The sequence below is a fragment of the Dactylosporangium sp. CA-233914 genome (assembly GCF_050942935.1).
Classification (GTDB): domain Bacteria; phylum Actinomycetota; class Actinomycetes; order Mycobacteriales; family Micromonosporaceae; genus Dactylosporangium.
Genome location: NZ_CP192030.1, coordinates 10838517 through 11299889, shown reverse-complemented (window position 1 = coordinate 11299889; position 461373 = coordinate 10838517). Strand labels below are relative to the sequence as shown.

415 protein-coding genes, 1 tRNA gene, 1 other RNA gene, 6 pseudogenes and 1 riboswitch (2 of these 424 running past the window's edge) are annotated in these 461373 nt (G+C 71.9%); of the genes and pseudogenes, 237 read left to right on the top strand and 186 right to left on the bottom strand.

Features of this window, described 5'->3' with window-relative positions:
- A protein-coding gene (locus ACQPY0_RS50275) for a PH domain-containing protein (protein WP_432978114.1) crosses the window boundary here: on the bottom strand, positions 1-1461 show its 5' portion. It extends 345 nt beyond the left edge of the window; only the first 1461 of its 1806 coding nucleotides appear in the window; the start codon lies at positions 1459-1461; the stop codon falls past the left edge of the window.
- Positions 1462-1729: 268 nt separating this feature from the next.
- Between ACQPY0_RS50275 and ACQPY0_RS50270 the strand changes: the two genes are divergently transcribed.
- The 4 genes from ACQPY0_RS50270 (at position 1730) to ACQPY0_RS50255 (ending at position 5319) form a co-directional block, all read left to right on the top strand.
- Positions 1730-3619 carry an adenylyl cyclase gene (locus tag ACQPY0_RS50270; RefSeq protein WP_432978111.1) on the top strand — a complete coding sequence of 630 codons (1890 nt, stop codon included), beginning with the start codon at positions 1730-1732 and terminating at the stop codon, positions 3617-3619.
- 129 nt (positions 3620-3748) lie between these two features.
- Positions 3749-3964: a hypothetical protein gene (locus ACQPY0_RS50265; RefSeq protein ID WP_432978108.1), complete on the top strand. Its 216-nt coding sequence runs from the start codon at positions 3749-3751 to the stop codon at positions 3962-3964.
- Complete coding sequence (locus ACQPY0_RS50260; protein ID WP_432978105.1) at positions 3927-4853, top strand: hypothetical protein; 927 nt, start codon at positions 3927-3929, stop codon at positions 4851-4853. Before ACQPY0_RS50265 ends, ACQPY0_RS50260 begins: the two co-directional genes overlap by 38 nt.
- Before the next feature lie 28 nt (positions 4854-4881).
- A complete protein-coding gene (locus tag ACQPY0_RS50255; protein ID WP_432978102.1) occupies positions 4882-5319 on the top strand; it encodes a hypothetical protein in 438 nt (145 codons plus the stop codon).
- Positions 5320-5856: 537 nt separating this feature from the next.
- Here ACQPY0_RS50255 and ACQPY0_RS50250 read toward each other — a convergent pair.
- The 3 genes and pseudogenes from ACQPY0_RS50250 to ACQPY0_RS50240 form a co-directional block, all read right to left on the bottom strand.
- A complete protein-coding gene (locus tag ACQPY0_RS50250) occupies positions 5857-6138 on the bottom strand; it encodes a hypothetical protein (protein WP_432978099.1) in 282 nt (93 codons plus the stop codon).
- A gap of 236 nt (positions 6139-6374) precedes the next feature.
- The gene (locus tag ACQPY0_RS50245) at positions 6375-6695 is read right to left on the bottom strand and encodes an AAA family ATPase (RefSeq protein WP_432995738.1); all 321 of its coding nucleotides are present in this window, start codon (positions 6693-6695) and stop codon (positions 6375-6377) included.
- Positions 6622-7181: pseudogene (locus tag ACQPY0_RS50240) on the bottom strand (transposase family protein); the annotation flags it as partial. The gene ACQPY0_RS50245 and the pseudogene ACQPY0_RS50240, both read right to left, overlap by 74 nt.
- 123 nt (positions 7182-7304) lie before the next feature.
- On the opposite strand from ACQPY0_RS50240, the gene ACQPY0_RS50235 reads away from it, so the two are divergent.
- On the top strand, positions 7305-7544 hold the full coding sequence (locus tag ACQPY0_RS50235) for a hypothetical protein (protein WP_432978096.1): 240 nt from the start codon (positions 7305-7307) through the stop codon (positions 7542-7544).
- Here ACQPY0_RS50235 and ACQPY0_RS50230 read toward each other — a convergent pair.
- The gene (locus ACQPY0_RS50230) at positions 7532-9109 is read right to left on the bottom strand and encodes a cellulose binding domain-containing protein (RefSeq protein WP_432978093.1); all 1578 of its coding nucleotides are present in this window, start codon (positions 9107-9109) and stop codon (positions 7532-7534) included. The two genes, ACQPY0_RS50235 and ACQPY0_RS50230, sit on opposite strands and share 13 nt — an antisense overlap.
- A 170-nt stretch (positions 9110-9279) precedes the next feature.
- Here ACQPY0_RS50230 and ACQPY0_RS50225 point away from each other — a divergent pair, with 170 nt between their 5' ends.
- Together ACQPY0_RS50225 and ACQPY0_RS50220 are read left to right on the top strand one after the other, a co-directional pair.
- The gene (locus ACQPY0_RS50225; protein WP_432978090.1) at positions 9280-9996 is read left to right on the top strand and encodes a hypothetical protein; all 717 of its coding nucleotides are present in this window, start codon (positions 9280-9282) and stop codon (positions 9994-9996) included.
- Positions 9997-10090: 94 nt separating this feature from the next.
- Positions 10091-12601 carry an Hsp70 family protein gene (locus ACQPY0_RS50220; RefSeq protein WP_432978087.1) on the top strand — a complete coding sequence of 837 codons (2511 nt, stop codon included), beginning with the start codon at positions 10091-10093 and terminating at the stop codon, positions 12599-12601.
- On the opposite strand, the gene ACQPY0_RS50215 is transcribed toward ACQPY0_RS50220, so the two are convergent.
- Complete coding sequence (locus ACQPY0_RS50215; RefSeq protein ID WP_432978084.1) at positions 12577-12759, bottom strand: hypothetical protein; 183 nt, start codon at positions 12757-12759, stop codon at positions 12577-12579. The genes ACQPY0_RS50220 and ACQPY0_RS50215 overlap by 25 nt on opposite strands.
- Positions 12760-12861: 102 nt before the next feature.
- Between ACQPY0_RS50215 and ACQPY0_RS50210 the strand changes: the two genes are divergently transcribed.
- Positions 12862-14226, top strand: coding sequence for an SPFH domain-containing protein (locus tag ACQPY0_RS50210; protein ID WP_432978081.1), 1365 nt, complete (start codon positions 12862-12864; stop codon positions 14224-14226).
- 63 nt (positions 14227-14289) lie between these two features.
- On the opposite strand, the gene ACQPY0_RS50205 is transcribed toward ACQPY0_RS50210, so the two are convergent.
- Positions 14290-15405: an IS630 family transposase gene (locus tag ACQPY0_RS50205; RefSeq protein WP_432978078.1), complete on the bottom strand. Its 1116-nt coding sequence runs from the start codon at positions 15403-15405 to the stop codon at positions 14290-14292.
- Positions 15406-15451: 46 nt separating this feature from the next.
- On the opposite strand from ACQPY0_RS50205, the gene ACQPY0_RS50200 reads away from it, so the two are divergent.
- Positions 15452-15976 carry a DUF4142 domain-containing protein gene (locus tag ACQPY0_RS50200; protein WP_432978076.1) on the top strand — a complete coding sequence of 175 codons (525 nt, stop codon included), beginning with the start codon at positions 15452-15454 and terminating at the stop codon, positions 15974-15976.
- A gap of 48 nt (positions 15977-16024) precedes the next feature.
- Here the strand turns inward: ACQPY0_RS50200 and ACQPY0_RS50195 are convergent, their stop codons facing one another.
- Positions 16025-17380, bottom strand: coding sequence for a DUF1996 domain-containing protein (locus tag ACQPY0_RS50195; protein WP_432995736.1), 1356 nt, complete (start codon positions 17378-17380; stop codon positions 16025-16027).
- Between the two features lie 348 nt (positions 17381-17728).
- Between ACQPY0_RS50195 and ACQPY0_RS50190 the strand changes: the two genes are divergently transcribed.
- From ACQPY0_RS50190 to ACQPY0_RS50175, 4 genes are all read left to right on the top strand, one after another.
- Positions 17729-18469: an SDR family oxidoreductase gene (locus ACQPY0_RS50190; protein WP_432978073.1), complete on the top strand. Its 741-nt coding sequence runs from the start codon at positions 17729-17731 to the stop codon at positions 18467-18469.
- 583 nt (positions 18470-19052) lie between these two features.
- Positions 19053-19181: a hypothetical protein gene (locus tag ACQPY0_RS50185; protein WP_432978070.1), complete on the top strand. Its 129-nt coding sequence runs from the start codon at positions 19053-19055 to the stop codon at positions 19179-19181.
- Complete coding sequence (locus ACQPY0_RS50180; protein WP_432978068.1) at positions 19178-19417, top strand: hypothetical protein; 240 nt, start codon at positions 19178-19180, stop codon at positions 19415-19417. The genes ACQPY0_RS50185 and ACQPY0_RS50180 overlap by 4 nt, the downstream gene beginning before the upstream one ends.
- Positions 19414-20427 carry a glycosyltransferase gene (locus ACQPY0_RS50175; protein WP_432978065.1) on the top strand — a complete coding sequence of 338 codons (1014 nt, stop codon included), beginning with the start codon at positions 19414-19416 and terminating at the stop codon, positions 20425-20427. Before ACQPY0_RS50180 ends, ACQPY0_RS50175 begins: the two co-directional genes overlap by 4 nt.
- 123 nt (positions 20428-20550) lie before the next feature.
- Here the strand turns inward: ACQPY0_RS50175 and ACQPY0_RS50170 are convergent, their stop codons facing one another.
- Both ACQPY0_RS50170 and ACQPY0_RS50165 read right to left on the bottom strand, forming a co-directional pair.
- Complete coding sequence (locus tag ACQPY0_RS50170) at positions 20551-21756, bottom strand: glycosyltransferase (protein ID WP_432978062.1); 1206 nt, start codon at positions 21754-21756, stop codon at positions 20551-20553.
- A 93-nt stretch (positions 21757-21849) separates the two neighbouring features.
- Complete coding sequence (locus ACQPY0_RS50165) at positions 21850-22068, bottom strand: hypothetical protein (protein ID WP_432978059.1); 219 nt, start codon at positions 22066-22068, stop codon at positions 21850-21852.
- Between the two features lie 122 nt (positions 22069-22190).
- Between ACQPY0_RS50165 and ACQPY0_RS50160 the strand changes: the two genes are divergently transcribed.
- The 3 genes from ACQPY0_RS50160 (at position 22191) to ACQPY0_RS50150 (ending at position 25345) form a co-directional block, all read left to right on the top strand.
- A complete protein-coding gene (locus ACQPY0_RS50160) occupies positions 22191-22388 on the top strand; it encodes a hypothetical protein (protein ID WP_432978056.1) in 198 nt (65 codons plus the stop codon).
- Positions 22389-22513: 125 nt separating this feature from the next.
- Positions 22514-24568: a M3 family metallopeptidase gene (locus ACQPY0_RS50155; protein WP_432978053.1), complete on the top strand. Its 2055-nt coding sequence runs from the start codon at positions 22514-22516 to the stop codon at positions 24566-24568.
- A gap of 141 nt (positions 24569-24709) precedes the next feature.
- Positions 24710-25345, top strand: a complete 636-nt coding sequence (locus ACQPY0_RS50150; protein ID WP_432978050.1) for a hypothetical protein — start codon at positions 24710-24712, stop codon at positions 25343-25345.
- Here ACQPY0_RS50150 and ACQPY0_RS50145 read toward each other — a convergent pair.
- The 14 genes from ACQPY0_RS50145 to ACQPY0_RS50080 form a co-directional block, all read right to left on the bottom strand.
- Positions 25342-25818 (bottom strand): VanZ family protein, encoded by a 477-nt coding sequence (locus ACQPY0_RS50145; RefSeq protein WP_432978047.1) that lies wholly within the window; start codon positions 25816-25818, stop codon positions 25342-25344. The genes ACQPY0_RS50150 and ACQPY0_RS50145 overlap by 4 nt on opposite strands.
- Before the next feature lie 57 nt (positions 25819-25875).
- Positions 25876-26772, bottom strand: a complete 897-nt coding sequence (locus ACQPY0_RS50140; protein WP_432978044.1) for a methyltransferase domain-containing protein — start codon at positions 26770-26772, stop codon at positions 25876-25878.
- A gap of 21 nt (positions 26773-26793) precedes the next feature.
- Positions 26794-27477: a phosphatase PAP2 family protein gene (locus ACQPY0_RS50135; protein ID WP_432978041.1), complete on the bottom strand. Its 684-nt coding sequence runs from the start codon at positions 27475-27477 to the stop codon at positions 26794-26796.
- Between the two features lie 69 nt (positions 27478-27546).
- Positions 27547-29061: an RICIN domain-containing protein gene (locus ACQPY0_RS50130; RefSeq protein ID WP_432978038.1), complete on the bottom strand. Its 1515-nt coding sequence runs from the start codon at positions 29059-29061 to the stop codon at positions 27547-27549.
- Between the two features lies 1 nt (position 29062).
- Positions 29063-29695, bottom strand: coding sequence for a PilW family protein (locus ACQPY0_RS50125; protein WP_432978035.1), 633 nt, complete (start codon positions 29693-29695; stop codon positions 29063-29065).
- Between the two features lie 38 nt (positions 29696-29733).
- On the bottom strand, positions 29734-31440 hold the full coding sequence (locus tag ACQPY0_RS50120; protein ID WP_432978032.1) for a putative Ig domain-containing protein: 1707 nt from the start codon (positions 31438-31440) through the stop codon (positions 29734-29736).
- A 2-nt stretch (positions 31441-31442) separates the two neighbouring features.
- Positions 31443-32000, bottom strand: coding sequence for a type 4a pilus biogenesis protein PilO (pilO, locus tag ACQPY0_RS50115; RefSeq protein WP_432978029.1), 558 nt, complete (start codon positions 31998-32000; stop codon positions 31443-31445).
- Entirely contained in the window at positions 32000-34345 is a 2346-nt protein-coding gene (locus ACQPY0_RS50110; protein WP_432978026.1) for a hypothetical protein, read from the bottom strand. The genes pilO and ACQPY0_RS50110 overlap by 1 nt, the downstream gene beginning before the upstream one ends.
- Positions 34342-35364, bottom strand: a complete 1023-nt coding sequence (gene pilM, locus ACQPY0_RS50105; protein ID WP_432978023.1) for a type IV pilus assembly protein PilM — start codon at positions 35362-35364, stop codon at positions 34342-34344. Before pilM ends, ACQPY0_RS50110 begins: the two co-directional genes overlap by 4 nt.
- Positions 35365-35415: 51 nt before the next feature.
- Positions 35416-36207, bottom strand: coding sequence for a prepilin peptidase (locus ACQPY0_RS50100; RefSeq protein WP_432978020.1), 792 nt, complete (start codon positions 36205-36207; stop codon positions 35416-35418).
- Between the two features lie 74 nt (positions 36208-36281).
- Positions 36282-36776, bottom strand: a complete 495-nt coding sequence (locus tag ACQPY0_RS50095; RefSeq protein WP_432978017.1) for a prepilin-type N-terminal cleavage/methylation domain-containing protein — start codon at positions 36774-36776, stop codon at positions 36282-36284.
- 224 nt (positions 36777-37000) lie between these two features.
- Complete coding sequence (locus tag ACQPY0_RS50090) at positions 37001-38233, bottom strand: type II secretion system F family protein (RefSeq protein ID WP_432978014.1); 1233 nt, start codon at positions 38231-38233, stop codon at positions 37001-37003.
- Between the two features lie 39 nt (positions 38234-38272).
- Complete coding sequence (locus tag ACQPY0_RS50085) at positions 38273-39385, bottom strand: type IV pilus twitching motility protein PilT (RefSeq protein ID WP_432978011.1); 1113 nt, start codon at positions 39383-39385, stop codon at positions 38273-38275.
- Positions 39386-39456: 71 nt separating this feature from the next.
- Positions 39457-41124, bottom strand: a complete 1668-nt coding sequence (locus ACQPY0_RS50080; RefSeq protein WP_432978008.1) for a GspE/PulE family protein — start codon at positions 41122-41124, stop codon at positions 39457-39459.
- Positions 41125-41322: 198 nt separating this feature from the next.
- Between ACQPY0_RS50080 and ACQPY0_RS50075 the strand changes: the two genes are divergently transcribed.
- Positions 41323-42753, top strand: a complete 1431-nt coding sequence (locus tag ACQPY0_RS50075; protein WP_432978005.1) for a hypothetical protein — start codon at positions 41323-41325, stop codon at positions 42751-42753.
- 5 nt (positions 42754-42758) lie between these two features.
- On the opposite strand, the gene ACQPY0_RS50070 is transcribed toward ACQPY0_RS50075, so the two are convergent.
- Complete coding sequence (locus ACQPY0_RS50070) at positions 42759-43613, bottom strand: NAD-dependent epimerase/dehydratase family protein (protein WP_432978002.1); 855 nt, start codon at positions 43611-43613, stop codon at positions 42759-42761.
- 6 nt (positions 43614-43619) lie between these two features.
- Positions 43620-44204: an NADPH-dependent FMN reductase gene (locus tag ACQPY0_RS50065; RefSeq protein ID WP_432977999.1), complete on the bottom strand. Its 585-nt coding sequence runs from the start codon at positions 44202-44204 to the stop codon at positions 43620-43622.
- Between the two features lie 52 nt (positions 44205-44256).
- Here ACQPY0_RS50065 and ACQPY0_RS50060 point away from each other — a divergent pair, with 52 nt between their 5' ends.
- Complete coding sequence (locus ACQPY0_RS50060; RefSeq protein WP_432977996.1) at positions 44257-44727, top strand: MarR family winged helix-turn-helix transcriptional regulator; 471 nt, start codon at positions 44257-44259, stop codon at positions 44725-44727.
- Between the two features lie 200 nt (positions 44728-44927).
- On the opposite strand, the gene ACQPY0_RS50055 is transcribed toward ACQPY0_RS50060, so the two are convergent.
- From ACQPY0_RS50055 to ACQPY0_RS50035, 5 genes are all read right to left on the bottom strand, one after another.
- Positions 44928-47666 carry a GAF domain-containing protein gene (locus ACQPY0_RS50055; protein WP_432977993.1) on the bottom strand — a complete coding sequence of 913 codons (2739 nt, stop codon included), beginning with the start codon at positions 47664-47666 and terminating at the stop codon, positions 44928-44930.
- 667 nt (positions 47667-48333) lie between these two features.
- The gene (locus tag ACQPY0_RS50050) at positions 48334-48762 is read right to left on the bottom strand and encodes a VOC family protein (RefSeq protein WP_432977990.1); all 429 of its coding nucleotides are present in this window, start codon (positions 48760-48762) and stop codon (positions 48334-48336) included.
- A 105-nt stretch (positions 48763-48867) separates the two neighbouring features.
- A complete protein-coding gene (locus ACQPY0_RS50045; RefSeq protein ID WP_432977987.1) occupies positions 48868-50016 on the bottom strand; it encodes an LCP family protein in 1149 nt (382 codons plus the stop codon).
- Between the two features lie 25 nt (positions 50017-50041).
- Positions 50042-50164 (bottom strand): hypothetical protein, encoded by a 123-nt coding sequence (locus ACQPY0_RS50040; RefSeq protein ID WP_432977985.1) that lies wholly within the window; start codon positions 50162-50164, stop codon positions 50042-50044.
- 29 nt (positions 50165-50193) lie between these two features.
- Positions 50194-50763 carry a 2OG-Fe(II) oxygenase family protein gene (locus ACQPY0_RS50035; protein ID WP_432977982.1) on the bottom strand — a complete coding sequence of 190 codons (570 nt, stop codon included), beginning with the start codon at positions 50761-50763 and terminating at the stop codon, positions 50194-50196.
- Between the two features lie 206 nt (positions 50764-50969).
- Between ACQPY0_RS50035 and ACQPY0_RS50030 the strand changes: the two genes are divergently transcribed.
- From ACQPY0_RS50030 to ACQPY0_RS50020, 3 genes are read left to right on the top strand one after another with little or no spacing between them, the layout of a single operon-like run.
- Entirely contained in the window at positions 50970-51215 is a 246-nt protein-coding gene (locus ACQPY0_RS50030; protein WP_432977979.1) for a helix-turn-helix domain-containing protein, read from the top strand.
- Between the two features lies 1 nt (position 51216).
- Positions 51217-51768: a Clp protease N-terminal domain-containing protein gene (locus ACQPY0_RS50025; RefSeq protein WP_432977976.1), complete on the top strand. Its 552-nt coding sequence runs from the start codon at positions 51217-51219 to the stop codon at positions 51766-51768.
- Positions 51765-52760, top strand: a complete 996-nt coding sequence (locus ACQPY0_RS50020) for a winged helix DNA-binding domain-containing protein (RefSeq protein ID WP_432977973.1) — start codon at positions 51765-51767, stop codon at positions 52758-52760. The genes ACQPY0_RS50025 and ACQPY0_RS50020 overlap by 4 nt, the downstream gene beginning before the upstream one ends.
- Here the strand turns inward: ACQPY0_RS50020 and ACQPY0_RS50015 are convergent.
- A complete protein-coding gene (locus ACQPY0_RS50015) occupies positions 52740-53393 on the bottom strand; it encodes a hypothetical protein (RefSeq protein WP_432977970.1) in 654 nt (217 codons plus the stop codon). The two genes, ACQPY0_RS50020 and ACQPY0_RS50015, sit on opposite strands and share 21 nt — an antisense overlap.
- Before the next feature lie 59 nt (positions 53394-53452).
- Between ACQPY0_RS50015 and ACQPY0_RS50010 the strand changes: the two genes are divergently transcribed.
- Both ACQPY0_RS50010 and ACQPY0_RS50005 read left to right on the top strand, forming a co-directional pair.
- Positions 53453-54250, top strand: a complete 798-nt coding sequence (locus ACQPY0_RS50010) for a phosphatase (RefSeq protein WP_432977967.1) — start codon at positions 53453-53455, stop codon at positions 54248-54250.
- Positions 54251-54328: 78 nt separating this feature from the next.
- The gene (locus ACQPY0_RS50005) at positions 54329-57943 is read left to right on the top strand and encodes a BTAD domain-containing putative transcriptional regulator (RefSeq protein ID WP_432977965.1); all 3615 of its coding nucleotides are present in this window, start codon (positions 54329-54331) and stop codon (positions 57941-57943) included.
- A gap of 15 nt (positions 57944-57958) precedes the next feature.
- On the opposite strand, the gene ACQPY0_RS50000 is transcribed toward ACQPY0_RS50005, so the two are convergent.
- Positions 57959-60322 (bottom strand): M28 family peptidase, encoded by a 2364-nt coding sequence (locus ACQPY0_RS50000; protein WP_432977962.1) that lies wholly within the window; start codon positions 60320-60322, stop codon positions 57959-57961.
- A gap of 187 nt (positions 60323-60509) precedes the next feature.
- Here ACQPY0_RS50000 and ACQPY0_RS49995 point away from each other — a divergent pair, with 187 nt between their 5' ends.
- Complete coding sequence (locus ACQPY0_RS49995; RefSeq protein ID WP_432977959.1) at positions 60510-60890, top strand: DUF6401 family natural product biosynthesis protein; 381 nt, start codon at positions 60510-60512, stop codon at positions 60888-60890.
- Positions 60891-60993: 103 nt separating this feature from the next.
- On the opposite strand, the gene ACQPY0_RS49990 is transcribed toward ACQPY0_RS49995, so the two are convergent.
- The 3 genes from ACQPY0_RS49990 to ACQPY0_RS49980 are packed head-to-tail and all read right to left on the bottom strand — an operon-like array spanning position 60994 to position 62151.
- Positions 60994-61269: a Smr/MutS family protein gene (locus ACQPY0_RS49990; RefSeq protein ID WP_432977956.1), complete on the bottom strand. Its 276-nt coding sequence runs from the start codon at positions 61267-61269 to the stop codon at positions 60994-60996.
- A 13-nt stretch (positions 61270-61282) separates the two neighbouring features.
- Positions 61283-61690, bottom strand: a complete 408-nt coding sequence (locus ACQPY0_RS49985; RefSeq protein WP_432995734.1) for a rhodanese-like domain-containing protein — start codon at positions 61688-61690, stop codon at positions 61283-61285.
- A complete protein-coding gene (locus ACQPY0_RS49980; protein ID WP_432977953.1) occupies positions 61684-62151 on the bottom strand; it encodes a cysteine dioxygenase in 468 nt (155 codons plus the stop codon). The genes ACQPY0_RS49985 and ACQPY0_RS49980 overlap by 7 nt, the downstream gene beginning before the upstream one ends.
- A 338-nt stretch (positions 62152-62489) precedes the next feature.
- Here ACQPY0_RS49980 and ACQPY0_RS49975 point away from each other — a divergent pair, with 338 nt between their 5' ends.
- Complete coding sequence (locus ACQPY0_RS49975; RefSeq protein WP_432977950.1) at positions 62490-63440, top strand: ATP-binding cassette domain-containing protein; 951 nt, start codon at positions 62490-62492, stop codon at positions 63438-63440.
- A complete protein-coding gene (locus ACQPY0_RS49970; protein WP_432977947.1) occupies positions 63437-64273 on the top strand; it encodes an ABC transporter permease in 837 nt (278 codons plus the stop codon). The genes ACQPY0_RS49975 and ACQPY0_RS49970 overlap by 4 nt, the downstream gene beginning before the upstream one ends.
- A gap of 46 nt (positions 64274-64319) precedes the next feature.
- Here the strand turns inward: ACQPY0_RS49970 and ACQPY0_RS49965 are convergent, their stop codons facing one another.
- Positions 64320-65849: an Hsp70 family protein gene (locus ACQPY0_RS49965; RefSeq protein WP_432977944.1), complete on the bottom strand. Its 1530-nt coding sequence runs from the start codon at positions 65847-65849 to the stop codon at positions 64320-64322.
- A gap of 534 nt (positions 65850-66383) precedes the next feature.
- On the opposite strand from ACQPY0_RS49965, the gene ACQPY0_RS49960 reads away from it, so the two are divergent.
- The 4 genes from ACQPY0_RS49960 to ACQPY0_RS49945 all read left to right on the top strand — a co-directional run bounded on the left by ACQPY0_RS49960 (position 66384) and on the right by ACQPY0_RS49945 (position 69907).
- Positions 66384-66629, top strand: a complete 246-nt coding sequence (locus ACQPY0_RS49960; protein ID WP_432977941.1) for a hypothetical protein — start codon at positions 66384-66386, stop codon at positions 66627-66629.
- 194 nt (positions 66630-66823) lie between these two features.
- Entirely contained in the window at positions 66824-67246 is a 423-nt protein-coding gene (gene tnpA / locus ACQPY0_RS49955; protein WP_432977938.1) for an IS200/IS605 family transposase, read from the top strand.
- Positions 67243-68406, top strand: coding sequence for an RNA-guided endonuclease InsQ/TnpB family protein (locus ACQPY0_RS49950; RefSeq protein ID WP_432977935.1), 1164 nt, complete (start codon positions 67243-67245; stop codon positions 68404-68406). Before tnpA ends, ACQPY0_RS49950 begins: the two co-directional genes overlap by 4 nt.
- An 808-nt stretch (positions 68407-69214) precedes the next feature.
- On the top strand, positions 69215-69907 hold the full coding sequence (locus ACQPY0_RS49945; protein WP_432977932.1) for a hypothetical protein: 693 nt from the start codon (positions 69215-69217) through the stop codon (positions 69905-69907).
- A gap of 147 nt (positions 69908-70054) precedes the next feature.
- Here ACQPY0_RS49945 and ACQPY0_RS49940 read toward each other — a convergent pair whose 3' ends face one another.
- Positions 70055-72544: a SpoIIE family protein phosphatase gene (locus tag ACQPY0_RS49940; protein ID WP_432977929.1), complete on the bottom strand. Its 2490-nt coding sequence runs from the start codon at positions 72542-72544 to the stop codon at positions 70055-70057.
- A 138-nt stretch (positions 72545-72682) separates the two neighbouring features.
- Here ACQPY0_RS49940 and ACQPY0_RS49935 point away from each other — a divergent pair, with 138 nt between their 5' ends.
- Positions 72683-73939, top strand: a complete 1257-nt coding sequence (locus ACQPY0_RS49935) for a glycosyltransferase (RefSeq protein ID WP_432995732.1) — start codon at positions 72683-72685, stop codon at positions 73937-73939.
- Between the two features lie 220 nt (positions 73940-74159).
- Positions 74160-74972: an RNA polymerase sigma factor SigF gene (locus ACQPY0_RS49930; RefSeq protein ID WP_432977926.1), complete on the top strand. Its 813-nt coding sequence runs from the start codon at positions 74160-74162 to the stop codon at positions 74970-74972.
- Positions 74973-75018: 46 nt separating this feature from the next.
- Here ACQPY0_RS49930 and ACQPY0_RS49925 read toward each other — a convergent pair whose 3' ends face one another.
- From ACQPY0_RS49925 to ACQPY0_RS49910, 4 genes are read right to left on the bottom strand one after another with little or no spacing between them, the layout of a single operon-like run.
- Complete coding sequence (locus ACQPY0_RS49925) at positions 75019-75777, bottom strand: metallophosphoesterase family protein (RefSeq protein WP_432977923.1); 759 nt, start codon at positions 75775-75777, stop codon at positions 75019-75021.
- A complete protein-coding gene (locus tag ACQPY0_RS49920) occupies positions 75774-76019 on the bottom strand; it encodes a hypothetical protein (RefSeq protein ID WP_432977920.1) in 246 nt (81 codons plus the stop codon). The genes ACQPY0_RS49925 and ACQPY0_RS49920 overlap by 4 nt, the downstream gene beginning before the upstream one ends.
- A gap of 12 nt (positions 76020-76031) precedes the next feature.
- On the bottom strand, positions 76032-76631 hold the full coding sequence (locus tag ACQPY0_RS49915; protein WP_432977917.1) for a nucleotidyltransferase family protein: 600 nt from the start codon (positions 76629-76631) through the stop codon (positions 76032-76034).
- A 22-nt stretch (positions 76632-76653) separates the two neighbouring features.
- On the bottom strand, positions 76654-77040 hold the full coding sequence (locus tag ACQPY0_RS49910; RefSeq protein ID WP_432977914.1) for a hemerythrin domain-containing protein: 387 nt from the start codon (positions 77038-77040) through the stop codon (positions 76654-76656).
- 114 nt (positions 77041-77154) lie between these two features.
- On the opposite strand from ACQPY0_RS49910, the gene ACQPY0_RS49905 reads away from it, so the two are divergent.
- The 3 genes from ACQPY0_RS49905 to rocD all read left to right on the top strand — a co-directional run bounded on the left by ACQPY0_RS49905 (position 77155) and on the right by rocD (position 79482).
- On the top strand, positions 77155-77370 hold the full coding sequence (locus ACQPY0_RS49905; protein WP_432977911.1) for a hypothetical protein: 216 nt from the start codon (positions 77155-77157) through the stop codon (positions 77368-77370).
- A 103-nt stretch (positions 77371-77473) separates the two neighbouring features.
- Positions 77474-78265 carry a dimethylargininase gene (gene ddaH, locus ACQPY0_RS49900; RefSeq protein ID WP_432977908.1) on the top strand — a complete coding sequence of 264 codons (792 nt, stop codon included), beginning with the start codon at positions 77474-77476 and terminating at the stop codon, positions 78263-78265.
- Positions 78262-79482, top strand: coding sequence for an ornithine--oxo-acid transaminase (gene rocD / locus ACQPY0_RS49895; RefSeq protein ID WP_432977905.1), 1221 nt, complete (start codon positions 78262-78264; stop codon positions 79480-79482). Before ddaH ends, rocD begins: the two co-directional genes overlap by 4 nt.
- A gap of 114 nt (positions 79483-79596) precedes the next feature.
- On the opposite strand, the gene ACQPY0_RS49890 is transcribed toward rocD, so the two are convergent.
- From ACQPY0_RS49890 to ACQPY0_RS49870, 5 genes are all read right to left on the bottom strand, one after another.
- A complete protein-coding gene (locus tag ACQPY0_RS49890; protein ID WP_432977902.1) occupies positions 79597-80910 on the bottom strand; it encodes a nitric oxide synthase oxygenase in 1314 nt (437 codons plus the stop codon).
- Positions 80911-81078: 168 nt separating this feature from the next.
- Complete coding sequence (locus ACQPY0_RS49885; protein WP_432977899.1) at positions 81079-82095, bottom strand: ABC transporter permease; 1017 nt, start codon at positions 82093-82095, stop codon at positions 81079-81081.
- Positions 82092-83063: an ABC transporter permease gene (locus ACQPY0_RS49880; protein ID WP_432977896.1), complete on the bottom strand. Its 972-nt coding sequence runs from the start codon at positions 83061-83063 to the stop codon at positions 82092-82094. The genes ACQPY0_RS49885 and ACQPY0_RS49880 overlap by 4 nt, the downstream gene beginning before the upstream one ends.
- Positions 83060-84571: a sugar ABC transporter ATP-binding protein gene (locus ACQPY0_RS49875; RefSeq protein WP_432977893.1), complete on the bottom strand. Its 1512-nt coding sequence runs from the start codon at positions 84569-84571 to the stop codon at positions 83060-83062. The genes ACQPY0_RS49880 and ACQPY0_RS49875 overlap by 4 nt, the downstream gene beginning before the upstream one ends.
- A gap of 77 nt (positions 84572-84648) precedes the next feature.
- Positions 84649-85737 carry an ABC transporter substrate-binding protein gene (locus tag ACQPY0_RS49870; protein WP_432977890.1) on the bottom strand — a complete coding sequence of 363 codons (1089 nt, stop codon included), beginning with the start codon at positions 85735-85737 and terminating at the stop codon, positions 84649-84651.
- 256 nt (positions 85738-85993) lie between these two features.
- On the opposite strand from ACQPY0_RS49870, the gene ACQPY0_RS49865 reads away from it, so the two are divergent.
- Positions 85994-88111: an NPCBM/NEW2 domain-containing protein gene (locus ACQPY0_RS49865; RefSeq protein WP_432977887.1), complete on the top strand. Its 2118-nt coding sequence runs from the start codon at positions 85994-85996 to the stop codon at positions 88109-88111.
- 61 nt (positions 88112-88172) lie between these two features.
- Here ACQPY0_RS49865 and galK read toward each other — a convergent pair whose 3' ends face one another.
- The 3 genes from galK to ACQPY0_RS49850 are packed head-to-tail and all read right to left on the bottom strand — an operon-like array spanning position 88173 to position 91189.
- Complete coding sequence (gene galK / locus ACQPY0_RS49860) at positions 88173-89303, bottom strand: galactokinase (RefSeq protein ID WP_432977884.1); 1131 nt, start codon at positions 89301-89303, stop codon at positions 88173-88175.
- On the bottom strand, positions 89300-90388 hold the full coding sequence (gene galT / locus ACQPY0_RS49855) for a galactose-1-phosphate uridylyltransferase (RefSeq protein ID WP_432977881.1): 1089 nt from the start codon (positions 90386-90388) through the stop codon (positions 89300-89302). The genes galK and galT overlap by 4 nt, the downstream gene beginning before the upstream one ends.
- A gap of 21 nt (positions 90389-90409) precedes the next feature.
- Entirely contained in the window at positions 90410-91189 is a 780-nt protein-coding gene (locus tag ACQPY0_RS49850) for a DeoR/GlpR family DNA-binding transcription regulator (protein ID WP_432977878.1), read from the bottom strand.
- A 390-nt stretch (positions 91190-91579) separates the two neighbouring features.
- Here ACQPY0_RS49850 and ACQPY0_RS49845 point away from each other — a divergent pair, with 390 nt between their 5' ends.
- Genes ACQPY0_RS49845 through ACQPY0_RS49835 form a run of 3 tightly spaced genes read left to right on the top strand, consistent with a single transcriptional unit; the run spans position 91580 to position 94586 of the window.
- On the top strand, positions 91580-92851 hold the full coding sequence (locus ACQPY0_RS49845; RefSeq protein WP_432977875.1) for an ABC transporter substrate-binding protein: 1272 nt from the start codon (positions 91580-91582) through the stop codon (positions 92849-92851).
- Positions 92848-93723, top strand: coding sequence for a carbohydrate ABC transporter permease (locus tag ACQPY0_RS49840; protein ID WP_432977872.1), 876 nt, complete (start codon positions 92848-92850; stop codon positions 93721-93723). Before ACQPY0_RS49845 ends, ACQPY0_RS49840 begins: the two co-directional genes overlap by 4 nt.
- Positions 93720-94586, top strand: a complete 867-nt coding sequence (locus ACQPY0_RS49835; RefSeq protein ID WP_432977869.1) for a carbohydrate ABC transporter permease — start codon at positions 93720-93722, stop codon at positions 94584-94586. The genes ACQPY0_RS49840 and ACQPY0_RS49835 overlap by 4 nt, the downstream gene beginning before the upstream one ends.
- Here ACQPY0_RS49835 and ACQPY0_RS49830 read toward each other — a convergent pair whose 3' ends face one another.
- Both ACQPY0_RS49830 and ACQPY0_RS49825 read right to left on the bottom strand, forming a co-directional pair.
- Positions 94587-96740 carry a HelD family protein gene (locus ACQPY0_RS49830; protein ID WP_432977866.1) on the bottom strand — a complete coding sequence of 718 codons (2154 nt, stop codon included), beginning with the start codon at positions 96738-96740 and terminating at the stop codon, positions 94587-94589. It lies immediately after the preceding gene.
- Between the two features lie 77 nt (positions 96741-96817).
- On the bottom strand, positions 96818-97468 hold the full coding sequence (locus tag ACQPY0_RS49825) for a DedA family protein (RefSeq protein WP_432977863.1): 651 nt from the start codon (positions 97466-97468) through the stop codon (positions 96818-96820).
- A 69-nt stretch (positions 97469-97537) separates the two neighbouring features.
- On the opposite strand from ACQPY0_RS49825, the gene ACQPY0_RS49820 reads away from it, so the two are divergent.
- Positions 97538-98542, top strand: coding sequence for a saccharopine dehydrogenase family protein (locus tag ACQPY0_RS49820; RefSeq protein WP_432977860.1), 1005 nt, complete (start codon positions 97538-97540; stop codon positions 98540-98542).
- Here ACQPY0_RS49820 and ACQPY0_RS49815 read toward each other — a convergent pair.
- Both ACQPY0_RS49815 and ACQPY0_RS49810 read right to left on the bottom strand, forming a co-directional pair.
- A complete protein-coding gene (locus ACQPY0_RS49815) occupies positions 98467-99468 on the bottom strand; it encodes an alpha/beta fold hydrolase (protein WP_432977857.1) in 1002 nt (333 codons plus the stop codon). The two genes, ACQPY0_RS49820 and ACQPY0_RS49815, sit on opposite strands and share 76 nt — an antisense overlap.
- Before the next feature lie 131 nt (positions 99469-99599).
- Positions 99600-99929: a hypothetical protein gene (locus ACQPY0_RS49810; protein WP_432977854.1), complete on the bottom strand. Its 330-nt coding sequence runs from the start codon at positions 99927-99929 to the stop codon at positions 99600-99602.
- Positions 99930-100194: 265 nt separating this feature from the next.
- Between ACQPY0_RS49810 and ACQPY0_RS49805 the strand changes: the two genes are divergently transcribed.
- Both ACQPY0_RS49805 and ACQPY0_RS49800 read left to right on the top strand, forming a co-directional pair.
- Complete coding sequence (locus ACQPY0_RS49805; protein WP_432977851.1) at positions 100195-100686, top strand: DUF3145 domain-containing protein; 492 nt, start codon at positions 100195-100197, stop codon at positions 100684-100686.
- Positions 100687-100722: 36 nt separating this feature from the next.
- Positions 100723-102405, top strand: a complete 1683-nt coding sequence (locus ACQPY0_RS49800; protein WP_432977848.1) for a glycoside hydrolase family 3 N-terminal domain-containing protein — start codon at positions 100723-100725, stop codon at positions 102403-102405.
- On the opposite strand, the gene ACQPY0_RS49795 is transcribed toward ACQPY0_RS49800, so the two are convergent.
- Both ACQPY0_RS49795 and ACQPY0_RS49790 read right to left on the bottom strand, forming a co-directional pair.
- Positions 102402-102803, bottom strand: a complete 402-nt coding sequence (locus tag ACQPY0_RS49795) for a hypothetical protein (protein WP_432977845.1) — start codon at positions 102801-102803, stop codon at positions 102402-102404. The two genes, ACQPY0_RS49800 and ACQPY0_RS49795, sit on opposite strands and share 4 nt — an antisense overlap.
- 14 nt (positions 102804-102817) lie before the next feature.
- Positions 102818-103714: a ParA family protein gene (locus ACQPY0_RS49790; RefSeq protein WP_432977842.1), complete on the bottom strand. Its 897-nt coding sequence runs from the start codon at positions 103712-103714 to the stop codon at positions 102818-102820.
- Between the two features lie 97 nt (positions 103715-103811).
- Here ACQPY0_RS49790 and ACQPY0_RS49785 point away from each other — a divergent pair, with 97 nt between their 5' ends.
- Together ACQPY0_RS49785 and ACQPY0_RS49780 are read left to right on the top strand one after the other, a co-directional pair.
- The gene (locus ACQPY0_RS49785) at positions 103812-104741 is read left to right on the top strand and encodes a sulfotransferase family protein (RefSeq protein ID WP_432977839.1); all 930 of its coding nucleotides are present in this window, start codon (positions 103812-103814) and stop codon (positions 104739-104741) included.
- A gap of 19 nt (positions 104742-104760) precedes the next feature.
- Entirely contained in the window at positions 104761-105648 is an 888-nt protein-coding gene (locus tag ACQPY0_RS49780) for a hypothetical protein (RefSeq protein ID WP_432977836.1), read from the top strand.
- Positions 105649-105897: 249 nt separating this feature from the next.
- Here the strand turns inward: ACQPY0_RS49780 and ACQPY0_RS49775 are convergent, their stop codons facing one another.
- Positions 105898-108099, bottom strand: a complete 2202-nt coding sequence (locus ACQPY0_RS49775) for a HelD family protein (RefSeq protein WP_432977833.1) — start codon at positions 108097-108099, stop codon at positions 105898-105900.
- 128 nt (positions 108100-108227) lie between these two features.
- Between ACQPY0_RS49775 and ACQPY0_RS49770 the strand changes: the two genes are divergently transcribed.
- From ACQPY0_RS49770 to ACQPY0_RS49740, 7 genes are all read left to right on the top strand, one after another.
- On the top strand, positions 108228-108668 hold the full coding sequence (locus ACQPY0_RS49770; protein ID WP_432977830.1) for a hypothetical protein: 441 nt from the start codon (positions 108228-108230) through the stop codon (positions 108666-108668).
- A gap of 75 nt (positions 108669-108743) precedes the next feature.
- Positions 108744-109952, top strand: coding sequence for a PucR family transcriptional regulator (locus ACQPY0_RS49765; protein ID WP_432995730.1), 1209 nt, complete (start codon positions 108744-108746; stop codon positions 109950-109952).
- Between the two features lie 182 nt (positions 109953-110134).
- Positions 110135-111295 carry an acyltransferase domain-containing protein gene (locus ACQPY0_RS49760; RefSeq protein ID WP_432977827.1) on the top strand — a complete coding sequence of 387 codons (1161 nt, stop codon included), beginning with the start codon at positions 110135-110137 and terminating at the stop codon, positions 111293-111295.
- A complete protein-coding gene (locus tag ACQPY0_RS49755; RefSeq protein ID WP_432977824.1) occupies positions 111292-112257 on the top strand; it encodes a beta-ketoacyl-ACP synthase III in 966 nt (321 codons plus the stop codon). The genes ACQPY0_RS49760 and ACQPY0_RS49755 overlap by 4 nt, the downstream gene beginning before the upstream one ends.
- Before the next feature lie 53 nt (positions 112258-112310).
- Positions 112311-112556, top strand: coding sequence for an acyl carrier protein (locus ACQPY0_RS49750; RefSeq protein ID WP_223097536.1), 246 nt, complete (start codon positions 112311-112313; stop codon positions 112554-112556).
- 64 nt (positions 112557-112620) lie between these two features.
- Complete coding sequence (gene fabF / locus ACQPY0_RS49745) at positions 112621-113835, top strand: beta-ketoacyl-ACP synthase II (protein ID WP_432977821.1); 1215 nt, start codon at positions 112621-112623, stop codon at positions 113833-113835.
- Positions 113836-113856: 21 nt separating this feature from the next.
- Entirely contained in the window at positions 113857-115257 is a 1401-nt protein-coding gene (locus tag ACQPY0_RS49740) for an acyl-CoA carboxylase subunit beta (protein ID WP_432995728.1), read from the top strand.
- Here ACQPY0_RS49740 and ACQPY0_RS49735 read toward each other — a convergent pair.
- Complete coding sequence (locus tag ACQPY0_RS49735; protein WP_432977818.1) at positions 115254-116447, bottom strand: exonuclease domain-containing protein; 1194 nt, start codon at positions 116445-116447, stop codon at positions 115254-115256. The two genes, ACQPY0_RS49740 and ACQPY0_RS49735, sit on opposite strands and share 4 nt — an antisense overlap.
- A gap of 154 nt (positions 116448-116601) precedes the next feature.
- On the opposite strand from ACQPY0_RS49735, the gene ACQPY0_RS49730 reads away from it, so the two are divergent.
- Positions 116602-117189: a MarR family transcriptional regulator gene (locus ACQPY0_RS49730; RefSeq protein WP_432977815.1), complete on the top strand. Its 588-nt coding sequence runs from the start codon at positions 116602-116604 to the stop codon at positions 117187-117189.
- A gap of 719 nt (positions 117190-117908) precedes the next feature.
- Here the strand turns inward: ACQPY0_RS49730 and ACQPY0_RS49725 are convergent.
- Positions 117909-118103, bottom strand: coding sequence for a hypothetical protein (locus ACQPY0_RS49725; RefSeq protein WP_432977812.1), 195 nt, complete (start codon positions 118101-118103; stop codon positions 117909-117911).
- Between the two features lie 89 nt (positions 118104-118192).
- On the opposite strand from ACQPY0_RS49725, the gene ACQPY0_RS49720 reads away from it, so the two are divergent.
- Positions 118193-119491, top strand: coding sequence for a TIGR04013 family B12-binding domain/radical SAM domain-containing protein (locus ACQPY0_RS49720; RefSeq protein WP_432977809.1), 1299 nt, complete (start codon positions 118193-118195; stop codon positions 119489-119491).
- Here ACQPY0_RS49720 and ACQPY0_RS49715 read toward each other — a convergent pair.
- Positions 119484-120149: a hypothetical protein gene (locus tag ACQPY0_RS49715; RefSeq protein WP_432977806.1), complete on the bottom strand. Its 666-nt coding sequence runs from the start codon at positions 120147-120149 to the stop codon at positions 119484-119486. The two genes, ACQPY0_RS49720 and ACQPY0_RS49715, sit on opposite strands and share 8 nt — an antisense overlap.
- A gap of 131 nt (positions 120150-120280) precedes the next feature.
- Between ACQPY0_RS49715 and ACQPY0_RS49710 the strand changes: the two genes are divergently transcribed.
- The 3 genes from ACQPY0_RS49710 to ACQPY0_RS49700 all read left to right on the top strand — a co-directional run bounded on the left by ACQPY0_RS49710 (position 120281) and on the right by ACQPY0_RS49700 (position 124552).
- Positions 120281-121408, top strand: a complete 1128-nt coding sequence (locus tag ACQPY0_RS49710) for a HupE/UreJ family protein (RefSeq protein WP_432977803.1) — start codon at positions 120281-120283, stop codon at positions 121406-121408.
- Positions 121409-121502: 94 nt separating this feature from the next.
- On the top strand, positions 121503-123449 hold the full coding sequence (locus tag ACQPY0_RS49705) for a fibronectin type III domain-containing protein (RefSeq protein WP_432977800.1): 1947 nt from the start codon (positions 121503-121505) through the stop codon (positions 123447-123449).
- Between the two features lie 83 nt (positions 123450-123532).
- Positions 123533-124552, top strand: a complete 1020-nt coding sequence (locus tag ACQPY0_RS49700; RefSeq protein ID WP_432977797.1) for a COG1470 family protein — start codon at positions 123533-123535, stop codon at positions 124550-124552.
- Here ACQPY0_RS49700 and ACQPY0_RS49695 read toward each other — a convergent pair.
- The gene (locus ACQPY0_RS49695; protein ID WP_432977794.1) at positions 124528-125784 is read right to left on the bottom strand and encodes a cellulase family glycosylhydrolase; all 1257 of its coding nucleotides are present in this window, start codon (positions 125782-125784) and stop codon (positions 124528-124530) included. The two genes, ACQPY0_RS49700 and ACQPY0_RS49695, sit on opposite strands and share 25 nt — an antisense overlap.
- An 11-nt stretch (positions 125785-125795) precedes the next feature.
- Positions 125796-126320 (bottom strand): MarR family winged helix-turn-helix transcriptional regulator, encoded by a 525-nt coding sequence (locus ACQPY0_RS49690; protein ID WP_432977792.1) that lies wholly within the window; start codon positions 126318-126320, stop codon positions 125796-125798.
- A gap of 97 nt (positions 126321-126417) precedes the next feature.
- Between ACQPY0_RS49690 and ACQPY0_RS49685 the strand changes: the two genes are divergently transcribed.
- Positions 126418-129591: an efflux RND transporter permease subunit gene (locus ACQPY0_RS49685; protein ID WP_432977789.1), complete on the top strand. Its 3174-nt coding sequence runs from the start codon at positions 126418-126420 to the stop codon at positions 129589-129591.
- A gap of 152 nt (positions 129592-129743) precedes the next feature.
- Here the strand turns inward: ACQPY0_RS49685 and ACQPY0_RS49680 are convergent, their stop codons facing one another.
- The 3 genes from ACQPY0_RS49680 to ACQPY0_RS49670 all read right to left on the bottom strand — a co-directional run bounded on the left by ACQPY0_RS49680 (position 129744) and on the right by ACQPY0_RS49670 (position 132838).
- Entirely contained in the window at positions 129744-129989 is a 246-nt protein-coding gene (locus ACQPY0_RS49680; RefSeq protein WP_432977787.1) for a hypothetical protein, read from the bottom strand.
- A gap of 1357 nt (positions 129990-131346) precedes the next feature.
- A complete protein-coding gene (locus ACQPY0_RS49675; protein ID WP_432977784.1) occupies positions 131347-131928 on the bottom strand; it encodes a dihydrofolate reductase family protein in 582 nt (193 codons plus the stop codon).
- A gap of 70 nt (positions 131929-131998) precedes the next feature.
- Positions 131999-132838, bottom strand: a complete 840-nt coding sequence (locus ACQPY0_RS49670) for a helix-turn-helix domain-containing protein (RefSeq protein ID WP_432977781.1) — start codon at positions 132836-132838, stop codon at positions 131999-132001.
- Between the two features lie 236 nt (positions 132839-133074).
- On the opposite strand from ACQPY0_RS49670, the gene ACQPY0_RS49665 reads away from it, so the two are divergent.
- The 4 genes from ACQPY0_RS49665 to ACQPY0_RS49650 are packed head-to-tail and all read left to right on the top strand — an operon-like array spanning position 133075 to position 135645.
- On the top strand, positions 133075-133722 hold the full coding sequence (locus tag ACQPY0_RS49665) for a transporter (RefSeq protein WP_432977778.1): 648 nt from the start codon (positions 133075-133077) through the stop codon (positions 133720-133722).
- A complete protein-coding gene (locus ACQPY0_RS49660) occupies positions 133719-134027 on the top strand; it encodes a winged helix-turn-helix domain-containing protein (RefSeq protein ID WP_432977775.1) in 309 nt (102 codons plus the stop codon). The genes ACQPY0_RS49665 and ACQPY0_RS49660 overlap by 4 nt, the downstream gene beginning before the upstream one ends.
- Positions 134024-134902, top strand: coding sequence for an ABC transporter ATP-binding protein (locus ACQPY0_RS49655; protein ID WP_432977772.1), 879 nt, complete (start codon positions 134024-134026; stop codon positions 134900-134902). The genes ACQPY0_RS49660 and ACQPY0_RS49655 overlap by 4 nt, the downstream gene beginning before the upstream one ends.
- A gap of 2 nt (positions 134903-134904) precedes the next feature.
- Positions 134905-135645 (top strand): ABC transporter permease, encoded by a 741-nt coding sequence (locus ACQPY0_RS49650; RefSeq protein ID WP_432977769.1) that lies wholly within the window; start codon positions 134905-134907, stop codon positions 135643-135645.
- 41 nt (positions 135646-135686) lie between these two features.
- Here the strand turns inward: ACQPY0_RS49650 and ACQPY0_RS49645 are convergent, their stop codons facing one another.
- Positions 135687-136562 (bottom strand): alpha/beta fold hydrolase, encoded by an 876-nt coding sequence (locus ACQPY0_RS49645; RefSeq protein ID WP_432977766.1) that lies wholly within the window; start codon positions 136560-136562, stop codon positions 135687-135689.
- Positions 136563-136618: 56 nt separating this feature from the next.
- Here ACQPY0_RS49645 and ACQPY0_RS49640 point away from each other — a divergent pair, with 56 nt between their 5' ends.
- Positions 136619-139678 carry a BTAD domain-containing putative transcriptional regulator gene (locus ACQPY0_RS49640; protein ID WP_432977763.1) on the top strand — a complete coding sequence of 1020 codons (3060 nt, stop codon included), beginning with the start codon at positions 136619-136621 and terminating at the stop codon, positions 139676-139678.
- Between the two features lie 36 nt (positions 139679-139714).
- On the opposite strand, the gene ACQPY0_RS49635 is transcribed toward ACQPY0_RS49640, so the two are convergent.
- Positions 139715-140128, bottom strand: a complete 414-nt coding sequence (locus ACQPY0_RS49635; protein ID WP_432977760.1) for a hypothetical protein — start codon at positions 140126-140128, stop codon at positions 139715-139717.
- A gap of 69 nt (positions 140129-140197) precedes the next feature.
- Positions 140198-141553, bottom strand: a complete 1356-nt coding sequence (locus ACQPY0_RS49630; protein WP_432977757.1) for a GH1 family beta-glucosidase — start codon at positions 141551-141553, stop codon at positions 140198-140200.
- Positions 141554-141715: 162 nt separating this feature from the next.
- Between ACQPY0_RS49630 and ACQPY0_RS49625 the strand changes: the two genes are divergently transcribed.
- Positions 141716-142507: an aldo/keto reductase gene (locus ACQPY0_RS49625; RefSeq protein WP_432977754.1), complete on the top strand. Its 792-nt coding sequence runs from the start codon at positions 141716-141718 to the stop codon at positions 142505-142507.
- Here ACQPY0_RS49625 and ACQPY0_RS49620 read toward each other — a convergent pair.
- Both ACQPY0_RS49620 and ACQPY0_RS49615 read right to left on the bottom strand, forming a co-directional pair.
- Entirely contained in the window at positions 142494-142946 is a 453-nt protein-coding gene (locus ACQPY0_RS49620; protein WP_432977751.1) for a hypothetical protein, read from the bottom strand. The two genes, ACQPY0_RS49625 and ACQPY0_RS49620, sit on opposite strands and share 14 nt — an antisense overlap.
- Before the next feature lie 65 nt (positions 142947-143011).
- Positions 143012-144118, bottom strand: a complete 1107-nt coding sequence (locus ACQPY0_RS49615; protein WP_432977748.1) for a cellulose binding domain-containing protein — start codon at positions 144116-144118, stop codon at positions 143012-143014.
- 259 nt (positions 144119-144377) lie between these two features.
- Between ACQPY0_RS49615 and ACQPY0_RS49610 the strand changes: the two genes are divergently transcribed.
- Positions 144378-144779: a winged helix-turn-helix domain-containing protein gene (locus ACQPY0_RS49610; RefSeq protein ID WP_432977745.1), complete on the top strand. Its 402-nt coding sequence runs from the start codon at positions 144378-144380 to the stop codon at positions 144777-144779.
- Positions 144780-144940: 161 nt separating this feature from the next.
- Positions 144941-145720, top strand: coding sequence for an abortive infection system antitoxin AbiGi family protein (locus tag ACQPY0_RS49605; protein WP_432977742.1), 780 nt, complete (start codon positions 144941-144943; stop codon positions 145718-145720).
- Positions 145721-145798: 78 nt separating this feature from the next.
- On the opposite strand, the gene ACQPY0_RS49600 is transcribed toward ACQPY0_RS49605, so the two are convergent.
- Complete coding sequence (locus ACQPY0_RS49600; RefSeq protein WP_432977739.1) at positions 145799-147382, bottom strand: phenylacetate--CoA ligase family protein; 1584 nt, start codon at positions 147380-147382, stop codon at positions 145799-145801.
- A gap of 215 nt (positions 147383-147597) precedes the next feature.
- Here ACQPY0_RS49600 and ACQPY0_RS49595 point away from each other — a divergent pair, with 215 nt between their 5' ends.
- Positions 147598-149076: a plasmid pRiA4b ORF-3 family protein gene (locus tag ACQPY0_RS49595; protein WP_432977736.1), complete on the top strand. Its 1479-nt coding sequence runs from the start codon at positions 147598-147600 to the stop codon at positions 149074-149076.
- A 419-nt stretch (positions 149077-149495) separates the two neighbouring features.
- On the opposite strand, the gene ACQPY0_RS49590 is transcribed toward ACQPY0_RS49595, so the two are convergent.
- Together ACQPY0_RS49590 and ACQPY0_RS49585 are read right to left on the bottom strand one after the other, a co-directional pair.
- On the bottom strand, positions 149496-149972 hold the full coding sequence (locus ACQPY0_RS49590) for a hypothetical protein (protein ID WP_432977733.1): 477 nt from the start codon (positions 149970-149972) through the stop codon (positions 149496-149498).
- Positions 149973-150483: 511 nt separating this feature from the next.
- A complete protein-coding gene (locus tag ACQPY0_RS49585) occupies positions 150484-151326 on the bottom strand; it encodes an IS5 family transposase (protein ID WP_432977730.1) in 843 nt (280 codons plus the stop codon).
- A 151-nt stretch (positions 151327-151477) separates the two neighbouring features.
- Here ACQPY0_RS49585 and ACQPY0_RS49580 point away from each other — a divergent pair, with 151 nt between their 5' ends.
- The gene (locus tag ACQPY0_RS49580; protein WP_432977727.1) at positions 151478-151681 is read left to right on the top strand and encodes a leucine-rich repeat domain-containing protein; all 204 of its coding nucleotides are present in this window, start codon (positions 151478-151480) and stop codon (positions 151679-151681) included.
- Here the strand turns inward: ACQPY0_RS49580 and tnpC are convergent, their stop codons facing one another.
- Positions 151682-153130 carry an IS66 family transposase gene (gene tnpC / locus ACQPY0_RS49575; RefSeq protein ID WP_432977724.1) on the bottom strand — a complete coding sequence of 483 codons (1449 nt, stop codon included), beginning with the start codon at positions 153128-153130 and terminating at the stop codon, positions 151682-151684.
- Between the two features lie 208 nt (positions 153131-153338).
- On the opposite strand from tnpC, the gene ACQPY0_RS49570 reads away from it, so the two are divergent.
- Positions 153339-155486 (top strand): COR domain-containing protein, encoded by a 2148-nt coding sequence (locus ACQPY0_RS49570; protein ID WP_432977721.1) that lies wholly within the window; start codon positions 153339-153341, stop codon positions 155484-155486.
- A 737-nt stretch (positions 155487-156223) separates the two neighbouring features.
- Here ACQPY0_RS49570 and ACQPY0_RS49565 read toward each other — a convergent pair.
- The 3 genes from ACQPY0_RS49565 to ACQPY0_RS49555 form a co-directional block, all read right to left on the bottom strand.
- A complete protein-coding gene (locus tag ACQPY0_RS49565) occupies positions 156224-156640 on the bottom strand; it encodes a DUF4279 domain-containing protein (protein WP_432977718.1) in 417 nt (138 codons plus the stop codon).
- Between the two features lie 254 nt (positions 156641-156894).
- A tRNA-Val gene (locus ACQPY0_RS49560) sits at positions 156895-156966 on the bottom strand.
- Between the two features lie 100 nt (positions 156967-157066).
- A complete protein-coding gene (locus tag ACQPY0_RS49555) occupies positions 157067-157525 on the bottom strand; it encodes a peroxiredoxin (protein ID WP_432977715.1) in 459 nt (152 codons plus the stop codon).
- Positions 157526-157571: 46 nt separating this feature from the next.
- On the opposite strand from ACQPY0_RS49555, the gene ACQPY0_RS49550 reads away from it, so the two are divergent.
- Positions 157572-160424 (top strand): Hsp70 family protein, encoded by a 2853-nt coding sequence (locus ACQPY0_RS49550; protein WP_432977712.1) that lies wholly within the window; start codon positions 157572-157574, stop codon positions 160422-160424.
- 66 nt (positions 160425-160490) lie between these two features.
- Here the strand turns inward: ACQPY0_RS49550 and ACQPY0_RS49545 are convergent, their stop codons facing one another.
- The 5 genes from ACQPY0_RS49545 to ACQPY0_RS49525 all read right to left on the bottom strand — a co-directional run bounded on the left by ACQPY0_RS49545 (position 160491) and on the right by ACQPY0_RS49525 (position 164972).
- The gene (locus ACQPY0_RS49545) at positions 160491-160922 is read right to left on the bottom strand and encodes a DUF3052 domain-containing protein (RefSeq protein ID WP_432977709.1); all 432 of its coding nucleotides are present in this window, start codon (positions 160920-160922) and stop codon (positions 160491-160493) included.
- A gap of 125 nt (positions 160923-161047) precedes the next feature.
- Entirely contained in the window at positions 161048-163528 is a 2481-nt protein-coding gene (locus ACQPY0_RS49540) for a transketolase C-terminal domain-containing protein (RefSeq protein ID WP_432977706.1), read from the bottom strand.
- A gap of 75 nt (positions 163529-163603) precedes the next feature.
- On the bottom strand, positions 163604-164038 hold the full coding sequence (locus ACQPY0_RS49535; protein WP_432977703.1) for an NUDIX hydrolase: 435 nt from the start codon (positions 164036-164038) through the stop codon (positions 163604-163606).
- Positions 164039-164111: 73 nt separating this feature from the next.
- On the bottom strand, positions 164112-164516 hold the full coding sequence (locus ACQPY0_RS49530; protein ID WP_432977699.1) for a YjbQ family protein: 405 nt from the start codon (positions 164514-164516) through the stop codon (positions 164112-164114).
- An 18-nt stretch (positions 164517-164534) separates the two neighbouring features.
- Positions 164535-164972 (bottom strand): hypothetical protein, encoded by a 438-nt coding sequence (locus ACQPY0_RS49525; protein ID WP_432977696.1) that lies wholly within the window; start codon positions 164970-164972, stop codon positions 164535-164537.
- A 280-nt stretch (positions 164973-165252) separates the two neighbouring features.
- Between ACQPY0_RS49525 and aceE the strand changes: the two genes are divergently transcribed.
- Positions 165253-167997, top strand: coding sequence for a pyruvate dehydrogenase (acetyl-transferring), homodimeric type (gene aceE / locus ACQPY0_RS49520; protein ID WP_432977693.1), 2745 nt, complete (start codon positions 165253-165255; stop codon positions 167995-167997).
- Between the two features lie 385 nt (positions 167998-168382).
- Here the strand turns inward: aceE and ACQPY0_RS49515 are convergent, their stop codons facing one another.
- Positions 168383-169009 carry a bifunctional DNA primase/polymerase gene (locus tag ACQPY0_RS49515; RefSeq protein ID WP_432977690.1) on the bottom strand — a complete coding sequence of 209 codons (627 nt, stop codon included), beginning with the start codon at positions 169007-169009 and terminating at the stop codon, positions 168383-168385.
- A gap of 193 nt (positions 169010-169202) precedes the next feature.
- On the opposite strand from ACQPY0_RS49515, the gene ACQPY0_RS49510 reads away from it, so the two are divergent.
- Genes ACQPY0_RS49510 through ACQPY0_RS49490 form a run of 5 tightly spaced genes read left to right on the top strand, consistent with a single transcriptional unit; the run spans position 169203 to position 173645 of the window.
- Positions 169203-170435 (top strand): helix-turn-helix domain-containing protein, encoded by a 1233-nt coding sequence (locus tag ACQPY0_RS49510; protein WP_432977687.1) that lies wholly within the window; start codon positions 169203-169205, stop codon positions 170433-170435.
- 36 nt (positions 170436-170471) lie between these two features.
- Positions 170472-171047, top strand: coding sequence for a flavoprotein (locus ACQPY0_RS49505; protein WP_432977684.1), 576 nt, complete (start codon positions 170472-170474; stop codon positions 171045-171047).
- A gap of 24 nt (positions 171048-171071) precedes the next feature.
- The gene (locus ACQPY0_RS49500; RefSeq protein WP_432995726.1) at positions 171072-171863 is read left to right on the top strand and encodes a Nif3-like dinuclear metal center hexameric protein; all 792 of its coding nucleotides are present in this window, start codon (positions 171072-171074) and stop codon (positions 171861-171863) included.
- Positions 171860-172600, top strand: coding sequence for a zinc ribbon domain-containing protein (locus ACQPY0_RS49495; RefSeq protein ID WP_432977681.1), 741 nt, complete (start codon positions 171860-171862; stop codon positions 172598-172600). The genes ACQPY0_RS49500 and ACQPY0_RS49495 overlap by 4 nt, the downstream gene beginning before the upstream one ends.
- Before the next feature lie 4 nt (positions 172601-172604).
- Positions 172605-173645 carry a histidine phosphatase family protein gene (locus ACQPY0_RS49490; protein ID WP_432977678.1) on the top strand — a complete coding sequence of 347 codons (1041 nt, stop codon included), beginning with the start codon at positions 172605-172607 and terminating at the stop codon, positions 173643-173645.
- Here the strand turns inward: ACQPY0_RS49490 and ACQPY0_RS49485 are convergent.
- Positions 173642-174400 (bottom strand): sulfite exporter TauE/SafE family protein, encoded by a 759-nt coding sequence (locus ACQPY0_RS49485; RefSeq protein ID WP_432977675.1) that lies wholly within the window; start codon positions 174398-174400, stop codon positions 173642-173644. The genes ACQPY0_RS49490 and ACQPY0_RS49485 overlap by 4 nt on opposite strands.
- A 29-nt stretch (positions 174401-174429) precedes the next feature.
- On the opposite strand from ACQPY0_RS49485, the gene rnpB reads away from it, so the two are divergent.
- Positions 174430-174817, top strand: an RNA gene (rnpB, locus tag ACQPY0_RS49480) — RNase P RNA component class A.
- A gap of 28 nt (positions 174818-174845) precedes the next feature.
- Here rnpB and ACQPY0_RS49475 read toward each other — a convergent pair.
- Complete coding sequence (locus ACQPY0_RS49475) at positions 174846-175703, bottom strand: hypothetical protein (protein ID WP_432977672.1); 858 nt, start codon at positions 175701-175703, stop codon at positions 174846-174848.
- A gap of 630 nt (positions 175704-176333) precedes the next feature.
- Between ACQPY0_RS49475 and ACQPY0_RS49470 the strand changes: the two genes are divergently transcribed.
- Complete coding sequence (locus ACQPY0_RS49470) at positions 176334-176984, top strand: fascin domain-containing protein (protein ID WP_432977669.1); 651 nt, start codon at positions 176334-176336, stop codon at positions 176982-176984.
- Positions 176985-177028: 44 nt separating this feature from the next.
- Here ACQPY0_RS49470 and aroA read toward each other — a convergent pair whose 3' ends face one another.
- Positions 177029-178309: a 3-phosphoshikimate 1-carboxyvinyltransferase gene (gene aroA, locus ACQPY0_RS49465; protein WP_432977666.1), complete on the bottom strand. Its 1281-nt coding sequence runs from the start codon at positions 178307-178309 to the stop codon at positions 177029-177031.
- A gap of 1172 nt (positions 178310-179481) precedes the next feature.
- Positions 179482-181305 carry a hypothetical protein gene (locus tag ACQPY0_RS49460; protein ID WP_432977663.1) on the bottom strand — a complete coding sequence of 608 codons (1824 nt, stop codon included), beginning with the start codon at positions 181303-181305 and terminating at the stop codon, positions 179482-179484.
- A gap of 1 nt (position 181306) precedes the next feature.
- Here ACQPY0_RS49460 and ACQPY0_RS49455 point away from each other — a divergent pair, with 1 nt between their 5' ends.
- The 5 genes from ACQPY0_RS49455 to ACQPY0_RS49435 all read left to right on the top strand — a co-directional run bounded on the left by ACQPY0_RS49455 (position 181307) and on the right by ACQPY0_RS49435 (position 185815).
- Entirely contained in the window at positions 181307-182077 is a 771-nt protein-coding gene (locus tag ACQPY0_RS49455) for a hypothetical protein (protein ID WP_432977660.1), read from the top strand.
- 137 nt (positions 182078-182214) lie between these two features.
- On the top strand, positions 182215-183627 hold the full coding sequence (locus tag ACQPY0_RS49450) for an RNB domain-containing ribonuclease (RefSeq protein WP_432977657.1): 1413 nt from the start codon (positions 182215-182217) through the stop codon (positions 183625-183627).
- A 2-nt stretch (positions 183628-183629) separates the two neighbouring features.
- The gene (gene npdG / locus ACQPY0_RS49445) at positions 183630-184322 is read left to right on the top strand and encodes an NADPH-dependent F420 reductase (RefSeq protein ID WP_432977654.1); all 693 of its coding nucleotides are present in this window, start codon (positions 183630-183632) and stop codon (positions 184320-184322) included.
- Entirely contained in the window at positions 184319-185524 is a 1206-nt protein-coding gene (locus ACQPY0_RS49440) for a cytochrome P450 (RefSeq protein WP_432977651.1), read from the top strand. Before npdG ends, ACQPY0_RS49440 begins: the two co-directional genes overlap by 4 nt.
- A 126-nt stretch (positions 185525-185650) precedes the next feature.
- Positions 185651-185815 carry a hypothetical protein gene (locus ACQPY0_RS49435; protein ID WP_432977648.1) on the top strand — a complete coding sequence of 55 codons (165 nt, stop codon included), beginning with the start codon at positions 185651-185653 and terminating at the stop codon, positions 185813-185815.
- Between the two features lie 53 nt (positions 185816-185868).
- Here the strand turns inward: ACQPY0_RS49435 and panB are convergent, their stop codons facing one another.
- Positions 185869-186702 carry a 3-methyl-2-oxobutanoate hydroxymethyltransferase gene (gene panB / locus ACQPY0_RS49430; RefSeq protein ID WP_432977645.1) on the bottom strand — a complete coding sequence of 278 codons (834 nt, stop codon included), beginning with the start codon at positions 186700-186702 and terminating at the stop codon, positions 185869-185871.
- 105 nt (positions 186703-186807) lie between these two features.
- The gene (locus ACQPY0_RS49425; protein WP_432977642.1) at positions 186808-187278 is read right to left on the bottom strand and encodes a hypothetical protein; all 471 of its coding nucleotides are present in this window, start codon (positions 187276-187278) and stop codon (positions 186808-186810) included.
- A 134-nt stretch (positions 187279-187412) separates the two neighbouring features.
- Here ACQPY0_RS49425 and glnA (ACQPY0_RS49420) point away from each other — a divergent pair, with 134 nt between their 5' ends.
- A complete protein-coding gene (gene glnA, locus ACQPY0_RS49420; protein WP_432977639.1) occupies positions 187413-188765 on the top strand; it encodes a type I glutamate--ammonia ligase in 1353 nt (450 codons plus the stop codon).
- 6 nt (positions 188766-188771) lie between these two features.
- Here the strand turns inward: glnA (ACQPY0_RS49420) and ACQPY0_RS49415 are convergent, their stop codons facing one another.
- The 3 genes from ACQPY0_RS49415 to ACQPY0_RS49405 all read right to left on the bottom strand — a co-directional run bounded on the left by ACQPY0_RS49415 (position 188772) and on the right by ACQPY0_RS49405 (position 190423).
- On the bottom strand, positions 188772-189485 hold the full coding sequence (locus tag ACQPY0_RS49415; RefSeq protein ID WP_432977636.1) for a ferredoxin reductase: 714 nt from the start codon (positions 189483-189485) through the stop codon (positions 188772-188774).
- Positions 189455-190054 (bottom strand): sulfite oxidase-like oxidoreductase, encoded by a 600-nt coding sequence (locus ACQPY0_RS49410; protein WP_432977633.1) that lies wholly within the window; start codon positions 190052-190054, stop codon positions 189455-189457. Before ACQPY0_RS49410 ends, ACQPY0_RS49415 begins: the two co-directional genes overlap by 31 nt.
- Positions 190055-190177: 123 nt before the next feature.
- Positions 190178-190423, bottom strand: coding sequence for a hypothetical protein (locus ACQPY0_RS49405; protein ID WP_432977630.1), 246 nt, complete (start codon positions 190421-190423; stop codon positions 190178-190180).
- 1943 nt (positions 190424-192366) lie between these two features.
- On the opposite strand from ACQPY0_RS49405, the gene ACQPY0_RS49400 reads away from it, so the two are divergent.
- From ACQPY0_RS49400 to ACQPY0_RS49385, 4 genes are all read left to right on the top strand, one after another.
- Positions 192367-193170, top strand: coding sequence for a type 1 glutamine amidotransferase (locus tag ACQPY0_RS49400; protein WP_432977627.1), 804 nt, complete (start codon positions 192367-192369; stop codon positions 193168-193170).
- Entirely contained in the window at positions 193170-196082 is a 2913-nt protein-coding gene (locus tag ACQPY0_RS49395) for a bifunctional [glutamine synthetase] adenylyltransferase/[glutamine synthetase]-adenylyl-L-tyrosine phosphorylase (RefSeq protein WP_432977624.1), read from the top strand. Before ACQPY0_RS49400 ends, ACQPY0_RS49395 begins: the two co-directional genes overlap by 1 nt.
- A gap of 227 nt (positions 196083-196309) precedes the next feature.
- Positions 196310-196939 (top strand): hypothetical protein, encoded by a 630-nt coding sequence (locus tag ACQPY0_RS49390; protein WP_432977621.1) that lies wholly within the window; start codon positions 196310-196312, stop codon positions 196937-196939.
- On the top strand, positions 196936-199167 hold the full coding sequence (locus ACQPY0_RS49385; RefSeq protein WP_432977618.1) for an N-6 DNA methylase: 2232 nt from the start codon (positions 196936-196938) through the stop codon (positions 199165-199167). Before ACQPY0_RS49390 ends, ACQPY0_RS49385 begins: the two co-directional genes overlap by 4 nt.
- 187 nt (positions 199168-199354) lie before the next feature.
- Here the strand turns inward: ACQPY0_RS49385 and glnA (ACQPY0_RS49380) are convergent, their stop codons facing one another.
- A complete protein-coding gene (glnA, locus tag ACQPY0_RS49380; RefSeq protein ID WP_432977615.1) occupies positions 199355-200779 on the bottom strand; it encodes a type I glutamate--ammonia ligase in 1425 nt (474 codons plus the stop codon).
- 179 nt (positions 200780-200958) lie between these two features.
- Between glnA (ACQPY0_RS49380) and ACQPY0_RS49375 the strand changes: the two genes are divergently transcribed.
- Complete coding sequence (locus ACQPY0_RS49375; RefSeq protein ID WP_432977612.1) at positions 200959-201309, top strand: RDD family protein; 351 nt, start codon at positions 200959-200961, stop codon at positions 201307-201309.
- Positions 201310-201315: 6 nt separating this feature from the next.
- On the opposite strand, the gene ACQPY0_RS49370 is transcribed toward ACQPY0_RS49375, so the two are convergent.
- Genes ACQPY0_RS49370 through lipB form a run of 3 tightly spaced genes read right to left on the bottom strand, consistent with a single transcriptional unit; the run spans position 201316 to position 203726 of the window.
- Positions 201316-202014 carry a DUF4191 domain-containing protein gene (locus ACQPY0_RS49370; RefSeq protein ID WP_432977609.1) on the bottom strand — a complete coding sequence of 233 codons (699 nt, stop codon included), beginning with the start codon at positions 202012-202014 and terminating at the stop codon, positions 201316-201318.
- A 25-nt stretch (positions 202015-202039) separates the two neighbouring features.
- Positions 202040-203053 carry a lipoyl synthase gene (lipA, locus tag ACQPY0_RS49365; protein WP_432977606.1) on the bottom strand — a complete coding sequence of 338 codons (1014 nt, stop codon included), beginning with the start codon at positions 203051-203053 and terminating at the stop codon, positions 202040-202042.
- A gap of 58 nt (positions 203054-203111) precedes the next feature.
- Complete coding sequence (gene lipB, locus ACQPY0_RS49360; protein WP_432995724.1) at positions 203112-203726, bottom strand: lipoyl(octanoyl) transferase LipB; 615 nt, start codon at positions 203724-203726, stop codon at positions 203112-203114.
- An 85-nt stretch (positions 203727-203811) separates the two neighbouring features.
- Here lipB and ACQPY0_RS49355 point away from each other — a divergent pair, with 85 nt between their 5' ends.
- Positions 203812-204243 (top strand): hypothetical protein, encoded by a 432-nt coding sequence (locus tag ACQPY0_RS49355; RefSeq protein ID WP_432977603.1) that lies wholly within the window; start codon positions 203812-203814, stop codon positions 204241-204243.
- Here the strand turns inward: ACQPY0_RS49355 and ACQPY0_RS49350 are convergent.
- The 3 genes from ACQPY0_RS49350 to lpdA (ACQPY0_RS49340) form a co-directional block, all read right to left on the bottom strand.
- A complete protein-coding gene (locus ACQPY0_RS49350; protein ID WP_432977600.1) occupies positions 204216-205109 on the bottom strand; it encodes a TIGR01777 family oxidoreductase in 894 nt (297 codons plus the stop codon). The two genes, ACQPY0_RS49355 and ACQPY0_RS49350, sit on opposite strands and share 28 nt — an antisense overlap.
- A gap of 92 nt (positions 205110-205201) precedes the next feature.
- On the bottom strand, positions 205202-206974 hold the full coding sequence (gene sucB / locus ACQPY0_RS49345; RefSeq protein WP_432977597.1) for a 2-oxoglutarate dehydrogenase, E2 component, dihydrolipoamide succinyltransferase: 1773 nt from the start codon (positions 206972-206974) through the stop codon (positions 205202-205204).
- Positions 206975-207024: 50 nt separating this feature from the next.
- The gene (gene lpdA / locus ACQPY0_RS49340; protein ID WP_432977594.1) at positions 207025-208410 is read right to left on the bottom strand and encodes a dihydrolipoyl dehydrogenase; all 1386 of its coding nucleotides are present in this window, start codon (positions 208408-208410) and stop codon (positions 207025-207027) included.
- A gap of 237 nt (positions 208411-208647) precedes the next feature.
- On the opposite strand from lpdA (ACQPY0_RS49340), the gene ACQPY0_RS49335 reads away from it, so the two are divergent.
- A complete protein-coding gene (locus ACQPY0_RS49335) occupies positions 208648-208956 on the top strand; it encodes a hypothetical protein (protein ID WP_432977591.1) in 309 nt (102 codons plus the stop codon).
- A 159-nt stretch (positions 208957-209115) separates the two neighbouring features.
- On the opposite strand, the gene ACQPY0_RS49330 is transcribed toward ACQPY0_RS49335, so the two are convergent.
- Complete coding sequence (locus ACQPY0_RS49330) at positions 209116-210681, bottom strand: leucyl aminopeptidase (protein ID WP_432977588.1); 1566 nt, start codon at positions 210679-210681, stop codon at positions 209116-209118.
- Positions 210682-210807: 126 nt separating this feature from the next.
- On the opposite strand from ACQPY0_RS49330, the gene gcvT reads away from it, so the two are divergent.
- On the top strand, positions 210808-211899 hold the full coding sequence (gene gcvT / locus ACQPY0_RS49325; protein ID WP_432977585.1) for a glycine cleavage system aminomethyltransferase GcvT: 1092 nt from the start codon (positions 210808-210810) through the stop codon (positions 211897-211899).
- Positions 211900-211914: 15 nt separating this feature from the next.
- Here the strand turns inward: gcvT and cobS are convergent, their stop codons facing one another.
- Entirely contained in the window at positions 211915-212658 is a 744-nt protein-coding gene (gene cobS, locus ACQPY0_RS49320; RefSeq protein ID WP_432977582.1) for an adenosylcobinamide-GDP ribazoletransferase, read from the bottom strand.
- Positions 212646-214436 (bottom strand): bifunctional adenosylcobinamide kinase/adenosylcobinamide-phosphate guanylyltransferase, encoded by a 1791-nt coding sequence (locus tag ACQPY0_RS49315; protein WP_432977579.1) that lies wholly within the window; start codon positions 214434-214436, stop codon positions 212646-212648. Before ACQPY0_RS49315 ends, cobS begins: the two co-directional genes overlap by 13 nt.
- Positions 214437-214531: 95 nt before the next feature.
- Between ACQPY0_RS49315 and ACQPY0_RS49310 the strand changes: the two genes are divergently transcribed.
- Positions 214532-214732 (top strand): hypothetical protein, encoded by a 201-nt coding sequence (locus ACQPY0_RS49310; RefSeq protein ID WP_432977576.1) that lies wholly within the window; start codon positions 214532-214534, stop codon positions 214730-214732.
- A gap of 1 nt (position 214733) precedes the next feature.
- Positions 214734-215528 (top strand): site-2 protease family protein, encoded by a 795-nt coding sequence (locus ACQPY0_RS49305; protein WP_432977573.1) that lies wholly within the window; start codon positions 214734-214736, stop codon positions 215526-215528.
- A gap of 3 nt (positions 215529-215531) precedes the next feature.
- On the opposite strand, the gene ACQPY0_RS49300 is transcribed toward ACQPY0_RS49305, so the two are convergent.
- Both ACQPY0_RS49300 and ACQPY0_RS49295 read right to left on the bottom strand, forming a co-directional pair.
- The gene (locus ACQPY0_RS49300) at positions 215532-216530 is read right to left on the bottom strand and encodes an aldo/keto reductase family protein (RefSeq protein ID WP_432977570.1); all 999 of its coding nucleotides are present in this window, start codon (positions 216528-216530) and stop codon (positions 215532-215534) included.
- Positions 216531-216555: 25 nt separating this feature from the next.
- Positions 216556-218082 carry a WG repeat-containing protein gene (locus ACQPY0_RS49295; protein ID WP_432977567.1) on the bottom strand — a complete coding sequence of 509 codons (1527 nt, stop codon included), beginning with the start codon at positions 218080-218082 and terminating at the stop codon, positions 216556-216558.
- A gap of 163 nt (positions 218083-218245) precedes the next feature.
- Between ACQPY0_RS49295 and ACQPY0_RS49290 the strand changes: the two genes are divergently transcribed.
- Positions 218246-218647, top strand: coding sequence for a hypothetical protein (locus ACQPY0_RS49290; protein ID WP_432977564.1), 402 nt, complete (start codon positions 218246-218248; stop codon positions 218645-218647).
- Positions 218648-219396: 749 nt separating this feature from the next.
- Here the strand turns inward: ACQPY0_RS49290 and ACQPY0_RS49285 are convergent.
- The 3 genes from ACQPY0_RS49285 to nadA form a co-directional block, all read right to left on the bottom strand.
- Entirely contained in the window at positions 219397-220017 is a 621-nt protein-coding gene (locus ACQPY0_RS49285) for a DUF3043 domain-containing protein (RefSeq protein ID WP_432977561.1), read from the bottom strand.
- Positions 220018-220093: 76 nt separating this feature from the next.
- Positions 220094-221437: a UDP-N-acetylglucosamine 1-carboxyvinyltransferase gene (gene murA, locus ACQPY0_RS49280; protein WP_432977558.1), complete on the bottom strand. Its 1344-nt coding sequence runs from the start codon at positions 221435-221437 to the stop codon at positions 220094-220096.
- Positions 221438-221630: 193 nt separating this feature from the next.
- Positions 221631-222794, bottom strand: a complete 1164-nt coding sequence (gene nadA, locus ACQPY0_RS49275; RefSeq protein ID WP_432977556.1) for a quinolinate synthase NadA — start codon at positions 222792-222794, stop codon at positions 221631-221633.
- A 68-nt stretch (positions 222795-222862) separates the two neighbouring features.
- Between nadA and ACQPY0_RS49270 the strand changes: the two genes are divergently transcribed.
- The 6 genes from ACQPY0_RS49270 (at position 222863) to ACQPY0_RS49245 (ending at position 227548) form a co-directional block, all read left to right on the top strand.
- Complete coding sequence (locus tag ACQPY0_RS49270; RefSeq protein ID WP_432977553.1) at positions 222863-223981, top strand: glycerate kinase family protein; 1119 nt, start codon at positions 222863-222865, stop codon at positions 223979-223981.
- Between the two features lie 94 nt (positions 223982-224075).
- Entirely contained in the window at positions 224076-224444 is a 369-nt protein-coding gene (locus tag ACQPY0_RS49265) for a HesB/IscA family protein (RefSeq protein WP_432977550.1), read from the top strand.
- A gap of 185 nt (positions 224445-224629) precedes the next feature.
- Positions 224630-225610 carry a carbohydrate kinase family protein gene (locus ACQPY0_RS49260; protein WP_432977547.1) on the top strand — a complete coding sequence of 327 codons (981 nt, stop codon included), beginning with the start codon at positions 224630-224632 and terminating at the stop codon, positions 225608-225610.
- A 44-nt stretch (positions 225611-225654) separates the two neighbouring features.
- Complete coding sequence (locus ACQPY0_RS49255) at positions 225655-226053, top strand: TlpA family protein disulfide reductase (RefSeq protein WP_432977544.1); 399 nt, start codon at positions 225655-225657, stop codon at positions 226051-226053.
- Positions 226050-226475, top strand: a complete 426-nt coding sequence (locus tag ACQPY0_RS49250) for a DUF4395 domain-containing protein (RefSeq protein WP_432977541.1) — start codon at positions 226050-226052, stop codon at positions 226473-226475. The genes ACQPY0_RS49255 and ACQPY0_RS49250 overlap by 4 nt, the downstream gene beginning before the upstream one ends.
- Positions 226476-227047: 572 nt before the next feature.
- A complete protein-coding gene (locus ACQPY0_RS49245; protein ID WP_432977538.1) occupies positions 227048-227548 on the top strand; it encodes a hypothetical protein in 501 nt (166 codons plus the stop codon).
- Positions 227549-227647: 99 nt separating this feature from the next.
- On the opposite strand, the gene ACQPY0_RS49240 is transcribed toward ACQPY0_RS49245, so the two are convergent.
- Together ACQPY0_RS49240 and ACQPY0_RS49235 are read right to left on the bottom strand one after the other, a co-directional pair.
- A complete protein-coding gene (locus ACQPY0_RS49240) occupies positions 227648-227803 on the bottom strand; it encodes a sulfurtransferase TusA family protein (protein WP_432995722.1) in 156 nt (51 codons plus the stop codon).
- A gap of 47 nt (positions 227804-227850) precedes the next feature.
- Positions 227851-228933, bottom strand: coding sequence for a cysteine desulfurase family protein (locus ACQPY0_RS49235; protein ID WP_432977535.1), 1083 nt, complete (start codon positions 228931-228933; stop codon positions 227851-227853).
- 147 nt (positions 228934-229080) lie between these two features.
- Here ACQPY0_RS49235 and ctaC point away from each other — a divergent pair, with 147 nt between their 5' ends.
- Positions 229081-229959 carry an aa3-type cytochrome oxidase subunit II gene (gene ctaC / locus ACQPY0_RS49230; protein ID WP_432977532.1) on the top strand — a complete coding sequence of 293 codons (879 nt, stop codon included), beginning with the start codon at positions 229081-229083 and terminating at the stop codon, positions 229957-229959.
- Positions 229960-229972: 13 nt separating this feature from the next.
- The gene (locus tag ACQPY0_RS49225; protein ID WP_432977529.1) at positions 229973-230416 is read left to right on the top strand and encodes a cytochrome c oxidase subunit 4; all 444 of its coding nucleotides are present in this window, start codon (positions 229973-229975) and stop codon (positions 230414-230416) included.
- A gap of 50 nt (positions 230417-230466) precedes the next feature.
- On the opposite strand, the gene ACQPY0_RS49220 is transcribed toward ACQPY0_RS49225, so the two are convergent.
- From ACQPY0_RS49220 to ACQPY0_RS49195, 6 genes are all read right to left on the bottom strand, one after another.
- Positions 230467-230997 carry a phospholipase gene (locus ACQPY0_RS49220; protein ID WP_432977526.1) on the bottom strand — a complete coding sequence of 177 codons (531 nt, stop codon included), beginning with the start codon at positions 230995-230997 and terminating at the stop codon, positions 230467-230469.
- A gap of 79 nt (positions 230998-231076) precedes the next feature.
- Entirely contained in the window at positions 231077-231259 is a 183-nt protein-coding gene (locus tag ACQPY0_RS49215) for a hypothetical protein (RefSeq protein WP_432977523.1), read from the bottom strand.
- A gap of 57 nt (positions 231260-231316) precedes the next feature.
- Positions 231317-232057, bottom strand: a complete 741-nt coding sequence (locus tag ACQPY0_RS49210) for a hypothetical protein (protein WP_432977520.1) — start codon at positions 232055-232057, stop codon at positions 231317-231319.
- 35 nt (positions 232058-232092) lie between these two features.
- On the bottom strand, positions 232093-233154 hold the full coding sequence (trpD, locus tag ACQPY0_RS49205; protein ID WP_432977517.1) for an anthranilate phosphoribosyltransferase: 1062 nt from the start codon (positions 233152-233154) through the stop codon (positions 232093-232095).
- Between the two features lie 28 nt (positions 233155-233182).
- A complete protein-coding gene (locus ACQPY0_RS49200) occupies positions 233183-233578 on the bottom strand; it encodes a hypothetical protein (protein ID WP_432977514.1) in 396 nt (131 codons plus the stop codon).
- Positions 233575-234543, bottom strand: coding sequence for a cytochrome c oxidase assembly protein (locus ACQPY0_RS49195; protein WP_432977511.1), 969 nt, complete (start codon positions 234541-234543; stop codon positions 233575-233577). The genes ACQPY0_RS49200 and ACQPY0_RS49195 overlap by 4 nt, the downstream gene beginning before the upstream one ends.
- Before the next feature lie 86 nt (positions 234544-234629).
- Here ACQPY0_RS49195 and ctaE point away from each other — a divergent pair, with 86 nt between their 5' ends.
- The 4 genes from ctaE (at position 234630) to qcrB (ending at position 238924) form a co-directional block, all read left to right on the top strand.
- A complete protein-coding gene (gene ctaE, locus ACQPY0_RS49190) occupies positions 234630-235229 on the top strand; it encodes an aa3-type cytochrome oxidase subunit III (RefSeq protein ID WP_432977508.1) in 600 nt (199 codons plus the stop codon).
- 106 nt (positions 235230-235335) lie between these two features.
- Positions 235336-236202: a cytochrome bc1 complex diheme cytochrome c subunit gene (gene qcrC / locus ACQPY0_RS49185; RefSeq protein ID WP_432977505.1), complete on the top strand. Its 867-nt coding sequence runs from the start codon at positions 235336-235338 to the stop codon at positions 236200-236202.
- Complete coding sequence (qcrA, locus tag ACQPY0_RS49180; protein WP_432977502.1) at positions 236199-237296, top strand: cytochrome bc1 complex Rieske iron-sulfur subunit; 1098 nt, start codon at positions 236199-236201, stop codon at positions 237294-237296. The genes qcrC and qcrA overlap by 4 nt, the downstream gene beginning before the upstream one ends.
- On the top strand, positions 237293-238924 hold the full coding sequence (gene qcrB / locus ACQPY0_RS49175) for a cytochrome bc1 complex cytochrome b subunit (RefSeq protein ID WP_432977499.1): 1632 nt from the start codon (positions 237293-237295) through the stop codon (positions 238922-238924). The genes qcrA and qcrB overlap by 4 nt, the downstream gene beginning before the upstream one ends.
- 90 nt (positions 238925-239014) lie before the next feature.
- On the opposite strand, the gene ACQPY0_RS49170 is transcribed toward qcrB, so the two are convergent.
- A complete protein-coding gene (locus tag ACQPY0_RS49170) occupies positions 239015-239914 on the bottom strand; it encodes an alpha/beta hydrolase family protein (RefSeq protein ID WP_432977496.1) in 900 nt (299 codons plus the stop codon).
- A 67-nt stretch (positions 239915-239981) separates the two neighbouring features.
- Between ACQPY0_RS49170 and ACQPY0_RS49165 the strand changes: the two genes are divergently transcribed.
- Positions 239982-241874, top strand: a complete 1893-nt coding sequence (locus ACQPY0_RS49165; RefSeq protein WP_432977493.1) for a S9 family peptidase — start codon at positions 239982-239984, stop codon at positions 241872-241874.
- 14 nt (positions 241875-241888) lie between these two features.
- On the opposite strand, the gene ACQPY0_RS49160 is transcribed toward ACQPY0_RS49165, so the two are convergent.
- The 7 genes from ACQPY0_RS49160 to ACQPY0_RS49130 all read right to left on the bottom strand — a co-directional run bounded on the left by ACQPY0_RS49160 (position 241889) and on the right by ACQPY0_RS49130 (position 251514).
- Complete coding sequence (locus tag ACQPY0_RS49160; protein ID WP_432977490.1) at positions 241889-242905, bottom strand: aspartate-semialdehyde dehydrogenase; 1017 nt, start codon at positions 242903-242905, stop codon at positions 241889-241891.
- 207 nt (positions 242906-243112) lie between these two features.
- The gene (locus ACQPY0_RS49155) at positions 243113-243400 is read right to left on the bottom strand and encodes an Lrp/AsnC family transcriptional regulator (RefSeq protein WP_432995720.1); all 288 of its coding nucleotides are present in this window, start codon (positions 243398-243400) and stop codon (positions 243113-243115) included.
- 36 nt (positions 243401-243436) lie between these two features.
- A complete protein-coding gene (locus ACQPY0_RS49150; protein WP_432977487.1) occupies positions 243437-244255 on the bottom strand; it encodes a nucleotidyltransferase family protein in 819 nt (272 codons plus the stop codon).
- Positions 244252-244773 carry an NUDIX hydrolase gene (locus ACQPY0_RS49145; protein WP_432977484.1) on the bottom strand — a complete coding sequence of 174 codons (522 nt, stop codon included), beginning with the start codon at positions 244771-244773 and terminating at the stop codon, positions 244252-244254. The genes ACQPY0_RS49150 and ACQPY0_RS49145 overlap by 4 nt, the downstream gene beginning before the upstream one ends.
- A gap of 18 nt (positions 244774-244791) precedes the next feature.
- Positions 244792-246609 (bottom strand): RelA/SpoT family protein, encoded by a 1818-nt coding sequence (locus ACQPY0_RS49140; RefSeq protein ID WP_432995718.1) that lies wholly within the window; start codon positions 246607-246609, stop codon positions 244792-244794.
- 2188 nt (positions 246610-248797) lie between these two features.
- Positions 248798-250531, bottom strand: coding sequence for a DEDD exonuclease domain-containing protein (locus ACQPY0_RS49135; protein WP_432977481.1), 1734 nt, complete (start codon positions 250529-250531; stop codon positions 248798-248800).
- Between the two features lie 35 nt (positions 250532-250566).
- The gene (locus tag ACQPY0_RS49130; protein WP_432977479.1) at positions 250567-251514 is read right to left on the bottom strand and encodes a GAF domain-containing protein; all 948 of its coding nucleotides are present in this window, start codon (positions 251512-251514) and stop codon (positions 250567-250569) included.
- Between the two features lie 128 nt (positions 251515-251642).
- On the opposite strand from ACQPY0_RS49130, the gene ACQPY0_RS49125 reads away from it, so the two are divergent.
- The 4 genes from ACQPY0_RS49125 (at position 251643) to ACQPY0_RS49110 (ending at position 255959) form a co-directional block, all read left to right on the top strand.
- A complete protein-coding gene (locus ACQPY0_RS49125) occupies positions 251643-253022 on the top strand; it encodes an NYN domain-containing protein (RefSeq protein WP_432977476.1) in 1380 nt (459 codons plus the stop codon).
- A gap of 171 nt (positions 253023-253193) precedes the next feature.
- Complete coding sequence (locus tag ACQPY0_RS49120) at positions 253194-253373, top strand: hypothetical protein (protein ID WP_432977473.1); 180 nt, start codon at positions 253194-253196, stop codon at positions 253371-253373.
- 9 nt (positions 253374-253382) lie between these two features.
- Positions 253383-254639 (top strand): M48 family metallopeptidase, encoded by a 1257-nt coding sequence (locus ACQPY0_RS49115; RefSeq protein WP_432977470.1) that lies wholly within the window; start codon positions 253383-253385, stop codon positions 254637-254639.
- Between the two features lie 375 nt (positions 254640-255014).
- Positions 255015-255959 carry a hypothetical protein gene (locus tag ACQPY0_RS49110; RefSeq protein WP_432977467.1) on the top strand — a complete coding sequence of 315 codons (945 nt, stop codon included), beginning with the start codon at positions 255015-255017 and terminating at the stop codon, positions 255957-255959.
- Positions 255960-256209: 250 nt separating this feature from the next.
- Here the strand turns inward: ACQPY0_RS49110 and ACQPY0_RS49105 are convergent, their stop codons facing one another.
- The 3 genes from ACQPY0_RS49105 to ACQPY0_RS49095 are packed head-to-tail and all read right to left on the bottom strand — an operon-like array spanning position 256210 to position 259288.
- A complete protein-coding gene (locus tag ACQPY0_RS49105; RefSeq protein WP_432977464.1) occupies positions 256210-256728 on the bottom strand; it encodes a hypothetical protein in 519 nt (172 codons plus the stop codon).
- 14 nt (positions 256729-256742) lie between these two features.
- Complete coding sequence (locus ACQPY0_RS49100; RefSeq protein WP_432977461.1) at positions 256743-258722, bottom strand: ATP-binding protein; 1980 nt, start codon at positions 258720-258722, stop codon at positions 256743-256745.
- A gap of 8 nt (positions 258723-258730) precedes the next feature.
- Positions 258731-259288, bottom strand: a complete 558-nt coding sequence (locus tag ACQPY0_RS49095) for a D-alanyl-D-alanine carboxypeptidase family protein (protein ID WP_432977458.1) — start codon at positions 259286-259288, stop codon at positions 258731-258733.
- Between the two features lie 96 nt (positions 259289-259384).
- Here ACQPY0_RS49095 and ACQPY0_RS49090 point away from each other — a divergent pair.
- Positions 259385-260457: pseudogene (locus tag ACQPY0_RS49090) on the top strand (glycosyltransferase family 4 protein).
- 108 nt (positions 260458-260565) lie between these two features.
- On the opposite strand, the gene ACQPY0_RS49085 reads toward ACQPY0_RS49090, so the two are convergent.
- The 3 genes from ACQPY0_RS49085 to ACQPY0_RS49075 form a co-directional block, all read right to left on the bottom strand.
- Entirely contained in the window at positions 260566-261234 is a 669-nt protein-coding gene (locus ACQPY0_RS49085) for a response regulator transcription factor (RefSeq protein WP_432977455.1), read from the bottom strand.
- Positions 261235-261267: 33 nt separating this feature from the next.
- A complete protein-coding gene (locus ACQPY0_RS49080; protein WP_432995716.1) occupies positions 261268-262836 on the bottom strand; it encodes a sensor histidine kinase in 1569 nt (522 codons plus the stop codon).
- A 133-nt stretch (positions 262837-262969) separates the two neighbouring features.
- On the bottom strand, positions 262970-264760 hold the full coding sequence (locus tag ACQPY0_RS49075; protein WP_432977452.1) for an AMP-dependent synthetase/ligase: 1791 nt from the start codon (positions 264758-264760) through the stop codon (positions 262970-262972).
- 108 nt (positions 264761-264868) lie between these two features.
- On the opposite strand from ACQPY0_RS49075, the gene ACQPY0_RS49070 reads away from it, so the two are divergent.
- From ACQPY0_RS49070 to ACQPY0_RS49045, 6 genes are read left to right on the top strand one after another with little or no spacing between them, the layout of a single operon-like run.
- Complete coding sequence (locus ACQPY0_RS49070) at positions 264869-265312, top strand: SRPBCC family protein (protein ID WP_432977449.1); 444 nt, start codon at positions 264869-264871, stop codon at positions 265310-265312.
- Positions 265309-265635: a hypothetical protein gene (locus ACQPY0_RS49065; RefSeq protein WP_432977446.1), complete on the top strand. Its 327-nt coding sequence runs from the start codon at positions 265309-265311 to the stop codon at positions 265633-265635. Before ACQPY0_RS49070 ends, ACQPY0_RS49065 begins: the two co-directional genes overlap by 4 nt.
- Positions 265636-265677: 42 nt before the next feature.
- Positions 265678-266622 (top strand): ROK family glucokinase, encoded by a 945-nt coding sequence (locus ACQPY0_RS49060; protein WP_432977443.1) that lies wholly within the window; start codon positions 265678-265680, stop codon positions 266620-266622.
- A gap of 11 nt (positions 266623-266633) precedes the next feature.
- Complete coding sequence (locus ACQPY0_RS49055) at positions 266634-267308, top strand: endonuclease/exonuclease/phosphatase family protein (protein ID WP_432977440.1); 675 nt, start codon at positions 266634-266636, stop codon at positions 267306-267308.
- 43 nt (positions 267309-267351) lie between these two features.
- A complete protein-coding gene (locus ACQPY0_RS49050; RefSeq protein WP_432977437.1) occupies positions 267352-268764 on the top strand; it encodes a flavin-containing monooxygenase in 1413 nt (470 codons plus the stop codon).
- A gap of 11 nt (positions 268765-268775) precedes the next feature.
- Positions 268776-269561 (top strand): alpha/beta hydrolase, encoded by a 786-nt coding sequence (locus ACQPY0_RS49045; protein WP_432977434.1) that lies wholly within the window; start codon positions 268776-268778, stop codon positions 269559-269561.
- 32 nt (positions 269562-269593) lie between these two features.
- Here the strand turns inward: ACQPY0_RS49045 and ACQPY0_RS49040 are convergent, their stop codons facing one another.
- Entirely contained in the window at positions 269594-270385 is a 792-nt protein-coding gene (locus tag ACQPY0_RS49040) for a DUF308 domain-containing protein (protein WP_432977431.1), read from the bottom strand.
- 178 nt (positions 270386-270563) lie between these two features.
- Here ACQPY0_RS49040 and ACQPY0_RS49035 point away from each other — a divergent pair, with 178 nt between their 5' ends.
- The 4 genes from ACQPY0_RS49035 to ACQPY0_RS49020 all read left to right on the top strand — a co-directional run bounded on the left by ACQPY0_RS49035 (position 270564) and on the right by ACQPY0_RS49020 (position 273792).
- On the top strand, positions 270564-271283 hold the full coding sequence (locus ACQPY0_RS49035; RefSeq protein WP_432977428.1) for a lysophospholipid acyltransferase family protein: 720 nt from the start codon (positions 270564-270566) through the stop codon (positions 271281-271283).
- 593 nt (positions 271284-271876) lie between these two features.
- Positions 271877-272260 (top strand): TetR/AcrR family transcriptional regulator, encoded by a 384-nt coding sequence (locus tag ACQPY0_RS49030; protein WP_432977425.1) that lies wholly within the window; start codon positions 271877-271879, stop codon positions 272258-272260.
- Positions 272261-272374: 114 nt separating this feature from the next.
- Positions 272375-272728, top strand: coding sequence for a hypothetical protein (locus ACQPY0_RS49025; RefSeq protein ID WP_432977422.1), 354 nt, complete (start codon positions 272375-272377; stop codon positions 272726-272728).
- On the top strand, positions 272725-273792 hold the full coding sequence (locus ACQPY0_RS49020) for an alpha/beta hydrolase family protein (protein ID WP_432977420.1): 1068 nt from the start codon (positions 272725-272727) through the stop codon (positions 273790-273792). Before ACQPY0_RS49025 ends, ACQPY0_RS49020 begins: the two co-directional genes overlap by 4 nt.
- Before the next feature lie 37 nt (positions 273793-273829).
- Here the strand turns inward: ACQPY0_RS49020 and ACQPY0_RS49015 are convergent, their stop codons facing one another.
- Both ACQPY0_RS49015 and ACQPY0_RS49010 read right to left on the bottom strand, forming a co-directional pair.
- Positions 273830-277423 carry an ATP-binding protein gene (locus ACQPY0_RS49015; RefSeq protein ID WP_432977417.1) on the bottom strand — a complete coding sequence of 1198 codons (3594 nt, stop codon included), beginning with the start codon at positions 277421-277423 and terminating at the stop codon, positions 273830-273832.
- Positions 277424-277537: 114 nt separating this feature from the next.
- A complete protein-coding gene (locus tag ACQPY0_RS49010; RefSeq protein WP_432977414.1) occupies positions 277538-278230 on the bottom strand; it encodes a Crp/Fnr family transcriptional regulator in 693 nt (230 codons plus the stop codon).
- 432 nt (positions 278231-278662) lie between these two features.
- Between ACQPY0_RS49010 and ACQPY0_RS49005 the strand changes: the two genes are divergently transcribed.
- Entirely contained in the window at positions 278663-279178 is a 516-nt protein-coding gene (locus tag ACQPY0_RS49005) for a polyadenylate-specific 3'-exoribonuclease AS (protein WP_432977411.1), read from the top strand.
- Here the strand turns inward: ACQPY0_RS49005 and ACQPY0_RS49000 are convergent.
- Complete coding sequence (locus ACQPY0_RS49000; RefSeq protein ID WP_432977408.1) at positions 279144-279566, bottom strand: ABA4-like family protein; 423 nt, start codon at positions 279564-279566, stop codon at positions 279144-279146. The two genes, ACQPY0_RS49005 and ACQPY0_RS49000, sit on opposite strands and share 35 nt — an antisense overlap.
- On the bottom strand, positions 279563-280513 hold the full coding sequence (locus ACQPY0_RS48995) for a hypothetical protein (RefSeq protein WP_432977405.1): 951 nt from the start codon (positions 280511-280513) through the stop codon (positions 279563-279565). Before ACQPY0_RS48995 ends, ACQPY0_RS49000 begins: the two co-directional genes overlap by 4 nt.
- An 87-nt stretch (positions 280514-280600) precedes the next feature.
- On the opposite strand from ACQPY0_RS48995, the gene ACQPY0_RS48990 reads away from it, so the two are divergent.
- The 12 genes from ACQPY0_RS48990 (at position 280601) to ACQPY0_RS48935 (ending at position 293783) form a co-directional block, all read left to right on the top strand.
- Entirely contained in the window at positions 280601-281239 is a 639-nt protein-coding gene (locus ACQPY0_RS48990) for a MerR family transcriptional regulator (RefSeq protein ID WP_432977402.1), read from the top strand.
- Between the two features lie 120 nt (positions 281240-281359).
- A complete protein-coding gene (locus ACQPY0_RS48985) occupies positions 281360-282388 on the top strand; it encodes a 6-phosphofructokinase (protein ID WP_432977399.1) in 1029 nt (342 codons plus the stop codon).
- 154 nt (positions 282389-282542) lie between these two features.
- Complete coding sequence (gene proC, locus ACQPY0_RS48980; RefSeq protein ID WP_432977396.1) at positions 282543-283346, top strand: pyrroline-5-carboxylate reductase; 804 nt, start codon at positions 282543-282545, stop codon at positions 283344-283346.
- 29 nt (positions 283347-283375) lie between these two features.
- Positions 283376-283876 carry a DUF2199 domain-containing protein gene (locus ACQPY0_RS48975; protein ID WP_432977393.1) on the top strand — a complete coding sequence of 167 codons (501 nt, stop codon included), beginning with the start codon at positions 283376-283378 and terminating at the stop codon, positions 283874-283876.
- Between the two features lie 341 nt (positions 283877-284217).
- Positions 284218-285303, top strand: coding sequence for an FHA domain-containing protein (locus ACQPY0_RS48970; RefSeq protein ID WP_432977390.1), 1086 nt, complete (start codon positions 284218-284220; stop codon positions 285301-285303).
- A gap of 758 nt (positions 285304-286061) precedes the next feature.
- On the top strand, positions 286062-287249 hold the full coding sequence (tuf, locus tag ACQPY0_RS48965; RefSeq protein WP_432977387.1) for an elongation factor Tu: 1188 nt from the start codon (positions 286062-286064) through the stop codon (positions 287247-287249).
- 61 nt (positions 287250-287310) lie between these two features.
- Positions 287311-287805 (top strand): DsbA family protein, encoded by a 495-nt coding sequence (locus ACQPY0_RS48960; RefSeq protein WP_432977384.1) that lies wholly within the window; start codon positions 287311-287313, stop codon positions 287803-287805.
- 119 nt (positions 287806-287924) lie between these two features.
- Positions 287925-288962 (top strand): acyltransferase family protein, encoded by a 1038-nt coding sequence (locus tag ACQPY0_RS48955; protein WP_432977381.1) that lies wholly within the window; start codon positions 287925-287927, stop codon positions 288960-288962.
- 78 nt (positions 288963-289040) lie between these two features.
- Positions 289041-289856, top strand: a complete 816-nt coding sequence (locus ACQPY0_RS48950; RefSeq protein WP_432977378.1) for a hypothetical protein — start codon at positions 289041-289043, stop codon at positions 289854-289856.
- Between the two features lie 34 nt (positions 289857-289890).
- A complete protein-coding gene (locus ACQPY0_RS48945; RefSeq protein ID WP_432977375.1) occupies positions 289891-291015 on the top strand; it encodes a hypothetical protein in 1125 nt (374 codons plus the stop codon).
- On the top strand, positions 291016-292491 hold the full coding sequence (locus ACQPY0_RS48940) for a hypothetical protein (RefSeq protein WP_432977372.1): 1476 nt from the start codon (positions 291016-291018) through the stop codon (positions 292489-292491).
- Positions 292488-293783 carry an AAA domain-containing protein gene (locus ACQPY0_RS48935; protein ID WP_432977369.1) on the top strand — a complete coding sequence of 432 codons (1296 nt, stop codon included), beginning with the start codon at positions 292488-292490 and terminating at the stop codon, positions 293781-293783. Before ACQPY0_RS48940 ends, ACQPY0_RS48935 begins: the two co-directional genes overlap by 4 nt.
- 259 nt (positions 293784-294042) lie before the next feature.
- Here the strand turns inward: ACQPY0_RS48935 and ACQPY0_RS48930 are convergent, their stop codons facing one another.
- The 3 genes and pseudogenes from ACQPY0_RS48930 to ACQPY0_RS48920 all read right to left on the bottom strand — a co-directional run.
- On the bottom strand, positions 294043-294627 hold the full coding sequence (locus ACQPY0_RS48930) for a winged helix-turn-helix domain-containing protein (RefSeq protein ID WP_432977366.1): 585 nt from the start codon (positions 294625-294627) through the stop codon (positions 294043-294045).
- A gap of 375 nt (positions 294628-295002) precedes the next feature.
- Positions 295003-295392: a hypothetical protein gene (locus ACQPY0_RS48925; protein ID WP_432995714.1), complete on the bottom strand. Its 390-nt coding sequence runs from the start codon at positions 295390-295392 to the stop codon at positions 295003-295005.
- Between the two features lie 354 nt (positions 295393-295746).
- Positions 295747-296043 (bottom strand): annotated as a pseudogene (locus tag ACQPY0_RS48920) (acyl-CoA thioesterase domain-containing protein); the annotation flags it as partial.
- Between ACQPY0_RS48920 and ACQPY0_RS48915 the strand changes: the two are divergent.
- From ACQPY0_RS48915 to ACQPY0_RS48900, 4 genes are all read left to right on the top strand, one after another.
- Positions 295969-296931, top strand: coding sequence for a magnesium transporter CorA family protein (locus ACQPY0_RS48915; protein ID WP_432977363.1), 963 nt, complete (start codon positions 295969-295971; stop codon positions 296929-296931). The pseudogene ACQPY0_RS48920 and the gene ACQPY0_RS48915 sit on opposite strands and share 75 nt — an antisense overlap.
- On the top strand, positions 296928-298307 hold the full coding sequence (lpdA, locus tag ACQPY0_RS48910; RefSeq protein WP_432977360.1) for a dihydrolipoyl dehydrogenase: 1380 nt from the start codon (positions 296928-296930) through the stop codon (positions 298305-298307). Before ACQPY0_RS48915 ends, lpdA (ACQPY0_RS48910) begins: the two co-directional genes overlap by 4 nt.
- A 71-nt stretch (positions 298308-298378) precedes the next feature.
- Entirely contained in the window at positions 298379-299773 is a 1395-nt protein-coding gene (locus tag ACQPY0_RS48905) for a class II 3-deoxy-7-phosphoheptulonate synthase (protein WP_432977357.1), read from the top strand.
- Complete coding sequence (locus tag ACQPY0_RS48900) at positions 299766-300794, top strand: threonine aldolase family protein (protein WP_432977354.1); 1029 nt, start codon at positions 299766-299768, stop codon at positions 300792-300794. Before ACQPY0_RS48905 ends, ACQPY0_RS48900 begins: the two co-directional genes overlap by 8 nt.
- 43 nt (positions 300795-300837) lie before the next feature.
- On the opposite strand, the gene ACQPY0_RS48895 is transcribed toward ACQPY0_RS48900, so the two are convergent.
- From ACQPY0_RS48895 to ACQPY0_RS48885, 3 genes are read right to left on the bottom strand one after another with little or no spacing between them, the layout of a single operon-like run.
- The gene (locus tag ACQPY0_RS48895; protein WP_432977351.1) at positions 300838-301710 is read right to left on the bottom strand and encodes a deoxyribonuclease IV; all 873 of its coding nucleotides are present in this window, start codon (positions 301708-301710) and stop codon (positions 300838-300840) included.
- Complete coding sequence (locus ACQPY0_RS48890; RefSeq protein ID WP_432977348.1) at positions 301710-303695, bottom strand: protein kinase domain-containing protein; 1986 nt, start codon at positions 303693-303695, stop codon at positions 301710-301712. The genes ACQPY0_RS48895 and ACQPY0_RS48890 overlap by 1 nt, the downstream gene beginning before the upstream one ends.
- Positions 303696-303729: 34 nt before the next feature.
- Entirely contained in the window at positions 303730-304365 is a 636-nt protein-coding gene (locus ACQPY0_RS48885) for a hypothetical protein (RefSeq protein ID WP_432977346.1), read from the bottom strand.
- An 84-nt stretch (positions 304366-304449) separates the two neighbouring features.
- Here ACQPY0_RS48885 and ACQPY0_RS48880 point away from each other — a divergent pair, with 84 nt between their 5' ends.
- Genes ACQPY0_RS48880 through ACQPY0_RS48870 form a run of 3 tightly spaced genes read left to right on the top strand, consistent with a single transcriptional unit; the run spans position 304450 to position 305539 of the window.
- Positions 304450-304758, top strand: a complete 309-nt coding sequence (locus ACQPY0_RS48880; RefSeq protein ID WP_432995712.1) for an Rv2175c family DNA-binding protein — start codon at positions 304450-304452, stop codon at positions 304756-304758.
- 2 nt (positions 304759-304760) lie between these two features.
- On the top strand, positions 304761-305081 hold the full coding sequence (locus ACQPY0_RS48875) for a lycopene cyclase domain-containing protein (protein ID WP_432977343.1): 321 nt from the start codon (positions 304761-304763) through the stop codon (positions 305079-305081).
- Complete coding sequence (locus tag ACQPY0_RS48870) at positions 305021-305539, top strand: lycopene cyclase domain-containing protein (protein WP_432977340.1); 519 nt, start codon at positions 305021-305023, stop codon at positions 305537-305539. The genes ACQPY0_RS48875 and ACQPY0_RS48870 overlap by 61 nt, the downstream gene beginning before the upstream one ends.
- Here ACQPY0_RS48870 and ACQPY0_RS48865 read toward each other — a convergent pair.
- Complete coding sequence (locus tag ACQPY0_RS48865) at positions 305475-306536, bottom strand: polyprenyl synthetase family protein (protein ID WP_432977337.1); 1062 nt, start codon at positions 306534-306536, stop codon at positions 305475-305477. The two genes, ACQPY0_RS48870 and ACQPY0_RS48865, sit on opposite strands and share 65 nt — an antisense overlap.
- 10 nt (positions 306537-306546) lie before the next feature.
- The gene (locus ACQPY0_RS48860; RefSeq protein WP_432977334.1) at positions 306547-308901 is read right to left on the bottom strand and encodes a hypothetical protein; all 2355 of its coding nucleotides are present in this window, start codon (positions 308899-308901) and stop codon (positions 306547-306549) included.
- A 167-nt stretch (positions 308902-309068) separates the two neighbouring features.
- Here ACQPY0_RS48860 and metF point away from each other — a divergent pair, with 167 nt between their 5' ends.
- Both metF and ACQPY0_RS48850 read left to right on the top strand, forming a co-directional pair.
- On the top strand, positions 309069-309986 hold the full coding sequence (metF, locus tag ACQPY0_RS48855) for a methylenetetrahydrofolate reductase [NAD(P)H] (protein WP_432977331.1): 918 nt from the start codon (positions 309069-309071) through the stop codon (positions 309984-309986).
- Positions 309973-310632 (top strand): CDP-alcohol phosphatidyltransferase family protein, encoded by a 660-nt coding sequence (locus ACQPY0_RS48850; RefSeq protein WP_432977328.1) that lies wholly within the window; start codon positions 309973-309975, stop codon positions 310630-310632. The genes metF and ACQPY0_RS48850 overlap by 14 nt, the downstream gene beginning before the upstream one ends.
- 176 nt (positions 310633-310808) lie before the next feature.
- Here the strand turns inward: ACQPY0_RS48850 and ACQPY0_RS48845 are convergent, their stop codons facing one another.
- Genes ACQPY0_RS48845 through ACQPY0_RS48820 form a run of 6 tightly spaced genes read right to left on the bottom strand, consistent with a single transcriptional unit; the run spans position 310809 to position 315717 of the window.
- Positions 310809-312248 (bottom strand): phytoene desaturase family protein, encoded by a 1440-nt coding sequence (locus ACQPY0_RS48845; protein ID WP_432977326.1) that lies wholly within the window; start codon positions 312246-312248, stop codon positions 310809-310811.
- Entirely contained in the window at positions 312236-313315 is a 1080-nt protein-coding gene (locus ACQPY0_RS48840) for a glycosyltransferase (RefSeq protein WP_432977324.1), read from the bottom strand. Before ACQPY0_RS48840 ends, ACQPY0_RS48845 begins: the two co-directional genes overlap by 13 nt.
- Entirely contained in the window at positions 313303-314049 is a 747-nt protein-coding gene (locus ACQPY0_RS48835) for a carotenoid biosynthesis protein (RefSeq protein ID WP_432977321.1), read from the bottom strand. The genes ACQPY0_RS48840 and ACQPY0_RS48835 overlap by 13 nt, the downstream gene beginning before the upstream one ends.
- The gene (locus tag ACQPY0_RS48830; protein ID WP_432977318.1) at positions 314046-314582 is read right to left on the bottom strand and encodes a GNAT family N-acetyltransferase; all 537 of its coding nucleotides are present in this window, start codon (positions 314580-314582) and stop codon (positions 314046-314048) included. Before ACQPY0_RS48830 ends, ACQPY0_RS48835 begins: the two co-directional genes overlap by 4 nt.
- Entirely contained in the window at positions 314579-315181 is a 603-nt protein-coding gene (locus ACQPY0_RS48825; protein ID WP_432995710.1) for a monooxygenase, read from the bottom strand. The genes ACQPY0_RS48830 and ACQPY0_RS48825 overlap by 4 nt, the downstream gene beginning before the upstream one ends.
- A gap of 47 nt (positions 315182-315228) precedes the next feature.
- Positions 315229-315717, bottom strand: coding sequence for a YbaK/EbsC family protein (locus ACQPY0_RS48820; RefSeq protein ID WP_432977315.1), 489 nt, complete (start codon positions 315715-315717; stop codon positions 315229-315231).
- 579 nt (positions 315718-316296) lie between these two features.
- Between ACQPY0_RS48820 and ACQPY0_RS48815 the strand changes: the two genes are divergently transcribed.
- The 4 genes from ACQPY0_RS48815 (at position 316297) to ACQPY0_RS48800 (ending at position 324258) form a co-directional block, all read left to right on the top strand.
- Positions 316297-316809: an SAV_6107 family HEPN domain-containing protein gene (locus ACQPY0_RS48815; RefSeq protein WP_432977312.1), complete on the top strand. Its 513-nt coding sequence runs from the start codon at positions 316297-316299 to the stop codon at positions 316807-316809.
- A 1010-nt stretch (positions 316810-317819) separates the two neighbouring features.
- The gene (locus ACQPY0_RS48810) at positions 317820-319334 is read left to right on the top strand and encodes a hypothetical protein (RefSeq protein ID WP_432977309.1); all 1515 of its coding nucleotides are present in this window, start codon (positions 317820-317822) and stop codon (positions 319332-319334) included.
- Complete coding sequence (locus tag ACQPY0_RS48805) at positions 319331-320899, top strand: DNA polymerase Y family protein (protein WP_432977306.1); 1569 nt, start codon at positions 319331-319333, stop codon at positions 320897-320899. Before ACQPY0_RS48810 ends, ACQPY0_RS48805 begins: the two co-directional genes overlap by 4 nt.
- Positions 320899-324258 carry an error-prone DNA polymerase gene (locus ACQPY0_RS48800; RefSeq protein WP_432977303.1) on the top strand — a complete coding sequence of 1120 codons (3360 nt, stop codon included), beginning with the start codon at positions 320899-320901 and terminating at the stop codon, positions 324256-324258. The genes ACQPY0_RS48805 and ACQPY0_RS48800 overlap by 1 nt, the downstream gene beginning before the upstream one ends.
- Here the strand turns inward: ACQPY0_RS48800 and ACQPY0_RS48795 are convergent.
- Positions 324223-325089, bottom strand: a complete 867-nt coding sequence (locus ACQPY0_RS48795) for a TetR/AcrR family transcriptional regulator (RefSeq protein WP_432977300.1) — start codon at positions 325087-325089, stop codon at positions 324223-324225. The genes ACQPY0_RS48800 and ACQPY0_RS48795 overlap by 36 nt on opposite strands.
- A gap of 84 nt (positions 325090-325173) precedes the next feature.
- Between ACQPY0_RS48795 and ACQPY0_RS48790 the strand changes: the two genes are divergently transcribed.
- Genes ACQPY0_RS48790 through ACQPY0_RS48780 form a run of 3 tightly spaced genes read left to right on the top strand, consistent with a single transcriptional unit; the run spans position 325174 to position 328063 of the window.
- A complete protein-coding gene (locus ACQPY0_RS48790; protein ID WP_432977297.1) occupies positions 325174-326706 on the top strand; it encodes an MDR family MFS transporter in 1533 nt (510 codons plus the stop codon).
- A complete protein-coding gene (locus ACQPY0_RS48785) occupies positions 326699-327286 on the top strand; it encodes an NADPH-dependent FMN reductase (protein WP_432977294.1) in 588 nt (195 codons plus the stop codon). Before ACQPY0_RS48790 ends, ACQPY0_RS48785 begins: the two co-directional genes overlap by 8 nt.
- Positions 327287-327313: 27 nt before the next feature.
- Positions 327314-328063: an SDR family oxidoreductase gene (locus tag ACQPY0_RS48780; protein WP_432977291.1), complete on the top strand. Its 750-nt coding sequence runs from the start codon at positions 327314-327316 to the stop codon at positions 328061-328063.
- Between the two features lie 177 nt (positions 328064-328240).
- On the opposite strand, the gene ACQPY0_RS48775 is transcribed toward ACQPY0_RS48780, so the two are convergent.
- Genes ACQPY0_RS48775 through ACQPY0_RS48765 form a run of 3 tightly spaced genes read right to left on the bottom strand, consistent with a single transcriptional unit; the run spans position 328241 to position 329842 of the window.
- Positions 328241-329038, bottom strand: a complete 798-nt coding sequence (locus ACQPY0_RS48775) for a hypothetical protein (RefSeq protein WP_432977288.1) — start codon at positions 329036-329038, stop codon at positions 328241-328243.
- A gap of 19 nt (positions 329039-329057) precedes the next feature.
- Positions 329058-329486 (bottom strand): hypothetical protein, encoded by a 429-nt coding sequence (locus ACQPY0_RS48770; RefSeq protein ID WP_432977285.1) that lies wholly within the window; start codon positions 329484-329486, stop codon positions 329058-329060.
- Positions 329486-329842: a hypothetical protein gene (locus tag ACQPY0_RS48765; protein ID WP_432977282.1), complete on the bottom strand. Its 357-nt coding sequence runs from the start codon at positions 329840-329842 to the stop codon at positions 329486-329488. The genes ACQPY0_RS48770 and ACQPY0_RS48765 overlap by 1 nt, the downstream gene beginning before the upstream one ends.
- A gap of 193 nt (positions 329843-330035) precedes the next feature.
- Here ACQPY0_RS48765 and ACQPY0_RS48760 point away from each other — a divergent pair, with 193 nt between their 5' ends.
- On the top strand, positions 330036-330455 hold the full coding sequence (locus tag ACQPY0_RS48760; RefSeq protein WP_432977279.1) for a hypothetical protein: 420 nt from the start codon (positions 330036-330038) through the stop codon (positions 330453-330455).
- A gap of 42 nt (positions 330456-330497) precedes the next feature.
- Here the strand turns inward: ACQPY0_RS48760 and ACQPY0_RS48755 are convergent, their stop codons facing one another.
- Complete coding sequence (locus ACQPY0_RS48755) at positions 330498-331475, bottom strand: aldo/keto reductase (RefSeq protein WP_432977276.1); 978 nt, start codon at positions 331473-331475, stop codon at positions 330498-330500.
- 18 nt (positions 331476-331493) lie between these two features.
- Here ACQPY0_RS48755 and thiE point away from each other — a divergent pair, with 18 nt between their 5' ends.
- The 9 genes and pseudogenes from thiE to ACQPY0_RS48710 all read left to right on the top strand — a co-directional run bounded on the left by thiE (position 331494) and on the right by ACQPY0_RS48710 (position 339170).
- Positions 331494-332102 carry a thiamine phosphate synthase gene (gene thiE, locus ACQPY0_RS48750; RefSeq protein ID WP_432977273.1) on the top strand — a complete coding sequence of 203 codons (609 nt, stop codon included), beginning with the start codon at positions 331494-331496 and terminating at the stop codon, positions 332100-332102.
- Positions 332099-333139, top strand: coding sequence for a glycine oxidase ThiO (gene thiO / locus ACQPY0_RS48745; RefSeq protein ID WP_432977270.1), 1041 nt, complete (start codon positions 332099-332101; stop codon positions 333137-333139). The genes thiE and thiO overlap by 4 nt, the downstream gene beginning before the upstream one ends.
- 25 nt (positions 333140-333164) lie before the next feature.
- Positions 333165-333275, top strand: a riboswitch (TPP riboswitch).
- Positions 333275-333478, top strand: a complete 204-nt coding sequence (gene thiS, locus ACQPY0_RS48740; protein WP_432995708.1) for a sulfur carrier protein ThiS — start codon at positions 333275-333277, stop codon at positions 333476-333478. (Overlaps the previous riboswitch by 1 nt.)
- Complete coding sequence (locus ACQPY0_RS48735; protein ID WP_432977267.1) at positions 333471-334241, top strand: thiazole synthase; 771 nt, start codon at positions 333471-333473, stop codon at positions 334239-334241. The genes thiS and ACQPY0_RS48735 overlap by 8 nt, the downstream gene beginning before the upstream one ends.
- Positions 334235-334753 (top strand): thiamine phosphate synthase, encoded by a 519-nt coding sequence (locus ACQPY0_RS48730; protein WP_432977264.1) that lies wholly within the window; start codon positions 334235-334237, stop codon positions 334751-334753. Before ACQPY0_RS48735 ends, ACQPY0_RS48730 begins: the two co-directional genes overlap by 7 nt.
- Positions 334754-334920: 167 nt before the next feature.
- Positions 334921-335691 (top strand): bifunctional hydroxymethylpyrimidine kinase/phosphomethylpyrimidine kinase, encoded by a 771-nt coding sequence (gene thiD / locus ACQPY0_RS48725; RefSeq protein WP_432977261.1) that lies wholly within the window; start codon positions 334921-334923, stop codon positions 335689-335691.
- 64 nt (positions 335692-335755) lie between these two features.
- Positions 335756-337297: a phosphomethylpyrimidine synthase ThiC gene (thiC, locus tag ACQPY0_RS48720; RefSeq protein ID WP_432977258.1), complete on the top strand. Its 1542-nt coding sequence runs from the start codon at positions 335756-335758 to the stop codon at positions 337295-337297.
- Between the two features lie 10 nt (positions 337298-337307).
- Positions 337308-338022, top strand: a pseudogene (locus tag ACQPY0_RS48715) (class I SAM-dependent methyltransferase).
- The gene (locus ACQPY0_RS48710; protein WP_432995706.1) at positions 338022-339170 is read left to right on the top strand and encodes an alkaline phosphatase family protein; all 1149 of its coding nucleotides are present in this window, start codon (positions 338022-338024) and stop codon (positions 339168-339170) included. Before ACQPY0_RS48715 ends, ACQPY0_RS48710 begins: the two are co-directional and overlap by 1 nt.
- Before the next feature lie 105 nt (positions 339171-339275).
- On the opposite strand, the gene ACQPY0_RS48705 is transcribed toward ACQPY0_RS48710, so the two are convergent.
- Positions 339276-339746, bottom strand: a complete 471-nt coding sequence (locus tag ACQPY0_RS48705; RefSeq protein ID WP_432977255.1) for a hypothetical protein — start codon at positions 339744-339746, stop codon at positions 339276-339278.
- A 67-nt stretch (positions 339747-339813) separates the two neighbouring features.
- On the opposite strand from ACQPY0_RS48705, the gene ACQPY0_RS48700 reads away from it, so the two are divergent.
- Positions 339814-341121: a DNA polymerase IV gene (locus tag ACQPY0_RS48700; protein WP_432977252.1), complete on the top strand. Its 1308-nt coding sequence runs from the start codon at positions 339814-339816 to the stop codon at positions 341119-341121.
- A gap of 151 nt (positions 341122-341272) precedes the next feature.
- Positions 341273-341656 (top strand): DUF3040 domain-containing protein, encoded by a 384-nt coding sequence (locus ACQPY0_RS48695; RefSeq protein ID WP_432977249.1) that lies wholly within the window; start codon positions 341273-341275, stop codon positions 341654-341656.
- A gap of 970 nt (positions 341657-342626) precedes the next feature.
- Here the strand turns inward: ACQPY0_RS48695 and ACQPY0_RS48690 are convergent.
- Positions 342627-343553: an RNA polymerase sigma-70 factor gene (locus ACQPY0_RS48690; RefSeq protein WP_432977246.1), complete on the bottom strand. Its 927-nt coding sequence runs from the start codon at positions 343551-343553 to the stop codon at positions 342627-342629.
- Between the two features lie 177 nt (positions 343554-343730).
- On the opposite strand from ACQPY0_RS48690, the gene ACQPY0_RS48685 reads away from it, so the two are divergent.
- From ACQPY0_RS48685 to ACQPY0_RS48675, 3 genes are all read left to right on the top strand, one after another.
- Entirely contained in the window at positions 343731-343964 is a 234-nt protein-coding gene (locus ACQPY0_RS48685; RefSeq protein ID WP_432977243.1) for a hypothetical protein, read from the top strand.
- A complete protein-coding gene (locus tag ACQPY0_RS48680; protein WP_432977240.1) occupies positions 343961-344719 on the top strand; it encodes an SDR family oxidoreductase in 759 nt (252 codons plus the stop codon). Before ACQPY0_RS48685 ends, ACQPY0_RS48680 begins: the two co-directional genes overlap by 4 nt.
- A 349-nt stretch (positions 344720-345068) precedes the next feature.
- On the top strand, positions 345069-346646 hold the full coding sequence (locus ACQPY0_RS48675) for an MFS transporter (protein ID WP_432977237.1): 1578 nt from the start codon (positions 345069-345071) through the stop codon (positions 346644-346646).
- Between the two features lie 128 nt (positions 346647-346774).
- Here the strand turns inward: ACQPY0_RS48675 and ACQPY0_RS48670 are convergent, their stop codons facing one another.
- Positions 346775-347698 carry a hypothetical protein gene (locus ACQPY0_RS48670; protein WP_432977234.1) on the bottom strand — a complete coding sequence of 308 codons (924 nt, stop codon included), beginning with the start codon at positions 347696-347698 and terminating at the stop codon, positions 346775-346777.
- A 1198-nt stretch (positions 347699-348896) separates the two neighbouring features.
- Between ACQPY0_RS48670 and ACQPY0_RS48665 the strand changes: the two genes are divergently transcribed.
- Positions 348897-349370, top strand: a complete 474-nt coding sequence (locus ACQPY0_RS48665; RefSeq protein WP_432977231.1) for a NosD domain-containing protein — start codon at positions 348897-348899, stop codon at positions 349368-349370.
- Between the two features lie 595 nt (positions 349371-349965).
- On the opposite strand, the gene ACQPY0_RS48660 is transcribed toward ACQPY0_RS48665, so the two are convergent.
- From ACQPY0_RS48660 to ACQPY0_RS48645, 4 genes are all read right to left on the bottom strand, one after another.
- Positions 349966-350190: a hypothetical protein gene (locus tag ACQPY0_RS48660; RefSeq protein ID WP_344619174.1), complete on the bottom strand. Its 225-nt coding sequence runs from the start codon at positions 350188-350190 to the stop codon at positions 349966-349968.
- Between the two features lie 212 nt (positions 350191-350402).
- Entirely contained in the window at positions 350403-350765 is a 363-nt protein-coding gene (locus tag ACQPY0_RS48655; protein ID WP_432977228.1) for a hypothetical protein, read from the bottom strand.
- Between the two features lie 289 nt (positions 350766-351054).
- Positions 351055-351651: a hypothetical protein gene (locus ACQPY0_RS48650; RefSeq protein WP_432977225.1), complete on the bottom strand. Its 597-nt coding sequence runs from the start codon at positions 351649-351651 to the stop codon at positions 351055-351057.
- A gap of 555 nt (positions 351652-352206) precedes the next feature.
- Positions 352207-353145 carry an alpha/beta fold hydrolase gene (locus ACQPY0_RS48645; protein ID WP_432977222.1) on the bottom strand — a complete coding sequence of 313 codons (939 nt, stop codon included), beginning with the start codon at positions 353143-353145 and terminating at the stop codon, positions 352207-352209.
- 82 nt (positions 353146-353227) lie between these two features.
- Here ACQPY0_RS48645 and ACQPY0_RS48640 point away from each other — a divergent pair, with 82 nt between their 5' ends.
- Positions 353228-354190 carry a helix-turn-helix transcriptional regulator gene (locus ACQPY0_RS48640; RefSeq protein ID WP_432977219.1) on the top strand — a complete coding sequence of 321 codons (963 nt, stop codon included), beginning with the start codon at positions 353228-353230 and terminating at the stop codon, positions 354188-354190.
- 226 nt (positions 354191-354416) lie between these two features.
- Here the strand turns inward: ACQPY0_RS48640 and ACQPY0_RS48635 are convergent, their stop codons facing one another.
- A complete protein-coding gene (locus tag ACQPY0_RS48635; RefSeq protein ID WP_432977216.1) occupies positions 354417-354983 on the bottom strand; it encodes a hypothetical protein in 567 nt (188 codons plus the stop codon).
- Positions 354984-355258: 275 nt separating this feature from the next.
- Between ACQPY0_RS48635 and ACQPY0_RS48630 the strand changes: the two genes are divergently transcribed.
- Positions 355259-355933: a cytidylate kinase family protein gene (locus ACQPY0_RS48630; RefSeq protein ID WP_432977213.1), complete on the top strand. Its 675-nt coding sequence runs from the start codon at positions 355259-355261 to the stop codon at positions 355931-355933.
- A 360-nt stretch (positions 355934-356293) separates the two neighbouring features.
- Here ACQPY0_RS48630 and ACQPY0_RS48625 read toward each other — a convergent pair whose 3' ends face one another.
- On the bottom strand, positions 356294-357082 hold the full coding sequence (locus ACQPY0_RS48625) for a DUF4184 family protein (RefSeq protein ID WP_432977211.1): 789 nt from the start codon (positions 357080-357082) through the stop codon (positions 356294-356296).
- 620 nt (positions 357083-357702) lie between these two features.
- Here ACQPY0_RS48625 and ACQPY0_RS48620 point away from each other — a divergent pair.
- The 9 genes from ACQPY0_RS48620 (at position 357703) to ACQPY0_RS48580 (ending at position 365224) form a co-directional block, all read left to right on the top strand.
- A complete protein-coding gene (locus ACQPY0_RS48620) occupies positions 357703-358026 on the top strand; it encodes an FKBP-type peptidyl-prolyl cis-trans isomerase (RefSeq protein WP_432977208.1) in 324 nt (107 codons plus the stop codon).
- Positions 358027-358230: 204 nt separating this feature from the next.
- Entirely contained in the window at positions 358231-358428 is a 198-nt protein-coding gene (locus tag ACQPY0_RS48615; protein WP_432977205.1) for a hypothetical protein, read from the top strand.
- A 701-nt stretch (positions 358429-359129) separates the two neighbouring features.
- Positions 359130-359609: a hypothetical protein gene (locus tag ACQPY0_RS48610; RefSeq protein ID WP_432977202.1), complete on the top strand. Its 480-nt coding sequence runs from the start codon at positions 359130-359132 to the stop codon at positions 359607-359609.
- A 122-nt stretch (positions 359610-359731) separates the two neighbouring features.
- The gene (locus ACQPY0_RS48605; RefSeq protein ID WP_432977199.1) at positions 359732-360202 is read left to right on the top strand and encodes a hypothetical protein; all 471 of its coding nucleotides are present in this window, start codon (positions 359732-359734) and stop codon (positions 360200-360202) included.
- Positions 360203-360827: 625 nt separating this feature from the next.
- On the top strand, positions 360828-361652 hold the full coding sequence (locus tag ACQPY0_RS48600) for an SCO6745 family protein (RefSeq protein ID WP_432977196.1): 825 nt from the start codon (positions 360828-360830) through the stop codon (positions 361650-361652).
- Positions 361653-362371: 719 nt separating this feature from the next.
- Entirely contained in the window at positions 362372-362881 is a 510-nt protein-coding gene (locus tag ACQPY0_RS48595) for an SHOCT domain-containing protein (RefSeq protein WP_432977193.1), read from the top strand.
- A gap of 436 nt (positions 362882-363317) precedes the next feature.
- The gene (locus ACQPY0_RS48590) at positions 363318-363803 is read left to right on the top strand and encodes a hypothetical protein (RefSeq protein ID WP_432977190.1); all 486 of its coding nucleotides are present in this window, start codon (positions 363318-363320) and stop codon (positions 363801-363803) included.
- Between the two features lie 468 nt (positions 363804-364271).
- Positions 364272-364511 (top strand): hypothetical protein, encoded by a 240-nt coding sequence (locus ACQPY0_RS48585; RefSeq protein WP_432977187.1) that lies wholly within the window; start codon positions 364272-364274, stop codon positions 364509-364511.
- A 410-nt stretch (positions 364512-364921) separates the two neighbouring features.
- Complete coding sequence (locus ACQPY0_RS48580; protein WP_432977184.1) at positions 364922-365224, top strand: hypothetical protein; 303 nt, start codon at positions 364922-364924, stop codon at positions 365222-365224.
- Positions 365225-365852: 628 nt separating this feature from the next.
- Here ACQPY0_RS48580 and ACQPY0_RS48575 read toward each other — a convergent pair.
- The 3 genes from ACQPY0_RS48575 to ACQPY0_RS48565 are packed head-to-tail and all read right to left on the bottom strand — an operon-like array spanning position 365853 to position 370686.
- Positions 365853-368345 (bottom strand): transglutaminase TgpA family protein, encoded by a 2493-nt coding sequence (locus ACQPY0_RS48575; RefSeq protein ID WP_432977181.1) that lies wholly within the window; start codon positions 368343-368345, stop codon positions 365853-365855.
- The gene (locus ACQPY0_RS48570; RefSeq protein WP_432977178.1) at positions 368342-369640 is read right to left on the bottom strand and encodes a DUF58 domain-containing protein; all 1299 of its coding nucleotides are present in this window, start codon (positions 369638-369640) and stop codon (positions 368342-368344) included. Before ACQPY0_RS48570 ends, ACQPY0_RS48575 begins: the two co-directional genes overlap by 4 nt.
- Positions 369641-369642: 2 nt before the next feature.
- Positions 369643-370686 carry an AAA family ATPase gene (locus ACQPY0_RS48565; RefSeq protein ID WP_432977175.1) on the bottom strand — a complete coding sequence of 348 codons (1044 nt, stop codon included), beginning with the start codon at positions 370684-370686 and terminating at the stop codon, positions 369643-369645.
- A 346-nt stretch (positions 370687-371032) separates the two neighbouring features.
- On the opposite strand from ACQPY0_RS48565, the gene ACQPY0_RS48560 reads away from it, so the two are divergent.
- Together ACQPY0_RS48560 and leuS are read left to right on the top strand one after the other, a co-directional pair.
- Positions 371033-372373 (top strand): serine/threonine-protein kinase, encoded by a 1341-nt coding sequence (locus ACQPY0_RS48560; protein WP_432977172.1) that lies wholly within the window; start codon positions 371033-371035, stop codon positions 372371-372373.
- A 217-nt stretch (positions 372374-372590) separates the two neighbouring features.
- Positions 372591-375443: a leucine--tRNA ligase gene (leuS, locus tag ACQPY0_RS48555; protein WP_432977169.1), complete on the top strand. Its 2853-nt coding sequence runs from the start codon at positions 372591-372593 to the stop codon at positions 375441-375443.
- 42 nt (positions 375444-375485) lie between these two features.
- Here the strand turns inward: leuS and ACQPY0_RS48550 are convergent, their stop codons facing one another.
- Positions 375486-376496, bottom strand: coding sequence for a hypothetical protein (locus ACQPY0_RS48550; protein WP_432977166.1), 1011 nt, complete (start codon positions 376494-376496; stop codon positions 375486-375488).
- Between the two features lie 99 nt (positions 376497-376595).
- Between ACQPY0_RS48550 and ACQPY0_RS48545 the strand changes: the two genes are divergently transcribed.
- Positions 376596-377207: a TetR/AcrR family transcriptional regulator gene (locus ACQPY0_RS48545; protein WP_432977163.1), complete on the top strand. Its 612-nt coding sequence runs from the start codon at positions 376596-376598 to the stop codon at positions 377205-377207.
- Between the two features lie 3 nt (positions 377208-377210).
- Here the strand turns inward: ACQPY0_RS48545 and ACQPY0_RS48540 are convergent, their stop codons facing one another.
- Positions 377211-377921, bottom strand: coding sequence for a type 1 glutamine amidotransferase (locus ACQPY0_RS48540; RefSeq protein ID WP_432977160.1), 711 nt, complete (start codon positions 377919-377921; stop codon positions 377211-377213).
- On the bottom strand, positions 377911-379155 hold the full coding sequence (locus ACQPY0_RS48535; RefSeq protein WP_432977157.1) for a MurT ligase domain-containing protein: 1245 nt from the start codon (positions 379153-379155) through the stop codon (positions 377911-377913). The genes ACQPY0_RS48540 and ACQPY0_RS48535 overlap by 11 nt, the downstream gene beginning before the upstream one ends.
- Before the next feature lie 384 nt (positions 379156-379539).
- Here ACQPY0_RS48535 and mraZ point away from each other — a divergent pair, with 384 nt between their 5' ends.
- The 24 genes and pseudogenes from mraZ to ACQPY0_RS48415 all read left to right on the top strand — a co-directional run.
- The gene (gene mraZ, locus ACQPY0_RS48530) at positions 379540-379971 is read left to right on the top strand and encodes a division/cell wall cluster transcriptional repressor MraZ (RefSeq protein ID WP_432977154.1); all 432 of its coding nucleotides are present in this window, start codon (positions 379540-379542) and stop codon (positions 379969-379971) included.
- Between the two features lie 215 nt (positions 379972-380186).
- On the top strand, positions 380187-381170 hold the full coding sequence (gene rsmH / locus ACQPY0_RS48525; protein WP_432977151.1) for a 16S rRNA (cytosine(1402)-N(4))-methyltransferase RsmH: 984 nt from the start codon (positions 380187-380189) through the stop codon (positions 381168-381170).
- Positions 381171-381176: 6 nt separating this feature from the next.
- Positions 381177-381740 carry a hypothetical protein gene (locus ACQPY0_RS48520; RefSeq protein ID WP_432977148.1) on the top strand — a complete coding sequence of 188 codons (564 nt, stop codon included), beginning with the start codon at positions 381177-381179 and terminating at the stop codon, positions 381738-381740.
- 242 nt (positions 381741-381982) lie between these two features.
- Positions 381983-384112, top strand: coding sequence for a peptidoglycan D,D-transpeptidase FtsI family protein (locus tag ACQPY0_RS48515; RefSeq protein ID WP_432977145.1), 2130 nt, complete (start codon positions 381983-381985; stop codon positions 384110-384112).
- 9 nt (positions 384113-384121) lie between these two features.
- Positions 384122-385648 (top strand): UDP-N-acetylmuramoyl-L-alanyl-D-glutamate--2,6-diaminopimelate ligase, encoded by a 1527-nt coding sequence (locus tag ACQPY0_RS48510; RefSeq protein ID WP_432977142.1) that lies wholly within the window; start codon positions 384122-384124, stop codon positions 385646-385648.
- Complete coding sequence (locus tag ACQPY0_RS48505; protein WP_432977139.1) at positions 385645-387045, top strand: UDP-N-acetylmuramoyl-tripeptide--D-alanyl-D-alanine ligase; 1401 nt, start codon at positions 385645-385647, stop codon at positions 387043-387045. The genes ACQPY0_RS48510 and ACQPY0_RS48505 overlap by 4 nt, the downstream gene beginning before the upstream one ends.
- Positions 387042-388163: a phospho-N-acetylmuramoyl-pentapeptide-transferase gene (gene mraY / locus ACQPY0_RS48500; RefSeq protein ID WP_432977136.1), complete on the top strand. Its 1122-nt coding sequence runs from the start codon at positions 387042-387044 to the stop codon at positions 388161-388163. The genes ACQPY0_RS48505 and mraY overlap by 4 nt, the downstream gene beginning before the upstream one ends.
- A 36-nt stretch (positions 388164-388199) precedes the next feature.
- Positions 388200-389600 carry an FtsW/RodA/SpoVE family cell cycle protein gene (locus ACQPY0_RS48495; RefSeq protein WP_432977133.1) on the top strand — a complete coding sequence of 467 codons (1401 nt, stop codon included), beginning with the start codon at positions 388200-388202 and terminating at the stop codon, positions 389598-389600.
- Complete coding sequence (gene murG, locus ACQPY0_RS48490; protein ID WP_432977130.1) at positions 389600-390706, top strand: undecaprenyldiphospho-muramoylpentapeptide beta-N-acetylglucosaminyltransferase; 1107 nt, start codon at positions 389600-389602, stop codon at positions 390704-390706. The genes ACQPY0_RS48495 and murG overlap by 1 nt, the downstream gene beginning before the upstream one ends.
- An 82-nt stretch (positions 390707-390788) precedes the next feature.
- Positions 390789-392270: a UDP-N-acetylmuramate--L-alanine ligase gene (gene murC, locus ACQPY0_RS48485; protein ID WP_432977127.1), complete on the top strand. Its 1482-nt coding sequence runs from the start codon at positions 390789-390791 to the stop codon at positions 392268-392270.
- A 25-nt stretch (positions 392271-392295) separates the two neighbouring features.
- Positions 392296-393054, top strand: a complete 759-nt coding sequence (locus ACQPY0_RS48480) for a cell division protein FtsQ/DivIB (RefSeq protein ID WP_432977124.1) — start codon at positions 392296-392298, stop codon at positions 393052-393054.
- Positions 393055-393383: 329 nt separating this feature from the next.
- Positions 393384-394496 carry a cell division protein FtsZ gene (ftsZ, locus tag ACQPY0_RS48475; protein WP_432977121.1) on the top strand — a complete coding sequence of 371 codons (1113 nt, stop codon included), beginning with the start codon at positions 393384-393386 and terminating at the stop codon, positions 394494-394496.
- 80 nt (positions 394497-394576) lie between these two features.
- Positions 394577-395284, top strand: coding sequence for a YggS family pyridoxal phosphate-dependent enzyme (locus ACQPY0_RS48470; protein WP_432977118.1), 708 nt, complete (start codon positions 394577-394579; stop codon positions 395282-395284).
- A 122-nt stretch (positions 395285-395406) separates the two neighbouring features.
- Entirely contained in the window at positions 395407-396090 is a 684-nt protein-coding gene (locus ACQPY0_RS48465; RefSeq protein WP_432995704.1) for a cell division protein SepF, read from the top strand.
- A gap of 18 nt (positions 396091-396108) precedes the next feature.
- Complete coding sequence (locus ACQPY0_RS48460) at positions 396109-396414, top strand: YggT family protein (RefSeq protein WP_432977115.1); 306 nt, start codon at positions 396109-396111, stop codon at positions 396412-396414.
- Between the two features lie 49 nt (positions 396415-396463).
- Positions 396464-397255, top strand: a complete 792-nt coding sequence (locus tag ACQPY0_RS48455; protein ID WP_432977112.1) for a DivIVA domain-containing protein — start codon at positions 396464-396466, stop codon at positions 397253-397255.
- 221 nt (positions 397256-397476) lie between these two features.
- Entirely contained in the window at positions 397477-398277 is an 801-nt protein-coding gene (locus ACQPY0_RS48450) for a hypothetical protein (RefSeq protein WP_432977109.1), read from the top strand.
- Positions 398278-398343: 66 nt separating this feature from the next.
- On the top strand, positions 398344-398631 hold the full coding sequence (locus ACQPY0_RS48445; protein ID WP_432977106.1) for a DUF167 domain-containing protein: 288 nt from the start codon (positions 398344-398346) through the stop codon (positions 398629-398631).
- Complete coding sequence (locus ACQPY0_RS48440) at positions 398628-400145, top strand: potassium/proton antiporter (protein ID WP_432977103.1); 1518 nt, start codon at positions 398628-398630, stop codon at positions 400143-400145. The genes ACQPY0_RS48445 and ACQPY0_RS48440 overlap by 4 nt, the downstream gene beginning before the upstream one ends.
- Positions 400146-400611: 466 nt before the next feature.
- Complete coding sequence (locus ACQPY0_RS48435) at positions 400612-401049, top strand: TraR/DksA family transcriptional regulator (RefSeq protein ID WP_432995702.1); 438 nt, start codon at positions 400612-400614, stop codon at positions 401047-401049.
- A 95-nt stretch (positions 401050-401144) separates the two neighbouring features.
- Positions 401145-401615 carry a signal peptidase II gene (lspA, locus tag ACQPY0_RS48430; RefSeq protein ID WP_432977100.1) on the top strand — a complete coding sequence of 157 codons (471 nt, stop codon included), beginning with the start codon at positions 401145-401147 and terminating at the stop codon, positions 401613-401615.
- Entirely contained in the window at positions 401608-402537 is a 930-nt protein-coding gene (locus ACQPY0_RS48425) for an RluA family pseudouridine synthase (protein WP_432977097.1), read from the top strand. Before lspA ends, ACQPY0_RS48425 begins: the two co-directional genes overlap by 8 nt.
- 73 nt (positions 402538-402610) lie before the next feature.
- A complete protein-coding gene (locus tag ACQPY0_RS48420; protein WP_432977094.1) occupies positions 402611-403420 on the top strand; it encodes a hypothetical protein in 810 nt (269 codons plus the stop codon).
- A gap of 421 nt (positions 403421-403841) precedes the next feature.
- Positions 403842-404633 (top strand): annotated as a pseudogene (locus ACQPY0_RS48415) (MinD/ParA family ATP-binding protein); the annotation flags it as partial.
- On the opposite strand, the gene ACQPY0_RS48410 reads toward ACQPY0_RS48415, so the two are convergent.
- Positions 404608-405972, bottom strand: a complete 1365-nt coding sequence (locus tag ACQPY0_RS48410) for a transaminase (RefSeq protein WP_432977091.1) — start codon at positions 405970-405972, stop codon at positions 404608-404610. The pseudogene ACQPY0_RS48415 and the gene ACQPY0_RS48410 sit on opposite strands and share 26 nt — an antisense overlap.
- An 88-nt stretch (positions 405973-406060) precedes the next feature.
- On the opposite strand from ACQPY0_RS48410, the pseudogene dnaE reads away from it, so the two are divergent.
- A pseudogene (dnaE, locus tag ACQPY0_RS48405) lies at positions 406061-409282 on the top strand (DNA polymerase III subunit alpha); the annotation flags it as partial.
- A gap of 753 nt (positions 409283-410035) precedes the next feature.
- A complete protein-coding gene (locus ACQPY0_RS48400; RefSeq protein ID WP_432977088.1) occupies positions 410036-411028 on the top strand; it encodes a hypothetical protein in 993 nt (330 codons plus the stop codon).
- A gap of 297 nt (positions 411029-411325) precedes the next feature.
- On the opposite strand, the gene ACQPY0_RS48395 is transcribed toward ACQPY0_RS48400, so the two are convergent.
- A complete protein-coding gene (locus ACQPY0_RS48395; RefSeq protein ID WP_432977085.1) occupies positions 411326-412054 on the bottom strand; it encodes an LON peptidase substrate-binding domain-containing protein in 729 nt (242 codons plus the stop codon).
- Positions 412055-412210: 156 nt separating this feature from the next.
- Between ACQPY0_RS48395 and hisD the strand changes: the two genes are divergently transcribed.
- The 9 genes from hisD (at position 412211) to ACQPY0_RS48350 (ending at position 419014) form a co-directional block, all read left to right on the top strand.
- The gene (gene hisD / locus ACQPY0_RS48390) at positions 412211-413512 is read left to right on the top strand and encodes a histidinol dehydrogenase (RefSeq protein WP_432977082.1); all 1302 of its coding nucleotides are present in this window, start codon (positions 412211-412213) and stop codon (positions 413510-413512) included.
- Positions 413509-414585 carry a histidinol-phosphate transaminase gene (locus ACQPY0_RS48385; RefSeq protein WP_432977080.1) on the top strand — a complete coding sequence of 359 codons (1077 nt, stop codon included), beginning with the start codon at positions 413509-413511 and terminating at the stop codon, positions 414583-414585. Before hisD ends, ACQPY0_RS48385 begins: the two co-directional genes overlap by 4 nt.
- Positions 414582-415196, top strand: coding sequence for an imidazoleglycerol-phosphate dehydratase HisB (gene hisB, locus ACQPY0_RS48380; RefSeq protein WP_344612622.1), 615 nt, complete (start codon positions 414582-414584; stop codon positions 415194-415196). The genes ACQPY0_RS48385 and hisB overlap by 4 nt, the downstream gene beginning before the upstream one ends.
- Positions 415193-415339, top strand: coding sequence for a hypothetical protein (locus tag ACQPY0_RS48375; protein WP_432977077.1), 147 nt, complete (start codon positions 415193-415195; stop codon positions 415337-415339). The genes hisB and ACQPY0_RS48375 overlap by 4 nt, the downstream gene beginning before the upstream one ends.
- Before the next feature lie 15 nt (positions 415340-415354).
- Positions 415355-415978 carry an imidazole glycerol phosphate synthase subunit HisH gene (hisH, locus tag ACQPY0_RS48370; protein WP_432977074.1) on the top strand — a complete coding sequence of 208 codons (624 nt, stop codon included), beginning with the start codon at positions 415355-415357 and terminating at the stop codon, positions 415976-415978.
- Positions 415979-416293 carry a hypothetical protein gene (locus tag ACQPY0_RS48365; protein ID WP_432977071.1) on the top strand — a complete coding sequence of 105 codons (315 nt, stop codon included), beginning with the start codon at positions 415979-415981 and terminating at the stop codon, positions 416291-416293. It begins immediately after the preceding gene.
- A gap of 3 nt (positions 416294-416296) precedes the next feature.
- Positions 416297-417034: a bifunctional 1-(5-phosphoribosyl)-5-((5-phosphoribosylamino)methylideneamino)imidazole-4-carboxamide isomerase/phosphoribosylanthranilate isomerase PriA gene (gene priA / locus ACQPY0_RS48360; RefSeq protein ID WP_432977068.1), complete on the top strand. Its 738-nt coding sequence runs from the start codon at positions 416297-416299 to the stop codon at positions 417032-417034.
- Positions 417031-417792 (top strand): imidazole glycerol phosphate synthase subunit HisF, encoded by a 762-nt coding sequence (hisF, locus tag ACQPY0_RS48355; RefSeq protein ID WP_432977066.1) that lies wholly within the window; start codon positions 417031-417033, stop codon positions 417790-417792. Before priA ends, hisF begins: the two co-directional genes overlap by 4 nt.
- A gap of 418 nt (positions 417793-418210) precedes the next feature.
- Complete coding sequence (locus ACQPY0_RS48350; RefSeq protein ID WP_432977064.1) at positions 418211-419014, top strand: TetR/AcrR family transcriptional regulator C-terminal domain-containing protein; 804 nt, start codon at positions 418211-418213, stop codon at positions 419012-419014.
- A 68-nt stretch (positions 419015-419082) separates the two neighbouring features.
- Here the strand turns inward: ACQPY0_RS48350 and ACQPY0_RS48345 are convergent, their stop codons facing one another.
- Both ACQPY0_RS48345 and ACQPY0_RS48340 read right to left on the bottom strand, forming a co-directional pair.
- A complete protein-coding gene (locus ACQPY0_RS48345) occupies positions 419083-419568 on the bottom strand; it encodes a hypothetical protein (protein ID WP_432977061.1) in 486 nt (161 codons plus the stop codon).
- Positions 419569-419630: 62 nt separating this feature from the next.
- Complete coding sequence (locus ACQPY0_RS48340; RefSeq protein ID WP_432977058.1) at positions 419631-420581, bottom strand: LysR family transcriptional regulator; 951 nt, start codon at positions 420579-420581, stop codon at positions 419631-419633.
- Positions 420582-420653: 72 nt separating this feature from the next.
- On the opposite strand from ACQPY0_RS48340, the gene ACQPY0_RS48335 reads away from it, so the two are divergent.
- Both ACQPY0_RS48335 and ACQPY0_RS48330 read left to right on the top strand, forming a co-directional pair.
- Positions 420654-421622, top strand: a complete 969-nt coding sequence (locus ACQPY0_RS48335; protein WP_432977055.1) for an EamA family transporter — start codon at positions 420654-420656, stop codon at positions 421620-421622.
- A gap of 23 nt (positions 421623-421645) precedes the next feature.
- Positions 421646-423118 carry a PLP-dependent aminotransferase family protein gene (locus ACQPY0_RS48330; protein WP_432977052.1) on the top strand — a complete coding sequence of 491 codons (1473 nt, stop codon included), beginning with the start codon at positions 421646-421648 and terminating at the stop codon, positions 423116-423118.
- Between the two features lie 71 nt (positions 423119-423189).
- Here ACQPY0_RS48330 and ACQPY0_RS48325 read toward each other — a convergent pair whose 3' ends face one another.
- Both ACQPY0_RS48325 and ACQPY0_RS48320 read right to left on the bottom strand, forming a co-directional pair.
- Entirely contained in the window at positions 423190-425031 is a 1842-nt protein-coding gene (locus ACQPY0_RS48325; RefSeq protein ID WP_432977049.1) for an AMP-dependent synthetase/ligase, read from the bottom strand.
- Positions 425032-425163: 132 nt separating this feature from the next.
- Positions 425164-425787, bottom strand: coding sequence for a TIGR03085 family metal-binding protein (locus tag ACQPY0_RS48320; protein WP_432977046.1), 624 nt, complete (start codon positions 425785-425787; stop codon positions 425164-425166).
- Between the two features lie 109 nt (positions 425788-425896).
- On the opposite strand from ACQPY0_RS48320, the gene ACQPY0_RS48315 reads away from it, so the two are divergent.
- From ACQPY0_RS48315 to ACQPY0_RS48305, 3 genes are all read left to right on the top strand, one after another.
- Positions 425897-427747 carry an ABC transporter ATP-binding protein gene (locus ACQPY0_RS48315; protein WP_432995700.1) on the top strand — a complete coding sequence of 617 codons (1851 nt, stop codon included), beginning with the start codon at positions 425897-425899 and terminating at the stop codon, positions 427745-427747.
- Complete coding sequence (locus ACQPY0_RS48310) at positions 427744-429534, top strand: ABC transporter ATP-binding protein (RefSeq protein ID WP_432977043.1); 1791 nt, start codon at positions 427744-427746, stop codon at positions 429532-429534. The genes ACQPY0_RS48315 and ACQPY0_RS48310 overlap by 4 nt, the downstream gene beginning before the upstream one ends.
- Positions 429535-430450: 916 nt before the next feature.
- Positions 430451-430894: a hypothetical protein gene (locus ACQPY0_RS48305; RefSeq protein ID WP_432977040.1), complete on the top strand. Its 444-nt coding sequence runs from the start codon at positions 430451-430453 to the stop codon at positions 430892-430894.
- Between the two features lie 23 nt (positions 430895-430917).
- Here the strand turns inward: ACQPY0_RS48305 and ACQPY0_RS48300 are convergent, their stop codons facing one another.
- The 4 genes from ACQPY0_RS48300 to ACQPY0_RS48285 form a co-directional block, all read right to left on the bottom strand.
- On the bottom strand, positions 430918-431508 hold the full coding sequence (locus ACQPY0_RS48300; RefSeq protein ID WP_432977037.1) for a TetR family transcriptional regulator: 591 nt from the start codon (positions 431506-431508) through the stop codon (positions 430918-430920).
- Positions 431509-431659: 151 nt separating this feature from the next.
- Positions 431660-432397, bottom strand: coding sequence for an ABC transporter permease (locus ACQPY0_RS48295; protein ID WP_432977034.1), 738 nt, complete (start codon positions 432395-432397; stop codon positions 431660-431662).
- 2 nt (positions 432398-432399) lie between these two features.
- Positions 432400-433125, bottom strand: a complete 726-nt coding sequence (locus ACQPY0_RS48290) for an ABC transporter ATP-binding protein (protein ID WP_432977031.1) — start codon at positions 433123-433125, stop codon at positions 432400-432402.
- A gap of 155 nt (positions 433126-433280) precedes the next feature.
- Entirely contained in the window at positions 433281-436343 is a 3063-nt protein-coding gene (locus ACQPY0_RS48285) for a hypothetical protein (RefSeq protein WP_432977028.1), read from the bottom strand.
- A gap of 285 nt (positions 436344-436628) precedes the next feature.
- Between ACQPY0_RS48285 and hisI the strand changes: the two genes are divergently transcribed.
- Genes hisI through ACQPY0_RS48270 form a run of 3 tightly spaced genes read left to right on the top strand, consistent with a single transcriptional unit; the run spans position 436629 to position 439047 of the window.
- Positions 436629-436985, top strand: coding sequence for a phosphoribosyl-AMP cyclohydrolase (gene hisI / locus ACQPY0_RS48280; protein ID WP_432995698.1), 357 nt, complete (start codon positions 436629-436631; stop codon positions 436983-436985).
- Positions 436982-438517 carry an anthranilate synthase component I gene (locus ACQPY0_RS48275; protein WP_432977025.1) on the top strand — a complete coding sequence of 512 codons (1536 nt, stop codon included), beginning with the start codon at positions 436982-436984 and terminating at the stop codon, positions 438515-438517. Before hisI ends, ACQPY0_RS48275 begins: the two co-directional genes overlap by 4 nt.
- Complete coding sequence (locus ACQPY0_RS48270) at positions 438514-439047, top strand: Trp biosynthesis-associated membrane protein (protein WP_432977022.1); 534 nt, start codon at positions 438514-438516, stop codon at positions 439045-439047. Before ACQPY0_RS48275 ends, ACQPY0_RS48270 begins: the two co-directional genes overlap by 4 nt.
- 6 nt (positions 439048-439053) lie before the next feature.
- On the opposite strand, the gene ACQPY0_RS48265 is transcribed toward ACQPY0_RS48270, so the two are convergent.
- Complete coding sequence (locus ACQPY0_RS48265; protein WP_432977019.1) at positions 439054-440661, bottom strand: DUF885 domain-containing protein; 1608 nt, start codon at positions 440659-440661, stop codon at positions 439054-439056.
- Positions 440662-440699: 38 nt separating this feature from the next.
- Complete coding sequence (locus ACQPY0_RS48260) at positions 440700-441389, bottom strand: LuxR C-terminal-related transcriptional regulator (protein WP_432977016.1); 690 nt, start codon at positions 441387-441389, stop codon at positions 440700-440702.
- Between the two features lie 674 nt (positions 441390-442063).
- Here ACQPY0_RS48260 and ACQPY0_RS48255 point away from each other — a divergent pair.
- From ACQPY0_RS48255 to ligD, 5 genes are all read left to right on the top strand, one after another.
- On the top strand, positions 442064-442339 hold the full coding sequence (locus ACQPY0_RS48255; protein WP_432977014.1) for a hypothetical protein: 276 nt from the start codon (positions 442064-442066) through the stop codon (positions 442337-442339).
- 191 nt (positions 442340-442530) lie between these two features.
- On the top strand, positions 442531-442923 hold the full coding sequence (locus ACQPY0_RS48250; protein ID WP_432977011.1) for a lactococcin 972 family bacteriocin: 393 nt from the start codon (positions 442531-442533) through the stop codon (positions 442921-442923).
- A gap of 123 nt (positions 442924-443046) precedes the next feature.
- Positions 443047-445278, top strand: coding sequence for a hypothetical protein (locus tag ACQPY0_RS48245; RefSeq protein ID WP_432977008.1), 2232 nt, complete (start codon positions 443047-443049; stop codon positions 445276-445278).
- A complete protein-coding gene (locus ACQPY0_RS48240) occupies positions 445278-445946 on the top strand; it encodes an ABC transporter ATP-binding protein (protein ID WP_432977005.1) in 669 nt (222 codons plus the stop codon). Before ACQPY0_RS48245 ends, ACQPY0_RS48240 begins: the two co-directional genes overlap by 1 nt.
- 170 nt (positions 445947-446116) lie before the next feature.
- A complete protein-coding gene (gene ligD, locus ACQPY0_RS48235; RefSeq protein ID WP_432977002.1) occupies positions 446117-447379 on the top strand; it encodes a non-homologous end-joining DNA ligase in 1263 nt (420 codons plus the stop codon).
- A 1013-nt stretch (positions 447380-448392) separates the two neighbouring features.
- On the opposite strand, the gene ACQPY0_RS48230 is transcribed toward ligD, so the two are convergent.
- A complete protein-coding gene (locus tag ACQPY0_RS48230; protein WP_432976999.1) occupies positions 448393-449457 on the bottom strand; it encodes a hypothetical protein in 1065 nt (354 codons plus the stop codon).
- Between the two features lie 174 nt (positions 449458-449631).
- On the opposite strand from ACQPY0_RS48230, the gene trpC reads away from it, so the two are divergent.
- The 4 genes from trpC (at position 449632) to ACQPY0_RS48210 (ending at position 454193) form a co-directional block, all read left to right on the top strand.
- Complete coding sequence (gene trpC / locus ACQPY0_RS48225) at positions 449632-450435, top strand: indole-3-glycerol phosphate synthase TrpC (RefSeq protein ID WP_432995697.1); 804 nt, start codon at positions 449632-449634, stop codon at positions 450433-450435.
- Positions 450432-451649 (top strand): tryptophan synthase subunit beta, encoded by a 1218-nt coding sequence (trpB, locus tag ACQPY0_RS48220; protein WP_432976996.1) that lies wholly within the window; start codon positions 450432-450434, stop codon positions 451647-451649. Before trpC ends, trpB begins: the two co-directional genes overlap by 4 nt.
- Positions 451646-452443, top strand: coding sequence for a tryptophan synthase subunit alpha (trpA, locus tag ACQPY0_RS48215; RefSeq protein ID WP_432976993.1), 798 nt, complete (start codon positions 451646-451648; stop codon positions 452441-452443). Before trpB ends, trpA begins: the two co-directional genes overlap by 4 nt.
- Before the next feature lie 73 nt (positions 452444-452516).
- The gene (locus tag ACQPY0_RS48210) at positions 452517-454193 is read left to right on the top strand and encodes a PQQ-binding-like beta-propeller repeat protein (RefSeq protein WP_432976990.1); all 1677 of its coding nucleotides are present in this window, start codon (positions 452517-452519) and stop codon (positions 454191-454193) included.
- A 45-nt stretch (positions 454194-454238) separates the two neighbouring features.
- On the opposite strand, the gene ACQPY0_RS48205 is transcribed toward ACQPY0_RS48210, so the two are convergent.
- The gene (locus ACQPY0_RS48205; RefSeq protein WP_432976987.1) at positions 454239-454883 is read right to left on the bottom strand and encodes an SGNH/GDSL hydrolase family protein; all 645 of its coding nucleotides are present in this window, start codon (positions 454881-454883) and stop codon (positions 454239-454241) included.
- A gap of 83 nt (positions 454884-454966) precedes the next feature.
- On the bottom strand, positions 454967-455452 hold the full coding sequence (locus ACQPY0_RS48200; protein ID WP_432976984.1) for an NUDIX hydrolase: 486 nt from the start codon (positions 455450-455452) through the stop codon (positions 454967-454969).
- A 119-nt stretch (positions 455453-455571) separates the two neighbouring features.
- On the opposite strand from ACQPY0_RS48200, the gene lgt reads away from it, so the two are divergent.
- Entirely contained in the window at positions 455572-456615 is a 1044-nt protein-coding gene (gene lgt / locus ACQPY0_RS48195; RefSeq protein WP_432976981.1) for a prolipoprotein diacylglyceryl transferase, read from the top strand.
- Positions 456615-457787 carry an FAD-dependent oxidoreductase gene (locus ACQPY0_RS48190; protein ID WP_432976978.1) on the top strand — a complete coding sequence of 391 codons (1173 nt, stop codon included), beginning with the start codon at positions 456615-456617 and terminating at the stop codon, positions 457785-457787. Before lgt ends, ACQPY0_RS48190 begins: the two co-directional genes overlap by 1 nt.
- On the opposite strand, the gene ACQPY0_RS48185 is transcribed toward ACQPY0_RS48190, so the two are convergent.
- Entirely contained in the window at positions 457777-457968 is a 192-nt protein-coding gene (locus ACQPY0_RS48185; protein ID WP_432976975.1) for a hypothetical protein, read from the bottom strand. The two genes, ACQPY0_RS48190 and ACQPY0_RS48185, sit on opposite strands and share 11 nt — an antisense overlap.
- Positions 457965-458948 carry a biotin synthase BioB gene (bioB, locus tag ACQPY0_RS48180; protein WP_432976972.1) on the bottom strand — a complete coding sequence of 328 codons (984 nt, stop codon included), beginning with the start codon at positions 458946-458948 and terminating at the stop codon, positions 457965-457967. Before bioB ends, ACQPY0_RS48185 begins: the two co-directional genes overlap by 4 nt.
- Positions 458949-459064: 116 nt before the next feature.
- Here bioB and ACQPY0_RS48175 point away from each other — a divergent pair, with 116 nt between their 5' ends.
- Together ACQPY0_RS48175 and bioD are read left to right on the top strand one after the other, a co-directional pair.
- Positions 459065-460219, top strand: a complete 1155-nt coding sequence (locus ACQPY0_RS48175) for an 8-amino-7-oxononanoate synthase (protein ID WP_432976969.1) — start codon at positions 459065-459067, stop codon at positions 460217-460219.
- On the top strand, positions 460216-460965 hold the full coding sequence (gene bioD / locus ACQPY0_RS48170; RefSeq protein WP_432976966.1) for a dethiobiotin synthase: 750 nt from the start codon (positions 460216-460218) through the stop codon (positions 460963-460965). Before ACQPY0_RS48175 ends, bioD begins: the two co-directional genes overlap by 4 nt.
- 104 nt (positions 460966-461069) lie before the next feature.
- Here bioD and ACQPY0_RS48165 read toward each other — a convergent pair whose 3' ends face one another.
- A protein-coding gene (locus ACQPY0_RS48165; protein WP_432976963.1) for a histidine kinase dimerization/phospho-acceptor domain-containing protein crosses the window boundary here: on the bottom strand, positions 461070-461373 show its final stretch. Its footprint extends 350 nt past the window's final position; the window shows 304 of its 654 coding nt (coding positions 351-654); its start codon lies off the right edge, out of view; it ends in the stop codon at positions 461070-461072.

The window sequence follows — 461373 nt, the reverse complement described above, 5'->3', positions numbered from 1 at the left end:
CCCGATGCTGCCGACCACGCTGAGCCCGGCCCCGTTCCAGCTGACCCGCGGCCGCAGGAACAGCCGCCAGCCGGACACGCAGGCGATCGCGGTGACGGGCGCGGCGAGCGCCACCGCGCCCCAGTAGGGCAGGGCCGGCAGCAGCCGGGACAGCACGATGAGGAAGGGCCACGAGGCGGCGACGATCACGGCGTACCCGGAGAAGCGGTTGTGCCGATGCGTGTGCACGATCTCGGGCGTGGCCGCGACGTCCTCGGTGCGCAGGGCCAGGATCTCCTCGGGGCGCAGCGGCAGCCGGGCCGCGTCCGGCACCTCGAAGTCCGACGGCGACGCCGGGTCGGGCGCCGGCCCGCCGTACGCGGGGGCGAACCGGCCGCTGCGGGCCGGGCCGCGCGGCACGAGCAGCTCGCCGTCGACCGCCACGGCGCACCACTCGCGCTGGGCGGGCACGCCGAAGAGGACGCCGGGCCGGATGTCGTCGGAGCCGTGCCGGGACAGCGCGAAGAACTCCACCAGGGCGGGCTCGCCGGGGCGGGCGTCGGTGGCGTAGACGGCGACGCGGCCGCCGAGCGCCCAGACGTACACCTCCGTCGCCGGCTGCTCCCCGTCGAACAGCGCCCGTGCCGCCGCGGCGCGCTCCCGCGCCCGGGCCAGGCAGCCCAGGGCCAGGCCGGCCAGCAGGACGGCGAGGCTGAGCCAGCCGCTGGTGTCGTAGGGCTCGCTGACGAGCTGGTACAGCCCGCCGTCGGCGACCAGCACCGCGAGGTTCGCGCCGACCGGGTGCTCGGACGCGTCGGCCACGGTGACCCGCACGGGGTCCGTGGCCGAGGGCAGCCGGACCTCGATGGTGTACTCGTCCGGCTGCCCGACCACCTCCGCGACCACGCGCTCGGCCGAGCCGAGGCGGTCGTCCGCGCGGGACTGCGCCGCAACCGCCCCGATGGCGATCGCAAGGGCCGAGAGCAGCAGCGGTACCGCGAGCAGCCGCCACCCCAGCCCGTATCGCGGCAGCCGCCGGGGCCGGGGCGGCGCGCGGTGCGAGGTCGTCACGGCCCACATCTGCGCGCCGCTGCCCAGCCCCGGCGGTGCCAGGCGCGCGGTCACGAACGCCAGCACCGCGAGGGCCGCGTCGCACCCGGTCAGCCAGGCCGGCGAGGCGAGCGCGGGGTGCGCGACCTGCCAGAGGGCGTCGGCGGTGACGAACCCGGCGGCGAGCCAGGCGGCCACCGGCAGCGACACGAACGCCACCACGGGAAGGGCCGCGACCAGGCCGAACAGTACGGCGTTGAGCGGGTCCGGGCCGCAGGGCGCGGCGTCGCGGCACTCCACCGGCGGGTCGAACACGACGTGCAGCGACACCACGGCGATCGCGGCGGCCACCACGAGCAGCGCGCGGCCGCGGCGCCACCGCACGGAGCGCGCGGTCCAGCCGAAGACGTCGGCGGTCAGCAACGGGGTCATTTGCCCGCCATTCTCCGGCACCGCCGCGGCCCGCCGTGCCCGCGGGGTCCCCCGGAGAGCGGATTCCGGGCGGATCGGAGCCGATTTGTACCCGTGGACCAGTCGTGATGTTCCATGTAACGTCCTGCTGTGAAAGCGCTCTCTCACGATTTCGTGGCGCGTCACCCCCGCCTCGCGACGCCTCGGTCTGAGCCACGGACCCGGTCAGGTCCGGCGTCGTCGCCCTGGGGCGCGGGGGCCGCCACCGGTAGAAAGTAGGTCGCGTTTCATGGCATTGGTCCCCTCCGGCAAGGCGTCCGCCAGGTCTGCCGGGTCAGCTCCGAACGGGCGCCGCCGTGGCCGGTGGTTCGCGCTCGGGGCTGCCGTCCTCCTGACCGCCGTCGCCGCCGTCAGCAGCCCGGGTGTCGCCGCGGCCGCCCCCGCCGGCAACAAGCCGAGCGGACAGCCCGACTTCGGCCCCAACGTCAAGATCTTCGACCCGTCGATGACCGTCGAACAGATCCAGGCGACCGTCAACGCGATCCACGCGGAGCAGGTCGACAACGAGATGGGCACGCAGCGCTACACGCTGCTGTTCAAGCCGGGCACGTACGGCACCCCCGAGCACCCGCTGATCTTCCAGGTCGGGTACTACACCGAGGTCGCCGGCCTCGGGCTCAACCCCACCGACACGGTCATCAACGGCCACGTCGACGTCTACAACCGCTGCCTCGCGGCCGACAACTGCATCGCGCTGGTCAACTTCTGGCGCTCGCTGTCCAACCTCACCATCAACGTGGCCGGCGAGTCCGGCTGCCGCGCCTCCGGCGAGTTCTGGGCGGTGTCGCAGGCCGCGCCGCTGCGGCGGGTGAAGGTCAACGGCAACATGACCTTCATGGACTACTGCACCGCCGGCCCGCAGTACGCCAGCGGTGGCTTCGTCGCCGACTCGGTGACGGGCACCCTCACCAACGGTTCACAGCAGCAGTTCCTCGTCCGGGACAGCAACATCGGGACGTGGTCCAACGCGGTGTGGAACCAGGTGTTCAGCGGGGCCGTGGGCGCGCCCGCGCAGCAGTTCCCGAACCCGCCGTACACCACGCTCGACAAGACGCCGGTGAGCAAGGAGCGGCCGTTCCTGTACATCGACGCCAAGGGCAAGTGGAAGGTCTTCGAGCCCGCGCTGCGCAGGAACTCCTCGGGCGCGAGCTGGGCGAACGGCCCCACGCCGGGCCGCTCGATCCCGCTGTCGGACTTCTACCTGGCCAAGCCGTCCGACTCGGTCCTCGCCATCAACATCCAGCTGGCCCTGGGCAAGCACCTGCTCTTCACGCCCGGGGTGTACAACATCAACAGCTCGATCCTCGTGTGGCGGCCCGACACCGTCGTGCTGGGCCTGGGCATCGCCACGCTGACCGCGGTCAACGGAGCGGTTCCGCTGTGGATCGCCGACAGCAAGGGCATCTCGGTCTCGGGCCTGATGATCGACGCCGGCACCGTGAACTCGCCGGCGCTGATGCAGGTCGGCACCAAACTCGGCGGCGCGCTCAACCTGGGTGACCCGAACGACCCGACCGTGCTGCACGACGTGTTCTTCCGCGTCGGCGGCCCGCACGTCGGCAAGGCGGACGTGAGCCTGGAGGTCAACTCCGACCACGTCATCCTCGACGACATCTGGGCGTGGCGCGCCGACCACGGCGTCCCGGGCTCGTTCGGCTGGAACGTCAACACCGGCCGCAACGGCGTCATCGTCAACGGCGACGACGTGCTCGCGACCGGCCTGTTCGTCGAGCACTACCAGCAGTACAACGTCATCTGGAACGGCGAGCGCGGCAAGACGATCTTCTTCCAGAACGAGCTGCCGTACGACCCGCCGAACCAGGCGGCGTGGCAGCACGACGGCGTGCTGGGCTGGGCCGCGTACAAGGTCAGCGACAAGGTCAAGACCCACGAGCTGTGGGGTGGCGGCAGCTACATCTTCACCAACGTCGACCCGACCATCCACGCGTCGCACGGCTTCGAGGTCCCCAACCGCCCGGGTGTGAAGCTCCACGACATCCTGACGGTCAACCTCTCGGCCGGCACCATCGACCACGTGGTCAACGACACCGGCGCCCCGGTCGCAACCGAAACCGGCGTCGGCGTGCCCAGCTACGTCACCAGCTACCCGGCGAGCTGAGCAACCCACATTGCCCAAAATCAACGTCACGCAACCGAACCACATCGCGTAACGGGCCACATCGCGCAAGCGAACGGCGCCCGGCCATCACGGCCGGGCGCCGTTCTCCTTGAGCTCACGCATCGGCGCATGAAGCTCTTCGCCGACGATCTCGACGCGTCGGTCGCCTTCTACGTCGAGCAGCGCGACCCCGGCTACGTCAGCGTGCGTCGCGGCGACGTGGTGCTCGGCCTGAGGGCAACGGACCAGCCGTCATGGCCGCCACCTCGCGCGCCAGGTCGGGGCGCGTGCTGGAAGACTGCACGATGTGGTGGACGAGCCGACCTGGATCGTGTTGATCCGTGACGTGTCACACGCGGTACGTATCGAGGGCGAGTCGTGTGTCGTGGCCAGCCTGGTTCTGGATGCCGGCACCGGCCTGGTCAGGGGAATGTCGGTGGAGCGCAGCGGAGCCGGCGCGTGCGCCCGGGCGATGCGGACCGCGCTGACCCAACCGGCCGGTGACTTGCCCCCGCAGCGGCCCATCCGGGTGCTGTGCGGAGTCGGTCACCGCGAGCCGGTAGCCGCCCAACTGGCGGTCGTGCTCGGCGTTGGTCCGCTGCCCGAGGTGACCGAAGTGCTCAGCACCGAGGCCGAGGACGTCTTCGACTCGTTCGTAGGCCACATGGCCGGCCGGGCCCAACCGGAGGAGTTCGCCGACCCGGGTGACTGGGCGATACTGGTCGCCCACGCCGATACCTATCGCCGGGCTGCGCCGTGGCGGCGGTGGACTGACCAGGATCACTTCGACCTGGTGATCCGCATCGACGACACGCCGGCGCGGTACGTCACGATCGTCATCGGCGCCGAAGGCGTCCAGCGCGGCCTCGTCCTGTACCCGGGCGGGGCACTGCCCGACACGCTGGTCGAGTGGCGGCGCAGCGCACCGACGCCGGTGCCGGCCGGGAGCATCCTGTTCTACCTCGACCCCCCGGCCGACGCGCCGCAGGAGTTCCGCGCGAAAGCCACCCGGTACGGCTGGCCGGCCGACGCGGACCTGACGCCGGTGTGGCTGACCACCGGCCAGCACGGCCCCGCCGACCTGGACCGCACCGCGGTGCAGCGGCTCACCGTGGCCATCGCGGCGATCCTCGCCCACGACCGCCAACCCGGCCGCAACGGCGGCCCGACTACCGGCACCTGTGCCCTGTCCGCCGACCGGCAGGGCACCTACACCCTCCAGCCACCGCATTGACATGGTCGGCTATCGATAGCATCTGGTCATGCAGTCGAGACAGCAGCGGATACGTCGCCGCCGCGACTCTGCGCGGGCATGGGTCCGCTCCGGTGCGAAGGTCACGGTGCACAGCTACGCGAAACGGTTCGACGTTGACCGCTACACCGCCTACGACGATCTCACCGCGCTCGGGGTGACGTTGCCTGGCTCGGCCCGACGGTGGGCCCAGCGCCCGTCGTCGAACCCGCGCCACGTCGCCGGCGGCGGGGACGGGCCGGTCGAAAACTCATGGATCATGTTGGATGGGAGGCGGTTCTTCGTCGCCGGCTTCACATCCGGCGGCGTGCCGTACGGCATCTTCGAAGACGAGATCGATCAGATGGAGTCCGGTCACCTCGACGAAGACGAGCTGCTGTACGAAAACGTCGAAAACGAGAGGGAGTTGGGCGACTTCAGGGCCGTCGACGACGATTGCCCATTCTGAACTAGCTTCTCGGGCAGTTCCCAGCGGCTACATAAAGGAACGTGGAGAGACCTGGCAGGCTTCACCGGACGGTGGCGGATCGCGTCGATGGAGTTGTGGGACACCGACGCCATCGACCTGGTGGAGCCCGCGTTCATCGAGTTCGACCGCGACGGACCAGGCGGTTCGGGTTCATCGCGGTCGAGGGGCGGACGGGCTGGCCCGGAGGTCCCGGTGAGCACCACGAGCGACCGCCTGATCCCGTGGAAGCTGAGATCGAACGCTCCCTCGATCCAAGCCGGTTCATATCCGACCGGGGCTGCTGCCGGTTCGTCGACGGCCTCGAACAGGTCGAGGCGGCCATCGGCCGCCTCGTCACCGACGATCCCGAACGGGCCGCCACCTTGCACGAGACTTTCCTGGCCGGGTGCTACGAGAAGGCCGAAGAGCTCGACGACCCCTGCGACCTCCTGATGACGTTCGTCCCACGGACTGAGCGCCCCGCCTGGCACGACCGAGCCATCACTGCGCCGCTCTTCGAACGCCTGCTTGGTGTGGTCACGTCGCCTCCCTCAGCAGTCGTTCCACGTCCCGCCACAGCTTGTCGAAGGACGGCGAGTTCTCCCTTGCAAGCCGTATGTCGAACACGGCGGCGAGCGCGGCCTGGTCGGCGGTCGGCTTGTACGGCCGCCCGTCCACTCGGCGCTCACTGAGCCACCCTTTGCAGTCACGCGGCTGCTCCGCGTCGGCGGGCACCGCCAGATCCTTGGCCAGGCCACGTTGTCCGCTCAGTGAAGGCGCCGACGCGAGGAACCACGCCTCGAACTCACGGTTGGCCAACCACCGAACCGGGCCGGTCCAGTCCGGGCCGGGCGGGCGTCATCGGCGTCCAGCAGCACCAGCACCCCGGTCCCCTGCTCGGCAACAGCGCCGACAATCCGTTCCAGGCCGTGTGGAGCGATCAGCGAATCACGGCCAACCCGGATACGGCCGGGGCAGCACCATCCGGCGCAGCAGAGCCGGCACCGCCGCCACCTCGCCCTGACCCTCCACGACAGTAGCGATCATGGCGTCGCTCATCGCCCGGCCCCACCTCCGGGTCGCTGCGGCGTCGAGTCCGCCTGCTCCGGTCGCATCTGGCCGCTGCGGTGCAGCTCGCTGACGCTCATCAGCCGTTTCTCCACAATGGACCGCCCCGCGGCGTCGACCGGACCGATCCGGGTCACACCATCCACATTGGCCACCGCTCGGATATGTTCCAGCCGGGTGCACTCGCTGTCCAGCAGGTCCGAACTCTGGCTGGTCACGATCACCTGGGTTCGCTCGGACGCGTCGTCCAGCGCCTCGTACAGTGCGTTGACTCCGGCCGGGTGGAGCGCGGTCTCCGGCTCCTTGATCCCGATCAGCGCTGCGGGCGGCGGTCAGGTCGTGCACTGAGCCGGGCAAAGCTGGTGAGGCCCAGACGAGCCGACAGCAGCGTCGGCAAGGATCTGCACGTTGACGCCGTGGCGTTTGTGCTTGCCGGAGTAGTAGGGCTTCTGATTGGCGACACAGTCGATCGGGATGAGGGTGCCGTCGAGGATGGCGTAGGCAAGCCGGGCCGCGCAGCGAACCGCAGCTGCGGTGTCGTCGGCCAATGCGGTGAGCAGGCCGATGCCTTCTCGGACGTAGCGCCAGGCGGTGCTGGTGCCGATGGCGAAGGCGACGGCCAGCCGGGCGTAGGTGTCGCCATTGCGTAGGTGCGCCAGGATCAGGAGTGCTTGTTTGCCTGGCTGCAGGCGCCGCCATCGGCCTCGACGCTGGTTGCGCTCACGGCGGATCAGGTCGGCGAGGTGGTTGAGGGTGCGAGTGGACAGCGCAATCGTGGCAGGGTAGGACAGCAACGAGGCTCCCGGTTGGGGCATCGAGTCTTGGTCGACAGCTGTCTTACCGGGAGCCTCGCTCTATGCCGCACCATCGATGGCCTGCAGAGTTACGATCAAAAGGCTCACTGGCGTTATCCGGCCTTGATCGGCCAGCCACGCCACCGGCGCGCCGGCCGGGCGCACAGGGGACTGGGCGTCGAAATCGTGCTGGAGGCCGCCGACCGCGCCGGGCTGGCCGCGCTTCACGAGCGCTGCCGGGCCGCCGGGGCGGTGAGCGAGGAACTGCGGGAACGGCCGGAGGCCTCGCCGGCTTCCGGCTGGGTGACCCGGACGGGTACCACGTCCGGGTCATCCACCGACAAGAAGACTCAGCCGGTGTAGGCGGCGAAGATCTTCGAGAACTCGTACGGCGACTGCGCGATGTTGGTGCACATGTACAGCGCCCCGTTGCAGGCGTTGCGGTCGCGGGTCTCCTCCCAGAACGACAGCATGCCCAGGTGGTTGGTCTGCGCGAACGCCACCAGCTGGCGGGCGTCGTTCTGGTCGTAGGTGCCGCCGTCGTCGTTCTTGCCCAGCATCGGGGTCACGCCGAGCATCCGCCACACCTGCGCGTCGGTCTTGCTCGGGTACAACCCCTTGAGCTGCGTGAAGGTCGACTGCGCGGCCTGGACCGCGAAGTTGCCGTAGTCGCCGCTGCTGCGCTGGTAGTCCATCGCCATGACGTTGACCAGGTCCAGGTTGACGCCGGCGTCGCGGGCCGCGCGGACAACATTGACACCGTCGCTGGTGAGGCCCTCGGGCAGCACCGGCAGGGTCAGCGAGATCTTCACGTTCGGCCGGGCCGCCTGCAGCAGGGCCAGGGCCTGCGAGCGGCGCGCGATCGTGGTCGGGTCGGCAACCGCGGCGCCCTCGATGTCCAGGTCGATGTACTTGAGGCCGTACGCGTCAACGACGGCCTGGTACTCCGCGGCGACCGCGGCCGGCGTCGAGCAGGCCTGGGCGAGCTCGATGCCGCTGGCCCCGCCGAAGGAGATCTTCACGTCGCCGCCGCGGGCGCGGATGGCGTCGATCTGGTCCTTGGCCCACGCGGCGCGCGGGTCGTAGGCGTTGAACCACGAGGCCTTGCAGCCCGCGCTGTTGACGAACGCGAGCGTGAAGTTCTTGAGGTTGCCGGCGGTGGCCATGTCGGTCAACGTCGGCGTCGGCCAGGCGCCCATGTCGACGTACGGCGCGACGGCCAGCGCGCCGCCCCCGTCGCCGCCCCCGCCGGCCTGGGTGGTGGCGCTGACCGAGTTGGACGCGGCCGAGGTGTTGCCGGCGGCATCGCGGGCCTTCGCCGTGAACGTGTAGGCGGTCGAGGCGGAAAGGCCGGATACGGTACCGCTGGTGCCCGTCACCGACGCCGCCAGCGTCCCGCCGCGGTAGATGTCGTAGCCGGTCACCCCGACGTTGTCGGTCGAGGCGTTCCAGGCCAGGCTGACGCTCGAGGACGTCGTGGCGGTGACTCGCAGGCTCGCGGGCGCGCTCGGCGCCTGGGTGTCGGCGACGCCGGCACAGGAGGCACCGTTGAGCTTGCAGTTGGCGGGCTTGCCGGAGCCGGAGACGAGGAACCCGAAGCTTGTCGAGGCGCCGGGGGCGAGCGTGCCGTTGTACGTCCGGTTGGTCGCGGTGACGTGCGTGCCGCTCTGGCTCATCAGCGCGTCCCAGTAGCTGCCGAGCGTCGAGCCCGACGGCAGGTCGAACTCGACCTTCCACGACGAGACGGTGGCGGCCGTCCCGTTCGCGATCGTGTACTTCGCCTGGTAGCCGCTGCCCCAGTCGGAGTCGTAGCTGAGCGTCGCGGTGAGCGATCCGGCGGCCTGCGCCGGGGTCGTGATCGCCGCGATGCCGCCCGCGGTCACGAGGACCGCCGCGGCCGCGAGGGCGATCCGGAGTCGGGATCTCATACTGCCTCCAGACAGAACGGAGTCCTATTGAGCCACAACGATAAATAAAGTTAACTAAAAGTCAATGCTTGCCGGAGTCGTCCCTGGGCCTTGCGGATTCGGGTGAAGCCGTGGGTGTCACACTGTGAGGCTTCGATGTGCCCCGGGCCGGCATGGGGCATGATGTGCCGATGGGACGGCACGGGCAGCGGCGGCGGACGACGGTCTGCGTGGTCCGCGACCCGCGCCGCGCGACGCCGCGGTGGCCGTGGCTGCTGCCCCCGTTCGGCCTGGCCCTGTGGCCGGTGGCGCCCGGTGCGGCCCTGTTCGCCGTCGTCGCGCTGCTCGTGGTCGTGGCGGTCGTCATGCGGTACCAATTGGGCGGCATCCGCATCAAGGGCCCCGCGGTCGCCGAATGGCGGGCCGCCGAGGCCGCGCTGCGGGAGGTCCGGCTGCACTGGCCGGCCCTGGGCGCGATGGCCGAGCCCGCGGACATCCGCCCGACGCTGGAGCTGACCGCGTACAACCTGGCGAGGCTCATCGCCGCCCGTGACCGCCTCCAGGCCGACGCCGGCGAGCTGCGCGCGGCCCGTCAGGACCTGCGCCCCGGACACCTGCGCGACGAGCTCGACGAGCGCCTCGAGGCCACCGCCGACCGCCTGCGCGACCTCGACGCCCAGCTCGTGGCCCGCACCGAGGCCCTGGGCCGCCTCGCCGCGTCCCTGGACGCCCACGAACGCCGCGAGGAGGCCGCCGCCCGCGTCCGCGTCCTGCTCGCGACCGATCTGCCCGGCCTGCGCCCGGCCGCCGATCCGATGGCCGAGGTCGGCGAGCGTACGGTCGCCACCCTGGAGGCCTACCGGGAGCTGTCCGAACTGCGCCCGGCCCCGTCCGACTCGCGCTCGTAAGGCCGCCCGGTCACGGGCGTCTTCGTCCGATACGTGCGTGATACCGTCCGAAACGCGATCGTAGGAGGTCGCCCGGGCGAACTAGGATGAGGCCATGTCACCGGCCTTCGGGCTCGGGATCGACTTCGGCACGTCGAACACGGTTGCCCTGATGCGCTGGCCGGACGGCCGGGTCAGGCCGCTGCTGTTCGACGCCAACCCGTTGCTCCCGTCCGCCGTCTTCGCCCCGACCAAGCCGGGCCCGGCCTCGCCGCCGCCCGTGGCCGGGGGCACCCCGCCGCCCGGCGCGGTGCCCGGGGACCTGGTCGTGGGCGGCGACGCGCTGCACCACGCGCGGTTCGACCCGGCCGGGCTGGAGCCCAACCCCAAGCAGCACATCGACGAGGCCGCGATTCTCCTCGGCTCGCGTGAGGTCGCCGTCGCCGACCTGGTCGCGGCGGTGTTGCGGTTCGTGTTCACCGAGGCCAAGCGGGTCGCCGGGGCCGACGACTTCTCCGTCGCCATCGCGCACCCCGCCGGGTGGGGGACCCGGCGGCGCTCCGTGCTCGCCGAGGCCGCGCGCCGGGGCGGGCTCGGCGACGCGCTGCTCGTGCCCGAGCCCGTCGCGGCCGCGCACGCCTTCACCGCGGTGCTCGGCCAGCAGGTGCCGATCGGGAAGGCGCTCGTCGTCTACGACCTCGGCGCCGGGACGTTCGACGCCTCCGTCGTCGTGCGGCGCGACGCCGGCTTCGAGGCGGTCGCCGTGGACGGGCTCACCGACGTCGGCGGGCTCGACATCGACGCGACGATCGTACGGTGGCTCGGCGAGCGATACTCGCCGAACGACCCCGAGCTGTGGACCCGCCTCGCCGACGCGCAGGACCCCGAGTCGCTGCGGCACCGCCGGATGCTCTGGCACGACGCCCGGGTCGCCAAGGAGATGCTCTCCCGCGCGCCCGCGGTCGTGCTGCAGATGCCGGCCCCGCTCAACGTCGACGCCCAGCTGACCCGCGACGAGTTCGAGGCCGCCGCCAAGCCGCTGCTGGAACGCACCGTCTTCACCACCGCGGCCCTCATCCGCCAGGCCGGCATCGCCCCCGACGACGTGGCCGGCGTCCTGCTCGTCGGCGGCGGCAGCCGCATCCCGCTGGTCGCGACCATGCTGCACCGCGCCCTCGGCGTCGCACCGACCATCACCGAGCAGCCCGAGATCGTCGTCGCCGAGGGCTGCCTGCTGACCCTGACAGCGGCCCCGCCCACGACCGCGGCGGCGGACGGCAACTCCCCGCTGTGGCCGGCGGCCGCCGCGGCCGCCGCGCCCTACGCCTCGGTCGCCGCCGGCCCCGCCCCCACGTCCTCCCCGCCGTTCCCCCCGGCCGCGGACACCTCCCCGGCCACGTCCGCAACGCCGGCCACCGCCGTGCCACCTCCGGCCGACCAGGTGCCGGCCGCCTTCGCGACTTCGGCACCGCTCGCGACTTCGGCACCGCTCGTGACCCCGGCACCGCTCGTGACCCCGGCACCGCTCGCGACTCCAGCGCCGCCCGTGACCCCGGCGCCGCCCGGGTCCCAGGACCCCGGGGCCGGTCTGCCGGCGGGCGGCGAGGGCCTGATGTGGCCCGACCGGGATGCCGCCGCCATGCAGCCGCCGCCTACCGTGCCACCGGTCGCGCCCGCCTCTGGGCCGCCCGGGGCCTACGGGACGCCGGTGTCGGCACCGCCCGGGACTTACGGGACGCCGGTGTCCGGTCCGCCCGGGGCCTACGGGGCACCGATCTCCGCGCCGCCCGTCTCCGGCGTGCCGTCCTCGGGTGCGCCGTCGTCCGGAGTTCCATCGTCAGCAGGGCCCGCCGCGGGAGGGACTCGCGGGCGGGTGTACCAGACGGGGGCCTACCCGGTCGTCGGGCCGCCGGCCACGGGTCCCGCCGGGCCTCAGGGGGTGCAGGCCCGGCCTCAGGGCGCGCCGGCCCGGCCCTCGGTGCCGCGCTATGTGCCACCACCGCCCGTGTCCGCCGCCGTGCCCGTTTCGCCCGGGCCGGCCAGCCGGGTCGTGCCGGTCTACGACCCGCCCGGCGCGCCGGCTCCCGCCCCTGCGCCCAAGGGACGCGGAAACGTGCTCAACGCGGTGCTCGTGGTCGTGGCGCTGCTGGCCGTCGCCGGGGCCGGCACCACCGTGTACTTCATGCAGTTCGCCAACAAGGACAAGCCCGCCGCGGTCGGACAGTCGCCGGGCGTCCAGGAATCGGCGAGCGCGGGGGAGACCGGCGGCACCGTCGACGGCGGGGTCGGCGTGAACGGCGACGGCGGGGCCAGCAGCACGGCCACGGCCACCGGGCGGGCGCCCACCACCTCGGCGCCGAAGACCGAGACGATCACGATGCCGGACCTGTCCGGGCTCTACGTCGACTACGCCAAGGAAAAGCTCAAGGACCTCGGGTTCACCGGGACCATCCGGATCACCCACAAGGCCACCGACGACGCGGACGATGTCGGACACGTGCTGGCGCAGGATCCGAAGGCGCAGAAGCAGGTGGCGAAGAACGGCACGGTCACGCTGACCGTCGGCTCGGAGCCGAAGGCGCCCAGCAGCGCCCCACCGAGCTACAAGCCGACCGCAACGCCGTAGCGGGACCGGCGCCCCGGCGGTCGGCTGCGGCGGAAACGGTGCAGCCAGTGTTGGATCGCGCCGGTGCCGACCAGGAGCAGCGTGACGTTGACAGCGGCGATCAACAGGTACGCGCCGCAGCCTGCACCGGCGGCGCGATCCGCGGGCCGTGCGGCCATCCCGAGGAGTCTGCCATGGTCGGCCGTCTTCGCCGAACGGCCCGCACTTGAACCCGGTTGGCAAACTGATGACCGCCACGGCACCCCTTTCAGGAGCGGCGGATGTCGAACACCAACACGTATCTCGACCAGGTCGTCAGGCAGCAGGAGCGGCTCGAGGCGGATCTGCGCACCAAACGCGCCGCCGCCCCGTCGGCGCCCGCCGGGCCGCCGCAGCAGCGGGCCCGAGGCGGAGGAGGAGGCGGCGACGGGCAGCCGGCGCCGAACGCCGTCGAGGTGCGGGTCACCGGATTCGGGCGGTGGAAGACGGTGCTCGTACCGCCGAACGCGTTCGTCGTGCACACGCGGCGTGGCCGGGCCGAGCCGCTGCACGTCGGGCTCGGCGTCTCGTTCCGGTACAACCCCGCGACCGATTCGTACCTGGTCGTCCCCGGCGCCATGCAGACGATCCTCATCAACGCGTACTGCATCTGCCGTGAGCTGCAGGGCGTACTGGTGCAGGCCTATGTGCAGTGGATCATCCAGGACTTCTCCACGGCGTACCGGCGGCTGGACTTCGGCGATCCCGAGGACCCGATGCGGTTGGTGAACCTGCAGCTCAAGGAGCAGGCCGAGGCAGCCATCAAGGACAAGGTCTCCACCCTGGGCGTCGCCGACGTGCTCAGCGACAAGCAGCCGATCATCGAGGAGCTCACCGCGCGGCTGCGGGCCGTCGCCGAGGGCACCGGGCGCGACGACGAGGGGCTGGGCCTGCGGATCGTGACGGTCCAGATCAAGGAGGCGGTCGTCAGCTCGTCGCGGCTGTGGGAAAACCTGCAGAAGCCGTACCGCACCGAGCAGGGCCGCATCGCCCGCCTGGCCGAGCTCGCCGCGGAGGAGGCCGTGGCCGAGCGGGAACTGACGGCGCAGCGGCAGCGCGAAACCCAGCGGATCGAGAACGACCGGGAGCTCGCCGACCTGCGGGCCCGGGCCGCGGCGCACGAGTTCGACCGGGAGACGAGCGAGTCGCTGCGCCGCTCCCAGCGCGAGCAGGAGGACGCCCGCGCGCTCGCCGAGCTGCAGGACGCCACGAACCGGCACGCGCTGGCGCTGGAGCGGCAGCTCGCCGCCGAGGAGGCCGAGATCGGCCGGCTGCGCATCGAGCGCGAGGCCGAGCTGACCCGGCTCGCGGCCGACGCGGACATGGCGCTCGCGGCGGCCCGGGCCCGATCGCGGCACGACGAGGCGCTGCTGGACGTGGAGCGGGAGCGGCTGCGGGCCGGCATCGCCAACGCGCAGTCGCCGGAGAGCCTGCAGGCGCTGCTCATCGAGCGGCTGCCGGCGATCGTGGAGAAGCTGCCCAAGCCCGCCGAGCTGCGCGCGGTCACCATCGGCGGCACCGACGCCACCACCGTGGCCGGCATCGTCGCCGAGCTCACCGCCGTCGTCGGTGCCCTGCGGTCGGCGCTGCCCGGCCGGCCGTCCTGATCTTGCAACCGAGGAGCCCGTTTGCGGCCGTGAGCAGCGGAGATGGGACAGCCGAAGATCGCTCTAGTGTCCTGAGTCATTGAAAGCTTTATTGATTCGAGTGCAGTAGTTGGCGAGGTTGTCGAGGATCTCGTCGGCGGTTTTGGTCCACACAAAGGGTTTCGGGTCTTCGTTCCACGCCGCGATCCAGGCGTTGACGTCGTCTTCGAGTTCTTTGACGCTGCGATGGGTGCTGCGGCGCAGCTTGCGGTTGGTCAGCTCGGCGAACCAGCGTTCGACCAGGTTGAGCCAGCTCCCGGAAGTCGGCGTGAAGTGCAGGTGGAAGCGGGGATGCGCGGCCAGCCAGGCCTTGATCGCGGGGGTCTTGTGCGTGGCGTAGTTGTCACAGATCAAGTGCAGGTCCAGATCACTGGGCGTGTTCTTGTCGATGGTCTTGAGGAAGCGCAGGAACTCCTGGTGGCGGTGCCGACGCTGATGCTGGCCGATCACCTTGCCGGTAGCGATGTCCAGAGCGGCGAACAGGCTGGTCGTTCCGTGGCGCACGTAGTCGTGCGTGCGACGTCCCGGTACGCCGGGCATCATCGGCAGCATCGGCGCGGTGCGGTCGAGGGCCTGCATCTGCGATTTCTCGTCGACCGCGAGAACGACCGCCTTGTCCGGCGGGTCGAGGTACAAGCCGACCACGTCGCGGACCTTGTCAATGAACAGCGGATCAGTCGACAACTTCCAGGTGTCAACCAGGTGGGGCTTGAGACCGAACGCCCGCCAGATCCGCGAGATCGCGCTTTGCGACATGCCGGTGGCCCTCGCCATCGACCGAGTCGACCAATGACTGTCCTGATTGGACGGTACTTCCTCAAGCGTCTTCACGATCACCGCCTCAACCTGCTCGTCGGTGACGGTGCGCGGCGCCCCCGGCCGCGGCTCGTCACCCAGGCCGTCCAGCCGATCGGTAACGAACCGGGCCCGCCACTTACCCACCGTCGGCAATGACACACCCAGCTGCCTGGACACCTCGCTGTTGGACAGCCCTCGCGCGCACGCCAGCACGATCCGAGCGCGTACCGCCAACGCCTGCGCGGTCTTGCCTCGCCGCGCCCACGCCTGCAGCACGTCCTGCTCGGCCTGGGTCAGCTCCAGCACCGCCAACTTCGGACCACGACCATCACCCATAGCCATAATCTACCAACGAATTAACGACTCAGGACACTAGCGGGAGGTTGTCATGCGATTGCCGATGCTTGCGGCCGTGGTCGTCACCGGCGTGGCGTTCGGAGGCGTGCCCGCCTCGGCGGCGCCCGCGGAACTGTCGGCCCAGGATTCCATGTTCGTGACCGCGGCCGGGTACGCGGGCAACTTCGAGGTCGCGGCCGGCTCGCTGGCCCGGGCCCGGGCGCAGTCCGAGGCCGTACGCGACTTCGGGACCCGGATGATCAGCGACCACAACAAGGCGGGCACCAAGCTTGCCGTGCTGGCCGAGTCGCTGGGCACGTCGACGCCGGACCTGCCCGACTCGGCGCAGCAGAACATTCTCAACGCCTGGTCACGCCTGGACGGGCTGCTGTTCGACTGCGCGTACGTGCCGGCCGAGTACCTCGACCACGTCGGTGCCGTCGGGCTGTTCGAGAACGAGGCGGCTCACGGCGACAACCCGGATCTGGTGCGGTTCGCCCGGGAGACCCTGCCGACGCTGCAGGAGCACAAGCGGATGATCGCGGCAGCGCTGACCGCGCTCGACTGCAACGGATAACGCAAAGGCCCGCCCGGCGCGAACCGGGCGGGCCCTTTCAGAAGAGGGTTACGGCAGGACGTAGTTCTCGTTGAGCGCGGCGCCGCGGTCCGGCTTGTACTGGTCGAAGCCGCGCGGGTCGCACTGCAGGCCACCGTTGATGCAGTGGTCGGACAGGGCCTTGAGGGTCGGGGCGTCCCACGCGTTGTAGACGTCGTAGTGGAACGAGTACCCGCGGCCGCTGGAGAAGTGCACGTTGGTCATGTTGCCGCTGACCGGCCAGGCCATCTTGAACTCGATCATCGGCACGGCGACCGGGTGGTCCTGCGGGCAGACGCCCACCACCGGGTACGCCATGTGCGACTTGTGGTCCGGCGTGTCCAGGTGCAGGCCGTCCCAGCAGCTGGGGGCCTGGAACCGGACGTTGAGCTGGCTGCCGGCGGCGCAGTTGGCCGGGATGTCCCACTGGTTGGTGAGGTCACCGCACTCGAAGCCCTCGACGTGGCCCGGGTGGTTCTTGAACTCGTCCAGCGTGGACGACGGGCTGCCGACGACGTAGCGCAGGCCGGCCGGGAACGGGCGGACGCTGCGGTAGTCCAGCACGCCGCTCTTGTAGTAGATGACCTGGCGGCCGACCGGCTGCACGGCCTGGTCGCCGTTGAGCAGGGTGGGCATCCAGTACGCGCTCTTGTCGCCCGGCGTGATGCAGGCGGTGCCGCCGGCCTGCAGCGAGGCGAGCGTCGTGTTGGCGTTGGTGGTGGTGTTGCCCATGAACGTGTGCGAGTGCGACGCGCCCGGCAGGCCGAAGAACACGATCGGGTCGTCGGGCAGGTTGCTGCGGCTCACCGAGCAGTTCGCCTGGAACTCGTGGTGGGTCGTCGGCGGGTTGGTGGGCGGCGGGGTGGCGGTCGACGGGACCACGCCGGTGACCGGCGGGTTGGCCATGACGTACCCGGGGCCGGCCGACGCCGGCGGGGTGGTGCCCGAGGTGCCGTAAACCTTGAACTCGTACAGCGAGTAGCCGTAGCCGGTGCCGCGCTGCGTGCCGTACATCCGCACGTAGCGGCCGGAGCCGGTCACGTTCAGGGTCTCGGTGCCGCCGGCGCTCGTGGTGGTGCTGTAGATGGTGGTCCAGGCGTTGCCGTCGGGCGAGGTCTGGATCTGGTAGGCCTTCGCGTAGGCGGCCTCCCACTGCAGCACGACCTGCGAGATGGTGGCGGTGGAGCCCAGGTCGACCCGCAACCACTGCGGGTCGCTCCACTGGCTGCTCCAGCGGGTGGCGTCGTTGCCGTCGAACGCGGCGGCGGCCGGGGACTCGCCGAGCTCCGTCGACGAGGCGAGCGCCGGCTTGTTCTGCGACAGCAGGGTGCCGGTCGCCGCGTTGGCGGACGTCAGCTGGAAGACGCCGACCACCGTCGAGGCCACGACCGCGGTGGTGATCCCGATGGGAATTCCGATTCTTCTGAGCCGTCTCTTACTCAACTGCAGCTCCCAGGGGTGTGGGTGGGTGCCGTTCGCCGGTGGCGGTCCGGCCAGGTGCGGCGTTGGCGGCGGGCAATCAGGGTGCGCTCGGAGAGCGCTCTCCAAATGTTGCGCCCGTGTGTCGGGTCCGTCAATACATGGCGTGTGCCGGATGTGACGCAAGCCCGCAAATCGGGCGGGTTACGGCGGAATTTGAGGTGGTGAGGGAGAGCGCTCTCCACTTCTGGGCCCTCACTCACGGGTCCGATCGCCGCCAGACTCGCGGGCCGGTCGTCGGCCAGGCTCGTCGGCATGAACGGTTTGCGAGGCAAGGTCGCGCTGGTCACGGGCGGAAGCCGGGGAATCGGGGCCGCGGTGGCGCGGGCGCTGGCGGCGCGCGGGGCTGATGTGGCCATCACGTACGAGCGCGGGGAGCCGGCGGCCGACGCGGTCGCCTGCGAGATCAAGTCGCTGGGCGGGAGAGCGCTTACCGTCCGGGCCGACAGCGGGGACGCCGCAGCGGTCGCGCGGGCGGTGGACGAGGTCGCGGACCTGCTCGGGCGGCTCGACATCCTCGTCAACAACGCGGCCATCTTCCCGACCGGTGACCTCGAGTCGATGGGGGTCGAGGAGTTCGATCGGACGGTGGCGGTGAACGTGCGGGGACCTTACGTTGCTTGCCGGGCCGCGGCCAGGCACCTCAACATGGGTGGACGGATAATCAACATCGGGAGCAACGTCGCGCAACGCGTGCCGTTTCCAGGCATGACGTTGTACGCGTTGAGCAAGTCCGCCCTCGCCGGCCTGACGACGGCGCTGGCTCGCGAACTGGGCCCGCGGGGAATCACGGTCAACCTCGTGCATCCCGGGCCAACCGACACGGACGCCAACCCGGCCTCCCAGCCGCAGGCCTCGACCATCGCCGGCCTCACGGCGCTGGGTCGATACGCGGAGCCGGCCGAGATCGCGTCCGTGGTCGCGTTCCTGGCCGGCGACGAGGCCCGATACGTGACGGGCGCCTCGATCTGCGCGGACGGCGGCTGGACGGCGTAGCGACGCGGCGCCGGGCCGTCGAGCCCCGCGTCGAGGCGTCGAGCCCCGCGTCGAGGCGTCGAGCCCCGCGTCGAGGCGTCGAGCCCCGCGTCGCGGCGTCGTGGCGTTGGGCCCTGCGCCGCGGCGTCGGCCCCTGCGCCGCGAACGCGTCGCCGGTCTCGAGGCCGCCGGGGCGGGGACCGGACGTAGCCGGCCAGGCAGCGCGGGGCCTCGACGGCGCCGAGCTTGCGCAGGGCCTCCCGGGCGCGCAGGGGGCACTGGTAGAAGTAGATGCGGGCCAGCCGCTCGACCATCTCGTGTCGCCGACGGCGACCTCCAGCGGCGCCGGCGAAGCGGGCCGATGCTGACGCTCTGGACCCACAGGTCGATCGAGCGCGACATCCCGCCGACGCCGCCGGAGGCCTCGTAGACGTCGACCTGCGCGCCGGCCTCGGCGAGGACATACGCGGCGGTGGCTCCCGCTCGGGCCGGCGCCGGTGACCGCGACTCGCTTGACGGAAGGTCACGAAAGAATCACCCAACGTCGTGGACGTTTGGGGTATTTGTCCCTAACTCATGGTGTTTGTTCGGATACACTCCGCGCATGCCAGTCACGCATGACCTTCTCGCCTACATCGCCTCCGGCCTCGTCCTGCTCGTCGGCGCTGCCGGCATCGTCGTCGTCGCCCGCCTCCGCCGGACCGCGCACGTCGCGGCGCACGCCTCGCGATGACCGTCGGCCGCGTCCTGCCGGACCGGCCCCGGGTCCTGACCAACGCCTGGGTCCGCGAGCGCTCGGCCCGGCTCCGGGCAGCGCTCGGCCCCTGCGTGCGCTCGCCGCGGTTCTGGGCCGTGCTCGGGCTCGGGTTGCTGTTCGCCGCGGCGGCCTGGATCGCGGTCACGGGCTGGCTCGCCCACGCCGAGCGCCGCCCGGGCCCTGTACCCGTGAGTGCCGGGGTGCGGGGATGACCGCCCGGGTGCTGCACGTGGTCGGCAACCGGGCGGCCCCGGGCGGGGGACCGGCGGTCGCGGTCGCGGAGTTCGCGCGGTCGACGCCGCAGTACGAGCACCACCTGCTCGGGCCCGGCGACGACGCGGACTTCGCCGCCGCGCACGACGCCGGGCGGGGCCCGTTCGGGCTGGCCCGGGCGCTGCGGCGCACGGTCGCCGCGGTCCGTCCGCACGTCGTGCACCTGCACGCGGCCTGGGCGGGGCTGGTCGGGCGCCTGGTGCTGCCGCGACCCGGGGCGCCGGTGGCGTACACGCCGCACTGCTTCGCCTTCGAGGGCGAGCGCGGTGCCCGGGCGGCCCGCCGCGCCGAGCAGGCCCTGGCCGGGCGCACCGGCCTGGCGGTGTGCGTGAGCCCCCGCGAGACCGAGCTGGCCGGGGCCTTGGGCCTGCCGGCCGTGCACGTGCCGAACACGACCCGCGTCCGGGCGCCGCGCTTCCGCGCGACGGCGGGCCGCCGGGTCGTGGTCACCGTCGGGCGGGTCGCGGTGCAGAAGGACCCGCGGTTCCTGCTGCGCGTCAAGGCCCTCGCCGGGCCGGGCGCCGCCTGGATCTGGGTCGGCGGCGGCGATCCGGCGCTGGAGGCCGAGCTGCGCGCCGGCGGCGTCGAGGTCACCGGCTGGCTGCCGCCCGGGCGGGTCGCGGCCCGGCTCGCGGCCGCCGACGCCTACTTGCACACGGCCGCCTGGGAGAGCTGCCCGCTCGCGCTGCTGGAGGCGGGCGCGGCCGGCCTGCCGATCGTGGCCCGCAGCATCCCGGCGCTCGACGCGCTGGGCCTCGACCCGGATCTGGACACCCCCGAGCGGGTCGCGGCCGAGCTGGACCTGGTGCTGCACACCGGGCAGCCGAGCCGGCCCCGGCTGCAGGAGGCGTTCGCGGCCCGCCACACCCCGCAGGCCCAGGCGGCGGCCCTGACCGAGGCCTATGAGTGGCTCATCGCCGCCCGGCGCGCCGGGGCGATGTCGCGGTGAGCGTCGCAGCCGTACGGCATGAGCTCTGGTTCGCCGCCGCCGGAACCCTGCTGATCCGCGCGGCGCCAGGCCGGTACGCGCGCCTGCACCGGCTCTTCGCCGGCGCTTCGGATCAGCCCCCGGTCACAGGCGCTGCGGCACGCGCAGGCCCATCTCGCGGTGGGCCCCGTCGATGACGCTCGCGTACGAGGCGATCATCCGGGTGTGGCTGAAGCGCTCCCGGCTGCCGAGTAGCCGCGGCGCGAACTCGTCCCGGCGGGCGATCGCCTCGGACCAGCCGGCCGCGATCGCCTCCGGGTCCGGCGCGGTGATGAGCCCGTGCCCGGCGACGATGACCGCGGTGTCGCCGATGTCGGTCGAGACCGGCACCGCCCCGCACATCGCGCCCTCGATCAGGCACAGCGGCGCCGCCTCGCCGCTGGTCGAGGTCAGCGCCACCACGTCGCTGGCCGCGTAGACGGACTCCATGTCGCGGCGGATGCCGAGCAGGTGCAGCCGGCCGAGGTGGCGCGGCTCGTCGTCGAACAGCTCGGTGAGCAGCCCGCACAGCTCCGCGTTGGCGGTGCTCATGCCCGCGCCGCACATCAGCACGTGGCCGTTCGGATCCCGCTCCAGGTAGCGGCGTGCCGAGGCCAGGAACAGCGGGATGTTCTTCATCGGGTCGTAGCGGGCGGCCAGGGTGACCACGTCGGCCTTGGCCGGCACGCCGAGCGAGCGGCGCAGCGCGGCCCGCCGGCGCACGGGCACGGGCCGGAAGCGGGTCAGGTCGACGCCGTTCGGGATGACCTTCAGCAGGCTCGCCGGGATGCCGGCCCGCTCGTACGCCGACCGCGTCGACTCCGCGCAGCAGACCGCCGCGGCGATCCGCCCGTCCGCGACCGCGGTCTTGAACTCCGTCAGCGCGCTGCCCTGGTTCTGCGGGTCGGAGCGGTGCAAGCATACGATCACCGGCTTGCGGGGGAACCCGGGCAGGTTCACCAGCCGCAGCGGCTGCTCCTTGAGCGAGAGGATGATGTCGGCCCGCTGCGCGTGCGTGACCGCGGTCGCTACCTCGGAGGCCGTCAATGTCTTGCGGGTCGCCGTGTCCCCGCCGATGCGCCGCCCCAGCGGGCGCACGTCGATGCCGAGCGCGCTCAGCGAGCGGTACCCGGCGTCGTCCTCCATGCGCTGCAGGATCGTCTCCCGCCGCATGGCCCCGTAGATGCTCAGCACCGAATGCTGATGGCTCCCGGCGGTGTGCAGCCCGGCCACGACCGTGGTGTGCAGGGCCCGGGCGCCGCCGGAGAAGAAGCCCTCATAGATCGACATCACGCGTAGTTGGCTCGTCACGGGCAAATCATCACCCGCGGTGCCCGATCTGTCAGGTTGAAACGGGGGCTCCCCGGTGAACTGTGCGTTTCAAGGACGTCACGGTTCACGTCACTACGGTGAGTGTCGCTCGCGATTCGGTGAGTCATCCGATCGACCGGGGTGCGAAAGCCGGCCGATGTACGGCGCCCGCCCGATCTCCTCGTTGGCCAGACCGCCCGCGACCAGGCGAACGACCTCGATCTCGCGGGCCGTCAGGTGCGCCGGCCGCTGCGTGGTGCCGGTGTTCGCCACCGGCCGCCGCGCGAACTCCGTGACCACCCGCACGGTCACGCTCGGTGACAACAGTGCGTCCCCGGCCAGGCGGTGACACCGGGGCGTACACCATTTGGTGTACGCCCCGGCTCCTGTTGCCCGGGTGGGTCCCGCCCCTTGGCAGGGCTAGCTTGACCGGCATGGGGAACGTCCATCGCTGCGGCAAGCACGTCGTCCTGGCCAACCCGGCCTCGCGAATACCGGTGTGGATGGAGTGCGCCGTGCACCGGTACACGCCGCTACAGGTCTCGCGCCGCTACACCGCGATCGTCGAGCTGGAGTTCACCTACGAGGAGTCGCTGCGCCTCGGCTGGATCGTCGAGCACGCCATGCTGTGAAAGGAGTACGCGCAGCCCACGCAGCTGCGACTGCGCGCCGCGTACCCGTGACCGGCACCCTTCTCGCGCGGCGCAGGGCATCCAAGGGGTGCGGTAGAGCGGCCGAAGGTCGATACAGTCGGTAGGTGACCACGGACAACCCGTTCTTCGCGCCGAGCGAACTGCCGTATCAGCTGCCGCCGTTCGACCGTATCGAGGTCGACCACTACCTGCCGGCCTTCGAGCGGGGCATGGAGGAGCAGCGCGCCGAGGTCGCGGCCATCGTCGCCGACCCGGCCCCGCCGACGTTCGACAACACGCTGGTGGCCCTGGAGCGCTCCGGGCGCATCCTGCAGCGCGTCTCCGCCACGTTCTTCACGCTGACGAGCTCCGATACGTCGGACCGGCTCCAGGAGATCGAGGCGGAGGTCGTACCCCGGCTGTCGGCGCACAGCGACGCCATCATGCTCGACGCCGGGCTCTACGCGCGGATCAAGGACCTCCACGACCGCCGCGACGAGCTCGGCCTCGAGCCCGAGCCGGCCTGGTTGCTGCAGCGATACCACACCGAGTTCGTGCGCGCGGGCGCGGAGCTGTCGGCCGAGCAGCACGAGCGGCTGCGCGCCATCAACGCCGAGCTGGCCGGCCTCGCCACCGAGTTCGGCAACCTGGTCCGCGACGAGATGAAGGCCCGGGCCGTGGTCGTCGACGACGCGGCGGCGCTGGACGGGCTCTCCGCCGACGCGTTGGCCGCCACCGAGGTCGCCGGGCGGGACCGGGGGCTCGACGGGAAGTACGTGCTCAACCTCGTCCTGCCCACCGGGCAGCCGCCGCTGGCCGCCCTGCACGACCGGGCGCTGCGCGAGCGGCTGCACACCGCCTCCGTCGGCCGCGGCGCCGGCGGCGAGCACGACACGACCGGCCTGGTGCTGCGCATCGTCCGGCTGCGCGCGCAGCGGGCCCGGCTGCTGGGCTACGAGCACCACGCGGCGTACAACATCTCCGACAACACCGCCCGCTCGGTCGCGGCGGTCGAGGAGATGCTCGCCAAGCTCGTCCCGCCGGCGATGGCCAACGCGGCCGCCGAGGCCGAGGACCTGCAGGCGCTCATCGGCGACGAGTTCACGCTGCAGCCCTGGGACTGGGCGTACTACACCGAGCACCTGCGCCGCGAGCGCTACGCGATCGACGAGAACGAGCTGCGGCCCTACTTCGAGCTCGAACGCGTCCTTTCCGACGGCGTCTTCTTCGCCGCCGGCAAGCTCTACGGGTTGCGGTTCTCCGAGCGCCCCGACCTGCCCGCCTACCATCCCGACGCCCGCGTGTTCGAGGTCTTCGACCACGACGGCAGCCCGCTGGGCCTCTACATCGGCGACTTCTTCACCCGCGCCTCCAAGCGCGGCGGCGCCTGGGCCAACGCGGTGGTGCCCCAGTCGCGGCTCTACGGCACCGCGCCGGTCGTGTGCAACAACCTCAACGTCAACCGTGCCCCCGCCGGCGAGCCGACGCTACTGACCCTCGACGAGGTCCGCACCCTGTTCCACGAGTTCGGCCACGCCCTGCACACGCTGTTCTCGTCGGTGCAGTTCCCGAAGTTCGCCGGCACTCGGGTGCCGCGCGACTTCGTGGAGTACCCCTCACAGGTCAACGAGGTGTGGATGCTCTGGCCGGAGGTGCTGGAGAACTACGCCCGCCACCACGTCACCGGCGACCGCCTCCCGCAGGAGGTCGTCGACCGGCTCCAGGCGGCCGAGCAGTTCAACAAGGGCTTCACGACGACGGAGTACCTCGCCGCGACCCTGCTCGACCTCGCCTGGCACACGCTGAGCGTCGAACAGGCCGAGGCGGTCACCGACGCGATGGCCTTCGAGGCCGAGGCGCTGGAGCGCGCCGGTGTCGCGACACCGTTTGTTCCGCCGCGGTACCGCACGCCGTACTTCGCCCACATCTTCAGCGGGGCCGCGTACAGCGCCGGCTACTACTCGTACATCTGGAGCGAGGTCCTCGACGCCGACACCGTCGACTGGCTCACCGAGCGGGGCGGCCTGCGCCGCGACAGCGGTGACGCGTTCCGCGACGGCCTGCTGGCCAAGGGCGGCAGCGCGGACTCGATGGACGTGTACCGCGCGTTCCGGGGCCGCGATCCCCTCATCGAGCCGCTGCTGAAGCGCCGGGGCCTCCTCGGCAGCACTGTCTCATGACTCTCCGCGATGTTCCTTAGGTTTTGTTAAAGCCCGGGATCCCGCCTTTCGGTACGGGCGCCACGTTCGTAAGCTTGCGCGGTGCGTGGCGCCACCTCCCGGCGCAGGCGCGCGGCGAAACGTCGTCTGCACATCAGCAGAATGGCGTTGCTCGCCGTGGTCAGCCTCGTCGCCTCGTTGATCAGTGTCGGTGTGTCCTGGGCGATTTTCCCGCAAGAACCCACCCCGGTCGCGGACGACACCAGCTTCGACGCGGCCAAGTTCTACGAGACGCACGCCCGCGCCAACGCCGCCCGCGGCGCCGCCCAGGCGGCCCTGCCGGGCCAGCCGCTGGTCCCCAAGCCGGTCGCCGGCCTGAACCAGGCGCAGACCAACAACGCGTACATCGTGGTTGAGGTCGCCCGCCAGATGAACCTGCCGGAGCGGGCGATGGTGGTGGCGATCGCGACGGCCCTGCAGGAGACGTACCTCAGGAACCTCGCGAACCCCAAGGTCCCCGCGTCGATGAAGCTCCCGCACGAGGGCACGGGGACGAACTACGACTCGGTGGGCATCTTCCAGCAGCGCGTGAGCATCTGGGGCACACCGGAGCAGCTCATGGACCCGGCGTTCGCCTCGGCCAAGTTCTACACGAAGCTGATCAAGGTGAGCGGCTGGCAGCAGATGAGCGTGACGAACGCGGCCCAGGCGGTCCAGCGCAGCGCCTTCGCCAGCGCGTACGCCAAGCACACGACCACAGCCCAGAAGATCGTCGATGAGCTGACGTCCGGCGCCTAACCCGTTGTGCCCTGGCTGGCGGCGCGCGCCGGATCGGCTGCAGACACCGGGTTGGCCTCGGCGGCGTCTCGTTGCGTTGCCGGGAGGCGCCAGCGGCGGGCCAGCAATGCGGCCAGGCCCGCGCCGGCCGCGTTGACCAGGACGTCGTCGACGGCGGTGACCCGGCCCAGGTCCAGCACGTACTGCAGGATCTCCAGGCCGGCCGAGCCCAGCGCGGCCAGGCCGGTCACCGCCCATACGCCCAGCCGCCACCGCATCGGTCCGAAGACTCCGAACGCGGCGAACACCGCGAGGTTCCCGCCCATCTGGATGACCGCGTCGCGCCAGCCGGACGTGAGCACCCCGATCAGGCCGTGCACCGGGTCGAGGTTGACCCGCCGCGGATTCGACGTCGGGATCAGGATCATGACCACCCAGGGGGCAGTGCCGATGACCGTGCCGATGAGCCCGAGCCGCCGCCGATCGATGTGCATGCGGCGACCCTAAACCAGCCTCACAACAGGCGGATCGGCCCAGCAAGCAAGCTCGGCTCAATGCGCGTGGGCCGGCACGGAGATCCGCAAAGCGTCGGTCAGGGCGGGAATCTCGTCGCCGGGGGAGTATTCGAAGCGCACCCGCACCTCGTCGCCCGTCAGCACCTCCACCGGCTCGGCCACCGGCACGACGAGGTAGTTCATCGTCCAGTCGACGGAGCCGGCCCGGTCGTACGTCAACGCCAGCAGGTTCTTGGTGACCAGCCGGACCGCGTTGACCATCGCCGGGCGCTCGGCCACGAACGTCAGGTCCGCCGCGCACCGGGCCGGCAGCCGGTCGGTGTAGAAGAACTGCTGGAACACCTGCGGCGCCGCGACCTCCACCGTGCGCGGCTGGGCGCTCTCCGGCAGCTGGAACACCGGCGCCGGCACCGTGTACCCCATGTACGTGAAATCCTGCTCCACCGGCTGCGCCGCCTGCACGCACGCCTCCGGCAGGAACCGCGGCAGCGGCCCGCCCACATGGCGCAGATATCGGCGCTTGAAGGCGTTGAGCACCTCGATCTGCCGCTCGCGCAGCAGCCCGACGTGCAACATCTCGCACATGACGACATCGACTGGCTCGTCGGGCAGATAGTCGCGCGCATCGGCGTGCACGATGCGCACCGCATCGCCGGTCGCGGCGCGCAGGGCGTCCCGCGCGGTGGCGAACACCCGCGGCTCGCGCTCGACCGCGGTCACGGTCGCGCCCTGCCGGGCCGCGAAGTAGCTCAGCACGCCGGTGCCGGCGCCGAGGTCGAGCACGCGCATCCCCGGCCGGACCGCCTGCGCGATCGCGTCGGCGAAGGCGGTCATCCGGCGCTCGTCGGTGAGTAGCAGCGCCTGGTACTGCAGCGGGATCACGTCGGCCGGAAACCCAGTGTACTCGGCATCGAGGCGATCCATCGGCTCCATGCGCACAGGGTAGTCGTACAACTACGGATTGATGTCGGTTTTGTGTAGGTTCAGCCCGTCCCAGCCGGCGTAGCCTCGCAACGACCGCGGCCGGCGCCGGGCCCGCACGTACAGCCAGCCGACCAGGGCGACACCGGACCCGGCGAGCACGTCGAGGACGTAGTGGTGGCCGGTGACGATCACGGACCCGGCCATGAGCGCCGCCGCGCCCACCCCGGCGACGCGCACCCACACGCCCCGGGCCGCCGCGGCGATCGCCAGGCCCAGGATCACGTCCCAGCCGGCATCGAGGCTTGGCAGTGCGGCCAGCGCGGGCGAGTCGCCGAGGTCCGGCGGGGCGACCGGGAAGACCACGAAGACGAACAGCGCCGCCCCGGCGCAGAGCAGCAACGTGTCGCGGGCCCGGTAGTACAGCGCCGGATGCCGCCGGGCCAGCCAGACCAGGACCGCGGCGGCGGCGAGCCAGTGCCCCCACGTGTACAGCCACTGGCACACGCCCGTCACGAACGCGTTGTCGACGTGCGGCGCTGCGAGCCCGAGCGTGCGCTCCAGGCCGGCGACGGCCCGCGCGTTGTCCTGCGCGCGCCCGTCGGTCGCGCTCACCGCGCCGCGCACGATCAGATACGCGGCCGCCGCCCCCAGCCCGATCCCCGCCTGCCGGCCGAGGGAGACGGCGCCCCCGGGCCGTTCCCACGTGATGGTCATAGAGAGAGCCTCGTCCGGACGCGCCTCGATGCCATCCGGCGCGGGCCCTGAAATCGGCCCCTAAGGGGCCTACTTCTCGCCGATGTTCTTCAGCGGTGTCGGGTCCTCGATGTTCGCCGGCGCGTTCCACTTCTGCAGCTTGCTGCCGTCGCAGTCGGCCATCGTGAGCTTGCTGACCGTCGTACTGCCCTTGAAGATGTCGCCGGCCGGCAGCTTCGGGTCGTCGAGGTTGGCCGGGGACAGGCACCGGCCGGTGTAGTCCTTGATGACGAAGCTCGACCCGTACGTCGACTCCTGGTACGACACTGTCCACAGCGTTGACTTGTCCGTCGTGGCCGGGCAGACCTTGACGGTCACGAAGTGCGTCGACGCGCCCGGCTCGTAGGTGGTCAGGCAGTAGGTCTTGTACGTCCTGGTGTTGTCGTCGGTTTTGATCTGCCCGGTGATGCTGCCGAGGCCGGTGCCGGTGCTCGGGATCGTCCACCGCTGGTTCCAGCCCACGTTGATCGGGTTCGGCGCCTGCTTGCACGGCCACACGATGAGATATCCGAGCGTCGTGTCGAAGTTCGTCACGTCGATGCAGCGGCCGAACTGCTTGAAGTTGACCAGCTGGTACGGCGGCCCGGCCGCCCCGGCGCCGACCGACGCCTCGGGCGCGAACGTGCGGGTGTTGTCCGACCCGCCGCAGCCGATCAGCTCCACGAACGCGCCCGCCGTGCTGGCCGACTTGGCGTGGAAGCACAGGCTGCCCAGCCCCGTACCGGCGGTGTTGGTGCTCTGGAAGCTGGAGCCGTCGTTGAGGTTCCAGCGCTGGTAGTACGGGATCGTCGGGCTGCCGCACTTCTGGAACTGCACGAGCACGCCCGGGACCGGGTCGGCGCCGGAGTCCAGGCACATGCCGTCGGGGTTCTTCACGGTCTTCGACGACACCAGCTGCAGGGTGAGATTCTTGGTGTACGCGAACGTCTGCCGCGCGGCACCGGTGCTGCACGGCTGGGTGGTGACGTTGGTGCCGACGGCGGGGGAGCCGGAACCGGCGTCGAGGCAGTACGCGCCGCCTAAGAACTTCACCAGGCCGCCTTCGACGTTCTCGTTGGTGAACCGGAACACGTAGGTGGCGTTCAGCGTGCGCGAGGCCCGCGGGTCGAACGCGTCGCCGGGGTTGCCCTTCACCGTGCCCTTCGAGGTGATCACCGCGAACGACGGGACGCTGAGCAGGTGCCCGACGCACGGCAGCGCCGCCTTCGCCGCGTCCTGGTAGGTGACGGAGACGCTGTACCGCCCGGGCAGCCCGCCGCCGACCGTGCCCAGCAGCCCGGCGATGCACCGTACGTTGGCGATCGTGCCGGCCGAGGCGCGGATGCTGCCCATCGCCATGTCGATGCCGGCCTGCGCGGCGTGCACCGCCTTGGCCCGCAGCTCCGTCTCGGCGGTGTTCCTCAGCTGGGTGATGACCACCGGCACCATGAGCGTCGACAGTGACGTGCCGACGAGGGTCAGCATCATCGCCAGCGGCAGCGACCCGTCGTCGCGGCGGCGCGGCGCCAGACCCCGCAGCGCGTACCGCAGAACCGACCGCAGCATGTCAGGACCTCGCTTCCGGGCAGATCGTGTTCGCGTCCGTGCTCGCCTTGCTGTTGAGCGCGGTGAACGTGACGTCGGAGAGGGCCTCGGTGTGGCCGCGCCCCGGGTTCGACTCGACGACGAGCACGACACGCAGCCGCTGGAACGTGGTGTTCTCGGTCGACTTGAGGATCGTGAACGAACTCTTGTCAACGTTGACGTTCGAGGCCAGCACCGTCCACGTGTTGACCGGCTTCTGCCCGGTCTGCTGCGGCCACACCTGCCGCCGCAGCGTCTTGGCGTTCTTGTACAGCTCCAGCTGCGCGCACTCGGGGGTGCCGCTGGCCGTGCCGGTGTTGACGTACTCGACGAAGACGTTGCCGCTGGTGTCCGTGCGGACCGGGCCGAACCCGGCGGCGTAGCGCAGCTCCCGGTCCAGGCGCAGGAACGCGTTGGTGAGCTGCGCCTGGGTCGTGGCCACCAGCTCGCTCTTGTCGCTGGCCTGGAACAGCTGCACCACGGCGGTGGTGAAGATGGCCATGACGATCGACATGATCCCGGTGGTGACGGCGAGCTCGGCCAGCGTCACGCCCCGGTCGTCGCCGGGGCGCGCGGCCCGGCGGATGCGCTCGAGCAGTTTCTCTGGCCGACCCACACCGCACCTGTTCTCCGGCCGGCCCACACCGCACCTGCTCATGTGATGGTCCAGCGGAACGCGAAGACGGCGGTGTTCGAGGCGCCGTCGGTGGCCTTGAGGATGACCTGCCAGGTCCCCGTCGCGGTGGGCGTGCCGGTGATCGCGCCCGTGGCGCTGAGCGACAGGCCGGTCGGCAGCGTCTGTACCAGCGACCACCGCACGGTTCCGGTGCCACCGGACGACGCCGCGGTGAGCGTGGTGCCCGCCGTCGCCGACAGCGCGGTGCCCTTCGGGCTGCTGCGATCCGCATTGTCGAACGTTGGCGAGGTGATTGTCAGTCCAGTCAACGTCGTAACGTTGACCGGCACGACGGCGGAGTTGGTCACACCCTTGCTGTCGGTCACGTTGATCGTGGCGAAGAACCGGGTGGCCACGCCGGCAGTACCACTCACCACACCCGACGAGCTGATGGTCAGGCCGGTGGGCAGGTTCGAGGCGGAGAAGGTGTACGGCCCGGTGCCCCCGGCCGCCGCGACCTGCACGCTGAACGGCTGCCCCTTCGTGGGCGTGAGCGCCTTCGTCGTCACCTGCGCCTTCGTGATCCACTTGAACGTCGCCGACGCCGTCTTGCCGAACGAGTCCTTCACCCCCACCGTCACCGTCTTCACCGACTCGGCCCCCGACGCGGTCGTGGTGCCCGTGACGAGCCCGGTCGCCGCGTCGATCGACAGCCCGGACGGCAGGCCGGTCGCGCTCCACTGCATCGGGCCCGTCCCGCCGGTGAGCGGCACCTGGTAGGACACCTTCGCCCCCGCGTCCCAGGTCTGGTCCGGCGGCTGAGGTATCGCCGGCAGCGCGTTGACGACCCAGTTGAACGAGGCGTCGTTGGCGCTGGCCTGATCCTTGACGGTGATGCGTACGACGTAGGTGCCGGCGGCCGTCGGGGTGCCGGTGATGTTGCCGGAGTCGTTGGCCGTCACGCCCGGCGGCAGCCCCAGGACCGACCAGGTCAGCGGCGGGTAGGACGTGGACGCGGTCAGGTTGACCGGATTGATCGGCACGTTGAGGTCGCTGGCCTGGTTGCCCGGGTTGTCCGGCAGCGGCGGGACGATCGTGACGCTGGGGTTGAACACCGGGTCGGTGCTGGACGCCGAGACGAGCGTGTCGGTGACGTACGAGCACTTGCCGCCGGTGCCGGCACACTCGCGCGAGTCCTGCCACGTCACCGCGACCACCACGCGGAAGAACTGCAGCAGCGTCAGGTCGGCCGAGGCGACGCAGGGCAGGCTCGCCGTGTCGAGCGCCGGGGTGATCGTGCACCGGCCGACGAACCAGTACCGCTTGAAGGCCACGTCGTTGACGGTCAGCGCCTCGGGCTTGACCGGCAGCACCGGGTTCTTGCTGTCGCCGGTCGTCAGCGTCGAGTCGACCACCGGCGTCATCGACGCCTTCAGCGTGGCCAGGTCCAGGCCGGGAATCGAGGTCGTGCCGGTGTCGAACATGGCATTGACGTCGGTGGCGCCGCGCCCGACGGCCAGGCTGCTGCCGGGCAGCGACTTGACCTGCTCGATGGCGTCGCTGGCCAGCCGGATCGCCATCTGCGTGCCGCGCTGCTTGTTGATGGTGTTCATCGTCGACACGAAGAACGTGGTGAGTGCGGTCATGACCACGCCCATGACGGCGATGGAGGTGAGCGTCTCGACCAGGCTGAAACCCGCGTCGCGACGAAGACGCGGAGCGCGGGACAGACGCGGAAGCTTCATCGTCAGGCCAGCGGGGCGAAGAACGCCTGCAGGTTGATCGTCACGTTGGACTTGCCCGCGTTCGCCGCGCTGGCCGGGGCGAAGTTGACGCTGTTGATCAGCACGGCTCGCGGCTGCACCTGCTGCAGCTGGTCCAGGAACGGGTTCATCTTCTCCGTCGGGCCGGCCACGGTGAGGCTCACCGGCAGCGCGTACACCTGGAATCCCACCAGCGCCTGCAAATCCACCGCGTCGCCGACCGTGACGCCGCTGACCGTCACCCCGGCCAGGTCGCCCGCGCTCTGCAGCTCGCGCAGCAGGTCCGAGGCCCGGTCGCTGTCGGGCAGCGCGGCCTTGTCCTTGGCCAGCGCCGCGTTGAACTCGTCGATGTGCTCGTACTCCTTGGCCAGCGCCGCGAGCTCGCTGCGCTGCCGGTCCACCTTGGTCTGGGCGTTGGCCGCGTCGTCCTTGATCGTGGCGGTGTCCTGCTGCTCCGGCCGGATGAAGAACAGGAAGCCGAACGCGACGATGACGATCGCGACGAACACCCCGCCGAGCAGCCACAGCCGATCGTGCCGCATCACTTGCTCCCGCTTGGCGAGGCCGACGGCGCGGCGCTGGTGAACCGGCCGCCGAGCGCGGCCTCGGTGACGTCCATCCGGATCGTGAACGCCACGCCGTCCTCGTCGAGCGTGGCGTCGGTCGGGAACGGGTTGGCCACGCCGCTGACGGAGGTGAGCGCGTCCACGTACGCGGCCACCGCCGGCTTGTTCGGTGCCTTGCCGGTCACCGTGATAGTGCCGATCGAGCCCGCGGCGGCCTTGCCCGACACCGCGTCCCGGCTCAGCGCCGCGGTGATACCGCTGACCGTCACCTTCTTCGCCGCCGCCGTCTGCCGCAGCGCGGCGAGCACCTGAGACCAGGACAGGTCGTACTCGAGCACCTTGCGCAGCCGCTGGTCGATCTGCGCCGAGTCGGCCTTGGCCTGCGTAAGCTGGTCGTACTGCTTGTGCCGCTGCCGGGTCAGGTCCTGGCTGGTGTCCAGCACACTCTGCCGCTCGGCCTCGGCCTGGCCGTTCTCGTGCGCGGCGACGCCGTACCACCCGACGACGAGCGCCGCGACGAGCACGACGCCGGAGATGACCAGGCGGCGCACCCGGCGCACGTGCCGCGTCTCAGAGATCTCCAGCGGCAGCAGGTCCGCGGCGATGGGCAGAATCCGGAAGGTGCGCGCCGTAGCCTCGGGAAAGGCCGGATGAGGCGCGCCGTCCCAGGCCCCCCTGCGGCCCGCGGACGGTTGCGCCGCCGGCTGCTCCTGTACCACAGGTGCCTGCGCCACCACCGCCGTCTCGCCAACGGCCGACATCCGCACGGCCGATGCCTGCGCCATCGATGTCATCGCCGCCGACGCCCGCACCGCCGTCACCTGCGCAGCCGCCATCTGTGCTGACGGCGCTTGTGCTGACGGCGCTTGTGCCGCCGATGCTTGTGTAGCCGGCAGCTGTGCCGACAGCGCCTGTGCGGCCGCCGTCTGTGTCGACGGTGCCTGTGCCGCCGATGCCTGTGCGGCCGTCATTCGTGTCGATGGTGCCTGTGCCGTCGGCAAACGTGTCGCCGATGCTTGTGTAGCCGGCGTCTGTGTCGCCGGCGTCTGTGCCGCCGATGCCTGTGCGGCCGCCATCTGTGCCGCCGTCATTCGTGTCGACGGTGCCGGTGTCGTCGGTGCCTGGACGGCCCGGTACTCGGCGGTTGGCGCCGTTGGCTGCGGTGCCCAGGCCGCCGGCGCCGGTTCCACGTCCGCGGGCGGGGCGGTCACCCACGCCGCTGCGACGGGACCGGGGGCCGAGGGCTCGCCGGGAATCTCGACATAGGCGGTCCGTTCCCACGGCTCGGCCTTCGGCGGCTCGGGCGGCGGCATGGCCCATGACGGCAGGGCGTTGCGCAACTCGGCCGGGACCCCCGGGTGCAGGTGCGCCTCGAGATCGGCCGGGGGCGCGGTGAGCGGGTCGAACTCGTCCGTCGCAGTGGTCGACGGGCGGCCCGTGGCCCTGGGCCAGGCGGCCGGCTCGTCCCCGGGCAGCACGAGTTCGCCCCGGATGAACCGGGGAAACTCGCGGCGCGGCGCGGCCGCCCCGGCCGGCTCCGGCGCGCCGCTGTACGGGGCGGCCTGCTCCGGCGCGGCGGTATGGGCGGCAGCGGTCTGGTCGGAGGTATGGGCACCGGTGGTGTGGGCGGCGGCGGTCTGGGCGGTGGGGTAGGCACCGGTGGTGTGGGCGGCAGCGGTCTGAGCGGTGGTGTGGGCGCCGGTGGTATGGGCGCTGCTCGCCCGGGCGTCTGCCCACTGCGCGGCGGCGGTGGTTTGGGCGCCGGTGGTCTGGGCGGCAGCGGTTTGGGCGGCGGTGGTGTGGGCGCTTCTCGCCCGGGCGTCTGCCCACTGCGCGGCGGCGGTGGTTTGGGCGCCGGTGGTCTGGGCGGCAGCGGTTTGGGCGGCGGTGGTGTGGGCGCTTCTCGCCCGGGCGTCTGCCCACTGCGCGGCGGCGGTGGTGTGGCCGGCGGCGGTCTGGGCGGTGGTATGGGCACCGGTGCTGTGGGTGCCGGCGGTGTGGGCGCCGGTGGTGTGGGTGGCGGTCGTGTGGGTGGCGGTGGGCTGGGTGAGGTCGGTATCCGCCGGTGGCCAGGCCGGGGGTGGTCCCGGCGGCACGAACGGGATCGGCGGGCCGGGCGGCTCTCCGGCGGGACGGGGTGCGCGCGCGGCGGACTCGCGGGCCTTGCGGTCGCGTTCGACCTCGTCCAGGTGCTCGTCGGCCTCGTCCGGGTCGTCGAACGAGGGCAGTACGATGCCGGTCAGGCGCCGCTCGGGCTCCGGCCAGCCGGGCTCGTGCCGGCCAGTCTCCTGCCGCCACGCCGGCGTGTGCTCGTCGCTCACGAGGTCGACCCCAGGGTCAGGCCGACCGAGATGGCGGCGGAGGCGCGGACCTGCTCCAGGCTGCCGTGGCGCACGCGGCGCAGGCCGCGCACCCGCATCACCGGGTCGACGGCGATCACCTCGACGCCGAGCTGGTCGTGCAGGGCATCGAGCAGGCCCGGGAGCATCGAGCCGCCGCCGGACAGCGCCAGGCGGCTCACGCGGGCCTGGCGGCCGCCGGCGGTGAGGTACGCGAAGGAGCTGCCGATCTCGTTGATCAGCGGCCGTATCGACTCCCGCAGCGCCGACGCGCTGATCGGGTCGGTGTCCGGCCGCAGCCCGACGCGGCACTTGAGCTCCTCGGCCTCCTGCAGCGGCAGGTCGAGCCGGTCGGCGACGGTCTTGGTGATCTCGTTGCCGCCGCGGGGGATGGTGCGCACGATGAGCGGCTCGCCGTCGTGGTGGACCACCACGCTGGTCGCGTGGGCGCCGATGTCGACCAGCGCCTCGACCTGCTCGTCGAGGCGGGACGCGGCCCGCAGCAGCGCGAACGAGGCCAGGTCGACCCGCACCACGTGCAGCTTGGCCGCCTCGACGGCCCGGATCGCGGCCATCACCGGCTCCTTCGGCGCGGCGATGAGCAGCCCGCGTACGGTGTCGCCGGCGGGCTCCTCCAGCGGGTAGAAGTCGATGAGCGAGCGCTCCGGGGGCAGCGGCAGCGCGTCGCGGACCTGGAAGGGCAGCGCCTTGCGCATCTCCTTGGCCGGCAGGTTGGCCACCGTCGTCTCGCGCACCACGATCTGCTGGTGGGTGACGCCGAGCGCCACGTCGCGGCTGCGGAACTTGAACGTCGACCACAGCTGCTTCAGCGCCGCGGTGACGGCCGGCTCGTCCTGGACCGCACCATTGAGGACCACGCCCGGCGGCAGCAGGATGTGGCCGAAGTTGCTGATGATCGGCCCGTCCTTGCTGTTACCGGTCTCCGCCGCGCGGATGGACACCGTGCCGATGTCCAGTCCGATCAGGTTGGCTGCGGCCATCGTGCTCCTTCGAGGAAGACCGCCCGCACACCGCGACGCGGGCGGCTCGGCTTAGGCAGGGACGAGCAGGTTGGTGTACCAATCGGTGATCGGCGCCGCGGCGAACAGCGCCAGCAGCGCGCCGGCGAGCATCGACGGGCCGAACGGCAGCGCGGTCCCGCGCCGGGCGCGGCGCAGCGCGATCAGTGTGAGGCCGGCGGCGGCGCCGATGACGAACGCGCCGAGCGTGCCGACGGCGACCGAGGACCAGCCGAGCGAGCCGAGGTACAGGCCCAGGACGCCGGCGAGCTTCACGTCGCCGAAGCCCATGCCGCCCGGATACACGACGGCGAGGGCGAAGTAGAGCGCGTACAGCCCGGCCATCGCCAGCAGGGCCCGCCCGGCGGCCGCCCAGTCGTGCCCGGCGACGACCGCGGGCAGGAACAGCAGCGGGGCCACGACGTAGGCGGGCAGCACGATCGCGTTGGGCAGGCGCAGCACGTCGAGGTCGATGAGCGCGAGGGCGACCGCGATCGCCGCCAGGTACAGCCAGGCGGGCAGGTACAGCCACGACCCGGAGCGTCCGACGCGGGCGGCGACCGCCACGAACAGTACCGCGGTGCCGAGCTCGACCAGGGGGTAGCGGATGCCGATCGGGGCGGCGCAGTCGGCGCACCGGCCGCGCAGCACGAGCCAGCCCAGCACCGGGACGTTGTGCCACGGCCGCACCGGGTTCGTGCACTGTGGACAGTGCGAGGCCGGGCGCAGCAGCGACTCGCCGCGGGGGACGCGGTGGATGACGACGTTGAGGAACGAGCCGACCGCGAGCCCGAGGACGCCGACGACGACGAGCACGAACGCCACGGCCGGATCTCCTTTCGCGGTTGGTGGCGGCCCGCACCCGGTGCACAGGTGCGGGCCGCCGTCGAGACGGTGTGTTACGGGTTGGTGCTGCCGATGCAGCCGGCGAGGTCTACCTGGTTGCTGGCCTTCTTGACCGAGCCGCCGGCGGAGGAGTCGTAGACGTAGATCGTCTTGCCGTCGGAGTTCTTGCCACAGATGCGGTAGCTGGCGCCGTTATTTTTGTACGCCATCGTGTTGCCCGGCGACAGCGTGGCCGTCTGCTCGCTACCGACGGCCACGGTGGTGCCACTTTCGGTCTTGTCGAAGACGAGCTTGTCGCCGCTGCTGTTGGCGGTGGCCGGGTAGGAGTTGCCGTTCTCGGTGTAGAACTGTTCGACGGCGCTGACCGCGGCGCGTACGTCGGACTCGGCCGACTTGTTCGCCGCGCCCTTGCGGTAGTTGAGGTACATCGGCACGGCGATCGCGACGAGCACGCCGATGATGACGACGACCACGAGCAGCTCGACGAGCGTGAACCCGCCGTCTCCGGCGGCACGCTTCTTCTGCATCCTGCGCAGCGTCTGGGTCATGGGGTGAGCCTCCTGCTCCTCTGCCTGGGGGTGTCGGCGCCTGGTCCGGGTCCGTCCCGGCGAAGCCGCACGGAGCCGGACTGGGCGTAGGTGGCGAGGCTCCGGTGCCTGACGCCATGTACATCGCGGGTGTTGCGGTGGTGTTCTCAGTAACCGAACCGCCCGGTGCGCGGGCGTTGCGCGCCCCGGTGCCGTCGGGTTGCCGGTGCCGCTCGTAGCGGGCCTCAGTTGCTCTGGATGTTCTGGTAGATCGAGAACATCGGCAGGTACAGGCAGACGATCATGCCGCCGACCACGCCGCCCATGACGAGCACCATGATCGGCTCGATCGACGCGGTCAGCGCCTCTGCCGCGCTGTCGACCTCTCGGTCGTAGAAATCGGCAATCTTTTCGAGCATCTGACTGATTTGCCCGCTCTCTTCGCCGACCTCCACCATCTGTACCACCATGGGCGGGAAGATCTTGTGCTGCGCCAGCTGTGACGACATGGGGCGGCCCTCCCGCACGGCCTGCTGCAGGTCGCCCATGGCCGTGGTGATGACCGAGTTGCCGGTGGTGGCGCCGACGACGTCCAGGGCCTGCAGCACCGGCACGCCGACGCCGAGCAGGGTGCCGAGGTTGCGCGAGAACCGGCTCAGCGCGATCTTGGTGAACAGCGGGCCGAAGACCGGCAGCCTGAGCTTCACCTTGTCGAACCACAGCCGGACCGCCGGGTTGCGGGACATCAGCTGCCGCAGCGTCACGGTGATGACGATGCCGGCGACGATGAGCAGCGGCCCGAGCCAGAACAGCGTGTGGCTGGCGGTGACGATGATCCGGGTGGGCAGCGGCAGCTCGCCGCCCAGCTGCTTGAACATCTTCTCGAAGATCGGCACGATGAAGATCAGGACGGCGCTGATCATCACGGCGGTGAAGACGAGGACGATCACGGGGTACGTCAGCGCGCTCTTGATCTTTCCCCGCAGCGCCGCGTCCTTCTCGAAGTTGGTGGCGATGCGATCCAGCGCGTTGTCGAGGAAGCCGCCGGTCTCGCCGGCCCGGATCATCGCGACCATCAGCGTCGGGAAGACCTTCGGGTGCTTGCCCAGCGCGCCGGAGAGCGACATGCCGCCCTCGATGTCCAGCCGCACCTCGCCCAGCGCCTTCTTCAGCGACGGCTTCGGCGCCTGGTCCTCCAGCACCGCGAGCGAGCGCAGCAGCGACATGCCGGACTGGGTCATCGTGGCGAACTGCCGGGCGAAGACCGACAAATCCTTGAGCGTCGTGCGGTCCCCGAGGCCGGGGATGCGGATCTCGCGCTTCATCAGCGTGTCGGCGCTGGTGATCGCCAGCGGGGTGAGCCCCTGCTGGCGCAGTGCCTGGGCGGCGGCGAGCTCGTTGGCGGCCTCGATCTTGCCCTTGGTGCGCTTCCCGGCGTGGTCGATCGACTGGTAGTCGTAGGTCTTGGTGGCGACCATCGTGCGTACCTTCCCTGCTGGCGGCGAAGCCGGCGGAACCTACTGGCGCCCGGCGAGCCGGCGGAACTCCTCGGCCGAGTGCGACAGCTCCAGGGCCGTCTCGTAGGTGATGAGCTGCTGGCGGACCCGCTCGGCCAGGTGCTGGTCGAACGAGAGCATCCCGTCGTTGCCGCTGGACTGCATGAACGACGGGATCTGGTGGTTCTTGCCCTCGCGCACGAGGTTGCGGATCGCCGGGGTGGCGAACATGATCTCGGTGACGATCGTGCGGCCCTGCCCGTCGGCGCGCGGCGCGAGCGCCTGCGTGACGACGCCCTGCAGCGCGTTGGACAGCTGCGCGCGGATCTGCTGCTGCTGGTGCGGCGGGAAGATGTCGATGACCCGGTCGACGGTCTGCGCCGCGCTCTGCGTGTGCAGGGTGGCGAGCACCAGGTGGCCGGTCTCCGCCGCGGTCAGCGCCGTGGACGTGGTCTCCAGGTCGCGCAGCTCGCCGACGAGGATGATGTCGGGGTCCTGGCGCAGCGCGTGCTTGAGCGCCAGGGCGAAGGACTGGGTGTCGGCGCCGACCTCGCGCTGGTTGACCAGGCAGCGCTTGTGCTCGTGCAGGAACTCGATCGGGTCCTCGATCGTCACGATGTGCGAGGAGCGCGTGCGGTTGGCCAGGTCCAGGATCGCCGCCAGGGTCGTCGTTTTGCCCGAGCCGGTCGGCCCGGTGACCAGCACCAGGCCGCGGTGCAGGTGGGCGAAGCGGGCCACCTGCTCGGGCACGCCGAGCTGGTCCAGCGGCTTGATGGTGTGCGGGATGGCCCGGAACGCCGCGCCGAACGAGCCGCGCTGGTTGTAGAGGTTCACCCGGAAGCGCGAGACGCCCTCGATCGCGTAGGCGAAGTCGAGCTCCCGCACCTGCAGGAACTGCCGCCACTGGCTCTCGTTCGTCACCGCCGCCCGGGTCAGCATCCCGCAGTCCTCGGGGGTCAGGTCGTCGTAGCCGGGCAGGTACCGCAGCCCGCCGTTGATCCGCACGGTCGGCGGCGCGCCGACCGTCAGGTGCAGGTCCGAGCCGCCGACCCGGACCAGGGCGACGAGCATCGCGTCGAGGGAGGCCCGCTCGTCGCTGGTGGCGATGCGGGCGGGTGCGGCCTGCGTGGTCACGGGCGCTCCTTGCGGTACCGAAGAAAAGACCTCATGCCCCGCATCGGCGCCGCCGCGGCCGAACTGAGGATTCAGACCGCGACGCGGACGACCTCCGGGATCGACGTCTGCCCCTCGGCGGCCTTCGCCAGGCCGTCGACGCGCAGGTCGAGCAGGCCCTCGCGGTAGGCGACCGCCTGGATCTCGTGCGACGACGCGCGGTCGATCGCGAGCTTCTCGATGTCCGGCGAGACCGGCATGACCTCGTGCAGCGCGATGCGGCCGCGGTAGCCGGTGTTGGCGCACGAGCGGCAGCCGACCGGCCGCCACAGCGTCTCGGGAGTGCCGAGCAGGTCGTAGGGCCAGCGGGCGCCGATCAGCTCGGCCTCGGCCGGCGGGTACTGCGTCTTGCACCAGTCGCACAGCCGCCGCGCCAGGCGCTGGGCGAGCACGCAGTCGACGGAGGAGCCGACCAGGAACGGCTCGATGCCCATCTCCACCAGGCGGGTCACAGCGCTCGGGGCGTCGTTGGTGTGCAGCGTGGAGAGCACCAGGTGACCGGTGAGCGCGGCCTCGACCGCCAGCTGCGCGGTCGTGCGGTCGCGGACCTCGCCGATGAGTACCACGTCCGGGTCCGAGCGCAGGATCGCCGGCAGCACGGCGGCGAAGGTCAGGCCGGCCTTGATGTCGACCTGCACCTGGTTGACGCCCGGCAGCCGGTACTCGACCGGGTCCTCGACCGTGATGATGTTGACGGTCGGCTTGCTGATCTCGGCCAATGTCGCGTACAACGTGGTCGACTTGCCCGACCCGGTCGGGCCGGTGACGAGCAGCATGCCGTGCGGCTTGCTGAACGACGTGGCGAAGCGCTCGTAGTTGCTCGCGCTGAACCCCAGCTTGGCCAGCTTGAGGTCCATGCCGCTGGTGTCGAGCACCCGCAGCACGATCTTCTCGCCCCACACCGTCGGCAGCGTCGCCGTGCGCAGGTCGACCACGCGCTGGTTGATCTCGACGGTGATCCGCCCGTTCTGCGGCACCCGGCGCTCGGTGATGTCGACGTTCGACATGATCTTCAGCCGCGAGATCAGCGCGGACTGCACGTGCTTGGGCACCGTGTCGACCTCGTGCAGGACGCCGTCGATGCGGTACCGCACCCGCATGTTGTGCTCGCCGGGCTCCAGGTGCAGGTCCGAGGCGCGGTTGACGATGGCCTGCTCCAGCAGCGAGTTGACGTATCGCACGATCGGCGCGTCCTCGTTGACCGTCGTGAGGTTCGACACCGCCGGGGCGTCCGTCCCCAGCCCCTCCGCGATCTCCCCGAGGTCGTTCTCCTCGCGCTTGAGCCGGTCGATGATCTTGCGCAGCTCGGAGCGCGCGACGACGACCGGCCGCACGATGAGCCCGGTCGCGGCGCGCACGTCGTCCAGCGCGACCACGTCACCCGGGTCGGTGATGCCGACGGTGATCTCGTGGTCGGTGAGGGCGATGCCGAGCACCCGGTGCTTGAGGATGAGCGCCATCGGGATCTTGGCGACCGCGGCCGGATCGACCTTGTACCCGACCAGGTCAAGGGTGGCGATGCCGTACGCGTCGGCCGACGCCTCGGTCAGCTGCTCCTCGGTGACGATGTGGTCGTTGATGAGCACGGCGCGGATGGACCGGCCGGTGCGCTCGGCCTCCTCGGCCGCGCGGTCGACCGCGAAAGCGTCCGCCCCGCGTTGCTTCAGCGCGTCCAGTAACGGCCTGAACGTCTGGTACATCTCACCCCCGCCTCACCGCAGGACTCATCGGCTCCGATGCGGGTGACTTTCGGGTTTCACCCCGGCCGCATGGCCCGCATTCGTTGACGGGGTCTCGCGGCATCGTGAGGATGCTTCGCTGTGTCGGTTGCCGTTGTGGAAGAACCCAGAAGCGGATTGCCCGGCAATATCAGCATTTGGCGGGCGCGGTGGCTGCTGATGAGATATGGCGGCCGCGCCCCCGGCGAGCCCTCGTATCCGGGCGTGCCGGCCGCGGCCCAGGCCGAGCTGCTCGCACTGGTCGCCGAGGTCGCGGCGCGGGTGGGTGTGGCCCGGCCGGACGCGGTGCTGCTGACCGGGTACGGCACGATCCGCTCCTGGGCCAGCCGGCGCCGCCGGCTGCTGCTGGTGGGGCTGCCGTTACTGCAGTGCCTGACGGTGGACGAGGTGCGCGCGCTGGTCGCGCACGAGCTGGCGATCGTCGACCATCGCCTGGCCCACCTGGTCGTGCGGTTGCGGGCCCTGCACGAGGAGGCCGTCGACCCGTTGTCGACGGCGCCCCATCACCCGCCGGCCACGCCGCTGGTCAGACCGCGCGAGCCGTTCGGCGAGGGGCCCGTGGAGCCGTTCGACGCGGCGGCCCCGGGCGAGGCGTTCGCCGAGGGGCCCGACGAGGCGTTCCCCGCCGGGCCGAACGAGGCGTCCGCCGGGGCGTGGTCGATGCTCTCGGCTCAGGTCGGCCGGGTGTTCTCGCCCCGCGCGGCCGGCCCGCGGGCGGCGAGGACCCGCGCGGAGTCCATCGCCCGGGCCACCCGCGACTTCGCCGAGGCCCTGGAACGCAAGGCGGACCAGGCCGCGAGCAGCGCCTCGGGCCTGCACACCGCGGCCCGGGCGGTGGCCAAGGCCGACCTGGCGGCGTTCGAGTTCGCCGACCTGGCCTTCGACGTCGAGGAGCAGGTCTGGCAACGTACCAGCGCGGGCGTCCAGGACCTGCACGCGGGCTGGCACGAGGCCGTCCGGGCCGGCGCCGTCGTCGCCGCGCTGGACGACGCCACCCGGACCGCCCTGATGGCCCGCCACCCGAGCCTGGCCGGCGCGATCTCTTCCCTGGAGCCGGCCCACGTGGCGCTGCGCGCGGCCGACTCGGTCCCGCTGGTCCCGCTCCCGCCCGACGTGGAGCGCGAGCTGGCCCGGCACGTCCTCAAGCGCGACAGCGGCCAGTGGGTCACCTTCGCCACGGTGCCCTCCGCCGAGCCGGGCTGGCCGGGTTGGCTGGACCGCCAGGCCAGGGCGGTGACGGATCAGGTGGCGACGCTGCTGCGCCGGACGCCGATCGGCCCGGCGGAGGTGGTCGAGGTCCTGCTGACCCGCCTTCCCGAGCTGGTGGCCGCGAACTGGCCGGCCCACCCCGAGCCGCCCGCCGAGCCGGAGGAGCTCGACGGCACGCCCTCGGTCGTGGTCGTGGCCGAGTCGGCGCTGACCGCGCAGGGCTGGCGCCGCGTCCACCCGGCCGCCGCGGGCGTGCTGATGAGCCCGGACGGCGAGCAGCAGAACCTCAACCTGCTGGCCCGCGCGGCCCTGGACTCCCCGGCCGCGCTGGCGATCCTCCTGGAGCTGCTGTCCCGCCCCGGCCCGGCCGAGGCCGCATGAGCGGCCTAGTGCTCCACGTGGTCACGCCACGAGTGGGCGGGCGCGTAGCCCAGCACCGCGCGGGCGCGGTCGATCGACAGCAGGGTCTCGAACTCGCCCAGCTCGCGCCGGATCGGCACGTCCGGGAACACCTCGGCCATCAGGGCGGCCGAGGAGCGGTTCATGATGGTGTCGGCGGCCGCGATGACGTACGACGTCGCGCCCGTCACGGGGGCGGACAGCGCCAGGCGGCAGGCCGCCGCCACGTCGCGGGCGTCGACGTAGCCCCACAGGTTCCACTTGCGCGCGTGCGGGTCCGCCCAGTAGCCGGGCACCGCCGCGTAGTCCGCCGGAGCGTGCACATTGGACAGTCGCAGGCCCACGAACGGGATGCCGCTCCAGCCCGAGATCTCCCGGGCCAGCGTCTCGCCCACGACCTTGGACAGGGCGTAGGTCGTGGTCGGGTACGGGAAGTGGTCCTCGTCGACGGGGGCGTACACCGGCGGCGTGTCGAACGGCAGCCCCAGCGTCGTCTCGCTGGAGGACCACACCACCCGGGTCAGCCCCGCGGCCCGCGCGGCGAGGAAGACGTTGGCGTTCATCGCGGTGTTGCGGTTGAACGTCACCGCCGGCGGATACATGCCGGGGGCAGGGATATTGGCCAGGTGTACCACGGCCGCGGCGTCCTGCAGCACCTCGAACGCCTGGCCGTAGTCGGTCAGGTCGGCGACGAGCAGCGGGACGCCGAGCACGGGGACGCTCAGGTGACCGGCCGGGCCCACGGCGTCGGTGGCGACCACCTCGTGGCCGTGGGCCAGCAGGTCGGCCACGACGACGCGGCCGGTCTTGCCATTGGCTCCGGTGACAACGATCTTCGACACGAGGTCCTACTTTACGGCCCGCAGATTGGCGAACGCCGGGGCGAGCCGGGCCAGCTCGTCGAGCACGGCCTTGGCCGAGGCGTCCAGGGCGGCGTCGCCGGCGAACGTCTTCTCCGGCGTGACGTGCATGCGGGTCGGCACCGCAACCTGCGCGTTGATCGCCATCATGCCCAGCATGCTCAGCACCGGACGCAGCGCGACCACCGCGCGGGTGCCGGCCGAGAGCCCGCCGTAGCTCACGAACGCCGCGGGCTTGTCCCGCCACTCCTGGGAGAGGAAGTCGATGGCGTTCTTCAGTGGGGCGGTGAAGCTGTGGTTGTACTCCGGCATCACGAACACCACCGCGTCGGCCGCGTCGATCGTCGCGCTCCAGTCCAGCGTGTGCTGCTTGGTGTAGCGGCGCTGCGCCGGGTGGTTCGGCTCGTCGAGCAGGGGCAGGTTCAGCTCCGCGAGGTCGCTGACGTGCACGTCGAAGCCGTTGTGCTGCTCGGCCTGGCCGATGAACCAGTCGGCGATGAGGCGGCCGACCCGGCCGGGCCGGGTGCTGGCGACGATGACCTCGAGGCGCGGGCGGAGCGCGGTGGTTGACATGTCACGATCCTGACATTTGGTTAGGTGACACGTCAACGATTACGATTGAGACGTGGAAGACACCACCCCGCCGCGCTGGCTCGAGGAGGACGAGTTCCGCGCCTGGATCGGCTATCGCCGGATGAAGGCGCTGCTCGACCTCGCCCTGGCCCGCCAGCTGGCCGCGGACCAGGGCCTGTCGGAGCCCGACTACGACGTGCTGACGAGCCTGTCCGCAGCACCCGACCGGCGCATCCGGCTCAGCGAGATGGCCGAGCGGATGCTGTGGTCCAAGAGCCGGCTGTCGCACCACGTGACCCGCATGCAACAGCGCGGCCTGGTGACCCGCAAGGAGTGCGACTCCGACGGCCGCGGCGCGTTCATCGTGCTCACCGACGAGGGCATGGCGACGCTGGTGGCCGCCGCGCCCGGCCACGTCGCCGCGGTCCGCGAGCACCTCATCGACGTGATGACGCCGCAGGAGATCCGCGTCCTGGGCGACGTGACCGAGCGAATCGTCGAGAAACTGAGAAAGAACCTTTAGCGCCGATTCTCGCGTCGGGGTCCGATGGGGGCTGAGGTCATGGCCGCGGGTGTGGCGGTGTCCCGATCGTGTTGGCTGGCCGGCAAGTCGGCCGCTGTTGCGAGCATGACGTTCGGCCACCAGGCGGTCGGCGTCCTGCGCACGGTTCGGTGCTCAGTCGCCGGCGCGGCAGGTACGGTCGATGCCGGGGGCAAACGAGCTTATGCGCGGCAAAGGGGAAGCGTGGCCTGTAGGCGGGTGCCTTGGCCGGTGGGGCTGTCGACGGTCATCATTCCGCCCAGTGCCTCGACCCGGTCGGTGAGTCCTATGAGGCCGGAGCCATGGTCCAGGTCGGCGCCGCCGACGCCGTCGTCGTGTACGGACAGGTGCAGGCAATCGTTGCTGAGTATCGCGCTGACGCAGATCAGCGAGGCGCGGGCGTGCTTGGCGGCGTTCGCGAGGGCCTCGGTCACGACGTAGTACGCCGCGACCTCGACGGGTTCGGGGAGGCGGGTCTGCAGGTGCAGGTCGAGTTCCACCGGTACTGCGGAGCGGCGGGCCAGTGCCTTGAGCGCCGGCCGCAGGCCGCCCTCGGTCAGGATCGCCGGGTGGAGGCCGCGGGAGATCTTCCGCACGTCGTTGACCGTGCCGGTCAGCCCGGCGACGACGGCGGACAGTTGTCGTCGCAGTTCGGCCATCTCTGGTGGGACGTCGGCTTCGGCGCGGCGTACGGCCATCCCGAGTGAGATGAGTCGCTGCTGGACGCCGTCGTGCAGGTCGCGCTCGATCCGCCGGCGGGCCTCGTCGGCGGCGAGCACGACCCGGGCCCGCGAGGCGATCAGGTCGGCGTGGGCCTGGGCGTTGGCGATGGCGGTGCCGATCAGGTCGGTGTACTCGGCGAGGCGGGCTTCGGCGTCGGGGGGAGGCGGCTCGCAGCGCGTCGAGACAGCCGTGGCGGCTCCCCAGAGGAGGCCCCCGACGTGGATGGGAGCTGCGACCGCCGAGCGCACGCCGTGCTCACGCACATAGGCGGCAAGCGAGCCGGGAGCCCCCTCGTAGTCTTCCACCCGGGCCGAGCGGCCAGTGCGCAATACCTGCCCCGTGGCAATACGGCCTTCCAGCGAGAGATTCGTGCCGACCGGGAGATTCAAGCCGGGCCCGCCCCAGGCCGCGGCTACAGTCCCGGTGCCGTCGGCCTCGAACCGGTAGATGCGGGCCGTGTCAGTGCCAATGAGTCGCGCCACCTGCTCGGCGACCGCTGCCATGACTTCGCTCGGTGGGACACCGCGCGCGACAAGGGTGGCGACGCTGCGCAGTGCGGTTTGTGTCTTGACGAGTTGCTGTTCACGGGCGTAGCGGCGAGCGTTGTCCAGACACGGCGCCGTGCGGGTGACGAGTTCCTCGGCGAGAACCGCGTCGTCGTCCTCGTAGGGGGCTGGTTGCTGGCGGCGGTAGAAGCTGGTCACGCCCAACGTGACCCCGCCGGCGCGCAGGGGGGTGGCCATGAGTGAGTGGATTCCCTCAGCGAGCAGACGCTCGGCGCCTTCGGGGTCTTGCGCCTGCCGGCCCGCAGCGCTGTGCAGATCGGCCTCGAGCACCGTCCGCCCGCTGGCCAGGCACCGCGCCTGCGGGGTGGAGGGCACAAAGTTGACCTGGTGACCGACCGGGTAGATGCTCAGGCCGTTGTGGATGCCGTGCAAAGCGACGCGGTGCATCGTGGTGTCCGCCTCTGCCGGTTCTTCACCGCGCAACACCGGCTCCAACAGGTCCACCGCGGCGACGTCGGCGAGATCGGGCACAGCCGCGCGGGCCAGTTCTTCGGCGGTTCGGCTCACCTCGAGGGTGGTTCCGATGTGCATACCGGCCTCGTACAACAGGTTCAGGCGTCGCCGGGCCGCCACCGCGAGACGGCCAACTCCCTGTTGCCCGATAGCGAGCAGCGACGTGTCGGTAGCAAACCGCCTCACCCGGGGCGCGGCCTCGGAGCGTTGCGGGTGGCTGTTGGAAGGTTCTGCTACGGCCATGGCGCTGGTCATGAGGCGACAGGGCGGCCCCCCGGTGGGGAAGGCGACCTCGACGGCCAGTCCGCCTATCGCGGAGTGCGTCTCCACCGCCGTGCACAGCAGTAGGGCAGTCTGACCATGCGGGAGGGATACCTCGACGACCCTCGGACGGCCCGCTGCGATCAGTTCAGCGGCCTTTTCATACAAGATCCGCCGAGCATCGCGCCCGATCACGCTGCTGGGCACGGCATCGAGGCCGAGCCGAAAATTCGCGTAGCGATCCGGTGTCCGCATCTGGGGCTCGATCTGCCGGTATGCCGTGAGCAAGGCCCGTTCCCGCTCGTTCACCTGCTCCAGCATTCGACGTTCGACGGCGTGACGAGCTTGGCACACTGCGGTTTCCACCGCGGGATTCGCTTCGGCGAGATTGCGGACGATGGTGAGCACGCCTTCGATGCGGCCGCTGAGGGGGTCGCGGACGGGCGCGGATACGCAGGCGATCGACTGGTAGAGCTCAGCAAAGTGCTCGGCGCCCAGGAGACGGGCGGATCGTCGTTCCGCGAGCGCCAGGGCTACGCTGGTTGTGCCGACAACGTGCTCAGCGACGCAGAACCCGGGGCGATGCTGGTCAGTGACCATAGACGCCTCGCCGGCGCGATACGCCATTATTCTCGCCTGGTTGTCGGTCAGGCATACGCACGTCCAGGTTCCGGCGATCCTGGATGCCAGCCGGTCGAGTACGGGGTCGGCGGCACGGACCAGGCGGGTGTCCACCTCAAGATCTGGATCGTAGGCAGGGGAGCACCGGTCGGGGCTCACGTTCAGCAACTGGCTGCGTTGCCACGAACTCAGGATCGCGTTTTGCGGGCCTCCCGCTACCGGTGCCAGTTCGCCGGTCAGGAACTGTTCTCGCAGTCGAGCGCTGTCACGCTGTGTAAGGTCGTCCGGTACTTTCACGATCAGATCACTCCCTCATCGGGAGTCGCACCAACTTCGGCCGCGCCCCATAGCACCCTATCCCACGCCCTGTCAATGATCTACGGGTCCGGCTCTGACCTGATCTGTTTCAGGGCATCATCACGCTGGACGGACACGCCGCGCGGGCCTGGCTCGCCCGGTGTTCGAAGGCCTGTTCCTGGCCGCCTTCAGGTTCTTCACCGCGGTCGGTCAGGTCCCTGCGGGCGGCTGGGCGACGCGCTCGGGCGCCGGACGCTGTTCGTCCTCGGACTCGTGTTGTCCGCCTTGGGGCCCGCTCGGCTCGGCCCACCGCATCCAGCATCTGGTGGGCCGTCATCGTGCGGGCTCTGCAGAGGGCGGGCGCTGGACTGATCAGCGCCCAGGTGCTCGGGATCATCCAGGACCAGTTCACCGGTCTGCGGCGGGTGCGCGCGCTGGCCGCCTGCACCGCTGCCGGGGCGGCCGCGGCGGTGGCCGGGCCGCTCGGCGCCGCATTCGTCCTCGCGGTGGTCCCGGGCAGCCTCGCCTGGCGCGGGTGTGCTGGCCCTGAACCTGCCATTCGTCCTCGCCACGCTCCTGCTCACGATCCGGTTCATTCCCGACCGGTCGTGCGCATCGAAGCGCTCGGACCTCGACCTGGCGGCGATCACCCCGGTCCCCGGCTCAGTTAGTCCAGGCAGAACTCGTTGCCCTCGGGGTCGGCCAGCACGATGTGCCCGGCGGACAACGGCGGCCCGGGCTCGTGGCGCGCCAGCCGGGTCGCGCCGAGCGCCGTGAGCCGGGTGGCCTCGGCCTCCAGGGCCTCCATCCGCGCCTGTCCCTGCAGCCCGGGCGCGGCCCGCACGTCGAGGTGCACGCGGTTCTTGACCTGCTTGCCCTCCGGCACCCGCTGGAAGAAGACCCGCGGCCCGGACGGCGCGACGATTGCCGAGCGGCTGTCGCGCTCCTGCTCCGGCACACCGAACGCGTCCAGCGCCTGCTCCCATGACGCGAACCCGGCGGGCGGCCCCTGCACCTCGTAGCCGAGGGCCTCGGCCCAGAACGCGGCCAGCTTGGCGGGGTCGGCGCAGTCGAACGTGATCTGGACTTCTCTCATGGGCCCAGTCTGCGGCAAATTACGGACAGGTACGGTCCGCTATCTGAAAACACCGGAGCTGCGCGAGGCCGCGGCGAGCCCGGCCCGGCGCCTCGGCGAGCCGGCTCAGGAGTGACTGACCAGGTCGACGTGGGAGGCCAGGAAGGACTCGACGGTGCCGCCGCGGACCGCCTCCAGCAGCGCCAGCGTCGTGTCGTCGAGCGCCTCGGCGCCGGGTTGCTCGGAGGACTCGTGGAACGTGCCGTTGTTGGTCTTCAACGTCAACACGTCGTCACTGCCGATGCCCTTCATGGCGAAAATCCAGTCCTGCAAGTCAATGCCGCCGGAGTCGATCGTCATCGACTGCCCGACAACGTCGAGGACCTGCTTGAGCTTGCCGGGATCGGTCAACGTGTCCCGGCTGGCGATGCCGCGCAGCAGCGCCTTGATGAACTGCTGCTGATGGCGCTGGCGGTCGTAGTCGCTGTTGGGCAGCGTGTCGCGCTGGCGCACGTAGTCCAGCGCCTCCCACGGCTCCAGATGCTGCCAGCCGACGTGGTACGTCTGCGGGGTGACCCCGGCCACGGGGATCAGGTCGGTGCCGCCGGAGGCGTTGAAGCGCTGGATGTAGGGGACCTTGGTCTCACCCTTGGCGTTGTGCCCGATGTGCACGGAGCGGGTCTCCTGGTCGACGTACATGTCCACCCCGCCCAGCACCTCGACCATCTTCGTGAAGCCGGCGAAGTCGACGATCGCGGCGGCGTCGAAGGTCAGGCCCCAGTTCTCCCGGAGCGTGTCGGCGAGCAGGGTCACGCCGTGCTTGCGCTGGTCCCGGCCGGTCAGCCGGAGCCCGCCCTCGGCGAAGGCCGCGTTGATCTTGTCGTGGCCGCCGGAGTAGCGGGCCTTACCGTTGTCGAACGGCGGGATCCGCACCCACGTGTCGCGGGGGATCGAGATGAGGTACGCCGAGCGATGGTCGGCGGGAATGTGCACGACGATGATCGAGTCCGACCGGACCGCGTCGGTGGGGTTCTGGTCCGGCCGGGTGTCGGTGCCGACGAGCAGAATGGTCTTCGCCCCGCTGATCGTCACGTGCCGGCCCTGCTGCTTGGCCGCCGGCACGATGAGCTCGTCCTGCCGGACGCTGCCGGTGACGTATCCGACCAGCATGTCCTGGGCCACGAAGGCGCCCCCGGCCAGCATCATCATGACCGCCCCGCTCACGATGAAGGTGCGTGCCCACCTCGGGTCGTGGCGGCGCCGGCGGACGAACACGTCTCGGGGCCTCCTGTCATGGTCGTCAGCCCACGGCGATCACGCCGATCACGCTGAACAGCACGAGCACCGCCAGGAAGAGCAGCATGCCCTGCTCGCTGTCGAGCTTGGTGAGCTTGCGGGTGGTGGTGGGCGTCGGGGTCGTCATCGTCGTGCCTCCGTTGCGTGGTGTGACTCCTACGCTAGGAAGACCGCGACCAGGATTGCTCCCGTCATCGTGCCAGGGCCGTTTGTTGCCTCTGAGGGTTCTACGATTCGGCCCCGCCGGGGGTGACGGGTTGCGTCTGGGCGATCAGTTCCGCAAAGACTTTGCCCACCTTCGCCACCAGATAATCGCCGTACGTACCGTTGAACGCCCGAAGGTCCTGCCCGTCCCATCGCCGGGGCGCCCGCGGCGGTGCGGCCCGGCAGCGGCGGCACCTCGGCAGCGAAGTCCGGGCCGAAGAAGAACGGGAACGACAGGCGCTCGTTGCCGCTGACGTTGCGCACGCGGTGGGGCGTGGAGCGATACCAGCCGCCGGCCAGCCTGTCGAGCATGTCGCCGATATTGCACACGAACGTGCCCGGGATCGGCGCAGCGTCGATCCATGCCTCCTCGGCCTCCTCGCCGCCGGGGACCCGCACCCGCGGGCCGCCGTTGTCGTCCTGCAGCAGCAGGGTCAGCAGGCCGTAGCCGGTGTGCTCGCCGGTGCCCCGGTTGCTCGCCCCCGGCGGGCTCGGCGGGTAGTGGAAGATCCCGAACAGCACGGTCGGGTTGGCGGTGTACCCGGACGCGAAGTACTCCTGCGCAGGACGGCCTGGGCGGTGCCGGTGAGCGCGTCGAGGTACGCGAGAACGATCTTCCGCAGCTGCGGCACCCGCCGCGGGAACAGGTTAGCCCCGGGAAGAAGCCGTACCGGGAGAGGTGTCAACCGGGGTTGACGCGGCTCTGAGTGTCAACTAATGTTGACGGCATGACCGAGGCGAACGACCTCGCGGCTGCGGCCGCCAGCCCCGACCCGCGCATCGGCCTGCGGGCCGCCGTCGCGCTGCGCCGGCTCGCCGACGCCCTGGAGGTGCTCCAGGTCGACAACGCGCGCCTGCAGGGCTGGTCGTGGCAGGAGATCGCCGACGCGCTGGACGTGACGCGGCAGGCGGTCCACAAGAAGCACGCCGGGCGGACCCCGGCGCCGATGCCGACGCAGGAGGGGGAGCACTGACATGTTCGAGCGGTTCACCGACCGGGCCCGGGCCACCGTGAAGGACGCCAAGGCGGAGGCCGACGCCCTCGGCCACCCGCGCATCGGCTCCGAGCACCTGGTGCTCGCGCTGCTGCGTGGCGACGGCGGGGTCGGGCGCGAGGTGCTGCTGGCCGCCGGGATCGAGCACGAGGAGATTCGCGCGGCCGTCGCCGCCGGGGACGACGCCGCCGCGCTGCGCTCGATCGGCATCGACCTCGACGCGGTGCGGGCCAGCGTCGAGCGGACCTTCGGCCGGGGCGCCCTGGAGCGGGCCGAGCCGGCCGAGCGGGGCGGGCTGCTGTTCCGCCGCTCGAAGATGCCGACCCGGTTCAACAACGCGGCCAAGAAGACCCTCGAGCTCTCGCTGCGCATCGCGTTGTCGCTCAAGCACAACTACATCGGCACCGAGCACATCCTGCTCGCCGTGCTCAAGGAGGAGCGCGGTGCCGGCGGGCGGCTGCTGCGGGAGCGGCACATGACGTACGAGCGCACGCTTGAGCTCGTCCAGACGGCCCTGCGCAACGCCGCGTGAGCGGGGCGCCGGTCCTGTCCTGGCGGGCCCTGAACCGGGCGCTGCTGGCCCGGCAGCTGCTGCTGGAGCGGGCGCCGATCACCGCCCCGGAGGCGCTCACGCGGATGGGTGGGCTGCAGGCGCAATACGCGCCGTCGATGTACATCGGCCTGTGGACCCGCGTCGCGGACCTGGAGCGCGAGTCGCTGACGAGGATGCTGCACGACCGCGCGGTGGTCCAGGCGACGCTGCTGCGCGGCACGATCCACCTGGTCTCGCGGAGCGACTACTGGACCTTCGCGGCCGGCGGGCGCACGGTCCGCCACGAGCCGGTCGAGGCCGTCCTGCGGCTGCGCGACCTGCTGCGCGAGCGGCCGGTCCGCCGCACCGAGCTCGACGAGATCGTCGGCCCCGACCTCCGCCGGGTCGTCTACGAGCACCTCGACCTGGTCCGCGTCCCGCCGTCGGGCACCTGGGCGCGGCGCCGCGCCGACCTGTTCGGGCTCGCCGAGGACTGGGTCGGCCCGCCCGACGTCGAGCCCGGTGCGGCCCGGGAGCGGCTCGTGCGCCGCTACCTCGCCGCGTTCGGCCCCGCGCACCGCCGCGAGATCGCCGACTGGGCGGGGCTCCCGCCGGCCGCGGTGGCGCCGGTCCTGGCCCGCCTGGACCTGCGGACGTTCCGCGACGAGCGGGGCCGGGAGCTTCTGGACGTTCCGGACGGTGTACTGCCCGAGCCGGACACGCCCGCGCCGGTGCGCTTCCTGCCGACCTGGGACGCCGTGCTGCTCGTGCACGCCCGGCGGGCCCTGATCCTGCCGGAGGAGCACCGCTCGAAGATCTTCCACGTGCGGATGCCCCAGTCGATCGGCACGTTCCTGCTCGACGGTCAGGTGGCGGGCACGTGGGTCTGGCGGGACGGCCGGGTGGCCTGGGAGCCGTTCGCGCCGCTGCCGGCCCGGGCCCGCCGCGCGGTGGACGCCGAGGCCGAGCGGTTAGGCGCCTTCCACGTCTGAGCGGTCCTGCATCTCCCACAGGTGGTCCAGGACGTGCCAGGTGAAGCGGCGGGCGGCGTAGCGCGCCGTCCACCCCTTCTCGGCCAGCGGCGAGCCGTCGCCGGTGCGGCCCAGCACCTCGACGACCTCGTCGCGCAGCGCGTCGATCGCGGCCCGGTCGGCGAGCGCGGGCGGGCGGTGCTTGACCCCGATCCTGCGCGCGTACGCGGCCTCGGACTCCAGCACGTGGGCGATCATCTTGTCGCGGTCCCGGCCGCCGCCGCGCGGGCCCTTGCGCAGCGACTCGGGCGCCGTGGCGGCGTAGGCGTCGAAGGCGGCCCACGCGGCGCGCAGCAGCTTCGTGTGCCGGGCCGCGACCGCCGCGGTGACCGGGGCCGAGTCCGACTCCGGGTGGCCGTCGGGCGCGCCGAACTCGGTGGTCGCGGTCCCCGGCACCCGCTCGGTCACGCTCAGCCGTGGCGCGGCCGGGAACGCGAAGCCGGCGGCGGTGGCGATCGGTGCGTAGCGTGCGCCGTACGCGGCCAGCGCCTCGACCGCGTCCTGCTCGCTCTTGCCGAACCGGCCCCAGCCCGGCCAGTCCAGGCTGCCCGCGAATACCTTCTTCGTGCCCGTCTCGATGTAGATACCGGCCATACTGTGACCTTAGGCCGCATTCCTCGGCGGCGTGCGGGCCGGTACCTACCATGGTTGACATGCCCCAACTTGTGAATCACCTTCGCGAAGCCCTGCTCGCCGGCGATGTCGAGACCACTCGGGACTCCAACCACGGCAACGCCGCCGCCTTCGCCGAGGGTCGTGAGGGCTACCTGTTCGGCCTGACCCCCCTCAAGGCCTGGACGCTGACCGAGGTGCTCGCCGTGATGGCCGAGCGGGTCGGCATCGACCCCGATCCCGAGCGCTCGACCGGCGTCGACGCCATCGATCCTCACAAGACCGTCGCCGCGCTGACGCGCATGCGCGACCGGCTGCGCCAGGCCGCGGCCAACCGGGAGCGGGTGATCGTGGCGACCGGGCACCCGGCCGGGATCATCGAGGTCCACCTCGCGATCGCGGCGGCGCTGCGGGCGGCGGGGTGCACGCTGCTGCGGCCGGCGCCGGGCGCGATGTTCGCCTCGCCGGGGCACTACATGGGGCGGGAGCTGCCGCTCATGGTGCGGTACATCGCCGGGGTCGCCGTCGCCGCGGAGCGCGGCATCGCGCTGTGGCACACCCACTCGCCCGCCGGCATGCGCGCCATGCTGGCCGAGCTCGACGCGCTGGGGGAGGCGCCGCCGGACCTCGTCGTCGCCGACCACGGCTTCGCCGGCGCCGCCGCGGCGGCCGGGCTCGACGTGGTCTCGTTCGCCGACAGCAACGACCCGGCGCTGTTCATCGGCGAGGCCGAGGGGCGCGTGCGCGTCACCGTGCCGATCGACGACAACGTGCAGCCGCACCTCTACGCGCCGGTGAGCGCGTTCCTGCTGGACGGCCTCATCGACCAGGAAGTATGACTCGGATGCGATGAGGTAGATCGCCGGTGAATCTGGTGTGGGTTCCTTCCCGAGGAAGCATCGTGTTGTCACCCGAAGGTGGCGATCCCAGGCACCGCCTGGGCCGTCGACCCGGTCGCCAACCAGGTCATCGTCTCGATCGACCCGACCGTGCCGGCCGAGCACGTCAAGACCATCGAGAGCCTCGTGGCGAGCCTCGGCGCCGCGCTGCGCCCGGCCATCTACACCGGCGGCGGCGTGACGTACTTCCAGCCGGTCACCGAGCCGCTCAGCGTCTACGGCGTACCTCGTACGGCACCGGGGACCGGGCGCCGCGCCCGGTCCCCCTCGGTCGCACCCGGGTGGCAGAGTTGGGGCATGCGTGTCGGGCTGCTCGGACCCCTCGCCGTCGAGATCGACGGCCGGCCGGTCGAGGTCGGGGGCGCCCGCCTGCGCACGCTCGTGGCGCGTCTGGCGATGGAGCCTTCCCGGTTCGTACCGGTCGAGCAGCTCGTCGACGCCCTGTGGCCGGACGGCCCGGCGCCGGCCGACCCCGCCAACGCCGTGCAGTCGCTGGTCTCGCGGCTGCGCAAGACGCTGGGCGGGCACCCGGCGCTGGAGTCGGGGCCGCGCGGATACCGGCTGGGAATCGAGCCGGACGACGTGGACGCGTCCCGCTTCGAGCACCTCGTCGCGCAGGGCCGCCGGGACCTGCGCGCCGACGCCCCGGCCGCCGCCGCCCGGTCCCTGCGCGCGGCCCTCGCCCTGTGGCGCGGCCCCGCCCCGGCCGAGCTCGGCCCGGTCGTGGCCCGCTGGGACGAGCTGCGCCTGGCCGCGACCGAGGACCTCATCGAGGCGTCCGGCTTCAGCCCCGACGCCCGCCCGGCGGCCATCGCGCAACTGCGGGAGCTCGTCGCCGCTCACCCGCTGCGCGAGCGGCTCGTCGCCCTGCTGATCCGCGCCCTGCACGCCGACGGCCGCCAAGCCGAGGCCCTGGCCGAGTTCGAGCAGTGCCGGCGCCGCCTGGCCGACGGGCTCGGCGCCGACCCGTCGCCCGAGCTGCGCGACGCCCACGTCAGCGTCCTGCGCGCCGAGGCCCGCCCGGGCCGCGCCGGCAACCTGCGCGCGACGCTGACCAGCTTCGTCGGCCGCACCGGCGACGTGGAGCGGCTCGCCGCCCAGGTCGCCGACGCCCGCCTGGTCACGCTCGTCGGCCCCGGCGGCGCCGGCAAGACCCGCCTGGCCACCACGGTCGCGTCCGGCCTGACCCCGAGCCTGCCCGACGGCGCCTGGCTGGTCGAGCTGGCCCCGGTCGCCGAGGCGAGCGAGGTCCCGGCAGCCGTCCTGCGCGTGCTGGTCACGGCCGGCCTGGCCCAGCCGGACACGGCCCGCCGCCCCCGCCGCGGCGACATCATGGACCAGCTGGCGGACGCCCTGTCCCTACCCGGCATCCTGCTGGTGCTGGACAACTGCGAACACGTGGTCGACGCGGCCGCGGCACTGGCCGAGGAACTCCTGGGCCGCTGCCCAAAGCTACGCATCCTGGCCACAAGCCGCGAACCCCTGGCCATCCTGGGCGAAACCCTGTTCCCGGTCGGTCCCCTACCGATCCCGCCACCGGCCCTCCCAGCACCTTCTTCACCGCCCGCCCCATCTCCGACCTCGCCCCGGTCCTCGCCGCCGCCGTCCGCTTCGTCCCCGCCGCCCGCTCCGGCCGCGCCTGCCCCGTCTCCGGCTTCGGCGTGGTCATCCTCGTCGCCGGCCCCTTCGCCCGCGCCACCCGATGGTGCGGTGGCCGAGGCGTTGCGGTCGCCGGCCGTGCAGCTGCTGCGGGACCGGGCGGCGGCGGTCCGGCCCGGCTTCGCGGTGACGTCCGGCAACGTCGCCGCGGTGGTGGAGATCTGCCGCCGCCTGGACGGGCTGCCGCTGGCCATCGAGCTGGCCGCGGCCCGGCTGCGCACGTTCACCCCCGAGCAGGTAGCGGCCCGCCTCGACGACCGCTTCCGCCTGCTCACCGGCGGCAGCCGCACCGCCCTGCCCCGCCACCGCACCCTGCACGCCGTGGTCGCCTGGAGCTGGGAGCTGCTCGGCCCCCAGGAGCGAGCCTTCGCCGAGTCCCTGGCCGTGTTCCCCGGCACCTTCGACGCCGACGCCGCCGCGGCGGTCAGCAGCGCCGAGCCCGCTGCCGGCTCCGGGCCGGTTCGCGTCGGTGACGCCGAGGACCTGCTGCACACCCTGGTCGACCGCTCGCTGCTGCAGGTCGCCGACGGCGGCGGCCGGGTGCGATACCGCATGCTCGAGACCATCCGCGAGTTCGCGCTCGAGGAGATCGGGCGCCGCGGCGCGGCCGGGGCCGTGCGGGCCGCGCACGCCGCGTACTTCCTGGCGCTCATGGAGCGGGCCGAGCCGAACCTGCGCACCGGCGAGCAGCTGGAGTGGCTGGAGCGCCTGCGGCCGGAGCGGGACAACCTGCACGCCGCCGTCGCGTATTTCTGCGACAGCGGCGACGCGGTCGGCGCCTTCCGCATCGGCGCGGCCAGCGGCTGGTTCTGGACGTTCGAGGACAACCACGCCGAGGCGGCCCAGTGGTTTCGGCGCATCCTGGCCGCGGGGGAGCGCGACCCGGACGCGGTCCCGGCCGACCTGCGGCTCGTGGTCCGCTCGATGTATGTGGTGAACAGCGGCTTCGCCGGCGACTTCCAGGTCGACCCGGCACAGCTGAGCGAGCTGGTCGCGATGGCCGCGACCGCGCCGCCCGGCGGGCACCCGTTCGTCGATCTGATCGAGCCGGTGGTGGCGCTCTTCCGCGACGACACCGAGCACGGCGCCGCGCTCGTCGCGGCCCGCCTGGCCGGCCCGGCCGACACCTGGACGCGGGCGATGCTGCTGTCGATCCTCGGCCACCTGCGCGAGAACGACGGCGACATCGAAGGCATGCTGCGCGAGCTCGCCGCCTCCGCGGACGCGTTCCGCAGCGTCGGCGAGCGCTGGGGCCTGGCGATGACCCTCGCCTCCCTCGCCGACGCTCACACCCGCCGCGGCGACTTCGCGACCGCGATCGCGAACTTCGAGGAGTCGATCGAGCTGTACGGCCGGCTCGGCGTCCACTCCAGCGAGGCGTATCTGCACGTCAGCATGGCGGCCCTGCGCCGGCACACCGACGGCCCAGCCGCGGCGCGGGCAATGCTGCGCGAGTTCGTCGAGGACGCGAGCCGGTCGCCCCGGGACACGTCGCACGCGATGCTGGAGCTGGGCCACCTCGCCCGGGCCGCCGGCGACCTCGCCGAGGCGGAGCGCAACTACCAGGAGTCCTGGCGGCTGCAGCAGGAGTCGCCGCTGGTGGCCCCGCAGTACAAGGCGATCGTCGTGTCCGCCCGCGCGGAGATCGACCTGGCCCGCGGCGAGCTGGACCTGGCCCGCACCCGCCTGGCCGAGGCGATGGAGCTGGCCCTGTCCGCGCGCGACATGCCGGTGGTCGGCAAGATCGCGGTGACGGTGGCCGGGCTGCGCATCGCCCAGGGCGACGAGGTGCTGGCGGCGACCCTGCTCGGCGCCGCCGAACACCTGGCCGGCGCCCGCGACGCCGCCAATGCGGACTGGACGCGGCGCCGCGAGACCCTGCGCGCCGCGCTGGGCGAGGAGGCCTTCGACACGGCGACGGCCCGCGGCCTGAGCCTGCCGCGGTCCGACGCCCTCGAGCTGGTCGCCCCCTGAGACGGGCCGGAGCCGTCAGAGGCTCTGCGTCGCCGCCACCGCCAGCAGTTCGCTGGAGTGGCTGCCGAAGACGCCGACCGCCGGCGGACGCGGCGTGAAGCCCGGCAGGGACGCCAGGCCGTCGCTGCCGTCCACCAGGCGCAGCTTGAACGGGCCCGTGCCCCGCAGCACCAGCGTCACGTCCAGGCCGGCCGTCGGCGGGCCGTGGAAGACCACACCGAAGCGGTCCTGCTCGTCGAGGTACGGCACCGCCTCCCGGCCCTCGACCGTGGCGGAGACGACGCGGTGGTCGCCGACCTCGCCGTAGAAGGACAGGAATCGCACGTCGCGCTTGGAGGCGATGCGCAGGTGCAGGGTGCGCCGGTCGCCGGAGGTCTCGTCGGAGACGATCGTGGCGGCCGGGGCCGGCAGGTCGGCGGCCTGGGCCGGGCCCACCGACAGGTCGCCGTCGGGCAGGACCGGGAACTCGCGGTCGAGGGACCGGTGGTCGCGCACGTAGTGCGACGTCCAGTCGCCCGGCGACCCCTCCAGGCTCACCCACTGCGCGGTGCCGGTGTCGCGGTCGAGTGCGTACATCAGATGGGTGGGCTCGGGATGCCCGCCGTCCCAGTCGTCCACGACCATGCCGGTCGTGGTGCAGACCAGCGACACCACCAGCGCCGCCGCGGCCGGGGCGGCACCCAGGCGGCGGTGGCGCGGGGCGGAGGGCGCGCGGTACAGCGGCTCGAGGACCGGCAGGATCGCCAGCCCCAGCAGCGTCGCGAACATCGCCGGCGCCGCGCCCGTGGCCAGGCCCAGGGCCGGGAAGAACAGGGCTACGGTCGGGGCCAGGATTGCGGTGGCGAGCGCCGCACCGGCGACGAGGACGGCGAAGCGGGCCAGCGGCGGCCGCACGTGCAGCGCGACGATCCCGGCCAGGGCGCCGGCCAGGGCCGCGACGGTGACCAGGTAGGAGCCGCCCGGGATCGCGGCCGCGAACAGCGCGCCCAGCACCGCCAGCAGCGCCAGCGCGCCGGTGGCGAGCGGGACCGGGCCGACGCGGCGGCGGCTCAGCGCATACCACCCCATGAGGATCGCGGCCGTCAGCGCGACCACGCCGAAGCGGAACCACGTGGGCCGGGCCGGGTCCAGCAGCTCGCCGTAGCCTGGGCGGATCGCGACCAGCACCGCCCACAGGACCTGGGCGGCGACCGCGACCACGACGAGGGGCACCAGCGCCAGCCCGAGGCCCGCGAGCGTGCGCGGCACCGAGGTCAGGCCGCGGCGGCGGGCCAGGAAGACCAGGGCGGCGACGGCCAGCAGGGCGAGCACGGCCAGCGGCCACGTCAGGGCGGCCGGATAGCGGACCAGCAGGCCGGCGAACGGGAAATACACGGCGTCGCCCGCGGCCGGCTTCATCAGCGGCGGCAGGTCGGCCCGGCCGAACTCGCGGGCCAGGGCCAGGGCGTTGTCGCCGTGGTGCTGCAGGCTGGCCCGGTCCATGGTCGAGGGGCGGTCCATCGGGCTGTGATACACCGACGAGCCGTCGATATACGCCGTGTTGAGCCCCGTGAACCGGCTCTGCGCGAGGAACGGCGTGAAGTCGGTGTCGTTGGACAGCAGCCGGTACACCTCGACGGCCAGGCTCGTGCCGACCGGATGGGGCGTGCGCGCGTAGACGTCGATCAGCTCGGCGTTGCCCTGCGAGGTCTGGAACATCACGGCCGGCCCGGCGCTGCCCCGCGCCTCGAAGTTGAGCACCACCGACTGCTTCTGGCCCAGCGGGTGCCGGCTCACGAACGCCTCGGCGCCGCACAGGCAGGCCTCCTCGGCGTCGGTGAACAGGAACACGACGTCGTTGCGCGGCTTCGCCCCACCGCCCTGGGTGAGGGCGCGGGCGGTCTCCAGCAGCGTGCTCGTGCCGGCGCCGTCGTCGTTGGCGCCGTAGCTGACCTGCACCGAGTCGTAGTGCGCCATGAGCACCACCTGGCCGGTGGGCGCGGTGCCGGGCAGCACGGCGACGACATTGCGCACGTGGGCCATGCCGCCGTCGCCGAACTTGCCGGCGTTGACCCCGACGGCGTCCTGGACCTCCGGCCGCAGGCCGTAGGAGGTCAGGGTGTCGATGATGTACTGCCTGACGCGGCCGGCCGCCGGGCTCCCCGTGACGTGGACCTCCTGACCCATGCGCTCCACGTGCTCGAACGCCCGCCCCGCGGAGAACTCGCCCGCCGGAATCGTCGCCGGGCGGGGCGAGGGCGGCTGGACGTCGGCGATGCCGAGCGCGGCGACCAGCGCCAGGACCACGAGGCCCGCGGCCGCGACCAGGCCGCGCCGCGGCGGTGCGACAAAGCTGCGGTCCGGGTCGGCGGCGGGTGCCGGAGTGTCGTCGTCGGACATGGTGTTCGTCCTCCTGAACGGCGCGGGGTGAGCACATTCTGCACGCCGGGTCCGACAATTCCGCCGGGGCCGTACGGACCGATTCCGCAGCGTGATGTCCTCCGTACGGAGTGCTGTGGGTCATGAACGGGTGCTGGTCGGTTGTTGGCGGCCGAATCGGTCCGCCGACTGCCTAGCGTCATCGTCCATGAACAACGAACTCACCCCTGCCGCCGCCGTCGAGCTCGACGCGGCGTACCTGGCCACCGCCGAGCTCGACGCCCGCTTCCACCTCGACCGGGTCATGGCCATGGTCGGCGTGGACGGGCTGGTGGAGGCCCTCGCCCAGCCGTACCTGCTCGCCAAGATCGACCAGCACGCCGCCGCGGTGCGGGAGAGTCTGACGGCCGCCGGGAAGAGGGTCGACGCGCTCTCGCTGGCCGGGTACGCCCGCTCGGTCATCGCCGTTCACCAGCGCCACGGCCGGCCGCTGCCGACGCCGGACAGCATCGACTGGGCCGCCGCCGACTGGACCGTCCTGCGCCTGGTCGCGGTGTGTCACCTCGCCGACGCCACGGACGCCTTCTGATTCGCTAGATACCCAGCATTTCGGACTTATCGCCTGTCAGGGTATAAATCCGATATGTCGTGGCGCGCAGCGCCCGACATATCGTCCACCGGGCAGTGCGTCGTCAACGTCGACGACCCGGGGACTCGTTCCACCGAAAATGTACGAACAGCCGCCCGAAGTTGTCCGAGTCCTTCTCCACCCGGTGATACAGCGCCTTGATCTCCCGCTGGTCGAGAAAGCGCAGCACCCGCTTCTTCAGCGCGCCCGACCCCTTGCCGGGGATGATCTCGACGAGGGTGGCGCGCTTGGCCACCGCCTCGTCGATGATCCCGCGCAGGGCCCGGTCGATGTCCCCGCTGCGGTTGAAGATGTCGTGGAGGTCGAGCTTGAGCTTCACCCTCCCAGCCTAATCACGCCCCGGCGGTCACCGGATGCCCCGCCGCCTTCCAGGCCTGGAAGCCCCCCGCGAGGTCGGTCGCCCGGTGCAGGCCGAGGTCCTGCAGCGCCGCCGCGGCGAGCGAGGACGTGTACCCCTGCGAGCAGAAGACGACCACGGGCAGGTCGAAGCGGTCGGCGATGTCCAGCCGGGCGTCGCTGCGCGGGTCGAAGCGCCACTCCAGCACGTTGCGTTCGATGATGAGCGCGCCCGGGATTTCGCCCTCCTCGGCCCGCTGTGCCGCCGGGCGGATGTCGACGAGGACCGCGCCCTCGGCGAATGCCAGCCGCGCCTGGTCGGCGTCGAGTCGTCGCAGGCGGGACCGGGCCTCGGCCAGGATCTCGTCGATGCCGCGCCCGGCGCCCAGGACCGCGGTCACCAGTCCGCCCCCGCCTTCGTGATCGACTCGACGCTCAGCCGGCCGTCGTGCAGCCGGTAGCGGGTCATCGCCGTCAGCGCCGGCCCGTACGCGTGTACGGTGACGGCCGGGCGCGCGCCCGCGTTGACGATCCGGTGCACGTAGTGCGGGCCGAACCGGTGGCCTTCCCCGGGGCCGAAGGCCGAGCTGACCAGCGCGCCGCCGCGGACGGTCTGCTCGACGAGCTCGCCGGACACGACGGTGAACGCGCCCGCCGAGCCGCCGTGGTCGTGCAGGTCGGTTCCCTGGCCCGGCAGCCAGGTCAGCAGCCAGATCTCGTGGTCGTCGGTGACGGCGAGGCGGCCGTACCAGCGCCGGACCGGGTCGAAGCGAGGCGCGAACGGCCAGTCGACGGGCGCGGCGGCGTGGGCGCGGGCGAGCGACAGGAAGTCGGTCGCGCGGGCGGCGGTGATGGCGACAGGCATGGCAGTTTCTCCAGTATTCGGACGTACTAGATAGGAATTAAAGCAGACGCGAGGCCGGGACGGCCGAGGAAGGGCGGGTGAGTTTCCGCGAGTCAGGGCTCTAGCGGGAACAGCGCGCGCTGGCGTGCCGAGCGAGGTCGACGACCAGTCGACGGGTCAGCAGCGCCATACAACCGATGTTGCCGATGCCCGATCGACATCGTCAACCCGCGTCCAGCATGCGGGAACTGCGGGATACTACGAGCCTGTCAGCAGATGACAGCCCGATGTGCGCGGTTTGACAGCGCCGGGGTGCAGGCTGCATGCGTTGAGAAAGACTTCCACAGGGGGAACACGCCATGAGCTTCGCTTTCCAGGCAACCGGCCTGGTCAAGCGTTTCGGCAAGACCACCGCGCTGGCCGGGGTGGACCTGGCCGCCGAGCCGGGGACGGTGCTGGGCGTCCTCGGGCCCAACGGCGCCGGGAAGACGACCGCGGTACGCATCCTGGCCACGCTGCTGCGCCCCGACGAGGGCCGGGCGGTGGTCGGCGGCTACGACGTCGTGCGCCAGCCGGCCCAGGTGCGCCGCATCAGCGGGCTGACCGGCCAGTTCGCGTCCGTCGACGAGGACCTGACCGGCACGGAGAACCTGGTCATGATCGGGCAGCTGCTGGACCTGCGGGCCAAGGAGGCCAAGGCGCGGGCCGCACAGCTGCTCGCCGAGTTCGACCTCAGCGAGGCCGCGAACCGGCCGGCCAAGACGTACTCGGGCGGCATGCGCCGCCGGCTCGACCTGGCCGCGAGCCTGGTCGGGCGGCCGGCGATCGTCTACCTCGACGAGCCGACGACCGGCCTGGACCCGGCCAAGCGCGAGGACGTGTGGAACATGGTCCGCGCGCAGGTGCGGGAGGGCACGACGGTGCTGCTGACGACGCAGTACCTCGAGGAGGCCGACGCCCTCGCTGACGAGATCTCCGTGATCAACCACGGCAAGGTCATCGCGCACGGCACGCCGGCGCAGCTCAAGCACATCGTCGGCGGCCAGACCATCAGCGTCCGGCCGGCCGACCCGGCGCACCTGGACACCGTCTCGACGATCCTTGCGACGGTGTCGGGCAACGAGCCGGAGTCGCACGGCCGCGGCGTGGTCTCGGTGCCGGTCAAGGACGACAGCGCCATGACGGCCGTCGTACGGCGGCTGGACGAGGCGGGCATCGGCGTGATCGAGCTCTCGCTGCACCTGCCCAGCCTCGACGAGGTGTTCTTCACGCTGACCCGCGAGCGCCAGGAGCAGGAGGTGGCCGCATGAGTACCACGACCACGACCGCACGCGAGCACTCGGCCGACGGCACGCCGGTCGTCGCGGCCGTCCCGGGCCGGCCCTTCGGCCTGGTCCGGCACAGCCTGGTGATGGCCCGCCGCAGCCTGATCAAGACGATGCGCACGCCGGAGCAGCTGCTGGACGTCACGCTGCAGCCGATCATCTTCATCGTGATTTTCGTGTACCTCCTGGGCGGTGCCGTCGCCGGCGACCGCCACGCGTACATGGAATTCCTGCTGCCGGCGCTCATGGTGCAGAACGTGCTCTTCGCCTCGGCGCCGACGGGTGTGAGCCTCAACACCGACATCAAGACCGGCGTCTTCGACCGCTTCCGCAGCCTGCCGATCGGCCGTTCGGCGCCGCTCATCGGCGGCGTGCTGGGCGACATGATCCGCTTCGTCGTGTCGATCGCGGTGATGCTCGGCTTCGGCGCGCTGCTCGGCTTCCGCACCACGACCTCGTTCGGCGAGGTTCTCGCCGCCTGCCTGCTGGTCATGTTCCTGGCGTTCTGCTTCAGCTGGATGTTCGTCCTGCTGGGCATGATCGTGCGCGAGCCCGGCGCGGTGCAGGGCCTCGGCTTCGTGATCATGTTCCCGCTCACCTTCGGCACCAACGTGCTCGTGCCGACCGACACCCTGCCGGGCTGGCTGCAGGCGTGGGTGAAGATCAACCCGGTCGCCGACGCGATGCAGGCGGCCCGCGGGCTGATGGTCGGCCAGGGCCCGGTGGGCGAGCCGGTGCTCAAGACGCTGATCTGGTCGGTGGCGATCCTGGCGGTCTTCGCGCCGCTCGCGGTCCGCGCCTACCGCCGCAAGGCGTAACCCGGCCCTGCGCGACGCCGCGGTGCCGGACCGGCACCGCGGCGTTTCAGCTGATGATCTGGAAGGCCCAGTCGTACGCGCCGTACGAGGTCGTGTTGATGCCGTGCTGGAGCGTGCCCTCGTACGAGTCCTGGCCCTGAACGATCTTGATGACCACCCGGCCGCCGTCCTCCAGCGAGATCCGGCCGTCGTGGACCGCGGCGGTGCAGACCGAGGAGTCGGTCGTGTACGGGCTGGAGCCCCACACCGTGCCGATGATGTCGGAGGTCGGGCACTGGTACGAGATCGTGAGCCCGGCCCGCCCCTCGTAGTCCTTGGCCGTGGTCGTCCAGTCCACGTCTGCGCGGTCGACGGCAGCGGCGACCGGCGACTCGCCCTGGCCCGACCCGCTGTTGTTCCCGGAGCTGCTGTCCTTCATGAGCTGGGTGACGCCGTACACGCCGCCGCCGAGCACCAGCAGCACCGCCACGAAGGCGCCGACCAGCAGGCCCGTCCGCCGCGGCTTCCCGCCGGCCGGCTGCGGCTGGGGATACGCTGGCGCCGGCGACATCGGGTAACCCCGCCCCGGACCCGCCGCGAACCCGGGGGAGACCGGCGTCGAGGGCATCGATCCGCCGCTCACCGGGGCCGCCGTGAACCCGGGGGAGACCGGTGAGGACGGCATCGATCCGCCGCTCACCGGTACCCCGGACATCGGCATGCCGGGCGGGCCCGAAACCGGCCCGTACGTCGTGGCGCCGGGCGGCGCGGAAACGGGCGGTGCCGAGGGCGCGGGCGGTACGGAAACGGGCGGCGCCGGCGGAGCGGGTGGTACGGAAACGGCGGCCCGGGCCACCCCCGCGGCCGGCGGCGGGGTGACCGGTGCCGGCGCGACCGCGGTGAACTGCGTCGACCCGCCCACCGCGCCCTGCGCCACGACCAGTTCGGGCTGCTCGACGACGGTCGGCGCCTTGCCGATCGCCTGGTGCAGCAGCGTGGCGACCAGCGGAATCCGGCTCCCGCCACCGACGAGGAACACGCCCTGGACGTCGCCCACGCCCAGCCCGGCGGAGGCGATGGCGGCCCGGGTGGCGGTGACGGTGGCGGTGAGGATCGGCCGGGCGAGCTGCTCGAACTGGTCGCGCCCGAGGGGCACGTCCGACTCGAGGGCCGGGATGTGGATCATCGTCGAGGAGGTGCGGGAGAGCATCTCCTTGGCCGAGCGCACGTCGTCCCAGAGCAGCCGGTGCGAGCGGCGCTCCGCGCTGGTGCCAGGATGGGTCAGGCGCTGCCAGGCCTGCGGGTTCTGGCCGCCGTGGACCGCACCGAGGTAGCCGACGATCGCCGCGTCGATGTCCAGCCCGCCGGACGTGCTCAACCCCTCGGCGGAGAGGACCTCGAAGGCCCCGCCGCCGTGGCGGACGACCGAGGCGTCGAAGGTGCCCGCGCCCAGGTCGTACACGACGAAGACGGAGCCGGGGCGGGCCTGCGGCGCGTCGGGCCCGCCGAGGGTGAGGAAGACGTTGGCGGCAGCCACCGGCTCCGGTACGAGCGTGACGCCCCCGAGCCCGGCCCGCTCCGCGGCGGCGTGCAGCACGCCCCGGCGGGTCTGGGCCCAGGCGGCGGGCAGGTGATGGTGGTGGGGCCGAGCACGCCGCCGCAGACGCGGCGCGCCTCGCCGGCCACGCGGGCCAGGACGGCGGCGATGAGGTCGACGGTGGCGATCTCGTGGTCGCCGAGCAGGACGGCGGGCTCGTCGATGCGCCGCTTGGGATTGGGCTCGTATTGCTCCGGGCTGATCCGCGCCGCGTGCATGGCGTCGCGCCCGGTCAGCAGCCCCTGCGCCGCGTCCGCGTGGACCGCGGACGGCAGCGTGGGCGACCCGTCGAACAGCAGCGGCCGGACATGCCCGTCCGGCCAGGCCAGCATCGCCACGGTGTTCGAGGTACCGAAGTCGACCCCGAGCCGGTACCCTCGCGCATCCACGCAGCCAATATACGGGCTGGTGAGGGGCCCGCGATCGGCTCAACGGTCCGGTTTGCGCGCTTGACGGGCGCATCGACATCGACGAGTTATCCACAGGAAGAAAATCTTGCTGTTGTACGGGGGTGGGGGTGCTTATCGTCGGTTCATGACAGTCGATGATCTCTGGAGCCTCCCGGCCTCAGCTGCCTGTCGGGCCGGCCGTGTCGCATCGGACGCGCAGCGAACCCTCGCGGCGATCCTGGAGCGGATCGAGGTGCCGGTGCTGTTGCGCGACGACGGCCGCCTCACGTTCTTCCCGCACGATCCCGCGGACCTCGCCGCGATCCGCGCCGCCCAGGCCGCCGCCCGCGCGGTCCACGCACACTTGGCCGGGGTGCTCCGCGGAGCCTGACCACCGGTCCGCGGACCGGCCTCTCCGACGAGCAGCAGCGGCGCCGCCTCCATCAGCTACCTCCAAGGGGACCGTCGCCTTCAGGCGACGGGTGGATTGGATTTCCCGCGTAGCGGGGCAGGAGCAGGCGACACGAACGTGTCGCCGTCAACCACCCGCGACAGTTAGATGCGGTCCTCATGCATACTCGCCGTGTGGCTCGTGAAGTGCAGGTTTCCGCCGGGGCGGCATATGACCTCGGATACCACGTCGTGTGGTGCCCGAAGTACCGCCGTCCAGTGCTGACCGGCGTGATCGCGGCCCGTTGCGACGAACTGATCAGGGCCAAGTGCGCTGAGCACGACTGGCAAGTCTTAGCCCTGGAGGTGTTGCCCGACCGCGTGCACCTGTTCGTCAAAGCGCATCCGGTGGACTCGCCCGCCCACGTCGCGAACCAGCTCAAGGGGTACACGTCACGGGTACTGCGCACCGAGTTCGCAGCGTTGAAGTCCCGGCTGCCGACCCTGTGGTCCCGGTCGTACTTCGCCGCGACCGTCGGTGCGGTGTCCGCCGCGACGGTGCGGCAGTACATCGACACCCAATACGAGCGGCCGTGGCGCAAGGAGCGTGGCCGGTGAGGCGCGCGTACAAATTCCTCCTGCGCCCGACCAGCAAGCAGGTCGATGCACTCACCGCGTGCGTTGAGGACCACCGTCAGCTCTATAACGCCGCGCTGCAGGAGCGCCGGGACGCGTACCGGCGGGCGGGTGTCTCGATCCGCTACGGCGACCAGTCTGTTCAGCTCAAAGACATTCGCCGCTACGATCCAGACCAAGGACGTTGGTCGTTCTCGTCCCAGCAGGCCACCCTGCGGCGTCTCGAGACAGCGTTCGCTGCGTTCTTCCGGCGAGTCAAAGCAGGTCGGGCGCCGGGTTATCCGCGCTTCAAGGGCATCGGCTGGTTCGACACCGTCGAGTGGCCGAAGGATCGTGACGGCTGCCGCTGGGACTCCACCCCCGACGACCTCACCCGGGTCTATCTGCAAGGCGTCGGACATGTCCGGGTCCACGCGCACCGCACGGTCGAGGGCACCGTCAAAACGATCTCGGTCAAGCGGGAGGGACGCCGCTGGTATGTGGTGCTGTCCTGCGGCGACGTGCCCGAACTCGTGCTTGCGGAGACCGGCAGCGCTGTCGGCATCGACATGGGCATCGCGTCGTTCCTGACCACGTCCGACGGCGCGCAGATCAGCAACCCGCGTCACGGCCGCCGCAACGCCGAACGGCTCGCCGCCGCACAGCGCGACCTCGCCCGCAAGAAGCGGGGTTCGAACCGACGCCGGAAGGCCCGCGAGCGGGTCGCCGCCCATCACGCGCGAGTGCGCCGTCGGCGTCTCGACCACGCTCACAAGGCCGCCTTGTGGCTGGTCCGCCACTACGACATCATCGCGCACGAAGATCTGCGGATCGCGAACATGACCCGCTCCGCGTCCGGCACCGTCGAGGTGCCGGGCGCGAACGTGGCCCAGAAGTCGGGCCTGAACCGGAGCATCCTCGACGCGGGTTGGGGGGTGTTCCTCAACGTGCTCGCGAGTAAGGCTGAAAGCGCCGGCCGTGTCGTCGTTGCGGTGAACCCCGCCAACACTTCCCGCACCTGCCCCGACTGCGGGCACTGCGCGAAGGAGAACCGTGTCACTCAAGCCGACTTCGTCTGCGTCGCCTGCGGTTATGCCGGGCACGCCGATGTGGTCGGCGCAACGAACGTACTCGGGGCCGGGCTGGCCCTTCTGGACGCCTGAGCGTCCAGTGAAGCCGCCTCGTACGGGGCGGAGGAGTCACCACCCCGTCAAGCGATTCGAGCGGCCCCGCCGCCAGCCGCCCCGATGCGCACCGCAGCACCGGAGGCAGGCAGGTGACCAGCGCGCCGACGGCCAAGACCCGGTCCCCGGCGGTCGGGCCCCCGCCGAGGACCGGGCCGTCCTGAGGCGCCGCTGATACCGGCTACCCTGGGGACCCTCGCCACAACACCAGCAGCGCCCCGAGGTCCGCCACGGTGGTGACCCCCCGTCGCCTGGCCTACTCCTCCTCGAACGCCGCGCGATCCTCGACAACGACCGCCTCGACGACCTGCACTCCTCGCTCGTCGACACCCGCCGAATCCCGCACCCTCACCACCCCCGGATCCCGCACCCTCACCACCCGAAGCACCGAAGCCCGTGCTTACCGTGTCGGAGCCTGCGCCCGGGCTCACCGTGCCGAAGCCTGCGCCCTCCCCAGCGCGCCCGCCGCGTCCACACCTGCGCCGCCCGCCGGCTCCGACCCACGCCCGCCGCGATTCCCACCGCCGGCCCCATCGGCACCACTCCCGCACCGCGCTCGCTGTCGGCTGACGCATCCAAACCGCCCCCGCGTCCCGAGCCGGACTCATCCGACATGGCCGCACAATACGCGTTTCCATCGATATTCGTAATGGTCAACGTCCAGGGTTTGGCGGCGAATGTGCAACAACTCGAACGGGCCGCAGCCGCCGCGGAACCGTGCTGCGGCACTGCGCGAGCGGCGCCGACAACGCCCTCGCCCCGAGCCGCCGGCCCGCGCCCGTCCGGGGTGAGCGGGCGGGGCGGCGGGTCGGCGGCCGAGGCGCTCGTCGTCGCGGCACCGGAAGGCATCATGGTGGCCGTGTACGAGTTGGACGTCGTCGCGCCGGACAGCCTGGGCCGGTTCGTCTACCGCTGGTACGGCCCACCCGACCGCCCGCCGGCCGTCGCCGTCCAGGGCGAGGGCGAGGGCGAGGGCGTGGGTGTCCCGGGGGCGTTGCTCGAGTGGCATCGACTGGCCGCGCGGTACACGTTCCCGCTGAGCCGCGATCATGTCATGCTGCCGCCGGGCGGGGCGCGGTTCTGGCAGGGGGCCGACGACTGGTACTCCTACGACGCCGATGCCTTCCGCGACGGCGTGGCCGATCCCGAGGTCATCGAGAGCGACGAGCGGCGCACCGGGCTCGGCCTGTCCCGGTTTCTCGTCTACGCCGCAGTCTACGAGGCGACCTACGCGCCGGTGCACGGGCTCGTGCTCATGCAGCCCGGGGCCGGGGCGCTGCGGGCGGTCAAGGTGCGGCTGCGCGAGCTCGACGACGGGCTGTGGCAGTGGCCGGACCCCGCCACACGATATTACGGCGACGACGACCTGCTCGGGCACCTCGGACCCGATCGGATCGTGATCGCCGCGCGGCATCGGGACGCCCTGGGGCGCTTCGACGGGCTCGCGCTGCCGTGGGACTGGGACTCGCGGTCGCTGTAGGAGGCGAGAAGGCAAGAAGGCAAGCACACGCCTGGGCGGCGAGGAGGTGCAACACGGTCGACCGGGGTTGCGCTCCGCTCTTCCAACAAAACCCTAGCATGCCCGCTGAAATTGAAACCGTTCAGAATGCACACCGTAATCCTCACATCACGGTGTGTGGGCCAGTATCGCGCACACGTCCTCGTCCTCGGGGACGTTGAGGACCGTCAGCACGTGGTTCAGCAGCGTGTCGAAGTTTGTCAGGTCCACCGTCTCGCCGGCTCGGCGGAGCAGCTCCAGGCCGCCGCCGCGGCGGCGGTCCGCGCGGGAACGGCCCGTGGTCGCGTTGCCGCCGGTGCAGAACAGCACGCGGTCGCCGGGGGAGAGGGTCACGGCCGTGTCCGTGTAGCGTATCTGGTCGACCTCGCCCAGGGGCAGCCCCAGCGGGCCGGACAGGACGGTGCCGGCGCCCTCGGCGTCGTAGCGGATCGGGGCCACCTGGCCCGCGGCGGCCCAGCGCAGCTCGCGGGTCTCGGGGGAGTACCGCGCGACGATCAGGCACGCCGTGTGCTCCACCTCCATCGCGCACAGCATGCCGTTGACCGCGGTCAGGATGTCGCCGGGGGCCAGGTCCAGGCTCGCGTGGGCCCGCACGGCGTATCGCAGGCGCGCCGCCGTCGTCATCGAGGACAGGCCGTGGTCGTCGACGTCGCCGAGGACCAGGACCGTGCCGCGGCCGGCGACCGAAGTGGCGTCGTACCAATCGCCGTCGACCGTGCCGACGCGTTCGGGGGAGCGGCACCGGCCGCGGATCTCGACGCCGTCCAGGTGGCCGAGCTCCGGGCCGGTCGGTAGCAGGGTTTTCTGCAGGGTCTCGGCGGCGCGGCGCTCGTCGGCCAGGCGGTGGCGCTGGGCGGCCAGGGCCTCCTCGGCGCGGCGCAGGCGGGCCTCGATCGCGCGCTCCTCGGTGACGTCCTGCACCGTGCCGCGCACGGCGGTGACGTTGCCGGTCTCGTCGTGCAGCGCCTCGGCGGTCAGGCGCAGGCGGCGGCCGTTGACCCGGCCGGCTCCGCGCACCTCGGCCAGCAGCTGCCGGCCCTCGACGATCGTGCGCCGGACCGCGTCCTGCACGGCCAGCAGGTCGTCGGGGTGGACGCTCGCGCTGAGCTCCTCGACCGGGATCCGGCCCGCGTCCCGGGCCGTCTCCCGCCCGCCCTGGCCGCGGTGGAACAGCGCCACGAGCTCGGGGGAGCAGCGCGGCTCCGGGTCGCGCAGGTCCCAGAAGAACGAGCCGATCCCGGCGATGCGCTCCGCCTGCAGGAGCTGGTCGTAGAGCAGGTCGGCCTCGGTGGCGACCCGCCACACCGCGAACACGCGGTCCCAGAGGCGCACGGCGTGCACCGACAGCGTCTGCGGGCCCGGAACACCGTCCGTGCGCGGGTCGGCGCGCAGCCCCTCCAGGCGGCGGGGCCGGCCGTCCTGCAGCACCCGGGCGAACTCCGGCAGCAGCGTCGAGCTGCCCAGCGCCGGATACGCGGCCAGCAGCGTCGCCTCGTCGGGGTCCACCCGGGCCCCGGAGAAGATCTGCCGCGCCAGACCGTTGGCGTACTCCACGCGAAAGTCGACCAGCTGCCCGTCCTCGTGCACCGGTGAGAGCAGCGCCCCCGGGTCCTGCAGGGCGTCCACGACGGTCGGCAGCCACACCTGGGCCGGGGCCGCCGGCCCGCTCTCCTCGCCGGCGACGTGGAACCAGGCGCTGGCGATCTCGTCGCGGATGAGCGCGTCGACCTGGCGCGCGACGGGTTCGAGCAGGGCCGCGACGTATCGCCGCAGCTCCTCGGAGTCCGGCAGCCCCTCGGCCCAGGTCAGCAGGATCCCGCCGACCACCCGTTCGCCGCAGATCAGCGGCGAGGCCAGCAGCGTGTCCCCGCCGAACGGCGGCTGCCCCAGCACCGGGAAGCGCCGGCGGGTCTGCTCGTCGCCGGCCAGCCACAGGGTCTCGGCCTCCTCGGCCGCGACGACCAGCGGCAGGCCCGGGTCCGGGGGGATGCGCGACCAGCGGCTGCGCACCTCGCCCGGCACCCCGAACGTGCCGACGCCGCGCTGGGCGCCGTCCGGGTCGAGCAGGGTCAGCAGCACCGAGGTGGGCGCCGGCCACGCCGTCGGGGCGGTGCCGAGCACGTCGCAGATCTCGTCGTAGCCGCGGGCGGCCGCGATCCGGGCGCTCAGCAGCTGGTGCTGGGACTGCAGGGCCTCCACTTCGGGTGTACGGCCGGCGCGTTTGCGAGCTCCCAGCGGTACGACATCCGGCTTCTTCGCCCCGGCCCGGCTGAGCGCCACGTGCTGGCGCAGCTCGTCGTCGATGAGATTCACCACATCGGGCGCGTTCGGGTCGGGCGAGGTGGTGCCGACGATCGCCGCGGCCACCTCGATGAGCTTGATGTTCGTGCGCTGCGAGAGCCGCACGAGCTGGTCGAAGCCCTGGTCCGGGGTGATCCCGAGCCGCTGCACGAGCACGCCCTTGGCCTGCTCGATCACGGCGCGGTTCCGCATGGCGGTGCGCACCCCGGTCAGCTCGGCGCGCAGCTTCGCCACCAGCGCGGCCAGCGCCTCGGCCGGCTCGGCGCTGCCGCCGTCCGCGGGGGCACTCTCGGCCATGCCTCTCCCTTTTCTCTCCGTATCCCTCTGCGTACTGCACGGGCTGCCCACCGGCTCGCCCGTTGATGTTTACCACCATCCGGCCCGGGTAGGGGCGGTGGCAGTCAAGCACAGTCGGGTTCGGTGGAGGTCGGTGTCTTGAGGATCGCCCTGGTCGCCGCCCAGGCGAGCCCGCTCGCGCTGGGCCGCCCCGGCGCCGGAGGCCGGCACACGCACGTGGCGGCCCTCGCACGGGCACTGGGGCGGCTGGGGCACGAGGTGCGCGTGTACGTGCGCCGCGAGGATCCGAAGCCCGGCGACCAGGTTGAGTACGCGCCGAACGTCACCGTCGAGCACATCGCCGCCGGCCCCGACGCGCCGCTGCCCCCCGACGACCAGCTGCCGCTGATGGGCGACTTCGGCCGCGCGCTCGCCGCCCGCTGGGGCGGCGCCGACACGGGCCCGGATGTCGTCCATGCCCACTACTGGCTCTCCGGCCTCGCCGCGCTCACCGCCACCGCTGACGTGCGCCGCCCGGTCGTCGTCACCTACCACGGCCTTGCCGCCGCCGAGCGCCGTCACCTGCCCGTCGACCGCAACGGTGGCCCGGGTCCCCGCGCCGGCCTGGAGCGCACGCTGGGCTCGCTCGCCGACCGGGTCGTCGCCCAGAGCGAGGACGAGGTCACGGAGCTGGGCCGGATGGGGGTCCGCCGCGCCGGTACGGTGATCGTCCCGTCCGGCGTCGACACTGAAACGTTCACGCCGTCGGGCCCCGCCGCCGACCACCGCCGCCCGGGCCTGCGCCGCATCCTCAGCGTCGGCCCGCTCGTGGAGCGCAAGGGCTTCGGAGACCTGGTCGAGTCCCTGCGCCGCGTTCCCGGCGCCGAGCTTGTCGTCGTCGGCGGCCCCGATCCGGCCCGCCCGCCCCGCGACCTCGACCGCGATCCCGAGGCCCGCCGCCTGCTGCAGCTCGCCGACAAGGTCGGCGTCGCCGACCGCGTCCGCATCATCGGCGCCGTCACCCAGGAGGAGCTCGCCGGCTGGTACCGCTCCGCCGACGTCCTGGCCTGCGCCCCCTGGTACGAGCCGTTCGGCCTCACCCCGCTGGAGGCGATGGCCTGCGGCGTGCCCGTGGTCGCCTACGAGGTCGGCGGCATCGGCGAGAGCGTCATCGACAACGTCACCGGCGTGCTCGTCCCGCCCCGTGACGTCAAGGCGCTCGCCGGGGCGCTGCGGGCCCTGCTCGGCGACGAGGTGCGCCGGATGAGCTTCGCCAGCGCCGCCATCGACCGGGTTCGTTCGCGGTACACCTGGGAGCGCACCGCCACCGAGCTCGAGCGCGTGTACCGCACCGTCACCGGCGCCGCCGCCACGTCCGAGGACGAGGACGACGAGGCACTCTCCGAGGTTTCCTGAACACGGTCGGTGTTGCGCGCCTTGCTGGGCGTGTACGCATCGGGGTACGTTGGTGTGACCGATTCCGGGATGTCACCACCACCCGGATGGCCTCGGCGGATCGTCAAGGCTGGTCGGCGTAGCCGCCGACGCCCACGGACTGGCTTCCTCTCCGCCCGGACCGCCCCTGGTGCCCTCGCGCGCGGCGGATCCCGGGCCGGTAAGGCAGGGGGAACCCCTCATGACTGTCACCGCCCATTCGGTGCGCACGCCGCGCACCGCCCGCACTCCCGGCACGGAGGCCGAGGCCGCCGCCCAGGCGCTGCTCACGCTCCTGGCCGACCTCCCCGCCGACAGCCCCGACCGCCCCCGCGTCCGGGCGCGGCTGATCGAGCTGTACCTCCCGCTCGCCGAGTACCTCGCCCGGCGCTTCCGCAACCGCGGCGAGCCCCTCGACGACCTCAACCAGGTCGCCGGCGTCGGCCTCATCAAGTCCGTCGACGGCTTCGACCCGTCCCGCGGCGCCGCCTTCACCAGCTACGCCATCCCGATGATCGTCGGCGAGATCAAGCGCCACTTCCGCGACAAGGGCTGGGACGTACGCGTGCCCCGCAGGCTGCAGGAGCTCCGCCTGGAGCTCGGCCGGATCTCCGCCGGCCTGGCCCAGGAGCTCGGCCGGTCCCCGACCGTCGCCGACCTGGCCGCCCGCCTCGGCGTCACCGAGGAGGAGGTCATCGAGGGGCTCGAATCCGGGCACGCGTACCGCGTCCTGTCCATCAACGCCCCCGCCGGCGGTCCCGAGGCCGGCGCCGAGATCGCCGACCTGCTCGGCGGCGCGGACCGGGCGCTGGAGGAGGTCGACGACCGCCAGGCGCTGCGGCCGCTGATCGCCCGCCTGCCGGCCCGCGAGCAGCACATCATCGCCATGCGCTTCTTCGGCAATCTGACCCAGGTCCAGATCGCGCGGCAACTGGGCATCTCCCAGATGCACGTGAGCCGGCTGCTGGCCCACGCGCTGGCTTTCCTGCGCGGCGAGCTGGCCGAACCCCGATGACATCCGGCATTTCGCATGCGCGAGTATCGACGCGCGCGGCGGTGGGTCAGGCCGGCGCGAGCAGCGGGGCGACCGACAGCTGGTACACGTTGTAGGCCTGCTTGATCACCGGGTGCGCCACGTTGCGGACCGGCACGCCGCCCGGTGTCATCCCGCGCTCCGACCCCGCGTGCGCGTGCCCGTGCAGGGCCAGGCCCACGCCCGGCGCGGCGTCGATCGCCTGGCCCAGGCGGTACGAGCCGAGAAACGGATAGATCTCCAGCGGCTCGCCGAGCAGGGTCTCCGGCACCGGCGAGTAGTGCGTCAGCGCGATCCGCACGTCGCAGTCCAGCCCGGCCAGCGACGCGCCGAAGCGGTCCGCCAGCTCGCGGCCGTGGCTGGTGAAGGCCTTCATCTCCGGCTCGCCGAACTCGCTCGCGCAGGCGCCGGCGAAGCCGCCACCGAAGCCCTTCGTGCCCGCGACGCCGACGCGGATGCCGGAGCAGGACAGGACGGTGCCGGAGCACTCCAGGACGGTCAGGCCGGCGTCGCGCAGTGCTGAGGCGACCGCCTCCGGCTCGTCGGAGTGGTAGTCGTGGTTGCCCAGGATCGCCACGACCGGCACCGGCAGGCCGCCGAACTCGCGGGCCACGCAGCGCGCCTCCTCGGCGGTGCCGTGGCGGGTCAGGTCGCCGGCGAGCAGGAGCAGGTCGGCCTTGCCGCCGAGGTGCTCCAGCGCCGGGCGGTAGCGGCCGACGACGTCGGCGTCGAGATGCACGTCGCCGACCGCGGCCACACGGACGAAGCCATCGCCGGTCGCCGTCACAGCTCCTCCACCTCTTCCGGCTCGTGGACCCGGGTCAGCCCGATGTTGCACTGCACGGGCAGGTCCGGGAACGCCTCGGCGACCACCCGGCAGATCAGGTCGCGCCGTTCGGTGCACTCCACCTCGCCGACGAGCGCGATCCCGGATTCGGTACGCACGAAACGGATCCCCTGCTCCGTGATGCGTTCGTCCTCGGCGAGCAGGTGCTGCAGCTCGCCCTCGACGTACTGGTCAATGGCCATCGTGTCGTCCCCCTACACCGCCGCCGCCAGTGCGCTGGCCTCGGCCAGCGACATCACGCCGAGCCGGTCGATCAAGAACAGGAAAGCATGGGCGTACGGCGAGTGGGCCGTTTCCCGGTACACCCGCGGCCAGTCGATCTGCTCGCGCAGCGAGCGCGCCACCGGCAGGCCGCGTGCGAAGTCGCAGTAGTGCGCCGACCACGTGAGCACCTTGTGGATCATCAGCTCGGTCGCCGAGAGGACGGGCATGTGGCAGGCGTTGACCGCGATGATGTCGGTGTCGCGCAGGGTCGCGTCCGTCACGGGCCGCTGCACCGGGCAGAAGATGAGGTCGATGAGCAGGTCGCCGTGGTCCGTGGCGTCCCACACCTTGACCAGCCAGCCCTCGGGCGGCACCTCGCCGCGGAAGCCGATCTCGCACAGCGCGGTGAGCACCCGATCGGCGTCCTCCGCCTTGATGAGGAAGTCGATGTCGTGGTCGACGGACTCGCCGCCGCGGGCGTACACCGCGAAGCTCCCCGCCAGACAGAACGGGATGCCCGCCTCCTTGAGATGGAACGCGGCCTTCTTGAGTGTGGCAATCAGCGGCTGCCTGTCCTCGGAAACGGCCATGTCTGAGGGCTTACCCGCCCGGTCATTGCGTCACACGCGCCGATCGCAGCAGGTCGCCCAGGCGGTGCAGCAGCGCGGCCGGGCACGCCTGGGCCAGGCGGGGGAACAGCTCGGTCTCCTCCTGCTGCATGTGCGCCCGGACCGCGTCGAAGCGCTCGGCGGTCAGCGGCACGAACGAGGCGTGCTCGGCCTCCTCGTACGCGGCGATCTCCGGCCCGGCCGGCAGGTGCTCGCGCAGCGCCGGGTGCAGCAGCCGCGCCTCGGCCGCCGCGTGGCGCGACAGCGCGGCGGCGGCCGCGGCCAGGGCGGCGCGGCGGCGCTCGGGGGAGGGCGCGGTCTCGACGTCGGCGAAGAGCGACTCCAGCCGGCGGTGCTCGGCGACGAGGAGGTCGAGGAGATCCGCCGGCATGCAGCAGGCGTACCCATGGCGGGCATCCGCTAATCGGTCGCGCCGCCGGATGCTCGTCGATATGGGGCGGGCCGGCCTTCCCTGAAGTTGGTACATGTGTTCGAATGATCCACCATGGAGCGCAGAAAGCACTGGTGGAACGGCACCTGGGGGCGGCTGGCCCGCCGCGACGTGTTCCTCTTCGAGGACGCCGGCATCTGGTGGGTCGAGTCCCGCGAGGGCGGCGCGGACGGGCGCAGCCGGCGCTACGAGTTCGCCGACGAGGACAGCGCGATGAACTGCGTCTCGGGGCTGCTCGCCCAGCCCGGCAACTGGCGAGAGCTCAGGTAGACGCAACGAATCGCCGGCATTTGGCAGTACTGAACAAGGAAGATGCATCAAGAAGCACCGGATCGCAATGGTTCGCCGCGTTGGGTGGCCGTAGGTTGTGACCATGAGCCACCGTTACCTGATGTGCCGCCCGACGTACTTCGCGGTGGACTACGCGATCAATCCGTGGATGGACCCGACCGCGCCGGTCGACACCGCGCGGGCCGTGGCGCAGTGGACGACGCTCTACGAGCTGTACCGGTCGCTGGGGCACACCGTCGAGCTCATCGAGCCGATCCCCGGCCTGCCCGACATGGTCTTCGCCGCCAACGGCGCGACGGTCGTGGACGGCCGGGTCTACGGCGCGCAGTTCCGCCACCCCGAGCGCGCCGACGAGGGCCCGGCCTACCTGGAGTGGTTCGCCCGCAACGGTTTCGAGGTCCACGCGGCCAAGAACGTCAACGAGGGCGAGGGTGACCTGCTGCTGGCCGGCGACTGGCTGCTGGCCGGCACCGGCCTGCGCACCGAGCACGCCGCGCACGCCGAGGCCCAGGAGCTCTTCGGCCGCCCGGTGCTCACGCTGCAGCTGGTCGACCCGCGCTACTACCACCTCGACACCGCGCTCACGGTGCTGTCGCGGGACAACATCGCGTACTACCCGGGCGCCTTCTCCGCCGGCAGCCAGGCCGTCCTGCGCCGGCTCTACCCGGACGCGGTCGTCGCCACCGCCGAGGACGCCGCCGTGCTGGGCCTCAACGCGGTCAGCGACGGCCACCGGGTCGTCCTGCCCTCCGCCGCCACCCGCCTGGCCGGGGCGCTAGCGTCGAAGGGGTTCCAGCCGGTGCCGGTCGACGTGTCAGAACTGCACAAGGCCGGTGGCGGCCCGAAATGCTGCACGCTGGAGGTCCGGGCATGACGTCGGTTGCGAATCTCACCGCCCCCGCGGTGCAGGAGGCCGAGCAGTACACCGCGCACAACTACCACCCGCTGCCGGTCGTCATCGCCGAGGCGGAGGGTGCCTGGGTCACCGACGTCGACGGCCGGCGATACCTCGACTGCCTGGCCGGATACTCGGCGCTGAACTTCGGCCACCGCCACCCCGCCCTGATCGCCGCCGCCCACGAGCAGCTCGACCGGGTCACGCTGACCAGCCGCGCGTTCCTGCACGACCAGTTCGGCCCGTTCTGCCGCGAGCTGGCCCGCCTCGCCGGCAAGGACCTGGTCCTGCCGATGAACAGCGGCGCCGAGGCGGTGGAGACCGCGATCAAGGTGTCCCGCAAGTGGGGCTACAAGGTCAAGGGCGTCCCCGACGGCCGCGCCACGATCATCGTCGCGGACGGCAACTTCCACGGCCGCACCACGACCATCGTGAGCTTCTCCACCGACCCCGAGGCGCGCGCCGACTACGGCCCCTACACCCCCGGCTTCGTCGTCGTGCCCTACGGCGACCTCGACGCCCTGGCCGCCGCGATCGACGACACCACGGTCGCGGTGCTGCTGGAGCCGATCCAGGGCGAGGCCGGCGTGCTGGTCCCGCCGCGCGGCTACCTGCCGGGCGTGCGCCGCCTGTGCACCGAGCGCGGCGTGCTCTTCGTCGCCGACGAGATCCAGTCCGGCCTCGGCCGCACCGGCGCCACCTTCGCCTGCGACGACGAGCAGGTCGTCCCCGACATGTACGTCCTGGGCAAGGCCCTCGGCGGCGGCATCGTCCCCGTCTCCGCGGTCGCGGCGAACCGCGAGATCCTCGGCGTCCTGCGCCCCGGCGAGCACGGCTCCACCTTCGGCGGCAACCCGCTGGCCTGCGCCGTGGCCCGCGCGGTCATCGGCCTGCTGGAGACCGGCGAGCCGCAGGCCCGCGCCCGCGAGGTCGGCGCCCGCCTGCACGAGCGCCTGGCCGGCCTGGTCGGCCAGGGCCTGACCGCGGTCCGCGGCCGGGGCCTGTGGGCCGGCATCGACATCGACCCGGCCCTGATGACCGGCCGCGAGGCGAGCGTGCGCCTCATGGCCCGCGGCGTGCTGGCCAAGGATACCCACGGCTCGACCCTGCGCCTGGCCCCGCCGCTGGTCGTCACCGCGGAGGAGATCGACGTCGCCGTGGATGCCCTGGCCGAGGTCCTGCGCTCAGCAGCCTGACACAGAAGAGAAGAAGAAGATCGCGGGCTGGCGTGCCGTTCCGCTGTCTGCACCCTACCCGGCCGCCCAAATTTTCGGACAAATCCCGCGCCGGAGCGTGACCGCCCCGCCACACTACCGGCGTAGCAGGCGGCCGAGCCAGCCCGGCCGCTGGGCGGGGACCTGTGCCGGAGGGGCGATCGGGGTGGCCGGGCGTACGGTCGGGGCCGGAGCGGGGCGCGGCCGGGGCACCGCGTGCGCCACGGGGCAGCGGCCCGCCGGGGTGATCGGGGAGCGGCCCCGCCGCCCGAGCTCGCGCGCGTCCGGGTCCAGGTAGAAGCCGGGGCGCTGGTCGGCCTCGTGGTAGTAGCGGTGGAAGACACCGGTGGTCGCGGGGCTCATCGGGGGCACGATCCAGGACCAGTCGGCGGGGACGCGGCGGCCCGAGCGCTCCTCGCCGGCGATGTGGGCCAGGAACCGCTCCGACTCGGTGTGGTGGTCGCTGATGCGCGCGCCCGCCCGGTCGAAGGAGTGCAGGACCGCGTGGTTGAGCTCGACCAGGGCCCGGTCCTTCCACAGGGAGCGCTCGGTGCTGGTGTCCAGGCCCATGCGCGCCGCGACGAGGGGGAGCAGGTTGTACCGGCCGGGATCGGCCAGGTTGCGGGCGCCGATCTCGGTGCCCAGGTACCAGCCGTTGAACGGCGCCAGCGGATAGTCGACGCCGCCGATGCTCAGGCGCATGTTCGAGATCGCCGGGACGGCGTGCCAGCGCAGGCCCAGCTCGGCGAACCAGCGCAGCTGCGGGTGCTCGATCGGCACCTCCCACACCGCGTCCTCCGGCAGCTCGTGCAGGGTCACGGAGCCGCCGGGGGCCTCGATCGCCAGCGGCAGCACGTCGAAGGGGTTGTCGGGCTTACCTGACCAGCCGTACTGCTGCAGCGTCTCGGTGAACTGGACGTACTGCGGATCCCCCACGACGGTGCCGTCGGCGGCCCGGTGCCCGGCGTAGCGCACGAGCTGGTCGTTCCACAGCCGGGTGGCCGGGCGGCCGGGCGTGTGCGGCGCGAAGATCGAGATGACCGGGCGGATCACGCGGCGCTCGCGCTGGCCGGCCGTGCGCAGGTGGCGCACCAACTCCTCGGCGACCTCGCCGGGCTCGGTGACCTTGCGCAGGTCGCGCACGACCAGGCTGCGCCAGTACAGCCGGCCGATGCAGCGGCTCGCGTTGCGCCAGGCGACGCGGGCGCCGAAGACCAGCTCGTCGTACGTCTGCACGTACGTGCCGGTCTCGGCGATCTCGGCGCGCACGCGGGCGATGCGCTCGCGGCCGTCGCCGGCCGGCTGCTCGTGGTGGAACAGGGCGAGGAACTCCTCCGCCTCGGCGGGATCCACCGGGGTGTGCGAATCCCATTCGGGCCCCGGCGTGTCGCGGTATCCGGGAACGCTCACGCGTACCTCCCAACGCTTGCGGACGGCACCCATCGTGTAAGCGCGGCCGGAAGCGAGGTCGCACACCGTGTGCGCCTGGCATCGCAGGGTCAGCAATTGCAAGTTGCAGAACGCTGGAGGGCGCCGCCGATCCGGCCGGCGACGCCCCCCCCAGCGGTTCGGCCCGGCCTATCCGGACGCGACCCGGCGCAGCCGGGCCAGGTAGGTCTGGGCCACCACGACCAGCGCGATGAACGCCCCGCTGATGACCGTCTGCCAGGCCGAGGTGACCGTGCCGATCTGGTTGATGAGGTTCTGGATCACCTGTAGTAGCAGCACGCCGGCGATCGTGCCGCCGAGCGTGCCGGCCCCGCCGGTCAGCAGCGTGCCACCGATGACGACCGCGGCGATCGCGTCCAGCTCCATGCCCGTGCCCAGGACCGTGACGCCGGAGCCGAGCCGGGCGGCGTTGATCGCCCCGGCGAGGCCCGCCAGGAGGCCGGACAGGACGTACACCCGGATCTGGGTGCCGCGGACTCGCACGCCCATCAGGCGGGCGGCGTCCTGGCTGCCGCCGACCGCGTAGACGGACTGGCCGAAGCGCGTGCGGTACAGCAGCAGCATCCCGGCCGCGAAGAGCGCCACGACGAGGTAGACCGGGTAGCCGATCCCGGCCAGCTCGCCCGTGCCGAAGTGCTTGAACGAGTCGGTCTTGACCAGGTAGGTGTCGGCGCCCTCGCTGGACAGCGCCAGCATCAGGCCCCGCGCCCCGAGCAGCCCGGCGAGCGTGACGATGAACGGCGCCAGCCGCGCGTAGGCGATGATGAGACCCTGGGCCAGGCCGAACGCACCGCACACGGCCAGCGGCAGCGCGAAGGCGGCCCAGGTGCCGAACTGCGACGCCCACGCCGCCAGCACCCCGCCCAGCACGTAGAGCGAGCCGACGGACAGGTCGATGCCGCCGCTGATGATGACGAACGTCATGCCGAGCGCGATCAGCGCCGGCGGGGCGGTGGAGATGAGCACCGTGCCGGCGTTGTCGTAGGTGCGGAACGTGTCGAACGAGACGACCCCGACGACGACGACCAGCGCGAGCACCGCCAGGGCGCCCTGGCGCTGGACGAGCTCGGCGATCCGCTCGGTGCGCGCCGCCGCGGCCTCGGCCCTCTCCACCTTCGCCGGGGGAATGACGACCGCGTTGTTCATCGGGCTCTCCGTTCGCGGGCCGCGTAGACGGCGACCAGGATGATGACCGCCTGGACCATCTGCGCGGTCGAGTCGCGCAGGTTGTTGGCGATCATCGTCGCGGTCAGCAGCTGCATGAGCAGGGCGCCGGCGACGGTGCCCAGCACGCGCACCTTGCCGCCGGTCAGCGGGGTGCCGCCGACGACCACCGCGGTGATCGCGGAGAGCTCGATGAGCAGGCCGATCCGGGAGGCGTCGGCCGAGCCGATGCGGGCCACCTGGATGACGCCGGCCACCGCGGCGAGCATCGCGCTGATGACGTACACCGTGACGAGCACCCGCCGCACCGGCACGCCCGCGAGCACCGCGGCCGGCCGGTTGTCGCCGATGGCCAGCAGGCGGCGGCCGAAGACGGTGCGGCGCACCACGAAGCCGACGACGACGGCCAGGACGGCGGCGATCCAGACGGTGTACGGCACGTAGCAGAACTGCCCCGTGCCGATCTCGATGAAGTTCTTGTCGTGGATGTCCTTGTAGCGGCCGCTGGAGAGCACGAGCGCGATGCCGCGCCCGGCGACGAGCATGGCCAGGGTCGCCACGATCGGCTGGAGGCCGACGAAGGCCACCAGGCCGCCGTTGATCAGGCCGATCGCCAGGCCCCCGACGAGGGCGAGGACGATCGCCGGGGCGGGGCCGTAGCCGAGGTACAGCGGGATGATCGCGGCCCCGAGGGCCATCACGGACCCGACCGACAGGTCGATGCCCTCGGTGCCGATGACCAGCGCCATGCCCAGCGCCACGATCACCACCGGGGTGACCTGGACGAGCTGGATGCGCAGGTTCGACCACGCGAGGAAGTTGTCGGTGTAGACGATGTTGAACAGCACGAGGACCAGCAGCGCCACGTAGACGCCGTACGCCGGCAGCAGCTGCCGCCAGCGGGAGCGTTCGAACCCCCTGGCCGCGGGGGGAGCGGTCGTGTCCGTCATGACGAGGCCACCGCGATCACGTTCATCAAATGCTCCGTCGTCACCTCGTCGCCGCGCAGCATGCCCACGACGGCGCCATCACGCAGTACCACCACCCGGTCGGAGCCCTCGATGAGCTCCTCGGCGTCCGAGGACACCAGCACCACCCCGAGGCCGTCGGCGGCGAGCTCGTCGATGAGCGCCTGGACCTCGGCCTTCGCGCCGACGTCGATGCCCCGCGTCGGCTCGTCCAGCAGCAGTACCTTCGGCCCGCTCGCCAGCAGCCGGGCCAGCAGGACCTTCTGCTGGTTGCCGCCGGAGAGGTCGCCGACGCGCTGGTGGGGGCTTGCGGCCTTGATCCGCAGCCGGGTCATGAACGTCGCCACGATCTCGTCGACGCGCCGCTCCGAGACCACGCCGGCGGTGGCCAGCCGCGGCAGTACCGCCAGGGCGATGTTCTCGCGCACCGACAGCCCCAGCGCGATGCCCTCGGCCTTGCGGTCCTCGGGCTGCACGGCGATGCCGGCCCGCAGCGCGCTGACCGGCGTCGGGCGGCGCAGCTCGCGCCCGCCGACCTCGACGGTGCCGGAGTCCAGCGGCAGCGCCCCGGCCACCGCCTTGATGGTCTCGCTGCGTCCGGCGCCGAGCAGGCCGCCGAGGCCGACCACCTCGCCGGGCTGGACCTCGAAGCTGACCCCGGTGAGCCGGTGGCGGCTGTTGAGGCCGGTGGCCCGCAGCGCCGGGGTGCCCGCGGCGGCGTCGTGCCCGCCCTCGAAGCTGGTGAAGGAGCGCTCCGCGGAGACGGGCCGGCCGAGCATGTGCGAGACGAGCTCGACGCGTTCGAGGCCGGCGAGCTTGCCGGCGTGCACGAGCTTGCCGTCGCGCAGGATCGTGACGGTGTCGCAGATGCGGTACAGCTCGTCGAGGCGGTGACTGACGTAGATGATGCCGACCCCGCGCTCGTGCAGCCGGTGGATGACGCCGAAGAGCGTCTCCACCTCGCGCGGCTCCAGCGAGGAGGTCGGCTCGTCCATCACGACGACCTTGGCCTCGACCATGACGGCCCGGGCCAGGGCGACCATCTGCTGGGCGCCCAGCGGCATCAGCCCCAGCGGGCGGCGCACGTCGGAGGTGATGCCGTAGCCGGCGAGGAGGCCGGCCGCCTCGCGGTTCATCCGGGCGACGTCGACGAGGCCGAGCCGGTTGCGCGGCTCGCGGCCGAGGAAGAGGTTGCGCGCGACGCTCATGAGCGGGACGAGGTTGACCTCCTGGTAGATCGTGGAGATGCCGGCCGCCTGGGCGTCGAGCGGGCCGCCGAAGCTGACCGGCTCGCCCTGGTAACGCACCTCGCCGCCGTCGGGGCGGTAGACGCCGGTGAGGACCTTGATCAGGGTCGACTTGCCGGCCCCGTTCTCGCCGACCAGGGCGTGGACCTCGCCCGCGCGCAGTGTGAACGAGACGTCGTCGAGCGCGCGCACGCCCGGGAACTGCTTGCCGACCCCGGCGACTTCGAGCAAGGGCTGGGACATGTGTTGCCTCTTTCCGCGCGTCGAGCCCCTGTCCGCGAGGGCGCGGCGGCCTTCGCGGGCAGGGGCCTCGAGGCCGCTCAGTAGGACAGACCGATGTCCGACGCCGCGTTGGTCGAGTCGTACTCGCGGTCGGAGATGATGATGTTCTCCGGAATCGCCTCACCGTTGAAGAACTTCTCGGCGGTGGAGAAGGCGAGCGGGCCGAAGCGCGGGTTGGACTCGATGACCGAGTAGATCCAGCCGTCCACGATGCCCTGGACCGCGCCCTTGGTGCCGTCGATCGTCACGATCTTGACGTCGCCGGCCTTCTTGCTCGCGCCCTTGAGGGCCGTGACGGCGCCGAGAGCCATCTCGTCGTTCTCGGCGTAGATGCCGTTGACGTTCGGGTTGGCCTGCAGCAGCTGCTCGGCGGTCTTCTGGCCTTCTTCGCGGGAGAAGTTGCCGGTCTGCTCGAAGACGATCTTGATGCCGGGGGCGACCTTGGCCATCTCGTCCTTGAAGCCGCTGGTGCGCAGCGTGGTCACGTTGTTGCCGGGTGCGCCCAGCAGGATGGCGACCGTGCCGGTGTTGTTGAGCGCCTTGGCCATCTTGTCGGCGGCCCGCTTGCCCTGCTCGGCGAAGTCGGAGCCGATGAAGGTCAGGTAGTTGGTGCAGCTCTTGGCGTTGATCTTGCGGTCGATCGTGATGATCGGGATCTTCTTCGCCGCGGCCTTGGCGAACACCGAGTCCCAGCCGTCCGAGTTCAGCGGGGCGATGACCAGCAATTGGACGCCCTGGTCGATCAGGGTGCTCACGTCGGTGATCTGCTTGTCGAACTTCGAGTCGGCGTTGGTGGTCTTGAGGTTGGCCTCGGGGATGCCCAGCTTCTTCGCCTCGTCCTTGATGGACTGCGTCTCGGCGATGCGGAAGGGGTTGGCCTCCTTCTCCGACTGCGAGAAGCCGACCTGGGCGGTCTTGAGGTCGATCTTGGTGCCGCCGAACTGCTGCAGGGTGCAGGTGGCCCCGCCCGCGTCGGCGGACTTCGTGGCCTGCGCGGCGGCGGAGGCGTTCGTTGTCGAGCCGGACCCGGTGTTGTCGTCCTCGGACTTCGCGCACCCGGTCATCAGCAGGGCCGCGGCGCTGAGCACGGCCAGCGCGGGCCGCCAGCGGCCACGCATATCGATCATGGTGTTACTCCCTTTTGGCCGAGGGGTCGACGGGGGTGTATGTGCGGGACCTCCATCGAGGTGTATCGCATTCACTCATCCTTAAACTTTTTCTGTCAAGACTTTCCACCCAGCCACCCAAAACCAAACACCAACTGTCACATGTCCGAGACCTGGGCGATGCCGGATCGACATCGATGAACGACCTTGTGTGATTGCGTCGGCAGGCGTACAACGAAATCCAACATCTTCGATCTCGTATCGCCTGGGAGTTGTGATGATCCGATCTCCCGGGGCGCTCAAGCGCGCCCTGACCGCCGCCGCCACGGCCCTTGGGTTGGCCGTGTGCGCCGCCGTCCCGCTCGTGGTGACAGCCGTGTCGCCCGCCGCGGCGGCCGCGACACCCCAACCGGGACCGCTCACCGCCCCGGTCATGGGGTGGAACAGCTGGAACCGCTTCGGCTGTGACATCGACGAGAACCTGATCAAGGCGACCGCCGACGCCATGGTCAGCACCGGCCTGCGCGACTCCGGCTACACGTACGTCGACATCGACGACTGCTGGATGGCGGGCACCCGCGACGCCCAGGGCCGCCTGCAGCCCGACCCCGTGCGCTTCCCGGGCGGGATCGCGGCGCTGGCCGACTACGTGCACGCCCGCGGCCTGAAGCTCGGCATCTACTCCTCGGCCGGCACCGCCACCTGCCAGGGCCTGCCGGCGAGCCTCGACCACGAGGTCACCGACGCGCAGACGTGGGCGTCGTGGGGCGTGGACCTGCTCAAGTACGACAACTGCAACAACCAGGGCCGGCCGGCGATCGACCGGTACAAGGCCATGGGCGACGCGCTCAAGGCGAGCGGGCGGCCGATCGTGTACAGCCTGTGCAACTGGGGCAACGACCAGCCGTGGGTGTTCGGGCCCAACGTCGGCGGCAGCTCCTGGCGCACCACCGACGACATCAACGCCAGCTGGGGCAGCATCACCTCGATCCTGGACCAGCAGGCCGGGCTGGAGCCGTTCGCGCGCAAGGGGTACTACAACGACCCCGACATGCTCGAGGTCGGCAACGGATCGCTGACCCAGGACGAGAACGTCGCCCACTTCTCGCTGTGGTCGCTGCTGTCGGCGCCGCTGCTGCTCGGCAACGACCTGCGCTCGGTGAGCGCGTCGACGCTGGGCATCCTGCGCAACGCCGACGTGATCGCCGTCAACCGCGACTGGGGCGGCTCGCAGGGCCGGCGCATCGCCGACGTCGGCGACCAGGAGGTGTGGGCCAAGCCGATGAGCGACGGCTCGGTCGCCGTGGTGCTGTTCAACCGCGGCGCGGCGCCGGCGACGATCGCCACGACCGCGGCGGAGCTGGGCCTGGCCGGCTCGAGCTCGTACACCACGAAGAACCTCTGGACCGGCGCCACCGCGTCCACGGCGGGCGCGCTGAGCGCGTCGGTCGCCGCGCACGGCGTGGCGATGTTCCGCGTCACCCGGGCCGGCACCCTGGCCGCGGCCCCGGCGGCCGGCACCTACCAGGTCAGCGACATGACGTGGGCGGCGTCGAGCAACGGCTGGGGCCCGGCTGAGCGCGACCGCTCCAACGGCGAGCAGGCGGCCGGCGACGGCAGCACGCTCAACATCGGCGGGACGACGTTCGCCAAGGGCATCGGCGCGCACGCGGACGGGGCCGTCCACGTGTACCTCGGCCGCGCCTGCCGCACGTTCACCGCGCAGGTGGGCGTCGACGCCGAGACGGGCACGGCGGGCTCGGTGCGCTTCGCGGTCTACGGCGACGGGCGGCTGCTCGGGTACAGCCCGGTGAAGTCCGGCGGGCAGGCGCCGACCCGCCTGACGGTCTCCACGGGCGGCTACCTGACCCTGGAGCTGCGGGTGACGGACGCCCGCACGAACGGCATCACGAGCGACCACGCCGACTGGGGGAGCCCGACCCTGGTGTGCGGCACTCCCGGCACCGGGTCGGCCGTCAGCGACCGCACCTGGGGCACGGCGAGCAACGGCTGGGGCCCGGCCGAGCGGGACATGTCCAACGGCGAGCAGGCTGCGGGCGACGGCAGCGTGCTCACCGTCGGCGGGGTCTCCTACCCGAAGGGCGTCGGGGCCCACGCCGCCGGCGACGTCACCGTGCCGCTCGGGGGCGCGTGCAGCCGCTTCACCGCCGTCGCGGGGCTGGACGCCGAGGTGGGGACGAGCTCCACCGGGGTGACGTTCAGCGTGCTCGGCGACGGGGTGACGCTCTACAGCAGCCCGACGGTGACGGCCGGCGCGCCGGTGGCGGTCGACGTCGACGTGTCCGGGCGCGCGAACCTGCGGCTCGTCGTGGGCTCCGCCGGAAGCATCGACTTCGACCACGCCGACTGGGCGGATGCACGTCTCGTGTGCTGAGGCGGCGCGCTCATTCCTGCCTTGACGCTACCAGACCCATTCAAGTTGATCTCCGAACGCACTACCCAGCGTAGTCGATCTTGTGAGTCCCCTCCGCCGGGGTGACCACGAAGGCGTCGGGGGGCGTGAAGCCGGCTTCGGCGAACGCCTCCCGCACCGCCGCCTCCACCGCCGCGCACCGCTCGGCGTCGACCAGTGCGAGCACGCAGCCGCCGAAGCCGCCGCCGGTCATCCGCGCCCCGTACGCCCCGGCCCGCAGGGCGGCGGACACGGCCGTATCCACCTCGGGCACGGTGATCTCGTAGTCCTCGCGCATGGAGGAGTGCGAGGCGGTCATCAGCGGGCCGACGGCTCGCGCATCCCCGGACCGCAGCGCGGCCACGGTGTCGAGCACCCGCTGGTCCTCGGTGACGACGTGGCGGACCCGCTTGCGCATCACCTCGTCGTCCAGGCGGGCCAGGGCCGCCTGCAGGCCGTCGGGCTCCACGTCGCGCAGCGCCGGCACGTCGAGGATCTTCGCCGCCTCCTCGCAGTCGCGCCGCCGGGCCGCGTACTCGCCGGTGACGTGCGCGTGCGGGGCCCGGCTGTCCACGACGAGGATCGCCAGGCCCTGCGCGGCCAGGTCGAACGGGACCTGCTCGGTGGCCAGGGACCGGCAGTCCAGGAACAGCGCGTGCCCGGCCCGGCACAGCGTCGAGGCGGACTGGTCCATGATGCCGGTCGGCGCCCCGACGTATTCGTTCTCGGCCCGCTGCGCCAGCCGCGGCCGCACCGCCATCGGCACGTCGAATCCGCCGAGGTCCAGCAGCACCGCCAGGACCGCGCACTCGATCGCCGCGGAGCTGGACAGCCCGGCGCCGGAGGGCACGTCGGAGGTGATGGCCAGGGCCGCGCCCGGGACGTCGTGTCCGGCCTCGCGCAGCGCCCACACGACCCCGGCGACGTAGGCGGCCCAGCCCTCCACCTTCTGCGTGCCGTCGAAGGTCACCGTCTCGCCCGTCTGCTCGGACCACACCGTCCACGAAGGACGGTCCAGGCGCCGGCCGCCGACGACGGTGCTGTGGGGCAGGGCGAAGGGCAGCACGTATCCGTCGTTGTAGTCGGTGTGCTCGCCGATGAGGTTCACCCGCCCGGGGCTCGCCCACACGGCGTCGTACGGGCCCTCGGGAAGCCGCTGTCCGGCGGTGCTCACAGGTCCACCTCGCGCAGCATCTGGGCGGCCTGCTCGGGCCGCACGTCGTTGACGAAGACGCCCATCGCCGACTCGGAGCCGGCCAGGTACTTGAGCTTGCCCGGCGCCCGCCGCGTGCTGAACAGCTGCAGGTGCAGGTAGGCGAGGTCCCGGGCGACCCGCACGGGGGCCTGGTGCCAGGCGGCGATATAGGGCATGGCCAGGCCGAACAGGCCGTCCAGGCGGCGCAGGACCTCCAGGTAGAGCGGGCCGAACGCGTCGCGCTCGGCGCAGCTCAGCGCCGGGATGTCGGCGACCTGGCGGTTGGGGTACAGGTGGATCTCGAAGGGCCAGCGGGCCGTCGCGGGCACGAACGCCGTCCACAGCTCGTTGCCGGCCACGATGCGGGTCCCGGCGGCGCGCTCGGTGGCCAGCACATCGGCGAAGAGGTTGTTCGCCCCGGCGCTGCGCTCGCGGTGCTCGCGGGCCGAGCGCAGCATGCGGCGGGTGCGGGGGGTCACGAAGGGGTACGCGTAGATCTGCCCGTGCGGATGGAAGAGCGTGACACCGATCTCCTCGCCGCGGTTCTCGAAGCAGAAGACCTGCTCGACGTCGTCGCGGGTGGACAGGTCGGCGGTGCGGTCGGCCCACGCCTCCAGCACCGTGCGCACGCGGGCGGGCGACAGCGAGGCGAACGAGGCGTTGTGGTCGGAGGTGAAGCAGACGACCTCGCAGCGGCCGGCGGCCGGGCGGGTCGGCACGAGGCCGGGCAGGATGTCGCCCTGGGCGGGCCCGACGCGGTGGCTGAAGGACGGGAAGCGGTTCTCGAAGACCACGACGTCGTACTCGGGCGACGGGATCTCGCTGTGCCACTGCGGCGTGGAGGGGCACAGGGGGCACTGGTCGCTCGGCGGGAGGAAGGTGCGCGACTGCCGGTGCGCGGCGATCGCGACCCACTCGTCGAGGACGGGGTCGTGCCGCATCTCCGACGCCGGTGGGGGCGGCGGCAGATCCCGTTGGTCGACGGCGTCGCGGGACGCGTCGTCGCGCTCATCGAAGTAGATGAGTTCCCGGCCGTCGGCGAGGTGGGTGACCGTGCGCTTCACTCGTTCTCCAGGGTCCTGGGCTTAGCCGTTCGGATCGACGACGATGAGCTCTCCGACGCGCTCGGCGAGCTGCACGCGCGCCTCCGCGGCCAGCCCGACGTCGGTGATGAGGATGTCCGCCTCGTCCAGCGGGGTGATGGTCGCTATCCCCACCATTTCCCACTTCGTGTGGTCGGCCAGCACCACGAGCCGGCGCGCGGCCGCGACCAGCAGCCGGTTGGTGCCGGCCTCCATGAGGTTGGGCGTGGTGAAGCCGGTGCGCGGGCTCATCCCGTGCACGCCGAGGAACAGCACGTCGACGTTGAGGGAGCCGATCGCCGCCTCGGCCACGGGGCCGGCCAGCGCGTCGGAGGGGGTGCGGATCCCGCCGGTGAGCACGACCGTCTGGTCGGGGCGCCCGGCGTGGTACAGGGTGTCGGCGACCGGGATCGAGTTGGTGACGACGGTCAGTCCCGGGACGTCGACGAGGTGCGCGGCGAGGGCGGCGGTGGTGGTGCCGGCGGAGAGCGCCACGGCGGTGTGCGGCTCGATGAGCTTCGCGGCCCGTTCGGCGATCGCCGCCTTCTCGTTGCGCTGGCGCACCGACTTGGCGTCGAAGCCGGGCTCCTCGGTCGAGCCGGGCCCGGCGATCGTCGCGCCGCCGTGCACCTTGTCGACCAGGCCCCGCTCGGCCAGCGCCTCGAGGTCGCGCCGGATGGTCATGTCGGAGACGCCGAACTGGCGGACCAGCTGGCTCACGCGCACGCCACCGTGGCGGCGGACCAGATCGAGGATGGCCGCCTGCCGTTGCTGTGCGAGCATCACGCTGTTCCCTTCGCAGGCGCAGCGGGGGTGTGCACGACTGCGCGAGTGACCGGACCCACAACGGATCCCAACGCAGACGTTACGTCTCCAGCCCGTCGGTGCGCCCCGCTGGCTCGGTCGAAGTCGTCGGCCGCTCGCATGGCGTACAGCTTCGAACCTAGACGACCAGAAGTCAACAAACTCGAACAGACGTCTGTCCGTGGGTCTGTCCGTGTCGCGACCCGCTGTTACCGACATGTGTCAATAAAGTTTCCGGACAAACTGCATTGATCTCCGTAAATCACAGCTGATCAAGGCAAGTGATCCATTGACAATGTCCGTTTTTCCGAGGACTGTCGCCGTACTGGAGGTTCTCGTTTGGTTCTGTGCCTTACTGAGGAGGAAGCGATGAACTTCTCCCGTCGTACTGTCCTGGGCGGCGCGCTGACCGGCTTCGGAGGCGTGGCGGCGGCCTCACTGCTCGCCGCGTGCGGCGACTCCGGCGGCAGCGGCAGCGCCACGTCGGAGGTCACCTTCGGGTCCAACTACTCCGACAACGTGCCGAAGACCGCCATGGCCGCCGTCATCTCGGCGTACTCGAACGGCAAGAACGTCAAGGTCAACACCGTCGACCACAACTCGTTCCAGGAGAACATCAACCGGTACCTGCAGGGCAACCCCGACGACGTCTTCTGCTGGTTCGCCGGCTACCGCATGCAGTTCTTCGCCAAGCAGGGCCTGGCCGGGGACATCTCCGACGTGTGGAGCGAGGCCGGCGGCAACTTCTCCGACGCGCTCAAGGCGGCCTCGACCGGCGAGGACGGCAAGCAGTACTTCCTGCCCTTCTACAACTATCCGTGGGGCGTGTTCTACCGCAAGAGCGTCTGGCAGTCCAAGGGCTATACCGTGCCCACGAAGCTGGGCGAGTTCAAGACGCTGTGCGAGAAGATGAAGACCGACGGGCTGATCCCGGTCGCCTTCGCCGACAAGGACGGCTGGCCGGCGATGGGCACCTTCGACTACCTCAACATGCGCATCAACGGCTACCAGTTCCACGTCGACCTCATGGCCGGCAAGCAGGCCTGGACCGACGCGAAGGTCAAGACCGTCTTCGACACCTGGCGCGGGCTGCTGCCCTACCACCAGCCGGGCGCCAACGGCCGCACCTGGCAGGAGGCCGCCCAGTCCCTGCTCAACAAGCAGTCCGGCATGTACGTCTGCGGCACCTTCGTCGGCGAGCAGTTCACCGGCGCGGACCTCGACGACCTCGACTTCTTCGCCTTCCCGGAGATCAACTCCGAGTTCGGCCAGGACTCGGTCGAGGCCCCGATCGACGGGTTCATGATGGCGGCCCGGCCCAAGAACGCCGCCGGGGCGAAGGAACTGCTGAAGTACCTCGCGACCGGCCCCGCGGAGCTTTCGTACCTCAAGAGCAACCCGACCAACGTGGCGGCCAGCAAGACCGCCGACACGTCCGGCTACAGCGCGCTGCAGAAGAAGTCCGCCGAGCTCATCAGCGGCGCCAAGCACATCTCGCAGTTCCTGGACCGCGACACCCGCCCCGACTTCGCCTCCCAGGTGATGATCCCGGCCCTGCAGACCTTCATCAACTCCCCCAATGACGTCGACGGCCTCCTGAAGAACATCGAGGCCCAGAAGAAGACCATCTTCACGTCGTGAGGATCCGCCGCTTCAGCCTCGGCGACCGCGCGGTCATCGCGGTCGTGCTCGGCCTGGCGATCGTGCTGGACCTCGCGCTCATCTGGGGTCCCACGATCGCCTCGGTCGGGCTGTCCTTCACGTCCTGGAACGGGGTCACCGACCCGGTGTGGGTCGGCGGGCGCAACTACGACACGATCGTCAACGTCTACCCGCCGTTCTGGCCGGCGATCCAGCACAACCTGCTGTGGCTGGCGTTCCTCGGCCTGCTCGCCACGCCGCTGGGCCTGTTCTTCGCCGTCCTGCTCGACAAGCGCCTGCGCCTGGGGCGGTTCTACCAGAGTGCGCTGTACCTGCCGGTGGTGCTGTCGCTGGCGATCGTCGGCTTCATCGCGCAGCTGGTGTACTCCCGCGACTACGGCGCGCTGAACAACATCCTGGGCCGCACCGCGAACCCGGTCGACTTCCTCGGCGACCCGTCGATCAACATCTGGGCGGTCCTGGTGGCGGTCGGCTGGCGCCACGTCGGCTACGTGATGATCCTGTACCTGGCCGGCCTCAAGGCCGTCGACCCGGCGCTGAAGGAGTCCGCGGCCCTGGACGGGGCGAACGAGGCCCAGACGTTCTTCCGCGTCACGTTCCCCACCCTGCGCCCGGTCAACATCATCGTCCTGGTCATCACCGTGATCGAGGGCCTGCGCGCGTTCGACATCGTCTACGCCATCAACCGCGGCCGCAACGGCCTGGAGCTGCTCAGCGTGCTCGTGACCGACAACATCATCGGCGAGGCGAGCCGGATCGGCTTCGGCTCCGCGATCGCCGTCATCCTGCTGCTGATCTCCCTGGGCTTCATCGTCACGTACCTGATCCGAATCCTGCGGGAGGAGCGATGAAGACCTCCGCCCTGCGCCCGGCGCGCGTGCTGCTCAACGTCTTCCTGTTCGTCGTCGCGCTGGGCTGGCTCGCCCCGCTCGCCCTGGCCGTCTACGCCTCGCTGCGCCCCTACGCCGAGACCTCCCGCAAGGGGTACTTCTCGTGGCCGGACAAGCTCACCCTGCACTACTACGCGCAGGTGTGGGACTCCGCGGAGCTGCCGAAGTACTTCACGAACTCGCTCGTCGTGGCCGTCCCCGGCGTCCTGCTCACCCTGTTCCTGGCCTCGTTCGTGGCCTTCTGCATCGCCCGCCTGCGCATCCGCTTCTCCCTGCTGCTGCTGGTGGTCTTCACGGCCGGCAACCTGCTGCCGCCCCAGGTCCTGGTCACGCCGCTGTACGAGCTGTACAAGCAGATCCCGGTCCCGGGCTTCGTGAGCGCCTCCGGCACGCTGTACGACTCCTACGCCGGCCTGATCGCCATCCACGTGGCCTTCCAGGTCGGTTTCTGCGTCTTCGTCCTGTCGAACTTCATGCGTACCCTGCCCGCGGAGATCACCGAGGCCGCGGTCGTGGACGGCGCGGGGGTGTGGCTGCAGTACTGGAAGGTGACGCTGCCGCTGTGCCGCCCGGCCCTGGCCGCCCTGGCGACCCTGCTGTTCACCTGGATCTACAACGACTTCCTGTACGCCCTGGTCCTGATCTCCACCGGCGACAAGCTGCCGGTGACCAGCGCGCTGAACAACCTGCGCGGCCAGTTCTTCACCGACTACAACCTCCTGGCCGCCGGCTCCCTGCTCGTCGCCCTGCCCACGCTGATCGTCTTCTTCGCGCTGCAACGCCAGTTCGTCGCCGGCCTGACCCTGGGCGCCGCCAAGGGCTGATCAGAACGGCCGGGTGCCGACCGTGGTCAGGCGCTGGGTCGCGCGGGACAGGGCCACGTAGAGCGTCCGGAAGCCGGTCGCCGCCTCGTCGCGGATGGCGGCCGGCTCCACGACCAGGACGCCGTCGTACTCCATGCCCTTGGAGTCCAGGGCGCCCACCGTCTGCAGCCGCTGCGGGGCGAGATCGGAAAGCCACCCGGCGACCTCGGCGCGGCGGGTCGTCGGGGTGATCACGCCGACCGTGCCCTCGACCTGGTCCAGCAGCGTCTTCGCCGCCTCGGTCACCGACGTGCGCAGGTCGTCGGTGACGATCTCGACCGGCTCGACGCCCGAGGAGCGCACCGCGGCCGGCAGCTCGATGTCCGGCTGGGCCGCGCGGATCACCCGGGCGGCGACCGCGAAGATCTCGGCCGAGTTGCGGTAGTTCGTGGTGAGGGTGAAGGTCGAGCGGCGGCGGGTGCCGACCGCGGCCTCCATCGCGCGCTCGGACTCCGCGGCGTCGGCCCACGCGGCCTGGGCCGGGTCGCCGACGATCGTCCACGTGGCGTGCGGGCCGCGGCGGCCGATCATGCGCCACTGCATCGGCGAGACGTCCTGCGACTCGTCGACGATGATGTGCGCGTAGTCGCGGTAGTCGTCCGGGCGCTCGACCGCCTGGGCGCGGGCGGCGGCGAGGCGGTCGGCGTACGTCGTGGCCTCCCGCACCCCCTCGGCGACCTGGAACGGGTCGCGCGGGGCCCGCTTGCGCACCGGCGGGTCGCCCAGCAGCTCGTGCAGCTCGTCCAGCAGCGCCACGTCCTCGACCGAGAACGAGTCCGCGTCGATGGACTCGGCCAGCGTCGTGATCTCGCGATTGCTCAGCACGCCGTTCGCCCAGCGCTGCAGCCGCTGCCGGTCGGCGAGCCAGGCCAGGACCTCGGCCGGGCGGACCACCGGCCACCAGCCGCGCATGAACTGGATGAACTCGCTGCGCTCGGCGATGTCGGGGGCGAACTCCTCGCGCTTCTGCTGCCGGCCCGCCGGCAGCAGCTGCACGCTCTGGCGCCACAGCGCGTCCAGGACGTGACCGGCGGCCTTGGCCCGGGCCGCGTTGCGCCGCACGCCCAGGCCCAGCACGGTGCGGCGCAGCTCGTCCAGGGCGGGCTTGTCGAGGCTGAGCAGCTCCCCGCGGTACAGCATCCGGATCCGCTCCGGAGAACCCGGCGCGGGGGAGCGGGCGGCGCGGCCGAGCACCCGCTGCATGCGCAGCGAACCCTTCACGGCCGCGACCGGCGGCGGCTCGTGCCGGGTGGCCCGGACGCCCTCGACGAGCTGGCCGAGGGAGCGCAGCGCGGCGGTGTCCTCACCGAGGGAAGGCAGGACGCGGGACACGTAGCCGACGAACACGTCCGAGGGGCCCACGACGAGCACGCCGCCCGACTCGTACCGGTTGCGGTCGGCGTAGAGCAGATAGGCGGCCCGGTGCAGCGCGACGGCGGTCTTGCCGGTGCCGGGGCCGCCGCGCACGATGGTGATCCCGGAGGCGGGGGAGCGGATCGCGTCGTCCTGCTCGCGCTGGATGGTCGCGACGATGTCCTTCATGCCGCGCCCGGTGGCCCGCGACAGGTTCGCCAGCAGCGCCCCGTCGCCGACGACGGCCATGGACGGGGGCGCGGCGGCCGGATCCAGCAGGTCGTCCTCGATGCTGACGACCTTCTCACCGGTACTGCGGATGCTGCGCCGCCGCACGACGCCCATCTGGTCGGCGGGCGTGGCCCGGTAGAACGGCGCCGCCGCGGGCGCCCGCCAGTCGACGACCAGCGACTCGTACGCCTCGTCGCGCAGCCCCAGCCGCCCGATGTAGCGCACCTCGCCGTCCGGCACCGCCGGCGCCACGGCGGCCGCGTCGGCCCCGGAGACCCCGTCCGGACCCAGGTCGAGGCGGCCGAAGACCAGCCCGTCGTGCTCGCTCTCCAGGGCCCGCCGGCGCCGCGCCGCGTGGTAGACCATCGCGTCGCGCTCGACCAGCGCCCCGAAGTTGCCGACCCGGGCCAGGTTGTACCCGGCCTTCTCGACCTCGGCCGCGGAGACCCGCAGCTGGTCGAGGCGCACATAGACCCGGTCGAGGTAGGCCTGCTCGGCGGCGATCTCCGAGTCGCGAACCGCGTCGCTCAACGCTTTACTCCTGCCGCCCGGCGAAAAACAACCCCGAAAGCCTACTCGCGAGTCGCGGTCGCGCCGGGCCGCCCTGGTCACGGCGTGGCCGCGGGCTCCTTGCCGGACTCGGCCTTCAGCGCGCGGGCCTCGGCGGCCGCCTTGCGCCGCAGGTAGAGCGTGGTGACCGCCCCGGCGACGACGGCCGCGGCGAGGGCGACCCACGAGAAGTCCTTCAGCCACTTCTCGGCGACCTGGCCCAGCGAGTAGATCGCGAACACGGTGCCGAACGACCAAACTATCCCGCCCAGCGCGTTGGCGGCGAGGAACTTGGCATACGGCACCCGCAGCGCCCCCGCCAGCGGGCCGGCCAGGATGCGCAGCAGCGCGATGAACCGGCCGAAGAACACCGCCCAGACGCCCCAGCGCTGGAACGCCCGCTCGGCCTTGGCCAGGTGCTCGGGGCCGAAGTGCTTCGGGAAGCGCCGCCCGACCCGCTCCAGCAGGGCCCGCCCGCCGCGGCGGCCGATCAGGTATCCGACACTGTCGCCGGCGATCGCGCCGGCCGAGGCGGCCCCGGCGACCAGCCACGGGTTCACCGACGTGGTCACGGAGAGCAGGGAGGCGGTCACCAGCGTGATCTCGCCGGGCAGCGGCACGCCCATGCTCTCGATTCCGATCACGGTCCCGACCAGGACATACACCCAGATCGGGGACAGTGTGCCCATCCACACCTCGATGTGATGCACGGCTGGACCTTCCCCTCCCCCGTAGACTTCCCTTCCGCCTCGGGCAAGGGTCTCATACCGTAGCTGAGCGTGGGCTGGGTGCTGTATGGCGCGAACGGTTACAGCGGGTCGCTACTGGCCCGGCTGGCGGTGCGGCGCGGCGAGCGCCCGATCCTGGCCGGCCGCTCGCCGGCCCCGGTCCGGGCCCTCGCGACCGAGCTCGGCCTACCCTATCGCGTAGGCCCGCCGGTGCCGGACCTCCTGGCCGGCGCCGACGCCATGGTCAACTGCGCCGGCCCCTTCGCCGCCACCGCCGAGCCGGCCGTCGCAGCCTGCCTGGCCGCCGGCGCCCACTACCTGGACATCACCGGCGAGCTGGACGTCCTCGAGCGGATGTTCACCCACGACGAGGCCGCCCGGGCCGCCGGCGTCGCGATGATCACCGGGGCCGGGTTCGACGTCGTGCCGACCGACTGCCTGGCCGCGCTGCTCGCCGCCGAGCTGCCCGGCGCGGTCGCCCTGGAGCTGGCGTTCCGCGCGCCGGGCGGCCTGTCGCGCGGCACCGCGCGAACCGCCCTGGGGCAGCTGGGCGCCGGCGCCGCCCGGCGCATCGGCGGCGAGCTGGTCCGGGTGCCCTACGGCTCCCCGTCGCGCACGGTGCCGTTCCCGTCCGGCCCGTGCCGGGTCGGCGCGACCCGCTGGGGCGACCTGGTCACCGCCTACCGCTCGACCGGCATCGCCGACATCACGGTGTACATGCCGCTGCCGCCCGGCGCCGCGCTGGCCCCGCTGATGCGCTTCCCACCGCTGCGCGCGGCCGCCCGGGCCCTGGTCCGCCGGGGCGGCCCGGCGGCGGCGACCCGCGAGCGGGCCGGCTGCGAGGTGTGGGCACAGGTGCGCGACGCCGCGGGGCAGTCCCGCACGGCGACGCTGAGCGGGCCGAACGCGTACACCCTGACCGCCGACGCCTCCCTGCGCGCCCTGCAGGCCGTCCGCGCGGGCCGGGTCGCGCCGGGCGTTCACACCCCCTCGGCGGCCCTCGGGGCGGGGTTCGTGCGGACCCTGGACGGCGTCACGGTCACCTTCACGGCGTGACGGCGGTTGCGCCCGGCGCGGCGCAGCACGGAGACGATCGCGTCGGTCACCACGTCGGGACGCTCGATCGGCAGCATGTGCCCGGCCTCGTCGCACACCCGCAGCTCGGCGTCCGGCAGCTCGCGGGCGATCGTCTGCGAGCAGACCGGCGGGGTGAGCCGGTCCAGGGAGCCGACCAGCACCGCGACCGGCAGCCCGCTCATCGCGGCCAGGCTGTCGACGCGGTGGTGCAGGTCGACGGAGGGCCGGAAGCCGCCGATCGCGCACAGCGGCGCGTTGCCGACCATCGAGGCGGTCAGCGCCACCCAGGCGGTGTCGACACGGTGGCCGAAGACCAGCCAGCGCACGCCCGGGGCTAACAGCGGCATCAGGCGGCGGTGCGGGCGCCAGGCGCCGGAGCGGGCGAGCAGGCCCGCGCCCTGGGTCTCCAGCACCCGCATGACCCGGGCCAGGCGCGGGCTGAGGCCGTAGCTGGTGCGGGACGAGCCCTCGGCGGAGGTGGAGACGAGCACGACCCCCACGACCCGGCGGGCGAAGGCGGCGGCGTGGCGGTGGGCGTACTCCATGATCGCCATCCCGCCGAGCGAGTGCCCGACCAGCACGATCGGGCCGCGCGGGACGAGTTGCGCGATGACCTCGGCGAGGTCGTCGCCGAGGCGCTCCAGGGTGGCGTCATGGCCGTGGGTGGCGGAGGACAGCCCGTGGCCGCGCAGGTCGAAGGCGAGCACCTGGACGGGGGCGCCGAAACGCTCGTGCAGGTCGGCGATCTGCTGCCGCCAGAGCCGATTGTCCAGCGTCCAACCGTGCAGGAGGACTACCGTGACCGGGCGGGCGCCGGCCTTGCCGGCCGGTGCGGCGGGGTGGAGCACACAGTGCACGCGGGCGCCGTCTTCGAGCTTCACGAATGAGGTGACGGCCGGACCCATGGTCAATTGTTACCCGGAAGTTTCGGGGATTACCCCTGTCATCCTTGTAACACTCTGATATCGCAACTTCGCAGAAACGCGCAGGCGCCGCCGGGGTGACCCCGGCGGCGCCCGAAGTTTCCGTCCGAGGCTCAGGCCTCGAACACGCCCGCGTCGACGAGGCGCTTCTCGGTGGCGGCCCAGCCGTGCTCCGGCGTCGCCGCGTCCAGGGCCTGGATCTCGGCGCGGATCTTCGTGGCGTGACCGGCGGCGGCCAGCACCCGGATCTCCTCGGCGAACGCGTCGGAGCTGGTGCTGAGGTGCACGGTCTTGCCGTTGGTCAGGTTGCGCACGTAGACGTGCTTGCCCTTGTTGAGCGGGATGAGGTACTTGAACTCACCCAGCACGCTGAGGGCGCCGGATGCACCGGCCTGACCGGCGCGGACTGAGGCCCGCGCGGTCTTTGAGGTGTTGCTCGCCACGGCGGGAACTCCTTGTCGAGGCTGCGTACGGAAGACAAGAAATCGTAACACCCCGTCGGAGTGCTCGAAAAAGATGAGTTACCTGATGCACCATCAGTCCGTTGGACAATGCGGTAGTGCCAGTCTCAAGCGGTCTGACCGTTTCTCTGGCGCACCGCGAGCAACATCGTCATCATTGGTCCCAACAGTCACCGCCGCACCTGGCCTGACCCGCGGAGCACGAGGTCGTAGGGGAAGACGCACCTCGGTCTCCAGGAGGTCTTACGTGCCCACGCGTGGCGTCATATACGTTCACTCGACTCCGCTCGCCGTGTCCTCGCACGTCGAGTGGGCGATCGCGCGCGTCCTCGGCGCGCCGGTCCGCCTCGAGTGGTCGGTGCAGCCTGTCGAGCCCTCGGCCCGGCGGGCGCAGTGCTCGTGGACCGGCGCGACCGGCACGGGCGGCGAGCTCGCGGCCGCACTCCGGCAGTGGCCGATGATCCGCTTCGAGGTCACCGAGGAGCCGAGCCCCGGCGTGGACGGGGAGCGGTTCATGCACGTGCCCGGCCGTGGCCTGTTCCGGGGCTCGACCAGCGCCAACGGCGACATCGTGCTGTCCGAGGACCGGCTGCGCGTCCTCGTGGCCGGCGCCCGCGGCTACGAGACGCTCGCGCACACCCTGGAGAAGGCGCTGGGCGCGCCGTGGGACGCGGAGCTGGAGCCGTACCGCCACGCCGCTGACGGCGTCCCCATGACCCTGCTCACCCGGGTCGGGTGAGCGACGCGGGTTGCACCGCCATGATTGAGTTGGCCGGTGCTGAGTCCCAAGCGCCGCTTCCTGCTGTCCCTGACGGCCCTCGCCCTCGCGGCGGGCGGCTGCACCGGCGACGGCTCGAAGCCGGCGCAGGAGGGCACCAGCGCCCCCGTCTCGGCGCTGGTCGCGGGGCAGGACCCGGCCGAGTTCGCCGCCCGCCTGTCCGATGAGGAGCTCGTCGGGCAGCTGCTGATGCCGTACGCCTACGGCAACGCCGCCGACAAGGTCTCCTCGGGCTCGGCCGCGGCCAACCGCAACTACGCCGGGGCGTCCACGCCGGCCGAGATCGTCAGGAAGTACCACCTCGGCGGCATCATCCTCGTCTCCTCCAGCGCCGACGATCCCACCGCCGGCACCAACAAGACCACCAACGTCGAGTCCCCGGCCCAGGTGGCGAAGCTCACCGCCGGCCTGCAGCAGGCGGCCCTGAGCCAGCCCGGCCGGCTGCCGCTGCTGATCGGCACCGACCAGGAGTACGGCCAGGTCACCCGCCTGCGCGAGGGCATCGTGCAGCTGCCCTCCGCCCTCGCCCTCGGCGCCGCCGGCGACCCGGCGATCACCGAGGCGGCCTGGAAGGCGGCCGGCACCGAACTCGCCGCGATCGGCGTCAACGTCGACTTCGCCCCCGACGCCGACGTCCTGGGCGCCCAGCCCGGCGGCGCGATCGGCTCCCGCTCCTTCGGCAGCAACCCGGACAAGGTCGCCGCGCAGGTCGCCGCCGCCGTGCGCGGCCTGCAGGCCGCCGGCGTCGCCGCGACCGTCAAGCACTTCCCGGGCCACGGCCACACGACCACCGACAGCCACAGCAGCCTGCCGGTGCTGTCGCAGAACCTCGACAGCCTCCAGGCCGGCGACCTGCCGCCGTTCCTGGCCGCCCGCGACGCCGGCGTCGGCCTGGTCATGTCCGGCCACCTCGACGTGAAGGCCATCGACCCCGGCGCCCCGGCCTCCTTCTCCAGCAAGGTCCTCGTCGACCTGCTGCGCACGAAGCTGGACTACACCGGCGTGGTCGTCACCGACGCGCTGAACATGGCCCCGGCCGAGCAGTGGGGCCCGGGCGAGGCCGCCGTGCGCGCGATCCTGGCCGGCAACGACATCCTGCTCATGCCGCCGAACCTCGCGGCCGCGTACAAGGGCCTGCTCGACGCGGTCAAGTCCGGCCGCATCACCAAACCCCGCCTGGTCGAGTCGGTGACGCGGATCCTGGCACTGAAGCAGCGCCTGGCCGCGATGCCGAAGCCGGACCCGGGCGTCGTGGACGGCCCGGACGGCAAGACCGCCGCCCGCAACGCGGCCGCGGCCGCGATCACCATCCTGCGCGGCAAGTGCTCCGGCGCCCTGGTCACCGGCCCGATCCGGGTCACCGCGGCCGGCGGCGACACCGCCCGCGGCTGGCTGGAGGAGAACCTGCGGGCCGCCGGCGCCGAGGTGGTCACCCAGGGCGGCTCCGAGATCCGCCTCATAAGCTACGGCCGCGGCTCGGCCGACCTGTCCTCGACGGCGGCGGTGACGGTGGCGCTGGACACGCCCCACGTGCTCGGCTCCGCCAAGGGCACCCTCGTCGCCACGTACTCGTCGTCGCGCGCGTCGATGGCCGCCCTGAGCGATGTCCTACTGGGCAAGGCCAAGGCCCCCGGCCACACCCCGGTCCCCGTCCCGGGCCTGCCCGCGAGCGCCTGCTAACGGCTCAGGGCCAGGCTGTCCAGGCGGCGGCCGGTCGTCGCGTCCACGATCGTCGTCGTCAGCGCGGCCTTCGTGGCCTTGGCCGGGGCGGCGACACCGAGGACCTTGGCCAGCTCCTTGAGCTGGGCGACGGTGAGCTTCAGGTCGTTGAGGTACTGCGTCGCCGCCTGGCGGGTCGAAAGCTCGGCGAGCATCGTCTCGATCTCGCTCACCGGGCGCGGCAGCGCCGCCGGGGCCGCCGCGGCGCGCGGGGCCCGGGCCGGGCGGCCGCCCTTCGGGACCAGCTCCAGCTTCGCGGCGCCGGAGGCGAGGTCGGCCAGCTGGTCGGCGGACAGGGCCTTGACGAAGGCGGCCACGCGCAGGAGAACCTCGTGGGCGAGGTCGGCCGGATCGGTCATCGGTGCGGTGCTCCTCAGGTTCTCGTTCTGGCCAGGAACTCGCTGGTCAGCTGCTGCAGCTCGTATCGTAGATTCTCGATCGCGGGCGTGCCCGGCGGCGCCAGGACGGCCGGCACGGCGCGCAGGCCCGACTCGGTGATCGCCGACTTGTTGTCGCGGATCGTCTGGCGGAAGACCGGCATCTCGATCTCCGTCGTGGTCCGCACCGACGTCTGCTGGGTCTGCAGCGGGCCCGATCCGGTGTACTGCACCATGGTGTACACCACCCCGATGATCTCCGGGTTGATCGGCTCGGACGCGACCGAGTTGTACTCCTCGACCAGCGCCGACAGCCGGGTCCGCAGCAGGTCGATGCCCAGGGTGGACAGGTAGTCCGGGCGGGCCGGGACGATCACGTGGTCGCTGGCGACGAGCGCGGTGCGGGTGACCAGGTTGAAGTTCGGCGGGCAGTCGATGAGCACCGTGTCGTACTTGCGGAACGCCTGGTCGGCGAGCGCGTCGGCGAGCAGGCGGTACACCTGCAGGTAGCGCGGGCTGCTGCGCTGGAACCGCGAGCCGCCGAGCCCGGCCGCCAGGTCCAGGTCGGCGTCGACGAGGCCCAGCTGCGAGGCGATCAGGTGCAGGCTGCCGCCGAGCGGCTGCACGACCGCGTTGACCTCGAGCGGGGCGAGCACGTACTGGAACAGCGGGTCCGCGGCCCGCGCGGCGACGAACGCCTCGAACCAGGCCCGGATCGTCGGCTGGTCGGTGAAGTCGGCGGGGCGGTAGAAGCAGTACGTGAGGCTGGCCTGCGGATCCAGGTCGATGAGCAGCACCTTGCGTCCCCGGGCGGCCAGCTCGGCGCCGAGGTTCGCGGTCACGGTGGTCTTGCCGACGCCGCCCTTGTAGTTGATCACGGAGACGACGCTCATCGGTGCAGCATGCCATTCACGGCGGACGTTTGTCGCCGCCGGGTCGCCCGGCTAGGGTGAAATTCCTATATTCTCGATAGAGAAAGGGTGCTCCGGGATGCTGCCCGACTTCCTGGTCGCGGGGGTGCCCAAGGCCGGCACGTCCGCGCTGCACGCGGCGCTGTCGCGCCACCCGCAGCTGTTCATGTCCGCGGTCAAGGAGCCGAAGTTCTTCCTCACCGACGGTCCGCCGCCGCGCCACGGCGGCCCCGGCGACGTGCAGACCTACCAGGAGCACGTCTGGCGGCGCGGCGACTACGAGGCACTGTTCGCCGGGGCGCCCCCGGGCGCGCTGCGCGGCGAGGCGACCCCGTTCTACCTGCACGACCTCACCGCCCACGAGCGGATCGCCCGGCTGATCCCGCGGGCGAAGCTGATCCTGCTCCTGCGCGACCCCGTCGACCGCGCCCACTCCAACTGGTCCCACCTGTGGGGCGCGGGCCTGGAGTCCGAGGCGGACTTCCTGCGCGCGGTCGAGCTCGAGCCGGTCCGCCGCGCCAAGGGCTGGGCGGCCTTCTGGCACTACACCGGCCTGGGGATGTACGGCACCCAGCTGCGCCACCTCTACGAGCACTTCCCGCGCGAGCAGGTGCTGCTGCTGCGATACCGGGACCTGCGCGACGACCCCGGCGGCACCGTCGACCGGGTCTGCGGCTTCCTCGGGGTCGCCACCGGCCAGGTCGGCGAGATCCCGCCGGAGAACGTGCGCCGCTACGTCGCCGACACGCCGGTGAACGCGGGCCTGCGGCTCCTGCTGCGCCGCGGTGGCAGGATCGGTCACCGGTTCCCGGTGCCGGTGCGGCGGGCCTTCAGCCGGCCGCTGCTGGCGCTGCTGCACCGCGAGCACGGTCGCCGGCCGCGGGTGACCCCCGAGCAGCGGGCCGCGCTGCTGCCGCGCTTCGCCGAACAGATCGAGCTGCTGCAGGCGGTCTCCGGGCAGTCGTACGCCGACTGGCTGAGCCTCGATCACGCCAGCAACTACCGCTAGTACGCAGAGAGGAACGGATTTGCTCACGCTGCCGCGCTGGGACGATGCCGACGTCGTCGTCGAGCCGCCCGCGACCGGCCCGGGCACCTGGGCGGGCGCGCCGAGCGCCCTGCGCCACGGTGACGAGGTCTATCTGGCGTACCGCCTGCGCCGCCCGATCGGCGAGGGCCGCGGCTACGCCAACGTGATCGCCCGCTCCCGCGACGGTGTCTCCTTCACCCCGGTCGCCGAGGTCCACAAGGATCGTTTCGCCGGCGCGTCCCTGGAGCGCCCGGCCCTGACGGTCACCCCGGAGGGTCGCTGGCGGCTGTACGTCAGCGTGGCCACCCCGGGCACCAAGCACTGGCGGGTCGACCTGCTGGAGGCCGACGAGCCGGAGAAGCTCGGCGATGCCCCGGCGCTGACGGTCCTGCCGGGCGACTCCCGCACCGGGGTGAAGGATCCGGTCCTGCACTTCGACGGCTCCACCTGGCACCTGTGGGCGTCGGTGCACCCGCTGGAGTCGGACGAGCACGCGGACCGGATGAGCACCTGGTACGCCACCAGCCCCGACGGCATCGCCTGGACCTGGCGCGGCGTGGCCCTGGCGCCGCGCCCCGGCACGTGGGACGCGCGCGGGGTGCGGGTCAGCGCCGTGTGGCCGACGCCGGACGGCCTGCGCGCCACGTACGACGGGCGCGCGACCGCCGAGGAGAACTGGGAGGAGCGCACGGGCACGGCGGTGGCCGCACGCCTGCCGGACGGCACGTTCGGCCCCCTGACGGCGGCATCGCAGCCCCCGACCGGTTCGCCGTTCGCACCGCACGGCCTGCGCTACCTGAGCGCGGTCGCGGGCCGCATCTACTACGAGGCCACGCGCGCGGACGGCGCCCATGAGCTGCGCACGGAGCTGATAGCGACGGCGTGATCGCTGAGGGTCAGGCGGGAAACGTGAATTTTTCTCAGAATGTTAGCGTGGTAGTGATTTAAGCGGAGCGGCGCCACCGAGGCCCGTTCCCGCAATGCTCGGCCGGGCCGCGGCGCGAGGACGCCGGCCAGGGGCGACGATCGGGCTTCGAGGTCGCTTCACGTGTCGCGCCCGCGCGCGACACGCGGTCGGGCGCGATCCTGGCAGGGGGTTGTCACGAGTGGTGGTGGCGGCCCTGGGGGCGGGTTGTCACGAGCGGTGGTGGCGGCCCTTGGGACGGTTGCGGCCCGAACGCTGGTCCAGCAGCGCCGCCGTGCGCTGTAGCACCTCGTCCCACAGGGGCTGGGGTGCGCCGCCGGCGATCATCGCCGTCAGGTCCTCGGCCAGGCGGTCCAGCAGGGAGAGCTCGACCGTCGGGTCCGGGTCGGGCTCGATCACGGTGCGCTGGCGCGGGATGCGGCTGGTGACGTCGCCGGGCGGTTTCAGGGGGAGGGTCTCGCCGCTGGCCACGATGTCCAGGTAGCGGATCGTGCGGGTCAGCGCCACGAACAGCAGGCGGTGCCCGCGCGGGTCCTCGGCGACGATCTCCTCCGGCTCGACGACGATCACCGCGTCGAACTCCAGGCCCTTGGCCTCCTGCGGGGAGACCAGGTTGATGGCCCGCTCCAGCTCGCCCTGGTCGGCGCGGCCCCACGGCAGGTCGTTGGCGTGCAGGGCGAACTCCAGCTCGGCGCGGCAGGCGGCCGGGCAGATGATGCCCACGAAGCGCTGCGCCTCCAGGTGGTCGCGGGCGATCTGGGCCACGCGGCCGGCCCGCTCGCCGGGCTCGACGACGTGCTGGCCGGGGTCGGTGGGGCCGTCGCGGACCACGGTGAGGGGCTCGGTGCCGGGCGCGGCCAGGGGCAGCAGTCGGGCGGCGAACTCGTACACCTGCCGCGGGACCCGGTATCCGTAGCGCAGGCCGGCGAGGACCCGCTGCTGGGTCTGCGGCAGGTGCTCGGTGACCTCGTCCCACGAGTCGCGGGCCCACGCGCCCGTGGACTGGGCCAGGTCGCCGACGATGGTCATCGAGCCGTTCGCCGAGCGGCGGCCGACGGCGCGCAGCTGCATCGGGGAGAGGTCCTGGGCCTCGTCGACGACGATGTGGCGGTAGCGGCCGGTCACGCCGTTGATCAGCTCGTCGACCTCGTCGAGCAGGGCGATGTCGGCCGCGCTCCAGACCTGCGCCGAGAGGCGGTCGGCGCCGCGGCGATACAGCAGCGCCAGCTCCTCGTCGCTGAACTCCCCGGCGCCGGCGGCGGACAGACGCGCCCGGGAGCCGAACAACCCGCGTAGGAAGGCCGCGGCGCTCTGCAGCGGCCACAGGCGCTCCAGCAGGTTCTCGACCGGGGCCAGGCGCTCGGCCTCGAGCGGGCCGCCGCGGGCCCGCACCAGCTCGGCGAGGCGGGCGCGCAGGAACTGGCGGCGCTGGGCGTAGGGGCCACCGGCCTGGCGGGCGGCGGCGATCTCGGCGGCGATCTCGGCGCCGGTCAGGGTGAGGAAACGGCCGTCGAAGAGCATCCGCTCGGCCGCCTCGGGGCTGCCGATGCGGGTCTCCAGGGCGTGCGCGAGCAGCCGGGCCATCCGGGCCTCACCCTTGATCCGCCGGGTGGCCGGGTCCTCCTGGCGGCCCCGCTGCACGGGCGGGCCGAGCTGGTCGATGTCGACCTGCTCGACGTCGGCGTCGCCGAGGCTCGGCAGGACCGAGCGGATGTATCGCGTGAACGCCGGATGCGGCCCCACGACCAGCACGTCCTGCGGCCGGAGGCGCTCGTGCTCGTTGTACAGCAGCCAGGAGACACGGTGCAGGGCGACCGCGGTCTTGCCGGTGCCGGGCCCGCCCTCGATGATCAGCAGCTGTTCGAGGGGGAAGCGCATCAGGCGGTACTGCGCGGCCTGGATCGTCGCCACGATGTCGTGCATCGCGCCGGTCCGCCCGCGCTCGAGCTCCCCGAGCAGGGCGGCGTCGGGCCCGTCGAGGGCCGCGATCGCCTCCACCAGCTGCTCGAAGACCAGATCGGCGAAGTCGAGGATCCGGTTGCCCTCGCAGCTGAAGCTCCGCTTGAGGCGCAGGCCCTGCGGGTCGTCCGGGGAGGCCTCGTAGTAGCGCTTGCCGAGGTCGGACTGCCAGTTGACCACGAGCACGTTGCGCTGGTCGTCGAAGATCGTCTCGCGGCCGATGTAGTAGCGCTCGTCCTCGAGCAGATCGACGCGGCCGATCGCGACCTCCTGCTCGGGGCCGGCCAGCGACTCGCGGCGGCCCCGGCGGAAGGTCGACAGCCAGCGGCCGGCACCGGCGTTCGCGGCGGCGTCCGGGTTCTCGCCCAAATCGGCGCGCAGCCGTTCACGGTGCTTGTGGGCGAGGTCGAAGTGTTGCTGCTCAGCAGCGATCTCGGCTGCCTTGGACTCCACGGAACTCCCTTTTCGCACCCTGCGTGCGCCCCACGCTACCTTGCGCCAGGGAGCCTGGTCGATCCCCGTGCGGCCGAATCACCCTCGGACGACGGGTGAATGGCAGGGGCCCGGGTAGCGCCTCACCCGTGGTCAAACAGGTACCCCTCGCAAGTGCCCTCGGCAGATCGGCGTTCCCCGCGCTCCTGCTGGCATTGCTGGGTGCGTCGTACGTCACTCCGGCCCGCGTCGGCATCCATGTGGCCGGTGGCCGTCTGGCCGAGACCGGGGTCAAACACGGGTACGCCTTCGGCCCCGGCCCGGCGTCGGTCTTCGACGACATCCGCGCGGCCGGGGCGAACGCGGTGCGGGTGGCGCGGGTCGCCTCGACGGCGATCGCGCGGCTGCGGGCCGCCGGGTTCCGCCACGCGCTCATGGCGTACTGCCGGCAGCACGTGGCCTGGTCGTGGAGCGGCAACAGCCCGCAGTACGGCTATCTGGACATCGTCTCGGGCTATCGGCCGGGGCGGCTGACGGCCTGGGGGCGCCGGCTCGTCGACGGGCGGCTGTGGCTCGCGGCCGCCCGGTGACGCCGGGCGTGCAAAGCTATGCGAGTGACCGACCTGGAACCCGACCTCCCGGAGCTGCCGGAGGTGCTGGGCGGCGTGGAGCCCCCGCCGTCGCCGGGTTCCCTGGAGGCGAGCGTCCGCTCGATCGAGCGGGCCGCGGGCGCCCTGGCCACGGCCAGCGTCGCGCGGATGGACGAGACGCTGCCGTGGTTCCGGGAGCTGCCGGCCGACCAGCGGGCCTGGGTCATGCTGGTCGCCCAGGCCGGGGTGCGCTCGCTGGTGGAGTGGCTGCGCAGCCGCGACAAGGGCGGGCCGGCGCCGGCGGACAACTCCGACGAGTTCTTCGACGCGGCGCCGCGGGCCCTCGCCCGCTCGATCAACCTCGGCCAGACCGTCCAGCTGATCCGGGTCACGATCGAGGTCGTCGAGGAGCAGCTGCCGCACCTGGCCGCGCCCGGGCAGGAGCAGGGCATCCGGGAGGCGGTGCTGTACTACAGCCGCGAGGTCGCCTTCGGCGCCGCCCGCGTCTACGCCCGCGCGGCGGAGACCCGCGGCGCGTGGGACGCCCGGCTGCAGGCCCTGCTGGTCGACGCCCTGCTGCGCGGGGACTCCTCCGACGTGCTGGCCAGCCGGGCGGCCGCGCTGGGCTGGGCGGACGCGCCGCCGGTGGCGGTGGCCGTCGGCCGGTCGCCGGGGGGTGAGGCGGCGGCGGTGCTGCACACGGTGTACCGCGCCGCCCGCCGCATCGGCGTGGAGATCCTCGGCGGCGTGCACGGCGACCGCCTGGTGGTGGTGCTCGGCGGGGCGGCCGACCCGATGGCCGCGACGGAGCGCCTGCTGGTCGGCTTCGGGGACGGGCCGGTCGTGGTCGGGCCCGCCGTGCCGTCGCTGGACGAGGCGACCGAGTCCGCCCGCGCGGCCCTGGCCGGCTACCGCGCCGCGCCCGCCTGGCCGGCCGCGCCCCGCCCGGTGGCCGCCGGCGACCTGCTGCCCGAGCGGGCCCTGGCCGGCGACGCGGAGGCCCGGCGGATCCTGCGCCAGGAGGTCTACGGCGCGCTCGTGCGGGCCGGCGGGGAGTTGCTGGAGACCCTCGACGCGTTCTTCGCCGGGGGCGGGGTGCTGGAGAGCGCCGCCCGGGGGCTGTTCGTGCACCCGAACACGGTGCGGTATCGCCTGCGGCGCATCGGCGAGGTGACCGGTTTCACGCCGCTGGTTCCGCGGGATGCCTTTACGCTGCGGATCGCACTGACGATCGGCCGCCTCGACCCGCTCGCCCCGACGGCGCCGCCGGTCGCGACCGGCTGATTTGCAATACTTCTATCCGAATTATCCTGCAGAGACGCGGACGGCAGATCGCCACAGGTAACAGGGTGGATCTGTTGGCGCAACACCACGCGATCTTTTGTAGGGTTCCTACAAGCGAGGTGGTCCACTTTGGTGTGTCGCGGTACCCGCGTGGCGGTGTCGAATCCGGAACAGTCATAGACGTGCTCGCCGTACTCGCTCCAGGCCAAGGCTCGCAGAAGCCCGGTTTCCTGGCCCCGTGGCTCGCCCGGCCCGGGGCTGAAGCGCGTCTGCGCTGGTGGTCGGCCCTGTCCGGGGTTGATCTGGTGCACCTGGGCACCGAGGCCGACGCCGAGGAGATCAAGGACACCGCCAAGACCCAGCCGCTGCTCGTGGCGGCGGCGCTGCTGACGGCCGAGCACCTGCCGATGCACGACGTCGCCGTCGTGGCCGGGCACAGCGTCGGCGAGCTGGCCGCCGCCGCCCTGGCCGGCGTGCTGAGCCCCGAGGCCGCCGTCACCCTCGCCGGGGTCCGCGGCCGCGAGATGGCCGCCGCCTGCGCGCTGGAGCCGACCGGCATGAGCGCGGTGCTGGGTGGCGAGCCCGACGAGGTCGTCGCGAAGATCGCCGACGCCGGGCTCCATCCGGCCAACCGCAACGGGGCCGGGCAGATCGTCGCGGCCGGGTCGCTGCCCGGGCTGGAGAAGTTCGCCGCCGACCCGCCGGCCCGCGCGAAGATCATCAAGCTGCAGGTGGCCGGGGCGTTCCACACGCCGTACATGGCCCCCGCCGAGGAGGGCCTGGGGCGGGTCGCGGCCGGGATCACCGCCGGCACCCCCGGCAAGATCCTGCTGTCCAACCTCGACGGCACCGCGGTCGACCACGGCCCGACCATGCTGCTGCGCCTCGTGCGCCAGGTCACCGCCCCGGTGCGCTGGGACCTGTGCATGCAGACCCTCGCCGACCTCGGCGTCACCGCGATCGTCGAGCTGGCCCCGGCGGGCACCCTGGCGGGCCTGGCCAAGCGGGCGATCAAGGGCATCGAGATCGTCACCGTCAACACCCCCGACGATCTGGCCAAGGCGCGTGACGTGATCGCGCGGCACGGCGCGGCCCCCACCCACGAGCCGCACCCGCAGTTCAGCGTCGTGGTCGCCGCCGCGGCGGGCACGTTCACCCCGGCCGCGGACCTCGCCGAGGGCGCGCCGATCGGCGCCGGGCAGGTCGTCGGGGCCGTACAGACCCGGCAGGGCCCGGTCGCGGTCGCCGCGCACAGCGCCGGCGTGCTCACCGAGTGGCTCGCCCACCCCGACGACCCGGTCGCTCCCGGCCAGCCCCTCGCTCGCATTGGAGGCCAACTATGACTCCGGCCGTCGTCCCTGTCGCCGGTTCGAGGATTCTCGCGTTCGGTCACTACCAGCCGTCGCAGGTTGTCACCAACGACGACCTGTCGAAAGTCATCGACACCAACGATGAGTGGATCCGCGACCGGGTCGGCATCGCCGAACGCCGCGTGGCCGGGTCCGAGACCGTCGCCGACATGGCGATCGCCGCGGCCGGCAAGGCCCTCGCGGCCTCCGGGCTGACGGCCGCCGACATCGACACCGTCATCGTGGCCACCTGCAGCTCGGTCGACCGCTGCCCGAACGTGGCGACCCGGGTGGCCGCCAAGCTGGGCATCAACGCCCCGGCCGCCTACGACCTCAACACCGCCTGCTCCGGCTTCTGCTACGGCCTGGCCAGCGCCGACCACGCGATCCGCGCCGGCGCCACCCGCAACGCCCTGGTCATCGGGGCGGAGAAGCTCTCCGACGTCACCGACTGGACCGACCGCACCACCGCCGTGCTCTTCGGCGACGGCGCCGGCGCGGCCGTGGTGACCGGCGTGGCCGAGGGCGAGAAGCCGGGCATCGGGCCGGTGGTGTGGGGCTCGGCGCCCGAGAAGGGTGACGTGCTGCGGATCGAGGGATGGCGTCCGTACATCAAGCAGGAGGGTCAGGCGGTCTTCCGCTGGGCCACCACCGCGATCGCCCCCTACGCCCAGGCCGCCCTCGACCGCGCCGGCGTGCGGGGTCCCGAGATCGCCGCCTTCGTCGCCCACCAGGCCAACACGCGGATCATCGACGGGATCGTCAAGCGCCTCGACCTGCCCAACGCGATCGTCGTCAAGGACCTGGTCGAGTCGGGCAACACGTCGGCCGCGAGCATCCCGCTGGCGCTGTCCAAGGCCATCGAGCGGCGCGAGATCCCCTCCGGTGCGCCCGTGCTGCTCTTCGGGTTCGGCGGCGGCCTGACGTACGCGGGCCAAGTCATCCACTGCCCGTAGCGGGCTATCCATCTTTTGTCTACGAGCGCGTCAACCCTAGGAAGGAAAGCTCTATGTCCACCCGCGAAGAGATCGCCGAAGGTCTCGCCGAGATCCTCGAAGAGGTCGCCGGGGTCAACCCCGACGACGTCGCCGAGGAGAAGTCGTTCACCGACGACCTGGATGTCGACTCGCTGTCCATGGTCGAGGTCGTCGTGGCGGCCGAGGAGAAGTTCGGCGTGAAGATCCCGGATGACGAGGTGCCGAACCTCAAGACCGTCGGCGACGCCGTTTCGTACATCGAGAAGTCGCAGGCCTGACATCGGCGACCGGGGCCCCACGGAGGGGCCCCGGCGCACCAGGTCGCTTTAGGGAGAGTCAGCAGTGAGTGTTGAGGTCGTCGTCACCGGCATCGGGGCCACCACCCCGCTCGGCGGGGATGCCCCGTCCACCTGGGACGCCATGCTCGCCGGCAGATCCGGCGTCTCGGCGCTGCCCGAATGGGCCGCCCCCCTCACCGTGCGCATCGCCGCGCAGCTCGCCGTCGAGCCGACCGAGCAGATCGACCGCGTGCAGGCCCGCCGCCTGGACCGCAGCGAGATGGCCGCCGTCATCGCCGCCACCGAGGCCTGGGCCGACGCCGGCTCGCCCGAGGTGGACCCGGACCGGCTCGCCGTCAGCGTCGGCACCGGCATCGGCGGCGCCCAGACGCTGCTCAACCAGGACGACATCCTGGAGGCCAGCGGCCCGCGCAAGGTCTCCCCGCACACCGTGCCGATGCTCATGCCCAACGGCCCGGCCGCCCACATCGGCCTGCGGCTCGGCGCCCGCGCCGGCGTGCACTGCGTGGCCAGCGCCTGCGCCACCGGCGCCGAGGCGATCGCCCACGCCCTCGACCTCATCCGCCTCGGCCGCGCCGACGTCGTCGTCGCCGGCGGTACCGAGGCCGTGATCCACCCGCTGCCGATCGCCGGCTTCGCAGCCATGCGCGCCATGTCCGTGCGCAACGACGACCCCGAGCGCGCTTCCCGCCCCTGGGACAAGGCCCGCGACGGCTTCGTCCTCGGCGAGGGCGCCGGCGTCATCGTCCTGGAGCGCGCCGAGCACGCCCGCGCCCGCGGCGCCCGCATCTACGCCCGCCTCGCCGGCGCCGGCATCACCTCCGACGGGTACGACATCGTCCAGCCCCACCCCGAGGGCGACGGCGCCGTCCGCGCGATCGAGTTCGCCCTCCGCGACGCCGGCGTCGCCAAGGCCGATGTCCTGCACGTCAACGCGCACGCCACCTCGACCCCGGTCGGCGACCTGGCCGAGATCAAGGCCCTGCACCGCGCCCTCGGCGACCACCCGGTGATCACGTCGACCAAGTCGATGACCGGCCACCTGCTCGGCGCCGCCGGTGCGGTCGAGTCGATCGCCACGATCCTGGCCGTGTACCACGGCGTGATCCCGCCGACCATCAACCTCGACGACCCCGACGACGAGCTGGACCTCGACGTGGCCGCGCACAAGCCCCGCCACCTGGAGATCCCCGCGGCGTTGAACAACTCCTTCGGCTTCGGCGGCCACAACGCGGCACTGGTGTTCGCCCGCGCCTGATCCCTGGAGCACCTCGTGACGATGACGTCCGTACCCGTCGATCTCGAAGCCGGCCAACGCGACCCGGAGCACCGCCTGCGGACCCTGTTCGACCGCGGCACGATGCGCCTGCTCGCCCCGCGCGACGCCTCGGGCGCCCTGGCCGCCCGGGGCGAGATCGACGGTACGGCCGCCATCGCCTTCGCCTCCGACCCCTCCGCCATGGGCGGCGCGATGGGCTCCGACGGCTGCCGCCACATCGTCGACGCCATCGACGCCGCCGTGCGCGAGCGCACCCCGGTCATCGGCCTGTGGCACTCCGGCGGTGCCCGGATCCCCGAGGGCGTGCTGGCCCTGGACGGCGTCGGCCAGGTCTTCGCCGCGATGGTCCGCGCCTCCGGCCGGGTCCCGCAGATCTCGGTGGTGCTGGGCCCCGCGGCCGGCGGCGCCGCCTACGGCCCCGCCCTGACCGACATCGTGATCATGAGCGACAACGGCCGCATCTTCGTCACCGGCCCCGAGGTCGTCCGCAGCGTCACCGGCGAGCAGGTCGACATGGCCCGCCTGGGCGGCCCCGAGCCGCACGGCCGCCGCTCGGGCGTGGTCCACGTGACGACGAAGGACGACGGGACGGCGATCGCCACGGCCCGGGACCTCGCCGCCCTGCTGGGCCGCCCCGGCCGGCTGTCGGCCGACGACGTCACCGACACCGACCTGGGGGTGTTCCTGCCGCCGGAGCCCAAGCGCGCGTACGACGTGCGCCCGCTGGTCAGGGCCGTGCTGGACGCGCCCGGAATCGACCTGCATGCCAAGTGGGCCCCGAACGTCGTCACCACCCTGGGCCGCTTCGGCGGCCGCACGACCGGCGTGATCGCCAACAACCCGCTGCGCCTGGGCGGCTGCCTGGACGCGGCCGGCGCCGAGAAGGCGGCCCGGTTCGTGCGCACCTGCGACGCCCTGGGCGTGCCCCTCATCGTCCTGGTCGACGTCCCCGGCTACCTGCCCGGCCTGGGCCAGGAGTGGGACGGCGTGGTCCGCCGCGGCGCCAAACTCCTGCACGCCTTCGCCGAGGCGGTCGTACCCCGCGTGACCCTGGTGACCCGCAAGGCGTACGGCGGCGCGTACGTCGCCATGAATTCCCGCTCCCTGGGCGCGACGGCGGTCTTCGCCTGGCCCCAGGCCGAGATCGCGGTGATGGGCGCGAGCGCGGCCGTGAACGTCCTGCAGCGCCGCCAACTGGCGGCCGCCCAGCCGCAGGACCGCGAGTCCCTGCACGCGAGACTGGTCGAGGAGCACCTGCAAACGGCGGGCGGCGTACACCGAGCCCTGGAGATCGGCGTCGTCGACGACGTGATCCACCCGACCCAGACCCGCCGCCGCCTGGCCGCCGCCCTGACAAGCGTCCCCGCCGCCCGCGGCGCCCACGGCAACATCCCGCTCTAGCCGAGCATCTGCAGGAAGGCCGCCGGGTGCACCACCGGGATGCCGTACCGGGCGGCCTGCTGGGCCTTTCCTGACATGCTGTCCGGATCGGCCGCCACCAGTAGCCGAGTCTTCCGCGTGACGTTCGCGCCGACCGCCAGCCCGGCCGCCGCGGCCCGCGCCTGCCAGACCTCCCGCGGCTCGCCCATGTCACCGGTGAAGACCACGACGTCGCCGCGCTCCAGCCGGAACGAGCGGACCCCGAACAGCCCCACCGCGTGCCCGGCCATACGTAGCATGCGCTCGACCTGCCCCGTGTCCAGACCCAGCAGTCGCGCGACCGTCTCCAGGTCGCTCCGCTCGTCCGCGGTGACGACGCCGTCCGCCGCGGCGAACGCGGCGAGCGCCTGCAGGTAGTGCTGGTGCAGTTCGACCACGTCGGCCCGCCCCAGCCCGAGCCGGGCCGCGACCGCGACGAGCGCGTCGGCCTCCGCCGCCGAGACGTGCCGGTCGAGCAGTGCCCGGTCGAGCACCTCGAGGTACGCGTCGGCGTCGGGCCGGTGCGAGCGCGGCAGGCGATCGACGAGCCGGCCCAGGAAGTGCTCCTCCACCTGCCCCTCGGCCTGCCGCCCGACGGGCGCGACCCCGGTCTCCGGCAGCACCGGCCAGGCGCCCGCCGTCACGAACCGGTGCGCCCACGGCGGCGGCTGCCCGGTCACCCGCAGGAAGTACGACAGCAGCTCGGCCGCCGCCCGGGCGTCGTGCAGCGCGGAGTGGGCCCGCACCAGCGGGATGCCCGCCGCCGCGCAGCAGTCCGCCAGCCCCCGCGAGCTACCGGGGAAGAACCGCCCGGCGAGCCGCATCGTGCACAGCCCGGCGTCGGCGTGCACCGGCGCGACGATCCCCATCCGCTCAAACTCGGCCGCGAGGAACTGCCCGTCGAACGCCCAGTTGTGCGCGGCCGGCACCCGCCCCCGCATCAGCCCGGCGACGGCCCCCGCCACCTGCTCGAACCGCGGCGCCTGCCGAGCCTCGGCAGCGGTGATCCCATGAATGTGCTGCGGCCCGAGATCCCGCCCCGGATTGACCAGCGTGCACCACTCCGATTCGACCTTCCCGGCCTCGTCGACCTGCACGATCGCGATCTCGACCACCCGGTCGTGCCAGCCGGTGCGAAGCCCGGTGGTCTCGACATCAACAACGGCATACACAGCTGTCGAAGCGTAGTGACGCCGCCACGCCCCGACTACGCCCAAACGTCCCGTTCGCCGAACCCTCTTGTACGGCCGATTCCGGCACCGACGTTTTCGATGGCTTTGGGATCCCATCGGGTCCTTGCATAATCTGCAAGCTATTATGCGGGATGTGCAAGTAAGGTCCCGGCTGCTCCCGCTGCTGCGCTCGCCGCTGCTGGGTGAGCTGCTGGCGTGGCTGTATCTGCACCCGGACATGAGCTGCTCGGTGACGGAGTTGGCCCGCCAGTTCAAGACTTCCCAGTCAACCGTCAGCCGGGAGGCCGATCATCTTGCCAAGGTCGGCCTCGTGCGCGAGGAACGGAGGGGAAACCTGCGCCTGCTGCAGGCAGACCTCGACAACCCCCTCGCTCGCCCACTCACCGAACTGCTGACGTTGACCTACGGTCCGGCCGCCGTCCTGGCCGATCTGCTTCCTCCCGTGGATGGGGTGGATGAGGCGTACATCTACGGTTCATGGGCAGCCCGCTATGCCGGCGAGGCCGGCCCTGCGCCGCGTGACGTCGATGTGTTGGTGGTGGGCAACGCCGACGAGGACGACCTGGCGGACGCGGCCCGGTCTGCCGAACGGCAACTGGGCCGCGAGGTCAACATCCACCGTGTATCCGCAACGGCCTGGCGATCGGCCGACGACGATCCCTTCCTGGCGTCGGTGCGGTCACGTCCCTTGTACACCGTCGTGGAGCCTGGAGAACGGTAGCGAGATGGCAGCAGGGCCGCGAGGCCCTGGACGGCATGGGCAAGAGACGAACTTGAGCGCGTGCCGGCCAGCCGCGACCTCTTGCTGTCTCAAGCGCCGAGGCATCTCGCGTCGGCGGACGCCGTCGCGGACTCGGACCCGGCCGGCGCGTATCAGCTGCTGTACGATGCCGCGCGCAAGTCACTCGCCGCCGTGCTGGAGAACCAGGGCCTGCGGGCGACGAGCCGAGGCGGCACATCGCGGTCCGCGACGCGGTAACTGCGCAGCTCGATCCACCGCTTGGCGGGGTGCTGCGCCGTTCGACCGCCTCCGCCGCCGCAACCAGGTCGAGTACCCATCCGCGTCGGCACCGAGCATCAGCGCGGAGGAGATGGAGCGCGATGTTCCGAAGGTCGAACAGATCATCGACGTGGCGGCCCGAGTCCTGGACCAGATGAGCCCACTGTGACCGATCTTCTGCCAACGATAGGCAAGCTCTGCGACGACGAGGGCCTCCACCGGCAGCGGGCTCCTCGGGTGATAGCTGAGGCAGAGTGGCGTCCGCACCTTCTGCGGTGCCTCACCCTCGGCCGCGACGTAGAACTCGCCGGAGCGCAGCCGCGCCCACCCGCGCGTACCGTGCCGCAGCGGACTCGGTTTCGGCCGCCAACGAGCGTGGGGTCAGGCCCCACCAGTGATAGTCACATGGAGCCGCGGCACGTGCGCGGTGATCCGGCTACCTACGGCCGGGCGGTGCACGCCGACGCGTGCTCTTCCAGCCACTGCAGCGCCGGCGCCAACGCGACCGCGTCCTCGTCCGTACCGCATCCGGTGCACCGCTTGGAGAGGTACCCGGAAAGGTTCATCTCGATCCAAGCCTGCGCTCCGCCGGCGGTCGTGAGGACGTCCGACACGATCTCCCGATACTCGTCCACATCACCATCGTGCCGCCGGCCGTGGCCGGTCGCCGCGCAAACGTCCGCTCAACACCGGGCCATCACCCGGTACGCCTAGACTTTCCGGCGTGCGCGACCTCGTGTTGATTCTGCGGTATCGCAAGGCGGTGACCTACGGCCATCACGTCCTGCTCGCCGCGCTGGAGGAGCATCCCACCACAACGGACTACGAGGTGGTTTTCGCCGAGTCCGCGGCGGCCACCGTCGAGGCGATTCGTTCCGCCCACGCCGACCGTGTGCTCGTGCTGTGGTCGTTCTACTCGCCCGACGCCGCGGCGCTGGCCGAGGAACTGGCCGGGATCAAGGCCGCCGCGCCCCGAGCCGTGCACGTGGCGGGTGGGGTGCATGCCACCGCCGAGCCGGTGCGGACCCTCGACGCCGGATGGGACATCGCCGCCGTCGGCGAGGGCGAGAGCACCCTTCTGGCGCTGGTGGACAGCGCCGGCGACCCGGCCGGGATCACGGGACTCGTCTACCGCGACGAGCACGGCAGCCTGATCCGCACCGGCAAGGCGCACCGCGAGCCACTGGGTCGCTACCGCGCGTTTCCCTTGACGTACAAGCGCATGAACCCGATCGAGATCACGCGCGGGTGCGTGTACGCGTGCCGGTTCTGTCAGACGCCGTTTATGTTTTCGGCGCGGTTTCGGCATCGCAGTGTGGAGAATGTGCGCTGGCATGTCGATCGGATGCGGGAGCTCGGTAAGCGGGACGTCCGGTTCATCACGCCTACGTCGCTTTCCTACGGGGCCGAGGACGAGGAGCCGAACCTCGCCGCCGTTGAGGAGTTGCTCGCCGGCTGTAAGGAGGGGATCGGGCCGGATGGGCGGGTCTTCTTCGGGTCGTTCCCCAGTGAGATCCGGCCCGAGCACATGAGCGTCGAGGCGCTGCGCCTGGTGAAACGGTACTGCGCCAACGACAACCTCATCGTCGGTGCCCAGTCCGGGTCGGAGCGGGTGCTGGAGGCCGCCAAGCGCGGGCACGACGTCGAGTCGGTGCGGCGGGCGGTGCGGCTCGGGATCGCCGAGGGGTTCCGGATCAACGTGGACATGATCTTCGGCATGCCGGGGGAGGACCCCGCCGACGCGGAGGCCTCGCTGAAGCTGGCGCAGGAGTTGGCCGCGCTCGGGGCGCGCATCCACTCGCACGTGTTCATGCCGTTGCCGGGCACCCCGTGGCGGGACGCGGCGCCGGGGGACGTGGACCCGGAGACGATCCGGGCGGTGTCGCGCCTGGCCCAGCAGGGCGCGCTCTACGGCCACTGGCAGAAGCAGCGCGAGCACGCCGTTCAGCTGGCGGCCGCCGCCGCGCAGAGCCCGCGCCCCGGCCGGAGCCGGACCCTGCTGCCGATCAAGCCCGCTAACTGAGCCAGACCACGATTCCGGTCAGGCCGGTCAGGACCGCGGCGGCGCCGGCTCGGATGGCGGCGTCGCAGCGGGCTGTGGTGAAGGACGCCGCGTCGTACGTGGATGAGGCGCCCAGGCCCTCGCCGCGGAAGGACGCCCCGGCCCAGTCTACGGCGGTCACGTTGTGCGTGGGCTCGGCCAGTTCGGCGCCGACGACCAGGAACGCCTGTGCCAGGTGGTTCGCGGTCACGACGGTCAGGGGGTCCACGAGGTCGTTGCCGGCGCTGACGATCAGGTCGGCGTGCATGTCGATGGCGCGGATGATGTCCGGAACCGGGTCGGTCCCGGCGGTGACGGTCCTGAGCGACACCTTCTCGGCCGCGGCCCACGCCTCAACCGCGGTGACCAGGGCCTTGGTGGGCGCATCCGCGCCCCGGGTCAGCAGCACGACCCGGTACCCCGAGCCGGGATGCACCTCGCTCCAGGACCCGGGAACGGGCGTGATCGTCCCCTCCGGTGTGGGGGGCGTGGAGGGGTCGACGAACCCGGCCTTCAGGGACCCGACCGGGCTGGGCAGCGGCCGCGGCTGGCTCCAGTCGTCACCGGAGGAGAACCCGCACCCGCCGAGCAGGCCGGCGACGAGGGCCAGGGCGGCAACGGCCCGAATCGTAGGACGCACGACGAGATCCTCTCCGCCCGGGGCGCGGAAGACGAGATCGGGCGGGAGTTGTTCAAGATCGGTTCGTCGGTGGGGGGCCGGACGTTCACTCGTGCCGTGCAACGTGCGGAGGCCGAACCTGAGGGAGCCCCATGCGCCGCACCATCCGGACCGTCACGATAGGAATTGCCGTACTTCTATCAGTACTGGCGTGGACCCGGCCGGCGCAGGCGCACGGCTTCTCCTCCACCGTGTACGTCGACGTGACGGCCGAGGGCGGGCACGTGCGCACGGCGCTCGGGCTGGAGTACGACCTCCTGCTGGTCTCGGCCGCGGACGCCGAGCATGACGACGGCCTGTTCAGGGCGGGCAACGCGGCCTTCGAGGCCGGCGACCGCGACGCCCAGGCGGCGGCGCTCAACGAGCACAAGGACGCGGTCCTGCGTTATGTGACGCAGCGTTTCACGGTCAAGGACTGCACCGCGAGCCTGTCGAAGCCGATCGGCATCGGCGAGCGGGAGGGGGTGCCGTACGCCGAGCTGCCGCTGGACTGGGCCTGCCCGCCGAGCGGCGCGCACGAGATCCGGGCGGCACTCTTCCCCGACACTGAGGGCTACGTCAAGGGCGTCAAGACGATCGTCACCTACGCGCTCGACGGCCGCACCGGCAGCGCCGCCCTGGACGCCGCGCATCCGGTGTTCTCGACCGGGCAGGCGTGGTACGAGCGATTCTGGGAGTTCTTCCGCCTCGGCGCCGAGCACCTGCTCACCGGCATCGATCATATCCTGTTCCTGCTCGCGCTCATCGCCGGGTCGCGGCGGCTGCGCGAGATCGTGCTCGCCGCGACCAGCTTCACGCTCGCGCACTCGGTGACGTTCATGCTGGCCGCGCTCGGGCTGGTCAGCGTGCCCGCGCGGCTCGTCGAGCCGGTCATCGCGCTGTCGATCGCGGTGGTGGCCGGCCTGCATCTGTGGAATCTGCGCAAGGACGGCGCCCCGGGCAACGCGCGGCTGGCCGTGGTGTTCGGCTTCGGCCTCATCCACGGGCTGGGATTCGCCGGCGCGCTCGGCATCGACGAGCCGTTCTCGTGGACGCTGCTGTGGTCGCTGCTGGTGTTCAACGTCGGCATCGAGGTCGTGCAGCTCGGGCTGATCGCCCTGACGTTCCCGCTGCTGATCCTGCTGCGCCGCAAGGCGCCCAAAACGGGCCGATGGGTCACCGGGACCATCGCCGCGGGGGTCGCGTTCATGGGGTTGCTCTGGTTCTTTCAGCGGCTCTAGTCGGGCGTCCGGACGCCGTTCACGAACGGTTCAAGATCACGCGATTGCGTGATCAAGCTTTGCTCGTACCCCATCGGAAAAAGGTGAAAATCCGATGTATCACCGCACCTCCCGCGTGGCCGCTGCGGCCACGGCGGCGCTGGTGGGCCTGGCTCTGGCCCTCGGCACCGGCGGCTCGCCCGCCAGTGCCGAGGACCCGGCCAACCTCACCGGCATCATCCTCGGCGTCGGCGCGAACGAGTCCCAGCGGATCGTGACCTGGTACTCCTCCGCCGACACCGCCCAGAAGGTCCAGCTCGCCCCCACGGCGGCGCTGGCCAACGGTGAGTTCCCCGACTCGGCCGCCACGTTCGCGGCCATCGGCGGGGCGAACATCGCCACCAGTGGCGGGTACAACCGCCACGCCGTCCTCACCGGCCTGCAGGAGCACACCGCGTACTCCTACCGGGTCGGCACCGAGGGCAACTGGTCGCCGGTGTACTCGTTCAAGACGCAGGACTTCGAGGGCGACTACGACTTCCTGTTCTACGGCGACCCGCAGATCGGCTCCTCCGGCGACGTGGCCAAGGACCAGGCCGGCTGGACCGACACGCTCGACGTGTCGCTCGCGGCCAACCCGAACGCCGAGCTGCTCGTCTCCGGCGGCGACCAGGTCGAGACCGCGAACACCGAGGCCCAGTGGAACGCGTTCCTCGCCCCGGACAAGCTGCGCCAGTACCCGTGGGCGGCGACGATCGGTAACCACGACGTCGGCGGCAAGGCCTACGAGCAGCACCTGTTCACCCCGAACACGGACCGCTCGGGCCGGTACTACTCCAACGGCAACCCGGCGGGGACCACGTCCGGCGGCGACTACTGGTACATCTACAAGGACACGCTGTTCATCGACCTGAACAGCAACTCCTACGCCACCACCCAGGGTGGCGGCGGCGACGAGGCGCACATCGGCTACGTCACCGACGTCATCAACCAGCACGGCGCCGAGGCCAAGTGGACGGTGCTCGTCTACCACCACGCGATCTACTCGCCGGCCGCGCACGCCAAGGACGGGGACAACAAGGTGCGCCGGGTGGACTTCCCGACCGCCTTCTCCAACCTGGGTGTCGACCTGGTGCTGCAGGGCCACGACCACGTGTACTCCCGCAGCTACCTGATCAAGAACGGCGCGAAGGCGAACCCGGACGAGCAGCCCGGCGCCGCCGACGTGTTCCAGGGCCCGGGCGGCGTGCTCTACGTCACCGGCAACTCGGCGTCGGGCTCGAAGTACTACGACATCACCAAGCCCGACAACAGCGGCACCAGCGGCGCCGGCAACGGGGCCGACCCGCTGAACCCGGACAGCTACTGGTACAACTCGGCGCAGAACCAGGAGCACGTGCGCTCCTACGTCAAGGTCGAGGTCCGCAGCGACAAGCTGGTCGTGCAGAACCTCCGCAGCGGCACCTGCGCGGCGCCGAACCCGGCGGTCGAGCGCGGGCTCGTGTGCACCAACACCCCGGCCAACCAGCCGGTCGGCTCGATCGTCGACAAGGTGACGGTGCACCCGTACAACGGCGACGGCCAGCAGCTGCAGGTCAACGTCCCCAACCCGGCGCCCGGTGAGTTCGGCTGGACCATCGACGGCTACAACGGCCTGGTCAGCCTGGGCACCGCGACCGAGCACAACGGCGAGTACTTCGGGGCCTCCGGCCACCTCAACCCGATCGCCGTGAGCGACACCCGCCGCACCCAGGCGCCGTGGTCGATCTCGGCGAGCGTGAGCGACTTCCGCGATGCCGGCAAGACCTTCTCCGGTTCGTACCTCGGCTGGGTCCCGCGGGTGCTCGTGCCCGGCGCCGGGGCGCAGGCGAGCGTGCCGGTGCCCTCGTCGTACGACGACCAGGGCCAGGGCCTGTCCGTCTCGCGCGGGCTGGGCTACGCCGAGCAGGGCCACCCGAAGGGCACCAGCCAGCTCGGGGCCGAGCTCGACCTGAAGATCCCGGGCAGCGCCGAGAAGGGCGACTACCGCGCCACGCTCACGATCACCGCGCTGAGCAGCTGACCGGCATTCCTTTTTGTTCCAGGTTTTTCCAGGCGGGGCGGCCCACGGGCCGTCCCGCCCCCTGACTTTCGAGCGAGGACGTCATGCAACTCCGTAGATCCGCCGTGTTCGCCGCCGTCATCGGGCTGCTCGCCGCCGCCGGCATCGCCGGTCCCGCGCACGCGGAGGAGGGCGACGTCGCCTGGACGGTGCGGACCGCCGCGAACAGCTACGGCTCGGACCGATCCAGCTACAGCTACGCGGTCAACCCCGGCGGCCAGGTCAAGGACGCCATGGTGGTGGCCAACCGCGGCAAGAACACGCTGAACCTGGCCGTGTACGCCGGCGACGGCTTCACCACCAGCACCGGCCAGCTCGACCTGCTCACCAAGGACAAGAAGTCCGTCGGCATCGGCGCCTGGCTGCACGCCGGCGCGCCCACCGTCGCGATCCAGCCCGGCCAGAGCGCCGAGATCCCGTTCACGCTCGACATCCCGGCCAACGCCACCCCCGGCGACTACGCCGGCGGAGTCGTCACCGCGCTCACCCAGCCCGACGCCGGCCAGGGCATCAACGTCGAGCGCCGCCTCGGCATCCAGGTCAAGCTGCGCGTCGGCGGCGACCTGCACCCGGCCCTGGTGGTCGAGAACCTCGGCGTCGACGTCGACGGCGGTGACGCGACGGTCACGTACACCATCCACAACACCGGCAACGCGATCCTCTCCGCCGAGCAGCGCGTGTCGCTCGCCGGGCCGTTCGGCATGCTGCGCACCGACGCCGGCGCGGTCAAGGCCCCGCCGCAGCTGCTGCCCGGCGAGACGTGGAAGGTGAGCGTCCCCGTGCACGGCGTGCCGAAGGCGTTCCGGGTCACCGCGACCGCGACGCTCACCCCGCGCCTGACCGACGCGTCCGGCTCCACCACGTCCCTGGCCGCGGTGACGGCCGAGGCCGGCGCGTGGGCGGTACCGTGGGGCTGGCTCATCGGCGTCCTCGTCGCCGTGGCCGCGCTCGTCGCCGCGTTCTTCCTGGTCCGCCGCCTGCGGGCGCGTGGCAAGGCCCGCCAGGACGAGCGGGTGCGCAAGGCGGTCGAGGAGGCGATTCAGGCCGGGGGCGTGACCGCGTAGGTGAGGGCGGAGCGGCGCGATCGGTTGCCCAGCAGGCCGCGGGCGTAGACGGCGAAGGCGTACTCGGTCGAGCCCCGCAGCCCGTGCAGCGTCACCTCCGGCCGGGCGGTCGTCGCCAGGCGGGACTCGCTCGCGCCGTTCACGGCCACGACGATGTATGTCGTACCCCATGAGGCCCGCGGCCACGACAGTCGCACGGTGCTCGTGGTGACCTCCGCGATCCGGGGAGCACCGGCGGTACCGTTGCGGAAGATCGTGGCTTCCCGCGACTGCGTCGAGATGCCGTTCGGGCCCGTGAGGAAGCGGTTGCCCCAGGCCGTGCGGCTGGCCGGGTCGAAGTCGTGCACCAGGTCGAGGTAGCTGTACTCCTGCTCGTTGCCGCTCCACGACCAGCCGAGGTAGCCCACCGAATGGCCCTCGGCGTAGGCCATGATGGCGTCCTCGTCGGGGTCGCCCCACTCGTGCTGGCCGGAGAACTCGCCGATGAGGACCGGCAGCTGGTGGTGGGTGAAGTAGCCTAGGTAGGCGTTGACCTTCGCGGCGTTGTCGAACTCGCCGTACATGTGAATGTCGAACGCCGTGTTGCCGGTCGGGTCGGCGGCGCGCACCCGCTCGGCGTTGTCGCGCATCACGTACATCTCGTCCTGGCCCCAGCCGGGCGCGTCGACCAGCAGCGTGTGGCGGAACCCGGCCGCGCGCAGTTCCCGGATGGCGTCGGTGGTCTGCTGGACCCACGGCCAGTCCCCGCCGACGCCGAAGGGCTCGTTGGCGATGTTGACGAGGATGTTGTCCTCGTGCCCGGCCAGCACCGGCAGCAGCCCTTTCCAGAACGCGACCGCCTCGGACATCGGGGCGGCCTTCTTGTCCTGCCCGAAGCCGGCGGTGTCGTGCGCGTCGAGGATGCAGACCAGCCGCTGCAGGCGGCACAGGTCCACGATCGTGCGCACCTCGTCGGGGCTGGTGTGACGGAACTGGTGGCCGGTGCCGAGCGGGACCCGCACCGCGTTGGCGCCGGTGGCCTTGATGGCGGCGAAAGTGCCGTTGCGGTCGGGGTACCAGATGAAGTCGTGGTTGACCCCGCGCAGCACCAGGTCGCTGCCGTTGGCCTCGACCAGGCGCCCGCCCGCCACCCGGATTCCCGGTGCCGCGTGCTGCGGCGCGGCGCCCGCGGGCTCGAGCGGGAGGGCCACCGCCGTGACGAGAAGGGCCAGCAGGACCAGCACACGCCTCATGGATGGCGCGGCTACCCGGACGACAGCGGCCCTATCTTGGCCGGCGGGGTGAGGTCCCCGGGCTCGCTCGGCGGCAGCGGTACCGCGCGATCGAGCGCTTCCTCCACGGCCGCCTCGGCCACGCGCTCCAGCACGGCCGCCAGCTGCCCGAGCGTGTCGTCGTCGAGGCGGTCCAGCAGGCGCCGGGCGGCCCGGGTGCCCCCGTCGCTGAGCCGGTCCAGCGTCTCCCGCCCGGCGGGGGAGAGGTGGATGCGGCGGACCCGGCGGTCGTGCGGGTCCTCCGCACGGGTGACGTAACCCTGGGTCACCAGCCGGTCTACAATGCCGGACAGCGTGGCCAGACTCACACCGAGCAGCCGGGTCAGCTCCTGCGAGGCCATCCCGTCGTGGCCGGAGAGCAGCAACAGCACCTTGAGCTGCTGCATTGTGAGGTTTACTGAGAACAGTGGGTTCGTGCGGTCGTACGCCAACAGGGCGCGCATCCGCTCCTCGGCCCTGGCGACGCGGGCCAGTAGCGCTTCCCTGTGAGTGTTCACAGCAATGTTTTACCGCCTGGATAAACTTTGCGCGAGACGAACCATTAGCATCACACGAACTAACGTGCTTGTAGCCGATCGGAAGAAGACTCCAGACATGTCGTTCCTCGCCCGGCTCAGTTTGGCGAACCGGGGGCTGGTCGCGATCATCGCGATCGTCGTCCTGGGCTTCGGCGCCATTGCCATCCCGTCACTGAAGCAACAGCTCATCCCCTCGATCCAGTTCCCGGCCGCCTTCGTGGTCGCGACCTACCCCGGCGTGTCGCCGGATATCGTCGAGGAGCAGGTGACAAAGCCCATCGAGGGCGCGCTGCAGAGCGTGCCCGGGCTGACGGACATCACCTCCACCAGTCGCGAGGGCATGGCGACGGTGCAGGTCTCGTTTGACTTCGGCTCGTCGATCGACGACATCACCAACAAGATGAACACGGCCATCTCGCGTATCCGCTCGCAACTGCCCTCGAGCGTCGACCCGCAGGTCATCGCCGGCTCCACCGACGACCTGCCGGCCGTGGTGCTGGCCGCGTCGAAGTCCGGCGACCAGATCGCGTTCGCGCAGCAGCTCAACCAGGTCGTCGTGCCGGAGCTGCAGGGCATCGAGGGCGTGCGTCAGGTCGAGGTGACCGGCGCCGAGACCCAGAACGTGCTCATCACGCTCAACCCGCAGAAGGCCGGCGCGGCCGGGGTCAACGGGGAGTCGCTGACCACCGCGCTGAAGTCCAACGGCGTCTCCTTCCCCGCCGGCACCCTGACCCAGGGCGACAAGTCCCTCGCGGTGCAGGTCGGCGGCACCCTGAGCACGCTGGACGACCTCAAGAACCTCGCCGTCACGCCCACCGCGAAGCTCGGGGACGTGGCCACGGTCGAGCTCAAGACGGTCGAGGCCACCTCGATCACCCGCACCAACGGCAAGCCCAGCCTCGGCATCTCGGTCACCGCCGCGCCCGACGGCAACGCCGTGAAGATCTCCCACGCGGTCCGCGACAAGCTCGCCGACCTGGAGAAGTCGCTCGGCGGCGACACGAAGCTCACGTCGGTCTTCGACCAGGCGCCGTTCGTCGAGAAGTCCATCAAGAGCCTGTCCACCGAGGGCGCGCTCGGCCTGCTCTTCGCCGTCGTGGTGATCCTCATCTTCCTGGTGTCGATCCGCTCCACGCTGGTGACCGCCGTGTCGATCCCGCTGTCGGTGGTCGTCGCGCTCATCGGCCTGTGGGTCGGCGACTACTCGCTCAACCTGCTCACGCTCGGCGCGCTCACCATCGCCGTCGGCCGCGTCGTCGACGACTCGATCGTGGTGCTCGAGAACATCAAACGACATCTGGAGTACGGCGAGGCCAAGGTCCACGCCATCCTCACCGGCGTCAAGGAGGTGACCGGCGCGGTCGTCGCCTCGACGCTGACCACCGTCGCCGTGTTCCTGCCGATCGGCCTCGTCGGCGGCCTCGCCGGCGAGCTGTTCCGGCCCTTCGCGATCACCATCGCCGTGGCCCTGCTCGCGTCGCTGTTCGTCGCGCTGACCGTGGTCCCCGTCCTGGCCTACTGGTTCCTGCGCCCGCCGAAGGCCCTCGCCACCGAGGAGCGCGAGGCGATCGAGGCCCGGGCGCTGGAGAAGGAGCGGCGCAGCCCGCTGCAGCGCAGCTACGTGCCGATCGTGAGCTGGGTGACCCGCAGCCGGGGCACCCGCTGGGCCACCGTGGCCATCAGCATCGTCGTGTTCATCGGCACCATGGGCCTGGCCACCGCGCTGAAGACCAACTTCATCGACGAGTCCGGGCAGAGCGAGTTCTCGATCTCCCAGGAGCTGCCGGTCGGCTCCAGCCTGGCCACCACCGACGCGGCGGCCAAGAAGATCGAGGACATGCTGGGCAAGCGCGGCGACATCGAGGCGTACCAGGCCACCATCGGCGCCTCGGCCGGCTTCGGCTTCGGCGGCGGCCAGGGCGGCAACACCGCGAACTTCTCGGTCACCGCCAAGGAGGGCACGGACGTCGAGAAGGTCATCGACGAGCTGCGCACCGAGGTCGCCGCGGCCGGCAACAGCCTCGGCACCGTGAAGGTCGGCGGCAGCAGCGGCGGCGGCTCCAGCGACCAGCTCGAGGTCGTCATCAAGGCCAACAACCCCGGCGACCTCACGAAGGCCACCGGTCAGGTCGAGACGGCGATGAAGGGCGTCGGCGGCATCGCGGACGTCGAGAGCAACCTGGCCGCCAGCAACCCGCGCATCGACGTCAAGGTGAAGCGGGACCAGGCCGCGAAGTACGGCCTGAACGACGCGGCGGTCGGCGGCATCGTCGCGGCGGCGTACCGCGGCCAGACCCTGACCCAGATGACGGTCGACGGCGCCCAGCGCGACCTGATCCTGCGCTCCGGCCCGGCCCCGACGAGCCTGGACCAGCTCAAGGCCCTGACGATCCCGGTCCCGGGCACCCCGCCGTTCGTCCGCCTCGACCAGATCGCGGACGTGTCCCAGGACGCGGGCCCGGTCGCGATCACCCGCATCGACGGCAACCGCAGCGCCTCGGTCACCGGCCGCGCCTCCGGCGACAACCTCAGCCAGGTCTCGGCCGACCTGCAGACGAAGCTCGACGAGCTCTCCCTGCCGGCCGGCGCCACGGTGACCCTGGGCGGCGTGACCCAGGACCAGCAGGAGGCCTTCGGGCAGCTGGGCCTGGCGATGCTGGCCGCGATCGCGATCGTCTTCATCATCATGGTGGCGACGTTCCGCAGCGTGGCCCAGCCGCTGATCCTGCTGGTGTCGATCCCGTTCGCCGCGACGGGCGCGATCATTCTGCTGCTGGCCACGAACACGCCCCTGGGCCTGCCCGCCATGATCGGCGTGCTGATGCTCATCGGCATCGTGGTGACCAACGCGATCGTGCTGATGGACCTCATCAACCAGTACCGCGAATCCGGCATGCCGGTCCGCGAGGCGGTCGTCGAGGGCGGCCGCCGGCGCCTGCGCCCGATCCTGATGACAGCGGTGGCGACGATCTGCGCCCTGCTGCCCATGGCCATCGGCCTGACGGGCGAGGGCGGCTTCATCTCCCAGCCCCTGGCCATCGTGGTCATCGGCGGCCTGATCAGCTCGACGCTGCTGACCCTGGTCCTGGTCCCGACCCTGTACACAATGCTCGAGTCCACAAAGGAGCGACGCCGCCTGCGCCGCGAGGGCAAGCACGCCTCGCCGCTGACGGCCGGGCAGCAGCCAGCGGACGGCGACTCCGACGGCCGCCACCGCGTGGATCCCCTGGAGCCCGCCCCGTCCCACTGACGCAACGACCAGCCCAACCCAAGAGGCCGGCCACCCCACAAGGGGCGGCCGGCCTCCCATTTCCCCACCCCGAGCTGCTCACGCTCTCACGTTCGCCCCTATGCTGCCGCCTGCTTGATCAAGATCGCGCGATCGGCCCCTGTTTCCCCTGGTCACCGGCTTTTGTCGTACCCCTGTTCTAGGTTGTATCCATGAGCGAGGTGCTGACCGGGATCTCCGATTCGGAGTGGCGTGTTCGGTTGGATGCGATGCTGGCTGAGCAGCGTCGTCGTGTGGCTCGTCGTCGTGCGGTCCGTGCCGAGTTCGCCGAGGCTCGCCGCCGTGGTTTGGAGGCGCGTCATGCCGAGCGCCTGGCCCGTCTGGATGCAGAGGCCCGCACCGCCGAGATCACCGCTCATTGGGCCGAACAGGACGCCCGAGCCGCCCGCCGCCGCTCTCTGACCACCCACCCCAACCCGGGCTGTCCACCACCCCAGGCCGACTCCCACTGTCCGTCGACTCTTCCTGATTCCCGTGGTCCGGTGGCTCAGTGGGTCTCCCGCGGTCCGGCTATTCAGCCCAGTTCCCGCCGTGCGTCGCTGCAGCCCGACCTGGGCTGTGCGCCAGCCCGGCCCGACTCCCACTGTCCGTCGACTCTTCCTGACTCCCGTGGTCCGGTGGCTCAGTCCGTCTCTCGTGGTCCGGCTACTCAGCCCATTTCCGTCCGTCCGTCGCTGCAGCCTGACCTGGGCTGTGCGCCAGCCCGGCCCGACTCCCGCGGTCCGGCCGCTCAGCCCAGTCCCCGTCAGGCCACCCAGCCCAACCCTCGCTCCGACCCTTCCGCGCCCACCCCACCCGGACCGTCTCGCCCGCACGACCTTGCCGCCCCACCGGCGCAGCCGTCGCCGCCAACATCTCGCACGCATTCGCCAAGGCCACCGTCGCCCCCGATGTCGCGTGCACCTTCGCCCGAGCCTTTGCCGGAGCGTTCGCCGAGGCCTTCGCCGTCGCCGCCGATGTCGCGTGCACCTTTGCCGGAGCCCTCGCCGGAGCGTTCGCCAAGGCCTTCGCCTTCGCCGCGTTCCCAGCCCGCACCGACGCCACCGCACCCCTGGCCGGTCCAGTCATCGCACCTTCGACCGGTCGAGTCACCGTGCCCCCGACCGGTCCAGTCACCGCGTACCCGGCCCCTCCAGTCGGCATGCTGTCGATCCGTATCGTCACCACCACCGCACCGACCAGATCGTTGCGGCGACGATGCCGCGTCACCGCCGCTGCTGCAACGGCCGAGCCGTTCCAGTGACGCCGCGCCACCGCCCACCCGTCGGCCCGCCGCGGCACCGGCGCATCCCTTGCCGCCATTGAGCCCCGTTGCGGCGCCGCGTCCTTCGTCCAGGCCGTGTCCACCTCGTCATCCGCGTACCCGATCGCACCGGCCGTCGCCTTGGACCATCAGATGGCCTGAAGGCAGTCGCAGGGCGCACGGCTCGACGACATCACCATGGCCGACGACGCCGGGCCGGTCGCTGCCCGCGTTCGCCGCCTCGGGTGGTAGTGGCCGAGCGGGAGCAGGAGCACGGTCGCCGCCGATGTGACCGTGGTGTCGTCACCGGGCGGAGCCGAGGTTCCGCTGTTGCCCTGGTCGCCGAGCCGGCTACCGGGCGTCGCCGGCCGATGGGAGGCCCAGGTCATGCTGCGAGGCGTGAGCTCTCGCGGCGCGGGCTCACCGGCGGGCGGGCAAGCGCTGGACTTCTTTCGCGTACCCGCTCAGATCGGTCAACGGCGCACCCGATAGCGCAGGTGAAGCACCCGGTTGGCCTGAATCACCACGTCAGGATCCTCCAACAGGTGCTGGGCGTGGACCGACCCGAAGTAGCGCTTGCCGGACCCGAACACGACGGGTACGACGTCCATGCGCACCTCGTCGACCAGGCCCGCGGCAAGCATCTGGCCACCGACGTCGCCAGCGGCGACCTCGACCACGCGGTCACCCGCAAGCTCCTGCGCCTTGGCCACGGCCGCCTCGACGCCGTCGACGAAGTGAAACGGCGCCTCGGGGTCCCAGCCCTCGGGCTTCGGCCGGTGCGTCACGACGACCGCGTGGTCGATCCCGCTCGGAGGCTTCCCGTCCCAGCCGTCCGTCAGGTCGAAGACGTGGCGGCCGGCGATCGTGACCCCGACCTGGTCCCAGTACGGCCGGGTGTAGTCGTAGGACGCCTGCGACACCTTCAAGATGCCGCTGTCGTCCAACGGGACGTCCCCGCTGGTCAACCAGTCGAACAGCGGTCCGGGCTGGTCATTCTCGTCGGCGATGAAGCCGTCTACCGATACCGTGGCGGACATGACTACCTTGCTCAAAGGGGGGCGCTCCTCTACTTCGGGTGTGCCTCCAAGTTAACGTTTCGTGAGCTGTCGGTCTTGTAAGAAATCAATCGGCCGGCAGCGGCCAGCCGTCCAGCGCGTTGCCGGGATGTTCGCGCAGGAACCGCCGCCGGACTTCGATGTATTGGGTCGGCGTAAGCCCGGTGAACGCCCGGAACTCGTGGCCGAAGTGGGCCTGGTCGAAGTAGCCTGCGCCAGCGGCGAGGTCGCCCCAGTCGATCGGTTCGGCGGGGTCGATCGCAAGCACGGCCGCGGCGAAGCGTTGGGAGCGGGCCAGCCGTTTCGGCGTGACGCCGATGAGCTCCTTGAACCGCTGTGCCAGATGAGTGCCGCTGACACCGGCTGCCACGCTCAGGTCGCCGATCGGCACCGCCCCGCTGGTCGCCGCGATGACGCTGCTCGTATGGCGGACCAGCCCCAGGCCGGCGGTCTCGCACAGCCGTCGCATGAGCTCCTCCTCGAGCAGCGTCAGCATCTCGTGCGGTTCGTCCGCCGTGGCCAGCCGGTCTCGCAGCTCAGCAATGGCGGGCCGGCCCCAAACCTGCTCTACCGTCACCGGCCGGTCACACAGCTCGGCCGCGGGCATCGGCAGGAACGGCGCCAGCCCCCACGGCTTGAAGTGCACGCCGACGGACCGGGTCAGGAGTGGGTAGCCGAACTCCCACGCCCTGGTGGGCATGGTGACCACGCAGCCGTCGGCGTACTCGGCCGTCTCGATGTCGGTGCCGCCGCGGATGTGGAACGGCGCCCCGAGGTTGACGATGAGCAACGCCGACGGCGCGGGCGGCAGCGTCAGCCGGGCGTACGGCGGCGCACCCTCCAGGTAGTAGAGGTCGTCGATCAGCCCGTCCAGCGGCGGTCGCGGCACTCTGGACACGTACTCCACGCCCACAGCATCGCCGACGCCCCGCCGGCATCGAGCGCCGGGACGGTCCAGCCGCGCTGCCGCGTGTTGTCAGCGTTGTTCGGGGCTGTGCTCGCCGTTGTGCGCCCGTGCCTGCCGTCGGTGTTGGGGCCCGCCGTCTGGGCCGCGCTTGCCGGCGCTGTGCAACATCCCGCCCGTCATGCCCGGCCCGCGAGAGCTGGGTTGCGTAAACAGGTTTGTGGCGTAAAGTTCTTTGCATGACCCCCGTCGATGACGATGCACCGCCTGGCTCGCCGGCTGAGTCGTTGGCGCTCATTCGTCAGGAGCAGGACAAGGCCACGCGGACGATCGCGCTCAACCCGTTGGTCTACTACGTCCCTTGGGGGCTGGCCTGGCTGATCGGGTTCTGGCTGCTGTTCCTGCGTTACGGGCCCGGCGGCCGGGTCTATGTCGACCTGCCGGGCTGGCTGCCGCTGGTCTGCCTCTTCGTGCTCATGGCCCTTGCGATGGTCAGCACCGCCGTCGCCTCGGCGGTTCGGGGGCGGGGGCTTGCGGGGCGGTCGTCGTGGCAGGGTTCGGCGTACGGCTTCGCGTGGTTCCTCGCCTTCACCGGGGTCGGCATGACGATGAACCACTTCGCCGAGCTGCTGCCGGAGGCCGAGCGGGGGCTGCTCTGGGCGACGGTGTCGGTCGGGGTGGTCGGCGTGATGTACATGACCGGCGCCGCCATCTGGCTCTCCCGCGACATGTTCATCTTCGGGGCGTGGCTCACCGTCATCAACATCGCCGGGGTGGCGGCCGGGGCCGGGTGGCACTCGCTGATCATCTCGGTTGGCGGGGGTGGCGGGCTGTGCCTGCTCGGTCTGCTGCTCGAGCTGCGCTACCGTGCGGGCCGGCGGGCGTGAGCGAGCTCGATCCCGTGATCCACGTGCAGGCGCGCCTGCGCATCATGGCCGCGCTTTCGAGTCTCGGTGAGGGCGACCGGATGACGTTCCCGAGGCTGCAGCAGGTGCTGGAGATGACCGCCGGCAACCTGTCGGTGCACCTGACCAAGCTTGAGCAGGCCGGATACGTCGAGGTCGTCAAGTCCTTCCGCGGGCGGACCCCGACCACGTCGGCCGGCCTCACCCGCCGCGGCCGGGTCGCCTTCGACGACTACACCGCCGCCCTGCGGGCCCTGATCGACCCACCGAGCAAGGAGCCGCGATGACGCTCGCCCGCACCGTCGAGGTCAGCCGCCGCTACGGCGACACACTGGCGCTCGACACCGTGTCCCTCGACATTGAGCAGGGCGGTGTCGTCGGCCTTCTCGGGCCGAACGGCGCCGGCAAGTCCACGCTCATCAACCTGCTCGTCGGCCTGCGCCGGCCCACCAGCGGCCGCGTCGAGCTCTTCGGCGGCGACCCGCGCGACCCGGCCAGCCGCCGCCGGATCGGCGTGACCCCGCAGGAGACCGGCCTGCCGCCGACGCTGCGGGTGCGCGAATGCCTGGAGTTCGTCGGCCGCCATTTTCCGGATGCCGTACCCGACGCCGAAACCCTCGACCGCTTCGGCCTCACCGACGTCGCCGGCCGGCAGACGGGCGGGCTCTCCGGCGGCCAGAAACGGCGCCTGGCGGTCGCCCTGGCCTTCGTCGGCCGCCCGCGCCTGGTCTTCCTCGACGAGCCGACCACGGGCCTGGACGTGCAGGCCCGGCGGGCGCTGTGGGACGCGATCCGCGACTTCGCCGACCGGGGCGGCACCGTGGTGCTGACCAGCCACTACCTGGAGGAGATCGAGGCCCTGGCCGACCGGGTCGTCGTCATCGGCCGCGGACGCGTCCTGGCCGACGACACGGTCCCCGCCATCCGCGCCATGGTCGGCATCCACCGGGTCAGCCTCACGGCGCCCGAGCTGCCGGAGCTGCCGGGTGTCGTCGGCGTCGAGGCGTACGACGGCCGCACCTCCCTGCTCACCCCCGACGCCGACCAGCTGGTCCGCGACCTGGTCCGGGCCGGGGTCCCCTTCCACGGCCTGCAGGTCCAGCCCACGACGCTGGAAGAGGCGTTCCTGACCCTGACCGGAAAGACCCCGACCGGAAGGTAACCATGGCCTCCCTAGCCCTGACCCACGCCAGGTTCCGCATCCTGGAGACCATCCGCATCCCGATCGCGGTCGTCGGCGGCGCCTTCTTCCCGGCCGCGTCGATGCTCTTCTTCGTCGTACCCTTCGCCGGCGACGACCCCACCGCCGCCACGTACGCCACCGCCTCGATGGTCATGTTCGCCGTGATGACCAGCTCACTGTTCACCTACGGCGTGGGCGTGGCCGAGGATCGCGCACAACCCTGGGACCCGTACACCAGAACCCTCCCCGCGGGCCCGTCGGCGGCCTTCGCCGGCCGCATCCTCGCCGGCCTGACCTTCATGGCGCTGTCGCTGCTGCCGGTGGTCGTCATCGGCTGGCTCTTCACCGCCGCCACCGCGAGCCCGGCCGGCCTGCTGCTTGCCCTGGGCGCGGTGATCCTGGGCGCGCTGCCGTTCACGTTCATGGGCCTGGCCATCGGCTACGCCCTGCCGATGAAGGCCGCCCTGGCGGTCGCCCAGATCATCTTCTTCCCCCTCGCGTTCGGCGGCGGCCTGCTCTCGGCCCCCGGACAGGCCCCGGCGTTCGTCGAGACCATCGCCCCGTACCTGCCGACCCGCGGCGCGGTCGAACTGGTCTGGGCCGCCGTCGGCGACTTCGGCGTGTCCAGGACCTCGATGCTCGCCCTGGCCGCCTGGACGGTCGCGATGGCCGCCCTGGCCGCGTGGGCCTACCGCCGCGACGAGGGAGCCCGCTTCAGCTGACAACGGGGGCGTGCGCCCGGCACATCGCCGGGCGCACGTGGTCAGCGGGCGAGCAGGGCGAGCACGTGCCGTACGACTTCCGCGGGGTTCTCCTCGGCCATGAAGTGGCCCATGGCGACCGTTTCGTGGGTCAGGTCGTCGGCCCAGGCGCGCCAGCGGGCGGCGGCGTCGAAGCCCAGGGCGGCGCCCCAGTCCTGCTGCAGCACCGTCACCGGCATGCGCAGGCGGTGGCCCGCGGCGCGGTCCTGCTCGTCGTGGGTGACGTCGATGCCCGCGGTGGCGCGGTAGTCGGCGACGATGGACGGGGTCGCGGCGCGGGAGGCGCGCAGGTACTCGGCGCGGATCTCCGGCGGGATCGCGGCCCGGTCGCGGGTCCACGCGTCGAGGAAGTGGCCGAAGAACGCGTCGGCGGCGCCGGCGATGAGCAGCTCGGGCAGCGGGGGAGGGGCGGCCATGAGGTACAGGTGGAAGCCCACCACCCCGCCCGTGCCCCGCATCACCTCCCACGAGTCCAGGGTCGGCAGGACGTCGAGCGAGGCCAGGTGCGTCACGCGTGCGGGGTGGTCGAGGCCGGTGCGGATCGCGACCAGGGCCCCGCGGTCGTGCCCGGCCACCGCGAACCGCTCGTGCCCCAGCGCCTCGGCCAGCGCGACGACGTCGGCGGCCATGGTGCGCTTGGCGTAGGCGCCGGGATCGGCGGGCTTGTCGCTGTCGCCGTACCCGCGCAGGTCCGGGCAGACGACAGTGTGCCCGGCGGCGGCGAGCGCGGGCGCCACGTGCCGCCACATCAGGTGCGTCTGCGGGAAGCCGTGCAGGAGCACGACCGGGCTTCCGGCGCCACCGACGGCCACGTTGAGCGCGACGCCGGGCGCGACCGGCACGCGGCGGTACTCGAATCCGGGGATCTTCAGGTCCATGCCCGCCACCCTGCGCCCCGCCGATCAGCGGACGATCAGCGGCGAATAATCGAACCGTGACCACGTTCAGCGTGCTGGGCCCGCTGCGGGCCGCAAATCCGCTGAAGGGCCCCCGCCACCGGGCCCTCCTGGCCCGGCTTCTCGTCGCCCGCGGCCGTGTCGTCCCCGTCGGCGTCCTCGCCGACGCCGTGTGGTCGGGCGCACCCCCGCCCGGTGCCCTGCCGGCCCTGCGCACGTTCGTCGCCGACCTGCGCCGCGCCCTGGAGCCGGACCGCCCGCCGCGAACCCCGCCGCGCCTGCTGGTGACCGCCCCGCCCGGCTACGCGCTGCGCACCGCCCCCGGCTCCGTCGACGCCGAGCGCTTCGAGGCCGCCCTGGCCGGCACCGCCCGCTCGCCCCAGGCCGAGCTGACCGCCCTCGACGAGGCGCTCGCGCTGTGGCACGGTCCCGCGTACGCCGAGTGGTCCCACGAACCCTGGGCCCGCCCCGAGTCCGAACGCCTGGACGAGCTGCGCCTGCACGCCGTCGAGCGCCGGGCCGCGGCCCTGCTGTCCCTCGGCCGCCCCGCCGAGGCGGCCTCCGACCTGCGCGCGCACGCGGGCGCCCATCCGTTGCGGGAGGAGGCCTGGCGGCTGCTGGCACTCTCGTTGTACCGCTCGGGCCGGCAGGGTGACGCGCTCGCCGCCCTCCGCGAGGTCCGCGGCGCGCTGGTCGAGGAGCTGGGCATCGATCCAGGTCCCGCCCTGCGCACGCTGGAGACGGACATCCTGGCCCAGTCACCCCGCCTGACACCGCCCACCCCAGCGCCCAGCCTGGCACCGCCCACCCCGGCGACGGACGCTGCATCGCGTCCGGCACCGTCCGCCCCGATGACGGACGCTCCCGTTTTGCCGGCGCGTTCCGGCTCTTCCGTGACCGGCGGCGTCTCGACCGACAAATCCGAAATATCAGAAAAATCGGGCACGCAACTCGTCGGGCGCGACAAGGAGCTGCGGCGGCTTCGCGCGGCGGCCGAGCACGGACACCCCGTCGTCGCGCTCGTCCTGGGGGAGGCCGGCGCGGGGAAGACCGCGCTCGCCGAGGCGTTCGCGCACCGGTTGGCGGTGGACGGCTGGGCGGTGCTGTGGGGGCGGGCCGGGGAGTATGAGGGCGACCCCGGCGCGTGGCCGTGGACCGAGCTGGCGGCCCCGGACCGCTGGGCGCTGCACCGGGCCGCCGCGCAGCGCATCGGCGCGGCCGGCGAGCGGGTCCTGCTCGTCGCCGACGACCTGCACCGCGCCGACCCCGACACGCTCGAGCTGCTGACCGCGCTCCCGCCGGCCGTATCAGCCCGGTTCCTGCTGCTGGCCACCGCCCGCGACGCCGGCCCGAGCCCGCAGCTCACCGCGGCGCTGGCCCGGCTGGCCCGCCTGGAGCCGCTGCGCATCCGCCTCGAAGGACTGTCCGAGACGGCCACCGCGCAGCTGGCAAGGGCGGTCGCGGAGCGGGATGTGGACGCTCATGCCGTACACCTGCTGCAGGAACGAAGCGGCGGAAACCCCTTCTTCATCCGCGAGCTGGCCCGCCTGCTCGCCGCGGAGGGCCCGGCCGCGCTGCGCGCCGTGCCCCCGGGTGTGCGCGACGTCATCCGCCACCGCGCCGCGCAGCTGTCCGCCCCGACTCAGGACGCGCTGCGCCGCGCGGCGGTCCTCGGCCGCGACGTCGACCCGGAGCTGCTCGCCGCGATGGCCGGCGCCCCGGTCCTGGACGCCCTGGAGGAGGCGACCCGCGCGGGCTTCCTCCTCGACGGGGTACGGTTCGCGCACGTCCTGGTGCGCGACACGCTGTACGAGGAGCTGTCCGCCCCGCGCCGCGCCGCCTGGCACACGGCCGCCGGCGAGGCCCTGGAGCGCCTGGCCCCGCACGACGTCGACGCGCTCGCCCACCACTTCGACGCGGCGGGGACCCGCGCCACGGCGCAGCGTGCCGCCCGCTATGCGGCCCGGGCCGCCGAACGCGCCGAGCGCCGCGGCAACCCGCACGAGGCCGCCCGGCTGTGGCGGCGCGCCCTGGCCGCCGACGTCCCCGACCGCCTGGACGCCACCATCGGCCTGGGTCGTTCGCTGGCCGTCATCGGCCACCTGGCCGAGGCCCGCCGCCTGCGCGCCGCCGCCGTGGACACCGCCGAACGCGAGGGCGACCCGGCCCGGGTGGCGGTGGTGCTCGGAGCGTTCGACGTGCCGGCGATCTGGCCCCGCAACGACGACGAACCGCTCTCCGCCCGAATCGCCGCCGCCACGACGCGCGCCCTGCGCACCGCCACCGATGCCACCCGCGCGAGGCTCCTGTCGGCCCTGGCTCTGGAACTGCGCGGCGCCACCGGCCGCCACGGCGTCGAGGTCGCCGCGGAGGCCGACCGCCTGGCCCGCGCCGACGGCGACCCGGCGCTGCGGGCACTGGCCCTCAACGCCCGCTTCCTGCACGCCTTCACCACCACGGGCCGCGGGTCCGAGCGCGGCGCGATCGCCGAGGAACTGATCGCCCTGTCGTCCGCCCACGACCTGGTGACGTTCGAGGTCCTGGGCCACCTGATCGCCCTGCAGTCCGCCTGCGCACACGCCGACCACGCGACGGCCGCCGCCCACGCCGCCGAGGCGGACGCCCTGGCCGAGCGCTACGCACTGCCGGTCGTGACCGTTTTCACCCAGTGGTACGCCGCGATGCGCCGCGCCGCCACCAGCCCCGCGCAGGCCGAGCCCCTGTACCGGGCCGCGGACGCCCGCCTGTCCAACGCCCAGATGCCCGGCATGCACGAGGGCCTGCTGGGTATGGCATTGCTGTCGATCGACCGGCTGGGCCCGGGCGACGAGCTGGGCCCGTACGAGCCATGGGCCCGGCCGCTGCTCCTGCTGCGGGCGGACCGGCCCGATCAGGCGAGGGCGGCCCTGCACTCCTTGCCCCCGTCCCCGCACGACCTGCTGTGGGAGGCCCGGCTGTGCCTGGCACTGCGAGCCGCCAAGGCGTTGGGGGAGGAGCCGGTCGTGCGGCGCCTGTCCGAGGAGCTCAGCCCGGCGGCAGCGGAACACGCGGCCGGCAGCGGCGTGCTGTCCTTCGGCGCGGTCGCCGCCTACCTCTGAACTCACCCGGCGGCGGCAGACGGGCAGCCAACGCGATCACGGCTTGTGCGGGCAGCGGTGGGCCGGGCGGCGGGGAATGCGGGCCGGGCGGCGGATCGAGACCAGCCGGGCCGGGCGGATCGCCGGCCGGGACGCCGACGCCGGGGCCGTCGACGACTTCGCCGCGCCCGACACCGCGGCCAGGTGGGACGACAGCGCCGCGTGCAGCAGGGTCGGGGCCGGGGGCTGCGGATGGGCGGTCGAGGGGTTGGCGCGGCGGTTCAGCGGCTGGTACGTGCGCTGGGCCGGGATGTGCGGGCGGGTCACCGAGGCCACCCGCGGGGACGCCGCGTCCGGCGTGGCGTCCACTGGCGAGTCGTCCTTCTCCGGACGCGTCACGATGAACGCGACCACCGCCGCCACGAGGACGGGGACCAGGTAGAGCAGGACTGCGGCGTATTGCTCGGCCACGGCGGGAACTCCCAACGGCTGCACACGACTGACCTGCGCAACGCTACGGATTCCGCCGCACCCACCGTGTCATCCGGTCGGGTCCTGCTGCAAGTCCGGGCGGGGTGCAGCTGCGGTGCAAACCTCGCGGTACCACCCGTAGGAGCGCCGCGGGGTGCGCTCCTGCGTGCCGAAGTCGACGTGGACCAGGCCGAAGCGCTGGTGGAAGCCCTCGGCCCACTCGAAGTTGTCCAGCAGCGACCATGTGCAGTAGCCGTGGACCTCGACGCCTTCGTCCATCGCGGCGCGGACGGCCCGCAGGTCGCCCGCGATGTAGTCGATGCGGAACTGGTCGTCGAGGCCGGGCCAGGAGCAGCCGCTCTCGGTGATCCAGACCGGCGGCAGGGCGTCGCCGTGGCGCTCCTTGAGCGAGACCAGCAGCTCACGCAGGCCGTCGGGGACGACCGGCCAGTCGAACGCGGTGCGCGGATAGCCGTCGATGTCCAGACGCGCGAACGGCAGCGGGTCGCCCTCCGGCGGGGCGGCGATGCGGCTCGGGTTGTAGTAGTTGACGCCGAGAGCCTGGATCGGCTGGGAGATGACCTGCAGGTCGCCCTCCATGATGATGGAGTCGACGTCGGCGGTGGTGAGAAACTCGTAGCCGGGCGGATACTCCCCGCGCAGGATCGGGTCCGTGAACAGGTGGTTCTGCACCAGGTCGTAGACGGCCGCGGCCATCTGGTCGGCCTCGGAGTCGCTCGCGGGCCACACCGGCGAGTAGTTGTTGGCCAGCGTGACCGGGGAGCTCGACGTGCGGCGTAGCGCCGAGACGGCCAGGCCGTGGCCGAGCAGCAGATGGTGCACGACAGGCAGCTGGTCGCTGAGCATCCGCAGCCCGGGCGCGTGCACGCCCTGCACGTGACCGAGGGCGAAGTGGATGTACGGCTCGTTCAAAGTGATCCACAGCTTCACCCGGTCGCCGAGGCGCTCACCCAGCAGCTCCGCGTACTCCCCGAAGCGCATCGCGGTGTCCCGGTTCGCCCAGCCCCCCGCGTCCTGCAGCGCCTGCGGCAGGTCCCAGTGGAACAGGGTCAGCAGCGGGTCGATGCCGCGCGCGAGCAGCCCGTCGACGAGCCGCTCGTAGAAGTCGAGGCCGGCGGGGTTGGCGGGCCCGCTGCCGGTCGGCTGGACGCGCGGCCAGGCCACCGAGAACCGGTACGCGCCGGCGCCCAGCCCCGCGATCAGGTCCAGGTCGGACTCCCACCGGTGGTAGTGGTCGCAGGCGACGTCGCCGGTGTGCCCGTCGCGGGTCAGGCCCGGCGTATGGGCGAACGTGTCCCAGATGGACGGTCCGCGGCCGTCCTCGTCGACGGCGCCCTCGATCTGGTACGCCGCGGTGGAGACCCCGAAGCGGAATCCCGGCGGAAACTGCGGTACTTCCGGCATAGGGCGCACGCTACCGCCTGGGGCCGGGCGAAGAACAGGATGGTCTTGACCCGTGCGGCCCGGGATCCACATTGGACATCAGTGCGGGGGCCTCACACCCGGTCGGCGGAGGCGGCCACGCGTACCCACTCCGTGCGCTCGGGCGTCGGGCAGTATTGGGGCATGGCACAACAGATCCCAGCCGTCGAGCTGGCCCCCGGCGTCAGCCTGCCGGCCGTCGGCTTCGGCACATGGCAGATCACCGGCCGCTCGGCGTACGAGTCGGTCCGCGCCGCGCTGGACGCCGGCTACCGGCACATCGACACGGCCACCATGTACGGCAACGAGGAGGAGATCGGCCGCGCGCTGCGCGACAGCGGCCTGCCGCGCGGCGACGTCTTCATCACCACCAAGCTGCCCCCGTCCCAGGCGGGCCGCGAGCGGCAGACCATCGAGGCGAGTCTCAAGGCGCTCGGCGTCGACTACGTCGACCTGTGGCTCATCCACTGGCCGCCGGCCCGCGGCAAGTCGCTGCCGACCTGGATCGCATTGCTGGAGCAGCGCGACGCCGGCCGCGTGCGCAGCGCCGGGGTCAGCAACTACGACACCGCGCTCGTGGACGAGCTGGTCAAGGAGACGGGCGAGACGCCGGTCGTCAACCAGGTCGCGTGGAGCCCGGCCGAGCACGACCCGCGCTTCCTCGACGACATGCGCCAGCGCCGGGTCGTCGTCGAGGGCTACAGCTCGCTGAAGAACACGCCCCTGTCCGACCCGCGACTCGTCGCGATCGCCTCGGCGCACGGGGTGACGGTGCCCCAGGTCGTCCTGCGCTGGCAGCTGCACCACGACATCGTCGTCATCCCGAAGTCCACCCACCCGGAGCGGATGCGGGAGAACCTCTCGGTGCTGGACTTCGAGCTGACGGCCGAGGAGATCGAGGCGATCGACTCGGGCTTCCGGGCTAGTCGCGTTTGACGGACCGGTTGATGCGGGCCCGCCAGCCGCGCTCCTGCGGCTTGCGGCGCAGCTTGGCCAGCGCGGCCACCGCCCCGGCGGTGAGCTCCTCGAAGTCGAAGCCGGTGCGGTGCGTGCCCTTCTGGATCACGAACGCCAGGCCGGCCGAGTTGCTCACCGCCCACCCCGGCCGGGTGCCGAGGCGGTGGGCGGCACCCCCGCCGTAGGCCGTGAGGAGCTGGATGTCGAACGGGTACCGCACCTCGCCACCCTCGCGCGTCACCACGATCCGCGCCTGCGCGAGGGTGTCGTCACGGTTGAACAGCGCCCGCCACCACTTCGTGCGCGGCGCCTCGACCACGACCTCGACGCCCTGCCCGTGCTCGCCCGGATCGCGCGCCTCGGCGACCCGGCGCACCAGGTCGACGACCCGCTCGGGCCGCGACCGCCGAAACGGCACCCACCTCTCCACGGCGCCAATGTTTACGCGGGCCGTTGCGCACTTGTCCAGACCACCGGCCGTTGCTACTGACCGGGCGGCGGGTCGATCGCGACGGCGAGCGACGCGAACGCGGACTTGTTCCCCGCCGCGTCAAAGGCGCGGACCCGGATGCCGTACGTCGTGCGCCCCGCCACCCGCGGCTCGGTGAAGCTGGTCCCGGCCACGTCGCCGGCCCAGTCGGCCCCGCGGAAGACCTGGTAGCCGGCCACCCCCACGTTGTCGCTGGACGCCGTCCACGTCCACGTCACCGAGGTAGCGCCGACCGCGACCCGCAGCTGCGTGGGGATCGTCGGCGCCCGCGCGTCCGAGTTGGGCCCGGGATCGATGGCGACGGACAGCGAGATCGGCGCGGACCGGTTCCCGGTCCCGTCGAACGCGACGACGGAGAACGTGAACACCCCGAACCCGAGCGGCGGCACCCTGAGACTCGTCCGGCTGGTGGCCCCGTAGTGATCGCCGTTGACGTACACGTCATATCCCGCGACGGCGATGTTGTCGCTCGACGCGCCCCAGCTGACGGCCTGCGACCCGGGCGAAAGGCCGGGCGGCGTGGTCGGCGCCTGGGTGTCGGCCGGCGCCCCCGGCGTGACGACGGCATAGGGCGAGGCATTCCCCGCCGCGTCCAGAGCCCGGACCCGATAGGTGTACACCATCGGCGGCGGCGTGGGCATGGTGTACTCGGTCCCGGCGACGGTGGCGGCGAGACTGGTCCCCAGGTAGACCTCGTACCCGCTCACGGCGACGTCGTCACCGGACGGATCCCAGCGCAGCGTGAACGTGTCGGTCCCGATGGCGTACCGCAGATTCCCGGGCGTGGACGGCGGCCGGATGTCAGTGCCGGCGCCGGTTCCCGTGCAGGAGCCCCCGTTGAGCGTGCAGTTCAGCGGCCCTGCGGTCCCTTGCGCGGTCCACCCGAAATTGGCGCTCGAGCCGGGTGCGACAACGGCATTCCAGGAGGCCCCGACGGCCACGTAATGATCGCCGGTGTGGGTGACCTGAGCACCCCAGAACGTGCCGACGGAGGTCCCCGCGGGAAGGTCGAACTCGACCCGCCAGGTCAACGGCGAAGAGGTCCCGTTCGCGATGGTGTACTGCCCGGTGTACCCGGTAGCCCATTCGCTCTGCTTCACGAACGTCGCGGTAGCAGCTCCGGCCGCCGAAGCGACCCCCACGACCGAGAGCCCGCCAACGGCAAGCCCAATCACAAAAGCACCCTGCATGACGCGGCGGAGCCAGCGAGAGCGACCCATGTCGATGGATAGTAGGAACACTGCCCACGGTGGGTCAACGCCCAATCACGGCCCGCCCGCCCACCAGGCGGGACGCGTGGAACTTGCACTCCCAAGGCCCTGTAGCCACATGGCCAGATTTGCTTCTACACTGCCCATCATGCTCGACCGTCGCTCCACCCAGGCGCTGTACCGCCAGCTGGCCAACGAAATCCGAGCCCGGGTAGCCACCGGCGCCCTCAAGCCAGGCGCCGAACTCCCGAGCGAGATCGAGATCGCCAAGGCGTACAACATCAGCCGCGACGTGGTCCGCCAGGCCATGTACGTCCTACGCAGCGAGGGCGTCATCACCACCCGCCGAGGCCACCGCGCCCAGATCCGCCCGAGCCCGGCCCGAAGGGAGATCCACCCGCCTCAGAACGCCGAGATCACAGCAAGAATGCCGACCGGCCCGGAACGCTCCCGCTTCGACCTCCCGGAAGGCATCCCTCTGCTGATCATCACAACCAGCCAGGGCGAAACGCCATACCCCGCCGACCAGGTGGTAATCCGCACCAAGTAACCGAAAACCCGGGGCGGGCCCAGTCCCGCCCCGCCTGACACCCGCTCGGCACTCGGTCCCCCTCGGCCTGTCGAGCATCTCGGCCCTTGGCTGTCGGTGGTTGCTATTCATTCAGCTACAAATTGTAGCGACGTGAGTCCCATGCGTAACATCCTTGATGTATGGCATCGATCCTTGACGTTCTCCGGGAGCGCGATGATCTGTCGACGTATGTCATTCACCTCACGAAGGGCGGGGGTGACGCGGCCTTCGACAACCTCGTCAGCATCCTGTCCGGACGCCGTATCGAGGCCAGAAACCACTTTGGCCTGCCGCAGTCGAGGAGGCTGGCGGAGAGGTTCAAGGGCACGGCGTTCGCACGGACGCAGCAGGCCGTCTGCTTCACGGAGACGCCGCTGAAGCACGTCCGGCACATGTGCGCGGAGATCGAGAACCGCTCGACCAGATTGCGCGACTACGGGGTGGCGTTCACGAGGAACTACGCGCGGAGGAGGGGTATCAGCCCGCTCTGGTACGTCGACACCAGTCCTGGGCAGCCGGGCATGCGATCACACGACTGGCTCACGAATCCGCTCCGCGACCTGATCGACGATGCGGTCCGCGCGGCCACGCCCGAGGGCTCGACGGAGCCCAACCCCGCCAGGCTTGCCGCGCAGCCGGTTTTCCGGCTCACGCCGTTCGTCGAGACCATGGGCCCGACACGGGACGGACGGCGCAAGGAGTTCTGGTGGGAGCGCGAATGGCGCAAGGTCGGCCCCTTGAACTTCGTGCCGTACGAGGTGATCGCCGCCGTCGTTCCCGAGCGCGACCACCGAAGGCTGCGGACCGGTCTGGCCGCCATGCCGGGCTACAGAGGTCTGCGTCTCGTCGACGCGCTGTGGACCCCGAGCAGGATCGCTGAAGCGATGGCGGGCGTCGAAGCGGGGCCATTCTCCACCTGAGGGCGGTGCGCGGCGCCGAGAGGAGCCGTCCCCGCGAGCGGTCTGACCTGGACGGACGCGGCGCGGTGGGCAGGCTGGTCACAGTGCGATGAACCGCGTCAGCTTGCCTGTCGAGGCGTGACGCGGGATCTGTTCGACGGTGCTGACGCTGATCTTGGGGCTAGGGAGGCCATACGGCGACAGCGAGGCGACCAGGGCTGTCGCCACCGCGGAGACATCGGGTGAGCCGACCACCAGGACGTCCGCACCGGCCGCGGTCTGGCGCACCTGGTACTCCGAGATCAGCGGATCGGTGCCCAGCACGTGCCTGAACGCGCTGGCCGGGACCATTCGCTCGCCGTAGCGGAAGTCGTCGTCGCGCCGTCCGGCGATGTCGGCGACGCGCAGCATCGGGCTGCCGCACGCGCAGTCTCCGGGCAGCAGCGTCACCTCGTCGCCGAGGTCGTAGCGGATGAACGGAAACGTGCGGCCGGCAAGCCCGGTCGCGAGCGTACGCGCGGCAGGCTCATCGGCGCGGACCGGGCGCCCGGCCGAATCGACCCGCTCGATGATCACCTCGTCCTCGCAGATGTGCAGGCCCTCGCCGTGGCCGCAGCCGACGGCCTGGACGCCGATCTCGGTCGAGCCCCAGAGGTTGTGGACCGGCGCGCCCCAGGCGGTGCCGATCGCGTCGCGGTCCTCCACGCTGAGCGGCTCGGAGTTCGTGCTCACCCGAACCGGCCGGATGTCGAGCTCACCCGCGATCGCGGCACGGGCGAGGCGTCCGATCACCGAGGCATAGCCCACGAGATGGGTCGGCCGGGCGTCCGACACGGTCCGCAGCACCTGCTCGAACGGCGCCGCCGCCGGGATCACAATGGTCTCCATCAACGGCCCGGTCGCGACGTCGAACAGCGGCGTGCTGGCGTGCGGCGGCTCACCGGCCTCCAGCACGGCCAGCCGGGCCCGGCGGAGGTCTGACCCGCAAGCACGCTCGGCCCGCGCCTGCCACCGCCAGGCGAGACAGGCCAGCGTCACGAACTGCCCCCAATCCCATACGTACACGCCGCGCACACCACTCGACCCGCCCGAGCTGAATACCTGGTGCCCCGCGGGCGTGTAGGAGAACCAGCGCTGCTGAGCCAAAACCTGTTCGGCACCGCCCCGGTCGATGCCGGGCGCGGTGACGATCGCGTCCCACTCGTCCTGGGCCTCCCGCTTGACCATGGGCGGCAGCCGCGCGAGGTCCTCGACGGTCGCCGTGGCCGGGTCGATGCCGCCCATCCGAGCCGCGTGAAACGGCGAGCGCGCGCGGGCATACGCGAGCAACGAACGCAGCCGTTCGGTCCGGTACCGCTCGATGCGAGGCCGCGGCCACTCGAGCCGTGCCACATGATCCTCGAGCGAGGCCCGCACCGCACTCAAGTGCGCCGCGCGCAAATGCTCATAAGCCACCTTCCGCGCCTCGTACGACATGTGCCCAGCGTGCCTCGGCCACCTGCGCGCGCACGACGCAAACGCGCGTTGATCGCCCTCCGCAGAGCGGACCACCACCTCCGAGGCCTGTCGTCCCCACAGGTCAGATCGGGCCGAACGGGTGCATGGCATTTCTGAGTAATCCAGCTCAGACCCCGTTACCGGGCATTGGCACCCTGGAAGCCGCTCCTGCTGTAGGACGGCCACTGCGTGGCTGGATCTCCCGTCAGCGACCTTAATTGGGTTCGCAGCGGGGCCGTGGTCAGGCCCGCGCGCGGCGGGTGGTGCAGACTGGGCCGATGAGTCCTGCCCGCCGTGCCCCCCGAGGCAAGCAGAACCCGAAATCCGGTCGCCGCTCCGATCTCGTCGTGGTAGGCGGAGCAGCGGAGACGTGCAAGTGTCCCGCGTGTTCGGGTGGGGAGTTGGATCCCGAGCAGATGCTCGCCGAGCTGGTGGACGGAGCCGCCGACCTGGCCGGCTGCGAGGATCCGCTGGAGGCGGAGCTGGCCGGCGCACTGTTCGTGGCGATGGCGTTGGCCGGCGGTGACGACACGGTGCCTGTTTTCGCCCAGGGCTTCATCCCGGGGATCGAGGCGCGCGGTAACGATGCGGCCCTGATGATGCTGACCGCGATCGGTGCCGCGGCCCGCGGCGGCCCCGAGCAGGTGGCGGAAGCCGCGGTGGCGGCCGCCGGCCGGTTGGCCGCCAGTGGCATCGCCGTGCCGGCCTGGGCCGGGGAGTTGGAGCAGCCGCTGGGCGCCGGTTACTTCAGGCGGCTCTACGACACCGAGGGGATCATGTCGGTGTTGGCCGGGGTGTTCAACCGGGCCGGACGCGAGCACGCGGTCATGGTGGTGGTGGATCACGACGACTGTGGCGCCGCCGGGGATATCCTCATCGTGGACGCGGCCGACCTGTCAGTGGCGCTGAAGGACATCCGCGACGGCGGCCGGCGCGACGGCCTCACCATCAAGACCCAGGCGCTGGGGGCGCCGGAGTTCCGCTGGTACGTGGAGCAGGCAATGCAGGCGCGTGCCGTGCACGACAGTGAGAACGGCGACGATGGCGGACGGGACGTGTCGGACCTGTTCGACGAGGACGATGGGCCCGGGTACCCCGTGTTGGCGGTGCTGGTCCGGACACGGTTGGCTGTTCTGCCGCAGCCGCGTAAGCCCAAGGGCGCGATCGTGTCCGGGCACAGCGCCGGTGGGCAGGACGCGATGCGGGTACTGCAGCAGATCGCCGACATGGTTGCCCGTTCGGGTGGCCCATCCGCTGTCGGTCTGGACCTCCTGGCCGCCGGCCGGGCGCAGCCGGCGAGGCTTCCCGCCAAGCGGAAGAAGGCCGCCGGTCCGGCACCGGTGTACCAGCTCAAGGTGAGTCTGCGGGGCGCGAAGCCACCCATCTGGCGGCGGCTGCTGGTGCCTGCGGACACCAGCCTGGCTGGGCTGCACGCCACCATCCTGGCGGCGTTCGGTTGGCACGGCGGGCACATGCACGTGTTCGAGACCGCGTACGGCGACTTCGGACGCGCCGACCGCGAGTTGGGGCACCGGGCGGAAGGCCCGGTGACGTTGGAGCAGGTCGCACCGCAGCTGAAAGACAAGATCCGATACACGTACGACTTCGGGGACGACTGGGTACACGACATCGTGGTCGAGAAGGTACTCGACCGGGACCCGTCGACGGCCTATCCCCGGTGTACTGGCGGGAAACGGGCCGCCCCGCCCGACGACTGCGGTGGGATCTGGGGCTATGAGAACCTGGTGGAGGTGCTGGCCGACCCGGCGCACCCGGAACACGAGGAGCGGCTGCAGTGGCTGGGACTGGCGGATGCGAGCCAGTTCACGCCGGACGCCTTCGACGTCGGGGCGGTGAACCGGCTGCTGAGCGCCCTATAGGCGTCCCTGGCGTGCAGAATCAGTCCCGCACAGGCCGACGCTCGCTCCCGGCCCTCCTGACAGGGGTCAGTCTGTGGCTTTCGGATGACCGGTGCCGGCGTGCTTGATCCAGCATGTGTGCGCCTCGTGATCGACGAGGTGCCAGACACGGCCGGCCGCCTGCGCTGACCTCGTACTGCCACTGGGCCAGGGGCCGTCCACCGTGTGTGTCGGTCGACAGGCAGCCTTTGAGCGGGTGCTGCCGACTGCTGGGCGCGGTGGGTCAGGGGTCGGCCTCGACCGCGTCGAACGCCGCACGGGTGTTCGCCGCGGCCTGCTGGCAGAGTTCTTCCCAGCCTTTGGCGGCGTCGTTGGACGCGAAACGCAGCGTGCAGCCGCCAGTACGCGGCGGCGGGCCGCTCGGTCGCCGCGTTTGGTGCTCATGGCGCCTCCGGTCTGGGTATGGGCACCGGTCCGAAGTCGTCGAGTGGCTGCGCCGTCAGCGCTCGGTGCAGGTCTGGGTCGGCATGAATCTCGGCGGTGTGCCGCCACTCGACCAGTAACTGCGACACTGCCGCAGTATTGCCGATCGCTGCAGCCGCCTCGGTGGTGGAGACCAGTTCCGCCGCCAGGGCATCGATGTCGGCTGTGGGCAGGAAGCGAACCCAGGGCAGCGCATTTGGCAGTACCTCGCGCAGGAGAGCTGGGTCGCGACGGGCGACCCCCGCGAGCAGCCGCGAGGTCACATCGATCACCTCGGCCTCCGCTTCGGCGCGCTCGGCCGACATCAACACGAGGTCTGCAGCATCCCGCCGCCGGAGCCGTACTGCGCGGACGCGCGTCAGACGCTCGGTCGTCTCGACCGGCTGGCGCAGCAGTTCGGAGAAGGGAACTGATTCCAACGGAGCAGCGGCCACATATCAACACTACTTCAGAAGTTGCGCCGGCCGCCAACTGCAGATCATCAGTCCCTGACGTGAAGCGCTTCCGCCGCGGGCATACCCGCGCCGCCAGGACGCCGATCGGACTGCCCGGATCCGTTGCCGTGCGGCTGCCGTATGGTCCAATATCCACGGTGCGTTCTTGCCAGTGTTTCAAGGCGGTTGCCGTAAGCATTGCCGTGCACGGGTCTGATCGCTCGGGCCAGGTGCGAAAGCCCAGTTGTCTGCCTTTCCTAGGGCTGACTTCGCGTGCCGGCGGGCGATAACCGCTGAGCCCTAACCTTTCGGCCAGGATTCCTTGCTCACTCGGGTGGAGCAGTTGGGCCAGACGGTTGCTAGCTTCCGGAGCGCCCGCGACGGTTCACTCCGATACGTTGCCAACTGCGAGGAAGATCAATGACCGGTGAGAATCAGGGACTGCACAGCAGTGACATCCGAGCCGCGCGCCATACCGGCGTACTAAGAGGTCGCACAAATAGGTGGGCGTTCATGGTCGGCGGGTGGGACGGGTGTCCCAGCGGTAGAGGGTCCATGCCTGGCGGATAAGGCTGCGTACGGTGATGATCGCGTCGGCGAGGTCGAAGTAGGCGTTGATGACATTTTCCTTGCGTTCGTAGCAGCGTTGGAGCCGGTTGAAGGCGTTGTGCCAGGCGTTGGTGCGTTCGACGTGCCAGCGCCGGCTGGCCTGGATGGGGGCTTTGACACCTTTGCGGGCGATCTCGCCGGTGAATCCGCGTTTGGTGAGGACGGTGCGGCTGGCGGCTGAGTCGTAGCCGGCGTCCAGGTGCACGGTGATGTCGTCGGGCAGCGGGCCGAGGTCGTCGAGCTGGTCCAGGGTGGGTTCCAGCAGTGGGCTGTCGTGACGGTTGGCGCCGGCCAGGACCCGGCCGAGGGGGATGCCGCGGGCCTCGACCATCGTCGAGCGTTTGATGCCTTGTTTGCCGCGGTCGACCGGGGATCGGCCGGCGACCTCGCCGCCGCCGGGCGCTTTGGTGATGCAGCCATCGACGGCCAGGTCGTCGAGCAGGAGTCCGACGATGCGGTCGTAGGCGTCCAGGACGATGGTTTTGAGCTGGGTGAACAGGCCGAGGCTGATCCATTCGTCGCGGCGGTTGCGGATCGTGGTGGCTGAGCAGGTGGTGTCGGCGATGCCCTCGTAGGAGCAGCCGAACCGGAGCACTTGCAGGAGCTTGTCGAACACGATCCGGTCAGCGATGCGCCGGCGGTGGCAACCGAGGGGGTGGCTCGGATCGGTGGCGGGTCGTGGGGGCAGCAGCGCGGCGAACTGGTCCCACAAGGGGTCGCTCAGCCATGATGGGACAGCGGGCACAGGCGTTCCAATGATCACTCGGTGTAGGAACCTTCATGATCACTGATGCCTGTGCCCGTCTTCTGCCCGCCCGGTCCTCACCGACCTATTTGCGTGGCCTCTAAACCTTTCTGGCAGAAATCTCGCTCAATTGCCGCGTGTCTTGCGGACCATGACCGGGCTCGCGTACCTGAACTTAAGTAACAACAAGTTTGCGGAATTCCCTTCAGAGTTGTCAGAATTTACCAAACTTGAAACGCTGGACTTGAGCAACAACTATTTGTCCAGCATTCCCTCTGAAGTTGCCAATCTGACGAGTTTGCAGTCGCTTAGGATTGGGTACAACCGTCTAACCAGCCTGCCGCCGGGTGACTGATCAGGTGGTGGCTGCGGCGGTGGGTAGCCAGGGATGGCCGGTGGCGAGTTCGGTGAGGGCGTTGATGATGTTGCGGCCGTGCGCGGCGGCGGTGGCGAGGTAGGAGCGGATCAGCGTGAATTGCTGGGCTCCGTCGAGGGTGCGTAAGCAGCCGGATACTTTCTGCCGGATTTTGACCATGCGGATCTGCTGCTCGGCGGTGTTGTTGTCGAACGGGGACCGCAGATCGGTCGCGAAGCGCAGGTAGTCGTCGATCCGGTCGCGCATCCGCCGGGCGAGGGCGGCCAGTTTCCGGCCGGTCTTGCAGGTTTCGTGCTGGTGGTCCTTGACCGCGACCAGGGCGGCCTGGTGGAACAAGCCGGTCTGCTCCGCGAGGAGATCTGTGTCGATCCCGGTCCGGCCCGCGGCGCGGGCGGTGTCAGCGGCGGTCTTGAGTGCCAGCAGCGCGTCTGTCGCTTGTCCGGGCCACACCGCCTCGGGTGCCAGTTCGCCGGCGGCGGCAAGCTCGCGTAGCAGATGCGCACAGCACAACTGGTGTCCGCCCGGGGTGTAGGTGTCGTACGGGGCCCACGCGTCGTGCACGGCGATCCCGGTCATGCAGCCCATGATCTGCCCGGCGTCGATCCCGGCCCGGCCACGCTTCGGATGGACCCATACCAGGGTGTATCTGCCGGTGGTAGCCACGTGCACCCAGTGCAGCCGCCCCGCGACCCGCAACCCGGACTCGTCGACATGGACCACGCTCGCGCTGCTGAGCGCGTCACGGACCTGATCGACAAACTCCGAATCAGCCAGGACGTCGCTGGCACGAGCGTGCGCGGCAGCGACCGCGCCGGCCGACATCGCCACCCCGAACAGATCCGCCATCGCCTGCGCGGTCCGCGCCTGCGCCCCGAACAACGCCTGCTGCAAATACACTGCGGCAGCCTGGGCCCGGGGCCCGTACTGCACCGGGGCATCGACCCCGTCCGGCGCCCGGCCCGCGGTGACCTGCCCGCACCCGCACCGGCGCGAGACAATCCGATGCTCGCTCACCCGCACCCCGATATCGGGCAGCTCGAACACCTGCCGCACCACCGTCGCGGCCAGCGGGGCACCACTCAGGTCATCACCGCACCGGCCGCAGCCGGCCGGTTCATGCGTGATGCGCTCGTGCGGGTCGGTGACCTGCCGCAGCGTGCGGCCCTCATGGCCGGGCTGCCCGCCCGGGCGGCGACCCGACCGCTGCCGCAACGACCTCGGCACCGGCTTCCCCAGGCCGTCCGACGACGGCGGCTTCGACGAGTTCGACGAGTCCTGCCCGAGCCGGGCCCGCAGATCTGCGTTCTCCGCCCGCAACACCGCGTTCTCTTGCCGCAGCCCGCCGTTCTCACGCTCAAGCGCACCGATCCGAGCCTCCAACCGGGCAAGCCGCTCAAGCAGCTCCACGATGGACGGCGATCCGGACACCCGATCATGATCCAGCACAAACCACGCAGGTCAAGTCAACCCGCCGACCAACACCTGATCAGTCACGCCGCCGGAACTGGCACCCTTCCTCAGAAGGGGTGGGTCGCTCTATCCTGACGGAAACCCGTGGGCGGAGCCACTGGTCGAGTACTTCCGCCGCGGAGACGCCCTTGAGATAGCCACATTCCTGGAGAGCCTGGTTGACGGAGTGCCTCAATTTGAGGCCAAAGTGCTGCTGCTGGGCGAGGGGAATGTCGGAAAGACATCGCTGGTTGCCGCACTGCGCGGTGAGCCTTTCATCCGGAATCGGTCAACAACGCATGGTATTGAGATCGATGAAATAACGCTACCCCATCCACGCCGGGCCATCAACGTGGTACTGCGAACCTGGGATTTTGGAGGGCAGGAAGTATACCGCATCACACATCAATTCTTCTTTGGGCGTCGGGCTCTTTATCTCGTGGTGTGGAATGCTCGCGAGGGTCAGGAGCAGAATGAAGTGGAAGGATGGCTTAGGCGAATCCGTCTGCGGGTCGGTGCTGACGCGGCGACTGTCATCGTTGCTACACACGTTGCCGAGCGGAACCCGGAACTGAACTATCCTTCTCTTCGGCGTGAATTCCCGCAAATGTTGCTGGACCAACGCGGCGTGGATAGCGAAACAGGCGACGGCATCGAGGACCTAAAGTCAATCATTGCACGGGAAGCTGCGCGGCTGCCGCAGATGGGGCAGGTTGTAAGCGAAAGGTGGATTGCCGCGCGGGACGAGATTCTTGCCTTGGGTCTGGTTGAGCCGCAGATCACTTTCGACGAATTTTCTTCGACATGTGGCCGGCACAACTTGTCCGAGAACGAGATCGCGGCGTTCGCGAGCCTACTACATGACCTAGGTCAGATTGTCTACTACGGCGATGATGAGGGTTTGCGCGATGTCGTTGTGTTGAATCCCGAGTGGCTGACGAAGGCGATCGGCTACGTTCTCGAAGATAAGCAGACAAGAGAGAGTCATGGTGTCCTGAGCCACAAGCGGCTCAAAGATATCTGGATCAATGGACCTGGGGGAAAGAGTTACTCGGCGAAGTATCACCCCTACTTCCTAAGGCTCATGGAGAAGTTCGACGTCTCCTACAGGCTGGACGGCGGGGACTCCAGCCTTGTAGCTCAGTTAGTGCCCCACGAGCGACCCGAAATACCTTGGGATGACCAGCCGTTACCGGAAAGTGTTCGGTCTCTTCGGTTGAATTGTCGCCTCAGTGAGCCTGCCCCGGGCCTAATCGCATGGCTTACCGTTAGAAACCACCGGTCGTCGACGGACAGGCATTGGCGCCAGGGCGTCTTCCTTCGGCACGCAATTCCGGCATACGCTTCGGAGGCGCTAATTGAACTGCGTAGCGACAAGGAGCTCTCGGTCGAGGTTCGGGCTCCGTCGCCCGATCTGTTCTTCAATGTCATCCGTGACGGCGTGGAGGATCTCCTTATTAGACGTTGGCCTGGGCTTGACTATCAGCTTGTCGTTCCTTGTCCCGGTTCGCTAAATGACCAGCCTTGTCCGGGACGATTTGCGCTTGAGGGGTTGCTTCGGCTTCGGGAGCGTGGGAAAGAGCATCACGACTGTCTTGAATGCGATCAAGAGCACAGTGTGCAAAAGCTCCTAACCGGATTCGCTGCTACGCCCTTGGCGCCCGAGTTGGAGCGGCTTCAAGAGCAGCTTAAGGATGTTGCGGAAGGCCTTGAGAGTGTCGAAAGATACAATGCAGATTCCGCGGCATCACTGCGACGAATTCTACGCGCGACAAGTCAGGAGGTCGTTGACTGTCCGCGGCTGTTCACTCTAGTCCCTGACCGGCCGACACCGATGCAGCGAGTTTCTTTTTGGCGGAATACCTACAGACTTACTCTGTGGTGTGAGCACACTGCCGAGTGGCATAGTTGGCCCGAGGCGACCTATCAATTTCAGCGGCCGAAAGAGTGGCTGATTAAGGTGGGTCCCTATGTCTCTCTTCTTGCTCGAACGCTGCGTCTCGTAATACCTATCGCTACTAGCATTACGAACATGTCGCTGTCAAAAGGTGACCAAGAGAAGATGCAGCAAGAACTTGAACTGATGAGGACTCTTTCGGAGAAGCTACCGGAGAACCTCCAAATTCGTGAGAACGTCTCAATCGACCCGACAAGGGACCTGAATCCCGCCGAGGGGGCTGGATTGCGTGGGTTCCGTTACGTACTCTTTCAGATTGACAAAACGCAGCAGTTCGGTGGATTGAAGCGGGTTCAAGCTCCGTCTGGTGAGTTCCTTTGGGTTTGTCCGCGGCACTACAGCGTTTATGATCCCGGACTGCCGGTTCTTCCGTTCTAATTGCGCATTGGCAAGGATCAAGGCGCCACTGGAGGCGGCGCACCGCGGCGCGTGGGGGGTCGCTCCGCTCCCCGGGGTTTCAGCGTAAGCGCCATGCTCAGGGCAAGCCCCTCACGCCCGCGCCAGATTAAGGTGTCGAGCATAGAAGATCAGCAGAACGGCTCTTCCCGACCAGGCAAGGCGGGGTCTACCACCGCGCCGTGCCCGACACGCAGGATGCGTGCACTGCAAGCACCCCTTCGATCCGCACGCGCTCATCGCCACCGCAGGTTATGCACAAGATGGCGGCACCATGCTCTGCCCTGTCCCCGGCTGCGAGTGCTACGCAACTTGGGGCGTCAACGATGGCCCGGCAAAGCAGGTTTCCGACCGCTTCGACGTGGCAGCACTGCGAGAGCGGCTGGAACACGGCTCCTGAGTTGCCGTTGCTTCTTTGCGCTGCCGCGATGTTCGTCGTGGTCCAGACCGTTTGCTCCCGCGGCCTCGCCGACCGCGTGTAGTCGGCTCTGAGCCTCGGGCGAGACCTCAGGCTCGGGGGAGGTCGCTCCGCTCCCGCACACCGTCGGCTAGGCCGCGCCGCCCAGCTCCCGCGGGGTGGCCGACGGCATACGGGGAGACTCCGCTGCAGGACTGGGAACTGGGGGCGGCCTTTCCGACGCCGCTCGCGATCGGCATGCTGGCGGCGCAAGCGCTGGCATCGGCCGGCGCGGCGGCGCGTATTCAGTAGTGGTACTCGTCTACGTCCACCACAGCGCCCGTCCGGGCAAGGAACGCCAGGGTCCTGCGGTCAAGCGACCAGCCGAGCAGATTCGGCTCAGACGGGTCCTCACCGGCCGCGTCAGGCGTATACTCCCGGACGATCTGTAGACATGCGGTGATGCCCTGCTCGTCGGCATCGAGTCGGGCCGCCAGCCGCCGATGCGGTCGGCGTACGGTTCGAGGCGATCGAGCACGCGGCTGATCTGCTCGTCCAGGAACAGGTTGGTGTCCCGGCAGGAGACCTGCCAGGCATGTGCACGAGGGACCGGCACGTCCGGGAGTCGGCTTCCCTGGACCTTTACCTCGTCCGGCTCCAGGCCGATCTCCCGAGCGATCTGCACAGCGGAGATCCGCTCGGAGCGCAGCGCGAAGTAGACATACTGGCGAACCCGCACCGCGGCAATCTACAACCGAACGCCACCGGGCCGAGGCGGAACGATCACCAGCGAGGCCACTCGCCGTCACGGGCAAGGCGACCGCGCGTGGCCTGCCGTCGAACGGCGTGGGCGCGACCTGTACGCATCGCCCGCTCGGCGTGCCCCCGCGTGCCCCAAGCCTCGGCGAAGCACGGTCAAAGAGGGTGCCCAGCGGACCGAGCGGACCCCGCGAGACACCCGCTGAGCTGCGCGAACGCTTGGTCGTAAACCTGTGGGCACGGTTGGGTTCGAACCAACGACCCCCCGCTTGTAAGGCGGGTGCTCTTCCGCTGAGCTACGCGCCCCCGCCCCCTTGCCGGGGACTGGGTACACAGATGTTACCTAAGCCTGCCCTTTTGACCCAGCCGGGCGGACCTGCGCGGACTTGACGATCTCCCCGGTGTGTCACAGGGCGTTGATCGCCGCTCGCCATACCTGCTGGTCGCGGGGCCGGCTGGCGGGAACCATCTCGGCGAAGGTGACCAGGCCGTCGGGGGCGATCAGGAACGTTCCGCGGTTGGCGTACCCCTTGGTCTCGTTCAGCACCCCGTAGGACGCGGCCACGGCGCCGTGGGGCCAGAAATCCGACAAAAGGGGGAAAGTGTAGCCTTCGCGGTCGGCCCAGATTTTGTGGGCGTACGGGGAGTCGACGCTTACCGTCAGGATCTGGACGCGGTCGTTCTCGAAGTCGGCCAGGTTGTTCTGCACTGCGGCCAGTTCGCCCTGGCACGTGCCTGTGAACGCGAGCGGGTAGAACACCAGCAGGACCGCCTTGCGGGCGCGGAAGGAGCCCAGCGACACCTCCTGGTTGTTCTGGTCGCGCAGCAGGAAGTCCGGTGCCGGATCTCCGACATCCATTGTCATACCTCGAATATGCCAGCTGTCGTACCGGGGGCCTACACTCGCCCGCATGGCAGCAGGGCCGCGGCTCGGCATCGATTTTGGGACCTCGCACACCGTCGCGCTTCTGGCGTGGCCGGATGGGAGGGTCCGGCCTTTGCTGTTCGACGGGTCGCCGCTGCTGCCGTCCGCGGTGTTCGCGCAGACCGACGGGGCGCTGCTCGTCGGGCGGGACGCGGTGCACGCCGCGCGCGTGGACCCCGCGCGGTTCGAGGGTAGCCCGAAGCGGCGCATCGACGACGGGACCGTGCTGCTCGGCGACCGTGAGGTCACGGTGCCGGCGCTGATCGGGGCGGTTCTCGGGCACGTCAACCAGGAGGCCGTGCGGGTCGCGGGCGGGCCGGTGGCCGAGCTCACGCTGACGCACCCGGCGGCCTGGGGCGTGTCGCGGCGGCTGGCACTCGTCGAGGGGGCGAAGCTGGCCGGGCTGCCGCAACCGGCGCTCATGCCCGAGCCGGTCGCCGCCGCACATTATTTCGCGGGTGTACTGCAGAAGCCTCTCACCAGCGACCAGGGACTCCTGGTGTACGACTTCGGCGGCGGCACGTTCGACGCAAGCCTGGTGAGCCGGTCCGGGGACGGTTTCGACGTCCGCGCGGTCGACGGCATCGACGACCTCGGCGGGCTCGACCTCGACGCGCTCGTCGTCGAGCACACGCGCGGGCAGATCACCGACCCGGAGGTCTGGGCCCGCCTCGACCACCCGCAGAGCACCGAGGACCGCCGCCACCGCCGCATGCTCTGGGACGACGCGCGCATCGCCAAGGAGATGCTCTCGCGCACCCCGAGCGCGGCCCTGCACGTGCCGATCGCCGCGGCCGACGTCACGATCACGCGTGAGCAGTTCGAGGACAAGGCCCGCGGCATGCTGGAGCAGACGGTCCGCACCACCGTGGCCGTCGTGCGCTGGGCCAAGATGGACAAGGACAAGGTCGCCGGCCTGTTCCTGGTCGGCGGCTCCAGCCGCGTGCCGCTCGTGGCCACCCTCCTGCAGCGCGAGCTGGGCCTGGCCCCGACGGTGATCGAGCAGCCGGAGCTGGTCGTAGCCGAGGGCAGCCTCCGAGCCTGGGTGAACGTCGCACAACCGAAAAATCCGACATCGGCACCCGCTCACCTACCGCAGAACGCCCCCACGAGCGGCCCGGCCGGCACCCCGGCCCCAGCCTCCGGACCGGGCGCAGGAGCAGCGAGCTTGGGCGCGGCCGGAGCGTCAGGTCTGGGCGCGGGAGCGGCGGGCTTGAGTGCGGCCGGAGCATCGGGTCTGGGCGCGGGCGCGGCGGGCATGGGTGCGCCCGGAGCGGGAGGTCTGGGCGCAGGGGCGGCGGGCCTGGGCGCGCCCGGAGCGGGAGGTCTGGGCACCGCGGGTCCGGCCGCAGCCAGCGGCACCGCACCAGGTCAAGCCGCACTGGGTCAGGTCGCACCAGGTCAAGTCGCCGCGCCAGGTCAAGCCGCACCAGGTCAGGCGGCAGGCGGCCTGGGGGCCGCCGGAATCCCGGGGGCCGCCCAGCAGTCACCCATGTGGCCCCAGGGAGCCCCGCAGCCCCAGGGCGCCCAAGCGCCCTACGGAGCCCAAAGCCATCCTGGAGCCCAAGGGCCCCAGGGATTCCACGCGCCCCAAGGACAGCCACCCCACGGAACCCAGCCGCCGCAGGGCATGCCCCAGCCCCAGGGCCTCCAGCAGCAGCCCCAGGGCCTCCAGCAGCCTCAGGCAACGCCGCAGCCCCAGGGATTCCAGCAGCCGCCGCTCTACGGGACACCACAGCCCCAGAGCGTCCAGCCGGCCCCGGTCAGCGGCGCTCCGGCAAGTCCGGTCAGCCCGGCCGCCTACCACCAGCCGGTGAGCGCGCCCCCGACGAGCCAGGAGGCCACCCAGCGCCTCGGCCCGGCCGCGTTCCAGCCCCCGCGCCCCGCGTACGTGTCCCCGGCCGCCCAGCCCACGGTCTACGCGCCCCCGCCCAGGGAGGAGCCGCCGCCGCCCCCGAAGCCGCGCCGCAACCTGGCCGTCCCGCTGCTGATCGCCATTCTGGTGGTCGCCCTGGGCCTGGCCGGTTACGTGGTGTTCCAGAACCGGGATCGCGGCGACGAAAAGGCCGGCAGCGGTTCGTCGTACTCCCCGGACGCGGGCCGGACGAGCGGCGGCGTGACGGCGATCCCGGCGTACAACCGGGAGGACGAGCCGAGCTGGGTCCCCAACGGCTGGCGGGACCCGGGCGTCGGCGGCGTCGATCAGCTCTGGAAGAACCAGGAGGAGTCCGAGGGCGGCCGCTGCGACACCGGCAGCAACCGGCTGCGGGTGACGACGGTGGCGGCCCCGGCGCTGATCGGCTGCACGCTGAAGGCCCCGCTGGACGTGCCGATGACGGACGGCGGCATCGAGGCCAAGGTCAAGCTGACGGCGGGCTGCGCGGGCATGTGGCTGCGGACCGGTGCCCGCGGCTACGCGCTGGGCTACTGCGAGGACGGGCACCTGCGGCTGTACAAGCTGACCGATTCCCCGCCGGGGGCGGATTCGCTGCTCAGGGAGTGGCAGATCAAGCCCAGCGGCGATCCGTACGTGGCGTTCAAGATCGCGGGCGATCAGCTCAGCGTCTATGTGAACGGGGTGCAGTTCGGCCCGGTGGCCGACGGCGACTTCCACAGTGGCAAGATCAACTTGGGGGCGTTCGCGCTGTCGGACAAGACCGCGGACGCGAGCTTCTCGCAGGTGCGGGTCTTCATGCCGGGTGACTGGCAGCCGGGCGGCGGCGCCCCGACCGCGACGAAGACGAAGAACCCGCAGCCGAGCACGTCCAGCTCGGGCTGGGGCTCGGCGAACCCGTCCCCGTCGACGTCCAAGCGGACCACGCCGCTGCCCACGGCGTAGTACCGCTGGAAGAGCACCCGGAAGGGTGGCCGCGCCTGCTCAGGGCGCGGCCGCGAGGGCCTGGGGCTAGCGGCGCGAGCGGGCGGCCCGGGGCGTGACCAGCCGCGCCGCGGTCCAGTCCTTGCCCGCGTTGACCGTGGAGGTCTGCTGCAACCCCGCGGTGGGCGCCGACTCGTTGATCTCACTCGGCTCGACGTGCCCGGGACGGCCGGCCTTGGGGGTCAGCAGCCACACCACGCCGTTGTCCGCCAGGGGGCCGAGCGCGTCGATGAGCGTCTCGACCAGGTCGCCGTCGTCGTCGCGCCACCAGAGCAGCACCACGTCGACGACCTCGTCGGTCTCCTCGTCAACCAGGTCCCCGCACCGGTCGATCAGGACGTCGCGGAGATCCTGGTCGACGTCGTCGTCGTACCCCATCTCCATAACGACCATGCCCGGTTCGACACCGAACCGGTCCGCCAGGCTTTTCACCTCGGCCTGACCCGCGGTCGCGTTCACTGTCCACTGCCTCCTGTCGCAACAACCACTGTTAGCGCGTAGTCCACACAGTACGGGCCGTCAACGCAAGTGGCGCACCGATGCGATCGAAAAAGTATCGGTCCAACTTACCGGGCCGTCCAGCTTCACCGAGCCAACAGCGATCTCGCGCCCTGGACGATCTGTTCTTCGGACACCAGTACGTGGTTGGCCGCCGGTCCGAGGGGCACGAACGAGTCTACGGCGGCCACCCGGCGGGCCACACCGACGTAGCCGGCGTCGACCAGGGCCGCGATCACGCCCTCGCCGATGCCGCCGGAGCGGCGGGTCTCGTCGACGATGAGCACCCGGCCGGTGTCGGAGGCGTTCTTGATGATGTCGCCGACCGGCAGGGGCGAGAGCCACCGCAGGTCGACCACCCGGCAGTGGACGCCCTCCGAGGCCAGCCGGGCGGCCGCCCGCAGCGACAGCCGCACGCCGTTGCCGAAGGTGATGATGGTCAGGTCGTCGTTGGGGCCGTTGCTGTACGCCCGGGCCCGGCCGATCGGCACGTGGATGGCCGGCCATTCGCTGGGCGGGGCGTAGTCCGCGAGCCACCAGTTGTCGTCCTCGGTGTGCAGGTCGCGGGTGTGGTACAGCGCGATCGGCTCCAGGAACACGCACACGCTGCCGTCGACGATCGCGCTGGCCAGGCAGGTGCGCAGCATGGGCGCGGCGTCCTCGGCGCGGCTGGGCGCGGCCACCACCAGGCCGGGGATGTCGCGCAGGACGGCCAGGGCGTTGTCGTTGTGGAAGTGCCCGCCGAATCCGAGCTGGTAGGCCAGGCCCGCGACCCGCACCACCATCGGGTTGTGGAAGGCGCCCTGCGAGAAGAACTGCATGGTGGCGGCCTCGCCGCGCAGCTGGTCCTCGGCGTTGTGCAGGTAGGCGAGGTACTGGATCTCGGGCACCGGCAGCATCCCGGCGAGCCCGGCCCCGAGCCCGAGGCCCAGGATGCTCGTCTCGTCCAGGAGAGTGTCGAACACCCGGGTCGCGCCGAAGCGGTCCCGCAGGCCCTTGGTGACCCCGTAGACGCCGCCCTTGGCCGCCACGTCCTCGCCGTAGACGACCATCTGCGGGTAGGACAGCATCGCGTCCGTCAGCGTGGCGTTGACGGTCTGGGCCAGGGTGAGGGGCCCGCCGCGCTCCGGCAGCTTCCCGCCGAAGGCGGCCTCGCGGCTGGCGGGGTGCCCGCTGCCGTTGCCGTTGCTGCGGGGAGTCCCGGAGACGGGCTTCACCGCCTGGGCCGGGGCGGCGGAGGGCTCGGCGAGGGTGGGCTCGGGCCACTCGTGCGAGTCCTCGTGGTCGGCGGCCGGGCTCAGGGGCGCGAACTCGAGGTCGTCGTCGAGTTCGCGCTCGGCCGGGTCGGCGGGATCGGCCGGGGAACCGTCGGTCAGGTCGTCGTCGGCCAGGTGCGCGGCCGCGTCGGCGACGGCCCGGGACACCCGCACCGGCCGGCGCGGGGCCAGCGGCGCGGTGACCTCGGAGGCGCTGCTCAGCTTCGGCTCGCCGAGCACCTCCTCGGCGACCCGGCGCACGTCCCAGCCGATCTCGTCGTAGCGGGTCATCAGCTCGGCCGGGGTGGCCACGCCCGCCTCGACGAGCATCCTCGCGGTGCGCACGAGCGGGTCGCGGGCCAGGTCCTCGGCGATCTCCACGGGGGAGCGGTACGCCATCTCCGCGTCGGCCCCGGCGTGGCCCATGAGCCGGATCATGCTCAGGTGCAGCACGGCCGGGCGGCGGTATCGCCGGACCCAGGCCGCGGCCTCCGCGGCCCGGTCGTACGTCTCGGCGGTGTCGCAGCCGTCGGCGGCGTAGTAGCGCAGCCCCGGGCGGCTGGACAGGGCCGCGGCGACCCAGCCCTCGGGGGAGCGCACGCTGATGCCCAGCCCGTTGTCCTCGCACACCAGCAGCAGCGGCAGCTTCAGGCCGATGTGGTCGCACCAGCCGGCGGTGTTGAACGCGGCGGTGGCGGCGGCGTGGTTGACGGAGGCGTCGCCGAAGGAGCACACGACGAGCGCGTCGGAGGGCCAGCCGTGACCGCCGCCGGGCGGGTCGAGGCGCTTGCCGCGGCCCAGCGCGTAGGCGACCCCGACGGCCCGCGGCAGGTGCGAGGCGATCGTCGAGGTCGTCGGGATCACGTGCAGGTCGGCGTGGCCGAAGACCTTGTGCCGGCCGCCGGCGATCGGCTCCTTGGCCGAGGCGACCACCCCGCGCAGCACGTCGCGGATCGGGTCGCTGCCGGCCACCTGGGCGCCGCGCATACAGTAGAACCCGCCGGAGCGGTAGTGCAGCAGCGCCGGGTCGGTCGGGCGCAGCGCCGCCGCGACCGCGGCGTTGCCCTCGTGGCCCGACGATCCGATGGTGTAGTACCCGGCGTCGAAGGTGCGCAGCCAGCGCGCGGCCAGGTCCAGGTGGCGGCTCGTGCACTGGGCGTCGTAGAGCGCCCGCGCCTGCTCCCCGGTCAGCGCGGTGTCCTCGCGGACAGGCTCGTCGAGGTCCTTCTGGGACGTCGCGGCGACGAGCCCGGCGAGCTCGGCACGGAACCGCTCGTCGAGATCCTGAGGAGTGGTCACGCTCGACAGCATGGCCGAAAACGGTCACCAGATGCCACCCGCATCAGGTGCACCCGGCGATTCGCCCCGTCAACGCCCCTCCCGCCCCTACCGCTCGGCCAGCGTCCGGTACTGAGGCGAGGCCAGGAACCCGGGCAGCAGCAGCGCCGCGGTCACGCCGAGGTCGAGCCGGAGGGCCTCCTCGGGTGTGAGGAACACCATGGCCTGCCCCTCGCCCACGACCACGTCGGCCTGGGCGGCGTCGGTGGGGCCGCAGAAGACGTGCATCTCGACCTCGCCGTCCGCGGTGGTCACCGAGGGGCGGGTGCGCACGGTGTACGGCACGATGGGACCCGCGTCCAGCCCGGTCTCCTCGCGCACCTCGCGGCGGGCGGCCTCCTGCGGCGACTCGCCGTCCTCGATCTTGCCGCCGGGCATCGCCCACTGGTTCGGCGACACCTTGGCGTGCCGGTCACGGTGCTGCATGAGCACGCGCCCCTCGGGGTCGACGAGGAACACGACGGCGACTCGGCGCTCGATCACGGTTCAATCCTTACGCGGGGGCCCTCTGCGGGCGCGCCGACACACGGTTCACTCAGCATTCTGTGCGAAACGTTCATCCCGGCAGGAAGCTCAGGCGGACCTGGCGGGTGGCGTTGTCGCCGTTGGGGTCGACCAGGCAGATCGACTGCCAGGTGCCCAGGGCGATCCGGCCGCCGATGACGGGCAGGGTGGCGTACGGCGCGACGAACGCCGGCATCACGTGATCGCGGCCGTGGCCGGGGGAGCCGTGCCGGTGCGCCCAGCGCTCGTCGGCCGGCAGCACGTCGTCCAGCGCGGTGAGCAGGTCGTCGTCGCTGCCCGCCCCGGTCTCGATGACGGCGAGCCCGGCGGTGGCGTGCGGGACGAAGACGTGCAGCAGGCCGTCGCCCTCGCTGGCGACGAACTTGGCCGCCTCCTGCGTGATGTCCCGCACGACCGGCCGTGAGCCGGTCCGGATCGTGATGACTTCCGTCCGCATCGGTCCAGTCTTTCAGCCTCAGTCCGAGCTGGAGGAGGAGGATGATGAACCGGAGTCGCTGCCGCTGGACCCCGAGTCGCTCGAGGAGCTGCCCGAGTCGCCGCTGCTGGACGATCCCGAGTCGCTCCAGGAGGAGCCGGAGTCGTGGTGGTGGATCGTGTGGCCGTGGCTCTGCCAGTGATCATGCGACGAATGTCCCGAGTGTCCAGAATTATCCGTCGATGCCAAGGATCCGAAGATCGCCGGCCCGGGCGTCCAGCCGGGGTCCAGCGGGCTGCCGGCGTGCGTCGCGGAGCCCGCCGCGCGGTTGTTTCCCGCCCGAGGGCCGTTGGGGTTCTTCGGGGCCGGGCGGGCCCCGGGGCGTACGACGCGAATCACCGTGACGATCGCCACGATCAGGCCCACCGTCACGATCCCGCAGGGCAGCAGCAGCCACCAGGAAGAGTTGTCCGACACGGCCCGCACGGTAGCCGACAACCGGGCCTGAGATACTCGCAAAGTCGCCGTCCCGTCAAGAGTGCGAAGCCACAGAAGTTACCTGCCGGTATCGTGTCGCGCATCGCAGTTGACGTCCCGTAGGCGTGACGGAGGGCACCGAAGCCAGGCAGGATAGGACATGGGCTCGCAGAAGGCCATGAACCAGCCGAGCCGCACCCCGAGGCCACCCAGACCGGTCGCAGCGCCCGACGTTCCGCCGAGCAACCAGCCGGTCGCTAGCAACCCAGAAGGAACGCCTGTGTCCACCGAACGCAAGCGCCCGGTGATCAGCGACGGCCTACCGAGCCAGCTGCCCGACATCGACCCCGAGGAGACCACCGAGTGGGTCGATTCGCTGGACGGTGTGATCGACGAGCGGGGTGCCAAGCGCGCCCGCTACGTGATGCTCCGCCTGCTGGAGCGCGCGCGGGAGCGACAGGTCGGCGTCCCGCCGCTCACCACCACGGACTACATCAACACCATCCCGCCGGAGCGCGAGCCGTGGTTCCCCGGCAATGAGCACATCGAGCGGCGCATCCGGGCGTACATCCGCTGGAACGCCGCCATGCTCGTGCAGCGCGCGCAGCGCCCCGACGTCGGCGTGGGCGGCCACATCTCCACGTTCGCCAGCGCCGCGAGCCTCTACGAGGTGGGCTTCAACCACTTCTTCCGGGGCAAGGACCACCCCGGCGGCGGCGACCAGGTGTTCTTCCAGGGCCACGCGTCCCCGGGCATGTACGCGCGCGCCTTCCTCGAGGGCCGCCTCAGCGAGCAGCAGCTCGACGGCTTCCGCCAGGAGCTGTCGCACCGGGGCCTCGGCGGCGGCCTGCCCAGCTACCCGCACCCGCGGCTCATGCCGGGCTTCTGGGAGTTCCCGACGGTCTCGATGGGCCTCGGCGGCATCAACTCCATCTACCAGGCGCGCTTCAACCGATACCTGCACAACCGGGGCTTCAAGGACACCTCGCAGCAGCACGTATGGGCGTTCCTCGGCGACGGCGAGATGGATGAGCCCGAGTCGCTCGGCGCCATCGGGCTGGCGGCCCGCGAGGAGCTGGACAACCTCACGTTCGTCATCAACTGCAACCTGCAGCGCCTCGACGGCCCGGTCCGCGGCAACGGCAAGGTCATGCAGGAGCTCGAGGCGTTCTTCCGCGGCGCCGGCTGGAACGTGATCAAGGTCGTCTGGGGCCGCGAGTGGGACCCGCTGCTCGCCGCCGACACCGACGGCGCGCTGGTCAACCTCATGAACGTCACGCCCGACGGGGACTACCAGACGTACAAGGCCGAGTCCGGCGCCTACGTCCGCGAGCACTTCTTCGGCCGTGACCCGCGCACCCGCAAGATGGTCGAGCACCTCTCCGACGACGAGATCTGGAACCTCAAGCGCGGCGGGCACGACTACCGCAAGCTCTACGCGGCGTACAAGGCGGCCACGGAGCACACCGGGCAGCCGACGGTCATCCTGGCCAAGACGATCAAGGGCTGGACGCTGGGCTCGCACTTCGAGGGCCGCAACGCGACGCACCAGATGAAGAAGCTGACCCTGCAGGACGTCAAGGACTTCCGCGACCGGTTGTACCTCGACATCCCCGACAGCGCCATCGGCGAGAACCCGTACGCGGTGCCGTACTACCGCCCGGACGAGAAGTCCGAGGAGATGGAGTACATGTTCGAGCGCCGCCGGACACTGGGCGGCTCGGTGCCCGACCGGCGGACCACGCACATCCCGCTGCAGCTGCCGGAGAGCTCCGTCTACGGCGACATCAAGCGCGGCTCCGGCAAGCAGAAGGTCGCCACCACGATGGCCTTCGTGCGCATGCTCAAGGATCTCATGCGCGACAAGGGCATGGGCAGGCGCTGGGTGCCGGTCATCCCCGACGAGGCCCGCACCTTCGGCATGGACTCGCTCTTCCCGACGGCGAAGATCTACTCCCCGCACGGGCAGAACTACACGCCGGTCGACCGCGAGCTGTTCCTGTCCTACCGCGAGTCGACCGAGGGCCAGATCCTGCACGAGGGCATCAACGAGGCCGGCTCCGTCGCCTCGTTCACCGCGGCCGCGACGAGCTACGCCACGCACGGCCAGCCGATCATTCCCGTGTACATCTTCTACTCGATGTTCGGCTTCCAGCGCACGGCCGACGGCATCTGGGCCGCCGCGGACCAGATGAGCCGCGGCTTCATGCTCGGCGCCACCGCCGGGCGCACCACGCTCAACGGTGAGGGCCTGCAGCACGAGGACGGCCACTCGATGCTCATCGCCGCGACCAACCCGGCCGTGGTGGCCTACGACCCCGCGTTCGGCTTCGAGATCGCGCACATCACGGAGAACGCGGTCGGCCGGATGTACGGCGAGGCCCCCGAGGACCTCATCTACTACCTGACCGTCTACAACGAGCCGATCTTCCAGCCGGCCGAGCCGGCGGGTCTCGACGTGGACGGCCTGCTCCGCGGCCTGTACCGCTACCAGGCGGCCGAGGCCGCGCAGGGCCCGAAGGCGCAGCTGCTCGCCTCCGGCACCGGCATGCAGTGGGCGCTCAAGGCCCAGAAGCTGCTGGCCGAGGACTGGGGCGTGGCGGCCGACGTGTGGTCCGCGACGTCCTGGACGGAGCTGCGCCGCGACGCGATCCGCGCCGAGGAGCACAACCTGCTCAACCCGGCCGACGAGCCCGAGGTGCCCTACGTCACCCGGGCCCTGCAGGACACGACGGGCCCGGTCGTCGCGGTCAGCGACTTCATGCGCGCGGTGCCGGACCTGATCGCCCGCTGGGTGCCCAACGACTTCACGTCCCTGGGCACCGACGGCTTCGGCCTGTCCGACACCCGCCACGCCCTGCGCCGTCACTTCCACGTGGACGCCGAGTCGATCGTGGTGGCGACGCTGCGCCAGCTGGCCCGCCGCGGCGAGGTCCCGGCCTCGGCCCCGGCGGACGCGGCCAAGAAGTACGCGATCGACGACGTGAACGCGGCCCCGGTCGGCGAGACGGGCGGCGATTCCTGAGCGATCGGCAGCGAGACGGGGGCCGCGGCGGTGCCGCGGCCCCCGTTCGTGTCCGGGCCCTCGATGAGCACGCTGCGTGACGAGCGATCATGATCCGGAACGAACCGGTCATGAGGAGCGCCGTGTTCCGGTTTGAGGATGCAGGACCGGCCGAGTGGGCAATGTCAAGGCCCGGCCGGGGTCCCCGGCGTCACCCGATCGGGTTGTAAGTAGCCAATAGAGTAGATCACGATCGGATTGTGAGTAGCCACCCCGGCATCCTTGAGTACTTCGTTCGGATTACGAGGGTCGACCCAGGGCCACCTCGACGTTACGTTGGGCATCGGCACGAATTCTGCACGTGAATCTTTCCGTGAAAGAGCCCCCGGTGTTGATCTCGTCAGCATTACGCTGCCGCGCGCCACGTAGCGCGACGGCCCGCCGCGACCGTCGGTCCCGCGCCGATGGCATCGAGCATGAGCGCCTGCACGGCGTAGGGCTCGGCGGGCTTCCAGCCGTGGGCGTCGGGCGGCAGTTCCCACCGCACCCGCCCGCCGAACTGCCGGCTGGGCGGGGCCGGAATCCACGAGTCCTGCCCGTGCAGCACCACGCCCGCGTGGGCGGCGAGCTCCGGCAGTACGCCGTGGCCGGGAAGGACCAGGAACATCCAGCGGTCCCCGGGCGACACGGCCACCGGCCCGCGGGCGGCCGCGAACCCGTCGCCGAGCAGCGCCGCGCGGCCCAGGGCGCCGGGCACCTCCAGCACGTCGAAGGCGTAGCCGGTGGGCAGCAGCACCGTGTACGGATGCTCCCGCCACAGCGCGGCCACCTCGCGCTCACCGACGGTGACCGGCAGTGGTGCCGGGTGGCAGGCGACCGTGGGGCAGCCCGCCGCGCCGCAGTCGAAGCGCCGCAGCCGCGCGTGGCGCCCCTCGGGCCGCCCCGTCAGGTAGGCGCCCGGCCGGACCGGCCAGCCGTGTGCGGCGTAGCGGGCCGCGGCCCTACGCAGTCGCGACCGTTCCCACGCGAGCATGACCGTCTCCTGTCAGGCGTGATCACTCGAAGGTGTGCACGGAACCACGTCACGTCACCGGACTCGTTGTCCGTCGTTGGGAACTGCGACGGGGGATGCAAGTTGCACTTTGGAACGTATGAGCAGACGGCCGGGGCGAACCGCACAAATCGTGCGATTTCTACCGGCCGGGTGACCTCCGGAGGTGAGCGACGTGGATGAGTTGCCCATCGGCCGCCGGGTGGCGTACTGGCGGAACCGGCGCAAGATGTCCCAGCAGGTCTTCGCCGATCGGCTCGGAAAGTCCAAGAGCTGGGTCGACAAGGTCGAGCGCGGCGTGCGGCGGCTGGACAAGTTCTCCGTCGTGTACGAGATCGCCGACGTCCTCCAGCTGGACGTGCAGATCCTGCTGGGCCGGGACCCCGAGCGGCGGCCGGACAGCGTCAACTGCGTCGACCAGATCGAGGTCGAGGAGATCCGCGCGGCGCTGGAGCGTTACGACCAGATCAGCGCCTTCTTCTACGCGCCGCCGGAGCCGCCCCCGCTGCCGGAGATGCGCAAGGCGGTCACCCACGCCTGGCTGTCCTACCAGCACGCGAAGTACGGCACGCTCGCCCGCACCCTGCCCCGCCTGCTGCGTGAGGCCCAGGCCGCGGACACCGCCTACAACGACGGCGCGCACGCCGCCGAGGCCGCCCATCTGCTCGGGCAGGTGTATCAGATCGCCTCCTCGGCCCTGCGCAAGCTCGGCGAGCACGAGCTGTCCTGGCTCGCCGCCGACCGCTCGATCGCCGTGTCGCAGCGCGCCGACGACCAGCTGCTGGCCGGCACCGCCACCACCCGGGTCGCCGCGGCGCTGCTCTCGCTCGGCCGCGCCCGCCCCGCGCTGGAGATCAACGTCAACATCGCCAACCGGCTGGCGCCCGGCGCCAACGGCAACGACTGCTCGCCCGAACGCCTGTCGGTCTACGGCCAGCTGCTGCTGCAGGGCGCGATGGCCGCCGCGCGCATCGGCGACAGCGCGACCGCGCGGGACCTGCTGACCGCCGCCGAGGACGCGGCCCGGGGCCTGGAGGGCGACGCCAACTTCTACTGGACCTGCTTCGGCCCGACCAACGTGCAGCTGCACCGGGCCGCCGCCGCCGTCGAGCTCGGCGAGGGGCGGGTGGCCGTGGAGGTACACCAGTGTCTGGATGCCGGCGGGTTCAGCTCGCTGCTGCCGGAGCGGCGCGCCCACCACTTCCTCGACCAGGCCCGCGCCCAGGCGCTCGTCGGCGACATCGGCATGGCCAGCGAGATGCTGCTGGAGGGCGACCGGCTCGCGCCTTCGGAGATCCGCTGCCGGCCGCTGGCCCGCGAGGTGCTCAGCGACGTCCTGCGCCGCACCCGGGGCACACCGTCGGCCCCGGTCGCCGAGCTCGCCGAGCACATGAGTGTTGGAGTCTGAGCCATATGGCTTTGCGCCACTAGGCACAATACGGACATGTCCGGACCCGTTCTGTACGCCATCGTGTGTGGCTCACCGGCCGCCCAGGGCGTTGGCAAGCTGGTCTCGCTCGCGCAGGAGCGGGGCTGGGACGTCTGCGTGGTCGCCACGCCCGACGCCCTCAAGTGGCTCGACCTCCCGGCCCTCGTCAAGCAGACGGGGCACCCGGTCCGCCACCGCTACAAGTACCCCGGCGACCCCGACGTCCTGCCGGCCGCCGAGGCCATGATCGTGGCGCCGGCAACCGTCAACACCACCAACAAGTGGGCGGCCGGCATCGCCGACACGCTCGCGCTCGGCCTCGTCGTCGAGGGGCTCGGGCTCGGGCTGCCGATCGTGGCGGTGCCCTACACCAACCGCGCCATGGCGGCCCACCCCGCCTTCGGCGAGTCGATCGCGAAGCTGCGCTCCTGGGGCGTCACCGTCATCTACGGCGACGACGTCCTCCAGCTGCACCAGCCCGGCCTCGGCGAGACCCGCGACGACTTCCCGTGGCAACTGCCCCTCGACACCCTCGAGCGGCACCCGTCGGTGCGGGCCCAGCGCGACACCGGGGGCGGGGCGGTGGACTAACGTTACGCCGTGCGCCTCGCCGATCTGATCGAAGTGCTGGAGCAGCGATACCCGACCGCCTGGGCCGAGGACTGGGACCGCGTCGGTTTCGTCCTCGGCGACCCGGACTCGGACGTCACCCGGGTCCTGCTCGCCGTCGACTGCGACCCCGCGGTCGTCGACGAGGCGGAGACGGCCGGCGCGCAGCTGGTCTTCACGCACCACCCGCTGCTGCTGCGCGGAGTCTCCAGCGTCGCGCCGACGACGTACAAGGGCCGGATCGTGCACCGCATGATCCGGTCCGGCATCGCGCTGTACACCGCGCACACCAACGGCGACGTCGCCCGGCCGGGCGTGTCCGACGCGCTGGCGGAGGTCCTCGGGCTGCGCGACGTACAACCGCTGCGCCCCGATCCCAAGGCGCCCGAGCGCGGTCACGGGCGCGTCGGACGGCTCCCCGAGCCGATGACCCTGGCCCAGTTCGCCGCCCACGCCGCGGCGAAACTGCCCAGGAGCACCGCGGGAGTACGCGCGGCCGGATCGCCGGACGCGCGGGTGGAGACGGTCGCGGTGTCCGGCGGGGCGGGTGACGCGTTCCTGGCCGACGCCGCCCGGGCGGGCGTTGACGCATACTTGACCGCGGATCTGCGCCACCATCCGGCGCAGGAGCACCTGGCCGGCGGCGGGCCGGCCCTCGTCGACGTCACCCACTGGGCGTCCGAGCGGCCCTGGCTGGACGACGTCGCGGCGTTCCTGCGCGCCGAGGCCGGCGTGGAGACCATCGTGTCCGATGTGGACACCTCACCCTGGGTCCTGTTGGAGGATAACCACTCGTGAAGGCCGATCCGGAAGCCCAGCGCCGTCTGCTCGACCTGCAGGCGATCGACATCGCGCTGACCCAGCTCGCGCACAAGCGCAAGGCCCTGCCCGAGCACGCCGAGCTCGACCGGCTGGCCCGCGAGCTGTCCACGATGGAGGATCAGCGCGTCCGCGCCCAGGTCGCCGTCGACGACCTCGACCGCGACATCGACCGGCTCGAGAAGGACGTCGAGCAGGTCCGCACCCGCAAGGACAAGGACCAGTCCCGCCTCGACGCCGGCACCGGCCCGTCCCGCGAGCTCGAGGCCCTGCAGCACGAGATCGCCACGCTCAACCGGCGCCAGTCCGAGCTCGAGGACGCCGAGCTGGAGCTCATGGAGCAGCGCGAGACCGCCCAGGCCGCCCTCGACGAGATCGTCGGCACCCTGGAGTCGGCCCGCGCCACCCGCGCCGCCGCCGAGACCCGCCGCGACGAGGCCCTCGCCGCGATCGCCAAGGACGAGGAGTTCCGCCGGGCCGGCCGGCGGCCGCTCGCCGCCGACCTCCCCGCGGACCTGGTCGGCCTCTACGACAAGATCCGCGAGAGCAGCGGCGGCATCGGCGCGGCGATGCTGCGCCAGGGCCGCTGCGAGGGCTGCCGCATCGAGCTCGCCGGCGGCGACAAGGCCCGGGTCAGGGCCGCCGCCGTGGACGAGGTCGTGCGCTGCGAGGAGTGCCGGCGTATCCTGGTGCGCACCAGCGAGTCGGGGCTGTAGCCGCATGCGGGTGACCATCGAGGCCGACGGGGGATCGCGCGGCAACCCCGGCCCGGCCGGCTACGGCGCGGTCGTGCGCGACGAGTCCGGCGCCGTCCTCGCCGAGCGCCTCGGGGCGCTGGGGGTGACGACGAACAACGTCGCCGAGTACTCGGGGCTCATCGCCGGGCTGAAGGCCGCCCGCGAGCTCGGCGCCGACGAGGTCGACGTCCGCATGGACTCCAAGCTCGTCATCGAGCAGATGGCGGGCCGCTGGCAGATCAAGCACCCCGGCCTGCGCCCCCTCGCCGAGGAGGCGCGCGGCCTCGCGCAGGGCTTCGCCCTGGTGCGATACGCGTGGATTCCCCGCGAGCGCAACCAGGACGCCGACCGCCTGGCCAACGCCGCCATGGACGGCAAGGCGGAGCCCGCGCGATCCTGGTCCCCGCCGGCGAGCGGATCCCCGCTGCGGATGGTGGTGATCCGCCACGGCGAGACCCCCTACACGGCCCAGAAGCGTTACTCGGGCCGCGGCGACATCCCGCTGTCCCCGCTCGGGCACGAGCAGGCCGCCCGGGCCGCCGCCCGGGCTCGCGCGCACGCCCCCGACCTCGCGGCGGTCGTCAGCTCCCCGCTCAAGCGCTGCCTCGAGACCGCGGCGGCCCTCGGCGACGTGCCGCTGATCGTCGAGGACGACCTCATCGAGTGCGACTTCGGCGAGTGGGAGGGCCTGACCTACGCCGAGGTCCGCGAGCGCTACGCCGCCGAGCAGGACCGCTGGCTCGCCTCCACCGCCGTCGCGCCCCCGGGCGGCGAGTCGTTCCAGCAGGTCGCCATGCGCGTGCGCCGCGCGGCGCGCTCGCTGCAGGACCGCTTCGCCGGTCGGCAGATCGCGGTCGTCAGCCACGTGACCCCGATCAAGCTGATGCTGCGCGACGCGCTGGCCGCGAGCGACTCGTTCCTCTTCCGCCTCTACCTCGACCCCGCCGGCATCTCGCTCGTCGACTCCTGGCCCGACGGCGGGGTCGCGGTCCGCTCGGTCAACGAGACGGGGCACCTTTCCTAAAAGAAGGCTCTGTACAGCAACACGAGGCCGACCACGGTGCCGAACACGACGATGAGCGCCTTGAGCACGGCGCTTGGCAGCCGGCGGGCCAGCCGGGCGCCGGCGTAGCCACCGACGAGCGCGGCCGGCGCCACCACGGCCACGTCGGCCCAGTCGACCGGCCCGAACAGCGCGAACGCGAGCACCCCGACGAGCCCGCCGACGGCCGAGATGACGTTCTTCAGCGCGTTGACGCGCGCCATGGACTCGTCCAGCACCAGCCCGAGCGCCGCGACGAGCATGACGCCGAGCGCGGCACCGAAGTACCCGCCGTACACCGACCCGGCGAACACCATCGCGTGCAGTGCCAGTCGCTGCTTGCGCGCGGACATCTCCCGGGGATGCCCGACGAGCCGCCGCAGCCGGTCCTGGAACGCGAGCACCCCCGCCGCCGCGAGCACCAGGAACGGGACCACGTAGTCGAACGCCCGGGCCGGCGTGAGCAGCAGCAGCGCGCACCCGAGCCCGGCCGCGACGACCGCCGTCGGGATCAGCCGCGGCAGGTGCGTGCGCGTGAGGTCGGCCCGGCTGCCGTACACCGACGCGAGGTACCCCGGGAACACGGAAGTGGTGTTCGTCACATTCGCCGCCACCGGCGGCAGCCCCGTCGCGATCAGCGCCGGAAACGTGATCAGCGACCCGCCGCCGGCGATCGCGTTGACCGTCCCGGCCGCCAGCCCGGCCACGCAGAGCAGTGCGATGTCGGCGAGGTCCATGGTCCGATTACCATAGTCAGCACGACGGACGAGTCGACCGGGCGGCCGCGTCGGTGTGTTGAGCATCGCCGAGGAACGTCCGGGCTCCACAGGGCAGGGTGGTTGCTAACGGCAACCCGGGGCGACCCGCGGGACAGTGCCACAGAGAACAGACCGCCTACGGTGGTAGGCAAGGGTGAAACGGTGGGGTAAGAGCCCACCAGCGCCCCGGGCGACCGGGGCGGCTCGGTAAACCCCACCCGGAGCAAGGTCAAAAGGGCCGGCGCCCACGGGCCCGGCCTGCGCAGGCGTTCGAGGGCGGCCCGCCCGAGCCTGCGGGTGGACCGCTGGAGCCTGCCGGCAACGGCAGGCCGAGATGGATGGCCGCCCCCTGCCGCCAGGCAGGGACAGAACCCGGCGTACAGGTCGACTCGTCCGTCGCACCGTGCTGATCGCCGTGCTCGCGTCAGCCGTGGTCGGCGCGGGAACTGAACATCACCGTCGCCTTGTCGACGTTTACGTAGTACGAGGCCTCCTCGCCGGAATGTGCCCCGACGAACTGTGTGTCGAGCTCGTCGACGTGCTGCCAGGTGCCTCCGCTCGGGATGTACGGCGACAGCGGACCACCGTCGCCGAATATCGCATCCAGCCTGACCGTTTCCCACCCGGCGTAGCGGCCGGCCAGGTCGCTGGCCTTCACCGGGTCGATCTTGACGACGCCGTACTGGTAGTCGCGGTCGGTGCCGGGCACGGGCAGGACATCGCAGCTGCGGTTGGGGTCGAGAACCCAGTGCACCTCGGCTGCCCCGCCGAGCGGTGCGAGCTCAGCCCGGATCGGCTGGCTGTCGGTCCGTACGGTCTTGCGGGCGGTCTCGACCCTATGTCTGCAAACGAACTCGGAAAGCTTGGCGGCCGCGATCGGCCCGCCGCAGCACAGCAGCGGCAGCAGGAGCGCGGCAGCGGTGCCGAGGACCCACGGGTTGGCCCGCCGGGTGTTCACCGGAGCACCGTACCGGCACCCGAACAAGCCGCGGTCAACGCCTTGGCGCTCAAGGTGGTGCACTTCTGCACCGGGCGGCCGGTGGAGCACGCCGCGTGGCGGAAATCCCTTTCGGAGCCTCTTCGGCCTGCCGTGATCCGTGTCCGGGCCCTTCGAGCAGAGCCACACGCCTGGTTCTCCCGCGTGCTGGGCGCTCACCGCGACGGTGCCGGAGCCGGTCAGCGCCAACGTGTACGGCGTGCTGAATCCGCCGGGCAGCACCCGGACGGTCTGCCGCAAGAGATCGTGAACCACGACGAACCAATCTTCGTTGAACTCCGGCAAGCCGGCGCACCGCCTTGTCACAGCGATTTGCGAAGAATAATGGTTATCGTCCGTTTGTGGTGACTCGCGGGTCGGATCGCTCGCAGCCGGACCCGCCGGGTGGAGGCCAGCGACACGGACCTGCCCCGGCATCGGCGCCGTGAGCGCCGGCGGTCGCACGTCACCTTCGCTGTCCAGTCCACCGCAGGATCGACAGCGACGGCGGCCGGGTGCTCCACGCGACCGGTCGACGGTTCCAGCGGGTGCCCGGCGTAGATGGTCCGTTGCGCTCCGCCTCCAGTTGGGCCTCATCCCGCTCACCACAGACGACGGTCAGGCCCACCCGACCGCCTACTCGAACGACACCTGTCGAGGACTCTCCCTGCCCGCGGCGGACCACAGGACCTTCGTCGCCTGACGGCCCCGGGCCGGACGTCAGGCCGGGTTGTAGAAGCGCCGATTTCGTTGCGTAGCGCGATGAATGGGGCGCTGAAGGGACTTTTAAGAACGGCTTTGGCTCCTTGACCGACTTCGATCGGGTAGCCGAGCATTCTCCGCATTGCGGCCGAAATGGCCGCCGCCGGCCGCCGCCACGGCCGGCGCACCATTCGGGGAAACGGAGCGTTTCAGGTGCCGCGCAGGAGTCTTGTCGTGTTGGTGGCCGCCGTCGTCGCGGCCGTCGTCGTGACGCCCATCGCCATCGCGCGAGCCGGGGAGAACGACCCGGTGCGGCCCGGCACCGGCAGCGCAAGCGGGCTGCAGTCCGCCCGGATCGACATGACCGGGGCGACCCCCGCGCTGCCGCGCACCGGCGACGGAGACGCCGTCGCGGGCTTCGAGGGCACGAGCGTTCCGGGGCTCGCGTACTGCCGCAAGTACCACATCATGAGCACCGCCACGAGCCGCTACATCTCCGAGGAGCAGGCGTACGGCGGCAACCGGCACAACATGCTGCGGGCGCGGACCCTGCCGATCGACGTCGGCGGCTGGGAGCAGTTCGAGATCTGCTCGAACGACGGCGGGCACACCGTCTACATCATGGCCCCGTCGGGATACCTGGTGACCGCGGACTACGCGCTCGGCGGCCGCGACTTCGGCATGCTGCGGGGGCGCGGCGAGTGGGTCGACGCCTGGGAGACGTTCGACGTCTGGAGCGACGACGGCAAGTACTACCTGCGCAACGTCTCCAAGGGCACCTACTTCACCTGCCGCGTCGACTACACCGGCCAGCAGTACCAGGAGATGAAGGCCACCGGCACCGGCCCGGGCAGCTGGGAGGGCCTGCTGTTCGTGCCGGTGTAAGGCGTGGCGCGCCCGCCCCTCGTCGGGGCGGGCGCCTACCGCCGCTACCCCGCGAGGCGGGACAGATCCTCGAAGTAGGCCGGGTACGTCTTCGCCACGCACCGCGGGTCGCGGATCTCGATCCCGGGCGAGCGCAGGCCGATCAGCGCCAGGCTCATCGCCATGCGGTGGTCGTCGTACGTGTCGAACGCCGTCGGCGCGGGCGGGCCCGGATTGACGACGAAGCCGTCCTCCTCCTCGACCGCGTCGAGCCCGGCCCGGCGCAGCTCGGTCACGACCGCCCGGATGCGGTCGGTCTCCTTGCGCCGGATGAACCCGATGCCGGTGACCCGGGTGGGGGAGTCGGCGAAGACGGCCACGGCGGCGAGGGTCTGCGCGGTGTCGGAGATGTCGGCCATGTCGATGTCGATGCCGTGCAGCTCACCGGTGCCGGTCACCGTGATGCTGCGCTCGGTCCGCTCGACCCGCGCGCCCATGCGCTCCAGCGCGTCGGCGAAGCGCACGTCGCCCTGCAGGCTGCGGGTGCCCAGGCCCTCGACGCTCACCCGGCCGCCGGTGATGGCGGCCGCGGCGAGCAGGTACGAGGCGGCGCTCGCGTCCGGCTCGATGTCGTACTCGGTCGCGTGGTACGCCCCCGGGGGAACGTGCAGGCCTTCGGCCGTGACCCCGAACGCGGCCATGACCGCGGTGGTCGCCTCGACGTAGGGCACGGAGACCAGCGGCGAGGTGAGCTCCACCGTCAGCCCGTCGGCCATCAGTGGCCCGGCCATCAGCAGGCCGGAGAGGTACTGGCTGGAGATGTGCCCCGGCAGCGCCACCTTGCCGCCCGCGACCGGCCCGGTCACGGCGAGCGGGAGGTATCCGGGCTCGCTCAGGTCCTCGACCGTCGCGCCGAGCTCGCGCAGCGCGTCCACGAGCACCGCGAACGGCCGCGCGCGCAGCTGCGGCGAGCCGTCGACGATCCCGCGCGCCGGGCGCAGCGCCGCGGCCGGCAGGGCGAAGCGGCCGGTGGTGCCGGACTGGCGGGCGTCGATGCGGATCTCGCCGGTCGCGGTGCGCGGGTCGACGCCGTCGACGTACACCGTCTTGGCCGCCTCGTCGACCTCGACCGCCGCGCCCAACGCCCGCACCGCACCGAGCATCGCGTGCGTGTCGTCGGCGAACAGCATGCCGGTCAGCGTGCTGCGCCCGGGCGCGAGCGCGGCGCAGATCAGCGCGCGGTTGGTGATGCTCTTCGAGCCCGGCGGGCGCATCGTGACGTCGGGCGGCGAGGTCAACGGAGTGACGGCGAGAACGCCGGGCAGGTCAGCGGCATGGAGGCTCACGACCCGATTGTCCCGCAGACCCCATCCGCCCCCGCCACGGGATCGGCCCCGTCCCGAAAAAGCGTCCTCGTACCCCAGGCCGTCCGCCGCAGGCCTCATCGGCACCTCGGGGAGCAGGCTGCCGCCGTTTCATGGAGTCGTACCGCATGTGCCTCCGCCCGCTCGCCCCGGCCGTCGCGCAGGTGCCGGCCACGTCCACGGAGTCCGCCGAGCCGGCGATGCACAGGACGACCGGATGTCTTCGCGCCCCGCGGGTTTACGGGTGGCTTCGTGCGGTGCGGTGGCCTGGGTGGGTCCGGTGGTTTGGTAGGTGCCGGGGTTGGTTCCGTGCGGTGCGGTGGCCTGGGTGGGTCCGGTGGTTTGGTGGGTGCCGGGGTTGGCTTCATGCGGCCCGGCGGCCTGTGAGGGGCCGAGGGTGCGGTGGGTGCCGGGGTTGGTTTGGTGCGGCGCGGGGGCCTGGGCGGGTCCGGTGGTTTGGTAGGTGCCGGGGTTGGCTTCGTGCGGTGCGGCGGCCTCCGCGGGGCCGGGGGTGCGGTGAGTGCCGGGGTTGGCTCCGTGCGGCGTGGCGGCCTCCGCAGGGCTCGGACGTGCCGTGGGCCCCCGGGGTGGCTTCGGGGTTCCGGGTGGCTTCGCGCGGCACGGGTTCGGTGCCGTGAGCCTTTCACTGACCGCCGCCGCGGTCCACGGGGCAGGGGCCTGTCCATGGTGGACGATCCTCGTTCGCCCCCGTACGAGGGCGGAGCCCCTCCGCCGGTCGACCCGATTTTTCTTCCTCCGTTCGGCTCACCCTCGGGTGACCGTGGCCACACGCCACCTGTACAACTCCCGCCGCCGACAGGGGAATTGCTCCCACCCTCATGATCGTGAAACCGTTGCCCCGCAAGGCATCCGGCGGTCCGCGGGCCGGCCCCGCGGCGGCCGATCCGACCCCGGAGTGTGCCCGCGACCGGTGTCGGCCGGTTGCGTCTAATGTGGAATCTCAACAAGCTATTTGCCGGTTTCGGTGGCGCGTGTTTCATTTGCGGTGCACAGTGATGTCATGAGCAGCAGCGGTGCTGAGCGGTACTACTGGTGCCTTTCTCACCAACGGGTCGAGTCCGAGGCGAACATGTGCCCCGGAAGGGATCGCCTCGGCCCCTATGCGTCGGCGACGGAAGCCGAGCAGGCACTCGCTAAAGTCCAGGAACGCAACGAAGCGTGGGACGCCGAGGACGAACGGTGGGAAGGCAAGCACTAGCAGCACGCCGGAGCCCCCGGAGCGACCGCGAACCGCTCCAGGACCTGCCGGCCCCCGAAGATTCCGGTTCCACCCGCACAACCCAACCGCGAACATCCCGCAGGATGCGGGAGAACTCCTCCAGGAGGACCACGATGGCCGCAGCAAAGAGGGCCACCACGAGATCGGCCGCAGCGCGCGCGGCCGCGACGAACGCGACGGAAGCCCCCGCCGCGACGACAGAACAGGCCCCCGCCAGGGCTCGCAAGACGGTGGCGGCGGCCTCCCCGCGCCGCACGACCACGACAGCGGTCGCCCCGGCCGCGAACGACACCGCGGCCACGGCCGCCAAGGCGGGCTCCGCCCGCAAGCCGTCGACGCCAGCGGCCACCACGACCGCTCGCAAGACGGCGTCGAAGACGGCGACCCCGGCGGCGAGCAAGCCGGCCGAGGCCGCCACGTCCACCCCGGCCGCGTCCAAGACGACGGCCAAGTCCACCACGTCGAAGACGGCCGCCCCGGCGGCGTCGAAGACGACCACGAAGACGGCGACCCCGGCGGCAGGCAAGCCGGCCACCGCGGCGTCGACCCGCAAGTCCACCGCGGCCTCGGAGGCGGCCCCGGCGGCGCGCAAGTCGACGGCGGCCTCGGGTTCGGCGGCCACTCCGTCGACCCGCAAGTCCGCTGCGGCTTCGCAGGCGGCTCCGGCGGCGCGTAAGTCGACGGCGGCCTCGGGTTCGGCGGCCACTCCGTCGGTCCGCAAGTCGACCGCGGCGTCGAAGGCGGCCACGCCGGCTGCCCGCAAGACCGCCGCCAAGACCGCGACGCCGGCCGCGAGCACGGCCAAGTCCACCACGGCCGCGGCGTCCAAGACCGCGACCCCGGCGGCGAAGAAGACGGCCGCGAAGGCCACCACGGCGGTGAAGGCCGCAGCCAAGAAGGCCGCCACCGCTACGTCGGCGGCCGCCAAGAAGACGACCGCGGCGGCCAAGACCACGGCCGCGAAGGCCACGGCCAAGGCGACCCCGGCGAAGTCGGCGACGAAGGCGACCACCGCGAAGTCGGCGGCGTCGAAGGCGGCTCCGGCGAAGTCGGCGGCGAAGGCCACCGCGGCGAAGACCACGGCGGCGAAGTCGACGGCGGTCAAGGCGACGAAGTCGGCGGCGAAGGCGACCGCGGCGAAGACCACGGCGGCCAAGTCGACGGCGGCCAAGGCGACGAAGTCGGCGGCGAAGGCCACGGCGGCCAAGGCGAAGGCGGCTCCGGCGAAGACCACTGCGGCGAAGTCGACGGCGGCCACGGCGGCGAAGTCGGCGGCGAAGGCGGCTCCGGCGAAGGCGACCGCGGCGAAGACCACGGCGGCCAAGACGGCGAAGGCGGCGACGAAGGCGGCTCCGGCCAAGTCGGCGGCGAAGGCCACCGCGGCGAAGTCGACGGCGGCCACGGCGGCGAAGTCGGCTCCGGCGAAGGCCACCACGGCGAAGACCACGGCGGCCAAGGCGGCGAAGTCGACGGCGGCCAAGGCCACGAAGGCCACGGCCAAGGCGGCTCCGGCGAAGGCCACCAAGTCGACGGCCGCGAAGTCGACCGCGACGAAGGCGGCGGCCAAGACCACGGCCAAGGCGGCTCCGGCGAAGTCGGCGGCGAAGTCCACCGCGGCGAAGTCCACCGCGGCGAAGTCCACCGCGGCGAAGGCGGCCGCGACGAAGGCGGCGGGCACGAAGGCCACGCCGACGAAGGCCGCGACCAAGGCCACGGCCGCGAAGTCGACGGCGGCCAAGGTGACGAAGGCAGCGGCGAAGGCGGCCCCGGCCAAGACCGCCAAGGCGGCCCCGGCCAAGGCGGCCGCGACGAAGGCCACCGCCACCAAGGCGGCCAAGTCCACCGCGACGAAGGCGACCGTCACCAAGGCGGCCGCGACGAAGGCCGCACCGGCCAAGTCCACCGCCACGAAGGCGACCCCGGCCAAGTCCACCGCGACGAAGGCCGCGCCCGCGAAGTCCACCGCGACGAAGGCGACCGTCACCAAGGCGGCCGCGACGAAGGCCGCACCGGCCAAGTCCACCGCCACGAAGGCGACCCCGGCCAAGTCCACCGCGACGAAGGCCACCGCCACCAAGGCGACCGTGACGAATGCGGCGGAGAAGGCGGCCCCGGCGAAGGCCACCCGGGCGACGCGGGCCGCGACGAAGGCGGCGAAGGCGGCGGGCACGAAGGCCACGCCGGCGAAGGCCGCGACCAAGGCCACGGCCGCCAAGTCGACGGCCCGCAAGGCCGCGACCGAGCCGGCCACGGCCGCGACCGAGTCGGCGGCCACGGCCCCGGCCATCACCCCGGAGACGGCCACCCCAGAGCCGACCGAGCCGGTCACCACGCCGGCGGCGGTCTCCGAGGGCGGCCTGACCCCGGCGGCCGAGTCCGCGACCAACGAGGACACCACCGCCGCCGGTGGCGCGGCCGCGGAGGCCATCCCCGGCCGCGAGAACGGCAACAACCCGGAGGAGGCGGCCAGCATGACCGCGGAGGACTGGGCGAGCCTCGCCCGTCCGTAACCCGGTGCACCCGACGGCCGGTCCACCCCAACCCGGGGCGGGGCCGGCCGTCGCGTTTCTACGTCCGCGTCGCCCGGTGGATGGTTCGAACCTTTCGCCGGAGGGGAGCGGTTGGGGCTTGCTGATATGACTGATCCGTGACCGCCCGCCGTGTTGTTGCGCCCCGTATCGACTTCAGTGCGCTGCGAGCCGAGCTCGAGCTGCCTGCCGCGTTCTCCGCCGAGGCCGAGCAGGAGGCCCGGGCCGCCGCCGGGAAGAGCTTCGGCGACTGGCCCGATCGGAGCGACCTCGAGCTTGTCACCATCGACCCGCCCACCTCCAGGGACCTGGACCAGGCGCTGCTGCTGCTCACAACCGAGACCGGCTACCGGGTGCATTACGCGATCGCGGACGTCGCCGCGTTCGTCGAGCCCGGTGGGGTGCTGGAGCGGGAAACCTGGGAGCGGGGCCAGACGGTGTACCTGCCCGACAGCAAGGTACCGCTGCATCCCAAGGTCCTCAGCGAGGCCGCCGCGAGCCTGCTGCCGGACGAGGAGCGGCCCGCCGTGCTGTGGACGATCGACCTCGACGCGACCGGGGCGACGGTCGGGACCGAGGTCGGCCGGGCGCGGGTGCGCAGCCGGGCCAAGCTGGACTACGAGTCGGTGCAGCGCGACGCCGACGAGGGCCGGCTCCACCCGTCGATCGCGCTGCTGCCCGAGGTCGGCAAGCTGCTGGTCGACCTCGGGCTCCGGCGCGGGGCCGTGAACCTGCCGATGCCCGAGCAGGAGATCGAGCCGGACGGCGACGGGTGGCGGCTCACGCTGCGCGCGCCGGTCCTGGTCGAGGAGTACAACGCCCAGATCTCGCTGCTGACCGGCATGGCGGCCGCGCGCATCATGCTGGACGGCGGCGTCGGGCTGCTGCGGACCATGCCGCCCGCGCCGGCCGAGACCGTCGAGGCGCTGCGGCTGGCGGCGAAGGCACTGGAAGTACCGTGGCCGGACGCAGCCACCCCGGGAGAGCTCATCGCGTCCCTCGACCCGGCCCAGCCGCGGGCCGCCGCGCTGCTGGACCAGGCCGCCGAGATGATGCGCGGGGCCGGCTACACACCGTTCGACGGCGCCGCGCCCGAGCAGCCGCTGCACGCCGCCGTCGCCGCGCCGTACGCCCACGTGACGGCCCCGCTGCGCCGTCTGGCCGACCGTTACGTCACCGAGGTGTGCCTGGCGCTGCACGCGGGCGCCGAGGTCCCCTCGTGGGCGCGGGAGGCCCTGCCGAAGCTGCCGGAGGTGATGACCCGCACCGACCGGGTCGCCGGGGCGGCCGAGCGCGGCGCCGTGGACCTGGTGGAGGCGACGCTGCTGCAGGGGCGGGTGGGCGAGATCTTCGAGGCCGCCGTGCTCGACGTCGACCGGGCCAGGCACCGGGCCGACATCGCCGTCGACGAGCCGCCGGTGCGGGCGCGGTGCGAGGGCGAGGCGCTGCCGCTGGGCGAGCGGATAGCGGTTCGGCTCACCGAAGCCGACCCGGCCAGGCGGAGGGTCGTCTTCCAGGAGGTACAACAGTAGGCATGAATTACGACCACATCGCGCTGCCCGACGTCTCGGGCCTGTCCGTCGGCATCATCGGTGGCACCGGGCCGCAGGGCCGCGGCCTCGCCTACCGCTTCGCCCGCGCCGGACAGCGGGTCCTCGTCGGCTCCCGGTCCACCGAGCGCGGCGAGCAGGCGGCCGTGGAGCTGGGCGCGCTGCCGGGCGTCGCGGCGGGCACCGTCAGCGGCGGCGACAACGTGTTCGCGGCCGGGGCCGACGTCGTCGTCATCGCGGTGCCGTGGGAGGGGCACAGGGCGACCGTGGCCGAGCTGTCGCCGCAGTTGGCCGGCAAGATCGTGGTCGACTGCGTGAACCCGCTCGGCTTCGACAAGCAGGGGCCGTATCCGCTGCGCGTCGAGGAGGGCAGCGCCGCCGAGCAGGCCGCGACGCTGCTGCCCGAGTCGCGGGTGTGCGCGGCGTTCCACCACGTCAGCGCGGTGTTGCTGGCCGACCCCGAGGTGGACGCGGTCGACCTCGACGTGCTCGTGCTCGGCGACGACCGTGACGCGGCGCTGCAGGTCCAGGCCCTCGCCGGGCGGATCGCGGGCATGCGCGGGGTGTTCGCCGGGCGGCTGCGCAACGCCGGGCAGATCGAGGCGCTCACCGCGAACCTCATCGCCATCAACAAGCGTTACAAAGCGCACGCCGGCATCCGGGTGACAGACGTATGACGGACGAGTTCGACCCGTGGTCCGCGGACTTCGTCGCCCGGCCGTACCCGGCCTACGCCCGGCTGCGCGAGGAGTCCCCGGTCCGCTGGTTCGAGCCCAGCCGGCAGTACCTCGTCTCGCGCCACGAGGACGTCAACGCCCTGCTGCGCGACCGGCGCCTGGGCCGCAGCTACCTGCACGTCAGCACCCACGAGGAGATGGGCCGCACGGCGCCGCCGGACTACCAGGAGCCGTTCTGGACCCTCAACGACAACGGCATGCTCGACCGCGAGCCGCCCGACCACACCCGGCTGCGGCGGCTGGTCTCGCAGGCGTTCACCCCGCGGCGGGTCGAGGCGCTGCGGCCGGTCGTGCAGCGCCTCGCCGACGACCTCGTCGACGCGTTCGTGGCGCAGGGCGGCGGCGACCTCATCGCGCAGGTCGCCGAGCCGCTGCCGGTGACCGTCATCGCGGAGCTGCTGGGCGTGCCCGAGGCCGACCGGCCCAAGCTGCGGCCCTGGTCGGCGGCGATCTGCGGGATGTACGAGCTCAACCCCTCCCGCGAGACGGCGCAGGCGGCGGTCCGCGCTTCGGAGGAGTTCTCGGACTACCTGCGCGCGCTTGCCCGCCGCCGCACGGAGGACCCCCGCGACGACCTGGTCAGCGCGCTCGCCGCGGTCGAGGGGCTCAGCGAGGACGAGCTCATCGGCACGTGCGCGCTGCTGCTCAACGCCGGCCACGAGGCGACGGTCAACGTGACCGGCAACGGCTGGCGCGCGCTGTTGCAGCACCCGGACCAGCTGCGGCTCCTGCGCGAGGACCCCGCGCTGCTCGGCACCGCGGTCGAGGAGCTCATGCGCTTCGACACCCCGCTGCAGATGTTCGAGCGCTGGGTGCTGGAGGACATCGAGGTGCGCGGCGTGGCCATCCCGCGGGGCAGCGAGGTCGCGCTGCTGTTCGGCTCGGCCAACCACGACCCGGCCGCGTTCGCCGACCCCGAGCGGCTCGACATCACCCGGCGCGACAACCCGCACATCTCCTTCGGCGCCGGCATCCACTACTGCCTCGGCGCCCCGCTGGCCCGCATCGAGCTGACCGCGTCGTTCGGGGCGTTGCTCGCCAAGGCGCCCGGTCTGCGGCTGGTGAGCGACCCGGTGTACAAGCCCGGATACGTCATCCGGGGCCTGAGGAGTCTGGAAGTGAGCCCGCACGCGAGTGACTGATGTCACGAGTTTGGGCATCGGGTTCTCCGCGCCGCCGGGATCGTGATTTCGGCGGCGACGGGGACCGCCCAAGAAACGGCACCACCTTCGCTGAAGGTCGACGCCTACCGCGCCGCGACCTGCCAGATGACCTCGAGGCGATCGGCGGGCCGGCCGACATCCGGGCGGACCAGGCGTCGGTACGCGGCCCGCGAACCCGAGATCGCCGAGCGCGACCACGCCGTCGACGACAAGCCCGACGCGGCCGCCGACGCGACGACGGCCGCCCAGATGTCGTACTTCAAGGTCTGACCGCGAAGCCCGGCGACCGAAGCCGCCGGACTTTGCGGATGAAACGGGATCAATCAGTCGAAGGTGTGCTGCTGCGCCGGGAAGACGCCCGAGCGGACCTCCTCGGCGAAGGACCTCGTGGCCTGCGACAGGGCGCCGGCCAGGTCGGCGTACTGCTTCACGAAGCGGGGCATCCGGCCCGTGCGCAGGCCGGCCATGTCCTGCCACACCAGGACCTGGGCGTCGGTGTCGGCGCCCGCGCCGATGCCGACGGTCGGGATCTGCAGCTCGTGCGTGATCCGCTTCGCGACCTCGCCCGGGACCATCTCCAGCACCACGGCGAACGCGCCGGCGGCGGCGGCCGCGTGCGCGTCCTGCACCACGTCCTCGGCCGCGTCGCCGCGGCCCTGCACGCGATACCCGCCGATGGTGTGCTCGCTCTGCGGCGTGAACCCGACGTGCGCCATCACGGGGATGCCCGCGCTGGTCAGGGCCTGGATCTGCGGCGCCACGCGGCGGCCGCCCTCGAGCTTGACGGCGTGGCAGCCGCCCTCCTTCATGAAGCGGACCGCGGTGCGCAGGGCCTGGGCGGGGCCCTCCTCGTAGGAGCCGAACGGCAGGTCACCCACCACCAGCGCGCGCCTGGTGGAGCGGACCACCGCGCGCACGAGGGGCAGCAGCTCGTCCTCGGTGACGGATACCGTCGAGGCGTACCCGTAGACGTTGTTCGCGGCCGAGTCGCCCACCAGCAGGACCGGGATCCCGGCCTCGTCGAAGATGCCTGCGGTGTACTGGTCGTAGGACGTGAGCATCGGCCAGCGCTCACCGCGCTCCTTGGCCGCGATCAGGTCCCGGGTGCGTACGCGGCGGTTGACGGCACCGCCGTACAGCGAAGGGATTTCGGACATCGGCGTCCTCCTCGTGCACTCCTCGAGGCCTCGTGCGAGGTCCCCGGGCTGACCCCCCGATGGTGACACCACCAGCGCGGATTGGAACCGCCCGGATGCGGTTTTTCACATTCCGGGCTCCGGGATGGGCGCCGGCGAGCTCTGGGCGTTGCGCCAGCGGGCGAGGGGTTGCGGGTCGCCGGAGACGGTGAGGACGAGCCGCTGCTCGGTTTCGGCCAGCGCCAGCAGTACGACCTGACGAACCCGACCCTGCAGCCGCGACAGCGCCGGGGCGTCCAGGGTCAGGTTCGCCTGGAAGGCGTCGACCATCGCCTGGACGGGCTCGAGGCGGAAGTCCAGCCCGGTGCGCAGCGCGAACTCCCGGATGTCCGGCGCGACCGTGTCCGCCAGGGGCATCGACAGCCCGGCCACGTTCGCGGGCCCGAGCGCGTCGCAGGCCAGCACCGCCGCCACGTACGAGCCGAGGTCGCCGGCGAGGTCCACCACCACGGGGCGGCGGCGCTCGCGCAGCCGGCGCACCAGCGCCGGCCAGCCCTCGGCGCCGTCCAGGTCGAGTACCAGAGAAGTTTCGGGCATGAACCCCTCATACCCAGGCATGGCGTTCACGCCCATGGCAGGTCACATACCGTGGTCCGGTAACTTGTGTGTAATACCTCCGGGCGAGACTTGCCCGAATTGGCCGTAGACATCGCAGCTCGTGGGGGCATCACGTGGACCGTCAGCAGGAGTTCGTGCTCCGCACGCTCGAAGAGCGAGACATCCGCTTCGTCCGGCTGTGGTTCACCGATGTGCTGGGCACCCTCAAGAGCGTCTCCGTCGCGCCGGCCGAGCTCGAGTCGGCCTTCGAGGAGGGCATCGGCTTCGACGGCTCGGCGATCGAGGGCTTCGCCCGGGTCTACGAGTCGGACATGGTCGCCATGCCGGACCCGACGACGTTCCAGGTGTTCCCGTTCGAGGGCGGCATGTCCGGCGAGAGCGCCCGCATGTTCTGCGACATCACGCTGCCCGACGGCTCGCCCTCGTGGGCCGACCCGCGGCACGTGCTGCGCCGGGCCCTGTCGAAGGCGGCCGAGAAGGGTTTCACCTTCTACACTCACCCCGAGATCGAGTTCTTCCTGCTGGAGAACCTCGGTGAGCAGGGCTCGGTGCCGGTGCCGGTCGACACCGGCGGCTACTTCGACCACACCACGCACGCCGTCGCCCGCGACTTCCGCCGCCAGGCGGTGCTCGCCCTGGAGCGGATCGGCATCTCGGTCGAGTTCAGCCATCACGAGGTCGCGCCCGGGCAGCAGGAGATCGACCTGCGCTACGCCGACGCGCTCACCACGGCCGACAACATCATGACGTTCCGGCACGTCATCAAGGAGGTCGCGCTCTCGCACGGCGTCCACGCGACCTTCATGCCCAAGCCGTTCACCGAGCAGCCAGGCAGCGGCATGCACACTCACCTGTCGCTGTTCGAGGGCGAGCGCAACGCGTTCCACGACGCCAGCGACCCGATGAAGCTCTCCAAGGTCGGCCAGGCGTTCATCGCCGGCCTGCTGGCGCACGCCCGGGAGTACACCGCGATCACCAACCAGTGGGTGAACTCCTACAAGCGCCTGTTCCCGCAGACCCTGCCCAACCGGATCACCGAGTCGCCCGCGTACGTCTGCTGGGGCCACAAGAACCGCTCGGCGCTGGTACGCGTCCCGGCCTACGGCAAGCCCAACTCCGCCCGCGTCGAGGTCCGCTCGCTCGACTCGGCCTGCAACCCCTACCTCGCCTACGCGGTCATGCTCGGCGCCGGCCTGCGCGGCATCGAGCAGGGCTACGAGCTGCCGCCCGGCGCCGAGGACGACGTGTGGGCCCTCACCGACGGCGAGCGCCGCGCGGCCGGCTACGAGGCCCTGCCGGAGAACCTCTCCGAGGCGATCGACGTGATGTCCGGCTCCGAACTCGTCGCCGAGGTCCTCGGCGAGCACGTCTTCGACTTCTTCCTCAAGAACAAGCGGACGGAGTGGGAGGAGTACCGGCGGGTCGTCACGCCGTTCGAGCGGGAGCGGTACCTCGGGATGATGTGAGCCCCGTCAGCCGTAGCGCTCGGTCCTGATGCTCCTCGCGTCATGGCCGAGCGCCACGAGGATGTCGGCGACGGTCTCCACGAACCCGGTCGGCCCGCACACGAACACGCTCGGCGCGAAGTCCTTCGGCCACGCGTGCGTGTGCACGTCGGCGACCCCGATCCGCCGGCCGCGCACGCGCGTGAAGACGTACTGCACGTCGAGCCCGCCGTCGTCGCGCGCCCGGCGCCGCAACTCGTCGGCGTACATCACGTCCTCGGGCGTCCGGACCGAGTACAGCAGCTTGAACGGGGTCCTGACCCCCTGCTCGGCCCGCGCCCGGATCATCGCCATGAGCGGCACGACGCCGGACCCGCCGGCGATCAGCTGCACCGGGGCCGGCTCGGCGGCCCGCCAGACGAACCACCCGCCGATCGGTCCCCGCAGCTCGATGGGCTGGCCGAACTCCAGCACGTCGGTGAGGTACGGCGAGACCTCCCCGTCCTCGAGCCGCTGCACCGTGATCTCCAGCCCCGACGCGGACGCGATCGAGTAGCTACGCTGCGCGGTGTAGCCGTCCTCGGCCGTCAGCCGCACGTCGACGTGCTGCCCCGGCAGATGCCCCGGCCACCCCTCCTCGACCTCGAACACGAGCGTGCGCGCCGTAGGGGTCTCCTGCCGGGCCGTCGTCAGGGTGGCCTTTCGCCAGCTCAGTCGCCCTGGTACCGCTGCTCGCGCCATGGGTCTCCATAGTTGTGGTAACCGGCCTCCTCCCAGAAGCCCGGCTCGTCCTCCAGCATCAGCCGCAGCCCGTGGACCCACTTCGCGGACTTCCAGAAGTACAGGTGCGGCACCAGCAGCCGCGCCGGCCCGCCGTGCTCGGGCTCCAGATCCTCCCCGTCGTACCGATACGCCACCCACGCCTGCCCGTCGACCAGGTCCTCGAGCGGAAGATTGGTGGTATACCCGTCGTAGGAGTGTGCCATGACGTAGTCGGCAGCGGTCTCGACGTCCTCCAGCAGCGTGTCGACAGCCACGCCGCGCCAGCGAGTGCCGAGCTTCGACCACTTCGTCACGCAGTGGATGTCGACCGTGACATCGTCGTACGGCAACGCGGTGAACTCACCCCACGACCACGTCTTCTCCTCGCCGCTCTCGGTGGTGACGACGAACTCCCACCGCTCGGTCCGCACCCGCGGGGTAGGCCCAGCCGACAGCACCGGAAAGTCGTGGGCAAGATACTGCCCAGGCGGAAGGTCAGGCTGCCGCCCCCGCCGCAGCCCGTGAAACCCCGGCGTGATGATGCTCATGCACCCATCCTGCCCCGCAATTGTTTCCTGGCCCGCCCGGTCCCACCACCACCCGATTCATCCAGAGAGACCGGCTCGCGCTGCCGCCCCCTTGGCGCTGGCCGAGCCGCCTGTTTCCCCTGGTCACCGGTTTTTGTCGTACCCCTGTTCTAAGTTCTTCTCATGGGTGAGGTGCTGACCGGGATCGCTGATTCGGAGTGGCGTATTCGGTTGGATGCGATGCTGGCCGAGAACCGTCGTCGTGTGGCTCGTCGTCGTGCGGTTCGGGCCGAGTTCGCCGAGGCTCGCCGCCGTGGTTTGGAGGCGCGTCATGCCGAGCGCCTGGCCCGTCTGGATGCAGAGGCCCGCACCGCCGAGATCACCGCCCACTGGGCAGAGCAGGACGCCCGAGCCGCCCGCCGCCGTTCCCTGTCCACCCAGCCCAACCCGAGCCGCCCGTCGACCCAGCCGAATCCAGGCCGTCCGCCAGCTCAACCCGACTCGGGCGGTCCAGTGACTCAGAAGGGCTCCCGCGGTCCGGTGCCTCGGCCCGACCCCCGCCGTCCGTCGACCCAGTCCGACTCCCGCGGTCCGGTGACTCGGCCCGACTCCCACCGTCCGTCGACTCAGTCCGATTCCCGCGGTCCGGTGACTCAGTCAGGCTTCCGTGGTCCGTCGACTCAGCTCAACCCGGCCTATCGGTCAACCCAGCCCAACCCCCGCCGTTCGGCCACCCAGCCCAACCCACGCTCCGATCCGTCCGCGCCAACCCCGTCCGCGCCAACCCCGTCCGCGCCAACCCCGCCCGGACCGTCTCGCCCGCACGACCTTGCCGCCCCACCGGCGCCGTCCCCGCCGACATCTCGTGCGCGATCGCCGAGGCCACCGTCGTCGCCGATGTCTCGTGCACCATCGCCCGAGCCTTCGCCAAGGTCTTCGCCGTCGCCGTGTTCCCAGCCCGCACCGGCATCACCGCACCCCCGACCGGTCGAGTCACCGCACCCCCGACCGGTCGAGTCGCCGCACCCGCGGCCGGTCGAGTCGCCGCACCCCGAGCCAGCCCAGTCACCGCGCTCCCGGCCCGTCCGGTCGTCGTGCTGTCGATCCGTAGCGTCACCACCACCGCGCCGGCCAGGCCGTTGCGGCGACGACACCGCGTCACCGCCACCGCAGCAACGGCCGAGCCATTCCATCGACGCCGCGCCACCGCCCGCCGCCTCGGCCCTGGCCCCGGCACCCGCCACCGGTCGGCCACCGGCGCAGCCCTCGCCGCCAGGGAGCCCCGCTGCGGCCCGGCCGCCGTGTGCTTCGCTCAGGGCGCGTCCACCGCGTCATCCCCGCGCCCAATCTCGCCGGCAGTCGCCTCCGCCCACCAGGCGACCGGAAGGCAATCGCTGGACGCGCGGCTCGACAACATCACCACGGCCGACGACGCCGAGTCGGTCGCTACCCGCGTTCACCGCCTCAGGTGGTAGAGATCGAGCAGAAGCGGGAGCACGGTCCCCGCCGACGTGACCGAAATGTCGCCACCAGGCGGAGTCGAGGTTCCGCTGTCGCCCTGGTCGCCCTGGTCGCCCTGGTTGGCCTGGTCGCCCTGGTTGGCCTGTTGGCCAACCGCACAACCGGCCACGTGGGCCGGTCGCCGCTCGAACGGGGCAACGGTGGCCGGAAACAGTCCGCGGTCACTGGGCGCCGCAGTGTGCCGCTCGGTGTGGTGGCCGTGGGCGCGAACCGGCACGACGCACCCCTGCTCGGCGCGATGCTGGACGCAGCCGTGTGGCAGTTCGGGCCGGCCTGGTCAGAGCAGTTCACCGTGCACCGCGACGCTGGCTGCGACTCGATCCCGGTTCGCCAGTTCCTGGCCGGACGGGGCTGGCATCGCCGGATCGCCCGCCGTGGCGGCCCGAATCCGTGCAGGCTGGCCGGCGCTGGATCGGGGAACGCAGCTACCCATGGATGAACGACTTCGGCAAACTCCGACAGCACACGGCTGCGATCGACTTCCTGCCACTATCCGGCCGACGCATTCGTCACGCCGCGTCTGTCGATCGCCAGGTCAGAACCCCGTGTCGGTGGTGGGACACCCGGCCGACCTCCCGGCGCCTGTAATGCCCCAATTGTCGGGTTCCCCTGAGTGGCAAGTCTGGCGCTTCGCGCCTCCTGTCCGGCAAGTCGGGACCTTACCGGCATGACCTGTCGGATTTATCCACTGTCAGGCGAAAAGGCGGAAATACTGCTCTGCGGAGTGTCCGGTATTCCGCCCGATCCATCCGGCTGTTCTCGGGTCGCGTCGCCGGGGCGGATGGGGGCGATCGCTCAGTATTGTCGGTGCCGTGACGATCGAAGGCCCCCCGCGGGGAACCCTGGCACTCGTGGTGGAGAACGACCCGTCCGACGGCCCCGGGCGCCTCGGTGACTGGCTGCGCGGCGGCGGACTGACGCTGGAGATCCGCCGGCCCCACGCCGGCGACGAGCTGCCCAAGGATCTGGACGGCTACGCGGCGCTGGTGATCCTGGGCGGTGAGCAGGACGCGTTTGCGGACGAGAGCGGCGAGCGAGCGGCCCCCTGGTTCGACGAGCTCGACGGGCTGCTGCGCAAGGCGGTGCGGCACCGGGTCCCGACGCTGGCCATCTGCCTGGGGGCCCAGCTGCTGGCCAACGCGCACGGCGGCACGATCGAGCGTAGCGCCGCCGGCCCGGAGATCGGCGTCAAGCTGGTGGCGAGAAGGGACGTCGCCGACGACGATCCGATCTTCGCCGCGGTCCCGTTCGCCCCGGACGTGCTCCAGTGGCATCGCGACGAGATCGTCGAGCTGCCGATGAACGCGATCCTGCTGGCCGCGTCCACGCACTACCCGGTGCAGGCGTACCGCATCGGCAGCGCCGCCTGGGGCCTGCAGTTCCACATCGAGTGTGACCTGCGGATGTTCGCGCAGTGGGCGATCGACGGCGTCGAGGCGCTCGGCGAGCTCGGCATCGACGCCGTCGAGATGCTCGAGCGGGTCGAGGCCGCCCTGGACGACATCGCTGACGTCTGGAAGCCGTTCGCCGAGCGATTCGCCGCCGTCGCGCTGGGCCGCACGCCCCGGGCCGGCGAGGGCGGGCTGCGTTCCCTGCCACTGATCGGGCCCCGCTGATGGACCCGATCAAGGTTACCCCCGCCCACCTGGCCCGGTTCGGATTCACCGACAACGAGCGCACCGAGGCGATGGCCGGCCCCGACGGGCTGCGGCTGTGGGACCCGGTGGCGCGCCGCCCGGCCGATGACGACGCCTCGGCCGTGCTCGACACGCTGTACTTCGCCGCCGACCCCGACCTCGCCCTCTTCCAGCTGCACCGGCTCGTCGAGGTCGCGGGGGAGGAGGTGCGCGCGGCGGTCGTCGAGGACAAGGCGCTGCGGCGGCGCCTGATCGGCACCCTCGGCGTCTCCGCGACCCTCGGCGACCTGCTGGTGGCGAATCCCGACGACTGGCGCGAGCTGCTGGGCGAGCAGAACAAGCGGGCGGCCGGCTACTCGACCCGGGACGTGTCCACGGTGCCGTTGCTGCGCAGCGGATACCGCCGAGAGCTGCTGCGGATCGTGGCCGCCGACCTCACCGCCGCCGCCGACGTCGAGGTCACCATGCGCCGGCTCACCGAGCTCGCCGACGCCACGCTGCAGGCCGCCCTGGCCATCGCCGTCGCCGAGCGCGGCAGCGACGAAGTCCGCCTCGCCGTCGTGGCGATGGGCAAGTGCGGCGGCTGCGAGCTCAACTACGTCAGCGACGTCGACGTCGTGTTCGTCGCCGAGCCGGTCGGGGAGACCGACACGGAGACCGCGATGCGGGCCGGCAGCGCCCTGGCCGCCCGGATGATGGAGATCTGCGGCTTCGTCGCCTGGCCCGTCGACGCCGCCCTGCGCCCCGAGGGCAGCCGGGGCGCGCTGGTGCGCACGGTCGCCTCCCACCTGGCGTACTACCGCAAGTGGGCCAAGACCTGGGAGTTCCAGGCCCTGCTCAAGGCCCGCCCGGCCGCCGGAGACCTGGAGCTCGGGCAGCACTGGCTCGCCGAGCTGCAGCCGCTGATCTGGTCGGCCGCCGAGCGCCCCGAGGCCGTCGACGAGGTCCGGGCGATGCGCCGGCGCATCATCGAGGCGATCCCGCGGGCCGAGGTCGACCGCGAGATCAAGCGCGGGCCCGGCGGGCTGCGCGACATCGAGTTCGCGGTACAGCTGCTGCAGCTCGTGCACGGACGGGCCGACGAGTCGCTGCGGACGCCGACCACCCTCGCGGCTCTGCGGGCCCTCATCGAGGGCGGCTACGTCGGGCTCGCCGACGGCGAGGCGCTGCTGCGCGCGTACCGCTTCCTGCGCGTCGTCGAGCACCGCCTGCAGCTGCAGCGCCTGCGCCGCACCCACACCGTCCCCGACGATCCGGCCGGCCTGCGCTGGCTCGCCCACGCGCTCGGCCACCGCCCCAACGCCGCCCGCGACGCCGTCGAGTCCTTCCGCACCGAGTGGGTCCGCCACGCGGGCGAGGTGCGGCGCCTGCACGCAAAGCTGTTCTACCGCCCGCTGCTGGAGGCGGTCGCCCGCGTCCCGAGCGAGCAGCTGCGGCTCACCCCGGACGCCGCCCGGGCCCGCCTCGACGTGCTGGGCTTCGCCGACCCGGCCGGCGCGCTGCGCCACATCGAGGCCTTGACCGGCGGCCTGTCACGCACCGCGGCGATCCAGCGCCAGCTGCTGCCGGCGTTGCTGAGCGAGTTCGCCGACGCCCCGGAGCCCGATCGCGGCCTGCTCGCCTACCGCCAGGTGTCGGAGAAGGTCGGCAACACGCCGTGGTACCTGCGCCTGCTGCGCGACGAGGGCCCGGTCGCCCTGCGCCTGGCGCGGCTGCTCGCCCTGAGCCGATACGTCACCGATCTGCTCATCCATGACCCGGAGGCGCTCCGGCTCCTGGCGGACGACACGGAATTGGTACCCCGCAGTGCCGCGACCCTCACCGAGGGCTTCGCCGCCGCGGCCGCCCGCCACCCCGACCCGGAGAGCGCCATCAACGCGGTCCGCGCCCTGCGCCGCCGCGAGCTGTTCCGCATCGCCTGCGCCGACCTGCTCGGCCTGCTCGACGTGACCGCGGTCGGCGACGCGCTGTCGTCCGTGATCGACGCGACCCTGCGCGCCACCCTGGGCGTCACGGCCGCGCTCGCCGCCCCGCTGGACTTCGCGATCATCGGCATGGGCCGCCTGGGCGGCGCCGAGGCGAGCTACCCGTCGGACGCCGACGTGCTGTTCGTCTACGAGGCCCCGCCCGGCATGGCCGACGATGCCGCGTCGAAGGCCGCGCTCACCATCGCCGAGGAGCTGCGCAGCCTGCTGTCCCGCCCGGCCCACGACCCGCCGCTGGGCGTGGACGCGGACCTGCGCCCCGAGGGCCGCCAGGGCCCGCTGGTGCGCAGCCTGGGCGCCTTCCAGCAGTACTACACCCGCTGGTCGAAGATCTGGGAGGCCCAGGCCCTGCTACGCGCCCGCCTGGTCGCCGGCTCCGAGTCCCTGGGCGCGCGCGTCCTGGAGCTGGCCGACACCAAGCGTTACCCCGACGGCGGCCTGACCCGCGAGCAGATCCACGAGATCCGCCGCCTGAAGGCCCGCGTCGACAGCGAGCGCCTCCCGCGCGGCGCCGACCCGGCCACCCACACGAAGCTGGGCCGCGGCGGACTGGCCGACGTCGAGTGGACCGTACAACTCCTGCAGCTGCAGCACGGCCACGCCGTCCCCGCCCTGCGCACCCCGCGCACCCTGCAGGCCCTGGCCGCGGCCACGGAGTCCGGCCTGCTCGACCGCGCCGCCGCCGCGGAGCTGGAGGCCGCCTGGCGCCAGGCCAGCCGCGTGCGCAACCTGCTGACCCTGGTCCGCGGCCGCGCCACGGACCAGCTCCCGCGCCAGGGCCCCGACCTGGCCGCGGCCGCCTCGGTCCTGGGCGGCGGCGTGGAGCCCCAGGAGTTCCTGGACGACTACCTGCGCGTGGCCCGCCGCGCCCGAGGAGCCGTGGAGCGCATCTTCGACGGCGCCTGATGCGAGGTGTACCCGACATGCCCGCTGGGGGTTCACAAAATCTGTGTACTGGCAGTACTTGTGAACCCAACGGTCTGAATGAGTGCAGGGATACCTGCTCGCATCGCGGAGCCTGCCGCGCGCGAAGCAATGCCCCGAGCGGCATGCCGAAGCAGGGGCGACTCGGGGCTTACGCGAACCAGGCTAGCACAGCATCGTGCACCCCACGATCGGAAGCGAGGCGCCGCATGCAGGACGGTCCGGGCTGGATCGGTGACGGTCTGTCGTGGCAGCGATTCCGTCCGTATCTTGCCAAGGTCAACGGTGACCTGGTCAAGGCGATCCAGTGGTACCAGTGGAACGTCGAGATTTCCGCCGCGTTCTACGGATCCCTGCACTTCCTCGAAGTGCCGCTGCGCAACGCGGTCCACCGGCGGTTGTCGGCTCAGTTCGGGCGTGACGACTGGTGGGTGGTCGCGCCGCTGGATCAGGCCGGCCGCCGCATCGTCGACGATGCTCTGCGGAAGCTGGCCAGTCGGTCGCGCGGAAGCATGCCTGACGACATGGTGGCCGAACTGTCGTTCGGGTTTTGGGTATCACTGGTCAGCAGCAAATATCACCGAGATCTGTGGGTTTCCGGCTTGCACCGCGCATTTCCCTCGTACCGAGGCCCGCGTCGTCGCCTGCACTCGGAACTGCAGACCATGCTGCTGTTCCGGAACCGGGTCATGCATCACGAGCCGATCCACCACCGGCACCTGGAGGCTGATCATGCGACGATTCTTCGGGTTGTCGGCTACATGTCGACCGATATGGCGCACCAGCTGAAATCCTTCGACCAGGTTCCTGTGGTGCTGGGACGCAGGCCCGCGGCATGAGCGCGCCGACCGGCTATGTGACGTCGGCGGAGATAGCGCGGCGGACCCAAGTGCAACTGAGTGCCGTCAGCAACTGGCGAACCCGGCACGCCGACTTCCCCGAGGCGCATCTGGTGTCAGGTCAGGAAGTGTTCGAGTCCGTGCAGGTCGCGGCGTGGCTGCGAGAGCGCAGGATTCCACGGCACAGGCTCCGGCCAGATGAGCCGATCGGCACCAGTTACGGTGACCGCTTCCAACGGGAGTCCGCCACTGCGGACACGGAACCTGCGCTTAAGGAAGCGCAACAGCAGGCAGCGTCGGTGTGGGGCGTCATGGATGCGCTGCGCAATTCGCATGATCCCGCCTCGAGCCTTGAGCTCATGCTCGGCATGGTGTATCTCAAGGCGTGCCGGCCCGACGTTTGGCAACGGCTGACCGGTGCCGGGACCTGGCCTCGGATCTACGAGGTGCTCTCCGAAGCATCGTTGCCCGGGATGCCTGGCGTGCCGCCCATCCCTGTCTTCAGCCGCGTCGATCCCGTTGGCGACCCGGCTGTTGTGGAAGCGATCCGCCTTGTTGAACGGGCCGAATTCGGTCCCTCGACCGCCGCTGAGATCGGTGAGGCCATCTTCGGCCAGCTCGAACGCCGCCTGGGTAAGAGCGGCGGACATTTCACGCCGCCCGACGTCGCACGCTGTCTCGTGCGACTGCTCGACCCCAGTCGCTCGCATCGTGTGTTCGATCCGGCCTGCGGATCCGGCGAGCTGTTGGTCGCGGCGGCGGAGCATGTCCGCGGGCAAGAGGGCTCGCTGGATGACTGGCGCTTCTGGGGTCAGACGGCACAGGAGTGGTCGTGGCGGACGAGCGTGATGAACCTCGCCCTGCACGGGGTGAGCGCTGATCTCGACTTCGGCAGTCACGCGCTGCAGGTCGACCGGTTCCCTGGCCTGCAGTTCGATGTAGTTCTTGCGAATCCGCCGTTCAACCTGCGCATCGACTTGGCACCGGACAAGCCCTGGCCGTTCGGCGAGCCGTCCTATCACAACGCAAACTTCGCCTGGTTGCAGTACGTGCTGAGCAAGCTGGCGCCCGGGGGTCGAGCGGCGGTCCTGATGCCCGCGAATGCTGCGTTTACAACCGGCTCGCGGGTGTCTGCGATCCGCCGCGACATGGTCGACGCCGGTGTGGTTGAGTGCATCATCGCATTGCCGGCCGGGCTGTTCCGGTTCACCAACATCGCCACCATGGTGTGGATCTTGGCTGATCAGTCCACTGAGCTCCCGGCGCGGGAGATGCTCTTCATCGATGGGCGCGAGTTGGGTGACGTCGTCGACCGGACGAGACGGAGTCTCAGCGAGCGCGACATTGCTCGCATCGTCGGGGAGTACCGGCAATGGCATGAATCCCGGCATGTGGCTTACACGTTCGACGAAACCGAGGGATTCGCGCGCGCAGTCAGCCTCGACGAGATCCGCCGCCACGACTATGTGTTGATGCCTGATCACTATGTGCGTCGGGCCGCTCGTGCTCCGGGTGTCGGCGAGCTTGGCCAGTTGCGCGATGAATTCGAGGATCTTGCTCTGCGCGCTGCTGCAGCGCACGATGCGCTGGCCACCAGGCTCGCCGCTGTCGTCGATGCTGTTCCATCGGTCGGCGATGGGCGGTCAACTTCACTCGGGGCGATGTGCGACGTGCTCTCGGGACCTGGATCGGTGCCAAGGCAAGGTGCCGCAACCTCGGGCACGCCGCTGGTGCTGCCACGCAATGTCAACGCTAACCGGATCGGGCATGATGATCTCGACATCGTGCCGACGAAGACCGCCGACCGCCTGGCCAAGTACCAGCTGGTAGCCGGCGACGTCGTTACGGCGCGAGTTGGCACGCTGGGACGCTACGGTCTCGTTGGTCAGGAACAGGCTGGGTGGATCCTTGGTCCGGCTTGTCTGCGGTTCCGGCCGAACGACCAGGTCGACCCGGGCTACCTGACGTACTACCTCGGCACCCCGTCGGCGCGGCGATGGCTGGCGGAACACACGACGGGCTCCGCGATCCAGCACATCAGCGCGGAGTCGCTCCGAAGGATGCCCATATGGCTACCGTCGTTGGCGAAGCAACGCGAGATCGCCGCGATCCTTGATGATTTCCAGGAAGCATCATCGGTGTTCAACCGGCTGGGCAGGAACGCGGAAGAGCTCCAACGGGTGCTGGCGGCACGGTTCGTCGAGCTGGCCTCGGCGTCAGCCGGGTAGAGGCCTCCAGCGGCGAAAGCAGTCACATCACGGTCCGGGCTGAGCTGGCTACGCTCCGTCGACGATGGACAGGACCGCCGCATCCTGGCGTCTGACTCCGGCGGCTGGGCCGGGCAGCCGCGGCGCGCGAACGCGGAGCGGCCCGCCCCTGAGGACAGGGGCGGGCCGCTTTCGCTGTGTGCGCAGGTCACACGTCGTAGTACATGGCGAACTCGTGCGGGGTCGGGCGCAGGCGGACCGGGTCGACCTCGTTCGCGCGCTTGTAGCTGATCCAGGTGTCCACCAGGTCCTGGGTGAACACGCCGCCCTCGAGCAGGAAGCCGTGGTCGGCCTCCAGCGAGTCGAGGACCTCCGGCAGGGAGCCGGGAACCTGCTTGACGTTCGCGACCTCCTCCGGCGGCAGGTCGTACAGGTCCTTGTCGATCGGGGCCGGCGGCTCGATCTTGTTCTTGATGCCGTCCAGGCCGGCCATGAGCATCGCGGAGAAGGCGAGGTACACGTTCGCCGACGGGTCCGGTACGCGGAACTCGACGCGCTTGGCCTTCGCGTTGGTGCCCGTCACCGGGATGCGGGTGCAGGCCGAGCGGTTGCGCTGCGAGTACACCAGGTTGACCGGGGCCTCGTAGCCCGGGACCAGGCGGCGGTACGAGTTCACCGTCGGGTTGGTGAACGCCAGCAGCGACGGCGCGTGGTGCAGCAGGCCGCCGATGTACCAGCGGGCCGTGTCCGACAGGCCGCCGTAGCCGGCCTCGTCGTAGAACAGCGGCTCGCCGCCCAGCCACAGCGACTGGTGCGTGTGCATGCCCGAGCCGTTGTCGCCGAAGAGCGGCTTCGGCATGAACGTCGCGGTCTTGCCGGCCGCCCATGCCTCGTTCTTCACGATGTACTTGAACAGCTGCAGCTGGTCACCGGCGTGCAGCAGGGTCGAGAACTTGTAGTTGATCTCGGCCTGGCCGGCGGTGCCGACCTCGTGGTGCGAGCGCTCGACGACGAAGCCGGCGCTCAGCAGCCGCTGCACGATCTGGTCACGCAGGTCGGCGTAGTGGTCGACCGGCGGGACGGGGAAGTAGCCGCCCTTGTACGCGGTCTTGTAACCGCGGTTGCCGCCCGGCTCGTCCTTGCCGGAGTTCCACCAGCCCTCGATCGAGTCGATGTAGTAGTACGCCTGGTTCGCCGACGTCTCGTGGCGGATCGAGTCGAAGATGTAGAACTCCGCCTCGGGGCCGAAGTACGCCGTGTCGGCGATCCCGCTCGACTTGAGGTACGCCTCGGCCTTCTTCGCCACGTTGCGCGGGTCACGCGAGTAGGCCTCACGCGTGAACGGGTCGTGGATGAAGAAGTTGAGCGCGAGGGTCTTCTCGACCCGGAACGGGTCGATGAACGCCGAGGTCGCGTCCGGCAGGAGCAGCATGTCCGACTCGTGGATCGCCTGGAACCCACGGATCGACGAACCGTCGAAGGCCAGGCCCTCGCTGAACACCTTGTCGTCGAACGACTCGACGGGGACGTTGAAGTGCTGCATCACGCCCGGCAGGTCGCAGAAGCGAACGTCGACGAAGCGGACGCCCTCATCCTTCACGTATCGCAACAGCTCTTCAGAATTGGCGAACACTCGTCCTCCAGGTCGCAGGCGTGACCAGTCTTGGTGATCACTTCAGTGTGAAGGTGGCTGGTTGGTCGCGACCGTAGAACTATGCGATTGCCCCGGGATGTCTCGATTGTTTCCGCTGTGTTTCGCGGCCCTTGGCTGGCCGATCAGCTCGGGTGCGTCGTTCGATAGTCTGACCCGTCGTGGAACCCGCACCGGCAACCCTGGCCCGCCGCTTCGGCGCACTGCTCATCGACTGGATATCTTGCCTGCTCATCGCGGGTGCGTTCGCCAAGCCGACGGACGAGCCGTGGCTCGCGCCGGGGCTGTTCGTGCTCGTCTACGGGCTGTTTCTCGGCTTCTTCGGCCAGACGCTGGGCATGCGGCTGTTCCGCATCCGCTGTGTGTCCATGAACACAGGGAGCCCGCTGGGTGTCCCGCGGGCGCTGCTGCGCGCGATCGTGATGCTGCCGCTCGTCACGGCCCTGATCATGGACAAAGACCAGCGCGGCCTGCACGACCGGGCCTCCGGCTCCGTCGTCCAGGCCGCGTAGGGCGGGTCAGCGCCCGCGCATCGCCTTGAACTGCCCCTTCGGGGGCTTCATGTTCTTGGGCAGGGCGCCCCGGGGCATCTGCGGGCGCGCCGAGAGGGCCTTGAGCCGTTTGTCGAGCGCGTTGACGTCCTTGCCGGTGATCGTGCGCGGCAGCCGGATCAGCATGTTGCGCAGCTTGGCCAGGGGAATCTGGCCCTCGTCGTTGCCGATGATGTAGTCACGCAGCTCGGCGTTGCCGATCACCTTGACCAGCCGGCGCCGCTCCTGGGCGATGAGGCCCTTGACCCGGCCGGTGTTGCCCTCGCCGAGCAGGATCACGCCGGGGCGGCCGATGACCAGGTGGACCATGTCGAACTGCGTGGTGGAGGCGATCGCCGGGCTGACCCGCCAGTCGCCGCGCATGTTCTCGATGATCGAGGCGGCGGCCCCGGGCTGCCCTTCGGCCTCCTTCATCATCGCCTTCTGCGAGCGCAGGTTGAGCACGATGACGGTGCCGAGCAGCGCCAGCAGGACGCCGAGCGGGGACCAGATCCAGGACACGCCCAGCGCGACGGCGACGCCGACCGCGATCAGCGGCACGAGGACGACGGCCACCACGAGAGGCACGAACGCCTTGTCGCGTTTCGCGGTGAACGAGAACACCATGCCGATCTGCTTGAGCCGAGTGAAGAAGGAGACCTTCTCCGGCTCCTGGGCCTTTGCCATGCCTGAAGAGTCTAGTGCGAGACCGTCAGGCGTTGAGAGCCCGGTTCTCCAGCGCCTGGCGGTAGAGCCGGCCGGCGCGGTACGAGGAGCGCACCAGCGGGCCGCTCAGCACGCCCGCGAAGCCGATCTGCTCGGCCTCCTCGCGCAGCTCGACGAACTCCTCCGGCTTGACCCAGCGCTCCACCGGGTGGTGCCGCGGCGTCGGGCGGAGATACTGCGTGATCGTCACCAGCTCGCACCCGGCCTCGTGGAGATCCTTGAGCGCCTGTGAGACCTCGGCGCGCTCCTCGCCCATGCCGAGGATCAGGTTCGACTTCGTCACCAGCCCGGCCTCGCGGGCCCGGGTCAGCACGCCCAGCGAGCGCTCGTAGCGAAACGCCGGCCGGATCCGCTTGAAGATCCGCGGCACGGTCTCGACGTTGTGCGCGAGCACCTCGGGCCGGGCCTCGAAGACCTCCCTGAGCAACTCCGGCTCGCCGTTGAAGTCGGGGATGAGCAGCTCGACGCCGCACCCGTCGACCAGGGCGTGGATCTGCCGCACGGTCTCGGCGTAGAGCCAGGCGCCGCCGTCGGGCAGGTCGTCGCGGGCCACGCCGGTCACGGTGGCGTACTTCAGCCCCATCGTCGCCACCGACTCGGCGACCCGGCGCGGCTCGTCCGCGTCGAACTCGGCCGGCTTGCCGGTGTCGATCTGGCAGAAGTCGCAGCGGCGGGTGCACTGGTCGCCGCCGATGAGGAAGGTCGCCTCGCGATCCTCCCAGCATTCGTAGATGTTGGGACAACCGGCTTCCTGGCAGACCGTGTGGAGGCCCTCGCGCTGCACGAGGCCCCGTAGATGCGTGTACTCGGGACCCATCTTGGCCGAGACCTTGATCCACGACGGTTTGCGCTCAATCGGGGTCTCCGCGTTACGCGCTTCGATACGAAGCAGACGGCGCCCCTCGGGAACAACGGCGGTCACGGTTCGAAGACTACGCCCGGCAACTGCCCGAAAACCGGGAACGCGATTGACGTCACTTCCCCGAGGTTTCCCAATCATCCGGTACGGCAATGAGGCATGCGTGGCGCTCAACGAGCCGCGCCTCGAAGCAGGCCGTTCAGCAGAGTGTCGTGAGGTGCCGCTCGACGATCGGCAGGATCTCCTCGACGGTCACGTCCCGGCCGAGCTCCGCCGACAGCGACGTGACGCCCGCGTCGCGGATGCCGCAGGGCACGAAGATGTCGTACCGCGAGAGGTCGCAGTTCGCGTTCAGCGCGAACCCGTGCAGCGTGACCCCGCGGGCGACCCGGATGCCGATGGCGGCGACCTTGCGCGCCGGCCCCCGCTTGTCGGCGGCGACCCACACCCCGCTGCGCCCCTCGACCCGGATCGTGGCGACGCCCACCTCCGCGCAGACGTCGATGAGCAGCTGCTCCATGCGCCGCACGTAGGCCACCACGTCGACCGGGTCCGGCAGCTTCACGATCGGGTAGCCCACCAGCTGCCCCGGCCCGTGCCAGGTGATCTTCCCGCCGCGGTCGACGTCGATCACCGGCGTGCCGTCGAAGGGCCGGTCGTCGGGCTCGGTGCGCTTGCCCGCCGTGTAGACGCTCGGGTGCTCCAGCAGCAGCACCGTGTCCGGCGCCGTGCCGTCGGCCACCTCGGCGTGGACGCGCCGCTGTTCGGCGAGCGCCGCCTCGTACTGCACAACCCCGGCCCGGACGATTCGCATACCCACCACGCTGGTCACCCCTGCAGCGTACTTCGGCCGCACGGGAACATTCGGCGGTAGAACAGTATGGGACCCGGACATAGTGGTGCGTGCAACCTCACACCTGGCGTGGTGCTCCCCACATACGGCCGGGCTGCCGTACCGCTGCGCGACGTCGACGACGGCCGCGTACAGCTGCATGAACCCCGGCGTCGACAAGACCCCCGCGGCCGTCGCTGTCTGGCACGGCACCGCGGACACCACGCTCGCCCCGGCCAACGCCAAGGTGAAGGTGTACCTCGTGTCGGGCATGACCCATGCCACGCCGGTCGACCCGGCACCGCCACCGAGCAGTGCGGCACCGCCGCCACCTACTACAAGCTGGGGCCTGTCCACCGGCGGCCCGGCGCACCACTCCGGCGGGTATACCTACGCCAACGGCTCCAACCAGGCGATGGGCCTCGACAACCGCTTCACCACGCACGGCCTGCGCCAGACCGGCGCGAACTCCTACGTGCTCGACGACACCGCCTGCTGAAGCGCCTCCTCGACGGTGCGGTGCGCGAAGGAGAAGCCCGTGCGTACCAGCACCGCGGGCAGCACCCGCTGGCTGGCCAGGGCCTCGCCGCCGAACTCGCCGACCGCGGCGCGCAGCGCGAACCCGGGCACCGGCAGCAGGTTGGGCCGGTCCATGACCCGGGCCAGCGCGGCGGAGAACTCGGCGTTGGTGACCGGCTCGGGCCCGGTGAGGTTGACCGGGCCGGACAGCTCGCGGTCGAGCACGAACGTGACCGCGTCCAGCCAGTCGGGCACCGAGATCCACGGCAGGTATTGCCGCCCGCTGCCCATCCGCCCGCCGGCGAAGAGCTTGAACTGCAGGTAGAGCGGCTTGAGCAGCCCACCGGCGGGGTCCAGCGGGAACCCGGTGCGCAGCAGCGCGACCCGCGTCCCGGCGTCCTCGGCCGGCCGGGTCGCCGCCTCCCACACCTTGCACAGGTCGGCCAGGAACCCGTCACCCGCGGGTGAGGTCTCGTCGACGGCGCGGTCGCCGGTGTCGCCGTAGTACCCGACCGCGGACGAGTTGAGCAGCACCCTGGGCCGCGCCGGCGCCGCGGCGATCGCCCGGGCGAGGGTCCGGGTGGTGTCCACCCGGCTGTCGACGAGCACCTTCTTGTACTGCGTGGTCCACCGCTTGTCGCCGACGCCGGCCCCGGCGAGGTTGATGACCGCGTCCGCGGCCGCCACCACGTTGCCGTCGAGCACTCCGGCGGTCGGGTCCCACCGGACCTCACCCGGCCGCGGCGGGCGCCGGACCAGGGGCGTCACCCGGTGCCCGGCCTCGCGCAGGTGGGGGACCAGGCGCTGCCCGAGAAACCCGGACGCGCCCGCGATCAGGATCTGCATATGGTCATTTTGCCCGCAGAAGGTACCCCAGGAACACAACAGGGGCACCCCGGTGATCCGGGGCGCCCCTGCGGCACGAGCGAAACGGCGGGCTAGAGGCCCAGGTCGGCCTCGAACTGGCCGCCCTCCAGGCGCTCCTTCACCGTGGTGAGGAAGCGCGCGGCGTCGGCGCCGTCGACGATGCGGTGGTCGTAGGACAGGGCCAGGTAGACCATCGAGCGCGGCGCGATGACCTCGCCGAGCTCCGGGTCGCTGACCACGACGGCGCGCTTGACGACCGCGCCGGTGCCCAGGATCGCCACCTGCGGCTGGTTGATGATCGGCGTGTCGAACAGCGCGCCCCGGCTGCCGGTGTTGGTCAGCGTGAACGTGCCGCCCGCGATGTCGTCCGGGCTGAGCTTGTTGCTGCGGGTCCGCTCGGCCACGTCGGCGATGCGCTTGGCCAGGCCGGCGAGGTTGAGGTCGCCCGCGTTGCGGATGACCGGGACGATGAGGCCCTTCTCGCTGTCCACGGCCATGCCGAGGTGCTCGGCGTCGTGATACGTAACGGTGCCCGCCTCCAGGTCGATCGAGGAGTTGACCACGGGGTGCACCCGCAGAGCCTCGACCGCCGCGAGGGCGAAGAACGGCAGGAACGACAGCTTCACGCCGTGCGTGGCGAGGAACTGCGCCTTGGCCTTGTCCCGCAGCTTCGCCACCTTGGTGACGTCGACCTCGACGACCGTGGTCAGCTGGGCCGAGATCTGCAGCGACTCGACCATCCGCCGGGCGATGAGCGCTCGCATCCGGCTCAGCTTCTGCGTCTGGCCGCGCAGCGGGCTCGGCGCCGCCTTCGGGGCGGCGGCCGTGGTGGTGCTCGGGGCCGGGGCGGCCGGCGCCGGCCGCGCGGCGGCCTCCTTCGCCTTGGCGGCCGCGTCGAGCACATCCTGCTTGCGGATGCGCCCGCCGACGCCGGTGCCGGCCAGCTGGGACAGGTTCACGCCGTGCTCGGCGGCGAGCTTGCGCACCAGCGGCGTGACGTAGGCCGCCTCGTCGCCCTCGACCTTGCCGTTGCCGCCCCGGGCAGCCCCGGCGGCGGTGACGTTGGTCGCCGGCCCGGCGTGGACCGGCGCGGTGGCCGCGGGCTGCGGCTCGGGGGCCTTCGGCACAGGCTTGGGCTCAGCCTTCGGCTCGGGCTTGGGCGCTTCCGCCTTCGGCTCGGGCTTCGCCTCCGCCTTCGGCGCCTCGGCCTTGGCCGGGGCCGGGGCGGCGCCCGCGGCGCCGATGACGGCCAGGTCCGCGCCGACCTCGACGGTCTCGTCCTCGGCGACCTTGATCTCCAGCAGCGTGCCGGCGACCGGCGAGGGGATCTCGGTGTCGACCTTGTCGGTGGAGACCTCCAGCAGCGGCTCGTCGGCCTCGACGCTGTCGCCGACCTGCTTGAGCCAGCGGGTGACGGTGCCCTCGGTGACGCTCTCGCCGAGCGCGGGCATCTTCACCGCCGTGCCCTCGCCGCCGGCGGACGCCGGGGCGGGCTCGGCCGCGGGCTCCTCCTGCGGCGCGGGCGGCTCCTGCTCCGCGGCGGGCTCCGCCGCGGTCTCGACGGCCGCCGGCTCCTCGGCGGCGGGCTGCGCGCCGCCGGCCTCGGAGCCGTCGCCGATGACGGCGAGTTCGGCGCCGACCTCGGCGGTCTCGTCCTCCTGCACGACGATCCGCGTCAGCACGCCGGCCGCCGGCGACGGGATCTCCGTGTCGACCTTGTCGGTGGAGACCTCCAGCAGCGGCTCGTCGGCCTCGACGTGGTCGCCTTCCTGCTTCAACCAGCGGGTGACGGTGCCCTCGGTGACGCTCTCGCCCAGCCGGGGCATGGTGACCGATACCGGCATGTGAAACGACTCCTCGTACTTTGCTTGGTGGCGGTCGGTTGCCAGTTGACTCAGTGGACGTGCAGCGGCTTACCGGCCAGCGCCAGGTGCGCCTCGCCGAGTGCCTCGTTCTGCGTTGGGTGCATGTGCACGAGCGGGGCGACGTCGCCAGGGAACGCCTCCCAGTTGTAGATCAGCTGGGCCTCGCCGATGAGCTCGCTCACCCGGGCGCCCACCATGTGGACGCCGACGACCGGCCCGTCCTTGACCCGGACCAGCTTCACGAAGCCCGCGGTCTTGAGGATCTGGCTCTTGCCGTTGCCGCTCAGGTCGTACTGCACGGTCTCGATCTTGTCGTCCCCGTGCAGCTCACGGGCCTTGGACTCGTTGAGGCCGACGGAGGCGACCTCGGGCTCGGAGTACGTCACGCGGGGGATGCCGGACTCGTCGATGACCGCCGGGCTCTGCCCCGCGATCTCCTCGGCCACGAAGATGCCCTGCTGGAACCCGCGGTGCGCCAGCTGCACGCCCGGGACGATGTCGCCGACCGCGTAGATGCCCGGCACGGAGGTCCGCAGCCGCTCGTCGGTGATGACGAACCCGCGCTCCATCTTCACACCGTGCTCCTCGTAGCCGAGGTTGGCCGTCGTCGGGCCGCGCCCGACCGCCACCAGCAGCAACTCGGCCTCGATCGTCTCGCCGCCCTGGATCGACACCGTGACGCCCGAGCCGGTGCGCTCGACGCCCGCGAAGGGCTTGCCCACCTTGAACTTGATGCCCCGCTTGCGAAACGCCCGCTCCAGCGCCTTCGAGCTCGCCTCGTCCTCGACCGCGATCAGCCGGGGCAGGGCCTCCACGATGGTCACGTCGACGCCGAAGGACTTCCAGGCGCTGGCGAACTCGCAGCCGATCACGCCGCCGCCGAGGATGACCGCGGAGGCGGGCACGTGGTCCAGGCCGAGCGCGTGCTCGCTGGTGATGACCCGCTCGCCGTCCACGACCAGGCCGGGCAGGGTCTTGGAGTAGGAGCCGGTGGCCAGGACGATGTTCCTGGCCGTGTATCGGGTGCCGGCGACCGCGATCGTGTCCGGCGCGACCAGGCGCCCCTCGCCCTCGATCAGGGTCACCTTGCGCGCCTTGGCCAGACCCTGCAGGCCCTTGTACAGCTTGGAGACCACGCCGTCCTTGTAGGCGTTCACGGCCTTCATGTCGACGCCGTTGAAGACGGCCTGGATGCCGAACTGCTCCGCCTCGCGGGCCGCGTCGGCGACCTCGCCGGCGTGCAGCAGCGCCTTCGTCGGGATGCAGCCGCGGTGCAGGCACGTGCCGCCGAGCTTGTCCTTCTCGACCAGTGCGACGGACAGGCCGAGCTGCGCCGCGCGGAACGCGGCCGCGTAGCCACCGCTGCCGCCGCCCAGGATCAGGACGTCGAAGGAGTTGGCGTGTGGGTCACTCACGAATTCTCCCAGGTGATGCACGGGCCTGCCGGCTCATGACGGTGCGAATGCGGGGTTCGCCCTTCGCATGACCGGGAGGCCGGACCCCACAGGTTCGACCTTCCGATCCTTGGCCATCTTGTCACTTGTGCTGCTCGCCTGCGACGGTAGGTGCCCTTGCACGGGGTCATATGGCGCGCCCGGGCGTCGTACCCTGTGCTCGAACCGTGCACGGACTCGACGAGGAGGGGAGCGGTCGTGGCTTGGTTCCGCCGACGGAAGCCGGCCGCGGGCGGGCGCAGCGCCAGCCGCGAAGACCTGGCTTACCTGGAGGAGTTCGTGCGCACCCGGCGCGGCGTGGAGGGCTTCATCGAGCCCCGCACGACCGTGACGGAGACGACACTGCTCCTCATCGCGCACGACGGGGAGTGGACGCGGCGGCGGATGGAGAGCCCCCAGGCGGCACGCCAGTTCGCGCACCGCCTGAGCATGCCCGTCTACGACATCGCGCTGGTCGGCTATCCGCAGCGCTGGCGCGACTACAACGCCCGGAACAAGAAGAGCTGAGCTGTATTTCGCGGTCGCTTCGCTCCCTCCCCAGTGGGGGGCTCCGCCCACCCACACCCCCTGACACACTCTGGTTGCGGTGGTCGTCAGGGGGCCGGGTGCGTCGTGGTCGGGCTCTGGCCGTCGTGGTCGGGGTCCGGCCGGCCCACTCCGCCGGGACTACTCGGCGGCGATCTCCTCTACCAGCTCTACCAGCGTGCGGACCGGGACGCCGGTGCCGCCCTTGGACCAGTAGCCGAAGGGCTCGCCGGCGTGGTAGCTGGGGCCGGCGATGTCGATGTGGGCCCACTGGACGCCCTCGGTGACGAACTCGGACAGGAACACGCCGCCCTGCAGCATGTGCCCGGCCCGGTCCATGCCCGCGTTGACCTGTGAGATATCCGCCACGTCGGAGTCCATGCCCTTGCGCACGTCCTCGGGCAGCGGCATCGGCCAGGCCGGCTCCCCGGCCCGCTCACCCGCGTCGCGGACCCGCTCGCACAGCTCCGGCGTGCCCATCACGCCCGAGATGCGCTTGCCCAGCGCGATCACCTGCCCGCCGGTGAGGGTGGAGACCTCGAAGAGGTAGTCCGGCTCGTCCTCGCAGGCCCGCGCGATCGCGTCGCCGAGGATCATGCGCCCCTCGGCGTCGGTGTTGAGGACCTCGACCTGGGCGCCGTTGTACATCTTCACGACGTCGCCCGGCCGGTACGCGCTGCCGGAGACCATGTTCTCGGCCATCGGCGCGTAGGCCACCACGGCGACCTTCGGCTTGAGCTGCGCGATCGCGAGCATGGTGGCGACCACCGCGGCGGCGCCGGACATGTCCGACTTCATCTCCCACATGCCGGCGTTGGGCTTGATCGACACGCCGCCGGTGTCGAAGGTGATGCCCTTGCCGACGAGCGCGATGCGGCGCGTGGCCCCGGCGGGGGAGTAGGCGAGCCGAACCAGGCGCGGCGCGGCCGCCGAGCCGAGGCCGACGGCGAGGATGCCGCCGTAGCCCTGCCGGGCCAGCGCCTTCTCGTCGAGCACGGACACGTCCAGCGACACCTCGCGGGCCGCCGCCGCGACCTGCTCGGCGAACTGCGGCGGCCGCAGCTCGTTGGGCGCGGTGTTGATCCAGTCGCGGGTGCGGGCCACCACGGCGCCGAGCACCCCGGAGCGCTTGAGCGCGGCCTTCGCCGCCCGCGCCCCGGCGTCGGGGACGTGCACCAGCACCTTGCGCACCGGCTCCCGGCGGCCGGCGGCGGGCTTGGACTTGTACCCCGCGAACCGGTACGCCCCCAGCAGCGCCCCCTCGGCGACCGCCCGCACGCCCGCGCTCAGCGCCAGGGCGCCGGGCTCGTCGGCGTCGGCCAGCGGCAGGACGAGCGCGACCGAGGCGGACCCGGCCAGGGCCCGCGTGGCCGCCCCGGCCGCCCGGCGCAGCGACTCGGGCGTGGGTGCCCGGCCCGCGTCACCCGCGACGGGTGTGCCGAGCCCGACGGCCACCACGAGCGGGGCGCTCACCGCGCCGAAGGCGGCGAGCTTGGTCACCTCGCCGAGCGCGCCCGTGGCCCCGAGCACCCGGAGGGTCTCGGCGAGCCCGCCCCCCGGCCGGTCGCTGAACGCCGCCGCGACGGTCTCGGAGCCGGGGGCGAGCCGCAGCTTGGCGTCACCACTCTCGTCGGCGAAGACGCCGATCACGACGGCGTCGGCGGCGAGCGCGGCTGGGTCGGTGTCGACCAGGGTCAGGGAGGTCACTGGTGCTCCACATCCTGTTGTTCTCTGCGCTGAGGCGGGCGACGATGTCACTGCGATGTTGCCGCAGCTTCAGCATGCCGCCGAATCGGGTGCAGGACACGATAACCAACGCGATAGGTTGCGGGCATGACGCAACCCTTGCGGCACCCCGCGTTGTATCACCGTCATGCGGCCCTCGGTGCCAAGTTCGCGGCGTTCGGCGGCTGGGAGATGCCCCTGGAATACGCCGGCGGCGGCGTGCTCAAGGAGCACGCGGCTGTCCGCGGGGACGTGGGCGTGTTCGACGTGTCGCACCTGGGCAAGGCCCGGGTCCGGGGGCGTGGCGCGGCCGCGTTCGTCAACGCCTGCCTGTCCAACGACCTCGACCGCATCGCCGCCGGCCAGGCGCAATACACGCTCTGCCTGGACGAGAACGGGGGCGTGGTGGACGACCTCATCGCGTACCGGTTCGGCGACGACGACGTGTTCCTCATCCCCAACGCGGCCAACACCGCCGAGGTGGTCCGCCGCCTGAGCGCCGCAGCCCCGGCCGGCATCGGCATCGTCGAGCAGCACGAGCTGTTCGCCGTCCTCGCCGTGCAGGGCCCCCGCTCCCCGGAGGTCCTCACCGCCCTCGGCCTGCCCACCGGCCACGACTACATGAGCTTCACCGTCTCCGCCTACGCCGGCACGGACGTCGTGGTCTGCCGGACCGGCTACACCGGCGAGCACGGATACGAGCTGGTCGTGCCGTCGCACGACGCCCACACCCTGTGGGACGCGATCGTCGAGGCCGGCGCCCGCCCGTGCGGCCTGGCCGCCCGCGACACGCTGCGCACCGAGATGGGTTACCCGCTGCACGGCCAGGATCTCTCCCTGGACATCACCCCGGTGCAGGCCCGCTCGGGCTGGGCCGTGGGCTGGAACAAGCCGGCCTTCTGGGGCCGCGCGGCGCTGCTGGCCGAGAAGGCTGCGGGCCCGCGCCGGACGCTGTGGGGCCTGGAGGCGCTCGACCGCGGCATCCCGCGCGCCCACATGACGGTCCTGTCGGGCGACACGCCGATCGGCGAGGTGACGAGCGGCACGTTCTCCCCGACCCGCAAGGTGGGCATCGCCCTGGCCCTCATCGACACGTCCTCGGGCGTGCAGGAGGGCGACGAGGTCTCCCTGGACGTGCGGGGCCGCCGCTCCGCCGTGCGCGTGGTGAAGCCGCCGTTCGTGAAGTCGTCGGTCCGCTGAGGCCGGATCCGCGGGTCAGCCCGTCGCGAGCGTGATCAGCGCGGCCGCCGTCGACAGCTCGACGGCGGCCCCGATCACGTCTCCGGTGAGCCCGCCGAGCCGCCGGCGGGCGTGGGCCGTGAGGCCCCAGGACACGCCCGCCGCCAGCAGCACCGCCGCCGGGCCCCGCCACGGGTCGGCCAGGGCCGCGAGCGCGGCCGTGACGATCGTCACTGCCGCCAGCGCCCACACCGGCACCGTCGCGGCGACCATCGCCCCGAGCCCCGAGGGGCGCGCCGCCGAAAGCCCCCGCCGGCACGCCACCGTCGCACCCAGCCGCCCCGCCGCGAACGCCGCGCAGACCGCGCCCGCGCCCGCCCAGAAGGACCGGCCGAGCAGGGCGGTGGCGGCCGCGGCGTCGATCAGCAGGACCGCCGCGATCGCGGCCACGCCGAACGGCCCGATGTCCGATTTCTTCATGATCTCGAGGGCCTTGCCGGCATCGGCGTAGGATCCCAGGCCGTCCGCGGTGTCGGCCAGCCCGTCCACGTGCAGGCCGCGGGTCAGCAGCAGCGACAGGGCCACCAGCACGGCCCCGCCCAGCAGCGGCGCCGCGCCCAGCCGCACCAGCCCACCGGCGGCCACGCCGAGCACGAGCCCCAGCAGCGCCCCGGCCAGCGGCGCCAGGAGCATCGCGACCCGTACGGCCGGCCGATCCACCCGATCCGCGCGCACCGGCGCGATCGTGAACAGGCTCAGCGCGAGCCTCAGTCCTCCCACGAGGGTTTCACGTACGGCATCTCGGCCGTGGGGGAGTCCGCGACCACCCGCTGGATCTCCGCCTCGATCTGCTCCGGCTCGTCCCCGGCCGGTTCGGCCGGGTCTCGCGGGGGCGTGGCGGCCGCGATCGTGAGCGCGGTGTTGATCATCGGCAGCGCCGTCAGGGCGGCCGCGCCCTCGCCGAGGCCGAGGCGCAGCGACAGGAACGGGTTGGCCCCGAGCACGTCCGCGGCGAGCTTCACGGTCGGGTTGTCGCCGTGGTCGGGCATGAGCAGCCAGTGCCGCGTCTGCGCGCCGTAGTCGCGGGCGACCATGCCCGCCGCGATGCCGACCGGCCCGTCGATCATGACCGGCAGGCGGCGGGCGGAGGCGCCGAGCAGGACGCCGGTGGCGACCGCGATGTCGCCGCCGCCGAGCATGGAGAGCATGACGTGGGGCTCGCGGCTGCGCGCGCGGATGCGGGTGCGGGCGTCCCGGATCGCCGCGATCTTGCGCATCCAGGCGGCGTCGTCGACGAAGCCGGAGGCGTCCACGACCCGGCCCAGCAGGGCGGCCGGCTCGGCGCCGGTGAGCACCGCCACGACCGCGGCGGCCGCGGCGTCGGCGCCGGCCCCGACCGAGGCCAGGACCAGCAGGTCGACGCCCTCGTTGGCGGCCGCGTCGGCCAGGCGCCAGCCCAGCGTCAGCGCGGCGTCCACGGCCGAGTCCTCCAGCGCGTCGTGCAGTTCGGCCGGGCCTCCGGCCGGGCAGTCGATGGCCTGGACGGTGGCGCCGACGCCGGCGGCGAGAATGGCGAGCGTGCCGGTGCCCTCGACGATCTCGTCGAGGCGCCGGTCGGCGGCCTCGGCGGAGTCGCCGGCCCCGAAGCCCCCGCCGCGGTCCCCGCGCAGCACCAGCACCCGGGGCTGCTGGAACGGCCGCGGGTCGGCCCGGCCCTGCACGCCGCCGGCGAAGCGCACGACCGGCACCAGCCCGCCCAGCCCGGCCCCGTTGAGCCGCAGCGTGAGCAGCCGCTCGGCCGCCTCCTGGGCCGTGGACTCGTCGGGCAGGGGCAGCTCCATGCCCGGGGAGAACGAGAGCGTGTCGCCGCCGTCGGCGGTGGACAGTACTGAACCCGCACCCGCCGCCTCGAACACGAACGGCTCGGCGGGCGCCGCCGGCTGCACCACCGCGGCCGGCGTGGCCGCGGCGGCCGGCGTGGCCGCGGCGGCGTCGCGGACGCCGGCGTGCCCGACCAGCTCGCCGCCGCGCAGCCAGGACACCTCGCCGGCCACCACCAGGGCGACCCCGTCGCACGCGGCGGCCACGCGCTGGTTGAGCAGCCCGTTGGCGTCGGCGAAGGCGCGGCCCGTCTCGGTGGCCGGCAGCACCCCCAGCCCCGTCTCCGGGCCCACCAGCACCAGCAGCCCCGCGTCGCAGGAGCGCACCGCGTCGGCGAGCGCGGCGATCGGCGCGTCGGCGGCGGCCGGGTCCGACCACCGCCGGGCGCCGTCGAAGACGGCGGTGAGCCAGTTGCCGAGGTCGTCGACGAGGATCGTGTCCTCGGCCTTGGCCGCCGTCAGCAACTCGGCGAGGCGCTCCGGCGAGCCGCCGACCTCCTCGGTCGTCCACGACTGCGGCCGGCGGTCGCGGTGCGCGGCGATCCGTGCCGTCCATACGTCGTCCGACGTGCTCGTTTGCGCGGTCGCGACGTATCGCACCGCGCCGGCCCCGGCGACGAGCGCCTCCGCCACTTCCGACTTTCCGGACCGGATTCCTCCGAGCACCAGCAACCGCATGCCCCGTACTTTAGAGGGACACGGGTGGCCGGACTCGGCTCAGGGTTACGGGGCCGATACGCTCGAAGTCTTCTACCTGGGACAGGAGTGTGACCATGGCGTGGACGTGGCAGTTCGAAGACGCTGAGGGCAGGTCCGTCGATGGCCCGAACGAGGCGTTTTCCAGCCAGTCCGACGCGGAGTCGTGGCTCGGTCAGACCTGGCGCGAGCTGGTGGCCAAGGGCGCGGCGACGGCTGTACTCACCGAGGACGACCGCACGGAGTACAAGATGAGCCTCCTGCCGGCGGGGGGTTGAGGTGTCCTACGGGCGTTACGGCAGCCGGGTCGGCCGGCTGCCCAGGGAGGCGTTCCGCCCCAGCGCGCTCTTCCTCGGACTCCTCGCCCTGCTGGCCGTCAGCGGCTACATGGCCTGGGCCGACCTCGGCGACGCGCGCTTCAACGTCTTCCTGTTCGTCGCCGCGGGCTGGACGATCTCGCTCTGCCTCCATGAATACTCGCACGCCCTGGTCGCGTACAAGGGCGGCGACGACGACGTGGCCCACCGCGGCTACCTGACGCTCAACCCGCTCAAGTACACCCACCCCCTGCTGTCGATCGTGCTGCCGCTGGTCTTCGTGCTCCTCGGCGGCATCGGCCTGCCCGGCGGCGCGGTCTGGGTCAACCACGCCGCCATCCGCAGCCGGTTCGTCGACAGCCTCATCAGCTTCGCCGGCCCCGCCGCCAACCTGGTGATGGCGGTCCTGCTGGTGCTGCCGTTCGGCCTCGGCCTGGACGCCGGCGGCGAGCACGAGACGTTCTTCGCGGGGCTGGCGTTCCTGGCGTTCCTGCAGCTGACGGCCAGCGTGCTCAACTTCGTGCCGATGCCGGGCGTCGACGGCGGAAACCTGCTCTACCCGTGGCTGTCGCCGCAGTGGCAGCGCGGGTTCAACCACATGGCGCCCTACGGCATGCTGATCCTCATCGCGCTGCTGTGGTCGCCGCGGATCAACGCGTGGTTCTTCAACGTCGTGTACTGGATCGGCGACCTGATCGGACTGCCGTCCTACCAGGCCGCCGTCGGCTACGAGCTCTTCCGGTTCTGGAACCGCTGAGGCTCAGGGACGCTCGGCGGGGCTCCGCGTGAGCGCGGGGTCCCGCTGCACCACCGGCTCCAGCACCTCGTCGATCCGCTTGAGCAGCTCCGCGTCGAGCTTGACCCCGGACGCCTTGACGTTGTCCTCGAGCTGCTCCGGGCGGGTGGCGCCGACGATCGCCGTCGACACGTTCGGGTTCTGCAGCACCCAGGCCACCCCGAGCTGCGCCATCGTCAGGCCGGCCTGCTCGGCCAGCGGGCGCAGCTGCTGCACGGCCTGCAGCACGTCGTCGCGCAGCAGCCGGGCGATGAAGTCCTTGCCGGACTTCTCGTCGGTCGCGCGGGAGCCCGCCGGCGGCGGCTGCCCCGGCTTGTACTTGCCGGTGAGCACCCCCTGCGCCAGCGGCGACCACACCACCTGCCCGATGCCGAGCTCCTCGGATACCGGGACGACCTCGGCCTCGATCACCCGGTACAGCGCCGAGTACTGCGGCTGGTTCGACACCAGCTGGATCTTGAGCTCCTTGGCCAGCGCCGCCGCGGCCCGGATCTCCTCGGCGCGCCACTCCGACACGCCGATGTAGTGCGCCTTGCCGGCCCGCACCACGTCCGCGAAGGCCTCCATGGTCTCCTCGAGCGGGGTGTTGTGGTCGTACCGGTGGGCCTGGTACAGGTCGACGTGGTCGGTCTGCAGCCGGCGCAGCGACCCGTCGATCGACTTCATGATGTGCTTGCGCGACAGGCCGCTGTCGTTGCGGCCGGGCCCGGTGCGCCAGAAGACCTTGGTGAAGATCTCCAGGCCGTCACGGTTCTGGCCCTTCAGCGCGTCGCCGAGCACCACCTCGGCGCGGGTCCCGGCGTAGACGTCGGCGGTGTCGAAGGTCGTGATACCGAGGTCGAGGGCGGCGTGCACGCACGCGGTGGCCTGCTCGGCCTCGACCTGCGAGCCGTGGGTGATCCAGTTGCCGTACGAGATCTCGCTGACGAGCATCCCGCTGCGGCCGAGGTGACGAAACTCCATGCGCCGACCCTATGTCGGCGCGGCGTCACATCACCGGTCGGGTGTCGGCCAGCAGCCGGTCGATCTCGTCGGTGACCCCGGTCCGGCTGGCGAACGTGGCCTGGATGATCGTGCGCCCGCGCCGGTCGAGCGCGCCCCAGCGCTGGGCGTCGTCGACGATCAGGAACGCCACCGGGTGGATCATGATCGTGTGGTGTACCGGCGGCACCAGCACCCGCCCGGAGCGGTCCACGACCCCCTTGCGCCCGTCCAGCGACACCACGGCGAGCCCCTCGTCGCTGAACCCGTCGATGTACCGGCCGTCCAGCAGCGCCGTGGCGAACCCGTCGTACTGGAACTGCACGACGATCCGCCCGACCCCGTCGACGGCACCCCAGTGGTGGCCGCGGCGCACCGCCGCCACCCCGCGCCGGAACGGCCGCACGTCGTCGAAGCCGGTCGAGATCAGCACCGCGTTGCTCTTGTCGATCGCGATCCACCGGGTGGTGCCGTCGCGGGAGACCCACGCGATGCCGTCGGAGAAGCTCCCGACGCCGATGTACCCCGCCGACGGCTCGATCAGCACGTCCCCGCCGTCGTCGATGAGCTCCCAGGTCTGCGCGCCCTGCCGCTGGACCCAGGCCACGCCGTCGCGGAACGGCTGCACGTCGAGGTAACCGGGCCCGATGACGAAGTTGCCGTCGGGCTGGATGTACCCCCACCGCTGGGTCTGCTCGTCGAACGCGGGGGAGGGAGCCTTGCGGATCTGCAGGATCTCGTCGCGGGAGCGCGGGTACGGCCCCCAGCCCTTCTCCGCGACCCGCCGGAACACCGCGTCGAGCGCGAGCTCGGTCTGCGCGATGAGCTCCGGGTCCTCCTCCTTGCGCAGGTCCAGGGCGCGCTCGAAATGGTTGCAGGACTCCATGTAGCGGCCCTGGTCGTACGCGCACTTGCCCGCGTGTTGGTGCATCGTCGCCCGCAGCCGGTCCGGCAGCTCCGAGGAGTTGGCCAGCGTGAAGAGCCGGTCCGCCTCCTCGAACTCCTCCCGCCACTGCAGCACGTGCGCCAGGCGGGCCTGGGCGATCGCGATACGCCGCAGCTCGCCGGTGGCCTCGGCGTGGGCGAGCGCGAGCTTGCCGTCCGCGAACGCCTTCGGCAGGTCGCCGAGGATGCGCGACACGACCGCCCGCAGGCTCAGCAGCCGCGCCCGGGTCGGGTTGTCCGCGACCCCGTTGAGCTTGGCGGTGAGCTGGTCGCGGATGTCGGTGAGCTGCGTCACCTCGTCGCCCTCGATCTGCTCCCGCAGCGTGTCGGGGTCGAAGCGCCACACGAACGAGGCGAGCACCTGCTCCGGGTCGGGCCCGCCCGGCGCCTCGGCCCGCGGCCCCGGCGGCGAGGTCGGCGCGATGGCGGCCAGCTCCGGCGGGAAGCCCTCGGCACCCGGCCGCACGATCGGCAGATACCCGGTCGCCTGCAGCCCGTCGACCCCGGCCCCGGTGACCCGCCCCGACTGGTACGACCCCATCGTCGTCTGCGCGGCCACGGCCGGCGGCGGGGCGTCGGTCACCTCCACGAACTCGACCCGGATGCCGGTCCCGGAGGTCGTCGGCTCATTCGGCGCGTTACGCCCGGTTTGTCCGGCCGAGTCGTGATCCTGCCCACCGTGCCGCGGCGTGTGAGCCCCGCCACTGACCGGCGCGCTGCTGACGGGCGCGTTCCGGGGTGGCGCGGCGTGCATGGGGCCCCCACTGGCGGGCGCGCTGCTGATGGGGGCGTTCCGTGGCGGCGGGGCGTGCATGGGTCCGCCGCTGGCCGGGGCGCTGCTGACGGGAGCGTTCTGCGGTGGCGCGGCGTGCATGGGGCCCCCACTGGCGGGCGCGCTGCTGATGGGCGCGTTCCGTGGCGGCGCGCCGTGCATGGTTTCGCCGCTGGCCGGAGCGCTGCTGATGGGGGCGTTGCGCGGTGGCGCGCCGTGCATGGTTTCGCCGCTGGCCGGGGCGCTGCTGACGGGAGCGTTCTGCGGTGGCGCGGCGTGCGTGGGGCCCCCGCTGACGGGCGCGTTGCTCGTGGGCGCGCTGCTGACCGGGGCTGAGCTGACCGGTGCGGCGCTGACCGGGGCGTTGCGCGGGGTGCCGTAGACGCCGCTGCCGCCGACGCTGGCCCGCCCGGACGACCGCGCGGGGGAGCCGCCCTGCTGCTGCGGGTTGCCCTGCGGTCCGCGGGGATGCGCGGGGGAGCCGCGGCGTACGCGCGGCACCTCGTCGGTCGGCTCGTCCAGCGCCCGGCTGCGCGGCCGCCCGTACGCCGTGCCCGGCGCCGGCCGGCCGTATCCGCCCTGCTCGGGCTCGCCCGCCCGCCCGCGCGGGTCGGCGTAGGGGTCATAACCCCCATAAGGGTCGTAACCGCCCGGGCCCCGCTGGTCACGGGGATCCCGCTGGTCACGGGGGTCGTGCGACGGGCGGTCGTCATAGCCACGCTGGCCGTATCCGCCCGGGCCTCGCTGGTCACGGGGATCCCGTTGGTCACGGGGATCGCGCGACGGGCGGTCGTCGTAGCCGCGCTGGCCGTATCCGCCCTGGTCAGGGCCTTGCGGACCGCGCTGGCCGCGCCACTGCTCGGCCTCGTCGCGTCGCTGCTCCGGCACCCGGCCCCACCCCACGGTCGGCGTGGCCGCCCAGGTGGGCGCGGCGGTTCCCGGCTCTTCTCCCGGGTACTCGTCGCTCACAGCTTCCGCTCTCCTCGCCGCACTCCGGGCACCATCATGCACCGGCGCCCGCCACACGCCTACCCGGTGAAAATCGTGGTCGGGTTGCGAAGGGAGGGTAAGGCTTGGAGCCCTCCCACCGCCACCGTCGCTGCTCGATTCGTGACCCGACCAGCGGCGGGGTCAGATGGCCTCGCCGATCTTGACCTGCGGCTTCGGGTTGCGGATGAAGCGGAAGGAGATCGAGCGCATCACGGCGTAGAGATACAGCGATCCCATGCGATCCTTGGCGTCCGGGAAGCGCTGCCTGACCAGCTTCTTCACGGTGCGCGAAATCAGGATGCCGTCGACCACGGTGGCCAGGAGCATGACGAAGAACAGCGCGTTGGCCGCGATGTAGATCTGCGGGTTGAGGTTGCGGTTGAAGCCGACGAGCATCACCAGGAACGTCGTGCCGAAGAAGAACGTGCCGATGGTCCGGCGTGAGTCGACGATGTCGCGCACGAGCTTGCGGACGGGGCCCTTGTCCCGGGCGAGCAGGTAGCGCTCGTCGCCGTTGGCCATGCCCTCACGCGCCTCGACGCGCTCCTGCCGCTGTTTCTCGCGCAGGCGCTTGGCGGCCTCCCGCCGGTTGGCGGCGGGCGGCTCGGGGACCCGGCGCCCCGCGATGACCCGCTTCGGGGTCTTCTGACCGAGGTCGCGCTTGCTCGGCGTGTGTCCCTTCTGGGACACCTCGGACTCGGACTCGGTCACCGCGACCGAGGAGGCGGGCTCTTCTGACTTACGGCGAAACAGCGACGGCACGCCACGAAGGGTAGCCGACGCCGCCGAAGATCAGCACCGTCGGCTACCTCTCAGCCGGATTCCCTCAGATAGCGACCTAGCCCAGCTCGACGTGGGCGCCCAGCGCGTTGAGCTTGCCCTCGAAGTCCTCGTAGCCGCGCTGGATGAGCTTCACGCCGTACACCCGGGAGGTCCCCTCCGCCGCCAGCGCCGCGATGAGGTGGCTGAACCCGGCCCGCAGGTCGGGGATGACCAGGTCCGCCGCGTGCAGCTTCGACGGCCCGGCGATGACCGCCGAGTGCATGAAGTTGCGGCGCCCGAAGCGGCAGGGGGTGCCGCCGAGGCACTCGCGATACGTCTGGATGGTCGCCCCCATCTGGTTGAGCGCCGCGGTGTAGCCCAGCCGCCGCTCGTACACCGTCTCGTGCACGATCGACAGGCCGCGGGCCTGCGTGAGCGCCACGACCATCGGCTGCTGCCAGTCGGTCATGAACCCGGGGTGGACGTCGGTCTCCATCGCCACGGCCTTGAGCTCGTCGCCCGGGTGCCAGAAGCGGATGCCGCCCTCGCCGGGCGTGTCGTCGATCTCGAACGCGCCGCCGACGGACGTGTACAGGTTGAGGAACGTCATCATGTCGGCCTGGCGCGCGCCCTTGACGAACACGTCGCCGCGGGTCGCCAGCGCCGCCGCGGCCCAGCTCGCCGCCTCGATGCGGTCCGGGATCGGGCGGTGGCGGTAGCCGGTGAGGCGCGGCACACCCTGGATCTCGATCACGCGGTCGGTGTGGACCTTGATGATCGCGCCCATCTTCTGCAGCACGCAGATGAGGTCGATGATCTCCGGCTCCACGGCCGCGTTGCGCAGTTCGGTGACGCCCTCGGCCCGCACGGCGGTGAGCAGGATCTGCTCGGTGGCGCCGACGGACGGGTACGGCAGCTGCAGTTTGGCGCCCTTGAGCCCGTCGGGCGCGGTGATGTCCATGCCCTTCTCGGACTTGTCCACGACCGCCCCGAACTCGCGCAGGGCCTGGATGTGGAAGTCGATCGGCCGGCCGCCGATGTTGCAGCCGCCCAGGTCCGGGATGAACGCGTGGCCCAGGCGGTGCAGCAGCGGGCCGCAGAACAGGATCGGGATGCGGCTGGAGCCCGCGTGGACGTTGATCTCGTCGACGTTGGCCGACTCGACGTCGGAGGTGTCGAAGACGAGCTCGCCCTCGAGCTCCCCGCGCTTGACCTTCACCCCGTGCAGCTCGAGCAGGCCGGTGACCACCTCGACGTCGCGGATCGCGGGCACGTCGTAGAGCCGGCTCGGGGTCTCACCGAGCAGCGCGGCCACCATCGCCTTGGAGACGAGGTTCTTGGCACCGCGCACACGGAGCTCACCCTTGAGCGGCGTGCCGCCGTGCACGGTGAGGACGTCACCGGCGTCGTAGTTGGTCACGGAACCCCTCCTGCAGGCAGGAACGAAGAAGCAGGACGCTGATACGCAGCGTGACGAAAAGCGCGGAGTCGCGCCGCGTCGCCCGCGCAGCATATCCACATCTACTGCATGCAGAAGTCGGCCGCACGTCAGCCCTGGCACGAAGACGGGACTCCGACAACGATCACCACACAGGGTGATGAAGTCATATGCGCTACGGCAGTGCCAGCATCCGGTCCAGCGCCACCCGCGCGTAGTGAGCCGTGTCCCGCTCGACCGTGATCTGGTTCGGCACGCGCCCGGCGACGAGCTCCTCCAGCGCCCACACCAGGTGCGGCAGGTCGATGCGGTTCATCGTCGAGCAGTAGCAGACGTTGCGCTCCAGGAACGTGATCTGCTTGTCCGGATGCGCCAGCGCCAGGCGCCGGACCAGGTTGAGCTCGGTGCCGACCGCCCACGCCGAGCCGGCCGGGGCATTCTCGATCATGCGGATGATGTACTCCGTGGAGCCCACGTGATCCGCCGCCGTCACGACCTCGTGCCGGCACTCGGGGTGCACGAGCACGTTGACCCCCGGCACCCGGTCCCGCACGTCCTGCACAGCGTCGAGCGTGAAGCGCCCGTGCACCGAGCAGTGCCCGCGCCAGAGGATCATCTTCGCGGCGCGCAGCTGCTCGTCGGTGAGCCCGCCGTCGGGCTTGTGGGGGTCGTACAGCACGCAGTCGGACAGCTCGAAGCCCAGCTTGAGCACCGCCGTGTTGCGCCCGAGGTGCTGGTCGGGCAGGAAGAACACCTTCGAGCCCTGCTCGTACGACCAGCGCAGGGCGGTCTCGGCGTTGGACGAGGTGCACACCACACCCTCGTTGCGCCCGACGAAGCCCTTGATGTCGGCGGAGGAGTTCATGTATGTGACCGGCACCACATCACTGGTGATGCCGATCGCGGCGAAACGCTCCCAGGCCTTCTCGACCTGCGACAGGACGGCCATGTCGGCCATCGAGCACCCGGCGGCGAGGTCGGGCAGCACGACCTGCTGCGCGTCGGAGGTGAGGATGTCGGCGCTCTCGGCCATGAAGTGCACGCCGCAGAAGACGATGTACTGCGCGCCGGGCCGGGCGGCGGCCTCGCGCGCGAGCTTGAAGGAGTCGCCGGTCACGTCGGCGAACTGGATCACCTCGTCGCGCTGGTAGTGGTGGCCCAGCACGAAGACGCGCTCGCCGAGCGCGGCCTTGGCGGCGCGGGCCCGCTCGACCAGGTCCGGGTCGCTCGGGGCGGGCAGGTCGCCGGGGCACTCGACACCCTTCTCGGCGTCGGGGTCGGTGCCGCGGCCCAGCAGCAGCAGCGCGGTGGCGGTTGACGACGGTTCAGCCCAGGTCACCCGTCGATTTTCCCACGGCACTTCACCCCCGGGACTGTGACATGCGCGATGGCGGCGACAATGACCGGATGCGCGTGCTCGTGTGCCCGGACAAATTCGCCGGCACGATCTCCGCCCCCGGCGTGGCCGAGGCCTTCGCGGCGGGCTGGCTCGCCGAGAAGCCCGGCGACGAGCTGGTCCTGCGCCCGCTGTCCGACGGCGGCCCCGGCTTCGTCGCCGTCCTGGCCGCCGCGTTGCCCGCCGCCCGGCGCCTGACGGTCCCCACCACGGACCCGCTGGGCCGGCCGGTCGAGGGCGAGGTGCTGCTCGACGGCGAGACCGCGTACGTCGAGAGCGCGCAGGCCTGCGGCCTGCACCTGCTCGCGGAGCACGAACGTGACCCGAACCACACCACGAGCTTCGGCCTGGGCCCGCTGGTCCTCGCCGCGGTCGAGGCCGGCGCCCGGGAGATCGTCGTCGGCCTCGGCGGCAGCGCGACCAACGACGGCGGGGCCGGCCTGCTCGCCGCGCTCGGCGCCGCGCCGCTTTCCGCCGCCGGCTACGCGCTGCCCTACGGCGGGGCGGCCCTGGCCGCCTGCGAGTCCCTCGGCGGGGTGCCGAGGCTGCGTGAGGCCGTCCTGGTCGCCGCCACCGACGTGGACAACCCGCTGCTGGGCCTGTCCGGCGCCAGCGCCGTCTACGGCCCGCAGAAGGGCGCGAGCCGGGAGGACGTGTTCACCCTCGACGGGGCGCTGACCCGTTTCGCGGCGGTACTGCAGGATCTTCCGACCGCTCCGGCGGGCCTCGCCGAGCTCCCCGGCGCGGGCGCCGCCGGCGGTCTCGGCGCCGCCGTCCTGGCCCTCGGCGGCCGGGTCGAGTCCGGCATCGGCCTGGTCCGCCGCCTCACCCGCCTCGACGACGAGCTCGACCGGGCCGCCCTGGTCGTGACCGGCGAGGGCTCCTTCGACGAGCAGTCGCTGCGCGGGAAGGTCGTGGCGGGTGTGGCGAACGCCGCACGCGACCTGGGCGTGCCCTGCGTGGTGCTCGCCGGCCGGGTCGACGCGGGCCGCCGCGAGGCCGCCTCCATCGGCGTGACCGAGGCCCATTCCCTGGTCGAGCACTTCGGCAGCGTCGCCACGGCGCTCACCCGCCCCGGCGACGGGCTACGTGAACTCGGACAACGGCTGGCCCGACAGTGGAGCCGGTAGCAGAAATCGTGTCACTATGGGTTGGGAATGCCTCCGGGAGCCGCGGTGTTGGCACCTGGTGGAACTGTAGACATCACCGCAGGGAGCTTTGATCGTGACCGCTTCGCAGCTTGCCGAGCCCGTTCAGACGGACAACCCGGCCGGCATCGGCCTCACGGCGGATGCCGCTGTAAAGGTGAAGGGCCTGCTCGAGCAGGAAGGCCGGGATGACCTGCGCCTGCGCGTCGCGGTGCAGCCCGGCGGCTGCTCCGGCCTGCGCTACCAGCTCTTCTTCGACGAGCGCTCGCTCGACGGGGACAAGGTCAGCACCTACGACGGCTTCGAGGTCGTCGTCGACCGCATGAGCGTGCCCTACCTGACCGGCGCGACGATCGACTTCGCCGACCGCATCGACGCCCAGGGCTTCACCATCGACAACCCCAACGCCCAGGGCTCCTGCGCCTGCGGCGACTCGTTCCACTAAGAACCTCCGCTCCACCGGACCTCTGCGGATGGTCCTCTCCGCCGCGCCTGCTCCAGGCCTTTCTGCCAGATTTTCAGACGCTCGGCCGCCCAACGTCGCACGTGGGCGGCCGTTCGGCGTCCTGACGGTAGTCTGTCGGGGCTCTTTTCCTAAACCATCCGCCCGCCCGACCATCGAGGTTCTCCATGAAGATCGCCGTCACCGGCTCGATCGCGACCGACCACCTGATGCACTTCCCGGGCCGCTTCGCGGAGCAGCTGCTCGCCGACCAGTTGCACAAGGTGTCGCTGTCGTTCCTCGTCGACGACCTCACGGTCCGGCGCGGCGGGATCGCCGCCAACATCGCCTTCGGCATGGGCCTGCTGGGCCTGCGCCCGCTCCTGGTCGGGGCGGTCGGCGCCGACTTCGCCGACTACCGCAGCTGGCTGGCCCGCCACGGCGTCGACTGCGACTCGATCTACGTGTCCGAGATCGCCCACACCGCCCGGTTCGTGTGCACCACGGACGAGGACATGAACCAGATCGCCAGCTTCTACGCGGGCGCGATGTCCGAGGCCCGCAACATCGAGCTCGGCCCGGTCCAGCGCCGCGCCGGCGGCCTCGACCTGGTGATCATCGGCGCCAACGACCCGGTCGGCATGATCCGCCACACCGAGGAGTGCCGCGAGCTGGGGATCCCGTTCGCCGCGGACATCTCCCAGCAGCTGGCCATCATGCCCGGCCCGGAGATCGCCAAGCTCGTCGACGGGGCGGCGTACCTGCTCACGAACGAGTACGAGAAGGAGCTGCTCGAGTCGAAGACCGGCCTGACCACCGAGGTCCTGCTCGACAAGGTCGGCATCATCATCACCACGCTGGGCAAGGACGGCGCGCTCATCCGCAGCCGCTCCCTCGACGCCGAGATCCGGGTCCCCGCCATCCGCGGCGTCCAGACGGTCGACCCGACCGGCGTCGGCGACGGCTTCCGCTCGGGGTTCTTCGCCGCCCTGTCCTGGGGCCTGAGCCTGGAGCGGGCGGCTCAGACCGGCTCGATGGTCGCGGCGCTGGTCCTGGAGACGGTCGGCCCGCAGGAGTACTCCATCCAGCGCGACGAGTTCACCAAGCGCCTCGCCGACACCTACGGCGACACGGCCGCCGACGAGATCCGCGCCCACCTGCCTGCCTGAACTATCCCTATCGACTTGATAGGAATCGGAGTATCGTGATCGCCGTGACGTACGTTGTCCTGGCGGTCCTGGCCGCGGCGACCGTGGCCGGCCTGCTGTACCGGGCCCGCTACGGTCGCCTCCGCGCCGCGGCCGGCGACCTGCCGCCCGGCCTGATGCCGGAGCCGGCCGGCAAGGTGACGCTCCTGCACTTCACGTCGGCCACCTGCGCCCCGTGCCGCCAGGTGCGCGCGGTCTGCGCCGACGTGGCGGAATCCCTGGACGGCGTCCGCCACGTCGAGGTCGACGCCGACGAGCACATCGACGCCGTGAAGAGCCTGGACATCTGGCGCCTGCCGACGCTGCTGGTCGTCGACCGCGCGGGCCGGGTGGCCGGCCGGGCGGTGGGCGTGCCGGACCGCTCGGCCCTGCACCGGACGGTGACGGAGGTGCTGACGGCATGAACGGCCTGGACCCGAGGGGTCCCCGCTTCGCGGCGGTGCTCACGACGATCGTCCTGGTGGCGATCCTGCTGACGTCCAGCGGCTGGCTGGCCCTGGCCCAGGCGGTGATCTTCGCCATCGGCGCCGTCAACCCCCGCCTGACCCCGTATGCCCTGCTCTACCGCTACCTGATCGCCCCGCGCCTGACCCCGCCGGCAGAGCGGGAGGACCCGGCCCCGGTCCGTTTCGCCCAGGCGGTGGGCCTGACCTTCACAGCGGTGACGGCGGCGTCCTACCTGGCCGGCGCCACGGTCCTGGGCGCGGTCTTCGCGGCGTTCGCCCTGGTGGCAGCGTTCCTGAACGGCTTCTTCGGCCTGTGTCTGGGCTGCGAGGCCTACCTGCTGATCCGCCGCCTCCGCAACTCCCGCGCCCCAGCCTCCTGATCGCGCCGCTGGTTGAACGATCGCCGGCGTACTGCGGAGTGTGCTGGTGAGCAATGCTCATCGCCCCGAACATGGCTTGATCCGTAAGTCCGTCCGCGAGCGTGGCCGCCCGCCCGCGCACCGCAAGCTCGCGGCCGCCCATGCCCGTCGCCAGCGCCCACTGCACCCGTGTGCGACACGCAACCCGTCGTCGCCGCCGGCGGAACTACGGCCCCACCCGGATAGGGCCCTTTCCGAGCGCGATGGCCGCCCAGGATCGAGATCGCGGCCCCGGCCGGCGGGCCCGCCTCCCGCGAATCGGCACCCCTGCCGACGCGCGGCCGACGGGTCGCGACGCGGGCGGTAGCGAGGTTCCGGCCCCGTTGACCCCTTCGACCGGCGCAGCCCCGGCCCCGGCCGCCCTGGAGGAGTTTCGGGGCTGCCGGGGCGGAACCGTGGAGCACAGCGCTCCGCCCGGCGCCGGACGTGCGGCCGCGGGGCCGGGCGGAGCGCTGTGCCCCACTGCGGTCGCGGGGCCGGCGGTGGCGTGGTTCGGGGCTGCGGGAGCGTGGCCGGGGGCCCATGATGGCCGCGTGAAGGTCGCATGGGACGTCCGCGAGGCGCAGCCGCCCGTTCCGTCGCGCTCGGTTGTCGACGGCGATCCGGCGGCTGTGCCGGTCACGCTCCGGGTGTTCGGGCGCGGGCGGCGTGAGATCTTCGTCCGCATCCGCCGGGTCCGGCTCCCGCTCACCGAGGCGCAGGCCGCCGAGTTCCGGCGGTTCGAGCGGCTCGTCCGCGTGTTCTGGAACGTCGAGGCCGCCTACATCGTCGCGCTCGTTGGCCTCGTCGCGGGCGCGATGCTCGGTGTGCTGCCGGCCTCGGTGCTGCCTGCCGCCTTCCCGGTGCTGTTCGCGCTCGCGCTGGTCCTGGTCGCGTTCCGGCTGTTCTCGCGGCCGCTTCGGCCCCGGCAGTATCCGATCCTGCCCGTCGCCTGGCCCAGGGGGACGTTCCTGGTCGAGGTGCGTGAGGTGTGGCCGTCGGTGGCGCAGGAGTGGCGGCTCATGGCGGGAAATCGGGTCGAGGTAATCGACTAGCGGGGCGAACACGGGCTTGTGGCTGGGTGCCGCGTCCGCTTCTCTCACCCTACCCCACCCAGAAAAATCCTCAAGATCGAGAATTCCCAGCGTGACCGCCTAGAGACGCACCGTGTGGCGGTCGCCCTCCGTGGAGACGAACGTGTGGTCGCGCATGCGGCACCAGGCCGGGATGTCGACCGCGGCGGCCGGGTCGTCGGCCAGGACCGCGATCTCGGTGCCCGGTGGCTGCTGGGCGGCCAGCTTGGCCAGCATGATGACCGGCAGCGGGCACCGCTTGCCCAGCGCGTCGATGACAAGTGTCACAGGCCGGCCTCCGCGCGGGCGGACGTGACCAGCTCTGGCAGCACCGCCAGGAACGAGCGTACGTCCTCGGCGGAGACTCCACTGTGGAGCGAGACGCGCACGTTGCCGTGGGTGAGGACGCCCATCGCGGCCAGGACGTGGGACGGGCGGAGGGTGTCCGACGTGCACGCCGAGCCCGACGAGACCGCGAACCCGGCCCGGTCCAGGGCCTGCAGCAGCACCTCGCCGTCGACGTAGAGGCAGGAGAAGGTGACGATGTGTGGCAGGCGCTCGTCCGGTTCGCCGACCACCTCGACGTCGGGGACCGTCGCGGCGACCGTGCGGCGGATCTCGTCGACGAGGGCACGTTGCCGTACGGACTCCTGCTGCGCCTCCTCGGCGACGGCCCGCAGCGCCGCGGCGGCCGCGACCACCGCGGGCACGTCCGTCGCCCCCTCGTCCCAGGGGGACTCCCACCGGGTGCCCTTGCGGACCGCGAGCAGGCCGACGCCGGCCGGGCCGCCCCACTTGCGGGCGCTGCCCGCCAGCAGCGACCAGCCCGTGGGCAGCGGCGCGCGGCCGATCGACTGGGCGGCGTCGACCAGCAGCGGCACCCCGGCCGCGGCGCACAGTTCGGCCGCCGCGGCGACCGGCTGCACGGTTCCCACCTCATGATTCGCGCTCTGGACCGCCGCCAGGGCCACTTCCGGGGAACTCACCGCGGATGCCAGCGCGCCGAGGTCCACCACGCCGGTGCGGGAGACGGGGACCGGGACCGCGTCGTCGCCGGCGGCCTTGATGACCGCGGAGTGCTCGACCGCCGTGTGCACCACGACGCGCCGATCGCGGGAGCGGCGAACCCCCGCCACGGCGCGGCGCACGGCGTCGGTGCCACCAGCGGTGAAGTGCAGCTCGTCAGGGCGGACGCCGAGGACCCCGGCCGCGGTCTCGCGGGCGGCGTCCAGCAGCCGCCGGGCCCGCCGGGCCGGGGTGTGCAGGCGGCCGGGGTCGGCCCAGCCGTCGTCGAGTGAGGCCTGGAATGCTTGCCACGCAACGGGATGCGGGGGAGCGGCGGTAGCCGAGTCCAAGTAGACGCCCACCCGGGCAACGGTATCGCGACCCGGACACGGCCACCCCAAGCCGGGCGGACCGCACATGGTCGAGTACGCTCGCCAGCGTTGGTGAGGCTTGCCGTGAGAAGCTACCCGAGAAGGGGTTTCACGGCGCTGCTAAGGAGGCAGGAGCAGGTGGTCTCAAGAGGTTTGAGCCCCGCGCGCGCCATCGGGCTCGCCGTCTCGGCCGTCGGGGCGACGACCCTGCTCGCCGGTTGCTCCGTCGAGGACACGTTCAGCGGCTTCGGCTGGCCCAAGGGCATCACCGAGCAGGGTGACCGGATGTACGACCTGTGGATCGGGTCGGTCGTCGCGGCGCTCGCCGTCGGGGTGTTCGTCTGGGGTCTGATCTTCTGGTGCGTGGTGCGCTACCGGAAGCGGGGCGACGAGCTGCCGCCGCAGACGCGCTACAACATGCCGTTCGAGATTCTCTACTCGGTGGCGCCGTTCGTGGTCATCGCCGTGTTGTTCTTCTACACCGCGGTCATCCAGACCGACGTGGACCGGCTCTCCAAGAACCCGGACGTCACCGTCGAGGTGGTCGCCTCGAAGTGGAACTGGCAGTTCGTCTACCCCGAGACCAAGGGCCCGGACGGCCGGCCGATCACCACGGTCGGCGCGGACGACTACATCCCGGTCCTGGTGCTCCCGGCCGGCAAGAGCGTCCGGTTCAAGGAGAACTCGCGGGACGTCATCCACTCGTTCTGGGTGCCGGACATCCTGTTCAAGCGCGACGTCATCCCGGGCGTGGAGAACCAGTTCGAGATCCGGCTCAAGGACAACGCCCAGGGTGCCTACGTCGGGCGCTGTGCGGAGCTCTGCGGGACGTATCACTCGATGATGAACTTCGAGCTGCGCGTCGTGACCCCGGAGCAGTACTCGCAGTACCTGTCCCTGCGCACGTCGGGCAAGAGCACGCCGGAGGCGCTGGCGTCGCTGGGCTTCCCGAACAACGGTTACGCGACGACGACCCACCCGTTCGAAACCGACCGCACCAAGCGGTCCTCGAGCTGAGAGGCGAACGGCGATGAAGTCTGAGAACCGTCTCTTCTTCGTGCTGGCGTTGTTCCTGTTCGCCATGGCCGGGCTCTACGGCTGGTGGACCAACGTGGCCTCGCCCGAGCAGACCGGTCACCAGGGCGTCGAGTGGATCGGTGTCGTCGCGCTCATCCTGTCCGGCCTGCTGCTGACCATGATCGGCGGCGCGCTGTGGCTGATCTCGCGGCGCATCGAGCCGCGTCCGGAGGACCGCGCCGACGCCGAGATCGCCGACGGCGCGGGTGACCTGGGCTTCTTCAGCCCGGGCAGCTACTGGCCGTTCGGCCTGGCGCTCTCGGCGATGATCGCGAGCCTCGGCCTGGCCTTCGACCAGTGGTGGCTCGTCGCGGTCGGCCTGATCTCGGTGCTGGTCGCCACCTGCGGGCTGATGTTCGAGTACTACACCGGCACCCGGCGGGGCGCCGAGCACTGAGCAACGCACGGAAGAAGGGGGCCCCGGGTGGGCCCCCTTCTTCGTTTGGTCTACCGCTCGGCCATGGCCTGGGCGCGCTGACCCTTGGCGAGCAGGTCCGCCGCCTTGTCCAGGGCCGCGTCGGACAGCTGGACGCTGCCGAAGAGCGAGACGGCCTGGTAGTACGTCCACGCGAGGCTCGTGCAGGCCGGGCGCACGAACGCGTTGTACGTGGCGCACTTGGCCTTGAGGTCGAAGTAGAACGAGTCGTCGATCCGGCTCTTGTTGGCCGGGAACGCCCCGACGGCCTTGTAGTTGCGGTAGCCGAAGTCGTGGCGCTGGCAGGGTAGCCGGAAGTCGAAGCCGAGCGGCTGGTCGGGGCTGGACGTGCAGTAGTCCGTCGTCCAGTCGAAGCCGTACGCGGCCCAGGCCGACTGGTGCTGGCGGGCGTTGTTCCAGGCGTTGTAGCTGGTCGCGGTCGGCTGGGACCAGGAAGACATGATCGCCGGCTTGTCGGCGGGCACGGCGGCGTGGGCGTCGGTGGCGGCGCCGAGGGCGAGCAGGAGGGCGGCAAGGGCAACGGCGAGACGGCGGAGCTTCATGGCCGGGATTGTTCCGCGTCTATATTGCAGACGGTGGATTCCCGCGCCAAGCGGTCCTTGCCGGGAGCTGAACGGAGGTTCAGGCCGCTCGGTGTAGCAGCACGCGCGGGCGCCGGTCCATGAGCAGGATCACCGGCGCCACCACGATCGCCGAGCCGCAGGCCGTGCAGGCCCGGTCCGGGCAGGTCGCGCGGGGGTGGTCGGTGCAGGGCGGCCGTTGGAAGGTCCGCGTCCGGCCGCAGGTGTCGCAGTGCAGCTCCATGCGGCCACGGTCGCATCGCCGCCCGTCACAGTGCCGGACCCGCCCCCGCGTGTCAGGTCACTTTTTGGCGGCAGCTTTGGCGGCGGACGGCGGCTGGAAGGCCTCGTCGCTCACGCTCGGGGTGCTGTACTGCAGAATCAGCTCGGTCGTCTTCCCGGCGTCGGACGTGCCCTGGAAGTAGGCCAGCAGCCCCGCCGGGTTCACGCAGGCGGTCTCGGTGCGGATCCCGCTCGCGGTGACCGACACGCACTGCGCGTCGCCGCGCTTGGACGCCCCCGAGCGCACCTCCTGGCCCTGCGCGATTGTCGCGAGCCGCCCCAGCGCCGCCTCCGGGGCCATGAACTCGCCCCCGAACGCCACGCTGATGGCCTTGGCCTCGGTGGGGGACATCGTGTCCGCCCCCGGCCCCTCCTGGCACGTCACGGGGGGCGTGACGGGCTTGCGGCCCTTTGCCGGCGACGGGGCCGGGCCGGTGGTGCACAGGTACGTGCCGTCGGGGGTCGAGATGTACGTCACGCCCGCGCTGCGGTACGCCCGCCGCGGCGCCGACTGCGAGACCGTCACGATCGCGCCGGAGGGGGTCGCGTACTGCAGCGTCGCGTCGCTGTCCAGCCCCAGCACCAGCCGCGAGGCGAGCGAGTCGACCATCTCCAGGGCCGGGTTGGCGGGCTCCGGCTGCTGCTTGGCCGGGGCCGCGCACGACTTCGCCATCATGCCGGCGAAGCCGAGCGTCAGCGCCCCGGCCACGACGGCGGAGAGGATCGCCTTCTTCGGGTTGCTGCGCGGCAGTTCGGCCATGCCCAACCAACGGGGCAGCGGCGCCGCAAGTTGCGCTACTTGTCCGATTCGGCGGGCTTGAACGCGGCCCAGCGCTCGGCCAGCGCCGTCGCCGCGCCTGAGTCCACGGCCGTCGCTGCGCGCTGCAGACCGGCCGCGAGCTGGTCCTTCAGGCCGCCGACGGAGAGCCCGCCGGCCCGCGCGGCGATCGCCGCGGCCGCGTTGAGCAGCACCGCGTCGCGAACCGGGCCGGGCTCGCCGGCGAACATCCGCCGGGCCACCTCGGCGTTGTGCGCCGGGTCGCCGCCGCGCAGGTCGCCGGGGCCCGAGCGGGCCAGGCCCAGCTCGGTGCTGTCGAAGACGGTCTCGGTGACCGTGCCGCCGCCGACGATCCACACCCGGGTCGGGGCCGCCGTGGTGAACTCGTCCAGGCCGTCCTCGCCGCGCACGAGCAGCACCGAGAAGCCGCGCCCGGCCAGCACGTCCGCCATCACCGGCGCCATGCGCAGGTCGAAGCAGCCGATGGTGGCCGCCGTGGGCTGGGCCGGGTTGGTCAGCGGACCGAGGAAGTTGAACACCGTCGGCACGCCCATCTCGCGGCGCGCCACACCGGCGTGGCGCATGCCCGGGTGGAAGCGGGCGGCGAAGCAGAAGCCGATCCCGACCTCCGCCACGCAGCGGGCCACGTCCTCGGGGCCGAGGTCGATGGGGACGCCGAGGCGCTCCAGCAGGTCGGCCGCGCCCGTGGAGGAGGACGCCGCCCGGTTGCCGTGCTTGACCACCGGGACCCCGGCGGCGGCGGTCACGACCGCGGCCATCGTCGAGATGTTCACGGTGTTGGCCCGGTCGCCGCCGGTGCCGACGATGTCGACCGCCGCCTCGCGCAGCGCGTCGCTGATCGGCATCTTCGCGCCCAGCTCGAGCATCATCTCGGCGCACCCGGCGACCTCGGCGGGCGTCTCGCCCTTGGCGCGCAGGGCGATGACGAACGCGGAGGTCTGCACAGGCGTCGCGGTGCCGGTGAAGATCTCGCCCATCGCCCACCGGGCGTCCTCGGTGGACAGGTGTTCCCCGCGCAGCAGGGCGGTGAGCAGCGTCGGCCAGGTGCGGTCGCCCATGGCGGCCTCCAGAAAGAAGGTGTCCTACTTACCGGCGGATGGCGGGGTATGCGCGGAGCAGGGCGGAGACGGTCTCCCCGGTGGTGACGGGGTCGAGCGGGTACATGATCGTGCCCTCGACCTTCGCGTAGGACGCGAGCCACCGGTCCGCGGCGCGGGCGATGGCCAGCACGACCGGGGGCGCGTCGGCGATCTCGTCCTTGAGCTGCCGGGCGATGCCCAGGCCGCCGCCGGGGGTGGCCTCGCCGTCGAGCACCAGCAGGTCGACGTCGGTGTCGTCGACGAGCTTGACCACCTCGGCGTAGGTCGAGGCGTCGACGAACTTCACCGTCAGGTCGGCCGCGGGGCGGGTGCCGATGGCCAGCCGCATGCGGTCGCGGACCTCGGCGTCGTCGCTGTACAGCAGGACAATGTGCTCGCTCATGTGCGCGCTGCTCCTCGTGTGGCGTCTGCCTCGGGGATCGTACCGTCCGGGGTAATCGCGATTCCCGTGCGGGCCGACCACTGCTCCTCCTCGCGGCGCAGCTTCTCCTCGCGGTCCAGCGCCCGGTCGACCCGCGTGGCCTCCCGGTCCGACTGGCGCATCCACTGCACGACGAGCACCGCGAGCATCGTCACCGAGACCAACTCGCCGCCGGCCCACAGGATCCCGCCCGCGACGACCTGGTCCGCGGCGGGATCGCTCCAGCTCAGGTGCAGCGAGGGATACCAGTCCCCGCCCAGCAGGGTCTTGCTCTGCATGATGGTGAGCCCCAGCACCGTGTGGAACGGCGTGGACAGGAACATCAGCAGCGCGCGGGCCGGGTAGGGCCAGCGCCCCGGCAGCGGGTCCAGGCCGACGAGCGGCCAGAAGAACAGGCAGCCGACCGCGATGAAGTGCGCGTGCGTGAGCTCGTGGACCCACTCGTGGCGCATGGTGAGCTCGTAGAGGCCAGTGAAATAGAGCACGAACGGCGTCACCACGAAGAAGCCGTACGCCACCAGTGGAAACGCCAGGATGCGCGCGACCCGCGAGTGCACCACCGCCAGCAGCGTGCGGCGGCCGCGGGGCGGCAGCGTGCGCAGCGCGAGGGTCACCGGAGCGCCCAGGGCCAGGAAGATCGGCGCGATCATGGACAGCACCATGTGCTGCACCATGTGGACGCTCAGCAGCGTCGTGTCGTACTCCTCGACCCCGCTCATCGTGACAGAGGCGATGGCTCCCAGGCCGGGGAACAGGAACAACAGGGTCCGCGCGAGCGGCCAGGGGTCGCCGCGGCGGCGCAGCCTCGCCACGCCGGCCAGGTAGAGCCCGGCGGCGGCGAGCAGCACCAGCGTCAGCCACGACACGTGGAAGGAGCCGAGGATCGCCGAGGCGGTCGGCGGGCCCGATTCAGCAGCTTGGAGCACGTCCCCAGACTATGCCGCCGCACGAATCGTCCGTGTCTGGTGGACCCCGCGCAAACTCGGTGATGATCGGGGGCAATAATGACGCTGTGACTGCGGCCCCAGCGATTGCCAAGAGCCAGATCCACTCACTGACCAGGCCCAACATGGTCAGTGTCGGGACGATCGTGTGGCTCTCCAGCGAACTGATGTTCTTCGCGGCACTGTTCGCGATGTACTTCTCCATCCGCGCGGCGGCGCCGGAGCTCTGGGAGAGGCACACCGAGGCACTGAAGATTCCCTACGCCCTGACGTTCACCGTCATCCTCGTGCTGTCGTCCATCACCTGCCAGATCGGCGTGTTCCGCGCCGAGCGCGGTGACGTGCACGGCCTGCGGCGCTGGTTCGCGCTGACGTTCGTCATGGGCCTGATCTTCGTGCTCGGCCAGGTGAACGAGTACCGCACCCTCGTCAGCGAGGGAATCAAGATCAACGGTGACGGCTACGGCTCGATGTTCTACCTGACCACCGGGTTCCACGGGCTGCATGTCACGGGCGGCCTCATCGCCTTCGTCATCTATCTCATCCGAACGACGATGGGCCGGTTCACCCCGGCGCAGGCCACCGCGGCCATCGTCGTGTCGTACTACTGGCACTTCGTCGACGTGGTCTGGATCGCACTGTTCGCAATGATCTACTTCCTGCAGTAGCCGTCGGGCCGCGTCACGCTCCTGACCCTCAGCCAGGTATCCCTCAGTACAACCACCACCGATAAACCACCGAGGCGACATAGGTGATGACGACAAAGGTGAGGCAATGACTTCTGAGCAGAGCAAGCGGCCGCCGGCCCGGCTGGTGCCGGGCGGCCGGCGCGCGGCGCGGGGCAAGCTTCGCCGACGGCTGGAAGCGGCCGTGCGCCTGATCGCCGCGCTCACGATTGTCGGCGGCCTCTACAGCGCGTACGCCCCCGGCGTCGGCCGCGCCGAGGAGGCTCCGGCCCTCTCCGATGCCGCCAAGCACGGCAAGGAGCTCTACGACACCAGCTGCATCACCTGCCACGGCACCAACGGCCAGGGCGTGCAGGACCGCGGTCCGAGCCTCATCGGCGTCGGCTCGGCGGCCGTGGAGTTCCAGGTCAACACCGGCCGCATGCCGCTGGCCCGCCAGGAGGCGCAGGCCGAGCGCAAGCCACCGATGTACAGCGAGAAGGACGCCGCCGACATCGGCGCCTACATCCAGGAGCTGGGCGGCGGCCCGCAGCTGCCGAGCGCGGCGAGCCTCGACGCGGACGTCAAGAAGGCGCAGTCGGACCCCAAGACCCTCGCCCACGGCGGTGAGCTGTACCGCGTCAACTGCTCCTCCTGCCACGGCTTCTCCACCGGCGGCGGCGCGCTGAGCTCGGGCAAGTTCGCCCCGACGCTGCAGCACTCCACCAACCGCGACATCTACGGCGCCATGCTGACCGGCCCGCAGAACATGCCGGTGTTCGGCAACAACCAGCTGAGCCCGGACGACAAGGCCGCGGTCATCGCGTACATCCAGAACCTCAACAAGAACTCGCAGACAGACCCCGGTGGCTGGAACCTCGGTCGCTACGGCCCGGTCCCCGAGGGGCTCGTCATCTTCCTCGTCGGTATCGCGGCGCTCGTGTTCGCCACGCTGTGGATTGCAGGGAAGTCATGACCACCCACACCGCTCCCACCGAGGAGCAGTTCGACGCGAGCGACCCCAGCCACACCCGGTTCGACCTCGTCAGGGAGGGCGCCCGCCGGGACGGGGTCGAGATCGTGCACTACGCGCCGCGCTTCCCCGTGCCGGGCACCAAGGCCGAGAAGCGCATCGAGCGCACGCTCGCGTTCCTGTTCCTGCTCACCGGGCTCATGGGCACCGCGTTCGTGGTCGCCTACATCGCCTGGCCGTGGCACTACGGCCACGGCGACGAGACCTACCAGAAGCTGTTCCCGTACTACACCCCGGTGCTCGGCGCGACGCTCGGCCTCGCGCTGCTGACCCTGGGCCTGGGGATCATCACCTGGTCGAAGAAGCTCCTTCCGGAGGAGGTCTCGATCCAGGAGCGCCACGACGGCCCGTCGGAGCGCACCGAGCAGCTGCTCACCGCGGCGACGATCGTCAACATGGGCGACGAGCTCGGCCTCAAGCGCCGCCGCTTCGTGGGCCTGGCGTTCCTGGCCGGCGCCGCCCCGCTGGGCGCGGTCGCCGGGGCGGTGCTGGTCGGCTCGCTGATCAAGGCCCCGACCCAGGACGGCGAGAACGTTTTCTTCACCACCGGGTGGGACCCGAAGAAGAACGGCGGCAAGCCCGTCCGCCTCACGCACGAGGACGGCACCCCGATCCGCCCGGCCGACGTCAGCGTCGGCGGCCAGATCACCGTCTTCCCGGGCATCCCCGGCGGCGCGACGAACAAGTACGCGGACTCGCCGACCCTGCTCATCCACCTGCGCGAGACCGACTCCGCCGAGACGCTCAAGAACGTCAAAGCGGTCAACCAGGGCTCGCAGTGGCAGAACTTCGTGGCCTACTCGAAGATCTGCACCCACGCGGGCTGCCCGGCCAGCCTGTACGAGCAGCAGACCAACCGCCTGCTGTGCCCCTGCCACCAGTCGCAGTTCCAGATCACCGACAACGCGCGGCCGATCTTCGGCCCCGCCAGCCGGGCGCTGCCGCAGCTGCCGATCACGGTGGACGATGAGGGATATTTCGTTGCGACGTCCGATTACCGGGTTGCCATCGGACCGGCCTTCTGGGAGCGGCCATGAAACGGCGTAAGATCGACGTCCGGGCCCTTCCGGCCAAGTCCGCCGGCGCGCTGGACGAGCGGTTCCAGGCGGCCACCCCGCTGCGGCGGCTGCTGAACAAGGTCTTCCCCGACCACTGGTCGTTCCTGCTGGGTGAGATCGCGCTCTACTCGTTCATCGTGCTGCTGCTCAGCGGCATCTTCCTCGCGCTGTTCTTCGATCCGTCGCTGCGCGAGACGGTGTATGACGGCAGCTACACCCCGCTGCGCGGCGTGGAGATGTCGCAGGCGTACAACACCGCCCTGCACCTGTCCTTCGACGTGCGCGGCGGCCTGTTCATGCGCCAGATGCACCACTGGGCGGCGCTGCTGTTCATGGCCGCGATCGTGGTGCACATGTTCCGCGTGTTCTTCACCGGCGCGTTCCGCAAGCCGCGCGAGGCCAACTGGATCGTCGGCGTGCTGCTGTTCTGGATGGGCTTCCTGGAGGGCTTCGGCGGCTACTCGCTGCCGGACGACGCGCTGTCCGGCACGGGCCTGCGCATCGCCAGCGCCATCATGCTGTCCATCCCGATCGTCGGCACCTGGGTGACCACCTCGCTGTTCGGCGGTGAGTTCCCGGGTGAGGTCATCCTCGACCGGCTCTACATCGTGCACGTGCTGCTCGTCCCCGGCGCGCTGCTCGCGCTCATCAGCGTCCACATGGGCCTGCTGGTGAAGCAGAAGCACACGCAGTGGCCCGGCCCCGGCCGGACCAACGAGAACGTGGTCGGCGTGCGGATGTTCCCGGGCTTCGCGGCCAAGGCCGGCGGCTTCTTCATGATCGTGTTCGCGATGATCGCCGCGCTGGCCGGCCTCTTCCAGATCAACCCGATCTGGCTGTTCGGCCCCTACAAGGCCGCGGTGGTCTCGGCGGCGAGCCAGCCCGACTGGTACGTCATGTTCCTGGACGGCTCCACCCGTCTGTTCCCCGCGTGGGAGATCCGGTTCGACCTGTTCGGATGGGGCGACGGCTACACCATCCCGCCGATCTTCTGGCCCACGGTGGTGCTGCCCGGCATCCTGACGATGCTGCCGATCTTCTATCCGTTCATCGAGGCCCGGTTCACCAAGGACAAGGCCGTGCACAACCTGCTCGAGCGGCCGCGGGACAACCCGTTGCGCACCGCGCTGGGCGCCATGGCGATCTCGTTCTACGTGGTGCTGCTGATCTCGGGCGGCAACGACGTGCTGGCCGACAAGTTCCACATCAGCCTCAACGCGATGACCTGGGCCGGCCGCATCGGCATGCTGGTCATTCCGCCGCTGGCCTACTACGTGGCGTACCGCATCGCCCTGGGCCTGCAGCAGCACGACCGCGAGGTCCTCGCGCACGGCGTGGAGACGGGCATCATCCGGCGCATGCCGGACGGCCGCTTCGTCGAGGTGCACCAGCCGCTGCCGTCGGGTAACGGTCACGCCGAGGGCGATGCCCACCACGGTCTGGAGTACGGCGGCTGGGTCGTGCCGAAGAAGATGAACCGCCTGGGCGCGCTCGCCCCGACGGTGAAGGGCTTCTTCTACCCGATCGAGAAGGCGGCGCCGCCGGCGAAGCCGGCCCCGCGCCAGGTCTCCGACTCTGACCGCGAGGAGATCACCACGGGCCACTGAGCCCGGTGACGCGCGAAACGGCCCCTGACGCGATGCGTCAGGGGCCGTTCAGGTAGGGTGGCGGGAGAAATATGAATTACATTCACAATGCTAGGGTTGGTAAAGACGGGGCGGGACCACCGAGGCCCATGCCGCAACACGGTTCGCCAGCTCGGCCCCGTGCTTGGCCCACCGGAAGTGGTCGATCGCGGCGCCGGGGTCGTAGCGCTCGCGCGTGACGGGCGCGGCCGAGAGCTTCTCCACCAGGTGTGTCACCGTCCCCGGCGGCGTGAACTGGTCCCCGGCCATGTCGACCGCGAGCACCGGCGTGGTCACCCGGGCCAGGCCGGCCTCCAGGTCGACGCCGTTGCGTGCCGGGTAGCGCCCCGTGCGGGCCGTGTGCGCCCAGTCCCGGATCACGCCCCGGGCCTGCCGCCCGCCGAAGCCCCACCCCGGCCACACCCGGGCGACGGCCGAGACGGCGGCGAGCGTCTGGGTCTGCAGCAGCACGGGCAGCCGGCGGCCGCGGGGATAGGTTCGCCAGTAGGGCAGCCCGACCGCGAGCAGCGCGAGCCCGGAGACGTCCGCGGCCGGGTCCGAGGCGAGGTGCAGGGCGCACGCCTGGCCGCCCAGCGAGTGGCCGACCAGGATCGTGCGGCGCCCCGCGCGGCGCGGCCCGAGGTGCTCCAGGACCGCGCCGACGTCGGCGGCCAGCTCGCCCAGCCCGTAGCGCGAGGCCCGCGACGGGGCCGGCGTGCTCGCCCCGGTGCCGCGCAGGTCCGCGACGACCACGGCCACCCCGGCGGCGGTCAGCTGGGCGGCGAAGGCGCGGTAGTAGCGCGCCGGCACGCCCATCGCGGGCCAGAGCACCGCCAGCGCGGAGGCGTCGGCGGGCGCCGGGTGCGCGTGCAGGGCAACGACGTCACCCCCGCGTTCCAGCGTCTCCAGCACCGGCGCCGCGTCCGCTCCCGCGGTGGGCGCCGGCTTCGTGTCCTCAGGCGTCGGCTCCATGCCGGTAGGGTAGAGGTAGGAGGTTACCCGCGGGTAATGCGGGGTCGCCGCGGCTACTGTGCTGGGCGTGAAACCTGTCGATCTGCCGCAAATGCGCACCCCGGGCCCGCCGGCCCTCAGCCCGGACGGGGCCGTCGCCGTCGTCGCGGTCGCGCGCCCCGACCTCGCCACGGACTCGTACACCTCGCAGCTGTGGCTGGTGCCCGCCGACGGCTCGCGCCCGGCCGAGCAGCTCACCCGCGGCTGGCACGACAGCGCCCCGCAGTTCTCGCCCGACGGGCGCCTGCTCGCGTTCGTGCGCCGGACCGACAAGGCCGCCCGGCCGCAGCTGTGGGTGCTGCCCATGGGCGGGGGCGAGGCGCGGCAGCTGACCGACGAACCGCTCGGCGTCGGTGCGCCCGACTGGGCCCCGGACTCCACCCGCCTCGCCTTCTCCGCGCGGGTGCCGCAGGAGCCCCGCTACGGCACCGGCCGCACCGGCGACGGCGAAACCGTCGCGGCCGACGGCGAGCCCGGCCGCCGCATCACCGAGCTGTTCAACCGCATCGACGGGCTGGGCTTCCTGCGCGACCGGCCCGCGCACCTGTTCATCGCCACCGTCGACGGTGACGTCACCCGGATCACCCAGGGCGGCCACGACCACGGCGACCCGCGGTGGAGCCCGGACGGCGAGTGGCTCACGTTCGTCTCGGCCCGCCACGAGGGCTGGGCCGGCGACTGGGCCGCCGACGTGTGCGTGGTCCGCCCCGACGGCACCGGCCTGCGAGTGCTCACCGACACCACGCTCGTGGCGAACCTGCCCCGGTTCACCCCCGACGGCGCCGCGGTCGTCTTCGCCGCCACCCCGGCGGGCCAGGGGCGCGTGGATCCGGTGCTGCGCAACGAGTCGCTGTGGTCGGTGCCGTTCACCGGCGGCCCCGCGCGGCCGCTGCTCGACCCGGCCGAGCACCACCTCGCGACGCCGGGCGGCGACCTCGACGTGACCCCGGACGGGGTGCTGTTCGCGAACGAGCGGCGGGGCGCGGTACAGCTGCTGCTCGTGCCCTTCGACGGCGGCGCGGCGACCGCGGTGGTCGACGGGGAGCGGCAGGTCGCCGGGTTCTCCTGGGCCGCCGGCGTGCTGGCCGCGACGATCGCCGGGCCGGCCGACTGGGGCGAGGTCTACGTGGGCGGCCGGCGGCTCACCGGCTTCAGCGACGGCTTCGCGGCCCTGGAGCAGACCGAGATCGAGGCGACGGCGCCGGACGGCTACCCGGTCCACGGCTGGATCGTCCGCCCCGCCGGCCCCGGCCCGCACCCGGTCCTGCTCATGATCCACGGGGGGCCCTACACGCAGTACGGCTGGCGGCTCTTCGACGAGGCCCAGGTCTACGCCGGCGGCGGCTACGCGGTCGTCTTCGGCAATCCCCGCGGCTCCTCCGGCTACGGCGAGGCCCACGGGCGGCCCATCCGCGGCAACGTCGGCGAGGTGACCGCGACCGACCTGCTGGCCCTGCTCGACGCGGCGCTGAAGGAGCCCGGCCTCGACGGGGACCGGGTCGGCGTGCTCGGCGGCTCGCACGGCGGCTTCATGACCACGTGGCTGGCCGCGCACCACGGCGAGCGGTTCCGCGCCGCCGTGTCGGAGCGGGCCGTCAACAGCATCGACAGCTTCGCCGGCACGTCGGACATCGGCTGGTTCTTCGCCGATTCACTCTACGTCAGCGACTTCACCAGGCAGAGCCCGCTCACGTACGCCGAGCAGATCTCCGTCCCGATGCTGATCATCCACTCGGAGCAGGACTGGCGCTGCCCCGTCGAGCAGGCGTACCGGCTGTTCGTGGCCCTCAAGCGCCGCGGCGCCCCGGTCGAGCTGCTGCTCTTCCCGGGTGAGGGCCACGAACTGTCCCGGACGGGACGGCCGTCACACCGAATCCAGCGCTTCGAGGCGATCCTGGACTGGTTCGGCCGGCACGTCTGAGAAAGCCGGCATCGTCAGGGGATCAGCAGCTCAGCGACCTGCACCGCGTTGAGGGCCGCGCCCTTGCGCAGGTTGTCGTTGGCGACGAACAGCGCCAGCCCGTTGTCAACGGTCTCGTCGAGGCGGATCCGGCCCACGTAGGACGGGTCCGCACCGGCGGCCTGCAGCGGCGTCGGGATGTCCGACAGGGCCACGCCGGGCGCGGCGGCGAGCAGCTCGGTGGCGCGCTCGACGCTGACCGGGCGCTCGAAGCGGGCGTTGATCTGCAGGGAGTGGCCGGTGTACACCGGCACGCGCACGCAGGTGCCGGAGACCTTGAGGCCGGGGATCTCGAGGATCTTGCGGCTCTCGTTGCGCAGCTTCTGCTCCTCGTCGGTCTCGAACGAGCCGTCGTCTACGAGGGCGCCGGCCAGCGGGAGCACGTTGAACGCGATCGGGCGGGCGAACTTCTTCGGCTCCGGGAACTCCACGGCCGAGCCGTCGAAGGCGAGCCCGGCGGCGCCGTCGGCGACCTTGCGCACCTGCTCGTCGAGCTCGGCGACGCCGGCCAGGCCCGCGCCGGAGACGGCCTGGTAGGTGGCGGTGACCAGGGCGAGCAGCCCGGCCTCGTCGTGCAGCGGGCGCAGCACCGGCATGGCGGCCATGGTGGTGCAGTTGGGGTTTGCGATGATCCCCTTGGGGCGGTTCGCGGCGGCGTGCGGGTTGACCTCGGCGACGACCAGCGGCACCTCGGGGTCCATGCGCCAGGCCGAGGAGTTGTCGATGACGACGGCGCCGGCGGCGGCCACCTTCGGGGCGAGCTCCTTCGACGTGCCCTTGCCGGCCGAGAACAGCACGATGTCGAGCCCCGAGTAGTCCGCGGTCGCCGCGTCCTCCACCGTGACCTGCGTGTCCTGCCAGTCGATGGGCCGCCCGGCGGAGCGCGCGGACGCGAACAGTCGCAACTCGTCTACCGGGAACCGCCGCTCGGCCAGGATGTGGCGCATGACGCTGCCGACCTGCCCGGTGGCCCCTACGATGCCGATCCTCATGGCGGTCGAGGGTACCCGGTGCGGAGCCCGCATTCGATGCGATTTGCCGCACTCCCGACGCCGTAAGCAGGGCAAACGGGGCCTTCTTGCGGCGTCGGGAAGATCGCACCGCACCGATTGCTGCCGCGTCTTGCGAAAACCGTGGGAATTAGTCCGCGTCGCGGACCCTGCCGCACTCCCGCCCGGCGATCGTCGCACGGCCGGGCTTCAGTCCGCGTCGGGAAGCCCGATCGCGAACGCTTCTTCCAGGTCGTGGCGGCTGTAGGCGCGGAAGGAGATGTGCGTGTCGGTCTGCACGACGCCGGGCACCTTGGAGATGCGGTTCGCGATCACCTCGGCGATGTCGTCGAACTGGCGCACGCGCACCATGGCGATCAGGTCGACGTTACCGGCGACGGAGTACACCTCGCTGACGCCGTCGAGGTTGGCGATGTTCTCGGCCACCTCCGGGATCGAGTCGGTGGCGCAGTCGATGAGGACGATCGCGGTGATCACCTGCGGTGCTCCTTCCAGCATGTGGACACCGTCATGCTAATGGGCGCCGACGGTCAGCTCCCGGCCGACCCGGATCGCGTCGGTCAGCGTTTCACCCGCCCCGACCCGGCCGCCCGGCCACACCACGCCGCGCCGCACCGTGCCCTCGACGAGCGCCCCGGCGCCGATGACCGCGCCGTCGAGCGTTCCGGTCACCACGGCGTCATCCGCGACCAGATTCCCATGGTGTACGGCATGAAGGTTGGCCCGCAGATAGTCCGCCGGCGTCCCCGTGTCGAGGTAGGTCCCCGGATACCCGACGACCTCCAGCCGCCCCTGGCGCTCCGCCGGGCGCCACGCCAGCCGAACCAGGTCGGACGGCTCCGGCTCCAGGGTCTTGACCAGGTCCCACGGCAGCAGCGAGAACCCGGCGAAGCGGAACTCCCCGAACTCGTACGGCGGCCCCGGCACCCCCAGCAGCCGCGCCGTGTACCCGTCCCAGGAGTCCACCAGCGCCGCGATGTCCTCGCCCGGCGCCTTCGACTCCGCGGCCAGGTACGCGTCGGCGTTGCCGACCAGCACGCCCCGCCCGCCGATCCAGTCCCGCAGCAGCCCGATCCCGCCCGCGGTGCCCAGCGGCTCGCCCGGCTCGACGGACAGGTGGGCCCGGTCGCCGACGTGCTCGGCCACCAGGTGCCCCAGGTAGCAGGCGTTCACCGCGGCCGGCAGCCCGAGCGCGGCGACCCGGGCCAGGGCGCGGTCCAGCAGCGCCACGTTGCCGACCGGGCACAGCGCCTTGGGCAGGTGCTCGGTCAGCGGCCGCAGCCGGCGGCCCTCGCCGGCGGCGAGCACGACCGCGCAGATCTCGGGGTTCACGGCTTCAGCACCTCGGGGTAGTCCTTGTACGGCCCGATCCCGTAGTGCGCCAGCAGCTGCGAGGTCGACACCGTCAGCGGCGGCAGGTTGTCCACGCGGTGCCAGGCGGCCTCGATCACCTCGCCGCCGTCGACGGCCAGCTCGTGCTCGCCGGGCTCGACCTCGGCCTCGAAGACCATGTCGACCCACTGGCCGCGGGTGTGCACGATCGCGTTGGGGGTGGCGGCGCGCATCCGCTCCGCCGGCAGCCGGACCCCGGTCTCCTCGGCGAGCTCGCGGGCGGCGCACTGCGGGGGCGTCTCGCCGCGGTCCATCAGCCCGGCCGGCAGCGACCAGCCGGCGCCGGGCGGCTGGCGCAGCAGCAGGAGCCGGGTCAGCTGCGGGTCGCGGACGAGGGCGACGGCGCCGATGGTGTACGTCGGCTGGAACGTGCGCACGATCCGCCGCTTCCAGCGCCCCGGGAGCCGGTAGAACGTGCGGTACACCATGCCGCGCACGCGACCCCGCAAGTCGGTCATCCGGTAAGGCTAAGTGAGTTAGTGCGGGGAGTGATCGACCAGGGCGATCAACTCGGCCACGACCTCGTCGGCCGTGCGCGCGTGGTCGGCGACGGCGACGAGCAGTGTCTCCAGGTCGGGGTAGCCCAGCCGGGTCGCCAGGCGCACCAGCGGCAGGTCGCTGGCCAGGCCGCGCCCCTGCTGGCGCAGCGACAGGCCGATCGCGAGCCGGCCCAGCCGCACCTTGTTCGCCACCGTGATCGCCGGCGCCTCGTGCGCCTCGAACCAGCGGCTGATGTGCAGGCGGGCGTGCGGGGTACGGACGAACTCCAGCCACTCCGGCGACGGCCCGCGCGCCGGCGCGTCCGCGTCGAAGTCGAACTCGTCGCGCTGCCCGGCGCGGGTGATGATCTCCACCGTGTCGCCGTCGGCGAGCGGCGACGAGACCGCGGTGAGGCGGCCGTTGACCCGCGCGCCGATACATCGGTTGCCGACGTCCGCGCCGAGGATGTACGCGAGGTCGACCGGGGTCGCGTCCGCCGGCAGCAGCACCGGCCGCCCGCCCCCGGCCGTGAGCACCAGGATCTGGTCCTCGGCGAGGTCGCAGCGCAGCGAGGCGATGAACTGCGCCGGGTCCGACGCCGCCGCCTCCCAGTCGAGCAGGCGCCGCAGCCAGTTGAGCTGCTCCGCCTTGGTCGCCGGCCCGAAGCGCGCCGCAGTGCTGGGATAGCGGAAGTTCGCCACGATGCCGTACTCCGCCGCCTGATGCATCTCCACGGTGCGGATCAGCACCTCGACCGAGCGCCCCTCGGGCCCCAGCACGGTCGTGTGCAGCGACCGATAGTTGTTGTTCTTCGGCGTGGCGATGAAATCCTTGAACCGCCCCGGCACCGGCCGCCACTTGCCGTGCACCGCGCCGAGCGCCGCGTAACAGTCCGTGTCGGGCCCGTCGACCACGACGACCACGCGCGGCAGGTCGTGCGGCTCGGCGTAGTTGCCGTCGACGGTGTCCTTCCAGATCGAGTACAGGTGCCGGGGCCGCGGCGAGACGGTCGCGTCGATCCCGAACTTCTTCAGGTCGCTGCCGACCGCCGAGATGACCTTCTCCAGGTATCCGTCCCAGCCGACCCGCTGCTCCACGTAGTCCGCGACCACCGCGTATCCGCTCGGCGACACCGCCCGCAGCACCCAGTCCTCGAGCTCCCGCTTGAGCGCCTGGATGCCGAGCCGCTCGCACAGCGGGATCAGCACCTCGCGCGTCGCCGTGGCGATCCGCACCCGGCTCTTGACCGACCGCGCGTCGATCGTGCGCATGTTGTGCAGCCGGTCCGCGAGCTTGATGACCAGCACCCGAACGTCCCGCCCGCCGGCGACGATCATCTTGCGGATCGTCTCGGCCTCGGCGTCGGCGCCGTAGAACATCTTGTCGAACTTGGTCACGCCGTCGACGAGCAGCGCGACCTCCCCGCCGAAGTCGCGCTCCAGCGCCCCCAGCGTGTAGTCGGTATCCTCGACGGTGTCGTGCAGCAGCGCCGCGACCAGCGTCGTCGTGTCCATCCCGAGGTCCGCGAGGATCTCGGTGACCTCCAGCGGGTGCGAGATGAACGGCTCGCCGCTCTTGCGCATCTGCCCCCGGTGCATCTGCTCCGCGGTGGCGTAGGCCCGCCGCAGCAGCGCGGAATCCGCGGCGGTGTGAATCTGCCGGTGTACCCGCAGAATGCCCGCCATCGGATCGTCGCTACCCTGCCACGGCAGCATCGCCCGCAGCCGGGACCCGATGATCGCGGTGTACGTCGACGTCGGATCCCCCGGCACCAGCCCGCCCACCAGCGCCGAGTAACTCGGCGGCGGCGGCACCTCAGGCGAGTCCTCACTCGGCGGCGCCGTCAGCCGCTTGCGAGGCGCCGCGAACCGCTCGTCGATCTGCGCGTCCCGAGCCCGCCCGCCGTGCCCCTGCTGATGGGTGTTGCGCGGCTTCCCGTCGTCCTGGGGTTTGCGCCCGTCCCAGTTCTTCCCCGCGGTCGCCGCCCCGGCCAGGGGCTTCGCCGCGTTCGTGGCCTCGTCCGACCTCGCCGCCGGAGGCTTCGCCGCGTTCGTAGCCTCGTCCGGCCCCGCCGCCGGGGGCTTGGCCGCGTTCGTGGCCTCGTTCGGCCCCGCCGCCGGGAGCTTCGCCGCGTGCGCGGCCGGGTCCGGCCCCGCCGCCGCCTCGTCCGTCTTCGCGCTGGCCGCCTCGCCGTCGCGCCGCGGCCGGTTCTCGATCGCCCGGTCGTTGGCCGGCCAGTCGGTGCCGCTCCGGTCCCCGCGCGCCTCGTGCTCGTTCGTGCCCCGCTCGCCCCGGGTCATGTGCTCGTTGGCCGCCCGGTCCGCCGAGCCCGGCCCCCGCTCGCCCGCGCCGGTGGCCCGATCGTTCGGCATCCGCTCGGCCGTGCTCCGCTCGCCGTGCACGGGCCGGTCGTTCAGCGCCCGGTCATGCTGATGCCCGCGGTCGGCCGCCCCGTGATCGGGCTGCCCAGCCCGATCCGATGACACCCGTTCCGCGGGCACCCGCTCTCTGCTCGTGTGATCCCGGCCTGTGTGCTCCCGGTTCGTGTGGTCCCGGCCCGGCCCGTGTTCCATGGGGCCCGGCGGCGCGGGCCGCCGTCGCGAGGGCACCTCGGGGACTTTGATCGCCGCGGTGGGCAACCCCTTGGGCCCGAGAAACATCTCTCCGACCTGGAGCCGCTCACCACCGCCCGACGCCAAGGAACCCCCAGCCGCCCCAGCGGACTCGAACCCGGCCACTCCTGCCCCGCCGGTCCCGCCCGCGCTGAGGCCGCCACCGCCAGGGGGCCCCGCGGCGAAGCCACTACCGTCCCCCAAGCCTCGACCACCACCGCCCGACCCGCCACCATTGGTCTCAGCACCACTACCGGCAGACCCGCCGCGACCGGCGGCCATCCCGCCACCGTCAGCCGGCCCGCCGCGACCGCTCAGCCCGCCGCCACCGTCAGCTGGTCCGCCGCTATCGTTCAGCCCGCCGCCGGTTACCGCGCCACCGTCAGCTGATTCGCCGCCCAACGCGCCGCCGCCGGCTACCGCACCGCCAGCTAATCCGCCGCCGCTCAATCCGTCGCCACTGGTCACCGATCCGCTACTGCTCAGCCCGCCGCCACCGGCCACCGCGCCACCGCCAGCTGATTCGCCGCCCAACCCGCCACCGTCGGTCACCACGCCGCCACCGACCGGAGTCTCGTCACCGGCGGCAAGTCCGTCACCGCGCGCGGAACGATCGCCGTCGCCCGGGCCCCGGTCACCGACGCGGGCTGAACCGCCACCATCCGCCAAGCTCGTGCCGTCGCCGTCCGCCTCGCCCCGACCATTGCCACCACCGCCGGCTACCCCGCGGCCGTTTCCGCCGCCCGATCCGGTGGCCGGAAGTCCAGCCGTTTTGCCGCCGTGCTCGCTCCCGCCGCCCGCCGCCATCGTCGGGAACCGGCCCATCAGTGCGTCCGTGGCGGAGTCGCCGGCCGTCCGGAAGGGGCTCGGCCGTGTGGTCGCCGTGGGGAAGCCCGCGGAGCCGAGGTTCTCCACCCGGATCGTCCGGGGGCCGCCCGCCACGCCGGGGTCGAGAGCCGCCACTGTCTCGTCGACCAGCCGATGGGCGTCTTGGCTGGTCACGGGCACTACGACCGCACCGGACACGATGGGGCGAAAATTCGGCAACTCCGTGGGGTTGCCGTCCGACGCCGCTGGGTCCAACATGTACTCGCTGTGCGTCGCGTTCGGGCCCGCACCAGGACCGGGATCGGGTCCTGAGCCTGGGCTCGCGTCGCGGGGTGCACCCGAAATGTTTGAAGCACCCGGATCGTGGGTCTCCATAGCCGCGGCAGATGCGCTCGGTGCCGGGGAGGAGCCCGCGCCGAAGGGCGCGCCGGACTGCGGACCGGGCTTCATGCGGCACCTCCTCACCGACGGGCCGGGCGGGCCGGGGTTTGGGTAGGTTCCAGCCTAGTTTCCCTCCGGGCATCCGATCGGTCATTTGAGTATGTGCGTTCGTCCGATGGCCCTACGCGTCCAAGTCCGTCTGGACCGTGGCCGCGGCCTCGGCTCGAACCAGGAAGGGGCGCCACCGTGCGGCCCCGTCCACCGGTGATGACCAGCCTATATCGGTCTTGACCAGCCGGGTCTCGGGTCGCTCGAGCCACGCGAGAATGCGCTCGGTCTCCTCCGGCGAGGCGCGCGGCGTCGGCCCCGGCCCGGGCCGGACGGTTTCCGCTGTGGCCAACACCACATCCAGCGTCGGCTGTGGATGCACCCTCGGGGGTGAAACTCCCGCCGCCGCGAGTCGCCCGTGTCGCACCACCGCGATTTCCCAGCCCCCGGCGGCCGCCGGGCGGGCCGCCACCACCTCGGGCAACGCGGTCAGGCCGGCCAGCCGCTGCTGCCGGACGGCGGTGCGCAGGAACGCGATGAGCCGCCCCCGCACCGTCGCGGCGTCCTCGAACCGCTCCACGGCCGCGAGGGCCTCGATGCGCGCCATGAGCCCCCGCACGATCGGGCCGGGGTCCCCGGTCGTCGCGGTGCGGAACGGCGCCGCGGCCGCCGTCTCGTAGTCCTCCGCCGAGATCCGGTGCTCGCACGGCGCCGGGCAGCGGCCGAGCTCGGCGAGCGCGCACGCCGGCGTGGTGGTCCGCAGCGACAGCTTGTGGGTGCACTGGCGGATCGGCAGCGCGTCATACAGCCCGGCCGCGGCGAGGTCGGCGTAGCGCCGCGAGCCGAACGGCCCGAGGTAGGCCGCCCCGTCGGCCTGCACCTCGCGCACGATCGACAGCCGCGGATAGGCCTCCGCGGTGAGCTTGAGCCACACCACGCGCTCGGGGAACTTCGAGCGGCGGTTGTACGGCGGTTTGTGCGCCGCGATCAGCCGCAGCTCGCGCACCTCGGCCTCCAGCGAGTGCGCGCACGGGATCGCCTCGACGCGCTCGGCCGCGTTGAGCATCTCGTCGATCCGCGCCCGCTTCTCCGCCGCCGTGAAGTAGCTGCGCACGCGGGTCGCGATGGAGGAGCTCGTCCCGATGTACAGCGGGCGGTCCTTGTGTCCCCGGAAGACGTAGACGCCAGGGGCGTCGGGCAGACCCTCGGCCAGGTGGCGCTTGCGCCGCTGGGCCGGGCTGACCGCCTTGACGAACTCGATCACGTCGCCGACGGTGTGCACCTTGAGGCTGCCGAGCCGGGCGAAGAGGCCGTGCAGCACGTCGACGGTGGCCCGGGCGTCCTCCAGCGCCCGGTGCACCGGCTGGGTCGCGGACCGGAAGTGCCGGGCCAGGGTCGACAGCTTGTGGTTGGGCACCTCGTCGGCGATCATCGCGCGCCGGGCGATCGCGGCGGTGTCGAGCACGATCGGCTTGGGCCAGGCATAGCCGTGCCGGGCGCAGGCCGCCTTGAGAAACCCGGTGTCGTAGGGCGCGTTGTGCGCCACCCACACCGCTCCCTGCGCGAACTCCAGGAAGCTCGGCAGCACCGTCTCCAGCTTCGGCGCTTCCAGCAGCATCATCTCGGTGATGCCGGTGAGCACCGTGATGAACGCCGGCACCCGCTCCTCGGGGTTGACCAGCGTGCCGAACTCGCCCAGGATCTCGCCGCCGCGGACCTTCACCGCTCCGATCTCGGTGATGCCGCCGCCGTCCGGTGAGCCGCCGGTCGTCTCCAGGTCGAGCACGACGAACGTGGTCGAGAACAGGCTGGCGGCTCTCGGATCGTCGAACAGGGCGTCGAGCGTTTCCTGGTGGTAGTCAGGCACGGGGGCACACTACGACCAGGGTGTGACAAAAAAGCTCAGTGAGCAGGAAAGCGCAGCTCAAGCCGTACGTCGGGAGAGCCGACGATCGCCGAGGTGTCCACGACGGTCACGCCGTGGGCGCGCAGGACTTCGGCGACGGCGCGCGGCACCGGCTCGTCGGCCGGACGCGACCCCGCCAGGTCGGCCTGCCACTCGGGCCGGATGCTGCCGCCCGCGTGGCCGACCTCGATCGTGGGCACGGGCGAGCCCACCACGCGCACCGCGATCCGCCCGCCGGCCGGGGCCAGCTTGAGCGCCCCGAAGATCACGTAGTCCAGGGCCCGGGAGAGCCTGGCCGGGTCGGCGTGGACCGGGGCCGCATCGGTCAGGCCCAGCGTGATGGCGATATTGCGGGCGTCGGCGATGTCGCGCAGCTCGCGGATGCGGGCCTCGGTGAGGTACGCCAGATCGACCGAGCGTGGCTCGGGCCGGGCCCGCAGCCCCTCGTCGAGCACCAGCCGCCGCAGCTCCAGCAGCTCCGTGACCTGCTTGGCCAGGGCCCGCAGCGCCTTCATCTGGTCGAGGTCGAGCCGGTGCGGGCTGTGGTCGACGACGCACAGCGTGCCCAGCGCCGCGCCGCCGGCCGTGAGCAGGGGAGCGCCCGCGTAGAAGCGGATGCCGTCGGCGCTGGCGACGAACGGGTTGTCCGCGAACCGGACGTCGGCGGTCGCGTCGGGGACCACCATGAGGTCGCGGCCCATGATCGCGTGGGCGCAGAACGCCACCTCGCGCGGCGTCTCGTCGACGTCGATGTCGCCGATCTTGGCCTTGAACCACTGCCGTTCGGTGTCGACGAGCGTTACGAGCGAGATCGGGGCGCCGCACACCTCGCTGGCGATCCGGACTATGTCGTCGAAATCGGTCTCCGGCGGCGTGTCCAGGACAGCCAACGCGTGCAGGGCGGAGACCCGGTCCGCCTCGTTGCTGGGTACCGGTACCGCCATATCCGCCTCCCGTGCCGTACACCTATTCGGGTGAAATAAGGATATGTCAGCTTTTAGTCATCCGGGGTCCGGCTGCCGTCCTGGACTCCATCCCGGGCGAATGTGGTCGACAATGCGACACTGGAGTGATGTCTGCGCACGACGCTCCCGACGACCTCGACACCGAGGCCGCGGTGAACGCTGCGCCAACACCCGATGACGGCCTCGAGCCGGTGCTGCCCGAGGCCGTCCGCCAGCGCGTGGTCTCCCTCGCCGCGGGCGCCATGACCGGGCTGCCGCTGGAGGAACTGCCCATGCCGCTGCGGCGGGTGGCGAAGTTCGCGCCCAACCGCCGTGCCCGCCTCGGCGGTCCCGTGATCGCCATGCAGCTGTCCGGCGACCCGCTGCTGCGCCAGCGCCTCGCCACCCGCGTCGTCAACGAGGCGGGGGACCTGGGCGCCGCCGTGCTCGAGGGGGTCGCACCGGCCGCCGCCGACCCGGTCGAGGTGGCCGCGCTGGCGTACCTCGCGAGGCCCGACGGCTGGCGCCAGCTCGTCGCCGATGCCACCGAGACCGTGCGCGCCGAGGCCGAGGGCGCCATCGCCTCCGAGCGGGTCCGCGACGTCGAGCAGCGCCTGGCGCGCGCCGAGCACGACCGCGCCGTGGCCCGGGTCGAGGCCGACAAGCTGCGCGACGAGCTGGCCCGGCTCCGCGATGAGGCGGCCGGGCTGCGCGAGGAGGTCCGGTCGCTGGGCAAGGCGCTGCGCGAGTCGCAGGCCAAGGAGCGCAAGGCCACCGACATGCTCGCCGCCGAGAAGGGCCGCGCCGTGCGCGCCACCGCCGACCACGACGCCGAGCTGCGCCGCCTGCGCGCCAGGCTCGCCGAGGCCGAGACCGCCGCGGGCGCGCAGCGGCAGAGCGCCAAGGACGCCCGCGCCGTCGACGACGCGCGGCTGTGGCTGCTGCTGGAGACCATCGGCCAGGCCGCGGTCGGCCTGCGCCGCGAGCTGGCCCTCGACCCGACCGACAAGCTGCCCGCCGACTTCGTCGCCGACGCCTCGGCCGACCGGCCCGACAACGCCCCCGGCGCCGCCTCCGCCCGCGCGCTGGACGCCGACGACCCGGCCCGCCTGGACCAGCTGCTCAGCCTGCCCAAGGCGCACATGATCGTCGACGGGTACAACGTCACCAAGAAGGGCTACGCGGAGATCTCCCTCGAGCAGCAGCGCAACCGCCTCGTCGCCGGCGTCGGCGGCCTCGTGGCGCAGACCCGCGCCGAGGTCACCGTCGTCTTCGACGGCGCCGAGCGGGTCCACGGCCTGCCACCGGCGCCCCGCGGGGTCCGGGTGCTGTTCTCCCACAAGGGCGAGACCGCCGACGAGCTGATCCGCCGTCTGGTGCGGGCCGAACCGGCCGGGCGCCCGATCGTCGTGATCTCCTCCGACAAGGAGGTCATCGACGGAGTGCGGCGCCACGGCGCCTACCCGCTGTCCTCAGACACCCTGCTGCGTCGCCTGTCACGCTCCTGACCTGGGCAGATCCATTTTTTGTCGTACCCCACCGCTACCGTTCGTGGCATCGGGTTCACCGATACGCCACAGCTGGGCCGGTCCCGGCCCCAGCGCAACGGCATTGGAGGAGCGATGCTCGTCGACTGCGAAAGCTGCTCGGTGCGGGGCAACGCCTGCAGGAGTTGCGTGGTGACCCTGCTGCTCGACACTCCGCCCGCGATCCATCAGCTCGGCGCCGAGGAGGTCCGCGCCATCGAGGTGTTCGAGCTGGCCGGGTTCGAGGTCACCGTCCTGGCGCCCACCCACCTCGAGTCCACTCCCGTGACCCCCGTCCCCTCACCCCGGCGCCGCCGCGGCCGCGCCGCATAGGCTGACGCGATGACGCCCCGCCTCTGGGCCACGCTCACGCTCGTCGCGCTGGTCATCGCGGCCGCCGCCGTCGCGCTGCTACGGGTGCCGTGGACAGCGCCGCCGGCCCCGCGCGCCGACCAGCTCGCCGCGCTCGACACGCTCCCGCGCGACGCCGTGGCCCAGGGCCGCGCCTTCCACGCGGCCCTGCGGCCGGGCATCTACCTGTCCCTGGCGCTGGGCCTGGTGGTGGCCCTCCTGCTCGGCCTGACCCCGGCCGGCTCCTGGCTGGTTCAGCTGGCCGGCCGCCCGTTCGGCGGCCACTGGCTGGCCCAGGCACTGCTCGGCGGCCTGCTGGTGACCCTGGTCGGCGAGGTGGTCGCCCTGCCGCTGGCAGCGTGGCGGCAGTCGATCCTGCGCCACTACGGCCTGTCCACCCAGGACTGGGGCGGCTGGACGGTGGACCTGCTGAAGAGTTACGCGGTCGGCGCCGTCATCGGCGCGATCGTCCTGCTCGGCTTCTTCACCGTCACCCACTTCGCCCCGCGCTGGTGGTGGGCCTGGGCCGCGATCGGCGCCGCGGCGTTCACGGTCCTGCTCATGTTCGTCTTCCCGGTCCTGGTCGAGCCGATCTTCAACAAGTTCACCCCCATGCCCGACGGCGAGCAGCGCACCCGCCTGATGGCCATGGCGGCGCGCGACGGCGTCCCGGTCCGCGACGTGCTGATCGCCGACGCGTCCCGCCGCACCAGAGCGGTCAACGCCTACGTCTCGGGCCTGGGCCCGACCCGCCGCATCGTCGTCTACGACACGCTGCTGGAGAAGGCGCCGCCGGCCGAGGTCGAGTCGGTCGTGGCCCACGAACTGGGCCACGCGAAGGACGGCGACGTGCTGACGGGCACGTTGCTGGCCGCGTTGGGCGCCGCGGCCGCGGTCTGCGCGCTGTATCTGGTCGGCTCCTGGTCGACCCTGCTGCGCTGGGCCCGGGTCGACTCGATAGCCGAACCCAGAGCCATCGCCCTGGTCCTGGCCCTGGCGACGGTGGCCGGCCTGTTCGCCGGGCCGGCCCAGTCCCTGATCTCCAGGCGCGTCGAGGCCCGGGCCGACAAGCACGCCCTGGAGCTGACCCGCGACCCGCGGGAGTTCGAGGCCATGCAGGGCCGCCTGTCGCTGGTCAACCTCGGCGACCCCGACCCCAACCCGGTGGAGCAGTTCCTCTTCGGCACCCACCCCGCAGCGGTGGAACGCATGGCCGCCGCCCGAGCCTGGTCCCGCACCCACCCCTGACCCTGACCGCTGGCCCCTCGTCCCTGCCCCTGGCCTGACCCACCTCGGCGCCTGCGAGTACGAACCCGCCACGGGGCCGGTTCATCAGCCGCGACCCGGGGCGACTTCGACGCCGGGATCCCGGGGATGGCGCCCGGCTCGGGTCCAACCGTTCTTGTCCGCCAGCGGCGACAACAGTGCGAGCAGGTAGTTGCGGGCCTGCCGACAGGGTTCCACCCGACCGAACCGGGGTGCCAGGACGGCCATGAGATCATCGAACGCCGACATCCAACCAGGCGAGGTCTACGCCGCTCAAGTCAAGCACCTAAACCGTTATTGACCAGGAAAGACGTCAAAGGCGGAAGTGTGGCTGGAGTACTCGTGAGGAAAGGTTCCATGGGCCTGTCGTACTTCCGTCGCCGGGGGCTGTCACTCGTCTTCGCGGCGTCCCTGATCGTCGCTTCCTCGTGCGGCGTCTTCCCTCTGAAGAGCGTAACGATCGGCGGTATAGCATGGTTGTCTGACGGGCGGATTTACTATGTAGCGCGGTTGGACGGCGAGCCAAACGAAATACGTAGCGTTCAGCCGGATGTACAACCAACACGCCAGGACAGAACGGTGCAGGGGATTACCTCCACATGTACGCCCGAGGACTACGGCTTGCGTGCGTTGTCCAACGGCGCAATGGCGGTTTCCGTGCAATGCCTGGGCGGAGCAACTCAGCTGATTGAGTACAACGGGCAGAGTCGCCCATGGGGAGGCGAACTGGAGGGATGGCAAACTGCCGTATGGAATCCGGTTACCGGGCAGGGGTACACCAGTTATTACAACCGGTGCAGCACACTTGGCAGGCTGGGTCAAGATGAGGCTATACCACTTTCGATGGCAACCGCCACCGGTCCTATTCGTGTTGATCGCCCCGTATCAAAGATGCAGTGTACGCCGGACATACCAGATGTTGCGTGGCCGCTGCCGCATGGGCAGGGTGTGGATGTATTTATCTCGTTGCCGTCCGTTGGCTTGGAGGGGGAGGCCCGACGCCTAGCCGACTGGACCTTGTATCGCGCCGAGGCGGACGGTGTCGGTCATGCTGTGCTCGACGGCTTTGTCGACATCCGTGGAGCGATGTTGTCCGGGGACGGGCAAACATTGGTGGTCGCGGCGAAACGTGACGGCGACTGGGCGTTGTGGCGGGTTGACGTGGCACGTCGCAGTATTCGTATGATCGCCGACGGTGATTACGGCGCGGTATCGCTTTCTCCTGACAACAAGCGCCTGGCGGCCGTTTTGTTAGGCGGCACAAAGGACGATCAAATTCGCGTCCTGCAACTTGAGAATTAAAGCGGTCGGATAGACGTTGCGGAGAATAATCGCCGCTTCGCGGGAACCAGTCCTTCACAGCGGACTTTTTGTCAGGGCGGCTTGCCGCCCTCCCCGCGTCACCTGGGGCGGCCTGCCCGCAACCCCACCTCCCTGCTGCGACAGGGCAGGCGGTGAAGGTCTCTCATCTCCACTCGAATCAACAGCGTCTCACGGCGTACTCGACGACGCCTGAAAATTCGGGCGCCGTTGACACCCGCGCCCGCCGACGTCATCCAGGCCCAATACCGGGGCGGCGCGTGGTGAGGTGGCGCAGGATTTCACGGGTGGCCCGGCGTAGTGCCCGGGTCAGCTGGGAGGGGGAAGACACCGCCTGGGTGGTGACCTGGCGGCGGACGAGTCGCAGGGTGCGGGTGAAGGACACCTGTTCGGGGTCGATATCGGCGTGGTGTGTCAAGCTGCGGATGGCGTAGTGCACGAGGAGGAAGCCGTAGATTTCCTGTTCGGCCTCGGCCGGGGTTTGTGATCGCAGGACCATGCCTGGTTGGCCTTGATGGGTTTTCAGCTCGTCGAGGGACGTTTCGATCTCCCACCGCCGGGTGTAGAGCGCGGCCAGGTCCAGCGCTGGGGCGGCGGCCGGGCCCAGGATGGTGGTGATCAGCCGGTAGACGGTGGCCTGCCCGGGCAGACCACCCGCACGGCGATCGGGTCGGTGTGGCGTCTGTCGCGTGCGGCGAAGATGTGCGACAGGTACGAGCCGTCGCTCGCGAACCGGGCGTCGATCGCCCACGTGCTGCCGGTGGGTCAGGGGCGGCGGGGGACGTGGAACTCGACCTCGGTGCCGCGGCCCGGGCGGCTGTGGATCTCCGTCGTGCCGCCCAGGTCCGTGATGCGGCCGCGCATCGACTGGGCGACGCCCAGTCGGCCCGCGTCGGCCGCCTCGGCCAGGCGCTCGGGGGCGAAGCCGACGCCGTCGTCGCGGACGGTGACGCGTACGGCGTCGCCTTCGTCCTCCAGCAGGACCCAGGCGCGGGCCGTCGGGCCCGCGTGGTGGCGGACGTTGTCCAGGGCCGCCTGCACCGCCGCGGTCAGCTCCGCCGCGGCCGGGCCCGGCAGGAGGACCGGGTCGGCGGGGCCGGCGACCTCGACGGTGGCCGAGGCCAGGGCGGTGAGCGCCGAACGCAGGTCCAGGCGGTCGGGGCCGGCGCCGGTCGGTGGGGCGGCCGGGTTGCCGCTCAGGAGGCTGCGCAGGGCCACCTCCTGCTCGCCGGCCAGGGTGGCCAGTCGTGGCCCGGCGCCGCCGAGCTCCGTGCCGTGGCGCTGCATCAGGGCCAGGACCTGCAGGACGCCGTCGTGGATGGGGCGGGCCAGGCGGTTGCGCTCGGCCTCGGCGGCCTCGCGGCGGATCTGCTCGGCGCGCAGGCGGTCGGCGCGGCGGGTCGCCCACTGCTGGGCGAAGCCGAGACCGCCGACGCCGGCCGCGGCCACGAGCAGCAGCACGGCGGAGGTGGTGAGGTGGTTGACGGAGTTGGAGGTCAAGGAGTTGGGCAGGTACGTCGAGGCGACCGCGTGCTGGCCGGCCAGGGCCATCACCCCGGCCAGGGGTCCCAGGGTCGCGGGGAGGGCGGCGGTGGGCGCGAGGGTCGTGGCGATGCAGCCGACGGCGGCGGTGACGGCCGCGGTGACGAGGACCGCGATGAGGATGCCGGGGATGACGCTGCGCTGGCTGGCGAGCTTCTCCGGGTGGCCCGTGGTCGCGGCGTACGCGATGAACAGGGCGGTCGCGGCGGCCACGGTGACCGCCGCGGTCAGCGGGAAGCGGTGTCGGCCCCAGGCCAGCGCGGCGCCGGCGGCGAGGCCCGCGGCCACGGCGACGACGGGCATCGAGGTGAACTGCAGCGCGCCCATCGCCAGCGTCATCGGGGCGAGCAGGCCGACCTGGACGGTCGCGGCGGTCAGGGCGCCGCCGAGCGGCCAGGGGCCGGCCATCGCGGCGAGGCCGGCCACGACGACGAGCGTGATCACGCCGATGACCGCCTCCTCGGCGTACCCGTGGCGGTACATCGCGCTCTGCGAAACCCCCAGCAGCGCGGCGAGGCGTTCGGTGGTGAGCAGGCCGAGCGGGAAGACGAGGGCGAGCGCGCCGCCGGCCGCCAGGACCAGCCGGAGCCAGGGCCAGCGGCGGCCGGGTTCGTCGTCCGGCCGGGCGGCCGGGTCGTGGCCCTTCAGCAGCCACGCCGCCGGCACCACGCCCGCGAGCGCGATCAGCACCAGCGCCCGGTGCCAGAGCAGCAGGGCGGTCCAGTCCAGCAGCGCCCAGGCACTGATGAGCGCCGTGCCGAGCAGCGGGGCGGCGACGACCAGCCCCGCCACGAGCGTCCCCCGTCCGGTCTCGCCCCGGCGGAGCATCGCCTGCGCGGCCCCGAGCAAAGCGACGACCACGAGGACCTGGGTGCCGTGGGTCAGCACGGTGTACCCCGCGGGCAGCCGTACCTCCCACTCCGCCGGCAGCACGGTCGGCAGGGTCACCAGCGCCGCGGCCACCAGCAGCAGCGGCCACCGGCGCAGCAGGAGCAGCCCGGCCACGGCCGCGACGATCGGCGCCGCCGCGTACGCGACGGTCGTCGAGTCGTGCAGCGTCGCCCGCAGCGGTAGTCCGAGCAGCGACTGCGTGTTCGCGTAGACGCTGTGGTCCGCGGTTGCGGACACGATCAGCAGCGCGCCGCTGACCGCGCCGATCAGGGCCGCGGTGCGCTGCACGGGCGGGATGGCCGGTGTCTCCACGCGGGGGATCATCGCCGATCCGCCGCGATCGTGCACACCCGTGCGTCCCCGGGCTCGGGCGGGCCCGGGTGGGGCAGGCGCACGGGGCAGCCGTCGGGCCGGTACTCGAAGTGCCACCACTCGTTGTCGTACGTCCGGTACAGCCCGTGCCGTGCGCCGTGCCGCTCCAGCCACCGTGCGCCCTCGCTCGGCCGGATGTCCAGCGCCGTGCCGGCGACGTGACGCGACGCGTGCGGCGGCAGCACCCGCCGCCACGCCGCCGCCACCGACCCGTCGCGCGCGACCGCCTCGCGGAACAGCCGGGCCTGCTCCAGCGGGTGGCGATAGCCCGACGTCAACCCGATGAGCTCACCGTAGCGCCACAGCGCCTCGGCCCGCGCCGCCTCGAACGCCACCCGCGCGGGGAGGGTCAGCCCGTCCAGCGACTCGGCCGGGAACCGGGCCGCCAGCGCCCACTGGCACGCGGTGTGCCGGGCCCGCCCGGGTGCCGCGAACCACGCGACCGGCACGAGCGCCACCGCCAGCGCCCGCGTCACCCGGCGGTACACCACATCTCGTCGCCGCATGGACAAGAACATCCCGCGCGCGGCCGGGCCGGGGCCTGAGCCGGGGTACCCATTCACGGTAGGTACCGCCACTCAGATGCCCGCTAAGGTTTGCCGGTGGCGACGTCCCTCCTGATCACCAACGACTTCCCGCCCCGGCCCGGCGGCATCCAGCAGTTCGTGCACAACCTCGCGATCCGCCAGCCGCGCGACGAGGTGGTCGTCTACGCCTCGACGTATGCCGGCGCGGAGAAGTTCGACGCCGAGCAGCCGTTCGAGGTCGTGCGCGAGCGCACCGGCATGCTGCTGCCGACCCCCGCGGTCGCGCGCCGGGCGGCGCAGATCGCGCGGGCGCACGGGTGCGGCGGCGGGCCGGGATCGGGCGCGCGGTGGCGATCACGCACGGCCACGAGGTCGGGTGGGCGGCGCTGCCGGGGGCGCGGACGCTGCTGCGGCGCATCGCGCGCGGGGCGGACGTGGTCACCTACCTGGGGGAGTACACCCGGGTGCGGCTGGCGCGGGCGATCGGCGGGCTGACGACGCTTGCGCGGCTGGCGCCCGGGGTGGACGTGGGCGCGTACACGCCGCAGGTCGACGGCTCCGGGGTGCGGCGGCGGCACGGGCTGAGCGACCGGCCGGTGATCGTGTGCGTGTCGCGGCTGGTCCCGCGCAAGGGCCAGGACGTGCTCATCCGGGCGCTGCCGGGGATCCGGGCCCGGGTGCCGGGCGCGGCGCTGCTCGTCGTGAGCGGGGGGCCGTATCGGGCGACGCTCGCGCGGCTGGCGCGGGAGCACGGGGTCGAGCGGGACGTCGTGTTCACCGGCGCCGTGCCGTGGGCCGAGCTGCCGGCGCACTACGCGGCCGGAGACGTGTTCGCGATGCCGTGCCGGACGCGGCGGCGGGGGCTGGACGTCGAGGGGCTCGGGATCGTGTACCTCGAGGCGTCGGCGACCGGGCTGCCCGTCGTGGCCGGGGACTCGGGCGGGGCGCCGGACGCGGTGATCGAGGGGGAGACCGGGTTCGTGGTGCCCGGGCGGAATGCCGAGGCCGTCGCGGAGCGGATCGTGCGGCTGCTGCGGGACCGGGACCTGGCCGCGCGAATGGGGGCGGCCGGGCGGGCCTGGGTCGAATCCGAGTGGCGGTGGGAAACGCAGGCGGCGCGGTTGCACGCGCTTCTCGCACCGCAATAGCCGATCGGCGCAGGAAAATTCCGTTGCCGGATGATGTCATTGCGGAATGGCGCGGCCGGCTTCCTGTCGAAGCCGGCCGTCCGCGCGTATTCCGGGGTGGGCGAAAAATCAGAAGCTGGGGGCGTCGGGGGCTTCCAGCAGGCCCAGGCGCAGGGCCGTCATGAGGGCCTGGGCGCGGTTCGCGGCACCGAGCTTCTCGTAGAGCTTGGAGATGTGCGTCTTCGCGGTGGACTCGGAGACGAACAGCTGCTTGGCGATGCCGGCCACGCTCATGCCGTCGGCGAGCAGGCGCAGGACCTGGCCCTCGCGGGGGGACAGCTGCGGGCCCGACGGGGCCAGGCGGCGCTTCATCGCCTCGGCCAGGTCGGCCGCGGTGAACGCGCTGGGGGCGGAGGCGGCGTGGCGTGCCGCGGCGACGACCTCGTCGGCCGGGGCCGTCTTGGGCACGAACGCCGAGGCGCCGGCCTCAAGCGCCCCGAAGAGCTGGTCGTCGCCGGCATACATGGTCAGCACCACGATGCCCATGCTGGTGCTGGTCTTGCGCAGGGCGCGGGTGGCCTCCAGCCCGCTGCCGTCGGGCAGACGGAGGTCCATGATCACCACGTCGGGCTGCAGGGCGCCCGCCTGGCGGATCGCCTCCGCGGCGGTGGCGGCCTCGCCCACCACCTCGAACTGGCGGTCGCGCTCGAACGCGTGGCGCAGCCCGCGGCGGATCAGGTCGTGGTCGTCGACGAGCAGTACTTTGGTGCGAGTCGTCGGCGTCGCGGTAGTAGACATTCCCGGTGCTCTCTCCCTCTGGGTGCCTTCACGCTACCGCGCACGCGGTGCGGTTCCGAGCACAACCGCCACTGTGGTCCCATTCGGCACGCGTGGCGTGATCTCCAACCGGCCCCGGATACGTTCCGCCCTCTCGGCCATGATCGCAAGACCATAGCGCCCGTCCGGGCGGTTCTCACCGATGCCGCTGCCATCGTCGGAGATTTCTACCTCGGCGAACGGTGGATCGACCGCGCACGTTACCCAAAGATTCTCCGCGCCGGCGTGTTTCCGCGCGTTTGTGATGGCTTCCTGGGCAATGCGCAGCAGTTCCGCCTCGACGGCGGCGGGCAGCCGAGCGGTGCTCTCGTCCAGCGACAGGTGCACCCGCAGCCCGGCCGAGGCGCCGACGGTCCGCGCGTAGTCGGCGATCGCCGCGGTGAGCCCGCCGTAGCGGTCGACCTCGCTGCGCAGCTCGAACAGCGACAGGCGCAGCTCGGTGATGACCCGGGTGACCTCGGCGCGCAGGACCCGCAGCTCCTCCTCGGCGGCCTCGGCGTTGGGCAGCGCGGCCACGGCGTTGTCGATGCCGTACCCCACCATGACCAGCTCCTGCGCCACCCCGTCGTGGATCTCGCGGGCCAGCCGCTGCCGCTCCTCGGTCGTGGCCAGCGACCGGACCTCGTCGAAGAGCAGCGCCGCCTCCAGCCGCAGGGCGGCCGGGCCGGTCACCGACTGGACCTTGGTGACCAGCGACGGCGGGTAGTCCCCGGTCGAGTCGCTCTCCAGCACGATGAGCCCGACGGTGCGCACCCCGGCGATGAGCGGGACCACCATCGAGGAGATGCTCTGCCCGCGGCCGACCGAGCGGGCCTGCGAGCGGCCCGAGACGACCGGCTGCTGGGTCGCCCACGAGTCGGCGACGGCGCTCTCGGTGTCCAGGGCGGTCTCCCAGTCCAGCCGCTCGACGCCGGCCTGGGCCAGCACGACCAGCCGGCCGCCGCCGCTGCCGGACAGCACCGCGCCGCGGGTGGACGGCACCAGCGCGCGGACCTCGTCGAGCAGGTGCTCGGCCAGGCCGCCGGGGTCCAGCGTGGCGCCGGGCAGCTGCCGGGCGACGCTGCGCAGCTGGGTGAGCAGCCGGGTCGCCTCGGCGTAGGGCTGCGGCGTGTCCTCGGGGCGGCGGGCCAGCAGGATCTTCTGCAGGATCGTGGCCTGCCAGGCGGCGACGCCGGCGATGAGCAGCCACTGGCCGCCCGCGGTCAGGTACGCCCGCTCGTCGAGGCGCCCCTCGACCCCGCCGCCGATCACCAGCAGCGCGCCCGAGGCGGCCACGTAGGCACCGGCCATCCGCCGGCCCTCCGACAGCGCCGCGGCGACGATCGGCACCGGCAGGTACACCAGCATCGCCGTCGCGTCCCCGTTGAGCGTGGAGGCCGCGAACGCGGTGATGAGCACCTCGGCGGTGCGGCCGAGCCGGGCCACCTCGTGCGAGAGCGGCGCCGCGGTCGCGATGACCGCGGCGGCGAGCAGCAGCGCGAGCCACAGCAGCTCGGCGGCGCGGACGCCGTCGATGAGCAGCAGGGTCGCGACCAGGGCCAGCAGGAGCGCGCGCACGACCACGACGGCCCGCCCGGCCTCGGTGCCGGCGGCGGTGGCGGCGGCGGTGGCGGCGGCGTTACGGTCGTCGGGGCCCGCCGCGCGCGACGTCGAGCCGGGTGCGTCCGTCAACAACGATCCCTTCCCAGAACCAGCCTCAGCGCTCGTAGATCGCGGCGATGTCGCCCGCGTACTCCTTCATCACGACGCTCCGCTTCACCTTCAACGACGGAGTGAGCTCCCCGGTCGCCTCGGTGAAGTCGCGCGGCAGGATCCGGAAGACCTTGATCGCCTCCGCCTTCGACACGGCCTGGTTGGCCTCGTCGATGGCCTTCTGGATCTCCGCGCGCAGTTGCTCGTCGTCGACCAGGGACTCCATGGTGGCGTCCGCGGGCTTGCCGTTGTCGCGCTTCCAGGTCGGCAGGGCGTCGGGGTCGATGGTGACCAGCGCGGCGATGAACGGCTCGCGGTCGCCGACGACCATGCACTGGCTGACCAGCGCGTGGGCCCGGACGCGGTCCTCGAGCACGGCCGGGGCGACGTTCTTGCCGCCGGCGGTGACGATGATCTCCTTCTTGCGCCCGGTGATGCGCAGGTATCCGTCGTCGTCGAGCTCGCCGAGGTCGCCGGTGTGGAACCAGCCCTCGGCGTCGATCGCCTCGGCGGTGGCCTCGGGGTGCTTCCAGTACCCCTGGAAGACGATGTCGCCCTGGACGAGGATCTCGCCGTCGTTGTCGATGCGGATCGTCACGCCGGGCAGCGGGCGCCCGACGGTGCCGATCCGCACGCCGGTGTCGCGGTTGGCGTTGGTCGCCGGGGACGTCTCGGTGAGGCCGTACCCCTCGTAGATCGTCACCCCGATGCCCCGGTAGAAGTGCGCGAGCCGCTCGCCGAGCGGGGCGCCGCCGGAGATGGCCCGGGTGCACTGCCCGCCCAGCGCCGCCCGCAGCTTGGCGTAGACCAGCCGGTCGAACAGCGCGTGCTGGGCCTTGAGCAGCAGCCCCGGCGACGCGGCCGCGCTGTAGTCGATCGCCACCCGCTCGGCCCGGTCGAAGATCGCACCCTTGCCGTCGGCCTGCGCGCGCTGCTTGGCGGTGTTGTACACCTTCTCGAAGACGCGAGGCACTGACAGTACGAACGTCGGCTTGAAGCTCTTGAGCAGGTCCGCCAGGTTCTTCGTGTCGGCGGTGTGCCCCATGGTGGCCCGGGCCTGCACCACGCCGATCTGCACGAGCCGGGCGAAGGAGTGGGCCAGCGGCAGGAAGAGCAGGGTGCGGGCGCCCTCGTTGAACAGGGAGCGCAGCTCCGGGATGGCGTTGACGATGTCGGAGAGCATGTTGCGGTGGGTGATCATGCAGCCCTTGGGGCGGCCGGTGGTACCGCTGGTGTAGATGATGGTCGCGAGGTCGTCGGCCTTCGTCGCGGTGCGCCGCCGGTCCACGTCCTCGCGGGCGGTCCCGGCGCCGTCGGCGACGAGCTCCTCGACGGCCCCGCGGGCGCCGTCGATCTGCCACACGTGGGCCAGCGCGGGCGTGCGCTCGCGGACCTGGGCCACGGCGTCGCGGTGGGCGTCGGTCTCCACGAAGCACGCCACCGCGCCGGAGTCCTCGAGGATCCAGGCGACCTGCTCGGGGCTGGACGTCTCGTAGACGGGGACGGTGACGCCGCCGCAGGTCCAGATCGCGTAGTCGATGAGCGTCCACTCGTAGCGGGTCTTGCTCATCAGGGCGACCCGCTCGCCGGGCTCGATGCCGGCCGCGAGCAGCCCGCGGGCCAGGGCCACCACCTGCTCCAGGAACTGCGCGCAGGTGACGTCCTGCCAGTCACCCCCGACGAGCCGCTGGAACTGCACCGCGTCGGGGGCAACGGCGGCGTTGTCCCACACGGGATCGGTCAGCGTGGCCGTCTCGGCGACGGCGACCGCGGCAGGGACCGAGAACTCGCGCATATCGGGAACCTACCCGGAGGATTTCCAGGGCGCACGGGGGGCTGGCCGGACGGTGAGGGCGGCGAGCCGACGCTCCACGGCCGCGGCGGCAGAGGTAGCCTCCCACGCATGGCCGACACTTCGACGCAGTCGATCGTCATTGACGCGCCCCCCGAGCGGGTCGCCGCGGTCATCGCCGACTTCCCGCACTATCCGGAGTGGGTCGCGGCGGTCAAGACCGTCGAGGTGGTCGAGGAGTACGAGGACGGTTACGCCAGTCAGGTCCGGTTCGTCCTGGATTCGGGTCCGGTGTCCGATGAGTATACGCTGCGCTACGGTTACGCAGAGGACCTCAGCCGCATCGAGTGGAGCCTCACGGCCCCGTCGAAGATGCAGAAGCAGCAGGACGGCTCGTACGACATCAGCGCCAATCCCGACGGGACCTCCACGGTGACGTACTCGCTGTCGGTGGAGCTGGCGATCGGGATGCTCGGCATGTTCAAGCGCAAGGCCGAGAAGATGATCATGGACACCGCGCTCAAGGAGCTCAAGCGGCGGGTCGAGAGCGCATGAGGGACCCGCGCGAGGAGGCCGAGCGCCTGGTCGCCGCCGCGCTCGCGGCGGTGTCGATGGCCGCGCGCAGCACCGACGGGTTCGCCACCGGCTCGGCCGAGTGCTGCGTGTGCCCGCTGTGCAAGGCCATCGCCGCGGCCCGCGACCCCGACCCGGATCTCGCCGAGCGGCTGGCCACCGGCGCCGGCGACGTCGCCGAGGGCGTGGCGTCGTTCCTACGGGCCTTCGGCGGGCAGTTCAAGACCACGGGTGACGCGTCGACCGCCTGGCGGACGGCCACCCGGGAATCGTCAACCACCGACAGCGACGTCGAACAGGATTGACCCCGGACACGGCGTAAGCCATGACGAGAGGAGCTTGCCGCAGTGGGGCTCACCATCGGCGTCGACATCGGCGGAACCAAGGTGCTGGGCGGCGTCGTCGACACCGCCGGCGACGTACTCGTGCAGACCCGGCGGGACACGCCGGCCCAGGACCCGGGCGAGACCGCGGACCGGATCATCGAGGTGATCAAGGAGCTGGCGGCCGCGCATCCGGCGCAGGCCGTCGGCATCGGTGCGGCCGGGTGGGTCGACGAGACCCGCTCCGTCGTGCAGTTCGCTCCGAACCTCGCCTGGCGCGACGAGCCGCTGCGGGACAAGATCCAGCAGGCGGTCGGCCTGCCCACCGTCGTGGAGAACGACGCCAACGTGGCGACCTGGGCCGAGTTCCGCTTCGGGGCCGCCCACGACGCCGACGACTCGATGGTGCTCTACACCGTCGGCACCGGCATCGGCGGCGGGATCATCCTCGGCGGGCGGCTCATCCGCGGCGCGCACGGCGTCGCCGGCGAGCTCGGGCACGCCACGATGGTCCCCGACGGCCACCCGTGCGGCTGCGGGCGCAGGGGCTGCCTGGAGCAGTACGCCAGCGGCAACGCCCTGGTCCGCTTCGCCCGCGCCGACGCCAAGGCCCGCCCGGAGGCCGCCGCCGGCCTGCTGGCGCTGGCGGGTGGCGACCCGGACGCGATCAAGGGCCCGGCCGTCACCGAGGCGGCCCGGCGCGGCGACCCGGTCGCCGTCGGCGCGTTCGAGCAGGTCGGGCACTGGCTCGGGGTGGCCTTCGCGGACATCGTGCAGACGCTGGACCCGCAGGTGATCGTGGTCGGCGGCGGCGTGATCGACGCCGGTGACCTGCTGCTCAAGCCCGCCCTGGCCAGCTACGAGGCGCAGCTGGCCCAGCGCGGCAAGCTCCCGGTCGCCGACGTACGGCCGGCGCTCATGGGTAATCTCGCCGGCGTGGTCGGCGCGGCGGATCTGGCCCGTACATAGCAGAGGCTCTTATGACGAAGATCAGGGTGCTGTCCTACAACCTGCACGGGCTCAAGGACGACCGGCGCGCGCTCGCGTCGGCCGTCCGCGAGGCCGCGCCGGACCTCGCGATCCTGCAGGAGGCGCCCCGGCGCTTCCGCTGGCGGCAGAAGTGCGCGGACATCGCCCGCGAGTTCGAGCTCGTCATCGGCGGCGGCGGGCTGCCGGCGCTGGGCAACCTGATCCTGACCAACCTGCGGCTGCGCGCGGTCACCGAGTGGAACGTGCGCTACCCGCTGACCCCCGGCCGGCACATGCGCGGCGCCGCCTTCGTGCGCTGCCGCGTCGGCCATTCCACGTTCGTCGCCGCCGGATCGCACCTGTCGACCGACCCGGCCGAGCGCCCGGCCCAGGCCGAGCTGCTCAAGCGGCACATGGACGAGGTCGGCGAGCCGCTGGTGTTCGCCGGCGACATCAACGAGAACTCCGGCGGCGCGGCCTGGCGCATGATCGCCGACGGGCTCGCCGACGCGGCGGGCGCCGACGAGCGCCCGACCTTCCCGGCCACGGCCGCCCGCGAGCGCCTCGACGCGATCTTCGTCGATCCGCGGATCAGCGTGCTGCAGTACGACGTGATCGACACGCCCCAGACCCGCGCGGCCAGCGACCACTTCCCGATCGTCGCGGACCTCGAACTCGACGCCTGAACCGCGACTGGACAAATCTCCGCCCCGCGGAGAGGATTCCGCGGTGAGCGCTGACGGTCGGTTCGACGATCTTGCCGGGAACGCCACCCACTGGCGCGACGGCGAGCCGGTGTACGACCGCGGCGACACCATCTGCGTCATCGGTGCCGGCGGCACCGGGCTCACCACGATCAAGAACCTGCGCGAGGCCGGCTTCGGCGTGGACTGCTACGAGCGCGAGACCGGCGTCGGCGGCGGCTGGAACTGGCGGCACGACCGCAGCCCGGTCTACGCCAGCACGCACCTGATCTCCTCGAAGCCGTTCACGCAGTTCCCGGACTTCCCGATGCCCGACGACTGGCCGGACTACCCGCATCACTCGCAGATGCTCGCGTACTTCGAGCGCTACGCCGATCACTTCGCGCTGCGCGAGCACATCTGGTTCGGCACCGAGGTCGCCCGCGTCGAGCCCGCCGAGGACACCGGCGGCGGCCCGCCGCGCTGGGACGTGACCGTGAAAGGCTCCCGCGGCGGCGCCCCCCGCACCATGCGCTACGCCGCCGTCGTCGCCGCGAACGGGCACAACTGGTCGCCGAAGCTGCCCGAGTACGAAGGGCTCGCGGAGTACTGCGGGAAGGTCATCCACGCCAGCCAGTACAAGGATGCCGCCCAGCTGCGCGGCCGGAAGGTCCTCGTCGTCGGGGCCGGCAACTCCGGCTGCGACATCGCCGTCGAGGCGGCCCAGCAAGCGGCCAAGTGCTGGCACTCGACCCGCCGCGGCTACTGGTACGCGCCGAAGTTCGCCCTCGGCCGCCCCGCGGACCAGGTCAACGACCGGATCCTGGCCATGCGGCTGCCGGCCCGGGTCCGCCAGTGGGTGCTGCACCGCACGATCAACATGACGGTGGGCGACCTGACCCGGTTCGGGCTGCCGAAGCCCGAGCACGGCATCCTCGAGATGCACCCGCTGATCAACAGCCAGCTGCCGTACTACCTCGGGCACGGCGACGTGGTCGCGGTGCCGGACGTGCAGCACTTCGACGGGCACGAGGTGGTGCTCGCCGACGGCCGGGTCATCGACCCCGACCTGGTCGTGCTCGCCACCGGCTACCTGCCGAAGTTCGAGTTCCTCGCCCCGGAGCTGCTGTCCACCGACTCGGCCGGGCGCCCCCGGCTGGCCCTGCAGATGTTCTCCCGCACGCACCCGACGCTCGCCGTCGCCGGGCTGCTGCAGCCGGACTCGGCGCTGTTCACGCTGTCGCACTGGCAGGCGGTCCTCATCGCGCAGTGGCTGCGGGTGCTCGACGCCGCGCCGGAGCGGGCCCAGGCGATCTGGGCGCGGCTGCGGACCGAGGGCGACCGCCGCTACACCCAGGGCAAGGTCCCGGACTCCACGCGGCACTGGTTCGAGGTGAGCCACTTCGTGTACCTCAAGGAGCTGGAGAAGACCCTGCACGAGCTGGAGGCGGTCCGTTGACCACCCGGGTGATGCGTTCCGACGAGTGGGCGGACCCGCCCAAACCGGTGCACCGCGAGGTGCTCGACGCCCAGCCGCAGTCCGGCGGCTCGGCCACCCCGGTGCTCTTCGTCCCCGGCTACGGCCACGGGGCGTGGGCGTTCGCCCAGCACTGGCTGGAGCACACGGCGGATCGGGGCTTCCCGGCGTACACCATGAGCCTGCGCGGCCACGGCGGTTCCGGCGCCGCACCGCAGGCCCGCCTGCGCGACTACGTCCATGACGTCACCCAGGTCGCGGCGTCGCTGCCCCGCCAGGCGGTCCTCGTCGGCCACGGCGCCGGCGCGCTGGTCGTGGCCATGGCGATGGCGCGCTACCCGGTGCGGGCGGGCGTGCTCGTCGCCCCCGTCTTCGGCGGCCTCGGCACCGCGTTCGGCCTGCTCGGGCGCAACCCGGCCGGCACCGTGCCGGGCCTGTTCGGCGGCCGGGTGACGCTGCGCCGGGAGCAGCTGTTCAGCCGGGCGCTGCCGGCGAACCAGGGCCAGGCCCTCGCCCAGCGCCTCCAGCGGGTGCCCGGCGGCGCCCAGCGCCAGCTCCTGCGCCGCCACCAGCCCGAGCCGCCGGTCGGCGCGCCGCCGGTGCTGGTCGTGGGCAGCCCCGACGATCGGATCGTCGCCGGCTCGGCACTGGAGTGGGTGGCGCGGCGCTACGGCGGATCGCCACTGCTCTTCCCCGGCATGGGGCACGACCTGATGCTCGACGCCCGCTGGCAGGAGCCGATCGATGCGATCGCGGACTGGCTCGAGAAGGTCCGCTGACCCGACGGCCTCACCGCCCGCGGCCTGCGCCGTCAGACCCGGGCCCCGTTGTCCGGGTCGTCATCCTCCTCGTCGCCGGGGCGCAGCCGTAGCACGAGGGTCACGAAGCCGGCCAGGACGCCCGCGAAGCCCAGGAAGAGCGACGTCTGCGAGCCCAGCGGCAGCAGGTCGGGCCAGAAGAGCAGGACCAGCCCGGCGGCCAGGGCCACGATCGCGGCGATCGTGGCCGGCGCGATCCGCGGCAGCGGCGGCGGGGGCGGCGGGGTGTATCCCTCCTCGTCGTCGGGGTCGTCGGGCAGGTCGTTGCCGAACGTGTCGAGGCTGTCCAGCAGCGAGCGGTCCACGGCGTCGGAGGGCCGGCGCAGCGTCGTGCGCGGGGCCGGCTCGGTGTCCATGTCGGGCGCGGCGGTGCTGGAGGAGTCCAGGTCCTCGGCGGCCGGCCAGGGCACCGCGGCGGTCGGGTCGGTGGTGGTGTGGAAGCCGGCCACGATCGCCGCGAACGCGTCCTCGTCGGACTGCGGCGTGCTCTCGACGGAAGCCGGTTGCTCCGGAACGGCCGAGGTCAGCTTGGCCAGGTAGTCCTGGGCCGTGGTGAGGTGGTCCCGGTCGGCGAAGAGCCGGTCGGTCGGGCGCGCGGGCAGCGTCGTGGTGCGGGTCAGCGGATGCAGGTCCGCGGCCGGCTGCAGGTAGGCGGCGATCCCGCCCTCCGCCAGCATCTCCAGCAGGTGCTCACCGACCCGCGGGTCGACGTCGCCGACCACCGCGTATTCCTGCGCCACCAGGCCGTTGTCCCGCCGGCCGCGCCGCGCCCCACCCCCTGGCACAGCTCGCCCCTCCCCGCGGCCGCCATCGCGGCGTCCGGGTGCGCCGCGAAAAAACCGCTGACCGAAATCCTGACATGCCCGGCCGTCGTTCCGGGAGTGCGTTGTGGTGTGCCGTACTGGTTCGTAGGCTCTTTGCGACGGTCATCACCGATTGTCGCGCGATCCCGAAAGGCCGGCCGTGCTCTACTGGCTCCTCAAGTACATCGTCCTCGGACCTTGGCTGAAGCTGGTCTTCCGACCGAAGGTGGAGGGGTTGGAGCACGTCCCCGCCGCGGGTCCGGTGATCATCGCCAGCAACCATCTTTCCTTCGCCGACTCGATCTTCATGCCCCTGAGCGTCAAGCGCCGCGTGACCTTTCCGGCTAAAGCGGAGTATTTTACCGGAAAGGGGCTCAAGGGCTGGCTCACGAAGCTGTTCTTCGCCGGCACCGGGCAGGTTCCGATCGACCGCTCCGGCGGCAAGGCGGCCCGGGCCGCCCTGGAGGTCGGCCTGAAAATCCTGCGGGAAGGCGGCATCTTCGGCATCTACCCGGAGGGCACCCGCTCGCCGGACGGCCGGCTCTACCGCGGCAAGACGGGCGTGGCCCGCCTGGCCCTGGAGTCGGGCGCACCGGTGGTGCCGGTCGCGATGATGAACATGGACAAGGTCCAGCCGATCGGTCAGAGGCTGCCGAACCTGAAGCGGGTGCACATCAAGTTCGGCGCGCCGCTGGACTTCTCCCGATATGCCGGAATGGCGGGGGACCGCTTCATCGAGCGCGCGGTCACCGACGAGATCATGTACGAACTGATGACGCTTTCAGGTCGCGAATACATCGACATGTACGCGCAAAAGGTGAAAAACGCGCAAAGCCCGGCGCCGGCCGCGGCGGAGTCGTCGCAGAAGGTCGCGGCCTGATCGCAGAGCGTGGGATTGGGTCGTGGGATTTTTTGGGGTCGGGTACCGTAGGGGGAACACGGCGCGGCCCCGGCGGACATGCGTCGGGTGCCTTCCCGGTGAGGTGCGTGGTCGGCGCCGGACGTAGTGGGTAGGCGTGGTGGGCGGGCGGAGATGCCGAACACCTGCTCGTTGCGGGTTCGCGGAACGGTGGTGAGGTCTCCATCGAAGACCTCCTCGCCCTGCGGGAGTGGACGGCTGAACGCAACTCCGACGGCAGCTACCAACTGGTCCGCATCGGCGATGCCGTCGCGGGAAGGAACGTGCACGCCGCCATGCTCGACACGGCCCGGTCGTGCCACACCATCTGAACAACACCGCTGGATCCTCATGCCTGCGTCCATCCGCGGATCGCTGTGCCGGATGGGTGGCTGCGTTCCGCCTGCAATCCGCAACGGCTTCCGGTCGGCCGGCGGGGCGGTTCAGGCCGGGACGGATGTACGCGCGTTGCCGCTCACCCCTCATCTAATTCAGGAACGGTCGTTCTTGACTGATCGTTCCTTCATGGCTAGAGTCATCGGCATGGGACGCCCGAGGGTTTCGACGAAGAAGCCGTGACGGCCGCGGCGGCGGCACTTTTCGCCGGTCGCGTCTATGACGGGGTGTCCGCCGACGATCTCGTCCAGCAATTGGGGGTGCACCGCAACAGCTCCAAGCGAGGGCTGTATCTCGCGGCCCTGCGGTGGTACCTCGAGTATCGGCTGCCGATGCCGGCCGACCGCCTCGCTGCCGGAGCAACGGTCGCCAATGATCCGACACTTGATCTGCTGCTGGCCGCGGTCGAGCGCGCACCCGTCGACGCCGAGGTGGCCGTCCTCGTGGCCAGGGCCTGGCAGGTGCTGGAACAGGCCCTGCAGCCCTCGCCGGCGGCGTTGAGCGCGCTGCTCGGCGAGCGGCTGCTGGTCCGAGCAGCGCGCAGCGTCTACGCCGCCGGCTGACCCTTCGTAGCTAGTCGAATCTCCTTACCAACCCACCCGGCCGGACGCTGCTCGCGTCCCTGTCCCCACCATGCCCGCGGCCGATGCCGATGGGTCAGCGAAAGGACCAATGTCATGGCCAAGGTCAGCATTGACGGCGACGAACTCGTCGTGGAGATCGAAGGTATGGATAAGCTGTGGTCGCTCAAGAGCCGCCTGGTGATCCCGTTGGCGAACGTCCGTGGCGCCACCGCCGACCCGGGCATCGCCGCCGAACCCAAGGGTACGAAGGCGCCGGGGACGCATCTGCCCGGTGTGATCACGGCTGGTACGTTCCACCAGGACGGCGAGCGTGTCTTCTGGAACGTCCGTGACGGTGCCCGCACGATCGTCATCCAGCTCGCCGATGAGCGCTACTCACGCCTGGTCGTGGAAGTCGCCGATCCGGCCGCCACGGTCACCCTGATCGAGCGGGCAGTCGCCCGATGACCTCACCCGCCCAGGTGCTCCGCCAAGCCGGCCGCCAAGCCGCGCGGTACGCCGCAGTGATCATCTGCGCCGGAACGTTGGCACCTCCCGTCGCCGCCAAAACAGTACCGGCCACGAACCGCGAAGTAAGTTTCATCGTGGACGGCACCACCACCTACGGCACCCTAGCGGTACCCACGCATCGCCAGGGTCAGAAGCTTACTGCCGTGTTGTTGCTGCCCGGCAGTGGTCCCACCGACCGTAACGGTGATCAGCCGCCCGCGCTCACACCGCATACGCTGGCCAAGCTCTCCGACGCGCTGACAGGCGAAGGCGTCGTCACCCTCCGTTTCGACAAGTACGGCACCGGCCGCACCGGGCTGGGAGCATACGCCGGGCATCCCGAGACGATTGATTATCCCGCCTTCGTGCGTCAGGCCGACGCGGCCTACCGGTTGCTCGCCGGACAACCGGAGGTCAATTCGCGAGCAGTAAGGCTGATCGGGCACAGCGAGGGTGCGCTCACGGCTCTTCAGGTCGCGGTCGATGCCCGGCCTCGCGCGGCCGGGGTCGCGTTGCTGCAGCCCTTGTCATTGCGGTTCCTCGACGTGCTCGCCCGGCAGCTGCACGACCAACTCGCCGATGCCGTCGCCGCAGGCCAGATGACTCCGGAACAACAACGCAGCATCGGGTATGCCGTCGATCGGGCCGTGGCCGATCTCCGTGCGCACCGGCCGATCGACACCACCGGCATGCCGCCCGCGCTCGCGGGACTCTTCCAAGCGCTGGGCGGCCCTAATCAGCGCTATGTGACAACCATCGACGCTGTCGACCCCGCCCTGCTGGCCCAGCGGCTGCCGCCTCGGATTCCAGCCCTGCTCACCTGCGGAACCGCCGATAAGCAGGTCCCGTGCGACATGACCACCGCGCTTTCAGCAGCGCTGGACCAGGCACACACCAGCGGGCCTGGCCGAATCGTGTTGACCGGCGTTGATCACCTTTTGACCGATCCGGCGAATCCGGAGGCACTCGCCCCAGCGACACTCGACGCGTTGCACCGGTTCATGAGGTGCCGCTCCAGGTAGATGAACTGCATACTCAGGCACGCCCCGAGCGTGCGCGTCAGGCGGGTTTGAGGGCCAGCTCCAGCAGGCGCGGCGTGGCGGCCTGCTCGGCGAACGCCACCAGCTCGGCCCGCCACGGCTCGATGCGCTGCTCGTGCCCGCCGCGCCCCAGCGCCCGCACCGCCCAGGCCACCGACAGGATGCGTGCCGAGTTGTTCGGGATCTCGCCGTAGAGCTCGGCGGCGGCCAGGTGCATGTCGGCGGCCCGGGCGTGGTCGCCGTCGACGGAGGCGATCGCCCCGGTGATCGTGCGCAGGGCGGCCTCGACCCACGGGGTGGGGTGCGGCACGTCGGCGAGCATGTCGCGGATCGCCATCATCGCGACCCGGCCGGAGAGGACGGCGGCGTGGGCGGCGGCGTCGATCCACTCGCCGCTGGCGATCGCGCGGACCTCGCGCCAGGTCTTGGCCAGCTCGACGATCAGCGCCTCCGCGTCGCGGTCGCGGCCCTGCAGCGCGCGGCACAGGGCGCCGTGGCCGAGCGCGACCCACTGCAGGCGATAGAAGCCGGAGCGCCGGCCCAGCGCGACCAGCCCGTCGACGTCGTCGTGCCCGGCCGGCGCGGCGCCGTCGGCGGAGGGGGAGGGGCCGCCGGATGAGGAGGAGTCGTCGTCGCCGCGCAGGGTGCGAATCCAGGCGCGGACGCCCTGGACCTGCAGGTCCCACTCGGCGCCCGGCTCGGCCATCGCGGCCTCGGCGGCGGCGACGTACGCCGGCCAGTCCCCGGTGAAGTAGGCGGACTGGGCGACGTCGGAGTAGCCGGTCGCGAGGGTGTGGCTGCCGGGGACCGCGTTGCGGCTGTCGTCCAGCAGGGCCGCCGCCGCCGTCCAGTCGCCGTCCTCCAGCAGGGCCCACGACACGTTACGCAGGGCGCGGTGCTCCGAGAGCAGGCGGCGCTCGCGGCTGACCTCCAGGGCGGACTGCAGCTCGACCAGGCCGGCGCGGTCGCCGGCCTGGAACAGCGCGGTGCCGATGGTGATCCGGGCGCCGGTGGCGACCTCGACCAGGCCGAGCCGGTCGGCGATCTCCGCGGCCGCGCTGGCCGCCGCGACCGCCGGGTCGACCTCGAAGTTCAGCATGTGCAGGCGGCCCAGCTCGGCATACGCGTCGGCCTTCTGCGGGCCGTCGGGCAGCTCGTCGAAGAGCTCCACGGCGCGGTCGAGGCAGGACAGGGCGTCGAGGCGGTCGGCGCGCAGCCACGCGGCCTGGCCCCGGACGGTCCACGCGCGCGCCGCGCCGGCCTGGTCGCCGGCCGCGTAGAGCCGCTCGGCGAGGCCGACGAGCTGGTCGGCGCCGCCGCCGGCCAGGAACGACTCGGGGTTGGCGTAGAAGGCGATCTCGGTGCTGAGCTGCTCGATCCGCAGGCGTTCGAGCGGGTCGGTGGCGGCGTCGCACAGGGCGAGGGCCTTGCCGGCGTGGGCGGCCGCCGCGTCCAGGGCGTGCAGGGAGTAGGCGCGGCGGGCGGCGCGGTGCATCGCGTCGCGGGCGGGGACGCTGTAGCGCGTCGCGGGAAGGCCCAGGGAGCGCGCGATCTCGTACGCCGTGAAGCGATGGTTCGCCACGACCTCGGCGAGATCGGTGTCCCGGCCCGCGGCCAGGCCGTCGAGCCACTCGGCGGTCAGCTCGTGCCGGGCGACCCGCTCGGTGCGGGGCAGCCGCTGGTAGCACACGTCCCGGACGAGGACGTGGCCGAAGCGGTACTCCGTCTGCCCCTCCATCGTCGAGGCCGCCTGCTCGTGGATGAGGTCGCGCTGCTCCAGCCGGCGCAGCGAGCGCTCGATGCCGTCGGGGGGCCGGCTCATCGCCGCCCCGACCGCGCCCGGCCAGAAGTTCATCCCGACCACGGCCGCGGCCTGCAGCACCGCGCGGTCGGCGGCGTCGAGCAGGTCGACCCGGTTGGCGATGACCGCGTGGACGCTGTCGGGCATCGGCAGCTTGCGCCCGAGCGCGTCGGAGGCCGGCAGGTTGCCCTGCTCGGCGAGCATCCGGGTGTACTCCAGCGCGTAGAGCGGGTTGCCGTCGGCGAGCTCGACCAGGGAGGACAGCGACTGTGACGGGAACGTGGCGGCCCCGAGCAGGTGCGCGTACATCGTGGCGATCTCGGTGTCGCGCAGCGGCGGCAGCGTGATCGACACCGCCCCGGCCACGGCCCCGGCCCAGCTCGGGTTGCGCTCCAGCAGCTCCGGGCGCGCGGTGCACAGCAGCAGCAGGGGCACGTCGCGCACCGAGGCGCCGAGCCGCTCCACGAACCGGACCATCGACTCGTCGGCCCAGTGCAGGTCCTCGAAGACCAGGACGGTCGGGCGGTGGGCGGCCAGTGCCACGACGAAGCGCCGCCACGCCGACTCGGTCTCGTCGGGCGCCAGCTTGGGGCCGGGCAGGCCGACGAGCGGGCTGAGGGCGTCGGCGAGCCGCTCGGCCTCGGACGGCCCGACGATCGCGGCCAGGGCCGTGTCCAGCCGCTCCCGGGTCGTCTCGGCCGAGTCGGTGTCGAGGATGCCGGCCTGCGCCTTGACGACGTCCGCCAGCGCGGCATACGTCACGTTCTCCCCGAACGGCGGGCATCGGCCGGTCCGCCAGGCGACGGGGGCGTCGAAGAGCCGCTCGGCGTGCAGGAACAGCTCGTGCACCAGCCGGCTCTTGCCGATGCCGGCGTGGCCGAGCACGGTCACCAGCTGCGGTGTGCGCTCGCGCAGGCCCCGGTGCAGCGCGTTGACCAGCAGGCTCAGCTCGTGGGTGCGGTTGACCAGCGGTGTCGAGCCGGCCTCGCGGTCGGGGTGGTTGCGCCGCAGCGGGGCCAGGGCCAGCCAGACCTCGGTCGGGGTGGAGCGCCCGCGCAGCGTGGCCGGCGGCTGGGCCTCGTAGCGGATCGAGGACTTGGTCAGCGCGTACGTCGTGCCGCAGACCAGCACACCGCCGGGCGGGGCCAGCGACTGCAGGCGGGAGGCGGTGTTGACCACGTCACCGGCGACGATCGCCTGGCCGCCGTCGCGGGCCGCGGCCACGTCCACCAGGGCCTCGCCGGTCGCCACGCCGACGCGGAAGCGCAGCTCGCGTTCGCCCTCGCCGGTGCTGGCGTAGCGGGCGAGCACCCGCTGCAGCTCCAGGCCGGCCCGCACGCAGCGCACCGCGTCGGTCTCGGTGGCCACGGGCGCGCCGAACAGCGCCATGACCGCGTCGCCGATGTACTTCTCCACGACCCCGCCGTATTGCCCGATGACCTCGCGGGCGGTGGAGAAGAAGCTCTTCTGCAGCTCACGCACGAGTTCCGGGTCGGCGCGCTCCACATACGGCGTGAAGTCGATCAGGTCCACGAACAGCACGCTGATGCGCCGCCGGTCCTCGCTGCGGGCGGGCGGGATCGCGGGCACCGGGGCCCGGCCGGTCGCCCGCTCGGCGCGGATGTGGTTGCGGGCCGCGGCCGTGTCGGCCCGCGGCGTGCCGCAGCCGGTGCAGAACGCGGCGTCGGGGGCGAGAGTGCGCCCGCACGTCGGGCAGGGTGGGCTCAGCTCGGCGCCGCAGCCACCGCAGAAACGGTCGCCCTCGCCCGCCTGGCGGCCGCAACGTGCGCACTGACTGGAAATCGCCGACACTCCCTTGCCCTGTGAGAACCCATCCTCACACGTCGGCAGCCGGAGCGGCCAGGTGTCCGAAATGGCACCCCGGAACCCGGCCGTCCGGTCAGCAACAGCAGGACGAAAGGCCCGCTACCGCTCGGTCATCCCCGCGCGGCGGCGCAGCGCGCCGAGGTCGGTCACCACGATGCGCCGGCCCTCGGTGCGCAGCCACCCCCGGCTGGCGAAGGAGCCGATCGCCTGGTTGACGCTCTGCCGCGAGCCGCCGGCCATCTCGGCGAGCTGGCTCTGGTTGAGCTCGATGGTGACCATGGGCGCGGTCGTCTCGCCGGCCAGGCGGACCAGCGTCTTGGCGACCCGGCCGGGCAGGTCGAGGAAGACGTGGTCGGCGTTCTGCTCGGTGAGCCGCCGGATGAGCAGGCCGAGCGAGCGCATGACGGCGTCGAGGATCCGCGGGTTGGCGTGGACGAGCTCGATGAACGCGTGCCGGGACAGGGCCAGGGCCTGGCAGTCCTCGATCGCCTCGGCCGAGGCCGAGCGGGCCGCGCCGTCGAGCAGGGAGACCTCGCCGAGCGTGTCGGGGGGCCGGACGACGGAAAGGACCGCGCGTTCGCCGGTCGGAGCCGTCCGGAACACCATCACAGCACCGCGCTTGAGCACGATGAGCGACTCGCCCGGATCGTTTTCGACGAACAGCAGCTGGCCTTTGCGGTATGTCCGTGGCACCGCCGCCTGGATGACCCGCTGACGCACATCGGGCTCCAGACCACTGAACATTTCCACACCGGTCAGTGCGTCGCCGGGATCTGGCAGCCGACCCTCCACGGTCAAACCCCTCCCGGTTCGGCGTTGATCGGACTCGTGATCACGTTAGGTGATCACGACGACAGTACGGAACTTCTACCAGATCATGACGTGCGTGTCGGAGTCTGTACATCCCCCGCATCGGCTCACCGACAGCACCGTTCATGGTCCGCAGGCAGGCTAGTGCCACCTCGCGAACCGTCGGGGAGCGGGGGTGGTGCGCGCGCCCCCGCCCCGGCCACGAGATCGCCGATTGTTCCGGTTCCTCCGGATTTCTCCGGTGTACCGCAGCGTGACGGAGCATGGCCCCGGCCCGCGCGCACGATCCTGCGCCGCGGCCGGGGTGCATGGCCAGGCTGAGATCAACAGCGATCAATTCAACGCCCGCGGGCCGCCGCGCTGTGATCACCCCGGCGCCGACGGTGCCGGTTCCGATGGTGTTGGATTGGGCTGGTGGCGCCCTATCGGTACTTCTACGACTGTGAGTTCATCGAGGACGGTCGGCTGATCGACCTCGTCTCGATCGGCGTGGTGGACGAGCACGGACGGGAGTACTACGCGGTCTCCACCGAGTTCGACGACTCCCGCGCCGTGCCGTGGGTGCGCCGCAACGTGCTGGACAAGCTGCCCTCACCGGCCGACAAGGCGTGGCGCTCGCGCGAGCGGATCCGCGAGGAGCTGCTGGCATTCCTGGTCGAGCCGCTGCGCGCCGGGCGGGCCGACGAGCTGGAGCTGTGGGCGTGGTACGCCGCGTACGACCACGTCGCCCTGGCGCAGCTGTGGGGCTCGATGCCGGCGCTGCCCCGGGAGATCCCGCGCTTCACCAAGGACCTGCGCCAGCTGTGGGACGACGCCGGGCGCCCGCAGCTGCCGGTGGCGGAGGGCCGCCACGACGCGCTCGTCGACGCCCGGCACAATCTGGCCCGCTGGAAGGTCATGCACGGGCCTTCCGCAAGCTCCTCACGATGAAGTACAGCGGCAGCCCGATCGGGGAGAGCAGGATCGTCAGCACCATGATCGGGGCCATCAGCAGCGGGTGCAGCCCGCGCTCGCGGCTGTCGAGGTAGATCCAGCGGCCGACGAACAGGTCCCAGGCGAGCACCTGGGCCCACACGGCGGCCACCACGGAGTCGCGGCCCAGCAACTCGCTCACCCCGGCGAGGTCCGGGTTGAGCATCTCGCGCGCGAAGTCGCCGAGGTCCGGGGCGATCGCCACGGCCCAGACGACCAGGGCCGGCAGGACGATCAGCGGCGAGGACGCGACCCGGTGACTCCAGCGCCAGGCGGGGACCAGGATCATGAGGGCCCAGAACGGTACCGCCGCGAGAAATGCCAGCTGGAACAGCGTCTCGGTCATCGGGACACCCCCGCGGGCGCCACCGCGGCGGGGGAGGGGCGCTTCCCGTCGGTGGCGGCCCACGCGGCCCCGGCGCCGGCGAGCACCAGCAGCGCGGCCGCGGCGGACAGGGTCAGCGCGTCGGGGTGGATCAGCGACTGCCCGCGCAGCGCCTGCCAGGTGACCAGCACCGTCAGGCCCGCGTAGAGCAACCCGAACACCCCGGTCAGGCGCACGCGCACCCGGTCGGCGCGCAGACGGGCGATCCGGCGCCCCGCGAGGGCCAGGGCGAACGCGAACAGCGGCAGGGCCTGCAGCGCGTGCATGCCGATGAAGTGCCCGGCGCGCAGGTCGCCGCCGGTGGAGCTCCAGTTGACCAGCGGCAGGCCGGGGCCGCCGTCGGCGACGCCGACGGCGTGGGCGCCGACGATCGACGGGCGGTCCTGGGCGAGCTGGGCCGCGGTCGGCATGGTCATGAGGAAGCCGACGGCCATGCCGCCGAGGGCCACGATGATCCCCAGGCGTACGGCCAGTGCGTCGGCCCGGTCCGGCAGGCGCTGGATGAGCAGCAGAACCGCCAGGATGAGGGTGGCCGCCCAGGCGATGGCGATGGTGGCGCCCATGATGCTGAACAGTGTGCCGTCCAGTGCCGTGGCGACGTTGTAGTGGCTCTGTCGGCCGCGGGCCGCCTGGCCGGCGATGATCGTGATCTCGATGAGCATGGCGGCGGCGATGATCGTGCCGAGCCACCAGGCCGTGCGCGGGCGGCGCTCCAGCAGTGGGAGCAGCCACGCGATCGTGACGGAGTAGATCGCGATCGACACCGAGAACTTGAACGGCTTGAGCCAGATCGGCACGCCGAGCAGCGTGCGGTCGTCGGCGAAGATCCCGACGAGGGTGGCCAGGGCCAGGACGGCCATCAGCCCGGCCACGACGATGAGCGGCCGGTGAAGTCGAGCGACAGGCATCGGAGTCTCCCAAGGATGGATAGCGGTGCTGTCTGCTATTGGTAATTGGCAAGGTACACTATCCATCCCAAGGTCGGAAGGAGTCTCATGCGCATCGCGGAGCTGAGCCGGCAGGCCGGCGTTCCCGTGCCGACGATCAAGTACTACCTGCGTGAGGGCCTGCTGCCGGCCGGCGAGCTGACCAGCCCGAACCAGGCCCGGTATGACGATCGCCACGTCGAGCGGCTCCGGCTCGTGCGCGTGCTGCTCGACATCGGCCGGCTGCCGATCGCCACGATCCGTCACCTGCTGGCGGCGCTGGATGATCCCGACCCCGACGTGCACCGGGTGCTCGGCCAGGCGCTGCCCTCCTCGGTCAGCGGCAAGGACTCCGTCGACCCCGACAGCGTGCGGGCCGCGCGGGTGCGCATCGACAAGCTCGCCGACGAGCGCGGCTGGCTGGTCGGCGAGGGCGCGCCGGCCCGGCAGGCCGCGGCCGAGGTGCTCGCCGCGTTCGAGCAGGTCGGCGCCGATGTGGGGGTGCTGCTGGAGCAGTACGCCGACGTCGCCGAGACCATCGCGACGCACGATCTGGCCTTCGTCGGGCGCGCGAGCGCAGCCGAGGGGATGCTGTATGCGGCCGTCGTCGGCTCCATCCTCGGCGACTCGCTGCTGGCCGCGCTGCGGCGCATGACGCAGGAGCACGAGTCGGCGAAGAAGTTCGGAATCCGCGGGGACGACTGCTGAGGGTTCAGCTGGAGCGACTACAGTGCGCTGTGAATCGGCAGCGTCGCCATGAGCGGGAACCTCCGGCTCGACCGCGCCCGGCGCCGGGTCGAGCACGCAACCAGGAAGGCAAGATCAAGCATGCGTATCGGCGTACTGACCGGGGGCGGCGACTGCCCCGGACTCAACGCGGTCATCCGTGCCGTGGTCCGCAAGGGGATCTCCACCTACGGTCACGAGTTCGTAGGCTTCCGTGACGGTTGGCGCGGTCCGCTCGAGGGCATGACCCGCGAGCTGGGCATCGCCCAGGTCCGGGGCATCCTTCCGCGCGGTGGCACCATCCTCGGCTCGTCCCGTACCAACCCGTTCAAGATCGACGGCGGCGTCGAGAAGATCAAGTCGAACCTCGCCGACCTCGGCGTCGACGCGCTCGTCGCCATCGGCGGCGAGGACACCCTGGGCGTGGCCAGCAAGCTGACCGACCTGGGCGTCAACGTCGTCGGCGTGCCGAAGACGATCGACAACGACCTCGGCGCGACCGACTACACCTTCGGCTTCGACACCGCCGTGAACATCGCCATGGAGGCGATCGACCGGCTGCACACCACCGCCGAGTCGCACCACCGCACCCTCGTCGTCGAGGTCATGGGCCGCCACGCGGGCTGGATCGCCCTGCACGCGGGTCTCGCGGGCGGCGCGAACGTCATCCTGCTGCCCGAGCGGCAGTTCGACGTCGAGCAGGTCGCCGGCTACGTCGAGAAGCGCTTCCAGACGCAATACAGCCCGATCGTCGTTGTCGCCGAGGGCGCCCAGCCGCTCGACGGCCAGATGGTCCTGCACAACCAGGAGCTCGACGCGTTCGGCCACGTCCGCCTCGGCGGCATCGGCCAGTGGCTCGCCGAGCAGTTGGAGTCCAAGACCGGCAAGGAGGCCCGCACGGTCGTGCTCGGCCACATCCAGCGCGGCGGCACCCCGACCGCGTTCGACCGGGTCCTGGCCACCCGCTTCGGCCTGCACGCGATCGACGCCGTGCACGAGGGCGACTTCGGCAAGATGGTCGCACTCAAGTCGACCGACATCGTGCGCGTCCCGCTCGCCGACGCCACCCGCGAGCTCAAGACCGTGCCGGTCGAGCGCTACACCGAGGCCGAGGTCTTCTTCGGCTCCTGACCTCCCGTCGCGCGTGCAGCGCCCGGGGCCGCCCGACGGCCCCGGGCGCCCACGCCCAACCCGGCCCCCTCCCGCGGGGCGCCCATCTGCGACATTTCGGATCTATCGTTACCTGCGGACCTGTCCCGTTCGCGTGCCCACCTGGGAGGCTGAGTTGCGCATCATCGCGGTCTTCGGCGCCGGCAAGCTCGGCGAGGTCCTGCTCAGCGGCCTGCTGCGCGCGGGCTGGCCGGCCGAGCGGCTCATCGCCACCGCGCGGCGGCCCGAGCGGGCCCAGGAGCTCACCGAGCGGTACGGCATCCGGGTCGTCGACAACGAGACCGCCCTGCGCGAGGCCGACGTGCTCACCGTCGCGGTCAAGCCGCAGGACGCCGGCGCCCTGCTGGCCGACCTCGGCCCGAAGATGCCCGCGGACAAGCTCGTCGTGTCGATGTGCGCCGGCCTGCCGACCTCGTTCTTCGCCAAGTACCTGCCCGAGGGCACCCCGGTCGTGCGCGTCATGACCAACACCCCGGCGCTCGTCGACGAGGCCATGACCGCGATCTCGGCCGGCCCGTTCGCCGACGCCGAGCACCTCGCGGTCGCCGAGGAGATGTTCCGCCCGCTCGGGCGCACCATCCGGGTGCCGGAGTCGCAGCAGGACGCGGTGACCGCGCTGTCGGGCTCCGGCCCGGCGTACTTCTACTTCCTGGTCGAGGCGATGACCGACGCCGGCATCCTGCTCGGCCTGCCCCGCCAGGTCGCCCACGACCTGATCGTGCAGACCGCGATCGGCTCCGCGGTGATGCTGCGCGAGTCGGGGGAGCACCCGGTCAAGCTGCGCGAGGCCGTGACCTCCCCGGCCGGTACCACCATCAACGCCATCCGCGAGCTGGAGAACCACGGGGTGCGCGCCGCGCTGCTGGCCGCCCTGGAGGCCGCCCGCGACCGGGCCCGGGAGCTCGCGGCCCAGAGCTGAGATCAACCCCGCGGGTCTACCATGCCGCGGTGACTGTTGTCTGCGAGTGCTGCGGCACCGAGCTCGGCGACGTCCCCGCGGTGTGGGCGTTCTCCGCACCGGACTACTGGGGTGCTCCCGAGGCCGGCGGCGAGTCCTTCCTCGAGGAGGAGCTCTGCTGCATCGACGCCCCGGACCTCGACGAGCTGCACTTCTTCATCCGGGGCCTGATCGAGATCCCGGTGCGCGGCTTCGACGAGGCGCTGACGTACAACGTGTGGGTGAGCCTGAGCCCGGCCAACTTCGAGCGCGCGGTCTCCCGCTGGGACGATCCCGAGCGGGTCGACGAGAAGCCGTACTTCGGCTGGTTGTCCAACAACATTCCGGGGTACCCCGACACCATCCGGCTCAAGACCCGGGTGCATACTCGTGAACCGGGCCGGCGCCCGCTCGTCGAGCTGGAGCCGACCGATCATCCCCTGGCCGTCGAGCAGCGCGACGGCATCGACGCCCATCGGCTGCTTGAGGTCACCAAGACCTGCGGCGGTTGAGATCCGTTCATTCAGGCATTCACCGCTGTTGACGTCTGCCCGTGGTGATCTACCGTCGGTACCACAGGCATTCGAGTGGCACTCACGACGAACGGCATTCCCCCCATGCCCCCGTCGTGTGTACCGCGCCCGGCGCTTCCCCACCCTCCCCCCAAGGGTTCGCCGAGAGCGCGGCGTAAGGCCCGCCGTCGACCGCAGAGGTGGTCGGCGGCGGCTTTGCGGCTGTTTGCCGGATATGTCGGGCGAATGGTGCTTGCGCCAGGGCACGGCTCCCGGATCCGCTCGATTCCAGACGGCGGCGGCTGCGCGGCACCTCGCCGTGCCTGAGGCAGAATGTTCCGGTGCGATTCGAAACGAGCCGGGCCCTTGACGCGATCGAGCGGCGACTCACCGTCGACCCGCTGGCTGCCGGCGGCGTGATCGACCTGGTGGAAGCCGCGCGCAGCGTCGACCTCGACGGCGGCCGCCCGGCCGCGCTGCTGCGCCTCGGCATGTTCGTCGACTCCCTGAGCCGCCGCCTCGGCGACGGCAACACCGGTCTCTACGCGGTCGCCGAGCGCGGCGCGATGTCCGACACCGACTTCACCTCCAACGAGCGCATGGTCCTGCGCCGCTGGTCCGACGACGGCCTCATCGAGATGCTCCCACCGGGCGCCCGCGTCAACGCCCGGGTCCGCGAGGTCGCCCACCTCACGGGCGTCCCGGTCGTCAGCCGCAACCCGCTGCCCGGCCACCCCGGCCCGGTGTACCTCACGACCGGCGCCCCGGGCGGCATGGAGCTGACCCTGGCCCCGTCCACCGGCCCGACCCCGCGCCCGCACCCGGTGCTGCAGCGCTACTGGCGCTGCCCCGCCGGCGACTGCCCGGTCTTCGGCCGCCCGCCGGCCGCCGGCGCCGGCCAGGCCCCGCCGGCCCTGCCCAGCGGCGCCCCGATCTGCCCCCGCCACGGCGACCGCCTCCTGGACGCGGGCCCCCGCCCACCGGCGACGCCGCTGGCGGTGCGGATCAACGGTGCCGTGCGCGCCCGCTTCCCCGTGACCGCCGCCCGTGCGGTGGTCGTCGGCCGCGCGCCGGAGGACCCGGCGGGCATCACGATCGGCAACTGGCTCGACGACGAGTCCAGCCGCCGCGTGAGCCGCAACCACCTGCGCTTCGAGCTGCGCGACGGCATGCTGCTCGTCACCGACGTGAGCACCAACGGCGCCGCGGTCCTGGCCCGCACCGGCCCGACGGCAACCCCGCGCGAGGTCGAGCTCAACCGCGGCGAGCCCGCGGCCATGGGGGAGTGGGACGAGGTCGAGATCTACCCGGAGATCACGGTCGGCCGCGCGGACCGCCCCCCGGCGGACGCCCCCACGGGCGGCGCCCCGAACTCGGTCATGGCCGACGCCCCGACGATCGCCCTGCGCCTGCCCCCGCCGCGCTGACCCGTCCGCGAACGCCGCCGCGATCCGGCATCGGCCGCGGCGGCGGCGCGCTGCGTCGCGTCCGCCGTGGCCGCGCATCGTCCTGCGCGGCCACGCCCGGGCGCTCGGCCGTCGGCGGCCGCGCACCGCGTTGTGTTCCGCACTCGCGCACCGTTCCACGCGACAAGTCGGGCGCTCCGCGCCGCGACTTGTCGGACTTATGCCCCGTCAGGCGAAAAATCCGAAATGTCGGTCTGCGGAGCGCCCGACATTTCGCCTGGCCGCGGAGCGCCCGACATTTCGCCCGGCCGCCCCGCGCGGTTCGAACGCCGAGCACTCTGCGGCGCCTCAACGGCGGGGCGCGGCACGTGCAAGCGCCAAGTGCCCCAGCGCTGCGCGTAAATGCCCCAGCGGTGCGCGTAAATGCCCCAGCGGTGCGCGTAAATGCCCCAGCGGTGCGCGTAAATGCCCCAGCGGTGCGCGTAAATGCGTTGCCGTGGCCCGATGGCCGCGCTACCTTTCGGATCGTGATCGCGACGACCGCCCTTCTGGAGCACGGCCACCTGGCCGGCTCGGCGGTCGCCTTGGCGTTCGAGGCGCTAGACGCGGCGCTAGAGGCCGGCCTGCGACGCTGACCCTCCTCCCGCAGCATCCTGCGGAACCGACGGAGGAGGGTGAGCCGGCCGAGCCGGACCGCCCTTGCGAACAGGACGCAGGCAGAGCGACGGCCCGGCCAAGGGTTCTGCACATCCAGCCACAAATCCACTGTGGAGTGTCAGATGGCCAAGCAGGCGTTCACGAGGAACAAGCCTCATCTCAACATCGGCACGATGGGTCACGTCGACCACGGCAAGACGACCCTGACCGCCGCCATCACCAAGGTGCTCGCGGAGCGCTACCCGAACGTCAACCGGTACACGAGCTTCGAGGGCATCGACCGGGCGCCGGAGGAGATCACCCGCGGCATCACCATCAACATCGCGCACGTTGAGTACGAGACGGGCACGCGGCACTACGCGCACGTCGACATGCCGGGGCACGCGGACTACGTCAAGAACATGATCACCGGGGCGGCGCAGGTCGACGGGGCCATCCTCGTCGTCAGCGCCGTGGACGGGGTCATGCCGCAGACCCGCGAGCACGTGCTGCTCGCGCGGCGGATCGGGGTGCCGTACCTCGTCGTGGCCATGAACAAGGCCGACGCGGTCGACGACCCGGAGCTGCTCGACCTCGTGGAGCTCGAGGTGCGGGAGCTGCTGAGCGAGTACGGGTTTCCCGGCGACGACGTTCCCGTCGTGCGGGTGTCCGCGCTCAAGGCGCTGGCCGGCGACCCCGCGTGGGTGCAGTCGGTCGCCGACCTGCTCGAGGCGGTGGACGAGTACGTGCCGCTGCCCGAGCGCGTGCACGACGAGCCGTTCCTCATGCCGATCGAGAGCGTGCTCACCATCACCGGCCGCGGCACCGTCGTCACCGGCTCGGTCGAGCGCGGCACCCTCGTGCTCAACACCCCCGTCGAGGTGGTCGGGCTGGGCCCCACCCAGTCCACCGTGGTCACCGGGATGGAGATGTTCGGCAAGCAGCTCGACACCGCGCAGGCCGGCGACAACGCGGCGCTGCTGCTGCGTGGCGTGCGCCGCGGCGAGGTGCAGCGTGGCCAGGTCGTCGCCCTGCCCGGCTCGGTCGCGCCGCACCGGCGGTTCAAGGCGCACGTGTACGCGCTGACGACCAAGGAGGGCGGCCGGCACACCCCGTTCTTCGCCAACTACCGGCCGCAGTTCTACTTCCGGACCACGGACGTGATGGGCTCGGTGGACCTCGGCGAGGTGACGATGGTGATGCCCGGCGACACGGTCGACCTCACCGTCGAGCTCGGCAAGCCGGTCGCGATGGACGCCGGCCTCGGCTTCGCGATCCGCGAGGGCGGCCGCACGGTCGGTGCCGGCACCGTCACCGAGGTGCTCGACTGAGTCGTTGCCCCTCAGGGGAAACCCTGAGGGGCAACGCCCCGATATTTGGGCAGAAGCCGGTATGCAGCTCACCAACGAGGACCACGTTCAGGGGCGCAACACCGCGCCGCTCACCCTCGTGGAGTACGGCGACTACGCCTGCCTTGCGACGGGCCGCGCGTTCGGTGTCGTCGAGCGGCTGCAACTGCACTACGGCGAGCAGATGCGTTTCGCCTTCCGGCACTTCCCGCTCGTGGACGAGCATCCGCGCGCCATGCCCGCCGCGCTGCTGGCCGAGGCCGCCGCCGACGCGGGCGCGTTCTGGGGCATGCACGCGCTGCTGCTCGCGCACCAGGACCGGCTCGAGGACGCGGACCTGGCCCGCTACGCCGAGCGCTTCGGCCTGCCCGGCGCGGGCGGCACGCGGGCCCATCACGAACGGGTGGCGCGCGACCTCGCCAGCGGCCGCCGGCACGGCGTCGCGAGCACGCCGGCGTTCTTCGTCAACGGCCTGATGCACGCGGGGCCGAACGACTTCGGCGCGCTCACCGGGGCATTGGAGGTGAAAAGGGGGTGAACCAGTTCGATTGCCCGTTCGGTTACGGCTCGGGCACTCTACGATCTTTGAGAATAAACACAGCCAATTTTGAGCTGGGCGACGCTTACCCCTAAGGGAAGCAGGGCAACCTGTAGGGGATGCGGAACCGGTACGTAGACCTCCTGCGAGCCGTCGCGATCATCCGCGTGGTCACCTACCACACCCTCGGATTCGCGTGGCTGACCGTTGCCTTCCCCGCTATGGGCCTGATGTTCGCGCTGGGTGGCTCCCTCATGGCCGCCTCGCTCGACCGTTCGGGCGTCAAGGCGATCGGCCGGCGGATGCGCCGCATCGTCATACCGTTCTGGGTCCTCGGCGCGTTCGCCGTCACGCTCATGTCGCTGTGGGGCGGCATGGAGCACGGCTGGCGCACGCTGCTGTGGTTCGTCCCGCTCGACGATCCGCCGACCACCGAGAAGGGCGGCGTCTGGTTCAGCCAGATCTGGTACGTGCGCTCGTACCTGTGGTTCATCATCGCCTCGCCACTGCTGCTGTGGGCGTTTCGCCGCTGGCCGATCCCGAGCCTGCTGGTGCCGTTCACGGTCCTGGTCGTGCTGTGGGAGACCGGGCACGGCGCCGGCGGCATGGTGCGCGACTTCTTCATGTACGCCCCGGCCTGGATGCTCGGCTTCGCGCACCACGACGGCATGCTGCAGCGCATCTCGAAGAAGGTCCTGTGGCCGCTGTGCCTGGTGATGGGGGGCATCGGCCTCGCGATGCTCTACCACGCGCCGGGCCCGCGCGGGTACGACATGAACGACGTGCCCGTCGCCGACACCCTGTGGTCGACCGCCTTCCTGCTCATCATGCTCAACGCCGCGCCGGCCGCGATGTCGCTCGGCGCCGCGGAGCCGGCGGTCGAGGCCGTCAACCGCCGGGCACTGACCATCTACCTGTGGCACGAGGCCGCCATCACCTTCGTCCGCATGGTCGGCGTGTGGGCCGGCATCACCCTGGTGGGCGGCTACCACGACTTCGTCCAGCTCGGCATCGTCGCGGCGCTCGTGGTCGTACTCGTGCTGGCGCTCGGCTGGGTGGAGGACCTCGCCGCCCGGCGAAAGCCGCGGCTCATCCCGATGCCCGCACCCGCCCGGGCGTCCCGCGCGGTCGAGCAGCCGCAGCCCGTGCCCGCATGAGAAGTCGGAACAACGCAAGCGCGACACGCCGACACTGGTCTTTGCTGGAACTTGCTGGAACCGGCTACCGTGCCGTTCGTGTCCGAATCGATTCCGGCCTCGAGCGAGCGGATCGAGCTGCTCGAACGCCGGATCGACCGGCTGCGCGGCGAACTGCGCCGCGCGGCCACCACGGGGGACCGCACCCACGCCCGGACGCTGCGCGCGGAGCTGCGCCGGGTGGAGCAGGCCTGGGACGAGGCCCTCGCCGAGCTTGAGGACAACGCTCCAGCCGTAGCGCGGCCGAACCCCGCCGCCCCGATGCTCTCCATCCGGGAGCAGGTCCACCACGCTTTGACGCTGCTGACCGTGCCGGCCGCGCCGAAGCTCATCATCGCCGTCCACGACGCCTTCTTCCCCGGCGAGCTCGTGGCCGCGCGCCTGACCAGCCTGCGCCGCGACGAGGAGCGCTCCTTCAAGGTCGCCCCGTACGGCCGGCCGTACTATCTCTGCCCGGCCCTCACCGCCGACCTGCTCTCCCCGGCGCGCGGCCTGCTGGCCATCTCCACCTGGCCGCTGGAGACCCGCGTCGTCGGCCCGCTCAGCGCCCGGGTCGACTTCCTCATCGCCGCGATCAAGGTGGCCGAGCGGGTGGCCCAGCTGCCCGACGACGCCCACGACGCCCGCCGGCTGCTGTGGCGCTTCGCAGCCGGCATCCCGGGCGCCGCCTCGCCGAGCGGCGGCGCCGATCCCGCGACCGTCGCCGCCCAGGCCCAGGCCGAGCTCGACGTTCACCAGGACAGCGACACCGCGGACCGCGCCGCGGCCGCCACCCGCGCCCAGGACCGGCTCGACGGCGCCGAGGCGCTGTTCGGCGCCCGGCTGCAGCGCATGCGCAGAGCCACCGCGAGCTGAACCACCGCTTCCCGCTTCCCCGAGATGAGACCCCATGGACGCACTGGTAGACCGGCTGGACCGCATCCGCGGCACCGTGGCGCCGCGCAACCACAACGCCAGAACCATCGCCGCGCTCACCAACAACCCCGGCTGCGGCCGGCGGGGACTGATGGACGCGGCCGGGGTGAACAAGGGCGCCGTCGCCGGGCAGCTGGGCTACCCGGCCGCGTTCGGCCAGTCGCGGTTCGCGATCGCCCGCGGCAACGCGTTCGAGGCGCAGGTCAAGGCCGACGGCGCGGCGGAGCTGCTGCAGCTGCTGCGCGAGCGGCTGGGCCTGTCGATCCCCGAGGTGTCCTACGACGACCTGTCCAACGTGGGCGGCAACGCCAGCCGCGAGGTGCGCTACGCCCGCACCCGCAACCTGCTGGCCCGCGCGGCCGCGGAGCGGGACGACGCCGGCACGCTCTTCGACCATCCGATGCTGCGGCTGGACATCGCCGGGTACTACGCGTATCTCGAGCCGGACCTCATCGCCTTCCGCGTCGGTGGCCGCTTCCACGTCGTGGAGATCAAGTCGTTCGCGGTCATCGACGGGCAGGCCGACCCGGGCAAGGCGGCCGCGGCGGCCAAGCAGTCGGCGGTGTACGTGCTGGCCATGCGCGAGCTGCTCGGCGAGCTCGGCTACCCGCCGCAGACCGTGTCGCACGACGTGGTGCTCGTCTGCCCGGAGAACTTCGCCAACCGGCCGACGGCCACCCTCGTGGACGTACGCAAGCAGCTCACGGTGCTGCAGCGCCAGCTGTCCCGGCTCACCCGGCTCGACAAGATCCTCGACGCGCTGCCCGCCGGGCTCAGCTTCGACCTCGCCTACGACGCCGACCACAACGCGACCCGTCCGCCGGACGAACTGCACAAGGCGGTCAGCACCATCGACGCGCGGTACAGCCCGGACTGCCTCGGCTCCTGCGAGATGGCCTTCTTCTGCCGCGCCGAGTCGGCCGGCTCCACCTCGGCGCTGGGCCGCTCCATCCGCGACGACCTCGGCGGCGTCGAGAGCGTCTCCACCGTCCTCGGCCTCGCCCGCGGCATCCTCACCCCCGGCGCCGGCCAGGAAGAGATCGCCGGCCTGCTGCGCCTCGCCCACCGCCTGCGCACCGAGTGCCTCAGCGGGGTCTGAGTGAGCATCCTGACGGCGCTGGCGCGGGCGGAGGCCGTGGAGTCGGGGCGGGCCCAGCCCCTGACCACGGTGCGGCACACGCACGTGGCGGCAAAACCACTGGTGCTCGTACCGCTGGCGCTCGCCGGCGAGGCCGCCGCGCCGCTGGCCGCCATGGTCGGCACCGGCCGCGACGCCGGCCGCCTGCTCGTGGTGGCCAACCCCCGCGACCGCACCCAGCGCTTCCAGTTCGTGGCGCAGCTGGCGCGGGTCGTGCTGTCCTACGTCGACGGCTGCTCCCGCGCCGTGGACACCTCGGCGTCGGCGAAGGTCCGCTACGCCGAGGCCCCGCAGGTGCTCGTGCCCAACCGCGGCGGCGTCGAGTTCATCCGGCTGCTGGGCCGCTCGACCCGCTTCCGCCGCACGTACGGGCCGCACCCGGTGCACCGCACCGTCCCGCTGCTCGGCCAGTGGCTCACGTTCCTGCGCGAGCGCGCCGACCACCCCGGCTCGGCGACGCTGCTGGCGATGACCGAGGTCCTCGGCGAGCACTGGGCGACCGGCCAGAGCGGCCTGGAGGACGCCAACCTCGCCGCGCTGCTCGGCTGGATCGACCCGCCGGACGGCCTCGACGGCGCCGCCGCAGCCGAGCTCGCCGAGGACCCGCTGCGCTGGCCGCCGGCCGGCCCGAGCACCGACCCGACCTTCGACAACGAGGTCCTCGCGCCGGCGCTTTCCGCCTACGCGCGCGCCGCCGACCCGCAGGCGCAGAGCCGCGCCGAGGCCAACCTCGCCGGCGTGCTGCAGGAGCAGCTCGAGCCGACCTGGCGGCTCATGTGGCGCGCCGTGGATCTGCTGCGCTCCCGCCCGGCGGGCGCCTCCGTCGAGGCCCGGTGGGCCATCGATCGCGATATCTTCACGGTGTACCACATGTCGCTGGCCGAAGGCACCGCCCTGCCGCAGCCCAGGCGCGACAGCGCCGTGGCCGCCGCCGCCCGCCTCGACCGCCTGGAGCGCGAACAGGCCCGCTACGAGGCCCAGCGCGCCCTCGACGACCCGCTGATCATGGCCGAGTTCCGCCTCTCCGGCGAGGCGTTCACCGGCACCGTCGTCTCCGCCTCGCCCAACCGCGTCGACACGTCGGGCAAGAAGGCGGCCCTGCGCCCGCACATCACCGTGCAGACCGACGACCCGGTCCGCCTGGAGCCCGGGGCGCTGCTGGTGTCCCCGTCGCGGCTGTCGCAGCAGGCGACGGTGGTCGAGGTGTCCTCGGTGGACGTCGTGCTGGAGCTGAGCAAGGGCATGGGCCGCTCCACCAAGCAGCCCGCGCCCGGATCCGTCCCCGAGATCGGCGAGGTCGTGACGTACGGCCCGGTCAGCGACGCCTACCAGCCGCCGGGCCGCTTCCCGTCCCGCGAGGACACGCCGTGGACCCACGGCGGCCCGCCCCCGGACTACCAGCCCACCGACACCGACGCCGCGGAGGACTGGTCGTGACGGTCATCGACGACATCCTCACCGACTTCGCGGCGGCGACCGGCCGCGGCGTGGTCGTCGACTCCCCGCCGGGCGCGGGAAAGTCCACATTGGTCGTTCGCGCGGCCCGGACCATGGCCGAGGCCGGCGAGCGGCTGATGGTCGTGGCGCAGACGAACGAGCAGGTCGACGACCTCATCGACCGCCTCGCCACCGCCGCGCCGGGCATCGAGATCGGCCGCCTGTCGGCCTCGACCTACGTGCCGGCCCAGCGCGTCGTCAAGCACGGCTCGGTGACGGTCAGCGGCGCGGTCTCCGACGTGCAGACGAGCGCCGTCGTCATCGGCACGGCCGCGAAGTGGGCGACCGTGACCGAGGGAACCTGGGAGCGGGCGATCGTCGACGAGGCGTACCAGATGCGCTCCGACATGCTCCTGCGCGTGGCCGGTCGATTCGACCGCGGCCTGTTCGTGGGCGACCCCGGCCAGCTCGACCCGTTCTCGGTGGTGGCGGTCGAGCGCTGGGCGGGCCTGTCCTGGGACCCGATGCAGAGCGCGGTCGCGGTCCTGCTGCGCCACAACCCGAACCTGCCGGTCCACCGCCTCCCCGTGTCCTGGCGCCTGCCCCCGTCCGCCGCGGCGGTCGTCTCGGCGGCCTTCTACCCCTTCACCCCCTTCGAGGCCGGCACCAAACCGGCCGACCGCAGCCTCGAGTTCTCGGTCCGCGCCATCGGCGGCGATCCGAGGATCGAGGCGTCGCTGGAGACCGCCCGCCGCACCGGCTGGGCCCTGCACGAGCTGCCGGGCCGCCACACGGTCCGCACCGACCGCGAGGCCGTCGCCGCCATCGCCGACCTGGTGGTCAGCCTGCTGCGCCGCGGCCCGATCGCATACTCCGAGCACGCCCCCGAGGGCCGCCCGGTCACCGCCGACCGGGTCGCCGTCGGCGCCGCCCACCGCGACCAGGTCGCCGCGATCCGCCTGGCGCTGGCCGACACGGTCGCCGCCGACGTGACCGTCGACACCGCGAACCGCCTGCAGGGCCGCGAGTACGACGTGACCGTGATCCTCCACCCCCTGTCCGGCCGCCGCGACGCGAGCGCCTTCCACCTCGAGGCCGGCCGCCTGTGCGTCCTGGCCTCGCGCCACCGCCACGCGTGCGTGGTCGTGGCCCGGGCCGGGATCGCCGAGCTGCTGGACACCCACCCGTCGGCCGAGCCGGTGCACCTCAACGTGCCGGTCCGCTTCCCCGACGGCTGGGAGGCCAACCAGGCCATGCTGGCGCACCTGGCCACAATGGACAGTCACGCCTGAACCGCAGGAGAGCTGCGGCCGTGCACCGCGGATGAAGACGAGGGCGAGCCGGGCGGCGGCCAGGACCGCGGCGCCACCGAACGCGACGCCGGCGGAGCCGAAGCGGCCGAACGCGAGACCGGCGAGGAACCAGGCCAGGGCGAAGGCGCCCATGAGTTCGGCCGGTGTCGAGGCCGCCTGCCCGAAGATCGTGATGACGGAGGGGAGCCAGACCCGCAGCAGATCCAGCAGGAGCAGGATGCCGGCGGCGGTCGCGAGGTCAGTCCTCGCGGACCACGACCTGGACGGCGGCGTCATCGTCGAGGCGATAGCCGACACCGCGCACGGTGGCGATGATCCGGGCGGCGTCGCCCAGCTTCACGCGCAGCCGGCGGACGTGGACGTCGACCGTGCGTTCGGTGCCGACCATGTCGTAGCCCCACACCTGGCGCAGCAGCTGCGCGCGGCTGAACACGCGGCGCGGGTGCTCGCACAGGAAGAGGAAGAGGTCGTACTCCCGCCGGGTCAGCGGCACCTGGGCGCCGTCGCACAGCACGAGCCGGGAGCCGGTGCACAGGAACAGGGAGGGAGCGTCGGGTGTGGCGCGGCCGATGCGCTTCACCTTGGTGTCACCGGCGGGCTCCGGCGCCACCGGCGTCTCGACCAGCCGCAGCTTCGGGGCCGGGGGAGCGGGTGTGCGCGGCAGCGGCGTGCGCGGCGAGGTCTGGACGGCGGCGAGGGCCTCTAGGTCGCTGAGCAGGCGGGAGGCCTCCGGTGGGAGCTCTTCGCCGTTGAGCGTGATGTGGACGGTGATCGTGACCACCGACGGGGCGATGTCGTTCGCGCCGACGACCGAAACGGCCATTATTTGATCCTCTCGAAAACCTTCTGAATGAACGCCGATTTCAACCGGGGGACACTCGACAAAGGCCGTCGAAATGATGTTCGCGGCGGGAAATCCACATCGGATCGAGCTGCACCTCAGGGCACATGGCACCGACCTTACCAGCTGTGTCACATGAAGCGACAGTCGTGTTGCGTGCCGCACAGAATAGATCGACACTAATTCGTCAGACGTTTTGGCGCGGTATTCACCGGCAATTCACGAGACCGGCGCCCACATAACTTTGAGTGAGCCGGACGTTGCGGTCAATCGCTTCCCATATAGTGGAAGATCGCTGAAGATGCCCGCATGGCTACCCGTGCATACTGTGATGACATCACCCCTAAATCATATCTGCTAGGTAGATTGCCGTCGTCCACCATATGAGATCGTGGCCCGCAACTGGCCCGGACTGACAATACTCGCCCCCAGCTCGGCCACGCGCCGGTGGAGTCCCCGATCGGATGTCACGACGATGACCGTCCGGTGACCCACATTGGCGGCCACGAGCGCGACAATGTGGTCGTCGCCGGATTGCGGGGCCGCCTCGACGGCAACGCCATCGATCGCCGCCACGCCCCGGGCGGCGCCCTCCACGACCAGCGTAACCTCGCCGGGCAGGGCCGAGCGGTCGCGCGCGGCGAGGGCGTCGCGCAGCCGGGCCGCCGCCCCCGCGCGGTCGCGCCACCAGCCGTCCGGCACCGAGCCGACGACGTTCGCGCCGTCGACGAGGATGAGCGGTTCCATGTAGGCAGTGTTACTCGTGTCGGATGAATTCCCCTCAGCCCACGCCCGGCCGGGCCGATGTCGCGCGTCGGAGGGCGCCAGGGAGGCCGGCGTCACCCTGCGCGATACAGCCCGGGGGGGCGACGGCGCCGCGGCGCTGGTCCTGCGCCTGGCCGGGGAGCGCGGGCCCGACCCGCGCCGCTGCTGGTCATAAGAGACGAAGATCAACGTCCTGGGCGACGCGGCCATCGGGCTGCACGTGGGCCAGTCGATCCTCCGCGACGGCGCCGACCCGTGCGTGCCCGGCCTGCTCGAGAGGGTGACGAGGGCCTCGACGCGGAGGTTCTCCTTCCGCGTCAGCCGTACCCGGGCCTGACTCACGCTCCGCCCGTCGCGCAGCCGCTCCACGGCGAGCGACGCCGGGCCCGGCTCCGGCGGGGACAGATGCACCGCGCTCGCGCTGAGCGGGTGGGCCGGGTGTCGCCGCGGCCCGCGCGAGCAGGGCGAGCAGGTGGCCGCAACGGTCCACTGTGGACCCGGCGGCGCCTCGCCTCCGCGGAACCGGCCACCAGGGGCTCCTTCTGCTTTGATGAGCCTATGGCACGCACGCGGCTCTACCGGGACGGGCGGCTGGAAGCCGAGGACTTCCCGCTCGAGGACATCTCCGAGCATCTCAAGGACGCCGCGGCGGTCGTGTGGCTGGACCTCACCGACCCGAAGCAGGCCGACTACGACCGCGTGCAGGAGGAGTTCGGCCTGCACCGGCTGGCCATCGAGGACGCCTCCTCGCCGCACGAGCGGCCCAAGCTCATGCACTATCCGGGGCACGTGTTCTTCAACGCCTACGCCGTGGCCTTCCACGGCGGCGCCGAGGTGCACGAGGTCTCCGCGTTCCTCACCGAGCGGGCCATCATCACCGCGCACGGCCGCGGCTTCGACATGGACGCCGTCGTGCAGCGCTGGGACGCCGAGGCGGAGCTGGCCGGCGCCGGGGTCGCGTTCCTCGCCCACGGGCTGCTCGACGTCATCGTCGACGGGCAGTTCGACGCGGTGCAGGCGCTGGACGACGAGCTCGAGGCGCTCGAGGACCGGCTCTTCGAGGAGACCCCGGCCGCGATCCGCCAGATCCAGCAGAGCACATTCCGGCTGCGCAAGAGCCTGGGTCGCATCCGCAAGGTCATCCTGCCGATGCGCGAGCTGGTCGGCGGCCTCATGCACTCCCGCGAGCACCTCGTCGACGGCGACATGGTGCCCTACTACCAGGACCTCTACGACCACGTGCTGCGCGTGACCGAGTTCACGGAGAACCTGCGCGACTTCACCGCCACCGTCCTGGACGCCAACCTGGCGGTGCAGGGCAACCGGCAGAACACCGTCATGAAAAAGGTCACCAGCTGGGCCGCCATCATCGCCGTACCGACCGCTGTTACGGGATATTACGGGCAGAATCTGCCGTTTCCGGGTTATGAGAAGCCGGCGGGGTTCATCACATCGGGGATGCTGATCGTGGTTCTGTCTGTGGTGCTGTACGTCACCTTCAAACGCAAGGATTGGCTATGACTGAGCATTACGACGTCGTCGTCCTCGGGGCCGGCCCGGGCGGCTACACCGCCGCGGTCCGCTGCGCGCAGCTGGGCCTGCGCACCGCGATCGTCGAGGAGAAGTACTGGGGTGGCGTCTGTCTCAACGTCGGGTGCATCCCCAGCAAGGCGCTGCTGCGTAACGCCGAGCTCGCGCACATCTTCCACGCCGAGGCCAAGACCTTCGGCATCTCCGGCGAGGTCACGTTCGACTATGGCGCGGCGTTCCAGCGCAGTCGCAAGGTGGCCGACGGGCGCGTCAAGGGCGTGCACTACCTGATGAAGAAGAACGAGATCCGGCAGTACGACACGCGGGGCGCCTTCCTCGGCGACCACACGCTGCAGGTCGGCGACGAGACCATCACGTTCGCCAACTGCATCATCGCCACCGGGGCGACGACCCGGCTGCTGCCCGGCACCACGCTTTCGGAGCGGGTGGTGACCTACGAGGAGCAGATCCTCAGCGAGGACCTGCCCGGCTCGATCATCATCGCCGGCGCCGGCGCGATCGGCGTCGAGTTCGCCTACGTGCTGCACAACTACGGCGTGAAGGTCACCATCGTCGAGTTCCTCGACCGGATGGTGCCGCTGGAGGACGCCGAGGTGTCGGCCGAGCTCGCCAAGCGATACAAGCGCCTCGGCATCTCGGTGCTGACCTCGACCCGGGTCGAGTCGGTCGAGGAGACCGGCTCGGGCGTCAAGGTCACCGTCTCCGCGGGCGGCGAGAACCAGGTGCTGGAGGCGGACAAGCTGCTGCAGGCGATCGGCTTCACGCCGCGCGTGGACGGGTACGGCCTGGAGAAGACGGGTGTCAAGCTGACCGGGCGCGGCGCGATCGACGTCGACGGGCGGCTGCGCACGAACGTGCCGCACATCTACGCGATCGGCGACGTCACCGCCAAGCTCATGCTCGCGCACGCGGCCGAGTCGATGGGCATCGTCGCCGCCGAGACGATCGCCGGCGCCGAGACGATGGAGCTCGACTACGTCATGATCCCGCGGGCGACGTACTGCCAGCCGCAGATCGCCAGCTTCGGCTGGACCGAGGCGCAGGCCCGCGAGAAGGGCTTCGACGTCAAGGTCGCCAAGTTCCCGTTCACCGCCAACGGCAAGGCCCACGGCCTGGGCGACGCGACCGGGTTCGTGAAGATCATCAGCGACGACAAGTACGGCGAGCTGCTCGGCGCCCACCTCATCGGCCCCGAGGTCACCGAGCTGCTGCCCGAGCTGACCCTGGCCCAGCAGTGGGACCTCACCGTGCACGAGGTCGCGCGAAACGTACACGCCCACCCGACCCTGGGCGAGGCGGTCAAGGAGGCCGTCCACGGCCTCGCCGGGCACATGATCAACATGTAGATCGCAGTGCTGTTCGCGGGATGGGCGGGTCGGCCGGTCGGCCCGCCGATCCCGCTCGGTACGCTTTGCCCATGCGCCAGGAGTGGCATCACTTCACGTACCCCGGCCCGGAGATCTCCCGCGTCGCCGTCCCGGGCAACTCCGACGACGACGAGTTCGGCCTCGACCGGTGGCGGACGCTGCCCCGGGCGCAGACCCCGCCGTGGCCGGACCAGGCCGCGGTGGACGAGGTCGGCCAGCTGCTGGCGTCCGTGCCCCCGATCGTCGCTCCGTACGAGGTCGACCAGTTGCGCGACCGCCTGGCCCTCGTCGCCGAGGGCAAGGCGTTCATGCTGCAGGGCGGTGACTGCGCGGAGACGTTCGCCGACAACACCGAGGCCCACGTCCTGGGCAACGCGCGCACGCTGCTGCAGATGGCGGTCGTGCTGACCTATGGCGCCTCGCTCCCCGTCATCAAGATCGGCCGGGTCGCGGGCCAGTTCACCAAACCCCGCTCCGCCGCCCTGGACTCGCTCGGCCTCCCGGCCTACCGCGGCGACATGATCAATTCACTCGAGCAGAGCGCCGAGGCCCGCGTCGCCGATCCGCAGCGCATGGTCCGCGCCTACGCGAACTCCTCCAGCGCCATGAACATGCTCCGGGCCTATCTCGGCGGCGGCATGGCCGACCTGCACGCCGTGCACGACTGGAACAAGGGCTTCGTGGTCACCTCGCCGGCCGGCCAGCGCTACGAGGCGATCGCGCGTGAGATCGACCGGGCCCTGCGCTTCATGCAGGCCTGCGGCGTCAACGACGACGAGGCGCTGCGCACGGTGACGCTGTACTGCTCCCACGAGGCCCTCGCGCTGGAGTACGAGCGCCCCCTGGTGCGCATCGCGGGCGGCCGGCCCTACGGGCTGTCCGGCCACTTCCTGTGGATCGGCGAGCGGACCCGCCAGCTCGACGGCGCCCACGTGGACTTCCTGTCCCGCCTGGCCAACCCGATCGGCGTCAAGCTCGGCCCGACCACGACGCCGGAGCAGGCGATCGAGCTGTTCGAGAAGCTCAACCCCGAAAACGTCCCCGGCCGGCTGACGTTCGTGTCCCGCATGGGCAGCACCAAGGTCCGCGACGCCCTCCCGCCGATCGTCGAGAAGGTCACCGCGGCCGGCTGCCGGGTCGTGTGGCAGTGCGACCCGATGCACGGCAACACGCACGAGTCCTCCAACGGGTACAAGACCCGCCACTTCGACCGGATCGTCGACGAGGTGCTCGGCTACTTCGAGGTCCACCGCGAGCTCGGCACCCACCCGGGCGGCCTGCACGTGGAGCTGACCGGCGAGGACGTCACCGAGTGCCTCGGCGGCGCCCAGGCCATCGTCGACGCGGACCTGCCCGACCGCTACGAGACCGCCTGCGACCCGCGCCTCAACACCCAGCAGTCGCTGGAGCTGGCGTTCCTGGTCGCGGAGATGCTGCGTGGCTGACGTCGTCGTCGACTTTCGCTCCGACACGCTGACCCGGCCGTCGCCCGCCATGCGTGCGGCGATGGCGACGGCCGAGGTCGGCGACGACGTGTTCGACGAGGACCCGACGCTGCACGAGCTGCAGTCGCACGTCGCGGGCCTGTTCGGCCACGAGGCCGCCCTGTTCTGCCCGAGCGGCACCATGGCCAACCAGATCGCCCTGCAGCTGGCCGTCCCCCGCGGCGAGGAGCTGCTCTGCGACGCGGCCGCCCACGTGGTGACCGACGAGATCGGCGCCGCCGCGGCCCTGGGCGGCGTCTCGACCCGCACCTGGCCCTCGGCCGCGGCCGACCTGGACCCGCGGACGGTCGCCGACATGATCCGCCCCGACGGCTTCGTGGCGGTCCCGACCCGCGCGGTCGCGGTGGAGCAGACCCACAACCGCCTCGGCGGCGCCGTGATCCCGCTCGCGACCCTGCGGGCGCTGCGCGAGCTCACGGCGGAGGCGGGCGTCCACCTGCACTGCGACGGCGCCCGCATCTGGCACGCCCACGTGGCCGACGGCGTGCCGCTGGCCGCGTACGGCCGGCTGTTCGACTCCCTGTCGGTCTGCCTGTCCAAGGGGCTGGGCGCCCCGGTGGGTTCCCTGGTCGTGGGGACGGCCGAGCGCATCGCCGCGGCCCGCAAGCTGCGCAAGCGCCTGGGCGGCGGCATGCGCCAGGCCGGCGTCCTGGCCGCCGCGGGCCTCTACGCCCTGCGCAACAACATCGGGCGCCTGGCCGAGGACCACGCCCGGGCCCACCGCCTGGCCGAGTCCCTGGCCCCGGCGGGCGTGGTCGACCCCGCGAAGATCCGCACGAACATCGTCCCCCTGGACCTGACCGGCGCCCCGATCGACGGCCCGGCCTTCGCGGCCGCGGCCCGCGAGCACGGCATCCTGGTCTCGGTCCTGGGCCCCCGCCTGGTTCGCCTGGTCACGCACCTGGACCAGACCGACGACGGCATCGAGCACGCCGCGAAGGTCCTGCCGACGCTGCTGTGACCGGCCGGGCCCGGTGGCCGGCGGGTCGAGGTCGCGCCCGGGCTCACGTACCGGGCGCGGAACCGCGCAGCAGGGCGATGTCGGCCGCGTGATCGGCGGCGTCCGTGCCGGACGGCGTCTCCACGATCAGCGGTACGCCCTGAGCCGCCGGATGCGCGAGCAGCTCCGCGAACGCGGCCGCCCCGATGGTGCCCTTGCCCAGCGACTCGTGCCGGTCCCGGGTCGAGCCGCACGCGTCCTTGGAGTCGTTGGCGTGGATCAGCTTGAGCCGGTCCGGGCCCGCGGCGGCCACGAGCGCGTCCATCGTCGCGGTCATGCCGCCCGGCGTGGCCAGGTCGTGCCCGGCGGCCCAGGCGTGGCAGGTGTCGAAGCAGACGCCGAGCCGCGGGTGCCGGTCGACCGCGGCGAGGTACTCCTGCAGGTGCTCGACCCGCGAGGCCAGGGACCGCCCGCCGCCGGCGCTGGGCTCGACGAGCAGCGGCGGCCAGCCCTCGCGGTCGGCGACGTCGAGAAGCGGCAGGAGCACACGACGTACTGTCGCGAAGGCTTTTTCGGCGTGCTGCGCGTCCACCGCGGATCCGGCGTGGAAGACCACGCCCCGCGCCCCGATCGCCTGCCCGCGGCGCAGCGCGTGCTCCAGCGTGGCGGCCGAGCGCTCCACGGTGGCCTCGGTCGGCGAGCCGAGGTTGACCAGCAGGGCAGCATGGATGTAGGCGACCACGCCGTGGTCGGCGCAGCCCTTGAGGAAGGCGTCGTCCTGCTTGGCGTCGCCGGCGGTCAGCGCCCAGCCGCGGGGGTTGGAGACGTACACCTGCACCGCCGACGCCGCCGTCTGCTCGACGTAGCGCAGGGCAGCCTTGGCCAGGCCCCCGGCGGCGGGCGCGTGCCCGCCGACCGGGGCGATGGACGCCGGCATCAGAAGAACGCGAACAGGCGCACATGCTGGCCGGGGAGGACCGGGGTGCCGGCCTGCGGGTCCTGCCCGCGGACCGTGCCGAAGCCCTGCACCTCGACGACCAGCCCGAGCTGCTCGAGCTGCGCCTTGGCCTGATCGAGCGGCAGGTTGCGTACCTCGGGCATCGGGATCTGCGCCGGGCCCTTGGAGATCTGCAGGTCGATGACCATGCCGTCGGTGACGCTGTTGCCGTCGCCGATGCTCTGCGAGACGACCTCGCTCTTGGGCTTGTCGCTGTCGACCTCCTCGACCTTGCCCACGGTGATCTTCACCTTGGCGAGGTCGTTCTGGGCCTGTGCGAGCTGCTTGCCGACGACGAGGGGCACCTTGACCGGGTTGGGGCCCTTGCTCACGTAGACCGTGACCGCCTGGTTCGGGTTGACCTGGGTGCCGATCTTCGGGTCGGTGTCCATGACGTGGCCCGCGGGCACGGCGTCGTCGAACTTCTCGACCCGGTTGCCCACGAGCTTGAGCGCCTGCAGGTCGACCTGCGCCAGGTCCCACTCCTTGCCGGCGATGTCGGGCACCTTGTAGATCTCGGGGCCCAGCGAGAGCGTCAGCGTGATCGTGCCGCCGCTGAGGATGCGCCCGCCGGCCAGCGGGTCCTGCTCCAGCACCGCGTCCTTGGGGACCTTGGCGTCGAACTTCGGCTCGGCGAACTTGACCTTGAACCCGGCCGTCGTGGCCTGGTGGGCGGCCTGGTCGCGGGCCTGGGTGCGCAGGTCCGGCGTGTCGGTGTAGCGGCCGACGCCGAACCAGTAACCGCCGATCGCGACCAGCAGGCCGAACGTGAGCATGCCCGCGATGACGGCGAGCCGGGTCCGCGGGTTGGCGTTGATCTGCGCGAACAGCCCCTGGACGCCGCCGCCCCCGCCGCCGTGGCCGGCCTCGGTGCGGTGCCGGCGGGCGACCGGCTGCGGGGGAGCGGAGGCGGGCAGCCGCGCCCAGGACGGGCGGCGGGTGGCCTGGTAGGTCTGGGTCGTCTGGGTCGGGAAGTTCTGCGGCACGGAGTCGACCCGCGGCACCTGGACCGTCGGCGGCGCGACCTGGCGGCTGCGGTTGGTCAGCTCGGTGCCGATGTCCTCGCGGACCGCCTGGACCTCGGCGAGCATCGCGCCGGCGTCGGTCGGGCGGCCGCCCGGGTCGCGGCGGGTCGCGCGGGCCACGAGGTCGTCGACGGCGCCCGGCAGGCCGGGCACGAAACGCGACGGGAACGGCACGTCGCGGTCGACGTGCTGCCAGGCGACCTCGACGGGGCGGTCGGCCTCGTAGGGCACCCGCCCGGTCAGCATCTCGAAGAGCACGATGCCGGCGGAGTACACGTCGGTGCGCGGGTCCGCGTGCCCGTCGGTGACGAGCTCGGGCGCGACGTAGGCGACCGTCGCCATGAGGTGCGAGCCCGTCTCGTCGGCGCTGGCCTCCACGGCGCGCGCGAGCCCGAAGTCGGCGACCTTGACGACGCCGTCGACGAGGTTGTGCGACTCGCCGGGCGCCTCGGCGACCAGCACGTTCTCCGGCTTGACGTCGCGGTGCACGAGCCCGGCGCGGTGCGCGGCGGCGATCGCGGCGAGCATCTGCTCCATGATCGCCAGGGCCTCGTGCGGCTGCAGGCGGCGCCGCTCGGCGAGCACCTCGCGCAGGGTCCGGCCGCGCACGTACTCCATGACGAGATACGGCAGCCCCTGGTGCGTGCCCTGGTCGTAGACGGCCACCACGTTCGGGTGGGTCAGCCGGGCGATCGTCTTGGCCTCGTCGGTGAACCGGTCGACGAACAGCGGGTCCCGCGACTGCGCCGGGTGAATGATCTTCAGCGCGACGGTGCGCTCGAGTCGCTCGTCGAGCGCCGTGTAGACCGTCGCCATGCCACCTTTGGCGACACGCGAGCGAACGCGGTAGCGCCCGTCGACGAGCGCACCGAGCAGAGGATCGGCGACCGTGGTATCCATTGGCTGCGAGTGTACGGCCGGGGAGGGCGAAAGCTCAGCGCCCGGCGCCGGTTTGGCCCGACGAGGCGTGATCATCGGCGGAAAGTCCCCATTTCGAGCGCTTTGTCCAGGAGGGTGAGGGCGACGCGCTCGACACGGAGGGTGACGGGCTGGCGGACGGGGTGGGCGAGGCGCTCGGCGACGTCGTCGGGGTGCTCTCCGGGTCCGTCGTCTGCTGCGTGGGCACGTTGGTCGGTGCCGGGATCTCGGGCATCGCCACCACCTGCGCGGGAGTGGACCGCTTCACCTGCGGGCGGACCTGCGTCGGCCGGGGCGACGGCGGCCGGATCAGCGACGGCGCGGAGGTGCTGCCCGGCGCCGGCGCGGCCGGCGCGGCGACAGGCGGCTCGTAGGACTCGCTGCGAAGCGCCGCCAGGCTGCCCGCCACGGCCAGGTAGGTGCCGGCCGCCCCGCCCGCGACCAGCAGCGCGACGCCGGTCGTGGCGGCGACCCGGCTGCGGTACGGGGCGCGCATCACGTGCTGGCCCCGATGGTTGCGGGGACCGTACTCGGCCGTCTCCGCCATCCGCAGCCGCACGGCGCGGCGCCGGTTCGCGTGCCGGTACATGTCGTAGCACGCGGAGCGCCAGGCACCGGCGACCTCCCGGTGAACCTTGAGCCAGAGCCCCACTGCCCGTTCCTTCCCGATCGCGTGGCGAGGATTACTGTTTCAACTGTGAGCGAAGAACCTGCCGGCCCCGCCGAGTGGCTGACCATGCCCGACGTCGCCGAGCGCCTCGGCATCCCGGTCAACCGGGTGCATCAGCTGGTCCGCGACCATTCCCTGATCGCCGTGAAGCAGAGCGGGGTGCTGCGCGTCCCGGCGGACTTCATCACCGATGAGGGCGTGGTCAAGCACCTTCCGGGCGTGCTCACGCTGTTGTACGACGCTGGGTACAACGAGGCTGAGGCCCTCCGGTGGCTCTACACCACCGACGAGTCGCTGCCGGGCACCCCGGCCGAGGCACTGCGCGGCAACCGCGCGACCGAGGTCAAGCGCCGCGCGCAGGCCCTGGGCTTCTGACCGTGCACTGGACGTATCTGCTGGTCCTGGCGGGCTGCCTGGGCGGTGCCCTGTGGCTGGAGCCGCTGCTCAAGGTCGGTGTCCTGCGCCAGGTCCGCCGGCTGCTGCTCACCCTCGCCCCGGTCGCCGCCGTGTTCGTGGTGTGGGACCTGCTCGCGATCCGGGCCGGGCACTGGACCTTCGACCCGCGCCAGATCACCGGCGTCATCCTGCCGGGTGACCTGCCGCTGGAGGAGCTACTGTTCTTCCTGGTCGTGCCGGTGTGCGCGATCCTGGGCTTCGAGGCGACCCGCCAGACGCTGCAGCGGTGGTCGCGGCGGTGACCTACACCGCGGCCGCGGTGACCGGCGTCTGCGCGGCGGTCGTACTCGACGTGGCCGTGCTACGCACAAAGCTCGTCCTGGGCCGCGTCTTCTGGTGCTCGTACCCGATCGTCCTGGCGTTCCAGCTGCTGTCCAACGGCATCCTCACCGGCCGCGGGGTGGTCCTCTACAACCCGTCGTCGATCCTGGGCGTGCGCGTAGTGCACGCCCCCGTCGAGGATCTCGCATTCGGCTTCGCCCTGGTCCTGGCCACCCTGGCGGTCTGGGCCTCCCTCAGACCGCCTGCGGCGTCGCGTCCTGGACCGTCAGCGGCGTCGCCTCCCGGACCGCCTGGTGTGTCGCGTCCTGGACCGTCCGCTGTGTCGCGTCCCGGACCGCCTGCTGCGTCGCGGCCTAAACCGTCCGCTGCGTCGCGGCCTGGGCCAGGCCCGTCAGAACCTCCCGAGCCTCGGCCGTGACGTCCGCGGCCTCCAGCGCTCCCAGCGCCGCCGCGGTCAGCTGCGCGATCCGCTCCTCGGTGCGCTGCAGCGCCCCGCTCTCCACGATGGTCTTGCGCAGCAGCGCCACCTTGTGCTCGTCCAGCCCCGGGTCGCCGAGGTGCTCGTCGAACACGGCCGCCCCGGCCCCCTCGATCGCCGCCGCGATCAGATAGGTCCGCTTGCCCTCACGCAGGTCGTCGCCGGCGGGCTTGCCGGTCACCGCCGGGTCCCCGAACACCCCGAGCACGTCGTCGCGCAGCTGGAAGGCCTCCCCGAGCGGAAGCCCGAACGCCGAGTAGTCCTCGGCCAGCCGCCCACCGCCGGCCAGCGCCGCGCCGAAGACCAGCGGCTGCTCGATCGTGTACTTCGCCGACTTGAACCGCGCCACCAGGCTGGCCCGCGCCGTTGACGTGTCGCCGGTCGCCTGGGTCTGCACGTCGAGGTATTGCCCGATCGTCACCTCGGTGCGCATCTCGTCGAAGACCGGCCGGGCCCGGGCCAGCGTCACCGGATCGACCCCGCTGGCGTGCAGCATCTCGTCCGACCAGACCAGGCACAGATCCCCGAGCAGGATCGCCGCCGACGCGCCGAAACCGTCGGCGTCCCCACGCCACCCGAGCCGCCGGTGCAGCCCCGCGAACCGCCGGTGCACAGCCGGCTCCCCGCGCCGCGTCTCCGACCCGTCGATCACGTCGTCGTGAATGAGCGCGCTGGCCTGCACCAGCTCCAGCGCCGCGACAGCCGTCACGATCTCGTCCCGGTCGGCACCCCCGGCCCCGCGATACCCCCAGTACGCGAACGCCGGCCGCAGCCGCTTGCCGCCCCCCAGCACGAGCGCCTCGACCGCGTCCGCGACGGGCCCGAGCGCCTCGGCCTCGATCTCGCCCAGCCGATCCCGCCGCCGCAGCAGGAACCCGGCGAGGGCGGCCCGGACCCGCGCACGAAGCCCGGCCCGATCAAGAAAGGGGTGCGTCACGGCAGAGACGCTAGTCCGAAACCCCGCCCCCCGCCGAACCGGTCCTGAGCCCATCGTGGCCAAACCCACGCGCCATTTCGTACATCTCGGTAAAATCCCGGTACTTCGCTGCCCTCCGTAACCGAGGCCGCACCCACTCCGCCTCCCGCCAAACCCGCGCGGACCCACACCGCGCCCCGGCAAGGACCCCTTCGACGGCGGCCTCGCACGCGGCGTCGACCTCCCCAGCAGCCACGAGCGCCCGAGCCCGCGCCAACTGCACAAGCCCAAACGCCCGCAGCCGCACCCCGCCACTCCTGCCCGCAGCATTCCCGGACGCCCACACCGCGCCCGCCCCCCGGGCCGCCGGCACGCGACCCCGCCCAGCCACCCCCGCACCACGCGGCGCCGACACCCCGGCCGATCGCCACACCGCGTCCTGCACCACGCCCGCCCCGCCCGCCCCGCCCGCCGCGGCCCACACCGCCGCACCGGTCCGGACGGGCGCGTCGGTCCGCTCGGGTGCGCCGGGCGGGACGGATGCGTCGGGCCTGTCGGGCCTGTCGGTCCGGTCGGGTGCGCCCGGCGGGGCGGGCGCGTCGGGCCAGTCGGGCCCGTCGGTCCGGCCGAGTGCGTCACGCCGGTCGGACCTGTCGGTCCGCTCGAGTGCGTCGGTCCGGACGAGCGTGTCGGGTCGGAGAGGTGCCAGGTGTGCCGGACTGCCGGGCCGCGGAGGCGGGCCGAGCGCCGCGGCCAGCAACGGCAGCGCGAGCCGATGTCGTCCCAGCGCCGCCTGGCACCGCCCGGCGGCGGCCGCGAGGTGCGCGTCGTCCAGCCAGTACAGCCACGACGGATCATGCTCGCCCGTGCGGCGCTCCTGCGCCCGGCGGGCCGCCGCCAGCGCCGCGTCACACCGGCTCCGCTCCCCGCCGGCCGCCGCGGCCGCCGCCTCGCGCAGCCACAGCACCGCGAGCGTCCCGGCATCGGCCGGCTCCGCCGCCTGCCGCCCGGCCCGCGCCAGCCGGAGGGCGGTTACCCCGTCGCCCTCCTCGGCATGCAACTGCGCGAGGCAGCCGAGCAGATGCCCGGCCAGCGCCCGATGCCCGCCGGTCAGCGCCGCCCGCACCCCGTCGCGCACGATCCCCGCCACGGCCGCCCCGCTGACCGGCGCCCCCGCGTCGGCCGCGACCCAGGCCGCGAGCTGCGCCAACTCGGCGACGAGCCGCAGCCGCTCGCGCCCACCACCCGCGGCCGCCCGCACCGCCCCGGCGTAAGCCGCCCGGACGACCCGCGCCACCTTGACCCCGGACACGAGATCGTCCATCCGACGCAACTCGGCCACCGACCACCACGACATCGCCCGCCCGCCTTCCACGCCCGCATCCGCCCCGCCTCGTTGCCAGCCCGCCCGCGCTCCGCCGCCCGCACTCGACCCACCCGTCGTCGCCCCGCCGTCCCGGCCGCCGCTCGCGCCGATGTCCGGTCCGCTGTTCGCCCTGCTGTTCGTCCCGCCGTCCCAGTCGTCACTCGCGCCGATGTCCGGTCCGCCGTTTGCCCCGTTGGCCATTCCGCCGTTCGCCCACCTACTCGCCCCACCGCGCTGGTCGTCGCTTGCGTCGATGTCCGGTCCGCCGTTCGCCGTGCTGTTCGTCCTGCCGTCCCGGTCGTCGCTTGCGTCGATGTCCGGTCCGCCGTTCAGCCCGCCGTTCGCCCACCTGCTTGTCCCACCGGCCTGGTCGCCGCTCGCGCCGATGTTCCGGCCGTTGCTCGTCCCGCCGTCCGGTCCGCCGTTCGCCCTGCGGCTTGTCGCGTCGTCCAGTCCGTCGTTCTTCCCGCCCGCCAGATCGCTGTTCGCCCTGTTGGTCAGGCCGTCGCTCGTCCCGCCGGTCGCCCCGCCGGTCGCCCCGTCGCTCGTCCCGCCGGTCGCCCCGCCGGTCGCCCCGTCGCTCGTCCCGCCGGTCGCCCCGCCGGTCAGGCCGTCGCTTGCGCTGCCGGTCAGGGCGCCGTTTGCCGAGTGGGACGTCTGGTTTCGGCCTGCTTGTGGTGGGGCGTCGGCCCCTGTCCCGGCTGCGGGGGCCTCCGCGGTCCGTGGCTGACGTGGGCGGGCCGGGGCGCGTAGGTGGCGGGAGCGGGCTGCGGCGCGCTCGAGGTCGTCGAGGGGCACGTCGAGCGTGAACGCGATCCATGCCAGCCACGGCGCGCCCGGCACCCGCTCGCCGCGCTCCCAGCGTGACACCTCGTGCCGTGTGATCGTCGGCACGCCAGCGGCCGCGCACAGCATCTCCGCCAGCCGCAGCTGCGAGCGGCCCCGCGCCAGGCGCAGGCGGGTGAGTAGCGCGCCGAACGTCTCGTCTCCGGCCGGGCCGGGCCCGGATCTGGCAGGCATTGCATACCTCCTGGAACCAGCGACCCCCGATCACACCGCGGCACCAGGGACACCGACCCGGCCGGGCGCCGATCGCGGCGGCCCCCGCCCGACTCGCTGTCCACCCCCGTTGTACCCCACAGGTACGACAATTCCCGCCCGCGCGCCGTAGTGCGTACAGTCAGGGCGTGGCTCTCGGACTTCCCTCTGTCATGGCCGGCGGACCCGCCGCGATCGGTGACCTGATCGCGGAGCACGGGCCGACGTTCTCCTTCGAGTTCTCCCCGCCGAAGACGCCGGAGGGGGAGCGGCAGCTGTGGCAGGCGATCCGGGAGCTGGAGTCGCTGCAGCCGTCGTTCGTCTCGATCACCTACGGCGCCGGCGGCACCACCCGCGACACCACCGTCGCCGTCACCGAGCGGGTGGCGGCCGAGACCACGCTGCTGCCCATGGCCCACCTGACCGCCGTCAACCACTCGGTCGCGGAGCTGCGCAACGTGATCGGGCAGCTGGCCGGGGCCGGCATCCGCAACTTCCTGCTCGTGCGCGGTGACCCGCCGGGCGACCCGATGGGGGAGTGGGTGCGCCACCCCGAGGGCGTGCTCTACGCCGAGGACCTGGTGCGGCTGGTCCGCGAGGCCGGGGACTTCAGCATCGGCGTGGCCGCGTTCCCCTACAAGCACCCGCGCTCGGCCGACGTCGAGTCCGACACCGCCAACTTCGTGCGCAAGTGCCGCGCCGGGGCCGACTTCGCGATCACCCAGATGTTCTTCGACGTCGATGAGTATCTCCGGCTGCGCGACCGGGTCGCCGCGTCCGGCTGCGACACGCCGATCGTCGCCGGGCTCATGCCGGTCACCAACATCGGCACGATCGCCCGCTCCCAGCAGCTCTCGGGCGCCCCGTTCCCGCCGGCGCTGGCCGAGCGGTTCGAGAAGATCGCCGACGACCCGCGGGCCGTGCGGCGTCTCGGCATCGACCACGCGACGGCGATGTGCCAGCGCCTGCTCGAGGAGGGCGTGCCGGGCATCCACTTCATCACCTTCAACCGCTCGACGGCGACCCGCGAGGTCTGGCAGCAGCTCGGCGTCGGTGCGCGCCCCTGAGCCGCTCGACTGGGACGGATACTGTTCCCGCTGGTCGTCGGCGCACGGCGGCTATGACCCCAGGAGCGCCCCGTCCCCGGTCCGGGGCTGGCTGCGGCTGGGCCACCGCCTGGGCGTCCTGGCCGCCCAGGCCGGCGTGCGCAGCCCCGATGCCCTGACGCTGCTCGGCCTGCTGCTCGCCGCGGCGGCACCCGCCGTCGTCCTCGCCCCCGCCGGCCCCTTCCTGGCGGCCGTACTGGTCCTGCTCTCCGCCGTCGCCGACACCCTGGACGGCGCCCTGGCGGTGATCCTGTCGCGGGCCACCCGCCTGGGCCAGGTCTACGACGCCGCCGCCGACCGCCTGTCCGAGGCCGCCTGGCTGCTGGCCTTCGCCCTGCTGGGCGCCCCGCCGTGGCTCGCCGCCGCGTGCGGGGCGGTGATGTGGCTGCACGAGTACGTCCGGGCCCGCGCGACGGCCGCCGGCATGAGCGACATCGGCACGGTGACGATCGCCGAGCGCCCGACGAGAGTCCTGCTGAGCATCTTCGGCCTCCTCGCGGTCCTGGCCGACCCCCGCGCTGCCACGGTGACCCTGGCGATCATGCTGCCGGTCTCCCTGATCGGCCTGGCCCAGCTCCTGAAGGTGGTCCGCCGAACCCTGCGCTGAGCTTTTCGTCGCCCGACGCGACGTATTTCACGAAATAACGGATATGTCGGGCGCGCCAGCGCCCGACATATCCGCCAGGAGCACGCGGACATCGGCGGAGCTGGGCGAACGGCCCGACCCTTCGGTGCTGGACCGCCTGGCGAAGGAGCTCGAGGAGCGGGAGCTGGTGGCGCTGCTCAGGCGGCTCCGATGACGTCGGCGACGATCTTCGCCGAGAGCATGACCAGCGGCAGCCCGCCGCCGGGGTGCACGGACCCGCCGACGAGGAACAGCCCCGGCACCGCCCCGCGGTTCGGCGGCCGCAGCAACCCGTGACCGGCCGTGCCGTAGATGGCCCCGCCCGGCGAGTTGGTCGCGGCCTGCAGGTCCGCGGGCGTCAGCACGTCGCGGAACAGCACCCGCTCCCGCACGTCCACCCCGCGCGCCGCCAGCGTCGCCAGCACCCGCTCGGCGTACTCGTCCGCGACCCCGGGCCAGTCCACGGCCCCCTGCGGGGCCGCGTTGACCAGCACGAACCAGCCCTCGTGCCCGTCCGGGCGCACGAGCGGGTCGTCGGCGGCGGTGACGAAGACGGTCGGGTCCCGCACCGGGCGGGCCGGGGCGCCGAAGATCGCGTCGAACTCGGCGTCGTAGTCGCGCGGGAAGAACACCGTGTGGTGGGCGAGCCCCGGAGTCCGGCCGCGCAGCCCGAGCAGCAGCACGAAGCCGCCGAGGCTGCGCGCCTCGAGCCGGCGCGCCAGGCGCGGGCGGGGGAGCAGATCGCGGTACACGTGCAGCGCATCGGCGTTGGCCACCACCACGTCCGCGGGCACGGACGCGCCGTCGGCGAGCACGACACCGGCCGCCCGCGCGCCGGCGATCGTGATCGAGCGGACCTCGGCCCCGGTGACCACCCGCACACCGAGCGCCGCGCAGCGCTCCAGCAGCGCCCCGGCGAGGGTGCCGAGGCCGCCGCGCAGGTACCACCCGCCGTACTGCAGCTCCGCGTAGGGGATCGCGAGCAGGGCGGCCGGGGCGCGGCGCGGGTCGGCGCCGGTGTACGTCGCGTAGCGCTCCAGCAGCATGCGCAGCCGCGGGTCGCGCAGGTGGGTCCGGCCCAGCCCGCGCAGCGTGCGTCCGGGCGCGATCGCGGCCAGGTCTCGCAGCCGCCACGCGAGCCCGGCCATCCGCAGTGGACTGTCCACGGGGGTGGTCAGCACATGCCGCCACGACGCCGCCCACACCCGCCCGGCCCGCCGCCACAGCCGGCGCCAGTCCGCGGCCGCCTCGGCGCCGAACGCGGCCGCGATCCGCTCGGCGAACGCGTCCCCGGCAGCGGAGTCCAGCGTGGAACCGTCGGGGAAGCGGTGGCGGACGATCGGATCCAGGGGTACCAGATCCAGGCCTCCGCCACCCGTGGCGGCGAACAGCTCCGCCGCGACCTGGGGGAGGGTGAACAGGCTCGGGCCGGTGTCGAACCGGAACGTCCCCGCCGCGCTCGCCCGCTCGTGCCGGCCGAGCTTGCCGCCGGCCACGGGCGCCCGCTCGAAGACGGTGACCTCGTGCCCGGCGGCGGCGAGGCGGGCCGCGGCGGACAGCCCGCCGACCCCGGCGCCGACGACGACTACGGTCGCCACGTCGGGCGCCCCTTCCAGGTGGTGGCGCCGCGGCGTGCGTACGAGCGGGCGACCAGCCATGCGAACAGCAGCACCGACACCGGGTGCGCGAGGGCGTCGGGCAGGGCGCGGCCGCCGCTCGCGCGGGCGGACACGACGCGGCCGGCGACGCCGAGGGCGTAGGCGAGCAGCCCCGCCCACTGTCCGAACAGGACGGTCGCGGGCAGCACCACGTAGAGCGCCAGCAGCAGCGCCAGGACCGCGGCCGCGCCCGCGGGGGAGCCGAACGAGGCCCACAGCGACTTGCCGTAACCCTCGATCAGTTCGTTCCAGGAGGTGTACATCCGGCAGCGCGCCAGCCCCGAGCCGTCCGCGAGCGCGATCCGCCCACCGGCCCGCTTGACCGCCCGGGCGAGCTCGATGTCCTCCAGCACCTTGTCCCGCACCGCCGCGTGGCCCCCGGCGCGCTCGTACGCCTCGCGCCGCACGACCAGGAACTGCCCGCCGGCCGCGGCCAGCGACGGGCGCGGCGAGCGCTCCATCGCCCGCAGCGGCAGGAACGTCAGCCACGACCACTGCAGCAGCGGCTGGACGAGCCGCTCGCCGAGGCCGCCGGCCTCGATGCGCGGGTACGGGCTGAGCAGGTCCACATCGGAGTGTCGCAGCAGGACGGTGGCCCGCTCGACCGCGTCGGGGGCGAGCACCACGTCGGCGTCGACGAAGACGAGTACCGTCGCGTCGCCGGCCGCCTCGGCCAGCTGCTGGCACGCGTGCGGCTTGCCCAGCCAGCCCGGCGGCAGCGGCCGGCCGGACAGCAGCGTCACCCGGTCCCCGGCCACGCGCCGCACCAGCTCGGCGGTGCCGTCGGTGGAGCCGTCGTCGAGCACCAGCAGGCGCACCGGCGGCGGCAGCGCCAGCAGCGCGCGCAGGCACGGCTCGACCCGCCCGGCCTCGTCGCGCAGCGGCAGCAGCACCGCCACGGAGTCCACAGTGGACCCCGGTTGGGAAGGTCGCCTCAGCAGCAGCGTGTTCACCACCGTGTGCGCCAGCAGTGCGAGCAGCACCGCGCAGCCGATCAGCAGCGCCACAGCCGCACCGCCAGCGGGATCGCGACGAGCCCCATGCCCAATGCTCCCCAGGCCGCCGAGCCCGGCAGCCCCAGAAAGGCCACGTGGGCCAGGATGCTCGAGGCGTACGTCCAGAGGTACATCGCGTACATCGGCGCATCATTGTTCGCAAGCGCCGGATCGTCCCCGATGCCGAGGTGCAGCAGGGCCATGAGCACCACGGCCACGACCAGCCAGCCGAGGTAGTTCATGAGCGGGATGTCCGGCACGCCCGGGAGTCCCGCGGTGCCGGCGTGCCACAGCCAGTACTGCTGGGAGACCATCTGCGGATCGAGGAACAGGTCCCACGCGGCCAGCCCGGCCCCCGCCACGGCGATGCGGGGCAGCGTCCGCGCGGCGAGACGCCCGGCGGCCACCCAGGCGGGCCATGCCATCCACGTCCAGGCCAGCGCGACGACCAGCGGCACGCCCAGCAGCCGCGGCCCGAGCGCGCCGGTGTAGTCGTAGTCGCCGAACGGGTAGCCGGTTGAGCGCCCCACCGCCTCGACGAGGAACCCGCCGCCCGTCGTGACCAGCACCAGGACGCCGGCGGTGCGGGGGCCGCGGGTGGCGTACGCGTGCCCGGCCGAGATCGCGTAGCCCAGGCACACGGTCACCACGACGAGCGCCGCCCGGGCCCGCCCGGAGGTCAGCGGATAGCCGATCTCGGCGAGGACCAGGGCGCCGAGGAGCCACCACAGCGGCGCGGGTCTCACAGGGGGAGCTGCCGGCCCAGCACGGCGAAGGGGCGGTCGTCGCCCGGGAAGTTGAAGTGGCGCAGGACGTCGACGAAGCCGAACCGGCGATACAGCCGCCAGGCCCGCGACGTCGCCTCGGGCGCCTCCGGCGTGGAGAGCAGGACGGTGTCGTGCGCGGCCTGGGTGAGCAACTCGTGCAGTTGCCGCGCGCCGATGCCGTGCCCCTGCGCGTGCGGGCGGACGTGCAGCTCGACCAGCTCGAAGCAGTCGGCCAGCCAGTACTTGCGGGCGTCGCGGCGCAGCGCGTTGCGCACCTGGTCGTGCCACCACTGCCCGGAGGTGCCGCGGTAGCCGTAGCCGAAGCCGAGCAGGCCGCCGTCGTCGTCGAGCGTGGCGACCGCCTGGAACGACTCGCGGCGGGTGTGCCCGGCGACGTAGCCGCGGCGGGTCTGCAGCAGCTGCACGGAGTAGCCCATGGCCTCGCCGTACACGGCGATGACGTCGTCGAGGCGCTCGAGCAGGTCCTCCCCGCGCCACCGCACCAGCCTCACTGGCCGTCCCTCCACCCGATCACCTCTCGGTCGCCGTCGATGCCGAGCACGCGGAACCGGGCGAACAACTCCTCCGCATACCAGCCCTGCGCAGGCGTGCGCTCCACGACCGCGGCGTGCTCCGGCCGACGGTACGCGAACCGCACGACGTCCGCCGCGCGGCGCCAGACGCTCATCGTGCCCTGGAATCCTACGGGGGCCTCGCCGAAGCCGAAGGCGCAGTGCAGCCCCTCGGCGGTGGCCACGGCGGAGCCGACCGGCCCGATCGCGCGCCAGAACGCCATCGCCCGCCGCGCCCGCAGCCGGGCCCGGGTCAGCACCGCGACCGGTCCATCCGGATTTTCCGCCTTTTCCGCGTTGAACGGCGACCTTCCGGACCACGTCCCGTGGCTGGCGATCGGCTCCAGCGTCAGCGTGCAGCTCGCGATCGCGCCACGCATCGGCGGTACCGTTGCCGCCTGCGAAACCACGAGCGCGGCCCAGCGGGTCAGGTCGGCCGACCCCACGCCGAACTCGCTGCCCCTTCCCGTGCCCAGCAGCTTGGCGAAGTCCGCCTTTTTCCGGACTTTCCGCCTGTCCACGGCCATCGACCAGAACATGGCGGGCACCGCGAGCCTCGGCACCCGCCAGACGTGCAGCCGGACGATCACGCCACCTCGGCGGCGGTGCCGCTGGTGATGCGGACCAGCTCGGCGTGCGTGATCGGGAACACGGCCTGCGGGATACCGCCGGCGGCCCAGATCTCGTCGTACTGCCCGAGGTCCACGTCGACCAGCGTGCGCAGCGGCTTCGGGTGCCCCAGCGGCGAGACCCCGCCGATGACCTGGCCGGTGCTGGTGCGCACGAAGTCTGCGTCGGCCCGCTTGACCTTCGCGATGCCCAGCAGCGCGGCGACCTTGGCCGTGTCGACCCGGTGCGCGCCCGAGGTGAGCACGAGCAGCGGCTCCCCGTCGGCGTTGAAGATCAGCGAGTTGGCGATCTGACCCACCTCGATGCCGAGCGCCGCGGCCGCGGCCGCCGCGGTGTGCACCGGCTCGGTGAGCACCTTGACCCGGCACGGCTCGCCGGCGGCGTCGCGCGCGCCGGCCGCGTCCAGGGCGTCCTGGACCGCCTGCACGTTGGGATGTTGCTCCATCGCTCTATCTTGCCCTTCCGGTTTCACTCGTGCGGTCCCGGCCGGGGCGCGCCGCCGGCGATTCGGGGCGCGCTCAGGTGCACGTTGTTCGCGGCGATTTTTTGTCGTACCCCCTGGCTATGGTGCAGGCCATGACGATCGGTTCCGGTGTGAGCGCGCAGCGTGCCGGGCGGCTGCGGATCTTCGTCCGAACGGATGTACGAAAATCCTCCCCCAACAGTTGCCACCCCCCGCCCTCCCCGGTGTAGTCTTAGCCCATCGAACGAATGTTCGAACTGCTTCGGGGAGGCGATTCGCGGCGCCGATCCCGAGCGCGGTCCGCGACACCGCGGAGGCCGGATTTTCGCGGGTCTGGCCTCAGGCGGGGTCCGCCGGCTCGCCGCCCACGACCCCCGGGCGGCGAGCCGGCGGCCCAGCCGGCCGGGGGTGGTGTGGGGAAGCTCCACGCCCGGCCGGCACGCCGTCGCCGTCGCGGACCTCGGCATCACCCGCACGACGCTGCGACTCCCCCCGCGGCGGCGCGCACGAGATCCAAGGCAAGCCCGAGCCTGCCCGACGCACCACCGAGGGAGAGCACCGATGCCGACGAACCGTTCGACCAGCTCGTCCAACGTCAGCCGATTCCCGGCCCCCGCGCCGGCCGGCGGTGCGTCCCGCCAGCAGCTTCCGGTCCCCGCGCACGCGTTGCCGCACCGGACCCCGCGCGAGCTGCTCACCATGGCCCGCCACGGCCTGGAGGAGGCCGCCGAGATCCGCGCCGACGGCATGCGCTACGCCACGGCCCACCTGGCCGCCCTGCGCGCCGCGGCCGCGGTCCTCGCCGCCCGCGCCGTCCCCGCGGCCCCGGGCCGCCGCAGCCGCGTCACGAGCGTCTGGTCCCTGCTGGTCCTGGTCGCCCCGGAGCTGAGCGAGTGGGCGTCCTTCTTCGCGGCCGGCGCCAGCAAGCGCTCGGCGGCCGAGGCCGGCATCCCCCGCGTGGTGACCGCCCGCGAGGCCGACGACCTGATGCGCTCCGCCGAGCAGTTCATCGCGGTGGTCGAGGTAGCCCTCGGCTATTCGTATCAGCCCCGGCTCGAAGGCCTGGCCAGCTGACGCCCGCGCCCCGGCCCACCCGTCCAGCCCGCCACCGCGCCGAGCCGCGCCCAGCCGAAGCCACCACCGTGCACCCAGCATCTCCGACGCCACCGATCCCGGCCCTCGCCGGGTCCGCCGCCTGCGCCCCACCCGGTCAAGGCCCGCGCGCTGTCGCGGCCCGCGCCGGCACGGTCCCAGGCCTGCTCACTCGGCATGCGCTCACCCGCGACCAGCCCTCCCCGTCGGGCCGTGCCGCGCTCCGCCGCGGCCTGACCCCCGGCTCGCGCCCCTCGCGCCCGGTGCGTTCCGTCCCCGGCCGCCTCACCTCGGGTCGCCCGGCTCCAGGACGGTTCGTCTTGGGCCGGCCCGCCTCGGGTCGTTCCATCCTCGGCCGCCTCGCCCCAGGCCGCCCGACCTCGGGCCGTTTCACCTTGAGCCGGTTCGTCCTGGACCGGCCAGCCTTGGTGCGTTCCGCCCTCGGCCGCTTCACCCTAGGCCGTTTCGCCTTGAGCCGTTCCGTCTCGGGCCGTTCCGTCCTCGGTCGCCTCATCCCGGGCCGTTTCGCCTTGAGCCGGTTCGTCTCGGGCCGTTCCGCCTCAGGCGGTTCCGTCCTTGGCTGCCTCACCTCGGGTCGTTCGGTCCCGGGCTGGTTCGTCTCGGGCCGTCTCGCCCAGGGGTGTTCGGCCTCGGGCCGGTTCGTCTCGGGCGGTTCCGTCCTTGGCCGCCTCACCTCGGGTCGTTCGGTCCCGGGCTGGTTCGTCTCGGGCCGTCTCACCCAGGGTCGTTCGGCCTCGGGCCGGTTCGTCTCGGGCTGTCACGCGCCTGGTCGTTCCGGGTCCGGCTGATCTCGCCCGTCCGCGGTGCGTCACGTCCCGTTCGCAGCGCACCGCCGTCATCGATCCGTTTCCGCGCCACCGAAGGAGTTTCGCAGGCCAGACATTTCCAACTATGGGCGATTTGTCCGTATTTAACCGTGTTTATCTCTCGGGTCGCACAACATGTGGGGGAGCAAGAGGGCCGTGGCTGGCATGTCGGCTTCGGCGGCCGCCGAGTTCTACGACGAGGCGTACGACGACATCCGCACCGAGGACGATGACTGGTCCTCGGTGCCCGTCGTCGGCGGCCGTGTGCCCCCTCGCCACCTCTCCCCGGTCGGCCCGGCTTTCCTGCAGGACCCCGCCGATCGATCCGGCCGGGTGCCGGGAGGAGGCCAGTCGGAGGCATCCGGGCCGGTGGCCGGCAGCGCGGCGCGCCGGGCGGCGGGGCTGCAGGCGGTGCGGGCCGCGGGGCTGGGCGGCATGGTGCGCACGGCCGGGCAGCGGGATGCCGAGGTGGTCGCCAGCACCCGGACGCTGCCGGTGCTGGCGGGGCTGCGGGCGCTGCTGCCCGGTGGTGGGCTGCGGCGGGGAGCGACCGTGGCGGTGCACACCTCGTCCGTGCTGCTCGCCCTGCTCGCGGCGGCATCGGCCGCCGGATCGTGGTGCGCGGTCGTCGGGCTGCCGGCCCTGAGCCCGATCGCGGCCGCCGAGATGGGGATCGCGCTGGAGCGGCTCGCGCTGGTTCCGCATCCCGGAACCGAGTGGACCACCATCGTCGCCGCCCTGCTCGACGGGTTCGACATCGTGGTCGTGGCGCCGCCGGGACCGGTGGCGCCGGTGGTGACCGGGCGGCTGGCGGCGCGGGCGCGGCAGCGGGGGAGCGTGCTGATGCCGGCCGGGCCGTCGTGGGCGGGGGCCGACCTGACCGTCGCGCCGGTGCGGGGCACCTGGGGCGGCCTCACCGCCGGCCGGGGCCGCCTGCGCTGCCGCGAGATGACCGTCCAGGCCCGCGGCCGCGGAGCCGCCGCCGCCCCGCGCGAGGTGACCCTGTGGCTCCCCGAGCTCTCCGGCGTCCTGCCCCCGGTGACCCGCCTCCTCCCCGCGCCCGGGCCGGAACCCCGCCCGCTTCCGGCGCCCGGGCCGGCGCCCCGCTCCCTGTCACCGGCCGAGCCGACCCGCCGCGCCCTCGCACCGGTCCCGCCGACCGGAGCGGACCCCCGGTCGCTCCCGCCGGCCGAGCCGGTCGCCCGTGCCCTCGCGTCGGCCGAGCTGGTCGCTCAGTCCCTTGCGTTGGCTGGGGCGGGCCCTGGGTCGCTTCCGCCGGTCAAGCCGGTCGTGCGTTCCCTCGCGTCGGCCGAGTCGGTCGCTCAGCCCCTTGCGTCGGCTGGGGTGGGCCCCGGGTCGCTTCCGCCGGCCGAGCTGGTCGTGCGTTCCCTCGCGTCGGCCGAGTCGGTCGCTCAGCCCCTTGCGTCGGCTGGGGTGGGCCCCGGGTCGCTTCCGCCGGCCGAGCTGGTCACGCGTTCCCTCGCGTCGGCCGAGCCGGTCGCGCGTTCCCTCGCGTCGGCCGAACCGGCCGTCCATTCCCTCCCGCCGGTCGAGTCGGCTGTCCGTTCCCTCCCGCCGGTCGAGTCGGTGCCGCCGGGCCGGTCCTCGGTCGAGCCGGCCGAGCCGCCCGAGCCGGGGCGGTCCGGCCGCGCCCGTTCGTCGTTGCGCCGGGTGGGGTGAGGCCGGTGCGGATGCTGGTGGTCTGGTGCCCCGACTGGCCCGTCGTCGCGGCCGAGATCGTGGACGGGTATCCGGCGCGGGAGGCCGTGGCGGTCATGCACGCCAACCGGGTGCTGGTGGCCTCGCCGGCGGCGCGGGAGGAGGGGGTGCGGCGGGGGCTGCGCAAACGGGAGGCGCAGGGGCGCTGCCCGCACCTCATCGTGATCGAGCACGACCCGGGGCGGGACATGCGGGCCTTCGAGCCGGTACTCGCGGCCGTCGAGGCGATCGCCGCCGGAGTGGAGGCGCTGCGGCCGGGGGCTTGTGCGCTCGCGGCGCGCGGCCCCGCGCGGTACCACGGCAGCGAGGTCGCCGCCGCCGAGCGGATCGTCGAGCAGATCGCGCAGGCGTGCGAGGTGGAGGCGCAGGTCGGCATCGCCGAGGGGACGTTCGCGGCGGGGCTGGCCGCCCGGGCCGGGGTCGTCGTGCCCGACGGGGAGACCCCGCGGTTCCTGGCCGGGCTGGGGATCGCGGCGCTCGGCCGGCCGCACCTCGTCGATCTGCTGCGGCGGCTGGGGATCCACACGCTCGGGGAGTTCGCGGCGCTGCCCGGCGCCGACGTGCTCGACCGGTTCGGCTTCGACGCGGCGCTCGCGCACCGGCTGGCCGGCGGGCGGGACGAGCGGCCGTTCGCGCCGCGGCGGCCGCCCGCCGAGATCGATGTCACCGAGGCGTACGACGAACCGCTCGACCGCGTCGACGCCGCCGCGTTCGCGGCCCGGGCGCTGGCCGAGCGGCTGCACGACCGGCTCGGATCGCACGGCCTGGCGTGCACCCGGCTGGCGATCGAGGCCGTCACCGAGACCGGGGAGGAGCTGGTCCGCACCTGGCGGCACGACGGCCTGCTCACCGTCAACGCCATCGCCGATCGCCTCCGCTGGCAGCTCGAGGGCTGGCTGCGCACCGCCCGGGCCCGGCACGTTCCGCCAAACGGCCCGGCCGACGAGGCGCCGCCGGCGTCCGGGATCGTGCGGCTGCGCCTCGTCCCCGAGGGCGTGGTCGAGCACCTCGGGCTGCAGCCCGGCCTCTGGGGCGAGGCCGGCGACGAGCGCGACCGGGCCCACCGCGCGCTCACCCGGGTACAAGGCCTGCTCGGCCCGGACGCGGTCCTCACGGCGGTCCTCGACGGCGGCCGGGCCGATCGCAGCCGTATCCGGCTCGTGGCCTGGGGCGACGAGCGGAGCGCGCAAGGCGTCGAGGCGCCGTGGCCGGGGCGGATTCCGGGGCCGAGCCCCGCCACGGTGTACGTCGAGCCGCTCCCCGCCGACGTGCTCGACGAGGACGGCAACCCGGTCCGGGTGAGCGGGCGGCTGGAGCTCAGCGGCGAGCCGAAGCGGGTCCGGGCCGGGGCCGGCGAGCCGGTCGAGGTCGTCGGCTGGGCCGGGCCGTGGCCCGTGGACGAGCGATGGTGGGACGAGACGGAGGCCCGGCGGGCGGCGCGGTTCCAGCTGCTGCTCGCCGACGGCCGGGCCTTTCTGGCGGTACTGCGCAATGGAGCCTGGCACATGGAAGCGCTGTACGACTGATGGGCTTCAACAACCCCGACATCCCCTGGTCGGAGCTGGAGCGGCGGCTGTCCGGCAAGAGTTGGCTGCCGCCGGGCTCCGACTACCACCCCGACGTGCTCTCCGCGGATCACGGCGACGGCGGCGACTCCCCGGCGTGGTCACGCAAGCGCGCGCAGTACACGGCGCCGGCCCTGCCCAGGCCCGAGCGCACGATGCCGTACGCCGAGCTGCACGCCCACAGCAACTTCAGTTTCCTCGACGGGGCGAGCCACCCCGAGGAGCTGGCGGAGACGGCGGCCCGGCTCGGGCTCGACGCGATCGCCCTCACCGACCATGACGGCTTCTACGGCGTCGTGCGCTTCGCCGAGGCCGCGCGGGCGCTGGAGCTGCGTACCGTGTTCGGCGCGGAGCTCTCCCTGGGGCTGCCCGGCCCGCAGAACGGCGTGCCGGACCCGCTCGGCCGGCACCTGCTGCTGCTCGCGCGAGGCCCGGAGGGGTACGCCCGGCTGTCCCGCGTGATCAGCGAGGCGCATCTGCGCGGCGGGGAGAAGGGCCGCCCGGTGTACGACCTGGAGGAGGCCGCCGCCGCGCTGCGCGATCACGTCGTGGCGCTGACCGGGTGCCGCAAGGGCCACGTGCCGGCCGCGCTGCTGGAGCACGGGGTGGACGCGGCGCGCGGCGAGCTGGACCGGCTGGTCGCGCTGTTCGGGACGCAGTCGGTGGCCGTCGAGCTGACCGCGCACGGCGATCCGCTCGACGACGAGCGCAACGACGCCCTCGCGGACCTGGCCGGCGAGCGGGGGCTCATGCTCGTCGCGACGAACAACGTGCACTACGCGGTGCCGGGGCGGCGCCGGCTCGCCACCGCGCTCGCGGCCGTACGGGCCCGGCGCAGCCTCGACGAGATCGACGGCTGGCTGCCCGCCGCGGGGGCCGCGCACCTGCGCTCCGGCGACGAGATGGCCCGCCGCTTCGCCGCCTTCCCGGATGCGGTACCGCGAGCCGCCGCCCTCGGCCGCGACCTCGCGTTCGACCTGCAGCTCGTGGCGCCGAACCTGCCCGCGTACCCGGTGCCGGTCCCCGGCGTGTCGGAGATGCAGTGGCTGCGGCACCTCACGGCGCAGGGCGCGGCCGAGCGGTACCCCGAAAATGCCAAGGCGCACGCCCAGCTGGAGCACGAGCTGGCACTGATCGAGGAGCTGGATTTTCCGGGGTACTTTCTGGTGGTCCACGACATCGTCACGTTCTGTCGCGACAAGGGCATCTACTGCCAGGGCCGCGGCTCGGCGGCCAACTCCGCGGTCTGCTACGCGCTGAAGATCACCAACGTCGACGCGGTGCGATGGGGCCTGCTGTTCGAGCGGTTCCTGTCCCCGGAGCGCGACGGCCCGCCGGACATCGACATCGACATCGAGTCCGACCGGCGCGAGGAGGTCATCCAGCACGTGTACGGCAAGTACGGGCGCACGTTCACCGCCCAGGTCGCGAACGTCATCTCGTACCGCCCGAAGTCCGCCGTGCGCGACATGGCCAAGGCGTTCGGGCATTCGCCGGGCCAGCAGGACGCGTGGAGCAAGCAGGTCGAGCGCTGGGGCGCGGTCGCCTCCGCGGGCTCCCCGGGCGATGTCGACGACATCCCGGCTCCGGTGATCGACTTCGCCAACGAGCTCATGACGTTCCCGCGGCACCTGGGCATCCACTCCGGCGGCATGGTCATCTGCGACCGCCCGGTGATCGAGGTGTGCCCGGTGGAGCATGCCCGGATGGAGAACCGCACCGTCCTGCAGTGGGACAAGGACGACTGCGCCTCGGTCGGCCTGGTCAAGTTCGACCTGCTGGGACTCGGCATGCTCTCGGCGCTGCGGTACGCCTTCGAGATGATCGACTCCGAGCTCGACATCGCGCACATGCCCCTGGACGACCCCGAGGTGTACGACATGCTCTGCCGCGCCGACTCCGTCGGCGTGTTCCAGGTGGAGAGCCGCGCCCAGATGGCGACCCTGCCGAGGCTCAAGCCCCGCGAGTTCTACGACCTGGTGGTGGAGGTGGCGCTGATCCGCCCGGGCCCGATCCAGGGCGGCTCGGTCCACCCGTACATCCGCCGGAAAAATGACCTCGAAGAGATCACGTACCCGCACGACCTGCTCAAGCCCTCGCTGGAGAAGACCCTCGGCGTGCCGTTGTTCCAGGAGCAGCTCATGCAGATGGCCATCGACGTCGCCGGCTTCACCCCCGCCGAGTCCGACGAACTGCGCCGGGCGATGGGCTCGAAGCGCTCGATGGAGCGCATGACCGCGATCCGCGAGCGCCTCTTCGAGGGCATGGCCCGCAACGGCATCACGGGCCCCCTGGCCCAGGACCTCTTCGACAAGCTGGCCGCGTTCGCCAACTACGGTTTCCCGGAGAGCCACGCGATGAGCTTCGCGTACCTGGTCTACGCGAGCGCCTGGCTCAAGCGCTACCACCCGGCCGCGTTCTGCGCCGCCCTGCTCAACGCCCAGCCGATGGGCTTCTACTCGCCACAATCCCTGGTGGACGACGCCCGCCGCCACGGCGTGGAGGTCTTGCGCCCCGACATCAACATCAGCAACGCGGCGGCCAAGCTGGAGCATCCGCACGAGAGCCTGGCCGAGCAACCCCCCGACGGCGGCCCCGGCACCTGGGGCCGTGGCGGCCCCGCCGTCCGGCTCGGGCTCAAGTCGGTCCGCTCCCTGGGCGACAAGGTGGCCGAGCGCGTCGAGCAGGAGCGCCGCGCGGGCGGGCCGTACGTCTCGATGGCCGACCTGGCCCGCCGGGCCGGCCTCACCGCCACCCACCTGGAGGCGCTCGCCACCGCGGACGCCTTCGCCGGCCTGGGCCTGACCCGCCGCGAGGCCCTGTGGGCGGCGGGCGCCGCGGCCCGCGAGACGGCCGACCGCCTGCCGGGCACGACGGGCGGCACCAGGCCGCCGATGCTGCCCGGCATGGACGCCGTCGAGCGCATGATCGCCGACGTCTGGGCCACCGGCCTGGCGCCCGACGCGCACCCCGCCCAGTTCGCCCGCCCCTACCTCGACACCATTGGCGCCCACGCCATCGAGGCCCTGCACGGGGTCGACCACGGCCGTCGGGTGTCGGTCGGCGGGATCGTCACTCACCGCCAGCGCCCGGCCACGGCCGGTGGGGTGACGTTCATCAACCTCGAGGACGAGACCGGCATGCTCAACGTCACCTGCACGCCGGGGCTCTGGCAGCGATACCGCAAGGTCGCCCGCACCGCCAACGCCATGGTCATCCGCGGCGTCCTGGAGAAGGCCGAGGGCGTGCTCAACCTCCGGGCCGACCACCTGGCCGAGCTGACGCTACCGGTCCGCTCCTCCAGCCGCGACTTCCGCTGAACCCGCAACCCCGGCGAGATCGGGGCCTGCAACCCGCGGCGAACGACCCGGTCGGCACACACCCGGTGTGGTGGGGTCGGCGTCGGGCGCCCGGCGGGTGGGCCGGTCGGGCAGGGCGTCGGCGATGGCGTTGAGGACGTGGTCGAGGCCGTACTGGAAGCGCACGTCGGGCGGCTGGTGCGACAGCCTGCCCTCGCGGATGTTGCGGCTGAACATCGGGTACTTGCCGGACGCGACCACCTGGTTGACGTACGGTCCGACGTACTCGGTCATCCACTGGCGGCGGTCCATGCCGGTGTGCCGCGCGTGCTCCAGCCAGCCGATCTCGTCGCGGACGGCGCTGTCGACGTAATTGGCGACCAGGCTGTTCAGCGTCGTCATGGCGTCGATGTGCAGACCGAATCCGTCGAGGGCGCTGAGGGCGAAGTCGTAGACGCGCAGGGAGTTCGGGCCGAGGGTGGGGCGCCGGGCAAGGGTCACCTGCCAGGGGTGGCGAAACCCGACGGCGCGGGTCTGGTGCGCTACCAGGGACAGGTCGGCGCGCCAGTCACCGCTGGGCCGGTCGGGCAGGTCGATCTCGCCGGCGACGGTGTCGACCATGAGGTCGATGAGGTCGTCGCGTTTGGGCACGTACCGGTACAGCGACATCGCGCCGGTGCCCAACTCCTGGCCGATGCGGCGCATCGTCGCGGCGTCGAGGCCGTCGGCATCGGCGATGCGGATGGCGGTCGCGGTGATCTGCGCCCGGCTGTAGCCGGGGCGCCGGCCGGGTCCGGATCGCTGCACCTGTTCCGGACGCATCCAGATGCTGACGTTGCTGGTGTCCGACACGTCACACCACCCTCTCTTGCGTACATCGTACTTGAATAGCTAGCGTCCATTTCGAGTACGACGTACGCGATTGGAGTGAGGTCCGTGAGCCGAAGTCTGTACGTAGGTGTGATCGGGGTGATCCTCGGCATGATCACGGCCCCGCTCGACGGAATGATGCTCGGGCCCGCGTTGCCGGTCATCGTCGGTGACCTGGGTGGGGCGCAGGACTTCTCCTGGGTGATGACCGCCTACCTGGTCCCGATGGCCGCAGCGACGCCGATCTGGGGCAAGCTCGGCGACCTGCTCGGGCGCAAGCCGGCCTACCTGTCGGCGATCGGGCTGTTCCTGCTCGGCTCGGCGCTGGCCGGGATGTCCCAGGAAATGTGGCAGCTCATCGCCTTCCGGGTGATTCAGGGCCTGGGCGGCGGCGGCCTCATGGTCGGCGCCCTGGCGCTCATCGCCGAGCTCGTGCCGCCCAGGCAGAGCGCCCGGCTCATGGGCCTGTTCGGCGTGATCATGCCGGTCGCAATGATCGCCGGCCCCCTCCTCGGCGGCGTGTTCACCGAGCAGCTGAGTTGGCGCTGGGCCTTCTACATCAACCTGCCGATCGGCACCGTCGCCACGCTGCTCGTCGCGACCATGATCCGGCTGGAACCACGGCGGATCACCGCACGCATCGACGCCGCGGGCGCGCTGCTGCTGACCGTCGTGCTCGTGGCGCTGAGTCTGCTGGCGAACTGGGCCGGCACCCGGTACACGTGGGCCTCGGCGCCGACCCTGGGGTTGGCCGCCACCGCGGTGGTGGCATTGGCGGTCTTCCTGCGGGTGGAGCGGCGCGCCGCCGAGCCTGTCGTGCCGCTGCGGCTGTTCGCCGACCGCAGCTTCACCCTGGCCCAGATCCTGCGTCTGACGGCCGGCGCCGCGATGATGGTCTTCGCTGCCTTCCTGCCGCTGTACATGCAGCTGGCGAAGGGCGCCTCGCCGACCGCGAGCGGCCTGCTGATCCTGCCCGCGATGCTCGGCATGGTCGCGGTCTCGGTCGGCAGCGGCCAGGTCATCTCCCGCACCGGCCGGTACCGCCGCCTGGCGATCCTCGGCGGTGCGGTGTTGTCCGCCGGCATGCTGGCGCTGCTCGCCCTTGAGCCGGACACCAACCTGGCCCTCGCCTCGGCGCTCACCCTGCTCGGCGGGGCCGGGGTGGGCCTGATCATGCAAAGCACCACGATCATCACGATCAACAGCGCGCCGCCCCGCGACATGGGTGCGGCCAGCGGCTCGGTCACGCTCTGGCACACCATGGGCGCCTCGCTGGGCGCCGCCGTGCTCGGTGCCCTGTACACCAGCCGGATGACCGCCACCCTCGATGACCGCCTCGGCGTCGAGCCGGCTGGTCGCATCCTCTCCGGCGGCGAGCTGACCGCCGAGGCCGTCCAGCGGCTGCCCAGCGTCGCCCAGGACGCGATCCGCGCCGGCGTCGCCGACGGCGTGCACAGCATGGCCGTCGCCGGCGCGACCCTCGGCGCCGTCGCGTTCGCGCTGGCCTGGTTCATCCGCGAAACCGCTCTGCGCGACCGCGCCACCCCCGAGTCGACCCGTTCCGAGTCCACCCCCACCATCGAGGAGCACCATGTCTGAGCACCGGCTGCAACTGGTCGTCATCATCGGCAGCGTCCGCGACGGACGGTTCGGCCCGACCGTCGCCAACTGGTTCGTCGGCGAGGCCCAGGGCCGCGACGACGTCCAGGTCGATCTGGTCGACCTGGCCGACGTGCCGATCGGCTCGGCCGCCCCGGCGATGTCGCCCCCGGACCACGTGCTGCAGGCGCTCGCCGGCCTGACCCCGCGCCTGGACGCCGCCGACGCCTTCGTCGTGGTCACCCCGGAGTACAACCACAGCTACCCGGGTGCGCTGAAGAACGTCATCGACTGGCACAACGCCCAGTTCCACGCCAAGCCGGTGGCATTCGTGTCCTACGGCGGAGTCTCCGGCGGCCTGCGGGCCGTGGAGCACCTGCGCCTCGTCTTCGCGGAGCTGCACGCCGTCACCACCCGGGACACCGTCAGCTTCCACGGCGCCTGGGAGCAGTTCGACGGCGACGGCCGACCCAAGGACCCGCACGGCCCCGCGACCGCTGCCAAAACCCTGCTCAACCAGGTCACCTGGTGGGCGCGGGCACTCAAGGACGCCAAAACCACCATCCCGTACCAGGCCTGAGCGAACCGCACGAGAGGCGTACCAGACATGACCGCACTTTCCGGCAAGACGGCCCTGGTGACCGGCGGCAGCCGGGGCATCGGCCGGGCGATCGCGACCCGGCTGGGCCGCGACGGCGCCCGCGTCGCCGTGCACTACAGCAGCAACGAGGCAGCGGCCAAGGAGACCGTCGCGGCGATCGAGGCATCCGGCGGCCACGCGTTCACCGTCCACGCCGAGTTCGGCGTGGACGGTGACGCCGAGACGCTATGGGCCGGGTTCGACGCACAGGCCGACAGCCTCGACATCCTGGTCAACAACGCCGGAATCCTGGGCGACCAGGCCGAGATCCAGGACGTGAGCCGGGCCGCGTTCGACCACCTCGTCGCGGTCAACACGACCGCCCCGTTCTTCATCACCCAGCACGCCCTGCGCCGGCTGCGCGACGGCGGTCGAATCGTCAACATCTCCACGATGCTGACCCGCGGCTCGTCGATGTCACGCTCGATCGCCTACGCCATGTCCAAAAGCGCAATGGACGTGCTCACCGCGACGCTGGGCAAGCAGCTGGGGCCGCGGGCCATCACCGTCAACACCGTGGCGCCCGGCGTCATCGACACCGACATGCACCAGGGGCGACTCGTCGGGGAGGCGCTGGCCTGGTTGGAGTCGCTGTCGCCGATGGGTCGGATCGGCACCCCGCAGGACGTCGCCGACACGGTGGCCTTCCTCGCCTCGCACGACAGCCGCTGGATCACCGGCCAGTGGATCGACGTCACCGGCGGCACCCTGCTGTAGGCGGCACACCGGCGCCACAGGGTCCCGGGACGCCGGGGCCCTGTGGGTTGACCGCGAAGTCGCCTGCTCAACCAGGTCACCTGGTGGGCGCGGGCACTCAAGGACGCGCCGGAGGGTGAGACTCCCTCCGGCCACTCGACAGTGTTTCGCCAGGTAGTCAGGCCATCACGCGGCGGGTTATCCCGTCGCCAGGCGGTCCCAGTCGGCGGCGAAGCGCATCGGGTCCGCCGGGTCGGCCTTGATCGGGATGACGCCGCCGGGCTGCATGACCGACACGCGCTCCAGCGGCACCGCGAACACCGCCGGCCCCGCAACCGGGGCGCGGCCGGCAACGGTGATGTGCAGCTGCGCGGAGTACACCGGGCGCCCCTGCTCGTCGAGGCTGCCCGCGAACTCGGCGGAGAGCACCCGCACGGTGCCGGGGACGCCGGTGGCCAGGATCTGGGCCTTGGCCCACGCGGCGTCGGCCGGGTCGGGCGAGGTGGGCGGGGTGGGCGGGGCGGGAGCCGCCGGGCCCTCGGCGAAGGACCACTCGACGAGGACCTTGGCCGGGTCGAGGGGGTCGACGAGGACCGTCAGGGGGCGGCCGCTGCCGAGCATGCCCATGGCGATGAACGGCACGTATTCCTTGACCGTCGTGTCGTAGGTGCCGTGGCCGGGCGCGGTGACGCGCAGGTCCAGCGCGACCTGCGGCTGCTCGTTGAGGTACACCCCGGTCTGCCGCGCCCCGAGGACCTGGGCGGTGCCGCGCACGCCGCGCTCGCGCAGGGCCTGCGCCTCGCGGTAGCGCCGGTGGAACCGCATCCCGACCAGCGCGAGGATCACCGCGCCGAGCGCGAGCACCCCGCCGACCAGCAGGAACGTTGTCTCGACCTCGGGCACGAGGGTGCCGATGACCATGAAGACGGAGCCGAGCACGAACTCGAAGGCGGCCACGAGGTACATCACGATGGCCGGGCCGCGGGATCTGGTCATGCCGCGAATGGTGGGGCAGTCAGCGCTTCGCCGCAGTCGTCTGGGCGACGGGTTCGCGTCGGGAGGTGCGCCAAAGCCAGAAGAGTCCCACAAACGGCAGGATCAGGGGGACGTACCCATACCCCTGCCCGTAGTCCGACCACACCGTCGCGTCCGGGAACGCCGTGGCGTCCACGAGGCTCGCGGTGCCGACGGCGAGCACGCCGAGCAGCTCGAACCCGACCGCCGCCCAGGCGACCCGGCGGGAGGTGGCGCTCGAGCGGGCCAGGGCCACGGTGGCGACGATGTACACGAGCGCGGCCAGCGCCGACAGCGAGTACGCCAGCGGCGCCTCACGGAACTTCGTGGCGATCTGCACGCCGGCCCGGGCGGTGGCCGAGAGCGCGAAGACGCCGTAGATGAAGACCAGCACACGGCCGAAGCCGCGGTTGAGAGGTTTGTCAGCCATCACCAGATCTGTCCGAGTCGCAGGATGAGCACCGGGACGATGACCGCCGCCGCGCCGATGAGCAGCGAACCCCAGCGGGTGGGCTCCATACGGGCCAGGACCGCCCCGGCCGGGGGAAGCAGGAGCGCGGTCAGCATGTACCCGATGAGCGTCACCATGTCGCCGCCGCCCGGCCGGTGCCCGCCCGCCAGCCCCACGATCAGGGCCACGACCTGCACGGCGACCAGCGCCTCGACCACCCACAGCCCCCCGAACAGCGCCCGGGTGGGCTCGCGCTGCCGGAAGAACTCGACGAACGCCCAGGCGGCGAGCGCGAGCGACAGCACGTGGGTGGCGACTGCCAGCGGCCCGATCACGGCCGTCAGCGTAACCGTCCGCAACCGCGAGCCCCTGCTCGGGAGGGCCTGACCGGGTGTCGGACACGCCCGGTTCCGCGAGCGTGGTTCACTTCTGTCGGCAACCCGCCACTGGCACGTTTCCGGGATTCTTCCGTGTGGCTGTGGCCGTACCGTTCAACGCAACGCAACACGACGACCAAGGGGAACCACCATGAGCGACTTCGACGCCGGCGACACTGGCCACGACGTGGACTACGGCCACTACGAGGCCGGCCAGGAGCACGAGGGTCTGGACCAGCTGCACCAGGCGCAGGGTTCGGAGGCCGACTACAACAACCAGTTCGGCGTGTACGAGAACGACCACCACGCCCAGGAGTCCACGGACTTCTCGCAGGGTCACCACGTCGAGTACGACCAGCCGGCGGCCGTGCACTTCGAGTCGGACGACTTCACGAACTACTCGCACGACGCGTCGGTCGACGACCACGTGTTCGTGGCCGAGGGCTCGGAGAACGCGCACCAGGCGGAGTTCGGTGAGCTCGACGCCCTGCAGTCGCGCTTCGACTCGGCGTTCGCCGAGGGCACCCAGGTCCACGGTGGCGAGGGCCAGTTCGGCGTCGCCGCCAACTGAGCAAACGCAGAAGCGCCCGGCCGTTTCCGGCCGGGCGCTTTTTCAATGCCCCAGAACCCGGTGGGGAACGTACGGGGCTTCGAGGCGTTCGATCTCCTTCTCGTCCAGGGTCAGGTCGGTCGCGGCGATCGCGTCCTGCAGGTGGTGCAGTTTTGTCGCGCCGATGATCGGGGCCGTTACGGCCGGGCGGGACAGCAGCCAGGCCAGGGCCGTCTGGGCGGGGGAGACGCCGCGTTCGGCGGCCACCTCGGCGTTGACGTCGACGACCGTGAAGTCGTCCTCGGAGTACAGCTGGTCGCCGAACGGGTCGTTGTTGGCGCGGGTCGTGCGGCGCTCGCCACCGCGGCCGCGGTTGCCGGCCAGCAGGCCGCGGGCCAGCGGGCTCCACGGGATGACGCCGATGCCCTGGTCCTGGCACAGGGGGAGCATCTCGCGCTCCTCCTCACGGTAGACCAGATTGTAGTGATTCTGCATCGACACGAACGGGGTCCAGCCGTGGACGGCGGCGACGTGCTGGGCCTTGGCGAACTGCCAGGCATACATGCTCGACGCCCCGATGTAGCGGGCCTTGCCGGCGCGGACGACGTCGTGCAGGGCCTCCATCGTCTCCTCGATCGGGGTGCCCGGGTCCCAGCGGTGGATCTGGTACAGGTCCACGTGGTCGGTGCCGAGGCGGCGCAGCGAGTTGTCGATGCCGGCCAGGATGTGCTTGCGGGACAGGCCGCCGTCGTTGGGGCTCTCGCTCATCCGGCCGTGGACCTTGGTGGCCAGGACGTAGTCGTCGCGGCGGGCGAAGTACTTCGCCAGCAGCCGGCCGGTGACGGTCTCGCTGGCGCCGAAGGTGTAGACGTCGGCGGTGTCGAAGAACGTGATTCCGGCCTCGACGGCGCGGCGGACGAACGGGTCCGCCTCCTGCTCGCCGAGGACCCATGGACGCTGGTCCGGGTCGCCGTAGCTCATCATGCCGAGACAGATTTCGGAGACCCGCAGGCCGGTCCGGCCGAGTCGCACTTGCTTCATATCTGGAAAACTATCGCGGTGGCGAGCCTTGGACGACTCCATCTGGTAACCGACACCCGGCCCGGCCGTGACGCCCTGGGGGTGGTCGCCGCGGCGCTTCGGGCGGGCTTCGACGTGGTGCAGGTCCGCCCCGAGGACGCCGTCACCGACCGGGAGGCGTACGAGCTGACGGTGCGGGTCCTGGCGATGTGCCGTGAGCTGGGCCGCACCTGCCTGGTCAACGACCGGCTGCACATCGCGCTCGCGGCCGGCGCCGACGGCGGGCACGTGGGCGCCGACGACCTGCCGGTGGCCGCGGCCCGGCGCATCCTCGGCCCGGACGCGATCCTGGGCGCCACCGCCCGCGACCCGGACGCGGCCCGGCGGGCCGTGGCGGACGGGGCCTCCTACCTGGGCGTCGGCCCGGCGTTCGCGACGACGACGAAGTCCGGGCTGCCGGACGCGATCGGCCCGGCGGGCGTGCGCGCGGTCGCCGAGGCGGTGGACGTGCCGGTCGTGGCGATCGGCGGGGTGAGCGCGGCCCGGGCGAGTGAGCTGTACGCTGCCGGCGCGCACGCGGTCGCCGTGGTCGGCGCGCTCAGCGGGGCGGCGGATCCGTATGCGGCGGCGAAGGAGTTCCTCAAGTGACTGTCGGTATCGTCGGGGCCGGGATCATCGGGCTGAGCGTGGCGTTCGAGCTCGTCGAGCGGGGTGTCGAGGGCATCACGGTGTACGACCCGGATCCCGGGCGCAGCGCCGGGCTGGTCGCGGCCGGGATGCTCGCCCCCACCGCCGAGGCCGTGTTCGGCGAGGAGGCCCTGCAGGCGCTGATGCTGGAGTCGATGCGCCGCTGGCCGGACTTCGCCGCCCGGGTCGAGGCCCGCACCGGCGCCGGGGTCGCGTACCGCACCGACGGCACTCTCCTCGTCGCGCTCACCGCCGACGACCGGGCCGAGATCGACCGCCTCGTGAGCTTCTACCGGCGCGCGGGCACCCCGATCGAGCCGCTCACCGGCGGGCAGCTGCGCGAGCGCGAGCCGCTGCTGTCCCCGCGGGTGCGCGGCGGCGCCTTCGCCCCCGGTGACCACCAGGTCGACCCGCGGCGCCTGCTGGCCGCCCTGCGCACCCTGCCGGTGCGGTTCGAGGCGCGCGAGGTCGCCGACCTGTCCACCCTGCGGGACGATGTGATCATCATCGCCGCCGGGGCCGCGGCGGCGGCCCTGACGGGCCTGCCGGTGCGGCCGGTGAAGGGCCAGCTGCTGCGCCTGCGGGGGCCCGAGCCCCTGCTGCGGCACGTCGTGCGCGGGGTCGCTTCCGGGCGGCACGTGTACCTCGTGCCGCGCGCCGACGGCGAACTGGTCGTCGGCGCCACGGAGGAGGAGCGGGGGGCGGACACGACGGTCACCGCCGGCGGGGTGTTGGACCTGCTCCGGCCGGCCGCGGACCTGCTGCCCGGGGTCGCCGAACTGGCGCTGGCCGAGACCCTGGCCGGCCTTCGCCCCGGCACTCCCGACAATGCTCCGATCGTGGGGGCACTGCACGGTACCGATGCCATCGTCGCCACCGGCCACCACCGCAACGGCGTCCTGCTCGCCCCGGTCACCGCGGCCGCCGTCGCCGATCTGGTCACCGGGGGGTCGACCGGCGTCGACCTCGAAGCGTTCGGGGCCGGCCGCTTTACCTGAGCCCGGCGGCGGCGTTATGGTCGAGGTGTTACCCCACGGGAGTCCGGTGCAACCGGGCTGAGAGGGGGGCTGTGAGCCCCCGACCGTCGAACCTGATCCGGATCATGCCGGCGCAGGGAGGCAGGAGTGAGCCTTATGCAGCTCGTGGTCAATGCCGTCGCATCGACCGTCGACGACGACATCACCGTCGCCGACGTGGTGCACGCGCTCGCCGGGGACGACCCGCGCGGGATCGCCGTCGCCCTCAACGGGGACGTGGTGCCCCGCTCGCGCTGGGCGGACGTCCGCCCAGCCGACGGTGACCACGTCGAGGTGCTGACGGCGGTTCAGGGTGGCTGACGAGGACGTTCTGGCGATCGCGGGCGAGGAGCTGGCTTCCCGGCTCATCCTCGGCACCGGCGGCGCCACCAGCCACGCGGCCCTCGAGGCGGCGATCCGGGCGAGCGGGACCGCGCTGGTCACCGTCGCGCTGCGCCGGCTCGACCCGGCGGCGCCGTCGCTGCTCGGGGTGATCGAGCGGTGCGGGGTGCGGGTCCTGCCCAACACCGCCGGCTGCTACACGGCGACCGAGGCGGTCAAGCTCGCCCACCTCGCCCGCGAGGCGTTCGGCACCGCGTGGGTGAAGCTCGAGGTGATCGGCGACGAGGAGACCCTGCTGCCCGACGGGGTCGAGCTGGTCACCGCGGCCGCGCGGCTCGTCGAGGACGGGTTCACCGTTCTGCCGTACACCACCGACGACCCGATCCTCGCCCAGCGCCTGGCCGACGCCGGCTGTGCCGCCGTGATGCCGCTCGGCGCGCCGATCGGCTCCGGGATGGGCATCCGCAACCCGCACAACATCGCGCTGATCCGCCAGAAGGTCACCGTCCCGGTCATCCTCGACGCCGGGATCGGCACCGCCTCCGACGCGGCCCTGGCGATGGAGCTCGGCTGCGACGGGGTGCTGCTCGCCTCCGCGGTCACCCGGGCGGAGCAGCCGGCGCGCATGGCGGAGGCGATGCGTCTCGCGGTGCGGGCCGGGCGCCTGGCCCACCTGGCCGGGCGCATCCCCCGCCGCCTGCACGCGACCGCATCCAGCCCGACCGGAGGTATGCCGTGGTAGAGCCCGGCCTGATCGTGTTCACCGACCGGCACCAGGCCGAGCGCCCGCTGGAAGAGGTCGTCGCGGGGGCCGTCGACGGCGGGGCCCGGGTGATCGTCCTGCAAGAGCACGACCTGCCCCCGCGCCGCCGCCTCAAGCTCGCCTCGGCCCTGCGCTCCACCCTGGACCGGGCCGGCGGCCGGCTGCTGCTCGCGGAGGACGCGGCCGTGCGCAAGTGCCACGGCCTCGACGAGCTGCTCGCCGCGGCCACGGACGACACCGCCGAGTACGTCACCCTCTCGCCGATCTTCGCCACCCGCTCCAAGCCCGGCTACGGCCCGCCGCTGGGCCTCGCCGCGCTGGGCCGGATGGCGATGGCGGCGCCCGTCGGGGTGTACGCGCTCGGCGGCGTCGACACCCCGGCCCGCGTCCGGGACTGCCTCGACGAGGGCGCCGCCGGCGTGGCCGTGATGGGCGCGGTCATGCGCGCCGAGGACCCGGCCCGGCTGGTCAAGGAGCTGCTGACGGCATGAGCGGTACGGAGCGAAGCGGAGTGGCCGCTCATCAGGAGTTCAGGGGTTTCAGGCCTGCGCCGGAGCGAAGCGGCGCCTGGTCTGGGTCGATCAGCGCGAAGCCTCATCGAGCCAGACCAGGCGTTGGGGCTGACCTGAGTAGCGCGAACCCGCCCGTCGCCCTCACCGTGGCCGGCTCCGACTCCGGCGGCGGGGCCGGCATCCAGGCCGACCTCAAGACCTTCGCCGCCCACGGCGTCTTCGGCACCAGCGTCATCACCGCGCTCACGGCGCAGAACACCGTCGGGGTCCGGGCCATCTCCGCCGTCGACCCCGGGTTCGTCGCGGCGCAGCTGGAGGCGGTGCTCGACGACCTGCCCGTCGCGGCGGTGAAGACCGGGATGCTCGCCACGCCGGAGACGGTCGCGCTCGTGGCCCGGATGGCGCCGCGCCTGCCGGGCCTGGTCGTCGACCCGGTGCTGGTCGCCTCCTCCGGCGACCGGCTGTTCACCGCCGACGCCGAGCGGGCCTACCTCGACCTGCTCTTTCCGCACGCCACCGTGGTCACCCCGAACCTGCGCGAGGCGTCGGTGCTGCTGGGCCGGGAGGTCCTCGACGCCGACGACGCGGTCAAGGCCGCCGCCGACCTGGCCGCGTACGGCCCCCGGTGCGTGGTGGTGAAGGGCGGGCACCTGCGCGACAGCGCGGAGGCGGTCGACGCGGTCTGGTACGACGGCCGGGCCTCGCTCATGACCGCGCCCTGGATCACCACCGCCAACAACCACGGCACCGGCTGCACCTTCGCCGCCGCCACGGCCGCCCGGCTCGCTTCGGGGTCCTCGCTCATCGAGGCCCTGGAGGGCGCCAAGTCCTACGTCCACAACGCTCTGGCCCGCTCCGCGGGCTGGACCCTCGGGGCGGGCCACGGCCCGCTCGGGTGGGGATTTCCTGATTCATAGGACATCTCAGGCCGCTTCGCGTGGAGGGGCCTGGTTCGCCATGCCCTTTTGCTGGAGGAGCGCCATGAAACGCAAGGTGTACGTCAACGGCTCCCGCCCCGACCTGCGGGTGCCCTTCGCCGAGGTGGAGCTGACCGGCGACAACCCGCCCGTGCGGCTCTACGACACCTCGGGCCCGCGCAACGACCCGCCCGCGGGCCTGCCCCCGCTGCGGGCGCCGTGGATCGCCGAGCGCGGCCCGGTGGAGCGCACGCAGCTGTACTACGCCCGCCGCGGCGTCGTCACCCCGGAGATGGAGTTCGTGGCGATCCGCGAGCAGGTCGAGCCCGAGCTGGTGCGCGCCGAGATCGCCGCGGGCCGGGCCATCCTGCCCAACAACGTCAACCACCCGGAGAGCGAGCCGATGGTCATCGGGTCGAGGTTCCTGGTGAAGGTGAACGCCAACATCGGCACCAGCGCCGTCTCCTCCGGCGTCGAGGAGGAGGTCGCCAAGCTGACGTGGGCCACCCGCTGGGGCGCCGACACCGTCATGGACCTCTCCACCGGCAAGCACATCCACGCCACCCGCGAGGCGATCGTGCGCAACTCCCCGGTGCCGATCGGCACGGTGCCGATCTACCAGGCCCTGGAGAAGGTCGGCGGGGACCCGGTGCGCCTGACCTGGGAGGCGTACCGCGACACGGTCGTCGAGCAGGCCGAGCAGGGCGTCGACTACATGACCGTCCACGCCGGGGTACTGCTGCGATACGTGCCGATGACCGTCGGGCGGGTTACCGGCATCGTGTCGCGCGGCGGCTCGCTCATGGCCGCCTGGTGCCTGGCGCATCACGAGGAGAACTTCCTGTACACCCGCTTCGCCGAGCTGTGCGAGATCTTCGCGCGGTACGACGTCGCGTTCTCCCTCGGCGACGGCCTGCGGCCCGGCTCGATCGCCGACGCCAACGACGAGGCCCAGCTGGCCGAGCTGCGCACGCTGGGGGAGCTTACGAAGATCGCGTGGGAGCACGACGTTCAGGTGATGATCGAGGGCCCCGGCCACGTGCCGATGCACAAGATCAAGGAGAACGTGGACCTGCAGAAGGAGTGGTGCCACGAGGCGCCCTTCTACACACTGGGGCCGCTGACGACCGACGTCGCGCCGGCGTACGACCACATCACCTCGGCCATCGGCGCCGCCATGATCGCCATGCACGGCACCGCCATGCTCTGCTACGTCACCCCCAAGGAGCACCTCGGCCTGCCGGACCGCGACGACGTGAAGGCCGGCGTCATCGCCTACAAGATCGCCGCGCACGCCGCCGACCTGGCCAAGGGCCACCCGGGCGCGCAGGCGTGGGACGACGCGTTGTCCAAGGCCCGGTTCGAGTTCCGCTGGGAGGACCAGTTCAACCTGGCGATGGACCCGGACACCGCGCGGGCGTACCACGACGAGACGCTGCCGGCCGCGCCCGCCAAGACCGCCCACTTCTGCTCCATGTGCGGGCCGAAGTTCTGCTCCATGCGGATCAGCCAGGATCTGCGGGAGTACGCGCAGCTGGGCATGCGTTCCAAGTCCGAGGAGTTCGCGGCGGCAGGCGGGCAGGTCTACCTTCCGCTGCTGGACTAAGGTCAACCGGGTGGAGTCTTCTGCGCCCCGCACCGCCGTCGTCTGGCGTGTGCTGCGCCACGAGCTGGAGCGGGCCGGCCGGCCGCTGAACGCCCTCGACGTCGGCGGCGGCACCGGCGGCTTCGCCGTGCCGCTGGCACAGGCCGGCCACACCGTCACCGTCGTCGACTCGAGCCCGGACGCGCTCGCCGCCCTGACCCGCCGCGCCGCCGAGGCCGGCGTCGGCGAGCGCGTGCGGGCCGTGCAGGGCGACGCCGACGGCCTGGCCGGCCTGGTCGAGCCGGGAGCGTCGACCTGGTTCTGTGCCACAGCCTGCTGGAGGTCGTCGACGACCCGGCCCGGGTCGTCGCCGCGCTCGCCGGCACCCTGCGCCCGGCGGCGCGGCCAGCGTCGTGGTCGCGGGCCGCGCCGCCGCCGTCCTGGCCCGCGCGATCGGCGGCCATCTCGCCGCCGCGTCCCTGCTGGTCGCGAGCCCCGACGGCCGCGGCGACGCCCGCGACCGCCTCCGCCGCCGCTACTCCGCCGAGACCGCCACCGCCCTGCTGGAGAAGGCGGGCCTCGCGGTCGAGCAGGTCCACGGCGTCCGCGTGGTCGCCGACCTCGTCCCCGGCACCGTGGCCGAGAGCGAGCCGGAGGCGCTGGCCGCGTTCGAGCTGGCCCTGGCGGGCACGCCGCCGTATCGCGACATCGCCACCCAGCTGCACCTGCTGGCCCGCCGCGCGTGATGGACCCGTTCGCCACAGTCGAGCCGCGCTACGGCCGGGAGAGCCTGGCGGACGTCCTGCCCAGCGCCCTGAGCGTCCTGGGCGTGCCGGGCGAGCCCGACCCGCTGGGCCTGCGCGCGCAGCTCGACGGGGTCCGCCGGATCGCGGTGGTACTGCTCGACGGCCTGGGCTGGCACCAGCTGCCCCCGGCCGCCGCGGACGCGCCCACCCTGACCGACATTGCCGAGGGCCGCCTGGGCACCGCCCGCCCCATCACGTCGGGCTTCCCGTCGACAACCCCGGTCAGCCTGGTCACCCTCGGCACCGGCGCCGCTCCCGGCCGCCACGGCATCGTCGGGTTCAACCTGAACCGCCCCGGCACCGACCAGATCGTCAACCACCTCCGCTGGACCGACGAGCCCGACCCGCGCACCTGGCAGCCCCTGCCGACCGCGTTCACCCGCGCCCACGAGGCCGGACTGTCCCCGACGGTCGTGACGGACCCGAAGTTCCGCGGCAGCGGCCTGTCCGTGTCGGCCTTCCGCGGTGCCCGCCTGGGCCCCGGCGTCGAGGCGGACGCGGTCGCCGAGGGCATGCTGGCCGCCCTGCGCGAATCCCGCCTGGTGTACGGCTACCTCCCCGACGTCGACCGCGCCGGCCACGACTTCGGCCTCGGTACGCCACAGTGGCACGCGGCGGCGAGCGAGGCCGACCGCCTGGTCACCCGCCTCCTCGACGGCCTGCCCCCCGACTCGGCCCTGATCGTGGTCGCCGACCACGGCCAGCTGGACGTCCCCGCTGACCGCCGCCTCGACCTGGACCGCGACCCGCGCCTGACCGCCGGGGTGGCCGTCGTCGCCGGCGAGGCCCGGGTCCGCTACCTGCACACGATCCCGGGTGCCCGGGGGGACGTCCTGGCGGCGTGGCGCGCGGTCCTCGGCGACGGCGCCTGGGTGACGACCCGCGAGGAGGCGGTGGCGGCGGGCTGGTTCGGCCCGGTCCCCGAGTCCCACCTGCAGCGCATCGGCGACGTTGTGGTGGTCTGCCGCGACCGCTGGGTCGTCCTGGCCAGCGCGCACGAACCGCCGCGGCTGGGCACCATGGTCGCGTTCCACGGCTCCAGCACGGCCGCCGAGATGGAGATTCCGCTGCTGATCGTCCGTCGCTGAGCCCCGCCCGTGCTCCTCGGCGAAATGTCGGGCCTCGTTCCTCGGCCCGACATTTCGCCTATATCAGCATTTAGCGCCGCTGCCGGGCCGGCCGGCTAGCGGCGGCTAGCGGTGCGCCGGGCAGAGCGGTCGCGCCGGCGCCGGAAGGGGCAGGGCGAGGAGCGCGGTGAGGTGGCGTACGTGCCGGGCCAGCTCCAGGGCCGGCACGTCCGCGCCCGCGTGCTCCGCGACCAGTGACAACAGCTCCCCGCGGTCGGCGGCGGCCATCACGCCCGGGGCGCCGGCCGCGGGGTCGTCGCACAGCACGGCGACGCGGGCGCGGCGCAGCCCCAGCCGGCCGGTGCGGTCGACGTACGTCTCGCTCGGGATCAGCAGGGGGACCCGGCGGGCGCGGGTCCAGCCGGCCACCAGCAGCACCGCGACGGCCTCGGGGTTCATCGCCCTCGACCATTCCCGCGAAGGGGTGATCACGACGCCGGGCGCGACGCTGCGGACCAGGGCAGGGTGACGGCGGCGCAGACCCTCGACGGCCGCGACGACCGGCGCCAGGGGCGAGATCATCGCGACGTGGGCCATGCCTGGAAGGTAAGGCAAACCTAAGTTTTCGTCAATTCTGTCAGAGGGTCCGGCTAAGGTTCGCGCTGTGGGGCGAAGTCAGGTAGTACCACGCGGAGGCGCCGGCGAGTTCGGCGACGGCGCCGACGACACGGGCTGCACCGTGTTGCACGTCGACATGGACGCGTTCTACGCGTCGGTGGAGATCCGGCGGCGGCCGGAGTTGCGCGGCAAGCCCGTGATCGTCGGCGGGGCCGGGCCGCGCGGGGTCGTGTCCGCGGCGAGCTACGAGGCCCGCGAATACGGGGTGCGCAGCGCCATGCCCGGCGCCCGGGCGCAGCGGCTCTGCCCGCGCGCGGTGTTCCTGCCGCCGGACTTCGCGGCCTACACGGAGGCGTCCCGCGCGGTCATGGCGATCTTCCGCGACGTCACGCCGCTGGTCGAGCCGCTCTCGCTCGACGAGGCGTTCCTCGACGTGGCCGGGGCGCTGCGGCTGCTCGGGCCGCCGGCCGGGATCGCCGCGCTGATCCGCCGGCGGGTGGCCGAGGAGCAGCGGCTCACCTGCTCCGTCGGGGTCGCCCGCACGAAGTTCCTGGCCAAGCTCGGCTCGACCCGGGCCAAGCCCGACGGGATGGTGGTGATCCCCGGCGAGCGCGAGCTGGAGTATCTCCACCCGCTGCCCGTCGAGGCGCTGTGGGGCGTGGGGGAGCGCACCGCCGAGACCCTCCAGCGGCTCGGGCTCAAGACGATCGGCGACCTGTCCGCCGCGCCCGTGGGCATGCTGCGCTCCGCGGTCGGCGACGCCGCGGCGCATCACCTGCACGAGTTGTCCTGGGCGCGCGACCCCCGACGGGTGATTCCCGACCACGTGGAGAAGTCGATCGGGGCCGAGACGACCTTCGACGTGGATGTGAGCGACCTGTCGACCATCCGACGCACGATGCTCGCCCTCGCCGACAAGGTCGCCCGCCGCCTGCGCGCCGCCGGGCAGGCGGGCCGGACCGTCTCCGTGAAGATCAGGCTGGCCGATTTCCAGACGCTGAGCCGGTCACGCACCGTAGACGTCCCCACCGACGTGGCCCGCGAGATCTTCGAGATCGGCTGGGCGTTGTTCCAGGCCGGGCGGCCGGGTGAGCGCATCCGGCTCGTGGGCGTGCGGGTCGAGGGGCTCGTCCACGCCGAGGGCGCGCCGCGGCAGATGACGCTGGGTGAGCGTGATCATGGCTGGCGTGACGCCGAAAAGGCCACCGACGCGGTCGCCGCCCGCTTCGGCGCGGGCCTCGTCAAGCCCGCCAGCCTCCTGCGTGGTGACGAATTGCGCACAGACGGAAATGGAGCCCCACCGCGCGGGGAGGGGGCAGGAGTGCCCCCGAGGCGACACAATGGAAGGACATAGGAGTGACACTCGTCGGAAAATCGGCACGGCCGGACCATCGTCCCGCTTTCCGACGGGTTGACCCCCTCGTAAACTTGCCAGTACGCAGCCGTCCGGCTGTGCCGGACTGCCGGTCCCCGAGGACCGGCCTTCGCGACCGGGGAGGAGTGCCGTGCCGCTCTCGGAGCACGAGCAGCGGCTGTTCGAGCAGATCGAGCGGTCGCTAGCCGAGGATCCCAAGTTCGCTTCGGCGGTGCGCGCCACCGACCCGCGGTTCCATGCCAAGCGCCGGATGATCGCCGCAGGGATCCTGCTGCTGGCCGGCATGGCGCTGCTCGTCTACGGCGTGGCAATCTCCATTCCACTCCTTGGCGTCGGCGGCTTCCTGGTCATGCTGTGCGCCCTGGCGTTCGGCGTCCAGGCATACCGCCGTGGCCAGTCCACCGACCTGCACGCCGTGGGCGGCACGGCCTCGCGCCGCACCCGCCAACGCCGCGGCGGCCTGGTCGACCGCCTGGAAGAACGCTGGCGCCGCCGCCCGGAGGGCGACCTCTGACGGCCGCCTGACCGCCCAGGGCCGCCCGCCACCCGGACGGACGGCCCTGCGCAGCTCAACCACGCCCCCAAACAGCCACCCCCGCGCCACCCGGCTTCGGTCCAAACTGCTGGCCCCAGCTCCCGGCCCCAGCGAGCTGTCCGCCCGGTCGTCCCCGCCCCCAGCCGTCGACCGGCCGCCCAAGTGCTCCGCCCGCGCCTCCGAACGGCCGGCACCCGTCCTCGGCTCGCGCCCCGAACAGTCGGCACCCGTGCTCGCCTCCGCCGCCGAGCCGTCACTCCAACGCGCGACGCCGTTGCCGAAGAGGTTGGTCCAGACCTGGTCGAACGGTTCCGGCGACGGGCCGGGGGTGCTGCTGGTGTCGTCGGCCGGCCCGTCTCCAACCGCGACCATCGCGCACCCGCCGCCGTGTCGACCCCGCCGGGCGACCGGCCGCTCCGACCGGCCCGCCTCCATTCACACCCGCCGGACAGCCGACTGCTGCCCTCGTCCCTGCTGACCAGCAGCCGTCCAGACGCGTCGGTCGGAGCGTCTCCAATCGCGACCCCGCCCCCGCCACCCGCGGTGAACCACACCCGTGAGCAGCCTCTCCAACGCTCTGCTCGGCTCGCCTTCAATCCCGCCGGCGAGCGGCCGCTCTGGCGTTTTGGCCGGGTCGTCCCCAATCGCGGCCTATGCACATGCAGCGCCCGCGCTCAATCCAACCTGCGGTATCGCGCGTTCCTGAGACGCGTTCCTGAGACGCGTTCCTGAGAGCGGAATGTCTGCCAGCCGATATCGCCCACGACAAATGCCATCCTATAGTGGCGAATCTGTACATTAGGCATTTATCGCTGCACGTCGGGTGAGACTTGTGATCTGTATCGTCAGGCTGCGGGCGGGCGGGGCCGCACGACGCTGGCCGGTTGCTGCGCGGCGTGGTGGCCGCGTGTGATCTTCGGGGCGCAGCGGGCTGTAGGTCGTTCCGGCCTCAGCGGCTCACGGCGGTCTCCCGCTCCACACGCGACAGCTTCTCGGGATTGCGCACGTGGTAGGTGCCGGTGACGTAGCCGTTCTCCACTCGCACCGCCACCACGCCGTCGATCTCGCCGTTGACTCGGACGAGCAGCCCCGGGCCACCATTGATCTGTACCAGCTCGACCGACCTTTCTGCGTCGCGCCTCCACCAGCCGCGGGCCAGCAAGCGAGCAACGTTGCCAGCCCCCACAACGGGCCGCAGCAGGGCATGCTTGACACCGCCGCCGTCGCTCAGGGCGACGACGTCCGGCGCGAGGACGTCGAGCAGGCTCTGCAGGTCGCCGGTTTCGACCGCTCGCTGGAAAGCCAGGAGGGCGCTTCGGTGCTCGGCAGGGGAGCCGGTGCCGCGCGGCCGGCGCGCGGCGACGTGTGCCCGGGCTCGGTGGGCGATCTGGCGAACCGCGGCCGGGGTCTTGTCAACGGCTTCGGCGATCTCGTCGTAGTCCAGAGCGAACACCTCGCGCAGCACGAACACCGCCCGCTCGATCGGCGTGAGCGTCTCCAGCACCAGCAGCATCGCCATCGAGACGCTGTCGGCCAGTTCGACGTCCTCAGCCACATCCGGCGTGGTCAGCAGCGGCTCGGGTAGCCACGGCCCGACGTAGGTCTCCTTGCGCCGGTCCAGAGTGCGTAGTCGTTTCAGCGCCTGCCTGGTGGCGATCCGGATCAGGTACGCGCGCTGGTCCAGCACCGTATCGAGGTCGACGCCCACCCACAGCATCCAGGTCTCCTGCAGGACGTCCTCGGCGTCGGTGGCGGAGCCGAGGATCTCGTAGGCGAGGGTGAACAGCAGGTTGCGGTGAGCGACGACCGCCTCGGTGGCCGCGTCCATGCGACTGCCACGAGCTGCGGCCGTCGGCTGTTCAGTTCGTTCGCTCATCGCCGGTTCCTGCCTGTTCGTTCGCGACCGTGCCATATCCATGCGATCCCGGTCGACGCCGCTTTGTGACACCGGCGATCGGTGGGCTGTGTCACACGGGTTCCCCTGTCACAAGGAGCGGGTCGCCGGGATCTCTTGCTCGTCATGACGCAACACCACGAGCAAGGAAGTCCCAGCATGTCCACACCCACGACGACCAACATCCGGTCGCGCATGCCCAATCCTCTCCCGTTCGTCCCCGAGATGGCGGACGTCGGCGCAGGCCTGCAGGTGGAGGCGGTCCTCGCCCCGAACCCGGCAGGGGAGCGCGTCCCCGATGAGTTGTACGCCACGGCGTCCGCGCACTACGACGACATCCCCGGCATGCCCGCCGGCCAGAACTTCAGCGAGTTAGAAAGGCGCACAGCATGAGCATCACCAAGTTCGCGGTGGCAGGAGCAACCGGGCGGCTGGGCCGCCACGTCGTCGACGTCCTCACCGAACGGGGGCACCAGGTCGTGCCGGTGTCCCGAGCCACCGGCGTGGACATCATCACCGGTGAGGGCCTCGCCGAGGCCCTCACCGGGGTCGAGGCCATCATCGACGTCGCGTCGTGGCACGCCTCGGACCAGGAGGCGGCGACGGAGTTCTTCCGCACGTCGGCCCGCAATCTGCATGGGGCGGGCCAGAAGGCGGGGGTCGCCCAGATCGCCATGGCGTCCATCATCGGCGTCGACAAGGCCACCGCCGGTTTCGTCGCCGCCAAGAAGGTACACGAAGAACTCCTCCTGTCCGGCCCGCTCCCCGTCCGCATCCTGCGGGCCGCGCAGTTCCACGAGTTCGTCGGTCAGCTCCTGGACTGGCAGCAGGGCGACGTCGCCTACATTCCAGCCCTGCCCACCCAGCTCGTGGCCTGCCGCACCGTGGCCGAGGAACTGGTCGACCTTGCCCTCGATCCCGGCGCGCCCGCCCCAGGAACACCGATCCCCGAGATCGCCGGACCCCGCAAGGAGACCATGGCGGAGGCGGCCCGACTCCTCGGCGCCCGCCGAGGCACCAAGGTCGTCGGCGTCGACGGCACCGGCATGCCCGATGCCGAGATCGCCGCCAACGGCGGGTTCCTGCCCAGCCCGCACGCCAAGCTCGCCGGCCCCACCTTCCAGGAGTGGCTCGACACCCAACCCTGACACGGCCGTACGCCGGCCATCGACCGGTGTACGACCCGCCCTCGAGCGCCAGGTTGCTGCACGCGAGCAGCCCGACGAGCGAGGTGCTCCGCCACGATCTCGATCCGTCGGACGAAGCAGACCGCCTGGCATCCGCTGAGGCTGGCATGGGCGACCTTGACGGCCGGCCAGCCGGTCAGCTTGCCGGCGTCCGCGACCGAGCACATCGACCGCCTGGTCGACGAGGTCCTGATGCCCATCCTCACCTGTCTCGACCGGCGCTGAACGGCAACACTGCCGCCGACGCGCCGCACCGTGCCGCAGCGCGGTGCCGACCCCGAGCACGCACACGTAGAAGGTAGCCCGATACATGGCCGACACAGCCCTGGCCGAAAACGGCCCCGAACGCCCCGTCATATCCCTGGACAACGGGGGAGACGCCGCGCCGCCCCCCGACCCCCGCCGCTGGTGGGGCCTGGTGGTCATCGCCCTCGCCCAGCTGATCGTGGTGCTGGACATGACCATCGTCAACATCGCCCTGCCGTCCGCCCAGCAGGACCTCGGCATGACCGACGGCAACCGGCAGTGGGCCGTCACCGCCTACACCCTTGCCTTCGGCGGCCTGCTGCTGCTCGGCGGACGCCTCGGCGACCTGTTCGGACGCAAGCGCAGCTTCATCATCGGCCTGATCGGCTTCGCCGGGGCCTCCGCGCTCGGCGGCGCCGCCACCGGCCCCGGCATGCTCTTCGCGGCCCGCGCCCTGCAGGGCGTCTTCGCCGCGCTGCTGGCCCCCGCCGCGCTGTCCCTCATGACCACGACCTTCACCGACCCGCGCGAACGCGGCAAGGCGTTCGGCGTGTTCGGCGCCATCGCCGGCGCCGGGGGCGCCATCGGCATGCTGTTCGGCGGCTTCCTGACCCAGTACCTGGACTGGCGCTGGTGCCTGTACGTCAACGCCCCGGTGGCCGCCCTCGCGGTGACGGGCGCGATCGTGATGCTCAAGGACCCGGGCCGCAGGACCGGCGCCCGGCTGGACATCCTCGGCGCCGTGCTGGGCACCGCCGGTGTGCTGTCCATCGTGTACGGCTTCAGCGAGGCCGAGTCCCGCGACTGGTACGACACCCGGGTGTTGACCCTGCTGATCGGCGGCGTGGTGATCCTCGGGATCTTCTCCCTGTGGCAGACCCGCGCCCGGACGCCGCTGCTGCCCCTGCACATCGTCAAGGACCGCCAGCGGGCGGGCGCCTACCTGACGATGGCCCTGGTCACCATCGCCATGTTCGGCGTCTTCCTGTTCCTGACCTACTACCTACAGGGCATCAAGGGCTGGTCGCCACTGAAGACCGGTGTGGCCTACCTGCCGATGACCGCCTGCATGATTATCGGCTCCACGCAGATCTCGGCGCGGCTGCTGCAGAGGGTGCCGGCCCGGGCGCTGATCATGCCCGGCCTGACGCTGGCCGCCGGCGGCCTGGCCTTCCTGGCCTCCATGGATGTCGAGGCCACCTACCTCGGCCACGTACTGCCCGGCATCTGCATGATGGGCCTCGGCATGGGCGTCACCTTCATGGCGGCCATCTCCACGGCCACCAGCCGCGTCGCCCCGCAGGAGCAGGGGGCGGCCTCCGCGACCCTCAACACGATGCAGCAGGTGGGCGGGTCGGTCGGCACCGCGCTGCTCAACACGATCGCGGCCAGCGCGACCACGGACTGGCTGACGGACCACCGGGTCAACCCCGCCCAGCAGACGATGCAGGCGAAGGCCGCGCTGGCGGAGGCGACGGTGCACGGCTACTCCGTGGCGACCTGGACGTCCGCGGGCATCATGCTGCTGGCCGCGGTGGTCGCGGGCATCTTCATCAACGCCAAGGCGCCGGGCCGGCAGGCCGGCCGGGCGGGCAGTGACCGCGAGGCCGGGGCCGTCGAGGCGCCGGTCCGCGCGGGTTAGCCTCCGGCAGGTCCCGACCAGGTGGGGCCCGAGTCCGGCCCCGGCCCTTCTCCGGCGCCGGGTCAGTACTCGGGCCCCACTTACGCATCCATGAGCACGATGGACGCTGTGCTGCAGGACACCTGGCGCTACAGGGGCAGGCGCAGCCAGGCGTTGAGACGGTAGCCCCGAAACAGCGGGACTTCGCCCTGCCTGATCGAACCAGCCCTGAGGTCCCGCCAAGGGAACTCGCTGACATACCCACGTACCAGCTTGAAGTGGTCGTTCGCGCGCTTCGGCTCGCGGCTGAGGCCGTACCACCCGGCCGCATGGTTGTGCGCCACGAACTCGTCGGGTGTCTGGCACGGACGCATCGGCAGCAGCTCGGTGGCCTGGTGCGCCCGCGCGCGAAGCTCGGGGTCGCTCGCGAACCCGCGCCGGTGCCCCTCCGACCACCACCGCTGCACGCCCGCTACGAAGACGAGCGCGGGCAGCAGCGAGCCGGCCGGCGCAGCGTCGGTCCAGGTCCGGACGTACTTGTCCACCAGCTCCATCGAGCCGCCCCACTGCGGTCCGAGCGCGGCGACCGCGTGGCGGTGACCGAGGAAGTGCTGCGGCGCCCGGGCCTCCAGCTCGTCGCGGCGGCGGACCACCTCGCTGGCGCCGACCTGCTGGCCGCGTGCCATGGTGAGCAGGGCGAACCACGGCGCCGGGTCCTTGGGGTCGGCCTGCGCCGCCGCCCGGCAGTATGCCTCGGCGGCTTTGAGGATCTCCGCGAACTCCGCGAACTGCTGCGGCTTCGTGTACTTGGCCCGCAGCCGGCCCCGGGCCTCCCATGCGCGATTGATCTCGGCCGCGCCGCGGACCACGAGCGCGGTGGCGTTGCCCGGGTCGTCGCGCACCCAGTCGTCGAGCCCCTTGGGCACCGACTTCCCGGTCCACTCCGTTAACGTTTCCACGGCGACGCGCACCCGCTCGATGCGGTCGTCGGGGCCGGTCAGCCCGGTGGTCAGCACCTCGCCGACCTGCGCGAGATCACGGCGGAGGGCGGCCCTTCTGACGTCGCGCAGCACGGGCCGACCGTAGGTGATGTCAAGACGGGCCAAGGGAACCTCCAGCAACGAGTCGTTGTCCGAGCCGACGCACCTGGAGCTTGGCCTCGGCGATTGGTACAAGTCCTGCGGGCCTTGGCGACAGCCTCCGCCGAGCAGAAATCCGGCGTGCGCCTCCGGTACCCAGCCCGAACCGGAGCGAGTGACCCGGTACGGGTCTCGGACGTGATCGGCAGGTCCACGGCACCTGGCGGGCACCCACGGCGTCCGGCTCCCGGGAGCTCGGCGCCGACATCGGTCACCCGGACAGCGACCTTCGCCAGGCATTCGCTCTCTCCGGCTACGCTTGGTGACCACGCCACCGATGGGTCCGTGTGGATCACGGCTTAGCGGATGGTGTTTGCAAGCTTGTCGTAGAACTCACCACCGGCCCGTTCTGGATCGGCGGTAGAGCTATACATTGGCGAATCCGGACGTAAGCCGCGAGCGGTGCCGGCTGGGCGACGGCCCCGGGCGGTACACCCGGTGTCACGCTCGCTGACAGGCTGACGCCGTTCTCTGACGGTGACAGGTTGTCGCGGCCGGCCGGTGGCAGCCGGTACCTGAATGAGCGGCTGGCCGCGTCGTACCGCATCTGAGCGGTCCCGGAGTAGCGCTCGCCCCCGTCGTACTGCAGTGTCACGGCCACGTCGCCGAGCCGGTAGCCGCCGGCATCCAACTCGACGAAGACCTCCGGCCGCTGCGGTGGCTGCGGCGGGTCGCACGTATACGAGTCGATGGTGTCCGGCACGGCCCGGATCGACCGGACGGTCGCCGCCGTCACCGGCGTGGACGTGGACGTGGAGGCAGCGGCGGACGCCGACATCGTGGGGCGCGTTGTGGTCCACCAGGGTGTCCCCGTCGCGCCCAGCCTCCTCGGCGCGGGAGCCGGCTGCGCTTGCGGAGTGCACGCATCGAGCACGAGAACCAGCGCGACCAGTCCCGCAGCCGCACCGTACGGACCGGCGGGCGTCATCCCGTGCCTCGACACAGGGCAAGACTAGTGGCAGCGGCGGACCCCCACTGCCCCTGCCCAGCCGCGATGCTCGGCGGCCGCAGCGAGTTGGCTGCTGTACCGCCCAGCAGGCGTCACCGGGCGACAGTATCTGCTGGCAGCTGGACACGTCCACACGAAAACCCGGCCGCACCGCGCAGGGTCAAGCAGCGCCCGGTCGGCGGCATGTCCGTACGTCTGATCTTTCGAGTCGTCGACGACCTGTTGCGCTCCGGCGCGCTCGGCTGCGGCGGGGACTGCGGTGGCTACGGCATCTCGCTCGAGGCCGGCCAGGACAACGTGATCGAGGGCAACAGCGTCAGCCGCACCACCACCGACGGCATCCGGGTAGCCTCCTTCATCCCCGAGCTGCCCACCACCGGCAACAGGGTCACCGGCGCTGCCGGCGACGGCATCGGCGTGGCCACCACGGGCGACGGCCCCGTCGCCGGCACCGTGGTCACGGGCAACCTGGTGTTCGGTTCGACCGGCGACGGCATCCACATCGCCGCCCCGGCTACCACCGTCATGCGCAACGTCACCGTCCGCAGCACCGGATACGGCATCGAGGCGACGGCGGGCGTCCACGACGGTGGCGGCAACGTCGCGGCGGCGAACGGCCCGCCCGCCCGGTGCGTGAACGTCCGCTGCCTCCCGTGATAAGGACAGCCGGGCCGCGCGCCGTACCCGCGAGGGGGGTGGTGCGGCGCGCTGTCGCGGCGATCTTCGAGTCGGCCACCGCACGTCTGGCCGCGCTGTCTCGAACCAGCTCACGGGTTGCGCGTCGGTCGTCCGTTGACATCATCGCCCGCGGCTCAAGGTATCCGCACAGAGGGTCGCGAACCGTTGCGCAACGGCGGCCGGCTGCACGACGTAGCTGGCCTGCGTCGGCCGCTCCGACAACACGGCCGCGTCCGCCATGACGAGCGCGGCAGCAGATACCACGTCGGCCGGGGCGGCTCGACTGCCACGGCCAGCCTCGAGACTCTCCCGGCTGGTCTGGATGCACGGCCGGGCCGGCGGCCCCGGCGGCCGGCTCCGCCGCCGGGCACGTGGCCATCGACGTCGGCAACGGCCAGATCATCGAGGCCCTGCAGACCGGGCACGCTCGTGCGGTACGACTCCATCAACTACCTGGCACGCCGTACGGCTACGGTCGGGTCGCCTGACCCTCCAGCCATCCGGCTCGTCCCGATCAACGTGGGCCCCGGCCAGTGACTGCTGGCCGGGGACTCGGGGCCGTGCGGCCCTCGGCTCAGGAGTTGGTGAGGTCCGTGGACTCGCCGGTGGCGGGGTCGACGGTCTCCTCGTAGACGCCGTCGCCGTCGGCGTCGATCGCGATGAGGTCGACCTCGCCGTCGCCGTCCGTGTCGGCCTCCAGCACGTTGGCGCCGTCGTCGAGGGTGTAGATCTTGGCCTGGTCGACGACACCGTCGCCGTTGAGGTCCTTGTCGTCGAGGGTGACGTACTCTTCGCTCATGATTTCGTGGTCCTCCAGTCGCAGGTGTGGTGAAGCGTAGCGGCCACGAAGGGCCCTGCTACTTCGGGTCCGGCGGCTGTACGCCGGCCTCCCACGACACCAGGGTTGCGCCGGCCGGAGGCTTGACGAGGTCGCCGCCGGACAGGCCCTCGGACCTGAGGGACCGAACGGCCGACATCCGCCTGTCGGCAGAGTCGGCGCGCAACCCGATGTCAGCCGACGTCGATGCCGGCCGCCTTGTCGAGGCGCTGCAGCAGGTCGTGGGCCGCGAGTTCGACCGCCTTGTGTCGCCACTCGGCGGCGCGGTAGACGCAGGCGATGAGGCCCGTGCGGTGCACGCGGCGTAGGTCGCCGTACACGAACGCGTAGCGGGCCTTGGTCTCGTCGGTCGCGCCGTCGGTCAAAGCCAGGTGCCACTCGGCGTAATCCGCCCACGAGTGCCGGCCGAGAAACGCATTCTCGTCGTCGGCCCGCGGCTGGCACTCGCGCCAGTCGCTCTCCAGCACATACTGCTTCGCGTCGATCAGGCGGTTGGCTCGCTCCACCGCGGCAGGGTTCACCGTGTAGCTGGGCATGACCTCTGGGTACCCGCTCCCGGCGGTCCTCAGACATGCCGCGACACCGGCGCCGCTGGTCGCAGCTCAACCGCCCGCCAGGTGGTCCTTCAGGATGCACTCGGCGGACAGGCGCCGATCGGCATGACGCCGTCAGCGGCAGATGAGTGCACGCGATCCCAGCCTCAGAGCGTGGCGCCGCTAGCTATGGATGGCTGATGAGCACCGTCTTCCAGCAAATTGGCCTGCACGCCGCCCTCGACGAACACCGCCGCGTACGAGCCGTCCTAGCCTACCTCGCCGCCACCGCTCACCCTGACCGGGGCGTCAGCCGTTCGATCGTCCAGACACCGAACAGCGAGTCCCAGGGCGTCGCCTCGTCATCGTCGTCGTCGATGAAGTCGACGTCCGGATCGGCCGCGCTGACCGCCTCCCACAACGCGAGCACCGGATCGTCCGGCAGCACGAGGCCCAGCCCGGTGGCCAGCGAGACCTGGAGCTCGGCGAGGTCGGGATGCCGCCGCTGCTCGCCGTCGGCTAGCCAGGCCTGCGCGCGGCGCATCTCGTCCAGCCGACCGCCGCCGGAGAATCCGAGCAGGTCACGCCAGTTCGGTACGGCCACCATCGTCGCCAGCGCACCCGCCAGGCTCGGTCCGACCAACCCGGCGCTGCCTTCCGACGTCGCGAACAGCATGCGCCGCGCCGGCGCCGGCGCGCCCACGAGAAAGTACCGTCCCCCGGCCCCGTCCACGGCGATCGCCTGCAGACTCTCGCCCGACGACAACCGAGCCACGAAAGCATCAGCGTAGGCCAAGTCCTCGATGTCGAAATCGATCAGTTCCCGGAGGATGCCAGAGAGCTCCGGCTTCTCCCCCAGCAGCTCCAGCACTACCGCATCGTCGGGCACCGGCCGAGGGTACCGCCGTCCCTTACCTCGTGGAGGGGCGTTAGGTGCAGGCCGACATGCACCAGTACCCAACGCCCTGACCTGCCGTCGACGCGGCTGATCGTTCCGCGGGCTGCCTGACAACATGGTCGCGGCTGGACCAACCCCAGGGGCGGCAGGCGTCATCTGGCGAGCCCCGGGGCAGGGCATCCCATAGGCGTCCCTGCATAGCGACCGGATCGCGGCAAATGAGGATGTCGCTGATCGGTGCCTGGACTTACGCTTTGCGGATGTCGCTCGTCCACGTGTTCGTCAGTACAGGCCGTTCGCGTCGGACAAGGACGTGCGGGACTACATCGAACCGACCTGCGCCGCGCCGAGTTCAGACATCGATGTCCTTCTCGGTGCCGAGACTGCAGGCTGCGTGAGCGCCTACCCCTGAGTCCTTGAGAGCACGGCGGCGCACCCTAGCGGGTTGGTGGCTGACACCACCAACCGGCAGCGCAGGGGGGCATGACCAGCGACTACGACCCGCGAGCCCTCAGCGGATCGTGAAGCGGATGTCCTGCTGGAGTGCTAGGCGGCATCCCGCTGGTCCAGCCACTTCAGAATCGCCTCGGTCGTTTCCTGCGGCATCTCCTGCTGGATCCAATGACCGCAGTCCAGACTGACCACTTCCACATTCGGCACGAATTCCGTCAGTCTTTCAGCCCTCGCGACCGTGTCGCGGTCGCCGTAGATCATGAGGGTGGGCTGTCGGATGATCGGGTCCACGTCCGCCAGCAGGCGCCAGTTGCGGTCCAGGTTTCGGTACCAGTTGATTCCGCCCGTGAACCCTGTTGATTCGAAGGCGGAGACGAAGACAGCCAGTTCGCTGTCACTCATGACCGGCTCGCCGAGTGGGGTTTCCGCTCTGGCGAGGTTGATCAACGCATTGCCCGGCTGAGGCTCTGCGAGGGGCACGTTCTTCCGGTACAGGTTCCGAAGGAACTGGAACGTGTTCTCCCCGAACACGGCGTCCGCGACGCCCGGCTGGCGGTTGAAGTGGACGAAGTAGAAGTCGGCGCCGAGCACGGCCTCCATGAACTCGATCCAGGGCATCTCTCCGCGCTCTTGGTAGGGCAAGCTCAGCGCTACCACGCCGTTGACCCGGTTCGGGTGCAGCAGGGTCAGGCCCCAGACGACGAATGCGCCCCAGTCATGGCCGACGAAGGTGGCATCCTCGTAGCCGTAGTGATCGAGGAGGGCGACGAGGTCACCCGACAGGTGCTCGATGTCGTAGTCCGTCACTTCGGCGGGACGGGACGAGTTGCCGTAACCCCGCTGGTTCGGGACGATGACGTGGTAGCCCGCCGCGGCCAGGGCCGGCACCTGATAGCGCCAGGAAAAGGCGTGCTCCGGCCAGCCGTGACAGAGCACGATGGGCCTTCCGGCATTTTCTCGGCCCGCTTCGAAGACTTCGAGTTCCACACCGTTGACCGAAATGAGGGTGGGCTCGGGAAAATCGATTGTCATGCTGGCATCATGCCGACCGATACCGGTCACCTCCTGACCGGTTTTATGTGGAAGTGTTGCCGGTGTGCGAGCTGACCGGTTGATGGCCATCCTCTTCCTGCTGCAACACCGCGAGCAGGTGACCGCAGCGGAGGTCGCCCGGGAGTTGGAGATCTCCGAGCGCACCGCCCGCCGCGACCTCGACGCCCTGGGCATGGCCGGCGTGCCGGTGTACTCCGTGCAGGGCCGGGGCGGCGGCTGGCGCCTCGTGGGCGGCGCCCGCACCGACCTGTCCGGGTTGACCGCGGGTGAGGCCCGCGCCCTGTTCCTGGTCGCCGGTCCTGCCTCGTCTGTCACGCCAGCCGTGAAAGCGGCGCTGCGCAAGCTCGTCCATGCCCTGCCGGAGCCGTTCCGGGTGCAGGCCGAGGCGGCGGCGTCCTCGCTCCTCATGGACCCGCAACGATGGGGGTCGAGCCGGGTCGAGCCCCGACCGCCTCGCTTCCTCGACGAGCTCCAGGACGCGGTGATCCGCGGCGTCCAGGTCCGGCTCGGCTATGTCGACCGCGAAGGCACCGAAACCGAGCGAACCGTCCACCCGCTGGGCATCGTCGCCAAAGGCCCGTCGTGGTACCTCGTCTCCAGCACCGAGGCCGGTCGGCGGACCTTCCGGATCGACCGCGTGTCGTCCGTCGACCCGACCGGCGATCCCGTGCACCGGCCCGATGACTTCGACCTCGCCGAGAGCTGGCGCGCGATCGCGGACGAGGTCGAACGCAAGCGAACACCCCTCGAGGCCCGGGCGATGTGCGCGCCCCACGGGATAGGCGTGCTCCGGATGGGGTTCGGCGGTCGGCTCGAGGTGGGAGGTTCCACGACCGACGGCCGCATCGAGGTCGTGATCCGCGGCAACGACGAATACATACTCGCCGGCGAGCTTGCCGGGCTGGTCGAATGGATCGAGGTGACCGATCCTCCGGGTGTGCGAGACCACCTGGCCTCGATCGGCAACGCGCTCGTCGAGCGATACGGCTCAGACCGGCACGGACGTCGTACGGCAGAACGATAACCGAGGTCATCAGGTTCCACAGCACCGATGAACTCCGACTGCTCGCACGACACTACGACGAGATGAGCGCCATCTACCCGGCCCAGCTCCAGCCTCCGTAACGACGAGTTGTGAGCGAGGATGCCGCTCGTCATCGACGCGGCAAGGAGCAGCAGCCGTGGCAGCATCCCCGAGCATGGGTCGACGCACGCTCATCGACATGAGTGGATGTTTGCGTTCAGCGCGATCAGGCTGGTGGATCGTCTCGATAGAGATGCGCCCTCACACCTCGGCCGCCCCAGCGCGTCGCGGTAAGTTCTGGCCGTGGGCGGGTGGGTTTGGGCACCCAGCCGTGTTGTCTGGTGTCGGGTGCGGCGTCGTCCCAGTCGGCGATCAGCGCCAACGAATCCGTGGCGCGATCGGCCGCAACGTCACAAGTCTCCCGGACCACCATGGAAGGGTAGAAGCGCGTTTCCTGCGCCACGTTGCAGTCGTCAGTCCGGGAAGCGACCAGGGCGCCGCACCGTTCGCACGCGACACACGGGCTCCATCCCACGAGGGACCAGCAGCCGGTGAGCACGAGGTCGTGGACGAATCGTGTTCCGCGTACGTCGCCGGGTGAGAGCACGAACGTGCCGATGACCTGATCACGGCCATACGCGGCCTGATCGATCGCGTAGGTGCCGGGGTCGAGCCGCGGAGGGTTCACATGGTGGTGGTCCAGCAGCGACCAGTGCGGTCCAGGCGGCAGCTCCACCAGCTGCACCGGGATGCTCAGCGCGTTGCCACACATCCCGCACCGAAAGCTCTCCACCTCCGGCAGTGTGACGTACCCGGCCAGGCGAAGCACCGAAATATGAGGGAACACCAGTGAGAATACGCCCTCCCGGATGGGTCACCCGTCCTACGTGCACCCGACGCGGCATGACCGGTCACGCTATGCCGGGCGACCAGCGCCGTGCGCCGCGACCGCAGCCTCTTCCGCATGCGGCAATCTCGATCACTCGGGGGAGTGGCGGGCGCGAAAGGCTGGCGGGCATAAGGTCGGCTCGACACGGCGACCTTCGCGAGACTGGGACGGGGCAGGACATGGACCAAGGCACTCGCGACGAGGTGCTCGGCCGCCTGGCTGAGGCAGTCGGGTCCGTCGCAGTCGCACACCCGACGCGGGTTGCCATCGACGGGCCGCCTGCCGCAGGCAAGACCACGCTCGCCGACGAGCTGGCCGTTGTCTTGCGCACACAGGGCCGCGACGTCATCCGCGCGACGATCGACGATTTCCTCTTCCCCCGGGCGCAGCGCTATCCGCGCGGCGAGTACTCGGCCGAAGGCTGCTACTTCGACACCCACGACTACGACGCGCTGAACCGGGTTCTGCTCGATCCGCTCGGCCCGGGCGGAGATCGACGCTTCCAATACGCGGTCTACGACCGCACAGCGGATACTGCGCTGTCCCCGCCGGTCACGACCGCCCCCGCCGACGCCGTACTGGTCTTCGACGGCGTCTTCCTCATGCGCCCGGAACTGATTGATCGGTGGGATCTGCGCATCTTCGTGTCGACGGCACTCGAGAAGACCGTGGATCGTGCCGTGATCCGAGAGCGCCGGGTGTCATCCCAGGCCGAAGTCGAACGGCGCTGGCGCGAGCGTTACATCCCCTCCCAACAGTTCTACTTCGCTACGGTCCGCCCGACCGATCACGTCGACATCATCGTGCACAACGACGAGCCCCAGCAGCCCGTCTGGGAGACCCGAACACACTGACCGCACTCAATTCGGCAGATCCGCACCCCGAACAGCTGCGGGTCCATCATGCTCCCCGGCATGATCGGGCGTCCGTTAACACGTTCGTTGGTTCAGGGGTGTGGTGTTCACATTCGTACTTGCGATGGTCAACTTCTCGACCGGCGGCGGCTGACGCCGGCGATGGCTGCGGCGGCGACGAGCCAGCCTGCCAGTGTGCTGGCTCACGCAACCCATTGGGTCGCCCCGGCGGGGACGTAGGCGCGTTCCTGGCGAACGAGGATTACCGGCATATCAAGCCATGTGCGTGCAGTTGACCTTGGCTCTCGGCACCGGTTGAGCGGGTGTTCCCGGCCGAGGTGCTTGTTCGGTCGTTGGTGGCTATGGGTGTCTTCGGCGTGGTCGTGTCAATGCGCGGTGTACGGCCGTCGCGGTAAGCAGGGCTGTGGCGGTGACGCCGAGCATCCGGGCCGAAAGGACCGCCGGGCGAGGCAGCGGTGGTAGAAACGGCACGATCCGCTCGCGGGTGGCCGGGGCGAGAACCGCGGCGGCGGTACCGGCCGCGGCGGCCGCGGCGGCCGCACCCCAGAACTGTGCCGGTCGCGGTGGTACCGCGGGCGCCGCGCCGTGCCAGGCGCGGATTCGCCGACGTTGGCCGATCCGGGCCGACAGGGCCACCCAGCCCGCCGCGCCCGCGGCGCTGGAGGCCAGGTGCAGGGGCATCCACCACGGCACCCCGGGCAGCACCTCGCGGCGCAGCGCGGGCAGACCGACTCGGGTGCCGGGCACGCAGGCGTGCGTGACATGGTCCCAGGCGATGTGGCTGGCGGCCCCGAGCAGCGCCGATCCGGCGGTGACCCACCATGGGTGCCGCACACCCCCGAGCGCGCCGTAGTCGCGGGCGGCGAATTGGCCCAGGGCCGGCAGATGCGCCGCGACGGTGGGCGCCGCCCAGCGTACGAGCCGGGTGGCCGCAACGCTGGCCGGTACGGAAAGGAGCGCGCCCCACCAGGTGTGTCCGTACGTGTAGGGCGGCCGGCATCCGCCGGCGGCGTACGGCAGGTCCGGTGCCGCGGCCCCGATCACCAGCGCGACGCCGTCGAACACGTCCGGACGCCACAGTTTCAGCGGCAGTACGGCGGCGGCGTGCGACGGGAACGTGGCCGGCATGACGGCGACTGTAGCGGCAAGCTCGATAGGGGTCGCAACTCGACACTGTTTCGGTTCTGCCGGCATCGGCGCAGGAGCGCGGGGTTACTTGGACGAGGGGCTGGGCGACGACCCTCGTCCGAGCGTGGCGGTCGCCTCCTGGCGGCCGCAACGGGTCAGAGTGGTCCGGGTCCGCCGTTGCCCACGGGCATGCCTCCCGGCCGTCGTGCTGCCGCCGGTTCCGCGCGGGTCGCGAATCGCGGCTAGATGAGGGCGTCGAGCTGTCGTATCCGACATGTTGGACCAGAGGGAAGGGTGTGCGCTCGCAGACCGTCGGCAGCATGGGGCTGTCCAATCACGTGCCTCCTGGTATACAGCTCGACATGCTCATCCGCCCCCGTCCGCTGGTCGCCGCCGCTGTTGTTGCACTGCTCCTCACCGCAGGGACTGGCTGCGCCCGGCGGTCCGGTAGCGAGCGGAGCACCGCGCGTACGATCGCGTCGCCGAGTCCGAGCGCTTCGTCCTGTGGACACAAGCCAGACGGGGGGTTCCCGCCGTTGCTCGCCGGGTTCGACGAGCGCCTCGCCACCGCGCCGAGTGTCATCGCGGGGACAGCCGATCCCAGAGACTTGGTGGTAACCGTGCTGATCCAAGGGGCCTGCTCCGCGGTCACGCCCGGCCAGACGATCACCACCAACTACGTCGGTGCGACACTCCGCGACGGCAAGGTGTTCGACTCATCGTGGTCGCGCAACGCCACGCTCGACGTGGTCGTCGGACTGGCGCAGCTGGGGCAGATCAACCAGGTCATCGAGGGCTGGGACCGCGGGTTGATCGGGGTGCGGGTCGGCAGTCGGGTCCAGCTCGACATCCCGCTGCAAATGGCATATGGCACAGACCCGCCCCCCGGGGCCCCGGCTGGCCCGCTACGCTTCGTCGTCGACATCCTCGACGCGCGCCCGTAACCTTCTTCGGCCCGGCCTGCCGCCTCAGCGCACAACAGCCCATCGGCAGGACAGGAAGGGTCAGCGCCGGGAAGCTCGTCACTTGCTGCGACAAGCGCTCGTCGGTGCGCCGCACACCCACGGCGGCAGATGAGGGCGTCGGACGGTTACGCTTCCGACGTGACCTCAGCTTGTCCAGAGTGCGGCGGGCCGGGTGTGCCGTTGATGTTTGGCTTGCCGGTCCCGGAAGCGTTTGATGCCGCCGCCGCCCGGCAACTGGCGCTCGGCGGCTGCATCGTCGGTGATGAGCCGCCGAACTGGGAGTGCCCGCAGCGCCACCGCTGGCGCGACGCAGACCAGAAGGCATGGCGGGAACGGCTCCTCGCCGTGTTGGTTGCACACGGCTACAGCGAGCCCCGTTGACCAGTCCTGAGGACCGCGCACCATAGCGGCTACTTGTGCGAGGCTGATCAAGCCTTGGGAGTTTGGAGTCGGGTCGCTCCAGTGGTGATGTTTCTGGTCAAACCGCTGACGGGGACCAGAAGTCCGGCCATGGCGGGTGACGGTGCTCGGGGTGGCCGGGGCACCGGACAATTTGTGCGGTGAGCGACAACCTCGACGCGTTCGCCCCCGTCCATGACGCACTTGCGTCGTTCCAAGGGTACGGGCTCGACCACCTATCCTTCTCGGTCACCGGCGCGGATGACGCCATGGAGCTCAGCTTGCGCCCGATCCATCCGAACCGGAGATGGCCCTGTCCATCCGCGACATCCACTACTTCGCCATGCATCGGCTGCCCCACGATGAGATCGACTTCTTCGACTTCGAGGCAACCACGCTCACTCCCGGCCTGCCATGGCCTCTCGAGCTACCCCCTTCGGGATGGGTCCGCGGCGGATTCCCACCTCTGCTGTGGATTCGAGGCAAGGGCCCAGCGTCCTTCGACGTAGTCGCTGCCATCGTCAGCGTCCTGTCTCAGATCCGTTAAACCTCACTACGCGTAAGGATCGATCAGCGGCACGACGGTGCATTCAACCCCGGGTGACGGCTGACGTTGGCGAGCAATGAGGTGAGCCGGGGTCACTACCGTGGCGTGTATGCAGTCGCACACTCGAGCACTGCCCATGTCGGATCTGCAGGCCCTGTTCGGCGTGTTGGTGACCGTCCACGGTCACCTCATGGCCGACGAGCTCCCGCCGGACCTGGTGCGCCGTCTGCTCAGCCGCCTCACCGACCACGGACCGTTGCCTGACGGCGCCTCGGCCGGCGAGATGAATGCCTTGCTGGCCGATCTGTGCCAACGCATGCATTGGGCGATGTCGGAAGAGTGCGGCGACTACCCGGAGCCGTCGCCACGGCGAACCACCTACTACCTTGACCTCCCAAACGAGCCCGAAACCGTGGCCGCATGCATCGCGAGCTTGACCGACCTCGGCGGCCAGGCCAGCGAGCAATCGCTCGAGCGACCCATCCCCCCGAGTCGGCGACACATCGCCGCAGCATTCCCCGACCTGCCGCCCGACCCGGCCCATCATGCCCGGGTGGCGCAGCTGACAGCCCTCGCACGCCGCTACGGAGGCCGCTACGCAGGCTTCGGCGCCTGACCTGCACCACCCCGGCCGCGCACCAACGGCGGCATGTGCGCGCACCCGATCAAGGCAGCCGGAGCGACTCGTGCGACCATCGCAGGATCGGTCCATTTGCGCGGTTTTGGGGGACAGACGGCATGGGCTACTTCGGCGCATTTCTGTTTGACGGGCAGTCCTGGATGGACGCAGAGTCCGGCAACATCGTCGCGGCGGACGCCGAATACTGGCTCCACGTTGATATCCATGACAGCGACATCGCCACGATTACGTACTCGCCCGCCGGACCCGGCAGCGGCGTGGCCTACCTCGGCTTCACGCCCCGCACATACTTTGAGGACCCGAATGCGTCACTCCCGACAGATACGCACCGGGAGGCCGCAGGCCTAGCCGCCTGGTGGGCGCGCGTACAGGTTGGTGCGACGGACGCGGACCGTGACGCCAAGATGGCCAGTCTTCGGCCGTACCTTGCCGAGGACCTTGGAGCGGAGGACGACGACCCCGACGATGAGGAAGAGGAAGAGCGCGACGACGCGGACATCTTCGTCGAGATCAAGACGGATCGCTTCCTCGTGACGCTGGGCCTCCCGCCGCTGCGTACGTCTGGCTGAGCGGATCATCCACCAACGCGGCGCGGAGCGCCGGTGACGGTAGGAGGGTAAGCCGCCACTGCGGCACGCAGGACAAGATCACCCGGGGGCTCGACACGGGCGCTGGGGGCAGGAAACGCAGCTATATATCACGGTGCGTGACCAGTGGTGATGAACGCCGGACCTCCTGCCGCGGCATGACCGCGCAGCCGGTCAAATGGTCGGGTGGCCAACACCATGCCCTGGCCTTGGGAGAACGAGAATGGCCGGGGTGATCAGTGAGGTTGGCGGGTGGCCGACGGGCGAGAGTGTCGAAGATCTGGCTGCGTACGCGATGGCCCAGGGCGCGTCTGCCGGGGCTGCGGTGCTGAGCACTTCATCGCGGACAGCGGGGAATACTGCGATACCATGAAGCCGGCCGTCATGGTCTGCGAGTGCAACGGTGACGGCGACGAGGAGGACTTCAATGTCGCTGTCGGCTACTCGCCCGCAGTCCTGTCGCTGCGCGACACTCGCGGCATGAGAGTAAGGCTGATCTTGGCTGGGTTGATGTCGACCGGAGTTGTCGGATCCGGGCCGCGCTGTTCGTAGCTTGGGTGAGACGCCGCCCATAAGGGCGCTGTCACGACCACAGGAGATGCCGACGATGCCACACTCACAGGCCAAGATCCACCGCATGTTCGAGCTCGTCGAGCCGATCGCCACCGTCACCTTCTCCGAGGTGGTGAACGAGGCGTTCCTGGCCCTCGGCATGCGCAACTACTGGGACGGATACTTCGCGGGCCGGGCCGCGCCGCTGGGGCTGGCACCGGCCGGGGTGGTACACGCGGTCTTCTACAACTTCGCCGACGGCGAGGTGGCGCGCCACATCCCCTGGGTCTGGGGGAAGATCACCCCGCAGGAGGCGATCGCCGTGCGGGAGCGGGGCAGCGCCGCTGCGCTGCGGCAGATGATCGGGGAGTTCGCCGAATCCCCGGGTCTGGTGCGGGTCGCCGACCTTGCCACCCGAGCGGCGCTCAGCGCGCCGACCGAGGGCCGAGCGCTGTACGCCGGGCTTCGGGCGCTCGACGTGCCCGAGGAGCCGGTGGCCAGGCTCTGGCACGCGGCGACGCTGCTGCGGGAGCACCGCGGGGACGGCCACAACGCCGCCCTCCTCGCGCATGGCATCGGCGGCACCGAGGCCCACGTCCTGCTCGCTGTCTCCCTCGGCATGAGGGCGGAGGAGTTCGGCCGGATCCACCACCTGCCCAAGGCACAGCTGGCCGTTGTCATCGACGGGCTGCGTGGCCGCGGCCTGGTGGACGCCGCCGGCGGGTTCACCGACGCCGGCCGGGAGACCAGGGAGCGGATCGAGGTCCTCACCGACGAGCTGGCGGCGCCGGCGTACGACGTGCTCAGCGCGGACGAGCTCGACGAGCTGATCGCGGGGCTCGAGCCGATCGCTGCCGCGGTACAGGCCGTCGACGACTGAGCGGCCGCGATCCCCAGCTCTTCACCGAGTTGAGCAGGTCGTAGCGCGGGACCACCCGCACGGTGTGGCCGAAGGCGCCCCGCTGTGGTCGAGGACGAGGGGCCCGGCACAGCGGTAGCGACCGCCGTCGTAGCGCTCGGCCGGGTCGAGCTCCTGCACGGTGACGTCGGTGAGCGCGCAGGTCTGAATCGCTGTGCAGCCGGTACTGACCGCGGTAGCGGCCGAGGTAAGCGGCTATTGCCGCACGGAGCACGAGTTCGCTCGGCGACGCGACGCCGGCCGACCTGCTGGCACAGGTGCCGAACTTCGCTCTCAGTGGCATGTTGTGCCTGTGTGCCGGCCTGCTGCTGGCCTCGGTGAGCGCGCCGTACTGGGCACATCCGGCCGCTCCCGCGACCGCCGTCCTCGGCAATTACCTTGTTGAGAACTTGGTGGTCGGCGACAACACGCGAGACCTGACGGACTTTCGGCGCCGGCGCGGTGGGCGGGGTCTTGGGCTTTGCGGTGGGCCTGTTGATTGCCACGATCGGGATGCGGCGTCAGGCAGAGGCTGACAAGTTCAGCGGTCTACACATTGGTGCCCGGCTCCGGGGCGTGGCGTACATTGATCTTATGGTCGCGGCCACACCAGCGATCCGGCCTGGACAACGGATCTTCGCCGATGCCCGACCGGCGCGACGTTGACCCCCATTCGGTTTCGAGCGACATGAGGTCCTGAGATGTTCGACCAGCGCCGAATCCGCAAGCATGGCCTCACCGCTCAGGCACTGGTGCTGTCGGTCCGGGAAGGATCGGCCCTCGGCGGCAACGGCAGCTGGCAGAAGTACGACTTCATCCTGGAGGTTCGCCCGGGGGACCGGGCGGCGTTCCGGGCGGAGGTGCGCGAGCGTTTCTACATCGTCGAGCGCAAGCCGGCCGAGGCGGACCTGGTCTCGGTGAAGTATGACCCCAACACGCTCAAGGTCATCTTCGATCTCACTGGTGACCCTCGGTTCGACATCGAGGCTATGCAGCGCCGCACCGCGCAGCTGAAATGGGACACGTATGACCGGACGCAGTCCCGGACCGTCTCGCCGGAGGGCGCTGCCGTTTTCGTGACCCCGCCCGGACCCACGCCGGACCGGGCGACGGAGGACCGGACGCAGGCGCTGGCCCGGCTCGTCAGCCTGCGCGACGCCGGGGCGATCAGCGAGGAGGAGTTCGCGACCCTCAAGGCACGTCTGCACTGAAAAGGTACGTCCGCACTGAATCCGTATAACTGCGTGTCGTCGTCAAGGTCGAGCATTTACGGCCCGTCGGCGGCCCAGCGGCGTAGACGGCGTGCAGCGCCTCACCGCGAGAGGGGTTATCGGCGGTTCTGCCGCCGAATGGCGTCGACATCACGTTCGGTAACGAGCGCTTCGCGGCATGTCCGCGCACTTGATCAAGCCAGCCGGTCTATGCCGCGTGGGTGGATGAGTTCCCGCTCGGGCCCGAAAGCGTGTGCGGACCGCCGATGGTCGCGGTCTGGTTGTGTGCGTGATCGGCGTGCTGGTGGGGCGCGTGCCTGTCGGGTGGCGCGATGAGGGATCATAGTTGCATGGAATTCGGTCTGATTGTCCGTTCGCGTGCCGGGCAACGACGATGAACGCTCGTGGGCGAGAGGTTGACTCGCCGGTCAGTTGGGTGCCGATTGCCGGGCTCACCGAGCTTGCCCGCGCGCTGCTGGGCGACCGGATCGGTGATCGGGATGTGATTCCGGAGCATGTCCGCGACCGGGTCACCGCGCTGGCCGGGCAATGGGCCGCGCATGGGTTCACCGCCGAGACGGTGCGCGCCTGGAAGGATCTGGATCCGGCGGCCGCTGCCCGGCTGCATGCCCACGGCATCAGCCCGGCCGCGTTGCAGCAGCACACCGTCGTCACACCGGCGGGCAGCACCAGCCTGTGGCAAGCCGTCACCTCCGGCGCGCTGTCGGCAGCCGAAGCCGTCAACCATCTCCAGGCAGCAGGACCGCCCGAGCCGGCGGCTGGGCTGTCCGCGCCCTCACCGGCCGTGTCGACGCCGCGGCCGGCGCCGGCTGTGTTCTCCCATCCTGTCGCCGCCCTCGACCCGGACAACGCCGACCGGCGCGCAAAATCGACGCCACCTCAGACGCTGTTTCGGGCCTGATGCCGGGGGCGCTGCCAGTGGCACCAACCCCAAGCCTGACACCGCCACAACCGCTCGATTTGTATCGACGCTCACCCGCGATCTCCACCGACGCGGCGACGGCGTAGGGCCGCTGCAGGAGCCGTACGCGGTCGGGTCGCAACTGACTACGCAGTCCGAGTAGCGGCACCGGTGCACTACGCCGCATATGAGCGCAGCACGCTGGGAGCGGCATGAGCGCGCAGCTGATCAACGAATCGCGGACCGGTTTCACGTCTGGGTGTTGGCCGGTAGCGGATCGGGATGCCAGCCAACCACGACCGACAACCGGCGTGAGACCGTGATGCGGCCGAACGGGTGTTTCGCCAGTGGCGCGGTGTTTCTATCGTGATCGGGTGGCATTGAACGGGTACCGGCTGGGCATCGACTTCGGCACGTCCAGCACGGTCGCGGCGGCTGGCCGGTCCGCGTGACGTACCCGTAGTTGAGATGATCTCCGCAGTGCTGGCCCGGGTCGGGTCGGAGGCCGAGCGGGTCGCCGGCGGCTTGCCCGGCACGGTCGTACTGACCCACCCGGCTGGGTGGGGTCCGGTCCGTCGAAGCATCCTGGCCGAGGCGGCCGAGCGGGCGGGACTGGGCCGCGTCGCGTTCGTCTCGGAGCCGGTGGCCGCCGCCGTGTACTTCGTGAGCGTCCTCGGTCACGACCTGCGCTGCTGCGGTTCGCGCTGACCGCGTGGGGCCACTACTGGCCGGCCCTTGCCCTCACGTGGCTCGAATCCGGCTGGCCGAGCGACGGCCTACTCGACGTGCTGGCCGAAACGCGCAACTCTCCACGGCTGCCCCAGCCTCTGTGTCACCGCGCCTTGCGCCTCTGGCGGCAGGCCAAGGCCGGACTGTGACCATCCGACCCGTCGCGCCGGATCGCGGCGGATCGGGACATTTCCAGAGGGCGTGTCGTCGGAGCCGGCCTGGCGGTGCCGCCGACTGCTAGACGAGCAACGTAGTCGCCAGCGTCCTCGCCCTCGGCGATGACTTGCCGCCATCGGGCCATCGAACTTGACGCATCCCCGTATGGTGGCCTTGCCGCATCGCGGTTGCGTCGATTCGCCCAGGAAAGTGTCCCCTCCTATGGAGGTGCTGTGAAGTTCGACGACGTGTTCTGGTACATCGTCATATTCCTGTTCCTCTTCAGCGGCAGTACCGCCGGGTTCGTCCAGCACCTCCAGTCCCGCCGGCACAGGTTCAAATTGGCGATGGCCAAGGAGAAGGTCAAGTTGGAGCAGGCGAAGGCGAAGCTGGCTGAGGAGCAGAACCGGCAGACCGCGCTGGAGGTGCGCAAGGCCGAGCTGGAGATCGAACGCTATGACCGGCGGATCCCGGGCATGCTATCGGTTCCACTCACCGACAGCGGAACCGAAAACGGCGTGGAAGAGGTGCCGTAGCCGAATCGCCGCCGGCTGCCGGCACCCATAGACATACCCGGTCCTCGGTGTTCACGAGCGCTGCCGGGGCGGTTGAGCCTGTACCGCAGTCGGCGCTGGGACGGCACGGGGTATCCGCACATCGACAGATGAGTGCAGGCAGTCCCACCGGTCGGGCTGTCACCCACCGTAGTCGTCTTGTCGCTGCGGAACCGGCTGTCGGCGAGACTGCGGGGCCCGTGCGGACGTTGCCGGATCAACTCGGGCGTGAGGGCCCTTCGCGGACTTTTCCTTGTTGGGCTTGGCTTTGCGCTAGTTGATCGTCCACTTCGGACTTTTGATCCATTGGTTCGGGGTTCGAGTCCGTGGCGGCCAGGGAGAAGGCCGCTGCCCGCGGAAAGGTCCGCGATCTGGCGATGGCTGACGCGGCCTCGATCGGCGCCCGTCCCGCAGCGACACGTTGAGGACGAGCCTACGGCGCCCGGCCGCGAAAAGCCCGGACCGGCGGCGGCCGAGGCGAGAGTGGGCACCGGGCGAGCAGGGGCGCGTTCGCGGTGATCGAGGTGGATGCGTGGTGATCGTGAGATGGGGCGGCCGGGGCGCGAGGCTCGGTGGGGAAGGGGGCGCCCCGGCCGGGTGGAACAGGGGGCTACCGGTCGGTGCGGCGGGCCACGATGCGGCGGATGCTCAGGGTGCGCATCAGGGCGTCCCATGACCGGCCGATCGCCAGGGTCGCCGAGCTCGAGCGCGTCGAGAAGCCCGTGCGCCAGCGGCGCAGGACCGACGGGGGCAGCAGCCGGGCCGAGAGGCGGACCTGGCGGGTCGCGTTCGCCGCGAAGGACGACTCCACGGCCGAGATCGCGGAGCGCAGCTCGCCCCCGGTGAGCGGCTGCCGGGCATACCGGGCGTGCTCCTCCGCGGTGCTGATGAGCCGGACCCCGGACTCGGCCTGGTCGCGCAGCCGCTCCTTCTTCACGAGCCGCTCGACCGTCGCCCGGGGCGTCTCCGCCTCGTCGACCGGAATGCGGTAGTCGACCATCGTGTCGATGAGCTCGTCCCACGCGCGGTGGGCCTCGTCGCGCGCCACGCCCATCGTGCGCTCGTCGGGAATGACGGTCATGACGGGGCCGTCGGCGCTCAGGGTGGGGGAGAAGGAGGCGACGGGCTCGGCGACGGTGAGGCGCCGGCGCCGGGTCCGCGTGCGGGCCAGGCCGGGCGCGGCCAGGAGCAGGGCCAGGGTCAGCATGGTGATGAGCGAGACGCCGTACGCGCTCATCACGAAGTTCCCCGCGCGGGCGAGCGTCGAACGCTGCTCGTCCCCGTCGGTCGTCGACGTGTCGCCCGGGTTGTCGTGCGCGCCGGTCGTGGTCGGCGCGGCCGACTCGGAGCTCTGTGCGCGCGGATCGTTGCCGGGGCGGTCGACCGGGTCGTCGCCGGTGACGGCGCCCGCGGCCGGCAGGTACGACGTGGCGACCGACCCGCTGATCGAGGTGGACGGGGTCGCGTCGAAGGGCAGCCAGCCGAAGCCGGGGAAGTACACCTCGGTCCAGGCGTGCAGGTTGAAGTTGGTGAGCGTCATCGTGTTGCCGGTGCGGTTGCCGCCCCGGGCGAAGCCGAACGCCACCCGCGCCGGGATCTTCGCCTCGCGCAGCAGCCAGCCGAACGCCGCCGCGTATTGGGCGCAGTACCCGCGCTTGTTCTGCAGGAAGTCGACGATCTTGGTGCCGCTCGTGTCCGCGCCGGTCGTGGTGTCGTACTGGAACCCGTTGTCCGGCGAGAAGAAGTCGTAGATCGCCTTGACCTTGTCGTACTCGTTGTTCTTGCCCTTGGTCAGCTCCTCGACCTTGTTCTTGACGAACGTGTTGGCCGGGGCCGTGGCGAGGTCCTTCAGCAGCGGGTCGTTGGCGTTGAGCGGCCCGGCCTCGCGCAGCTGCTCGGGCGTGAGCTCCGCGCGCTGGTAGGTGATGTTGAAGCTCTTCTTGGCCGTCGTGTCCTTGTTGGAGTACACCACCGCGGTCTTGGGGTCGAAGGCCCACTGGTTGCTGAGCTTGTCGACCTTGGTCGGCCAGGTGTAGATCGGCATGAAGCTGATCGCGAGCTCGTTGGTGACCTCGATCTTGGCCTGGTGGGTGCTCGACTTCACCGATGGGCCCCACTCGGGCTTGCCGAAGCCGTTGTTGACCGGCCCGCCGCCGGTGATCGGCTTGGGCCCGAAGCCCTTCGAGGTGAGCTCCTCGAGCACGTTGAAGCGCAGGTAGAACGGGTGGTCGTCGTCGATGTTGGTCACCTTGACCATGTCGAACGCCTTGTCCCGGTTGAGCTGGCCGGACAGCAGCGCGAACATGCTCACCGACTTGCCGTTGCGCCCGTTGCCGATCCCGGAGCCGCCCCCGCCGCCGGCGCCCGCGCCGAACGTGTCGAGCACCCCGGCGGGCATCGCGAACGGTATGAGCGGGATGAACACGGCCGCGGCGACGCTGATCGCGCCGAGGCGCTGGCCGGCCGCGGCGAGCGGCGAGGGCTCCCACAGGTCCACGTCGCGCCCGTCGCCGGTGAAGCGGCGGCCGAAGCGGCGTACCCGGTCGACGTTGTCGGTGACCAGCAGCCACAGGAAGCCGATGGCGCCGAGCGCGAACGGTATCGGGTTGGTGGTGTCGGTGTCGACGGTGACCGGCACCGAGTAGATGGCGAGCATCGGCAGGCCGGCGAGCGCGGGCCGGCGGATGACGACCGCGAAGAAGTCCACGAGCAGCGCCACGGCGGCGACGCCGAGCGCGGCCAGGAAGAGGAAGCCCTCCCGGTCGCCCACCGGCGTCGCGTATTCGCTCATCTCCTCCGACGCCGTGCGCAGCAGGGAGCCGAAGTGCGCGATCGTGCCCGGCGACGGGATGATCCCGAGGAACTCCTCGTGGCTGGGGAAGAGCCAGGTGAGCGAGACCAGCCCGGTCAGGGCCATCGCCGCCGTCGGCGCCCAGGCCGGCGCGCGCAGGCCGCGCACGAGCAGCCCGACGCCGGCCATGACCGCGACGACCAGGAAGGCCCGGATCGCCCAGGTGTAGTGGTCGAAGACGTTGACCAGCGGCAGCGACGCGAGGAACGCCGAGCCGGCCGCGATCAGCGTCAGGTGCTTGCGTTGGTTCACCGGACGCCCCCAGCGACGCTCTCCGCGGACGCGGCCCGCCAGGCGAATCCCTGCGAACCCCGACCGGTCTGCGGCCACAGGGCCGGCAGTTTGGCCCCGTGCGGCACTTCCACGACCCGCCACCCGCTGCGCAGCAGCGCGAGCGACGCGACGCCGTGCGCCTGGTCGGCCTCCTCGCGCGCCGCCGTGGGCAGATTGAGCCAGGTCGAGGAGTCGATGAACAGCGCGACGCAGGTCGCGTTGTTGGAGCGGAACGAGGCCAGCAGCTCCGCCTCGGCCGAGGACAGCATCCCGAAGATGCCGATGATCAGGCCGCCGTCGCTGCGCCGCCGGACGCGCTCGATGAGCGCGGCGATGTCGCCGCGCTGGGCCAGCCGCACGTCGGCGAGCTGGTCGAGCAGGGGGCCGTCGCCGTCGATCTCGGTCGCGTCGACGTCCACGCCGGCGTCGGTGACGAGCCGCATCTTGTACCCCGCGTGCCGCAGGTGCACCGCGATGCTCGCCGCCGCCGAGACCGCCCACTCGAAGCTCGCCGTCGGGCCCTCGCCGCGGTGGGCGGCGGCGCGGGTGTCGAGCACGACCGTGGCGCGGCTCTCCCACGGCTGCTCCTCGCGGCGGACCATGAGCTCGCCGGTGCGGGCCGTGGAGCGCCAGTGCACCCGGCGCAGGTCGTCGCCGTAGCGATACTCCCGCGTCGCCGCGTCGTCCTCGCCGTGCACGGCCACCGACCGGGCCCGGCTCTCCCCGGAGCCGGCGAACTCGCCGGCGAGGCGGACCGAGGGCAGCGGCACGACCTGCGGGATGACGGTGAGGCGGTCCACGGACGGGAAGGCCCGGGTCAGCTCGCACAGCCCGAACGGGTCGGTCAGGCGCACGACCAGCGGGCCGACCTCGTAACGGCCGCGCACGTCGGCGCGCACCGTGTAGGCCACCGAGCTGGCCTGGTGCGCGCCGAGCCGCTCCAGCACCAGGCGCGGCCGGCTGCCCAGCGCGTAAGGCAGCCGGTCCTCCAGCAGCATCGTGCCGGTCGGCAGCCGGGACAGGTTCTGCAGGCGCAGGATGACCCGCGCGCTCGCGCCGACCTGGACGCGGTGCGGGTCGAGGGTGCGGCTGCACGACAGGCGGTAGCGGGTCCGCCCGACGTAGGCCGCCGAGAGCAGGGGCAGCGCGGCGAGCAGCAGCGCCACGCGCAACAGGTCGCGCTCGCCGAGGATCAGCGCGGCGATGAGGGCCGCTGCGGCGGCGGCCAGGAAGCTACGGCCCCGGGTGGTGAGCCCCCGCAGCGCCTCTCGCATGCTCAGCGGCCCCCGTACTGCTGCGGCCGTGGCGGCCGGGTGTCATACGGCGAGCGCTGCTGGCGATCCGACGGCAGCGGCAGCCGGTGCACGAGCTCGGCGATGATCGCGTCCGTCGTGCGGCGCGACAGCTGGGCCTCGGCCGTGGGGATGACGCGGTGGGCGAGGACCGGCACGGCGAGCGCCTGCAGGTCGTCGGGGAGCACGAACTCGCGCCCCTCGATGGCGGCGACGGCCCGGGCGGTGCGCAGCAGCTGCAGCGTGGCGCGGGGGGAGGCGCCGAGGCGCAGCTCGCCGGACTCGCGGGTGGCGGTGACGATGTTGACCGCGTACTGCTTCACAGCGTCGGCGACGTGCACGTCGCGGACCGTGGCGATCATCCGGCGCATCGTCGAGGCGTCGGAGACGGGGGCGAGGTCGTCCAGCGCGTCGTGGCGGCCGTGGACGTCGAGCATGGCCAGCTCCGCACCCATGTCGGGGTAGCCCATCGCGATCCGGGCGGTGAAGCGGTCGCGCTGGGCTTCGGGCAGCGGATACGTGCCCTCCATCTCGATCGGGTTCTGGGTGGCCACGACCATGAAGGGCACCTGCAGCGGATACGTCGCGCCGTCGATGGTGACCTGCCGCTCCTCCATGCTCTCCAGCAGCGCCGACTGGGTCTTGGGCGAGGCCCGGTTGATCTCGTCGCCGACGACGATGTTGGCGAACACCGCGCCCGGCTTGAACTCGAAGTCGCGGGTCTCCTGGTTGTACACACTCACGCCCGTCACGTCCGAGGGCAGCAGGTCGGGCGTGAACTGGATGCGCCGGACCGAGCAGTCGATCGAGCGGGCGAGCGCCTTGGCGAGTTTGGTCTTGCCGACGCCGGGAACATCTTCGATGAGGAGGTGGCCCTCAGCGAGCAGAACCGCGAGAGCGAGCCGCACCGTCGCGGTCTTGCCCTCGATGACCTGTTCGATGTTGGCGACGATCGCATCGGTCGCGGCGCGGAACTCGGGCGCTGGTAGCGGGGCGCCGAGTTCCTCGAACGTGCGGTGCCTGGTCAACTGGCCTCCTCATGATCGTGCCGTGGCCACCGTTAGGTGTAAGACCCATAGGTGAACCGCCCGGTTGCAGGAAAACGTTGTCATCGGCGTGCAACCAAGCCGTCGTACCCCCTCAGGCTAGCGGGGGAATCGACGTGGCGCCGGACGGGAATTAGCCGATTGCGGACATCCCGCCCGGCCCGGCGCGGCGAGTTTTTGCAACGCCCGGACGTACCCGTGCAAAACCCCGGTAAACGGGCGCTCAGCGTGTCGGCCGCCGTCGATTGGGGCAAACTGGGGCCCGTGGACGCCGGACAACTTCTGAACGGCCGGTACCTCCTCGCCGAGCGGCTGGGGGAGGGGGGGCATGTCGGTGGTCTGGCGGGCCCACGACCGGGTGCTGGGCCGGCAGGTCGCGGTCAAGGTGCTCGCCGCCCGCCTCGCCGGGGACGCCGACTGGCGCCGGCGGATCCGGCTGGAGGCCCGTGCGGCCGCGCGTCTGACACATCCGAACATCACCAATGTGTACGACTACGGCGAGACTTCGGATCACGCCCCGTTCGTCGTCATGGAGCTGTTGCGCGGCCCGAGCCTCGCCGAGCGCCTCCGCGGCGGCCCGCTGCCCCCGCCCGTGGCCGTGCGCATCTGCGCCGAGGTCGCCGCGGGCCTGGCCGCCGCCCACGCCGAGGGCCTGGTGCACCGTGACGTCAAGCCGGCCAACGTCATGCTCACCCCGGACGCGGCGAAGGTCCTCGACTTCGGCATCGTCGGGATCGTCGGCATCCCCGACGAGGACGACGCCGAGCAGGTGCTGGGGACCCCGGCCTACCTGGCCCCCGAGCGCCTGATGTCCGGGTCGGTCACGCCCGCGAGCGACGTGTACGCGTTCGGGCTCCTGCTGTACCGCTGCCTGACCGGCCGGCTGCCCTGGAACGGCGAGACGACGACGCAGATGGTCGCCGCGCACGTCAGCGTCGCGCCGGCGCCCCTGCCCGAGATCCCCGACCTCCCGCCCGGCGTGCGCGAGCTGTGCATGCGGTGCCTGGCCAAGAACCCGGCGGACCGCCCGGAGGCCGTCGTGGTCGCCGCCCGGCTGGCCCGGGCCGCGGGCATCGTTGCGCGTTTCTCGGTCGTACCGCAGCAGCCCGCGCCGGGCGAGCCGGAGCCGGAGCACACCACGCGGCTCGTGCCGCTGCCCCTGCTGCCGGGCGTCTCCCCGGACGCGACCGAGCCGGCCGAGCGCCCCGGCGCCCGCCGCCGTGTCCTGCTCGGCGTCGGCGCCCTGACCGGCGTCGCCGCGCTGGTCACGGCCGTCGCGCTGGCCGGCTCCGACGGCGCACCCCAGGTCAGCGCCGATCCGGCGTCCCCCATTCCTATTATCTCTGCATCCGCCGTCACCGACCCGACGCCGGCCGCGGCGGCGCCGACACCCGCGATCACGCCCGTGCGCGCCGAGGACGAGGACGGGGACGACCAGGGCGGTGTGCCGCCGGCGGGCACGAGCGTGCCGATCGGCGGGGGCGTGGTCGTGGCCGCCTGCGCCGGGAAGAAGGTCAGCGTGCTGCAGGTGCGTCCGGCCGCCGAGCTGGTCCAGGCCGACCTGGGCGTGCACACCAAGGCGCGGGTCGAGTTGCGCAAGGCGGGCCAGCGGCTGCGGTACGACGTGATCTGCGACGGCGGCGGATCACTCATTGTGAGCATGCACTAGCGCAGCGTGATCTCTCGATGGGTGGGCCGGGAAACGCCTCGCGGCCTGCGGTACACTGCGGGTATGACTCGGGTGTTCTCGCTTCTTAGCGAGCCGTGCTGACGCGAATCCAACTCGCGACAGCGCGGCGACCCCTCCTGCGTGAGGGGTTTTTTCATGCCCGGACAATGCTAGGGAAGATCCCAGACCATACCCGAGACCTAGGGTGGCGACAGTCATGAGCGAGGCAGTGACCGACGGAGCGGTCGACATCCCGCCGTACCGGTACACCGCGGCGATGGCGGCGGATATCGAGGCGTGCTGGCAGGACTACTGGTCCGAGCACGGCACCTTCCACGCGCCGAACCCGACCGGCCCGCTCAGCGACCCGAACCACCCGCGCGCCGGCGCGCCGAAGCTGTACGTGATGGACATGTTCCCCTACCCGTCGGGCGCCGGGCTGCACGTCGGGCACCCGCTGGGGTACATCGGCACGGACTGCTACACGCGTTACTTCCGCATGGCCGGCTACAACGTGCTGCACCCGATGGGGTTCGACTCGTTCGGCCTGCCCGCCGAGCAGTACGCGGTGCAGACCGGCACGCACCCGCGGACCACGACCGAGGCGAACATCGAGCGGTACCGCACCCAGCTGCGCCGCCTGGGCCTGGCCTACGACGACCGGCGCAGCGTCGCCACCACGGACACCGAGTTCTACCACTGGACCCAGTGGATCTTCCTGAAGATCTTCAACTCGTGGTTCGACGCGGAGCAGGGCAAGGCCCGCCCGATCGAGGAGCTGGTCGAGGAGTTCGCCGCCGGCACGCGGGTCACGCCCGACGGCCGCGCCTGGGACGCGCTGAGCGCGGTCGAGCGGCGCCAGATCGTCGACGACCACCGGCTGGCCTACATCTCCGAGGCCCCGGTCAACTGGTGCCCGGGCCTGGGCACGGTGCTGGCCAACGAGGAGGTCACCCCGGACGGGCGCAGCGAGCGGGGCAACTTCCCGGTCTTCAAGCGCAGCCTGCGCCAGTGGATGATGCGCATCACCGCCTACGGTGACCGCCTGCTGGACGACCTGGACCGGCTGGACTGGCCGGAGAAGGTCAAGGCCATGCAGCGCAACTGGATCGGCCGGTCCCGGGGCGCGCACGTCGACTTCACCCTGCAGTCCGGCGAGTCGATCCGGGCCTTCACCACCCGCCCCGACACGCTGTTCGGCGCCACCTACATGGTGCTGGCCCCGGAGCACGCGCTGGTCGATTCGATCGTGCCGGCCGCCTGGCCCGAGGGCACCAATGAGAAGTGGACCGGCGGCGCGGCGAGCCCGGCCGAGGCGGTCGCGGCCTACCGCGCGTTCGCCGCGGCCAAGACCGACGTCGAGCGCCAGGCCGACGCCAAGGAGAAGACGGGCGTCTTCACCGGGGCGTATGCGACCAACCCGGTCGGCGGGCGCAGCATCCCGGTCTTCATCGCCGACTACGTGCTGGCCGGCTACGGCACCGGCGCGATCATGGCGGTCCCCGGCCAGGACGAGCGCGACTGGGAGTTCGCCGAGGTCTTCGACCTGCCGATCATCCGCACCGTGCAGCCGGCGGAGGGCTTCGACGGCAAGGCCTATACGGGCGAGGGCCCGGCCATCAACTCCACCGCACCTGACGGATTCAGCCTGGACGGGCTGCGCGTGGCCGAGGCCAAGGCGAAGATGATCGAGTGGCTGGAGGCGAACGGCCACGGCGTCGGCGCCATCACCTACCGGCTGCGCGACTGGCTGTTCAGCCGCCAGCGCTACTGGGGCGAGCCCTTCCCGATCGTCTACGACGAGACCGGGATGCCGATCGCGCTGCCGGAGTCGATGCTGCCGGTGACCCTGCCCGACGTGGAGGACTTCTCGCCGCGCACGTTCGACGTCGACGACGCCGACAGCATGCCCGAGACGCCGCTGTCGCGCGCCAAGGAGTGGGTCGAGGTCACCCTGGACCTGGGTGACGGGCCGCGGACGTATACCCGCGAGACCAACGTGATGCCGCAGTGGGCCGGCTCGAGCTGGTACGAGCTGCGCTATCTGGACCCGGCCAACGCCACGAAGCTGGTCGACCCGGCCAACGAGCGCTACTGGATGGGCCCGCAGCAGCCCGGCGACGTCGGCGGCGTCGACCTGTACGTCGGCGGCGTCGAGCACGCGGTGCTGCACCTGCTGTACGCGCGCTTCTGGCACAAGGTGCTGTTCGACCGCGGTTTCGTGTCGTCCGAGGAGCCGTTCCGCAAGCTGTTCAACCAGGGCTACATCCAGGCGTACGCGTACAAGGACGCCCGCGGCGTGTACGTCGAGGCCGAGCGGGTCGAGGAGCGTCAGCCCGGCAAGTACTTCTTCGGCGAGGCGGAGGTCAGCCGGGAGTACGGCAAGATGGGCAAGTCGCTGAAGAACGTCGTCACGCCCGACGAGATGTGCGAGCGGTACGGCGCCGACACCTTCCGCGTCTACGAGATGTCGATGGGCCCGCTGGACGTCTCCCGCCCGTGGGAGACCCGTGCGGTCGTCGGCGCCCAGCGGTTCCTGCAGCGGGTCTGGCGACTGGTCGTCGACGAGCAGACCGACGCCCTGCGGGTCACCGACGACGCGCCGGACGAGCAGACCCGCCGGTTGCTGCACCGGGTGGTCGACGGCGTCCGCGCCGACATCGAGGAGATGCGCTTCAACACCGCCATCGCCAAGATGATCGAGCTGACCAACCGGGTCACCCAGGTCGCCTCGGCCGGCACCCCCCGCGAGGTCGCCGACCCGCTGGTGCGCATGATCGCGCCGTTCGCCCCGCACCTGTCCGAGGAGCTGTGGCAGCGGCTGGGCAACGAGACCTCGGTCGCCTACGCCGGCTTCCCGGTCGCCGACCCCGCGTTCCTGGTCGCGGAGTCGGTGACGTACCCGGTCCAGGTCAACGGCAAGGTCCGCGGCACGTTCGACGTGGCGGCCGACGCCGACGAGGCCACGGTCCGCGCGGCGGCCCTGGACGCGGTGGCGGAGCAGTTGGCGGGCAAGACCCCGAAGAAGGTCATCGTCGTCGCCGGCCGCATGGTCTCCGTCGTCGTCTGACACCGGGTCGAGGGCCGGCCCCGCCCCGGGGCCGGCCCTCGGTCACGCCCTGTAGTGCTCGGCGACCGCGGCGAACGCGGCCTTGGGCTCCCAGGGCAGGCCCGGATACGTCGAGCCGTCGCGGTCCTCGTACACCTTCACGATGCCGACGCCGGCCAGGTCGAGGTCCTGCCGCGGGTCGTCGGGCCGGTGCGGGTAGTTGTAGAGCGCGAAGAGATACACGAACGCGCTGTCGACGCCTTCGGAGTCGAAGATCTCCAGCAGCTCGCGCAGGTACGCCGCCTGCCCGGCCTCGTCCCGCTCGTAGCCGTCCTTCACCCGCACCGGCAGGCCCGTGGCCGGGTCGTGCTCGACGATCTCCATGCTGCGCGGCGCGTCGTCGCCCGCCCCGCGCCAGGTCGCGGTGCCGAATCCGGTCGCCGCGACCGGCTTGCCCCGCGCGACCAGCGACCGCACCCCCTCCCGGAACTGCCCGGCGACGGCCGCCGACCGGATGAGTTCGAGGGCCACGAAGTCGAACCGGTCCCAGTCCGGGTTCTCCAGCGGAATCGCCGCGTACGTCACCTTGCCGTGGAAGCGTTGCCGGATCGCCGGCACGACCGCGGCGAAGAACGCATCGAGGCGCCCGCCCAGCTCGGCGATCAGCGTGCGGTCGCCGAACAGCCGCCCGAGCCGCGCCTCGATGTCGTCGCCCTCGATGAAGCCGCGGTTCATGATGGTCAGCTCGACCCCGGCGACGAACACGACCTCGGCTCCGCCGGCCCGCAGCCGCTCGGCCCGCTCGGCGCAGTCCAGCAGCAGCGCGCGGATCCGCTCGGGCGTCAGCTCCAGCGGGTACGGCGAGAACCACACCTCCAGCCCGAGCCCCGCCGCGAGGTGCCCGGCGAGCTCCAGCCGCTCGGGGTCGCCGCCGACGAGCTGCACCGCGGTGCAGTGCAGGTCGTCGCGGATGATTCTCAGCTCCCGCTCGACCAGCCCGGCGTCGAAGCGCTCGCGGGAGCTCCGGCCCTTGTGGACGAAGCCGGTGTCGTACGTCATGCCCTTGGCCCGCATCGTGTGGTCCCTTCCGTTCGGGTGGCCTCTCGACGGTACGCATAAAAATTGCGTGTACGCAACTTTGCGTGCACGCAGAAATACTGGCAGACTGAACGGATGGGACTGCGGGAGCGCAAGAAAGAGGCGACGCGGACGGCCCTGCGCGAGGCGGCGCTGCGGCTGGCCCTGGAGCACGGCCCGGACAATGTGCGCGTCGACGACATCGCCGAGGCGGCGGGCGTCTCCCCGCGGACGTACAACAACTACTTCGCCAGCCGCGAGCACGCGATCGTCGCCGCGGTCACCGCCGAGCGCCAGTCCCGCGTGGCGGCCGCCGTCATGGCCCGCCCGCCGGAGGTCCCGTTGTCCGCGGCGGTCACCGACGCCGTGGTGGGGCAGCACCTGGACCCGGCCCCGGAGTCCGCCCGTGCGCTGCTGATGATCACCGCGAGCCCGGCCCTGCGCGCGACCTACGTGCAGATCGTGTCGGCGATCGAGGAGCCCCTGGCCGCGGCGATCGCCGAGCGCTCGGGCGTCGATCCCGCGACCGCCGAGGTCCTGGCCGCCAGCGTCGGCGCCGCCGCCCGCCTCGCCCTGAGCCGCTGGCTGCAGCAGACAACAACGAGCCCGTCGGCGACCGGCCTGGTCGTGCCGACGGGCTCGCTGCCCGATCTGATGCGCGCCGCGCTGGCCCCGCTGGGCCCCGCCCTGGACGCGGCGGCGGAGTAGGAGCTACCTGGCGACGGCGGTCAGGCGCTCGTTGCGCAGCGCCGTCGGCCAGCGGTCGTTGATCGGCTCCATCGTCAGGCCCGTGGCCCAGCGCAGCAGCAGGTCCGCGATCGCGGGGTTGCGCGCCAGCGCCGGCCCGTGGGAGTAGGTGCCGAGGATCCGCCCGTTCCAGGCCCCCTCGGACTGCCCGTCGTTGCCGATCCCCGTCGTCACCCGGGCGAGGGGCTTCACCCCCGGGCCGAGGTGGGTGCGGCCGCCGTGGTTCTCGAACCCGGTCAGCGTCGGCAGGCCCAGCGCCGGATGCACCTCGCCCGCCAGCTCGCCGACGGCGCGGGACTCGCCGCGGTCCGAGTCGATGTCCAGCAGCCCCAGGCCGGGGTACTTCGCCCCCTTCGCGAAGAACGAGTGCCCCAGGAGCTGGTATCCGGCGCAGACCGCGAAGACCGTCGCGCCCCGCTCCACGGCGCGGCGCAGGCCGCCGTCGTTGCTCAGGCGCTGCGCGGCCAGCGCCTGCGGGCCGTCCTCGCCGCCGCCGATGAGATACACGTCGCCGTCGGCCGGCACCGGGTGGTCGGCGCGCACCTCGGCGCACTGCACCGGCAGGCCCCGCAGGTCGGCGCGGCGGGCCAGGATGAGCAGGTTGCCGCGGTCGCCGTAGGTGGACAGCAGATCGGGATACAGCCAGATCAGGCGCAGATGCGACTCAGTTGACACGGTCCAGCTCCGCTCGGATGTCCTGGAAGGCGCTGTAGTTGGCGATGACCTCGAGGCGGCCGGGGGGCACCAGCGACAGGGCCTGGCCGAACGAGCGCACCGGCTCGAACGCCACCTCGTTGACCTCCAGGCGCACGGCGAGGTCCATGGCCCGGTCGCCGGTGATGAGCACGCGGCGGCCCCGCAGCGAGGAGAAGTCGACGTCGTAGAGCCACGACGTGTCCAGGCCGTCGGGGTCGCGGGCGTTGATGGACAGCAGGGTGGGCACGTCCTCGGCCATGTCGAAGGACTCCAGCCAGCCGGCCGGGTTCTTGGCCAGCAGCAGCCGGATGACGCGCCCGTCGCGTTGGACGGTGGCGTAGCGGCCGGCGACCGAGGCGACCTTGGCCAGCTCCGGGACCGCCTTCGCGGACGGCACGCCGAAGTGCGCGGCGACGGCCAGAGCGGTCGCCGCGTTGGCGCGGTTCACCCGGCCGGGCAGCTGCAGGGTGATCTGGTGGTACGTCCCCGTGTTGTCGACCACCCCGTCCCCGCTGACCGTCCAGTGGGGGACCGGCCGGGTCAGGTTGCCCTCCACGCAGGCCCACTGCTCGCCGTTGCGCTCGATCGAGGCGCCGCACTCCGGGCACACCCAGGAGTCGTCGTGGAAGCGCTGGCCGGCCGCGACCCACGTGACCGGGGTGCCCTGGGCCACGGCCTTGCCCGCGGCCCAGACCACCATCGGGTCGTCGGCGTTGGCGACGAGGTGCAGGCCCCGGCCGGGCAGCGCGTCGCGCCACAGGGCCGCCATCATGGCGACCTCCTTGGCCCGGTCCAGCTGGTCGCGGCTGAGGTTGAGCAGCGCGACGACCTTCGGGCGGGTCTGGTCCAGCACCTGCTTGAGGTAGTGCTCGTCGACCTCGAGCACCGCATACGGCGTGGCGCCGGCCTTGGCCAGCGCCGAGGTGTGCCCGGTCGGCATGTTGGCGCCCAGGCTGTTGGTGGCGACGGGGCCGAGCACGCCCATCGCGGCGGCCGTGAGCCGGGTCGTGGTCGTCTTGCCGTTGGTGCCCGAGACGAGCGCGATCTCCCGGCCGGCGGCGAGCTCGGCGAGCAGGTTCGGGTCGATCATGAGGCCGATCCGGCCGCCGATGACCGATCCGTCGCCCCGTCCGGTGGCGCGTGACAGCGCGGCAGCACCGCGCGACAGTGAGGTGGCGAGCTTGGCCCGCATCGGCAGCTTGTTGTCCGTCATCTCGCTTCCACGGTGTTGGCGATGCGCTGACCCTACCCGCAGCGCGCGACACCCCCCAACGGGTCCACAGGTTCCCCGCGACCGCCCCACTTTCCTCCACCGCGGCCCCTGTCAAGCCCCTCCCTGCGGGGAACTCCGCCTTGCTGGGGCTTATGTCGGTTTTCTGGGGCGCGGAGAACGCCCTCCGCCGATCGGGTACGCCCGGGCTCCTCCACCCGGCTCCACCCCATTTGACGTGGGAATTCTTCACAGGCGGCCGCGCCGGATCGGGCGGTTTTCCGTTGACGGTGGAGGGAAGTGGAGTACAGTGGAGCGCGATGGCGGAGCCGGGGGGCTCGGCCGGCCCCGGGGGGACCGTTCGCGGTGGGAAGGGGTGGATGCCGCGTGTTTCTGGGCACCCACACTCCCCGTCTCGACGACAAGGGCCGGTTGATCCTGCCGGCCAAGTTTCGGGACGAGCTGGCGGGAGGTGTCGTGATCACCAAGGGACAGGAGCGCTGCCTCTACGTGTTCCCCGGCGCCGAGTTCGCCCGGATCGCCGAACAGCTTCGCGCCACACCGATGACGCACAAGGCCGCCCGGGCCTACAGCCGGGTGTTCTTCGCCAGCGCCCACGACGAGGTTCCCGACCGCCAGGGCCGGGTCACCATCCCGCAGCATCTGCGTGAGTATGCCGGGCTGGACCGCGACCTCGTGGTGATCGGGGCGAGCACCCGGGTAGAGATCTGGGACCGGCAGGCGTGGGACACCTACCTCGCCGAGAGCGAGGAGGACTTCGCGGGCATCGAGGAGGGGGTGCTGCCGGGAGGGCTGTGAGGTCCAACTGCAGTTACCGACTTTGAGGCCGCCGTACCGGCAGCTCTCCAGCCGCTCAGAGTTTCTCGAAGTCCTGACGCCACTTCCCCGGCGCCAGGGCGGGGGCGGATGGGGAGCTGGCGGTACGGCGCTCGCGCACTTACGGCACCGCCGGGCACGGCGGCACTGAAAGCACCACGGCGGGCCGCGAACCCGCCGCCGGCAGGGGGTCGACGATGGGGGAGCGGGACGTTCACGTGCCCGTGCTGCTCGAGCGCTGCCTCGAGCTGCTGTCCCCGGCGCTGACCCGGCCGGGCGCGCTGTATCTCGACGCCACGCTCGGCCTCGGCGGCCACGCCGAGGCGGTGCTGCTGGCGCACCCGCAGGCCCGGCTGCTGGGCCTGGACCGCGACCCGCAGGCCCTGCGCCTGGCGGGGGAGCGGCTGGCGCCGTTCGCCGACCGGATCCGCCTCGTGCACGCCGTCTACGACGAGCTGCCCGAGATCCTCGGCGGCGAGGGGATCGACGCCGGACTGTTCGACCTGGGCGTCTCGTCGATGCAGCTCGACGAGGCCGAGCGCGGCTTCGCCTACGCCCGGGACGCACCACTGGACATGCGCATGGACCCCACGACCGGCACGACCGCGGCCGAGGTGCTCAACACCTACAGCCACGGCGAGCTGACCCGGGTCCTGCGCGTGTACGGGGAGGAGAAGTTCGCCTCCCGCATCGCCGCGTCGATCGTCCGGGAACGGGAGACCTCGCCGCTGGCCAGCTCGGCCCGCCTCGCCGAGCTCGTCCGCGAGTCCATTCCCGCACCCGCCCGGCGCACCGGCGGCCATCCGGCCAAACGCACCTTCCAGGCGCTGCGCATCGAGGTCAACCGCGAGCTCGCGGTCCTCGAGCGGGCGATCCCCGCGGCGCTCTCCGCGCTGCGGCCCGGGGGGCGGCTGGTCGTGCTGTCGTACCACTCGCTCGAGGATCGACTGGTCAAACGGGCGATCGCGGAGCGGACCCGCTCGGCCGTCCCGGTCGAGCTGCCGTTCGAGCCGCCCGGCAGCGAACCGGAGCTGCGGGCGCTCACCCGGGGGGCCGAGCTCCCCGGCGCGGCCGAAACAGCGGCCAACCCGCGCGCGGCTTCGGTGAAGCTGCGCGCCGTGGAACGCAAGAACCGTCCGGCTCCGTCTGGGAGTCGGACAGACACACTGGGGGAGGTGTGAGTGAACGTGACGACATTGCCGGCGAACCGGCAGCGCAGGAGTCAGCAGAGTGCACCGCGGTCGGGGGGCCGGATCACGGGGCGCGACGCTGAGCAGTTCGAGCAGCATCGACGGGACCACCCCATCGACGGCGCGACGGCACTCCAGCCGGAGCACGAGATCATCCATGACACGACCGCACCCGAGGCCGGGCAGCCGAGCAGGCCGAGGCGGGAGCCGGAGGCCCGGCCGTCGTCCTCCGGGCTGCGGGTGGCACCGCCGGCGCCGGTCAGCGCGCCGCGGGCGCCGTTCGTGGCGCTCGTGCTCGTGCTCGTGCTCTCGGGCGTCGTCGGCATCCTCGTGCTCAACACGCGGATCGCCGAGAACGCCTTCAAGCTCGACGCGTTGAAGACCAAGCAGGCCGGCCTCGACCGCGACGAGGAGCGGCTGCGCAGCGACCTGGCCAACAAGGAGTCGCCGGTCACCCTCGCGTCCCGGGCGAAGCAGCTGGGCCTCGTGCCGTCGCGCACGCCGGCCTTCCTGGTGCTGCCCGACGGCACCAAGCTCGAGATGCCTGGTCCGAGCAAGTAAACGCAACTGCCAGGGATCCATCGCTGCGCAGCGGACGAAGGAACGGAAGTCGGGACATGGCTGGCGACACTCCTGATCGACGGGGCGCGAGCGAACGGCGCGGGGGCGCCGGACGCTCCGCCACGACCCCCGGGAGTGACGCCGGCCGGAAGCGAACGGGCGGTCGCGCCGGCGCGGGGGGTGCCGGTGCCTCCGCCCGTTCCCGCGGCGGCGCGCCGGAGGAGCCGTCGCTGCGCGGGACGATGTCGGAGGCGAAGCGGTTCACGCCGCGTGGCCGCTCCGTCCGCGACGCCTCGGTGGAGGCCGGCGGGCGGGGCGACCCGTTCCGCCCGGCCCTCGAGGTCATCCAGGGCGGCCGCAGCGAGCAGCCGCGCCGGACCGACCCCACGAGGAAGGATCCGACCCGGGCGGAACCGAACCGCAAGGATCCCGTCCGTAAGGAACCTGTCCGCTCGATCCGGCGCAACGCGCAGAAGTCCGCCGAGGAGCCGCCGCGGCAGCGCCGGGCGGCGGCCGCGCCGGCGAAGCGGCTCGGGCCGAGGAAGAGCCCGCCGCTCAGGAAGCCGCACAAGCAGAGCCGGGTGACCGTACCCCGGCTGGCCCGCCCGATCCGCACCAGCCTGCCCAAGCTCGCCGAGCCGCGCCGCCGCCTGCGCCTGGCCACCGTGATCGCGCTGGCGATGTTCGTCGTCATCGGCGGCCGCCTGGTGCAGCTGCAGCTCACCGACGCCAGCGCCTACGCCGCCGCGGGGCTCAAGGATCGCCTCGTGCCCGCGGTGCTGCCCGCCGCCCGCGGCTCGATCCTCGACCGCAACGGCAAGATCCTCGTGCACTCGATCGAGACGCGCTACGTCGCCGCCGACCCGATGGCGGTCAAGGACCCGGAGGCGCTGGCCGACAAGCTCTTCGCGATCCTCGACAAGTACGGCGTGCCGCGCTCCGACATCCTGCGCAAGATCACCCCGCACAAGACCGCGGACGGCAGGACCAACGCGCGCTTCGAGTACCTGGTGCACCAGATCGACGTGGCCGACGGCGACCGGATCGAGGCGCTGCGTGTCGGCGCGCTCAAGGTCGCCCGCGACGAGCGGCGCGAGATCCCCGGGTACGACCTCGCCTCCAACGTCATCGGCTTCACCTCGCGCACCGACCTGTCCGGGCAGATGGGCATCGAGCAGCAGTACGACTCGGTGCTGCGCGGCGTGGACGGGCTGCACATCTACGAGCACGGCGAGGGCGACCTCGACAAGCCGCTGCCGTACGGCTACGAGGAGCTCAAGCCGGCCCGCCCGGGCAGCTCGGTGGAGCTCACCATCGACGCGGATCTGCAGTACTCCGTGCAGAGCGCCCTCGGCGAGCGCATGGGGCCGCTCAAGGCCGACTTCGCCACCGCCATCGTGCTCGACGCGCGCACGATGGAGGTGATGGCGATGGCCAGCTACCCGGGCTTCGCCGCCGCCGCCCTGCCCAGCGACAAGGACCTGATCAAGGACCAGTGCACCGCGACGGTCTTCGACCCCGGCTCGATCCACAAGGCGATCGTCATGGGCGCGGCGCTCCAGGAAGGGATCATCACCCCGACGACGGCGGTCACGGTGAACTCGAAGGTGAAGAAGGGCGACACCACCTACACCGACCACCCGCCGCAGAAGGATGGCACCCCGATGACCATCCCGGGCATCCTGGCGCTGTCCTCCAACGTCGGCACCATCGCCGTGGCCGACCGGCTCGGCAAGGACAAGCTGTACGAGTACCAGAAGAAGTTCGGCCTGGGCTCGCGCACCGGCGTCGGGCTGCCCAACGAGTCGCCCGGGCAGTTGCTGCCGCCGAATCAGTGGAGCGGCTCCAGCCCGGGCTCGATTCCGATCGGCAACGGCGTGGCCACGACAGCGATGCAGATGGCGGCGGTGTACGGCACGATCGCCAACGACGGCCTCTACGTCCAGCCGACCCTGGTCCGCAAGATCATCTCGCCGGACGGCTCCGCCTCGAAGCCGCCGGCCCAGCAGACCCGCCGGGTGCTCGACCCGAAGGTCGCGCAGGAACTGCGGGTGATGCTCGAGGGCGTGACCACGCTCGACGACGCCACCGGCCGCCAGGCGGCCATCCCGGGCTACCGGATCGCGGGCAAGACCGGCACCTCGAAGATGCCGCAGAACGGCGGCTACGCCCCGGGTGAGGTGGTGTCGTTCATCGGCATGGCACCGGCCGAGGCGCCGCGCTACGTGGTCGCGGTCACCGCGCACGTGCCCGGCGGCGCGGGCGGCTCGGTCGCCGCGCCCGCGTTCAAGGAGATGATGGCGCTGACGCTGTCCAGTTTCGGGGTCACCCCGACCGGCACCGAGCCGCCGAAGCTCTCGATCTACCCGTGACACCGGCTCATGAGCCCCACGGCCGGGCGGGTAGGGTCTGACCCCGTGCCCGGCTATCCCCGTCCGCGGAATGTTCGCCCCGTGCTCATCGCCGAGCTGGGTGGCGAGTCTGGAGATGTCGCGGTCACTGGGGTAACACACAGTAGCGCATCGGTTCTTCCGGGTGATCTCTATGCCGCCCTGCCCGGCGCACGGGTGCACGGGGCGCAGTTCATCCCCGAGGCGCTGCGGCGCGGCGCGGTCGCGGTCCTGACCGACCCGGCGGGCGTGCGGCCCGAGGCCGGGATCCCTTTCATCGTCGTGGACAAGCCCCGCGACGTGCTCGGCGACGTCGCCTCCAAGGTGTACGGCGAGCCGACCCGCCGCCTGACGACCGTCGGCATCACCGGCACCGCGGGCAAGACGTCGACCACCTACCTGATCGAGGCCGGGCTGCGCGCCGCCGGTCAGGTCACCGGCCTGATCGGCACCGTCGAGACCCGGCTGGGCGACCTGAGCGTCGAGAGCGTCCGGACCACCCCGGAGGCGACCGACCTGCACGCCCTCTTCGCCGCGGCCCTGGAGCGCGGCGTACAGTCCGTGGCGATGGAGGTCTCCAGCCACGCCCTGGAGGTCGGGCGGGTCGGCGGTGTCCGCTTCGCCGCCGCCGGATACACCAACTTCGGCCTCGACCACCTGGACTTCCACCCGTCCGTGGAGGCGTATTTCGCGGCCAAGGCGCGCCTGTTCGACGGCCGGGCCGCCGTCGAGATCTTGAACTTCGACGATATGTCGGTAATGCGACTGCGCAAGCCCACCTCCTGGACCTACTCCGTAGCGGGTGAACATCCGATTCAGGGGGACTCCGCGGACTTCGGTGTCTCCGGCGTGACCACCGACGGCTATGGTCAGGCCTTCGACGTGCACTGGCGCGGCCGCACCGTGCGCAGCGGCGTCCAGCTGCCCGGGCGGCACAACGTCGCCAACGCGCTGCTCGCCGTCGCCTCGCTCGTCGCGGTCGGCGTCGACCTCGACGTCGCCGCGCGGGCCGTCGCGCAGGCGCCCGGCTCGCCCGGGCGGATGGAGCGCGTCGACGTCCCCGGCGAGGTGGTCGGCGTGGTCGACTACGCGCACAAGCCCGACGCCATGGTCGAGGTGCTCAAGGCGCTTCGCGGGCTCGCCACCGCGCGCGGCGGGCGGGTGATCTGCGTGGTCGGCGCCGGCGGCGACCGGGACCGCGGCAAGCGCCCGCTCATGGGCCGCGCCGCCGCGCAGGGCGCCGACCTGGTGATCGTTACCGACGACAACCCGCGCACCGAGGACCCGGCCGCGATCCGCGCGGAGGTGCTGACCGGCGCCGGGGACGGCCCGGCCGGCGTGGTCGAGGTCGGCGGGCGCCGCGACGCGATTGCCTACGCGGTCGCCGAGGCCAAGCCCGGCGACGTGGTGGCGCTGCTGGGCAAGGGGCACGAGCGCGGCCAGGAGATCGGCGGCGAGATCCTGCCGTTCGACGACCGGGTCGAGCTGGCCGCGGCGCTGCGGGAGGCGGCCTCATGATCGCGATGACCCTGGGCGAGATCGCGGCGATCGCCGGCGGGCAGCTGCATGACGCCGACGCGGCCGCGGTCGTCGACGGCCCGGTGGAGTACGACTCCCGCAAGGTCGGCCCCGGCAGCCTCTTCGTGGCCTTCGCCGGGGCGAATGTCGACGCCCACGAGTTCGGCCCCAAGGCGATCGCCGACGGCGCCACCGGCGTCCTCGGCAGCCGCGCGGTCCCCGGCGTGCCCACGATCGTGGTCGACGACCCGCGCCACGCGCTGGGGCTGCTGGCCCGGGCGGTGCTGGATCGGCTCCACGAGGCCGGCGGGCTGACCGTCGTCGCGCTGACCGGCTCGTCGGGCAAGACCAGCACCAAGGACCTCGTCGCCCGGCTGCTGTCCGCGCACGGGCCGACGGTGGCCACCGCCGGGTCGGAGAACAACGAGCTCGGCACGCCCTGCACGGTGCTCAAGGCCGATGAGCGGACCCGCTTCCTGGTCCTCGAGATGGGCGCACGCGGGGTCGGGCACCTGCGCTACCTCTGCCGGATCGCCCCTCCGGACATCGCCGTCGTGCTCAACGTGGGCGTCGCGCACATCGCCGAGTTCGGCTCGGTCGAGGGCATCGCCCAGGCCAAGGGCGAGCTGGTCGAGGCGCTGGGCCCGGGTGGCGTCGCGGTGCTCAACGCCGACGACGAGCGGGTCCGGACGATGGCGGCCCGCACGGGGGCCCGCGTGCTGCTGGCCGGCGAGGCCGCCGACGCCGAGGTCCGCGCGAGCGACGTCGTGGCGCTCGACCGGGGCCGGTTCGGCTTCACCCTGAACATTCCGGGCGCGCCGGCGGCGACGGTCCGCCTCGACGTCGCGGGCCGCCACTGCGTCGGCAACGCGCTGCACGCCGCGGCCGTCGCGGCGCTGGCCGGCATGCAGCCGGCCGAGATCGCCGCCGGACTCGGCGATCTCGAGGGCTTGTCGTCCCGAAGGATGGACGTCTTCGACCGTGCCGACGATGTCACGGTCATCGACGACTCGTTCAACGCCAACCCGGCGTCCATGGCGGCCGCGCTGCGCGCGCTCGTCGCGGTGGCCGGCGGGCGGCGCAAGATCGCCGTGCTCGGCTTCATGGCGGAGCTCGGCGGCTACGAGCGAGCCGGGCACGAGGAGGTCGGTCGCCTTGCCGCGGAGCTCGGCGTCGATCGTCTCGTGGCCGTCAGCGAGCAGGCCGCGCCGATCCTGGACGGAGCGGCTGCCGTGGCGAGTTGGGGAGGAGACTCGGTGCTCGTGACCGATCAGGAGGCCGCCGTGGCGCTGCTGCGCGCCGAGCTGCTTCCGCGCGACGTGGTCCTCGTCAAGGGATCGCGGTACCGGACCTGGGACGTCGCCGACGCCCTGCGCGCCGAAGGTGCTTTCAAATGAGGGCCGTCTTCGTCGCGGCCTTCGTGGCGTTTCTCATCTCGCTGTTCGGCACGCCGATCGCGATCAAGTACTTCACCCGCCTGAAGGCCGACCAGCCGATCCGTAGCGAGGGCCCGCAGACCCACCTGGGCAAGAAGGGCACGCCCACGATGGGCGGCGTGGTGTTCATCTTCGCCACGTTGGTGGCCTACACCGGTGGCCACATCGCGCTCACCACGCTGCCCGACAAGCAGCTGCGCCCGACCGGCCCGACCGCCACCGCCGTGGTGCTGCTCGGACTGTTCGTCTTCACCGGCCTGCTGGGCTTCCTGGACGACTACCTCAAGGTCGCCAAGCGCAACAGCGACGGGCTCAACAAGCGCGGCAAGCTCATCGGCCAGGCGCTCATCGGCGCCATCTTCGGTGCCATCGCGCTCTACGTGCCGGCGACGCAGACCGGCCGCCAGGTGATCACCACCGTGGCGAGCCCGAAGCTGTCGTGGGTGCACGACGTCGACTGGCTCAACATCGGCAAGATCGCCGCGGTGATCTTCTTCGTGTTCGTGGTCATGTCGATGTCCAACGCGGTCAACCTGACCGACGGCCTCGACGGCCTGGCCACGGGCACCTCGATCCTGGTGCTCGTCAGCTACATGGCGATCGCGTTCTGGCAGTACCGGCACTGGTGCGCCGATGCCTCGTACCAGGCCGGCTACTGCTACGACGTGCGCGACCCGCTGGAGATGGCCCTCATCGCCGGCGCCGCCGTCGGCGCGCTGGTGGGCTTCCTGTGGTGGAACACGTCCCCGGCGCGGATCTTCATGGGCGACACCGGCTCGATGGCGCTCGGCTCGCTCATCGCCGGGCTCGCGGTGGCCACCAAGACGATCCTGCTGCTGCCGCTGCTCGGCCTGCTCTTCGTCATCATCGTGGTGACCTGGGTCATGCAGATCGGCTCGTACCGCACGACGGGCAAGCGCATCTTCCGGATGGTCCCGCTCCAGCACCACTTCGAGCTGGCCGGATGGAGCGAGGTCAACATCGTCGTGCGCTTCTGGATCATCGCCGGCCTCGGCGTGGCGGCCTCCCTCGGCCTCTTCGCCGCGGACTTCCTGCGGGTCATGAGCGGCGCGTCGTAGCGCGCGGCGGCGCGCTCCAGCCGGAATGATGGCCCCATGAGGAGCGATGGGGAGGAAGTTCCGGGCGACGGCGGGTGGCTCGGCAACCTGGTCGGCTCGCTGCGCGGCCTGCTGGACCGCCCGCTCGCGTCCTACTACCTGCTGCTGTCCAGCGTCGGGCTGCTCGTGTTCATCGGCCTGGTCATGGTCTTCTCGGTGACCAGCGCCGGCAGCTACGCCGCCACGGGCAGCCCGTTCACCTCGATCGCCAAGCAGACGGCCTCGGCGGTGGTCGGGCTGGGCGCGTTCTGGGTCTGCCAGCGGCTGCCGGTGCGCACCTTCCGCGCCGTGGCGATCCCGCTGCTGCTCGCCGCGTTCGCGCTCATGAGCTTCGTCGACCTCATGGGCTGGCTTTCCGCGCGCCGCACGCCGCCGGGGGCCACCAAGATCAGCTGGATCCATCTCGGCCCGATCTGGGTCGAGGACCTGTGGCTGCACCTCGGCAGCCTGCAGCTGCAGCCGGCCGAGCTGGCGAAGATGGCGCTGGTCATCTGGGGCGCGGACCTGCTCGTGCGCAAGGGCCGGACCATCATGACCTGGCGCGAGCTGCTCATCCCGCTGTTCCCGGTGACCGTCACCCTGCTGCTGCTCGTCGGATACAACGACCTCGGCTCGATGATCTGCATGGTCGTGCTCTTCACCGGCCTGCTGTGGGCGGCCGGGGCCCGGCTGCCGGTCTTCGCCTGGCTCGGCTCGTTCTTCCTCGCCGGCGTGGTCGCACTCATCCTGCTGCCGGCGAACAAGGACTACCGGCTGGACCGGCTCAAGGTCTTCTTCGACCCGAGCATCGACCCGGACGCGAAGGCGGGGCGCTACCAGTACCTGCGCGGCCTGTGGGCGGTCGCCGACGGCGGCTGGTTCGGCGTCGGCCTCGGTCAGGGCCAGCTCAAGTGGGGCCGGCTGCCCAACGCGCACAACGACTTCATCTTCGCCATCGTCGCCGAGGAGCTCGGCGTGGTCGGGTGCATGGTCGTGCTGCTGGTCTTCGGCATGCTCACGTACACCGGCCTGCGCATCGCCCGCCGCGTCGAGGACCCGTTCCGCCGCCTGGTCGCCGCCGCGATCACGATCTGGTTCGTCGGCCAGGCGATCATCAACATCGGCGGCGTGGTCGGCCTGATGCCGATCACTGGCCTGCCCCTGCCGTTCATCTCCGACGGCGGGAGTGCCCTGGTGGTCGCATTGGGTGCCGCCGGCATCCTCACCTCCGCCGCCCGCGCGGAGCCGGATTGCGCGCGAGCCATGCACGCGCGTCCGCCGCGTAAATGGGTGCGACTACTCTGGGCGCCGTTGCCGCCGCTTCCGCGCGCCCGCGAGGACGGCGACGGCACGGACCCCTCGACACGCACGGCGGGCCGGCCCACCCTCACCGGGTCGCCCCGCGGAAGGAGCACCTGATGGCAGCGCTGCGCTCGGTGGTGCTGGCCGGCGGAGGCACGGGTGGGCACATCTACCCGCTGCTCGCCTTCGCCGACTGCCTGCGCAGGCACGACCCCGACGTCCGCATCACCTGTATCGGCTCGCCCAGCGGGATGGAGAACGACCTCATCCCGCCGCGCGGATACGACCTGCGGCACGTCCCGGCCTACCAACTGCCCCGCTCGGTCAACCTGAACCTGGTGCGCACCCCGGACCGGATGTGGAAGGCGGCCCGGGCCACCCGCGCCATCCTCGACGAGGTCAACGCCGACGCGGTCGTCGGCTTCGGGGGATACGTGTCGGTCCCGGCCTACCTCGCGGCGTGGCGGCGCAAGACACCGACCGTGATCCACGAGGTCAACGTGCCCATCGGCGTGGCCAACAAGATGGGCATGCGCGTCACCAGGCACATCGTGCTGGGCTTCCCCCATCAGGCGCGGCAGATGCCGGCCGTGGCGCACGCCGAGGTGGTGGGAGTACCCCTGCGGCGCAGCATCGCCACCCTCGACCGCGCCGCGCGCCGCGCCGAGGCCCGCCGCTACTTCGGCCTCGACCCGAACCTGCCGACGCTGTTCGTCTTCGGCGCGTCCTCCGGCGCCCGCTCGATCAACAACGCGGTGGCGGGCGCGGCCAAGGCGATCACCTCGGCCGGCGTCCAGGTGCTGCACATCATCGGCGCCCGCAACGAGGACTTCGACGTCCCGGCCGGGCTGGCGGCGCCCTACGTGCGCGTCAAGTTCCTCTCCGAGATGGAGCTCGGCTACGCCGCCGCCGACCTGGCCCTGTGCCGCGGCGGCGCGATGACCTGCGCCGAGACCGCGGCGATCGGCATGCCGGCGGTTTACGTGCCGCTGCCGTGGGGCAACGGCGAGCAGCGGCGCAACGCGCTGCCCGTGGTCGAGGCCGGCGGCGGCCTGATCGTCGAGGACGGTGACCTGACGCCCGAGCTGATCGCGCAGACCGTGGTGCCGCTGGTCCGCGACGGCGCCCGGCTTGCCGCCATGAGCCGCGCGGCGGCCGGATACGGCCGCCGCGACGGCGATGAGGCCCTTCGCCGATACTTGCTGAAGGTGGTCGGGGCATGAGCGGTCCGGAGCGAAGCGGAGTGGCCGCTCATAGGGGCTCAGGGGTTTCAGGCCTGCACCGGAGCGAAGCGGAGGGGCTGGCATGAGCAGTACGGAGCGAAGCGGAGTGGCTGCTCACGAGGAGCCCGAGCGCGGGCTCACCGCGGAAGAGCTGGGCCGGGTCCACCTGGTGGGCGTCGGCGGTGTCGGCATGAGCGGGCTCGCCCGGCTGCTGCTGACCCGCGGCATCCCGACCTCGGGCAGCGAGCTCAAGGAGTGGCCCCACCTGGCGGCCCTCAAGGCGCTCGGCGGCACCATCTACCGCACCCACACCCCGTCCAACCTGGACGGGGTGGACACGGTGGTGTACTCCACCGCCATCCCCAAGGACCACATCGAGCTCGTCACCGCCCGCGAGCGGGGCCTGCGCGTGCTGCACCGCTCGCAGGCCCTGGCCGCGACGATGACCGGCCGGCGCAGCATCGCCGTGGCCGGCACGCACGGCAAGACCACCACCACGTCGATGATCACGCTGATTCTCCAGCACGCCGGGCTCGACCCGTCGTTCGTGATCGGCGGCGAGATCTCCGAGGTCGGCTCCAACGCTCACCACGGCAGCGGCGAGCTGTTCGTGGCCGAGGCCGACGAGAGCGACCGCTCGTTCCTGCTTTACGACCCGCACGTCGCCGTCGTCACCAACATCGACGCCGATCACCTCAACACCTACGGCGACCTGCAGGGGCTCGAGGACGCGTTCGTCGAGTTCTGCGGCCGGGTGCAGCCGGGCGGGTTCGTGGTGACCTGCGCCGACGACGCCGGGGCGATGCGGATGGCGGTGCGGGCCCGCGCGGCCGGCATCGACGTGGTCACCTACGGCATCGCGCCCGACGCCGACCTGCGCATCAGCGAGGTGCGCTCCGCGGCCACCGGGGTGCGCTACATGGCCCACCACGGCGGCGTCTCGCTCGGCGAGGTGTTCCTGCCGGTGCCGGGCGCCCACCTGGGCCTCAACGCGGCCGGCGCGATCCTCACCGCGCTGCGGCTGGGAGTGCCGGCCGAGACCGCGATCGAGACCCTGGCGACGTTCCCGGGCGTGCGGCGGCGCTTCGAGTTCAAGGGCGCCGAGGCCGGGGTGCGGGTCTACGACGAGTACGCCTACCACCCGGTGCCGATCGCCGCGGCGCTGCGCACGCTGCGCGATGTGGCCGGCGACGGGCGGCTCGTGGTGGTGTTCCAGCCCTACCGGGTGTACCGCACCCGCGACTTCCAGGCCGAGATCGCGGCGGGCCTGTCGCTGGCCGACGAGGCCGTGATCATGGAGGTCTTCGGGCCCGGCGAGGTCCGCGAGCCGGGGGAGGGCGGCGTGGCGCTCACCGCCGCGGTCGACCTGCCCGAGGATCGCAAGGTCTTCGTGTCCTCCTGGGAGGACGTGCCCGGCGAGGTGGTGGCCCGGGTCCGCGAGGGCGACGTGGTCGTCACCATGGGCGCGCCGCCGATCTCGCTCATGGGCGAGGAGCTGCTCGCGGCGCTCAAGGGCGGCGAGGCCGAGGGATACGTGGGCCGGCACTCGCGGGCCGACGGCTGAAGCCGGCCTGGAGAGGGTTGATCGGGTGACGCAGACGCGCGGGTGGCGGCTGGTCCTGGCTCCCCGCGGCGCGCCGCAGTCGGTGCGGCGCTTCGCGCGGCGGGCCCGGCGCCACCGCATCCGCGCGGCGCTGCCCTGGCTCGTGGCGCTCGGCGTCGTTGCGCTGCTCGGCGGGGTGGCGGCGCTCGTGTACCTCACCCCGGTCCTGGGCGTGCGGCGCATCGAGGTCTCCGGCGTCTCCGTGCTCGACCCGGCCGCGGTGCGTGGGGCGGCCGCCGTCCGAGACGGCACCCCGCTGCCCCGCCTCGACCTGCCGGCCGTCGAGCGGCGGGTGCGCGAGCTCAAAGCGGTCCGGACGGTGAGCGTCGCCACCCGCTACCCGCACACGCTGACGATCGCCGTGCACGAGCGGACCGCGATCGCGGTGGTGCCCAAGGTCGGCGGCTTCACCCTGCTCGACGCCGAGGGCGTCGCGTTCCTGCCGGTCGAGGCGGCCCCGCCCGGCCTGCCGGTGATCCGGGTGGCCCAGCCCGAGCCGGGCGATGCCACCACGACGGGCGCCCTGACCGTGCTCCGGGCGCTGTCCCCGGCGGTGCTGACGCAGATGGTCGCGCTCGTCGCCGAGTCGCCGACCCGCCTGCGGCTGGAGCTGACCGACGGCCGGACCGTGATCTGGGGCGACGCCACCCAGAACGAGGCCAAGGTCCGGGTCCTGGAGCGCACGACGATCGAACCGGGCCGGACGCTGGACGTCAGCGCACCCGGAGTGGTGCTCGAGAAGTGACCGCGGACGGCCCGTCACACTCCCAACCCCGGCGCCGTTAGGGAATTCGTCGGCCGAGTCGCGCGCGATTCGCCGACACGCCGGGGCGTGGTCCTTGGATCACGACAGTCGGGCCCTTACCTTGCGATAAGGCATTAGTTGACATAACTATAAGCCTCTAGTAAAGGGTGAGGGTTTGCGGGACCCCCATCCGGTGCGTTCGCATCGGCGGACGCCGCCCGTCGCGGGGGTCGGGCTCGGGACAGGTCCCACAGGGGATCGGACCGGGATTCAGTGCTCGACTCCGGAGGGGATCGGCGCTCGCCAACCTCGAAAGGAAAGGTGGTCCGATGACACATCCGCACAACTATCTCGCGGTCATCAAGGTCGTCGGCATCGGCGGCGGCGGGGTGAACGCCGTTAATCGCATGATCGAGGTTGGCCTCAAGGGCGTCGAGTTCATCGCGATCAACACCGACGCCCAGGCCCTGCTCATGAGCGACGCCGACGTCAAGCTCGACGTCGGCCGGGAACTGACCCGCGGGCTGGGTGCGGGCGCCAATCCCGATGTCGGCAAGAACGCGGCCGAGGACCACCGGGACGAGATCGAAGAGGTGCTCAAGGGCGCCGACATGGTCTTCGTCACCTGCGGCGAGGGCGGCGGCACCGGCACCGGCGGCGCGCCCGTCGTGGCCAACATCGCGCGGAAGCTCGGCGCGCTGACCATCGGCGTGGTCACCCGGCCGTTCTCGTTCGAGGGCAAGCGCCGCCAGGTTCAGGCCGAGGCGGGCATCGAGGAGCTGCGCAACCAGTGCGACACGCTCATCGTGATCCCCAACGACCGGCTGCTCGCGCTCGGCGACCGCGGCATCAGCATGATGGACGCGTTCCGCCAGGCCGACCAGGTGCTGCTCTCCGGTGTCCAGGGCATCACCGACCTGATCACCACGCCGGGCCTGATCAACCTCGACTTCGCCGACGTCAAGAGCGTCATGAGCGGCGCCGGGAGCGCGCTCATGGGCATCGGCAGCGCCCGCGGCGACAACCGCGCGGTCGAGGCGGCCGAGTCGGCGATCTCCAGCCCGCTGCTGGAGCAGAGCATGGACGGCGCGCGGGGCGTGCTGCTGTCCATCGCCGGCGGGTCGGACCTCGGCCTGTTCGAGATCAACGACGCGGCCCAGCTGGTCACCGACGCCGCCCACCCGGACGCCAACATCATCTTCGGCGCGGTGATCGACGACGCGCTCGGCGACGAGGTGCGCGTCACGGTCATCGCGGCCGGCTTCGACGGGGGTGCCCCGGCGTACCGGCCGATCGAGGCCCGGGCCCCGCGCCCGCCGCACGGGCCGCAGCACAGCCAGCCCAAGGAGCCCGCGCCGCAGGAGCGCCAGGCCCCGCCGCCGCCCCGGCGGGTCCTCTTCGACGACGTCGACGTGCCGGACTTTCTGAAGAACGGTGCGTGATTGATCACTGCATGAGCTCTGGTTGAATTGGGTAGGCCGCATAGGCGGCCTACCCAATCGGCATTTATCAGGGGGTTTTCGTGGACGCGCGCACGGCCCAGATCGCGGCCAATCTCGCCTCGGTGCGGGAGCGGATCGCCGCGGCCTGCCACGCCGCCGGCCGCGAGCCGGAATCGGTCACCCTGGTGGCCGTCACGAAGACCTACCCGGCGCAGGACGTGGCCCGGCTGGCCGAACTGGGCATCACCGACGTCGGGGAGAATCGGGACCAGGAGGCGGCCCCCAAGGCCGCCGCCGTGCCCGGCGTGCGGTGGCACTTCGTCGGCCAGTTGCAGCGCAACAAGGCGCGCTCGGTGGCCGGCTACGCCGACGTCGTGCACTCCGTGGACAGCCTGCGCCTGGTGGACGCCCTGGCGGACGCCGTGGTCAAGGCCGGGCGGGCCGCCCCGCTCGGCGCCCTGGTGCAGGTCAGCCTGGACGACGACGAGCACCGTGGCGGCGCGCTCACCGGGCAGGTGGAGAAGATCGCCGAGGCGATCGCCGCCAGTGCGGGGCTCGCGCTGCGCGGCGTCATGGCGGTGGCGCCGCTGGGCTGGGAGCCGGACGAGGCATTCGCCCGGCTCGCCGCGATCGCGTCCCGGATTCGGCAGCGTTTCTGCGGTCCGGACGGGGCGGCGGACTGGATTTCGGCGGGTATGAGCAACGACCTCGAATCCGCAATTCTGCACGGCTCGACACATGTCCGTGTCGGCAGCGCATTGCTCGGAAAACGCACCCCGCTGGGGTAGCCTGGCCGCGAAGGAAAACTACACGGGTGTGGTTCTGCGCCGGCGGGGCGGTGTCGCACAACGTGATCGGTGGCACCGACAACGGGGGGAAGTGCCGCATGGCGGTGGACGGAGGAGCGCGCATGGGTGCTCTGCGCAGGGCGGGCGTCTGGCTCGGTCTGGTCGAGGACGAGGACGATCGCGGCTACGACGATCGTCATTACCGTTACGGCGACGACCTGCTCGACGAGGATGACGACGTCGACGAGGTGCCGGCGCCGCGATCCCGCACGGCGTCGGAGCGGCTGAGCGCGTCCGAGCGTCTGTCGGCCTCGGAGCGCCTCTCGGCCTCGGAGCGGCTGAACACCTCCGAGCGGCTCTCGGCGTCGGAGCGGCTCGAGGCGAGCGCCGCGAGCCGGACCGGCACCGTGCGTTCGATCACGCGCCCGAGCAGCTCGATCAGCTACCCGACACGCGACAATCTCGCGCTCGCGACCACCAGCCAGCTGCGTGAGCGTGCGGCGGTGGAGGAAGACAGCGACGATCGCCGTTACGCGATCACCACGCTGCACCCCACCACCTACAACGAGGCGCGCACGATCGGTGAGCACTTCCGCGACGGCGTTCCGGTGATCATGAACCTCACCGAAATGGACGAGGCGGATGCCAAACGTTTGGTCGACTTCGCGGCGGGGCTCGTATTCGGCCTGCGTGGTAACTTCGAGCGGGTGACCAACCGAGTCTTCCTGCTCTCGCCAGCAAATGTCCAGGTCACCGCCGAGGACAAAGCTAAGATCGCCGAGGGCGGGTTCTTCAACCAGAGCTGATGCGAGGACTCAACGGCCGTGGTGTCCATCACCTTGCAGATCGTGCATCTGCTGCTCTACCTGTTCCTGGTGGCGCTCCTCGCACGCTTCGTGATGGGCTATGTCATGCAGTTCGGACGCCGCTGGCAGCCCGGCCGAGGTGCCGCGGCGGCGCTGGAAGTGGTGTGGAGCGTCACCGATCCGCCGCTCAAAGCGTTGAGGCGGGTGATTCGTCCGCTGCGTATTGGTACCGTGGCCGTGGACCTGTCTTCGCTTGTGCTGCTGGTTATCCTGTTCGTGCTGATGTACGTCGTGTTAGGGCGGCTGATCGCGACGTTCTCGTGACACGCACCGCTCGGCGGCCACGCGGCCGCAACTGACCCGAGGAGTTTCGATGCCGCTGACCCCGGCCGACGTTCACAACGTCGCCTTCAAGAAGCCTCCGATCGGCAAGCGGGGCTACGACGAGGAGGAGGTCGACGCCTTCCTCGACGAGGTCGAGCGTGAGCTCGCCCGGCTGATCGAAGAGAACAACGAGCTGCGCGCGCAGCTCGAGCGCGGTGGCGGCGGCCCGGCCCGTGTGACCCCCGGCGCCGGCGGCGACCCCCGCCTGGCCGCGGAGCTCGCCGACCTCAAGACGCAGTTCGAGCGCGTCCAGCGGGAGAAGTCCTCGGCCGAGGCGGCCGCCCGCGGCATGCAGCAGGAGCTCGACCAGATCCGCGGCCAGGGCGGTGGCGCCGGCGGCGGCGACGGCGAGCAGCAGGCCCTGCGGGTGCTCATGATGGCCCAGCGCACCGCGGACGACCACGTGTCCGACGCGCGCCGCGAGGCCGACAAGCTGCTCTCCGAGGCCCGCACCAAGGCCGAGGAGGTCACCCGGGACGCGCGGGCGAAGGCCGACGCGCTCGAGCGCGACGCCCGTCAGCGCCACCAGGAGGCCATGGGCGGCCTCGACGCGAAGCGGACCGCGCTGCAGAAGCACATCGAGGAGCTCAAGCAGTTCGAGCGGGAATACCGCACGCGTCTGAAGGCCTACCTGGAGAGCCAGCTGCGCGACCTCACCGGCCGCGAGCAGAGCCTCGAGGCCGAGATGGCGCAGCGCGGCGAGGGTGCTGCCCGTCCCGCCGTCGGCGGTGGCCTGGCCGCAGCCGGCATCGCGGGCGGCTACGAGGGCGCCGGCCGCTGAGGCGGCGGTCCCGCCGACCGGTCCACCCGCACGAGTGACGTGCCGGCACATACCAGCTGAGCGGTCAATGCGACACGCGGAGCCCCAGCCGAATTTTCGGCTGGGGCTCCGGTCATTCTGGGAGACTTCCGGCAGTCTCGGTCGTTGTACCGGCTGAGAGAGACTCGCCCGGCCGGCAGCGCGACTCGCCCCGGGATTCGCTTCGCGGAGGGACAGGGCCCGTGATCGTCGGAAGCCTGCTGCTGATCGTGGTGGCCGTCGGCCTGCTCGTGCTGGGCCTGCTGCAAGGCTCGGACGCCCTGCTGGTGGCGTCGATCGGGGCGAGCCTGCTGGCCGCGGTGGCCCTGATCGTCGGCGGGCGCCAGGCGGCCGCCGCGCGCTCGGCCCGCACCCGCACCGGGCGTCAGGTGCCCTCGGAGCGCTACGACCCGCTCGCCTCCCGCCTGGACAGCGAGCACCTCGGCGACGAGCAGTTGGGCGCCGACGGGCTGGAGCGCCCGGGCGCCGGGGAGTACGGCCGCCGCGCCGAGCGCCAGGCCGTGGGGGCCGGGGCCCGCGCGGGTACGACCTATGGAACCTCCGCCGGAGCGCGGGTCGCCGCGCCGGACGAGACCGCGATGATCGCCGCGGTCCGCGACGAGCCGGAGACCGCCATCCCGCAGCAGGGCGAGGGCGAGCACCGTTACGACGAGCACGCCCCCGGCTACGAGCAGGGTCGCTACGAGCCCGCGGACGCCTACACAAATGATGACAACGAGTACGACGATGACGAGTACGACGACGAGGACCCGGCCGACGAGCCGCCGATCCAGCAGTCCTCGGCCGCCGACCTCGCCCGCGTCGCCGCCATGGACGCCGAGGTCCTCGTGATCGACGGCCGGCCCCGCTACCACGTGCCGAGCTGCCCGCACCTGCTGGGCCGCGAGCACGAGCCGCTGCCGGCCGGCGAGGCGGTCGAGCTCGGCTTCACCCCGTGCAGCCAGTGCGCCCCCAACGACGTGCTGCTCGCCGCCCGGCGTTAGGGAGTGCGGCAAAGATCTCGCCGGGTGGGGGATCGACCTCGATCGGGTGAACCCTCACAATGAAGCGTGCTCACCATCGCGATCCGTGTCAGGCCCGGTGCCTCCCGCACCGCGGTCGGCGGTAGCCACCCCGGGCCGTATGGGCCCGCCGTGGTCGTGGCGGTGGGTGCCCGCCCGGTCGACGGGCAGGCGACCGAGGCCGCGCTGAAGGCCCTCGCGGCGGCGATCGGGGTGCGCCCGTCGGCACTGCGCCTCAAGGCCGGCGCCGCGAGCCGGGACAAGCTGGTCGAGCTGGCGGACCCACCCGCGGGCCTGCCCGAGCGGGTCGCTGAGCTGCTGGCGGGCCGCCGTTGAGTCACGAGCTCAACGTCGCGCTGCTGGTCGGCGCGGCGGTTCTGCTGGTGTGCGTCGGGGCGGTGCGGCTGTCGGTGCGTCTCGGCCTGCCGAGCCTGCTGGTCTATCTGCTGCTCGGCGTGGCGATCGGGGAGGCCGGGCTCGGCATTCAATTCGCCGACGCCGAGCTCACCCGGACGCTGGGCATCTGCGCGCTCGTCGTGATCATCGCCGAGGGCGGGCTCACCGCGCGCTGGTCGACCCTGCGCCCGGTGCTCGGCCCCGCGGTCGTGCTCTCCACCCTCGGGGTGATGGTGAGCGTCGCGGTGGTCGGCGCGGTCGTCCACTTCGCGCTGGGGATCGGGTGGCAGCAGGCGCTGCTGTACGGCGCGGTGCTCTCCTCCACCGACGCGGCCGCGGTCTTCAGCACCCTGCGCCGGGTCCCGGTCCGGCCGCGCCTCGCCGCGCTGCTGGAAGCGGAGTCCGGCATCAACGACGCCCCGGTGGTCATCCTGGTCGTGCTGCTCTCCGCGCCGCTGGGCGGGCAGGGGCCGTGGTACGAGCAGCTGGGCCTGGTCGCCTACGAGCTCCTCGCCGGCGCGGCGATCGGCCTGCTGGCCGGCTTCGGCGGCGCCTGGGCGCTGCGCCGGGCCGCGCTGCCCTCGGCGGGCCTGTACCCGCTCGCCGCGATCGGCCTGACCGTGCTCGCCTACGCCGCCGGCGCGGTCGCGCACGCCTCGGGCTTCCTCGCCGTCTACGTCACCGGCGTCGTGCTCGGCAACGCCCGCCTGCCGCACCGGCGGGCGATGCTCGGCTTCGCCGACGGGCTGGCCTGGCTCGCCCAGATCGGCCTGTTCGTGCTGCTGGGCCTGCTCGCCTCGCCCAGCCAGCTGGGCGGCGCCGTGGTGACCGCCCTGGTCGTCGGCCTGGTCCTGGTGCTGCTGGCCCGCCCGCTGTCGGTGCTGCTCAGCGCCGCCCCGTTCGCCCTGACCCGCTCCGGCTTCGGCTGGCGCGACCAGGCGTTCCTGTCCTGGGCCGGCCTGCGGGGGGCGGTGCCGGTGGTGCTGGCCACCATCCCGCTCTCGGCCGGGGTGCCGGGGGCGCAGGAAGTGTTCAACGTGGTGTTCGTGCTGGTGGTCATCTACACGGCGGCGCAGGGGGTGACGCTGCCCCCGGTCGCCCGCCGCCTCGGGGTCACCGCGCCCGCCGAGGCGACCGACCTGCAGGTCGAAGCGGCCCCGCTGGAGCGCATGGGGGCGGATCTGCTGCAGGTCGAGGTACCGCCGGGCTCGAAGCTCAACGGCGTGCACGTGGACGAGTTACGATTGCCTGTCGGTGCGGTCGTGACGCTGGTCCTGCGTGACGGCGGTGCGTTCGTGCCGGCGCCCGAGACCCGCCTGAAGACCCGCGACAGCCTCCTGATCGTCACCACCGAGCAGGTGCGCGACGCCGCGGAGCGGAGGCTGCGGGCCGTGAGCAGGCGCGGAAGACTTGCCCGCTGGTTTGCCGAACACGGCGAGGACCGGCGCCAATAACTGATCCAATTGGTCGGAATGCGTGTGGCGTGTTTGTCGGACGCGTGTACATTCCGTATTCTTGCCAGCCACTGGAGTGCGCGACGACGCGTCGCGCGCCCATTTTGCATCTGGGGGAGCCATGGCCGAGCGGGCTGATGCCGGGCCGAAAGGCTGGCCAGCAAGCGGTGCCGGGCGGGGTAAGGCCGCCGATGTGACGGGTGGTGCCACTGTGACAAAAACACAGAAACCCGTTGCGAGGCAAGCCGGAACGACATCCCGTTCCAAGACCGAGAACGCCGCACCGGCCGGACGGGCCGGTGATTCGGCGGGGGAGGCGGGGCCGGTGACCGCGGCCCCGGACAGAAGCACGAACGCCAGGACGATGAACACCGCGATGGCGAGCATCAACAGCACGAACGCCAGCCGGACGAGCAGCAAGCAAGCGCCGACCACAACCGCCGCGCGCGCGGCCGAGGGAGCCACGATGGCCAAGACCGCCGAACCGAAGACCACCGCGGCGAAGACCGCCACCGCCGGGGCCAAGCCCGCCCGTGGCACGCGTACGGCAGCCGAGACCGAGAAGATCCGCGTGGCGCTGATCGAGCGGCGCGACGAGCTCAAGGCAGAGCACGACCAGACCATGCTGGAGATCCACGAGCTGCAGCAGCACCGGCTCACCGACTCCGCCGGCGACGACCAGGCCGACACCGGCACCAAGACCGGCGAGCGCGAGCAGGAGATCACGATCGCCAACAACCTGGCCGATCGCATCCTGCAGGTGGAGCGGGCGCTGGAGCGGCTCGACGGGGGCGGCTACGGCTGGTGTGAGAAGTGCGGCAACCCCATCCCCGTGGAGCGGCTCGCCGCGTTCCCGTCCGCTACGCTCTGCGTGACCTGCAAGCAGTTGGAGGAGCGGCGCTGACCACCCAGGAGCCCGTCCAGGACCACACCGAGCCCGCACCCGCCCCCGGGGTGCGGTCCCGCAACCGGGCCTGGGCTGTTTTCGGCCTCGTCGCGGTGGCGATCATCGCCATCGACGTGGCCGTGAAGCAATGGACGACCTCGACCGTCGCCCACGGCGATCCGGTCAAACTGTTCGGCGGCCTGATCTACGTGATCTACACCCGCAACGGCGGGGCCGCGTTCAGCATGCTCGAGGAGCACACCTGGATCTTCCCGCTGGTCGCGCTCGGCGTGATCGCGTGGCTGTTCTGGATGATCAAGGGCACGGTGTCGACCGCCTGGGCGGTCGCGCTGGGGCTGGTGCTGGGCGGCGCGGCCGGCAACCTCGGCGACCGGCTCTTCCGGGCCCCCGGCCCGTTCCGCGGGCACGTGGTCGACATGTTCAGCTTCCTCGACGACCACGCCGGGCACTTCCCGGTGTTCAACATCGCCGACTCGGCCCTGACGGTCGGCGTGGCCCTGGCGATCCTGCTGGAGTTCACGGGCCGCCGCCGCGACGGCACGAGGGTCACGCGGGATGCGTGAGGTCCGCTCCCTGCCCGTCCCCGACGGGCTCGACGGCACCCGGCTCGACCAGGCCCTGACCCGGCTCTTCGGGCTCTCCCGCACCATCGCGGCCGACCTGGTCGAGGCCGGGGACGTCTGCGTCGACGGCCAGGTGCGCCCCAAGTCGGACAAGGTCCGCGCGGGCGCCTGGCTGGAGGTGACGCTGCCCGCCCCGCCGGGCGCGGTGGCCGTGGATGCCGTGCCCGTCGCCGGGCTCGGCATCGTCCACAGCGACGACGACATCGTGGTGGTCGACAAGCCGGTCGGCGTCGCGGCCCACCCGAGCCCGGGCTGGACCGGCCCGACGGTGATCGGCGGCCTGGCGGCGATGGGGCAGACGGTCGCCACCAGCGGCGCGGCCGAGCGGCAGGGTGTCGTGCACCGGCTCGACGTCGGCACGACCGGGCTCATGGTCGTGGCCAAGAGCGAGTCGGCGTACAGCGCCCTCAAGCGCGCCTTCAAGGCCCGCGAGGTCGAGAAGCGCTACCACGCCGTGGTCCAGGGCCACCCGGACCCGCTGCGCGGCACGATCGACGCCCCCATCGACCGGCACCCGAGCCACGACTACAAGTTCGCGGTCGTCTCCGGCGGCCGGCCCAGCGTCACGCACTACGACACGCTCGAGGCGTTCCCGGCCGCGAGCCTGCTCGACGTGAAGCTGGAGACCGGGCGCACGCACCAGATCCGGGTGCACTTCTCGGCGCTGCGCCACCCGTGCGTGGGCGACCTGACCTACGGCGCCGACCCGACCCTCGCGGCCCGGCTGGGGCTCACGCGGCAGTGGCTGCACGCGCGCGAACTGGGCTTCATCCACCCGCGCACGGGCGAATACGTGTCGTTCGTCAGCGAGTACCCCGCCGACCTGACGGCGGCACTGGAGGTCCTCAGCGCCGCCGTGTGATACCTACCAATGGTTCGATGTCAAGACCCCATCAGTCACCCTTCGGCAGCGCCTGTGCGACCCTGGCGGGGCGATGAAGCGGCTCCAGCAACTCGACCAGCGGCTCCTGCCGCCCGTCGGCAACGTCCTCGCCCGGGCCTTCCGGGGCGCCCAGCGCCTGCGCGCGTTCACCGCCGTCGTCGGGGTGGTCGCGGTGACGGCCACGCTACTCGCGGTGCACCGCTCGAACGGGCCCCACAGCGATCCGTCGCTCGGTGACGTGCTGCGCGTCGGGGTCGCCGAGGGTGCCTCGATCCCGGCGTACCTGCAGGCCGGCCAGAACGAGCTGGCCGCGCTGCCGGGCGATACGCCGGTCTACGCGCTCGTGTCGTTCACGGCCTACCTCGCGCCCGAGCGGCTCGCCCCGGTGCTCGCCGAGGTCTCCGTCTCCAGCGTCTTCGCGCGGGTACCGCTGCCGCGGACCCAGACCGAGCTCGTCCGCCTGGGCGCGTACAAGCTGCCCGACGACGTGGTGGCGGCCATGGACGAGACCGCCCGGCGCAAGACCGAGGAGGCGCAGCACTACCGCGACCTGCTCGCCCGCGTGAGCGACATCCCCGACGAAAACCGCGAACTGTACCTCTCCGGCGCGATCGTCGCCGACCAGGAGGCCACCGCCTATCGAGAGCACTGCTCGTGCGTCTACGCCGCCGTCGTCTACGCCCCGCCCGCCGCCCTGCGCTCGGTCGCGGCCCGGCCCGAGACCCGCGTGGTCGACCCGATCGCCGAGTTGCAACGCCTCGACCGCACGGTGTTCCTGCCCCCGCTGCCCGAGCAGACCACGGTCGCGGAACCGGTCAGCGAGGGCGCCGGCACCGTGACCGCGTCCCCCGGTCCGCCCTGACGCGGTATCCCTTCGGCCTGTCGTGCAGTTGATGCAGGGGATGGGCTCGCAGGTGTGGTCCGAATACTGTTCGGTCCGTAGCCTGGGGTACGGGTTTCCGCGCGCGGGTGAGGGAGGACCGGCAGTGGCTGAGCGGGCCGATGCCACGTGGGAGGACAGGTCGCCGGAGCCGGCTCCCCGCTGGCGCTCCCTGCTGGACCGGGCCCTGCTGGGCCGCTCGGCGCCGAGTGATCTGGATTACGACGGCCGCTTCGAGCGCCCCCAGGACCGATATCCGCCCTCGCGGCCCTACGATGACGAGCCAATGCATCCATCCAACGGCACCAACCCGTATGAGGCGCCGCCCCGCTCGGCCGGGCCCGCACGCCGCGGTCCCAGCGTCGAGTATCAGGCCCGCCCCGCCGACCCGACCGAGCAGATGGTGCAGGTCCTCCGCCAGGAGATCCCCACCCCCAAGGTGCTCGCCTTCGCCAACCCCAAGGGTGGCGTGCACAAGACGACCGCGACCGTGCTGACCGCCGCCACCATCGGCAGCGTCCGCGGCAAGGGCGTCATCGCCTGGGACGACAACGAGCTGCGCGGCACGCTCGGCCTGCGGGCCGGCAGCGCCCGGCACGCGCGCACGATCCGGCACCTCATCGCCGACCTCGTGCGCGTCGAGCACGCGACCGGCTACGACCTGTACGACATGCTCGATGATTATCTTCGCCACGCCTCCGACGGCTCCTACGACGTGCTCGCCGGCGAGGAGAACCCGCGCTTCGCCCAGCGCCTCGACCCGCACACGGTCCGCCGCGTGCTGGAGCTGCTGCGCCGCACCCACGACGTGATCTGCGTCGACACCGGCAACAACGTGGAGAGCCCCAACTGGCAGACGGTCCTGCAGGCCGCCGACCAGCTCGTGGTCACCAGCGTGCCGCGCGAGGACGCCGCGTTCACCGCCGACTGGATGCTCGACCTGCTCGACGAGGCCGGCATGGAGGAGCTCGTCGCCAACGCGGTGACGCTGCTGTCCTGCCCGACGCCCAACCCGACGCCGCTCATCGACGACCTGGCCGGGCACTTCCGCACCCGGACCCGGGCCGTCGTGGTGGTGCCCTACGACCCGGCGCTGGAGAGCGGCTCCAACATCGAATACCCGATGCTGGCGCCGGCGACCAAGCGGGCGTGGCTGCGGGCGGCGGCGGTCATGATGGACCCGCTCGCCCGGTAAGCTCCGCGACCGCGCTTTCGAAGACCGCCTCGTGCCGCTCGACCTGCTCCATGCTCGTCGCGGGGGACATCAGGGCCATGTTGTGGAACGGGGTGAGCAGGATGCCCCGGTTCGCCAGATATACATGGAGAAAATCCTCGAGGTCCGCGTCGGCGGCCTTGGCGGATTCCGTACCCGATGCCGGTGCCGGGTTCGCGAAGCGGTACTCGACCCTTGCGCCCAGCTTGGTCACCGACCACGGGAGTTCGTACGCGTCGATGACCCGCTGGACGCCGCGGGCGAACCTGTCCGCTTTCCCGGACATCTCATCATGGGCGGCGTCGGTCAGGACGTGCTCGAGCGTCGCTCTCGTCGCGGCGATCGACAGCGCGTTGCCGGCCAGGGTGCCGCCCACGCCGCCCATGTCGATCAGATCGAGACCGTCGAGTTTGTCGATCTTCTCCGTGATGCTCTCCGACAAGCCGTACGCGGCGGCCGGGATGCCACCGCCGATCGCCTTGCCGATGGTCACCACGTCCGGCTCCAGACCCCAGAGCCCGCTCGCCCCGCCCGGGCCGGCCGAGAACGTGTGCGTCTCGTCGTTGACCAGGTAGGTGCCGTACTGCCTCGTCAGCTCCCGCACCCCCGCCAGATAGCCCGGCCGCGGCAGGACGATGCCGATGTTGGTCAGGGCCGGCTCCATCACCACCGCGGCCACGTCCCCGTGCGCCAGCTCCCGCTCCAGCCCGTCCAGGTCGTTGAACTCGGCGACCCGGCTGGTCACCGTCACGTCGACCGGCGCGCCCACGTTCCCCTCGCGGCTCACCGCCCCGTCCGGCGTGGCGACGATCAGCGACTCGTCGACCGAGCCGTGGTAGCAGTAGCTGTTGAACAGGATCTTCGGCCGGCCGGTCACCGCGCGCAGCAGCCGGATCGCCCAGCGGTTCGCGTCGGTCGCGGTCAGCGCGAAGCTCCACCGGGCCACCCCGAAGCGGCGGGCCAGCTCCTGCCCGACCCAGGCCGCGTCCGGGGTGGGCAGCATCGCGCAGGCGCCGCCGGCGACCTCGAAGCGGTCCCGGACCGCGGCCACGACCGGCTCGGGGGAGTGCCCGGCCATGGCCGCGGTGTCGCCGAGGCAGAAGTCGGTGTACTCGTGCCCGTCGATGTCGGTGACGCGCGCGCCGCGGGCGGCCGCGAGGTACAGCGGAAATCCCGCGGCGTTCTTGTTCATCCAGGTCATGGGGACCCGGCCGAAGAGGTTCCCGGCGCGCGCGTATTCGGCCGCCGAGCGGGGGTGGCGCTCGGCGAAGGCGGCTCGCTCGCGGCGCAGCAGCGCGCCGAGCCGATCACGGTCGATCATGACCTGCAGTGTTGCAAAAAATGTCGTACCCCGGCGATAGGTTCGGGGCGTGGGCTTCGTACACCTGCACGTACACACCGAGTATTCGATGCTCGACGGCGCCGCGCGGCTCGGGCCGCTCTTCGCCGAGGCGGCGCGCCTCGGCCAGCCGGCCCTGGCCATGACCGACCACGGCAACCTGTATGGCGCCCACGAGTTCTACCGCGAGGCCGGCCGGGCCGGGATCAAGCCGATCATCGGCATCGAGGCCTACCTGACCCCGGGCACCGGCCGCGGCGACCGGACCCGGGTGCGCTGGGCCGGCGGCGGTGAGAACGACGTCTCCGGCGGCGGGGCGTATACCCACCTGACCCTGCTCGCCGAGAACGGCACCGGCCTGCGCAACCTGTTCCGGCTCGCGTCCCGCTCCAGCCTGGAGGGATACTTCTACAAGCCCCGCGCCGACCGGGAACTGCTCGGCGAATACGCCGCCGGGGTGATCGCCACGACCGGCTGCCCGTCCGGGGAGGTCCAGACCTGGCTGCGCATCGGCGACTTCGAGCGGGCCTGCGCCGCCGCCGGCGAGCTGCGGGACATCTTCGGACCCGGCAACCTCTACCTGGAGCTGATGGACCACGGCCTGGAGATCGAGTCGCGGGTCCGCGCCGACCTGCTGCGCCTCGGCCGCCGCCTCGGCCTCACCCCGGTCGCCACCAACGACCTGCACTACACGTTCGCCGGCGACGCCGACGCCCACGAGGCCCTGCTGGCCGTGCAGTCCGCGACCACGCTCGCCGACCCGAAGCGCTTCAAGTTCGACGCCCGCGACTTCTATCTCAAGTCCGAGCAGGAGATGCGCCGGCTCTGGGACGCCGAGGTCCCCGGCGCCTGCGACGCCACCCTCGCCATCGCCGAGCGCATCGAGGACTATCACGACGTCTTCGCCCATCGCAGCCTGATGCCGAGCTTCCCGGTCCCGCCCGGCACCACCGAGGACTCCCACCTGCGCGCCGAGGTCGACCGCGGCCTGGCCCGCCGCTTCCCCGCCGGGGTGCCCGAGCCGCACGCGAAGCAGGCCGGCTACGAGCTCTCCGTGATCCGCGAGGCCAGCCTCGCCGGCTATTTCCTCGTCGTCGCCGACCTCGTCGCCCACGCCCACCGCGAGGGCATCCGGGTCGGGCCCGGGCGCGGCTCCGCGGCCGGTTCGCTCGTCTCCTATGCCCTGGGCATCACCGAGCTCGACCCGCTCGCGCACGGGCTGCTCTTCGAGCGCTTCCTCAACCCCGAGCGCCCGAGCATGCCCGACATCGACATGGACTTCGACGAGCGCCGGCGCGGCGAGATGATCCGCTATGCCACGCAGCAGTACGGCGCCGACCGGGTGTCGCAGATCATCACCTACGGCACGATCAAGGCCAAGGCCGCGATCAAGGACGCCGCCCGCGTCCTGGGCTTCCCGTTCTCCCTCGGCGAGCGGATCAGCAAGGCCGTCCCGCCGCCGGTCCTCGGTCGCGACATGCCGCTGTCCGGCGTGTTCGACCCCGCGCACGCCCGCTACAAGGAGGGCGGCGAGCTGCGCCGGCTGTATGAGTCCGAGCCCGAGGTCCGCACGGTCGTCGACACCGCCCGGGGCCTGGAGGGGCTCAAGCGCCAGTGGGGCGTGCACGCCGCCGGCGTGATCCTGTCCCGCGAGCCGCTGCTGGAGGTCCTGCCGATCCAACGGCGCGAGCAGGACGGCGCGATCATCACCCAGTGGGACATGGGCGCGTGCGAGGACATGGGCCTGCTCAAGATGGACTTCCTGGGCCTGCGCAACCTCACCATCATCGACGACGCTCTGGACGCGATCCGGCACAACCGCGGCCTCGAGGCGGTCATCGAGGACGCCCCGCTCGACGACGGCCCGACCTACGAGCTGCTCTCCCGCGGCGACACCCTCGGCGTCTTCCAGTTCGACGCCACCCCGGTCCGGCACCTGCTGCGCGCCATGGCCCCGGACAGCTTCGCCGACGTCTCCGCCGTCGGGGCGCTCTACCGCCCCGGCCCGATCGCCGCGAACGCCCACAACGAATACGCCGACCGCAAGAACGGCCGCCGCCCGGTCACGCCCATCCACCCCGAGCTCGCCGAGCCCCTCGCGGACATCCTCGACGACACCTACGGCCTGATCGTCTACCAGGAGCAGGTCATGGCGATCGCCCAGCGCGTCGCCGGCTACACCCTCGGCGCCGCGGACCGGCTACGGCGGGCCATGGGCAAGAAGAAGAAGGAGATCCTCGACCAGGAGTTCACGCTCTTCGCGCCGGCGATGCGCGAGCGCGGCTACTCCGAGGGCGCGATCCGCACCCTGTGGGACATCCTGGTGCCGTTCTCGGACTACGCGTTCAACAAGGCGCACAGCGTGGCCTACGGCCTGGTGGCCTATTGGACGGCCTACCTGAAGGCCAACTACCCGGCCGAATACATGGCCGCCCTGCTCACCTCGGTCGGCGGCGACAAGGACCGCTCCGCCGTCTACCTCGCCGAGTGCCGGCACATGGGCATCCGCGTCCTGCCCCCGGACGTCAACTCCTCCCAGGGCCGCTTCGCCGCCGACGGCACCGACATCCGCTTCGGCCTCGGCGCCGTGCGCAACGTCGGCACCGCCGCCGTCGAGGCCATCCTGCGCGCCCGCCGCGACCGGGGCACCTTCGAGGACTTCTACGACTTCCTGGCCAAGGTCGACCAGGTCGTGTGCAACCGCAAGACCATCGAGTCCCTCATCAAGGCCGGCGCCTTCGACTCCCTCGGCCACTCCCGCCGCGGCCTGCTCAGCGTCCACGCCGACGCCCTGGACGCGGTCGCGAGCGTGAAGCGCAACGAGGCCATGGGCCAGTTCGACCTCTTCGGCGCCCCGCTCATGACCGCCCCGCCCGTGCCCACCATGGAGTGGGACAAGCCCGAACGCCTGGCCTTCGAGCGCGAGATGCTGGGCCTCTACGTCTCCGACCACCCGCTGCGCGGCCTGGAGCACGTCCTGCGCGCCGCCGCCGACCGCCCGATCGCGGCCCTGGCCGAGGAGGGCACCGTCCCCGACGGCGCCGTGGTCCGCCTGGCGGGCATCCTCTCGGGCGTGCAGCGCCGCGTGACCCGCCAGGGCCGCCCCTGGGCGTCGGCGACCCTGGAGGACCTGGACGGCAGCGTCGAGGTGATGTTCTTCCCGGACACCTACGAGCTGGTCGACCAGTGGGTCGCGGAGGACGCAGTGGTAGCCGTGAAAGGCCGCGTCGACCGCCGCGAGGAAACCCCCCGCCTGACGGCCGAAGACCTGACCCTCCCCGACCTGACCACACCCCCTCCTCCTCCCTCTTCTCCTCCTTCACCTCCTCCTCCTTCTCCTTCTCCTCTTCCTCCTTCCTCCCCTCGTCCGACCACCCTCACCCCTCCGCCCGCCGCCCCTTCCGCGTCCAGCCACGTGTAACGGCGCGACTACGCTGAGGGACGGATTTTGTCCCGATATTTGCGCCCTGGGTTAGCGTCAATACAGAGGAACGGCGCTCGCACCTTCACACGTCTCTCACCCCGGCACCTCGCACTCGGCCCCTACCTCAGCGCCAGCCGTCCCGATCCGACCTCAAACCGCGGCCGTCTGAGTCGCACGAGCCCACGGAGGCCGAATCGTGCTGGGTCCGGCCGGTGCGGCAGTCCCTCCAGCAGCGCGGCGCTGTGGCGGCACGGTGCTGCGGGCGGTCGGCGGTTCGGTGCGTGCGGTGGCCCGGTGATTCGGCGGTTCGGTGTGTGTAGCGGTTCGGCCCGTGAGACGGCTCGGTGGTGCGGAGGTTTCGGTGGCTCGGCGGCGTGGCCCGTGCGGCGGCGTGGCCCGTGCGGCGGCGTGGCCCGTGCGGCGGCGTGGCCCGTGCGGCGGCGTGGCCCGTGCGGCGGCGTGGCCCGTGCGGCGGTGTGTGGCTCGGCCGGTGCGATGGTCCGGCGGCCGTGGCGGTTGGCGTGGCGGCTCGGCCTGTGCGGTTCGGGTGGTTCGCCGGGTCCGAGTGGGGGGCGTCGACTCGCTTGCCAGGATGGACGCCGCGCCTGGCAGGATGGGATCGTGAGCATCGCCCCGATTTCGCCGGTCGAACAGCCGGAACTCGCCCGGCCGGAGCGCGTGCCGATCTGGCGGGAGGCGCTGTTCGCGCTCGTCGTGGCCGTGGTTGTCGCGGGCTTGGGCGCGCCGTTCGGCCTGCTCTGGTCGAAGCTGGCCCCGCACGTCGAGCTCGTCCAGACGCAGTACGGCCCGTATCCGATCGAGGGTGAGCCTGAGGGCTACTGGGCCGACGACGGCTGGTTCATCCTGATGGCGATCGGCATGGGCATCATCGTCGCGCTGGCCGCCTGGCTGCTGCTGCGCCGCTACCGGGGCCCGATCATGCTGGCCGGCCTGGTCATCGGCTCGGCCGCGGCGTCGGTGCTCGGCGCCTGGCTGGGCAACAAGATCGGCTGGGCCCACTACCTCGACCTGGCCGAGCACGCCCCGGTGAACACCCACATCTTCCGCCCGGTGAAGCTGCGCACCGGCGTGTCGAGCCTGCTGTTCGGCTTCATCCCGTGGGTCCGCGGCACGATGCTGGTCCAGGCCCTGGCCGCGGCCGCGGTCTACACGGGCCTGGCGGGCTTCCACGCCTCCCCGACGCTGCGCTACGACAACATTCCGCCGGCGTACCTCGACCCGCCGCCCGCCGCGATCCCGGCGACCGCCTACCCCGACGCCGCCCAGCCTCACCCCGGCATGCCGGCTTACCCGGCTTACCCCACCGACCCGGGAACCGCGACTTACCTCGGCAACGGTCCAGCCGCCGCGGCCTTCCAGGACGGCTCCGGCGGCTCGGCTCAGGCCGCTGGCCCTTACGGGATCGGCCCTCACGAGGCCGGCCCGCGACAGCAGGGCCCGGGCGGCCCGCATGCGGCGCCGGGTTGGGGGGACCCCACCGCGCCGCCTCCGCCGCCGCTTGCGCCAGGCCTGTCCACCGGGTCGCCGCTGTGGCCCTCGCCGGACACGCACGCTGCGCCGCCGTCGCCGCAGGCGGAGCCGCCCCGCCCCTGAGCCGCGGCCCCGTCACCCCCTGTAACGCGCCTGCTCCGGCCGGCCCGAATACGGATCGAGTTGGATGGACCCGCTGGGGCGGCTGGGTCACCGCAGGCCGGTTTCAGCTGGTCAAACAAGGACGGCAAGGTCGTGGCGGTGCCTCGACGCGGGCGCACGACGGGGCTGCGCCGATTTCAGCGAATATTTCCGATTGATTCCCAATACAAGCCGCGAAGTTTGGCAAAAGGGGACATTTTCGGCAGAACTGGGCGTATGTGCGCGACGGGAGAGTCGGGTCGGGATAGCGGCGGGCGGTCAGTTGGGGCTGGACGGGACGGCCAGGTCGGTCAGGGCGACCGGGACCGCCCGGACCTGGCCCAGCAGCGCCGCCTCGCGGCGCAGCAGCGCGCGTTCGGCCTTGAGGCGGCTCACCGTGTCCGGCTCGGCCAGCAGCGACTGCCGATCCTCCAGGGTCAGCGACGCCGTCGCCGCGACCAGGTGTGACAGGACCGTCGGATCGTCGGGGAGCTGCTCGCCGTCGTTGTCGGCGCGGACCGCGCGCAGATAGTCCTGGTATGCCGCCAGGACGCCCGCGGCCAGCTCGCCCTCGCGGTCCGGCTCGCCCTTCGGCTCGGGCAGCCACTCGATCTCGCCGGTGAGATAGGGCGCGTCGTCGCGGGCCAGGCCCAGCAAGCGGAACCGGCGCCGGCCCACGGTCATGAGGTCGAAGCGGCCGTCCGGCAGTTCGGTGATCTGGCGGATCTCCGCCGCGCACCCGATCTCGTACAGCGACAGCGACTCCCCGGCCGTGATGGAGGCGTCAGCGGCCTCCGTGTGCCGCCCGACCTCCCACCCACGGCGGATGGCGATCACGCCGAACTCGCGGGGAAGGTCGGCCGGCAGCTCGGTGAGGTGCTGCACCAGGGTCCGGTACCGCGGCTCGAACACATGCAGCGGCAGCACCAGTCCGGGGAAGAGCACCGTGCCGAGCGGAAAGAGCGGCAGGAGCGTCCGCGTGCGCTCCGGTTCGTTCGCTGCCTCCACGAGCCGAAGCGTAGCCGAAGCGTGGCCGAGTACTGTGTCGCAAGTCGCTCGGACGCGGGCCGGAAGGGTGTACGGCCGTCCAAGCAATGATCCCGACAGCTCGAAGGGCGGGACGGCGACGCATAAGCGCTGGCGGCGCCGAATAGACTCGCAAGGGTGTTGAACCGGATCGACCTGCGCGGCTCCGCCGAGGACCCGCGCCGTCTGCTGCCCCGAGCCGCCATTGACGTATCCGTCGCCACCGAGCAGGTGCGCCCGACCGTCGAAGCGGTCCGGGAGCATGGGGCGTCGGCGATCCGCGAGGCGACGCGCCGCTTCGACGGCGTCGAGGTCAAGCAGCTGCGGGTGCCGAAGGAGGAGATCGAGCGGGCCGAGGCCGAGCTCGACCCCGCGGTGCGCGCCGCGCTGCTGGAGTCGATCGCCCGGGCCCGCAAGGTCCACGGGGACCAGCGGCGCACCGAGACCACGACGGTGCTGAGCGAGGGGGGCACGGTCACCCAGCGCTGGCTGCCGGTCCGGCGCGTCGGGCTCTACGTGCCGGGCGGCCTGGCGGTCTATCCGTCCAGTGTCGTCATGAACGTCGTGCCGGCCCAGGCGGCGGGAGTGGCCTCGATCGCCGTCACCAGCCCGCCGCAGAAGGACACCGGGCTGCCCAACGCGAACATCCTCGCGGCGTGCGCGCTGCTCGGGGTCGACGAGGTATACGCGGTGGGCGGCGCGCAGGCGATCGCCATGTTCGGATACGGGTTCAGTGACGAGGAGCCGGGCTGCGAACCGGTCGACATGATCACCGGGCCGGGCAACATCTGGGTGACCGCCGCGAAGCGGATGCTGCGCGGGACCGTGGGCATCGACGCCGAGGCCGGGCCGACCGAGATCGCGATCCTCGCCGACGACAGCGCCGACCCGCGCCACGTCGCCGCCGACCTGATCAGCCAGGCCGAGCACGACCCGCTCGCGGCGAGCGTGCTCGTCACCACGTCGGCGGAGCTCGCCGACGCGGTCGACGCCGAGGTCGCCCGGCAGGTCGCCGCGACCAAGCACGTCGAGCGGGTGACCGAGGCGCTGAGCGGGCCGCAGTCGGCGACGGTGCTGGTCGACGGCATCGAACAGGGGCTGCGGGTCGTCGACGCCTATGGCGCCGAGCACCTGGAGATCCAGACCCGCGACCCGCGGACCGTCGCCGAGCGGGTCCGCAGCGCCGGCGCGATCTTCGTCGGGGCCTGGTCGCCGGTCTCGCTCGGCGACTACTGCGCCGGCTCCAACCACGTGCTGCCGACCGGCGGCTGCGCCCGGCACTCGTCGGGCCTGTCGACGCAGACGTTCCTGCGCGGAGTACAGCTGATCGAATATTCGCAGGACGCGCTGGAGCAGGTGGCCGGCCACGTGGTGGCCCTGGCCGACGCCGAGGACCTTCCGGCGCACGGCGCCGCGGTGAAGGTGCGGTTCAACGGATGACGACCCTGGATGACCTGCCGCTGCGCGACGAACTGCGGGGGATGAGCCCGTACGGCGCGCCCCAGCTCGACGTGGCCGTGCGCCTCAACACCAACGAGAACTCCTACCCGGTGCCGGACGTGGCCGTCGCCGAGATGGAGAAGGCGCTGGCCGGGGTCCTGCGCGACCTCAACCGCTACCCGGACCGCGACGCGTTCGCCCTGCGCGAGGACCTGGCCGCCTACCTCGGCCACGGCCTGAGCAGCCGCAACGTGTGGGCGGCCAACGGCTCCAACGAGATCCAGCAGCAGTTGCTGCAGACGTTCGCCGGGCCGGGCCGCACCGCGCTGGGCTTCCTGCCGTCGTATTCGATGCACCCGCTGCTCGCCGCCGGCACCGGCACCGCCTGGGTCGACGGGCGCCGCGGCGAGGACTTCGAGCTGACCGCCGAGCACGCCGTGGCGAAGGTCCGCGAGATCGCGCCCGACCTGGTGTTCCTGTGCTCGCCGAACAACCCGACCGGCACCGCGCTGCCGCTTGAGGTCGTGGCGGCGGTGGCGGAGGCGGCGCCCGGCATGGTCGTCGTCGACGAGGCCTATGCCGAGTTCGCCCGCACGGGGACGGTGTTCGCGCTGAGCCTCATCCAGCGGCACCCCCGGCTGGTCGTCACGCGCACGATGAGCAAGGCGTTCGCGCTGGCCGGCGGGCGGGTCGGATATCTGGCCGCCGATCCGGCCGTCGTCGACGCGGTGCAGCTGGTCCGCCTGCCGTACCACCTCAGCTCCATGACCCAGGCGGTCGCCCGGGCGGCCCTGGCGCACACCGACGCGCTGCTGTCCACCGTCGACGCGGTCAAGGAGCAGCGCGACCGGATCGTCGCGACGCTGCGCGGCTGGGGCCTGCCGGTCGCCGACAGCGACGCCAACTTCGTGCTCTTCGGCGCCCCGCGGGGGGACAGTAAGGGTATCTGGCAGGCCCTGCTGGACCGGGGCGTGCTCATCCGCGATGTCGGTCTGCCCGGCCGGCTGCGCGTCACCGCCGGCACGCCGGAGGAGACCGGCGCCTTCCTGAACGCCCTCGAGGAGCTGCTGTGAGTCGTACCGCCCGCGTCGAGCGCGTCACCAAGGAGACCAAGGTCCTCGTCGAGCTCGACCTCGACGGCACCGGCGTCGGGGAGATCTCCACCGGCGTGGGCTTCTACGACCACATGCTCAACCAGATCGCCAAGCACGGCGGGTTCGACCTGCGAGTACACACCGTCGGGGACCTGGAGATCGACGCGCACCACACCGTCGAGGACACCGCGCTCGCGCTCGGCGCCGCGTTCGCCGAGGCGCTGGGCGACAAGGCGGGTGTGACGCGCTACGGCCACGCCCAGGTGCCGCTGGACGAGGTGCTCGCCTCGGCGGTGGTCGACCTGTCCGGCCGGCCCTACGTGGTGCACGACGAGCCGGCGAACATCGCCCCGCACATCGGCGGCAACTACCCGACCAGCCTGACCCGCCACATCTGGGAGTCCTTCGGCCACTCGGCCCGGGTGACCCTGCACGTGAGCATCCTGCGGGCCGGGCGGCACGGCGCCCAGCCCGACGCCCACCACATCGTCGAGGCCCAGTTCAAGGCGGTCGCCCGCGCGCTGCGCCAGGCGTGCGCGATCGACCCGCGGAACGCCGGCGCGGTGCCGAGCACCAAGGGCGCGCTGTGAGCATCGCGCTCCTCGCGCTGGCCGGCCTGCTCCTGGGCGGGGCGCTGTCGCTGCGGCAGCAGAGCAAGTCGAAGGTACCGTTCGTGATCACGCTGCTGCTGGCCTGCGTCTCGGCGGCCGCCGGCGTGCTCTGGCTGAACTGAAGGGGGCGCGCCAACGTGGCGAAGCGGGTGGTGATTCTCGACTACGGCTCCGGCAACCTGCGCTCGGCGGAGCGGGCCGTCGCGCGGGTCGGCGCCGACGTCGAGGTCACCGACGACCTGGACCGGGCACGGCGAGCGGACGGCCTCGTCGTTCCGGGCGTGGGGGCCTACGCGGCCTGCATGGCCGGCATCGACGCGCTCGGCGCCGGCCCGGCGATCGCCGAGCGGGTCCGCGCCGGCGCGCCGGTGCTCGGCATCTGCGTCGGCATGCAGATCCTGTTCGACTCCGGTGAGGAGCACGGCGTCGTCACCAAGGGCCTCGGGCTCGCGCCCGGCTCGGTGACCCGGCTGCAGGCGCCGGTCGTGCCGCACATGGGGTGGAACACGGTCACCTGGCCGCAGGACTCGGTCCTCGGCGCCGGGCTGCCGGACGACACCCGCTTCTACTTCGTGCACTCCTACGCCCCGACGGTCACCGACGCCCAGGCCGAGGCCGGGGTGAGGGTGGCCACCACGGTGCACGGCGAGCCGTTCGTGGCGGCCTTCGAGACGGACGTACTGCGGGCCACGCAGTTCCACCCGGAGAAGTCCGGCGACGCCGGGGCGACGCTGCTGGCCAACTGGCTCGGGACGCTCTGATTGAGCAAGGAGAGGGCTCGCCGGCGCGCTCTGCTGGAGGCGGAGCGCGCCGAGCGCATGCGGCGCAACGACCGCAAACGCGCACGCAAGGCTGCGCTGCGGCGGCTGGTCCCGAAGGTCCGGGTCGGGCGGACCGGTAAGCTCTTCGCACGCCGGACCCGCAAGCAGCGGGCGATCATCGCCGTCCTCGTGCTGGCGGTCCTGACCGTGGTGTGGCTGCTCATCGACTCGTGGCCCGCCCGGATCGGCATCAGCGCGATCGTCATCGTCGCCACCCCGGCGCTTACCGTGCTCGTTCTGGACCGAAGGATCTGAACCATGGCCCTGCAGCTCCTGCCCGCCGTCGACGTCGCCGACGGCCAGGCGGTCCGTCTCGTCCAGGGCGCCGCCGGCAGCGAAACGACGTACGGCGACCCGCTCGAGGCCGCCCTCGCCTGGCAGCGGCAGGGTGCCGAGTGGATCCACCTCGTCGACCTCGACGCGGCCTTCGGCCGGGGATCCAACGCCGAGCTGCTCGCCGACGTGGTCCGCCGCCTCGACGTGCAGGTCGAGCTCTCCGGCGGCATCCGCGACGAGGCCTCGCTGAAGGCGGCGCTGTCCACCGGCGCGACCCGGGTCAACCTCGGCACCGCGGCGCTGGAGAACCCCGACTGGTGCGACCACGTCTGCGCCACCTACGGCGAGCAGGTCGCGGTCGGCCTCGACGTGCGCGGCCACCAGCTCGCGGCCCGCGGCTGGACCAAGGAGGGCGGGGATCTCTTCGAGGTGCTCGACCGGCTGGAGAAGGCCGGCTGCGCGCGCTACGTGGTGACCGACGTGATGCGCGACGGCACGCTCACCGGGCCCAACCTGACCCTGCTGCTGGAGGTGACCGGGCGGACCAAGAAGCCGGTGATCGCCAGCGGCGGCGTGTCCAAGCTCGACGACCTGCGCCAGCTCGCCGCGCTCGAGCCGGCGGGTGTGGAGGGTGTGATCGTGGGCAAGGCGTTGTACGCCGGCGCCTTCACCGTCACCGAGGCGCTGGCCGCGCTGGAGGAACTGGAGGAATCGGCATGACCGTCGCCGTCCGCGTCATCCCGTGCCTGGACGTCGACGCCGGCCGGGTCGTCAAGGGCGTCAACTTCCTCAATCTCCGCGACGCCGGCGACCCGGTGGAGCGCGGCGCCGCCTACGACGCCGCGGGCGCCGACGAGCTGGTGTTCCTGGACGTGACCGCCTCTTCGGACGGGCGCGCCACGATGCTCGACGTGGTCCGGCGCACGGCGGAGACGGTCTTCATCCCGCTGACCGTCGGTGGCGGCGTGCGCAGCGTCGGCGACGTCGACACCCTGCTGCGCGCCGGGGCGGACAAGGTCGGGGTCAACACGGCCGCGATCGCCCGGCCGCAGCTCATCGCCGAGATCGCCGAGCGCTTCGGCAACCAGGTCCTGACCCTGTCCCTGGACGTGCGCCGCTCCCCGGGGCAGCCCAGCGGCTTCGAGGTCACCACCCACGGCGGTCGCCGCGGCGCGGGCCTGGACGCCGTCGCCTGGGCCGCGAAGGTCGCCGAGCTGGGCGCGGGCGAGATCCTGCTGAACTCGATGGACGCCGACGGGACCAAGGACGGCTTCGATCTGGAGCTGATCCGCGGGGTCCGGGCGGTCGTCGACATCCCGGTCATCGCCAGCGGCGGCGCCGGCAAGGTGGCCGACTTCGCCCCAGCGGTGGCCGCGGGCGCCGACGCGGTGCTCGCCGCGAGCGTCTTCCACTTCGGCGAGCTGGCCATCGGCGACGTCAAGTCCGCGCTTCGCGAGGCCGGGCACCCGGTCCGCTAAGGCCGGTTTCATACCTCGTGGTTGGTGCTGGAGCTATAAAACAGTCCGGGGTGTGCACCTCGTCGTTCCGGTGTGGTCCGGCACAGTGGCTGGCCCGGTCTTCAGCCCGGGTTGTCGAGGGCACCGTTTCCGGTATTTCGCCGAGCACGCCGGCCCCAGCCCGGTGGCTGGTGCTGCGCTGCGGCCGCCGCGGAACAGCATCTGGATGATGCGGCGCCGGGACGGTGGTGTCCGGTTGACTCGACAGGGCCCCTTGCGGCCCTTGGTGGTGCATCGAACACGATCAGCATGCGGCCATGTGGCCTCAAGTGCAACCGGGCGCGGGTACGATGGCACGTCGTTACATCATCGGCCGAATCCGAACTACGCATTTATGAAACAGGCCGTAGGCTTCGAAGGACACGCGGGGAGGCGGAGCATGGCGCGCAAGGCGGCGGACATTGTCGCGGAGATGCGCCGGCGCATCGTCGCGGGCGAGCTGAAGCCGGGCGACCCGGTGCCGTCGGCCAAGCAGATCATGGCCGACTGGAGCACGTCGATGGCCGTGGCCTACCACGCGCTGATGGTCATGCAGGAGGACGGCCTCGCCACGCGGGTCGAGGGCCGCTGGGGCCGGCTGGTGACGCCGGAGGCCCCCGGCATCGCCGCGGCCTGGCTGCCGCCCCCGCCGCCGGGCTCGCAGCTGCGCACGCGGCTGGTGGAGGTCGCGATCGAGCTGGCCGACGCCGAGGGGCTGGCCACCATGTCGATGCGCAAGGTCGCGCTGGCGCTGGATCTGACCAACGTGACGGTGTACCGCTACGTGCGCGACCGCGAGCACCTCGAGCTGCTCATGACCGACGCGATCTTCGCCGAGCACCCGCCGGCGCGGGAGGTCACCGGCGACTGGCGGGCCGACCTGGCGCAGGCGTGCCGCGCCCAGTGGAAGGTGTACCGCCTGCATCCCTGGCTCGCACGTACCGTGTCGTTCAAGCGCCCGGCATATGTCCCCGCCGTCGTCGCCCACACCGAGTGGGCGCTGCGCGCACTGGCCGGCCTGGACGTCTCCGCGCAGGACCGCTCGCGGCTCGTCGCGACCGCGATGAACCTGGTGCGCGGCAACGCCCTGAACCTTCCGGCCGACGCCGAGGCGCGGCAGGCCGGCGCCGGACGGGACGACGCCCGCTTCGAGGCCGGCCTCCAGCGACTGCTGGACGGGTTCGCCCGCTACGCCGCGGCGTAGCGCGCCCCGCCCGAGTCTCGAAGCGCCGCCGCGACGAGGCGCGGGCCTGACCGTACTGCCGGCCCCCCTTAACCCGCCTTCTTGCCGGCCACCACGGCGATGCCGGCGATCCAGCCGACGAAGAGGCCGTAGGCCGACGCCTGCGCGGCGGACTGCAGGGCGGTCAGCATCGCCGGGTCGGCGAGGATGAAGGCCGTGGTGAAGGCGGCCAGCGCCGCGCCGAAGATCAGCGCCGCCCAGCCGACGACGAAGGCGCCCCCGCCGCCGGCCACGGTGCGTGCCGCGATCGACAGCACCAGGGCGACGAAGAGGATCACCAGCAGGGCTCGCAGGTCGTTCGCGAGCAGCTCGCGGGCCGCGTTGCCGGAGCCGTCGTGCGGGCTGATCCACCAGCGCGGCCAGGCCAGCATGCGCAGGAAGAAGCCCCATACGGTCGAACCGTCGCTGTGCCGGTCGACCCACTCAGTGAAGATCTGGTTGCCGAAGACGAGCACCAGGAGCACCGTCGCCAGGATCCCAGCGCCGGTCGCCGTCCGGGAACGGAAGAGGGCCATGTCATCAATGTAAGGGGCGGCCCGCAAACGCGCAGAAGTGAGAACGGTGAATGAACTGAGTCCTACACGACCTGGATCACGCCGCCGCCCGGGTTCACCCATTCGGGGAGGTCGACGGTGGCCGGGCGGTGCCGCCAGGCGTCCTGCAGCGCCGCGACCGTGGCGCCGATCGCGGGCCGGGTCGCGGCGGCCGCGCGCCAGGCGACGCTGACCCGGCGGGCCGCCTCCGGGGCGACCGGGCGGGCCACGACGCCGGTCGGCAGGGCGGTGCGGGCCAGCCGCGGGATGAACGCCACGCCGAGCCCCTCGGCGACGAACGTCAGCTGGGTCTCGAACTCGTTGACGAGGATCGACGGGTGCAGGCCGGGCAGCATCCGCAGCAGCCACTGGTGGCAGACGGTGTCCGGGGGCGAGGCGATCCAGCGCTCCTCGCGGACCTCGTCGAGGGTCACCGGGCCGGGGCCGCCGGCGAGCGGGTGCGCCGCCGGCAGGATCAGGTCGCCGACGTCCCGGCCCAGCTCGACGCTGGCGACGCCGGGCGGGTACGTCACCGGGATCTCCAGCCACTCGTCGATCAGCGCCACGTCGACGATCCCGCGCAGGATGCCGGCGAAGCTCGTCTCCCGGTCCGTCTCCAGCAGCGTCGGCTCCAGCGCCGGATGGTCGGCGGCGAGCCGGCGCAGCGCGTGGGGGAGCAGGCCGCGGCAGGCGGTCGGGAACGACGAGATGCGCAGCTGCCCCGACACCGTCTCGGAGTGCGCGGCCAGCGCGGCCTCGGCCTCCTCGACCGCGGCGAGCACCCGCCCGGCGTGCTCGGCGAGGACCCGGCCGGCCTCGGTCAGGCGCAGCCGCCGCCCGTCCTTCTCCACGAGCGTGGTGTGCGTCTCCCGCTCCAGCTTCGCCAGGTGCTGGGAGACCGCCGACGGGGTGATGTGCAGGGCGCCGGCCGCGGCCGTGACCGTGCCGAACGTCTGGACCGCGCGGAGTGCCTGGAGCCGGGGCAGGTCAAGCATGAAGCAATACTAAAACGATGATGCAGTACTTTTCGATGGTGCTTCACGGTCCGGCGGGCCAATCATCGGGGCATGAGACCTCGCGATCTGGCCCTGGCGATCGTGGTGACCGCGATCTGGGGCGTCAACTTCGTGGTGATCCACGTCGGGCTGTCCAGCATGTCGCCGCTGCTGTTCTGCGCGCTGCGCTTCGGTGTGGCCGCCCTGCCGGCGGTGTTGCTGGTCGGCCGGCCGCAGGCGCCGTGGCGCTGGATCATCGCGACCGGCATCGCGCTCGGCGTCGTCAAGTTCTCGCTGCTCTTCGCCGGGGTGGCGGCCGGGCTGCCGTCGGGGCTGTCGGCCCTGGTGCTGCAGAGCCAGGTCGTCTTCACGCTGATCTTCGCCACGGTACTGCTGCGTGACCGCCCCGGCCCGCGGCGCGTGGCCGGCGTGGTGCTGGCCGGCGCCGGGATCGTCCTGATCGCCACGCAGCTCGGGCTGGACCGCCCGCTCGGCGCGTTCCTGCTGGTCGTCGCGGCCGGTGCGGCCTGGGGCCTGGCCAACATCGCGATGCGCAAGGCCTCGGCCACCCGGTCCGGCCCGGAGGGGCTTCGCCCGGATCGGCCCAGACCAGGCGCCGACAACCAGTTGAACTTCATGGTGTGGGTCAGTGCGGTCGCGACCCCGCCGCTGGTCCTGCTGACGCTGACGGTCGACGGCCCCGCGTACGTCTGGCACGCGTTGCAGGGTCTTGACCTGGTCGCCGTCGGGGCCATCGGCTACATCGCCTACCTCAGCACGCTGTTCGGCTTCGGCGTCTGGGGCCGGCTGATCGCCCGCTACGGGGCCGGGACGGTCGCGCCGTTCGCCGCCCTGGCGCCCGTCTTCGCGATCCTGTCCTCGGCGCTGCTGCTGGGGGAGGGCATCCACTGGTACGACCTGGTCGGCGGCGCGGCGATCCTCGGCGGTGTGCTGCTCGGCGCGACCGGCGTCCGTACCGCGAAATTGGACTTGCCTGCGGATGCCGCGCCTGCGAGTGTGAGGCCAATCGAGCGAGTGTAAGAGCCAATCAAGGGGGACTGGCATTGTCTGCGATCGTCCGCGGCGCCCAACTGGCCCGCATGCTCAACGCCTGGCAGGTCGCCGTCGGGGTGCGCGGGCCCGGCGGGCGGCGGCCGGAGTACGTCGTGCTCGCCAACGCCGTGCGCGGCCTGCTCATCGACGGCCGCCTGGCCCTGGGCGTGCGCCTGCCGGCCGAACGGGAGCTCGCGACGGCGCTCGGCATCAGCCGCACCACCGTCACGGCCGCCTACCGCGAGCTGCGCGAGAGCGGGCACGTGTCCAGCCGCCGCGGCGCCGGGAGCTGGACCGAGCTGCCCGCCGGCCACCGGGTCGCGCCGACCGGGCTGTGGACGCCCAGCGACGACGCGGGCCTGATCGACCTCGGCTGCGCGGCGATGCCGGCCCCGCCGGAGCTCGCGGCCGCCGCGGCGGAGGCGGTGACGGACCTGGAGCAGTACATGTGCGGCCCCGGCTACCAGCCCGTCGGTCTGCTGGTCCTGCGCGAGGCCGTCGCCCGCCAGTACACCGAACGCGGCCTGCCCACGGACCCCGACCAGGTCATGATCACCGGGGGCGTCCAGCAGGCGCTCGACCTGCTGCTGCGGCTGCTCGTCGCGCCGGGCCAGCGGGCGCTGGTGGAGACCCCGACCTACCCCAACGCGCTGAGCGCCTTCGTCGCCGGCCGGGCCCGGGTCAGCTCCTACGCGATCGGCCCCGACGGCTGGGAGGCCGACCTGCTGCTGTCGACCGTGCGGGCGGCGCAGGCGCGGGTCGCGTACCTCATCCCGGAGTTCCACAACCCGACCGGCCACCTCATGCCGGCGTCCCTGCGCGAGAAGCTCCCGCCCGCCGCCCACGCCGCCGGCACCGACCTCATCATCGACGAGTCCTTCGTCGACCTCGCGCTGGAGCCGGAGCTGGCCGAGACGATGCCGCCCGCGGTCGCCTCGTTCGACCGCACCGCCCGGGTGCTGAGCATCGGCGGCATGAGCAAGGCCTTCTGGGGCGGCCTGCGCATCGGCTGGGTCCGCGGCCCGGCCCCGCTCATCGCCCGCCTCGCCGCCGCCCGGGTCGGCGTCGACATGGCCTCCCCGGTCCTCGACCAGCTCGTCGCCGTACGCCTGCTGCAGCGCCGCGACACGATCGTCCCGGCGCGGCGCAAGCAGCTGCTCGTCCAGCGCGACACCCTCGCCGCGGCGCTGCGCGCGGAGCTGCCGGACTGGCGCTTCGTACTGCCCAGCGGCGGCATGGTCATCTGGGCCGAGCTCGACGCCCCGGTCTCCAGCGCCCTGGCCCGCTGCGCGGAGGAGCTCGGTGTGCGGGTCGCGCCCGGCCCCCGCTTCGGCGCCGACGGCACCATGGAGCGCTTCATGCGCCTGCCGTTCACGCTGCCCGAGACCGACCTGGTCGAGGCGGTGCGGCGCCTCGCGGAGGCCCGCACCGACCTGGACCGGCCCCGCCGCCACGCCTGGTCCGCGCAGACTGTTCTGGCCTGAGGCAAGACGCGTCGTGGCCCCCGGGATGGCGGATTCCCGGGGGCCACGACACTGTGGGGTGTGAGTGAGGTCTATATCTCCGCGAGCGATCCCGCGTACATGCGGTCGATGTCGGCCGCGAACGACTGCTCCACGGCCCGGCGCTTGACTTTGAGCGAGGGGGTGAGCTCGCCGTCCTCGATGGACAGGTCGCGGGCGAGGATCGTGAACTTCTTGACCGTCTCCCAGCGGTTGAGCCTGGCGTTGAGCTCCTTGACGTAGCCCGCGACGAGCTCCTCGGCCTCCTTGGAGGCGGCGATCTCCGCGTAGGACCGCCCGGCCAGCGCGGTGCCCTCGGCCCAGCCCTTGATCGCGTCCGGGTCGAGGGTGACCAGCATCGTCACGTAGTTGCGGGCCTGGCCGACGATGACCGTCTGGGAGGTGTACGGGCAGACGGACTTGAACAGCCCCTCGATGTGGCTCGGCGCGACGTACTTGCCGCCGGAGGTCTTGATCAGGTCCTTCTTGCGGTCGGTGATGCGCAGGTAGCCCTGCTCGTCGAGCTCGCCGATGTCGCCGGTGCGCAACCAGCCGTCCTCGGTGAACGCGGCGGCGGTCTCGGCGGGCAGGTTGTGGTATCCCCGCATGATCGGTGTGCCGCGCAGCAGCACCTCGCCGTCGCTGTCGAGCTTGACCTCCAGGTCCCCGAGGGCCTGCCCGACCGTGCCGATCCGCGCCTTGCCCTCGCGGTTGACGAACGAGCCGGCGGAGGTCTCGGTGAGCCCGTAACCCTCCAGGATCGGCAGGCCGGCGGCGAAGAAGAACTCGGCGATCTCCGGCGACAGCGGCGCCGAGCCCGACACCATGGCGCGCATCCGGCCGCCGAGGCGAGCCCGCAGCTTGGCGAAGACCAGCTTGTCGGCGATCCCGGCCTGCAGCTTGAGCAGCCCGCCCGGCTCCCGCCCGGCCAGGCGCTGCGCGGAGGCGCGCTTGCCTACCTCGAGCGCCCAGGTGAAGATCTTGAGCTTGGCCCCGCCGTCGGCCTGGGCGCCGGTCACGACCCGGTTGTACACCTTCTCGAAGACCCGCGGCGCGGCGCACATCAGCGTCGGCCGGATCTTGCCGAGGTTGTCGATGAGCTTGTCCACGCGCCCGTCGACGTAGGTGGGCAGGCCGACGTAGAGGATCCCGCACAGCAGCGTCTTGCCGAACGAGTGCGACAGCGGCAGCCACAGATACTGCAGATCGTCGATGTTGAGCAGGCCCGTGTCCTGCTGGGTCCGGCCCTCCCACACCCAGCCGGCGTGCAGCAGCTCCACACCCTTGGGACGGCCCGTGGTGCCGGACGTGTAGATCAGCGTCGCGAGCCGGTCGCCGTCGATGGCCTCGACGATCCCGTCGATCAGGCCCGGGTCCGCCGTGAGCGCGGCCGCGCCGGCCGCCTCCAGGTCCGCGAGGGTCATGGTCTGCACGGATTCGGTACCGCTGGGTGCCCCGTCGATCAGCACGATCGCGGTCAGGTCCGGCAGGCTCGCGCCGGCGAGCTTCGCCACCTGGTCCCGGTCCTCGGCGAAGAGCACCTTGGAGCCCGAGTCCGCGACGATGTAGACGGCCTCCTCGGGCTCGGTCGTCGGATACACCGTCGTGGTGGCCGCGCCGGCGAGCATGATGCCGAGGTCGGCGAGGATCCAGTCCAGCCGCGTGCTGGACAGCACCGCGACCCGGTCCTCGGGCCGCACGCCGAGCGTGGTCAGGCCGGCGCCGATGGCCCGGGCCCGCTCGCCCACCTCGCGCCAGGTCATCCAGATCGGCTCGCCGGCGTCGTCGGGGGCGGGGCGGCCGAGGGCGCGGGCGTCGGGGGTCTCGGCCACCCGGTGGAGGAACATGTCCGGGATCGAGCGGTACGGCAGTTCGAGCCGCTGGGTCTGGGTCATGGTCGGCCTTCCGGGGGCGTCCGGGACGCGAGCGCCGCCGCCCGTGACTGCCGTCACGTCCGTCGGTTTCCAGACGGTAAACCGTCGATCCCGTTACCGGCTAGACCCGAAACCGAAACGTGAACAAGTGGCTCAGATGCCCAGGCGGGCGCCCCGCAGCTTTTCGACCAGATCGTCCGGACCGGTGATCGTCACGTCGGCGACGGACTGGCGGCCGGTGAAGAACAGCAGCACCTCGCCGGGTTCGCCCTCGAGCGTGACGGTGTCGCCGGTATCGCTGCGGCCGGCGGTGAACGGCTCGCCACCCGGCGTCCTGACCTCGATCGTCGCCGGGAACCGGCGGGCCGACAGCCTCGCCGAGCCCTTCGCGCGGGCGGCGAGCACCTGCGCGTACGGCTGCGGGAGCTGTCTTTTGCTCCAGCCCGGCGCGGCCCGGCGGACGTCCTCGAGGTGGACGAAGAACTCGACCAGGTTCATCGCCTCCTCCAGCGGGCGCAGCAGCAGCGTCGGCGTGCGCACCTTGGCCACGAGCGCGGCATAGTCCCCGGCCGCGAGCCGGTCCTGGACCTTTCTCGTGTGCCCGGCCACCGGCTTGAGCATGATGCCGGCCGCGGCGTCGGGCCGGCGCTCGCGCAGCACCAGATGCGCGGCGAGATCGCGGGTGGCCCAGCCCTCGCAGAGGGTGGGCGCGTCGGGGCCGGCGGCCAGCAGCGCGTCGGCCAGCGCCGCGCGTTCGGCGCGGGCGAAGGAAGTCATGCCCGTAACGCTAGCCCCGAAATTGTCGTAGGTCGTCGGTAAGGTAGGCGTGCGGTCGGGTTGCTTACCTCCGCTTGGGGAATGGGGGCCGGAAGTGACGAGTGGCAAGGTGCTCGCGAAGGGTTTCCGGGTGCTCGGCCACGCCGTTCGTGACGAGCCTCACATGTTCGTCTGGTCGGTCGCCGGCAGCGTGCTGTTCAGCCTCCTGACCATCGCCACCGCCTACGTCTCCGGCGCCGTGGTCGGCTCGATCGTCCTGCCGGCCTTCGAGCGCGGCAGCGTCGCCACCGGCACGCTGCTGCTGGGCGGCCTGGCGGTGCTTGCGGTCAGCCTCGGCAAGATCGTCGGCATCTTCGGCCGGCGGCTCGGCGCGGGCGCGATGCAGTTCAACCTCCAGGCGAAGTATCGCCGTGCGGTGACCCGCCGCTACCTGCGCCTGCCACTGGCCTGGCACCAGCGCCACCCCACCGGCACGCTGCTGTCCAACGCCAACGCCGACGTGGAGTCGGCGTGGTATCCGATCGCCCCGTTCCCGTTCGCGGTCGGCACCGTCGTCATGCTCCTCGCCGCGGTCGTGTCACTGTTCGTCACCGACTGGGCGATGGCGCTGGTCGGCGTGGCGGTCTTCCCGGCGCTGCTGGGCGTCAACGTGGCGTATTCGCGCCGGATGTCGCCCCGGGTCGCCCGTGCCCAGCAGCTGCGGGCCGAGGTCAGCGCGGTGGCGCACGAGAGCTTCGACGGCGCCCTGGTCGTCAAGACCATGGGGCGCGAGGCGTCGGAGACCGAGCGGTTCGCGGCCAAGGCGGTCGAGTTGCGCGACGCCACCATCCGGGTCGGGCGGGTCCGGGCCATGTTCGACCCGGTCCTCGACGCCCTGCCGAGCATCGGCACCCTCGCCGTGCTGCTGGTCGGCGGCTGGCGTTACGAGCAGGGCGCGGTCGGGGTCGAGCAGGTCGTCAGCGTCACGTTCCTGTTCACCGTGCTCGCCTTCCCGGTCCGGGCCATCGGCTGGGTCCTGGCCGAACTGCCCCGCAGCGTGGTCGGCTGGGAGCGGATCCGGCGGGTGCTCGACGCCGAGGGCGACACGCAGCACGGCACCGTCGCGCTGACCGGCACCGGCCCGGCGCAGCTGCGCTTCGACGACGTCCGCTTCGCCTACACCGGCGAGGACGGCGCCGGCCCCGACGTGCTGCACGACATCACCTTCACCGTCCCGGCCGGGCGCACCGTCGCCCTGGTCGGCCCGACCGGCTCCGGCAAGTCCACCATCGCCGCCCTCGCCGCCCGGCTCGTCGACCCCGCGGCCGGCACCGTCACCCTCGACGGCGTCGACGTGCGCGAGCTGACCCAGGACTCACTGACCGGCACCACCGCGCTCGTCGCCCAGGTCCCGTTCGTCTTCGACGACACCATCCGCGGCAACATCACCCTCGACCGGGCCGGCGTCGACGACGGGGCGGCCTGGCGGGCGCTGCGCCTGGCCCAGGCCGACGGGTTCGTCGGGCACCTCGCCGACGGGCTCGACACGACCGTCGGCGAGCGCGGCACGTCGCTGTCCGGCGGGCAGCGGCAGCGGCTCACCATCGCCCGCGCGCTGGCCGGCTCGCCGCGCCTGCTCGTGCTCGACGACGCCACCAGCGCCGTCGACCCGCGGGTCGAGGCCGCGATCCTCGCCGCGCTGCGCCGCGCCGACGGGGCCACCCAGCCGGCCTCGATCCTGGTCGTGGCCTACCGGCGCGCCACCATCGCCCTCGCCGACGAGGTGGTCTACGTGGAGCGGGGGCGGGTCGTGGCCCGCGGCACCCACGCCGAGCTGCTGGACAGCGCGCCGGGCTATGCGGATCTCGTCACGGCGTATGAGAAGGCGGAGGAGGAGCGGGAGCGCGAGCACGCCTTCGACGGCGACCGCCTGGACGACGGCCGCGACGGCCGCCGGGACGAGGAGACCCTGAGCGCATGACCACCGTCGAGAGCGCCACCGCCGCCCCCGGGCGCACCCCGCGGGCCTCGGTCCTGCGCCGCGGCCTGGCCCTGTCCCCGGAGCTGTTCACCGGGCTCGCCGGCACCCTCGGCCTGGCCCTGCTCGCCACCGCGGGCCGGGTGGCCGTGCCCATCGCCATCCAGCAGGGCATCGACAAGGGCATCCGCGCGCCGGGCGGTGCCGATCTCGGCGTCATCGCCCGCATCGTGCTCATCACCGCGGGCGTGCTGCTGGTGACGATGATCAGCGCCTATGTCATGAACGTGCGCCTCTTCACCGTCAGCGAGACGGCCCTGGCCGGCATCCGCGCCCGCACCTTCCGGCACATCCACGATCTGTCGATGCTGCACCAGCAGTCCGAGCGACGCGGCGCGCTCGTGTCGCGGGTCACCGGCGACGTCGACCAGATCAGCCAGTTCCTGCAGTTCGGCGGCCTGCTCTTCCTGGTCAACCTCGGCCAGCTCACGGTCACCACGATCGTCATGCTGGTCTACTCCTGGCAGCTGACCCTGGTCGTCGTGGCCGCCTTCGCCCCGCTGGTCTTCGTCGTGCGCTTCTTCCAGCGCCGCCTCAGCGTGCTCTACCTGGAGGTCCGTGAGAGCGTCGGCGCCATGCTCGGCGTCATCGCCGAGAGCGTCGTCGGCGCCCCGGTCGTGCGCGCCTACGGCATCCAGCGCCGCACCGGCGAGCGGCTCGACGGCGCCATCGAGCGCGCCCGCCGCAACCAGTTCCGGGCCCAGACCAACAACGTCGTCAGCATGAGCTTCGGCGAGCTCGCCGCCGGCCTGGCCCTGGGCGGCGTCATCGTCGTCGGCACCCTGCTCGGCGTCGGCGGCGACCTCACCGTCGGGCGGCTCGCGGCGTTCCTGTTCCTGGCCACGCTGTTCGTCCAGCCGGTCCAGGTCGCCACCGAGGTGCTCAACGAGGCGCAGAACGCGATCGCCGGCTGGCGCCGGGTCCTGGACATCATCGAGACCGAGCCGGACGTGGCCGACCCCGGGCGCAACGGCCGCGACCTGCCCGACGGCCCCGTCGACGTGACCTTCGAGCACGTCCACTTCGCCTACCCCGACGGCCCCGAGGTCCTCACCGACGTCCACCTGAACGTGGCCGCCCGCAGCCGGGTCGCGGTCGTGGGCGAGACGGGCAGCGGCAAGACCACCTTCGCCAAGCTCCTGACCCGCCTGATGGACCCGACGAAGGGCCGCGTCCTGCTCTCGGGCACCCCGCTGGACCAGGTCCGCTTCGACTCCCTGCGCAGCCGGGTCGTGATGGTCCCCCAGGACGGCTTCCTGTTCGACGCCACGATCGCCGACAACGTCCGCTTCGCCCGCCCGGCCCTGACCGACGCCGACCTGGAGCTCGCCTTCACCGAGCTGGGCCTGATCGACTGGCTCGAGTCCCTCCCGGACGGCCTGCAGACCCAGGTGGGCGAGCGCGGCGAGTCCCTGTCGGTGGGCGAACGCCAGCTGGTCGCCCTGGCCCGCGCCTACGTGGCCGACCCCGACCTGCTGGTCCTGGACGAGGCGACGAGCGCGGTCGACCCGGCCACGGAGGTCCGCCTGCAACGCACCCTGGACGCCGTGACCAGAGGCCGCACGACGATAGCGATCGCCCACCGCCTGTCCACAGCCGAGTCGGCCGACGAGGTGATCGTCGTCGACCAGGGCCGCGTGGTCCAGCGCGGCCCCCACGCGACCCTCCTGACCGACCCGTCCTCCATCTACGCCCGCCTCTACGCAAGCTGGCTGGAACAAACCCGCTAACCGCCCGGTCGCCCCGCCCGGTCGCCCCGCCCGTGTGCCCCGCGCGCGGCGGCTCGCGGTCGCGGTGCTCGCCCGGCCGACCCCGCTGCCCGCTTCCCAGCCCGTTCCGCGGCCGCATTCGTGGAGTGCCGATGCCGACTTCGCTGCTCGGCGTTGTTGCGCTGTTCCGTCGCGTGGTCGTGGTGGCGTGGCCGGACCGGGCGTGTCGGCTGGGTGTCGTTGCGTTGCGGTCGATTGGCCGTGGTCTGTGTGACGGTTCGTGGTCCGGGAGGGTCAGCGGCTCGCTCCTTGCGCACGCCCGGCTTTGTTTCGTGGTCGTGTTGGTGGAGTGCTGATGCTGCGGGTCCAGCGCCGCGTCTCCGCCTTCGCCGGCAACGACCTCGACCTGCTGCTGCGGTCCATGGGAGTCGAGCACAGCCGTCCTCGCTGCTCGGCGTCGTTGCATTGTTTCGCCGCGCGGTTTTGGTGGTGCGCCGGACCGAACGTGTTGGCTGGGGTGTCGTTTGCGTTGCGGTCGATGCGCCGTGGTCCGTGTGACGGTTCGTGGTCCGGGAGGGGCAGCGGTTCGCTCCTTGCGCCCGTCCGGCTTGTTTCGCGGTCGCGTTCGTGGAGTGCTGATGCTGCGGGAGCCGTCCTTGCTGTTCGGCGTCGTTGCGCTGTGCCGTCGCGTGGTTGTGGTGGCGTGGCCGGACCGGGCGTGTTGGCTGGGTGTCGTTTGCGTTGCGGTCGATGCGCCATGGTCCGTGTGACAGCTCGTTGTCCGAGACGGCCAGCGGCTCGCTCCTTGCGCACGCCCGGCGGGCCTGCGTCCCGTTCTGGTGCCGCCGCTCTGGCATGGTTCGGGATGAATTTTAGCCATTTGCGGGTTATGTCCCCGGCTCGGTTCGGCCGGGCGGTATGGCCTACATTTGGCAGCATGGCAGCAGCCGCGGGGCGCCGATTCGTGCCGGTACAGGTGCGCATCGCGGTGACGGGGTTCAATGCGGTGGGCGGGGTCATGTTCACGCTGGCGTTGACGGCGCTCGGGGTTTTGCTGTCGGGGATGCAAGTGGATCCGGTGTCTCAGGGAGGCACCGGATATCTGGACTTCGTGCTCTTCTTCAACGCCGCCCTGTTCCTCTCGCCGCTCGCCGGGGTGCTGGTGTTTCTCGGCGTGCGGGTCAAGCGCGGGGAGCACTGGGCGTGGCTTTCCAGCCTGGTGTTCTGGGCGTTCGTGGGCACGATGACGCCGCTGCTCGGGTGGGTGCTCGACATGCCGATGTCGTTCCGGGTCGTGCCGGTGGTGTGCGCGATGGGGATCCTCGCGCTGCTCATGACGCCGCAGGCCCGCATGTACTGCGCCGACCTCGACTCCGAATGACGCCCGGGCGTGGCCGCCGGCGTTCAGGGCAGCGGGTCGGCCAGATAGCGCTGGATGGTCGGGGCGATGCTCGCGACGACGTCCTCCTGGGGCATCGAGGCGAGCGGCTCGAGCTTCAGGATGTACCGCATCATCGCCAGGCCGATCATCTGCGAGCCGACCAGGGCGGTGCGCCTCGGGGCCTCGGCCGGGTCCAGGTCCAGAGCGCGGGTCGCGCGGCGGAGGATCTGCGTGACCAGGAACTCGCGCAGCATGCGGGCGGACCAGTCGTGCTGCATGGCGCTGCGGACCAGGGCGACGGCCGGGGTGCCGGCGGGGGAGTCCCAGACGCCGAGGAAGGTACGGACCAGGCGCTCGCCGACGCCCTCCAGGCCGGGCTCGAAGATCTTGGGCAGGACCTCGGCGGGGTTGATCGGGGCGTCCATCGTGGCCAGGAACAGCTGGTCCTTCGCCCCGAAGTAATGATGCACCAGCGCCGGGTCGACGCCGGCGCTGGTCGCGATCTGCCGGATGGACGCCCCGTCGAAACCACGCTCCGCGAAGGCTTCGCGGGCCGCGGTCAGGATCGCCTCCCGGGTGTCCTGATTGCCGGGGCGTCGTCCGGTGCGTGCCATGAGCCTCTTCCCGAAGTCGTACTCGCAGTGCCAGCCGGCGAGGATGCCCGACGGCCCAGGCAAGTATCGGCGTTCGATCCCGCTCCCGCCGCCTCGGCTGCCGGTGCCGTACCCCGATCAACCGGCCGGCACACCTGCCGGGCCCCGGGGTTCAGGCGGTGCGGCGGCGCAGGGTGGCCGCGCCCAGCAGCAGGGCCACGACCACGCAGCCGACGATGATGCCCAGGTCGCGCCACATGGTCGCGGTCGGCTCGGTGTGGGAGCCCAGCTCGGTCAGGGCCTGCACGGCGTACGACATGGGCAGCACGTCGCTGATCGCCTCCATCCAGCCGGGCATCCGGTCGCGGGGCTGCAGCAGGCCGCACAGCAGCACCTGGGGGAGCACGACGGCCGGCATGAACTGCACCGCCTGGAACTCACTGTCGGCGAAGGCGCTGACCAGCAGGCCGAGGGCCATGCCGAGCACCGAGTTGCCGACCGCGATGACGCCCACGAGCCACGGCGAGCCGAGGGTGTCCAGGCCGAGCAGCCAGTACGCGAGCGCCGACACGATCGCCGCCTGTACCGCGGCCGCGACGGCGAAGGCGATGCCGTATCCGAGCAGGATGTCGACCTTGCCGATCGGGGTGGTGAGGAGGCGCTCGAGGGTGCCACTGGTCCGCTCGCGCAGCATCGCCACGCTCGTGAGCAGGAACATGATCACGAGCGGGAAGACGCCGAGCATGATCAGGCCCACGCGGTCGAACAGGAGGGGGTTGTCGTCGTAGAGGTACCGCAGCAGGGTCAGCAAAACCGTCGGGACCACGAGGATCATCGCGATCGTCCGGCGGTCGTGGCGGAGCTGGCGCAGGATGCGCACGGCGGTGCCGAAAGTCAGGCGCGGCGACATGGTCAGGCCACCTTCTCCGTCTCGTGGGCCTGCACCAGCCTGAGGAAGGCCTCGTCCAGGTCGTCGGTGCCGGCGGATTGACGTACGGCTGCCGGGGTCTCATCGGCGATGAGCTGCCCTTCGCGGATCAGCAGCAGGCGGTCGCAGCGGCCGGCCTCGTCCATCACGTGGCTGGAGACCAGCAGGGTCGAGCCGGCCCGGGCCATCGCATGGAAGCGCTGCCAGAGTTCGTTGCGCAGCACCGGGTCCTGCCCGACGGTCGGCTCGTCGAGCACGAGCAGCTGCGGCCGGCTCACGATCGCGCAGGCCAGCGAGGCGCGGGCCCGCTGCCCCCCGGACAGCTGCCCGACGAGCTGGTCCTTGGCCCGGCTCAGGCCGACGTCGCCGACGGCCGCGTCGGCCTCCTTCGCGCCGAGGCCGTAGAGCGAGGCGAAGTACCGCGCGTTCTCGCGGACGGTCAGATCCGCGTAGACGCTCGGGGCCTGCGTCAGGTAACCGACCTTGTCCCGCAGCGGCCGCGACCCGGCCGGGTGCCCGAGGACGGTGACGGTGCCGCTGACGATCTTCTGTACGCCGACGACGGCGCGCATGAACGTGGTCTTCCCACTCCCGCTGGGTCCGAGGAGTCCGGTGACGCTGCCGCTCGGCACGGAGCAGGTGAAGTCGTGCAGCACCTGCCGCCGGCCGCGCGCGATGACGAGATGCTCGACCTCGATCGCGTTGCTCATTCGTGCGTTCCCTTCCGGGCGGTCCGTATTGGGGTCCGAGAAACTCAACGCCTGATGAACTCAACGGTAGATGAAATCTTGTGCACCTGTAAATACGCCAGGGGGCGGACCGGTCAGCCCGGCCCGCCCCCTGCGGGTGTTTGGTCTGTTTTGTACTAGAGCGAGAGGACCCGCTCGAGGAAGTCCTTGTACTGCCGCAGCGCCACCCGCAGCGCCTCGGTGTCCGGGTGCTTCGACGACTTGCCGGGGTTGAGCGCGTGCTGCTGCTCCTGCAGCTTCTCGGCGAGCATCTCGATAGCGTCGCTGACCACGGCACTGGCCCGCGCAACAGCCTTGACCGGATCGTCGACGAACTTCGCCTCCGCCTTCACCAGCCGCTGCCGGAACTTGTCAGCCCGCTTACGCTTCCACAGCACAATCCGAGTCTCGACAATGTCTCCGGGCCGCAACGGCGCCGGCACGACGGCCGCGTACTCGATCTCGTCCTCATCCACCTCAGCGACCGCGTCCTCGTCCTCTTCTTCCTCTTCTTCGTCGTCCTCGACGAGCAGCACGAGGTCGTCGTCCTCGTCCTCTTCCTCGCCGTCCTCGTCCTCTACAACGGCGACGACCACAACGTCCTCGCCGTCCTCAACCACGGCCTCAGCCTCGTCCGCGTCGTCCTCGGCTGTGGCTTCCGGCTCGTCGGTGTCGTCCTCGGCTTCGTCGTCCTCGACCACGGCCTCAGGCTCGTCCGCGCTGTCCTCGTCTTCGTCCTCGGCTGCGGCTTCCGGCTCGTCGGTGTCGTCCTCGGCTTCGGTGTCCTCGGCCGCGGCTTCGGGTTCGTCGGCGTCGTCCTCGTCCGCGCTGTCCTCGTCTTCGGCGTCCGAGTCCTCCGCGACGGCTTCCGGCTCGTCCTCGGCGTCTTCGGCCACGGCCTCCGGCTCCTCGTCGACGACCGCCACCAGCACGACGTCCTCGACAACGCCACCGTCGACGTCGACGACCTCAACCACCTCAACAACCGCGACGACCGACTCCGCGTCGGCCTCAGCGGCTTCCTCGGCTTCGGCTTCGGCGGCAGCCTCAGCGGCCTGTTCGGCCTCGGCTTCGGCGGCGAGTTCGGCCTGCAGCTGCGCGTCGGCTTCGGCGGCCTCTTCCGCGGCGGCCTCGGCCGCCTCGTCATCGGTGGCTTCAGCCGCGGGCTCCTCCGGGCTCTCCTCGACCGACTCCTCCTCAGCCTCCGCCGCAGGCTCGTCACCGCTCTCGGCCTCGGCGACCTCCTCGGCGTCGCCCTCGCCGGCCTCATCCTCGACGACCGCGACGACCACGACCTCGTCGCCGGCTTCGTCCTCGACGACCGCGACCACCGCGACCTCGTCGCCGGCTTCGTCCTCGACGACCGCGACCACCGCGACCTCGTCGCCGGTCTCGTCTTCGATCACTACGACGACCGAATCCTCGTCCGCGTCCGCCTCCGCAGCGGGCTCCTCGTCGCCGTCCTCCTCAGCCTCGTCGGCCTCGGCCGCAACCTCCTCAGCGGCGACCGCGTCCTCGTCGACAGCCTCCGCAGCGGACTCCTCGACAGCGTCGCCCTCACCGGCATCCTTGGCCTCGGCGACCTCCTCCGCGTCGACCTCGGCGGCGACCTGCTCGGCTTCGGCGGCCAGCTCCTCGGTGGCTTCGGCTTCCGTGTCGTCGGTGGCCTCGGCGGCGATCTCCTCGGCCGGCTCGGCTTCCGTGTCGTCGTTCTCGGCTTCGGCGGCCGGCTCCTCGGTGTTCTCGGGTTCCGTGTCGCCAGTGGCCTCGGCGGCGGCCTCCTCGACTGACTCGGCCTCGGCGTCCTCGGACACTTCGGTGGCGGCCTCCTCGCTCACCGCCGGCGTCTCGTCCTCAGCCTCGACGTCTTCCGCTGCCGCAGCCGGCTCATCGCTCTGCGCTGTTTCGACCTCCGCGACCGGATCGGCATCCTCGTCCGTCTCGCTCTCTGCGGCGTCCCCGTCGCTCTCCGCGACCGGCTCGTCGCCGTCCTCGGCCGCGGCCTCCGCTTCGGCGTCGAGCTCCTCGGCGCCCGCCTCGGCGGCCGGCTCTTTCGCGTCGCCCTCGTCGGCCACGACCTCCTCGGCAACCGCCTCGGTGTCGTCGGCCTCGCCAACGGCGATGTCCTCGGCTACGGCCTCGGCGTCGTCGCCACTCTCCTCGGCCACGGCCTCGGTGTTGTCAGCTTCTTCGTCAACAGCGATGTCTTCGGTGGTCGCCTCGGCTGCGGCGGCTTCGGTGTCGTCCCCGGCTTCCGCGGCGCCCTCGTCAACGGCGACGTTCTCGGCGGTGGCGTCCTTCGCGGCGCTCTCGTCAGCGGTGACGTCTTCGGTGGTCGCCTCGTCCGCGGCGGCTTCGGTGTCGTCCGCGGCTTCGGCGGCGATGTTCTCGGCGGTGGCGTCCTCCGCGGCGCCCTCGTCGGCGGTGATGTCTCCGGTGGTCGCCTCGTCCGCAGCGGCTTCGGTGTCGTCCCCGGCCTCGGCGGCGACCTCCTCAGCGATGACGTCCCCGGTGGCGTGCTCGTCCACGGCGACCGCTTCCTCCGAGGCGGTCTCGGGGTCGGCGGCAACATCCTCGGCGACCGCCTCCTCCGAGGCGTCCTCGTCTACGGCGACTTCTTCGGCAACCGCTTCCTCTGCGGCGGTCTCGGGGTCGGCGGCAACATCCTCGGCAACCGCTTCCTCTGTGGCGGCCTCGGAGTCGGGGGCGACGTCCTCGGCAACGACGTCCTCGGTCGCGGCCTCGGGCGCCTTGGCGGCGGCAGTCGAAGCGTCGTCCGTGATCTCCGGGTCCGTGGTGGCCACGACCGGGCTGTCCTCGGAGCTTTCCACGACGACCTCGTCCGGCGCGGCGGCCGTGGGCTCGGCCACGGTGGCCGTCGGTGAGTCGTCTCCCTCCGCAGCGGCCTCGGCGTCCCCGACCCCAGTTGCAGCGTCCTCGTCCGTGGCCGGACCCACGATCGCCGAGATGTCGTCCGGCACCGCGACGCTGATGGCGGCCGTGTCGGCGAGCGGCTCCTCCGCAGCGGCGTCGGAGGACGAAGAAGAAACGGCGTCGGAGGAGGCGGCGGGGGCCGGGGCAGGGGCGGGGGCAGGGATGGCGTCGTCCAGGGGCTGGCGAGGCTCGGGTACGACCGATTCGTCCGAAGCGGCCGGTGGCGGGTCGGACTTGTCGTTCGGCGGGGTGATGTTGGAATGCATGGGTCCTCCGTCCGCTCGGTCCGAACGGGGGCAGCCACCCGGTCGGACTGCTGGTTGGCTCAGCGCAAGGGGTCGCGGACGCCGGGAGGCCGTGCGGCGCCCGGATCCGACGACCGCATGGCCGGCGGATGGGGTGCCCCCTGGGAGACGGGTAGGGGGTGGCCGTCGGCAGGCGGGGAAGGGTGGGGCGACCGCGCAGATCTTCCGTGCGGCGCACCGCCAAGGTACCCCCTCAACACCACCAGCCATAGACCCAAAACCGCCGAGTGTCCGCGGTGCGGGAGAATTGCCTTCGTGTCCTCGAACCTTGACCCAGAAGTCGCGAACCGCCTCCGCCGAAACGACGCTGGGCTGGTGCCCGCGATCGTCCAGGAGCACGGCACCGGGCAGGTGCTGATGCTGGCGTGGATGGACGACGAGGCGCTGCACCGGACACTCACGACGGGCCGCGCCACGTACTGGTCGCGCAGCCGCAACGAGTACTGGGTCAAGGGCGAGACCTCCGGCCACGCGCAGCACGTCAAGGCCGTGGCCGTCGACTGCGACGGCGACACGCTGCTGGTGACGGTCGAGCAGACCGGGGCCGCCTGCCACACCGGCAACCACACCTGCTTCTACACCCCACTGGAGGTCTCCGGATGACGACCGGCGCCGTGGCCCCGGACGAGGGCAAGTTCCGCGATCTGGCCCGCACGCGCCGTGTCGTGCCGGTGACGCGCCGCCTGCTGGCCGACGGGGAGACGCCCGTCGGTGTGTATCGCAAGCTCGCCGGCGGCCCGGGGACCTTCCTGCTGGAGTCGGCCGAGCAGGGAGCGGGCGCGGCGGGCGCGGTCTGGTCGCGGTACAGCTTCATCGGCGTGCGCAGCGTCGCCACCCTCGTGGAGCGCGACGGCCGCGCCCACTGGCTCGGGGCGCCGCCCGCCAACGTCCCGCTCGCCGGGGACCCGACCGAGGTGCTGCGGGCCACGATCGCCGCGCTGAGCGCCGACGACGCGGACCTGCGCGAGCTCGACCTGCCGCCGCTGTCGGGCGGGCTCGTGGGCTTTTTGTCGTACGACGCCGTGCGCCGCTTCGAGCGCCTCCCCGAGTTCGCCGAGGACGACCTGCACCATCCCGAGCTGGGGATGATGCTCGCGACCGACCTGGTGGCGCTCGACCACTTCGAGGGGGCCGCGCTGCTGATCGCCAACGCGGTGCTGCCCGAGGCCGGGGCGGCCGACGACGTGGTCCGCGCCGCGTACCACCAGGCGATCGGGCGCCTCGACGCGATGACCACCGCGCTGTCACGGCCCACGCCCCCGCTGGTGTCCACTGTGGACCGAATGCCGGTCGGCGAGGTGATCAGCCGCACGCCGGTGGGGGAGTACCCGAAGGCGGTCGAGGTCGCCAAGGAGGCGATCCGGGCCGGGGAGTGCTTCCAGATCGTGGTCGCCCAGCGCTTCGAGCGCGCGACCGACGCCGACCCCCTCGACGTCTACCGGGTGCTGCGCACGACCAACCCCAGCCCGTACATGTACCTGCTGCGCTTCGACGGCTTCGACGTGGTCGGCTCCTCACCCGAGGTACACGTGAAGGTCGACGGGCGCCGGGCACTGCTGCATCCGATCGCCGGCACCCGCTGGCGCGGAGCGACCCCGGAGGAGGACGCGGCACTCGCCGCCGACCTGCTCTGCGACCCCAAGGAGCGCTCCGAGCACGTCATGCTCGTCGACCTGGCCCGCAACGACCTCGGGCGGGTGTGCAAGCCGGGCACCGTCGAGGTCCCCGAGTTCATGACCGTCGAGCGGTACTCGCACGTCATGCACATCGTCTCGACCGTCGTCGGCGAGCTCAGCGACGACCGTACCGCCTTCGACACCCTCGCGGCCACGTTCCCGGCCGGCACCCTGTCCGGAGCGCCGAAGGTCCGCGCGATGGAGATCATCGAGGAGCTCGAGCCGACGCGCCGGGGACTGTACGGCGGCGTCGTGGGGTACTTCGGCTTCGGCGGCGACATGGACACCGCGATCGCCATCCGCACGGCGCTGCTGCGCGACCGGACGGCCTACGTGCAGGCCGGCGCCGGCATCGTGGCCGACTCCGACCCGGCCGCCGAGGAGACCGAGACCCGCAACAAGGCCGCCGCGGTGCTGGCCGCGATCGCGACCGCCGAGACCCTGCGACCGGCCCGGTGAACCTCTCGGGCCGGCGGGGCTTGCTGACCACCGCGGTCGCCTGCGCGATCGGTGCCGCGGTGGTACTGCTGGCCGCCACGCGAAGCTGGCAGTCCCTGGCCACCGCCCAGCCCGCCCCGCTGCCGCCGATCACCAGGCACCGCACCGGCACCGAGATCGCGCCCTGGCTGCCGGCCCTGGGCGTGGTCGCCCTGGCCGGCGCGGGCGCCCTGTTCGCCACGAGGGCCGCGGCGCGCCTGGTCGTCGGCGTGCTGCTGATCGTCGCCGGCGCCGGGGTGGTCGTGGCGTCCCTGGTCACCCTCGGCGACGGCGTCACCGTGGCCTGGCCGCTGCTGAGCGCGCTCGGCGGGCTGCTCGTGCTCGCCGCCGGGATCGTCGCGGTGCGCGTGGGCGGGCGGTGGCCGGGCATGAGCGCGCGCTACGAACGCAGCCAGGGCCCCGCGGAGAAACCCGGCAAGCCGGCCTCCCAGGCCGAACTGTGGGACGCCCTCGACCGGGGCGAGGATCCAACGACGGGTGATCGGCCGTAGACCAGGTCAGCGGCCAGGAATGAGCTCGTCCAGGGTGTCCAGTGGCAGCGGGCCGTGGGCGAGTACCTCGTGGTGGAAGTCGCGGATGTCGAACCGTGGCCCCAGCGTGGCCCGGGCGCGGTCGCGGAGCTGCTGGATGCGCAGGCGGCCGATCATGTACGCGAGGGCCTGGCCCGGCATGGCGATGTAGCGGTCGACCTCGTTGGTGATGTTGGTGTGGGACAGGGCGGTGTTCTCCAGCATGTAGTCGATCGCGCGCCGGCGGGACCAGCCCAGGTGGTGCAGGCCGGTGTCGACGACGAGGCGGCAGGCGCGCCAGGCGTCGAAGGAGGCCATGCCGAGGCGGTTGAGCTCGCTGGTGTAGAGGCCGAGGTCGTCGCTGAGGCGTTCAGTGTAGAGGCCCCAGCCCTCGCCGTGCGCGTCGAAGTACGTGAATCGACGAAACCGGGGGACATCGGTGCGTGATTGAGCGACTCCGATCTGCAAATGGTGGCCGGGGACGCTTTCGTGGAAGGCGAGGGCCTCGTACTCGTACCGCGGACGCAGCTGCGGGCGGAATGTGTTGACGACGTGGGTGCCAGGCCGGGAACCGTCCGCGGCGGGCGGCATGTAGTAGCCGAGGACCGAGTTCTCCGCCTCCGCGGGATCCATTTCCTTCACGGTGCACGGGGCGATGTCGTACACATGGAAGAGGTCTGGAACCGCCTCCTCGGCGCGCCGCAGCGCATCCGTGACCGTGTCGACGATCTCGGCGCTCGTGCCGAAGCGCAGCTCGGGGTCGTCGCGCAGCCGGGCGATCACGCCGGCGCCGCTGCCGAAGACCCGGCCGCCCCGTTCGGTGAACTCCACCTGCAGGTCGGCGACGAGGCCGAGGCCGATCGCGTGGATCTCCTCCGGTTCGAGTTTCGTCGTGGTGTACGCGCCGACCAGCGTCCGATACGCCTCCCGGCCGCCCGGCACGTGGCAGAGCCCGACGTGCTCGTCGCCGCGCCCGAGCGGTAGCAGCCGGTCCTGGAGGGTGGTGCGGAACCGCCGCAGCGCCGGGCGGACCACCTCGTGGACGATTTCGGTGGCCCGCGGATCGCACCGCCCGAACACATCCCGCTCAATGGCGGTTGAAAGATATGCGTCGATCTGGGCAGCCGCCTGCCGGACCCCGAGGGCGGTCGGGAACCGGCCGTCCTGCGCAGCCTGCAGATAGAGTTCCGCGTGCGCGTCGAAATAGCCGCCGACCTTCTCCAGCCGGGCCAGATAGGCCGCGTCCGGCTCGGGTGCGGTCGCGACGACCGACACCGCCTGCGCGAACGGTCCGGCGATGCTGGCCGTGACGGCGACCTCGGATGTCGCGTCGCGCAGCATCCGGCGGCCGTCGGCGAGCAGCCGTGTGAGGATCGCGTGGCTGATCCGCTCCTGCGTGCCGAGCCGGGCAGTGCCGACCTCGCGCAGGTCCCCGGCCATCCGGGCGAGCTCGGCCTGGCGGCGTTCGGCGGCGGCGCGACTCGGGTCGGGTACGTCGGCCTCGTGCCCGGGGACCCCGAACACGGTGGCGGCGAAGGGATCCGCGGCGAAGGTGGTGTGGAAGTACTCGTCGCCGATGTGGTCGAGAGCGTCCATCAGTCCAACTTAGCCGTTCGAATCCGGCATGTACCGGGTCAGATCCAGCCCTCCCGAGCGGCTAGTAGCCCCGCCTCGAACTGGCTGCGCGCGCCGAGCCGTTCCATGAGATCCGCCATCATCCGCCGGCAGGTGCGCTCGGAAAGGCCGAGCCGCTTCGCCGCCGACTCGTCGGTGTGACCCTGGCCGAGGAGGTTGAGCAGCTCCCGCTCGGTCGGCGTGACGCCCTGCCGCTCCTTGGACTGGGCGGCGCCGAGCGGCACCGCGGTGCTCCACACCTGCTCGAACAGCGTACACAGCGAGGTGACGACGCCTCGGCCGGTGAGCACCAGCACGCCCGCCTGGGTGTCGACGGGGTCGATCGGCACGACCGCGGTGGCCCGGTCGGAGATCAGCATGCGCGGCGGCAGCACGGGGGCGGTGCGGACCTCGCCGCCGGCATCGGTCAGGGACTTCGCGTACTCCGACGTGGCGCGATCGTTGCGGGCGCTCTCTTGCATCGCGGCCCGGATCGTGACGTTGCGGGCGAGCAGATCGGCGTTGTTGCGCAGGCCGGCCGAGATGGTGTGCGTGGACTGCACGCCGGGCGTGATGCTCAGGGCCTCAACGCGGACGGATCCGGCCAGCTCCTCCAGCCGCTGCAGAACCGAATCCATGCCGACCACCCGCTCGACGTCCTCGGCGCGGGCGTCGCGACGGTCGGCGAACTCGGCGACCATGGCGGCCATCGCCGTCTGCCCCTCGGCGATCTGCTGCTTGCGCCGATCGAGGTCGGCCTGCTGGCGGGCGAGCAGGAGCTGCAGCCCGACCTGCGGGCTGACCGGCCGCAGCGCGCCGTCGCGCTCGACGGAGGTGCGCAGCAGGGACAGCTCGAACAGCTCGTCGGGCCGACAGTTCGGTGACGCCCCAGGTCGGGTTGCCGAGCATCAGCCGGTAGATCGCCTCGGCCGTCGTGTTGAGCCCAAGGTATTCGAGCACGTCGTTTCCCCCAAACGCCGCTCTGTGCAGTGTCTGTGCAGTGGTAGTGCCGCTGATGGTCGCAGGACCGCCGTTGGCCGCGCCATCGGCCGACCGTGCGGGGCAGGCTCCGGCCAGGCCGGTTTCGGCCAGGCGGGATCTCTTCAGGGCGGGCGGCTGGTGCGCCACAGTCTTTCTCAGGGCGGCGGTGCTGCACAAGCGCCGGAGACGCCGATGATGATTCCGATGAATGGGGGCACCGTCCATGTCTGTGACCGTTCGCAGCGTCGCCGTTGCGGCGACCATGGGGGCATTGATGCTGACCATTGCCGCAGTCCATGAAGAGAGGCCGCCGGCCGGTGTCGTGGTGGACGGCGGGTCCGCGCCGTCTCCGCCGCCGTCGCCGACGCCGCCCCATCCCGACGGTTGGACCTGGGGGTAGATCATGTTTCTGGTCAGTCTGACGATCGAGGCGACGCCCGCGGCGCCGTTGCGCAATGTCGAACCGGACCGTGCGGTCTCCTCGTTCCGTCGGCTGGCCGTCGCCGGTGACCGGCTCGAGCACGTCAGTGCCCGGGCCGGTCCGGGCCGGCTGTACCTCGGCTTCTTCTGTCTCGGCACGAGCCGGGAAAACGCCACCGGAAATGCTCAGGAATTGTGTCGGCGAGCCCTCGCCGGCAGCCCTGAGTTTGCCGGATGGAAGCTTCTCTCGCCGCCCTGAGCGGCGAAGATGTGGAATTCGCCGACGGTCACAGGTTGACTGGCGGCGCATCCGCATCTCCGCAAAATGCACCGAGCATATCTTGAGCTTGAAACGTATCTTCCGCTTGTTATGGCTCCGGGAGGGGGGGCGGATGAATCAAACGGGGAGCCAGTTCATCCGTTCCTCACCATTCAGATGGAGGCAGAACAATGGGTATCTCGCTCACCGCCAAGCGAACGGTTGCGGGCCTGACGATGGCCGGCCTCGGGCTGATGTCCGTGCTCCTGCCGACCTCGTCCGCGTTCGCCGCCGAGACGCCGCAGAAGACGCAGACCGTCGAGAACGTCGGCGGCGGCACCTGGAACTACGGCACCGGCAGCGGCTGCGGCATCCTCAAGTGCGCCTGGTCGCACTACCAGCACAACACCAACCACCACTCGGCGACGTCGATCTGCGGCAGCTCGAACGTGAAGGTGCAGGGTGCAGCAGAACGCCGGCATCTGGGCGAACGCCGACACCTCCTGCGGCGTGGGGCAGAGCACCGCCGCCTACTGGAACAACGCCTGATCCAAACGACCGGCCCGTCGAGGAAACGCAAATGAATCGACGGTACTGAACAAGTGCTGAACTATGATGAGGGTGGGCTGGCCGGCCTGTCGGCCCACCTTCGTCAAGCAGGCCGACAATGATCACTGTTTACGGCCCGTGGAGGCGAAGCGACCGACATGAAACGCATCTTGAACGTCCTGCTGATGCTCCTGCTGTCAGTCTTCGCCTTCGCCATTGCATACGTGCAGGCAGACAGCGACCAGCGCGACGCGATGAAGACCCTTCCCGCAGTCACCGGCGAGACATTCCTGATCCCCGACGATCCGAATCTCGCCGACCCGGACACGGTGCACGCGGCACTGCTGAGTGCGGCGGCCGAGGCGCACGTCAATATCCTGCGGACCAATGTCGGCTACAGCCCAGCCGAAGTCCCGCAGATCACGCAGTACATCCTGCTGACCACCGACACGAAGGTCTATGACGCGTTCGGGCTGCGCGGCGGTCACTGGCTCACCGCCGCGGAGACCCAGTCGGGCCGGCACTACCTGGCCTCGGCCGCGGTCGGGGGCAACGACGCGGACCGGGTCGGCCGGATCAGCGACTTCGGCGGCAACGACCAGATCGCCATCCGTCCGCTCGGCGCCGCCTATGACCTGCTGCCCGTCACCGGCCGCTACATCGCCGAGACCACCGACGGCTCGTCGCTGGACCGGTTCTTCACCCTGTTCGCGGAGAAGTCGAACTCGGGAAAGACCGCGGCCGATTTCCGGAATGCGGAGAGCGTGCAGCGCAGTGGCGGTCTGACGCTGGCGTCGGCGCTGCCAACCATGCTGTATTTCATCATTCTGCTGACCGCGGTCCTTCTGGTGTACGAACTGCTGCACGACGCGAAGCAGGTCGGCGTCATGAAGCTCAACGGCCTGGGCACCTTGCGGATCTGGTATGCGGTCTCGGCACGGTTCATCCTGCTCGTGATGGCCGCCGTCGCCGTCGCCGCCGTGGCCGCGGCCTGGCTGATCCCGGACAGCACGGCCGGGTTCGTCGGCTCGCTGCTCGCCTCACTCGGCCGCGCGTACGCCGTGATGCTCGTCGCGTCCCTGCTCACCTGCGTCTACATCTCGCGGATCAAGCTCAGCGACACGATCAAGAACCGGAAGAACACCCGCGGCGTCTTCTTCGTCAACCTGGCGCTCAAGGCGGCCTGCTCGGTCGTCGTCGTGATCGTCGGTGTGTGGTCCTGGGTGCAGTACGGGCAGATCGCCGACCAGCAGGCCACCCTCGCGAACTGGGCGAAGACGAGGGACTACGCGGTCTTCACACCGACCAGTGTGGGCAACGACCTCACCACGTTCGAGACGAACCAGCCAGGCCCGTCGACCGCCGAGGTCTACGACCTGTACCCGAAGCTCAACGCCCGCGGCGCGCTGTTCATCGACGCGACCAATTTCGAGCCGGCCGCGCTCGCCAGCCCGCAGGACGTGCCGCGCTCGATTCAGGTCAACCCCAACTTCCTGCGCGCCTACCCGGTCCGCGATACCTCCGGTACGGCCGTCGACATCCCGGAGAGCACCACTGCGTGGGTGGTGATGCTGCCCGAGCACTTCAAGCCGGACGAGTCGGAAATCATGTCGTACTTCCGTAAAGTGCGGGACGACAATTATCGCGCCGAGGAGCACTGCGCCGGCCACAAGCCGCCGGCCGAGCTCGCCGACCAGCCGGTCCGGCTGATCTGGCTCGCCGAGGGCCAGCGGGCGTTCAGCTTCAACCCTAAGGTCTACCCCGACCACCGCAACGAGATCCCCGACCCGATGATCCAGGTGATGACCACGGCGAACAGCCTCGGCTGCGACCGCGCCAACATGATCACCGGCGGCGTCGGCGGCGCCCTCAAGGTCAAGGTCGACGGCGACTCCAAGGGCACCCTCGACAGCCTCGGCCCGGATCTGCGCGCCATGCGCCTCGACGACAACCTCACGCACCTCGTCACCATGAACGAGTACGTGCTGCAACAGGTCGTCGAACTGCGCTCCGCCGTCCGCCAGACCACCGCCGTCGGCCTCGGACTGCTCATCGTCATGCTGGCCCTCGCCGCCGAGGGACTCGTCCTGAGCTTCTCGATGCACGCCCGCAAGATCGTCGTCCGGCGCCTCCACGGCGTGGGTCTGCGCCGCTCCTACCGGGAGTTCACGCTCACCTTCGCCTACTCCTGGGCCGCCCAGCTCCTCGCCGTCGTCGTCCTGCTCTTCGGCGCGGACGTCATCGGTCTCAATGCCGGCCTCACGGCCGCGATACCGGCAGCCCTGGCCATCGCCGTCGCCATCATCGCGGTGGAACTGCTGTTCTCGAATACGGCTATCGCGTTCATCGAGCGCAAGAGCCTCGTCAAGGTGCTGAAGGGGGAGTTCTGATGTCCGAACCGATCTGCGAGCTGCTCGGTGTTTCCAAGCGATACGGCGGGCACCCGGTCGTCCGCGACCTGAACCTCACCATTCAGCCGGGCGAAATGGTCGCCATCACCGGCCCGAGCGGCTCCGGCAAGACCACGGTCCTGAACATGCTGGGCCTCCTGGAGTCCCCGGACCACGGCGCTGTCCGCCTGTTCGGTGCCGCTGCTCCCCGTGTGCGGTCGAAGCAGGCCAACCTGTTGCTGCGCAACCGACTCGCGTACCTGTTCCAGAACTTCGCACTCATCGACAACGCGACGGTCGAGGAGAACCTGCAGATCGCCCAGACATACGTCAGCGGCTCCGCCTCCCAGAAGGCATCCCAACGCCGCGACGTCCTGCGCCGCGTGGGCCTGGGAGCCGCCGCCCACATGAAGCCTTTTGCTCTTTCCGGCGGTGAACAACAACGCGTGGCCATCGCCCGCATCCTGCTGAAACCCTGCGACCTGGTTCTGGCTGACGAGCCCACGGGATCCCTCGACGCGACCAACCGCGACGCCGTCATTGACATGCTCCGCAATCTGTCCCGGTCGGGAAAGACCATCGTCATCGTCACCCACGACCCGGTGGTCGCCGAGTCCTGCACCCGAGTTATCGCGCTCAGGTCCACCCATAACCCGGTTCCTGCCTGACTCCCCCAGGCGCCCGAAGGCCCGGCCGACCATGTTGGCCGGGCCTTCGGCGGCCTCGAGTGCGACCTCGCTGTGAGCGCTGTCCCCGTCGTACACGACAAGGAGGCCAAATCCGGACTCCGCCTCGCTTCCACCCCGGCGATGGAACAGGTCCGAGTAGGGTTCGGCCCATGGCGAGCAGCAGCGAGGAAGTGATCGAGGTCGCCGGGCGCCAGGTGACGATCACGAATCCGGACAAGGTGTACTTCCCGAAGTCCGGCCGGACCAAGCTCGACGTGGTGCGCTACTACCTCTCCGTATCCGAGGGCGCCCTGCGTGGTGCGGGCGGCCGCCCGATGGCCCTGAAGCGCTACGTCAACGGCATCGAGGGCGAGGCCTTCTTCCAGAAGCGCGCACCGGCCAAGCGCCCGGAGTGGATCGAGACGGCGGAGCTGCGCTACCCGTCCGGCCGTACCGCCGAGGAGGTCGTCCTGCGCGACGCCGCCCAGCTCGCCTGGGTCGTCAACCTCGGCTGCCTGGAGCTGCACACCCACTCGGTGCTGGCCGAGGACCTCGAGCACCCCGACGAGCTGCGCATCGACCTCGACCCGGTGCCGGGCGTGCCGTGGGGCCAGGTTGTCGACGTGGCGCTGATCGCGCGCGAGGTCCTGGACGAATACGGCCTGGCCGGCTTTCCGAAGACCTCGGGCTCGCGCGGCTTCCACATCTACGCGCGCATCGAGCCCCGCTGGACCTTCGCCGAGGTCCGCCGCGCCGCCGAGGGCTTCGCCCGCGAAGTCGCCCGCCGCGCCCCCGACCTCGCCACCGGCGCCTGGTGGAAGGAGGAGCGGCAGGGCGTCTTCCTCGACTACAACCAGAACGCCAAGGACCACACGACCGCCTCCGGTTACTCCGTGCGCCCGTCCGAGGAGGCGAAGGTCTCCGCCCCGCTGAGCTGGGACGAGGTTCCCGGCTGCGACCCCGGCGCCTACACCGTGGAGACCGTGGCGTCCCGCCCCGACCCGTGGGTCGGCATCGAGGACGCCCGCGGCTCGCTGGAGCCGCTGCTGGAGCTGGCCGCCACGTTCAAGAAGCGCCCCCCGGCGAAGAAGGGCACCGGCCGCCGCCAGCCGAGCATGCCGCTCCTGGAGATCACGCGCACCGCCACCCGCGAGGAGGCCCTGGCCGACCTGGACCGCTGGAAGGACCGCCACCCGGCGGTCTGGCCCCTGCTGGAGCCGGCGGACGTCCTGGTCGACTCGATGCGGGGGATCAACTCGGTCTGGTATCGCATCCGCGTCAACCTCGTGCACGTCCCCGAGGCGCAACGCCCGCCCCAGGAGCCGCTGGAACACGACTTCGACCCCTTCGCCAAGTGGAAGGAGATGCAGGCCCGCGGCGAGATCCCGGCCCGCTGGCGCCGCCCCGAACCATCCGAGCCCACCGACGACTGACCCCGCCTCGGCGCCGAACCGGGCGAGCAGGGCGAGACCGCAGCGCCACCGCTCCGCGCGGACGCGGCGTGCCATGGGATGGTGCGGACCGTGTCTCCGGCGGTCGCAGCGGTGCAGGCCCGCGGCGAGCAGGGCGAGACCCGAGTGCCACCGCTCCGCGCGGACGCGGCGTGCCATGGGATGGGTGCGGTCCGTGTCTCCGGCGGCTGCAGTGGTGCAGGCCTGCGGCGAGCAGGCGAGACCCGAGTGCCACCGCTCCGGGCGGATGCGGCGTGCCATGGGATGGGTGCGGTCCGTGTCTCCGGCGCCCGCAGCGGCGCAGGCCCGCGGCGAGCAGCGCGAGACCCGAACAACGCCACCGCTCCGCGTGGCTGCGGCGTGCCATGAGATGTGCCCGCCCACGGCCGCAGCGGCGCAGGCGACTCCGGCGCCGCGTCCGTCCAGCATCCGCGCTCGGTCCATGGTCGGGCGCGTGCTCTCCACGGCCGCCGCCCGCGGTTGGGCGACATCGTGGTGGTCGCCGTGCCCCTGAACGGCAGGACGGTGATCGGCGCCTGTGACTGCTATCCGCAGCGCGACGGTTACGTGGCGGAGCCGGGCAGTGGCAGCGTCACCAACAACGGGGCCGTCGCGCACTCGCTCGCCCGAGCCCAGCCGGTGCGAGGGAGGATCCGAGCCTCCGGACGACCCCCGCCCAAGCCGCAAGACACGCCAAGACCAGGAGCCACGCCAAGACCGCAAGGCACGACGCGACGAGGGCGCACGACGCGACGAGAGCGCAAGGAACGACCAGACCGCACGACGCGACCACTCGGCACAACGCGACGAGGCCGCGCGACGCGACGAGGCCGCGCGACGCGACGAGGCCGCGCGACGCGACGAGGCCGCGCGACGCGACGAGGCCGCGCGACGCGACGAGGCCGCGCGACGCGACGAGGCCGCGCGACGCGACGAGGCCGTACAACGCGACAAGATCGGTCCGGCAGCGCGGGCCACGGCGGCATGCAGCCGGTTCATCGCGCCTCCTCCGGGTCGTCGACCCAGCCGGCCATGAGGATCAGGCCCGTCTCGCGATGTACGGCCAGATAGCCGAACGGCTCGTCGAAGCGCACCGTCACGCGCAGCCGCCGGGCCGTGCCCTCGCCGCTGAACGTCATCGGGACCACCGGTGCCCGCCGCGCCGGCGCCGCCCGGAATCCCGGGGCCGTGAACGCCGCCGCAACGCTCTGCGCGGCCGTGGCCACTCGCAGCGGGCCGGGGCCGATGCCGGGGAACGAGCCGGAGGCGGCGGCCGAGCGCAGCCCGAGCACGTCGGCCAGGCCGAGCAGGTCGTGGGTGGTCGAGGCGGCGAAGCGGGGCACCTTCACCACCAGCTCGGGCTCGGTGTCGTCGGCGTCGACCAGGGCCGAGGTGATCCCGGGCCCCTTGCGGCCGCCGGGTGAGGCGAAACTTTCCGCCGCTGCGGCGAGGACGGCTTGGGCGGGGGCGGCGCCACCGGCAGTACACAAGAAGACGTCCACGCCGGAAGTGCCGCGCACCGTGAGGATCGTGACCGGGCCGGCCGCCGTCTCGGCGGCCCGCAGGGCCGACAGGTCGGGGCCGCGGCGGTGCAGCGAGGCCAGGCGCCGCCCCGCCCACGGGCCGGCGTCGGGGCGCAGGACGCCGTCGGTGAAGGGCTCGGCCCAGTCGGCGGTGACGGCGAGCGCCGAGGCCAGGATCAGGGCGTGCTCATCGGCGGTGGCGGGCGGCAGCGACGGGACGGGGGCGCCGGTCTGGGCGGCCGCCCACGCGTCCAGCAGCGGGCGGTCGATCATCGCGTCGCCGGTCAGGCGCGGGTCGGCGCGGGCGGCCCAGTCGAGCGTGAGCGGCGTGCCCTCGCGGGTCCAGATCCCCAGGGCGCCGCGGACGGGCAGGTCGAGCGGGGTGGGCGCGACGGCGAGCAGCTCCTCGCGGGCCGGGCCGGCGGCGACCGAGGCCAGCCGGGCGAGCAGCGGATAGATCGCGGCCGCCGAGAACACTCGTGCAGGTGACACCGAGGCCCAGGTGGCCGTCAATGTGTTCGCCCGCGTCACGCTCATGCCGGTCACATTAGGACGGGGGTACGACAAAACGCGGCGGCGAGGCATTATGCCCTAGCCCATCAGGTGACGTCGGCCATACCCCCGCGACCTTCCACTGACCGGGGGCGACCTAGCATCGGTCGCATGACCACCGGAGAGGGGAGCTCCTTGATCAACGCGGAAAGCGGCCGGGTGCTCGACGAGATCCTCGCCGGAGTGCGCGAGGACCTGGCGGTCCGCGAGGCCCAGGTGCCCCTGGCAGACATCAAACAGCGCGCCGCGCAGGCCCCGCCGCCCCGGGACGCCTATGCCAAGCTGCGCGCCCCGGGCGTCGGCGTGATCGCCGAGGTCAAGCGGGCCTCGCCGTCGAAGGGCGCGCTCGCTGAGATCCCGGACCCGGCCGAGCTCGCGAAGGAGTATGCGGCCGGCGGCGCTCGCGCCGTGAGCGTGCTCACCGAGGGCCGGTGGTTCGGCGGCAGCCTCGACGACTTCGCCGCGGTGCGGGCCGCGATCGACGTGCCGATGCTGCGCAAGGACTTCGTCGTGTCGTCCTATCAGGTCCACGAGGCCAGGGCCTACGGGGCCGACCTCGTCCTGCTCATCGTCGCCGCGCTGGACCAGAACACGCTGTCCGGGCTGCTCGACCGCATCGAGAGCCTCGGCATGACGGCCCTGGTCGAGGTGCACGACGAGGAGGAGACCGACCGCGCGCTGGAGGCCGGCGCCCGCGTGATCGGCATCAACGCCCGCAACCTGCGTACGCTCGAGGTCGACCGGACCGTGTTCGAGCGGATCGCGCCCGGGCTGCCCGCCGAGGTCGTCAAGATCGCCGAGTCGGGCGTGCGCGGGCCGCACGACCTGATCCGCTACGCCTCCGCCGGCGCCGACGCGGTCCTCGTCGGCGAGGGCCTGGTCACGCAGAAGAGCCCGCGCGACGCGGTCGCCGAGCTCGTCACCGCAGGCAGCCACCCGGCCACACCCAGGGCGGCCCGGTGAGCTCCTACCTCGCCGCCGCCGGCCTGCTGCCCGACCCGTTCGGGCACTTCGGCACGTACGGCGGCCGGTTCGTGCCCGAGGCGCTCATCGCCGCGCTGGACGAGCTCGACGCGGCCTACCGCCACGCCCAGGCCGACGAGGCGTTCCAGGCCGAGTTCGGGCGGCTGCTGCGCGACTACGCCAACACGCCCAGCCCGCTGTATCGGGCCGAGCGCCTCGCCCGCGGTACCGGTGCGACGATTTTCCTCAAGCGCGAGGACCTCAACCACACCGGCGCGCACAAGGTGCGCAACGTGCTGGGACAGGCCCTGCTCACCAAGCGGATGGGCAAGGCCCGGGTCATCGCCGAGACCGGCGCGGGCCAGCACGGCGTCGCCAGTGCCACCGCCTGCGCGCTGCTCGACCTCGAGTGCGTGGTCTACATGGGCGAGGAGGACACCCGTCGCCAGGCCCTCAACGTCGCCCGCATGCGCATGCTCGGCGCCACCGTCGTGCCCGTCGCGACCGGCTCCCGGACGCTCAAGGACGCGATCAACGAGGCGCTGCGCGACTGGGTCACCAACGTCGAGGAGACCCACTACCTGCTCGGCACGGCCGCCGGCCCGCACCCGTTCCCGGCGATGGTCCGCGACTTCGTCGGCGGGATCAGCGTCGAGGCCCGCCGGCAGATCCTGGAGCAGACCGGCCGGCTGCCCGACGCGGTCGCGGCCTGCGTCGGCGGCGGCTCCAACGCGATCGGCGCCTTCCACGCGTTCGTGCCCGACGAGGCCGTCCGCCTCTACGGCTTCGAGGCCGGCGGCGAGGGCGTGGAGACCGGCCGCCACGCGGCGAGCATCACCGGCGGCGCGACGGGCGTGCTGCACGGTGCGCGGACGTACCTGCTGCAGGACGAGGACGGCCAGACCGTCGAGTCGCACTCGATCTCGGCCGGCTTGGACTATCCCGCGGTCGGCCCCGAGCACGCCTACCTGCACGACACCGGCCGCGCCCGCTACGAGCCGGTGACCGACGCCGAGGCGATGGACGCCTTCAAGCGGCTGTGCCGCACCGAGGGCATCATCCCGGCGATCGAGAGCGCGCACGCCGTCGCCGGCGCCCTGCGCGTGATCCCGGCCCTGGCCGAGGAGCTGGGCCGCGAGCCCACGCTGATCGTGTGCCTCTCCGGCCGCGGCGACAAGGACATGGACACCGCGCGCGAATGGTTCTCGGTATGAGTGTGCAGACGGCGTTCGACCGGGCCCGCGCCGAGGGCCGCAGCGCGCTGATCGGCTACCTCCCGGCCGGCTTCCCGGACCATGACACGGCCGTCGACGCGATCCGCGCCATGATCGACAACGGCGTGGACGTGGTCGAGGTCGGTTTGCCGTACTCGGATCCGGTGATGGACGGCCCGGTCATCCAGCGCGCCACGGAGGCCGCCTTGGCCGCCGGTTTCCGCGTGCGGGACGGCCTGCGCACGGTCGAGGCGGCGGCCGCGGCGGGCGCCCCGATCCTGACCATGACCTACTGGAACCTCGTCGAGCGCTACGGCGTGGAGCGCTTCGCGGACGACCTGGCCGCGGCCGGCGGCGCGGGCCTGATCACGCCCGACCTGATCCCCGACGAGGCCGGCCCGTGGCTCGCCGCGTCCGACAAGCACGACCTGGACCGCGTCTTCCTGGTCTCCCCGTCCTCGACGGACGCCCGGATCGCCAAGACGGTCGCGGCCTGCCGCGGCTTCGTCTACGCCACGAGCGTGATGGGCGTGACGGGCGCCCGCGACCGCACGAGCAGCGCCGCCCCGGTCATCGTGGACCGCGTCCGCGCCACCGGCGCCGCCGTCCCGGTCGCGGTGGGACTCGGCGTGTCGAACGGAGCCCAGGCGGCCGAGGTCGGCGCGTTCGCGGACGGCGTGATCGTGGGCAGCGCGCTGGTGCGCTGCCTGCTGGAGGCGCAGACGCCCGCCGCGGGCGTCGCGGCCGTGGCCAGGCTGAGCGCCGAACTGGCCGAGGGCGTCCGCCGCCACTAACGCAGGTGGCCGTCGTTAGGCCGTCGTGCGTGCTTTTTCCGATTTTGTACCGCGGGCACTTCTCCTGGCGGCCGTGGCCTCCGTGCTCGCCGCGCCCCCGTACACAAGCGCACCGGCAGTCGTGGGCTCGACCGCGGACGCGGACTGGCGCCAGAACGGCGGCGACGAGGCCCACTCCGGCCATCAGGCGCTGACGGGCCCCCTGACGCCCGCCGCGGCCCGCCGGCTCCGCCTGGCCTGGACAGCCCCCGCCACCCGCGAGAACGAGCAGGTCGGCGGCGCGATCGTGGTGGACGGCACCGTCTTTCGCGCATCGGGCGGCCCGAGCGGCCAGATCCGCCGCTACGACGCCGTGACGGGCGACGACCTGGGCCCGCTGGTGGACGAGCCCGGCCAGGCGTTCACCCAGCTCGCGGCGGCCGGCGACACCCTGGTGGTCGAGTCGATCGAGCGCCCGTCGCTGCGCCGGTCCCTGTGGGCGTACACGATCCGCGGCGCCCACCGCTGGACCACACCCCTGCCGGACGCGGTCTCGGGCGGCTTCACGACGTCCGGCGACCTGATCCTGCGCAGCGCCGGCCCCACCCTGTTCGCGTACCGCGTGTCGGACGGCACCCTGGCCTGGCAGGCTCCACTGGCCGGCGAGCCGGGCCTCCACCCGCCGATCCGCGCCGGCGCCCTGGTCCTGCAGGCCACCGAGCCCGGCCACCTCCTGGCCTTCGACGCGAAGACAGGCACCCTGACCTGGCAACGCGAGGCCAGCGGCGCCGAACTCGTAGCAACCCCGCCCTCCACCAGCGTGTACCTCACGCCATCCGCCACCGACGCCTCATCCGCCACCGCGTTCCTCGCGCCGTCCCGCAACGCCACCGCCGCGCCGTCAACGAGCGTGTTCCCCGCGTCGTCCGCCACCGCCACCGCCGCGCCGTCCACCAGCGTGTTCCCCGCGCCGCCGGCCAACCCCAACGCCGCATCATCCGCCAGCGCGTATCTTGCGCCGTCCGCCGACGTCGACGCCAACCCCGCGCCGGCCACCGGTCCGGCCGCCACGAACGCCACACCCGTATCCCGCAACGACCCCGACCTGAACGCCGCCGGCCACCCCGCAACGACCGGCACGAGCGCCGCAACCACGGTCCGCAGCGCCAACGCCTATGGCACCCCCGCAACGGCCGGCGCAAATACGGTGGCCGGCAACGCCAACGCCGTCGGCGCCCCGGCAGCGGGGGCCGGCAACCTCGTGGCGGACGCGAACGACGCGACGGCGGCCGGGACCGTGTTCAGCGTCGGTGAGCGGGGCGTCTGCGCCTATGCGATCGCGGACGGCGCCCAGCTCTGGTGCGACGCCGAAACTCTGGAGAGCCCCGTCCACGCCGGCATCGGCGACGGTCAACTCTACGTCATCGACGGCCACGGCGGCCTCGCCGCGTTCGACGCCGGCACCGGCGCCAGGCGCTGGCGGACCGCCTACGGCCTCGACGCCGAGGTCGACGCCTCCTACTGGGCCCCGGTCAACGGCGGCGGCGCCGTCTACGCCGTTGTCTACCACTTCGCCGTCCGCGGCGGCGTCAGTACCCACCGCGTCGAGCTCATCGTCGCGGACGCGCGGACCGGCGAGCTCGTGCGGCGCCTGGACCTCGACGTCGACGCCATGCACGGCGACGAGCCGCTGCTGCTGGCCGGCGATCACGTGTATTTCGCCGCGGTCCAACGGCTCATCGCGGTCGGGGCCGGGCCGATCAATCCCTGACCTTACCAGACATCGAAAAATCGATCGCGGAGCGTGAAGCCAATATTACTGCCCGCGCAGGGCCGCCCGCCACGTGTCGCGGATCGCCTGCGCGCCCCAGGCGTTGGGCTCGATGTGGCCGCACAGCCACAGCTCGCGGTCGGCCGGATGGGAGTCGGGGCGGGTGATGTCGCCGGCCTGCGCGCCGTGGCCGAGGAACGCCTCGTGCAGGTCGGCCACTACGGCGCCGTGCCGGCGGGCGGCCGCGCGGATCGCCGTGTTCATCGACTCCAGCAGGGCCAGGCCCTCGTCGATCTCGGGCAGCCCGGCCCAGGACAGGTCGCCGGTGCCGTCGGTCGGGTCGTACACGGTGCTGACCACGATCTTCGCGCCGGTCGCGGCCAGCGAGGTCAGGCAGGCGTCATAGTTGGCGGCGGTCGCCTCCACCGCGGCCGGGGCCTTGTCCGGCGATTCGACGATCGCGGTGAGCAGATCGTTGCCGCCCATGGTGATCGTGATCAGCGCGGGGCGGTCGCGGACCTGGCCCAGTTGGCGGTGCAGGACGTCCTCGCTCGTCGCGCCGTCGCGCGCGAGCAGCATGAGCTCGATGCCGAGGTCGTCGGCGAGCAGGGAGGCGGCGCCCAGGCCGGGGCCGCCCGCGTAGTTGTCGATCGACATCGAGTCGCCGAGCGCGTAGTACCGCGGGGCCATGGAATGGATCATCGCGGATCGGCCCGCGCCGATCCAGCGGCTTTGCCGACGGCGCCGGTACGCAAGCTATGGGCGGGAAAGTTTCAGGCGTCGATGATTTCGGGTTCCGCGTCGCGCTCGACCTCGCGGATCACGCCGGTCCGCCCGCAGGCCGCGTCGGCGATCGCGGTGCGCGTGGTGGCGGTCAGCGGCGCGGGCAGCGTGTCGGGGGAGTGCCACGCCAGCTTGCTGATCCGGCCGGGGGCGTTGAGGCTCGGACCGCCGCCGTCGAGCCGGCCGCGGAAGACGTGGACGAACAGGTCGGGGGTTGCGCTGCCGCAGCCGTCGCCGGTCAGCTGGTACATACCGATCAACTCGACGATCTCGGCCTCCAGGCCGGTCTCCTCGCGGATGTCCCGGATGGCGGCGTGCACGGGGCTCTCCTCCGCGCGGATCCGCCCACCCGGCAGGCCCCACAACCGGTGACCGCCGGCCTGCCGGCACAACAGAACGCGGCCGGCCGCGTCCTCGATGACCGCGGCGACCGCGGAGGTCACCTTGCTGCCGTTACTCAGCGTTGAGTAGCTCATGTTCAGACTCTAGGCCGACGTGCGGAGCGTCGCGAGACCTTCGCTGATGGTGATCTCTCAAGGGACGCCACCCGGCCCGGGCATCGCAGCGGGCCGAAACGACGGTAGCGTGTGCACCCGTGAATGCTGTCCTGTCTCCGCTGGCCGAGATCCCGAGCCCGACCCGTGGCGTCTGGGACCTCGGGCCGATCCCGCTGCGCGCCTACGCACTCTGCATCGTGCTGGGCATCGTCGCCGCCTGCTACATCGCCGACCGTCGGCTGCGGGCGCGCGGTGCGCCGCCCTGGGTCATTCTCGATGTGGCGATCTGGGCGGTGCCGTTCGGCATCGTCGGCGCGCGGCTCTACCACGTGATCACCTCCCCGGAGGCGTACTTCGGCGAGAACGGCTCCTTCATCAAGGCCTTCAAGATCTGGGAGGGCGGCCTCGGCATCTGGGGCGGCATCGCGGCCGGGGCGCTCGGGGCGTACATCGCCTGCCGCCGCCTCAACCTGCCCTTCGCGATGACCGCGGACGCGCTCGCCGTGGCGCTGCCCGTGGCCCAGGCGCTCGGGCGCTGGGGCAACTGGTTCAACAACGAGCTCTACGGCAAGCCGACGAGCCTGCCGTGGGGGCTCGAGGTGTACAACTGGGACAGCGAGCACGGCCGTGCACTGGAGGCCGGCGGGCAGCCGATCGTCCTGGGCGTCTTCCACCCCACCTTCCTCTACGAATCGCTGTGGTGCATCGGTGTCGCGGTCGCCGTGTGGCTGCTCGACCGCAGATACCGCTTCGGCCGTGGCCGCGCCTTCGCGCTCTACGTGATGCTCTACACGGTCGGCCGCTTCTGGGTCGAGCTGCTGCGCATCGACGACGCCCACCACGTGCTCGGCATGCGCCTGAACAACTGGACGTCGATCGTCGTCTTCGCCGCCGCGCTGGTGTACTTCCTGCGCGTGAAGGGCCCGCAGGAGTTCGTGACGTACGACGAGGACAACCGCATCTCGGTCGTCGGCGCCGAGCCCGCCGAGCCTGCCGAGACCGCCGCGGAGGGCGAGCCGAAGGAGCTGGAGGCCCCGGACCCGGAGAAGGAGCCGGACCCGAAGAAGGATCCCGAGCCGGAGAAGGAGCCCGAGCCGGCACGGGCGGCGCAAGCCGAGGAGACGAAGGAAACGCAGGGCTGATGCGGACCGCGGTCGTGGTCGGCGCCGGCGTCGGCGGGCTCGCCGCCGCCGGCGCGCTGGCCCGGGCGGGCTGGAAGGTCACCCTCCTCGAACGCGACGACCGGCTCCGGCCGGGCAGCGCCGCCCTGGTGCTGTGGCCCAACGGCGTGCGCGCGCTGCGAGCCCTCGGCCTGGCCGCCGGGCTCGACGGCATCTCCACGCCGGTGCCGCCCGCGGGCATCCGCCGGCCGGACGGCACCTGGCTCGTCCAGCCGGGCGTGGCCGAGCTCGAGTCGCCGCCGATTGTCGTGCACCGCGAGGACCTGCACGACGCGTTCATCGCCGGCCTCGGCGAGCAGGTCGACGTCCGTGGCGGCGTCGCCGTGCAGAGCGCTCGCGTGCATCGCGACCGGCCCGCGGTCGGCGACGGCCGGGTGACGTTCGAGGCCGACCTGGTCGTGGCCGCGGACGGCCCGGACAGCGCGATCCGGCGCCGGCTCGCCGCCGCGAGCACCTTCGCGAGCGCTGGGTTCGCCGCGTGGCGGGCGGTCATCCCGTGGTACCGCGCTCCGGAGCTCCCCGCCGGGCTCGACCCGCACGGCGAGACGCTCGGCTCCGGGCAGCGATTCGCGTACGCCTCGCTGGGGGAGCGCGGCTCCGCCGGCGGCTCGACCCGCGGCGGCATCTACTGGGTCGCCACCGTTCCGGGGGCACTGCGCCCGGAGCCGCCCGCCGGTCAGCTGACCCTGCTGCGGCGCTGGTTCTCCGGCTGGCACGCGCCGGTGGCCCAGCTGCTGGCCGCGACCGAGGCCGACGACCTGGTGCAGGAGCCGGTCGGGGAGATCACGCCGGTGCCGGAGACGTTCGGCGTGCCGGCCGGTGCGGGCGGCTACGCGCTCGTCGGGGACGCGGCCCACGCCATGCCGCACCACCTGGCCCAGGGCGCCTCGCTGGCGCTGGAGGACGTGGCGACCCTGCAGACGGTGCTTGCCGGCGGGGCGTTGGGGCCGGCGCTGCAGGAGTACAACCGCCTGCGCCGTCCCCGGATCCTGCGAGTGTTGCAGCAGTCGAAGAAGGCGGCGGCGGTCCTGCAGACCCGGGGCCGCCTCGCCGCCTCCATCGCCCGGGTCAACCCGCGCACCCTGGAGCGGGCGGCCGCCGCGGCGGCCGAATGGACCGGCCCTACGGCGTGAGCACGCCGTGCTCGACGCAGGCGGCCGACCAGCCGCCCGGCAGGACCTGGACCTTCATGCGGCGGCGGCAGCGGGAGCAGTATCGCGGGGGCTCCAGCGACCGCGCCGCCGCGCACGCGGTGTGGGGGCCGCCCGACAGCGGCTCCCCGCACCGGTCGCAGTAGGTGGGCTCGGCGTTCACAGCGTCGCCGACAGAGCCTTGACCGGCATGCTCAGCTCGTCGAGCAGCGCCAGGTCCTGCGCCGGCGAGCGCCCCAGCGTCGTGAGGTAGTTGCCCACGATCACGGCGTTGACCCCGCCGAGCAGCCCGTCGCGGGTGCCGAGGTCGCCGAGGGTGATCTCGCGGCCCCCGGCGTAGCGCAGCAGCGTGCGCGGCAGCGCGAGCCGGAACGCGGCGATCGCCCGCAGGGCGTCCTTCGGGTCGAGCACCGGCTGGTCGGCCAGCGGCGTGCCGGGGCGCGGGTTGAGGAAGTTCAGCGGCACCTCGTGCGGGTCCAGCTCCTGCAGCTGGATGGCGAACTCGGCGCGCTGCTCGACGCTCTCGCCGAGGCCCAGGATGCCGCCGCAGCAGACCTCCATGCCCGCCTCACGGACCATCCGAAGGGTGTCCCAGCGCTCCTGCCAGGTGTGGGTGCTCACGACCTGCGGGAAGTGGGAGCGCGCGGTTTCGAGATTGTGGTTGTACCGGTGGATGCCCAGCTCCGCCAGCCGGTCCACCTGCTCCTGGCTGAGCATGCCGAGCGAGGCGGCGATGTTGATGTCCACGGCCGCCCGGATCGCCGCGACCCCGTCGGCGAGCTGTGTCATCAGCCGCTCGTCCGGCCCGCGCACGGCGGCCACGATGCAGAACTCGGTCGCCCCGGTCGCCGCGGTCTGCTTCGCCGCCTCGACCAGCGAGGGGATGTCGAGCCACACCGCGCGCACCGGCGAGGCGAACAGGCCCGACTGCGAGCAGAAGTGGCAGTCCTCGGGGCAGCCGCCGGTCTTGAGCGACACGATGCCCTCGACCTCGACCTCCGGCCCGCACCAGCGCATGCGTACGTCGTGGGCGATCGCGAGGTATTCGGGAAGCTCCTCGTCGGAGCAGCGGAGCACGGCGAGCACGCCGTCGAGGTCGAGGCCCTCGCCGGTGTCCAGGACGGCCTTGGCAGCATCAAGCATGCTCGTACCTTACAAATCGTTAGGGTCCCCTGCTCAGCCCCGGGGAGGCCTCGGCTAGGTTGTGCATATCGCACAATCGGTATCGTAGATGTTCTACAACGATAGGGGGAGGCCCGGTGGAGTGGCTGTCCGCACTCGACGAGGAGGCCGCGGCCCGGCACGCCGCGGGCCTGCGCCGCGAGCTGCGGCCGCGCCCCGCGCCCGCCGCCGACCCCGTCACCGACCTGGCCGGCAACGACTACCTGGGCCTGTCACGCGACCCGCGCGTGCTGGCCGCCGCAGCGGAGGCGCTCGCGCAGTTCGGCCTCGGCGCCGGCGGCTCCCGCCTGGTCCGCGGCAGCACCGACCCGCACCGCGACCTGGAGGACGCGCTCGCGGCGCTGCTCGGCTTCCCCGGCGCCCTGGTGTACTCCTCCGGCTACCTCGCCAACCTCGGCGCCGTCCGCGCCCTGGCGCGCCCCGGCGGCCTCATCGTCAGCGACGCGCACAACCACGCGTCGCTCGTCGACGGCTGCCGCCTGGCGCGCACGGGGCGCGGCGCGGCCGAGACCGTGGTGTCCCCGCACGCCGATCCGGCGGGCGTACGCGCCGTGCTCGCCGCCAACCCGGGCCGCCCCGCCGTCGTGGTGACCGAGAGCATCTTCTCCGTCGACGGTGACCTGGCCCCGCTCGCGGAGCTGTACGAGGTCGCGCGGGCCCACGGCGCCCTGCTGCTCGTCGACGACGCCCACGCCCTGGGCGTGCTGGGCCCGTCGGGCGCGGGCGGCGTGGCCGCGGCCGGCCTGTCGGGCGCCCCCGGCGTCGTGGTGACCGCGACCCTGTCCAAGTCCCTGGGCGCCGCCGGCGGCGTGATCGCCGGCCCGCCCCAGCTGCGCCGCCAGCTCATCGACACCGGTCGCACCTTCATCTTCGACACCGCGCTGCCGCCCGCGGTCGCGGCCGGCGCCCTGGCCGCGCTGCGGTTGCTGGTCGGCGGCGCCGACCTGCGCGCCGAGCTGCGCGCCCGGGCCGTGCTCGCCGTCGACCGCCTCCGCGGCGAGGGCCTGGAGGTCGCAAGCCCCGCCGGCGGGGTCATCTCGGTCGCCGCCCCGAGCGCCGACGAGGCCGTCGCCTGGGCGGCCGCCTGCCGCGAGCGGGGCGTGGCGGTAGGGTGTTTCCGCCCACCGTCCACACCGGACGGACGCTCCCGCCTGCGCCTGACGATCAACGTCGGCGTGCCGGCCGACGCGTTCGACCGGGCCCTCGACGTCATCCTGAAGGAACGCCCGTGACCAGTGCGCTGGACGCGCTCTTCGGCGAGGAGATCCCGGGCCCGCTGAGCGGCCCGGTCGTGGTCACCGGCACCGACACCGGTGTGGGCAAGACCATCGCCACCGCCGCGATCGCCGCCGCCGCCATGGCCGCGGGCCGTAGCGTCGCCGTGGTGAAGCCGGCCCAGACCGGCACCGCCGAGGGCGACGAGCCCGACGCGGTCACGGTCGCCCGCCTCGCCGCGCCTGACACCACCCGTACCCTGGCGAGCTTCCCCGACCCCCTGGCGCCGCTGACCGCCGCCCGGGTGGCCGGCGAGGACGCCCTGACCGCGGTGATGGCCCAGCTGGCGATCCGGGCGGTCACCGAGGAGCACGACCTGACCCTGATCGAGGGCGCCGGCGGCCTGCTGGTCCCCCTGGGCGAGGGTGGCTGGACCGTGCTGGACCTGGCCGTGGCGATCGGCGCGACGGCGGTCGTGGTCGCGCGGGCGGGCCTGGGCACCCTCAACCACACCGCGCTGACCCTGCAGGCCCTGGCCCGCCGCGACGTGCCGGCCCTGGTGGTCCTCGGCGCCTGGCCCGCCGACCCGGAGCTCGTCCACCGCACCAACCTGCACGACCTGGCGGGCGACCTGGCCGGCGCCATCCCGGACGGCGCGGGCGCGATGACCCCGGAGGTCTTCCGCCGCGAGGCCCCGCACTGGCTGGACGCCCGCCTGCACGGCCGCTTCGACCCGGTGGCGTTCCGCTCCCACAGTCGCTGACGACCCGCGCCGGGAGTTCCGGAATATCCGCCGCTTCGCAACGGATATTCCGGATTTATCGGTTATGCCGGTTTCCGGCGCCTACGCCGGAGCGCGTGCTGGGCTCAGCGTGGCGCCGGCATCAGTACCGTGGCCGGCAGTGCCAGCCGGAACGAGTGCTCCTCCAGCCGCAGGTCGCCGCCGCACAGGTTCGCCACGGCGCGGGCGACCTGCAGGTCCGCGGTCGGGCGCGGCTCGTCGCTCGGCCGCCGCTGCGGCGCCGTCGTCAGCTCGCCCGCCGGCACCACCCGCGCCTCCAGCGACACCCCGGGCTCGCGGCGCAGCGTGATCTCGACGTGGGCCCGGGCCGGCGCCGCGATCGTGAGCCACAGGACGAGTTGCCCCACGAGGTGGCGGCAGATCATCTCG

Coding starts and splice junctions, on each gene's coding strand:
- ACQPY0_RS50270 (WP_432978111.1), top strand. CDS start 1,730: ATGGCATTGGTCCCCTCCGGCAAGGCGTCCGCCAGGTCTGCCGGGTCA.
- ACQPY0_RS50265 (WP_432978108.1), top strand. CDS start 3,749: ATGAAGCTCTTCGCCGACGATCTCGACGCGTCGGTCGCCTTCTACGTC.
- ACQPY0_RS50255 (WP_432978102.1), top strand. CDS start 4,882: ATGCAGTCGAGACAGCAGCGGATACGTCGCCGCCGCGACTCTGCGCGG.
- ACQPY0_RS50230 (WP_432978093.1), bottom strand. CDS start 9,109: ATGAGATCCCGACTCCGGATCGCCCTCGCGGCCGCGGCGGTCCTCGTG.
- ACQPY0_RS50225 (WP_432978090.1), top strand. CDS start 9,280: ATGGGACGGCACGGGCAGCGGCGGCGGACGACGGTCTGCGTGGTCCGC.
- ACQPY0_RS50220 (WP_432978087.1), top strand. CDS start 10,091: ATGTCACCGGCCTTCGGGCTCGGGATCGACTTCGGCACGTCGAACACG.
- ACQPY0_RS50215 (WP_432978084.1), bottom strand. CDS start 12,759: ATGGCCGCACGGCCCGCGGATCGCGCCGCCGGTGCAGGCTGCGGCGCG.
- ACQPY0_RS50210 (WP_432978081.1), top strand. CDS start 12,862: ATGTCGAACACCAACACGTATCTCGACCAGGTCGTCAGGCAGCAGGAG.
- ACQPY0_RS50205 (WP_432978078.1), bottom strand. CDS start 15,405: ATGGCTATGGGTGATGGTCGTGGTCCGAAGTTGGCGGTGCTGGAGCTG.
- ACQPY0_RS50200 (WP_432978076.1), top strand. CDS start 15,452: ATGCGATTGCCGATGCTTGCGGCCGTGGTCGTCACCGGCGTGGCGTTC.
- ACQPY0_RS50190 (WP_432978073.1), top strand. CDS start 17,729: ATGAACGGTTTGCGAGGCAAGGTCGCGCTGGTCACGGGCGGAAGCCGG.
- ACQPY0_RS50185 (WP_432978070.1), top strand. CDS start 19,053: ATGCCAGTCACGCATGACCTTCTCGCCTACATCGCCTCCGGCCTCGTC.
- ACQPY0_RS50180 (WP_432978068.1), top strand. CDS start 19,178: ATGACCGTCGGCCGCGTCCTGCCGGACCGGCCCCGGGTCCTGACCAAC.
- ACQPY0_RS50175 (WP_432978065.1), top strand. CDS start 19,414: ATGACCGCCCGGGTGCTGCACGTGGTCGGCAACCGGGCGGCCCCGGGC.
- ACQPY0_RS50160 (WP_432978056.1), top strand. CDS start 22,191: ATGGGGAACGTCCATCGCTGCGGCAAGCACGTCGTCCTGGCCAACCCG.
- ACQPY0_RS50150 (WP_432978050.1), top strand. CDS start 24,710: ATGGCGTTGCTCGCCGTGGTCAGCCTCGTCGCCTCGTTGATCAGTGTC.
- ACQPY0_RS50145 (WP_432978047.1), bottom strand. CDS start 25,818: ATGCACATCGATCGGCGGCGGCTCGGGCTCATCGGCACGGTCATCGGC.
- ACQPY0_RS50140 (WP_432978044.1), bottom strand. CDS start 26,772: ATGGAGCCGATGGATCGCCTCGATGCCGAGTACACTGGGTTTCCGGCC.
- ACQPY0_RS50135 (WP_432978041.1), bottom strand. CDS start 27,477: ATGACCATCACGTGGGAACGGCCCGGGGGCGCCGTCTCCCTCGGCCGG.
- ACQPY0_RS50130 (WP_432978038.1), bottom strand. CDS start 29,061: ATGCTGCGGTCGGTTCTGCGGTACGCGCTGCGGGGTCTGGCGCCGCGC.
- ACQPY0_RS50120 (WP_432978032.1), bottom strand. CDS start 31,440: ATGAAGCTTCCGCGTCTGTCCCGCGCTCCGCGTCTTCGTCGCGACGCG.
- pilO (WP_432978029.1), bottom strand. CDS start 32,000: ATGCGGCACGATCGGCTGTGGCTGCTCGGCGGGGTGTTCGTCGCGATC.
- pilM (WP_432978023.1), bottom strand. CDS start 35,364: ATGGCCGCAGCCAACCTGATCGGACTGGACATCGGCACGGTGTCCATC.
- ACQPY0_RS50095 (WP_432978017.1), bottom strand. CDS start 36,776: ATGACCCAGACGCTGCGCAGGATGCAGAAGAAGCGTGCCGCCGGAGAC.
- ACQPY0_RS50090 (WP_432978014.1), bottom strand. CDS start 38,233: ATGGTCGCCACCAAGACCTACGACTACCAGTCGATCGACCACGCCGGG.
- ACQPY0_RS50080 (WP_432978008.1), bottom strand. CDS start 41,124: ATGTACCAGACGTTCAGGCCGTTACTGGACGCGCTGAAGCAACGCGGG.
- ACQPY0_RS50075 (WP_432978005.1), top strand. CDS start 41,323: ATGAGATATGGCGGCCGCGCCCCCGGCGAGCCCTCGTATCCGGGCGTG.
- ACQPY0_RS50065 (WP_432977999.1), bottom strand. CDS start 44,204: ATGTCAACCACCGCGCTCCGCCCGCGCCTCGAGGTCATCGTCGCCAGC.
- ACQPY0_RS50050 (WP_432977990.1), bottom strand. CDS start 48,762: ATGAGAGAAGTCCAGATCACGTTCGACTGCGCCGACCCCGCCAAGCTG.
- ACQPY0_RS50040 (WP_432977985.1), bottom strand. CDS start 50,164: ATGACGACCCCGACGCCCACCACCACCCGCAAGCTCACCAAGCTCGAC.
- ACQPY0_RS50030 (WP_432977979.1), top strand. CDS start 50,970: ATGACCGAGGCGAACGACCTCGCGGCTGCGGCCGCCAGCCCCGACCCG.
- ACQPY0_RS50025 (WP_432977976.1), top strand. CDS start 51,217: ATGTTCGAGCGGTTCACCGACCGGGCCCGGGCCACCGTGAAGGACGCC.
- ACQPY0_RS50015 (WP_432977970.1), bottom strand. CDS start 53,393: ATGGCCGGTATCTACATCGAGACGGGCACGAAGAAGGTATTCGCGGGC.
- ACQPY0_RS50010 (WP_432977967.1), top strand. CDS start 53,453: ATGCCCCAACTTGTGAATCACCTTCGCGAAGCCCTGCTCGCCGGCGAT.
- ACQPY0_RS50000 (WP_432977962.1), bottom strand. CDS start 60,322: ATGTCCGACGACGACACTCCGGCACCCGCCGCCGACCCGGACCGCAGC.
- ACQPY0_RS49995 (WP_432977959.1), top strand. CDS start 60,510: ATGAACAACGAACTCACCCCTGCCGCCGCCGTCGAGCTCGACGCGGCG.
- ACQPY0_RS49980 (WP_432977953.1), bottom strand. CDS start 62,151: ATGCCTGTCGCCATCACCGCCGCCCGCGCGACCGACTTCCTGTCGCTC.
- ACQPY0_RS49975 (WP_432977950.1), top strand. CDS start 62,490: ATGAGCTTCGCTTTCCAGGCAACCGGCCTGGTCAAGCGTTTCGGCAAG.
- ACQPY0_RS49970 (WP_432977947.1), top strand. CDS start 63,437: ATGAGTACCACGACCACGACCGCACGCGAGCACTCGGCCGACGGCACG.
- ACQPY0_RS49960 (WP_432977941.1), top strand. CDS start 66,384: ATGACAGTCGATGATCTCTGGAGCCTCCCGGCCTCAGCTGCCTGTCGG.
- ACQPY0_RS49940 (WP_432977929.1), bottom strand. CDS start 72,544: ATGGCCGAGAGTGCCCCCGCGGACGGCGGCAGCGCCGAGCCGGCCGAG.
- ACQPY0_RS49930 (WP_432977926.1), top strand. CDS start 74,160: ATGACTGTCACCGCCCATTCGGTGCGCACGCCGCGCACCGCCCGCACT.
- ACQPY0_RS49920 (WP_432977920.1), bottom strand. CDS start 76,019: ATGGCCATTGACCAGTACGTCGAGGGCGAGCTGCAGCACCTGCTCGCC.
- ACQPY0_RS49915 (WP_432977917.1), bottom strand. CDS start 76,631: ATGGCCGTTTCCGAGGACAGGCAGCCGCTGATTGCCACACTCAAGAAG.
- ACQPY0_RS49910 (WP_432977914.1), bottom strand. CDS start 77,040: ATGCCGGCGGATCTCCTCGACCTCCTCGTCGCCGAGCACCGCCGGCTG.
- ACQPY0_RS49905 (WP_432977911.1), top strand. CDS start 77,155: ATGGAGCGCAGAAAGCACTGGTGGAACGGCACCTGGGGGCGGCTGGCC.
- ddaH (WP_432977908.1), top strand. CDS start 77,474: ATGAGCCACCGTTACCTGATGTGCCGCCCGACGTACTTCGCGGTGGAC.
- rocD (WP_432977905.1), top strand. CDS start 78,262: ATGACGTCGGTTGCGAATCTCACCGCCCCCGCGGTGCAGGAGGCCGAG.
- ACQPY0_RS49885 (WP_432977899.1), bottom strand. CDS start 82,095: ATGAACAACGCGGTCGTCATTCCCCCGGCGAAGGTGGAGAGGGCCGAG.
- ACQPY0_RS49880 (WP_432977896.1), bottom strand. CDS start 83,063: ATGACGGACACGACCGCTCCCCCCGCGGCCAGGGGGTTCGAACGCTCC.
- ACQPY0_RS49875 (WP_432977893.1), bottom strand. CDS start 84,571: ATGTCCCAGCCCTTGCTCGAAGTCGCCGGGGTCGGCAAGCAGTTCCCG.
- ACQPY0_RS49870 (WP_432977890.1), bottom strand. CDS start 85,737: ATGATCGATATGCGTGGCCGCTGGCGGCCCGCGCTGGCCGTGCTCAGC.
- ACQPY0_RS49865 (WP_432977887.1), top strand. CDS start 85,994: ATGATCCGATCTCCCGGGGCGCTCAAGCGCGCCCTGACCGCCGCCGCC.
- ACQPY0_RS49850 (WP_432977878.1), bottom strand. CDS start 91,189: ATGCTCGCACAGCAACGGCAGGCGGCCATCCTCGATCTGGTCCGCCGC.
- ACQPY0_RS49845 (WP_432977875.1), top strand. CDS start 91,580: ATGAACTTCTCCCGTCGTACTGTCCTGGGCGGCGCGCTGACCGGCTTC.
- ACQPY0_RS49835 (WP_432977869.1), top strand. CDS start 93,720: ATGAAGACCTCCGCCCTGCGCCCGGCGCGCGTGCTGCTCAACGTCTTC.
- ACQPY0_RS49815 (WP_432977857.1), bottom strand. CDS start 99,468: ATGGGTCCGGCCGTCACCTCATTCGTGAAGCTCGAAGACGGCGCCCGC.
- ACQPY0_RS49795 (WP_432977845.1), bottom strand. CDS start 102,803: ATGACCGATCCGGCCGACCTCGCCCACGAGGTTCTCCTGCGCGTGGCC.
- ACQPY0_RS49790 (WP_432977842.1), bottom strand. CDS start 103,714: ATGAGCGTCGTCTCCGTGATCAACTACAAGGGCGGCGTCGGCAAGACC.
- ACQPY0_RS49785 (WP_432977839.1), top strand. CDS start 103,812: ATGCTGCCCGACTTCCTGGTCGCGGGGGTGCCCAAGGCCGGCACGTCC.
- ACQPY0_RS49755 (WP_432977824.1), top strand. CDS start 111,292: ATGACTCCGGCCGTCGTCCCTGTCGCCGGTTCGAGGATTCTCGCGTTC.
- ACQPY0_RS49750 (WP_223097536.1), top strand. CDS start 112,311: ATGTCCACCCGCGAAGAGATCGCCGAAGGTCTCGCCGAGATCCTCGAA.
- ACQPY0_RS49740 (WP_432995728.1), top strand. CDS start 113,857: ATGACGTCCGTACCCGTCGATCTCGAAGCCGGCCAACGCGACCCGGAG.
- ACQPY0_RS49710 (WP_432977803.1), top strand. CDS start 120,281: ATGCGCCGCACCATCCGGACCGTCACGATAGGAATTGCCGTACTTCTA.
- ACQPY0_RS49705 (WP_432977800.1), top strand. CDS start 121,503: ATGTATCACCGCACCTCCCGCGTGGCCGCTGCGGCCACGGCGGCGCTG.
- ACQPY0_RS49700 (WP_432977797.1), top strand. CDS start 123,533: ATGCAACTCCGTAGATCCGCCGTGTTCGCCGCCGTCATCGGGCTGCTC.
- ACQPY0_RS49695 (WP_432977794.1), bottom strand. CDS start 125,784: ATGAGGCGTGTGCTGGTCCTGCTGGCCCTTCTCGTCACGGCGGTGGCC.
- ACQPY0_RS49685 (WP_432977789.1), top strand. CDS start 126,418: ATGTCGTTCCTCGCCCGGCTCAGTTTGGCGAACCGGGGGCTGGTCGCG.
- ACQPY0_RS49680 (WP_432977787.1), bottom strand. CDS start 129,989: ATGAGCGGTGATCTCGGCGGTGCGGGCCTCTGCATCCAGACGGGCCAG.
- ACQPY0_RS49665 (WP_432977778.1), top strand. CDS start 133,075: ATGACCCCCGTCGATGACGATGCACCGCCTGGCTCGCCGGCTGAGTCG.
- ACQPY0_RS49655 (WP_432977772.1), top strand. CDS start 134,024: ATGACGCTCGCCCGCACCGTCGAGGTCAGCCGCCGCTACGGCGACACA.
- ACQPY0_RS49650 (WP_432977769.1), top strand. CDS start 134,905: ATGGCCTCCCTAGCCCTGACCCACGCCAGGTTCCGCATCCTGGAGACC.
- ACQPY0_RS49645 (WP_432977766.1), bottom strand. CDS start 136,562: ATGGACCTGAAGATCCCCGGATTCGAGTACCGCCGCGTGCCGGTCGCG.
- ACQPY0_RS49630 (WP_432977757.1), bottom strand. CDS start 141,553: ATGCCGGAAGTACCGCAGTTTCCGCCGGGATTCCGCTTCGGGGTCTCC.
- ACQPY0_RS49625 (WP_432977754.1), top strand. CDS start 141,716: ATGGCACAACAGATCCCAGCCGTCGAGCTGGCCCCCGGCGTCAGCCTG.
- ACQPY0_RS49610 (WP_432977745.1), top strand. CDS start 144,378: ATGCTCGACCGTCGCTCCACCCAGGCGCTGTACCGCCAGCTGGCCAAC.
- ACQPY0_RS49605 (WP_432977742.1), top strand. CDS start 144,941: ATGGCATCGATCCTTGACGTTCTCCGGGAGCGCGATGATCTGTCGACG.
- ACQPY0_RS49580 (WP_432977727.1), top strand. CDS start 151,478: ATGACCGGGCTCGCGTACCTGAACTTAAGTAACAACAAGTTTGCGGAA.
- ACQPY0_RS49555 (WP_432977715.1), bottom strand. CDS start 157,525: ATGACAATGGATGTCGGAGATCCGGCACCGGACTTCCTGCTGCGCGAC.
- ACQPY0_RS49550 (WP_432977712.1), top strand. CDS start 157,572: ATGGCAGCAGGGCCGCGGCTCGGCATCGATTTTGGGACCTCGCACACC.
- ACQPY0_RS49540 (WP_432977706.1), bottom strand. CDS start 163,528: ATGCTGTCGAGCGTGACCACTCCTCAGGATCTCGACGAGCGGTTCCGT.
- ACQPY0_RS49530 (WP_432977699.1), bottom strand. CDS start 164,516: ATGCGGACGGAAGTCATCACGATCCGGACCGGCTCACGGCCGGTCGTG.
- ACQPY0_RS49515 (WP_432977690.1), bottom strand. CDS start 169,009: ATGCTCGCGTGGGAACGGTCGCGACTGCGTAGGGCCGCGGCCCGCTAC.
- ACQPY0_RS49505 (WP_432977684.1), top strand. CDS start 170,472: ATGTCCGGACCCGTTCTGTACGCCATCGTGTGTGGCTCACCGGCCGCC.
- ACQPY0_RS49490 (WP_432977678.1), top strand. CDS start 172,605: ATGCGGGTGACCATCGAGGCCGACGGGGGATCGCGCGGCAACCCCGGC.
- ACQPY0_RS49485 (WP_432977675.1), bottom strand. CDS start 174,400: ATGGACCTCGCCGACATCGCACTGCTCTGCGTGGCCGGGCTGGCGGCC.
- npdG (WP_432977654.1), top strand. CDS start 183,630: ATGAATTACGACCACATCGCGCTGCCCGACGTCTCGGGCCTGTCCGTC.
- ACQPY0_RS49440 (WP_432977651.1), top strand. CDS start 184,319: ATGACGGACGAGTTCGACCCGTGGTCCGCGGACTTCGTCGCCCGGCCG.
- ACQPY0_RS49435 (WP_432977648.1), top strand. CDS start 185,651: ATGACCTCGAGGCGATCGGCGGGCCGGCCGACATCCGGGCGGACCAGG.
- panB (WP_432977645.1), bottom strand. CDS start 186,702: ATGTCCGAAATCCCTTCGCTGTACGGCGGTGCCGTCAACCGCCGCGTA.
- ACQPY0_RS49425 (WP_432977642.1), bottom strand. CDS start 187,278: ATGCCCGAAACTTCTCTGGTACTCGACCTGGACGGCGCCGAGGGCTGG.
- ACQPY0_RS49415 (WP_432977636.1), bottom strand. CDS start 189,485: ATGGCGCGAGCAGCGGTACCAGGGCGACTGAGCTGGCGAAAGGCCACC.
- ACQPY0_RS49410 (WP_432977633.1), bottom strand. CDS start 190,054: ATGAGCATCATCACGCCGGGGTTTCACGGGCTGCGGCGGGGGCGGCAG.
- ACQPY0_RS49395 (WP_432977624.1), top strand. CDS start 193,170: ATGGACCCGATCAAGGTTACCCCCGCCCACCTGGCCCGGTTCGGATTC.
- ACQPY0_RS49390 (WP_432977621.1), top strand. CDS start 196,310: ATGCAGGACGGTCCGGGCTGGATCGGTGACGGTCTGTCGTGGCAGCGA.
- ACQPY0_RS49385 (WP_432977618.1), top strand. CDS start 196,936: ATGAGCGCGCCGACCGGCTATGTGACGTCGGCGGAGATAGCGCGGCGG.
- ACQPY0_RS49370 (WP_432977609.1), bottom strand. CDS start 202,014: ATGGCAAAGGCCCAGGAGCCGGAGAAGGTCTCCTTCTTCACTCGGCTC.
- lipA (WP_432977606.1), bottom strand. CDS start 203,053: ATGATTGGGAAACCTCGGGGAAGTGACGTCAATCGCGTTCCCGGTTTT.
- lipB (WP_432995724.1), bottom strand. CDS start 203,726: ATGCGAATCGTCCGGGCCGGGGTTGTGCAGTACGAGGCGGCGCTCGCC.
- ACQPY0_RS49350 (WP_432977600.1), bottom strand. CDS start 205,109: ATGCAGATCCTGATCGCGGGCGCGTCCGGGTTTCTCGGGCAGCGCCTG.
- sucB (WP_432977597.1), bottom strand. CDS start 206,974: ATGCCGGTATCGGTCACCATGCCCCGGCTGGGCGAGAGCGTCACCGAG.
- gcvT (WP_432977585.1), top strand. CDS start 210,808: ATGACGCAACCCTTGCGGCACCCCGCGTTGTATCACCGTCATGCGGCC.
- ACQPY0_RS49315 (WP_432977579.1), bottom strand. CDS start 214,436: ATGCGGTTGCTGGTGCTCGGAGGAATCCGGTCCGGAAAGTCGGAAGTG.
- ACQPY0_RS49310 (WP_432977576.1), top strand. CDS start 214,532: ATGGCGTGGACGTGGCAGTTCGAAGACGCTGAGGGCAGGTCCGTCGAT.
- ACQPY0_RS49300 (WP_432977570.1), bottom strand. CDS start 216,530: ATGGAGTTTCGTCACCTCGGCCGCAGCGGGATGCTCGTCAGCGAGATC.
- ACQPY0_RS49290 (WP_432977564.1), top strand. CDS start 218,246: ATGGGGCCCCCACTGGCGGGCGCGCTGCTGATGGGGGCGTTCCGTGGC.
- ACQPY0_RS49270 (WP_432977553.1), top strand. CDS start 222,863: ATGCGCGTGCTCGTGTGCCCGGACAAATTCGCCGGCACGATCTCCGCC.
- ACQPY0_RS49260 (WP_432977547.1), top strand. CDS start 224,630: ATGAAGATCGCCGTCACCGGCTCGATCGCGACCGACCACCTGATGCAC.
- ACQPY0_RS49250 (WP_432977541.1), top strand. CDS start 226,050: ATGAACGGCCTGGACCCGAGGGGTCCCCGCTTCGCGGCGGTGCTCACG.
- ACQPY0_RS49240 (WP_432995722.1), bottom strand. CDS start 227,803: ATGCTGGCCAAGCTGGCCGCCCAGCAGCCACCGGGCACCGAGATCGCG.
- ACQPY0_RS49225 (WP_432977529.1), top strand. CDS start 229,973: ATGAAGTCTGAGAACCGTCTCTTCTTCGTGCTGGCGTTGTTCCTGTTC.
- ACQPY0_RS49220 (WP_432977526.1), bottom strand. CDS start 230,997: ATGAAGCTCCGCCGTCTCGCCGTTGCCCTTGCCGCCCTCCTGCTCGCC.
- ACQPY0_RS49215 (WP_432977523.1), bottom strand. CDS start 231,259: ATGGAGCTGCACTGCGACACCTGCGGCCGGACGCGGACCTTCCAACGG.
- ACQPY0_RS49210 (WP_432977520.1), bottom strand. CDS start 232,057: ATGGCCGAACTGCCGCGCAGCAACCCGAAGAAGGCGATCCTCTCCGCC.
- trpD (WP_432977517.1), bottom strand. CDS start 233,154: ATGGGCGACCGCACCTGGCCGACGCTGCTCACCGCCCTGCTGCGCGGG.
- ACQPY0_RS49200 (WP_432977514.1), bottom strand. CDS start 233,578: ATGAGCGAGCACATTGTCCTGCTGTACAGCGACGACGCCGAGGTCCGC.
- qcrC (WP_432977505.1), top strand. CDS start 235,336: ATGACTTCTGAGCAGAGCAAGCGGCCGCCGGCCCGGCTGGTGCCGGGC.
- qcrA (WP_432977502.1), top strand. CDS start 236,199: ATGACCACCCACACCGCTCCCACCGAGGAGCAGTTCGACGCGAGCGAC.
- qcrB (WP_432977499.1), top strand. CDS start 237,293: ATGAAACGGCGTAAGATCGACGTCCGGGCCCTTCCGGCCAAGTCCGCC.
- ACQPY0_RS49170 (WP_432977496.1), bottom strand. CDS start 239,914: ATGGAGCCGACGCCTGAGGACACGAAGCCGGCGCCCACCGCGGGAGCG.
- ACQPY0_RS49160 (WP_432977490.1), bottom strand. CDS start 242,905: ATGAGGATCGGCATCGTAGGGGCCACCGGGCAGGTCGGCAGCGTCATG.
- ACQPY0_RS49145 (WP_432977484.1), bottom strand. CDS start 244,773: ATGACCGACTTGCGGGGTCGCGTGCGCGGCATGGTGTACCGCACGTTC.
- ACQPY0_RS49130 (WP_432977479.1), bottom strand. CDS start 251,514: ATGGCGGTACCGGTACCCAGCAACGAGGCGGACCGGGTCTCCGCCCTG.
- ACQPY0_RS49125 (WP_432977476.1), top strand. CDS start 251,643: ATGTCTGCGCACGACGCTCCCGACGACCTCGACACCGAGGCCGCGGTG.
- ACQPY0_RS49115 (WP_432977470.1), top strand. CDS start 253,383: ATGACGCCCCGCCTCTGGGCCACGCTCACGCTCGTCGCGCTGGTCATC.
- ACQPY0_RS49110 (WP_432977467.1), top strand. CDS start 255,015: ATGGGCCTGTCGTACTTCCGTCGCCGGGGGCTGTCACTCGTCTTCGCG.
- ACQPY0_RS49095 (WP_432977458.1), bottom strand. CDS start 259,288: ATGCGGCGACGAGATGTGGTGTACCGCCGGGTGACGCGGGCGCTGGCG.
- ACQPY0_RS49085 (WP_432977455.1), bottom strand. CDS start 261,234: ATGTCTACTACCGCGACGCCGACGACTCGCACCAAAGTACTGCTCGTC.
- ACQPY0_RS49075 (WP_432977452.1), bottom strand. CDS start 264,760: ATGCGCGAGTTCTCGGTCCCTGCCGCGGTCGCCGTCGCCGAGACGGCC.
- ACQPY0_RS49070 (WP_432977449.1), top strand. CDS start 264,869: ATGGCCGACACTTCGACGCAGTCGATCGTCATTGACGCGCCCCCCGAG.
- ACQPY0_RS49065 (WP_432977446.1), top strand. CDS start 265,309: ATGAGGGACCCGCGCGAGGAGGCCGAGCGCCTGGTCGCCGCCGCGCTC.
- ACQPY0_RS49055 (WP_432977440.1), top strand. CDS start 266,634: ATGACGAAGATCAGGGTGCTGTCCTACAACCTGCACGGGCTCAAGGAC.
- ACQPY0_RS49045 (WP_432977434.1), top strand. CDS start 268,776: ATGCGTTCCGACGAGTGGGCGGACCCGCCCAAACCGGTGCACCGCGAG.
- ACQPY0_RS49025 (WP_432977422.1), top strand. CDS start 272,375: ATGGCCAAGGTCAGCATTGACGGCGACGAACTCGTCGTGGAGATCGAA.
- ACQPY0_RS49020 (WP_432977420.1), top strand. CDS start 272,725: ATGACCTCACCCGCCCAGGTGCTCCGCCAAGCCGGCCGCCAAGCCGCG.
- ACQPY0_RS49000 (WP_432977408.1), bottom strand. CDS start 279,566: ATGACCGAGACGCTGTTCCAGCTGGCATTTCTCGCGGCGGTACCGTTC.
- ACQPY0_RS48995 (WP_432977405.1), bottom strand. CDS start 280,513: ATGCCTGTCGCTCGACTTCACCGGCCGCTCATCGTCGTGGCCGGGCTG.
- ACQPY0_RS48990 (WP_432977402.1), top strand. CDS start 280,601: ATGCGCATCGCGGAGCTGAGCCGGCAGGCCGGCGTTCCCGTGCCGACG.
- ACQPY0_RS48985 (WP_432977399.1), top strand. CDS start 281,360: ATGCGTATCGGCGTACTGACCGGGGGCGGCGACTGCCCCGGACTCAAC.
- tuf (WP_432977387.1), top strand. CDS start 286,062: ATGGCCAAGCAGGCGTTCACGAGGAACAAGCCTCATCTCAACATCGGC.
- ACQPY0_RS48960 (WP_432977384.1), top strand. CDS start 287,311: ATGCAGCTCACCAACGAGGACCACGTTCAGGGGCGCAACACCGCGCCG.
- ACQPY0_RS48955 (WP_432977381.1), top strand. CDS start 287,925: ATGCGGAACCGGTACGTAGACCTCCTGCGAGCCGTCGCGATCATCCGC.
- ACQPY0_RS48945 (WP_432977375.1), top strand. CDS start 289,891: ATGGACGCACTGGTAGACCGGCTGGACCGCATCCGCGGCACCGTGGCG.
- ACQPY0_RS48930 (WP_432977366.1), bottom strand. CDS start 294,627: ATGGCCGTTTCGGTCGTCGGCGCGAACGACATCGCCCCGTCGGTGGTC.
- ACQPY0_RS48925 (WP_432995714.1), bottom strand. CDS start 295,392: ATGGAACCGCTCATCCTCGTCGACGGCGCGAACGTCGTCGGCTCGGTG.
- ACQPY0_RS48915 (WP_432977363.1), top strand. CDS start 295,969: ATGGCACGCACGCGGCTCTACCGGGACGGGCGGCTGGAAGCCGAGGAC.
- lpdA (WP_432977360.1), top strand. CDS start 296,928: ATGACTGAGCATTACGACGTCGTCGTCCTCGGGGCCGGCCCGGGCGGC.
- ACQPY0_RS48905 (WP_432977357.1), top strand. CDS start 298,379: ATGCGCCAGGAGTGGCATCACTTCACGTACCCCGGCCCGGAGATCTCC.
- ACQPY0_RS48895 (WP_432977351.1), bottom strand. CDS start 301,710: ATGCCGGCGTCCATCGCCCCGGTCGGCGGGCACGCGCCCGCCGCCGGG.
- ACQPY0_RS48890 (WP_432977348.1), bottom strand. CDS start 303,695: ATGGATACCACGGTCGCCGATCCTCTGCTCGGTGCGCTCGTCGACGGG.
- ACQPY0_RS48880 (WP_432995712.1), top strand. CDS start 304,450: ATGCCCGACGTCGCCGAGCGCCTCGGCATCCCGGTCAACCGGGTGCAT.
- ACQPY0_RS48860 (WP_432977334.1), bottom strand. CDS start 308,901: ATGCCTGCCAGATCCGGGCCCGGCCCGGCCGGAGACGAGACGTTCGGC.
- ACQPY0_RS48825 (WP_432995710.1), bottom strand. CDS start 315,181: ATGTTCTGGTCGATGGCCGTGGACAGGCGGAAAGTCCGGAAAAAGGCG.
- ACQPY0_RS48820 (WP_432977315.1), bottom strand. CDS start 315,717: ATGGAGCAACATCCCAACGTGCAGGCGGTCCAGGACGCCCTGGACGCG.
- ACQPY0_RS48815 (WP_432977312.1), top strand. CDS start 316,297: ATGCCGACGAACCGTTCGACCAGCTCGTCCAACGTCAGCCGATTCCCG.
- ACQPY0_RS48810 (WP_432977309.1), top strand. CDS start 317,820: ATGTCGGCTTCGGCGGCCGCCGAGTTCTACGACGAGGCGTACGACGAC.
- ACQPY0_RS48800 (WP_432977303.1), top strand. CDS start 320,899: ATGGGCTTCAACAACCCCGACATCCCCTGGTCGGAGCTGGAGCGGCGG.
- ACQPY0_RS48785 (WP_432977294.1), top strand. CDS start 326,699: ATGTCTGAGCACCGGCTGCAACTGGTCGTCATCATCGGCAGCGTCCGC.
- ACQPY0_RS48780 (WP_432977291.1), top strand. CDS start 327,314: ATGACCGCACTTTCCGGCAAGACGGCCCTGGTGACCGGCGGCAGCCGG.
- ACQPY0_RS48775 (WP_432977288.1), bottom strand. CDS start 329,038: ATGACCAGATCCCGCGGCCCGGCCATCGTGATGTACCTCGTGGCCGCC.
- ACQPY0_RS48770 (WP_432977285.1), bottom strand. CDS start 329,486: ATGGCTGACAAACCTCTCAACCGCGGCTTCGGCCGTGTGCTGGTCTTC.
- ACQPY0_RS48760 (WP_432977279.1), top strand. CDS start 330,036: ATGAGCGACTTCGACGCCGGCGACACTGGCCACGACGTGGACTACGGC.
- ACQPY0_RS48755 (WP_432977276.1), bottom strand. CDS start 331,475: ATGAAGCAAGTGCGACTCGGCCGGACCGGCCTGCGGGTCTCCGAAATC.
- thiS (WP_432995708.1), top strand. CDS start 333,275: ATGCAGCTCGTGGTCAATGCCGTCGCATCGACCGTCGACGACGACATC.
- thiC (WP_432977258.1), top strand. CDS start 335,756: ATGAAACGCAAGGTGTACGTCAACGGCTCCCGCCCCGACCTGCGGGTG.
- ACQPY0_RS48710 (WP_432995706.1), top strand. CDS start 338,022: ATGGACCCGTTCGCCACAGTCGAGCCGCGCTACGGCCGGGAGAGCCTG.
- ACQPY0_RS48705 (WP_432977255.1), bottom strand. CDS start 339,746: ATGGCCCACGTCGCGATGATCTCGCCCCTGGCGCCGGTCGTCGCGGCC.
- ACQPY0_RS48690 (WP_432977246.1), bottom strand. CDS start 343,553: ATGAGCGAACGAACTGAACAGCCGACGGCCGCAGCTCGTGGCAGTCGC.
- ACQPY0_RS48685 (WP_432977243.1), top strand. CDS start 343,731: ATGTCCACACCCACGACGACCAACATCCGGTCGCGCATGCCCAATCCT.
- ACQPY0_RS48680 (WP_432977240.1), top strand. CDS start 343,961: ATGAGCATCACCAAGTTCGCGGTGGCAGGAGCAACCGGGCGGCTGGGC.
- ACQPY0_RS48675 (WP_432977237.1), top strand. CDS start 345,069: ATGGCCGACACAGCCCTGGCCGAAAACGGCCCCGAACGCCCCGTCATA.
- ACQPY0_RS48665 (WP_432977231.1), top strand. CDS start 348,897: ATGTCCGTACGTCTGATCTTTCGAGTCGTCGACGACCTGTTGCGCTCC.
- ACQPY0_RS48660 (WP_344619174.1), bottom strand. CDS start 350,190: ATGAGCGAAGAGTACGTCACCCTCGACGACAAGGACCTCAACGGCGAC.
- ACQPY0_RS48655 (WP_432977228.1), bottom strand. CDS start 350,765: ATGCCCAGCTACACGGTGAACCCTGCCGCGGTGGAGCGAGCCAACCGC.
- ACQPY0_RS48645 (WP_432977222.1), bottom strand. CDS start 353,145: ATGACAATCGATTTTCCCGAGCCCACCCTCATTTCGGTCAACGGTGTG.
- ACQPY0_RS48640 (WP_432977219.1), top strand. CDS start 353,228: ATGGCCATCCTCTTCCTGCTGCAACACCGCGAGCAGGTGACCGCAGCG.
- ACQPY0_RS48630 (WP_432977213.1), top strand. CDS start 355,259: ATGGACCAAGGCACTCGCGACGAGGTGCTCGGCCGCCTGGCTGAGGCA.
- ACQPY0_RS48625 (WP_432977211.1), bottom strand. CDS start 357,082: ATGCCGGCCACGTTCCCGTCGCACGCCGCCGCCGTACTGCCGCTGAAA.
- ACQPY0_RS48615 (WP_432977205.1), top strand. CDS start 358,231: ATGTTTGGCTTGCCGGTCCCGGAAGCGTTTGATGCCGCCGCCGCCCGG.
- ACQPY0_RS48610 (WP_432977202.1), top strand. CDS start 359,130: ATGTCGGATCTGCAGGCCCTGTTCGGCGTGTTGGTGACCGTCCACGGT.
- ACQPY0_RS48605 (WP_432977199.1), top strand. CDS start 359,732: ATGGGCTACTTCGGCGCATTTCTGTTTGACGGGCAGTCCTGGATGGAC.
- ACQPY0_RS48600 (WP_432977196.1), top strand. CDS start 360,828: ATGCCACACTCACAGGCCAAGATCCACCGCATGTTCGAGCTCGTCGAG.
- ACQPY0_RS48595 (WP_432977193.1), top strand. CDS start 362,372: ATGTTCGACCAGCGCCGAATCCGCAAGCATGGCCTCACCGCTCAGGCA.
- ACQPY0_RS48585 (WP_432977187.1), top strand. CDS start 364,272: ATGATCTCCGCAGTGCTGGCCCGGGTCGGGTCGGAGGCCGAGCGGGTC.
- ACQPY0_RS48570 (WP_432977178.1), bottom strand. CDS start 369,640: ATGCGAGAGGCGCTGCGGGGGCTCACCACCCGGGGCCGTAGCTTCCTG.
- ACQPY0_RS48560 (WP_432977172.1), top strand. CDS start 371,033: ATGTCGGTGGTCTGGCGGGCCCACGACCGGGTGCTGGGCCGGCAGGTC.
- leuS (WP_432977169.1), top strand. CDS start 372,591: ATGAGCGAGGCAGTGACCGACGGAGCGGTCGACATCCCGCCGTACCGG.
- ACQPY0_RS48550 (WP_432977166.1), bottom strand. CDS start 376,496: ATGCGGGCCAAGGGCATGACGTACGACACCGGCTTCGTCCACAAGGGC.
- ACQPY0_RS48545 (WP_432977163.1), top strand. CDS start 376,596: ATGGGACTGCGGGAGCGCAAGAAAGAGGCGACGCGGACGGCCCTGCGC.
- ACQPY0_RS48535 (WP_432977157.1), bottom strand. CDS start 379,155: ATGACGGACAACAAGCTGCCGATGCGGGCCAAGCTCGCCACCTCACTG.
- rsmH (WP_432977151.1), top strand. CDS start 380,187: ATGGGGGAGCGGGACGTTCACGTGCCCGTGCTGCTCGAGCGCTGCCTC.
- ACQPY0_RS48515 (WP_432977145.1), top strand. CDS start 381,983: ATGTCGGAGGCGAAGCGGTTCACGCCGCGTGGCCGCTCCGTCCGCGAC.
- ACQPY0_RS48510 (WP_432977142.1), top strand. CDS start 384,122: ATGAGCCCCACGGCCGGGCGGGTAGGGTCTGACCCCGTGCCCGGCTAT.
- ACQPY0_RS48505 (WP_432977139.1), top strand. CDS start 385,645: ATGATCGCGATGACCCTGGGCGAGATCGCGGCGATCGCCGGCGGGCAG.
- mraY (WP_432977136.1), top strand. CDS start 387,042: ATGAGGGCCGTCTTCGTCGCGGCCTTCGTGGCGTTTCTCATCTCGCTG.
- ACQPY0_RS48495 (WP_432977133.1), top strand. CDS start 388,200: ATGAGGAGCGATGGGGAGGAAGTTCCGGGCGACGGCGGGTGGCTCGGC.
- murG (WP_432977130.1), top strand. CDS start 389,600: ATGGCAGCGCTGCGCTCGGTGGTGCTGGCCGGCGGAGGCACGGGTGGG.
- murC (WP_432977127.1), top strand. CDS start 390,789: ATGAGCAGTACGGAGCGAAGCGGAGTGGCTGCTCACGAGGAGCCCGAG.
- ftsZ (WP_432977121.1), top strand. CDS start 393,384: ATGACACATCCGCACAACTATCTCGCGGTCATCAAGGTCGTCGGCATC.
- ACQPY0_RS48465 (WP_432995704.1), top strand. CDS start 395,407: ATGGGTGCTCTGCGCAGGGCGGGCGTCTGGCTCGGTCTGGTCGAGGAC.
- ACQPY0_RS48455 (WP_432977112.1), top strand. CDS start 396,464: ATGCCGCTGACCCCGGCCGACGTTCACAACGTCGCCTTCAAGAAGCCT.
- ACQPY0_RS48435 (WP_432995702.1), top strand. CDS start 400,612: ATGGCCAAGACCGCCGAACCGAAGACCACCGCGGCGAAGACCGCCACC.
- ACQPY0_RS48425 (WP_432977097.1), top strand. CDS start 401,608: ATGCGTGAGGTCCGCTCCCTGCCCGTCCCCGACGGGCTCGACGGCACC.
- ACQPY0_RS48420 (WP_432977094.1), top strand. CDS start 402,611: ATGAAGCGGCTCCAGCAACTCGACCAGCGGCTCCTGCCGCCCGTCGGC.
- ACQPY0_RS48410 (WP_432977091.1), bottom strand. CDS start 405,972: ATGATCGACCGTGATCGGCTCGGCGCGCTGCTGCGCCGCGAGCGAGCC.
- ACQPY0_RS48385 (WP_432977080.1), top strand. CDS start 413,509: ATGACGACCCTGGATGACCTGCCGCTGCGCGACGAACTGCGGGGGATG.
- priA (WP_432977068.1), top strand. CDS start 416,297: ATGGCCCTGCAGCTCCTGCCCGCCGTCGACGTCGCCGACGGCCAGGCG.
- hisF (WP_432977066.1), top strand. CDS start 417,031: ATGACCGTCGCCGTCCGCGTCATCCCGTGCCTGGACGTCGACGCCGGC.
- ACQPY0_RS48350 (WP_432977064.1), top strand. CDS start 418,211: ATGGCGCGCAAGGCGGCGGACATTGTCGCGGAGATGCGCCGGCGCATC.
- ACQPY0_RS48345 (WP_432977061.1), bottom strand. CDS start 419,568: ATGGCCCTCTTCCGTTCCCGGACGGCGACCGGCGCTGGGATCCTGGCG.
- ACQPY0_RS48340 (WP_432977058.1), bottom strand. CDS start 420,581: ATGCTTGACCTGCCCCGGCTCCAGGCACTCCGCGCGGTCCAGACGTTC.
- ACQPY0_RS48335 (WP_432977055.1), top strand. CDS start 420,654: ATGAGACCTCGCGATCTGGCCCTGGCGATCGTGGTGACCGCGATCTGG.
- ACQPY0_RS48325 (WP_432977049.1), bottom strand. CDS start 425,031: ATGACCCAGACCCAGCGGCTCGAACTGCCGTACCGCTCGATCCCGGAC.
- ACQPY0_RS48320 (WP_432977046.1), bottom strand. CDS start 425,787: ATGACTTCCTTCGCCCGCGCCGAACGCGCGGCGCTGGCCGACGCGCTG.
- ACQPY0_RS48310 (WP_432977043.1), top strand. CDS start 427,744: ATGACCACCGTCGAGAGCGCCACCGCCGCCCCCGGGCGCACCCCGCGG.
- ACQPY0_RS48305 (WP_432977040.1), top strand. CDS start 430,451: ATGGCAGCAGCCGCGGGGCGCCGATTCGTGCCGGTACAGGTGCGCATC.
- ACQPY0_RS48300 (WP_432977037.1), bottom strand. CDS start 431,508: ATGGCACGCACCGGACGACGCCCCGGCAATCAGGACACCCGGGAGGCG.
- ACQPY0_RS48295 (WP_432977034.1), bottom strand. CDS start 432,397: ATGTCGCCGCGCCTGACTTTCGGCACCGCCGTGCGCATCCTGCGCCAG.
- ACQPY0_RS48290 (WP_432977031.1), bottom strand. CDS start 433,125: ATGAGCAACGCGATCGAGGTCGAGCATCTCGTCATCGCGCGCGGCCGG.
- ACQPY0_RS48285 (WP_432977028.1), bottom strand. CDS start 436,343: ATGCATTCCAACATCACCCCGCCGAACGACAAGTCCGACCCGCCACCG.
- ACQPY0_RS48275 (WP_432977025.1), top strand. CDS start 436,982: ATGACGACCGGCGCCGTGGCCCCGGACGAGGGCAAGTTCCGCGATCTG.
- ACQPY0_RS48265 (WP_432977019.1), bottom strand. CDS start 440,661: ATGGACGCTCTCGACCACATCGGCGACGAGTACTTCCACACCACCTTC.
- ACQPY0_RS48260 (WP_432977016.1), bottom strand. CDS start 441,389: ATGGCCGCCATGGTCGCCGAGTTCGCCGACCGTCGCGACGCCCGCGCC.
- ACQPY0_RS48255 (WP_432977014.1), top strand. CDS start 442,064: ATGTTTCTGGTCAGTCTGACGATCGAGGCGACGCCCGCGGCGCCGTTG.
- ACQPY0_RS48250 (WP_432977011.1), top strand. CDS start 442,531: ATGGGTATCTCGCTCACCGCCAAGCGAACGGTTGCGGGCCTGACGATG.
- ACQPY0_RS48245 (WP_432977008.1), top strand. CDS start 443,047: ATGAAACGCATCTTGAACGTCCTGCTGATGCTCCTGCTGTCAGTCTTC.
- ACQPY0_RS48240 (WP_432977005.1), top strand. CDS start 445,278: ATGTCCGAACCGATCTGCGAGCTGCTCGGTGTTTCCAAGCGATACGGC.
- ligD (WP_432977002.1), top strand. CDS start 446,117: ATGGCGAGCAGCAGCGAGGAAGTGATCGAGGTCGCCGGGCGCCAGGTG.
- ACQPY0_RS48230 (WP_432976999.1), bottom strand. CDS start 449,457: ATGAGCGTGACGCGGGCGAACACATTGACGGCCACCTGGGCCTCGGTG.
- trpA (WP_432976993.1), top strand. CDS start 451,646: ATGAGTGTGCAGACGGCGTTCGACCGGGCCCGCGCCGAGGGCCGCAGC.
- ACQPY0_RS48205 (WP_432976987.1), bottom strand. CDS start 454,883: ATGGCCCCGCGGTACTACGCGCTCGGCGACTCGATGTCGATCGACAAC.
- ACQPY0_RS48200 (WP_432976984.1), bottom strand. CDS start 455,452: ATGAGCTACTCAACGCTGAGTAACGGCAGCAAGGTGACCTCCGCGGTC.
- ACQPY0_RS48190 (WP_432976978.1), top strand. CDS start 456,615: ATGCGGACCGCGGTCGTGGTCGGCGCCGGCGTCGGCGGGCTCGCCGCC.
- bioB (WP_432976972.1), bottom strand. CDS start 458,948: ATGCTTGATGCTGCCAAGGCCGTCCTGGACACCGGCGAGGGCCTCGAC.